This window comes from Xanthomonas arboricola (assembly GCF_003353015.1).
Lineage (GTDB): Bacteria > Pseudomonadota > Gammaproteobacteria > Xanthomonadales > Xanthomonadaceae > Xanthomonas > Xanthomonas arboricola_E.
Map to the genome: position 1 here is coordinate 389,657 of NZ_QREM01000009.1, position 461,373 is coordinate 851,029.

General features: G+C 66.0%; 393 protein-coding genes, 8 tRNA genes, 1 other RNA gene and 11 pseudogenes (2 of these 413 only partly in view). 216 read left to right on the forward strand and 197 right to left on the reverse strand.

The window, feature by feature from the left end:
* Together C0541_RS12255 and C0541_RS12260 are read right to left on the reverse strand one after the other, a co-directional pair.
* A protein-coding gene (locus C0541_RS12255) for a TonB-dependent receptor (RefSeq protein ID WP_115048705.1) crosses the window boundary here: on the reverse strand, nt 1-2,929 show its 5' portion. It extends 8 nt beyond the left edge of the window; 2,929 of the gene's 2,937 nt are visible here — the first part of the coding sequence; its start codon is at nt 2,927-2,929; its stop codon lies off the left edge, out of view.
* 262 nt (nt 2,930-3,191) lie between these two features.
* Nucleotides 3,192-4,163 carry a LysR family transcriptional regulator gene (locus tag C0541_RS12260; RefSeq protein ID WP_115048707.1) on the reverse strand — a complete coding sequence of 324 codons (972 nt, stop codon included), beginning with the start codon at nt 4,161-4,163 and terminating at the stop codon, nt 3,192-3,194.
* A gap of 373 nt (nt 4,164-4,536) precedes the next feature.
* Between C0541_RS12260 and C0541_RS12270 the strand changes: the two genes are divergently transcribed.
* From C0541_RS12270 to fdxA, 5 genes are all read left to right on the forward strand, one after another.
* Nucleotides 4,537-5,169: a 2-dehydro-3-deoxy-6-phosphogalactonate aldolase gene (locus C0541_RS12270; RefSeq protein WP_115048709.1), complete on the forward strand. Its 633-nt coding sequence runs from the start codon at nt 4,537-4,539 to the stop codon at nt 5,167-5,169.
* Nucleotides 5,166-6,314 (forward strand): galactonate dehydratase, encoded by a 1,149-nt coding sequence (dgoD, locus tag C0541_RS12275; protein ID WP_115048711.1) that lies wholly within the window; start codon nt 5,166-5,168, stop codon nt 6,312-6,314. Before C0541_RS12270 ends, dgoD begins: the two co-directional genes overlap by 4 nt.
* Nucleotides 6,308-7,219, forward strand: coding sequence for an SMP-30/gluconolactonase/LRE family protein (locus C0541_RS12280; protein WP_115048713.1), 912 nt, complete (start codon nt 6,308-6,310; stop codon nt 7,217-7,219). The genes dgoD and C0541_RS12280 overlap by 7 nt, the downstream gene beginning before the upstream one ends.
* Complete coding sequence (locus C0541_RS12285; protein ID WP_115048715.1) at nt 7,216-8,094, forward strand: 2-dehydro-3-deoxygalactonokinase; 879 nt, start codon at nt 7,216-7,218, stop codon at nt 8,092-8,094. Before C0541_RS12280 ends, C0541_RS12285 begins: the two co-directional genes overlap by 4 nt.
* Before the next feature lie 114 nt (nt 8,095-8,208).
* Nucleotides 8,209-8,532: a ferredoxin FdxA gene (fdxA, locus tag C0541_RS12290; protein WP_115048717.1), complete on the forward strand. Its 324-nt coding sequence runs from the start codon at nt 8,209-8,211 to the stop codon at nt 8,530-8,532.
* A gap of 122 nt (nt 8,533-8,654) precedes the next feature.
* Here the strand turns inward: fdxA and C0541_RS12295 are convergent, their stop codons facing one another.
* Both C0541_RS12295 and dapA read right to left on the reverse strand, forming a co-directional pair.
* Nucleotides 8,655-9,173: a hypothetical protein gene (locus tag C0541_RS12295; RefSeq protein WP_115048719.1), complete on the reverse strand. Its 519-nt coding sequence runs from the start codon at nt 9,171-9,173 to the stop codon at nt 8,655-8,657.
* Between the two features lie 16 nt (nt 9,174-9,189).
* Nucleotides 9,190-10,098: a 4-hydroxy-tetrahydrodipicolinate synthase gene (gene dapA, locus C0541_RS12300; protein ID WP_115048721.1), complete on the reverse strand. Its 909-nt coding sequence runs from the start codon at nt 10,096-10,098 to the stop codon at nt 9,190-9,192.
* 92 nt (nt 10,099-10,190) lie between these two features.
* Here dapA and C0541_RS12305 point away from each other — a divergent pair, with 92 nt between their 5' ends.
* The 12 genes from C0541_RS12305 to C0541_RS12360 all read left to right on the forward strand — a co-directional run bounded on the left by C0541_RS12305 (nt 10,191) and on the right by C0541_RS12360 (nt 16,560).
* The gene (locus C0541_RS12305) at nt 10,191-10,817 is read left to right on the forward strand and encodes a glycine cleavage system protein R (RefSeq protein WP_002813792.1); all 627 of its coding nucleotides are present in this window, start codon (nt 10,191-10,193) and stop codon (nt 10,815-10,817) included.
* A gap of 13 nt (nt 10,818-10,830) precedes the next feature.
* Nucleotides 10,831-11,181 carry a ribonuclease E inhibitor RraB gene (locus C0541_RS12310; protein ID WP_115048723.1) on the forward strand — a complete coding sequence of 117 codons (351 nt, stop codon included), beginning with the start codon at nt 10,831-10,833 and terminating at the stop codon, nt 11,179-11,181.
* A 37-nt stretch (nt 11,182-11,218) separates the two neighbouring features.
* A complete protein-coding gene (locus tag C0541_RS12315; RefSeq protein WP_115048726.1) occupies nt 11,219-11,701 on the forward strand; it encodes a peroxiredoxin in 483 nt (160 codons plus the stop codon).
* A gap of 82 nt (nt 11,702-11,783) precedes the next feature.
* Nucleotides 11,784-13,181, forward strand: a complete 1,398-nt coding sequence (locus tag C0541_RS12320; protein WP_104532287.1) for a PhoH family protein — start codon at nt 11,784-11,786, stop codon at nt 13,179-13,181.
* Nucleotides 13,181-13,663: a hypothetical protein gene (locus tag C0541_RS12325; RefSeq protein WP_115048728.1), complete on the forward strand. Its 483-nt coding sequence runs from the start codon at nt 13,181-13,183 to the stop codon at nt 13,661-13,663. The genes C0541_RS12320 and C0541_RS12325 overlap by 1 nt, the downstream gene beginning before the upstream one ends.
* 6 nt (nt 13,664-13,669) lie before the next feature.
* Nucleotides 13,670-14,341: a YoaK family protein gene (locus C0541_RS12330; RefSeq protein WP_115048730.1), complete on the forward strand. Its 672-nt coding sequence runs from the start codon at nt 13,670-13,672 to the stop codon at nt 14,339-14,341.
* Nucleotides 14,342-14,378: 37 nt separating this feature from the next.
* The gene (gene thiD, locus C0541_RS12335) at nt 14,379-15,188 is read left to right on the forward strand and encodes a bifunctional hydroxymethylpyrimidine kinase/phosphomethylpyrimidine kinase (RefSeq protein WP_161960035.1); all 810 of its coding nucleotides are present in this window, start codon (nt 14,379-14,381) and stop codon (nt 15,186-15,188) included.
* Nucleotides 15,185-16,066 carry an alpha/beta hydrolase family protein gene (locus tag C0541_RS12340; protein ID WP_115048734.1) on the forward strand — a complete coding sequence of 294 codons (882 nt, stop codon included), beginning with the start codon at nt 15,185-15,187 and terminating at the stop codon, nt 16,064-16,066. Before thiD ends, C0541_RS12340 begins: the two co-directional genes overlap by 4 nt.
* A 40-nt stretch (nt 16,067-16,106) precedes the next feature.
* A tRNA-Arg gene (locus C0541_RS12345) sits at nt 16,107-16,183 on the forward strand.
* A 21-nt stretch (nt 16,184-16,204) separates the two neighbouring features.
* A tRNA-Arg gene (locus C0541_RS12350) sits at nt 16,205-16,281 on the forward strand.
* Nucleotides 16,282-16,389: 108 nt separating this feature from the next.
* Nucleotides 16,390-16,466: transfer RNA gene (locus C0541_RS12355), tRNA-Arg, on the forward strand.
* 17 nt (nt 16,467-16,483) lie between these two features.
* A tRNA-Arg gene (locus C0541_RS12360) sits at nt 16,484-16,560 on the forward strand.
* A gap of 144 nt (nt 16,561-16,704) precedes the next feature.
* On the opposite strand, the gene C0541_RS12365 is transcribed toward C0541_RS12360, so the two are convergent.
* Nucleotides 16,705-17,697: a DedA family protein/thiosulfate sulfurtransferase GlpE gene (locus tag C0541_RS12365; protein WP_115048736.1), complete on the reverse strand. Its 993-nt coding sequence runs from the start codon at nt 17,695-17,697 to the stop codon at nt 16,705-16,707.
* Between the two features lie 44 nt (nt 17,698-17,741).
* Entirely contained in the window at nt 17,742-18,686 is a 945-nt protein-coding gene (locus C0541_RS12370; RefSeq protein ID WP_115048738.1) for a LysR family transcriptional regulator, read from the reverse strand.
* 137 nt (nt 18,687-18,823) lie between these two features.
* Here C0541_RS12370 and C0541_RS12375 point away from each other — a divergent pair, with 137 nt between their 5' ends.
* Nucleotides 18,824-19,525, forward strand: coding sequence for a pirin family protein (locus tag C0541_RS12375; protein WP_115048740.1), 702 nt, complete (start codon nt 18,824-18,826; stop codon nt 19,523-19,525).
* Nucleotides 19,526-19,723: 198 nt separating this feature from the next.
* Here the strand turns inward: C0541_RS12375 and C0541_RS12380 are convergent, their stop codons facing one another.
* The 16 genes from C0541_RS12380 to rlmE form a co-directional block, all read right to left on the reverse strand.
* Nucleotides 19,724-21,703, reverse strand: coding sequence for a methyl-accepting chemotaxis protein (locus C0541_RS12380; RefSeq protein WP_238601355.1), 1,980 nt, complete (start codon nt 21,701-21,703; stop codon nt 19,724-19,726).
* A 235-nt stretch (nt 21,704-21,938) separates the two neighbouring features.
* A tRNA-Ser gene (locus C0541_RS12385) sits at nt 21,939-22,031 on the reverse strand.
* 84 nt (nt 22,032-22,115) lie between these two features.
* A complete protein-coding gene (csrA, locus tag C0541_RS12390; protein WP_003481884.1) occupies nt 22,116-22,328 on the reverse strand; it encodes a carbon storage regulator CsrA in 213 nt (70 codons plus the stop codon).
* Between the two features lie 138 nt (nt 22,329-22,466).
* Nucleotides 22,467-25,115 (reverse strand): alanine--tRNA ligase, encoded by a 2,649-nt coding sequence (gene alaS / locus C0541_RS12395; protein WP_115048744.1) that lies wholly within the window; start codon nt 25,113-25,115, stop codon nt 22,467-22,469.
* Between the two features lie 101 nt (nt 25,116-25,216).
* The gene (gene recX / locus C0541_RS12400) at nt 25,217-25,705 is read right to left on the reverse strand and encodes a recombination regulator RecX (protein WP_115048746.1); all 489 of its coding nucleotides are present in this window, start codon (nt 25,703-25,705) and stop codon (nt 25,217-25,219) included.
* 285 nt (nt 25,706-25,990) lie between these two features.
* Complete coding sequence (gene recA / locus C0541_RS12410; protein ID WP_016904265.1) at nt 25,991-27,025, reverse strand: recombinase RecA; 1,035 nt, start codon at nt 27,023-27,025, stop codon at nt 25,991-25,993.
* Nucleotides 27,026-27,197: 172 nt separating this feature from the next.
* Nucleotides 27,198-27,842 carry a transcriptional repressor LexA gene (lexA, locus tag C0541_RS12415; protein WP_115048750.1) on the reverse strand — a complete coding sequence of 215 codons (645 nt, stop codon included), beginning with the start codon at nt 27,840-27,842 and terminating at the stop codon, nt 27,198-27,200.
* 45 nt (nt 27,843-27,887) lie between these two features.
* A complete protein-coding gene (ubiB, locus tag C0541_RS12420; protein WP_115048752.1) occupies nt 27,888-29,564 on the reverse strand; it encodes a 2-polyprenylphenol 6-hydroxylase in 1,677 nt (558 codons plus the stop codon).
* Between the two features lie 478 nt (nt 29,565-30,042).
* Nucleotides 30,043-32,571, reverse strand: coding sequence for a TonB-dependent receptor (locus tag C0541_RS12425; protein WP_429001348.1), 2,529 nt, complete (start codon nt 32,569-32,571; stop codon nt 30,043-30,045).
* Nucleotides 32,572-32,832: 261 nt separating this feature from the next.
* Nucleotides 32,833-33,327, reverse strand: a complete 495-nt coding sequence (locus tag C0541_RS12430; protein ID WP_161960036.1) for a CinA family protein — start codon at nt 33,325-33,327, stop codon at nt 32,833-32,835.
* Nucleotides 33,328-33,663: 336 nt separating this feature from the next.
* A complete protein-coding gene (gene hflX, locus C0541_RS12435; protein WP_115048758.1) occupies nt 33,664-34,983 on the reverse strand; it encodes a ribosome rescue GTPase HflX in 1,320 nt (439 codons plus the stop codon).
* Nucleotides 34,984-34,994: 11 nt separating this feature from the next.
* Nucleotides 34,995-35,273 carry an RNA chaperone Hfq gene (hfq, locus tag C0541_RS12440; RefSeq protein ID WP_005915027.1) on the reverse strand — a complete coding sequence of 93 codons (279 nt, stop codon included), beginning with the start codon at nt 35,271-35,273 and terminating at the stop codon, nt 34,995-34,997.
* Nucleotides 35,274-35,350: 77 nt separating this feature from the next.
* Entirely contained in the window at nt 35,351-36,334 is a 984-nt protein-coding gene (gene miaA / locus C0541_RS12445; protein WP_115050290.1) for a tRNA (adenosine(37)-N6)-dimethylallyltransferase MiaA, read from the reverse strand.
* Nucleotides 36,334-37,236, reverse strand: a complete 903-nt coding sequence (folP, locus tag C0541_RS12450; RefSeq protein WP_115048759.1) for a dihydropteroate synthase — start codon at nt 37,234-37,236, stop codon at nt 36,334-36,336. The genes miaA and folP overlap by 1 nt, the downstream gene beginning before the upstream one ends.
* Before the next feature lie 122 nt (nt 37,237-37,358).
* Nucleotides 37,359-39,299, reverse strand: coding sequence for an ATP-dependent zinc metalloprotease FtsH (gene ftsH / locus C0541_RS12455; RefSeq protein ID WP_161960037.1), 1,941 nt, complete (start codon nt 39,297-39,299; stop codon nt 37,359-37,361).
* A gap of 60 nt (nt 39,300-39,359) precedes the next feature.
* On the reverse strand, nt 39,360-39,992 hold the full coding sequence (gene rlmE / locus C0541_RS12460) for a 23S rRNA (uridine(2552)-2'-O)-methyltransferase RlmE (protein ID WP_115048761.1): 633 nt from the start codon (nt 39,990-39,992) through the stop codon (nt 39,360-39,362).
* A 65-nt stretch (nt 39,993-40,057) separates the two neighbouring features.
* On the opposite strand from rlmE, the gene yhbY reads away from it, so the two are divergent.
* The gene (gene yhbY, locus C0541_RS12465) at nt 40,058-40,363 is read left to right on the forward strand and encodes a ribosome assembly RNA-binding protein YhbY (protein WP_115048762.1); all 306 of its coding nucleotides are present in this window, start codon (nt 40,058-40,060) and stop codon (nt 40,361-40,363) included.
* Between the two features lie 15 nt (nt 40,364-40,378).
* The gene (locus tag C0541_RS12470; RefSeq protein WP_115048764.1) at nt 40,379-40,759 is read left to right on the forward strand and encodes an Mth938-like domain-containing protein; all 381 of its coding nucleotides are present in this window, start codon (nt 40,379-40,381) and stop codon (nt 40,757-40,759) included.
* A 174-nt stretch (nt 40,760-40,933) separates the two neighbouring features.
* On the opposite strand, the pseudogene C0541_RS12475 reads toward C0541_RS12470, so the two are convergent.
* From C0541_RS12475 to surE, 5 genes and pseudogenes are all read right to left on the reverse strand, one after another.
* Nucleotides 40,934-41,053, reverse strand: a pseudogene (locus tag C0541_RS12475) (M23 family metallopeptidase); the annotation flags it as partial.
* Nucleotides 41,054-41,087: 34 nt separating this feature from the next.
* On the reverse strand, nt 41,088-41,864 hold the full coding sequence (locus C0541_RS12480; RefSeq protein ID WP_161960038.1) for a peptidoglycan DD-metalloendopeptidase family protein: 777 nt from the start codon (nt 41,862-41,864) through the stop codon (nt 41,088-41,090).
* Nucleotides 41,861-42,475 carry a YqaA family protein gene (locus C0541_RS12485; RefSeq protein WP_115048768.1) on the reverse strand — a complete coding sequence of 205 codons (615 nt, stop codon included), beginning with the start codon at nt 42,473-42,475 and terminating at the stop codon, nt 41,861-41,863. Before C0541_RS12485 ends, C0541_RS12480 begins: the two co-directional genes overlap by 4 nt.
* An 18-nt stretch (nt 42,476-42,493) precedes the next feature.
* Nucleotides 42,494-43,171 (reverse strand): protein-L-isoaspartate(D-aspartate) O-methyltransferase, encoded by a 678-nt coding sequence (locus C0541_RS12490; RefSeq protein ID WP_104582889.1) that lies wholly within the window; start codon nt 43,169-43,171, stop codon nt 42,494-42,496.
* A complete protein-coding gene (gene surE, locus C0541_RS12495) occupies nt 43,168-43,947 on the reverse strand; it encodes a 5'/3'-nucleotidase SurE (RefSeq protein ID WP_115048770.1) in 780 nt (259 codons plus the stop codon). Before surE ends, C0541_RS12490 begins: the two co-directional genes overlap by 4 nt.
* Nucleotides 43,948-44,046: 99 nt before the next feature.
* Here surE and C0541_RS12500 point away from each other — a divergent pair, with 99 nt between their 5' ends.
* Nucleotides 44,047-44,586 (forward strand): Smr/MutS family protein, encoded by a 540-nt coding sequence (locus C0541_RS12500; protein WP_161960039.1) that lies wholly within the window; start codon nt 44,047-44,049, stop codon nt 44,584-44,586.
* Between the two features lie 142 nt (nt 44,587-44,728).
* Here C0541_RS12500 and truD read toward each other — a convergent pair whose 3' ends face one another.
* The 8 genes from truD to C0541_RS12540 all read right to left on the reverse strand — a co-directional run bounded on the left by truD (nt 44,729) and on the right by C0541_RS12540 (nt 52,576).
* Entirely contained in the window at nt 44,729-45,838 is a 1,110-nt protein-coding gene (gene truD / locus C0541_RS12505; protein WP_115048774.1) for a tRNA pseudouridine(13) synthase TruD, read from the reverse strand.
* 250 nt (nt 45,839-46,088) lie between these two features.
* The gene (ispF, locus tag C0541_RS12510) at nt 46,089-46,580 is read right to left on the reverse strand and encodes a 2-C-methyl-D-erythritol 2,4-cyclodiphosphate synthase (protein ID WP_115048776.1); all 492 of its coding nucleotides are present in this window, start codon (nt 46,578-46,580) and stop codon (nt 46,089-46,091) included.
* A gap of 145 nt (nt 46,581-46,725) precedes the next feature.
* Nucleotides 46,726-47,514 carry a 2-C-methyl-D-erythritol 4-phosphate cytidylyltransferase gene (gene ispD, locus C0541_RS12515; protein WP_115048778.1) on the reverse strand — a complete coding sequence of 263 codons (789 nt, stop codon included), beginning with the start codon at nt 47,512-47,514 and terminating at the stop codon, nt 46,726-46,728.
* Nucleotides 47,511-47,867 (reverse strand): cell division protein FtsB, encoded by a 357-nt coding sequence (gene ftsB, locus C0541_RS12520; protein ID WP_115048780.1) that lies wholly within the window; start codon nt 47,865-47,867, stop codon nt 47,511-47,513. The genes ispD and ftsB overlap by 4 nt, the downstream gene beginning before the upstream one ends.
* A 3-nt stretch (nt 47,868-47,870) precedes the next feature.
* Nucleotides 47,871-49,163 carry a phosphopyruvate hydratase gene (eno, locus tag C0541_RS12525; RefSeq protein ID WP_104582883.1) on the reverse strand — a complete coding sequence of 431 codons (1,293 nt, stop codon included), beginning with the start codon at nt 49,161-49,163 and terminating at the stop codon, nt 47,871-47,873.
* A 289-nt stretch (nt 49,164-49,452) separates the two neighbouring features.
* Nucleotides 49,453-50,286 (reverse strand): 3-deoxy-8-phosphooctulonate synthase, encoded by an 834-nt coding sequence (gene kdsA, locus C0541_RS12530; protein WP_115048782.1) that lies wholly within the window; start codon nt 50,284-50,286, stop codon nt 49,453-49,455.
* Nucleotides 50,287-50,489: 203 nt separating this feature from the next.
* Complete coding sequence (locus tag C0541_RS12535; protein ID WP_104582881.1) at nt 50,490-52,154, reverse strand: CTP synthase; 1,665 nt, start codon at nt 52,152-52,154, stop codon at nt 50,490-50,492.
* Nucleotides 52,155-52,327: 173 nt separating this feature from the next.
* Nucleotides 52,328-52,576 (reverse strand): hypothetical protein, encoded by a 249-nt coding sequence (locus C0541_RS12540; RefSeq protein ID WP_161960040.1) that lies wholly within the window; start codon nt 52,574-52,576, stop codon nt 52,328-52,330.
* A gap of 162 nt (nt 52,577-52,738) precedes the next feature.
* Here C0541_RS12540 and parE point away from each other — a divergent pair, with 162 nt between their 5' ends.
* Together parE and C0541_RS12550 are read left to right on the forward strand one after the other, a co-directional pair.
* A complete protein-coding gene (gene parE, locus C0541_RS12545) occupies nt 52,739-54,628 on the forward strand; it encodes a DNA topoisomerase IV subunit B (RefSeq protein ID WP_115048784.1) in 1,890 nt (629 codons plus the stop codon).
* 372 nt (nt 54,629-55,000) lie between these two features.
* The gene (locus C0541_RS12550; RefSeq protein WP_115050292.1) at nt 55,001-56,503 is read left to right on the forward strand and encodes a S10 family peptidase; all 1,503 of its coding nucleotides are present in this window, start codon (nt 55,001-55,003) and stop codon (nt 56,501-56,503) included.
* 248 nt (nt 56,504-56,751) lie between these two features.
* On the opposite strand, the gene C0541_RS12555 is transcribed toward C0541_RS12550, so the two are convergent.
* The 3 genes from C0541_RS12555 to C0541_RS12565 form a co-directional block, all read right to left on the reverse strand.
* Nucleotides 56,752-57,513 carry a YdcF family protein gene (locus C0541_RS12555; RefSeq protein ID WP_115048786.1) on the reverse strand — a complete coding sequence of 254 codons (762 nt, stop codon included), beginning with the start codon at nt 57,511-57,513 and terminating at the stop codon, nt 56,752-56,754.
* A gap of 119 nt (nt 57,514-57,632) precedes the next feature.
* Entirely contained in the window at nt 57,633-58,760 is a 1,128-nt protein-coding gene (locus C0541_RS12560; RefSeq protein WP_115048788.1) for an inorganic phosphate transporter, read from the reverse strand.
* Between the two features lie 9 nt (nt 58,761-58,769).
* A complete protein-coding gene (locus tag C0541_RS12565; RefSeq protein ID WP_006452783.1) occupies nt 58,770-59,396 on the reverse strand; it encodes a DUF47 domain-containing protein in 627 nt (208 codons plus the stop codon).
* Between the two features lie 273 nt (nt 59,397-59,669).
* Between C0541_RS12565 and C0541_RS12575 the strand changes: the two genes are divergently transcribed.
* Both C0541_RS12575 and C0541_RS12580 read left to right on the forward strand, forming a co-directional pair.
* Nucleotides 59,670-61,010 carry a hemolysin family protein gene (locus C0541_RS12575; protein WP_115048792.1) on the forward strand — a complete coding sequence of 447 codons (1,341 nt, stop codon included), beginning with the start codon at nt 59,670-59,672 and terminating at the stop codon, nt 61,008-61,010.
* A complete protein-coding gene (locus C0541_RS12580) occupies nt 60,994-61,665 on the forward strand; it encodes an exopolysaccharide biosynthesis protein (RefSeq protein WP_161960041.1) in 672 nt (223 codons plus the stop codon). The genes C0541_RS12575 and C0541_RS12580 overlap by 17 nt, the downstream gene beginning before the upstream one ends.
* Before the next feature lie 29 nt (nt 61,666-61,694).
* Here C0541_RS12580 and C0541_RS12585 read toward each other — a convergent pair whose 3' ends face one another.
* The 4 genes from C0541_RS12585 to C0541_RS12600 form a co-directional block, all read right to left on the reverse strand.
* Complete coding sequence (locus C0541_RS12585; protein WP_115048793.1) at nt 61,695-62,195, reverse strand: pyridoxamine 5'-phosphate oxidase family protein; 501 nt, start codon at nt 62,193-62,195, stop codon at nt 61,695-61,697.
* A gap of 60 nt (nt 62,196-62,255) precedes the next feature.
* Nucleotides 62,256-63,257 (reverse strand): LLM class flavin-dependent oxidoreductase, encoded by a 1,002-nt coding sequence (locus C0541_RS12590; RefSeq protein ID WP_115048795.1) that lies wholly within the window; start codon nt 63,255-63,257, stop codon nt 62,256-62,258.
* Nucleotides 63,258-63,572: 315 nt separating this feature from the next.
* Entirely contained in the window at nt 63,573-65,270 is a 1,698-nt protein-coding gene (locus tag C0541_RS12595) for an ABC transporter ATP-binding protein (protein ID WP_115048797.1), read from the reverse strand.
* 111 nt (nt 65,271-65,381) lie between these two features.
* Complete coding sequence (locus tag C0541_RS12600) at nt 65,382-66,437, reverse strand: serine kinase (RefSeq protein WP_115048799.1); 1,056 nt, start codon at nt 66,435-66,437, stop codon at nt 65,382-65,384.
* Between the two features lie 156 nt (nt 66,438-66,593).
* On the opposite strand from C0541_RS12600, the gene C0541_RS12605 reads away from it, so the two are divergent.
* Together C0541_RS12605 and C0541_RS12610 are read left to right on the forward strand one after the other, a co-directional pair.
* A complete protein-coding gene (locus C0541_RS12605) occupies nt 66,594-68,147 on the forward strand; it encodes a B12-binding domain-containing radical SAM protein (protein WP_115048801.1) in 1,554 nt (517 codons plus the stop codon).
* A 56-nt stretch (nt 68,148-68,203) separates the two neighbouring features.
* On the forward strand, nt 68,204-69,418 hold the full coding sequence (locus tag C0541_RS12610; RefSeq protein WP_115048802.1) for a nucleotidyltransferase family protein: 1,215 nt from the start codon (nt 68,204-68,206) through the stop codon (nt 69,416-69,418).
* A gap of 287 nt (nt 69,419-69,705) precedes the next feature.
* Here the strand turns inward: C0541_RS12610 and C0541_RS12615 are convergent, their stop codons facing one another.
* From C0541_RS12615 to C0541_RS12665, 11 genes are all read right to left on the reverse strand, one after another.
* Nucleotides 69,706-70,818 (reverse strand): glycosyltransferase family 4 protein, encoded by a 1,113-nt coding sequence (locus tag C0541_RS12615; protein WP_115048804.1) that lies wholly within the window; start codon nt 70,816-70,818, stop codon nt 69,706-69,708.
* Entirely contained in the window at nt 70,815-71,945 is a 1,131-nt protein-coding gene (locus tag C0541_RS12620; RefSeq protein WP_115048806.1) for a glycosyltransferase family 4 protein, read from the reverse strand. Before C0541_RS12620 ends, C0541_RS12615 begins: the two co-directional genes overlap by 4 nt.
* Before the next feature lie 136 nt (nt 71,946-72,081).
* Nucleotides 72,082-72,780 carry a class I SAM-dependent methyltransferase gene (locus C0541_RS12625; RefSeq protein ID WP_115048807.1) on the reverse strand — a complete coding sequence of 233 codons (699 nt, stop codon included), beginning with the start codon at nt 72,778-72,780 and terminating at the stop codon, nt 72,082-72,084.
* Nucleotides 72,777-73,997, reverse strand: coding sequence for an amidohydrolase family protein (locus C0541_RS12630; protein ID WP_161960042.1), 1,221 nt, complete (start codon nt 73,995-73,997; stop codon nt 72,777-72,779). The genes C0541_RS12625 and C0541_RS12630 overlap by 4 nt, the downstream gene beginning before the upstream one ends.
* A 12-nt stretch (nt 73,998-74,009) precedes the next feature.
* A complete protein-coding gene (locus C0541_RS12635; RefSeq protein WP_115048811.1) occupies nt 74,010-74,852 on the reverse strand; it encodes a class I SAM-dependent methyltransferase in 843 nt (280 codons plus the stop codon).
* Nucleotides 74,853-75,014: 162 nt separating this feature from the next.
* Nucleotides 75,015-75,866, reverse strand: a complete 852-nt coding sequence (locus C0541_RS12640; protein WP_115050296.1) for a Wzz/FepE/Etk N-terminal domain-containing protein — start codon at nt 75,864-75,866, stop codon at nt 75,015-75,017.
* A gap of 44 nt (nt 75,867-75,910) precedes the next feature.
* Nucleotides 75,911-77,053 (reverse strand): hypothetical protein, encoded by a 1,143-nt coding sequence (locus C0541_RS12645; RefSeq protein ID WP_115048813.1) that lies wholly within the window; start codon nt 77,051-77,053, stop codon nt 75,911-75,913.
* Nucleotides 77,053-77,991 (reverse strand): glycosyltransferase family 2 protein, encoded by a 939-nt coding sequence (locus tag C0541_RS12650; RefSeq protein WP_115048815.1) that lies wholly within the window; start codon nt 77,989-77,991, stop codon nt 77,053-77,055. Before C0541_RS12650 ends, C0541_RS12645 begins: the two co-directional genes overlap by 1 nt.
* A complete protein-coding gene (locus C0541_RS12655; protein ID WP_115048817.1) occupies nt 77,988-79,241 on the reverse strand; it encodes an O-antigen translocase in 1,254 nt (417 codons plus the stop codon). The genes C0541_RS12650 and C0541_RS12655 overlap by 4 nt, the downstream gene beginning before the upstream one ends.
* Entirely contained in the window at nt 79,238-80,362 is a 1,125-nt protein-coding gene (locus C0541_RS12660) for a DegT/DnrJ/EryC1/StrS family aminotransferase (RefSeq protein ID WP_115048819.1), read from the reverse strand. The genes C0541_RS12655 and C0541_RS12660 overlap by 4 nt, the downstream gene beginning before the upstream one ends.
* Complete coding sequence (locus C0541_RS12665) at nt 80,363-80,836, reverse strand: sugar 3,4-ketoisomerase (RefSeq protein ID WP_238601318.1); 474 nt, start codon at nt 80,834-80,836, stop codon at nt 80,363-80,365. It abuts the gene before it with no gap.
* A gap of 308 nt (nt 80,837-81,144) precedes the next feature.
* Here C0541_RS12665 and C0541_RS12670 point away from each other — a divergent pair, with 308 nt between their 5' ends.
* The 14 genes from C0541_RS12670 to C0541_RS12735 all read left to right on the forward strand — a co-directional run bounded on the left by C0541_RS12670 (nt 81,145) and on the right by C0541_RS12735 (nt 92,482).
* A complete protein-coding gene (locus C0541_RS12670; protein WP_161960043.1) occupies nt 81,145-81,759 on the forward strand; it encodes a cytochrome b in 615 nt (204 codons plus the stop codon).
* A 71-nt stretch (nt 81,760-81,830) separates the two neighbouring features.
* Nucleotides 81,831-83,183, forward strand: coding sequence for a cytochrome C (locus C0541_RS12675; RefSeq protein ID WP_115048824.1), 1,353 nt, complete (start codon nt 81,831-81,833; stop codon nt 83,181-83,183).
* 25 nt (nt 83,184-83,208) lie between these two features.
* Nucleotides 83,209-83,598 carry a c-type cytochrome gene (locus C0541_RS12680; RefSeq protein ID WP_161960044.1) on the forward strand — a complete coding sequence of 130 codons (390 nt, stop codon included), beginning with the start codon at nt 83,209-83,211 and terminating at the stop codon, nt 83,596-83,598.
* 318 nt (nt 83,599-83,916) lie between these two features.
* On the forward strand, nt 83,917-84,651 hold the full coding sequence (locus C0541_RS12685; protein WP_115050300.1) for a hypothetical protein: 735 nt from the start codon (nt 83,917-83,919) through the stop codon (nt 84,649-84,651).
* Nucleotides 84,652-84,714: 63 nt separating this feature from the next.
* Complete coding sequence (locus C0541_RS12690) at nt 84,715-85,296, forward strand: sigma-70 family RNA polymerase sigma factor (RefSeq protein ID WP_016902094.1); 582 nt, start codon at nt 84,715-84,717, stop codon at nt 85,294-85,296.
* Complete coding sequence (locus tag C0541_RS12695; RefSeq protein WP_161960045.1) at nt 85,293-85,946, forward strand: zf-HC2 domain-containing protein; 654 nt, start codon at nt 85,293-85,295, stop codon at nt 85,944-85,946. The genes C0541_RS12690 and C0541_RS12695 overlap by 4 nt, the downstream gene beginning before the upstream one ends.
* Nucleotides 85,943-87,268, forward strand: coding sequence for a S8 family serine peptidase (locus C0541_RS12700; protein WP_115048828.1), 1,326 nt, complete (start codon nt 85,943-85,945; stop codon nt 87,266-87,268). Before C0541_RS12695 ends, C0541_RS12700 begins: the two co-directional genes overlap by 4 nt.
* A 12-nt stretch (nt 87,269-87,280) precedes the next feature.
* Nucleotides 87,281-88,039 (forward strand): heme ABC transporter permease CcmC, encoded by a 759-nt coding sequence (gene ccmC, locus C0541_RS12705; protein ID WP_115048830.1) that lies wholly within the window; start codon nt 87,281-87,283, stop codon nt 88,037-88,039.
* Entirely contained in the window at nt 88,036-88,245 is a 210-nt protein-coding gene (ccmD, locus tag C0541_RS12710; RefSeq protein WP_115048832.1) for a heme exporter protein CcmD, read from the forward strand. The genes ccmC and ccmD overlap by 4 nt, the downstream gene beginning before the upstream one ends.
* Complete coding sequence (gene ccmE / locus C0541_RS12715; protein WP_115048834.1) at nt 88,242-88,712, forward strand: cytochrome c maturation protein CcmE; 471 nt, start codon at nt 88,242-88,244, stop codon at nt 88,710-88,712. The genes ccmD and ccmE overlap by 4 nt, the downstream gene beginning before the upstream one ends.
* 62 nt (nt 88,713-88,774) lie before the next feature.
* Nucleotides 88,775-90,763, forward strand: coding sequence for a heme lyase CcmF/NrfE family subunit (locus tag C0541_RS12720; RefSeq protein ID WP_115048836.1), 1,989 nt, complete (start codon nt 88,775-88,777; stop codon nt 90,761-90,763).
* The gene (locus C0541_RS12725; RefSeq protein WP_115048838.1) at nt 90,760-91,302 is read left to right on the forward strand and encodes a DsbE family thiol:disulfide interchange protein; all 543 of its coding nucleotides are present in this window, start codon (nt 90,760-90,762) and stop codon (nt 91,300-91,302) included. The genes C0541_RS12720 and C0541_RS12725 overlap by 4 nt, the downstream gene beginning before the upstream one ends.
* Nucleotides 91,302-91,784, forward strand: coding sequence for a cytochrome c-type biogenesis protein (locus tag C0541_RS12730; RefSeq protein WP_161960120.1), 483 nt, complete (start codon nt 91,302-91,304; stop codon nt 91,782-91,784). Before C0541_RS12725 ends, C0541_RS12730 begins: the two co-directional genes overlap by 1 nt.
* The gene (locus tag C0541_RS12735) at nt 91,784-92,482 is read left to right on the forward strand and encodes a TPR domain-containing protein (protein WP_115048840.1); all 699 of its coding nucleotides are present in this window, start codon (nt 91,784-91,786) and stop codon (nt 92,480-92,482) included. Before C0541_RS12730 ends, C0541_RS12735 begins: the two co-directional genes overlap by 1 nt.
* 97 nt (nt 92,483-92,579) lie before the next feature.
* Here C0541_RS12735 and C0541_RS12740 read toward each other — a convergent pair whose 3' ends face one another.
* Both C0541_RS12740 and C0541_RS12745 read right to left on the reverse strand, forming a co-directional pair.
* A complete protein-coding gene (locus C0541_RS12740) occupies nt 92,580-94,652 on the reverse strand; it encodes a PAS domain-containing sensor histidine kinase (protein ID WP_115048842.1) in 2,073 nt (690 codons plus the stop codon).
* Nucleotides 94,639-96,153 (reverse strand): ATPase domain-containing protein, encoded by a 1,515-nt coding sequence (locus tag C0541_RS12745; RefSeq protein ID WP_115048844.1) that lies wholly within the window; start codon nt 96,151-96,153, stop codon nt 94,639-94,641. Before C0541_RS12745 ends, C0541_RS12740 begins: the two co-directional genes overlap by 14 nt.
* 237 nt (nt 96,154-96,390) lie before the next feature.
* Between C0541_RS12745 and C0541_RS12750 the strand changes: the two genes are divergently transcribed.
* On the forward strand, nt 96,391-96,735 hold the full coding sequence (locus tag C0541_RS12750; RefSeq protein WP_115048845.1) for a response regulator: 345 nt from the start codon (nt 96,391-96,393) through the stop codon (nt 96,733-96,735).
* A 36-nt stretch (nt 96,736-96,771) separates the two neighbouring features.
* On the opposite strand, the gene C0541_RS12755 is transcribed toward C0541_RS12750, so the two are convergent.
* Nucleotides 96,772-99,630 (reverse strand): hybrid sensor histidine kinase/response regulator, encoded by a 2,859-nt coding sequence (locus C0541_RS12755; RefSeq protein WP_115048847.1) that lies wholly within the window; start codon nt 99,628-99,630, stop codon nt 96,772-96,774.
* Between the two features lie 417 nt (nt 99,631-100,047).
* Here C0541_RS12755 and C0541_RS12760 point away from each other — a divergent pair, with 417 nt between their 5' ends.
* From C0541_RS12760 to C0541_RS12785, 5 genes are all read left to right on the forward strand, one after another.
* Entirely contained in the window at nt 100,048-100,512 is a 465-nt protein-coding gene (locus tag C0541_RS12760) for a MarR family winged helix-turn-helix transcriptional regulator (RefSeq protein WP_115048849.1), read from the forward strand.
* A gap of 37 nt (nt 100,513-100,549) precedes the next feature.
* Nucleotides 100,550-101,734 (forward strand): FAD-dependent monooxygenase, encoded by a 1,185-nt coding sequence (locus C0541_RS12765; RefSeq protein ID WP_115048851.1) that lies wholly within the window; start codon nt 100,550-100,552, stop codon nt 101,732-101,734.
* 414 nt (nt 101,735-102,148) lie between these two features.
* Nucleotides 102,149-104,260, forward strand: a complete 2,112-nt coding sequence (locus C0541_RS12775) for a methyl-accepting chemotaxis protein (protein WP_115048855.1) — start codon at nt 102,149-102,151, stop codon at nt 104,258-104,260.
* A gap of 188 nt (nt 104,261-104,448) precedes the next feature.
* Nucleotides 104,449-104,862 carry a hypothetical protein gene (locus C0541_RS12780; protein WP_115048857.1) on the forward strand — a complete coding sequence of 138 codons (414 nt, stop codon included), beginning with the start codon at nt 104,449-104,451 and terminating at the stop codon, nt 104,860-104,862.
* A gap of 407 nt (nt 104,863-105,269) precedes the next feature.
* Nucleotides 105,270-105,821, forward strand: a complete 552-nt coding sequence (locus C0541_RS12785) for a CPBP family intramembrane glutamic endopeptidase (protein WP_115048859.1) — start codon at nt 105,270-105,272, stop codon at nt 105,819-105,821.
* A 160-nt stretch (nt 105,822-105,981) separates the two neighbouring features.
* Here the strand turns inward: C0541_RS12785 and C0541_RS12790 are convergent, their stop codons facing one another.
* Nucleotides 105,982-107,775 carry a methyl-accepting chemotaxis protein gene (locus C0541_RS12790; protein ID WP_115048861.1) on the reverse strand — a complete coding sequence of 598 codons (1,794 nt, stop codon included), beginning with the start codon at nt 107,773-107,775 and terminating at the stop codon, nt 105,982-105,984.
* A 314-nt stretch (nt 107,776-108,089) separates the two neighbouring features.
* Nucleotides 108,090-109,166, reverse strand: coding sequence for a catalase family protein (locus C0541_RS12795; protein ID WP_115048863.1), 1,077 nt, complete (start codon nt 109,164-109,166; stop codon nt 108,090-108,092).
* A 453-nt stretch (nt 109,167-109,619) separates the two neighbouring features.
* Here C0541_RS12795 and C0541_RS12800 point away from each other — a divergent pair.
* A pseudogene (locus C0541_RS12800) lies at nt 109,620-109,904 on the forward strand (integrase); the annotation flags it as partial.
* Between the two features lie 704 nt (nt 109,905-110,608).
* Here C0541_RS12800 and C0541_RS12805 read toward each other — a convergent pair.
* From C0541_RS12805 to C0541_RS20900, 3 genes are all read right to left on the reverse strand, one after another.
* Nucleotides 110,609-111,199, reverse strand: coding sequence for a hypothetical protein (locus C0541_RS12805; protein ID WP_161960046.1), 591 nt, complete (start codon nt 111,197-111,199; stop codon nt 110,609-110,611).
* A gap of 181 nt (nt 111,200-111,380) precedes the next feature.
* Entirely contained in the window at nt 111,381-111,620 is a 240-nt protein-coding gene (locus tag C0541_RS20750) for a hypothetical protein (protein ID WP_126936822.1), read from the reverse strand.
* Nucleotides 111,621-112,001: 381 nt separating this feature from the next.
* The gene (locus C0541_RS20900; RefSeq protein ID WP_238601319.1) at nt 112,002-116,774 is read right to left on the reverse strand and encodes an RHS repeat-associated core domain-containing protein; all 4,773 of its coding nucleotides are present in this window, start codon (nt 116,772-116,774) and stop codon (nt 112,002-112,004) included.
* A 61-nt stretch (nt 116,775-116,835) separates the two neighbouring features.
* Here C0541_RS20900 and C0541_RS21370 point away from each other — a divergent pair, with 61 nt between their 5' ends.
* The 3 genes from C0541_RS21370 to C0541_RS12820 all read left to right on the forward strand — a co-directional run bounded on the left by C0541_RS21370 (nt 116,836) and on the right by C0541_RS12820 (nt 118,495).
* Nucleotides 116,836-117,027: a hypothetical protein gene (locus C0541_RS21370; protein ID WP_238601320.1), complete on the forward strand. Its 192-nt coding sequence runs from the start codon at nt 116,836-116,838 to the stop codon at nt 117,025-117,027.
* 97 nt (nt 117,028-117,124) lie between these two features.
* A complete protein-coding gene (locus C0541_RS12815; RefSeq protein ID WP_115050304.1) occupies nt 117,125-117,922 on the forward strand; it encodes an NYN domain-containing protein in 798 nt (265 codons plus the stop codon).
* Nucleotides 117,923-118,129: 207 nt separating this feature from the next.
* The gene (locus C0541_RS12820) at nt 118,130-118,495 is read left to right on the forward strand and encodes a hypothetical protein (RefSeq protein WP_115048866.1); all 366 of its coding nucleotides are present in this window, start codon (nt 118,130-118,132) and stop codon (nt 118,493-118,495) included.
* Nucleotides 118,496-118,542: 47 nt separating this feature from the next.
* Here the strand turns inward: C0541_RS12820 and C0541_RS12825 are convergent, their stop codons facing one another.
* A complete protein-coding gene (locus C0541_RS12825) occupies nt 118,543-120,135 on the reverse strand; it encodes a MobA/MobL family protein (RefSeq protein ID WP_115048868.1) in 1,593 nt (530 codons plus the stop codon).
* Nucleotides 120,136-120,393: 258 nt separating this feature from the next.
* On the opposite strand from C0541_RS12825, the gene C0541_RS12830 reads away from it, so the two are divergent.
* The 9 genes from C0541_RS12830 (at nt 120,394) to C0541_RS12870 (ending at nt 133,374) form a co-directional block, all read left to right on the forward strand.
* Nucleotides 120,394-120,720, forward strand: coding sequence for a conjugal transfer protein TraD (locus C0541_RS12830; RefSeq protein ID WP_080960617.1), 327 nt, complete (start codon nt 120,394-120,396; stop codon nt 120,718-120,720).
* A 765-nt stretch (nt 120,721-121,485) separates the two neighbouring features.
* A complete protein-coding gene (locus tag C0541_RS12840; protein WP_161960047.1) occupies nt 121,486-122,142 on the forward strand; it encodes an EcsC family protein in 657 nt (218 codons plus the stop codon).
* 163 nt (nt 122,143-122,305) lie between these two features.
* A complete protein-coding gene (locus tag C0541_RS20755) occupies nt 122,306-122,836 on the forward strand; it encodes a hypothetical protein (RefSeq protein ID WP_153064984.1) in 531 nt (176 codons plus the stop codon).
* 340 nt (nt 122,837-123,176) lie between these two features.
* Nucleotides 123,177-125,522 carry a sigma-70 family RNA polymerase sigma factor gene (locus C0541_RS12845; RefSeq protein ID WP_115048874.1) on the forward strand — a complete coding sequence of 782 codons (2,346 nt, stop codon included), beginning with the start codon at nt 123,177-123,179 and terminating at the stop codon, nt 125,520-125,522.
* 211 nt (nt 125,523-125,733) lie between these two features.
* Complete coding sequence (locus C0541_RS12850; protein WP_115048876.1) at nt 125,734-127,185, forward strand: ATP-binding protein; 1,452 nt, start codon at nt 125,734-125,736, stop codon at nt 127,183-127,185.
* Nucleotides 127,182-130,100, forward strand: a complete 2,919-nt coding sequence (locus C0541_RS12855; RefSeq protein ID WP_115048878.1) for a Z1 domain-containing protein — start codon at nt 127,182-127,184, stop codon at nt 130,098-130,100. Before C0541_RS12850 ends, C0541_RS12855 begins: the two co-directional genes overlap by 4 nt.
* 10 nt (nt 130,101-130,110) lie before the next feature.
* On the forward strand, nt 130,111-131,100 hold the full coding sequence (locus C0541_RS12860) for a PD-(D/E)XK motif protein (RefSeq protein ID WP_238601322.1): 990 nt from the start codon (nt 130,111-130,113) through the stop codon (nt 131,098-131,100).
* Nucleotides 131,097-132,866 carry an AIPR family protein gene (locus C0541_RS12865; protein ID WP_115048882.1) on the forward strand — a complete coding sequence of 590 codons (1,770 nt, stop codon included), beginning with the start codon at nt 131,097-131,099 and terminating at the stop codon, nt 132,864-132,866. The genes C0541_RS12860 and C0541_RS12865 overlap by 4 nt, the downstream gene beginning before the upstream one ends.
* A gap of 49 nt (nt 132,867-132,915) precedes the next feature.
* Nucleotides 132,916-133,374, forward strand: a complete 459-nt coding sequence (locus tag C0541_RS12870) for a very short patch repair endonuclease (RefSeq protein ID WP_115048884.1) — start codon at nt 132,916-132,918, stop codon at nt 133,372-133,374.
* Between the two features lie 73 nt (nt 133,375-133,447).
* Here the strand turns inward: C0541_RS12870 and C0541_RS12875 are convergent, their stop codons facing one another.
* From C0541_RS12875 to C0541_RS12920, 9 genes and pseudogenes are all read right to left on the reverse strand, one after another.
* Nucleotides 133,448-134,989: a DNA cytosine methyltransferase gene (locus C0541_RS12875; protein ID WP_238601323.1), complete on the reverse strand. Its 1,542-nt coding sequence runs from the start codon at nt 134,987-134,989 to the stop codon at nt 133,448-133,450.
* Nucleotides 134,990-135,306: 317 nt separating this feature from the next.
* A pseudogene (locus tag C0541_RS21565) lies at nt 135,307-135,708 on the reverse strand (XVIPCD domain-containing protein); the annotation flags it as partial.
* A gap of 1,000 nt (nt 135,709-136,708) precedes the next feature.
* Nucleotides 136,709-137,125 (reverse strand): hypothetical protein, encoded by a 417-nt coding sequence (locus tag C0541_RS12885; protein WP_153064985.1) that lies wholly within the window; start codon nt 137,123-137,125, stop codon nt 136,709-136,711.
* Nucleotides 137,126-137,496: 371 nt separating this feature from the next.
* Entirely contained in the window at nt 137,497-137,688 is a 192-nt protein-coding gene (locus C0541_RS12890) for a hypothetical protein (RefSeq protein ID WP_115048891.1), read from the reverse strand.
* Nucleotides 137,689-137,757: 69 nt separating this feature from the next.
* A complete protein-coding gene (locus tag C0541_RS12895; RefSeq protein ID WP_115048893.1) occupies nt 137,758-138,237 on the reverse strand; it encodes a JAB domain-containing protein in 480 nt (159 codons plus the stop codon).
* 391 nt (nt 138,238-138,628) lie between these two features.
* A complete protein-coding gene (locus C0541_RS12900; RefSeq protein WP_025989212.1) occupies nt 138,629-138,853 on the reverse strand; it encodes a hypothetical protein in 225 nt (74 codons plus the stop codon).
* A gap of 339 nt (nt 138,854-139,192) precedes the next feature.
* Nucleotides 139,193-140,734 (reverse strand): N-acetylmuramoyl-L-alanine amidase family protein, encoded by a 1,542-nt coding sequence (locus C0541_RS12905; protein ID WP_232087941.1) that lies wholly within the window; start codon nt 140,732-140,734, stop codon nt 139,193-139,195.
* 708 nt (nt 140,735-141,442) lie between these two features.
* Entirely contained in the window at nt 141,443-142,186 is a 744-nt protein-coding gene (locus C0541_RS12910; protein WP_115048897.1) for a hypothetical protein, read from the reverse strand.
* A 497-nt stretch (nt 142,187-142,683) separates the two neighbouring features.
* Nucleotides 142,684-143,142, reverse strand: a complete 459-nt coding sequence (locus C0541_RS12920) for a hypothetical protein (RefSeq protein ID WP_115048901.1) — start codon at nt 143,140-143,142, stop codon at nt 142,684-142,686.
* Between the two features lie 359 nt (nt 143,143-143,501).
* Between C0541_RS12920 and C0541_RS12925 the strand changes: the two genes are divergently transcribed.
* A complete protein-coding gene (locus tag C0541_RS12925; RefSeq protein WP_193725921.1) occupies nt 143,502-144,893 on the forward strand; it encodes a site-specific integrase in 1,392 nt (463 codons plus the stop codon).
* 173 nt (nt 144,894-145,066) lie between these two features.
* On the opposite strand, the gene C0541_RS12930 is transcribed toward C0541_RS12925, so the two are convergent.
* From C0541_RS12930 to C0541_RS12940, 3 genes are all read right to left on the reverse strand, one after another.
* Nucleotides 145,067-145,996, reverse strand: coding sequence for a Kiwa anti-phage protein KwaB-like domain-containing protein (locus C0541_RS12930; protein WP_115048905.1), 930 nt, complete (start codon nt 145,994-145,996; stop codon nt 145,067-145,069).
* The gene (locus C0541_RS12935) at nt 145,993-146,577 is read right to left on the reverse strand and encodes a hypothetical protein (protein WP_115050306.1); all 585 of its coding nucleotides are present in this window, start codon (nt 146,575-146,577) and stop codon (nt 145,993-145,995) included. Before C0541_RS12935 ends, C0541_RS12930 begins: the two co-directional genes overlap by 4 nt.
* 229 nt (nt 146,578-146,806) lie before the next feature.
* Nucleotides 146,807-147,145: a helix-turn-helix domain-containing protein gene (locus C0541_RS12940; RefSeq protein ID WP_115048907.1), complete on the reverse strand. Its 339-nt coding sequence runs from the start codon at nt 147,143-147,145 to the stop codon at nt 146,807-146,809.
* Nucleotides 147,146-147,256: 111 nt separating this feature from the next.
* On the opposite strand from C0541_RS12940, the gene C0541_RS12945 reads away from it, so the two are divergent.
* The 3 genes from C0541_RS12945 to C0541_RS12955 are packed head-to-tail and all read left to right on the forward strand — an operon-like array spanning nt 147,257 to nt 148,730.
* The gene (locus C0541_RS12945; RefSeq protein WP_161960048.1) at nt 147,257-148,018 is read left to right on the forward strand and encodes a hypothetical protein; all 762 of its coding nucleotides are present in this window, start codon (nt 147,257-147,259) and stop codon (nt 148,016-148,018) included.
* Between the two features lie 56 nt (nt 148,019-148,074).
* Entirely contained in the window at nt 148,075-148,389 is a 315-nt protein-coding gene (locus tag C0541_RS12950) for a hypothetical protein (RefSeq protein ID WP_115048911.1), read from the forward strand.
* Complete coding sequence (locus tag C0541_RS12955; RefSeq protein ID WP_115048913.1) at nt 148,386-148,730, forward strand: hypothetical protein; 345 nt, start codon at nt 148,386-148,388, stop codon at nt 148,728-148,730. The genes C0541_RS12950 and C0541_RS12955 overlap by 4 nt, the downstream gene beginning before the upstream one ends.
* Nucleotides 148,731-149,108: 378 nt before the next feature.
* Here the strand turns inward: C0541_RS12955 and C0541_RS20760 are convergent, their stop codons facing one another.
* From C0541_RS20760 to serS, 5 genes are all read right to left on the reverse strand, one after another.
* On the reverse strand, nt 149,109-149,585 hold the full coding sequence (locus C0541_RS20760; protein WP_153064986.1) for a hypothetical protein: 477 nt from the start codon (nt 149,583-149,585) through the stop codon (nt 149,109-149,111).
* Nucleotides 149,586-149,659: 74 nt separating this feature from the next.
* Nucleotides 149,660-151,138 (reverse strand): site-specific integrase, encoded by a 1,479-nt coding sequence (locus C0541_RS12960; RefSeq protein ID WP_161960049.1) that lies wholly within the window; start codon nt 151,136-151,138, stop codon nt 149,660-149,662.
* A gap of 84 nt (nt 151,139-151,222) precedes the next feature.
* A tRNA-Ser gene (locus tag C0541_RS12965) sits at nt 151,223-151,312 on the reverse strand.
* 304 nt (nt 151,313-151,616) lie between these two features.
* Complete coding sequence (locus C0541_RS12970; protein ID WP_115048915.1) at nt 151,617-152,633, reverse strand: LysR family transcriptional regulator; 1,017 nt, start codon at nt 152,631-152,633, stop codon at nt 151,617-151,619.
* A 467-nt stretch (nt 152,634-153,100) separates the two neighbouring features.
* Nucleotides 153,101-154,381, reverse strand: a complete 1,281-nt coding sequence (gene serS, locus C0541_RS12975) for a serine--tRNA ligase (RefSeq protein WP_115048917.1) — start codon at nt 154,379-154,381, stop codon at nt 153,101-153,103.
* Nucleotides 154,382-154,492: 111 nt separating this feature from the next.
* Between serS and C0541_RS12980 the strand changes: the two genes are divergently transcribed.
* Together C0541_RS12980 and C0541_RS12985 are read left to right on the forward strand one after the other, a co-directional pair.
* Entirely contained in the window at nt 154,493-155,158 is a 666-nt protein-coding gene (locus tag C0541_RS12980) for an energy transducer TonB (protein ID WP_161960050.1), read from the forward strand.
* 347 nt (nt 155,159-155,505) lie between these two features.
* Nucleotides 155,506-155,973: an energy transducer TonB gene (locus C0541_RS12985; RefSeq protein WP_115050310.1), complete on the forward strand. Its 468-nt coding sequence runs from the start codon at nt 155,506-155,508 to the stop codon at nt 155,971-155,973.
* A gap of 192 nt (nt 155,974-156,165) precedes the next feature.
* Here C0541_RS12985 and aroA read toward each other — a convergent pair whose 3' ends face one another.
* The 3 genes from aroA to serC all read right to left on the reverse strand — a co-directional run bounded on the left by aroA (nt 156,166) and on the right by serC (nt 160,024).
* Entirely contained in the window at nt 156,166-157,479 is a 1,314-nt protein-coding gene (gene aroA / locus C0541_RS12990) for a 3-phosphoshikimate 1-carboxyvinyltransferase (protein WP_115048921.1), read from the reverse strand.
* A 125-nt stretch (nt 157,480-157,604) separates the two neighbouring features.
* A complete protein-coding gene (gene pheA, locus C0541_RS12995; protein ID WP_115048923.1) occupies nt 157,605-158,816 on the reverse strand; it encodes a prephenate dehydratase in 1,212 nt (403 codons plus the stop codon).
* A gap of 122 nt (nt 158,817-158,938) precedes the next feature.
* On the reverse strand, nt 158,939-160,024 hold the full coding sequence (gene serC / locus C0541_RS13000) for a 3-phosphoserine/phosphohydroxythreonine transaminase (RefSeq protein WP_115048925.1): 1,086 nt from the start codon (nt 160,022-160,024) through the stop codon (nt 158,939-158,941).
* 178 nt (nt 160,025-160,202) lie between these two features.
* Here serC and msrP point away from each other — a divergent pair, with 178 nt between their 5' ends.
* Both msrP and msrQ read left to right on the forward strand, forming a co-directional pair.
* Nucleotides 160,203-161,171 (forward strand): protein-methionine-sulfoxide reductase catalytic subunit MsrP, encoded by a 969-nt coding sequence (gene msrP / locus C0541_RS13005; RefSeq protein WP_115048927.1) that lies wholly within the window; start codon nt 160,203-160,205, stop codon nt 161,169-161,171.
* Between the two features lie 131 nt (nt 161,172-161,302).
* The gene (msrQ, locus tag C0541_RS13010; RefSeq protein ID WP_115048929.1) at nt 161,303-161,959 is read left to right on the forward strand and encodes a protein-methionine-sulfoxide reductase heme-binding subunit MsrQ; all 657 of its coding nucleotides are present in this window, start codon (nt 161,303-161,305) and stop codon (nt 161,957-161,959) included.
* Here the strand turns inward: msrQ and C0541_RS13015 are convergent.
* The gene (locus tag C0541_RS13015) at nt 161,901-162,710 is read right to left on the reverse strand and encodes an FHA domain-containing protein (protein ID WP_115048931.1); all 810 of its coding nucleotides are present in this window, start codon (nt 162,708-162,710) and stop codon (nt 161,901-161,903) included. The genes msrQ and C0541_RS13015 overlap by 59 nt on opposite strands.
* A gap of 184 nt (nt 162,711-162,894) precedes the next feature.
* Between C0541_RS13015 and C0541_RS13020 the strand changes: the two genes are divergently transcribed.
* From C0541_RS13020 to C0541_RS21745, 4 genes and pseudogenes are all read left to right on the forward strand, one after another.
* The gene (locus tag C0541_RS13020; protein WP_102596972.1) at nt 162,895-163,170 is read left to right on the forward strand and encodes a polyhydroxyalkanoic acid system family protein; all 276 of its coding nucleotides are present in this window, start codon (nt 162,895-162,897) and stop codon (nt 163,168-163,170) included.
* Nucleotides 163,171-163,351: 181 nt separating this feature from the next.
* Nucleotides 163,352-163,906, forward strand: a complete 555-nt coding sequence (locus C0541_RS13025; RefSeq protein ID WP_115048933.1) for a phasin family protein — start codon at nt 163,352-163,354, stop codon at nt 163,904-163,906.
* 238 nt (nt 163,907-164,144) lie between these two features.
* Nucleotides 164,145-164,730: pseudogene (locus C0541_RS21740) on the forward strand (restriction endonuclease); the annotation flags it as partial.
* A 101-nt stretch (nt 164,731-164,831) separates the two neighbouring features.
* Nucleotides 164,832-165,143 (forward strand): annotated as a pseudogene (locus C0541_RS21745) (restriction endonuclease); the annotation flags it as partial.
* Nucleotides 165,144-165,182: 39 nt separating this feature from the next.
* Here the strand turns inward: C0541_RS21745 and hutC are convergent.
* Together hutC and C0541_RS13040 are read right to left on the reverse strand one after the other, a co-directional pair.
* A complete protein-coding gene (gene hutC / locus C0541_RS13035) occupies nt 165,183-165,956 on the reverse strand; it encodes a histidine utilization repressor (RefSeq protein ID WP_429001349.1) in 774 nt (257 codons plus the stop codon).
* Nucleotides 165,957-165,960: 4 nt separating this feature from the next.
* On the reverse strand, nt 165,961-167,316 hold the full coding sequence (locus C0541_RS13040) for a formimidoylglutamate deiminase (protein WP_115050314.1): 1,356 nt from the start codon (nt 167,314-167,316) through the stop codon (nt 165,961-165,963).
* Between the two features lie 75 nt (nt 167,317-167,391).
* Here C0541_RS13040 and hutI point away from each other — a divergent pair, with 75 nt between their 5' ends.
* The 5 genes from hutI to C0541_RS13065 all read left to right on the forward strand — a co-directional run bounded on the left by hutI (nt 167,392) and on the right by C0541_RS13065 (nt 173,688).
* Nucleotides 167,392-168,597: an imidazolonepropionase gene (gene hutI, locus C0541_RS13045; RefSeq protein ID WP_115048937.1), complete on the forward strand. Its 1,206-nt coding sequence runs from the start codon at nt 167,392-167,394 to the stop codon at nt 168,595-168,597.
* Nucleotides 168,598-168,613: 16 nt separating this feature from the next.
* Nucleotides 168,614-170,074, forward strand: a complete 1,461-nt coding sequence (gene hutH / locus C0541_RS13050; RefSeq protein WP_115048939.1) for a histidine ammonia-lyase — start codon at nt 168,614-168,616, stop codon at nt 170,072-170,074.
* 13 nt (nt 170,075-170,087) lie between these two features.
* A complete protein-coding gene (gene hutG, locus C0541_RS13055; protein ID WP_115048941.1) occupies nt 170,088-170,948 on the forward strand; it encodes an N-formylglutamate deformylase in 861 nt (286 codons plus the stop codon).
* Between the two features lie 16 nt (nt 170,949-170,964).
* Nucleotides 170,965-172,632, forward strand: coding sequence for a urocanate hydratase (hutU, locus tag C0541_RS13060; RefSeq protein ID WP_115048943.1), 1,668 nt, complete (start codon nt 170,965-170,967; stop codon nt 172,630-172,632).
* A 327-nt stretch (nt 172,633-172,959) separates the two neighbouring features.
* Nucleotides 172,960-173,688 (forward strand): hypothetical protein, encoded by a 729-nt coding sequence (locus C0541_RS13065; protein WP_115048945.1) that lies wholly within the window; start codon nt 172,960-172,962, stop codon nt 173,686-173,688.
* 199 nt (nt 173,689-173,887) lie between these two features.
* On the opposite strand, the gene C0541_RS13070 is transcribed toward C0541_RS13065, so the two are convergent.
* The 6 genes from C0541_RS13070 to ligA all read right to left on the reverse strand — a co-directional run bounded on the left by C0541_RS13070 (nt 173,888) and on the right by ligA (nt 185,591).
* Nucleotides 173,888-176,356, reverse strand: a complete 2,469-nt coding sequence (locus tag C0541_RS13070) for a membrane-bound PQQ-dependent dehydrogenase, glucose/quinate/shikimate family (protein WP_115048947.1) — start codon at nt 176,354-176,356, stop codon at nt 173,888-173,890.
* A gap of 193 nt (nt 176,357-176,549) precedes the next feature.
* Nucleotides 176,550-179,261: a DNA gyrase subunit A gene (gene gyrA / locus C0541_RS13075; RefSeq protein ID WP_115048949.1), complete on the reverse strand. Its 2,712-nt coding sequence runs from the start codon at nt 179,259-179,261 to the stop codon at nt 176,550-176,552.
* 209 nt (nt 179,262-179,470) lie between these two features.
* The gene (gene mtnA, locus C0541_RS13080) at nt 179,471-180,535 is read right to left on the reverse strand and encodes an S-methyl-5-thioribose-1-phosphate isomerase (RefSeq protein ID WP_115048951.1); all 1,065 of its coding nucleotides are present in this window, start codon (nt 180,533-180,535) and stop codon (nt 179,471-179,473) included.
* 741 nt (nt 180,536-181,276) lie between these two features.
* The gene (locus C0541_RS13090; RefSeq protein ID WP_115048955.1) at nt 181,277-181,963 is read right to left on the reverse strand and encodes a DUF3011 domain-containing protein; all 687 of its coding nucleotides are present in this window, start codon (nt 181,961-181,963) and stop codon (nt 181,277-181,279) included.
* A 167-nt stretch (nt 181,964-182,130) separates the two neighbouring features.
* Nucleotides 182,131-183,093, reverse strand: a complete 963-nt coding sequence (epmA, locus tag C0541_RS13095) for an EF-P lysine aminoacylase EpmA (RefSeq protein ID WP_115048957.1) — start codon at nt 183,091-183,093, stop codon at nt 182,131-182,133.
* A complete protein-coding gene (gene ligA / locus C0541_RS13100; RefSeq protein WP_115048959.1) occupies nt 183,090-185,591 on the reverse strand; it encodes an NAD-dependent DNA ligase LigA in 2,502 nt (833 codons plus the stop codon). The genes epmA and ligA overlap by 4 nt, the downstream gene beginning before the upstream one ends.
* Nucleotides 185,592-185,768: 177 nt before the next feature.
* Here ligA and C0541_RS13105 point away from each other — a divergent pair, with 177 nt between their 5' ends.
* Nucleotides 185,769-186,896 (forward strand): pyridoxal phosphate-dependent aminotransferase, encoded by a 1,128-nt coding sequence (locus C0541_RS13105; RefSeq protein WP_115048961.1) that lies wholly within the window; start codon nt 185,769-185,771, stop codon nt 186,894-186,896.
* Nucleotides 186,897-187,077: 181 nt separating this feature from the next.
* Here C0541_RS13105 and zipA read toward each other — a convergent pair whose 3' ends face one another.
* From zipA to C0541_RS13135, 6 genes are all read right to left on the reverse strand, one after another.
* Entirely contained in the window at nt 187,078-187,809 is a 732-nt protein-coding gene (gene zipA, locus C0541_RS13110; protein WP_104648445.1) for a cell division protein ZipA, read from the reverse strand.
* A 56-nt stretch (nt 187,810-187,865) separates the two neighbouring features.
* Nucleotides 187,866-191,369 (reverse strand): chromosome segregation protein SMC, encoded by a 3,504-nt coding sequence (gene smc, locus C0541_RS13115; protein WP_115048963.1) that lies wholly within the window; start codon nt 191,367-191,369, stop codon nt 187,866-187,868.
* A 207-nt stretch (nt 191,370-191,576) separates the two neighbouring features.
* The gene (rplI, locus tag C0541_RS13120) at nt 191,577-192,026 is read right to left on the reverse strand and encodes a 50S ribosomal protein L9 (protein ID WP_016904199.1); all 450 of its coding nucleotides are present in this window, start codon (nt 192,024-192,026) and stop codon (nt 191,577-191,579) included.
* A 234-nt stretch (nt 192,027-192,260) separates the two neighbouring features.
* Nucleotides 192,261-192,491, reverse strand: coding sequence for a 30S ribosomal protein S18 (gene rpsR, locus C0541_RS13125; RefSeq protein ID WP_005991243.1), 231 nt, complete (start codon nt 192,489-192,491; stop codon nt 192,261-192,263).
* Between the two features lie 11 nt (nt 192,492-192,502).
* Nucleotides 192,503-192,937, reverse strand: a complete 435-nt coding sequence (gene rpsF, locus C0541_RS13130) for a 30S ribosomal protein S6 (protein ID WP_006451585.1) — start codon at nt 192,935-192,937, stop codon at nt 192,503-192,505.
* Nucleotides 192,938-193,282: 345 nt separating this feature from the next.
* Nucleotides 193,283-193,621 (reverse strand): HesB/IscA family protein, encoded by a 339-nt coding sequence (locus C0541_RS13135; protein ID WP_115048965.1) that lies wholly within the window; start codon nt 193,619-193,621, stop codon nt 193,283-193,285.
* Nucleotides 193,622-193,840: 219 nt separating this feature from the next.
* On the opposite strand from C0541_RS13135, the gene asnS reads away from it, so the two are divergent.
* From asnS to C0541_RS13200, 13 genes are all read left to right on the forward strand, one after another.
* Nucleotides 193,841-195,235 carry an asparagine--tRNA ligase gene (gene asnS, locus C0541_RS13140; protein WP_115048967.1) on the forward strand — a complete coding sequence of 465 codons (1,395 nt, stop codon included), beginning with the start codon at nt 193,841-193,843 and terminating at the stop codon, nt 195,233-195,235.
* Between the two features lies 1 nt (nt 195,236).
* Entirely contained in the window at nt 195,237-195,491 is a 255-nt protein-coding gene (locus tag C0541_RS13145) for a hypothetical protein (protein WP_115048970.1), read from the forward strand.
* Nucleotides 195,488-195,793, forward strand: a complete 306-nt coding sequence (locus C0541_RS13150; RefSeq protein WP_115048971.1) for a hypothetical protein — start codon at nt 195,488-195,490, stop codon at nt 195,791-195,793. Before C0541_RS13145 ends, C0541_RS13150 begins: the two co-directional genes overlap by 4 nt.
* On the forward strand, nt 195,790-196,116 hold the full coding sequence (locus C0541_RS13155) for a hypothetical protein (protein ID WP_115048973.1): 327 nt from the start codon (nt 195,790-195,792) through the stop codon (nt 196,114-196,116). The genes C0541_RS13150 and C0541_RS13155 overlap by 4 nt, the downstream gene beginning before the upstream one ends.
* Before the next feature lies 1 nt (nt 196,117).
* Nucleotides 196,118-196,756, forward strand: a complete 639-nt coding sequence (locus C0541_RS13160; protein WP_115048976.1) for an FMN-binding negative transcriptional regulator — start codon at nt 196,118-196,120, stop codon at nt 196,754-196,756.
* A gap of 90 nt (nt 196,757-196,846) precedes the next feature.
* Nucleotides 196,847-197,509 carry a carbonate dehydratase gene (can, locus tag C0541_RS13165; RefSeq protein ID WP_115048978.1) on the forward strand — a complete coding sequence of 221 codons (663 nt, stop codon included), beginning with the start codon at nt 196,847-196,849 and terminating at the stop codon, nt 197,507-197,509.
* A gap of 85 nt (nt 197,510-197,594) precedes the next feature.
* Nucleotides 197,595-198,125, forward strand: coding sequence for a 3-hydroxyanthranilate 3,4-dioxygenase (locus C0541_RS13170; protein ID WP_115048979.1), 531 nt, complete (start codon nt 197,595-197,597; stop codon nt 198,123-198,125).
* A gap of 199 nt (nt 198,126-198,324) precedes the next feature.
* Nucleotides 198,325-200,466, forward strand: coding sequence for an FUSC family protein (locus C0541_RS13175; protein ID WP_115048982.1), 2,142 nt, complete (start codon nt 198,325-198,327; stop codon nt 200,464-200,466).
* Nucleotides 200,467-200,500: 34 nt separating this feature from the next.
* Nucleotides 200,501-201,772 carry a kynureninase gene (gene kynU / locus C0541_RS13180; RefSeq protein WP_115048984.1) on the forward strand — a complete coding sequence of 424 codons (1,272 nt, stop codon included), beginning with the start codon at nt 200,501-200,503 and terminating at the stop codon, nt 201,770-201,772.
* 173 nt (nt 201,773-201,945) lie between these two features.
* The gene (locus C0541_RS13185; protein WP_115050317.1) at nt 201,946-203,313 is read left to right on the forward strand and encodes an FAD-dependent oxidoreductase; all 1,368 of its coding nucleotides are present in this window, start codon (nt 201,946-201,948) and stop codon (nt 203,311-203,313) included.
* A gap of 106 nt (nt 203,314-203,419) precedes the next feature.
* On the forward strand, nt 203,420-204,865 hold the full coding sequence (gene sbcB, locus C0541_RS13190; RefSeq protein WP_115048986.1) for an exodeoxyribonuclease I: 1,446 nt from the start codon (nt 203,420-203,422) through the stop codon (nt 204,863-204,865).
* On the forward strand, nt 204,862-205,548 hold the full coding sequence (locus C0541_RS13195) for a DUF2461 domain-containing protein (protein WP_115048988.1): 687 nt from the start codon (nt 204,862-204,864) through the stop codon (nt 205,546-205,548). Before sbcB ends, C0541_RS13195 begins: the two co-directional genes overlap by 4 nt.
* 124 nt (nt 205,549-205,672) lie before the next feature.
* A complete protein-coding gene (locus C0541_RS13200; RefSeq protein ID WP_115048990.1) occupies nt 205,673-206,239 on the forward strand; it encodes a DUF2939 domain-containing protein in 567 nt (188 codons plus the stop codon).
* A 93-nt stretch (nt 206,240-206,332) separates the two neighbouring features.
* Here C0541_RS13200 and C0541_RS13205 read toward each other — a convergent pair whose 3' ends face one another.
* The 9 genes from C0541_RS13205 to C0541_RS13245 all read right to left on the reverse strand — a co-directional run bounded on the left by C0541_RS13205 (nt 206,333) and on the right by C0541_RS13245 (nt 215,067).
* Nucleotides 206,333-207,076, reverse strand: a complete 744-nt coding sequence (locus C0541_RS13205) for a transferase (protein WP_115050319.1) — start codon at nt 207,074-207,076, stop codon at nt 206,333-206,335.
* A 5-nt stretch (nt 207,077-207,081) separates the two neighbouring features.
* Nucleotides 207,082-208,047, reverse strand: a complete 966-nt coding sequence (locus C0541_RS13210) for a 5'-nucleotidase (protein ID WP_115048992.1) — start codon at nt 208,045-208,047, stop codon at nt 207,082-207,084.
* A gap of 179 nt (nt 208,048-208,226) precedes the next feature.
* Nucleotides 208,227-209,003: an NAD kinase gene (locus C0541_RS13215; protein WP_115048994.1), complete on the reverse strand. Its 777-nt coding sequence runs from the start codon at nt 209,001-209,003 to the stop codon at nt 208,227-208,229.
* A 197-nt stretch (nt 209,004-209,200) separates the two neighbouring features.
* On the reverse strand, nt 209,201-211,336 hold the full coding sequence (gene rlmKL / locus C0541_RS13220) for a bifunctional 23S rRNA (guanine(2069)-N(7))-methyltransferase RlmK/23S rRNA (guanine(2445)-N(2))-methyltransferase RlmL (RefSeq protein ID WP_115048997.1): 2,136 nt from the start codon (nt 211,334-211,336) through the stop codon (nt 209,201-209,203).
* Nucleotides 211,333-211,524, reverse strand: a complete 192-nt coding sequence (locus C0541_RS21055; RefSeq protein ID WP_115048999.1) for a hypothetical protein — start codon at nt 211,522-211,524, stop codon at nt 211,333-211,335. The genes rlmKL and C0541_RS21055 overlap by 4 nt, the downstream gene beginning before the upstream one ends.
* On the reverse strand, nt 211,503-213,116 hold the full coding sequence (locus C0541_RS13230) for an ABC-F family ATP-binding cassette domain-containing protein (RefSeq protein ID WP_115050321.1): 1,614 nt from the start codon (nt 213,114-213,116) through the stop codon (nt 211,503-211,505). The genes C0541_RS21055 and C0541_RS13230 overlap by 22 nt, the downstream gene beginning before the upstream one ends.
* Before the next feature lie 388 nt (nt 213,117-213,504).
* Nucleotides 213,505-214,011: a GNAT family N-acetyltransferase gene (locus tag C0541_RS13235; RefSeq protein WP_115049001.1), complete on the reverse strand. Its 507-nt coding sequence runs from the start codon at nt 214,009-214,011 to the stop codon at nt 213,505-213,507.
* Between the two features lie 40 nt (nt 214,012-214,051).
* Nucleotides 214,052-214,579, reverse strand: coding sequence for a YqiA/YcfP family alpha/beta fold hydrolase (locus tag C0541_RS13240; protein ID WP_104582788.1), 528 nt, complete (start codon nt 214,577-214,579; stop codon nt 214,052-214,054).
* Nucleotides 214,576-215,067 (reverse strand): MOSC domain-containing protein, encoded by a 492-nt coding sequence (locus C0541_RS13245; RefSeq protein WP_115049003.1) that lies wholly within the window; start codon nt 215,065-215,067, stop codon nt 214,576-214,578. The genes C0541_RS13240 and C0541_RS13245 overlap by 4 nt, the downstream gene beginning before the upstream one ends.
* Nucleotides 215,068-215,090: 23 nt before the next feature.
* Here C0541_RS13245 and C0541_RS13250 point away from each other — a divergent pair, with 23 nt between their 5' ends.
* The gene (locus C0541_RS13250) at nt 215,091-215,666 is read left to right on the forward strand and encodes an N-acetylmuramoyl-L-alanine amidase (RefSeq protein ID WP_115049005.1); all 576 of its coding nucleotides are present in this window, start codon (nt 215,091-215,093) and stop codon (nt 215,664-215,666) included.
* Between the two features lie 54 nt (nt 215,667-215,720).
* On the opposite strand, the gene C0541_RS13255 is transcribed toward C0541_RS13250, so the two are convergent.
* The 4 genes from C0541_RS13255 to C0541_RS13270 form a co-directional block, all read right to left on the reverse strand.
* Nucleotides 215,721-216,674 (reverse strand): DUF1684 domain-containing protein, encoded by a 954-nt coding sequence (locus C0541_RS13255; protein WP_115049007.1) that lies wholly within the window; start codon nt 216,672-216,674, stop codon nt 215,721-215,723.
* Between the two features lie 88 nt (nt 216,675-216,762).
* Entirely contained in the window at nt 216,763-217,635 is an 873-nt protein-coding gene (locus tag C0541_RS13260; RefSeq protein WP_115049008.1) for a sulfurtransferase, read from the reverse strand.
* Nucleotides 217,632-218,429 carry a CoA pyrophosphatase gene (locus tag C0541_RS13265; RefSeq protein ID WP_115049010.1) on the reverse strand — a complete coding sequence of 266 codons (798 nt, stop codon included), beginning with the start codon at nt 218,427-218,429 and terminating at the stop codon, nt 217,632-217,634. The genes C0541_RS13260 and C0541_RS13265 overlap by 4 nt, the downstream gene beginning before the upstream one ends.
* A 120-nt stretch (nt 218,430-218,549) precedes the next feature.
* Nucleotides 218,550-219,248: an FKBP-type peptidyl-prolyl cis-trans isomerase N-terminal domain-containing protein gene (locus tag C0541_RS13270; protein ID WP_016902469.1), complete on the reverse strand. Its 699-nt coding sequence runs from the start codon at nt 219,246-219,248 to the stop codon at nt 218,550-218,552.
* A 163-nt stretch (nt 219,249-219,411) separates the two neighbouring features.
* On the opposite strand from C0541_RS13270, the gene C0541_RS13275 reads away from it, so the two are divergent.
* Genes C0541_RS13275 through nth form a run of 3 tightly spaced genes read left to right on the forward strand, consistent with a single transcriptional unit; the run spans nt 219,412 to nt 221,292 of the window.
* Nucleotides 219,412-220,194: an enoyl-CoA hydratase-related protein gene (locus tag C0541_RS13275; RefSeq protein WP_115049012.1), complete on the forward strand. Its 783-nt coding sequence runs from the start codon at nt 219,412-219,414 to the stop codon at nt 220,192-220,194.
* Between the two features lie 10 nt (nt 220,195-220,204).
* Nucleotides 220,205-220,585 carry a hypothetical protein gene (locus C0541_RS13280; protein ID WP_115049014.1) on the forward strand — a complete coding sequence of 127 codons (381 nt, stop codon included), beginning with the start codon at nt 220,205-220,207 and terminating at the stop codon, nt 220,583-220,585.
* Complete coding sequence (nth, locus tag C0541_RS13285; protein WP_115049016.1) at nt 220,582-221,292, forward strand: endonuclease III; 711 nt, start codon at nt 220,582-220,584, stop codon at nt 221,290-221,292. The genes C0541_RS13280 and nth overlap by 4 nt, the downstream gene beginning before the upstream one ends.
* A gap of 238 nt (nt 221,293-221,530) precedes the next feature.
* Here nth and C0541_RS13290 read toward each other — a convergent pair whose 3' ends face one another.
* The 3 genes from C0541_RS13290 to C0541_RS13300 all read right to left on the reverse strand — a co-directional run bounded on the left by C0541_RS13290 (nt 221,531) and on the right by C0541_RS13300 (nt 224,225).
* On the reverse strand, nt 221,531-223,099 hold the full coding sequence (locus C0541_RS13290; RefSeq protein WP_115049018.1) for a SulP family inorganic anion transporter: 1,569 nt from the start codon (nt 223,097-223,099) through the stop codon (nt 221,531-221,533).
* An 11-nt stretch (nt 223,100-223,110) separates the two neighbouring features.
* A complete protein-coding gene (locus C0541_RS13295) occupies nt 223,111-223,791 on the reverse strand; it encodes a carbonic anhydrase (protein WP_016902474.1) in 681 nt (226 codons plus the stop codon).
* Between the two features lie 113 nt (nt 223,792-223,904).
* Nucleotides 223,905-224,225, reverse strand: a complete 321-nt coding sequence (locus tag C0541_RS13300) for a hypothetical protein (protein ID WP_193725945.1) — start codon at nt 224,223-224,225, stop codon at nt 223,905-223,907.
* Between the two features lie 336 nt (nt 224,226-224,561).
* On the opposite strand from C0541_RS13300, the gene C0541_RS13305 reads away from it, so the two are divergent.
* The 9 genes from C0541_RS13305 to rnt all read left to right on the forward strand — a co-directional run bounded on the left by C0541_RS13305 (nt 224,562) and on the right by rnt (nt 233,286).
* On the forward strand, nt 224,562-225,812 hold the full coding sequence (locus tag C0541_RS13305) for an OprO/OprP family phosphate-selective porin (protein ID WP_115049022.1): 1,251 nt from the start codon (nt 224,562-224,564) through the stop codon (nt 225,810-225,812).
* A gap of 221 nt (nt 225,813-226,033) precedes the next feature.
* Nucleotides 226,034-227,053 (forward strand): phosphate ABC transporter substrate-binding protein PstS, encoded by a 1,020-nt coding sequence (gene pstS, locus C0541_RS13310; protein WP_161960053.1) that lies wholly within the window; start codon nt 226,034-226,036, stop codon nt 227,051-227,053.
* 186 nt (nt 227,054-227,239) lie between these two features.
* Nucleotides 227,240-228,331, forward strand: a complete 1,092-nt coding sequence (gene pstS / locus C0541_RS13315; protein WP_115049024.1) for a phosphate ABC transporter substrate-binding protein PstS — start codon at nt 227,240-227,242, stop codon at nt 228,329-228,331.
* A gap of 112 nt (nt 228,332-228,443) precedes the next feature.
* Nucleotides 228,444-229,418: a phosphate ABC transporter permease subunit PstC gene (pstC, locus tag C0541_RS13320; protein ID WP_006450306.1), complete on the forward strand. Its 975-nt coding sequence runs from the start codon at nt 228,444-228,446 to the stop codon at nt 229,416-229,418.
* Complete coding sequence (gene pstA / locus C0541_RS13325; protein WP_115049026.1) at nt 229,418-230,281, forward strand: phosphate ABC transporter permease PstA; 864 nt, start codon at nt 229,418-229,420, stop codon at nt 230,279-230,281. Before pstC ends, pstA begins: the two co-directional genes overlap by 1 nt.
* Before the next feature lie 22 nt (nt 230,282-230,303).
* The gene (gene pstB, locus C0541_RS13330) at nt 230,304-231,134 is read left to right on the forward strand and encodes a phosphate ABC transporter ATP-binding protein PstB (protein WP_115049028.1); all 831 of its coding nucleotides are present in this window, start codon (nt 230,304-230,306) and stop codon (nt 231,132-231,134) included.
* Between the two features lie 129 nt (nt 231,135-231,263).
* Entirely contained in the window at nt 231,264-231,974 is a 711-nt protein-coding gene (gene phoU / locus C0541_RS13335; protein WP_005994733.1) for a phosphate signaling complex protein PhoU, read from the forward strand.
* Nucleotides 231,975-232,105: 131 nt separating this feature from the next.
* On the forward strand, nt 232,106-232,504 hold the full coding sequence (locus C0541_RS13340) for an RcnB family protein (protein WP_115049029.1): 399 nt from the start codon (nt 232,106-232,108) through the stop codon (nt 232,502-232,504).
* A gap of 140 nt (nt 232,505-232,644) precedes the next feature.
* Nucleotides 232,645-233,286, forward strand: coding sequence for a ribonuclease T (rnt, locus tag C0541_RS13345; protein ID WP_115049031.1), 642 nt, complete (start codon nt 232,645-232,647; stop codon nt 233,284-233,286).
* 179 nt (nt 233,287-233,465) lie between these two features.
* Here rnt and C0541_RS13350 read toward each other — a convergent pair whose 3' ends face one another.
* The 4 genes from C0541_RS13350 to rnr form a co-directional block, all read right to left on the reverse strand.
* Nucleotides 233,466-236,498 (reverse strand): ligand-binding sensor domain-containing diguanylate cyclase, encoded by a 3,033-nt coding sequence (locus C0541_RS13350; protein WP_115050325.1) that lies wholly within the window; start codon nt 236,496-236,498, stop codon nt 233,466-233,468.
* A 393-nt stretch (nt 236,499-236,891) separates the two neighbouring features.
* Nucleotides 236,892-237,641, reverse strand: a complete 750-nt coding sequence (gene rlmB / locus C0541_RS13355; RefSeq protein WP_104532424.1) for a 23S rRNA (guanosine(2251)-2'-O)-methyltransferase RlmB — start codon at nt 237,639-237,641, stop codon at nt 236,892-236,894.
* A gap of 173 nt (nt 237,642-237,814) precedes the next feature.
* A complete protein-coding gene (locus C0541_RS13360; RefSeq protein ID WP_115049033.1) occupies nt 237,815-238,288 on the reverse strand; it encodes a GFA family protein in 474 nt (157 codons plus the stop codon).
* A 139-nt stretch (nt 238,289-238,427) separates the two neighbouring features.
* Nucleotides 238,428-240,974, reverse strand: coding sequence for a ribonuclease R (gene rnr / locus C0541_RS13365; RefSeq protein ID WP_115049035.1), 2,547 nt, complete (start codon nt 240,972-240,974; stop codon nt 238,428-238,430).
* A gap of 121 nt (nt 240,975-241,095) precedes the next feature.
* On the opposite strand from rnr, the gene C0541_RS13370 reads away from it, so the two are divergent.
* Nucleotides 241,096-241,182, forward strand: a tRNA-Leu gene (locus C0541_RS13370).
* A 241-nt stretch (nt 241,183-241,423) separates the two neighbouring features.
* On the opposite strand, the gene C0541_RS13375 is transcribed toward C0541_RS13370, so the two are convergent.
* Nucleotides 241,424-242,947 carry a GDSL-type esterase/lipase family protein gene (locus C0541_RS13375; protein WP_161960055.1) on the reverse strand — a complete coding sequence of 508 codons (1,524 nt, stop codon included), beginning with the start codon at nt 242,945-242,947 and terminating at the stop codon, nt 241,424-241,426.
* A gap of 923 nt (nt 242,948-243,870) precedes the next feature.
* A complete protein-coding gene (locus tag C0541_RS13385) occupies nt 243,871-245,019 on the reverse strand; it encodes an acyl-CoA dehydrogenase family protein (protein ID WP_115049039.1) in 1,149 nt (382 codons plus the stop codon).
* 122 nt (nt 245,020-245,141) lie between these two features.
* On the opposite strand from C0541_RS13385, the gene C0541_RS13390 reads away from it, so the two are divergent.
* From C0541_RS13390 to metH, 3 genes are all read left to right on the forward strand, one after another.
* Nucleotides 245,142-246,137, forward strand: a complete 996-nt coding sequence (locus tag C0541_RS13390; protein WP_161960056.1) for an ArsR/SmtB family transcription factor — start codon at nt 245,142-245,144, stop codon at nt 246,135-246,137.
* On the forward strand, nt 246,134-247,273 hold the full coding sequence (locus C0541_RS13395; protein WP_115049043.1) for a homocysteine S-methyltransferase family protein: 1,140 nt from the start codon (nt 246,134-246,136) through the stop codon (nt 247,271-247,273). Before C0541_RS13390 ends, C0541_RS13395 begins: the two co-directional genes overlap by 4 nt.
* 388 nt (nt 247,274-247,661) lie before the next feature.
* Nucleotides 247,662-250,415, forward strand: coding sequence for a methionine synthase (metH, locus tag C0541_RS13400; protein ID WP_115049045.1), 2,754 nt, complete (start codon nt 247,662-247,664; stop codon nt 250,413-250,415).
* A gap of 130 nt (nt 250,416-250,545) precedes the next feature.
* Here the strand turns inward: metH and C0541_RS13405 are convergent, their stop codons facing one another.
* The 5 genes from C0541_RS13405 to C0541_RS13425 form a co-directional block, all read right to left on the reverse strand.
* Nucleotides 250,546-251,751: an AGE family epimerase/isomerase gene (locus tag C0541_RS13405; protein ID WP_115049047.1), complete on the reverse strand. Its 1,206-nt coding sequence runs from the start codon at nt 251,749-251,751 to the stop codon at nt 250,546-250,548.
* On the reverse strand, nt 251,748-252,734 hold the full coding sequence (locus C0541_RS13410) for a carbohydrate kinase family protein (protein WP_161960057.1): 987 nt from the start codon (nt 252,732-252,734) through the stop codon (nt 251,748-251,750). Before C0541_RS13410 ends, C0541_RS13405 begins: the two co-directional genes overlap by 4 nt.
* Nucleotides 252,731-254,041, reverse strand: a complete 1,311-nt coding sequence (gene fucP, locus C0541_RS13415) for an L-fucose:H+ symporter permease (protein WP_115049051.1) — start codon at nt 254,039-254,041, stop codon at nt 252,731-252,733. The genes C0541_RS13410 and fucP overlap by 4 nt, the downstream gene beginning before the upstream one ends.
* A 13-nt stretch (nt 254,042-254,054) precedes the next feature.
* Entirely contained in the window at nt 254,055-255,239 is a 1,185-nt protein-coding gene (locus C0541_RS13420; RefSeq protein ID WP_161960058.1) for a LacI family DNA-binding transcriptional regulator, read from the reverse strand.
* A gap of 143 nt (nt 255,240-255,382) precedes the next feature.
* Nucleotides 255,383-256,210 carry a transporter gene (locus C0541_RS13425; protein WP_238601324.1) on the reverse strand — a complete coding sequence of 276 codons (828 nt, stop codon included), beginning with the start codon at nt 256,208-256,210 and terminating at the stop codon, nt 255,383-255,385.
* On the opposite strand from C0541_RS13425, the gene C0541_RS21060 reads away from it, so the two are divergent.
* Nucleotides 256,122-256,313 (forward strand): hypothetical protein, encoded by a 192-nt coding sequence (locus C0541_RS21060; RefSeq protein WP_193725956.1) that lies wholly within the window; start codon nt 256,122-256,124, stop codon nt 256,311-256,313. The two genes, C0541_RS13425 and C0541_RS21060, sit on opposite strands and share 89 nt — an antisense overlap.
* Before the next feature lie 151 nt (nt 256,314-256,464).
* Here the strand turns inward: C0541_RS21060 and C0541_RS13430 are convergent, their stop codons facing one another.
* From C0541_RS13430 to C0541_RS13450, 5 genes are all read right to left on the reverse strand, one after another.
* Nucleotides 256,465-257,199: a DUF2058 domain-containing protein gene (locus C0541_RS13430; RefSeq protein ID WP_338016138.1), complete on the reverse strand. Its 735-nt coding sequence runs from the start codon at nt 257,197-257,199 to the stop codon at nt 256,465-256,467.
* A gap of 18 nt (nt 257,200-257,217) precedes the next feature.
* On the reverse strand, nt 257,218-257,454 hold the full coding sequence (locus C0541_RS13435) for a SlyX family protein (protein WP_024939344.1): 237 nt from the start codon (nt 257,452-257,454) through the stop codon (nt 257,218-257,220).
* Entirely contained in the window at nt 257,447-258,796 is a 1,350-nt protein-coding gene (locus C0541_RS13440) for a UDP-glucose dehydrogenase family protein (RefSeq protein ID WP_115049057.1), read from the reverse strand. Before C0541_RS13440 ends, C0541_RS13435 begins: the two co-directional genes overlap by 8 nt.
* A gap of 24 nt (nt 258,797-258,820) precedes the next feature.
* Nucleotides 258,821-259,792: an FKBP-type peptidyl-prolyl cis-trans isomerase gene (locus C0541_RS13445; RefSeq protein WP_161960059.1), complete on the reverse strand. Its 972-nt coding sequence runs from the start codon at nt 259,790-259,792 to the stop codon at nt 258,821-258,823.
* Between the two features lie 90 nt (nt 259,793-259,882).
* Nucleotides 259,883-260,440, reverse strand: coding sequence for a glutathione peroxidase (locus C0541_RS13450; protein WP_115049059.1), 558 nt, complete (start codon nt 260,438-260,440; stop codon nt 259,883-259,885).
* 135 nt (nt 260,441-260,575) lie between these two features.
* Here C0541_RS13450 and C0541_RS13455 point away from each other — a divergent pair, with 135 nt between their 5' ends.
* The 7 genes from C0541_RS13455 to C0541_RS13485 all read left to right on the forward strand — a co-directional run bounded on the left by C0541_RS13455 (nt 260,576) and on the right by C0541_RS13485 (nt 265,065).
* Entirely contained in the window at nt 260,576-260,824 is a 249-nt protein-coding gene (locus C0541_RS13455; RefSeq protein ID WP_104582755.1) for a hypothetical protein, read from the forward strand.
* A 2-nt stretch (nt 260,825-260,826) separates the two neighbouring features.
* Nucleotides 260,827-261,189 carry a GntR family transcriptional regulator gene (locus C0541_RS13460; protein WP_003483692.1) on the forward strand — a complete coding sequence of 121 codons (363 nt, stop codon included), beginning with the start codon at nt 260,827-260,829 and terminating at the stop codon, nt 261,187-261,189.
* On the forward strand, nt 261,186-262,061 hold the full coding sequence (locus C0541_RS13465; protein WP_115049061.1) for an ABC transporter ATP-binding protein: 876 nt from the start codon (nt 261,186-261,188) through the stop codon (nt 262,059-262,061). The genes C0541_RS13460 and C0541_RS13465 overlap by 4 nt, the downstream gene beginning before the upstream one ends.
* Nucleotides 262,058-263,044: an ABC transporter permease gene (locus tag C0541_RS13470; protein ID WP_115049063.1), complete on the forward strand. Its 987-nt coding sequence runs from the start codon at nt 262,058-262,060 to the stop codon at nt 263,042-263,044. The genes C0541_RS13465 and C0541_RS13470 overlap by 4 nt, the downstream gene beginning before the upstream one ends.
* 9 nt (nt 263,045-263,053) lie before the next feature.
* Nucleotides 263,054-263,878 (forward strand): GIN domain-containing protein, encoded by an 825-nt coding sequence (locus C0541_RS13475; RefSeq protein ID WP_115049065.1) that lies wholly within the window; start codon nt 263,054-263,056, stop codon nt 263,876-263,878.
* A 30-nt stretch (nt 263,879-263,908) separates the two neighbouring features.
* Nucleotides 263,909-264,439 (forward strand): hypothetical protein, encoded by a 531-nt coding sequence (locus C0541_RS13480; protein ID WP_115049067.1) that lies wholly within the window; start codon nt 263,909-263,911, stop codon nt 264,437-264,439.
* Between the two features lie 203 nt (nt 264,440-264,642).
* Nucleotides 264,643-265,065, forward strand: coding sequence for a hypothetical protein (locus C0541_RS13485; protein WP_115049069.1), 423 nt, complete (start codon nt 264,643-264,645; stop codon nt 265,063-265,065).
* 112 nt (nt 265,066-265,177) lie between these two features.
* Here C0541_RS13485 and C0541_RS13490 read toward each other — a convergent pair whose 3' ends face one another.
* Nucleotides 265,178-266,581 (reverse strand): class II fumarate hydratase, encoded by a 1,404-nt coding sequence (locus C0541_RS13490; RefSeq protein ID WP_115049071.1) that lies wholly within the window; start codon nt 266,579-266,581, stop codon nt 265,178-265,180.
* Between the two features lie 292 nt (nt 266,582-266,873).
* Here C0541_RS13490 and C0541_RS13495 point away from each other — a divergent pair, with 292 nt between their 5' ends.
* The 16 genes from C0541_RS13495 to C0541_RS13570 all read left to right on the forward strand — a co-directional run bounded on the left by C0541_RS13495 (nt 266,874) and on the right by C0541_RS13570 (nt 287,748).
* Nucleotides 266,874-268,196, forward strand: a complete 1,323-nt coding sequence (locus C0541_RS13495; protein WP_115049073.1) for a hemolysin family protein — start codon at nt 266,874-266,876, stop codon at nt 268,194-268,196.
* Nucleotides 268,197-268,232: 36 nt separating this feature from the next.
* Entirely contained in the window at nt 268,233-269,600 is a 1,368-nt protein-coding gene (gene purB / locus C0541_RS13500) for an adenylosuccinate lyase (RefSeq protein ID WP_115049075.1), read from the forward strand.
* A gap of 199 nt (nt 269,601-269,799) precedes the next feature.
* Nucleotides 269,800-270,300 (forward strand): DUF3060 domain-containing protein, encoded by a 501-nt coding sequence (locus C0541_RS13505; protein ID WP_115049077.1) that lies wholly within the window; start codon nt 269,800-269,802, stop codon nt 270,298-270,300.
* Nucleotides 270,301-270,570: 270 nt separating this feature from the next.
* Nucleotides 270,571-272,055: a cupin domain-containing protein gene (locus tag C0541_RS13510; RefSeq protein ID WP_115049079.1), complete on the forward strand. Its 1,485-nt coding sequence runs from the start codon at nt 270,571-270,573 to the stop codon at nt 272,053-272,055.
* Nucleotides 272,052-272,984, forward strand: a complete 933-nt coding sequence (locus C0541_RS13515) for a GNAT family N-acetyltransferase (protein ID WP_115049080.1) — start codon at nt 272,052-272,054, stop codon at nt 272,982-272,984. The genes C0541_RS13510 and C0541_RS13515 overlap by 4 nt, the downstream gene beginning before the upstream one ends.
* 180 nt (nt 272,985-273,164) lie before the next feature.
* Nucleotides 273,165-275,993, forward strand: a complete 2,829-nt coding sequence (locus C0541_RS13520) for a 2-oxoglutarate dehydrogenase E1 component (protein ID WP_115049083.1) — start codon at nt 273,165-273,167, stop codon at nt 275,991-275,993.
* 42 nt (nt 275,994-276,035) lie between these two features.
* The gene (gene sucB, locus C0541_RS13525) at nt 276,036-277,250 is read left to right on the forward strand and encodes a dihydrolipoyllysine-residue succinyltransferase (RefSeq protein WP_115049084.1); all 1,215 of its coding nucleotides are present in this window, start codon (nt 276,036-276,038) and stop codon (nt 277,248-277,250) included.
* A gap of 112 nt (nt 277,251-277,362) precedes the next feature.
* Entirely contained in the window at nt 277,363-278,805 is a 1,443-nt protein-coding gene (lpdA, locus tag C0541_RS13530) for a dihydrolipoyl dehydrogenase (RefSeq protein WP_115049086.1), read from the forward strand.
* Between the two features lie 216 nt (nt 278,806-279,021).
* Nucleotides 279,022-279,615 carry a TIGR00730 family Rossman fold protein gene (locus C0541_RS13535; RefSeq protein ID WP_115049088.1) on the forward strand — a complete coding sequence of 198 codons (594 nt, stop codon included), beginning with the start codon at nt 279,022-279,024 and terminating at the stop codon, nt 279,613-279,615.
* A gap of 150 nt (nt 279,616-279,765) precedes the next feature.
* Nucleotides 279,766-280,368: an IMPACT family protein gene (locus C0541_RS13540; RefSeq protein WP_161960060.1), complete on the forward strand. Its 603-nt coding sequence runs from the start codon at nt 279,766-279,768 to the stop codon at nt 280,366-280,368.
* Nucleotides 280,365-282,134, forward strand: a complete 1,770-nt coding sequence (locus C0541_RS13545) for an ABC transporter transmembrane domain-containing protein (protein WP_115049090.1) — start codon at nt 280,365-280,367, stop codon at nt 282,132-282,134. The genes C0541_RS13540 and C0541_RS13545 overlap by 4 nt, the downstream gene beginning before the upstream one ends.
* Before the next feature lie 102 nt (nt 282,135-282,236).
* A complete protein-coding gene (locus C0541_RS13550; protein WP_115049092.1) occupies nt 282,237-283,136 on the forward strand; it encodes a hydrogen peroxide-inducible genes activator in 900 nt (299 codons plus the stop codon).
* A gap of 88 nt (nt 283,137-283,224) precedes the next feature.
* Entirely contained in the window at nt 283,225-284,913 is a 1,689-nt protein-coding gene (locus C0541_RS13555) for an ABC transporter ATP-binding protein (protein WP_115049094.1), read from the forward strand.
* Nucleotides 284,897-285,985, forward strand: a complete 1,089-nt coding sequence (locus C0541_RS13560; RefSeq protein ID WP_115049097.1) for an efflux RND transporter periplasmic adaptor subunit — start codon at nt 284,897-284,899, stop codon at nt 285,983-285,985. The genes C0541_RS13555 and C0541_RS13560 overlap by 17 nt, the downstream gene beginning before the upstream one ends.
* Nucleotides 285,982-287,385: a TolC family protein gene (locus C0541_RS13565; protein WP_115049098.1), complete on the forward strand. Its 1,404-nt coding sequence runs from the start codon at nt 285,982-285,984 to the stop codon at nt 287,383-287,385. Before C0541_RS13560 ends, C0541_RS13565 begins: the two co-directional genes overlap by 4 nt.
* 150 nt (nt 287,386-287,535) lie before the next feature.
* Complete coding sequence (locus C0541_RS13570; RefSeq protein WP_115049100.1) at nt 287,536-287,748, forward strand: hypothetical protein; 213 nt, start codon at nt 287,536-287,538, stop codon at nt 287,746-287,748.
* 261 nt (nt 287,749-288,009) lie between these two features.
* Here C0541_RS13570 and C0541_RS13575 read toward each other — a convergent pair whose 3' ends face one another.
* The 6 genes from C0541_RS13575 to hrcA all read right to left on the reverse strand — a co-directional run bounded on the left by C0541_RS13575 (nt 288,010) and on the right by hrcA (nt 295,410).
* On the reverse strand, nt 288,010-289,137 hold the full coding sequence (locus tag C0541_RS13575; RefSeq protein WP_115049102.1) for a prephenate dehydrogenase: 1,128 nt from the start codon (nt 289,135-289,137) through the stop codon (nt 288,010-288,012).
* On the reverse strand, nt 289,134-290,042 hold the full coding sequence (pdxY, locus tag C0541_RS13580) for a pyridoxal kinase (protein ID WP_115049104.1): 909 nt from the start codon (nt 290,040-290,042) through the stop codon (nt 289,134-289,136). Before pdxY ends, C0541_RS13575 begins: the two co-directional genes overlap by 4 nt.
* A 342-nt stretch (nt 290,043-290,384) precedes the next feature.
* The gene (dnaJ, locus tag C0541_RS13585; protein WP_104583336.1) at nt 290,385-291,512 is read right to left on the reverse strand and encodes a molecular chaperone DnaJ; all 1,128 of its coding nucleotides are present in this window, start codon (nt 291,510-291,512) and stop codon (nt 290,385-290,387) included.
* A 159-nt stretch (nt 291,513-291,671) separates the two neighbouring features.
* Nucleotides 291,672-293,597, reverse strand: coding sequence for a molecular chaperone DnaK (gene dnaK, locus C0541_RS13590; protein ID WP_115049106.1), 1,926 nt, complete (start codon nt 293,595-293,597; stop codon nt 291,672-291,674).
* A 142-nt stretch (nt 293,598-293,739) separates the two neighbouring features.
* Entirely contained in the window at nt 293,740-294,258 is a 519-nt protein-coding gene (gene grpE / locus C0541_RS13595) for a nucleotide exchange factor GrpE (RefSeq protein ID WP_010366360.1), read from the reverse strand.
* Nucleotides 294,259-294,357: 99 nt separating this feature from the next.
* The gene (gene hrcA, locus C0541_RS13600; RefSeq protein WP_115049108.1) at nt 294,358-295,410 is read right to left on the reverse strand and encodes a heat-inducible transcriptional repressor HrcA; all 1,053 of its coding nucleotides are present in this window, start codon (nt 295,408-295,410) and stop codon (nt 294,358-294,360) included.
* 116 nt (nt 295,411-295,526) lie between these two features.
* Here hrcA and recN point away from each other — a divergent pair, with 116 nt between their 5' ends.
* Nucleotides 295,527-297,191: a DNA repair protein RecN gene (recN, locus tag C0541_RS13605; protein WP_115049110.1), complete on the forward strand. Its 1,665-nt coding sequence runs from the start codon at nt 295,527-295,529 to the stop codon at nt 297,189-297,191.
* A 111-nt stretch (nt 297,192-297,302) separates the two neighbouring features.
* Here recN and fur read toward each other — a convergent pair whose 3' ends face one another.
* Entirely contained in the window at nt 297,303-297,713 is a 411-nt protein-coding gene (gene fur, locus C0541_RS13610) for a ferric iron uptake transcriptional regulator (RefSeq protein WP_161960121.1), read from the reverse strand.
* 104 nt (nt 297,714-297,817) lie between these two features.
* On the opposite strand from fur, the gene C0541_RS13615 reads away from it, so the two are divergent.
* Nucleotides 297,818-298,213, forward strand: coding sequence for an outer membrane protein assembly factor BamE (locus C0541_RS13615; protein WP_039528130.1), 396 nt, complete (start codon nt 297,818-297,820; stop codon nt 298,211-298,213).
* Between the two features lie 266 nt (nt 298,214-298,479).
* Here the strand turns inward: C0541_RS13615 and C0541_RS13620 are convergent, their stop codons facing one another.
* On the reverse strand, nt 298,480-298,755 hold the full coding sequence (locus tag C0541_RS13620) for an RnfH family protein (protein ID WP_115049114.1): 276 nt from the start codon (nt 298,753-298,755) through the stop codon (nt 298,480-298,482).
* A gap of 2 nt (nt 298,756-298,757) precedes the next feature.
* Nucleotides 298,758-299,189: a type II toxin-antitoxin system RatA family toxin gene (locus C0541_RS13625; RefSeq protein ID WP_104583340.1), complete on the reverse strand. Its 432-nt coding sequence runs from the start codon at nt 299,187-299,189 to the stop codon at nt 298,758-298,760.
* A gap of 60 nt (nt 299,190-299,249) precedes the next feature.
* Here C0541_RS13625 and smpB point away from each other — a divergent pair, with 60 nt between their 5' ends.
* The gene (smpB, locus tag C0541_RS13630; protein ID WP_039520446.1) at nt 299,250-299,753 is read left to right on the forward strand and encodes an SsrA-binding protein SmpB; all 504 of its coding nucleotides are present in this window, start codon (nt 299,250-299,252) and stop codon (nt 299,751-299,753) included.
* 159 nt (nt 299,754-299,912) lie between these two features.
* On the opposite strand, the gene C0541_RS13635 is transcribed toward smpB, so the two are convergent.
* Nucleotides 299,913-302,369: a S8 family peptidase gene (locus tag C0541_RS13635; RefSeq protein ID WP_115049116.1), complete on the reverse strand. Its 2,457-nt coding sequence runs from the start codon at nt 302,367-302,369 to the stop codon at nt 299,913-299,915.
* 133 nt (nt 302,370-302,502) lie between these two features.
* On the opposite strand from C0541_RS13635, the gene ssrA reads away from it, so the two are divergent.
* From ssrA to C0541_RS20765, 4 genes are all read left to right on the forward strand, one after another.
* Nucleotides 302,503-302,899: a transfer-messenger RNA gene (gene ssrA, locus C0541_RS13640) on the forward strand.
* Nucleotides 302,900-303,003: 104 nt separating this feature from the next.
* Nucleotides 303,004-304,134, forward strand: coding sequence for a tyrosine-type recombinase/integrase (locus tag C0541_RS13645; RefSeq protein WP_115049118.1), 1,131 nt, complete (start codon nt 303,004-303,006; stop codon nt 304,132-304,134).
* A 432-nt stretch (nt 304,135-304,566) separates the two neighbouring features.
* Nucleotides 304,567-305,073, forward strand: coding sequence for a hypothetical protein (locus tag C0541_RS13650; protein WP_238601325.1), 507 nt, complete (start codon nt 304,567-304,569; stop codon nt 305,071-305,073).
* A 132-nt stretch (nt 305,074-305,205) separates the two neighbouring features.
* Nucleotides 305,206-305,760: a hypothetical protein gene (locus C0541_RS20765; protein WP_153064987.1), complete on the forward strand. Its 555-nt coding sequence runs from the start codon at nt 305,206-305,208 to the stop codon at nt 305,758-305,760.
* A gap of 514 nt (nt 305,761-306,274) precedes the next feature.
* Here the strand turns inward: C0541_RS20765 and C0541_RS13655 are convergent.
* Together C0541_RS13655 and C0541_RS13660 are read right to left on the reverse strand one after the other, a co-directional pair.
* Complete coding sequence (locus C0541_RS13655) at nt 306,275-307,213, reverse strand: SOS response-associated peptidase family protein (RefSeq protein ID WP_115049122.1); 939 nt, start codon at nt 307,211-307,213, stop codon at nt 306,275-306,277.
* 9 nt (nt 307,214-307,222) lie between these two features.
* A complete protein-coding gene (locus C0541_RS13660) occupies nt 307,223-307,447 on the reverse strand; it encodes a hypothetical protein (protein ID WP_115049124.1) in 225 nt (74 codons plus the stop codon).
* On the opposite strand from C0541_RS13660, the gene C0541_RS13665 reads away from it, so the two are divergent.
* Nucleotides 307,421-307,714 (forward strand): hypothetical protein, encoded by a 294-nt coding sequence (locus C0541_RS13665; RefSeq protein ID WP_238601326.1) that lies wholly within the window; start codon nt 307,421-307,423, stop codon nt 307,712-307,714. The genes C0541_RS13660 and C0541_RS13665 overlap by 27 nt on opposite strands.
* A gap of 82 nt (nt 307,715-307,796) precedes the next feature.
* On the opposite strand, the gene C0541_RS20770 is transcribed toward C0541_RS13665, so the two are convergent.
* Complete coding sequence (locus C0541_RS20770; RefSeq protein ID WP_153064988.1) at nt 307,797-308,159, reverse strand: hypothetical protein; 363 nt, start codon at nt 308,157-308,159, stop codon at nt 307,797-307,799.
* 284 nt (nt 308,160-308,443) lie between these two features.
* On the opposite strand from C0541_RS20770, the gene C0541_RS13670 reads away from it, so the two are divergent.
* Nucleotides 308,444-308,884, forward strand: coding sequence for a hypothetical protein (locus C0541_RS13670; protein WP_115049126.1), 441 nt, complete (start codon nt 308,444-308,446; stop codon nt 308,882-308,884).
* An 18-nt stretch (nt 308,885-308,902) separates the two neighbouring features.
* Here C0541_RS13670 and C0541_RS21375 read toward each other — a convergent pair whose 3' ends face one another.
* The 3 genes from C0541_RS21375 to C0541_RS13685 all read right to left on the reverse strand — a co-directional run bounded on the left by C0541_RS21375 (nt 308,903) and on the right by C0541_RS13685 (nt 310,866).
* The gene (locus tag C0541_RS21375) at nt 308,903-310,123 is read right to left on the reverse strand and encodes a hypothetical protein (protein ID WP_238601327.1); all 1,221 of its coding nucleotides are present in this window, start codon (nt 310,121-310,123) and stop codon (nt 308,903-308,905) included.
* Nucleotides 310,124-310,334: 211 nt separating this feature from the next.
* Nucleotides 310,335-310,505, reverse strand: coding sequence for a hypothetical protein (locus C0541_RS21065; RefSeq protein WP_193725923.1), 171 nt, complete (start codon nt 310,503-310,505; stop codon nt 310,335-310,337).
* A gap of 112 nt (nt 310,506-310,617) precedes the next feature.
* Entirely contained in the window at nt 310,618-310,866 is a 249-nt protein-coding gene (locus C0541_RS13685) for a hypothetical protein (RefSeq protein ID WP_115049130.1), read from the reverse strand.
* A 208-nt stretch (nt 310,867-311,074) separates the two neighbouring features.
* Between C0541_RS13685 and C0541_RS13690 the strand changes: the two genes are divergently transcribed.
* Complete coding sequence (locus tag C0541_RS13690; protein WP_161960122.1) at nt 311,075-312,718, forward strand: sensor domain-containing diguanylate cyclase; 1,644 nt, start codon at nt 311,075-311,077, stop codon at nt 312,716-312,718.
* 102 nt (nt 312,719-312,820) lie between these two features.
* On the opposite strand, the gene C0541_RS13695 is transcribed toward C0541_RS13690, so the two are convergent.
* Nucleotides 312,821-313,126 (reverse strand): hypothetical protein, encoded by a 306-nt coding sequence (locus tag C0541_RS13695; RefSeq protein ID WP_115049131.1) that lies wholly within the window; start codon nt 313,124-313,126, stop codon nt 312,821-312,823.
* Between the two features lie 94 nt (nt 313,127-313,220).
* On the opposite strand from C0541_RS13695, the gene C0541_RS13700 reads away from it, so the two are divergent.
* Nucleotides 313,221-314,195, forward strand: coding sequence for a GGDEF domain-containing protein (locus tag C0541_RS13700; RefSeq protein ID WP_115049133.1), 975 nt, complete (start codon nt 313,221-313,223; stop codon nt 314,193-314,195).
* A gap of 315 nt (nt 314,196-314,510) precedes the next feature.
* On the opposite strand, the gene C0541_RS13705 is transcribed toward C0541_RS13700, so the two are convergent.
* The 6 genes from C0541_RS13705 to C0541_RS21070 all read right to left on the reverse strand — a co-directional run bounded on the left by C0541_RS13705 (nt 314,511) and on the right by C0541_RS21070 (nt 322,158).
* Entirely contained in the window at nt 314,511-315,935 is a 1,425-nt protein-coding gene (locus tag C0541_RS13705) for an efflux transporter outer membrane subunit (RefSeq protein ID WP_115049135.1), read from the reverse strand.
* A complete protein-coding gene (locus tag C0541_RS13710; RefSeq protein ID WP_115049137.1) occupies nt 315,929-316,660 on the reverse strand; it encodes an SDR family oxidoreductase in 732 nt (243 codons plus the stop codon). The genes C0541_RS13705 and C0541_RS13710 overlap by 7 nt, the downstream gene beginning before the upstream one ends.
* Nucleotides 316,661-316,697: 37 nt before the next feature.
* Nucleotides 316,698-319,868: an efflux RND transporter permease subunit gene (locus tag C0541_RS13715; RefSeq protein WP_115049139.1), complete on the reverse strand. Its 3,171-nt coding sequence runs from the start codon at nt 319,866-319,868 to the stop codon at nt 316,698-316,700.
* Between the two features lie 105 nt (nt 319,869-319,973).
* The gene (locus C0541_RS13720; RefSeq protein WP_115049141.1) at nt 319,974-321,164 is read right to left on the reverse strand and encodes an efflux RND transporter periplasmic adaptor subunit; all 1,191 of its coding nucleotides are present in this window, start codon (nt 321,162-321,164) and stop codon (nt 319,974-319,976) included.
* The gene (locus tag C0541_RS13725; RefSeq protein WP_115049143.1) at nt 321,161-321,934 is read right to left on the reverse strand and encodes an SDR family oxidoreductase; all 774 of its coding nucleotides are present in this window, start codon (nt 321,932-321,934) and stop codon (nt 321,161-321,163) included. The genes C0541_RS13720 and C0541_RS13725 overlap by 4 nt, the downstream gene beginning before the upstream one ends.
* Entirely contained in the window at nt 321,931-322,158 is a 228-nt protein-coding gene (locus C0541_RS21070) for a hypothetical protein (RefSeq protein ID WP_115049145.1), read from the reverse strand. The genes C0541_RS13725 and C0541_RS21070 overlap by 4 nt, the downstream gene beginning before the upstream one ends.
* Nucleotides 322,159-322,288: 130 nt before the next feature.
* Between C0541_RS21070 and C0541_RS13735 the strand changes: the two genes are divergently transcribed.
* On the forward strand, nt 322,289-323,323 hold the full coding sequence (locus C0541_RS13735; protein WP_115049147.1) for a LysR family transcriptional regulator: 1,035 nt from the start codon (nt 322,289-322,291) through the stop codon (nt 323,321-323,323).
* A 1,146-nt stretch (nt 323,324-324,469) separates the two neighbouring features.
* Here C0541_RS13735 and C0541_RS13740 read toward each other — a convergent pair.
* From C0541_RS13740 to C0541_RS13780, 9 genes are all read right to left on the reverse strand, one after another.
* A complete protein-coding gene (locus tag C0541_RS13740; protein ID WP_016902719.1) occupies nt 324,470-325,195 on the reverse strand; it encodes an OmpA family protein in 726 nt (241 codons plus the stop codon).
* A 292-nt stretch (nt 325,196-325,487) separates the two neighbouring features.
* Nucleotides 325,488-326,906: a cryptochrome/photolyase family protein gene (locus tag C0541_RS13745; RefSeq protein ID WP_115049148.1), complete on the reverse strand. Its 1,419-nt coding sequence runs from the start codon at nt 326,904-326,906 to the stop codon at nt 325,488-325,490.
* A 102-nt stretch (nt 326,907-327,008) separates the two neighbouring features.
* Nucleotides 327,009-328,439, reverse strand: coding sequence for a replicative DNA helicase (locus C0541_RS13750; protein ID WP_115049150.1), 1,431 nt, complete (start codon nt 328,437-328,439; stop codon nt 327,009-327,011).
* A 222-nt stretch (nt 328,440-328,661) separates the two neighbouring features.
* Nucleotides 328,662-329,216 carry an NADPH-dependent FMN reductase gene (locus C0541_RS13755; protein WP_115049152.1) on the reverse strand — a complete coding sequence of 185 codons (555 nt, stop codon included), beginning with the start codon at nt 329,214-329,216 and terminating at the stop codon, nt 328,662-328,664.
* A 74-nt stretch (nt 329,217-329,290) separates the two neighbouring features.
* Nucleotides 329,291-331,231, reverse strand: coding sequence for an asparagine synthase (glutamine-hydrolyzing) (asnB, locus tag C0541_RS13760; protein ID WP_115049154.1), 1,941 nt, complete (start codon nt 331,229-331,231; stop codon nt 329,291-329,293).
* A 31-nt stretch (nt 331,232-331,262) separates the two neighbouring features.
* Complete coding sequence (locus C0541_RS13765) at nt 331,263-331,907, reverse strand: glutathione S-transferase family protein (protein WP_161960061.1); 645 nt, start codon at nt 331,905-331,907, stop codon at nt 331,263-331,265.
* Between the two features lie 124 nt (nt 331,908-332,031).
* A complete protein-coding gene (locus tag C0541_RS13770; RefSeq protein ID WP_161960123.1) occupies nt 332,032-334,602 on the reverse strand; it encodes a DUF3857 domain-containing protein in 2,571 nt (856 codons plus the stop codon).
* A 58-nt stretch (nt 334,603-334,660) separates the two neighbouring features.
* Complete coding sequence (locus C0541_RS13775; protein WP_161960062.1) at nt 334,661-335,836, reverse strand: acyl-CoA dehydrogenase family protein; 1,176 nt, start codon at nt 335,834-335,836, stop codon at nt 334,661-334,663.
* A 175-nt stretch (nt 335,837-336,011) separates the two neighbouring features.
* The gene (locus C0541_RS13780; RefSeq protein ID WP_115049156.1) at nt 336,012-336,803 is read right to left on the reverse strand and encodes a glycine zipper 2TM domain-containing protein; all 792 of its coding nucleotides are present in this window, start codon (nt 336,801-336,803) and stop codon (nt 336,012-336,014) included.
* Between the two features lie 145 nt (nt 336,804-336,948).
* Here C0541_RS13780 and C0541_RS13785 point away from each other — a divergent pair, with 145 nt between their 5' ends.
* Both C0541_RS13785 and C0541_RS13790 read left to right on the forward strand, forming a co-directional pair.
* Nucleotides 336,949-337,164 (forward strand): DUF6116 family protein, encoded by a 216-nt coding sequence (locus C0541_RS13785; protein WP_115049158.1) that lies wholly within the window; start codon nt 336,949-336,951, stop codon nt 337,162-337,164.
* Complete coding sequence (locus tag C0541_RS13790; RefSeq protein ID WP_115049160.1) at nt 337,164-337,931, forward strand: TatD family hydrolase; 768 nt, start codon at nt 337,164-337,166, stop codon at nt 337,929-337,931. Before C0541_RS13785 ends, C0541_RS13790 begins: the two co-directional genes overlap by 1 nt.
* Nucleotides 337,932-337,978: 47 nt before the next feature.
* On the opposite strand, the gene C0541_RS13795 is transcribed toward C0541_RS13790, so the two are convergent.
* Nucleotides 337,979-338,809, reverse strand: coding sequence for a tRNA threonylcarbamoyladenosine dehydratase (locus C0541_RS13795; protein WP_115049161.1), 831 nt, complete (start codon nt 338,807-338,809; stop codon nt 337,979-337,981).
* A gap of 50 nt (nt 338,810-338,859) precedes the next feature.
* Between C0541_RS13795 and C0541_RS13800 the strand changes: the two genes are divergently transcribed.
* The gene (locus tag C0541_RS13800) at nt 338,860-339,288 is read left to right on the forward strand and encodes a hypothetical protein (RefSeq protein ID WP_115049163.1); all 429 of its coding nucleotides are present in this window, start codon (nt 338,860-338,862) and stop codon (nt 339,286-339,288) included.
* 163 nt (nt 339,289-339,451) lie between these two features.
* Nucleotides 339,452-339,934 carry a glycine zipper 2TM domain-containing protein gene (locus C0541_RS13805; RefSeq protein ID WP_115049165.1) on the forward strand — a complete coding sequence of 161 codons (483 nt, stop codon included), beginning with the start codon at nt 339,452-339,454 and terminating at the stop codon, nt 339,932-339,934.
* A gap of 221 nt (nt 339,935-340,155) precedes the next feature.
* Here C0541_RS13805 and C0541_RS13810 read toward each other — a convergent pair whose 3' ends face one another.
* Nucleotides 340,156-340,371: a cold-shock protein gene (locus tag C0541_RS13810; protein ID WP_003483561.1), complete on the reverse strand. Its 216-nt coding sequence runs from the start codon at nt 340,369-340,371 to the stop codon at nt 340,156-340,158.
* 227 nt (nt 340,372-340,598) lie between these two features.
* On the opposite strand from C0541_RS13810, the gene C0541_RS13815 reads away from it, so the two are divergent.
* Both C0541_RS13815 and C0541_RS13820 read left to right on the forward strand, forming a co-directional pair.
* Complete coding sequence (locus tag C0541_RS13815) at nt 340,599-341,084, forward strand: DUF456 domain-containing protein (protein ID WP_115049166.1); 486 nt, start codon at nt 340,599-340,601, stop codon at nt 341,082-341,084.
* 206 nt (nt 341,085-341,290) lie between these two features.
* Nucleotides 341,291-342,424: a phospholipase A gene (locus C0541_RS13820; RefSeq protein WP_115049167.1), complete on the forward strand. Its 1,134-nt coding sequence runs from the start codon at nt 341,291-341,293 to the stop codon at nt 342,422-342,424.
* 171 nt (nt 342,425-342,595) lie between these two features.
* Here C0541_RS13820 and C0541_RS13825 read toward each other — a convergent pair whose 3' ends face one another.
* The 4 genes from C0541_RS13825 to C0541_RS13840 form a co-directional block, all read right to left on the reverse strand.
* Nucleotides 342,596-343,309 carry a carbonic anhydrase gene (locus C0541_RS13825; RefSeq protein WP_193725924.1) on the reverse strand — a complete coding sequence of 238 codons (714 nt, stop codon included), beginning with the start codon at nt 343,307-343,309 and terminating at the stop codon, nt 342,596-342,598.
* Nucleotides 343,310-343,421: 112 nt separating this feature from the next.
* Nucleotides 343,422-344,057 (reverse strand): glutathione S-transferase family protein, encoded by a 636-nt coding sequence (locus C0541_RS13830; RefSeq protein WP_115049170.1) that lies wholly within the window; start codon nt 344,055-344,057, stop codon nt 343,422-343,424.
* A gap of 13 nt (nt 344,058-344,070) precedes the next feature.
* Nucleotides 344,071-344,508, reverse strand: a complete 438-nt coding sequence (locus tag C0541_RS13835) for a hypothetical protein (protein ID WP_161960063.1) — start codon at nt 344,506-344,508, stop codon at nt 344,071-344,073.
* Between the two features lie 353 nt (nt 344,509-344,861).
* Entirely contained in the window at nt 344,862-346,379 is a 1,518-nt protein-coding gene (locus C0541_RS13840; protein ID WP_115049172.1) for a fumarate hydratase, read from the reverse strand.
* A 262-nt stretch (nt 346,380-346,641) separates the two neighbouring features.
* Here C0541_RS13840 and C0541_RS13845 point away from each other — a divergent pair, with 262 nt between their 5' ends.
* The gene (locus tag C0541_RS13845; RefSeq protein WP_115050350.1) at nt 346,642-348,522 is read left to right on the forward strand and encodes an ABC transporter ATP-binding protein; all 1,881 of its coding nucleotides are present in this window, start codon (nt 346,642-346,644) and stop codon (nt 348,520-348,522) included.
* Between the two features lie 201 nt (nt 348,523-348,723).
* Nucleotides 348,724-349,503, forward strand: a complete 780-nt coding sequence (locus tag C0541_RS13850) for a ferredoxin--NADP reductase (protein ID WP_104538081.1) — start codon at nt 348,724-348,726, stop codon at nt 349,501-349,503.
* A gap of 428 nt (nt 349,504-349,931) precedes the next feature.
* Here the strand turns inward: C0541_RS13850 and C0541_RS13855 are convergent, their stop codons facing one another.
* A complete protein-coding gene (locus C0541_RS13855; protein WP_115050352.1) occupies nt 349,932-350,417 on the reverse strand; it encodes a glutathione peroxidase in 486 nt (161 codons plus the stop codon).
* A 486-nt stretch (nt 350,418-350,903) separates the two neighbouring features.
* Between C0541_RS13855 and C0541_RS13860 the strand changes: the two genes are divergently transcribed.
* Nucleotides 350,904-353,102 carry a M3 family metallopeptidase gene (locus C0541_RS13860; RefSeq protein ID WP_193725925.1) on the forward strand — a complete coding sequence of 733 codons (2,199 nt, stop codon included), beginning with the start codon at nt 350,904-350,906 and terminating at the stop codon, nt 353,100-353,102.
* Nucleotides 353,103-353,199: 97 nt separating this feature from the next.
* On the opposite strand, the gene C0541_RS13865 is transcribed toward C0541_RS13860, so the two are convergent.
* From C0541_RS13865 to C0541_RS13875, 3 genes are all read right to left on the reverse strand, one after another.
* Nucleotides 353,200-353,700: a MarR family winged helix-turn-helix transcriptional regulator gene (locus C0541_RS13865; RefSeq protein ID WP_115049176.1), complete on the reverse strand. Its 501-nt coding sequence runs from the start codon at nt 353,698-353,700 to the stop codon at nt 353,200-353,202.
* Nucleotides 353,701-353,766: 66 nt separating this feature from the next.
* Complete coding sequence (locus C0541_RS13870) at nt 353,767-354,612, reverse strand: DUF3298 and DUF4163 domain-containing protein (RefSeq protein ID WP_161960064.1); 846 nt, start codon at nt 354,610-354,612, stop codon at nt 353,767-353,769.
* Nucleotides 354,613-354,660: 48 nt separating this feature from the next.
* On the reverse strand, nt 354,661-354,930 hold the full coding sequence (locus C0541_RS13875; protein ID WP_193725926.1) for a GNAT family N-acetyltransferase: 270 nt from the start codon (nt 354,928-354,930) through the stop codon (nt 354,661-354,663).
* Between the two features lie 231 nt (nt 354,931-355,161).
* On the opposite strand from C0541_RS13875, the gene C0541_RS13880 reads away from it, so the two are divergent.
* Nucleotides 355,162-355,362 carry a hypothetical protein gene (locus C0541_RS13880; protein WP_115049180.1) on the forward strand — a complete coding sequence of 67 codons (201 nt, stop codon included), beginning with the start codon at nt 355,162-355,164 and terminating at the stop codon, nt 355,360-355,362.
* 141 nt (nt 355,363-355,503) lie between these two features.
* Here the strand turns inward: C0541_RS13880 and C0541_RS13885 are convergent, their stop codons facing one another.
* Both C0541_RS13885 and C0541_RS13890 read right to left on the reverse strand, forming a co-directional pair.
* Nucleotides 355,504-356,112, reverse strand: coding sequence for a rhomboid family intramembrane serine protease (locus C0541_RS13885; protein WP_115049182.1), 609 nt, complete (start codon nt 356,110-356,112; stop codon nt 355,504-355,506).
* A gap of 7 nt (nt 356,113-356,119) precedes the next feature.
* Nucleotides 356,120-357,685 (reverse strand): oligopeptide:H+ symporter, encoded by a 1,566-nt coding sequence (locus C0541_RS13890; protein ID WP_115049184.1) that lies wholly within the window; start codon nt 357,683-357,685, stop codon nt 356,120-356,122.
* 322 nt (nt 357,686-358,007) lie between these two features.
* On the opposite strand from C0541_RS13890, the gene C0541_RS13895 reads away from it, so the two are divergent.
* The 3 genes from C0541_RS13895 (at nt 358,008) to C0541_RS13905 (ending at nt 362,367) form a co-directional block, all read left to right on the forward strand.
* Complete coding sequence (locus tag C0541_RS13895; protein ID WP_115049186.1) at nt 358,008-359,777, forward strand: M14 family metallopeptidase; 1,770 nt, start codon at nt 358,008-358,010, stop codon at nt 359,775-359,777.
* Nucleotides 359,778-359,900: 123 nt separating this feature from the next.
* The gene (locus tag C0541_RS13900; RefSeq protein WP_115049188.1) at nt 359,901-362,138 is read left to right on the forward strand and encodes a beta-glucosidase family protein; all 2,238 of its coding nucleotides are present in this window, start codon (nt 359,901-359,903) and stop codon (nt 362,136-362,138) included.
* A 142-nt stretch (nt 362,139-362,280) separates the two neighbouring features.
* Nucleotides 362,281-362,367: transfer RNA gene (locus C0541_RS13905), tRNA-Leu, on the forward strand.
* A 408-nt stretch (nt 362,368-362,775) separates the two neighbouring features.
* On the opposite strand, the gene C0541_RS13910 is transcribed toward C0541_RS13905, so the two are convergent.
* From C0541_RS13910 to C0541_RS13935, 5 genes are all read right to left on the reverse strand, one after another.
* Nucleotides 362,776-364,341: a serine hydrolase domain-containing protein gene (locus tag C0541_RS13910; RefSeq protein ID WP_238601328.1), complete on the reverse strand. Its 1,566-nt coding sequence runs from the start codon at nt 364,339-364,341 to the stop codon at nt 362,776-362,778.
* 573 nt (nt 364,342-364,914) lie between these two features.
* Complete coding sequence (locus C0541_RS13920) at nt 364,915-366,495, reverse strand: DHA2 family efflux MFS transporter permease subunit (protein WP_115049194.1); 1,581 nt, start codon at nt 366,493-366,495, stop codon at nt 364,915-364,917.
* Nucleotides 366,496-366,501: 6 nt separating this feature from the next.
* Nucleotides 366,502-367,695 carry an efflux RND transporter periplasmic adaptor subunit gene (locus tag C0541_RS13925; RefSeq protein ID WP_115049196.1) on the reverse strand — a complete coding sequence of 398 codons (1,194 nt, stop codon included), beginning with the start codon at nt 367,693-367,695 and terminating at the stop codon, nt 366,502-366,504.
* 10 nt (nt 367,696-367,705) lie between these two features.
* Nucleotides 367,706-369,193, reverse strand: a complete 1,488-nt coding sequence (locus C0541_RS13930; protein WP_161960125.1) for an efflux transporter outer membrane subunit — start codon at nt 369,191-369,193, stop codon at nt 367,706-367,708.
* A 23-nt stretch (nt 369,194-369,216) separates the two neighbouring features.
* Nucleotides 369,217-369,657 carry a MarR family winged helix-turn-helix transcriptional regulator gene (locus C0541_RS13935; protein WP_115049200.1) on the reverse strand — a complete coding sequence of 147 codons (441 nt, stop codon included), beginning with the start codon at nt 369,655-369,657 and terminating at the stop codon, nt 369,217-369,219.
* Nucleotides 369,658-369,823: 166 nt separating this feature from the next.
* On the opposite strand from C0541_RS13935, the pseudogene C0541_RS21380 reads away from it, so the two are divergent.
* The 3 genes and pseudogenes from C0541_RS21380 to C0541_RS13945 form a co-directional block, all read left to right on the forward strand.
* Nucleotides 369,824-370,044, forward strand: a pseudogene (locus tag C0541_RS21380) (AraC family transcriptional regulator); the annotation flags it as partial.
* 60 nt (nt 370,045-370,104) lie between these two features.
* Nucleotides 370,105-372,348, forward strand: coding sequence for a DNA topoisomerase IV subunit A (gene parC / locus C0541_RS13940; protein ID WP_115049202.1), 2,244 nt, complete (start codon nt 370,105-370,107; stop codon nt 372,346-372,348).
* 566 nt (nt 372,349-372,914) lie between these two features.
* Nucleotides 372,915-373,571 (forward strand): thiopurine S-methyltransferase, encoded by a 657-nt coding sequence (locus C0541_RS13945; protein WP_115050354.1) that lies wholly within the window; start codon nt 372,915-372,917, stop codon nt 373,569-373,571.
* Nucleotides 373,572-373,844: 273 nt separating this feature from the next.
* Here the strand turns inward: C0541_RS13945 and bfr are convergent, their stop codons facing one another.
* Nucleotides 373,845-374,330, reverse strand: coding sequence for a bacterioferritin (bfr, locus tag C0541_RS13950; protein WP_115049204.1), 486 nt, complete (start codon nt 374,328-374,330; stop codon nt 373,845-373,847).
* A 149-nt stretch (nt 374,331-374,479) separates the two neighbouring features.
* Here bfr and C0541_RS13955 point away from each other — a divergent pair, with 149 nt between their 5' ends.
* The 3 genes from C0541_RS13955 (at nt 374,480) to hpaM (ending at nt 380,992) form a co-directional block, all read left to right on the forward strand.
* Nucleotides 374,480-376,918 (forward strand): penicillin acylase family protein, encoded by a 2,439-nt coding sequence (locus C0541_RS13955; RefSeq protein WP_161960066.1) that lies wholly within the window; start codon nt 374,480-374,482, stop codon nt 376,916-376,918.
* Nucleotides 376,919-377,536: 618 nt separating this feature from the next.
* Nucleotides 377,537-379,681: a TonB-dependent siderophore receptor gene (locus C0541_RS13960; RefSeq protein ID WP_115049208.1), complete on the forward strand. Its 2,145-nt coding sequence runs from the start codon at nt 377,537-377,539 to the stop codon at nt 379,679-379,681.
* 177 nt (nt 379,682-379,858) lie between these two features.
* Complete coding sequence (gene hpaM / locus C0541_RS13965) at nt 379,859-380,992, forward strand: type III secretion-associated outer membrane-bound protein HpaM (RefSeq protein WP_193725927.1); 1,134 nt, start codon at nt 379,859-379,861, stop codon at nt 380,990-380,992.
* Between the two features lie 59 nt (nt 380,993-381,051).
* Here the strand turns inward: hpaM and asnB (C0541_RS13970) are convergent, their stop codons facing one another.
* The 6 genes from asnB (C0541_RS13970) to map form a co-directional block, all read right to left on the reverse strand.
* Complete coding sequence (gene asnB, locus C0541_RS13970; protein ID WP_115049212.1) at nt 381,052-382,746, reverse strand: asparagine synthase B; 1,695 nt, start codon at nt 382,744-382,746, stop codon at nt 381,052-381,054.
* A 295-nt stretch (nt 382,747-383,041) separates the two neighbouring features.
* Nucleotides 383,042-384,172 carry a succinyl-diaminopimelate desuccinylase gene (gene dapE, locus C0541_RS13975; RefSeq protein WP_115049214.1) on the reverse strand — a complete coding sequence of 377 codons (1,131 nt, stop codon included), beginning with the start codon at nt 384,170-384,172 and terminating at the stop codon, nt 383,042-383,044.
* Nucleotides 384,173-384,216: 44 nt separating this feature from the next.
* Complete coding sequence (locus C0541_RS13980) at nt 384,217-384,573, reverse strand: arsenate reductase (RefSeq protein ID WP_115049216.1); 357 nt, start codon at nt 384,571-384,573, stop codon at nt 384,217-384,219.
* Between the two features lie 299 nt (nt 384,574-384,872).
* Nucleotides 384,873-386,060 carry a 2,3,4,5-tetrahydropyridine-2,6-dicarboxylate N-succinyltransferase gene (dapD, locus tag C0541_RS13985; RefSeq protein ID WP_161960067.1) on the reverse strand — a complete coding sequence of 396 codons (1,188 nt, stop codon included), beginning with the start codon at nt 386,058-386,060 and terminating at the stop codon, nt 384,873-384,875.
* A gap of 28 nt (nt 386,061-386,088) precedes the next feature.
* On the reverse strand, nt 386,089-388,698 hold the full coding sequence (locus C0541_RS13990) for a [protein-PII] uridylyltransferase (RefSeq protein ID WP_115049218.1): 2,610 nt from the start codon (nt 388,696-388,698) through the stop codon (nt 386,089-386,091).
* A complete protein-coding gene (gene map, locus C0541_RS13995) occupies nt 388,695-389,471 on the reverse strand; it encodes a type I methionyl aminopeptidase (protein WP_104606308.1) in 777 nt (258 codons plus the stop codon). Before map ends, C0541_RS13990 begins: the two co-directional genes overlap by 4 nt.
* Nucleotides 389,472-389,789: 318 nt before the next feature.
* Here map and C0541_RS14000 point away from each other — a divergent pair, with 318 nt between their 5' ends.
* The 18 genes and pseudogenes from C0541_RS14000 (at nt 389,790) to C0541_RS14080 (ending at nt 409,987) form a co-directional block, all read left to right on the forward strand.
* Nucleotides 389,790-390,314 (forward strand): Csu type fimbrial protein, encoded by a 525-nt coding sequence (locus C0541_RS14000; protein WP_039530071.1) that lies wholly within the window; start codon nt 389,790-389,792, stop codon nt 390,312-390,314.
* Between the two features lie 8 nt (nt 390,315-390,322).
* Nucleotides 390,323-391,093, forward strand: coding sequence for a fimbrial biogenesis chaperone (locus tag C0541_RS14005; protein ID WP_115049219.1), 771 nt, complete (start codon nt 390,323-390,325; stop codon nt 391,091-391,093).
* 16 nt (nt 391,094-391,109) lie between these two features.
* Nucleotides 391,110-393,461 carry a fimbria/pilus outer membrane usher protein gene (locus C0541_RS14010; protein WP_115049221.1) on the forward strand — a complete coding sequence of 784 codons (2,352 nt, stop codon included), beginning with the start codon at nt 391,110-391,112 and terminating at the stop codon, nt 393,459-393,461.
* Complete coding sequence (locus C0541_RS14015) at nt 393,458-394,492, forward strand: Csu type fimbrial protein (protein ID WP_161960068.1); 1,035 nt, start codon at nt 393,458-393,460, stop codon at nt 394,490-394,492. The genes C0541_RS14010 and C0541_RS14015 overlap by 4 nt, the downstream gene beginning before the upstream one ends.
* A 48-nt stretch (nt 394,493-394,540) precedes the next feature.
* On the forward strand, nt 394,541-394,873 hold the full coding sequence (locus tag C0541_RS14020; RefSeq protein ID WP_115049224.1) for a hypothetical protein: 333 nt from the start codon (nt 394,541-394,543) through the stop codon (nt 394,871-394,873).
* 2 nt (nt 394,874-394,875) lie between these two features.
* The gene (locus C0541_RS14025) at nt 394,876-395,583 is read left to right on the forward strand and encodes a fimbrial biogenesis chaperone (protein WP_115049226.1); all 708 of its coding nucleotides are present in this window, start codon (nt 394,876-394,878) and stop codon (nt 395,581-395,583) included.
* A gap of 406 nt (nt 395,584-395,989) precedes the next feature.
* Nucleotides 395,990-396,811 (forward strand): 30S ribosomal protein S2, encoded by an 822-nt coding sequence (gene rpsB / locus C0541_RS14030; protein ID WP_115049227.1) that lies wholly within the window; start codon nt 395,990-395,992, stop codon nt 396,809-396,811.
* A 169-nt stretch (nt 396,812-396,980) separates the two neighbouring features.
* Nucleotides 396,981-397,859: a translation elongation factor Ts gene (gene tsf / locus C0541_RS14035; RefSeq protein WP_115049229.1), complete on the forward strand. Its 879-nt coding sequence runs from the start codon at nt 396,981-396,983 to the stop codon at nt 397,857-397,859.
* Nucleotides 397,860-398,137: 278 nt separating this feature from the next.
* A complete protein-coding gene (locus C0541_RS14040) occupies nt 398,138-399,661 on the forward strand; it encodes a sensor domain-containing diguanylate cyclase (RefSeq protein ID WP_115049231.1) in 1,524 nt (507 codons plus the stop codon).
* 106 nt (nt 399,662-399,767) lie between these two features.
* Nucleotides 399,768-400,490, forward strand: a complete 723-nt coding sequence (pyrH, locus tag C0541_RS14045) for a UMP kinase (RefSeq protein WP_115049233.1) — start codon at nt 399,768-399,770, stop codon at nt 400,488-400,490.
* Nucleotides 400,491-400,688: 198 nt separating this feature from the next.
* A complete protein-coding gene (gene frr / locus C0541_RS14050; protein ID WP_115049235.1) occupies nt 400,689-401,246 on the forward strand; it encodes a ribosome recycling factor in 558 nt (185 codons plus the stop codon).
* A gap of 17 nt (nt 401,247-401,263) precedes the next feature.
* Entirely contained in the window at nt 401,264-402,025 is a 762-nt protein-coding gene (uppS, locus tag C0541_RS14055) for a polyprenyl diphosphate synthase (protein WP_161960069.1), read from the forward strand.
* Nucleotides 402,022-402,849, forward strand: coding sequence for a phosphatidate cytidylyltransferase (locus C0541_RS14060; protein ID WP_115049238.1), 828 nt, complete (start codon nt 402,022-402,024; stop codon nt 402,847-402,849). Before uppS ends, C0541_RS14060 begins: the two co-directional genes overlap by 4 nt.
* A 2-nt stretch (nt 402,850-402,851) precedes the next feature.
* Nucleotides 402,852-404,042: a 1-deoxy-D-xylulose-5-phosphate reductoisomerase gene (locus C0541_RS14065; RefSeq protein WP_115049240.1), complete on the forward strand. Its 1,191-nt coding sequence runs from the start codon at nt 402,852-402,854 to the stop codon at nt 404,040-404,042.
* A gap of 26 nt (nt 404,043-404,068) precedes the next feature.
* Nucleotides 404,069-405,415 carry an RIP metalloprotease RseP gene (rseP, locus tag C0541_RS14070; protein WP_115049242.1) on the forward strand — a complete coding sequence of 449 codons (1,347 nt, stop codon included), beginning with the start codon at nt 404,069-404,071 and terminating at the stop codon, nt 405,413-405,415.
* Nucleotides 405,416-405,498: 83 nt separating this feature from the next.
* Nucleotides 405,499-407,901: pseudogene (gene bamA, locus C0541_RS14075) on the forward strand (outer membrane protein assembly factor BamA).
* Nucleotides 407,902-408,270: 369 nt separating this feature from the next.
* Complete coding sequence (locus C0541_RS20775; RefSeq protein ID WP_153064989.1) at nt 408,271-408,999, forward strand: hypothetical protein; 729 nt, start codon at nt 408,271-408,273, stop codon at nt 408,997-408,999.
* 25 nt (nt 409,000-409,024) lie between these two features.
* Complete coding sequence (locus tag C0541_RS14080) at nt 409,025-409,987, forward strand: hypothetical protein (protein WP_161960070.1); 963 nt, start codon at nt 409,025-409,027, stop codon at nt 409,985-409,987.
* A 152-nt stretch (nt 409,988-410,139) separates the two neighbouring features.
* Here C0541_RS14080 and C0541_RS21570 read toward each other — a convergent pair.
* Nucleotides 410,140-410,335: pseudogene (locus C0541_RS21570) on the reverse strand (hypothetical protein).
* 120 nt (nt 410,336-410,455) lie between these two features.
* Between C0541_RS21570 and lpxD the strand changes: the two are divergent.
* The 7 genes and pseudogenes from lpxD to C0541_RS14115 all read left to right on the forward strand — a co-directional run.
* A pseudogene (lpxD, locus tag C0541_RS14085) lies at nt 410,456-411,400 on the forward strand (UDP-3-O-(3-hydroxymyristoyl)glucosamine N-acyltransferase); the annotation flags it as partial.
* A 126-nt stretch (nt 411,401-411,526) separates the two neighbouring features.
* Entirely contained in the window at nt 411,527-411,988 is a 462-nt protein-coding gene (gene fabZ / locus C0541_RS14090; RefSeq protein WP_115049248.1) for a 3-hydroxyacyl-ACP dehydratase FabZ, read from the forward strand.
* A gap of 23 nt (nt 411,989-412,011) precedes the next feature.
* Nucleotides 412,012-412,803: an acyl-ACP--UDP-N-acetylglucosamine O-acyltransferase gene (gene lpxA, locus C0541_RS14095; RefSeq protein WP_115049249.1), complete on the forward strand. Its 792-nt coding sequence runs from the start codon at nt 412,012-412,014 to the stop codon at nt 412,801-412,803.
* A gap of 29 nt (nt 412,804-412,832) precedes the next feature.
* Entirely contained in the window at nt 412,833-414,104 is a 1,272-nt protein-coding gene (gene lpxB, locus C0541_RS14100; RefSeq protein ID WP_161960071.1) for a lipid-A-disaccharide synthase, read from the forward strand.
* Nucleotides 414,101-414,823 carry a ribonuclease HII gene (locus tag C0541_RS14105; protein WP_115049251.1) on the forward strand — a complete coding sequence of 241 codons (723 nt, stop codon included), beginning with the start codon at nt 414,101-414,103 and terminating at the stop codon, nt 414,821-414,823. The genes lpxB and C0541_RS14105 overlap by 4 nt, the downstream gene beginning before the upstream one ends.
* 288 nt (nt 414,824-415,111) lie before the next feature.
* Nucleotides 415,112-418,699, forward strand: coding sequence for a DNA polymerase III subunit alpha (gene dnaE / locus C0541_RS14110; RefSeq protein ID WP_115049253.1), 3,588 nt, complete (start codon nt 415,112-415,114; stop codon nt 418,697-418,699).
* Nucleotides 418,700-418,882: 183 nt separating this feature from the next.
* Nucleotides 418,883-419,842 carry an acetyl-CoA carboxylase carboxyltransferase subunit alpha gene (locus C0541_RS14115; RefSeq protein ID WP_053045248.1) on the forward strand — a complete coding sequence of 320 codons (960 nt, stop codon included), beginning with the start codon at nt 418,883-418,885 and terminating at the stop codon, nt 419,840-419,842.
* Between the two features lie 395 nt (nt 419,843-420,237).
* On the opposite strand, the gene C0541_RS14125 is transcribed toward C0541_RS14115, so the two are convergent.
* Entirely contained in the window at nt 420,238-420,684 is a 447-nt protein-coding gene (locus C0541_RS14125) for a CopD family protein (RefSeq protein ID WP_115049257.1), read from the reverse strand.
* 73 nt (nt 420,685-420,757) lie between these two features.
* On the opposite strand from C0541_RS14125, the gene C0541_RS14130 reads away from it, so the two are divergent.
* The 3 genes from C0541_RS14130 (at nt 420,758) to C0541_RS14140 (ending at nt 425,286) form a co-directional block, all read left to right on the forward strand.
* The gene (locus C0541_RS14130) at nt 420,758-421,360 is read left to right on the forward strand and encodes a class I SAM-dependent methyltransferase (RefSeq protein ID WP_115049259.1); all 603 of its coding nucleotides are present in this window, start codon (nt 420,758-420,760) and stop codon (nt 421,358-421,360) included.
* 487 nt (nt 421,361-421,847) lie between these two features.
* Entirely contained in the window at nt 421,848-423,155 is a 1,308-nt protein-coding gene (locus tag C0541_RS14135; protein ID WP_161960072.1) for a polyhydroxyalkanoate depolymerase, read from the forward strand.
* A 568-nt stretch (nt 423,156-423,723) separates the two neighbouring features.
* Nucleotides 423,724-425,286: an alginate export family protein gene (locus C0541_RS14140; RefSeq protein ID WP_161960073.1), complete on the forward strand. Its 1,563-nt coding sequence runs from the start codon at nt 423,724-423,726 to the stop codon at nt 425,284-425,286.
* Between the two features lie 254 nt (nt 425,287-425,540).
* Here C0541_RS14140 and C0541_RS21385 read toward each other — a convergent pair.
* Nucleotides 425,541-425,864, reverse strand: a pseudogene (locus C0541_RS21385) (hypothetical protein); the annotation flags it as partial.
* Nucleotides 425,865-425,958: 94 nt separating this feature from the next.
* Between C0541_RS21385 and C0541_RS14150 the strand changes: the two are divergent.
* Both C0541_RS14150 and C0541_RS14155 read left to right on the forward strand, forming a co-directional pair.
* Nucleotides 425,959-426,633, forward strand: coding sequence for a DUF502 domain-containing protein (locus C0541_RS14150; protein ID WP_115050361.1), 675 nt, complete (start codon nt 425,959-425,961; stop codon nt 426,631-426,633).
* A gap of 4 nt (nt 426,634-426,637) precedes the next feature.
* On the forward strand, nt 426,638-427,414 hold the full coding sequence (locus C0541_RS14155) for a queuosine precursor transporter (protein WP_115049265.1): 777 nt from the start codon (nt 426,638-426,640) through the stop codon (nt 427,412-427,414).
* A 299-nt stretch (nt 427,415-427,713) separates the two neighbouring features.
* Here C0541_RS14155 and C0541_RS14165 read toward each other — a convergent pair whose 3' ends face one another.
* Nucleotides 427,714-427,956, reverse strand: coding sequence for a helix-turn-helix domain-containing protein (locus C0541_RS14165; protein WP_115049266.1), 243 nt, complete (start codon nt 427,954-427,956; stop codon nt 427,714-427,716).
* Between the two features lie 126 nt (nt 427,957-428,082).
* Between C0541_RS14165 and C0541_RS14170 the strand changes: the two genes are divergently transcribed.
* On the forward strand, nt 428,083-430,023 hold the full coding sequence (locus C0541_RS14170) for a DUF885 domain-containing protein (RefSeq protein ID WP_115049268.1): 1,941 nt from the start codon (nt 428,083-428,085) through the stop codon (nt 430,021-430,023).
* 197 nt (nt 430,024-430,220) lie between these two features.
* On the opposite strand, the gene mmuM is transcribed toward C0541_RS14170, so the two are convergent.
* Both mmuM and mmuP read right to left on the reverse strand, forming a co-directional pair.
* Complete coding sequence (mmuM, locus tag C0541_RS14175) at nt 430,221-431,183, reverse strand: homocysteine S-methyltransferase (RefSeq protein ID WP_115049270.1); 963 nt, start codon at nt 431,181-431,183, stop codon at nt 430,221-430,223.
* Nucleotides 431,180-432,577: an S-methylmethionine permease gene (gene mmuP / locus C0541_RS14180; RefSeq protein ID WP_115049272.1), complete on the reverse strand. Its 1,398-nt coding sequence runs from the start codon at nt 432,575-432,577 to the stop codon at nt 431,180-431,182. Before mmuP ends, mmuM begins: the two co-directional genes overlap by 4 nt.
* A gap of 513 nt (nt 432,578-433,090) precedes the next feature.
* Between mmuP and gloA2 the strand changes: the two genes are divergently transcribed.
* The 18 genes and pseudogenes from gloA2 (at nt 433,091) to C0541_RS14270 (ending at nt 451,796) form a co-directional block, all read left to right on the forward strand.
* Nucleotides 433,091-433,480: an SMU1112c/YaeR family gloxylase I-like metalloprotein gene (gloA2, locus tag C0541_RS14185; RefSeq protein WP_115050362.1), complete on the forward strand. Its 390-nt coding sequence runs from the start codon at nt 433,091-433,093 to the stop codon at nt 433,478-433,480.
* 141 nt (nt 433,481-433,621) lie between these two features.
* Nucleotides 433,622-433,759 (forward strand): annotated as a pseudogene (locus tag C0541_RS14190) (ABC transporter ATP-binding protein); the annotation flags it as partial.
* A gap of 271 nt (nt 433,760-434,030) precedes the next feature.
* Nucleotides 434,031-434,480, forward strand: coding sequence for a DUF2147 domain-containing protein (locus tag C0541_RS14195; protein WP_115049274.1), 450 nt, complete (start codon nt 434,031-434,033; stop codon nt 434,478-434,480).
* 463 nt (nt 434,481-434,943) lie between these two features.
* Entirely contained in the window at nt 434,944-438,045 is a 3,102-nt protein-coding gene (locus C0541_RS14200; protein WP_115049276.1) for a TonB-dependent receptor domain-containing protein, read from the forward strand.
* A gap of 127 nt (nt 438,046-438,172) precedes the next feature.
* Nucleotides 438,173-440,260, forward strand: a complete 2,088-nt coding sequence (metG, locus tag C0541_RS14205) for a methionine--tRNA ligase (protein WP_115049278.1) — start codon at nt 438,173-438,175, stop codon at nt 440,258-440,260.
* A gap of 352 nt (nt 440,261-440,612) precedes the next feature.
* A complete protein-coding gene (locus C0541_RS14210) occupies nt 440,613-441,203 on the forward strand; it encodes an HAD family hydrolase (RefSeq protein WP_115049280.1) in 591 nt (196 codons plus the stop codon).
* A 1-nt stretch (nt 441,204) separates the two neighbouring features.
* Nucleotides 441,205-441,636 carry an Rnf electron transport complex subunit RnfB gene (gene rnfB / locus C0541_RS14215; protein ID WP_115049282.1) on the forward strand — a complete coding sequence of 144 codons (432 nt, stop codon included), beginning with the start codon at nt 441,205-441,207 and terminating at the stop codon, nt 441,634-441,636.
* A 378-nt stretch (nt 441,637-442,014) separates the two neighbouring features.
* A complete protein-coding gene (locus C0541_RS14220; protein ID WP_115049284.1) occupies nt 442,015-442,803 on the forward strand; it encodes a hypothetical protein in 789 nt (262 codons plus the stop codon).
* A gap of 85 nt (nt 442,804-442,888) precedes the next feature.
* Entirely contained in the window at nt 442,889-443,257 is a 369-nt protein-coding gene (locus C0541_RS14225; RefSeq protein WP_024940530.1) for a DUF4345 family protein, read from the forward strand.
* A 58-nt stretch (nt 443,258-443,315) separates the two neighbouring features.
* The gene (locus tag C0541_RS14230; RefSeq protein ID WP_115049286.1) at nt 443,316-443,879 is read left to right on the forward strand and encodes a sigma-70 family RNA polymerase sigma factor; all 564 of its coding nucleotides are present in this window, start codon (nt 443,316-443,318) and stop codon (nt 443,877-443,879) included.
* Nucleotides 443,876-444,718 (forward strand): anti-sigma factor, encoded by an 843-nt coding sequence (locus C0541_RS14235; RefSeq protein ID WP_161960074.1) that lies wholly within the window; start codon nt 443,876-443,878, stop codon nt 444,716-444,718. Before C0541_RS14230 ends, C0541_RS14235 begins: the two co-directional genes overlap by 4 nt.
* A 226-nt stretch (nt 444,719-444,944) precedes the next feature.
* Nucleotides 444,945-445,943 (forward strand): acyl-CoA desaturase, encoded by a 999-nt coding sequence (locus C0541_RS14240; protein WP_115049290.1) that lies wholly within the window; start codon nt 444,945-444,947, stop codon nt 445,941-445,943.
* Nucleotides 445,940-447,190: an NAD(P)/FAD-dependent oxidoreductase gene (locus tag C0541_RS14245; protein ID WP_115049292.1), complete on the forward strand. Its 1,251-nt coding sequence runs from the start codon at nt 445,940-445,942 to the stop codon at nt 447,188-447,190. The genes C0541_RS14240 and C0541_RS14245 overlap by 4 nt, the downstream gene beginning before the upstream one ends.
* The gene (locus C0541_RS14250) at nt 447,190-448,095 is read left to right on the forward strand and encodes a DUF1365 domain-containing protein (protein ID WP_161960126.1); all 906 of its coding nucleotides are present in this window, start codon (nt 447,190-447,192) and stop codon (nt 448,093-448,095) included. The genes C0541_RS14245 and C0541_RS14250 overlap by 1 nt, the downstream gene beginning before the upstream one ends.
* Nucleotides 448,092-449,375 (forward strand): SAM-dependent methyltransferase, encoded by a 1,284-nt coding sequence (locus tag C0541_RS14255; RefSeq protein WP_115049296.1) that lies wholly within the window; start codon nt 448,092-448,094, stop codon nt 449,373-449,375. Before C0541_RS14250 ends, C0541_RS14255 begins: the two co-directional genes overlap by 4 nt.
* Before the next feature lie 8 nt (nt 449,376-449,383).
* Nucleotides 449,384-449,929, forward strand: a complete 546-nt coding sequence (locus tag C0541_RS14260; RefSeq protein WP_115050364.1) for a DUF2878 domain-containing protein — start codon at nt 449,384-449,386, stop codon at nt 449,927-449,929.
* On the forward strand, nt 449,926-450,708 hold the full coding sequence (locus tag C0541_RS14265) for a DUF1295 domain-containing protein (protein WP_115049298.1): 783 nt from the start codon (nt 449,926-449,928) through the stop codon (nt 450,706-450,708). The genes C0541_RS14260 and C0541_RS14265 overlap by 4 nt, the downstream gene beginning before the upstream one ends.
* 17 nt (nt 450,709-450,725) lie before the next feature.
* Nucleotides 450,726-451,796, forward strand: coding sequence for an SAM-dependent methyltransferase (locus C0541_RS14270; RefSeq protein WP_115049300.1), 1,071 nt, complete (start codon nt 450,726-450,728; stop codon nt 451,794-451,796).
* A 236-nt stretch (nt 451,797-452,032) separates the two neighbouring features.
* Here C0541_RS14270 and C0541_RS14275 read toward each other — a convergent pair whose 3' ends face one another.
* Together C0541_RS14275 and C0541_RS14280 are read right to left on the reverse strand one after the other, a co-directional pair.
* Complete coding sequence (locus C0541_RS14275; RefSeq protein ID WP_104583431.1) at nt 452,033-452,380, reverse strand: RidA family protein; 348 nt, start codon at nt 452,378-452,380, stop codon at nt 452,033-452,035.
* Nucleotides 452,381-452,390: 10 nt separating this feature from the next.
* Nucleotides 452,391-453,104 (reverse strand): DUF998 domain-containing protein, encoded by a 714-nt coding sequence (locus C0541_RS14280; protein ID WP_115049302.1) that lies wholly within the window; start codon nt 453,102-453,104, stop codon nt 452,391-452,393.
* A gap of 255 nt (nt 453,105-453,359) precedes the next feature.
* Here C0541_RS14280 and mprF point away from each other — a divergent pair, with 255 nt between their 5' ends.
* A complete protein-coding gene (gene mprF, locus C0541_RS14285; RefSeq protein WP_115049304.1) occupies nt 453,360-455,924 on the forward strand; it encodes a bifunctional lysylphosphatidylglycerol flippase/synthetase MprF in 2,565 nt (854 codons plus the stop codon).
* Nucleotides 455,925-456,281: 357 nt separating this feature from the next.
* On the opposite strand, the gene hda is transcribed toward mprF, so the two are convergent.
* Genes hda through C0541_RS14300 form a run of 3 tightly spaced genes read right to left on the reverse strand, consistent with a single transcriptional unit; the run spans nt 456,282 to nt 459,255 of the window.
* Complete coding sequence (gene hda / locus C0541_RS14290) at nt 456,282-456,983, reverse strand: DnaA regulatory inactivator Hda (RefSeq protein ID WP_115049307.1); 702 nt, start codon at nt 456,981-456,983, stop codon at nt 456,282-456,284.
* Nucleotides 456,980-458,146: an AI-2E family transporter gene (locus tag C0541_RS14295; protein ID WP_115049309.1), complete on the reverse strand. Its 1,167-nt coding sequence runs from the start codon at nt 458,144-458,146 to the stop codon at nt 456,980-456,982. The genes hda and C0541_RS14295 overlap by 4 nt, the downstream gene beginning before the upstream one ends.
* Nucleotides 458,143-459,255 carry a DUF2066 domain-containing protein gene (locus C0541_RS14300; RefSeq protein ID WP_161960075.1) on the reverse strand — a complete coding sequence of 371 codons (1,113 nt, stop codon included), beginning with the start codon at nt 459,253-459,255 and terminating at the stop codon, nt 458,143-458,145. Before C0541_RS14300 ends, C0541_RS14295 begins: the two co-directional genes overlap by 4 nt.
* 22 nt (nt 459,256-459,277) lie before the next feature.
* Between C0541_RS14300 and purM the strand changes: the two genes are divergently transcribed.
* The 3 genes in view from purM to purN are tightly spaced (at most 36 nt apart) and all read left to right on the forward strand, a layout consistent with a single transcriptional unit that may run on beyond the window.
* Nucleotides 459,278-460,411, forward strand: coding sequence for a phosphoribosylformylglycinamidine cyclo-ligase (purM, locus tag C0541_RS14305; RefSeq protein WP_193725929.1), 1,134 nt, complete (start codon nt 459,278-459,280; stop codon nt 460,409-460,411).
* A 14-nt stretch (nt 460,412-460,425) separates the two neighbouring features.
* On the forward strand, nt 460,426-460,884 hold the full coding sequence (locus tag C0541_RS14310) for a hypothetical protein (protein WP_115050366.1): 459 nt from the start codon (nt 460,426-460,428) through the stop codon (nt 460,882-460,884).
* Between the two features lie 36 nt (nt 460,885-460,920).
* Nucleotides 460,921-461,373, forward strand: partial view of a phosphoribosylglycinamide formyltransferase gene (gene purN, locus C0541_RS14315; protein ID WP_115049315.1) — the 5' portion only. Its footprint extends 201 nt past the window's final position; only the first 453 of its 654 coding nucleotides appear in the window; its start codon is at nt 460,921-460,923; the stop codon falls past the right edge of the window.

Consider the following 461,373-nt stretch of genomic DNA (forward strand, 5'->3'; position numbering starts at 1 on the left):
TCATGCGCAGCACCAGTGAATAGCGCCGGTCATTGACGAACGAGGAGCGCCGGTACAAGCGCGTATCCACCTCGCCGCCTTCATACGAGGTCGGACCCATCAGGACCTTGGTCACCGTATTGGTCAGGTTGTTGGCCTGCACGCCCAATTGCAGATGCTCGTTGAAGCGGTAGAAGAACGAGCCGTCGAGCTGGCCATAGTCGTCGGCCCAGGTCGGCAGGCGGGTGGCCGCGTCGCTGGTGGTGAGCAGGTAGCGCGAGCGCCAGTTGTAGGCCAGACGCAGCGACAACGGCCCCTTCTCGTAGATGCCGGCCAGGTTGTAGCTGCGCCGCGACAGGCCTTCCAGCGGCAGCTCGACACCGGTGACGGTGGTGTTGGTGTACGGGTCGGTAGCGGTATTGGCGCCGCCCTGGCTGTCGACGAAGGTGAAGTTGGCATTGACGCCGAATCCGCTCAGCCAGCCCGGGAGCTGGTCGAAGAACTGGGTGTAGCCCAGCTCCGCGCCCCGGATGGTGCCCTCGTCCATGTTGTACGGGCGGGTCACCAGCCAGGCGCGGTTGTCGTAGATCTCGCTGCGGGTCTGGGTGGAGAAGTAATCCTTGACCTTCTTGTAGAACAGCGTGGCGTACAGCATGTCGCTGGTGTCGAAGTACCATTCCAGCGCGGTATCGAACTGGTTGGCCACCATCGGCTTGAGGTTCGGGTTGCCGGCGGTACCAGCAAAGACGAAGTCGGTCGTAAGGCCGTCGTCGTTGTTTCTCAAGTTGAGCAAGACATACGGCTGCAACTGCGTATAGTCAGGGCGCGCCATCGCCTTGGAGGCGGCAAAGCGCCACTGCAAGCTATCAGTGAAGCGCAGGCGCAGGTTCAGGCTGGGCAGCACGTTGGTGTAGCTGCCCTCGGAGTTGTTCTCGAAATACTGCCCGGTATAACGCGCCTGCAGCTCGGGCGGGAAGTTGAGCCCGGCCAGGTCCTGGAACTGGCCAAAGCCTTCGGCCTGGGTCTTGGTCTGCACCACGCGAACGCCGACATTGCCGTCCACCGGAATGCCCCATGCCTCGTCATTGCCGAAGTACAGCGCCGCGTAGGCCGCCTGGGTGCGCTCGAACTGGCGGTTGGTGTCCTGCGGCTGGTAGGTGTCCGGCGCCCAGCCATAACCACGCAACGCCACGATCTGCTGGATCATCTGCGAGGCCGCGCCGTAGTTGTTGACCAGGCTGCTGTTGGGCACCACCAAAGTGGTCGGCACGTTGACGCCGCCGCGGAAGAAGTTGGAGAAGGTGAACAACGACGACTGGTCGGTCATGAACTCGGACATGTTGGCCAGGCCGTTGCTGGTGCCCGGAATGGCGGCCCAGTTGTCGGAGATCACGCCCCAGTTGTAGCCGGAATTCTTGTTGATCTGGTTGCGGTCGGTGGCACGCATGCCAAAGCGCGCAAAGCGCAACCAGCTGCTGTCGTCGAAGGTGTATTCCAGATCCACGCGGGTGGACAGCTGCCGCCCGCGGTTCTTGCCCAGGTGATCCATTGCTGCGGCCCAGAAATAATTGGACGGGTCCTGGGTGAAGGCCGGGTTGGCGATCTGCACGCTGGGATACTTGCCCGAGACATCGTAGGTCAGCCCAGGCAGGTAGGTCGCGCTGAACACGGTGAAATCCAGCTGCTCGTTCTCCGACTGCACCAGCTGCATGTCGCCCTTGATCTGCAGGTTGTCGTTGAAGAAGTGGCTGAAGCCCACCGACATGTCGGTGGTGGTGGTGCGCTGTTCGGAATAGCGGTTGTCGGTATTGAAGCGCACGCCGTCGCCGGTCAACGCACCGCGCCACGAGCTGGACACCGGCGAGCCGCGCAGGAAGGCGCCGCGATCGTCGTAGTCGAAGGTCGTGCCCGGTGCCGGCGTGATGCTGTTGTTGCTGTCGTTGAAGAACGCGGCACGCTCCTGCCAGTTCATCTCGTAACGCGAGCGCAGGAACTGCGCATAGATCTCGGTGGCATCGCTGGGCTTCCACTGGAACGCCGCCGCGATCCCGTCGCGCTTGCGCTCGAAATCCAGCTGACGCCAGTTCACCCCGCCCGGCACGAACACCTCGCTGCGCCCGCTGCCGGCCAGCACCGCCTCATCGGTGCGTCGCACGTACGGCTCCACCTGGATGCCGTCCGAGCGCGTGGCCAGCTCCGAGTGCGCGATATCGATCATGAAGCCCATTTCGCCGATGCCGGTGTTCCAGCGGTCGCTGAACAGGAACGAGGCCGACGGCTTGTACTTCTTGCTCATGTCGCCGTAGTTGTAATCGACATTGCCGCCGACGATCCGGCCCGGATTGTCGAACGGCATGCGCGTGCGCAGATTGACCGTGCCGCCCAGGCCGCCTTCGATGATTTCCGCCGAAGGATTCTTGTAGACGTCCACGCCCGCCATCAACTCGGCCGGCACGTCTTCGAAGCTCAGGCCGCGGCCGCTGGCGGCGCTGAAGATGTCGCGGCCATTGAGTTCGCCGCGCACCTGGGTCAGGCCGCGGATCATCACCCCGCTGCCTTCGGCGGAGAAATGGTCCGGATCGCTGCGTGCGGCAAAGTGGTCGATGGTCACGCCGCTGACGCGCTGCAGGGTTTCGGTAACGCTGCGGTCGGGCAAGGCGCCGATGTCCTCGGCACTGACCGAATCCACGATCTGGCTGGCATCGCGCTTGATCACCTGCGACTTGATCAGGCTGGCGCGCACACCGCGCACTTCCACCGTATCCAGATCCACCGCGCTGCCGGCGGTGTTGCCGGCGGGGGCAGTCGGTGACGACTGCGTCTGTTGTGCGTACACCGGTGCGGCGAGCAACAGCCCGATGCTGACGGCCATGGCGGAATGACGCAAACGCGGGGTACGACGTGCACGCACGCCCGTCCCTGCCGAGGCATGGCTTGAAAACTTGTACATCTGAATCCCTCCCAGGACGCAAGACGACTGAAGACTGGTTAGCGCGGCACCGTCAACGGGCCGCGTGATCGTGCAGGACACGGACGTTGCCGCCCGGTTCCACCTCCCACTGCATGGCGGCTTGGCCGCCGATCACCTGCCCGACTTCACGTGCGCTTCAGCGTGCGATCTGGCTCACAGATATAGGCGCGTGGTCTAGCGCCAGCCAATGAAAAATTCACAGCCTGGTATGCCGCAAAGGAATACAAATGGAAGAGCCCGCTTAACCAGGGGATTCCGGACCGCGCAGACCGGGATACAGCCGCCGTGCGGTGGTGCGCAGCGCCTGCAAAATGCGCTCGGCTCCCGGCGGCAGGACGTAATCGCGCCGACGGATGATGCCGAACGACTCCATGCGCACGCCCAGCTCGATCGGCAGCACCGTCAGCAGCTTGGCCTGGATCAGCGGCGCCACCGACTCCACCGGCAGGGCGGTCAGCATGTCGGTGCCACGCAGCAGGGTGGAGGTCACCGGCAGCGAGGAGGTCTCGATCGCATTGGTCGGCGTCTGCACGCCGTGCTCCATGAACATCGAGTCCAGCCGCGCGCGCAGCACGCTGTCGGCGGGCGGCAGGATCCAGCCATGCCGTACCAGGTCCGCATGCTGCAGGCCGGCCCGGCTGGCCAGCGGATGGCCGGCCCGCGCGATCACCGAATGCGGCTCGTCGGCCAGCGGCTCGAATTCCAGCTCGCCCACGCCCTCGGGCCCCAGGATGCGGCCGATCACGATGTCCAGCTGGCCATCCAGCAACTTGGCCACCAGCGGGCGGCTGTAGTCCATTTCCACCCGTACCAGGATGTCGGGGAACTCGCGCTTGACCTCGGCGATCGCCTGCGGCACCAGGTTGGTCCCCGGATTGACCACCGTGCCGATCGAGGCCTGGCCCATGCGCCCGGCCCGCAGCGCGGCGATTTCTTCCTGCGCCCGGCCGATTTCGGACATCGCCGCACGCGCGCGCCGGATCAGCACATGGCCGTACCAGGTGGGCTCCACCCCGCGGGCATGCCGCTCGAACAGTTTCACCCCCAGCATGTCTTCCATTTCCGCCAGCAGCTTGGACGCGGCCGGTTGGGTCATGCTGGCGGCCTCGGCCGCGCGCAGCACCGAGCGTTGTTCGTGCAGATGCAGCAGCAGCAGGAGCTGGCGCGTCTTGAGGCGGGCAGCGTTGAACCAGGGAGTGCCGGAATTTGCCATGGGGGATCGCCACGTAGCTGTATTCGTAGGAGGAATAGAATATGCCGAAAATTTCATTTGCAGCACATATCTCCCCGCGCGAGGCTATCGAACGCCGCAGCAGGAGCCCCTACCTCCCGGGCGCGGCCAGAACAGACGTGACCCATCTTCCACGAGATGGCAACACGCACGCCATGATTGCGGAGGTGGACAACGATGACGGCAACTTGCCGCCCAATTGCAGGCCGTTGGACTGCGCACGCAAGTGCCGCAGCCACCTTGTCGCAGCTGCCCGCCGGCCACTGCGCACCGCCATGCCGCGCTGCAACTTCCCCCGACGTTGGCGACCCTCCGGCCGCTGACGGCCGCTTTCCGCTCTACCGCGAGTAACACGATGACCTCAGACTCCACCGCCAGCCTGTTCGCCCTGCCGCTGATCGCCATCCTGCGTGGCATCACGCCGGAAGAGACGCTCGATCATGTCGGTGCACTGATCGACGCCGGTTTCGACGCGATCGAGATCCCGCTCAATTCGCCGCGCTGGGCCGAGAGCATTGCGCTCGCGCAGCAGACCTATGGCGCGCGCGCCTGGATCGGTGCCGGCACCGTGCTGCGCAACGACGATGTCGACACCCTGGCCGAGATCGGCGCGCGCTTCATCGTCACCCCGAATACGCGCCCGTCGCTGATCCGCCATGCGGTGTCGCGCGGGCTCACCGTGGTGGCCGGTTTCGCCACCGCCAGCGAGGCGTTCGACGCCATCGATGCCGGCGCCACGATCCTGAAGCTGTTCCCGGCAGCGACCTATGGCGCGGCGCATGTGCGCGCGCTGCGCTCGGTGCTGCCCACCCACATTCCGGTCTATGTGGTCGGCGGCGTCAGCCCGCAGACCCTGGCCGGCTTCCTTGCCCAGGGCGCCGCCGGCGCCGGCATCGGTGGCGAACTGTACAAACCCGCGCAATCGCTCGAAACGACCCAGACGCATGCACGCGCCTTCGTGCAGGCCTACCAGGAACTGCAAGGATGAAGATCACCCGCCTCACCACCTACCACGCCGCACCGCGCTGGCTGTTCCTCAAGGTCGAGACCGACGAGGGCATCACCGGCTGGGGAGAGCCGGTCATCGAAGGCCGCGCGCGCTCGGTGGAAGCTGCCGTGCACGAACTGGCCGGCTATGTGATCGGCAAGGATCCGGCGCGCATCAACGACCTGTGGCAGACCATGTACCGCGCCGGTTTCTACCGCGGCGGCGCCATCCTGATGAGCGCCATCGCCGGCATCGACCAGGCCTTGTGGGACATCAAGGGCAAGGCATTGGGCGTGCCGGTGTACGAGCTGCTGGGCGGACTGGTGCGCGATCGCATGAAGACCTACCGCTGGGTCGGCGGCGACCGCCCCGGTGCGATCATCCAGCAGATCACCGACTACCGCGCGCTGGGCTTTGACACCTTCAAGTTCAACGGCACCGAGGAAATGAAGCTGATCGACAGCGCGCGCGCGGTCGATGCGGCGGTGGTCAAGGTGGCCGAGATCCGCGAGGCCTTCGGCAACACCATCGACTTCGGTATCGACTTCCACGGCCGCGTCGGCGCGCCGATGGCCAAGGCGCTGCTGCGCGAGCTGGAACCGTTCAAACCGCTGTTCGTCGAAGAACCGGTGCTGGCCGAACAGGCCGAGTACTACCCGCGCCTGGCCGCAAGCACCTCGATTCCGCTGGCCGCCGGCGAGCGCATGTTCTCGCGCTTCGAATTCAAGAACGTGCTGTGCGCCGGCGGGATCGGCATGGTGCAGCCGGACCTGTCGCATGCCGGCGGCATCACCGAATGCGTCAAGATCGCCGCGATGGCCGAGGCCTACGATGTCGGCTTCGCGCCGCACTGCCCGCTCGGCCCGATCGCGCTGGCCGCCTGCCTGCACGTGGACTTCGTCTCGCACAACGCGGTGCTGCAGGAACAGAGCATCGGCATCCACTACAACGAAGGCGCCGACCTGCTCGATTACGTCATCAATAAAGACGATTTTCAGTGTGTGGATGGCAGTATCGCCGCCCTGCCCAAGCCCGGGCTCGGTGTGGAGATCGACGAAGACATGCTCAAGCGCGCAAACGAAAATCCGCCCGACTGGCGCAATCCGGTATGGCGTCATGCCGATGGCAGCATCGCCGAATGGTGAGCACGCCCGAACACACCGCCGTGCTGGCGGTCGACAGCCGCTGCACGCATGGCGAAGGCGTGCTGTGGTGCGAGCAGCGCCAGGCGCTGTACTGGGTCGACATCGTTGAGAAGCGCCTGTGGCGGCATCATCCGGCCACGGCGCAATCGCGCTACTGGACGCTGCCCGATCGGCCGGGGTGCCTCGGCCTGATGGACGACGGCCGCCTGCTGGTCGCATTGGCCAAGGCCATCGGCATCGTCGACCCGGACAGCACCGAAGACGAGCTGTTGCCGTTCGAGACGCTGGCCGCTATCGAAGCAGACAACCCGCATACGCGCAGTAACGATGGCCGCGTCGATCGGCACGGCAACCTGGTGTTCGGCACCATGGACGAGCACGACCACAAGGCCGCACGCGGCGCGATGTACCAGTTCTCGCTGCGCCACGGCCTGCGTGCGTTGCCGCTGCCGGGCGTGTCGATCCCCAACTCGATCTGCTTCAGCCCCGACGGCCGCACGCTGTATTACTGCGATTCGCTGCGCCCGCAGATCCTGTGCTGCGATTACGACGCCGACACCGCGCAGACCAGCAACGTGCGGGTGTTCACCACGCTGGACCGCGACGATGCCGAGCCGGACGGCTCCATCATCGACAGCCAGGGCCATCTGTGGAATGCGCAGTGGCGCGCCTGGCGCGTGGTGCGTTACCGCCCCGACGGCAGCATCGAGCGCATCGTGAAGCTGCCGGTCAAGCACCCCACCTGCAGCGCCTTCGGCGGCGCCGCGCTGGACCGCCTGCATGTGATCAGCTCGCGCCTGGACCACAGCGCCGAAGAACTGGCCCGTACCCCCGACGCCGGCAGCCTGTATGTCTGCGACCTGCCGATCAAGGGCCTGCCCGAGAGCCGGGTGGCCAGCGCATGATCGCCATCGACTGGGGCACCAGCAGCCTGCGCGGCTATCTGCTCGCTGCCGACGGCCAGGTGCTGGAGCAGCGCCGCGGCAGCGACGGCATCCTGGCCTGCCAGGGCCGCTTCGGCGAGGTGCTGAGCAGCCTGATCGACGGCTGGGACGGCCCGCTGCTGCTGTCGGGCATGATCGGCAGCCGCAATGGCTGGGCCGAACAGGCCTACCTGCCCTGCCCGGCCGATACCGCCGCGCTGGCGCAGGCGATGCGCCGCTACGACGACCTGCTGCCCGGACGCACGCTGTGGTTCGTGCCCGGCGTGAGCACCGGCCAGCAGCACGGCGTGCCCGATGTCATGCGTGGCGAGGAAACCCAGCTGGTCGGCCTGCTCGCCGCGCTCGGCGACGGCACGCACGTCGCCTGCCTGCCCGGCACCCACAGCAAATGGGCACGGCTCGACCACGGCCAGCTGACCGGTTTTGCCACCGTCATGACCGGCGAGCTGTATGCGGTGCTGCGCCAGCACAGCATCCTGGGCAAGCTGATGCAGGACGATCCTGCGGACCTGGACACCGACGCATTCGCGCAAGGGGTCGATCGCAGCGGCGAGCCCGGCGGCCTCAGCCACCACCTGTTCGGCGCGCGCACGCTGGGCCTGTTCGACCGGCTTGCCGCGACCGCACTGCCGTCCTACCTCTCGGGCCTGCTGATCGGCCACGAACTGCGCGAGCACCGCGGCACTCACGCCACCGTGCACCTGGTCGGCAGCCCCGGCCTGGCGCAACGCTATGCGCTGGCGCTGGCGCAGCTGGGCGTGCAGACGCAGCGACATCCGGAAGATCTGGCCGCCACGGGATTGTTCGCGCTGGCCAGGCAGCGCGGCTTGGCCTGAGCGGGGACGACCAGGCCTTAATCCACCGGACAGGGCGGAATCCACAAATCCCGCCAACCCCACACCGGCCGCTCGACTGCTTTAGAATTGACAGGCTAAACGCCGGATTCCGCCATGCCTTTTGTTGTCACCGAAAACTGCATCAAGTGCAAATACACCGACTGCGTCGAGGTCTGCCCGGTGGATTGCTTCCATGTCGGCCCGAACTTTCTGGTCATCGACCCGGACGAGTGCATCGACTGCACGCTGTGCGAGCCGGAATGCCCGGCCAACGCGATCTACCCGGAAGACGACGTCCCGGCGGGCCAGGAAGGCTTCGTCGCGCTCAACGCCGAGCTGGCCAAGGCCTGGCCGGTGCTGACCGTGCGCCAGGAGCCGCTGCCCGATGCCGCCGAATGGGACGGCAAGCCGGACAAGTTGCCGTTGCTGCAACGCTGACGTAGCGCCTGGCAGCCCCAGCCGGGGCTACGCCACGGCAACGCAGCGACGACACCGCATCTTGAAACGCAAAACGGGCGCCCGAGGCGCCCGTTCTGCTGTCTGCAATGGCTGCAGCGGGCTCAGCCGCCCAGCTTGCCCTTCAACGCAGTGATCACCGCTACCGGCGCTGCCGCGGTGGCCGGCATGCCGCGCGGATCCACTGCCGACACGTAGCTGCCGGCGTCGACCTTCACCACGCGCACCAGGAAGCTGGACCCTTCGTAGCTCACGTCGTAGGAACCGAGCATCTGCGCCTTGCTGGCGATGGTCAGGCCGGGAATGTCGGCCAGTGCCGCGCCCACCTTGGCAAACACCTCGTCGCGCTCGCCCGGCACGGTGAAGCCGCTGTTGGCGCTGGCAGACGGCGGCGTCGCGGTGTTCTGCTGCGCGCTCGATGCCAGCGTCGGCACCTTCATCGCCCCGGAGGTATCGGGCAGGTTCAGATCCGGCGGCACTTCCAGCGGACGGGCTTCCGGGGCCAGCGCGTAGTCACCGCGTGCGCCCTTGTGAAACCAGCTGCAACCGCTCGTGGCGGCGACGGTGGCGGTCGCCAGCAACGCGAGCGAGAGCACGCGGACGGGGGAAACGGAATGACGCATCGATAGATCTCCTGGGTCAGGCCGCGAGCATTTCGCGGCTGGAAAGCGCTTCCAACGCAACGGCGTCGGCGGCAAGGCGGTCGGCGGCGGGCTGGTGCGCCGCAGAAAGGGGCAGTAATGGCAGGCGCAGGCCGTGCCCGATCCCGGCGCGCTGCAGCAGCGCCTTGACCGGGATGGGATTGGATTCGATGCCGCAGAAACTGTGGTACTCGCTCAGGCGTGCGTCCCACGTGGAGGCCGCCTCGCGCTGTCCGTCGCGGGCCAGGTCGCACAGGCGCCGATAGGCCGACGGCAAGGCGTTGGAGGCCACCGACACCAACCCGTCGGCGCCGGACAGCATCGCCTGCGCGGCGCTGCCGTCGTCACCGCTGAGCACCACGAAGGTGTCGCTGCGCAGCGCCACCAGCGCGGCCACGCGCTCCGGCTCGCTGCGCGCTTCCTTGATGCCGACGATGTTCGGATGCCCGACCAGGGTGGCGACCGTCTCCGGCAACAGGTCGCATCCGGTGCGGCCGGGCACGTTGTACAGCACCACCGGCAGCCCGCCGTTGTCGGCAACCGCCAGGAAATGCGCCTGCAGCCCGGCCTGGGTCGGACGCACGTACGGCGGCGTCACCACCAGCGCGTACTGCGCACCCAGCGCGGCGGCGCGGCGCGTCTGCGCGATGGTCTTGGCGGTGCCCGACAGGCCGGTGCCGGCCAGCACCGGCACGCGGCCGGCCACCTGCGCAACCGCGGCGCGCAACAAGGTGTCGTACTCCTCGTCGCTCAATGCCGCGGCCTCGCCGGTGGAACCGGCGACGACGATTCCCTGCACGCCGCCGTGCAGTTGCTGTTCCAGCAACCGCCGCCAGGCATCCAGGTCGAGTGCGCCGTCCGGACCGAAAGGGGTCGCCAGCGCGGTGATGATGCCGGAAAGGGACAAGATTCTGCTGCTCTTACGTGACAGGAAAGGCCCGCGCGCACGCGGGTTGTGGCCGCCTGCATGTTACTTGCGGCGCGAAAGCACGGGCAAGTATGCTGGTCACCGCCAGGGCGCCTGCCCGGGCGGCCATTCAGCCTGATGCAATGCCGGAAGCCCCTTTGACCGACTCGACTCCCCGGCCCTCGCCGACCGAAAACCACCTCCTGATCAACGCCTACACGACGCATCCGGAGTCCCCCCTGTTGCCCGTCACCCGCCGCATCGCCGACAGCGGCTGCAATCTCGTGGACGCCCGCCTGGCCACGGTGGGGCGCGATGTCTCGGTCACCGCCCTGGCCACCGGCTCCTGGGACTCGGTCGCCAAGCTGGAGGCCATGCTGACCCGGCTCGAGCGCGAAGAGGGCCTGAAGCTGGTGTGGTACCGCACCGGCCCCAAGCAGACCCAGTCCAACCTGCTGCCCTACATCGTCGAAGTCATCGCCGCCGACAAGCCGGGCATCCTGTTCCAGCTGGCCGATTTCTTCGACCGCCAGGGCATCACCATCGAGAACCTGCAGAGCACACGCTACCGCGCCATGCAGACCGGCGCGGAGATGTTCTCGGCGCAGGTGACGATCGGCGTGCCGGCCAACATGCATATCGCCGCACTGCGCGATGATTTCCTGGAATTCTGTGATCACCTCAATCTCGACGCGATCATGGACCCGATGAAGTTCTGAGGCAGACGCTCCGATGGCCATTGCCCTTTCCGCACTGAAACAGATGTTCGAGCACATCCGCTCCGAGACCGACTGGAATCTCGACGGACCGTTGCGCTGGGAATATTTCTTCGCCGACCCGGCGCAGCAACCGCTGCAACAGCTCGCCGAGCAACTGACCCGGGACGGCTATCGCGTCATCGACATCTTCCTCGGCGAACGCGACGAAGACGATGGCGACGACGAGGAGTCCTACTTCCTGCATGTGGACAAGCTGGAACAGCACACCATCGAGTCGCTGAATCAGCGCAATGCGCAGTTCGATGCGCTTGCCAAACGTTTCCATGTGGCTGCTTATGATGGGATGGACGTCGGCCCGGCATGACCGCGCCGCACGCCCCTCCACTTTGGGCTGAGCAACGATGACCGACGCTGTATTTGAACTCCCCGCTGCAAGCTTCGACCTGCCGCTGTCGCTGTCCGGCGGCACCCAGACCACGCTGCGCGGCTACGCCGGCAAATGGCTGGTGCTGTACTTCTACCCCAAGGACAGCACCCCCGGCTGCACCACCGAAGGCCTGGATTTCAACGCACTGCTGCCGCAGTTCACCCAGGCCGGCGCGGTCGTGCTGGGCGTGTCGCGCGACTCGGTGAAGTCGCATGACAATTTCTGCGCCAAGCAGGGCTTCGCCTTCCCGCTGGTCAGCGATGGCGACCAGGCGCTGTGCCGCGCCTTCGACGTGATCAAGGAAAAGAACATGTACGGCAAGCAGGTGCTCGGTATCGAGCGCAGCACCTTCCTGCTGTCGCCCGAGGGGGTGGTGGTGCAGGCCTGGCGCAAGGTCAAGGTCGCCGGCCATGCCGACGCCGTGCTGGCCGCGTTGAAGGCGCACGCCAGACAGTGACGCCCCCTGGTTTCCCGTGTCCTCCATCACCCTGCCCCGCAGGCGTGATGGCTCGCCCCTGCTCCATCACTTGGAAGACCCAATGACCCGAGGCAAGCGCATCTACGTGCTGGACACCAACGTGCTGATGCACGATCCCACCGCGCTGTTCAAATTCGAGGAACACGACGTGTTCCTGCCGATGCAGGTGATCGAGGAGCTGGACAACGCCAAGAAGGGCACGTCCGAAGTCAGCCGGAATGCGCGCCAGGTCAGCCGCTTCCTGGATGAACTGCTGGAGAACACCAACGCCGAGCAGATCCAGGCCGGCATCCTGCTCAGCCATCCGCAGGGCATCCAGCTCAAGGGCCAGGCCGCGATCGGCCGGCTGTATTTCCAGATCCATCCGATCGATCCGGGCCGCACCTTCGGCGCGATGATCCCGGACAACAAGATCCTGGCCTCGGTGCTGGCGCTGTGCGAGGAACATCCGGATGTGCCGGTCATCCTGGTGTCCAAGGACATCAACCTGCGCATCAAGGCCTACATCAGCGGCCTGAATGCCGAGGACTACCAGAACGACCGCGCGCTGGACGATTTCAGCCTGCTGTTCACCGGCGCCATCGAGCTGCCGGAAAACTTCTGGGAAAAGCATAACCAGGACCTGCGCAGCTGGAACGAGCGTGGCCGCACCCATTACGAGATCGTGCTGGCCGACGACGAGGACTGGTACCCGAACCAGTACCTGTATCTGCCGGGCGAGGACGAAGTGGAACTGCGCGTGGCCAAGGTCGGCGGCGGCAAGGCCACGCTGTGCCTGGTCGACGATTTCCGCAGCGGCCAGCACGCGGTGTGGGGCATCGTGGCGCGCAACCGCGAGCAGAACTTCGCGCTCAATGCCTTGATGGACCCGGAGATCGATTTCGTCACCCTGCTCGGCACCGCCGGCACCGGCAAGACCTTGCTTGCCCTGGCCGCCGGCCTGGCGCAGACGATGGATCAGCAGCGCTACCGCGAAATCATCATGACCCGCGCCACCGTCAGCGTCGGCGAAGACATCGGCTTTCTGCCCGGCACCGAGGAAGAAAAGATGACCCCGTGGATGGGCGCGCTGACCGACAACCTGGAAGTGCTCACGCACAACCAGGAAGGCGGCTCGTGGGGCCGCGCGGCCACCAACGACCTGCTCGCCAGCCGCATCAAGATCCGCTCGATGAACTTCATGCGCGGGCGCACCTTCCTGTCGCGCTACCTGATCCTGGACGAGGCGCAGAACCTCACCCCCAAGCAGATGAAGACGCTGATCACCCGTGCCGGCCCCGGCACCAAGATCGTGTGCCTGGGCAATGTCGAACAGATCGACACGCCCTACCTCACCGAGACCACCTCGGGCCTGACCTATGCGGTGGATCGCTTCAAGGCCTGGCCGCACAGCGCGCATATCACGCTGCGGCGTGGCGAGCGCTCGCGCCTGGCCGACTTCGCCTCGGAGGTGCTGTGATGCACCTGCTGCGCGGCGCGACGGCGCTGGCGGTCATGGCACTGGCCGGCTGCGCGACCGCGCCGCCGCCCGCCAGCGTGCCGACCAACCTCAAGAGCGGGCAGTCCTGGGTAATTACCCGCCAGAGCATTGCCGAGCAGGTGCTGGACACCTGCTCGCGCGACAGCCCGGCGCGGCATCCGGGCCAGATCACCGGCTACTGGACACCGAGCCAGCAGCAGATCGAACAGCTCGAATCCAGGCAGGATGCCTTGACCCCGACCATCCCCGAGCCACGTGATTTCGACCGCCAGTACGTCGGCGTGGTGATCCAGGGCCAGCAGCTGATCTACATCAATGCCTTCAGGCTGCCGAACGATCCGCCAGTGAAACCGGCCAGGGACGCGATCCGGATGTGCGATGGCGGCAGTGCGTTCTGGGGCGCGTTGTACGACCCGCAAACCGGCGCGTTTTCGCAGATCGCCATCAACGGCACGCCCTGACCGGCGATGGGCCTGTTGCTGCCGCGCTGGGTCTGGATCGGCGCGGTCGCGTTGTCGGGTGTGGCCGGCATGGTCAACGTGGTCGGCTACCTGGGTTCCGAACACCAGGTGGTCAGTCACCTCACCGGCACCACCAGCCTGCTCGGCGTGGCCCTGGTGCAGCACAGCGCGCCGGAGATCGGCTTTCTCTGGGGCATCCTGATCGCCTTCTGCGCAGGCGCCATGCTCAGCGGCCTGATCATCCAGGACGATGTCCTGCGGCTCGGACAGCGCTACGGCGCGGCGCTGCTGCTCGAAGCGCTGCTGTTGCTGGCGGCGATTCCGCTGTTCAAGCTGCATCACGTCGGCGGCGCACTGTGCGCCGCTGGCGCCTGCGGCCTGCAGAACGCCATGGCGACCACCTTCAGTGGCGCCGCGGTCCGCACCACGCACCTGAGCGGCATGTTCACCGACCTGGGCATCGGCCTGGGGCACCTGCTGCGCGGGCGCCCGCTGCAGGTGCGCCGGCTCACGCTGAGCGGGTTGATCATCAGCGGCTTCCTCGGCGGCAGCATGCTCGGCACCTGGCTGTTCCAGCGCTGGCACTACGAGGCGCTGTACCTGCCGGCCGGCCTCACCGGACTGACCGGTGCCGGCTACATCGGCTATCTGCAATGGCGTCGCTGGCGCATGCGCTGATCCGCACAACCGCCGGGCGGCAGTGCAGAATCCACCCATGACCACGTCCAGCACGCTGTCCGCCCTGACCATCGCCGGCTCCGATTCCGGCGGTGGTGCCGGTATCCAGGCCGACCTCAAGACCTTCGCTGCGCACCGCGTGCACGGCCTGTCGGCCATTGCCGCGTTGACCGCGCAGAACACCCGCGCCGTCACTGCCGTGCATGTCCCGCCGATCGCGTTTTTGCAGGCGCAGATCGACGCCTGCTTTGCCGACTTCCAGATCCAGGCGGTCAAGCTCGGGATGCTCGCCAATGCCGAGGTCATCCATTGCGTGGCCGATCTGCTCGAACGCCATCGCCCGCCCTTCGTGGTGCTCGATCCGGTGATGGTGTCCACCAGCGGCGCCCGCCTGCTCGAAGACGCTGCGCTGGAGGCGCTGCGCACGCGCCTGCTGCCGCTGGCCACGCTGATCACACCCAATACGCCCGAAGCCGAACTGCTGACCGGCCGCCGCATCGACGATGCCGATGCCGCCGAACACGCCACCGCCGCCCTGCTCGGCCTCGGCGCCAACGCGGTGCTGCTCAAGGGCGGCCACCTGCACGAGGGCACGCGGGTGATCGACCGCTTCGATGACGGCGTCACCCAGGACGTGTTCATGCATCCGCGCCTGCAGGTCGATGCGCACGGCACCGGCTGCAGCCTGTCGGCGGCCATTGCCGCGCAACTGTGCCAGGGCCTGTCCCTGCTCAATGCCTGCGAAGCGGCCATCGACTATGTCGCACGCGCCATCCGCCTCGGCCACAGCCCGGGGCACGGCGAGGTACTGGTGCTGGACCATTTCGGTGCCGCGCCCAGCCCATGAGCGTGCACGCCAGCACGCTCGCCGTCACCGCCGCGGATGGACATGCCTGGCAGGTGCTGCGGCACGCCCCGGCGCGGCCGGTCGCCAGCCTGCTATGGCTGCCGGCACTCGGGGTCGCCGCGCGGCACTACCAGCCGTTCGCGCATGCGCTGGCCTGCGCCGGCATTGCGGTGTACCTGCACGAATGGCGCGGCAATGGCAGCAGCAGCCTGCGCCCCTCGCGCCAGCACGACTGGGGCTATCGCACGCTGCTTGCCGACGACATTCCCGCCAGCCGGGCGCTGCTCGACCTGCACGACCCGCAGCTGCCGTGCGTGCTCGGCGGTCACAGCCTCGGCGGCCAACTGGCCTGTTGCCATGCCGCGTTGCAGCCTGCATGGATCGCGCAGCTGTGGCTGGTCGCCAGCGGCTCGCCGTACTGGCGCAATTTCCCGGTACCGATGCGCTACGGCCTGCCGCTGGTGTTCCGGCTGCTGCCATGGCTGGCACGCAGGCAAGGCGTGCTGCACGGGCGCACGCTCGGCTTCGGCGGAACCGAGGCGCGCAGCCTGATCGCCGAGTGGGCGCAGGTCGGTCGCAGCAATCGTTATCGTGCGGCCGGCACGTCATGGAATCTCGAGCAGGCGCTGGGCCAGCTGCGCATGCCGATCAGCGCAGTGACCTTCGCGCGCGACCGCTTCGGCCCACCCGGCGCCTTGCAGGCCTTGCTGCAGAAAATGCCGCAGGCAGCTGCCGACTGCGTCGCCCTGGACGATGCGCAACTGGGCGCGCGCAGCGATCACTTCGCCTGGATGAAGCACCCTGCCGCAGTGGCTGCCGCGCTGCGGCGACGTGTTGGCGACGAGGGCGACGACAATCGACTTTCACAAAGGGATTGACGAGGACTCCGGGCATCCGCATAATTCCGCTCCTGACGACGCGCCCGTAGCTCAGTTGGATAGAGTACCTGGCTACGAACCAGGCGGTCGGGAGTTCGAATCTCTCCGGGCGCACCANATAATTCCGCTCCTGACGACGCGCCCGTAGCTCAGTTGGATAGAGTACCTGGCTACGAACCAGGCGGTCGGGAGTTCGAATCTCTCCGGGCGCACCATCTTCAGAACAACGAGAGACAGCCTTCAAACGCTGTCTTTTTAGTTGAAAGGTCTCATCGCACCGCGATGGATCTGCAAGTAGTAAGGCAACGCAAAAACAAGATAATGCGCCCGTAGCTCAGTTGGATAGAGTACCTGGCTACGAACCAGGCGGTCGGGAGTTCGAATCTCTCCGGGCGCACCAATCTTGAAGAAAACGANGCGCCCGTAGCTCAGTTGGATAGAGTACCTGGCTACGAACCAGGCGGTCGGGAGTTCGAATCTCTCCGGGCGCACCAATCTTGAAGAAAACGACCAGCGTGCTGGTCTTTTTTTTTGCCTGTCGTTCGAGGACGAACCATGGCTGTGCCGTTACGATGCAGCCAACCCCGCACACGCCGCAAGAAGGCCAGCTTGCGCCGCAAGTCGCCGCATCAAGGCGATCAGGCCATCGCATCCAGCGCATCGGTCCCGGCCACCGCCACGACCGGCAGCAGCGAGGTCACCGGATGCCCGGCGTCGCGCCATGCATCCAGCCCGCCCCGCAGCGGCAGCACGTCGTGATAGCCGCGCTCGCGCATCCGAGCGGCCAACCACGCCGCCGACACCTCGTCCGGACACGCGCAATAGATCACCACGCTGCGCTCGCGCGGCACGCTGGCCAGGATCTGCGCCAGCTGGCGCTCGTCGGCAAACACCGCGCCGGGAATCGTGTACGGCTGCAGGTCGCGATAGCCCGGCGCACGGATATCCAGCACCGTGGGCCGCAGCGCTTCGTCGCCATCGAGCAGCGGCACCAGCTCCTCCACCGCGATACGCGCATGCTCCAGCGAACGCAGCAGGGCATGCCGCCGCCACCAACGCCAGCCGACGTAGCAGGCCAGCGACGCGGCCACTACGACGATCGCACCGGACCCCAGGTCGGACAGCAACGCCAGCACGTCCTGCACCTGATGCGCGAACAGCGCGCCCAGGCCCAGGCCGACCACTGCCCACAGCGACGCACCCAGGGCGTCGTAGCGCAGGAACGCCGCCGGGCGCACCCGCATCGCACCGGCCATCGGCACCGAGACCATCGACAGACCGGGCACGAACTTGGCCACCGCCAGCACCCGCACCCCCCAGCGCGAGAAGAACCGCTCGGTCTTCTTCATGCAGGTGTCGCGCGACAGCGACAGCCGGCACAGCGACTGCAAGGTGCGATTGCCGAAGCGGCGGCCGGCCAGATACCAGGCCAGGTCACCCAGCAGGCTTGCCAGCACCGACACCGCCAACGCCGCCAATCCGGCCAGCCAGGCATCTTCCCCGCCCTGCAGCGCATAGCCGGCCCCGACCAGCACCAGGGTTGGCAGCGCCGGCAGCGGCAGGCCCAGCGATAGCGCCAGCACGTTGGCGAACACCAGCGCCAGTCCGTACTGTTCGATCAAGCCCTGCATGTGGCGACCCTGCGCGACGGCGAACGCGCATTATCCGCCCTTCCTCACGCGTGCGGCTGCCCGGCGGCACCGGAACGATACATTTCGGCAAGCGACTGCAACCAGCCATCGAACACGCCATCGCCGCGCAATGCGCGCCGCCACCAGCCCAGCGCCTCGCCCTCCTCGCCCGGCCGCCAGGCCAGGTAGAAGGTTTCATCAGGTTTGCGGGTTTCCACCTGCAGCTCGCACAGCCGGCCATCCTGCAGCGCGCCGCGCGCATACGGCTCGGGCAGGAAACCATAGCCGGCGCCGGCCAGTTGCAGCTGCAGCTTGGTCTGCATGTCCGGCACGGTGAGCACATCGCGCGCGGACAGCAGGCCGACCGTGCGTGGCAACAGACGCCGCGCCGAATCAGCCACCGCGATCGCACGATGTTCGGCCAGCTCGGCCGCGCCCAGCGTGCCGGCGCCCGCCAGCGGATGCGTGCAGGCCACCGCGAACACGAAGCCCAGCGTCCCGATCGCCTCGGCGACGTAGCCACCACCGCTCGGCCCCTCGCCGGCCGCGACGATCAGATCCACGCGCCGATCCAGCAGCGCCTCCCAGCCGCCGGACAAGGACTCGCTCACCACGCGCAGGCGCGTGCTGTCGGCCACCGTGTAGAAATCCAGGATCTGCGCCTGCAGCAAGGCCACCGGCAGGATCGCATCCAGCCCGATCGCAAAGTCCGACTCCCAGCCCGACGCCACCCGCCGTACCCGCAGCTCCAGCTCCTGCGCGGCGCGCAGCAGCTGCCGCCCTTCGCGCAGCAGCTCACGCCCCGCCTGCGTCGGCGTGGCCTTCGGGCCGACCCGCTCGAACAGCTGCACGCCCAGATCGTCCTCCAGCCTGGAGACCGTGTAGGAAATCGTCGACGGCACCTTGAACAACACCTTGGCCGCGGCCGTAAACGAGCCACGGCGGTCGATCGCGTCCAGGATCTGCAGGGCGTCCAGGCTGATTTTCATTGTTCGATTTTTTCGATGATAGCGGCCAAATCTACTCGCTTTCTGTCCTTGGCGCGCAGGCCCAGACTATCCATCAAGCCGCCGGGACACCGAGTTCCCCTTCCTGGCGACACCCGACCCCTTCCAGGAGACGCACCATGTTGACTGTCCGCAAGAGCGAAACCCGTGGCCGCGCCGAACACGGCTGGCTGTCCTCGCGCCATACCTTCTCCTTCGCCAGCTACCACGACCCGCGCCACATGGGCATCGGCCCGCTGCGGGTGATCAACGAGGACAAGGTGGTCCCGGGCGAGGGCTTCGGCACCCACGCCCACCGCGACATGGAGATCATTTCCTACGTCCTGGGTGGCGCACTGGAGCACAAGGACAGCATGGGCACCGGCTCGGTCCTGCACTACGGCGATGTGCAGCGCATGAGCGCCGGCAGCGGCGTCACCCACAGCGAGTTCAACCACTCGGCAAGCGAGCCGGTGCACTTCCTGCAGATCTGGGTGATGCCCGAACGCAGCGGCATCGAGCCCAGCTACGAAGAGAAGCATTTCGATGCAGACAGCAAGCGCAACCAGCTGCGCCTGATCGCCTCGCCCGGTGGCGAGCACGGCTCGCTGCGCCTGCACCAGGATGCACGCCTGTACGCCTCGATTCTCGATGGCGACGTGCGCCTGCAGCAGCCACTGGCCGCGGGCCGTACCGGCTACGTGCAGGTGGCGCGCGGCAGCCTGAGCGTGAACGGCCAGGCGCTGTCGGCCGGCGACGCACTGCAGATCACCGGCGAGCCGCAGATCGTGCTGGCCGATGCACGCGATGCGGAAGTGCTGGTGTTCGATCTGCCGAAGTAAGCGGCGCCAGCTCAGCGCACAGCGTGCCGCAGGCAACCCGGCACGCTGCGCGCTGGAGACTGGCAGACAGCACAAAGCCCGCTTCCGGCGGGCTTCTTTGTGCTCAACGGCGAGCTCCCTAAAAGGCACCGGCGATGACACTGCGACGCATGCCGTCATGCAGTGCCGCCGCCGCGCAGCACCGCATCACCGCACGGATCACGCGGCCTGCGGCCTGGCAGTCCTTGCAGGCGGCTTGCTCGAGGTCGAGGTCACGCTCCGCACAGCAACACTCTCGGTGTCGCCACCACCCTCGCCATCGCCATTGACCAAGGCAAACAGCGCATCGGCATCGGCTTCCAGCACGCACGCCGAGCGCGCCAGGTCATCGACCATCTGCGCCTGCTCGCGCGCCTGCACACCGATCGATTGCAGCGCGGTGTTGGCGATGGAAATGTCCCGTGCCTGCTCCTGACTGGCAGCGGCAATCTGCTCCACGGTCGCGGTGACGCGCAACACCGAGCTGACCATGTCCTGCATCACCCCCCCGGCCTGCTCGGCCAGGCGCGACCCATCGCCCACCTGGTCGGTCGCATTGTCGATCAAGCCACGAATCTCCTTCGCCGAGACGCTGCAGCGCTGTGCCAGGCTGCGCACCTCGGTCGCCACCACGGCGAACCCGCGTCCCTGTTCGCCGGCGCGTGCCGCTTCCACCGCTGCGTTCAAGGCCAGGATATTGGTCTGGAACGCGATGCCGTCGATCACCTCAATGATCTGGCCGATACGGTCGGTGGCCGAGCGGATGCCGGCCGTGGTCTTGACCATGTCGGCGATCACGCTGGCGCCGCGTCGCGCGACATCGGCCGATGCCTCGGCCATGCGCTGGGCCGAACCGGCGCTGTCGGAATTGCTGCGGACGGTCTCTGCCAGCTGGTCGATGGTGGTCGAGGTCTGCGCCACGGCCGCCGACTGCGTGGACGACCGGCTCACCAGCTCCTGATTGCTGACCGAAATATGGTGCGCCTCGCGCTGCACGTTCTGCGCAATGCGCATGGTCTGCTGCATCAACTGGCGCATGCGCTCGGCCGAGCGCACCTGATCGGTGACATCGGTGGCGTACTTGACCACCTTGTACGGGCGCCCGGACACGTCCAGGATCGGGTTGTAGGACGCCTGGATCCACACCGAACTGCCATCCTTGTGCAGCCGGCGGTAGCGGCCCGCATCGAACTGACCACGCGCCAGCTTCGCCCAGAAATGCCGGTAGTCTTCGGAGGCGCCGTAGCTTGCGTCCACGAAGATGCGGTGATGCTGGCCGATTGCCTCTTCGGCGGAGTAGCCCAAGATGGCCAGGAAGTTGTCGTTGGCACTGAGCACGTGCCCGTCCAGATCGAATTCGATCACGCCCATGACCTTGTCGATGGCCTGGATGCGACCGTCGGCATCGGCCGAATCGATCACCTGACGGGTCACGTCGGTGGCGTACTTGACCACCTTGTACGGCCGCCCGTGCTCGTCCAGGACCGGGTTGTAGGACGCCTGGATCCACACCTCGCCGCCGTCCTTGCCGATGCGCTTGTAGCGGCCTGCGTCGAACGCGCCGCGCCCGAGCTTGTCCCAGAAGGCGCGATAGGCCGCCGACTGACGCGTTTGCGCGTCCACGAACATGCCGTGATGCTTGCCGCGGATCTCATCGAGCCGGTAGCCCATGACCGCCAGGAAATTCTCGTTGGCATCGAGCACCGTGCCATCCAGCGAAAACTCGATGACCGCCATGACCTTGTCGATCGCATCGATGCGACCTTCGAAATCGGCGGTCTGGCGCACCTGGGTGGTGATGTCGGTGGCGTACTTGACCACCCGATAGGCCTTGCCGGCGCGATCCAGCAACGGGTTGTAGGAGGCGTTGATCCACACCTCGCACCCATGCTTGTCCAGGCGGCAGAACCGCCCGGCATTGAAGTCGCCGCGACGCAGCCCCTGCCAGAACTGCCGATAGCTCTCGCTGTCGCGGTCGCCGGGAGTCACGAACATGCGGTGGTGCTGACCGACGACCTCGTCCAGCCGATAGCCCATCAGGGACAGGAAGTTCTGGTTCGCGCCCAGGATGCGGCCATCCAGATCGAACTCGATCACTGCCATCACCCGGTCCACTGCGTCGGCCTTGTGCTGCAGCCCGCGGCTCCGGGAAGAAAACAGGCGTCCAAGCAGCGGCGGTAGGCGCATCGCGTTGAGTCCGAGAGATGTGTCACAGCCTTAGCGACTCGTTCCCGCGTTACTTGAATGCCTGCCCGCAGCGCGTTTGTGGCGATTCAGATGCTGGCGCCGGTGTGACTGACGTGGCTGCGCCAATGCCCTGCATGCGGACCGTTGCCAATACCGCAGCAGAAATGAAAACGCCCGCAAATCAAGGATTTGCGGGCGTTTGAAACACTGGCGGAGCGAGAGGGATTCGAACCCTCGATAGAGCTTTTGACCCTATACTCCCTTAGCAGGGGAGCCCCTTCAGCCACTCGGGCATCGCTCCAGTTTTTTGCGTCCTGCCGCGGTGTCCGTTGCAGGCCGCGAAGAATACCGGGTAAGAGGGGCTAACGTAAACCCTTTATCACGATCAATTCGAAGAATCGTCGCCGTGATGCGCACCGGAGGCAACCGGCTCATCCCCACGCTGGATCCGCTGATAGATTTCTTCGCGGTGTACAGCAACATCTTTCGGTGCGGTGATGCCGATACGCACCTGATTACCCTTGACGCCGAGCACGGTCACAGTGACCGAGTCGCCGATCATCAAGGTTTCGCCTACCCGGCGAGTGAGGATCAACATTTTGCAAATCTCCTGGAACCGGTGGGTTTCCCACCAGCATCGGCGGCCGATTGACGAGGCACGCCCTAGGTAAAGGGAATAGACCAGAAATGTTAGCGGGACACCCTGCCAACCAGCAAGGCATACCAGGACAAGTGTTCAGCCCAAGTGTTGCTTGACCCAGGAGGGTACGCCTTCCAGCGCAGTCGCAAGGGCGGGACCATCCTCGCCACCACCCTGGGCGAGATCCGGACGGCCGCCACCCTTGCCCCCGATCTGACTGGCGATGTGGCCGAGGAGTTCCCCTGCCTTCACCTTGCCAGTTGGGCTGCCATTCACGCCGGCCACGAGCGCAACCTTGCCACCGGCGGCACCTGCCAAGACGATGACCGAATCGCCCAACTGCTGCTTGAGGCGATCCATCGCATCGCGCAATGCCTTGGCATCGAAGCCCTCCAGACGCACCGCGACCACCTTGACTCCCGACACATCGACAGCGCTGGAGCCCAGGTCTGCAGTGGCACCGGAAGCCAGCTTGGCCTTGAGCGACTCCAGCTCCCGCTCGAGCCGCTTCTGGCGCTCGCTGAGCGCACGCACCTTGTCGACCACCTCGGTGACGTTGCCGCCAAGCAGGCTGGCCGCTTCGACCAGGCGCCGCTCTTCATCGGCGACATGGTCCAGCGCACCCTGCCCGGTCACTGCCTCGATACGACGCACGCCCGAGGACACACCGCCTTCGGAGGTGATCTTGAACAAGCCGATGTCGCCGGTCCGGGTGACGTGGGTGCCACCGCACAGCTCGGTGGAGTAACCACCCATCTTCAGTACGCGCACGTTCTCGCCGTACTTTTCACCGAACAAGGCCATCGCGCCGAAGTCCAGCGCTTCCTGCATCGCCATGTTGTGCACTTCGACGCTGTGGTTGGTGCGCACCTCGGCGTTGACCTTGCGTTCGATCACGGCGAGCTCTTCGGGCGTGATCGGCTGGAAGTGCGAGAAGTCGAAGCGCAAGCGGTCCGGCGCAACCAGCGAGCCCTTCTGCTGCACATGCGTGCCCAGCACCTCGCGCAGGGCCGCATGCAGCAGATGCGTGGCCGAGTGGTTGAGGATGGTCTTGCCGCGACGCTGCACGTCGATCCCGCCGGCCAGCACATCGCCCAATGCCAGCGTCCCCTCGGTGATGCGCCCCACATGGCCATGGAACTGGCCGGCAAATTTCTGGGTGTCGGCGATCTCGATGGACACATCGCTACCGCTCAGCTGGCCGCTGTCGCCGACCTGGCCACCGGACTCGGCATAGAACGGCGTGCGGTCGGTAAACACGATGACCTCGTCGCCAACCTGCGCGCGCTCGACCGGGCGGCCCTGCTTGAGCAAGGCAACGACCTTGAGCGCATCGGCGTCGTAGGCCTCGTAGCCCAGGAACACCGTCGGCGACATGGTGGCGACCAGATCGGCCGGCAATGCGACGCCACCGCCGAACTTGCCGGCGGCACGCGCGGTTTCGCGCTGACGCTCCATGGCGAACTCGAAGCCCTCCATGTCCACGCGCAAGCCGCGCTCGCGTGCGATGTCGGAGGTCAGATCGACCGGAAATCCATAGGTATCGAAGAGGCGGAAAGCATCGGCACCGGGAATCACTTCCTGCGAACGCGCGGCGACGTCGTCGAAGATCTTCATGCCGGCGTCCAGCGTCTCGGCAAAGCGCTCCTCCTCGGCCAGCAATGCGCGCGCGACGGTCTCCCGTGCGACCACCAGTTCGGGATAGGCCTCGCCCATCAGCTCGACCAGGGTCGGCACCATCTTGCTGAAGAACGGCTGGCGTACCCCCAGCATCCAGCCGTGCCGCAACGCACGCCGAATGATCCGGCGCAGCACGTAGCCACGGCCCTCATTGGACGGCAGCACACCATCGACGATCAGGAACGAACAGGCGCGGATGTGGTCGGCGATCACCCGCAGCGACTTGTTCTCCAGGTCGGTGACACCGGTCAGCGCACTGGCCTTGCCGATCAAGGCCTGGAACAGATCGATCTCGTAGTTGGTATGCACGTGCTGCAGGATCGCGGCCAGGCGCTCCAGGCCCATGCCGGTGTCCACGCACGGCGCCGGCAACGGCACCAGGGTGCCGTCGGGCTGGCGGTCGAACTGCATGAAGACCAGGTTCCAGATCTCGATGAAGCGATCGCCATCCTCGTCCGGCGAACCGGGCGGACCGCCGGCGATGTGGTCGCCATGGTCGAAGAATATCTCGGTGCATGGACCGCATGGGCCGGTATCGGCCATCTGCCAGAAATTGTCCGACGCGTACGGCGCACCCTTGTTGTCGCCGATGCGCACGATGCGACTTTCGGGAATGCCGATCATGTCGCGCCACAGGGCGAAGGCTTCTTCGTCGGTGTGGTAGACGGTGACCAGCAGCCGCTCGGCCGGCAGCTTCCAGACCTGGGTCAGCAGCTCCCAGGCCCAGCTGATGGCATCCTTCTTGAAGTAATCGCCGAACGACCAGTTGCCCAGCATCTCGAAGAAGGTGTGATGGCGCGCGGTGTAGCCCACCGAATCCAGGTCGTTGTGCTTGCCGCCGGCGCGCAGGCAGCGCTGCACGTCGGCCGCGCGCACATAGCTGCGTTTCTCCGCGCCGAGGAAGACGTCCTTGAACTGGACCATGCCGGAGTTGGTGAACAGCAAGGTCGGGTCGTTGCCCGGCACCAGTGGCGCGGATGGCACGATGGTGTGGCCTTTCCCCTCGAAAAACGCGAGGAAGTCACTGCGGATCTGGGAAGTGCTGAATTTGGCGGGTGCGTTCATGTGCTGGCATTGGGCGGGCGGCAGTCCCGGTCACCCAATGAGATGTGGGCGCAGATGAGCGGAACAACCTGAAACCACGAAGGGTAGCAGGCCTGACGCCCTCAGTCCTCAAGGTCGAGGCGCGTGGCGCTACGAATGCTGTTGCCATCAAAACCCCGCCGGGCCAACAGATCGGCAGCCTTGCGCCGCTGCGGCAGATCGGTGGGGCCCTGGTCGCCGAAACGACGGCGGATCAGGTCGCGCGCGTTTTCGGTCCAGTCGCCTTCAAAGGTCGCCATGGCGGCACTGATGGCGTCGCTGTCCAGACCATGGGTTCCGAGCTCGGCGCGGATATGCAGCGGGCCGTAGCCCGAGCCTGCGCGATTGCGCACGACCGAGGCCGCAAACCGGGTGTCGTCCTGCCATCCTTCATCCGCCAGGCGCTCTACGGCCGCCTGCGCGGCGTCGGGCTCGATCCCGCGCGCCAGCAGCTTGCGGTTCAATTCCTTGCGCGAATGCTCGCGCCGCACCAGCAATCCCAGTGCGCGTTGGACCGGCGTCTGTTCCTTGAACCGGCGTCCCCGCTTTGGCGCGGGCGGTTGCTCGTCCATCGTGGGTGTCCCGAATAGCGAAATCACACGCTGCATCAATGCGCCGTCCATGGCGCCTGCCCTCCTGGCCTTCAATAGATCTACCGCGGGAAGCGACGGCACTGACTCCGCCGTCCCCGCGATAGAAAACCTGCCGCAACCATCAGCTCGACTGCTCTGCCATCAGACGGGTACGGCCGGCAGGCCGAACCGGAGGATGGCCCACTCGGACATCCTGGTTCGCGCTTGCCGNCTTGCCGCCGATACCTGCCTGATCACGGCACAGCTCGCTCTGACGGGCTGCTGTCATTCTTTCTCCACGTCGTCGCCGGCTTCGCGCGGCGCTTCGGCCGGCTGGAACTTCTCACGCAGCTCGGCTTCCAGCCGCACTGCGACCTGCGGGTTGTCGCGAAGATAGCCGCGTGCGTTGTCCTTGCCCTGCCCGATGCGTTCTTCGCCGTAGCTGTACCAGGCGCCGGCTTTCTCGACCAGCTTGGCTTCCACGCCCATGTCGATCAGCTCACCTTCGCGGCTGATGCCTTCGCCGTAGAGGATTTCGGTCACGACCTGCTTGAACGGAGGCGCCAGCTTGTTCTTGACCACCTTGATCTTGGTCTGGTTGCCGATGATCTCGTCGCCCTTCTTGATCGCGCCGATACGACGGATATCCAGGCGGACCGAAGCGTAGAATTTCAGCGCGTTGCCGCCGGTGGTCACTTCCGGGCTCTGGCCCGGCATCATCACGCCGATCTTGTGGCGCAACTGGTTGATGAAGACCACCAGCGTGTTGGAACGCTTGATGTTGCCGGTCAGCTTGCGCAGCGCCTGGCTCATCAGGCGGGCCTGCAGACCCGGCAGCTGGTCACCCATTTCGCCTTCGATTTCGGCCTTGGGGGTCAGCGCGGCGACCGAGTCGACCACCACGATGTCCACCGAACCGGAACGCACCAGCATGTCGGCGATTTCCAGCGCCTGCTCGCCGGTGTCGGGCTGCGACAGCAGCAGGTCGTCGACGTTGACGCCCAGCTTGGCGGCATAGATCGGGTCCAGCGCGTGCTCGGCGTCGATGAAGGCCGCGGTGCCGCCCTTCTTCTGGCACTCGGCAATCGCCTGCAGGGTCAGGGTGGTCTTGCCCGACGATTCCGGACCGTAGATTTCGACCACACGGCCCTTGGGCAGGCCGCCGATCCCCAGTGCGATGTCCAGCATCAGCGAGCCGGTCGGAATGACTTCGACGGCCTCGATCACACGGTCGCCCATGCGCATCACCGAGCCCTTGCCGAATTGCTTCTCGATCTGGCTCAGTGCGGCGGAAAGGGCGCGCTTCTTGTTCTCATCCATCTGGGTGATCCTTGTCAGTGATTTCGGTGTAGGGCGAATGTAACGGCGGTGTATCGCACAGGCTGAGACTGGCTGCGACACACTCAGACTAGAGAGGTGGCCATGGCGATGGCAGCGGGAAATCCTGTGGTACCGGCTCGGGATAACGCCAGCAAGGCCATCGGCGCAGTGCTCAACGATTCGGCCTCAACAGCCCGCAGTACAGGCCCTCGATCGCGAAATCCTGATCCGGCAACACTTCGATCGGGGCGTAGTCCGGGTTGCGCGGCAGCAAGCGGATGCGGTCCTTGCCGATCTTCAACAACTTGACCGTGATTTCCTCATCGATCCGCGCCACCACGATCTGCCCCGAACGTGCGTCGCGGGTGCGGTGCACCCCGATCAGGTCGCCGTTGAAGATGCCTTCGTCGCGCATCGAGTCGCCCTGCACCTTGAGCAGGTAGTCCGGCGAGGGCGAGAAAAACACCCGGTCCAGCACCACGAAGTCGTCCGAGCCGATATCCGCGCCGATCGGCAGGCCTGCCGCCACGCGTCCCAGGACCGGCAGGCGCAGGACATCGTCGCGCATCGGCTCGTTTGCGGCAGGCGGGGTGCGCGACTGGGCGCCCTGCCCGGCCAGGCGGATGCCGCGGGCCTGCCCGGGGACGCGCCGGATCGCACCGGCCTGCTCCAATACCTCCAGATGGTACTGGGCGCCGCGCACACCCTTGAAGCCGAACGCGCGCGCGATCTCGGTCTGCGAGGGCGGTACGCCATCGGCATCGATGCGCTCGGCGATCAAGGCCAGGATTGCTTGCTGGGTATCGGTCAGGTCCATGGTTAGTAGTATTACTACTAACTGACGCCTGCGCAATAGCCGCGGCTAACGGCGGCTGCGCCAGATGGAGAACAGGATCCAGATGCCGCAGATGGCTGCACCGATGAAACCGCCGACGCCCAACGCCAGCAGCCAACGGCTGGCACTGCCACCGACACTGTTCATGACGATCGACGAGCCGATCACCAGCGCGGCCGTCACGATCCCCATGGTGAGCCGGTTGGCCGCGCGGTCGACCTGTTCGCCGAACTCGCGCAATGCCCGCGTTTCGATCTGCAGTTGCAGCTTGCCGCGCCGTGCGGCCTGCAGCAGCCGCTTGAGATCGCGTGGCAGATCGCCGATCAGGTCGATCGCGCCGGTCACGGTGCGGCGGCTGCGCCGCAGCATCGCGCTGGGCGCATACCGCTGCAGCACCACGCGTTCCAGATACGGACGCGCCTCGGTGGCCATGTCGAAGTCCGGATCGAGCTGGCGGCCCATGCCCTCGAGCGTGAGAAAGGCCTTGATCATCAGCGCCAGGTCCGGCGGCAGGGTCAGCCCGTGATCGCGCAGGATCGAGGTGACATCGCCCAGCATCGCACCGATACGCAGCTCTTTCAGCGGCACGCCGCGGTACTCGTCGACGAAGGCGCCGATATCCTGCTGCAGGCGCGACTCATCGATCTCCAGGCTGGTGCCGGCCCATTCCAGCAGCACATCGATGACCGCTTCGGCGTCGTAGCTGACCATGCCATGCAGCAGTTGCGCGACCTGGAAGCGACGCTGCTCGGAAACGCGTCCGACCATGCCGAAATCGATCACGGCGATGCGCCCGTCGCGCAGATAGAAGATGTTGCCCGGATGCGGATCGGCGTGGAAGCAGCCATCCTGCAACACCATCTTCAACACGATCCCGGCGCCGGTGCGTGCGAGCGCCTTGCGGTCCAGGCCGGCCGCATCCACGGCGACCAGATCCCGCCCCGGGATGCCGTCGATGAATTCCTGCACATTGAGCGATTCGCAGGTCCACTGCCAGTAGACGGACGGCACCACCACGGTGGGGTCGCTGGCGAAGTTGGCGGCGATGCGCTCGGCATTGCGGCACTCGGCGGCAAAATCCAGTTCGCGCCGCAAGGAAACGGTGAACTGCTGCACCACGTCGGCAGGGCGGTAACGCTTGAGGTCGGGCGCCCGCGTTTCCACGATTTCCGCCAGGCGGGCCAGCAGGCGCAGATCCGCATCGATGACATCGCCGATGCCGGGGCGGCGGATCTTCAGCACCACCGGTGTGCCATCGGCCAGCCAGGCGCGATGCGTCTGCGCCAGCGATGCCGCCGCCAACGGCTGTTCGTCCAGGCGTGCGAACACGCTTTCCGGCTCCGCGCCCAGGGCCGCGACCAGTTGCGGGCGGATCTGCTCGAACGGCAGCGCGGGCACTGCGTTCTGCAGCTCGCTCAACTCCTCGATCCACTCCGGCGGCAACAGGTCCACACGCGTGGCCAGCACCTGCCCCAGCTTGACGAAGGTCGGCCCGAGTTCCTCGAGCGCGCGCCGCACCCGCATCGCCGCGGACAGGCGCAGGCGCCCCTCGGCGTTATGCCAGTGCAGCAGCTTGCCGGCACGTTCGAGCACGTCGGCCAGGCCGATACGGCGCACCACATCGCCGAATCCGTAACGGATCAGCACCGCGGCAATTTCCTGCAGCCGCCCGAGATCCCGAACGGTGCCAAGCGCTTCCCACATCAGCACACCGCCTGCGATTGCGCTACGGCAACAGGCCGCAGCGCACCAAGGTGCATCGTCGGCCGCGTCTCGTGGTTCGAAGCGCACATTGACCATGCAGCATCGCGCGTGCCTGCATGATCGCTCGCACACAGAACGAGGCAATCACCGGCCGCCTCACACATCGGCTGCCGGACGGCTGCGCACCGGTCATCCAGCAATGCCAGGACACCGCCAGCAAACGAATGCGGCGCGGACAAAGACAGCACATGAGCAGAAAGCGGAAGCATCGGCACGCAGATTAACAACGAGACCTCGTTTGTAGCCGATCTGCCCGTGCCTGTCGCGTCATCGACATCCGCAGGCTTAGCCGAGGTTGCACTTTCGCGGGCATCCTGGGCCCTGGCACGGCTATACCCACGCCCTCAAAAACGTGGAGCGGCTGACAACACCACGACGCACCCGCCAGGCGGGCGCCCACTCGGTTTGTTGGCCGCTCTCAGTACCGCAAACGCAAGGTCAGCCCATACGTGCGGGGTGCGCCCAGAAACGCATTCCACGAACCCGCCTGTAGCGGCGCGTCGATGACGATCTGGCGATAGGTTTCGTTGCCGAGGTTTTCCGCCCACGCTTCCAGCATCCAGCGCTTGTCCTCGGCACCAATGCCCAGCCGCGCATTGAGCACCGTATAGCCCGGTTGCACCTTCTGCGGATCCAGATCGGAGCCGGCGTTGTACTCGGAAACATATTTCGCGCCGACATTGAAACGGCCGGTCATGTGATCGCCAAGCGCGTGCTCGTAAGTGACCGAGACATTAGCCGACCAACGTGGCGCAAAGCTCAAGCGACTGCCCGGCAGCAATGCCAGATCGGCGTCCGGCAGCGGATCGTCGCCATACGCGGTATCCGTATAGCTGAGCCCGCCTTGCACCATCAGGCCAGGCACGGCGCCCTGCCACAGCAGTTCGGTATCGATGCCGCGTGACACCACGGTGGGGATGGCGCGCACCACGAAGCTGGTCCCGAGGAAATTGTTGAGTTGGAAGTCGCTGAAATCCTGATAGAACAGCGCTAGGTTGAGCAGCAGATTGCCACCAAGCCAGGTGGTCTTGGCACCGAGCTCGTAACTATCGACGAATTCGCCGGGGAACGCGGTGTCGTCCACCGGCAGGATGCCTTGCGCGCCGCTGGACAAACCATCGGAGGACTGCACGCGATCCAGGTTGAAACCGCCAGCCTTGTAGCCGCGCGCGGCCGATACATAGGTCATCACCGCATCGCTCCAGCGATACGCCAGCTTCGCCGTTCCGGACCATTCGCGCTCGGTGCGTCGTTGCTCGGTGCGACGGCCAGCATGAGCGAGGTTGGCCCAGGGCAGACAGGTGAAGCCGACCACTTGCGGCGCGATCGTCGGCACTGCCGACGCAGGCACGCCGCGCGCGCCCAGCGCGGCGCCGATACGCCGCAACGCAGCTGGATCGAGCTGACCATTGGCCGCGAAATAGCTGGCGCATGCAGGGCTTCCATCGGGATTCTCAAACCTCGACTGCAACGCCTTGTGCTCGTAGGTGTAACGCAACCCCACCACCACATCCAGCGCATCGGTGGCATGCCAGGTGTTGCTGGTGAACAACGCGGCACTGGTGCCATCCTGTCGAAAGCGATCCTGGCTGCCCTGTCCACGAAACAGCGTGCCAGCCGGCAAGCCGGTGGCGTCTGCGAGGAACCGCGTTGCATCCGCACGTGCGACCAGCGCCGGATTGACCCGTGCAAGCAACACGCTGGACAGATACGGCTCGTAGGCATTGCCGAAGCGATAGGACTCGTTGCGATGCAGGGTTTCGTCGGCGTAAAACGCACCGACGATCCAGTCGAGACGCTCGCTCGATCCGGCCAGGCGCAGCTCCTGGCTGAAGGTCTTGAACCTGGTCAGCATCTCGTCCTCGCGCGGCGCGCGGTACAGGACGTCAGCCGCACTGTAGTCGAAGTCCAGGCCGTTGATGGATTTCCAGTCGCGCAATGCGGTGATCGAGGTCAGCACCGCCTCGCTCAGCCACGGCGTGCTCCAATCCACCTGCGCCGACACGCCCTTGTCCTGGATATCCTGCGCGGTGCTGCGATTGCTGTAGGCGCGCCGGCCTTGCGGGTCGGCGCGCGCAATCGTGCCCTGCCCGCCTGGCGCCAGGGCGTCGATCAGCGCTGCGGTCGGCCCGCGTTCGGTGGTGACGGTGACGCAGCAATTTTCCTCACGGCGGGTGTAGTCGGCAGCCAGATTGATGTCCAGATCGTCGCCGGGTTCCCATAACCACTGCACGCGCGCAGTGCGCAGATTCTGATCGCCATCGTCGGTGGCGGTGCGCGGGCCGGCACCGGTGACCACCTGTTCGAAGCCATCGCGACGCCGTCTGGCCGCATAGACGCGCAACGCGCTGGTCTGGCCCAGCGCATCGTTGAAGGCGCCGGCAATCCCGAGCGCACCATAGTTGCCCGTGGTGATCTCGGCATCGGCACTGCGGGTAAAACTGGGCCGGCGCGTCACCACATTGATGACGCCGGCCGAAGTGTTCTTGCCGAACACGGTACCTTGCGGTCCCTTCAATACTTCGATGCGCTCGAGTTCTCCGAGGTCGGCAAAACCCACGCCATTGCGTGCGCGCGCCACGCCATCGATGACCACGCCGACCGAGGATTCGAGCCCGGCGTTGTCGCCCACTGTGCCGATGCCGCGAATACGTGCAGTGGTCTGCGCAGCGCTTTGACTGCTGGTCACGATCAAGCCAGGCACCAGCACCTGCAGTTCCTTGATGTCGTGCACGCCGCTGTCCTGCAGTAGTTGCTCGGGCAATACCGAGACCACCACCGGCACGTTCTGCAGCGATTCCTCGCGTTTTTGCGCAGTTACCTTGAGCGACGCCAGCGTGGCCGGCTCGTTGCGCTGTTCCTGCGTGGCCGTCTGCGCATGCAGCGGCGATGCCTGCGCGGCCGCGAAAAGCGCCAACGCAAGCGCGGTGCGACGTTGCTGTTCCAAGCGCATGCCTGTCCCCCGACAAAGAGCGAGCGATACACTGCGGCGAGCGCCGCAGGTCGCGTGACGCCACACCTTACCGAATCAACGAGGCTGGACAACGCCGTTGGAAGAACCTGCGGAGCGCGCAGCGAACCCACTGCACCCAAGCTGCATTGCAGCCATGCACCGCATGCGCAATCGCTCAATGTCGAAGAGAATCGCCGGGCTCAGAGTCACACTCCGCGCAGCAGATGGGTGCGCGCACCTGCTTCGGCATAACGTTTAAAGCAGTGCGCTCAAGCCCCGCAATGCGGCAGCCACGGTCTGGCGACGCACTGCATCGCGATCGCCAGCGAAATGGAACAACTGCGCAGCGGCATAGCCGCCGCGCCGCTTCCAGCCGATCCATACCGTGCCGACCGGCTTGTCCTCGCTGCCGCCCCCCGGCCCGGCGATGCCGGTCACCGCCACTGCGATGCTCGCGCCGGAATTGACCAGCGCGCCCGAGACCATTTCGATGACCGTTTCGCGGCTGACCGCGCCATGCACTTCCAGCGTCTGCGGCCGCACACTCAGCAAGGCCTGCTTGGCTTCGTAGCTGTAGGCGGCCATGCCGCAATCGAACCAGTGCGAGGACCCCGCCACATCGGTGACCGCCTTGGCGATCCAGCCGCCGGTACAGCTCTCGGCAGTGACCAGGCGCTCGCGCGCGGCAAGCAGCTGTTGCCCGAGGTGTTCGGCCAGCTGCTGCAGTTCGGAATCGGCGGACATGGACATGGGCACGGGGAATGAAGGGGCAGCCGACGTTTTAGCCCAATTTGCCGCCCCTGTCTGCGCTGGCGCCCATTGCGCACCGGCGACGACGTGGCCGAGGTTCAGTGGCAGTGTGCAGCGCATCGCCGCAGGCATCGGCTGCGATGGCGAGCGGATCGCCTAGCTGTTGGCTGCGATGGCCTGCATTGTCCTGCCCTGGCGACTGCGGCAGAGAGAGCGTGGCTCGTCATCCAGCAAAGCGCCAGCACGCAGCGGCGCGGTCGCCGCAGCGCCGGCCCCCATCGCCTGCGCTGCCAGCCTCGCGCGGCACGGCCGGCTACGCCGACCCTGCAGCGCCGATCACGACTCCCAGTCTTCGCGACGATCCGGCAGCATCGCGCGCAGGGGCGCACCGTCGTCGCCGGCAGCCAGGCGCTCGGCCTCGACCATCGGCAGGTCCACATCCAGCAACCAGCCGTCCTCGTCGGATTGTTCGCCGCGCACCACTTCCAGTTGATGCAACTTGGAGCGCAGGCGGCCGGCCGACGGTGGCAACCGCAGTTGCCCGGTCACATGGCGCAGGTCCAGCCGCTGCCCCAGCGCATGCTGCAGTTCCGGCAGCCCGCGTCCATCGCGTGCGGAGACCCACACGCGCTCGCGCCGCGCCTGGTCGGGAATGCCGTCCTGCGCATCGTGACGCACCTGCGCGCCGTCGATCTTGTCGATCTTGTTGAACACCAGCAGCTGCGGCAGATCGCCCGCACCGACCGCATGCAACACCTCATCGACCTGCTGGATGCGTTCCTCGCGCAGCGGGTCGGCCGCATCGACGATATGCAACAACAGATCGGCGTCGCGCGCCTCGGACAAGGTCGAACGGAATGCGGCGACCAGTTGGTGCGGCAGGTCGCGTACGAAGCCGACCGTGTCGGCCAGGATCGCACTGCCACCGGGCAGCGCGATGCGGCGCACGGTGGGATCGAGCGTGGCGAACAACTGGTCGGCCACGTAGGCCTCCGCACCGGTCAAGGCGTTGAACAGCGTGGATTTGCCGGCATTGGTGTAACCGACCAATGCAATCCGCGGCAGTTCGCTGCGCATGCGCGCACGCCGCATCTGGGTGCGCTGCACCTCGACCTTCTCCAGCCGCTGCTGCAACTGCTCCACCCGCTTCTGCAGCAGGCGGCGGTCGGTTTCCAGCTGGGTTTCGCCAGGGCCGCGCAGTCCGATCGACCCGCCGCGCTGACGTTCCAGGTGGGTCCAGCCGCGCACCAGCCGGGTGGCCATATGCCGCAACTGCGCCAGCTCCACCTGCAGCTTGCCTTCGTGGCTGCGTGCCCGTTGCGCGAAGATGTCCAGGATCAGGCCGGTGCGGTCGATCACGCGCCGCTCCAGGTAGCGCTCCAGATTGCGCTCCTGGCCGGGCGACAAGGTGTGGTTGACCAACACCAGATCCGCGCCGGTGGCCTCGGCGGCGGCCTTGATTTCTTCCAGCTTGCCGCTGCCGATCAAGGTCGACGGGTTCGGTTTGTCGATGCGCGCGGTGAGCGTGGCCGCCACCGTGGCGCCCGCCGACGTGGCAAGGTCGGCGAACTCCTCCAGCACATCCTCTTCGGCAGGCCCACCGGAGTGGGTCTGGATCAACAACGCGTGTTCACCCTTGCGTGAGCGATCAAACACGCACTACTCCATTACTGCTCGACGTCGTCATCTTCCGCCTGGTTGCCTTCATTGGATTGCACATACCCACCACCCGGTCCCACGCGCACATTGCGCGCCGGCACGACCGTGGAGATGGCGTGCTTGTAGACCATCTGACTCACGGTATTGCGCAGCAGGACCACGAACTGGTCGAACGACTCGATCGTGCCCTGCAGCTTGATGCCGTTGACCAGATACACAGAGACCGGCACCCGCTCGCGCCGCAGCGCGTTGAGGAATGGATCCTGTAAAGATTGCCCCTTCGCCATCGAAAACTCCTCTTCATTATTGTTCTTATAGTCCCGGTCGACACCTGCCATCCCCAGCCGGCCCCGGAAACGGGATGTTACACGCCTGAAGCCTGCTGCACAGCGGGACGTTGACCGAGGAAGCCGACAAGTGCGCATTCCAGCCGATGGCGGTCACGCTCGGGGTCGAACCAGCGTGCGTCGAGCTCGCCACGCAGCCAGGTCAGTTGCCGCTTGGCCAGTTGACGGGTGGCCTGCACGGCCCTGTCGCGGAACTCGGCCAGGCTGCCGGCTCCATCCAGATACTCCCAGGCCTGGCGATACCCCACCGCGCGCACCGCCGGCAGATCCAGCGGCGCGGCGACCGCGCGCAGTTGCGGCAATGCACGCAGCCGTTCCACTTCGGCCAGGAAATCCTGCGCCAGCATTGCATCCAGGCGCTGCTCGATGCGTGCGTGCAGCACTGCGCGCTCGTGCGGCGCCAGGACGACCTTCAGCACCCGCACCGGCAAGCGTGGTCCCGGCGGTAGCGCCTGCCAGTAGCTGATCGGCCTGCCGCTGATGCGGTAGACCTCCAGGGCGCGCTGGATCCGCTGCGGATCGGTGGTATGGATACGTGCGGCCGCGACCGGATCCACCTCCGCCAGCCGTGCATGCAGCCTGGTCCAACCGAGCTGTTCGGCTTCGGCTGCGATGGCCGCGCGTACCGCCGGGTCGGCCTCGGGCAACTGCGACAGCCCTTCCAGCAAGGCGCGGAAGTACAGCCCGGTGCCGCCGGCCAGGATCGGCAGCTTGCCGCGCGCGAGGATGTCGTCGATCGCGCGCCGCGCATCGCTGGCGAATTCCGCCGCCGAATAGATCTGCCAGGGATCGCGCAGGTCGATCAGATGGTGCGGCACCGCCGCGCGCATCGCGGCATCCGGCTTGGCCGCACCGATGTCCAGGCCGCGATACACCAGCGCCGAATCGACACTGACGATCTCGCCGTTCCAGCGCTGTGCGACCTCCAGTGCCAGCGCGGTCTTGCCGCTGGCGGTCGGCCCCATCAGCGCGATCGCCAGCGGGCGTCGGTCGGCCGGCATCAGTCCTCGTCCGGCCAGCGAATGCTCGGTGCCGCAGGCGCGCTCACGCGTGGCTGCGGGATCGCCGCCATCGCGTTCCACACCTGCAAGGCATCCACGGTGGCGGCCACATCGTGCACGCGCAGCAACAGCGCACCATGCTGGGCGGCGATCAGGTGTGCGGCCACCGAGCCGTAGACGCGTTCTGCGGCGACCTGGCGCCCGGTCAGTTCACCGATGCTGCGCTTGCGCGACAGCCCTGCCAGGATCGGCAGGCCGAACTCCTGCAGGCGCTGCAACTGCGCCAGCACGGTGAGATTGTGCGTGGTGGTCTTGTCGAAGCCGAAGCCCGGATCGAGGATCAAGCGACGCTTGTCGATCCCGGCCATTTCCGCCGCAAAGATGCGCTCGGCCAGGAAGCGATGCACCTCGGCCACCACGTCGTCGTAGTGCGGCGCATCCTGCATCGCATGGGGTGCGCTGCGTGCATGCATCACCACCACCGGCACCCGCAACTCGGCCGCGGCGTCCAAGGCGCCGGGCGAGCGCAGCGCGTACACGTCATTGATCATGCCGGCGCCGGCCGCGACCGCCGCGCGCATCACCTCCGGCTTGAAGGTATCCACACTGATCGGGACAGTGGTCTGCTGCGCCAACGCCTGGATCACCGGGATCACGCGCTGCAGCTCATCCTCCAGCGACACCGGCGTGGCGCCGGGACGGGTGGATTCGCCGCCGATATCCAGCACCGCAGCGCCCTGTTCGACCAGGCGCAGGCCATGCGCAATGGCGGCCTCGCAACTGGCGTGCTGGCCGCCGTCGGAAAACGAATCCGGGGTGACGTTGACGATCCCCATCACCTGCGGCGCATCCAGACGCAGCTCGCGACCGGCGCAATCCAGTTTCAGGGCAGTGTCGAACATCGGGGGGTGTCTCCTTGGGGGATTGCGATGGACGTGATCGTGCGCCGCGCCCTCTAACGCATCAAGGCCGGGAATCGCTTCCCGGCCTTGACGAGTGCTTCTGCAGCTGGCCGACGCGGGCGTTACAGCTGCTCGGCCGGCCCTGCAATCGGCGGCAACGGACGCGGGCTGCCCTTGTCGTTGTTGTTGCCGCCGTCCTTGTCGGACTTGCCCCAGCCAGCCGGCGGCGGCGGCTCGCGGCCTTCCATGATGGCGTCGATCTGCGGCACGTCGATGGTTTCGTACTGCAGCAGCAGCTGCGACATCGCATGCAGCTTGTCCAGGTTCTCGGTGAGGATCGCCTTGGTCTTGCTGTAGGCCTTGTCCAGGATCGAACGCACCACTTCGTCGATCATCCGCGCGGTTTCGTCGGAGACGTTCTTGTGCTGGGTCACCGAACGTCCCAGGAACACCTCGTCTTCCTCCTCGCCGTAGGCCACCGGGCCGAGCTCGTCGGACAGGCCCCACTTGGTGACCATGTTGCGCGCCATCTTGGTCGCACGCTCGATGTCGTTGGACGCACCGGTGGTGACCTTGTCGCCGCCGAAGATCAGCTCTTCGGCGACGCGGCCGCCGTATAGCGAGCACAGCTGCGACTCGATCGCCACCCGGTTCATCGAATACCGGTCGCCTTCCGGCAGATACATCGTTACGCCCAGGGCGCGGCCGCGCGGAATGATCGTGACCTTGTAGACCGGATCGTGCTCGGGCACCAGGCGGCCGACGATGGCGTGGCCTGCCTCGTGATACGCGGTCAGCGTCTTTTCGTCCTCGCTCATGGCCATCGAGCGGCGCTCGGCACCCATCAGGATCTTGTCGCGGGCACGGTCGAAGTGGTCCATGCGGACTTCCTTCTCGCTGCCGCGTGCGGCAAACAGCGCCGCCTCGTTGCACAGGTTGGCCAGATCGGCACCGGAGAAGCCCGGCGTGCCGCGTGCGATGACCATCGGCACCACGTCGTCGGCCAACGGCAGCTTGCGCATGTGCACGCGCAGGATCTGCTCGCGCCCCTTGACGTCCGGCAGGCCGACCACGACCTGGCGGTCGAAACGGCCCGGACGCAGCAGCGCCGGATCCAGCACGTCGGGACGGTTGGTGGCCGCGATCACGATCACGCCTTCGCCGCCTTCGAAACCGTCCATCTCGACCAGCAACTGGTTCAGGGTCTGCTCGCGCTCGTCATGCCCACCGCCCAGACCGGCGCCGCGATGACGGCCCACCGCATCGATTTCGTCGATGAAGATGATGCACGGCGCGTGCTTCTTGGCCTGCTCGAACATGTCGCGCACGCGGCTGGCACCCACGCCGACGAACATTTCCACGAAGTCCGAGCCGGAGATGCTGAAGAACGGCACCTTGGCTTCGCCGGCGATCGCCTTGGCCAGCAGCGTCTTGCCGGTACCCGGCGGGCCCACCATCAGCACGCCGCGCGGAATCTTGCCGCCCAGCTTGGTGAACTTGGTCGGGTCGCGCAGGAAATCGACCAGCTCGCCGACTTCTTCCTTGGCCTCGTCGCAGCCGGCCACGTCGGCAAAGGTGATCTTGACCTGGTCCTCGCCCTGCAGCTTGGCGCGCGACTTGCCGAAGCTCATCGCGCCCTTGGCACCGCCGCCACCGCCCTGCATCTGGCGCATGATGAACAGCCAGAAGCCGATGATCAGGATGACCGGCAGGAAGTTGAGCACCAACGACCAGAAACCAGGCCCGGTGGCGGGCTTCTGGCGGGTCATCTCGATGTTCTTGCTATACAGCACGTCGACCAGCTTGTCGTCGCGCGGACCGTAGACATTGGCTTCGCTGCCGTCGGTGCGCTTGAAGCGGATCGCGTTGACCGCCAGATTGGTCTCGTCGGTGTAGTCCACCGACTTGACGCGTCCGGCGTCCACTTCCTTCAGGAACTGGGTGTAGGTAATCGAGTCAGGGCCGACACCGCCCGCCATCCGCGGCGAGAAGCTCTGGAAGACGACCATCAGCACAACCGCGACGACCACCCACAGCAGCAGATTCTTGGTCAAGTCGTTCATCCTCATTGGCTCCGGTGCCCTCTACTCTTCAATTCTTGAAACACGGTGGTCATTGGCAGCTTACTTGATCTGGACACGCTTGCCCTGACCGAGCGCATAAACTTCCGGGGAGCGCTTGCGCGAGGCCGCCGGTTTGCGAATCGTCACCTTGTCATAGCGGCGGCGAAGCTCACGAATGTAGTCGTCGGACCCGACGCCCTGGAACAACTTGATCAGGAACGCCCCGCCCGGTTTGAGGTGGGTGTCAGCGAATTCCATCGCCAGTTCCGCCAGGTGCATCATCCGCGGTTGGTCGACCGCATCCATGCCACTCTTATTGGGGGCCATATCGGACAGCACAAGGTCCACCGGCACATCGCCCAGCATCGCCTCGAATTCCGATAGGACGGTTTGTTCCCTGAAGTCGCCGTGAAGGAATTCCACGCCGGCCAGCGGCGGCATCTCCAGGATGTCCAGCGCCACCACCCGGCCGCTGTCGCCCATGGACTTGCGCACCTGCTGCGACCATCCGCCGGGCGCCGCGCCCAGGTCGACCACCACCATGCCCGGCTTGAGCAGGCGGTCGCGCTGGAGCAGTTCTTCCAGCTTGTAGGCCGCGCGCGAGCGCATGCCTTCGGCCTGCGCCTTCTTGACGAACGGATCGGCGAAGTGTTCCTTGAGCCAGCGCTGGCTGCTTTTACTACGGGAAGGCATCGGCAAAGGGGTCTGAACGGGTCGCCATGATACCCTGAACACCCTTTGCTTCCCTTTGATCCTGCATGTCCATTGTTCTCACCTCCGCCCAGAACCGTTTCCTGCGCGGCCAGGCCCACGATCTCAAGGCACTGCTGCAGACCGGTGGCAAAGGGGTCACGCCGGCATTCCTGGCCGAACTCGAGGACGTGCTCGAGCGCCACGAATTGATCAAGGTGAAGGTGATATCGGAGGACCGCGAGGCCCGTGACGCCATGATCGCCGAACTGACCCAGCAGACCGGCAGCGCGCTGGTGCAGCGGATCGGCCATGTCGCCATCCTGTACCGCCCCAGCAAGGAAAAGCGCCAGATCGTGCTGCCGCGCGGCTGACCAATCGAGTTTGTCATGCCTTTAAGCCAGGAACACCCCGACTACACCTATGCGCTGCGCGCGGCCGATGGCCGCCATGCCAAGGTGAACGAGCAGATTCTGCAGCGCAGCTTCATCCTCATGCCTGACGAGCTGGTGGAAGCCTGGCCGGTGTCCGGCCTGGAACAGCTGCAGGTCGCGCATATGGACGCGGTGCTGGCGCTTGCCCCGGCAGTGATCCTGCTCGGCACCGGCGAGCGGCAGCAGTTTCCCAGGACGGACGTACTGGCAGCCTGCCTGACCCGCGGCATCGGCCTGGAAGCGATGACCAATGCGGCCGCAGCACGCACCTACAACGTGCTGGCCAGCGAAGGCCGCCGCGTGGCGCTGGCGATGATCCTGGAAGGCAGGGATTAGGGATTAGGGATTAGGGATTGGGGATTCGCAACTGCGGGCTGGAGCAGATATCGCTCTCATGCAAGCAGCAGTAGCGACACCTCAAGCGAGCTCAGGCCGGTAGAACGCACCTTCCACGCGGCACCATCAGCCCAGCGCCGTTGCCGTTGCGAATCCCAAATCCCGAATCCCCAATCACTTCCTAGGCAGATACAACAACGGATCCACCGGCTTGCCGTTATAGCGGATCTCGAAGTGCAGCATGTCGCGAGCCGCGCCGCTGCGGCCCATTTCGGCGATCTGCTGGCCCTGTCTCTTATNTTGCGAATCCCAAATCCCGAATCCCCAATCACTTCCTAGGCAGATACAACAACGGATCCACCGGCTTGCCGTTATAGCGGATCTCGAAGTGCAGCATGTCGCGAGCCGCGCCGCTGCGGCCCATTTCGGCGATCTGCTGGCCGGCCTTGACGCTCTGGCCCTCGTTGAGCAGGCGCTTGCGGTTGTGCCCGTAGGCGGACAGCCACTGGTCGTTGTGCTTGATGATGATCAGCTCGCCGTAGCCGACCAGGCCGGCGCCGGAGTACACCACCACGCCATCGGCCGCGGCGCGCACCGCCTGCCCGCTGGCACCGGCGATGTCCACGCCCTGCTTGGTGGTCTCGCCGCTGACGAAAGTGCCGACCACCACGCCATCGGCCGGCCAGCGCCAGGGAAATCCGCTGCTGACCGGTGCTGCGATCGGGGCACTCGGGCGCGGCGGAACCACCGTGCCGGCGGTGGAGGTGCTGCCGCCCGGCTTGCTGGCGCCGGGCGGATAGAGCTTGAGGGTCTGGCCGGGATAGATGGTGTTCGGCGAGGACAGGCCATTCCAGGCCGCCAGATCCGGCGCGGTGATGTTGGTGCGGCGCGAGATGGCGTACAGGGTGTCGCCGCGCTGGACGGTGACGGTCGCCCCGGGGCGCGGCACCGACGGACGTGGCGCCGCCGAGGGGCGCGCGGACGCCGACCCACCGCCGGCTCCGGGCGAACGCACCACCGTGGCGCTGCTGCAGGCAGCCAGCCCGACGGCCACTGCGAGCAGGACTGCTGTCTTACCTACCGAATTCATCTGCAACTTGCTCATCCGTTGGTTGTCTTCCACGCCAGCCACGCTGCTCCCACTGCCAGCACGGCCATGGCCACCCAGCCCAGCGGCTCGATCCAGCGATGCAACGCGGCTTCGGCACGCGCCCCACCCAGCCGGATCGCGCCGGCCACCAGATACACGCGCTTGCCCCGCCCCACCAGCATGCTGGCGATGAAGGGCAGGATCGGTACGCCGACCACGCCCGAGGCCCAGGTAAAGATCTTCAACGGAATCGGGGTGAAGCCCACCAGCACCAGCGCCCAGAAAGCCTTCCAGGGCGAATCGGCGACCAGCGTGCGCAGGGTTTCGATCTGCGCCTGGATCTTCGCGCTCCAGCCCAGCCATTCGATCAGCGGCTGCAGGGCGGCAAAGGCGAAATGGCCCAGCAGGTAGCCGACCAGCGCGCCACAGACCGAGCCGAGCAGGCTCAAGCTGGCGAACCACAGCGCACGGCGGGGTTCGGCCAGCGACATCGGCGCCAGCATCACCTCCGGCGGCACCGGGAAGATGAAACCCTCCACGAAACTGAGGCCGGTCAGCAGCGCCGGGGCGCGGCGATTGCGCGACCAACGAATGGCCACGTCGTACAACGGCCCGAAGATCTTCATCGAGGAACTCTCATGGATTCAATCCAGCATGCCCGACAACAGCGGGACGAACGTGACCGGCGCCAGAACCTGCTGTTCGATCGCGCCGTCGGCAGCGCGCGTGAGCTGCACCAGCGACTGCGACGAGGCGCCACCGACCGGGGCGACCAACCGTCCACCGACCGCCAGCTGATCGACCAGCGCATCGACCAGTGCCGGGGCGGCGGCAGTGACCACGATGGCATCGTAGGGGCCGTGCTCGGGCCAACCGATGCGGCCGTCGTCGTGCTTGCTGCGCACATTCATGCCCAGGTGCCGGAAGCGCTTGCGCGCCTGCCGCAACAGGTCGCCGATGCGCTCGACCGTGTACACCTCCAGCCCCAGGGCGGCCAGGATCGCGCCCTGATAGCCGGAACCGGTGCCGACTTCGAGCACCCTGGTCGGGCCGACCTGCAGCACCGCCTCGGTCATCCGCGCGACCACCCAGGGCTGCGAGATGGTCTGGCCGTGGCCGATCGGCAGGGCGGTGTCTTCGTAGGCGCGCGAAGCCAGCGCTTCGTCGATGAACAGATGCCGCGGCACCGTGCGCATGGCGTTGAGCGTGGCTTCGTCCTGGATGCCGGCCTCGCGCAGGCGCTCGACCAGCCGGTCGCGCACACGTTGCGAGGTCATGCCGATCCCGACCGATTCCGGTTGCAGACGCAGTCTCGGCGTCATGCCGGTGTATCCAGCGCGGCGGTCAGGCCACCCACCCAGCCGGCCACCGTCTCCAGCGCCTGGTAGCGGGTCAGATCGACATGGATCGGTGTGATCGAGATATGCCCGGTCCGCACGGCATGGAAGTCGGTACCGGCGCCGGCATCCTGCTCCGGCCCGGCCGGGCCGATCCAGTACACGGTGCGGCCGCGCGGATCGCGTTGCGGCACGCAGGGTTCGGAACGATGACGGTTGCCGAGCCGGGTGACTTCGAAGCCGAGCACCTCCGACCACGCCAGATCCGGCACGTTGACGTTGAGGATGGTGTCGGCGGGCAACGGATCGGCCTTCAGCCGTGCCACGATCTCCACCGCCGCGCGTGCGGCGGTCTGGTAGTTGTGCGCTTCGTGGTTGTGCGTCACCAGCGACACCGCCACCGCCGGCAGGCCGAGGAAGCGCCCTTCCATCGCGGCGGACACGGTGCCCGAATAGATCACGTCGTCGCCGAGATTGGCCGAGTTGTTGATGCCGGAGACCACGATATCCGGGTCGTAATCGAGCATGCCGGTCAGCGCCAGATGCACGCAGTCGGTCGGCGTGCCGGCCACCGCGCAGGTCTGCGCGTCGATGCGGCGGGTGCGGATCGGCACATCCAGCGTCAGCGAATTGCTGGCGCCGGAGCGGTCGCGGTCGGGCGCGACCACCATCACTTCATGACCGGCATGGCGCAGCGCCTCGGCCAAAATCTGGATGCCGGGGGCGTCGACACCGTCGTCGTTGCTAACCAGTACGCGCATGGGACTCCTCGGAAAACCGGATCATGATACCGGATGCGTCCGCGCCCTTCGCGCTTGACCTTCGCTTGCCACTGAGGTTGGGCAGGTTACGCTGTGCGCATGTCGCATCCCGAAGACGAAGACGACGGCGCGCTGTTCCGCGCAGCGATCGGCGCGGTCACGCCGATTCGCGAGGTCGCCCCACCGGCCAATGCCAAGCCGCGCCCCAAGCCGCGCGCGCGCATGGCCGAGCGCGACGATGCCGAGGCGCACACCGAATTCGCCCGCCTGCTGCGCGACAGCGCGCCACTGGAAGCGGGCGATACCGCCAGCTATCGGCGCGAGAATCTTCCCACCCGCCTGTTTCAACGGCTCAAGCGCGGACAGTTTTCGATCCAGGACGAACTGGATCTGCATGGCGCCACCGCCGCGCAGGCCGAATCCCTGCTGCGGCAGTTCCTGCTGGAGGCGCATGCGCACGACCATGGCTGCGTGCGCATCATCCACGGCAAGGGGCTGCAGTCGGACAATGGCGCGCCGGTGTTGAAGAACCTGATGGATCGCCTGCTGCGTCAGCGTAACGATGTGCTGGCGTTTCATTCGGCGCCTGCCACCCAGGGTGGCACCGGGGCGTTGCTGGTGTTGCTGGCGCGGCGTTAGCGCCGATGGGATGGTGGGTCGCCGATGTGGATTGCAGGCATGCGCTTGTGCGACGGACGGGCTATCGGGAAAGCCCGTCGCGGCCGGGTCCGCTCCTACGCGGTGACGTGGCTGGCGGGCGGCGGACGACCACCGGACAGGCCTAGGCGTCGGAACGCGGGCCGGTGTTGAGCCGGCCGGCGTCGCTGACCTCGCCGAGCTCCCACAGCACCGCGGTGGCGTAGCAGCCCGGCGGCAGCGCGAATGCGAGCTGCAGGCTGTGCGCATCCAGCCAGCCGAACTCCAGCTGCTGCGGACGCAGGCGCAGTGCGCGGCGCTCCTGCTTCAGGCCCGCCGCTTCCAGCCCGTGGCGCAGCGCTTGCGATTGCGGATCGGACAAGGCGCCCTGCTCCACCGCCGCGGCCCGGCCGGTCGAACGCAGCTCGCCGGCACCCCACAACGGCCCGCTGGGATGGATATCGAAGCGCGCCAGGCGCTCTGCCAGTACCTCGTTGAACGGCTCGGGGCCGAACACGCTGCGCGAGCCATCCAGCATCCACGCCTCGCCATCCAGCGCCGCATCCCAGCTGCCCTGCTCCACGCGTGCGCTGAGCACACGATTGAACAACGCCGAGCGCGCCGCCGACAGCAGCATCGAGCGCTGGTCGTTGCGCAGCCGCCGCCTGGATGCCGGCGCCGCTGACAACGTGCCGTCGGCATTGGGCACATAACCGAACATCGCCAGCGCGGCAGCCAGGTTGCCGCCATCGCGGCCGAAACGTTGCTCACCGAACCAGTTGGGGATGCCGCGCGCGGCGATCGCCTGCAGGCGCTGATCGATCGCAGCGCGCTCGCCCTGCACCTGGCGCAACGTCAGCACGAAACGATTGCCCAGCAGTGCGCCGCGTTGCAGCTTGCGGTTGTGCCAGGTGCTGTCGATGACCTGCATCTCGTCGTCATCGAGCGTGGCGAGCTCCGGCGCGAGGCGCTTGGGCAGATGCACGCTGAAGCGCTGGGTGGTCACCGCATGGCGGTCTTTCAGCCCTGCATAGCTGACGCCCATCTCGGCGATCCCGGCCCAGTGCGCAAGCTTCTTCGCGATATAGGCGGTGTTCTGCCCGCGCTTGCGGACGGTGAGCAACAGGTGCTCGCCCTCGCCGGAGGGCTCGAAGGCCGGCAGCTCATCGACCTGAAAATCGTCCGGCGTACTGCGCATTGCCGCGCCAAGCACCGCGGCGCCGTGTGCGCGCGGCAGGAGGAAGGTGTCGCTCATGCGGTGATTTCCCTTCGCGCCGACAAATCGTGCGCTGTGTGCCGAATGCCTCGGCGCGGTAGTGTCGCGTTTCAGCACCAGGATGAGTTCGGCGCAGGTAACGGCGATGTGGAACGGCTGGCAAACCTGGCCGGCGGGGACAGATCCGGGTGGACGTTGCGCCCGCAACCGCTGCACATCCGCAATGGTCGCAGTGCCTGGCACCGTCCGCGCCAACCGGCGCTGAGCGCAGGCGTCCTGCTTGCCGCCGTCAGGCAGCGATCCTGCCAAGCAATACCGTCGCCTGCGCCGCGATACCCTCGCTGCGGCCGGTGAAGCCGAGTTTTTCGCTGGTGGTGGCCTTGACGCTGACGGCATCGAGCTCGATCGCCAGCAGGCCGGCAATGCGTTCGCGCATGGCCAGCGCATGCGGGCCGATCTTGGGACGCTCGCAGATCACGGTGACATCGGCATTGCCGACACGCCAGCCACGCTCGCGCAGCAAGTGATCGCAATGCTGCAGGAACTGCGCGCTGTCGGCATCCTTCCAGCGCGCATCGGACGGCGGAAAGTGCTGGCCGATATCGCCCAGCGCCAGCGCGCCCAGCATCGCATCGCACAGCGCATGCAACACCACGTCGCCATCGCTGTGCGCAAGCACGCCATGGCTGTGCGCGACGCGCACGCCGCCCAGCATCACATGGTCGCCCGCACCGAACGCATGCACGTCGTAGCCCTGACCGATTCGAAAGTTGAAAGACATGGAAAATCCGTGGTGAGTGAGAATGCCCGACAACAGCGGCCACGCAGTCGTTCAGGTCGGCATGCCCGTTGCATGGAAACCGCTGTGCAAGAGTGGCTGGAAAGCCAGTTGCGCAAACCGGCCTCGCCATCGTTCGACAGCTGCCCTAAAACGTGGTGACGTCGTGATTGGTCTGGGCACATACCGCATCGTTGCGTGTGGCCACCAATTCGGCGTCCACCGCCACGCCGCGGCGTGCGAGCTCGAATTCGAAGCGCGCCAGATCCGTCGGCGTGGTCACCTTGAAGTTGTCTTCGGCACCTTCCACCAGCAACGGGCGCAATCCCAGCCGCTCCATCGCCATCGCCTCGTCGGTCACGTCCACCCCGGCAGCCGATGCTTCGGTCAGGCCGCGGATCAGTTGATGACGGCGAAACAGCTGCGGGGTCAGCGCACGCCACAGCCGCTCGCGCGGCTCGGTGGCATCGATGCCGCCATCGTCGCCGGCACGCTTGAGGGTGTCGCGCACCGGTGCAGCCAGGATCGCGCCGACCGGATCGCCGCGGCCGATTTCCAGCAGGCGCTCCAGGTCGGCCAGGGCGAGATTGGGCCGTGCGGCGTCGTGCACCAGCACAAAGTCGTCGGCGCGCACGCTCTCGGGCAAGGCCAGCAATCCGGCCAGCACCGATGCCGCACGTGTCCCGCCGCCGACGCAGGTCAGCACCGGCTTGCCCTGCACCGACGTCCAGCCTGGCCAGTCCGCATCATCGGGCGCGATGGCCACCACGATGCCCGCCACCACCGGATGCGCGGCAAGCGCCGCCAGCGTGTAGGCCATCAGCGGTTGCCCGGCAGCGTGCAGATATTGTTTGGGGGTCTGCCCGCCAAAGCGCGTGCCGCGCCCGGCGGCCGGCACGATCGCCCAAATGGAGCCAGCCCAGATCGCACCGGTCATGGCTGTTCCGCCGGCGCGTCGGGCTCGACGGGTGCGGCCGACGGCGCGCCCACCGCGGGCGGCAACGGCGGTGCATCCTCGACCACGCGATAGAACGTCTCGCCCGGTTTGATCATGCCCAGCTCGCTGCGCGCGCGTTCCTCGATTGCCGCCTCGCCGTCCTTCAAATCCTTCACCTCTGCTGCCAACGCCTGGTTGCGTTGGCGCAGACCTTCGTTGTCCTGTGTCTGATGCGCGACCTGGGCTTCCAGCATCATGACTTCACCGGAATTCCCAGGCCCGAACCAGAAGCGGTACTGCAGCCAAGCCAGCAGCACCGCCAGCACCAGCAGTAGCCAGCGCCAGTTGCGCACGGCTTATCGCTTGATCGAAACGAACGCGTCGCGGCCGGCGTAACGTGCGCCGGAGCCCAGCGCCTGCTCGATGCGCAGCAACTGGTTGTACTTGGCCACACGATCGCTGCGGCACAGCGAGCCGGTCTTGATCTGGGTGGCAGTGGTGGCCACGGCGATGTCGGCGATGGTGGTGTCTTCGGTTTCGCCCGAACGGTGCGAGACGATCGAGGCATAGTTGGCCGCATGCGCCATGGCGATCGCTTCCAGCGTTTCGGTCAGCGTGCCGATCTGGTTGACCTTGATCAGGATCGCGTTGGCGGTGCCCGAGTCGATGCCCTGCTTGAAGATCTTCGGATTGGTGACGAACAGGTCGTCGCCGACCAGCTGTACCTTCTTGCCGACGCGGTCGGTGAGCAGCTTCCAGCCGGCCCAGTCGTCCTCGGCCAGGCCGTCTTCGATGCTGATGATCGGGTACTGCGCCACCCAGTCGGCCAGGAAGTCGACGAACTGCTCGCTGGTCAGGCGCTTGTTCTCGCCGACCAGGTTGTACTTGCCGTTGTCGTAGAACTCGCTGGAGGCCACGTCCAGGCCCAGCAGCACGTCTTCGCCGGCGGTGTAGCCGGCCTTGCCGATCGCTTCAAGAATGGTGTCCAGCGCTTCGACATTGCTGCGGAAGTCCGGCGCAAAGCCGCCTTCGTCGCCGACCGCCGTGCTCAGGCCGTGGCCCTTGAGCACCGACTTGAGCGCGTGGAAGATTTCGGTACCGGCACGCAGCGCTTCGGAGAACGAGCTGCAACCGACCGGCAGCACCATGAACTCCTGGAAGTCGACGTTGTTGTCGGCATGCGCGCCGCCGTTGATGATGTTCATCATCGGCACCGGCAGCGCCACGTCCGATTCGGTGATGGTGGACAGGTACTGCCACAGCGGCTGCTTGCGCGAGGCGGCCACGGCATGCGCGGCGGCCAGCGAAACCCCCAGCAGCGCGTTCGCGCCCAGGCGGCCCTTGTTCTCGGTGCCGTCCAGGTCGATCAGGCGGCGGTCCAGGCCCTGCTGGTCGGCGGCATCGAAGCCCTTCAGCGTCTCGGCGATGGTGCCGTTGACGTTCTGCACCGCGTGCAACACGCCCTTGCCCAGGTAACGGGTCTTGTCGCCATCGCGCAGTTCCACCGCTTCCTTGGTGCCGGTCGAGGCGCCCGAAGGCACGGCGGCGCGGCCGAACGAGCCGTCGTCCAGCGTGACTTCGGCCTCCAGCGTGGGATTGCCGCGGGAGTCGAGGATTTCGCGGGCGAGGATCTTGGCGATAGTGGTCATAGGTCGATCGGTTACCAGTAAAGGGGGAAGGACACCGGAAACAAGCTGCCGGATTATCGCCGCAGGACTGCGGCTTGCCAAATGGCGTGATTCGCGCAGCCGCCGCGATGGCGACCGGTCAGCACGCCGGAAGCTGCGCATGGCCGCCAGTACGGACTGCGCAGTGCAGCCCTGTCAGCCGCCGCAGCTGCCGCACGCGGCGCCGCTTTGCAAACACCGGTGCACCATATCCGCACCTGCAGCGCCCGGAGCGCGCAGCAGCGGCCGCGCGCTCCACTGCGTGGGCTGGTCAGACGCCTTGTTCGAGAAAGCCGTGACGCTTGGTGATGGAATCCAGCGCCAGCAGTGTCTCCAGCAGGGCTTCCATCTTGTCCAGCGGCCAGGCGTTGGGGCCGTCCGACAAGGCCTTGGACGGGTCCGGATGGGTTTCGGCAAACAGGCCGGAAATGCCCACCGCCACCGCCGCGCGCGCCAGCACCGGCACGAATTCGCGCTGGCCGCCGGAACTGCTGCCCTGCCCGCCCGGCAGCTGCACCGAATGGGTGGCATCGAACACCACCGGGCAACCGGTGTCGCGCATCACGCTCAGCGAGCGCATGTCGCTGACCAGGTTGTTGTAGCCGAACGAGGCGCCACGTTCGCACACCATGATCTGCGTGTTGCCGGTCGACTTGGCCTTGTCCACCACCGGCTTCATGTCCCATGGCGACAGGAACTGGCCCTTCTTGATGTTGACCGGCTTGCCGGCGGCGCAGACGTTCTTGATGAAGTCGGTCTGGCGCACCAGGAAGGCCGGGGTCTGCAGCACATCGACGACGGCGGCGACCTCGTTCATCGGGGTGTATTCGTGCACATCGGTCAGCACCGGCACGCCGATCTGCTGTTTCACCGCTTCCAGCACCTTCAGGCCTTCTTCCAGGCCCGGGCCGCGGAAGCTGGTGCCGGAGGTGCGGTTGGCCTTGTCGAAGCTCGACTTGAAGATGAAGTTGATCCCCAGCTTGCCGGTGATCTCCTTGAGCTTGCCGGCCACGTCGAGCTGCAGCTGCATCGACTCGATCACGCAGGGGCCGGCAATCAGGAACAACGGCTGGTCCAGGCCGACGTCGAAGTCACAGAGTTTCATCAGGTCACCTATTGATTAAGCCCCTCTCCCACCGGGAGAGGGGTTGGGGTGAGGGTAAGGTTGCGAAGCACTGCTGAAGCCAGATGGTTTGCCTGGCTGGCGTGTGGCGACGCGTTCGTCATGGCCGCCATCTTCCGGTGCGTTGCGGCGCCCCCTTCATCCGGCGCTGCGCGCCAGCTTCTCCCGCAGGGAGAAGGAGAAGCTCAGGCACGCGCTTCCTTCAACAACTTCCCGCCGGCCTTCTTCTCGCGCGCGGCGCGCACGAAGCCGATGAACAGCGGATGCCCGTCGCGCGGGGTGGAGAGGAACTCCGGATGCGCCTGGCAGGCCAGGAACCACGGATGCGTTTCGCGCGGCAGCTCCACCATTTCCACCAGGGTGTCGTCCATCGACTTGCCGGAGATCACCAGGCCGGCGTCTTCCAGCTGGGTGCGGTAGCGGTTGTTGAACTCGTAGCGGTGGCGATGGCGTTCGGCGACCACGTCCTTGCCGTAGACCTCGCGCGCCAGCGTGCCCGGCTTGAGCCGCTGCTCCTGCAGGCCCAGGCGCATGGTGCCGCCCAGGTCGGACTTTTCGTCGCGCTTTTCCACTTCGCCGGTGGCGGTGCGCCATTCGGTGATCAGGCCGATCACCGGATGCGGCGACTGGCGATCGTTCTCGGTGCTGTTGGCAGCGTCCAGGTCGGCCACGTGGCGGGCATAGTCCACCACCGCCGCCTGCATGCCGTAGCAGATGCCGAAGTACGGCACCTTGTGCTCGCGGGCGTACTTGGAGGTGAGCACCTTGCCTTCGAAGCCACGGTCGCCGAAGCCGCCCGGCACCAGGATGCCGTCGATATCCTGCAGCGCCGCCATGTCGCTGCCCTCCAGGTCCTGCGCTTCCAGCCACTTCAGGTTGACCTTGGTGCGCTGGCGCAGTCCGCCGTGACGCAGCGCTTCGGCCACCGACTTGTAGGCGTCCTGGTGGTCGACGTACTTGCCGACCACCGCAATGGTGACCTCGTCCAGCGGATGCTTGACCGCATCCACCACCGCCGCCCATTCGGACAGGTCGGGCGCAGCCACCTTGTCGCGCAGCTTGAATTGATCGATGACCAGCTCGTCCAGGCCCTGGCGACGCAGCTCCAGCGGCATCCCGTACAGCACGTCGATATCCGGGCAACTGATCACTGCGCGCTCGGAGACGTTGGTGAACAACGCGATCTTGCGGCGCTCCGAATCCGGAACCGCCTGCTCGGAACGGCACAGCAGCACGTCCGGCTGGATACCGATCGAGCGCAGTTCCTTGACCGAATGCTGGGTCGGCTTGGTCTTCAGCTCGCCAGCGGCGGCGATGTACGGCACCAGGGTGAGGTGCATGAACATGGCCTTCTCGGCGCCCCGCTCGGTGCGCACCTGGCGGATCGCCTCCAGGAACGGCAGCGACTCGATATCGCCGACGGTGCCGCCGATCTCGATCAGCGCCACATCGAAGCCGGCGGTGGCCTCGTCGATGCAACGGCGGATCTCGTCGGTGATATGCGGGATCACCTGCACGGTGGCGCCCAGGTAATCGCCGCGGCGCTCCTTGCGGATCACGTTCTCATAGATGCGGCCGGTGGTGACCGAGTTCTTGCGCGACAGCCGCGTGCGCACGTAGCGCTCGTAGTGGCCCAGGTCCAGGTCGGTTTCGGCACCGTCGTCGGTGACGTAGACCTCGCCATGCTGGAACGGGCTCATCGTGCCCGGGTCCACGTTGATGTACGGGTCCAGCTTCATCATCGTGACCTTCAGGCCACGCGCTTCCAGGATGGACGCAAGCGAAGCGGCGGCAATGCCCTTGCCTAGCGAGGACACTACGCCGCCGGTAACAAAAATCAGGGGGGTCATGGGGCTTGAAGCCTCCCGGAAAGCCATAGTTTAGCGGGTGACGGGCGAATGCCCAAGGGTTGCGTGACGATCATGTCGTCACGGCGATGGAAGGTGCGCTGCGACTGGCGCTCAAATGCAGACGCCCCGGCCGAGGCCGGGGCGTCCGTGTCGCGCATCGACTCGCGGCGGACTCAGCGTGAGGGCTTATCTTCTTCCTCTTCCTCACGCGGGGCGCTGTCGGCCTTGGGCTTCTGTGCGGCAGCAGCGGCGCGGCGCTCGGCCTTGCGCTCGGCCTCGGTCTTGGCCTTGGCGTCGTCGGCCTTCTGCGCGCTGGCGCCGGCGCCCTGCCCGGTCTGCTGCGGAGCCGCCTGGGCCATGGCGGGAAGCGCGGCCACTGCGGCAGCACCGAGGGTGAGCATCAGGATATGCTTGAACTTCATGGTGTCCTCCGGGTTCGGTGACATCCTCAGGTGGGGACGTTTGGTTCCGAATCCAACACCAGGGTATCCAGCCGCACCCCGCCCTGCACTGAACGCCGGTCGCGTGCAAAAAATCGGCCCAGCCCCCACACTTGCGCGTCGTTTCACGTGCCAACGAGATGCATGAACACCCGTTATAACGCCGCCGATATTGAAGTGCTGTCGGGCCTGGACCCGGTCAAACGCCGCCCTGGCATGTATACCGACACCGCGCGCCCGAACCATCTGGCGCAGGAAGTGATCGACAACTCGGTCGACGAGGCGCTGGCCGGCCACGCCAGGCAGGTCGAAGTGACCCTGTACAAGGACGGCAGCTGCGAGGTGTCCGACGACGGCCGCGGCATGCCGGTGGACATGCATCCGGAAGAGAAGATTCCGGGCGTGGAACTGATCCTGACCCGCCTGCATGCCGGCGGCAAGTTCAGCAACCGCAACTACACCTTCTCCGGCGGCCTGCATGGCGTGGGCGTGAGCGTGGTCAATGCGCTGTCGACCAAGGTCGAGCTGTTCATCAAGCGCGAAGGCAGCGAGCACCGCATGGAGTTCCGCGACGGCCACGCCGCGTCCAGGCTGGAAGTGGTGGGCACCGTCGGCAAGAAGAACACCGGCACGCGGCTGCGCTTCTGGGCCGACCCGAAATATTTCGACACGCCCAAGTTCAACGTGCGCGCGTTGCGCCACCTGCTGCGCGCCAAGGCGGTGCTGTGCCCCGGCCTGACCGTCAAGCTGCATGACGAGGCCACCGGCGAACAGGACAGCTGGTACTTCGAGAACGGCCTGCGCGACTACCTCAAGGGCGAGATGGCCCAGCACGAGCTGCTGCCGGCCGACCTGTTCGCAGGCAGCCTGAAGAAGGACACCGAGATCGTCGACTGGGCCGCGGCCTGGGTGCCGGAAGGCGAGCTGGTGCAGGAAAGCTACGTCAACCTGATTCCGACCGCGCAGCACGGCACCCACGTCAACGGCCTGCGTTCTGGCCTGACCGATGCGTTGCGCGAGTTCTGCGACTTCCGCAACCTGCTGCCGCGCGGGGTCAAGCTGGCGCCGGAAGATGTGTGGGACCGGGTCACCTTCGTACTCAGCCTGAAGATGACCGACCCGCAGTTCTCCGGGCAGACCAAGGAGCGGCTGTCCTCGCGCCAGGCCGCCGGCTTCATCGAAGGCGCCGCGCACGATGCCTTCAGCCTGTATCTGAACCAGAACGTGGAGATCGGCGAGAAGATCGCGCAGATTGCCATCGACCGTGCCAGCGCGCGGCTGAAGACCGAAAAGCAGATCGTCCGCAAGAAGGTCACCCAGGGCCCGGCCCTGCCCGGCAAGCTGGCCGACTGCATCAGCCAGGACCTGTCGCGGACCGAATTGTTCCTGGTCGAGGGCGACTCGGCCGGCGGCTCGGCCAAGCAGGCGCGCGACAAGGATTTCCAGGCGATCCTGCCGCTGCGCGGCAAGATCCTCAACACCTGGGAAGTGGCGTCGGGCAGCGTGCTGGCCTCCGAGGAAGTGCATAACCTGGCCATTGCGATCGGCTGCGACCCGGGCAAGGACGACATCACCGGGCTGCGCTACGGCAAGGTGGTGATCCTGGCCGATGCGGACTCGGACGGCCTGCATATCGCCACCCTGCTGACCGCGCTGTTCCTCAAGCATTTCCCGGCGCTGGTTGCCGCCGGCCACGTGTTCGTGGCGATGCCGCCGCTGTTCCGCGTGGACGTGGGCAAGCAGGTGTTCTACGCGCTGGACGAAGAGGAAAAGACCACGCTGCTGGACAAGATCGCGCGCGAGAAGATCAAGGGCCAGGTCAGCGTCACCCGCTTCAAGGGCCTGGGCGAGATGAACCCGCAGCAGCTGCGCGAGTCGACCATCCATCCGGACACGCGTCGCCTGGTGCAGCTGACCATCGACGATGGCGAACAGACCCGCTCGCTGATGGACATGCTGCTGGCGAAAAAGCGCGCCGGCGATCGCAAGCAGTGGCTGGAGACCAAGGGCGATCTGGCGTCGCTGGAAGTTTAAGAACCTTTGGAAAAGCGTTAAGGCCCTAAGGTCAAGCCCCTCTCCCGTCGGGAGAGGGGTTGGGGTGAGGGTACGTGCAAAGCCACCGGGTAGGTAACCGCCTGAGGCTGCGCCCCGTACCCTCCTCCGCCCCGGCGGGCACCTTCTCCCGAGCGGAGAAGGAAGTGTGATCGGCTTTCTTTTGAGTCGACGCGGATTTCAGCGGACTGCCCAAGCCTCACCCTCTGGGTCAGACGGCTGCCTGCCGCGGCACAGACGGCGCCAAGCCAGGCATGCGGCGTCGGCCGACGCGACACATGTGCCTTTGTGCACATCCATCGGGCGCCATCGGGCGCCTAGCATCGTCGCTCCCCTGCCGAACCTCCGATGCTCATGCCCTTTTTTCTCCGCGCCAGCCTGCTGGCCTGCGTCCTGCTCAGCGGGACGGCGCTGGCCGATGCGCCCGCCAAGACCGATGCAAAAGCCGACACCACACCCGATGCGGCGGCGGCCAAACCCGCGCCGTTGCCGGCCGATGCCAGCGTGCGGCAAAGCACGCGCGTGGCCGGGCGCTCGCTGAGTTACACCGCAACCGTCGGCACGCTGCCGGTGCGCGACGCGCAGGGCAGGACCACCGGCGAGGTGGTGTTCACCGCCTACACGGTCGATGGCAAGGACCGCCCGGTGACCTTCGCGTTGAATGGCGGACCCGGCGCGTCGTCGGTGTATCTGAACATGGGTGCGATCGGGCCCAAGGTGGTCGGGTTCGGCGCCGAAGGCGACAGCGCGTCGGCACCGGCGGCACTGCGCGACAATCCGGGCACCTGGCTGGACTTCACCGACCTGGTGTTCATCGACCCGGTCGGCACCGGCTTCAGCCGTGCCCTGGTCGGCGACGACGAGGCCAAGAAGCAGTTCTACAACCCGCAGGCCGATGTGGAATATCTCTCGCGCGTGGTCTACGACTGGCTGCTCAAGAACCGCCGCCTGCAGGCGCGCAAATACCTGGTCGGCGAAAGTTACGGCGGCTTCCGCGGCCCGCGCATCACCCAGTACCTGCAGACCCGCCTCGGCGTGGCGATGAACGGCGTGGTGCTGGTGTCGCCGTATCTCAACCCGACCCTGGACGACAACAGCGATGTCTCGCCGCTGGCGTGGATGATGACGCTGCCCTCGATCGCCGCCGCGCACCTGGAGCGCCAGGGCCAGCTCAGCGACACGGCGATGCGCCAGGTAATCGACTACACCCGCGGCGACTACGCGGTGGCGCTGATGAAGGGCCGCACCGACCCGCAGGCCAGCGAGGCGATGCTGCAACAGGTCACCCGCATGACCGGGCTGGATCCGGCCTATGTACGCCGCTCCGGCGGGCGCCTGGAAACCCAGGCGTACCTGCGCGAGGTGTTCCGCGACAAGGGCGAGCTGGGCAGCCGCTACGACTCCAACGTCACCGCGTTCGATCCCTTCCCCAACGATCCGGAGCAGCGCGCCAACGATCCGCTGCTGGACAGCATCATCGCGCCGACCACCACCGCGATGGTGGACTTCGTCACCCGCGTGGTCGGCTGGAAGGTCGATGCGCGCTATCAGGCGCTCAATTACGACGTCAACAAGCTCTGGGACTGGGACGACGAACTGCGCAAGGGCGCGGTCACCCAGCTGCGCCAGTCGGTGGCGATCGACCCCAAGCTGCGCGTGCTGATCGCGCATGGCTGGAACGATCTCTCCTGCCCGTTCATGGGCTCGGTGCTGACGGTGGACCAGATGCCGGCGATGGGCAGCGACCCCAAACGCGTGCAGGTCCGCGAATATCCCGGCGGCCACATGTTCTACAACCGCCCCGACAGCCAGTCCGCGTTCCGCAACGACGTCAGGGCGCTGTACGAAACCCGCTGAGCCCCCACCATCGCCGGCCGCACACGCGGCGGGCGATGCATCAAGCCAGCCGCAAGACAATGCGCAACTAGCCGCGACACCACCAAGCAGCGCAATCACCTTCCCGACCGCCGCGCACACGCATTGCACCGTCAATCCGACGTGGCACCAGGCGCCGCTGACTCACATCAGCCGCACATATCAGGAAGCGCACCAGCTGCTACGAATCCCGAATCCCGAATCACCATCCCCGATTCCCGATTCCCCATTCACAACGCCCCGGCCCGAACAGCCTCCACATTCCACCCCAGCCACTCGTACACCCGATACCGCGCAATGCCCAGATACTCGTGCAGGGCGACATCGGCCACGGTGAAGTTGTAGCTCTGCGGCAGCCATGCCCACGACGCGGTCAACCAGTCCGAGCGTACCGGCGTGGCGTCGATGCCGAAATGGCGGAAATACAGCTCGGCGCGCCGCAGATGCGTGGCCGAGGACACCAGCACGACCCGGTCGGGGCGGTACTGGCGCAGCAACGGCTGGCTGAACTGCGCGTTCTGCCAGGTATTCATGCTGGACGGCTCCATGATCAGGTCGGCCTGATCGATGCCCAGCCCGATCAGTACCTTTCGATACACCACCGCCTCGGACAGGCCCAGCCCGCGCGCGTCGCCGCCGCTGATCTCGATCCTGCAGTCGCCGCCATGCGCGCGGCACTGCCGGTACAGCCGCGCCGACTCGACGATGCGGCCGTAGGCGAACATGTTGGCCTCGGCGGTGGCGTCGGGGCCATCCGGCCGCACCGTCCCTGCGCCCAGCAGCACGATCATGTTGCGCGCGCGCCAGTCGTTGAAGTCGTTGACGCCGGCCTGCTGCAACCCGTGCAGCATCCAGCTCGCCAGCGGGCCGCAGCCGACCAGCAGCAGCAGGGCCAGCGTGCCCGCCGCCAGTGCACGCGCACTACGCCGCCAGCGCCGGCGGCCGATCAACCAGGACAGCAGCAACAGCACGCACACCAGCGCAAGCATCATCGGCGCGTTTCCTCAGGCAGGACGTGGGGATATCAGAGTCGAACCGGATGCGCTGTAGCAGGACACCCTGCAGTCGGCGCGCATGCTCGCCGACCGAGGTGACGAGCGCGCGACATCGCTCAGGTCCAGCCGAACCATTCGAAGCAACGCAGAATCACATACGCCACGCCGCCGGCGGCCGGGATGGTCAGAATCCAGGCCCAGACGATGCGCTCGATCACGCCCAGCCGCAGCGAGCGCGGATTCTTGGCAAAGCCCACGCCCATGATCGCGGTGGAAATGCTGTGCGTGGTCGACACCGGCATGCCGAAGTGCGCGGCCACGGTCAGCACGGTCGCCGAGCTGGTCTCCGCGGCAAAGCCGTGGATGGGATGCAGCTTGACCATCTTGTGGCCCAGCGTCTTGATGATCTTCCAGCCGCCGGAGGCGGTGCCGGCGGCCATCACCACCGCACAGGTCAGCACGATCCACATCGGAATGCCGGCGCCTGCGGCCAGCCCGGTGCCCGGATGCAGGAACGACAGCCAGCCCGGCAGGTCGTCCAGTGCACCGGCCGACTGCGCGCCGATCAGGGTCATGGCGATGATGCCCATGGTCTTCTGCGCGTCGTTATGGCCGTGGGCATAGCCCATGTAGGCGGCCGAGGCGATCTGCGCCTTGCCGAAGAAGGCGTTGACCCAGCGCGGACGCGCCAGCCGCCCGATCGGCCCACCCAGCCTGGCCATGCCGGCGATGATCGCCCACAGCAGCAGCATCACCACGATGCCGAGCAGGAAGCCGGCGATCGGCGAGGTGATCATCGGCACGAACACCTTCCACAACAGGCCCTTGTTCTTGGCCCAGTTGCCGATGTTCTCCGACCAGATCAACGCGTTCCAGTTGTTGTGCGCGGCGGCCAGGCCGGCGCCGCACAGCCCGCCGATCAGCGCGTGCGAGGACGACGACGGCAGGCCCTTCCACCAGGTGATCAGGTTCCAGATGATGCCGCCCAGCAACGCGCACAGGATCACCTGCGGGGTGACCTCGACCACGTTGGTGTTGAGCAGCCCGGAGGCGATCGTCAACGCCACCGCGGTGCCGGTGAGCGCGCCGATCAGGTTCATGCCGGCGGCCAGCATCACCGCCCAACCCGGCGACAGCACCTTGGTGGCGACCACGGTGGCGATGGAGTTGGCGGTGTCGTGGAAGCCGTTGATGAACTCGAACACCAACGCCGCCAGGATCACCACCAGGACTAGGGTAAGCACGCGGCGACCTCAGCTGTTCTTCAATACGATCTGGTACACCACCACCCCGGCCTCGCGGCAACGGTCGATGGCCTTTTCCAGGATCTCGAAGAATTCCTTGAGCAGGAACATCTGCAGCGTGTCCAGGCGGCCGGAATAGATGTCGCGGTACAGCTCGAGCATCAGCCGGTCGGCTTCGTTTTCCAGCATGCGCAGCTTGTCGTTGAGCGCGGTCATGCGATCGATGTTCATCTGCGGCAGGTCGGTCACCATCTCCACCACCACCGCGGCGGCCTGTTCCAGCATCGCTGCGCGCGGGGCGAAGTCGATGTGCTCCAGGTGCTTGGTGGCCAGCGAGTAGCGGTCGGCGAACTTCTCGACCTGCTTGGGGATCTTGTACAGCGCCGACCCCAGCGCTTCGATGTCCTCGCGCTCGATCGGGGTCATGAAGCTGTCCACCAGCGCCTGGCCGATCTTGTCGGAGGCGGCGCGTTCGCGCAGGCGGGCCAGCTTGAAGGCGTCCAGCGCGGGTTGGCGGTCGGACGTGCGCATCATGGCGTGCAAGGCCTTGGTGCTGTCGTAGGCGGCCTGCGCCGCTTCGTTCAGGAGCGCATAGAACTGCTTGCCGGAACCGAAGATGGTCTGCAACGAGAACATGGGGGGAGAACTTCCTGCCGTCGAGGGAGAGACGGACGCCAAGCGCGAATTATGACCGTTCCATGACCTGTCTGGGTATCTCGGCAGCGCGGCGGCCTTCACATCGGCATTTCCTGGCTCGAACCACCCTGTGGTTTGCTAACATGTCGCCGCGCCCTCGGGTGCACCCTATGGAAGACGACCCTATATTCCCCCGTTGCCGCCCCGTCCTCGTACGCGCCGGCCAACCCAGTGCTCGCCCGCCCTCCCCTTCACTGACCGGGGAAGACGCCCGTGGTTGAGTTTCTGATCGTCATCGCGCTGATCCTGTTGAACGGCTTCTTCGCGATGTCGGAAATGTCGCTGATGACCTCGCGCAAGAGCCGGCTGAAGCAGATGGCCGGCTCCAGCAAACGCGCCGCACGCGCGCTGGCACTGGCCGAAAGCCCGGAAAACTTCCTGTCCACGGTGCAGATCGGCATCACCCTGATCGGCATCCTGACCGGCGTGTTCGGTGGCGAGGCGATCGGCGAGGCCATCAGCAGCTGGCTGCAGGGGCTGTTCCCGGCACTGTCGGCCTCGTTCGAACTGGTCGGCAAGCCGCGCCCGTATTCGGTGGTGATCGGCAGCACGCTGGCGGTGGCGCTGATCACCTTCCTGACGCTGATCTTCGGCGAACTGGTGCCCAAGCGGCTGGCGCTGCGCAACTCCGAGGACATCGCCGGGGTGGTGGCGGTGCCGATGGCCTGGCTGGCCAAGATTGCCGCGCCCGGGGTGTGGGTGCTGGCGCGCTCGACCCGGCTGGTGCTGCGCATGCTCGGCATGGGCAAGGACGAATCGGCATCGGTGACCGAAGAAGAGATCCGCATGCTGGTGGCCGAAAGCCACGAGGCCGGCGTGATCGATGCGCACGAGCGCGACATGATGAACCGCGTGATGCGGCTGGGCGACCGCACCGCCGACAGCCTGATGACCCCGCGCAACCGCATCGCCTGGCTGGATGCCAACGCCGAGCCGGAACGCAACCTGCTGGTGATGCGCGAGCACGAGTTCTCGCGCTACCCGGTCTACCGCGGCAGCGACCAGGACATCGCCGGCGTGCTGGAGGTCAAATCGCTGGTCACGCGCATGGATGGACATGGCGCGCACCTGTTCCAGGCGCTGCGCGACACCTTGTTCGTGTCCGAATCCACGCATGCGATGAAGCTGCTGGAGATCTTCCGCGAAGAGCAGCAGTCGATGGCGCTGGTGGTGGACGAGTACGGCGAGATCCGTGGCTTGGTGACCATCAGCGACCTGATGGGCGCGGTGGTCGGCCGTCTGCAGGCGGTGGAAAACACCGACGAGGATGCGCTGGTGGTCACGCGCGCCGATGGCTCGCTGCTGATCGACGGGTCGCTGCCGGTGGAGGAACTGCGCGAAGTGCTGGGCGCCGAACTGCCGGAAGCCGACGAAGGCGACTATCACACGCTCGCCGGGCTGTGCATCTACTACTTCGGGCGCATTCCGCAGGCAGGCGAATTCTTCGACTGGGCCGGCTGGCGCATCGAGATCGTCGACCTGGACGGCGCGCGCGTGGACAAGCTGCTGCTGAGCCGCATCGGCGACGAGGGCAGCGATGACATCGTCGGATAACGGCGCACCGCCGCCGGATGCGGCCGACGGCGAGCAGATGCGCTATCGCAACGAAGGCATCCGCAGCCTGCTGGCGGCCTTCAGCGAGGGCGATCCGTCGCAGGTGCTGCGGGTGCGGGAGATCCTGGCCGACCTGCAGCAGAGCGCGTTCGGCGTGTTCCTGTTCCTGGCGATCCTGCCCTCGTTCATTCCCATTCCCGGCGTGGCCGGCGGCATCAGCGGCCCGCTGACGGTGCTGATCGGGCTGCAGATGCTGTGCTGCCTGCGCAAGCCCTGGGTGCCGCGTTTCATCGGCGAGCGCGGGCCGCGCCGCAGCACCAGCCAGCGCTTTGTCGCGCGGCTTGCGCCGACGCTGCAACGCCTGGACCGGCTGCTCAAGCCACGCCTGCACGGCATGCTGGACCGGATTCCGGCGCAGATGGTCACCGGCGTGCTGCTGGTGCTGGTCGGCGTCCTGCTGACGTTGCCGATCCCGTTCACCAACTACCTCTTCGGGCTGATCCTGCTGCTGTTTGCGCTGGCGCTGCTCGAACGCGACGGCGCGTTGCTGCTGGTGGGCTGGGCCGCTGCGCTGATCTCGGTGGCGGTGTTCGGCATCACCTCGGACCAGTTGCTGGAACTGATCCGCGGCTGGTGGCCGGCTGCCTGGCGCTGAGCGCGACGACCGGCGGTCGCGGAGCGCGATTACTTCAGATCGACCACACGGTTGTCCGACAGGCTGCCGGTATCGTCGGTCACGGCCGCCATCACGAAGTACAGCGCCTTGCCCAGCAGTCCGCTCGGGCCGTCCCAATACTCGGCCGATTCGGCGCGCACGTGGATCAGGCGCAGGTTCGGGTCGTCCTTGCCGCCGGGGAAGAACACCTTCATCGCCGGCGACCACAGCTGCTCGATCTTGGCGCGGTCATCGACCACGCGTGCGGTGCCGGCGACCGACACGTAGCTGTTTTTCGAGGCCGAGGCATAGGCCACGTTGACACGCGGGTCGGCGGCGATTTCGGCCACCTTCGGGCTGTCGGCGGCGGTGGCGAACCACAGGTCGCCATCGAATTCGACTTCCTGCGTGCCCAACGGCCGGCTCACCAGTTTGCCGTCGGCCGACACGGTGGTGAACATCGCGATGTCCACGCCGCGGATCAATTCCGCCAACTGCCTGATGCTCTCGCTGCGTTCCTGAAATTGCATGCTGGTGTTCCCGATGGAGGTGCATGCATCTGAGCGGATCGCCGCGCAAAGCGACGTGAATCACGCAGGGGTCACGTCCAGCTCGCGGCAGGCCGCTGCGGCGATTTCGAACGAGCGCAAACGCGCGGCATGGTCGTAGATGTTGGCGGTGAACAGCAGCTCGTCGGGCGTGTGGCGCTCGATGAACTCGGCCACGCCCTGCGCGATCTGCTCGGCATCGCCCAGCACCGTACAGGCCAGTGCCCGCTCCACGCCGGCCCGTTCGTGCGGCTGCCAGAAGCTGTCGATGTCGTCGATCGGCGCCGGAATCTTGCCCGGCTTGCCGCGCCGCAGGTTGACGAAACTCTGCTGCTGGGTGGTGAACAGGCGACGTGCCTGCGCTTGGGTCTCCGCAGCCACCACGTTCAGGGCCAGCATCACGTGCGGCTTGGCCAACTGCGCGGACGGGCGGAACTCGCGGCGGTAGATCGCCACCGCCTCGTCCATCGCATCGGGCGCGAAGTGCGAGGCGAACGCGAACGACAGGCCCATCGCCGCGGCCAGCCGCGCACTGAACAGGCTGGAGCCCAGCAGCCATACCGGCACGTCGAGCCCGGCGCCCGGCACCGCCTGCACCAGTTGCCCCGGCACGGCCGGGGCGAAGTAGCGCAGCAGCTCGGCCACGTCCTGCGGGAAGTGATCGGCACTGTCGAAGTAACGGCGCAAGGCACGCGCGGTCGGCTGGTCGGTGCCAGGCGCGCGGCCCAGGCCCAGGTCGATGCGCTGCGGATACAGCGAGGCCAGCGTGCCGAACTGTTCGGCCACCTGCAGCGGCGCATGGTTGGGCAGCATGATGCCGCCGGCGCCGACGCGGATGGTCCTGGTGCCGCCGGCGACGTGGCCGATCAGCACCGCGGTGGCGGCGCTGGCGATGCCCGGCATGTTGTGGTGCTCGGCCAGCCAGTAACGCTGGTAGCCCCAGCGCTCGGCGTGCTGGGCCAGATCGAGCATGTTGGCGAAGGCGTGGGTGGTGTCGCTGCCTTCGCAGACCGGCGCCAGGTCGAGCACGGAAATGGGCGTCATCGGATGACTCCGGGGAATGAATGATGTGCAAGAGATGGGGCTGGCCAGGCGGCTTTGCCACCGGTCCAGGCAGCGCTGGGGGGGATTACAGCATTCCAGTGGTCGAACAACGGGTGCCTGCGCGATCTGCCACCCTTGGCCGCAGTGCAGGTGGTTGTCCCCTCGCCGGCCGGCGCCATGCGGCCCTCGGTGCCGTGGCGCGCGCCGTCACCGGCGCAACGGCGCAGGTGCGCGGTTCGGTCCGCGCACGCGCAAGCGGGCGCTGGAACAGCGTGTCGCCGGCGTCGGCCGCCGACGTGGCGCAGCTAGCGGGTGTTACGCGCCCGAGCGGGCCACGGCAGCGACCCGGTCGGCGGCCTGCGCCGCAGGCGCAACGCCCAGCGTCACCGTGCGATCGGCCACCGCGGCCAGGCTGGTGCGATGCGAGACCACCACCAGCACGGTCTGCGGCAGGCGCTGCCGCAGCACGCACAACACCTGCTGTTCGGCCTCTGCATCCAGCGCGCTGGTGGCTTCGTCCAGCACCGCCAGGGTCGGCTTGCGCAACAGCACCTGCGCCAGCAGCAGGCGCTGCGCTTCGCCGCCGGACAGACGCCCGTCCTGGCCATGGATGACCGTGTCCAGGCCCTGCCCGTCGCGTTGCAGGCGTGCGCTCAAGCCGACGTCGGCCAGGACCTCCCACATGCGTGCCTCGGGGATGCCCGGCAACGCCCAGTCCAGGCATGCGCGCACCGTGCGCTGCCACGGCCGCACGCCCTGGCCAAGGTAGGCGCCATGCCGTACCAGGGCGCGATACGCGGCGAAATCCAGCCGGCGCCCGGCCATGTGCGCGGTGAACTGCGCCGGCGGCGTCTGCCCCGAAAGCACGTCCATCAGGCTGCTCTTGCCGATGCCGGAGGGTCCGACGACCAGGGTCAGCTCGCCCGGCAGCAGCAGCATCGGCTCCAGATCCAGCCTGGGCAATGGCGGCGCCAGGCCGATGTGCTCCAGATGCACGGCTGCAGGCAGCGGTGCTGCGGGCGCGGCCGACGTGTGCGGACGCGGTGTGCCCAGCGCCACGTAGCGCCGCCACAACTGCAACGCCGGCCAGGCCGACCGCAGTTGCTGCACGCTCTGGCGGGTGCTGACCAGATACGGCAACAGGCGCCCGAGCAGCAGGCTGACGGTGATCAGCGCAGCGCGGTCTGCGCCCTGCCACAGATTGGCCAGCACCAGGATGCCGGCGATCGCCGCCACCGCGGTGACTTCGAGCAGCAGCCGGCTGCCCGCCACCAGCGCCTGCTGCTGCGCATAGCCCTGCCCCAGCCGTGCGGAGATGCGCGCGTAATGGCGGGCTTCCAGCGCCTGGCGCTGGAACGAGCGCACATGCCGCAGGCGGCGCGGGAAGTCTTCGCTCAACCAGAACAGCTGCGTCATGTCGGCGACATAATCGCGGCTGATGCGCGCCTGGGTGTCGCTGCCGGAGATGTGCAGGCCCAGCCACGCCAGCGCCAGCAGCAGCGGCGCCGCCATCAGCAACGCAGGCGCGATCAGGACCGCGATGCACAGGCTCACCAGCGCGGTCAGGCCGGCCACCAGCAGCTGCAGGGCCGCACTGAAGCCCTGGGTGGCGATCTCGATGTTGTAGGTGAGCACATTGGCGATTTCCGCCGAGCTGGCACCGGACAGTGCCGGCAGCGGCGCATCGATCAAGGCGGCATGTACACGCTGGCGCAGCCCGATCGCGTAGCGGCTGGTCAGGCGCGCGGCCAGCCGTGCGCTGTGCCAGCGCAGGGCGGCAAACACCAGGCTGATACCGGCGAACAGCGCCACCTGCATCGCCAGGCCCTGCGGCAACGCGAGCGCGTAGCCGGCCAGCCGAACGGCGTGCCCGGGCTGCACCAGCGGCACCAGGCTGACCGCGGCCACGCTGCCGGCCAGCGCGGCAAGCAGCGACAAGCCGACATGGAGCGCGATGGTCGGCACATCCGCCGGCACCAGCGTGCCGACGAAATCGCGCCACGCCGCACGCACGGGCCTGCGATCCGCAGTAGCGCGTGACTCAGTCATGCGTGGCGCACACGATGGGATGCGGCATCGCGTCGACCGCGCGGACGGGCTCGCGCGGCAACGGCGCGGCTGCGCTCATCGCAGCACCTGCAGCAGCGCATCCAGCGAGGCCTGCGGATGCAAGCCGCGGCGCAGGGTGAACATGCCGATGCGCTGCACCTGTTCGACAAAGCGCTGCCAGCCCGGTTGACCGGCCGCATACGGCTGATCGCCTGCCAGGCAGGCGGCGATGCGGTCGGTCGGGATCGCCTGCAACGGCTGCGCGGGATCGCTCGCCGGCGTTGCCGACAGCATCACCACCGCACACAGCTGCAGCGGCGTACGCGCCAGCTGGGCACGGCCGTGGCGGATGTCGATCTCGAACTTTTCCACGCCGCTGCGGCGACGGATGGTCGGCGAGGCGCTGATCCAGGCGCGGGTCTGCGCGTCGACCAGGCCCAGCGCGCCAGCGCGCAGATGCAGGAAATTGGCGACGCCGGTAGTGAGCAGAGTTTCCGGTGCCACGAACACGCCGTCTTCGGCGATGAAATCCAGGCCATGCACCAGGCTGTGCAGCGCCAGGGTGGATTTGCCGGCGCCGCTGGCACCGAGCAACAGCACGCTGCGACCGTACCGGCCCACGCAGGCGCCATGCAAGGGCACCAGGCCGATGCCGCGCGCGGCCAGCAGGAACACCGCAAATTCGATCAGCTCATAGCGCACGTGATAGGGGTGGGCGAGCATGTCGTCGGAGACCACCAGCATGGCGCGACGCGCGGGCACCGACAGCATCAGGTAGTTGCAGGCATCCATCACGCCGCACAGCAGGCCGCCGCTGGCATGGGTGCGCACCGGTGGCGGTTCTGCGCCGGGTGGCGCGTGCCCGCGCGCCACCAGATCCAGCGTGACATGGAACTCCGGCGCACCCGGCAGGCGATGCGCGGGCAGGCCGGCATAGGCGTGGTCCACCAACGCCAGGAGCGCCTCGCTGTCGCTTTCAAAGTGAAACAGCGCACCGAGGATCTGCCGGCGCACGCCATGCCGACGCGGCCGATGTTCGCCGAAGGGATCTGCCGCCGCCGCATCCGGCGTGCCGGTGCGTGCGTCATCGCCCACCGGCATCAATTGCGCCAACGCAGCCGACTGCGGCATGCCTTCCCATCCATTGCATCGATCGGCCGGTATGTGCCGACCGGCAGGCGAAAGGTTGCACCGCCCGCGCCGGCATGCCGGCCCGCTGCAGGCCGACGACCGCCTGCGGATCGGCGCAACCAAAGCCGCCTGCATCCGCACCTACTGCCGAGCCGAATGCCGGTGCCTGCGCACGCCGCCGCTGCGCCCACCTGGCGACAGAACGAGAGCCTTGTGCAGATGCTAAAGATCCAGGTCAGCCATTCGTATTTCCTGCGTTACGACCCCAAGCAATGGGAGCGCGGCAAGCCGTATCCACCACTGGCGACGCTGCAGGTCGCGGCGTTGCTGCGCGAGCGTGGACATGCGGTGAGCCTGTTCGACGCGATGCTGGCCGACGACGTGCAGGACTACACCGGCGCCTTGCACCAGGCGCAGCCGGAGCTGGTGGTGTTCTACGAAGACAACTTCAACTTCCTCACCAAGATGTGCCTGAGCCGGATGCGCGAGGCCGCCTGCTGCATGATCGCGCAGGCGCGTGCTGCCGGTTGCCGCGTGCTGGTCGCCGGTTCCGATGCGTCCGACAACCCGGACGTGTTCCTGGACGCCGGCGCGCATGCGGTGCTGGTCGGCGAAGGCATCGCACCGCTGATCGAACTGGTCGAACGGCTGGAAGCGACGCCGGACATCGACGTCGATGCCTGGCTGGCCGGCGTGACACGCATCGCCACCACACAGCCTGCCGCCACGCGCGTGCATCCCGGCGCGCAACCGCCGGACGCGCGCCTGAGCGGCCTGCCGGCCTGGGACCTGGTCGACATGCCGCGCTACCAGCGCTTCTGGCGGCAACGGCACGGCCATTTCAGCCTGAACATGGCCGCCTCGCGCGGCTGCCCGTTCCGCTGCAACTGGTGCGCCAAGCCGATCTGGGGCAACCACTACAAGCGCCGCGATGCGGACGACGTGGCGGCCGAAATGATCCATCTCAAGCGCAGCTTCCAGCCCGATCACCTGTGGATGGCCGACGACATCTTCGGCTTCCATATCGACTGGGTGGAAACCTTCGCACAGCGCCTGAGCGAGGCCGATGGCGCGATCCCGTTCACCATCCAGACCCGTGCCGACCTGGCCAGCGAGCGCATGGCCGCTGCGCTGGCGCGCGCCGGCTGCGCCGAGGCCTGGCTGGGTGCCGAAAGCGGCAGCCAGCGCATCCTGGACAGGATGACCAAGGGCACCGAGGTTGGCGAGGTGATCGCCGCACGCCAGCGCCTGGGCGCGCACGGCATCCGCGTGGGCTTTTTCATCCAGCTCGGCTACCTGGGCGAGGAGCTCGAAGACATCCTGGCCACGCGCGCCCTGGTGACGCAGGCCAACCCGGACATCATCGGCGTCAGCGTGTCCTATCCGCTGCCCGGCACCAAGTTCTACGAGGAAGTGAAGAACCAGCTGGGCGGCAAGACCCATTGGCAGGACAGCGACGACCTGGCGATGATGTTCCATGGCGCCTACGACTCGGAGTTCTACCGCAGCGTGCGCGACCTGCTGCATACGCAGGTGGACCTGCAACAGGCGCGCCCCACCTTAGGCGACGATGCGTTTGCACAGGCCTCGGACACGCTGGAAGCGCGCTGGTCTGCCCTGATTGCCAGCGAACGGCAGCATCGCACCGCGCCGCTGGCCGGCGCTGCCGCACGGCAGCCACGCCAGTTGACCAGCGTGCTGGTCGGCTAGCGCGCGACGCGCCGCCTCGCTCCCCACCCTCACCTCGCCCTTCGGATCACAGCCGCATGCAGCCTTCCCTTCGCACCATCAAGCACGGCCTGGGCACGGCCACCGAACGGCTGGCCCGGGAACTGGCGCAGCCCGGCGAGGCGGTGCCGCAGTGGGACCGGCTGCAATGGCAACTGGCTGCGGCCGCGGCGGCCGCGCATGGCGTGTCGCCGCTGCTGCAACGCCGTTCGTTGTGGCAGGACGCCGACTGGAACGCGTTCCTGTGCGAGCAACGCAGCCATGTCGAAGACCGCCATCGGCGCATCGCGCTGCTGCTGGCCCGCATCGACGCGGCAGCGCGTGCGGCCGGCATCGCCCTGGTCGGCCTCAAGGGCACCGCATTGCATCGGCTCGGCGTCTATCTGCCCGGCGATCGGCCGATGGCCGATATCGATCTGCTGGTGGCGCCGGAGGATGCGCCCGCGGCGGCGGCGCTGTTGTGCGAACTCGGCTACGTGGCCTGCTTCGAACAATGGAAGCACCAGGTGTTCAAGCCGCTGCATGGCGAGGCAGTGGCGGGGCTGGGCGAGCACCGCGATGCGCCGATCAATCTCGAGCTGCATACCCGCATCCAGGAACGCCTGCCGCTGCGCAGCGTGGACATCACCGCGCGCATCCTGCCCGAGCGGCCGCAGCCGGGGTTGAATCCCTATCCGTCGGTCGGCGCACTGATGTGCCATCTGCTGCTGCATGCGGCCGGCGGCATCTGCCACCGCAGCATCCGCCTGATGCATCTGCATGACCTGGCATTGCTGGCCACGCGCATGGGCACGCGCGACTGGGAGCAATTGTGGGACGACCCGGCCGTGGCGCCGTGGTGGGCGCTGCCGCCGCTGCTGCTGCTGCAACGCTATTACCGCAGCGTGGTGCCGCCGGCGGTGATGGCGCGGCTGCAGGCCGATTGCCCGCGCCTGCTGCGCATGCGTGCGGCCCGCCAGACCCTGACCAGCGCCTCGTGTTCCCACCTGTGGTTGCCGGCCCTGCCCGGCATCGAATGGTCACGCTCGCTGGGCGAAGCGCGACAGTACCTGCGCAATCGCGTGGTGCCGACGGCCGAGAGCCGCAAGGAACGTGCCGACATGCTGCAGACCCAGTTGTGGCTCCAGGGCCAGCCGTGGGTGCGGCAGACCCAGCTGCGCCGGGTGATGACGCGCCTGACCCGGCCGGTGCCGCGCACCGACATGCTGTATGTGGTGCGTGCGGCGCTGGACGGCTATCTGCAGCCGGCCTGAGTGCGGCCGACAACACTGCTGCACTCAGCGTCAGGCGGGCGCCGCGTGTCCGGCGTCGGCAGGTATCAGCCACACCGTTCGATTCCGGGCGCGCCGTCTGCACCCAGCGATCGGCTGCTCGCCGCGCCGTGTTGGCCATCCCAGGCCGGCAACAGGCGTGCGCAAGCGGCCGGCCTCTCCAGCCGATCACCGTTGCGATCACATCCCCACGTTTGGTTTGGCAGCCTCGTTGCTGCACCACGCGTGTTGCGTGGCGACCGAGGCAATCTGCGCCTTTGCGGGCGCGCTCAGCGCAGCGGCCGCGCCTCGCACAGCTGCCGATACAGCTGCTCGAACAGCCGCGTGGTCAACGCCGCGTCCTCGCGCACTGCGCGGCACTGCGCTGCCCAGGCCAGGCGCAAGCGCAGCTCGTCGTCGGCCAGGACCTGGCGGACGGCCTCTGCCAGCCCGGCCCAGTCGCCCGGCGGTACCGCGAGTGCGCAGACCGGCGCCCACTCGACCAGGTGTCCGACCGCGGTGCCGACGGTGGGCACACCGGCAACCGCCGCTTCCAGCAGCACCAGCGGCCCGGCTTCGTGCAGGGACGACAGCACCAGCAGGTCGGCCGACTGCATGATCGGGCGCAGCTCGCGCTGGGTCTTGAAACCGAGAAAACGCACCTGCTCGCCCAGGCCGAGCTGTTGCACCAGGCGCTGCATGGCGCCAGCCAGGGTGTCGACGCCGACCATGTCCAGGGTAAAGGCGACACCGGCGCGTTTGAGCGCTGCCATCGCCTGCAGCAAGGTGGCCTGGTCCTTGACCGGATTGAGGCTGGCCACATGCAGCAAGCGGGCGATGCCGCCGGTGCGCGCACGTGGCGCGGCCGGCGGCCAGGCACGCAGATCCACGCCCAGCGGCACCCGCTGCGCGTGGATGCCAAGCGCCTCCAGCGACGCGAGGATGGGCGCGCTGGCCGCGGTGACGCGGTCGGCCAGGCGCAGGATCACCGCTTCGCGCAGGCGTCCGCGCCAGTACCGCCGGCCGCCGTAGCCGATGCCATGCAAGGCGACCAGCTCGCCACCGGCGATATGCACCACGCTTGGGCGCCGCAGCAGCCGTGCCGCGGCGACGGCGACCAGACTGCAATAGCCGGAAAAGATCGCCTGGATCACATCGAACGGAGCGCGACGATGTTCCTCGGCAATGGCGGCGATCGCGCGCATGCGGGTGCGCCGGGCGCCGATGTTGTGCACGGTGGCGCCACGCAAGGCCCAGGTGCCGGGCAGCGGCTCCTGGTGCAGCACGAACACGTGCACCTGATGCTGGCGCGCCAGCCAGTCGATCAGGGTCAGGAACACCGGGATCACGCGGACCTCGCCGCTGCGGTCCACGCCGCCTGGAACCACCAGGGCCAGTTTCATGCAGTTGGCCTCGGCGCGGCAGCCAGCAACCGGGTGTACGCACTCGCCCAGCGCTGCCCCACGGCGGCAAACGACAGCCGTGCATCGAAATGCGCGCGCACCTGTGCGCGATCGGGGCGTTGCCGGAAGACGCGCAACAGCAGTTCCGCCAGGGCCGAGGCATCGCCGACCGGCCACAACGCGCCGACTGCGCCGCCATCGCTGAGCGCACGAAAGGCCGGGATATCGGTCAAGAGCGGCAAGGTGCCGCAGGCATACGCTTCCACTGCGGCATAACCGCAGCTCTCTGCATGACTGGCGGAGACGAACAGGTCGCAGGCACGCAGCAGGGTTTCCACGCGCGCATGCGGCACCTTGCCCAGCAACTGCACGCAGCGCGCCAGCGACGGATCGGCGCGCAGGCGCTGCTGCACCTGCTCCAGCAACGGCGCCTGGTCGAACACGCACCACAGCCGCAGGCCCGGCAACACGCGCGCGGCCAGGGCGATGGCGTCGAGCACGCACAGCGGATCCTTGGCCGCGCTCAGATGCCCAACCCACAACACGCAGGGGTCGCCATGCAGGCGGGTGTGCTCGCGTGCCTGCAGGCGATCGCCCGGCGAGAAGCGGCTGCTCGATTCGGGAATCGCAAACAGCTGCGTCCTGGCCTTGAACAGGCGCGCCTGTGCGAACGGCTGCGCCATGTCTAGCGAGGTGAACGCGATCCCGGCGGCGGCAGCGTAGCGACGGCGCCACACGCTCCGGCTCCACCAGCGCGGCGGGCGGTTGGCGTGATCCTGCAACAGGATCGGCGTCTGCGGCAGCAGGCGGGCGAGACGGCGCGCATCGCCGGCAAATTCCAGGCCGTGGATGTGGATCACATCGGCACCGATCTCGCGCAGCGTCGCAGCAAGCAGGACGGCGCGCTGCGCGCTGCCGCGCGCGCCCAGTTCGAGGAAGCGGTAATCCACGCCCTGGCGGCCGAGCCGCAGATTCAGTGCAGAGGCCTGCACCACCGACACGCCGACCCCGGCGCTGGCGACGGCCTCGGCGATATCGGCCAGCGACGGCCACTGCGCAAACACCTGCCCGGCCGTCAGGCCGGCGGGAGTCGGCACCAGATTGAGTTGCGCCACCCGCAGGCTCATTGCAGCCACCGCGCCCGGACTGCACGCGCTGCAATCGCGCTCACATCAGGCGCCGCGCACGGCGCCGTGCACACACCGCATGCTGCGCCTGCCGCTCGAAGGCCGCAGGCATACCCTGCCATGATCAGGGCTGCGCTCACGCGATGCGCCGCAGCCGCAGCACCAGCGCGACCGGCACCCGCAGCGCGGCCTGATCGAAACGCGCACCGGGCGCGATGTCGGCCGGGTCCAGCATCGGCTCGGCCACCGCTTCGATCTCCATGCCCAGCGCCACGCAGGCCGCATGCCAATGGCTGTAGAGATGCTGCGTATGCCGCACCGCGTAGTGCCGGCCATCGGCCTTGAAGTCGCGCCGCCAGCCCAGCGCATGGCCGATCGGATGCACGTCGCTGCACAGCACCAGGCCGCCGACGCGGGTGACGCGGTGCAGTTCTTCCAGTGCCGGCCATAGCTGCTGCAGATGGCCGACCACCAGACCGCAGACGCTGAGATCGGCCACCGCGTCGTCCAGCGGCAGTTGCTCCAGGCTGCCCTGCTGCAGGCGCATGCGCGCCGATGGCCAGTCCTGCGCCAGCTCGGCATGCGCACGCTGCAGCATCTGCGGCGACAGATCCACGCCGGTGACCTGCAGCGCGCCACGCCGCAAGGCATGCAGCATGTAGCGGCCACTGCCGCAGCCGGCGTCGAGCACGTGCTGGCCCTGCAACACGCTCGGCATCAGCGCGAGCATGGCGCGCTCTTCGGCCAGCATCACCGGGTTGTGCGCGTGCGGCGGATACGCCTGCGCCCACAGCGCATACGCCGCTGCCGGCTCGAGGGTCGGCACTGCGCTCACGACAGCGCACCGCTGGCGGCCATGGCGACGCCGGGCTGGTGCGCAGGCCGGGGCACACGCTGCAGGCCGGGTTCCAGTGCCAGGACCGCCGGATCGGCCAGCGTGGCGTCGAGCAGCTTGGGGCGGCCGTCCAGCAGCACCGGCACGGTCCGGATGCCGGCCGCGTCGAACCAGTCGGCAAAATCCGGGTCGGCGATGCGCGGAACGCCGTCGCGTACCACCGCACGCAGATCGCTGCGGGCGCAGCCCACCACGCTGATGGCCGGGTCGCCGCCGCGGTCGCGCACGATCACCAGATCGGCCGCCGCCCCCGGCGCCAGCCGTCCACGCGTCGTCATGCGCAGGATGCGCGCCGACTGATGGGTGACCAGGCCGAGCAGCAGATCCGCGGCCAGCCCGCTGCTGGCAGCGATGCGCAGTTCTTCCAGCAGGTCGCGCGAACCGCTGACACGCGAATCGTTGCCCAGGGCGAGCCGGCCGGCCATGCACAGGCGCCAGGGGTCGAGCGTGCGCCCCAGCAGCGCACGATTGCTCGATGGACACCACACCACCGCCGCGCCGCGTGCGATCACCCGCTCGATATCGCGCTCGCCCATGCCCACGCCGTGGATCAGCACGCTGTTGGGCGCCAGGCAACCGAGCCGGTCCAGCTCTTCCAGCTCGGCGGCCGCCACCGCATCGGTGCCTTCGGCCAGATGGATCATCCAGGGATGCAAGGGCGAAGTGGCGGCAAAGCTGCCCTGCACCGGAGGGCCATAGCCGGTCCATCCCAGCGCATAGCTCCAGCCGAACTCGCGCAGCAGGCCAACCGGAAAGCCGGGCTCGTCCAGGGTGGCATGCCACGGGTCGTGCTGTGCCACGCAGGTGACGCCGGCCAGCAGGTTCTTCAATCCACCGTGACGCAGGCGCACCGCCTTGGGCACACGCAGGGCGGCGGCCACCTCGGGATGCCGGAAATGCGCCTGGAATGCCTCGATCCACGCATAGCTGTTGGCAAACGGCGCACCCTGCGGCAGCGGCGGCACGCAGTTGACCTGCAGGTGATCGTGCGCATTGATCAGGCCGGGCGCCAGCACATGCCCCTGCAGGTCCAGGCGCAGGCTGCCGGTGCCGCGCGTGCCGCCGAAACGCCCCGCGCGGATGGTCAACGGCGCGCGCGACGGGCCGGCCAGGGTGATCGCGCGCGCGCCCTGCAGGCAGACATCGGCCATGGACATCGGCGTCTCCACTCAGCGCTTGCGCAGCACGATCAGGAAGTGGTCGCCCATGTCGCGCAGCAGCGGCAGGCCGCCCAGGCGATCGTCGCACCGGCCCAGGCGCTCGGACAGGCGCGGATGTCGTTCGCAGAAATCCACCAGGTACGGCGGCGGCAGGAACAGGCTCAAGGCGCGATAGCGGTCCAGCACGAAGTGCCTGGCGAAGGCGCGGTAGAACTCGCGCGGCAGGTGGTACCAGGTCCAGATGGTATGGCCGTTCATGCCCACCGCGGTGACCCCGCGCGCGGCCCGCACTGCGGCGCGCTTGAATCGCCCGCGCACGCTGTAGTGGCCGATTTCCCAGGGGCAGATGCGCCCGATCACCGAGAACACCAGGCAGCCATCGGGGCGCAGCAGACGCGCGCATTCGGCCGCCACCGCCGGGAGATCCGGCGCGCAGTTGAGCGGGCCGAAGTTGGAGTACATGCCATCGAAGCTGCCCTCCAGCCGGTCGAGCTGCTGGATGCCGACATGGGCCGCACTCAGGCGCTCTTCCAGGCCTTGCGCGGCGGCGCGCTGGCGGGTGCGCTCGACCATCGCCGGCGACCAGTCGGTGGCCAGCACGCGGTAACCGCGACGTGCGAACTCGCCGGCATCCAGGCCGGTGCCGCAGCCCAGGTCGATCAGCCGCGAGCCTACCGGCAGCTCGGCCGCAACCGTGTCCCACAGCGTGGTGCGCATGCGCTGGATCAGCGCGTTGTTGCCGCGCGGGCCGTCATAGTCGGGCGCCACGCTGTCGAACGCGCGTTGCGTCTCCAGCAAGCGCTCCGGGGCCACCGTGCCACCGCGCGCCGCATGCTCATTGACCACCGACATGCGCAGCCTCCCCCACCGATCCCGCTGTTCTCACGACACTCTCCAGGCGCGGCACCGCCAATGCGGCACCGCTTGATTGACCGGTGAGTGCCGCCCGCTGGCGGTTTGGTTGCAGCCCGGGCTGCCTTGCCCTGCCTTGCGCGTCGCGCGAGGCTGCGCGGCTCAGCCGGCAGCCTGCGTGGCCGCACCCGCGCGCCGCCGCCATGCATTGCGCAACACCGCCGCCAGCACCGCCAGCCCCGCCGCTGCGAGCAGACCCGCGGCCCAGGTGGTCACGGGGTTGGGAAATGCCCGCTGCTCGGGCACGTACAACGGCCATGCCAGCGAGGTCTGATAAGTGAAGCGCGTGGTCAGCCGGGCAATCAGATCGTCGCGTTCGCTCTTCAGGGCGCGCACGGTGGCGTTGCTGTCGGTCAGCAGCACGCCCGCCAGAACCTGGGCCGGGGTCGCCGCAGCGGCACCCTGCCCGGCCTGCACCTGCTGCTGCAGCTGATCGCGATTGCGGGTCGCCGCGCGCAGATCGTCGGTGAGGCCTTGCAGGCGTGTACGCGCCAGTGCGAGCGCCACTGCATTGGTGTCGCCGTGCAAGCGCTGCAAGGCGCTCACCGTCGCCATCGCCAGCTTGCGCGCCTGCGCCGACGATTCGGCCCGGATGGTCACCCCGATCAGGTTGGCATACGGGTCCGGATCCGGCTTGAGGCTGCCGCGATACACCTGCGCGGCGCGGCTTTTCAGCGGCACGCCGGCCTGGCGCAGCACCGCATCCTGGAACAGCCGCGTCTTCATGCGATCGATCACGCGCTGGAACGGTTCGACCTTGGGATCGCGCCCGGCCGGCGTGGGACCGATCTCGCCGACCTGGATCCAGGCGGTGGCTTCCCACTGCGGCCTGGCCAGGCGGGTAAAGGCGAAGGTCAGCGCAAGCACCACCACCAGTGCCGCCAGCGCCCAGCGCCATTCGCGACGCAGGATGCGCCACAGGTCGATCAGATAGATGTCGTCGTGTTGGGTCATGGTGCACCGGCTCTGGAACAGGGTGAAAACGAAGCGGCCGCGCATTACGCAGCAGCGGTGGGTGCGGCATTGCGGTTGGGCAACAGCACCGTGCAGGCATGCAGCACCAGGCACAGCGCGATGAAGCCGAAGTTGGTCCAGGTGAACGCCTGCGGCGCGAACGGCGACATCAGGCAGGCATAGGCGATGCGCAGGAAGATCAGCACATGGAAGATCGACAGGCAGCTGTCGAGCAAGCGCACGCTCCACAGCAGGCCGGCATACAACGCCAGCAGCGCCAGCAACGCACCGGGTGCGCCCCAGGCCATCAGGAACGGAAAGAACTCGGTCCCCACGTTGATGTTGGGCGCATCCAGCGGGATGCTGGTGCCGGCGGTGGCGATCGAGCCACTGAACGGCACCAGTTGATTGACCAAGAAGCTGGCGTTGACATAGCCCTTGGCCAGGATCGCGCCGAAGTTGTACGGCCCGGCACTGATGTACAGCAGCAACCACTGCACGCCCTGCGGCATGGCGCGATACACCGCACCGAATGGCAGGGCGACCGTGGCCAGCGAGCCGGAACGCAATGCGCCGAGGATGGAAAACACCCCGCCACCGGCCAGCACCAGCAGGCCGATGGTCTTCCACGGCAGGCGGCGCGCCGGATCGCGGCGCAACAGCATCACCAGCACGAACGAAAACAGCCCGGCGAAGATGCGGTTACGGTCGATCACCACGATCGGAAACACGAAACCCAGCATCACCATCGCCGCGCGCAGCCCGCGATGGCGCACACACAGCAGCGCGATCGGCGGCAGGATCCAGCACATGTTGGAGATGTGCCGCACATGCGCGCGCAACGGACTCAAGGTGGCATAGGAGGACGGATCGCTGAACAGCGGAATCGGAAACAGCGCCACATCCACGACGCAGAACACCGTCACCACCGCCGCCAGCGTCATCACCACGAAGGCGTCGCGGGTGCCGGCGTAGCGGTAGGCGCGAAAGCGCTCAAATGCCGGCAGCTTGATCCCAATCAGCACATCCAGGACCAGCAGCAGCCAGGCCGCGACAATCAACAGGAAAATGCCGTCGATGTAACCAACAGGCAGCCGATAGGTTCCCACGGTGACCAGGCAACTGATCACCAGCGATGGAACCAGATAGGTCGCAGGCCTGCGTAGAATCCCCCCCGTTGCCGGCATCACCGAATTCTCCCGCCACCATACAGGCACCAGGCAAGCATTGACTTGGCAAAATACGCCAGCAGATGCGTCGACGCCCTGAAATAGCTTCTTTTCAAGAACCTGATTTTGGCGTCAATCAGACTTTTCTGCGCTCGCAGGAACCAGTGTTCAAACCCCTCAAAAAGCGCAGAATTCCGCGACGCCACCAGCCCGAATTCAGCAAGGTTGTCCAGCCGCCTGGACACATCCCTGGTCTTGCTGACGTTGGTGCCATGCAACCTGTATGCACACACCTTGACGTCAATGAAGCCAAGAGCATCACGCGCGACAAGCCGAAGAAAGAAATCCCAGTCTTCGATCCTGAGCGTCGCGTCCCAGACGGCCCCCGCGCCAAACGCGCTGCGCCTGAGCATCGTGACAGCGCCACTGATCGCCCAACGCCGGATCACCGCGCGACGCATCCCCGCGTCCGAGAGATACAGCGCCTTGTTGGCACCATGGAGGTCGCACATGGCGCTTTCGTACAATTGCCGCCCTTCGGAATCGACAACAAACGCATCACCGACCACGGCATCCTTGCCAGGATGCAGTTCCAGGTAGCCAACCTGGACCTTCAGACTTCCCGGAACCACGTAATCATCACTGGCGACGATACGCAGGTACTCGCCCCGCGCACGCAGCGCCAACTCGTTGAGCGTGGCCGCCACGCCGCGATTGGCACGCTGCACGAACTGCACCGGCAAGCGATGGCCATGGCTGGCGATCCACTGCGCAATCCTCTCGCCGGTGGCATCGCTGGAACCGTCGTCGATGATGACCAGTTCCTTGCATGGGTACGGGTCTTCCAGCACGCTGTCCAGGCAGCGTTGCACGAAGCGTTCGTGGTTGAAGGCCGGGATCAGCACCGACACCAGCGGCCAGCGCACGCGTCGGCCGGATTGGGCGAGATCGCTCATGCCGGCTGCACCAGATAGCGACGCACCACCACGATGTTGAACAGCAGGTACAGCACATAGTTGGCGACGAAGGCGTACATCGCACCGATCAGTCCCCATTGCGCGGTGAACAGGTACACCAGCGCCAGATAGCTGGCCCCGAACACGCATTCGGAGATCACGAACAGCCGTGTCATCGCCTTGGCCAGCATCACGTAGGACAGCACGAAGGCCGCGATCTTGATCACATCGCCCAGCAGCTGCGGGGCATACAGCGGCGCGGCCTGTGCAAACCGGGCGTCGAACAGCAGCCAGGTCACCCAATCGCGGCACAGGTAAACGCCCAGCGCCATCACGATCACCGCCGGCAGCACATGGCGATACGCGGCCCGCAGCTCGCGCCCGAGCGCCGAGCGCTGCTGCAGCGATGCCAGCTTGGGCAGGTAATACACGTTGATCGCGGTGGTGAAGAACAGCAGATACGCATCCGACACCCGGCTCACCGCCTGCCAGTACCCCACCTGCTGCCAGCCGAACTGCAGCGCCAGATGGTCGCGCACCAGGATGGCCACCAGCTGCGGCACCAGCGTGGCGGTCAGCGTCATCACCGAAAAGGCCGCCAGCCTGCGCGTCATCTGCGCATCGAAGCGCATGCGCAGCATGTCGCGGCGAAAGTAACCGCTGTGCCGCAGCGCCGGCATGGCGGCCAGCAACCACAGCACCTGGCCCAGCACCAGCGCCAGCAATGCGCCCTGCAACTGCGCCCGGCTGGACAGCCAGGCCACCAGTGCCACGCTCAGCACCGCGCCGCTCACCTGCACGAACGCCAGGCGACGCACGTCCATGAAACCGTTGATCACCGCCAGGATGTAGTTGACCAGTGCGATGCCCAGCTGCGCGACCGCCACGACGCAGATCAGCGGGCGGTATGTCGCATCGCCCAGCAGGCGCTCGGCGATGGCGCCACTGAACAGCAACGCCAGCGCCGCCATCACGCAGGCTGCGCAGAAGGCGTACCACAGCGCCGCGCTGAGCAGACGGGCCAGCGCAGCGGCGTCGTCGCGATATTCGGCCACATACTTGACGATGCCCGCACTGATGCCGCCACCTGCCAGCACCGCCAGCACCGACAGCAGATTGAGGAACTGGCCCAGCCGGCCGACTCCTTGCGGACCGGCATACACCGCCACCAGCTTCACCACCACCAGCGCAGCCAGCAGCTTGGCCAGCGTCGCAACGCCGGTGTAGGCGCCGCTGCGCACGAGATTCATGCGGGCGTGCCGAACGACTGGCACGCAGCAATCACACGCGCGACCGACGCATCGTCCAGCGCAGGCCCGATCGGCAGGCTCAGCACTTCGCGATGCAGCCGCTCGCTCACCGGCAGGCAGGCATCGCCCAGGGTGGTGTAGGCTGGCTGCCGATGCGGCGGCACCGGATAGTGGATCTGGGTATGGATGCCCGCGCCCAGCAGATGCGCCTGCAAGGCATCGCGCTGGGCACTGCGCACCACGAACAGATGCCAGACGTGCTGCGCTTCGGACACCAGCGTGGGCAACGTGATCAGCGGGTTGTCGATGCCGTGCAGATAACGCTGCGCCACCGCGCGGCGGCGGGCGATCTCGTCGTCCAGATAGCCCAGCTTGACCCGCAGGAACGCGGCCTGCATCTCGTCCAGCCGGGAATTCACGCCCTGGCAGAGGTGGTGATATTTCACCTCCGAACCATAATTGCGCAGCGCGCGGATACGCTCGGCAAGGCGCGCATCCGAGGTCACCACCGCGCCACCATCGCCGAGTGCCCCCAGGTTCTTGGCCGGGAAGAAACTGAAGGCCGCCGCATCGCCGAAGGCGCCCGCACGGCGCCCCTGCGCGCTGGCGCCATGTGCCTGCGCGGCATCTTCGATCAGCAGCAGCCCGTAGCGATGCGCCAGCGTCTGCAGCGCCGGCATGTCGACCAGCTGCCCATACAGATGCACCGCCATGATGGCGCGCGTGCGCGGGCCGATCGCCTTCTCCACGCTGGCCGGGTCGATGTTGAAGGTCGCAGGGTCCGGCTCCACCGGCACCAGCACCAGGTGGTTCTGGCTGATCGCAAGAAAGGTGGCGATGAAGGTATTGGCAGGCACGATGACCTCGTCGCCCTCGCGCAACACGCCCAGCTCGCGATAGCCGCGCAGGATCAACGACAGCGCATCCAGCCCGTTGCCCACGCCGACCGCCTGCGCTGCACCGCAGTAACTGGCGAATTCTTCCTCGAATGCGGCCAGCTCCTTGCCCAGCACATACCAGCCGGCATCGATCACCCGCGCCGCAGCGGCCTTCAGCGCATCCGCATACCGCGCATTGATCGCGCGCAGATCCAGGAACGGCACATCCATCGGCGCAAGCATCTAGGATTGAACTCCCAGCAGCGCATCAGCGTGGGACGCGACGCCATCACGCATGTTCGAGGCATTTTTGCGGGCACGCACTTCGCCGAGGAACTGGTCGTAATCCAGTATGTAGTCGGCGGGGTCGTAGAACTGGTCGGCCAGCACCATCAGCACGCAGTCGGGGCTGAAGCGATGCAGGTCGCGCCACACCATGCGGCCCAGCAGCAGGCCTTGCGATGGATCGTCCAGCACCACTTCCTGCTGGCCATGGCCGTCGCCCTGGTCGAGCAGGATCGTCACCGAGCCATGCAGGGCCACCGCAAGCTGGTTGAGCCGACGGTGTGCATGCTGTCCGCGATGGACACCGTTGCGGGTGCCGAACAGGTAATACACGCGACGTATCTCGAACGGGACATTGCGCTGCTGCTCCAACGAGATGAGCAGCCCGCGATCGTCGCCGTGGGTATGCAACTGGATGCGTTCGATGACCATGATCGGAAGGGCGTAACCGCTGACTGCACGTAGTGCGACATGCCTGAGTGCGCCGGCATGCGCGAAAGGTTGCGCGACGCGGCGGCACTGCGAAGCAGGGTGCGCGCAAGCGCAGTTGCCGCCGTCACCGCCCTACCCAGGCGCCCCATCGCCGCAGGAGGCCGCACGCCGATGCAACCTTTCGGCGGCAGTGCCGCACATATCCGTGCACGTTCACGTGGCCGCAGCTTGGCCGGCGTGGGGAGCCAGGCCTGGCAGCGCACCGCGCACTGCCGGAACCAACGACCACCAGCGCAGGACACCGATCCATGAGTTCATCCCCCCACGCGCCCGATGCGGTTGCAGACGACAGCGCCAGCGCGCTGCCGGCGCAGGCCGCAGTGCCGGCGCGCGTCATTCCGCTCCCCAGGCCGATGCGCGTCCTGCATTGGCTGACGGTGTTCTGCCTGGCCATGGCGGCCACGCTGATCCTGCTGCGCGCCGAGCTGGAAGGACGCGCCCTGCGGCAGTGGCTGATGGAAGGCCATCGCCACTTCGGCCTGATGGTGCTCCTGCTGTTCGTCCTGCGGGTGGGCCTGCGCATCCGTCAGCGCACGCTGCCGCCTGGTCCGCCGTCGCCGCTGCCGATGCGGCTGGCCGCAGGCGCCACCCACCTCGCCCTGTACGGCCTGATGGTCGCCTTGCCGCTGATCGGCTGGTCGTTGAGCAACGCCTACGCCAAACCGGTCTATCTGTTCGGCCTGACGCTGCCGAACCTGGTCGCGCCGGACGAAGACCTGGCCGACACCCTGGGCACCTGGCACCTGAATGCCGCCTGGGTCCTGCTGGCCCTGGTGATCCTGCATATCGGCGCCGCCCTCTGGCATCACCTGGTGCTGCGCGACGGCCTCCTGCACCGCGTGCTGCCGGGAAAACGCCGATGACCTCCCCCGTGTTGCCAGCCGTCCCACGCTTGCGCAGCGCCGAACCCCGCACCGTCGAACAAGGACTTTCCATGCCTACTGCCCAACCCGCCCCGCGTCGCAGCGCCGCCTCGCGCACCGCTTCCCTGACTTCCTTGTTGTGCGTGTCCGGCCCGTTGTTGCTGCTGGCCAGCAACCAGGCGCAGGCGATCCCCTCGTTCGCGCGCCAGACCGGTTCGTCGTGCGCGGACTGCCATGTCGGCTCCTACGGCCCGTCGCTCACGCCGTACGGCATGCGCTTCAAGCTCGGCGGCTTCACCGATACCGACGGCAACGGCACCAAGATCCCGGCGTCCGGGCAGGTCACCTGGACCCGGCGCAATCCCAGCCGCGGCGACAGCAGCGCGCGCATCAACGAAGCGGACCTGTACCTGGCCGGGCGGGTCAACGACCACGTCGGCGGTTATTCCAAGATCCGCTCCAACAACGGCGGCAACGACACCTTCAACACCCAGCTGGACGACGTGGATCTGCGCTTTGTCAGCAAGCCGTTCCAGCTGGCCGGCAAGGACGCGATGGTCGGCGTCAGCATCAACAACAATCCCGGCGTGTCCGATCCGATCCAGGTGCTGCCCAATGCATCGACGTTGAGCCCGGTGTCCAATGCCGGCTCGGCCAGCATGCTCAGCTCCTCGGCGCTGTCCAACCGCGTGATCGGCGCCACCGTGTATGGCCTGTTCGACCGCAACTGGTACGGCGAAGTCGGCAGCTACAGCGCGCTGTCCACCGACGCGCAGGACCACCTGGGCTGGAACCCCAACGGCGACCCGGGCAAGCTCAGCGATACCGGCTATGCGCGCCTTGCCTACATGAAGGACATGAAGCGGCAGTTCTTCTCGGCCGGGCTGACCGCCATGACCACCCGCCGCCAGCGGCTGCGCAGCGGCGGCCCCAGCGATGACCTCACCGATCTGGGCTATGACCTGACCTACCAGTTCCTCGGCACCCGCGAGCACGTGCTGTCGCTGGCCTACGTCAACATCTACGAGCGCCGCAAGTACGGCAGCCCGCTGCAGCCGACCGACCCGAGCATGTCCCCGCGCGAGCGCGGCAGCGTGCGCGACCAGAACATCAGCATGAACTACGCGTTCAAGCAGACCTATGGCGTACTGGCGGCGCACCTGATCAACAGCGGCTCGTTCGACGTGGCGCGTTACCAGCCCTACGGCCTCCCCGACACCACCGCCAATCTGATCCTGCTGTACTGGACCCCGTTCGGCAAGGAAGGCACCTACACCACCAACGCCAACGTGCGGTTCGCGGCCACCTGGTTCCGCTTCGACAAGTTCAACGGCAGCACCACCAATGTGTTCGGTGGCGGCAACCCGATCACCAACCCGCGCGATCTCGACACCTTCTCGCTGTCGGTCAATGTCTCGTTCTGATTCCCCCGCACGCGTAAGGACCCCCATGAACTCATTCCACAAGACCCTGTTGTGCGCACCGCTGGCCGGCCTGCTGCTGGCCGGCGCGCTGTTTGCCTCACCCGCGCGCGCGGGCGACGGCAAAGGCATCTTCATGACCGAATGCGCCGAATGCCACAGCGCCGCACAGGGCAAGAACAAGAAGGGCCCGTCCATGTTCGGCGTGGCCGGGCGCCCGGCCGCCAGCCTGGCCGACTACAGCAACTACTCCGATGCGCTCAAGGCCAGCAAGTGGCAGTGGACGCCTGCCCAGCTCAAGGCCTATCTGTCGCAGCCCTCCTCCAAGGCCTTGCCGGGCACCAAGATGAAATACGAAGGCCTGGAGGATCAGCAAGAGCTCGACGCGCTGATCGCCTACCTCAACACCCTGCACTGATCGCGCCGGCGCGCTGGCGCCGACGCTGCCGGCCGGGACCCGGAGGCGCGGTCGCCGGTGGCGGCCGGCGCCGGTGCGCGTTGCCTGTACCGGTTCCTTCGCGTATACGGACGGAACCACCGCGGTCGCGGCGGACTCGCCCGGCGTGATCGGTCACCATCGCGCCCCCGTTCCATGTAGACGCTCACCTCCTTGCCGAATGCCTTGACTGCCAGGCCTCACCCGCTCCGGACGCGACGCAGCTGCGCCTGCGACGGGCACCCGTGGGCGGCCAGCGGCCAGCGGGCGGCATGGCGGCGCTGCCATCCGCCATGGGGCATACCGCGCTGTCGGCATGCCCAGCCCCCACGGCGACGCGCCGCATTGCGCCGCTGCCTGCTGCTGGCCCTGGTGCTGGGCCCGGGCAACGCCATCGCCGGCACCGTCGGCGGCGCGGTGGCGGTGACCTCGCAACTGATCGACCGTGGCATCTCGATCGCCCCCAACAAGGCCACCCTGCAGACCGCCGGCTATTGGCTGCCCGCACCCGGCTGGTCGGTCTCCGCCTCGGTCGCGCTGCAATCGCCGGCGCTGAGCAAGCCGGTGGCGGTGACCGCGCAGGCCGCCCGCGCCTGGATGCTGGGCGACCGCTGGCAGATGCAGGCCAGCGCGCTGTACTACGGCTACCCCACCAACCAGGCCACGCGCACCTTCGACCGCCAGGAGGCCAGCCTGGCCTGGTCCTATCGCGACGTCCTGACCTTTTCGGTGTCCAGCTTCAATTTCCCGCGCGCCGACCGGTCGCCGTGGAATGTCGCCATCGATGTCACCGCCAATGTCCCGCTGCGCGACGACCTCAGCCTGACGGTCGGGGCCGGCTCGTCGCGTTTCCCGGCGATGGCCTACGGCGCCGCCCAATCCGGCCGCTATCAGTACGGGCAATTCGGCCTGAGGTGGAGTCGGGATCGATGGACGCTGAAGCTGGAACGCATCGCCACCAGCGACAACACCCCGCGCCTGCAGGGCGGGCCCGGCGAAACGCCCTGGCTGAGCACCGCCTCGGTCACGTTCTGACCCCCACGCAACCTTTTGCCCGCCTGCGTGCACTGACATGCGTCCTAAGCCGTGCCTGCCTCGATGAATGATTCCGACACCCTGGGTGATGCCACCGACCGCATGCTGCTGCGCCGCATGGCGGCGGGCGATCGCGCCGCGCTGTCCACCATGTACACCAGCTATCACGGCCGGCTGTGCCGCTTCCTGTCGCGCCTGACCCGGCGCCCGGACATCATCGAGGAAGCCATCAACGATTGTTTCTGGATCGCCTGGCAGAAGGCCGGCGACTTCCGCGGCGATTCGCAGGTCTCGACCTGGATCATGGGCATTGCCTACCGCTGCGGCCTCAAGTGCCTGCGCCAGCACGACGGCGAGGCCATCGACGATACCGCCGTGGTGGAGGACCACGCCCCCAGCGCCGACGACAACGACGACAGGGAGCTGCGCGACTGGCTCGACAAGGGCATGGAACGGCTGTCGCCGGACCAGCGCCTGGTGATCGAACTGGTCTATGGCGTCGGCCACAAGCTGGAAGAAGTCGCCGAGATCATGCAGTGCCCGGTGGGCACCATCAAGGCCCGGCTGTTCCATGCGCGGGTCAAATTACGCAATGTGCTGCCCGGCCTGGCCGGCGGCGCCCCCTACACGGAGACCATGCAATGAAGACGTTTTTCATCGCGCCTGGCAAGGAATGCTCGCACGCCTGGGAACTGATGCCCGCGGTCCTGCTCGACAGTGCCACCGAGGAAGAGAACACCTGGCTGATCGCGCACGTGGCCAAGTGCGCCTCGTGCAGTGCCGAGTTCGCCCAGCAGAACCGCCTGCGCCAGGCCCTGGCGCTGCCGTCGGCGGTGACGCTGGACGCCAACGCCGGCCTGCAGCGCCTGCTCGGCCGCCTGGATGCGCCGGAGCAGGCCAGCGCGCCGCTACCGCCGGCAACTCGCCGCTCCGGTAGCTGGACGGTACGCGCCCTGGCGGCCGCCGCCCTGGTGCAGGCGATCGGCCTGGGCGTCATGGGCGTCAAGCTGGCCGCGCCCGCGCCTTCGCACGACTACCGCACGCTCAGCAGCGCCACCGCCCTGCCGGTGCCGCAAGGCGCCATCCGGGTAGTGCCGGACGCCAGCATGACCGTGGCCGACTGGGACCGCCTGCTGCATGCGCAGCAGCTGCAGGTGATCGGCGGGCCCAACGACATGGGCGCCTACACCGTGGTGCCGGCCGTACCGCAAGCGCCGGCCCAGCCGCAGCAGACCGTGCAACAGCTGCGCGCCAACCCGGGTATCCGGATGGCCGAGATCGTGTCGGCGCCATGAAGCGACTGCTCGCCATCGGCATCATCGCCGCCGGACTCGGCCTGGGCACCCAGGCCAGCGGGCAGGCCGCCACGCAGCAGCCGGCGCACGTCGCCGCCGCCGGCAGCAGCACGCGACCGGCCGCCGATGCACGGACGCCCGACAGCAGCCGCGACATCCTGCTGGCGGTAGCCAACCCGCTCAGCGCGCCGCCGGCCCGTGCCGGTTCCAGCCTGATCGGCTACGCCTCCAGTTACTACGGCGCCGGTCAAAAGGCGGCCGCGCGCGTGGAAGCGCTCAAGCAGCGCTACAAGCTGCGCGAAGTCTCCGGCTGGCCGATCACCTCGCTGGGCCTGTATTGCGCCGTGCTGCAGCCGCCGCCGGGCGTGTCGCGCGACGAACTGGTCAGCGCGCTGGCCGACGACGACGGCGTGGAGCTGGTGCAGCCGGTGCAGGATTTCTCGGTGTTTTCCGCCGACGCCTCGGAAAAGACCACCGCGCTGTCCGGCTACAACGACCCGTACGTGGACCTGCAACGCGGCTTCATCGCCACCGATGCGGCCAGCGCGCAGACCGTCACCCAGGGCCGCGGCGTGGTGGTGGCGGTGGTCGACACCGGCGTGGACACCACCCATGCCGACCTGAAGGCGCGCATCCGCGATGTGCACGATCTGGTCGACGACGCGCCGGTGATGACCAGCAGCGACTCGCACGGCACCGAAGTGGCCGGCATCATCGCCGCCGGCAGCAACAACCATCAAGGCATCGTCGGCATGGCGCCCAAGGCCATGCTGAGCATCTACAAGGCCTGCTGGTACGCGCCCACGGTCGGCGCCACTGCACGCTGCAACACCTTCACCCTGGCCAAGGCGCTGGCGGCGATCAACAACAGCTCCGCGCGCGTGATCAACCTGAGCCTGGGCGGCCCGGCCGACCCGCTGCTGAGCAAGATGCTGCAGCACCTGGTGCAGCAAGGCCGCATCGTGGTCGCCGCGATGCCACCCAACGGCCGGCTGGACGGCTTTCCCAACGATGTGCCGGGCGTCCTGGTGGTGCGCAGCAGCAGCGCCAGCGCGGCCATGCCGGGCGTGCTCAGCGCCCCCGGCAAGGACATCCTGACCACCCAGCCGAACGGCCGCTACGACTTCACCTCCGGCTCGTCGATGGCCACCGCGCATGTCAGCGGCGTGGTCGCGCTGCTGTTGTCGCTGTCGCCCTCGCTGGACGCCAAGGCACTGCGCGAGCTGATGCAGCGCACCAGCAAGATCTCCGACGGCCAGTTGCAGGTCAACGCCGGTGCCGCCGTGCAGGCACTGGCGCCTCCCGCCAGACATTCCAACTGACGACACCGGCACATGGCCAAGTGGATTCCCTTGTGGCTGCATCGACTCAGCTCGCCGCCAACCTTCTACCGCTTCGCCGGACGCGTGCGTCCGTGGGCCTTGGGCCTGGCGCTGCTGCTTGCTGCGGTGGCCGCCTACGGCGGGCTGGTGCTGGCGCCGCCGGATTACCAGCAGCACGATGCCTACCGCATCATCTTCATCCACGTGCCCAGCGCCTGGATGAGTCTTTTCATCTACGCGGCGATGGGCGTGGCGGCGTTCATCGCACTGGTATGGCGGATCAAGCTGGCCGAGGTGGTGACCATGGCCTCGGCGCCGATCGGCGCAGCCTTCACCTTCATCACCTTGTGCACCGGCTCGCTGTGGGGCAAGCCGATGTGGGGCACCTGGTGGACCTGGGATGCGCGGCTGACCTCCGAGTTGCTGCTGCTGTTCCTGTACCTGGGCGTGCTCGGCCTGTACCACGCGGTGGAAGACCGCCGCCAGGCGATGCGTGCGGCCGGCCTGCTTGCATTGGTGGGACTGGTGACCCTGCCGATCGTGCATTACTCGGTGGTGTGGTGGAACACCCTGCACCAGGGCTCCACCGTACGCCTGCTCGGCCCCTCCACGATGAGCGCGGACATGCTGTGGCCGCTGCTGACGATGACATTGGCGACCAAGTGCTACTACGTGGCCAGCCTGTTCGGCCGCGTGCGCGTGGACCTGCTGGCCCTGGACAGTGGCAAGGACTGGGCGCGCCGCATCGTGTTGACCGGGCGCACCGCATGAGCACCTTGCTGGCCATGGGCGGTTACGGGCAATACGTATGGACCGCGTACGCCGTGTTCGTGCTGGTGCTGCTGGCCGACCTGGCATCGCCATGGCTGCGTCGGCGCCGCCTGCCGCGCGAACTGCGCGGCCAGCTGCAACGGCAGGCGCCGCGGCGCACACGCGATGCGGCGGCGGCGGCGCCGCTGGAGCGTGAAGCCCCATGAACGCCACCCGCAAGCAACGCCTGTGGCTGGTGCTCGGCGCACTGGCCGCCGCCGCATTGGCGGTCACCCTGATCGTGTTCGCGCTGCAGCGGAACATGAGTTATCTGTTCACGCCCAGCCAGGTGCACGACGGCGCAGCGGCCGGTTACCGGCAATTCCGCCTCGGCGGCATGGTCAAGGCCGGCTCGATCCAGCGCGCCACCGACAGCCTCACCGTCCACTTCACCGTGATCGACAAGCACGCAGCGACGCAGGTCGAGTACACCGGCATTCTTCCGGACCTGTTTCGCGACAACCAGTCGGTGATCGCCAACGGACGCATGCAGGGCGGGCGCTTTGTCGCCAACGAAGTGCTGGCCAAGCACGACGAAACCTACATGCCGAAGGAATTGAAGGACGCGATGGCCGAAGGCCATGTCGGCAAGCCGATTCCCGCCGCCGCGGTGCCGCTGTCTGCGCCGCGCTGATGCGGCGCGCACGGTCTTTACTCAATCAATGATCCCCCTTCGCTGCACGATGCGGTTTGCCCATGACGCCTGAACTCGGCCAGATCGCACTGATCCTGGCGCTGCTGCTTTCGCTTGCCCAGGGCGTGTTGCCGCTGATCGGCGCCTGGCGCGGCAATCCCGCATTGATGGGCATTGCGCGGCCTGCTGCGGTCGGCCAGGCGCTGTTCGTGTGGATGGCGTTCGGCCTGCTCGCCTGGTCGCTGCTGTCGCTGGATCTTTCGGTGCGCTATGTCGCCGACAACGCCAACACCGCCCTGCCCTGGTACTACCGCTTCGCCGCGGTGTGGGGTGCGCACGAAGGCTCGCTGCTGCTGTGGATCGCGATCCTGTCGACCTGGACGGTGCTGCTGGCCGCCTTCAGCCGGCATCTGCCGCAGGCTTTGGCCGCACGCGTGCTGGCGGTGCTGGGGCTGGTGTCGGTGGGCTTTCTGGCCTTCATCCTGCTGACCTCCAATCCGTTCGGGCGGCTGTCGCCGATTCCACTGGACGGCAACGAGCTCAATCCGGTGCTGCAGGACCCGGGCATGACCTTCCACCCGCCGGTGCTGTACACCGGCTATGTGGGGTTCTCGGTGGCGTTCGCGTTCGCGGTGGCGGCGCTGCTCGGCGGCGAGCTGGAACAGGCCTGGGTGCGCTGGGCGCGGCCGTGGACCAACGTGGCCTGGGCCTGCCTCACCGCCGGCATCGTGGCCGGCAGCTGGTGGGCCTACGCGGAACTGGGCTGGGGCGGCTGGTGGTTCTGGGACCCGGTGGAAAACGCCAGCTTCATGCCGTGGCTGGTCGGCACCGCGCTGATCCACACCCAGGCGGTCACCGAAAAACGCGGCAGCCTGCGCGCCTGGACCATCCTGCTGTCGATCCTGGCGTTCTCGCTGTCGTTGCTGGGCACCTTCCTGGTGCGCTCGGGCGTGCTGACCTCGGTGCATGCCTTCGCCGCCGATCCGCGCCGCGGCCTGTACATCCTGATCTTCCTGATCGCCGTGGTCGGCGGCTCGTTGCTGCTGTACGCGCTGCGCGCACCGCGGATCGCCAGCGGCAAGCCGTTCGCCGCCGCCTCGCGCGAGACCGCGATCCTGATCGGCAACCTGCTGCTCACCGTGGCCGCGGCGATGGTGTTGCTGGGCACCCTGTTTCCGCTGGTGGCCGATGCCTTCGGCCTGGGCAAGGTGTCGGTGGGGCCGCCCTATTTCGGCCTGCTGTTCCCGCTGCTGATGGTGCCGGTGATGCTGTTGCTGCCGTTCGGCCCGTACCTGCGCTGGGGCAAGGCCGAGATGGCGCCGTTGCGGGCACTGGGCACGCGCGCCGGCATCGCCGCGATCGCCTGTGCGCTGGTCGGCAGCCTGTTTGCCGATGGCCAGGCCAAGGCGGTTGCCGGGATCGGGGTCGCTGCATGGGTGGCAGCCGGCACCGCGCTGTACATGCACAAGCGCTGGCGCGAGATGCCGCGCGGCCGGCGCTTTCCGGCGGAAATGGCCGGCATGCTGCTCGCGCATGCGGGCGTGGCGGTGTTCGTTGCCGGTGTACTGGTCTCAGAGAGCCTGTCGGTCGAACGCGACGTGCGGCTGGCACCCGGGCAGACCGCCGAGATCGCCGGCTACGTCTTCCGCTTCGACGGCGTGCAACTGATCGACGGGCCGAACTGGAAGGCCGAACAGGGCAGCGTGCAGGTCAGCCGCGATGGCCAGGTGGTGGCGCAGCTGCATCCGCAAAAACGCCTGTACGGCAGCGAGCGCATCCAGACCGAGTCGGCGATCGATCCCGGCATCACCCGCGACCTGTACGTCGCCCTCGGCGAGCCGCTGGACGACCAGCATATCGAGTACGACTGGACCCTGCGGCTGTACTACAAGCCCTTCATCCGCTGGATCTGGGCCGGCGGCCTGCTGATGATGCTGGGCGGTTTCGTCAGCGCCTGCGCACGCCGTTTCCGTGCGCCCGCCCTCGCCGCCACGGCGACCGCGGCGCCGGCACGCGCCACCAGTGTCACCACGCAGGAATCGCACGCATGAACCGTCTGTTGCCCTTGCTGGGTTTCCTGCTGCTGGCGGCGCTGTTCGGCTTCGGCATCTACTGGACGATGCAGCACAACCCGCGCGAGGTGCCCTCGCCGTTGATCGGCAAGCCGGCGCCGGCGTTTTCGTTGCCGCGGCTGGATCAGCCCGGGCAACGCATCAGCCGCGATCAGCTGCTGGGCAAGGCCTACGTGCTCAATGTGTTCGGCAGCTGGTGCGCCGAGTGCGTGCACGAACATCCGCTGCTGATGGCCCGCGCCAGCCGGCTCGGGGTGCCGCTGATCGGCTACAACTACAAGGACGCACCTGCCGACGCCACGGCCTGGCTTGCGCAGTACGGCAATCCGTATGCGTTGGTGATTGCCGACGAAGCCGGCCAGACCGCGATCGATTTCGGCGTCTACGGCGCGCCGGAGAGTTTCCTGATCGATGCGCAAGGCGTGATCCGCTACAAGCACATCGGCGTGCTCACGCCCGCGGTCATCAACGACGAGCTGCTGCCTGCCATCGCTGCATTGCCCGGAGCCAGCCCGTGATGGCGGCGCTTCGCGCATGGCGCCGGTACTGGCACATGCAGGGCCGGCCCTTGCGTCTGCTGCTGGTGTTGCTGCTGGGCGCGTTGCTGGCACCGCCACTGGCGGCGCAGGCGGTGGACCCGCTGCCGTTCAAGAACCGCAGCGACGAAGCGCGCTACCAGCGCCTGACCGCGCAGCTGCGCTGCCTGGTCTGCCAGAACGAGAACCTGGCCGACTCCAACGCCGCGCTCGCGCGCGACCTGCGCCACCAGGTGTTCGCGCAACTGCAGGCCGGCAGGAGCGATGCGCAGATCAAGCAGTACATGGTCGATCGCTATTCGGATTTCGTGCTGTACGACCCACCGGTCAAGCGCGGCACCTGGCTGCTGTGGTTCGGCCCATTGCTGCTGCTGGGCGCCGGCGCGGGCGTGGTGGTCCATACCGTGCGCAAACGCGCGCGCGCCGGCACACCGGTGGCGCCGCAGGCGGAGGAAGAGTGGTGATGACGGGGTTTTATGTCGCAAGCGCCGCGCTGGTGCTCATCGCCCTGCTGTTGCTGCTGGTGCCGTTGCTGCGCCGGCCCAAGCGCACCGGCAACGCAGGCTACCTGTTGCCGATGCTGCTGGTGCTCGGCGTGCCGATCGCCACCGCCGGCCTGTATCGGCTGGTCGGCGCGCCGGATGCGATCGCGCGGCGCGTGTACGCCAGCGCGCCGCCGGCGCAACCGGCGGCGGCAGCTGCGCCCACGGCCGCCGATGCGCAAGCCCGCACCGCCGATGCCGTACAGGAGCAGGCGCTGGACGCGTGGATGCAGCAAGCCAAGCTGCACGAGCAGGACAACCGCCCGGCCGACGCGCGCGAGGCCTATGCGCAAGCGCTGAAGATCGCGCCGGATCTCAGCGCCGCCATCGTCGGCTGGGTGGCCGCGGACATGGCCACGCGCAGCGATTTCGCCATCGATGCCGATTCGCGCGCCCGCCTGCAACAGGTGGTCGCACGCGAACCGGATCATCAACGCGGCCTGTGGCTGCTGGGCATCAGCGACTTCCAGCAGCAGGACTACCGCGCCGCCAGCGCACACTGGCGCCATCTGCATGACTTGCTCGATACCGGTTCGCCGATGCAAAAGGCGGTGGCCGACAAGATCGCCGTGGCCGAAGCGCTGGCACGCGCACGGCAATCCGGTCGCGCAACGCGCTGAAATCAGCCGCGCGCCGTCTCCGCGTTCAGGGACACCACGACGCCGTCCGACCGCTGCGCCGCGCTGGTGTCGGGGCGCGATGGACCGCGCACCGCACTCAGGCCGATGGCCCCAGCACCTCGTGCAGCTTTCCGCTGAACTCGCCCAGCGTGAACGGCTTGGCGATCATGCTCATGCCTTCGGCAAGAAACTCGCCGCGATCGCGCGCGGTTTCCGCATAGCCGGTCATGAAGATCACCGGCAGATCGCGCCGCGACTGCCGCGCGATCTCCGCCAGCTGACGCCCGTTGAGCCCCGGCAGGCCCACATCGGTCACCAGCAGATCGATCCGCCGCGGTGAGGCCAGGATCGGCAGCGCCGCATCCGCGTCGGCAACCACGTCGGCCTCATAGCCCAGTTCGTTGAGCAGCTCGGTCACCAGCAGCCGCACCTGTTCGTCGTCTTCCACCACCAGCACCTGCTGGCCGCGCCCGGCCACCACCGCCCCGGCTTGCGGCTGCGGCGACACCGCCGGCGGATGCAGACCGGCCGGCAGGTACAGGCTCACCGTGGTACCCACCCCCAGCTCGGACTCCACCCACACCTGCCCGTTGGACTGTTGCATGAAGCCGTAGATCATCGACATGCCCAGGCCGGTGCCCTGCCCGATCGGCTTGGTGGTGTAGAACGGTTCGAACACACGCTCCAGCACATCGGCCGGCATGCCGGCGCCGCTGTCGGTGACCGACACCACCGCGTAATCGCCCGGCGCCAGCGTCACCGCGCGCCCGAGTTCCAGCGGCAGCCCTTCGACCTGCAGGCGCCGGGTGGCGATGCGCAACTTTCCGCCGTCTGGCATCGCATCGCGGGCATTGATCGCCAGGTTGAGCAAGGCGCTTTCCAGCTGGTTTTCGTCGACGTAGGCCTGCGGCAGGTCGGGCTGCAGGTCGGTGTCCAGATGCACCGACTCGCCCAGCGTGCGCGCCAGCAATTCCTGCAGCGAGACCACCAGGTCGTTCAGATGCAGATGGCGTGCTTCCAGCGATTGCCGGCGCGAAAACGCCAGCAGCCGTTGCGTCAGCGCAGCCGCGCGCAGGGCCGATGCCGACGCCACATCCAGGAAACGGCCCAGCCCTTCGGTGCGGCCCTGATCGATGCGCAGGCGCGCCAGATCCAGCGCCGACAGGATGCCGGTCAGCATGTTGTTGAAGTCGTGCGCGATGCCGCCGGTCAGCTGGCCCACCGCTTCCATTTTCTGCGCCTGGCGCAGTGCCGCCTCGCTGGACTCGCGCGCCAGCATCTGCTGCTGCAGCTCGGCGGTGCGCTCGGCCACCTTGACCTCGAGCAGGCTGGCCTGCTGCTGGATCGATTCCAGCGCCAGCGCGCGCGCGGTGATGTCGGTGGCAAACACATGGAAACCGTCCACCTTGCCCTCTGCGTCCAGGCGCGGCATGTAGCGGATCTCCGCATCCCGCCGGCGCCCGTCGGCGTGCGGCCAGCTCGCCTCCACCGTCAATGCCTGCCCGGCCAGTGCGGCTTCGATCCAGGCGCGACGCTCCTGCACCACCGCAGGTCCGACCACGTCCACCAGTGGCCGTCCGATCACCTCGGCAGGCGGGATGCCGATCCAGTCCTCGTAAGAGCGGTTGGCGAAGCGATACACCAGATCCTTGTCGATGAAGGCGATCAGCACCGGCAGCGCGTCGGTGACCCGGCGCAACTCGGCCTCGCTGGATATCAAGGCGGTCTTGTGTTCCGCCAACTGCGCCATCTGGTCGCGGATCACGAACTGCTTCTGGCGCGACCGCAATGCGGTGGAAATCGCGCTCAGCAACGACGACGAACTCAGCGGCCGTTCCAGCTCGATGACATTGGTCACTTCCGGCGGCAGCGTGGCCTGGCGCCCGCCGTGGGCGCCGCGTGGTGCACGCAGCAGCACGAACGGAATATCCGACCAGGCAGCCTGGCTCTGCAGGATGTGCGAGAGCCGCTGCAGATCGCCGCTTACCGCCTCCTCGGTCAACACCACCACACCGGACGCATCGAGCAGGTCGTCGGCCAGCGCAGCCAGCGAGCCGTAGACCCGGCGCGTCAGCCCCCGTTGACCGACGATGCCGGCAATGCTGTCCGCATCGCGGCCGAACGGCGCGATGATGTGGACGATGGACCCATCCAGGTCACAGGTGGTCAAGTGGACGATCCAGCAACGGCGTATCGTCCCCGACGAAGTGCGGCGTACCGGTCAGCACGCCATGGAATTTTTCCAGCGGCTCGCTCAGATGGATACCGCTCGACCCGATGCGCAACTCGCGGATCGAATCCTCATGCGCGCCGCTGCGGTTCTTGATCACCGACAAGGCCTTGCGGATGCGTCCCTGCGCCTCGAAGAAGCGGAACAGGATGACGGTATCGGCCATGTAGGAGATGTTGAGGTTGCCGGTGGACATCGTGCCGACCAGGCCATGCTGCGGATTGACCAGGAAGGTGGTCACGCCGCTCTGGTTGAGATAGGACAGCAACTCGTGCATCTGCAGCATCAACTGCTTTTCCTGCGGCATCGAGGTGAGATAGCCGTTGAGGCTGTCGATCACCAGCAGCCGGCAGTCGCGCTCTTCCACGCTGGCGCGCACCGCCCAGGCGAACTCGCCCGGGGTCAGTTCGGCCGGATCCATCTGATGCAGTTCCAGCAGGCCCGCGTCCAGATACTTGCGCAGGTCCATGCCCAGGCTCTCGGCACGCGTCAGCAAGGTACCGGTGCGCTCGTCGAACTCCAGGATGCAGCAATGCTCGCCGCGTTCGCAGGCGGCGGTGACGTACTGCAGCGCGATATTGGTCTTGCCCGAACCGGCAGGCCCGGTCAACAGCGTGCTGGTGCCACGCAGCGGCCCCCCGTGCAACAGCGCATCGATCCGCTCCACGCCGCTGGACACCGCATCGCCAATGAACGGCACGTGGTGATCGGAGGCGATCAGGCGCGGATAGATCCGCATGCCGCCGGTGCTGATGGTGATGTCGTGATAGCCGGCGATGAAATCCACGCCACGCAGTTTCTGCACCTGCATGCGCCGACGCGCCGCGCCGAAATCCAGCGTCATGCGTTCCAGCGAAATCACTCCATGGCACAGGCTGTGCAGATGCGCATCGCGTTCGCCATTCTCGCCGGTGAGGTCATCGACCAGGAATACGGTGATGTTGCGCGGCGCAAAGAACTGCTTGAGCCCCAGCACCTGGCGCCGGTAGCGCAGCGAATCCTGTGCCAGCAGGCGCAACTCGGACAACGAATCGAACACCACACGCGTCGGCTTGACCCGGTCCACCTCGGCCTGGATCAGCTTGATGGTGCCGTCCAGCTCCATTTCCCACGGGTGCAGGATGGACTGCTGGCGTCCATCGCCCAGAAACGCCTCAGCCGAAGCAAGCTCGAAGATATGCAGCGCCTCCAGCGACCAGTCGTGCGAGCTGGCCACCTCGTTGAGCTCGTCGATGGTCTCCGACAAGGTCACATACAGGCAGCTCTCGCCCTTGGCCGCGCCATCGAGCAGGAACTGCAGCGACGCGGTGGTCTTGCCGGAGCCGGGCTGGCCTTCCAGCAGGTACAGGCGGTTGGGCGGCAGTCCGCCGCGCAGGATGGTGTCAAGCCCTGTCGTACCAGTCGTAATGCGGTTTGCGATCATCGGCTTCAGATTTCCCATGGGCGTAAATTTATCACGGGCACGTCATGCACCGCTGCGCGCGCGTGAATCGATCAGCTTGCTTGGCACGCCATGTACGTCCGCGAGACCGCCACCAACCGGTGCGCTGCGCCATGCGTCAAGACCGTTCCGACATGTTCGTCACGCGCGCGGGCCTAGCGTTGTCGTTGAAGTGCATCGCGTGGTCGCGATCGCTCGAGGACCGCGGTGAATCACGCATCATGTAACGCCCGTATCTTGCTGGTCGAAGACGACGATGCCATTCGCGTCATGACCGCAGACATCCTGGGTGACGAGGGTTACCAGGTCACCGCGTCGCCCGACGCCGAGCAGGCGCTGGAGCAGCTCAATCAGGCGCGCCCGTTCGACCTGCTGCTTTCCGATATCTGCCTGCCCGGCATGAACGGGCGCGACCTTGCCGACAGTGCACGCCGTTTGTATCCCGCGCTGCCCATCGTATTCATGACCGGCTATGCCGGCTCCATCGCCAATCGCGCCGATTTCCTGGATACCGGCATGCGCCTGTTGACCAAGCCGTTTTCATTGCGTGACCTGCTGGGCATCGTGCAGACCGCGCTGTAGACGCGCTCGACCGACGCCTCGCCAGGCACGCACGCTTCAGTGCGACTTGCGCTCCAGCAGCTGCGCGACGCGGCGCTCCAGGTCCACCGCCAGAAACGGCTTGGTCAGCACCTCCATGCCCTCCTCCAGCTGACCGGCGCCCACGGCCGCGGTCGCCGCGTAACCGGTGACGAACAGCACCGGCAGCGTCGGCCGGTACTGCCGTCCCGCATCGGCAACCTGACGCCCGTTCAATCCGCCGGTGAGGCCGACGTCGGTCACCAGCAGGTCGATCGTCTCCTGCGAGCGCAGGCGTTCCACCGCCGCGCTGCCTTCGGCAGTCTCGATGACGCGGTAGCCCGCTTCGCCCAGCACTTCGGAGATCAGGACACGGATCGCGGTTTCATCCTCCACCAGCAGTACCGTGCAGCTGTGCGCCGCCGAGCGCGGCGGCTGTTCGGTCGCCGGCACCGCCTCGTCCTGCGCCAGCACGCCATCGAAGCGCGGCAGATACAGGGCCATCGTGGTGCCGACGCCCACTTCCGAATCGATCCGCACATGCCCGCCGGACTGGCGGGTGAATCCGTAGATCATCGACAGCCCCAGACCGGTGCCCTGTCCGATCGGCTTGGTGGTGAAGAACGGCTCGAACACCTTGGACATCACATCGGCGCTCATGCCGGTACCGGTGTCCTGCACGCTCAGGCACACGTACTCGCCGATCGGCAGGTCCAGCTGTTGGGCGGCGCCGGCTTCCAGCACCCGGTTGGCGATCGCGATGGTGAGTTCGCCACCATCGGGCATCGCATCGCGCGCGTTGATGCACAGGTTCAGCAGCGCGTTTTCCAGCTGTGGCGCATCCACCAGCACTTTCCAGGCATCGGGTGCGGGGCGCAGCTGCAAGGCAATCGACGGCCCCAGCGTGCGCGCGATGATGTCGTGCATGCCCTGCACCAGCGCCTGTACCTCCAGCGCGGTGGGTGCCAGGGTCTGCCGGCGCGAAAACGCCAGCAACCGCTGGGTCAGCGCGGTGGCGCGCGCGGCACTGGATTGCGCCATCTCCACATAGCGTTCCAGCCGGTCGTACTTGCCCTGTTCGATCCGCGTCTGCAACAGCTCCAGGCCGACGCTGATCGCGGTCAGCAGATTGTTGAAGTCGTGCGCCAGCCCCCCGGTCAGCTGGCCGACCGCCTCCATCTTCTGGCTCTGGCGCAGCTTTTCCTCGGCCAGCAGCAGCGCCGCGCTGCGTTCGCGCACGCGCTCTTCCAGCGTTTCGGTCAGCTGGCGCAGTTGCTGTTCGGTCAGCCGCTTGTCGGTGATGTCGGCGGCGGTGCCGAACCACTCCACGATCTGCTCGCGCTCGTCCAGCAAGGGGATCGCGCGCATCAGGGTCCATCCCACCTGCTGGTCGGCATCCAGCACGCGGTACTCCAGATCCAAGCCGGTCTTGTTGACGATCGAATGCGCAATGGCCTCGGACAGCCGCGCGCGATCGTCCGGGTGCACCATTTCCTGCTGCCAGTTCAGGCTCGACGAGAACGCATCGCTCAGCGCCCCCTCGCCCACCAGCTGGCGAAGCTCGCGCCAGTCGGCCGTGGCCGAAAAGATCGATTGCGAGGACGCGCGCACCAACGCATCCAGCCGGCGCTCGCTCTTGCGCAAGGCTTCGCTGGCCAGCCGCTCGGCAGTGCGGTCGCGCAGCACCTTGACGAAGCCGATCGCCGCACCGGTCTCGTCGCGCAGCACCATCAACGAACCGTTCGCCCAGAAGCGCTGGCCGGACTTGCGCACATGCCAGCGCTCGTCCATGCCGCTGCCGCTTTCCAGCGCCGCCGCCGCCTCGATCAGGATCTGCCGGCGCTCCACGTCTTCCGGGGTGAAGGTGCGCTCCAGCGTCTGGCCCAGCATCTCGGCCTCGCTCCAGCCCAGGATGCGCTGCGCGCCCTCGTTCCAGGAGGTCACCAGGCCGTACAGGTCGGTGGCGATGATCGCGTAGTCCATCACGCTGTCCAGGATCTGCCGGTTGCGCACTTCGGCTTCGCGCACCGCGCGTTCCAGGCCGATACGGTCGGTGATGTCCAGACCCTGCACGAACACGCCGGAGACGGTGCCGTCGGCACCGGCGATCGGCTGGTAGACCAGGTCCAGCAGGCGCCGCTCCACTGCACCGTCCGGCTCGACCTGCACGTTGTAGGCGAGCGCGTTGGCCGCGTAGGCGCGCCCGGACCGGTACACCTCGTCCAGCAGGCGCAGATGCCCCTGATCGACCAGATCGGGCATGGCCTCGGCCAGTGGCTTGCCGATCACGTCGCGGTGACCGATCAGGCGCGAATAGCATGGATTGGCAAACTCCACCCGATGCTGCGGACCGCCCAGGAACGCCATGAACATCGGCGCCTGCTCGAACAGCCGGATCAGCCGCTCGTGCTCGTCGGCAAGCCGGTTCTGCGCCACCTTGCGGGCGGTCACTTCGTTGGTCACGCAGAACGCGCCGCCCACACGGCCGTCGTCCAGGTAAATCGGCGAAAACGAGAACGTCCACCAGGTGTCTTCCGGCGTGCCGTAGCGATTCATGCCGATCGGCACCTCGTCGAAGCGCGAGGCGCGCCCCGCGAACGCGGCCTCGATCGGCGCACGCACCGCCTCCCAGGCATCGGCCCACAACTCCCGCAACGGCGCACCCAGGGCCTGCGGCTGCCGCGGCCCCAGGATGGGCGCATACGCATCGTTGTAGAAAAAGGTCAGCGCATCGCCCCACACCACATACATGCTTTCCGGCGAGCTGAGCATCAGGCTGACGGCATTGCGCAACGGCGCCGGCCACTGCGCACTTGACCCCAGTGGCGTCGCGGCCCAATCGTATCCACGCACCGCCTGCGCCATGCCGCTGTCGCCGTAAGGAAACGCTGCGCTCATGCGGCCCCCGGGCGTGCTGCCGTCCAGCGGCAGTGGTCATGTGCGCAACGCGCAACGCAGTGCGCGGCCAAGCTACCAGTCACCCATACAAGCATCTTCGACGAACCATTGAAAAGGAATCAGGACCAACGCCGCGCATCGCTGACTGGCAGGATCGGACATGCCGAACTGCCGCCTGACCTGCCACCAACGCCGTCCGGCATCGCCGTCGACGCTCCGCACGGCGTGCAGCGCGCGCCTACGTTACAACACCGACGTGACGACGTGGCACGACAACGCGCCGATGCCGTCGCGGCACGCGGCGCTGCCCAGGGTGGCCGGCCGGGAGCCCCCGCTGCGGCACGCAGGCAATGCCCGGTTATGCCTGCGCGCGGATAAAATCGCCAGCTGGCCGAAAGGCGTGGCACGGTGACGCAGATGCAGGAGCGCGACCCACTCATTCACCCCCTGGCTGCGGTCGCGCCGGGGTATCTGGCCAACCATGCGGCGCGGGTCTTCAACCGCCTGGTGGATGCGCAACTGCGGCCGCACGGCATGTCGCTGGCATTGATCGGGCCGATCATGCTGCTGTCCTGGAAAGGACCGATGCTGCAGCGCGACCTGGTGATCGACTCGGCCGTGAAGCAGCCGGCGATGGTGGCGTTGCTGGACAAGCTGGAAGGCCTGAAGCTGATCAAGCGCTCCCCGGCGCCGCAGGACCGCCGCGCCGCGGTGGTCTCGCTCACGCCGGCCGGACGCAAGATGGCCGACCTCGGCGGCAGCATACTGATCGATCTGAATGCCGACGCGCTCAAAGACTTCTCCCCCGAGGAGGCACGACAGAGCGTCGCGTTCATGCAGCGCCTGATCGCCAACCTGGAGCAGCGCGACCACGGCATGTAATATCACTCCTGATATTTATTGCTGCAGGTGGTCCGTCATGGCAGGTCGCATCCTCATCACCGGCGCAAGCGTCGCCGGCAACACCGTGGCCTGGGCACTGGCCCGGCACGGCTTCGACGTCACCGTCGTCGAGCAGGCTGAACAGTTTCGCGATGGCGGCCAGAACATCGACGTGCGCGGCGTTGGCCGCGAGGTCCTGCAGCGCATGGGCCTGGAGCGGGCTGCACTCGATCACGGCACTGGCGAGGAAGGCACCGCCTGGGTCGACGAACACGGCCATGCGGCGGCGACCTTCAAGACCGACGACATCGACGGCGATGGCCCGACCGCGGAGCTGGAAATCCTGCGCGGCGACCTCGCCCGCCTGCTCTACGACGCCGCCCGCCAGAAAGCCGAGTACCGCTTCGGCGACCGCATCGCCAGCATCGCCGACGACGGCAACGCTGCCGCCGTGCGCTTCCAGAGCGGACGCAGCGACCGCTTCGATGCCGTCATCGTCGCCGAAGGGGTCGGCTCGGCCACCCGCGAGATGGTCTTCCCCGGCGAGAACGACCCGCGCTGGATGGATCTGACCATTGCCTACTTCACCATCCCACGTACTGCCGACGACGACCGCCTGTGGCGCTGGTATCACACCACCGGCGGGCGCAGCATCTCCCTGCGTCCGGACCGGCACGGCACCACGCGCGCCATGCTCTCGCTGCAGAAGCCCGCCGAGGGCGAGCAGGACTGGGACGTGGCAACGCAGAAGGCCTATCTGCACGAACGCTTCGCCGACGCCGGCTGGCAGGCCGCGCGGGTGCTGGACGGCATGGGCAGCACCGACGACTTCTACTTCGATGCCTTGCGGCAGGTGCGCCTGCCGCGCTGGCATGCCGGCCGCGTCGTGCTGACCGGCGACGCCGCCTGGTGCGCAACCCCGCTGGCCGGCATCGGTGCCACCCTGGCGGTCACCGGCGGCTATGTCCTGGCCAACGAGATCGCGCGCGCCGCGACGCTGGAGCAGGCATTTGCCGCCTATGCCGATGCCATGCGGCCGATGGTCGAACAGGGCCAGGGCGTGCCCAGGATCGGCCCGCGGCTGATGAATCCGCACAGCCGGCTCGGCATCCAGCTGCTGCACGGCGCACTGAAACTCGCCAGCCAACCCAGCATCCAGAACATCGCCGCCAGGCTGATGACGCCGTCGCCGCAGGCGCCGGACCTGTCGCGTTACGACTGAACCCGGCTGGGCCGGCGGCGGCGCGGCCGTGGTGGCACGGCGCATGCGGACAGCGGCATCGGCAATCGACCGCAACGGCCTCGCAGCGGCCGTGTGCGGCACCAATGATCCGCCGGGCGGACGCGGCCTGTTTCCGGGTGCCGATCGGCGCCACGGCGCGGCCCCGTGGCGCCGCCCGACGGCGTGCGCGCCCGACCACTGCGGCCTGGCGCCGCAGCGGAACCAACCGTAGATGAATTCCGCCGCGACCGACCGTTTCATTTCCGCTGGCGCAGGCCGCTAACGAACAGGTCGAGACATCTTCGTGCAGCGGCAACGTTGCCGGCCCCATCGGTGTCCCGGGCGCATCGCCTCCCAGCTGTTGCTGGGATTCTCCCCGCTCTTCCGCCAGCCGGATCACCGATCGAACTCCCTATGTCCCTGCTTTCAAACCTGCGCATCGGTCAGCGCCTGGCCCTCGGCTTCCTCGCGATCATTGTGCTGATGGTGATCCTCACCATCGTCGGCATCCAGCGCGTGCGCAGCATCGACCAGCAGCTCACCGCCATCAACGAGGTCAACAGCGTCAAGCAGCGCTATGCGATCAATTTCCGCGGCAGCGTGCACGACCGTGCGATCGCCCTGCGCGATGTCGTGCTGGTGGACGATCAGGCAGACCGCCGCACCGCAGAACAATCGATCGACAAGCTCGCCGCGGACTACGCCCGTTCCGCACAACCGCTGGACGCCATGATCGCGGACTCAACGGATGCGGAAGAAAAGGCCATCCTGCAGCGGATCAAGGCCGTCGAACGGCGCAGCATGCCGTTGATCGCGCAGGTCCGCGCGTTCCGCGACGGCGCCGACAAGCCGCATGCCGAACAACGCCTGCTGCAGCAGGCGCGCCCCGCCTTCGTCGACTGGCTGGCCAGCATCAACGCCTTCATCGACCTGCAGGAAGCCAAGAACCGCGCAGCTGCCAAAGACGCGGTGACCACCGCGCGCGGCTTTGCGATGCTGATGGTGGTGTCCACCGTCATCGCCCTGCTGCTGGGCGCAACGATTGCGCTCCTGCTGACCCGCAGTGTGGTGCTGCCCTTGCGGCAATCGCTGCGGCTGGCCGAACGCATCAACGATGGCGATCTGCGCAGCCAGGACCTGCCCACCAGCAAGGACGAATCCGGCCAGCTGCTGCGCGCCATGCAACAGATGCAGCGCCGCCTGCAGGAGGTGATCTCCGCCCAACGCAGCATGGCGGCCCGCCACGATGCCGGCCAGATCAGCTATCGCACCGATGCCCAGCAGTTTCCCGGCGAATACGGCCACATGGTGCAGGACACCAACGCCCTGGTGCATGCGCACGTGCAGACCCAGCTGCGCATGACCGAGGTCATGGGCAGCTATGCCATCGGCGACCTGACACCGGAAATCGAACAGTATCCCGGCGAAAAAGCCGCCATCACCGCCACCATGCAGCAGGTGAGGCAGAACCTGGTCGCCATCAACGCGCAGATCCAGCAACTCACCGAGGCCGCGTGCGCCGGCAACTTCGCGCTGCGCGGCCAGCCGGAAAAGTTCGAACACGACTTCCGCCTGATGGTGGAAAACCTCAACACCATGATGGCCACCTCCGACACCAACCTGGCCAGGTTCTCCGACCTGCTGCGTTGCATCGCCGATGGCGACCTGACCGTGCGCATGAGCGGCAACTTCCACGGCGTGTTCGCCTCCATGCGCGACGATGCCAACAGCACCGTGCATCGTCTGACCGACATCGTCACGCATATCCAGACCACCTCCAACAGCATCGGTTTTGCCACCGAAGACATCGCCAGCGGCAACCAGGAACTGGCCCGCCGCAGCGAACAGCAGGCCGCCAGCCTGGAACAAACCGCCGCCTCGATGGAAGAGCTCACCTCCACCGTCAAGCAGAACGCCGAGCACGCCGGCCGCGCCAATCAGCTCGCGCTGGGTGCCGCCGCCATCGCCTCGGAAGGACGCGACGTGGTCGGCCAGGTCATCGAACAGATGTCCGGCATCGAAGCCTCCTCCCGACGCATCGCCGACATCATCTCGGTCATCGACGGCATTGCCTTCCAGACCAATATCCTGGCCCTCAATGCCGCCGTCGAAGCCGCACGCGCCGGCGAACAAGGCCGTGGATTTGCCGTGGTCGCCTCGGAAGTGCGTACCCTGTCGCACCGTTCATCGGACGCCGCCAAGGAAATCAAGCGACTGATCGACGACTCCGTGCAACGTGTCGCCGATGGCGCAACTCTGGTGCACAAGGCCGGCACCACCATGGGCGAGGTCGTCACCAGCGTGCAGCACGTCACCGACATCATGGGCCACATCTCTGCCGCCTCGCAGGAACAGGCCGGCGGCATCGAACAGGTCAATCGGACCATCGCCCAGATGGACGAAACCACCCAGCAAAACGTCAGCCTGGTGGAAGCGGCGAGCACTGCGGCACGCTCGCTGGAAGCGCATTCGACCCAGCTGACGCGGGCGGTCGAGGTGTTCAAGGTCAGTGCATCGGTGATCTGAGCGGCCGGTGCGCGGTCTGCTGCCGGTCATCTGGACCAGGGCCGACATGCAGCGATTGGTGGTCCACCCACCTGCGCTGCCCGGCTCCGAACTGCCGCCCGGGGGCAGTGACGCCACATCGCCCTGATGTGATTGCGCCCCAGGGGCAGCTCGCCGAACATCGGCTTTTACTTGGACAACATGCGAGCATGACCGCCATGCAACGTATCCGCCCGTTTCGCGTGCCAGTGCTTGTAACGCTGCTGGCCGTTTCACTTGCAGCATGCGCGGCGGCTGGCTCCATCACGGGCCGGCCCATCGAAGGTCCTGTACGGCTGGGAGACATCGCGGCGGTCGATGGACCCAGGGTACGTCCCGACCGCGTCATCGAAGACAGCCGGTGCCCGGCCGACGTGCACTGTGTCGTGGCTGGCCGGCTGATCGTCAGGACGACCGTGTTCGGTGGCGACTGGTCCAGGCAGATCGATCTCACGCTCGGCGTGCCGGTGCCTGTTGCCGATGGCCAATTGACGCTGATCGCCGCCACAGCCCCGCCAGCACACTCGGCAACCGCCCCCGCATCCGACATGCGCTTTACCTTCCGCTTTCAGGGTGGCCGTTAGTCAACCTACGTCAGACCCGAGGCGACGCAGCGCTGACACCTCATCCAACGCTGCTCGTAGCCGTGAACCCGGGCGAACAGATGCGTGCCAGTGCTGACGGGCATCGCACGCGACGATGTCAACCGACCCGGCGACGATGTCCGGCGCGTTCGAGAGCATGATCCCATCCAGGCCTCCATGCCTCGCCGTCGGCAGCGTTCCATGCCCTTCGGCACGGGACGCCTGTCGCCGCCGTTGTTACCGTCCATGGATCCACCGATCCCTCGTCCCGCATGGTCCAACAAGGCTACTCAAGCGCATGGCCCCGCCCGGGCATTCCTGCACTGGGTCATCCCCTGGCGCGCATCGTCGCGATCGCAGCCATCCTCGCGCTGGCGCACTCTCGCTGGGTGCAGTTTCCCTGGCGTATGCCGCTGGTCGGCATCGTGGGGATTGCATTGGTCTGGCTCGAAACGCGTTCGTTGAATGCCTGCGGACTGCAGCGCCGGACAGCTCGCGCCTGGCTCGGCTGGACGCTGCTGCTGCTTGCGCTCGTCATCGGCTTGGTCAATCCGTTGGTGCAACCGCTGATCGATGCCCTGACCGGGACCAAGGCCGATTACAGTGGCTACGGTGCATTGCGTGGCAACTTCACCGCAGCCGCCCAGCTGGCAGGCGGTGCCTGGCTCAGTGCCGCGCTGGGCGAAGAACTGGTCTTCCGTGCGTTCCTGATGCACCACCTCGATCACCTGCTGCGCCGCCACCGTGGGGGCCAGGTGATGGCGGCACTGGCAGGCGGCGCACTCTTCGGCGCGATGCACCTGAGCCAAGGCATCTCGGGGGTGCTGCTGACCGGGCTTGTCGGCGCCCTGTTTGGCTATGTCTACCTACGATCAGGACGCAATCTCTGGGCGATGGTGCTGGCGCATGGGGTGATCGATACCTGGGGCATTGCGACGCTGTATCTGGGTTGGTACTAGCACGCACGCAGCATGGTCAGCCTGCCTGGGTGCCTGCTGCCAGGACATCCCGCCTTCGGGGCCTGGCGCGCAGATGCCATCGAACGCATTCCGGTCTTCAGTACACCGCCCTGCTTCCGGGGTATCCCCAGGCCACAGGGCGGCGCATCGGCTGCCTGCGTCATGCAGCCAGTGCGAGCCTCGCCTTGCCAGCGACGCTGCGCGAGCTGCTGGCAACACTCTCCACCAGCGCGGTCGCCTGATCTTCCAGTGCGCGGGCCGACGATGCCATGGTGTCGACGAGCGCGGAATTTTGCTGCGTCGCTGCATCCATCTGCGAGATGGTTTGATTGATCTGCTCGATGCCGGCGCTCTGCTCGTGACTGGCCGCCGCGATGCCGCTCATGATGTCGTTGACCTGCCGCACCGAAGAAAGCAGCTCTTCCATGGCCTTGCCGGCCACGTTGACCTGCTCCGCGCCCTGCCCCACCTTCGCACCGGAATCGGCGATCAGGTCGCGGATCTCCTTGGCGGCCATGGTGCAGCGCTGCGCAAGGCTACGCACCTCCGAAGCCACCACCGCAAAGCCGCGTCCCTGCTCGCCGGCACGCGCCGCTTCAACCGCCGCGTTCAAGGCCAGGATATTGGTCTGGAACGCGATGCCATCGATGACGGTGATGATTTCGCCGATCTTGCGTGACGACGCCTGGATCGCCGCCATCGTGCTGACCACCCCATTGACCAGCTCACCGCCGTGCAAGGCGGTCTGTGCGGCCCTGCTCGCCAGCGCATTGGCCTCACGCGCACCCTCGGCGTTCTTGCGAACGATGCTGGTCATCTCCTCCATGGAGCTTGCGGTCTCCTCCAGCGCGGCGGCCTGCTGTTCCGTGCGCCGCGACAGGTCATCGTTGCTGCGCACGATCTCGCCTGCCGCACTGCTGAGCGTGTTTGCCACCTCGCCCAGCTGACGCCCGGCCTCCACGTCCATCAACGCGCCCACCGCGCGCAACGGCGTGCCGTCTGCCGCGCGCCTGGTCAGACCGCGTGCGCGGAACCAGCGGTACTGGCCGTTCTTGAGCTGCAGGCGATACTCGATGTCGAAGCTGGTGCGGCCGCTGCGGTCGTTCAGATGCGCTGCGAACGCATTGAGAGAACGCTCCTTGTCTTCCGGGTGAAGCCGTGACGCCCAGCTATCGAGCACATTGGGGAACTCCTGCTCGGACTCGAAGCCCAGCAGGTGGCGGAACTGCTGCGACCACCAGAACTCGTTGCTCGGATTGATCGGATCACCCGCGATCACGCTCATGTCCCACAACCCATCGCTGAGCATCTGCGAGCCGAGCTCGAAGCGGGTCAGCGTGATGTCGAGGAACTGCTCGCGTTCACGGCGCTCGGTGATGTCGGTGAGCGAACCGGCCACGCGCAGCGGCAGGCCTTGCGCATCGCGCTCGGTCGTGCCGAATGCCCGGAACCAGCGGTATTCGCCGGACTTCAGGCGCAAGCGGTTTTCCACGTCGTAGGGAGTGCGACCACTGCGATCGGCAAGGTGCGCCGCGAAGGCATCCAGCGTCGGCTGCTTGTCGTCCGGGTGCAGGCACGCGACCCAGCTATCCAGGACATTGGGAAAATCCTGTTCGGACGTAAAACCCAGCAGCCGCCGCATCTGCGGCGACCACCACACCGGGCTGTCCGGATGCGTGGGGTCTCCGTCGATGACGCCGATATCCCAGAGTCCGTCGGTGGTGCCGCTGGCGACCAGTTCGAAGCGCCCCTCCAGATGGCGCAACGCGGTCGTCGCCTCTTCCGCCTGGGCCTGTGCCAGGTCGCGCTCCTGTTGCGCCGCACGCAAGGACTCGGCCAGCTTCTTCAGCAGCAGCGCCGACCCATTGCTGGGCCACTGCGCAGTGCCGCCTTTCAACGTGACATCAACCGCCCTGGTCAGTGTTTCCAACGTGTGACTGTCGGAGAAAAACATGGCGACCTCTGCTGCTTGCGTTGGGGATGCGTCCCTAGCGGCGGCGATCGGCCCTTCTTGATGCTGATGTCTCGGTGCGCCGGCCGGGGTGGATGGAGCATTCAGCTGCGTCCCACCGACCGTCCCGGCGGATCGGGACGGTGGTCTGCGACTGGTTGCAGGACGGGGCAGTACGCGCCCTGGCACGCCGCCCTGTCCGCCCTGGTCACTCAGCATTGTGGTTTCCCGAATTCCCGGCCTGGCGCTGCAATCCGCGGACGCTTCGACCCCGCGGATGCATCGGCGCTGTCTGGCGCTGCCACGCAGCGCGGCTGTCAGACGCCGGACGGTTCGTGGATGGGGCAGCGATTGAACTCGGCGCGGAAGCGTCGCGATGCTGCCATCACGATACGGCGCGCCCGGTTGATGGCGCCCAGCGGCCGATGCGCGGCCAGGGCATGCCACGGCGAGAAGGCGATGCGGTCTTCCAGCTGCCGCGAATTCTCCTCGTCCCAGCCGGCCTGGCGCTCGACCGCCACGCGCGCCACTGCCACAAAGGGGCTGATGGATTGCGGCCACTCTATCGACGCGTCCTCGACCGGCATCTGGTCCACATCGCGACACAGCTGCACGCGCAGCTCCCACTCGGCCGGGCTGTCCAGACTGCCGATGGCGCGACGAACGGCGTCGCGCTGCGCGTCCTGGGAGTCGCCGACTTCCTGACCATCGAGTTCAGTCAGGTTGCTGGACACCGGCGCCAGCGAGAACTTGGCGATGTAGCGCCCGTAGAGGTACGGCACCTGCGAAAAAAACGTCTCGCCCAGCGGATGAACCTGCGGCTGTCCGCCCATCTGCTTGATGCTACCGCTCTCCCCGCCGATCTTTTCAAGCGTGTGCTCGACCCCCCGAAGCACTTTCGAAAGCGCGGCCTTGGCACGAGGCACCTTTTCCGTGGTCGTCGCCAACACGCGGAAATTACGCAAGAACCCATCCGGGCCCGGGGTGTTGAACGAAGGGCCATTGACCATCAAGAAGTCCTGGCTGTGCTTTTCGTCTCCACCCTCGACGCGCTCACCGCTGACGCCCAGCACCTTCAACGCCAGCGCACGCGGAGTCGAGACAGCATCGCTCAACTGTTCTGCAGGCGGCGATGACAGGCGGATGTAGGCATCGTAGCGACCGGGCACTGCGAACAGGCCTTGTCGCAACTCCTCGGGAAGATCGTCCAGGACGGTAAATTTAGCGGTAAACAGTCCCTGCCCCTTCGCATGGACCGCGCGGTGCGCATGCCCCTCCTTCTGCGCCACGGTCGTTGCCATGTCGACGAACAGCGCTTCCAGGGAACGGATGGTTTCCTGTTCACTGACGCTGGGCGTTTCCAGATCGGGGCGGTATTCGACGGGCGCGTGCATGCGTGTCCTGGCGTAATGGCTGGTACGGCAATGTGCTACATCCGCTGTTTACGCGCCGTCGAAGCAAGGCAACGGATCAATGGTGGATGATGCACAGGCGTGTTCCGCCCCTGCCTTGCAACGACAGCGCCTGGACGGCCGCCGCAGCTATCGGCGCCGTCATGCACCGTGTGGCCTGCCCCCGGCCGTCCACGCAGCGCGACAAATGGATCATCGAGCGGACCGCCGCGCCGAACATGGGACAGGAGATGGGACGACTCGGCCCACCTTGAACAAGGCCGTCGCCTCAGTGCCTTGCAGCGACATATGGCGGAGAGAGTGGGATCGGATCACATCCGACTTAACCCATTCAATCCGTTGCAGAAAGCGTGCTCGGCAGGTTTCCTGTCAATGTTTCCTCGATCATAACGCCGGGCTTGACTCGATTGCTAGCGCCCGCTTGCCATCGGCAACAGGCACCTGGCCGAGGTGGGTAAGAACTGGCCCAAGGCCAAGCGCGGCTTCCACTCGCTGCGCAAAACCGTGATCCAAGAGTTGCAAGGCGCGGGCGTGGTGTCTGAGCTCCGCGCCCAGTTGGTGGGCCACGAGTTGGACGACGAGCACCACGTGACCTACAGCCGCGCCTTTACCGCCAAGGAGAAGCTGGACGGGCTCCGGGCTGTCTCGCCGGGCCTGTCCGTGCTTGCCTACGGCCTCAACCTTGATTCCCTGTCGGCCTTGATGAATCAGACAACGTGAGTCTTTCCCTTTTGCGCTCAAGCGCCTTGATGCTCCGGCGCCATCTTCGCCGAACGCTCCCCGGATTTCCGGGGAGAACTTGCTTGCTCCGCTGATGGATCCACCTTCTCAAGAAATGGAACCTCAAGACTTCTCGGGGCGGTTCAGCAATTGGCGGCACGACGCCATCTACGTATGCCAAACAGCTGACCAACACCGATATCACAAACCCCGCCTCTAAGCCCGACTGCTATTCAGATTGGGGGTATGTCGCCTTTGATTCACGCATGAATTTGCAGCAAATCAATAAAGCAAATAGCCAAGCTATTGCTGGATAAATTCCGGTCCAAACTTTATCTGCATTGTTGAGATCAAATGCCACGAGAACGACAAGGAAGCACACCATAAGGAATGCAAATGCCATCGCACTTGCTGCAAAAAATATCCTGACGATCATCTTGATCCTCATCACTTGCAACCACATTTTGAAATGGATGAGTCTACAACTGTGGCTGAGCCGGCAACACCTCTAGCGCCTATCTCAAAGCCACGACTCGGGCCGTTCTCGAAGAAGTTGTAAACACCCGACCTCTCAGGAGGACTCAATGATCCCCCATCACCGCCGACCTGGATCATTGAAAATCCATAGCCTCCAAATGCGGTAATGCCAGCGCTCCACATTGAAAACCACCAATTCAAAACGAAGGGCATCATCTGCTACCAAATTAAGCTCCTACCGCTGGATTTGAGCAGAGCCTACTATAAATATCAGGATTCACGTTATTCCACCGATACTGCCTGCCGGAGGCCGCCCCTAAAAACACGACTTGCTGATATTTCAACGACTCGCCGCTCGCCTTCACCTCCCTGCTCTCACATCCATAACGTATGTCCACGATAGTGGCGCCTGCAAATCCAACGTTGTCCTGAACAAGCTGGTATTGGCCGGCAGGCAACTGGCGATCGAACAACTCAGAAACAGTCACACTCTGAGCAGTCTTAAAGGACATCATCGTGAGACCCGAATCAATGTCAGAGTAAACATCGATTTCGGTAGCATCACTAGGCATGCCACCTAGCAACGCTGAAACTGAAAAATCATTCGACGTCTCCAGGCTTTCCAAATCCTTATAAATTCTTGGAGCGTCATAAGGTGCGCAGCCTGAAAGCGTAAGCAGGGCGAACAATAAAATATTGGTTCTACTCATCCTGACCTCACTCCGAGATGCAATAGAATAGAAAGCCAAGAGTGCTTCAGGACAAGCCAAATCATAAGCAAGATCGACCCCTTCCCACTGAAGATTTTCCGGGGCCACACGACATTCCTACGAAGATTCCTGGCCCACAATAAAATTACTGTAAGAAGCTGCCACACCAAAATGAGCGTTAAAATAACCTTCTTATCCAGGCTCTTGAGATTTCGCGATTCTTAATTTGTCGAGAGGACTAGGGAAGAAGGCCCCATGTGATTGGGTCCTGAGAGCTTTTATATCTCAGTTATTTACGCGAAAGGTGAAAAGCTCCACCCCTTACGTAGCCGTTCCCACCTTGATACTCAACTTCAACCACATAATCCGCCTTATTCAGGCAAACCACTTTCTTAACTGGCAGGGGACTCGAAGCCACCCCCAACACTTCCGGACCATCTGATCTTTTATAAACCGTCACTTCGCCAACGGGAATGATCTCTATATCCGGAGCACAGCCCGTAATAGTCGACGTCAGCAGAAGAGCCATCAACAATGTCCGGAACCGCGCAATCACGGCCTAGCCTGAAAGAGTGAATATGACTTTGTCACAGCTGGATTGATATACAGCATCATATTCAGAGTCTATTGAAAGGGAAACTATTGGGATGCAGGCCCGCCATAAAACTTGGGTCAAACCAAAATAATCAGGGACCTCACTTTTTCTTCAAGAGATAGTTCTCGACCGAATAAGATGCAAGAGATACGACACCTACGAACGCGACAAAGAAGAGCACCCCCAAGATAGGCCTATAAACTCTTAGCCCAAAGAAATACTCTATTGCCAAGCAAAGCAAAAGCCCGACGTAAATGGCGATCAAGACCACAAAACCAACTACTATGGTTTTATCAGACCTCAATTTTTTCCAATTTATTTCGTGCACCACAGCGTCCTCGTTTGACATTGCTGGAATCCAGCCGAAACCTGGGACCCTATGCCAGCATTGATTCCTACCGAAGCGTTTCCATCCCTTGCCAACTCTACAGAACCTTTTGCGCCAGCCCCCTCCATGGCTCCAAGCTGCAACTGCATTGATTCGCTCTTCCCCACTGAAGAGTTCCCGGTGCCACACGACATGCCGACGGAACCTCCTAGGCCTCCAATGAAGCCACCCGCTACCGGGCTTGTTCCACAACCTTTCACATAAAGGCATGCTGTTCCAGCAGTGTCGAGAGCGACACCTGCCTCGCCGCTCCCACCCACGGCAAAATTGCCGTAAGACGCGCCAACACCAAACTGAGCATTGAAATCACCTTTGTATCCAGTCTCTTGCGACTTGCGCCACTCCTCTCGCTGTTTGCCAGGGGGGAAAGACCACCAACCAGGCGATTCAAGGCCGAAAAGGTCACTGGCATAGAAGGGGTTTAGGCCTACATAGGCGTATGTGCTAATTCCGCCTCTCAAGCCGAGAGGATCACTCTGCCCATACCGCCCGGTAGCAGAGTCGTAGTCCCTGAAGTAATTTTGATTCAACCCACTGGCCGCATCAAACCGCTGCCCCGGGAACCGCATATCCAACACCAACGCCGCACCATCGCCATTCGGATCCTGATTCGGCGCAGTGTTGCCGAAGGCCTCGCCCTTCAGGCTCCAGTTCCACACCGCCACGTTACGAACCGGGTCAACCACCACACGGGGGCTGCCCAGGTGATCAGATTCGATGTAGTGCAGCTTGTTGGCGTTGGCCAGCAGGCCCACCGGTAGGTCGTCCAGCCAGATCGCCTGCTGCTTGGGCGCGCCGTTGTTATCGTAGTCGCCCAGCCAATGGCCGGCTTCGTCATAAAGCGTGTAGGTGTTAGTTGTGCCCAAGAAGCGGCGCACCTGTTCGCCTTTGCCGTTGTAGCGATAATTCATCACCAGCACGCCTGCACGCTTGACCATGCTCATGCGGCCGGATGCGTCGTAGGGGAACTCCCGCGCCTTGCCACCGATGCTCAGCGTATTGCCTGTCTTGTCGTAAGTGCGCGCCACGTCAGCTACTGCACTCAGGCGATGATTGGTCGTTGGATAGGTGTAAGCCTGTGTAACGCTGCCAACCTTGGCGCTGAGGCGATTGCCGGTGGCGTCATAGCTATAGCCATCAATGACGGTTCCGGTGACACCGTCGGTGAGGGCTGTGAGGCGGCCGAGCGTGTCGTAGCCCAGGCCGATCTCCGGCGTCGGATTACCGGCTGGGGTCAGTGCGGTGAGATTGCCCACCGCATCGAACCCGAACCCGACATCCAGACCGCCAACCGCTTTGTCCTGAATGGCCTTGGGGCGGTAATCCTGGTCGTAAGCTCGGGTCAGCACGCGCCCGTTGCCGTAGGTCCAGCCGGCCACCGGGCCCATGGGCAGATACGTGGCACCCTTGACCAACACCTCGCGCGAGCCGCCAGGCGCGGTATAGCCAACCTCGGCGATCTGGCCCAGCTCATTGCGGACATAGTCAACCATCGCCCCGTCCGGATAAACCATGCTCGTCAAGTTCCCACCTGCCGTGTAGGCATAACGGACCGTCAATGCCTTGCCATTGGTCGTCTGGACCTTGCGCACCAGGTCGCCGAATCGGTTGTAGCAATACTGCGTCGTGCCGCTGCCGTCCTTCATGCTGGCCAAGCGCCCGGCTGCAAATTGCTCTCCCGCCACGCAGACGGCCGGGGCCACGTCGTAGACAAAACGGGTCTCGAGCGCTGCATCGGCATAGGTCACCGACACTGGGCGGTTCGAGGCATCGTAGGTGTAAGTGGCCTGCCGGTTAGCTGCGTCCTTCCTGGACAGCACGTTGCCTGCGTCGTCGTAGGTGAAGCCGGTGCTGCCCGTGTCGGGACTCTTCAACGCCAACAGTTCGCCCAGACCGTTGCGCTGGTAGGTCGTCTTCAAGCCTTTCGGGTCCGTCACCGCTGACAGCTGTCCCAGCGCGTCGTATTGGAAAGCACTCGTCGCCTTAATGCCGGCGGCGTCTTCGATACGCTGCTTCAAGCGATGCAAGGCATCGTAGGTGTAGGCGCTAGACCGGCCCAGGGCGTCGGTTCGCGCCTTCACCGTGCCGACCGCATCGTAAGCAAAATCGGTCGGGTTGCCTCGCGCATCCGCCTGCGTCGTCAGGCGACCGAGTTCGTCATAAATACGAGACATCGTGAACAATAAGGTGTTCTTGGCATCCGTGATGTCCTCCTTGATCCGGTGTCCTGACGTGTCCAGCGTGTAGACGAAGGAGTTGCCGTAACGATCCGATACCCTGGTCAGCCGGAATGCGCTGTCGTAGGTGAAGTTAGACACGTCGCCGCCCGGCAGCGCAACCTGCTTGACCAAGCCGGTGGGCCAATAGCTGTAGCGCGTAATGCGGTCATCCGCCTCCGAGCCGCTGTCCTGTCCCCGCACAATGCTTGCCGTCAGCCGACCTCGCGCATCGTAGCTGTAGTCGGTCACAACCCCATTCGGATCCTTCTGCGACAACAGACGGCCGGCGCTATCGTAACTGAGGAACTGGGTGACTTGGCCCACTGCATTGGTGATCGTCTTCAGGTCTCCGCCCTGGGCCGCGGGATAGTAGTCGTAGGTGGTGGCGTCGCTGAGATCCCTGCGCGCTCCGTCCACACGCAGCAGCACTCCCACCAGGGGGCAGCTTCCTGCGGTTACGTCGGCCTGCTCGCAATAGGTGAAGGTCTGCTGACGCTGCTTCCCGGAAACGGCATCTTGCTCGACCTGGGTCAGTGATTGGCCACGCTCATTGCGAGTCCATCGCTTGGACACAACCAGCCCCTGCGCCCCTTTCACATTAAGCTCGGTCAATTGGTGGGTCAGCGCATCCCTCACGCTCTCGGTGCGCACCGCCTCCGGCGTGCCGTCGCCGACCGTCACCGCTGATTGATACGCCGGTGCGTATTCATAGGACACCTTGCTGCCCGATGCGTCCGTCACGCTTTGCAGTCGACCATCGCTGAAGTAGGTGTTGGACGTGCTTGCTGCGCCTTCGGTTACGTTGTTGACCGGGCTGAAAATGGTAGACCCATACTCGAAGCGCTTGACCGCGCCAGAAGCTTGTGTGACTTCCGTAACGCCTTCGGCCACGTAGTTCAGGGTCACTCCATCGACCAGCTCGGTATCGCCATGGAGAACGCTGCTGATCACGCGTCCATAGGTGTCGTAACCAAATGAAGCGTAACGCTGTCCGTTCTCCCCGGTGATACCAGTCAAATAGTTGACCAGCTGGGGCTCCGCAAGCCCCTTCTCATGGTAGTGGTAAAGGCGCTTTGCGCCGTCGGGATACGTTGCGACAATCAGATTTCCATCCACATCGTAGTCGTAAAGGACGATGCCGCCACCAGGAATCTCCATGCCTGTGACACGGCCGTCGTTATAGCTGAACGTCACGGCGCGGCCATGACCATCAACCAATCGCGCAATGCGCGTGCCCTCGTAAACCACGGTTACATCACGATCCGGCGTGGCCGGATTGCGCACCGCGAGTAGCTCGCCATCTTTACCAAAATCGCGGTATTCGCCAGTTTCTTCGATGACCCGGTAATACGTAGTGCTGTTGCTGATGCGGCGATATAGTCGCCCCGAATTCCGGGCACGGCCGGTGCCGGCAGCAACCGTGGTGAAAACATCCCTGTTGCCCGCCTCGTCGAGATAGGCTGTGTTGGAACTGTCGAATCGGTCGCTGTAACTCAGCGACCAGCCTTCTCCGACTGGGATGGCACTCTTGGTCTGATTGACGGAATGATAGTAGCGATTGAACGAGCGACCTGCGAACTCAAAGTCCTTCTCTTCGCGAGACTTATCGCCTGTCGTGGGATGGCAAGGATTGTTGGTGCTGCAGCTTTGGAACTGCTTCAAAGGCGACGTGACCCAGGTGTTGTCATCGTTCTTGGGCTTACAAAGAGCCTCTGTCGTAAGAGCTGCCTCCGCGAGAATTGAGTTTCCCAGAAAAGGCGTGAAGTTTGCTTCGCACGTCAACTTTCGCTTCTTGTAGACATTCCAACGCCACGACACCGAGACAGGTGCCCCCGAGTTCGACGGACAATTAAATGTCGAGGTGAAATATTTGTCTGAGCTATAGCTAACATCGCCACTTGGAAGCAGGCCCAGTCCCGTCGTGTTGTAGTCCGACGTTTGAACATTGGACTGGAGCGAGCAAGATTTCCCGACCTTGGTCGTTAGGATGTCCAACGACTTGGCGATGAGTGCACCTTCATCCGTGCACCAGCTTGATCCAAACTCTGGGGACGCAGTGCACCCGGGGTTTCCGACCCCGTAGATACCCAAATTGACTCCATAGGACGGGCTAGAGACCGAGGTGGCCTTTAGAGACGGGACCCGGAAATAGGTCCAGACCTCTCCCGCTCCCCGATTCAAAAAACCTCTTGAGTAGGCCTTCAAATACTGACCGATGCCTTGGTAGTCCTTGGAGTTGCGAAGGGCATCGGCAGCCTTCTCCATTGTGTCGTAGCAGCCGAGTGACAGCGCGCAGAACGTAGCTTTAGGCGGGGTTTGGGCGTGCGCAGGACTAGCGCCTACTAATCCATAGGCACCAAAAACAACCGGCATCAAGAGCGCCGCGTAACGCGCGCCCTTTGACAGAACTGAGGAAGCAGAGAAACGCGCCACGGCCCGATTTGACACGGCAACACTCCTTGTCAGCTGCTCTTGCAGCATCAGTTAGGAATCCATTCCCACCCACCCCACGCTGGCAGCGGTGGTGATTACAACCAATCCCATGAAAGGACGGTTAGGCGTTAACGATATCGGATTAGCGATGCGGCGACAAGCAAGGCGTTTCCAAGCAGAAAGTATCGTCTTAAATCATGGTGGCATCGTCAGCGGCAGTGGTTCGGGGCACCTCGAATGCAACGAAGTCAAACCGTTGCAGAAAGCCTGTTCGGCAGGTTTGCTTTCAGTGTTGACATGATCAGAGCTCCGCGCTTTGCCCTCTTTGTAGCGCCCGCTTGCCATGGATGCGTTGCTGACGCCATTGTCTGTCTGCGTAAAACTTGGATCTCGCCGGCATGAGCAACCCGAACAGCCCGCATGAAGCACGTGTCGCGGTATTGGTCGATTGCGACAACGTGCCGACTGACATCGTGGAGCACGCCTTGCTCATGGTGGCTCAGTTCGGCCGGGTCGTGCTTCGCCGCGGGTATGGCAACCACAGCACCCTCGCCAACAAGTGGCAGGAGGTCCTGGTCCGCCAGGCATTCACCCCATGCCTTCAATACCAATATGCCTCCGGCAAGAACACGGCCGATATCGCCCTGGCGCTGGATGCGTTGGAAGCACTTTTCGACGGCCGGGCCGACACCTTCTGCCTGGTGACCAGCGACTCGGATTTTGCCTACCTCTGCCGCAAGCTTCGGGAGCGCGGAGCCACCGTTTTCATCGTGGGCGAGCCCAAGACCCCGGATGCCTTGCGTAACGCCTGCGACCAGTTCTTCGAATGGGACCGGACGGCGAAAGAGGCAGCAATGCCTGAGGCCCAAAGTGGCGAGCTTCCTGCAGCGAAGCCGGAGGTGACAAAGGAAGAAGCGCCCCGCGCGGAACCCAAGCCGTTCCCCAAACGGCGTCCCCGGTTCCTGGTGGAAGCCGTGACTCTGCTGACGGGTGACACTTCTGAAGGGAAGGTTGGATTGGGAGCACTGGGCCAATACCTCAAACGGACCGACCCGTCCTTCTCGCCCAACCTCTATGGGCACTCCGGGCTGCTCAATATGGTGAAAACCTACGACCTGCTGACAACGCAGCGGGAGGAGACCGGAGGTTGGTCGGTCAGCATTTCGCACAAGTCTGAGCTGCCCGACACGGCGTAAACGCTCTCTTTGCCTCCGCGAATCATATGCCTCTACAAACGACAAGTCGGGGACCCCAACCCAGTTGGAATCTTCCTATTCGTCAATTGGCATACGTGCAATCGAATTTCTCCGCGTATTCAAATTTGTGAAATAGTGCTCCAAGCGAGCTCTTGCGTAAGAGCAGCTACCTGCTTGTATGAGTGCTCACTCAACACAGGAGCACCCATGCACCACCAAACGCAGATTCAGGTCGCCAGTCGCTTGCTCGGCCACCTCCTTCAGCAGCGCACGACCCGCCTTCCCCCTAACGAAGTAGAGGACATCCAATACTCGCTCGACTTGGCTGCCGAGTTGCTGAGGCTCGGCGGGCCGGGGCCAGCCGGTCAAGTGCAGGCATCGACCATTGCTCCATCCAACGCCATCCTCGTCAAACGAGCGGTCGTTGATCGCAGCTTCGTTCCGGCTATGCCGGCGTCCGTCGAAGAGTGGCGAGAGGCGCGCAAGAAGAACAAGGAAAAGGACAACGTCCCCCGTCCCAAGGAACCTATTGGGATCGAGCGGATAGATCTCCGCCCTCGTCCCCGGCACTAAGGGCCCAGAAGAAGAAAAAGCTCCGCACTTGCGGGGCTTTGATTCCATCAGGGGCGTGGCCGACGGCGTGTTGGTTGCGGCGCTGGCATCGGCATCGGGGAGGGCTTGGGCTCAGCAGGAGCGGCCTTGACCGACTCAACAGACCGGCTGGCGATTGCGAGATCAGGACTCGCAAGAACTTCCTCGCTCCACTGCTCCACCTCAGCTGTGCGCAGCTCAATTTCATTTTCGCAGTCATTCCAACGCTCCTCGGAGGCTGCCGCCCGGGCTGCGGCCAGTTCGGCTGTGCGCTTTTCCAGAACGGCCAAACGCCGCCCTCGCCGTTTTTCCCACTCTTGCGAGGCCCACTCGCCATCGGGGCGAGGATGGTCGCCGTTGAACTGCTCCCATGCTTGCTCGGCCAAGTGGAAGAGCTTCTCGGCACGCCCCAAGGCGCTGGTCCGCTGAGCAAACTTCAGCACGCTCCGCTTCAGACGACCCAGCCCTTCGACGAGCCCGTTGAGCCACCTGCGCAAATCGACACTGTCGCGCAGGGTCGCCGCATGCGAGGTCCATTGCCTCACCAGGCGCTGCGTGGTGGTCAGCACCAAGTCGGGCCGGGTCGAGAGGATCTCCGCCAGGTCCCGAGCCGCTTCGGCAACCAGCTCACCGATAGAGCGCAGCGGTCGCATCTGCGTATGTTCCGCCGGCCGACCCAATGCATCGGAGAGGCGCATGCCGCGGAGTCCGTGGATTTCCAATCCGGGCACGGCAGTTTGCAGGTCGTCCATGGCGCCTGCCCGGCGTCGCCGGTCACGCCGCGCCTGGTCGTGGCTATGGCCGATAGGGTTCGGAGCTGCCCTGCCCTCTTGCTCGGCTTTAGCGAGCAACCGTTCGAAGGCCTCTTCGTTTTCTTGAACGATGCGCGCGTTTTCGGCGGCACGGTCGGTCATCACGCCCTTTCGGGCCAGTGCTGTTGCTGTTTTGCCCATGTGCTTCGTGGGTTGCCGGGACAAGGCCATGGCTTCCGCAAGGTCCCCGCGCGCAAGGGCCTCTTCGGCCTGGACTTCCAAGCGACGGTGATCGACCCGCGCATCAATTCCCGCAGCGGCCAAATGCTCGTTGATCGTGGAAGCCATGGTCTGGCGTATCCAATCGATCTCAATCTTCCCCGACGCTCCGCCGTCCAGCTCCCTCGTTTTCTCGGTAAAGCCTTCGGGGGTCAGCCTGCGCGTAGTGGCCAGCAGGTGCACGTGATGGTTGAGCCCATCGCGGGAGCCCGGCGAGTGGATGCTGGCCTGCAAAGCGAAACCGTAGCGGGCGACCAAGGCTTGCCCGATGGCCACCGCGAGCTCAGACCGTTGCTCGTCATTGAGTTCGTGCGGCAAGGCGACTTCGAACTCGCGGGCCACCACCGAGTTCTTTCGGTTCTCCGCCGCCTCGGCTTTCGGCCAGAGCTCCCCAGGGATCAACGCCCAGTCGGGCGCGTCCTGGGGAACCAGGCAGATGGTCTCCACGACGCCGCCCCGACGGCGGTAATCGTGACGCTGACCGGTGAGGTGGTCGATGAGAAGCAGCCCGGCCCGGTAGGCGGCTGCAGCAACGGCAGAGTCGCCGCGGGAACGACTAAAAACTTTGACGCGCGAGTGGTAGATAGCCATGGAGAGCTCCGGATGAGGTTGCTCTCTTTATGCCGTGGCTTTTGATTTGCGCAAGCGCGGAGCGCTTGGGGGTCCGGGGGCGTAGCACCTGGCGCGCGCTATGTCGCAGACATTGCATCAGTGCGCTCTTGCTTATTTCTTTTAAGCTTTGTTTTTCAGATTTTTTTGATTTCGATGGCAGGTCAAAATCGGAATCGTCGCAAACTTGACGCAAGCCATTTTTTTGATTGACTCGTAAACAGTCAGAGGAGAAATCAGATGAGCGCAACAAACCACTACCACGACCGAATCCACCGAGCCACCGAACGACTGGCGCAGCTTCAAGCGAAAGAGCTTTTAGCCAACCAACGTCAGGCCGTGAAAACGAAGGAAACGCAACGACGCGAAGAAGCCAAGCGGCGCACACGGGTGGCAGAGATTGTTTTCCTTGCAGGGGCAGAAGCGCTAGAGGACAACGAGTTGTTAGGCGCGTTGCTGGCCCATGTGGAAAACCGAAATGATCACGCAACTCGAAACCACGCCAGTTCGCTTGGGGCGTTGCGGATGGCTATCACCAGCGCTGAAGAAGGTAGGAAGACGCACTGAGCCTGGTCACCAACTGCTCCCAAGCTTGTATGCCACAAAGTTGCAGCAGTCCCAGGGTTGCGCTACAACATGCCTACCAGTGGGGTCTCCCCCGGTGTTGTGCCTGCATAGCCACCAGGCTCCGGGTGCCCGAGGTTTTCTTCTAGAGGCGCGGGAATCATCCTTTGATTCCGGAGTCCTCTATGAGCAAGAAACGCCTCAAAACTCTTCGCACCAAAGCCTTTTACGCCCAGGCAGGCCGCTGCTTCTACTGCTGCCGTCCGATGTGGCTCTCCTCGCCAGATGAACTGGGCTTGCGCCCGCGCTCTGCGCGGCCTTACCAGTGCACGGCCGAACACTTGGTTGCTCAACAAGACGGCGGGAAAGACGTTGCCGACAACATAGTAGCCGCTTGCCGCCTGTTCAACCTACGACGGCACAAACTCATTACTTCAGCTCCAGCGGCAGAAGCCTACCTTGCTAAGGTTCGGCGACGCGTGGCCAAAGGTAAATGGTACCCACCTGGATTTTTACGCGCAGTGAGCGCCTCACCTTCGCTTGGGACTCGCCGGTGATCCAGCAATAAATTCACTAAAGAACTACGACTCACCGCCGCTAACGGCAATGTGATTGCGAACAGGCTAAGGCTCAAGGAGGACCCTCTTCACAACTCGTAATGGCTCCCACAGGTGAGCGCATCGATTTTACTTCTGGCATCTGCCTTAGCTATAACGCTGTTCGCAAAAAGCGAGCTGATCATTTCTACGTCGCAAAAAGGATTGCCCCGTGGCAAAAGAACTTACTGAAAGCAAGATCATGCAAGCTCTCGACTTCGCCTACGACAAGGCGATGACCGGTTTACCAGGCCTCGACTCAGCCATCGAAATGGCTGACAGCTACTTGAAAGAGACGGGATCGCTTGAGGAAAAAGCCAACTCCTTGGTTCGCTGGCAAAACACGAAGGCCGCTACCTCGGGATTTTTGACTGGCTTGGGAGGTCTACTAGTCATGCCCGTGACAATTCCCGCCAATCTCGCTAGCGTCTACTTCATCCAGATTCGAATGATCGCAGCTATTGCTCACATGGCTGGCTACAATGTGCGAGACGATAAGGTGAAGGCCATGGTCTACGCATGCCTTACAGGTAATGCAGCCAAAGAAGTCTTGAAAGATGTTGGAATTCAGTTTGGAAAAAAACTGGCCCAAGCAAGCATTAACCGCATTACTGGCGCCACAATCATCAGCATCAACAAAGCTGTCGGCTTCAGGCTTTTAACCAAAGCAGGAACAACTGGCGTGGTTAATCTCGGCAAGATGGTTCCAATTTTAGGCGGCGTGATTGGCGGCGCAGTAGATTTGGCCATGACCAACATTGTCGGAAACACGGCGGTGAAGGTTTTTATTTCTGAAGAACCTGAGGCACTTGCTGCACCGGAAGCGTAGCTCAGAGAAAGATCACCTCAAGAAAATTAAGAATTCCCTCTGTGGTCATGCGAGAGGAAATGTCCTCTCGTAAAGACACCAACAGCTACGGGATATTCACCCAATTACAAGAGATACCGCACCTTCAGCTAAGGCATCTCGGTAACCAACAGGATTTGGTAAAATGAATTTTGACGTTGCAGGCCCCTTTGAAGTTACACGTCATGGAAGCAAGAAGATCATTACAAAGGAGTCCGCGAGGCTTCTGAAGCTAGAACTTGATGATTGGGAGGAAGGCCTATCCGACGCTTGCGGATGCTACATCTTCGGCAAACGTGCCGGGGGCGGAATCACCCCCTGGTATGTAGGCCAAGCCTGCAAAACAACGCTTCTCGGTGAGGCTTTAAATCCCACTAATATCACCAACTACAATCATATTTTGGGGGAGGAAGGCGCAGGGATTCCTGTCCTCTTTTTCGTCCCGGCACGAACTCCCGGAGGCAAACTTCGAAAGAGGCCATCAGGGAAGCTCAAGTCGCTCTCGTTTCTCGAGAAATGGCTGATTGCAGCTGCAATCGAGAAGAACCCTGACCTGATAAATACGAAGGAAACGCGCTTCCTACGCGACCTGCATGTCAAAGGCGTCTTTAACGCTAAGCAGGGCGAGTCAACGAAACCATCAACGGCACTCAACAAGGCGCTGGGTCTTCGATAGTCATATGTCAAACGTCTTCGACTACTGATTTCAAGATCGATACGCAAGGGGCAACTCTCAGGGCTTGCACAAGCCGTGGGAGCCACTATTTAATGCAAGCGTGCTCTAGCGCAATATTTGCACCTAAACACGGGGAGATGAGCTCATCCCCCCGCGCGCCGAGTGTAGAATTTGTATCAGTTCAAATTTGTCGAGCCGTAGTGCCCACAGGAACGAAAACACTGCTCGGACGCGGCAAGCCTACTGAGCCGAGAGAAACAGGCACTCACCCGAATTCGGATGTTGCCGATATGGCAAAGCCACACGGGTGGCGGTGGTGACGGTCCAAGATGCGTCACCAATGAGTCGATTTCTCAAGATCGCAGTGGTGTCTGGCGTGGAGAGCGCTGTTCAGATCCACGTTGACCGTGGGGACAATCTCAACGCCCGCGACGAGAAGGGCCAGACCCCGCTAATGCTCTCGGCCGCGCGAAACAGGGATGCCATTTGCAGGCTGCTCTTGGCCTCAGGTGCGGATGCCGGCTTGCTTGATCCTACGGGGCGGGATGCTCTTGCCATCGCCAAGGCGGCCGGAGCGGTGGAAGCCGCATCGGCTATCGAGGCGGCTTGTCTGCGCCCCACCGGTGATAGCGTTTGCTTATCAGCACCTGACAAACCCAAGCAGCCAGGAAACGATCCTTCAAGCACGGAGCCTGTTGAAACCTTGCTCAACAATACCCCTGTCTCAGGCGAAACTACAGCGCCAGAATCTAGTGTGACGCTGCTTTCAGTGACGGTTGACGATGATCCTGAGTTCGACTTGAGCGGATGGGAAGCCGAAGAGGAGCAAAAGCCTCCTCCAGACGACTCAACCGTCGCCGTGGTAGCGATCGGCATTCAAACAGCGATCAGTGAGCATCAGCCCCTTGATACGTCCGCAGACTGGGGTGACCTGGATGCATTCCTGCCCGACCGCGCCACGCCTTTACGTCGCAAAGAAGACGCTGAGGCACGCGAGCTGCTGAGACTGACTCTGCTCCGCGCACTTCGCGAAGGTAGCGTTCCACACTTGACCGTTGAGGATTTGACGCAAGGTGATGATCGCGAGCCCGACGCTGAAGCCTATGCGCTGCTGAGCATGGTCATTAACGAACTTGGCGCGGAAACCGACGAGCGATTCGAATATTCAACACCCTACGAAAGCTTTGAGGTCTTCATAGATCCCGAAGAGAGTCTTGGCGAAGAGGATACAGTCGCCGAGGCGTTGGTATTCCTTGACGACCTGGCAGCCCGACGCAATGAGCCGTTGCGGATCTACCAGCGAGAACTCCAGCGGGGAACACTGATCACTGCGGAAGCAGAAGTCGCTTTGGGTCAAGCAATGGAGCGCGGTATAGAGAAAGCGCTTGACGCTCTGGCTGCCTGGCCTTGGGGGCTCAGCGCCACGCTGGATGCGGCCCGCCAAGTTTCCAGTGGAGCCAGGCCCCTACGCTGGATTTCTTCTGGTCCGCAAGCCGGACTCCAGGAGGCTGAGCCTGTGCTCGATGCCGAAATGGAGGCGGCCATCGGGTTGGAGCTGACTATGACCGAAGAAGAAGCCGCGAGTTCAGAAGAGGAGTCGTTTCCGCAGTTTGGTTCGGAGATTAAAGAGTCCACCGATGACTTCGCGGAGTTTTGCACCAACTCGGAACTCTTGTCGGGCCTGAGCATCGGCACGAGACAGAACGGGCCCGCATGGGAAAAGTGCCGAAGCATCCTCGCTTCGCTAGGTCTAAGCCGTGGTTTCCTCATGGAACTTGCCACTTCCAGGATCGTTGGAGAACCTGAAACCGCACTTTTGTTTGTCCAAGCAATGCAGTCTTACCGGAACGCGCGCGACCAAATGACTGTCGCTAACTTGAAGCTTGTCTACTCCATCGCCCCCAAATACCTCTTCAGCGGACTGCAACTCGACGACCTGGTGCAGGAAGGAAACCTTGGCCTCATGAAGGCCGTGGACAAATACGATTGGCGGAGGGGGTTTAAGTTCTCGACGTATGCAACATGGTGGATTCGTCAAGGGATCACCCGCAATGTGGCCGATAAGAGCAGAACCATCCGCATTCCCGTCCACGTCTACGAGAAGACCCGGCGCATTGCACAGGCAGTCCGCACTCTCGAGCGTCGTTACGGCCGCCCCCCGACCTCAGAAGAAATATCGGCAGCCGCGGAGCTCCGCGTCCAAGAGGTCGAAGCACTATCCCGCATCGCGCCGGAGCCACTGCCTCTTCATGAGATGACAGACATTGACGACATCATCGCCATTCATGCAAAAGATCAGTTACTTGCCCCCGACCCCGTAGAAGTGGTCGAGGATTATCAGTTCGCCCGGTCTGTTGACACCTTCTTGAGCACGCTTAAAGCCAGAGAGCAGAGCGTAATGCGCATGCGCTTCGGCATCGGTCTTGGCGCCCGAGAATCCATGACACTTGAAGAGGTCGGCAGGAAGTTCGACGTGACGCGCGAGCGCATCAGGCAGATTGAGGCCAAGGGTCTTCGGCAACTGCGGCACCCCGCACGGCTGGACAAGCTACTGATCGAGCTCGGCCTTACTTGGGCTCCAAAACCCGAAGCCTCCTCAACCAAGACGGCCAAGGGCGCCGTATCCAAATCCAAGGAGACAACAGCCCAGACGCATGGGGAGACGGACGGACCCATGAACCCGTGATGCTCCACGATCTCATGGACCAGAATTGCTTTGTATGGCAGGCCCTGAAGGACGGGGCTGGTATACCACGGACATCTATCACGAACACGACGAACGCACGTTCATACCAGTCAGTCCAGCAGCTCATCGAAATTCGCTTTGGTTACCGCTCAAGGAAAGGCTATTGGCGATGAAACAAGGGACACGAAGTGCGCCACCGCGCGCGATGGCAATGCTTGAGTCCTTACGGGGTCTTGGATACTCAACCGGAGCAGCGTTGGCAGACGTTATCGATAACAGTGTGTCAGCCGGTGCAACCGAGGTCCGCCTTGATTTCGCTTGGGACGGCGAAAGCAGCCGGATCACGATCTTAGACAATGGATACGGCATGAATGATGCCGAGCTTGAAAGCGCCATGCGGCTGGGCGAAAAAAATCCTTTGGATGCTCGCTCAGCGCACGACCTCGGGCGCTTCGGAATGGGGCTGAAAACTGCATCCTTCTCGCAATGTCGCCGACTCACCGTCGCCACCGTGAAGGCAGGCACCAAGAGCTGCCTGCGATGGGACCTCGACGAGCTCGCTGCAAATCCCGATGGCGGTTGGCTCCTGTTCGAAGGTGCCGCAGAAGGCTCCGATCAGTTTCTTGCTGGCTTGCATGGCAAGAAGGACGGGACCCTCGTGCTGTGGGAAGCGTTGGACCGCATAGTCACTGTCGGTTACGCCTCCGAAGACTTCCACGACCTCATTGACACAGTGGAGTCGCACTTGGCGATGGTCTTCCACCGCTTACTTCAAGGACCCAGAGCCAAGCTCAAGTTACTCATCAATGGCCGCGCAGTGTGCCCATGGGACCCATTCATGACGGGACACCCAGCGAAGCCTTGGGTTTCGCCACCAACCAACAACACCACCAGCTACGGCACGGTAACGGTGCAGGCCCACGTCCTGCCACACCGAGAAAAACTGACCGCTGCCGAGTTTGAAGACAACGCAGGCCCTGCCGGATGGACGGCGCAGCAAGGGTTCTACGTCTACCGCAACGAGCGGCTTTTAGTCGCAGGCGGATGGCTGGGACTTGGCAATTCGCGGGCATGGAATCGCGAGGAATCTCATCGCCTGGCACGCATACGCCTGGACATACCCAACACCGCCGATGCTGACTGGAAGATAGATGTTCGTAAATCGACGGCCCGTCCTCCTTTGTCGCTTCGCCCCTGGCTGACTCTTCTAGCAGAGAACACACGCGAACGTGCTCGGCGTGTCTTCGCTTACCGCGGAACCCCAATGCCCGCAAAGGGGAACGTCCCTATCGAACAAGCCTGGAGAGTAGAGAGGGTCAAGGCAGGCACGCGTTACCGCATCGACGAGGCACATCCATCAGTAGCGGCAGTCCTGGAAAGCGCAGGAACGCTCGCGCCCCTGGTGAAGTCGATGCTTAGGGTGATCGAAGAGACCGTGCCCGTGCAGCGCATTTGGCTGGATACCGCTGAGAACAGGGAGACACCACGCACGGGGTTTGAGGGAGAACCAAACTCGGCGGTTATCGAGGTCGCTAGCGTGCTCTTTGACGACCTTGTTGAACGCAAGGGCCTAAGCGTTGAAGAAGCGAGGAAGTCAATGTTGCGCACGGAACCTTTCCAGAAGTATCCGGCCCTGGTTGCAAGCCTAGGGGAAAAGAAATGACTACAGCAGAAGAGGCAGCCGCTCAGATCCAGTTGCTTGAAGATGTCATCGCCACAGCGCAGCGTCTGGTCAAGGCTGAGAAAGATTCGTCCAAGATCACGCCCGCCTACATCGCGGACAGGGTAAAGCTGGCCGCCGCAATGTTTGCCAGCGATCCGCCCGTCCCATTAGACGAGGCCAAGGCGGTCTCCACGCTGATCCAGCGATTCAGTCATCGAATGGGCAAGGCCACCACCCTCAAGGACAACACGGGGCATTTTGACTGGCTCAACGCCGCGCGCAAGAAGGACTGGCACTACTGGCGTCGCTACCGCGATTATCAGGAATCGAAATTGTCGGACGTGGTCGTCGATGGTCTTGACGAAGCAACTGACGACATCCTGGGACTCCTGGAAGACCCCTTACGCGCGGATCCCTGGGACCGTCGAGGACTCGTTGTCGGACATGTGCAGTCGGGAAAAACCAGCAACTACACGGGTCTGATCAACAAGGCCGCCGATGCGGGCTACAAGATCATCATCGTGCTGGCAGGCATGCACAACAATTTGCGCTCGCAAACACAGATACGCCTTGAAGAGGGCTTCCTGGGCTACGAGACGACAGCGGAACGCGACGCGGGTGTTCCCATTGGCGTGGCCGCTTTCGGCGAAGACCTCAAAACCAACTCGGCAACGACGCGGGCTGAAAACGGTGATTTCAGCAAAGTCATCGCCAAGCACTTCCACGGCATCTCGCCTGAAGAGCGACCCTGGCTTTTCGTGGTGAAAAAGCAAAAGACAGTTCTTACCGAGTTGCTTAAATGGATTCAGGCGCGCGTCGCCGACATGCCAAGCCCGTTGCTGCCCAAAGCCCCCGACTGGAAGCTCGTAACCAAGCTGCCGCTTTTGATGATCGACGACGAAGCAGACAACGCATCCGTGGATACAGGCGAGCAACCGTTCAACGAGGACGGAACGCCGGATGAGGAGCACTCGCCCAAGACTATCAACCGACTGATTCGGCAGTTGCTGCACTCCTTTTCTCGGAAGGCCTATGTCGGCTATACCGCAACGCCTTTCGCCAACATCTACATCCACCACAAGGGGACCACCGCCCTGGAAGGGCCGGACCTATTTCCGAAGGCCTTCATCATCAATCTGGCAGCTCCATCCAACTATGTCGGCCCCGCCCGCATGTTCGGCAAGCTGACCAAGGATGGCCGCATGGATGCCCTGCCTCTGTCGCGCAGTATCCTCGACCACTACGACCCCCAGACTCAATCAGGGTGGATGCCACCCAAGCACAAGAAGACGCACGTTCCGGTCTATGACGGCCAAGAGACAATTCCTGAATCCCTGCGCGATGCCGTCCAGTCCTTCGCTATCGTCTGCGCTGTGCGCGACCTACGCGGCCAAGGCAACGAACATAGTTCCATGCTGATCCACGTTACCCGCTATGTGGCAGTGCAGGACCATGTGCGGGAGCAGGTCGAAGAAGTCGTGCGACGCATGCGCCAGAAGATCACCCGGAGTAGCGACACAGAAAATTTGCTCGCGCAAATGCGCAAGCTTTGGGACGAGGACTTCATGCCAACCCGCGATACGGTCGCCGAGCTCTCGCCGGCCGAAGAGCGACCTCACGAGCTTCCTTCCTGGGAAGAGGTTGTCGCAAAGCTGCCCGACGTTCTCGGCGATATTGTGGTGCGATCGATCAACGGCACCGCAAAGGACGCGCTGGACTACGCCACGCCTGGCGCGGCCCTCAAGGTCATCGCGGTCGGCGGCGACAAGCTCGCTCGGGGCTTGACCCTTGAGGGCCTTTGCGTGAGCTACTTCGTCCGCACGACGAAGATGTATGACACGCTGATGCAGATGGGCCGCTGGTTCGGCTACCGGCCGGGCTACCTCGACCTCTGCCGGCTTTACACTTCGCCAGATCTTGTGGAGTGGTTCGGCCACATCGCCGACGCATCCGAAGAACTGCGCGAAGAGTTCGACTTCATGGCGAAGGCCAAGCTCACGCCAGAGCTATACGGCCTCAAGGTCATGTCGCATGAGATTCTCACGGTCACATCGCCCCTGAAGATGCGTAACGCCCAGACGCTGTCTCTAAGCTACAGCGGCACTCGCCCTCAGACGATCCTCTTTCACCGTAGTGCGGCCATCCAGGAGGCAAATCTTGCCGCGACCGACTCACTGATCGCATCACTCGATACAGAGTTCGAGGATGAACCCAGGTATCTGCGTGACGGCGAGGCTGAATCCTGGCCAGGAGCGCGCCTTTGGCGGGACGTGGACGCCTCCAAGGTGCTTGCGTTCCTCGGAGCCTACACAACCCACCCAAATGCCACCAGCGCCAAGGCTGCGGTGCTATCGGATTTCATCTCCAAGATGATCGATATCGGCAAGCTGAAGCAATGGAGCGTCGCGCTGTTGTCCGGCGGCCAAGGCGTTGGTGAGCCTCACTCGTTCCCGGGTGGATTCGAGACGGACACGCTGCAAACTCGTAAGACTGATGACCCCGAGTCAGGGATGAAAGACCCGACAATGTTCACCATCGGCGTTCTCACCGACCCGAAGGACGAGGGCATTGATATCAACGACGAAATTTGGCGAGATGCCCTCGCCCGAACACAGGCAGCCTGGAAACCCGACCCGGCGCGAGAGCGGAAGGATCCACCCAAGAGTCCCAGCGGCAGAGGTATCCGGGAAGCGCGGGACCGGCTTGGAGGCGATGCGGATCGGGGCTTGCTGTTGCTTTACACGCTTGCTCCATACAAAGGCAAAGAAAAGCTAGCGGAAAACCTGATTGTGCCAGGATGGGACAAACCCATAATGGCTTTCGCCATCGCTTTTCCTTCAGCCGAGAACACGATTCGCGTCGAATATGAAGTGAATCTTCTCTACTGGGAGCAGGAATATGGCCCGTCCGAGTAACGAATTCCTTATGGCTTGGTCCTCGCTCTCCAGTGCCGAAGCCGACCCTGGATGGCAAGCCATTGCACTTCCCTCAGCCGGGCTTCTTCAGCTGCGCGCCGGCCGACGGTCTCCGGACAACGCAGAGGCAGTATTGGTCTGCTTTCCTACCGCGAAGCCTGCCCCTGCGGACAAGCTACCCGAAGGCCAGGGTTTTGCGATTGAGCGCGCAGACCCTGAAGGCAACGGCAAGCTCTGGCTAGCGTTGACCCGTAAGTCAGCGGGCAGTTCAGAGGTATTCACTTCGATGGTGTGCGATGTCGTCGGCGCACTCGACGAAGCAGTTGCGGCAGGCTTTGATGAAATGAAACTTTTGCGAGCGTTTATCGGACGGGTAGGAGCTTGGCAGGAGTTCATGCGCAAGGGCGCGCAGGCGCTCAGTCCCGAATCTGAAGTCGGCTTGATTGGCGAGCTCACTTTGTTGAAAGCGATCTTCGAATCCGGCGCGCCTGAGGCTTCGGCCACTGAATCCTGGGTGGGACCGCTCAACGGCGTTCAGGATTTTGAGATTGGCGGTGGCGCCATAGAGGTGAAGACGACCCTCTCGGTGACGGGCTTCCCAGCAAGGATCGGCTCTTTGGAGCAGCTCGACAACTCCACTCGTCAGCCTCTCTTTCTAGCTGGAGTTCGGCTGCGGAAAACAGAGAGCGGTCAGAACTTGCCAGGCATCATTGAGGCAATACGGCAGACCATCAAAGGCAGTGCTGAGGCAGAGAGGCTACTTTCTGAGCGCCTGCTGGCCGCCGGCTACATTGACTCTCACCTTGACCACTATTCACGTAAGTTTGAGTCAGCTGGCACAAGGATCTTTGAGGTAACAGGTAACTTCCCTCGCATGACTTCAGGCACGGTCCCGGCAGGCATCATGAAGGCCATGTATGAGATCGACCTCGAAAAGGCATCCGGGGAGAACGTCAGCATCGAGACAGCACTGAAAAAACTGGGAGCAATCCAAGAATGAATCTGCCTGAATTCCTGCGTGAAACGCAGGCCACCGTCCGCTCGCAGATGCGAGATGGTGCGCTGTATGAAGAACTGATTTTTTCAGGCATCGTGATGGACCACATGTCGGACATCGGCATGACTTTCGAGCCGGTCGAGTGCCATTTCGAGGGGAGGGTCGGCTCTGCAAACCTTCGCTTGAGCGGCTATTCGCTCTCGGATGAAAACGAGCAGCTTGACCTGTTTGTGAGCCTCTACGCCAACGTCGATGTGCCCACACCGATCCCCGATGCGGAAACCAAAACCGCTGTCGAACAATGCCTGCGCTTTCTGACGTTGTGCGCTGAAGGCAAGATGGCGCCCAAGCTGGACCCGTCGAGTGATGTGCGCTCGCTGGCCGAGACACTACATGCAATCTACAACGATCTGGAGCAGGTTCGCGTCTACGTCATCACCGACCGCGTTGCCAAATCAAAGAGTTTCAAGACGCGCGATATCGGCGGCAAGGCGGTTCGTCTGGAGGTCATGGACATCGAGCGGCTCCACCGACACTGGTCTGAAGGCAAGCCGCGTGACGAGCTGGTAGTCGACTTCACCGAAGTCTCTGGCGCTCCCCTCCCCTGCGTCTTCGTGCCAGGCGAGAACGATGATTACGACTATGCGCTCACGGCGATACCTGCAGAGGCACTACGGCTGCTTTACGAGAAGTTCGGCGCACGCTTGCTTGAGGCCAATGTTCGCTCCTTCCTGAGCGTCAAGGGTAAGGGCGTTAACGCTGGCATTCAAAACACATTGCGGTATGCACCAGAGCGATTCATGGCCTACAACAACGGCATCGTGATCGTGGCAGATGAAATGCACCTGGGTAAGCCAGGCGATGGCTCCACCGGCATCGCTTGGCTCAAGGGTCTGCAAATCGTCAACGGAGGTCAGACCACCGCGTCGATCTACTTCGCAAAGAAGAAACACGCCGACACTGACCTCAGCCGCGTTCGGGTGCCTGCCAAGATCATCGTGATGCGTGCCCAGGACTCTGCCAAGGAGGAAGCACTGGTCTCCGACATTTCACGTTTTGCCAATAGCCAGAACGCTGTGCGGCAATCGGACCTGTCCGCCAACAAGCCCTTCCATGTTGAGATCGAAAAGCTCTCGCGCACGGTCTACTGTCCCGATGGCGTGAGCCAGTGGTTCTACGAACGTGCCTCAGGCAGCTACAACACCCTACTGGCACGCGAGGGAACCACGCCAGCAAAACTCAAGGCTTTGAAGGATGCCATTCCGCCAGCACGCCGCCTCACAAAAACGGACTTGGCAAAATACATCACCGCTTGGGAGAAAAAGCCTGACATCGTCAGTCTCGGCTCTCAGAAAAATTTCGATAGGTTTATGGCTGGGCTGACACCCGCCGATGGGCAAGAGGCACCACTGCCGACGGTCGCAGACTTCAAGGCCATGATTGCAAAAGCCAAGATTTATCTGGACGCCCAGAAGCTTCTGCGGCCGATGTTCCAGGCCTTTCAAGCCAATGTCACTGCCTATACGGTTTCGCTGGTGGCCGAAAAGCTTGGCGACCGTTTCGATTTTGATCGTGTCTGGGCCAAGCAGGCCGCATCGCCTGAGCTACTCGCTCAAATTGCCGTATGGGCCAGAGAGGTCAACGACGTGCTGCATTCCTCATCCGGAGGAAGGATGGTTTCCGAATGGGCGAAGCGACCGGAATGCAAAGAGGCCGTGATGGGCGCAAGCTACTCTGCTCCGGCAACCAACATCCCCGAAGTGAAGTAGACACCTGGCACCGAACTACATGCACCGCACTGATTTCTTAAAATAGCCTATGGTTGATGTTGTCTCCCCCGCCGACCGCAGCCGGATGATGGCAGGCATCAAGGGCAAGAACTCGCAGCCAGAGGTTCTTGTCCGTCGGCTGCTGTTCGCTTCCGGCTATCGCTTCCGACTTCACAGACGCGACCTGCCTGGCACTCCCGACATTGTCATGCCAGGTCGCAAGGTCGCTATCTTTGTCCACGGTTGTTTTTGGCACTTTCACGAGGGGTGCAAATACGCAAAGATGCCCGCCACACGTCCAGAGTTCTGGAGAGCCAAGCTTGAGGCTAACGTTGCGCGTGACCGTCTCGCAGTCGATAGGCTTCGATCATTAGGCTGGAGAATTCTGTGGGTTTGGGAATGTGCGACTCGCAATGCCGAATCTGTTTCAGGATTGCAGGTGGCAATGAGCTCTTGGATCGAGAGCGGTGAGCCGCTCGGCGAAATCGGTGTTTCGCGGAGGGAATGAGAAGTTTGCCCGAACGCTGAACAACCCGAATGCTGCATTTTTGAAGAGGCATGCTAGCCGCCACTTCCTAGCGCTATCCCCGTCGGCGAGGCGCCGTCATGACGGCATAGATGATTTCGGCAATCTGCTTGGCAAGTAGTGGCGGGACCGCGTTTCCAATTTGCCCGTATTGCTCGGTGCGATTTCCTTCAAAGAAATAGTTGTCGGGAAAGGTCTGCAGACGCGCAGCCTCGCGCACCGTCAAACTCCGACACTGCGAAGGATCCGGGTGAATGTAGTAATGGCCATCCTTCTTGATGTGGGCCACAACCGTAGACGAAGGATATTTCCCCATCTGGACCCGGAAACGATCCTTGAAGGGAATCGTTTCCTGGTCTACGTTCAAATGGTCTGGTAGGAGCTTCGGCGGGAAGTTTCGCAGGTCCGGTGCATATTCCTGCGTGGCAGCGAAACACGCCGCAAACATGTAACGATGCAGGTCAGAACGCATGTGGCTGCGCGTCTGGTGCTGTAGGACGCCACCGACCTTGGAGTCCAGATACCACTCCTGCAACGGCTGGGGCATGTGCCCACCTGGATTAACCTCCGCAGGGATGAAGTTTGCTCCGAAAGTTGTATGCCTCTCAGCCTTTTTAATGAACTTCTCCATGGCCGCCTCGATGTCGCTGCGCACAGGACGGTGCCATCCTTTAAGGGACTGCGGCGCCTCCCGCAACGCTTTCATCCAGTCCTCTTGCGAGTCCGGTTCTCTGGAGAGGCGGCTTCGCAGCGCTGGCAAACCAGCAAGCGCGGCACTCACACCCACTTTCTTCGCCACCTTTGTGAGAAGAAAGCGTTCGTGGTCTTCAACCAACGCCGGTTTGGCGTCAACCACGTCGGAGCGGATGCCAAACAGGATGACTCGATGGCGGCTCTGGGGGATGCCATGATCATCCGCCTCAATCACGTAGTCGTTGGGATCTAACTCCCCTTTCTTTTTTTGGACCACGAGAGATCTGATTTCGTAGCTCAGACCATCACGTGGTGCTTTGAGGTCAGCAAGGATTTTCTCGAAAATGCGCTTGCCGGAGTTCATGGAATTGAGCATCCCCTTGACGTTTTCCATGACGAAAACAGCCGGGGCGAACTCTTGAATGATCCGCAAATACTCGGTGTAAAGGAAATGCTTGGCGTCAGCCTCGAACTTCTCCGGATCCTTGCTACGCAGGCGCGAGCGACCGGCCAGCGAATAGGCTTGGCACGGCGGTCCACCGATAAGCACCCAGTCAGTCTCATTGCCTAGGGCCTCCCGAATCCAACCATCTATTTCCTTCGGCGGAGTTACGCCGAGCTCCGCGCAGCGCGCTTCCTGAGCAGCGTGCTCAGCAGCTTCCTTCACATCCGGGTGCGAGAGGAATTCGTCCCGGGTGATTTCTCCGCGGACATATTCGTAGTAGCAGCTTGGAACTTTGCCTTTCGGAAATTTGCGGAAGATCGCCCGCAATAGCAGCGTCCGGTGAGCAATGGGGTCTTTCTCTACGGAGACCTTGACAGCAAAGTGCCGCTCACCAGCCTTATCGAAGATGGAGGAAAAGCCTTCGCACAGCCCCCCTGGCCCGGCGAACAGGTCGATCACCGGAATAGCTCTGCGTCCCGACATCAGTTCTTTTTTCTCGCGTTCAATTCATGACGTCGTTGCAGATGCGACCTGTGGAGTGACAAGGCAGCTCGTCAGCGGCGCGCGTGGCCCTGATTTTACCAGGTCCAAAGCAAAATTTATCGCCGGCAGCGGGAGGGGCGAACAGATCAAGCCGCCGCGAGGCATTCGGGAGCGCCGATTCCACCGCCGGGGCATCTGCCGGCATGCCTGACCACAGGATTTCTTGGAACACACCGTGGTGACCGCCTAGACTGGGCTGCCTTGATCATCAACAGCAAGACGGCCGAAGCCTGTTAGAGGGTCATCCGCGGACCTTGCTCTTGCTGCGTTGTCTGTTGCTGTGTCTGCTCCATCTGCTGCTGGCGCACTTGGTCCTGCTTGATGACCTCGGCCTGCTGCAGGTTCTGCTGGGCAGGCTCCTGGGAGGCCTCCCGCCCGTCTACATGGGCATGGAAGAACGGTCCTTTGTCCCCGAAGGGCGCATAGATCGCAACGACGTTCTGAGCACCATTGTTCCCTAGGCCTCCGGTCACCCGGTCCACCCGTTGCAACAGCGAGTCTTCGGCTTGCTGCTTGTAAAGCGACGCCGACACGTTCCGGCTTTCTTCATCGTTCCAGTTGCCCGTGCCCCGAACCCAGGAATGGATTTGCTGGTAGGTGGAGTGGTCAGGGTGAGCGGGATTGTCGGCCAGCACCTGCGAAGGCGATCGAAGCGAGGGGGGCTCAATGTCCGGGCGATGCTGGGCTGGGCCCAGTTGGCGCACTTCCACCTCCCGCTGCTGACCATGAGAGGTATCGACGAATCCGAACGCCTTGCCCTGCCCGCCCAAGTTCAGCCCGGCTCCCTCCAGCTTCGCTGTATCGGTGCCGAGCTCTGCGAGGTTGTAACCCAGCCGCGGCAAGGCCTGGGTCGTCGAGCCTGCGCGATCTTTCAGCAACGCAGCCCCCGCACTCACGGCATAGCCCGCGTAGTAGCCGGCGTAGTTGGAGGTGCCCTGACTCCCCATACTGCTGTCACTTCGGTCGAAGTGACAAACGGCGACCGCTTCCACGGCAGGACTGGAAATACTGTTTCCGGTTCGTTGAAGTCCGCGCTCGTCCAAGTAGATGCCCGGCTCAAGCTTCCCGTCTTTCACGCAAGCGGTTGTCGGCTCGACGCGACGTAGGAACTCGGCTTGATTGAACTCGCCTGTGGTCGTCGTCACCCGGCTCGCAACAGCATTCATGCTCACCAACTCGGCCAAGGCTTCGTTTTGCCGAGCGGAAGCCATGTATTCCTTGGACGGCGCCGTCGCATCAACAACCGATTCACCGTATTGGACGCCGTCCTTTAGAGCGGTATCGAGCTTGAATACGAAGGTATTCAAGGAAACCTGCGCCGACGGTGCCATCAGCGCATGCCCGGTCTCGTGCCCCAACGTTCCCGCCAACATGTCCAAGCGGTCGGACCGAATGGACGGCGCGAAAATCGAGGTGTTGATGCTGACGGTGCCCGTCCTGTCATCGTAGTGCCCGCCCTCATTCGGCTGGTTGGACACTTCCAGGCGACGGAGGGTGCCCAGATCGATGGCTTGGGTCATGACCGAAGCAAGGTAAGGCGAAGTATCTATGGCTTCACGGAGGTCACGCATCGCACCTTTGGGGAGGCCCGGCTGCCGCTCCAGGTCCTGGAGCAACCGGTCAATGTCGCGCTGATCAGCCATCACGCGGCTCCATTTCGAGCCTGACCCGCGAAACGCAGTGTGGGTCCTCGTGCTTGTCCGTGCTGACGACAACATACAAGCCAAGCCCGTCTGCGAGTGCTCGCTCAAAGTAGACCGTCGGTTTGAAGCCCACCGCGTTCTTGGTCACACCGAACCCGGCTGCAACCAATGGGTCATGCAGTGATTTAAACGACAGGTCGCAGGCCTCGGACGGCCGCACGGTCAGCTCGATGGTGTGCCCAGGATGACGCGCGTAAGGCTTCCACACAGCGAACTCATAGTGCCCCGCACCTAGTGCGCCCTGGAGCCCTGTGCGCCGCCCTTGACTGTCTGGCGTCACCTCAAGTCCTGACACCTGCGCAACGTGAGTCGGGGCCATGTCTACTGTGGTTTCGAAAGATTTGGCCATTCGAACGATGGCCTCGACCAATGCAGCTGACGTTAGCGCCGGGCCTTGCGGCAATGGGGGGTAATCGCCAGACACCACAGCATTGGGAGCGGCTCGCCGGGTGGCCTCGTCTGCAGCCCTGTCCGCACTAGCAGCGGCTTTGTCTTGCGCGGAGCGCACGTCTGCAGCGCTGGGGGGATGTCCTTCCATTGTTTTCTCCTGAGTGCCTTGGCTACTCGCCGGCCCTTGAGCACAGGCCAGCGTCCCTAACGAAAGAGTAAGCACGACAATGCTGCGAATCAGTAAGCGCAATCTGAGCCTCCGTGAGTGCTCGGTGTCCTTCGTTGCAGCCAGAGTCTAATCGTCAGGTGTAGCGTGCGCCCTAGATGGAATCACGCTCTCGGATCACTGCCACCATCAGCACCGTCTACGACAGCGAAGTCACTCACCAGCCATCCGTATGCATCGCTCAGGGCATCGGCAATGCCCTCTTCGCTCTCACATTCGACCGTGGCTTCAGTGGGCAATTTAGGACGCTTGCCATCGGTTTCCCATACAATTCCTCGCACGCGGAACGCCTTCATTCCTGCTCCATGGATGTGGATCTGCCTTGGCAGTCTAGCTTCGGCAGGCGGCACAGGTGAAGGGGCGGGCTATGCCCACCCCCTGCTGGCCAAGCTGACGCTCTTCTGGCCACCGATGACCAGGTGGTCGAGGACCCGGATGTCTAAGAGGCCCAGCGCTTGCTGCAGGCGCTCGGTGACCTTGCGGTCCGCTTCGCTGGGCTCCGGATTGCCCGAAGGGTGGTTATGGAAAATGATGAGCGCGACCGCGTTGAGCTCCAGCGCGCGCTTGGCAACGACTCGACTATGGACTTCGCAGCCGTCGATGGTGCCGCTGAAGAGATGCTCGGTTGCCAGGATGTAATGTTTATTGTCCAGGAAGACGACACCGAAGACTTCGTGCGGCAGGTGAGCGCAGCGGGCAACCAGGTAGCTGCCGGCCTGCTCCGGGCTGTGGATCCGACCTTGGCGCTGAAGCCGCCCTTCGAGGATGCGGGCTGCTGCGAGCAAAATACCCGCCTCGTCCATCTGGAGTTGATACTGGACTGCTCGGTCTTGGGTGCGCTTCATCGGTTCTTCTCCACCAGCGCGTTGTGCGCCTCGTGGGAACCGGCAAGCGAAGCGTCCGGCCCTACCGCACCCGGGAGTGAGCACCGTTAGGCGCGCAGCGGAGGGCCGCAACAAAGCGCCAGCGTCGAGAAGGAGGCTCACCCTTGCGGCGGGGGCAGCGAAGCTAAGGTCCCTTCCAGAGGCCCAGCGCTGGTGGAGACAGCACCATGCATGCCCTACAAGGCCTGCGGGCTAAACGGCATTCGGATGGGAGGGGGTGATCGATGTCAGCAGGCGGCGCCTGGGCTTTGCAGCCAGTGGGGCTTCTGCGGACCTGTGCCTGCCTTACGCACGCATCGCTGCGCAGGAGAAGCACGCAGGCATCGGGATGGGCTGGTCGACCCCAACGGGCTCAGACGTGTTCGTCTATGTTTCCCAGTCCGTGCCACGACAAGATTTCCTCGGCCCGACGGCCGACGAACTGCGCGTCCTCGCTCGTCATCGCCTTGCTCTCGATGGCAGCAGCCATATTGGCAAAGGCTTGCCAAAAATGACGGCGATCAGGACTTGAGGCCCGCAGGGCGGGCACCGCAGCATCCAGGCGTTCGAGGTGACGGCGAAGCTCGGCTCTGTCCATGGGCCTGAGTATCGGCAGTGCGGTCGCACTGCTTGAGACGCCGCGGCCAACGCAAGACAGCTAGCCCATTCAGGTGCCGAGATGGCGCTGCTCAAGCGCCCCGTAGGGTGAGCGACCATTGGGTCCCACGTCCGGCAAGGTCAGATTGCGCTCTTGGCATTCGTCGCGCTATCGGATGTCAGAAAGTTCTTAACCTAGCAGATCGCTGCTTTGAATATAAATCAGACTAACTATCAATCCAGAGGATTGAATAGGGCCGCGCCGATGGCCTCAGATGCTCTCGCAAGCAGAAAGAGCCTTGCGGCCCTTTCTGTGCAGCAGTGATATGTCGAGCGCGGCTTACGTTCCCGCAGAGCAAGAAGTCATGTGCTCTACGGCAGCTGTCACCACACCATCCGCATCTTTGACAGTTGTTTTCCATTTGAAGCTTGCCGCGGGTTTGGTGCTTGGAGCATCGCAGTAATACGTGGGGGTGACCACGTTATCAACCGCCTTTGTGAAAGAGTTTGTTTTACTACCGCACGTCCAGGTTGACGGACAGCTGACAGGAACAGTCACCACAGTGACCGGAAACCGTGGATGACCCTGAAGTGTGACTGGCACAGGGAACCGAACCCGAAACTTGCCGGAGGCCGTGGGGATGGATGCAATCTTGAAGGGCAAGCATGTGGTCTCACCTGCCTTAAATGTTCTATAACCCTTTTCAACACCACGCATGGCAGCAGCACGGAATACGGAATTACGCAGGGCGATCGAATCATCTGCGTTGGTGTGAAATCCCACCTCTATCAAAGCCGTTGGCATGGCGGCTACTCTGACCTCACCGTAGCTTGCACCGTCTCTTACACCCGGTCGGATGGGGTAGGTGGAGTAAGCGGGGAGTTGACGAATTTGCTCGGTGACGTAACAGAGAATATTTTGCCCCAACTGATTCGACGCGCTGTCGTCTACGTTTGCAATGACTGTGGCACCGCGTGCGCTTGTGTTGGTGCTGGCATCGGTGTGGAGAGAAATCAGTGTGTCTGCGTTGATGTAATTTGCATATTCAGGCCGTGCACGGATGTCATCGTCGTATTCTCGCAAATTGGCTCGGTCGGGCTGTTTCCGGTCAGGCGAGCCATTTGGAAATTTATTCCAAATGGTTGCACCCAGTGCTGGATAGAGTCTTTTCAGGTAATAGCGAGCACCGAGAGCAGCCCAAGCCAACCCGCTTTCCGGGTCGACATTGGTGTTGCCTATGTCGCGCGTGTGCTTGATGCTCGTTGCAGTGTTGGCACTTCTTTCGGTCAACAGACTCGCCAGCATTGAAGAATAGCCGGGCGTGACAACGTCTTCGTAAATATCAGTTGTCCCAACATAGAGCGTTGGCCGCTGATAGCGCCATGTCTCATCCTCGTGGTTGAGATATTTGCCATGCCCTGGATTTAAGACGACAAGTCCTTCAACAGGAACAGCAGCCGCATCTACGCTCGCTCTCTTCTTTTTCAGATGCTCCGGAGGGTAGATCTCGTTGAGGTTCTTTCCCCCAATACGCACCCGGATGTATCGAAACTTTACGACGCCTTCGATCAATTCGTAACCTTCGTTCTCGACCTCTCGCACCTTCTCGCCGAATCCCTCTGTGAACTCAGAGATCCCCCTCGGCAAATATCCAGAATCAAGGTCAATCCAGACAATGCCCGCCTGGATGTCAGGCGTCACTTTGACGAGCACCTGCTTGGCTTGGGTGGGCAAGCGCTCTTGCTGATCCACAAACTGCTGCAACGCTGGCTCAATCTCTTTAGCAATGGATTGACTATTCTTTGCACTAAGCACCGGTAGTTCGGGATTTTCCTGGGCGACGGCACCGAAGCTGAAAAGACAGCTCAGCGTCACGCCCACTACACACGTCACCAACGTCTTTCCATGTCTTGCGCGCATCATGCACCTTCCCTTGTTTCCTAACTTTTTGACCTCCGAACGAGAGGCCTTCGTTCCCCTGCTCCTTTTTTTCGATGTGCCTTAAACCATTTACCGCAAACAAGCGTCCCCGGAATGACAGGCCGTGCGCATGCTTGCGAGCCCGTCGATGCAACCAGGAATCGATACGTGCCTCGCTCAGTCCTCCATCCCTGTTTTGCGTCTGATGGACAGGCAGTCGACCAAGAATCCTGCCGAAAGCAGCTAAAGAACAAGAGTGTCCATTCGGTCAAGTGCTGGAGCATAGCTCAGCTTGAGGAGCTTCGGATGGTCACTAGCCGCTGCCCATGCACGGGATCTCTACTCTAGATACTTTGGTTGCCGGCTTGACGCTGCTCAAGCGTCGCGCGGGGTGAGCGACCATCGGTCCCGCGTCCGGCAAAGTCAGGCTGCGCTGCAGGCGTTCCGTGGCCTATAGGCCTGACACCCCTTGGGCTGTCAGGAAGTTCTGAGTCACGCGGCGCTGTCGCCCTACGCGATTGAAACCCGGCTTGGCCGAGGCCGCGGGGCTCATTGCGGACGGGTCTTCAAAGGCACCCCGATTCCAAGACCGGTAGCGCCAGGCACGACATCCTCCAAGAACATGGTTCGCGGGCTCGGTAGGCTGCGCCCTTTGAATACCTGAGCGCATCAAGGCATACGTTCAAAAAGTAGCGTGTCGCGCTGACCCTTGACGAAGATCGAAAGCGTCGCGCTGCCATCCGGACGAATCTGCATGGTGGCTTGGCTGTCGCTGAGCTGACGGCAATATCCGCGATCATTCGCGACGACCCATGTGGTCAACGCCCCATCGACGCGACCGGCGTATCGCAATTCCACTTGACAATCCCTAGGAGCGCCATAGCGCAGGCGACCAAGCACATCCCCAGGCCGGACGCTGGCCGCAACAATCTCTAACTGTGCGCTGATAAGGCCCGCAGCTCGCCAGCGACCGGCTTCAGCCACCCCTTCCTTTTTCTGGTCCAGGGTTATGACCAAAGGCTGCTCATGTCCCAGCAGTGTGAGCTCTATACTCTCTGCTGTCTCGTCCATCACCCTAAGCTGAGCCTGTTTACCGGTCTGCGCGTCGCAGAACTTGCCCCCGTTACGGGACGTCAGCGTGTAAGCATCGTTCTGCGCCCGCAATTCCAGGGCACAGTTGAAGGGCGGCCCAAACCGCAAGTCCCCAACCTGGGGGCCGCTGCCGCCTGTCGCGCGCTCACTCAAGCGGACATAAACCGGGCCCGCGGCCCCGCTAGCGGGCAGGATTCCGCGCCAATCACCGGCTGGAATGCCGTCAGCCGGAGCTGCCTGAGTTACAGCTGACGTTAGACAGCTCGCTAGGAGCAACGCCACGAGGGAGATGTGCTTAGGATGTTTGCCTTGACTAGACATTGGTGCCTCTTACCGGCTTCAGCAGGATGGAATGATCAATGACGCCTTGTTCCGCACACTGCCAGCGGCAACCAGGCGACATGTATATCGTGATCATAAATGACCTTTGGGACCGAGACCTCTAGCAGAAATTTCAAAGCAATCTTCCCGCACCAAGCGCAAGACGCTCCGTGCGAGCTTGGCTCTGAAAAGCCGAGGCTTGATGGGCAATTCCATTGGCACGCCGCCACCCAAGCCCAGGACGCAACTATCCTCTCCCATAGAGCTTTCATACCCCAGACCCGCCGCCAAGCCTGACAATGAGAGCTGATCGAAGCCGACAAGATGCCGCTCAAGCGTCGCGCGAGATGAGGCACCGTTGGCCCCGCATCCGGCAAAGTCAGAGTGTGGAGCGATGCTCCATAGGTCCCGAGCCCTCCTCGACATCAGCAGATCCTGAGCAAAGTAATCGTGTCCCTCACTCAGTTGCTCCGACACATCCGAAGCCAAGCTGATCATTATTCGGACGGGTCTTCGTAGGCACCACGATTCCAAGACCGATAGCGCCAAGGCACGACATCCTCCAGAAACGTGATCTGCGGGCTCGGCAGTGTGCCTAGCGATACCAAGCTGCTCTTCAGCCGCTCCGCGTGCGCCTGCGGCACGAATAACCAAGGTCTGACCGACCACTCAGCTGGCACCCCGCTGTCACGCACCAATGCTGCCTTTACCCCGTCCCAGTGTTCGTCCCAGGCTCTCAGCCGACCGAGCAGCGACGGCGCCCTGGACGCATAGGTGATTTCGCATAGGTAGGCGGCCTGCTCTTTGAAGCTCACGGCCACAGCATCGCAATACCAATGCGGGCCACTAGTGTCCGGATTGGCCCCTTCATTGAGCTGGATGCAGCACTGGCTGTTGACGAACAGCGCGCGGTCGGCGCGGAGATATTCCAATACCACGCCCTCGAAGTGATCCATGTTAGTTAACTCCTGTCTTCGGCTGCATCATCTACCGAAATAATACTAACATCCGAGCAAACCATTTAGGAACAGTACACCTTAAAAGCTAACATAAAGACTGCTTTAGTTAGCCTATTTGCATTAAACAGTACAGTAATGACAGGGTAAATCACTCTAAATTATTCCCCAGCACGCCGCTAAACCATTGAATTACATGAGACTTCCGCACTTAAACCAGACAGAATAATTTTGGTGGAAGTTCGAGCCAGCCCTTCACGGTAGAGTTTGCTTCAAGCAAAGTAAAAAACTGCCCTTTTTGATTGACGAATTTCTGGGCTGTTTTATCACTACTTCCATTGTTCCAATGGAAGCAAGCCGTGTCATCTACAGTCCAGCAACAGCTCCGCGATTACATCACCGCCCCCTTCGGTCTCCTGCAAATAAAGGATGTCCATGTTGGGAACGTCCGGGCCTCCGAAATCAACATCACGGGCCGCGAAGCCGCCATTCACGCACTGGAGCTCTTCGACCGCGCGGATGAGCGCTCTCGGAGGGTGCGCCTCAGCAAGAGCCGGACGCTCTATCCCGAGCCCCTGCCCCTCGGCTCCCCTGCTCGGCTGCTCTCGGTCGAGATCTCGGACTACTTAGGCCACCGCGACCGCTGCTGCCTCGCCAAAGAGACCATCGATGCCACGGCTCGCACACTGAAGCTTCTACGGATTGCCTGCGGCGACATTCCTGTTTCCCGCATCGACCACGCTCACATCTACAAGCTCTGGGACCTGATGCGTTGGGCGCCGCCACTTCTGCTGTCCGATCCCAAGTATCGGGACTACACGTTCGAGCAGGCGGTTGCCCTTGGTAAGGAACTTGGCGTGTCGCCACCTGCTCCTGCCACGCTTGAGAAGCACAGGAGGTTCTTGGTGTCTTTCTTCGGCAAGCTGGTGAAGGCCAAAGCCATTTCCATGTCGCCGATGGACGCGTTCCCGGAAATCAAGAAGGACCTAGTAGTGGACACGAACAAGCCCGAGCGCTTGTTCGACGAGGAAGAGCTTCAGCGCATCTTTTCACCCAAGACATTTCCGGCCTGGGCCAAAAAGTATCCCCATCGGTGGTGGCTGCCCATGATCTCGCTTTACACCGGCGCGCGCATCAACGAGCTCGCCCAACTAAAAGTCGCTGACATCGTCGAAGAGGCCAAGGTCTGGTGTATCCGCATCCAGAAAACGGTCGACGCCGATCTCAGGCATAAGGATCGAAACAGGAGCCGTCAAAGCCTGAAAGGCAAAGCAGCAGTTCGCACGCTGCCCATCCCCAAGCCACTCCTCGATGTCGGCTTCTTGGACTTCCTGGAGGACATCAAGGCTTGCGGGCACCCTCGCCTCTTCCCCCACCTCTCTGCAGGCGTCAACCGGGAGACTGGAGAGACCAACGCGCGCTACAGCCAAGGCGCGGTGAACCAGTTCAGCAGCTACATGAAGACCTTGGGCTTCGGAAAGGGCATCGGCGCTCACGCCTTCCGCCACACCCTTGCCACCGAGCTTCACCACAAGAACGTGTCCGACCAAGACATCGCCCTCATCACCGGCCACTCGCTGCGGAAGAACGTGCCAGTCCTGCACGACGCGTATTTCCACAAGAAGCCCAAGCTCGCTAGGGCCACGCAGATCAGGATCCTTGCGAAATACAAGCCCCCGGTCGAGCTGCCTAAGTATGAGCGGGGACAGTTTTCGGAGTGCTTGGCGGACCCGGCGAAGTTCTATCCGTAACGTTGGCCGACGTCATATGCTCATACCGGTGGGATCCTACGCTGGCGCTAGCTCATCCAGGTTTCCAGTTCGATAAGGACTGGCCTCTGCACTGCCGACGGTTGACCCCCAGGAACTCCACTGAGCCGGGGGCTGCCGCTGTCTAATCACGCCAAGCTCTCAGGCTGCGGTTATCACTCAACCGCGTCGACGCGATGGCCGTTTGGCACGTCATACATAATGGCGGTGATCTCGCTGATCAGGCGCTGGTCCAAGAGTAGCTTCATGATTACCGCAGCAGTTTCCTTGGTAGGAATGATCAGGCCGTCTTTGTCGAACTGCACTCCCCATTGGTATTTTTCACACACTTCGCGCAGCGCACCCAAATACTTCGGATTGTCGTAGAGCTTGCGTTCTTGGATGACCGCCATGCGACGCAAATGAGTGCCATTGCTGCCGACATATGTGACCAGAGGAGCCATGTCTGTAAACAGAGATACGAACTGCTTCTCGTCCTGAAGCTCACCAAACGCATTCACGAAGCCTGCGCGATACCTCATCATTGACTCGAAGGCACGTTTATTGCCTATAAGCAGCGCTTCGTCCAAGGCGAACAGATCGAATCCCGGTTCCAAGGTGAAATCCACCCCCTCCACGGCGCTCAGCTCGCCATTTTGGAACAGCATATTGACGACCCCTTTCCTCCGATATGCGGTTTTCCAAGTAGCCGGAGAGCGGCGCAACGCATACAACACGCGCTCTTCCTGGGAGAACTTCACTAGATAGCCTATCGCGTTCTTCAGCTGATCCTTGCTTTCGATGGCGTGCTCGAGCTCTGGGCGATCCACGAGCGCCTGAAGTAAGGCAAAGTCGGTCTCGATCGCAGAGACAGAAAGGCAGCCATTTTCCGTGGGCTGGGCCAAGTGGCCGTAGGGAATCCACTCGGTCATCATTGCCCTTTCCGCCTTAGCAAAGTTACGTAACGCGTCTTCTAAAGCGGCGTCGATACGGACAAAGCTGGCGGAGAACCGGTCCGCCTTCGTGCTGGACTTAAAGACCCACAAATGGACCCCGGCACTGTCGAGGTCGAATTCCTGTAGCGCCTGCAATGCTTGATCGGTCATGGATCCCTCATTAGATAAACGTCCTGTATCTCTTCCGCCATCTGAATGCTGGGCACAAGCGGGCCCTTTTTCAAGACTCGAACCATCCTGATCGCACCGCTTTGACCCAAACCTACCTTGACCTCGTAGAGCTTCCACCCCAGCACGATCAACAAAGGGTTCATCAGAATCTGGCCAGAACGATAAGTGATGAGGAAGAGCACAACCCAAAAGACCAAGAAGCCGCCGAGCTTTTGGGGATCAGCATAGCTAAGCCCCATAAAAGACACCACGTAAGGAAGCACGTAGTTGATCAGGTCATTGGGAATCGCCTTGACCTCTTGCACGTGCACGCGATGCGGGAGACGAACCGAGCGCAGTGCAACCACCATCAAAAGCAACGCCCCAAAAGTCACCGCTACAGTCCCCCACGCCAACCACGGATGGGCAAGGATCTGGAACTGGCAATTCCATTGCCCTTTCCAACCGCATAGTGGTGCCTTCCAGTATTTGGTGGCGATGTCTTGAACCATCAAAATAACAGCTAAAGGCAGGTAGGAACCTAGAAAAAGCAACACCGCTGACCAAAACTGGAACTGCATGCATTCGGCTCCTTCCTTCATTGACACCATTGTCTCGAATGCGGTTCGCACAGCATGAGAAGCTACTCTAGCTGTAAGCCGAGGAGCCAGCCTTTAGCTCTCGATCTGAAAGTCGGAGCCTTTGGGGATGCAATGGCACAGCCCTATCGTGTGCAACGGCGCCGTCCTGACTTTCAATGGCAGGCCGACACGTAGGCAATGTAACCAAGAGGGACTGGAGCATCGCTCTTCAGCGATGCTGCGTGGGGAGCAAGTCCTTCACAAGGTTCAGAGCCTCGCGCTGCTTCGCCGCCGGCAGTTGGGACACCACAAGAATCACCTCGGCCAGAAGGTCTGACGTCGCATGAAAGTAGGCCACCGGCAAGTCCAGCGCCTTTGCTAAGGCCTCAGCCGTCGCAGGGTCCGGGTCATGTTGCCCCGTCTCGTAGCGGCTCACGCGGGTGGCTCCGGACACCGAGTCCACCATCCCAATGCGTTCGGCCAGCTCGGCCTGGGTCCAGCCCATGGCCATCCGCGCATGGCGCAGACGCTTGCCATAGACCGTGGCCGGTGTCTTGGGTTTGGGCATCGAGAAGATTGCACGAAAGCTGAATTCCCTCAGTGTGCCGCTTGGAAGCGGGCTTCTCATCTGCGATTATCGTAAATGCTGCCAGACCGGCGGTCTACAGGGGCTTTTCGTATGAAGCAAACAGGACACGGAGCGTTCGCTGCGCTCTTGGCTTTGACGCTTGTCGCGCCGCTCACCACCTATGCTCAAGACGCGCCGGAGCAAAAGCCCGGCTTCTTCCGCCAGCTCGGAAAGAGCTTGGCCGACTCGGGGAAGCAGATGGTTGGCATCCAGCCGAACGCCAGCACCAAGGCCGGCAATCAGGAGGCGGGCCCGATCTACACGCCCATCAGTGGCGCCGGGAAGCTGCCCGGACTCTTCAAAGGCGACAACCACCAGCAAGCCCAGCTCGGGAAGCTGGACTGGCCCCGAGTCGCGTTGACCTTCACCGAATGGGGCGCATCGCTGCCCTGCTGGACCGCAGAAGCACGGATCTGGACCAGCCCCACGGCATCGACCACGGAGACCTTCCGGATCTGCTTCGATGCCCCGCTGACCGAGACCGATGACTTGGGCGAGACCGCGGAGTTCAACACCTCCGCTCTGTGGAAAGGCAGGGATACCCTCAACGGCGTCCGCGTGCCTCCCAGCAAGCCCAACACGGGCGCGCAGCGTTCCGCGGGTCCCAACCCTCCGGCCCAGCCCTTTGTCGTCAACGTAAGCCGGCCAGGGGTTGCTGACCGCGCCGTGGACGTGTCGCTGCGTGTGGCGTGGGTCTCCGGATTCCTCCAGACCGCGGATCTGCATCCGGGCGCGTCGGGGATGCTGACCCCTTTCAAAGATTCGCGACTGTGGATCGCGGCCTTCAAGCCCGACGGGAACCGCGACAAGTAGCAGGTCCCGGCTTGGCCCGGCTTTCCCATCACTATTCCCTAGCAAAAAGGAACGACATGAAAAACGCATGGATTGGCCTGGTCGCGTTGACCATGGCCCTGAGCCTGACCGCCTGCGGCGGCAAGCCGTCGTCTGAAAACGCCAAGGAGGCCTTTGTCCGGTTGTTGAAGGACAGCGGTGCCGGCCAAGTGACCGACGTTCAACACTTCGAACTTACTGGATGCGTGGAAGCGGAAGGCGCCGACGGCTATCGGTGCGACACGCGCGGCCAGGCCGTGCTCAACATCGAGGGCCGGCAGGTGCCGATTCCCGTGAGCAAGAACTTGCGCTACGCCAAGAGCGACGGCACCTGGAGGGCCTACGCTAAATGAGCGCGCCTCCTCTGCTTGACCCGCCGGTGCACGCCCGGCGCAAGCTCATGACACCACGGGACCGGTTTTTTTGGTGGTATGCGCTGTCTCTGCTCTTCCTGGGACCTTTCGGGTTCCTTGTCGGGCCACTCATGGCCCGGCGAGGAACGCGGAAGGTAGGACGCCTCTACCCGGCCGATGCTCGTGTGGCTCAGGCGCGGGACAAGGGCTTCGCCTGGTGGCAGTGGTGGGCCATGACCATCCTCACTCTGATGGGCGCATTCGGGGCCTTTGCTGTCCTGAGCGGGCTGCCGATGTTTCTGTTCGTGCTGTATGCGCAGCTGATACAGGCAGGGGCTTAGAGAAATACAAACGCGGGTCATCTCGACAATCCATGGAAACAACCTATTGGATTGTCGGCAGCGGCCGCAGACTGCCGCCAAAGATCCGATCTAGTCAGTCTTGACGATTCTTCAGAGGGAGCTATAAACAGCCTTTAACCGAAACCTAAGCCATGGACATTGAATCATTTTGGAACCACTCGTTTCTGTCGGCCCTGACCCGACTGCCCGCCGATCAAGCAATGGACGAAGCAACCAAGGCGACTGAACTGTGCATTGCCTATTGGCAAAGCAAGTCTGACGAGACAACCATCGACGGAAAAGGCCTCTGGCAACACCAGCCGGTGGGGGGAGTGCCAGAGGCGATCGCGACCATAAAAATGCCACGGCAAGGCAACGTCAGATTTTTGGTGTCATCTTCTTCTGATGCGCAGAAACCACAGGGTGCGCGATAGGGGCTCTGAGGAGTATATTTTTATTCTCTGCAGCCATCCACCCAGCGGCAACATTCAAGCTTGAGCTTGAGTAAAGAGTAAGTTCTTGCCCCACTCTTTTTACAGCAAAGCGCCTCTTCATGGGGGTCGTGTTGCTGCCCTCAAATGAAGCAAATTCAATCACCTCAAGACCAGTTTCCTGACTGAAGAATCGCACACTCATAACCTCAAGGATTTTTGGTGCAAATTCAATAATCTTCCTCCTCTGACTTGAAGGATTTTTCACTATTGAAAAGCTGCTGCGTATTGTGTCGTAGTCACCATGCCCTTCCATGATTTTGACGGAGTCCTGAGCTATCAAAAGCAATACTGGAGGGGTCTCGGGGAGACCGGCGCCACTGACCTGAAAAACATATGCCCTGGAACTATCCATCTCTGACATTCCACACTCCTGCGCACATTGCGTCACTGGGTATTGGCCAAGAAAGCGCGCGCACATTCAGCGCTCACTCGAACTTAGGCCTCGCTAACGATCTCATATTTCATTGCACTCAAACCGGGTGAAATCGACCCAAACCCTTGCAACTTTTCCTTCACCGTGAATTCCCGGCTGTAGGTTGAATGATGTTCGTCGTCCAGCTCATGGCCAACGATCTGGGCCCGGAGCTCCGAAACCACGCCTGCGCCCTGCAGTTCCTGGATAAAAGTCTTCCTGAGCGAATGGAAGCCTCGTTTAGCCGGCTCCCAGCCCTTCCCTACCTCGGCCAGATGCCGACTAAACGCCTTGGTGATCCAGTTGCCCTGTCCGTTCACGGCGGTGGCTTTGGCAGCCGGGAAGAGCCTCGTTTCACCAGCCTTGCGCTTGCCATCGACCCACCCCAAGAAGCCCATTTTGATAAGCTCCGGGTGAAGCGGCACCGTCCTAAGGCTGACCTCGGTTTTCACTTTCTGGTGCTCGCCATCGTCAGAGACTCGGATACAAGGGATGCCATCCTCTTCGAACACGTCCTTGATGAGGAGTTGGCCGACCTCTGACGCCCGAGCTCCGGTGTAGAGGCCAAGCAGCGAGGCCCAGCGGGCCGACTCTGACAGCTTTGCCAGCGCTTCGGGCGCGAACAAGGCTTGGATCTGCGATCTGTCATAGGCTTTGAACCCCAGCTTCTTTCGGGCCCGCTTCTCGCGCTGGGAGTAGCTGACGTGGCCGCTGGCCGGGTTGTCACCACGGGAATAGTGTCCCGACGCCATCGCCCACTCGAAGAAGCCACCTTTGCCACCGATGTAGCTCTGCTTATTCGTGAGCGTCGGCGTTGAAGCGCCCTTCTCCCGCATGTCTTGATACCAGCGGGCCAAATCCGACCTGGTTATGGCATGGACCTTGGCCTTCTCCCCGAGGAAACTAACCAATGCCTCAATCGCCGTCTTTTTGATGGTGTAAGTCTTCGGCAGCGTCGAGCCCTTGAGGGTCGCCAGGAACGCGTCCCGGGCCTTTCCCAGCGTCATCGTTTCGATAGCTGGCGCAGAGGCGTGCCGCACCTGGCTCACCGGATGCGCACCGAATGTATTGAATGTGGCGGCTGGGAGCCGCGACGGTTGGGCGGTCGCCCCAACCCTTGCTTCCAGCTCCATTAGCTGCCGATACAGCTTCAGGTCCTTCGGACTATCGATCTGCCACTGCTCCGTCACCGTCCCATCCGGCTGTCGAGTGCGGTTGAGTGTTAGTTCTTGGAGGTTCTCAGCGCTCGTCAGGCGAGCGATGAGCAGGTCAGCGTCCGTCTTGCTCAGATTGGCCACGCGTTGATCCTTCAACTGTGCGAAGAGCCGAGCATATCCCGCCCCAAGCACCACCGCACGCACATGCGCCTGCGCTAGGTCCTTCGTTTGCAAGGTGCGTTTGATAAGCCGGCAGCCCATCACGCTTTGCAAATCGATGGGCACACGTTGGACGAACGACCAGCGGCCAGTGGACGACCGGCTCAAATGATGAGGGATGCGCATGCGAATGTTTCCTCTGCATGCTTCCTGCCTCCCAATCGAACCAAATCAGATTTTTACATTAAAAATCAATGACTTGGGACCGACTGGCGGAGAGAGTGGGATTCGAACCCACGGAAGGTTTGACCCTTCGCCGGTTTTCAAGACCGGTGCCTTAAACCGCTCGGCCATCTCTCCGATGCTGCTTTGCGCGACCGCCGAAGGTGTCGGGTGATCACGCCTGCGCCACGCGCGAAGCGGGTGACGTCTGTCGATGGATGCTGCATTGCGCGCTGCCCTCGACCCGGGATTGCTCCCGGGCGCGCATTCTCGCACGCCCGGACGCGCTTTGCTAAGCGCCGCGTGTTGTTGAGCTGCACAGTGCTGCAAAGCGGTTCCATTTGCCGGTGACGCAGCATTCCCGATTACGCAGCGCTGCCAGGCGACACAGCGCTGATGGGCCGACATCGGCAACCCGGATGTCCGCGACCAGGCACAGCGATCAGCCGGCTTCGGCCACAGCCAGGCGCGGTGCAGTGGCGGTTGCACGCTTGAGCTTTTCGGCCAGCTCGGCGCAGTTGCCGCCGCAATCCAGGCGCGAGCGTTCGATTTCCTGCGGTAGGTGCTCGGCCAGGAAGTCGATGAACACCCGCACCGCCGGCAGCAGGCCGCGACGCGAGGCGAACACTGCGTGGCAGATGCCCTGCGGCAGCGACCAGTGCGGCAGCACCACTTCCAGCTCGCCGCTGCGCACGGCTTCGGCGCACACGGTTTCCGGCAGCATGGTGATGCCGAAGCCATCGCGCGCCATCGACTGCAGCAGCGGGAAATCGAAACCGGCCAGGCGCGGCTGCAGGTCCACCCGGCGCATCTCGCCGTTGGGGCCGTGCAGCTCCCAGCGCTGGTGCGCTTCGTCCTCGCTGGTGCTCATGGTGGTGTGGTTGGCCAGCTCGCTCGGGTCCTTGGGGCGCCCGGCGCGGTCCAGATACCTGGGGCTGGCCACCAGCAGCTCCTGTACCTGGCCGAAGCTGCGCATCACCAGGCTGCCGTCGTCGTCCAGCCGCGAGCGCACGCGCAAGGCGATGTCATAGCCTTCGTTGATGACGTCGACGCGGCGGTTGCTGATGTTGAGCTGCAGCCGCACCTTGGGGTACTTGGCCAGGAATTCCGGCAACAGCTTGGGCAGCTGGATCTGCGCCAGCGAGACCGGAACGCTTACGCGGACAAGGCCGCGCGGTTCGGCGCTGAGCCGGTCCACCACCTCGCGTGCGGCCTGCGCTTCGGCCAGCATGGTCTGGGCGTGCCGATGCACGCTGGTGCCGACATCGGTGACCGCAAAACGGCGCGTGGAGCGCTGCAGCAGGCGCACGCCCAGGTCGGTTTCGAGCTGGCTGATGCGGCGGCTCAGGCGCGACTTGGGGATCCCGAGCGCACGCTCGGCTGCGGCAAAGCCGCCGTGGTCCACCACCATCGCGAAGTAATACAGGTCATTCAGGTCGTGCATGGCGCTTGCATCCATGGATAGAACGATAAGTGACATTTAAGCACTTTCATCCCAGCAGGGCAACGACCAACTACACCAGAAATGTAATTTCTTGCGGCCGGCACCGGACCACCGCGCATGGCGTTCTAGCGTCCTGCCAGGGCAGCGTGCCGACCTGCGGCTGGTGTCGGCAGGCCCGCTCGCCCGGTCCGTCCGCGTCGTCCAGGCAATGCAGCAAGATGTCAACCATGGAAATGCAAACGGGGCCAACGATGGCCCCGCTCCCGTTCGATCATCCTGCCGATCACTTTCCGCCAAGCACGCGGCAGCACTGCTGACCATCGCCACAGCCGTCCGCGACAGTGCGGAAGTGGCTGGTCACTTGACCAACGCTCATCAGTCGAGACATGCCTGCATGCGCAGAGTCGCACGTGAAAGACGCACGCCACCTCCGGGCAACGGCGGCGCCCGCCTGGCGGCTGCGCAGCAGGTACGCGCCGCCCTTAGCCGATCCGCTCGATCCCACCCATGTACGGACGCAGCACCTCGGGCACGTCGATCGAGCCATCGGCGTTCTGGTAATTCTCCATCACCGCGATCATCGCGCGGCCCACCGCGGTGCCGGAGCCGTTGAGCGTGTGCAGCAGCTCCGGCTTGCCGCTGGCCGGGTTGCGCCAGCGCGCCTGCATGCGGCGCGCCTGGAAATCGCCGCAGTTCGAGCACGACGAAATCTCGCGATAGGTGTCCTGCGACGGCAGCCACACCTCCAGATCGTAGGTCTTGACCGCAGAGAAGCCCATGTCGCCGGTGCACAGCAGCACCTTGCGATACGGCAGGCCGAGTTTTTCCAGCACCACTTCGGCGCAACGCGTCATGCGCTGGTGTTCGGCATCGCTGTGTTCCGGCGCGCAGGCGGTGACCAGCTCGACCTTTTCGAACTGGTGCTGGCGGATCATGCCGCGCGTGTCGCGGCCGCCGCTGCCGGCTTCGGCGCGGAAGCACATCGAATGGGCGGTCATGCGCAGCGGCAGACGCTCGGCATCGACGATCTCGTCGCGCACGATGTTGGTCAGCGGCACCTCGGAGGTAGGGATCAGGTAGCGGCGTGATTCACCCACTTCGGTCTGAAACAGGTCGTCCTCGAACTTGGGCAGTTGCCCGGTGCCGCGCATCGAGTCAGCATTGACCAGCAGCGGCACGTTGGTTTCTTCGTAGCCATGCTCGCCGACATGCAGGTCGAGCATGAATTGCGCCAGCGCGCGGTGCAGCCGCGCGACCGGCCCACGCAGCACGGTGAAACGCGCACCCGACAGCTTGGCGGCGGTCTCGCCGTCCAGCCAGCCGTGCGGCGCGCCGAGTTCCACGTGGTCCTTGACCGGGAAATCGAACTGGCGCGGCGTGCCCCAGCGCGACTGCTCGACGTTCTCGCTCTCGTCCTTGCCCTGCGGCACCTCGTCGGCCGGCAGATTGGGCAGGCCCAGCGCGATGGTCTCGAGCTTGGCGCGGATCACCTCCAGCGCCTCTTCGGAGGCCTTGAGCTCATCGCCGAAACCTGCCACCTCGGCCATCAGCGCAGCGACATCCTCGCCCTTGGCCTTGGCCTGCCCGATCGCCTTGGATTTGGAATTGCGCTGACTCTGCAGTTCCTGCGTGCGCACCTGGATGCGCTTGCGCTCGCTTTCCAGCGACTCCAGTTCCGCGGTGTCCAGGGAGAAACTACGCGTGCTGCGCAGGCGCTCGGCAAGGTCGGCGGGATGTTGGCGAAGCAGGGCCGGATCTAGCATCGGGAGTCTGTGAGTCAGTGGGAAGCGCGAGATTATCGCCTGTTCCGCCACCTGCTGCGATCGATTCACCGCCGCTATGCCAGAATTGGCCCGATCCTTCAGGTGAGCCCTATGCCCGCGCCCCGCCCTGCGTCCGATCGGCAGATCGTCCTGCGACTGCCCCGTCACACCCTGAAAATTGCCGGTATCGCCTTCGTTGCCGGCCTGTTGCTGTTCCTGCTGGTGTGGGCCACCGGGCGCAAGGACGATTTCTACAAGGCCTCGCCGACCCAACCGGCTGCAGGTACCCAGGCCGACGACAGCATCCAGCCGCTGCCAGCGCCACTGCCGGCCCAGGACGGCGCCAGCGACATGCCGCAGGCCAAACCGCCGGAAGACACTCCGACGCTGGTGGACACCGCGCCGCCAGCGCCGCCCGCGCCGACACCCTTGCCGGAGGACGCGATCCCCGGTGCGCCGGGCAGCGCAGCGCCAGCAAACGCCGCGGCAGCCCCCGGCGGAGATCGCCCGGTGCCGATGCAGGGCCAGATGCCGCCGCCGCGCTATCCCTCGGCGGCGCTGCGTCGCGGCGATGCCGGCGATGTGGTGGTGCGGGTAGACGTGGACGCGGCAGGCAACCCGGGCGGAGTGACGCTGGTGCAGCGCAGCGGCTCGCGCGACCTGGACCGCGCCGCGATGGAGGCGGTACGGCACTGGCGTTTCCACCCGGCGCAGCGCAACGGCCAGCCGATTGCCGGGAGCCTGGATATCCCGTTCGAGTTCAAGCCGGCGCAGTGACGTGCGGCCGGCCGGATGCGTCGGTCAGGCCGCACACCGACGGCCTGACTGCTGCAATCGGGGAGATCGGCACGCCGTGACCGGACAGGACCGGGCGAACCGGCACCGGCACGGGCTTTACCAAACTGAATGTCTGCCGCCGCGCAGATCTCGCCGGGTGCCCCGCCTTAACTGCGCCTCAGGCAAGGCCGACCAGACTGGTCACGTCATCCCAAAGATGCGCCAGGAGGCCGGCCATGTCCTTCATCTCCAATCCTTCCCCACACCCCACGCAGGCGTTGCCGCATCGGCCCGTGCATGCCGACGACCGCGTGCGCGACGAGTCTGCCGACGGCGCCTCGCCATGGTTGTGGGCGACCCTGCTGGCGCTGCTGGTGGTAGTGCCCACCTGGTGGTGGGCCCGGCATAGCGACGAATCGTTCGCGACCGATACGCGCCCCGCGCCAGCGGCCAGTCGTCAGATCCTGCCGACCTCGGACGGCCCGCGTGCGATGACCATGATTGCGCACCCACCGGCGCGCGCGCCGATCAGCACCGAAGAAGCGATCCCGCTGCCGGGCAATGCGATGCCGAGCTATCCGTCGGATATCGCGCAGGCCGGGATCGAAGGCAGCCGCACCGCGCGTCTGCAACTGGATGTGCAAGGCCGGGTGAGCGATGTGACCATCGTCGATCGCAGCGGCAGCAATGACCCGCGCCTGGATGCAGCGGTGAGGGACAGCTTGCGTCAGTGGCGCTTCGAGCCGGCCACCCGCGACGGCCATGCGGTGGTCAGCAGCGTGCAGGTGCCGGTCGAGTTCAGCGCACGGCGATGAGTGGCGCGGGCGGCGCGTGGGACATCGCTACCGCCGCGCCGGATGCGAAGCCGCGTCCGGGCACCGGCTGACCGGCGTCAGGTGCACCCGACGCCTCGATCGAGCCGTCTTCGTCCAGCAAGCACTGTCCGCGTTGCCACCCAGGCTGTCCTGCTGCCTGCGTTGACCGGCCGGTTGGAGTTGTCCCGCCGCTCAGGCCGTTTCAAGCCCGAAACCGGCACCGCGTGCCAGGCTGTCGAAACCCGGGAACGAAGTCGCGACATTTGCAACGTCGTTCACCCGCACGCTGCCGGTGGACAGCTGGCCGGCGATGGCAAACGCCATCGCGATGCGGTGGTCGCCGTGGCTCTCGATCACGCCGCTGCCAATGCGGCCGCCGTGAATGGTCGCGCCGTCCGGGGTCTCGTCGACCTGCACGCCAAGCGCGCGCAGCCCGGTGGCCATGGCCGCGAGGCGATCGGATTCCTTGACCCGCAGTTCGGCAGCGCCGCTGACCACCGTCTGCCCGGTTGCCGCCGCAGCGGCCACGAACAGCGCCGGAAACTCGTCGATCATGTCCGGCACCAGCGCTTCGGGAATCTGCGCGCCCCGCAACGGCGCATAGCGCACGCGCAGATCGGCCACCGGCTCGCCGCCATGTTCGGCATGCCGTTCTTCGGCGATATCGGCGCCCATCAGCCGCAGTGCCGCCAGCAGCCCGGTGCGCCGTGGATTCAGGCCTACCGCACGCAACAGCACGTGCGAGCCGGGAATGATGCTGGCTGCCACGATGAAGAACGCCGCCGAGGAGAAATCCGCAGGCACGGCGATATCGGTGGCGCGCAGGCGCTGGCCGCCACGCAGGCGGGCCTTGCCAGGCGAGAAATCGATCTCCACGCCGAACGCGGACAGCATGCGCTCGGTGTAGTCGCGGGTGGGATGCGGCTCGGTGACCGAGGTTTCGCCCTGTGCATACAGGCCTGCCAGCAACACCGCGGATTTGACCTGCGCACTGGCCACCGGCGAAACGAAGTCGATGCCGTGCAGCGCCTGCCCGCCATGCACACGCAGCGGCGGAGTGCCGTCGTCCTCGGTGTCGATGCGCGCGCCCATCTGTGCCAGCGGGCCGGTCACGCGCCGCATCGGGCGCTTGGACAGCGACGCATCGCCAACCAGCGTGCTATCGAAGCGCTGCGCCGCCAGCAGGCCGGCGAGCAGGCGCATGCCGGTACCGGCATTGCCGCAGTCCAGCGCCTCGCTGGGCGGTTGCAGACCATCCACGCCCACGCCGTGCACGATGCGCTGCGACGCCGACGGCGTGTCGATACGCACGCCGAGCTGGGCAAAAATGGCCGCGGTGGAGCGGGTGTCTTCGCCTTCGAGAAAACCGTCGATCTGCGAGACGCCATCGGCCAGCGCGGCGAACATCACCGCGCGATGCGAGACGGATTTATCGCCGGGAATGGCCAGGCTGCCCTGCAAGGCGCTGCCCTGCCGGGCGATCCAGTGCTGCGTGCTGCTGCTCATGCGTGTGATCCGATGGCTGCGGCATCGCCCTGCGGCGATGCGCGTTGAAGAGTGTCGTGGCACTGCCGTCACCTCGGCCGGTGATGGCGTGCCGGTCAGGATTGCGCCTGGCTCAGGCCCGGCGCTCAGGGAATGGCGACCGGGTACGAGCCCAGCACCTTGATCTGCGCCGAGTGCGCTTCCAGTTCGGCCAGCGCCTGCTTCATCGCCTCGTCTTCCACGTGGCCGGCCAGGTCGATGAAGAAGCCATATTCCCACTTGGCCTGGTGCGAGGGACGCGACTCGATGCGGTTCATGCTGATGCCATGCCGCGCGAACGGGCTGAGCACGTCGAACAACGCGCCCGGCTTGTCGTGGATGAACACCAGCACCGAGGTGCGGTCGTGCCCGGAGGTGGGAAAGATCTGCCGGCCGATCACCAGAAAACGCGTGGTGTTGTCGTCGTCGTCTTCGATCGACTTCATGATGACTTTCTTCAAGCCATACACATGCGCAGCGCTTTCGCCGCCGATCGCCGCGGCATCCTCGGCATTGCGGGCGCGGCGCGCGCCTTCGGCATTGCTGGAGACGGCGATCTTCTCGACCTTGGGCAGGTGCGAACGCAGCCAGCCGGCGGTCTGTGCAAACGACTGCGAATGCGCGTAGATGCGCTCGATGTCTTCCAGCCGGCCATTGCGCGAGAGCAGGTACTGGTGCACGCGCAGCTCGACTTCACCGCAGATTTTCAGGTTCGAGGTCAGGAACATGTCCAGGGTGACCTGGATGGTGCCCTGGCCGGAATTTTCCACCGGCACCACGCCGAAATCGGCATTGCCCGCTTCCACTTCCTGGAACACTTCCTCGATGGTCGCCATCGGCAGGCCGACTGCCGAGCGGCCGAAGTGCTTGAGCACCGCCTGCTGGCTGAAGGTGCCTTCCGGACCGAGATAGCCGATCTTCAACGGCTCCTGCTGGGCCAGGCACGCGGACATGATTTCGCGGTACACGTGCACCAGCACTTCATCACTGAGCGGGCCTTCGTTGCGGTCCACCACCATGCGCAGCACCTGCGCCTCGCGCTCGGGCCGGTAGTAATCCACCGCGGCGGCGAGCTTGCCCTTGGCCTTGCCGACCTGATGGGCGAAGTTTGCGCGCTCGGCGATCAACGCCTGGATACTGCGGTCGATCTCGTCGATCTTGGCGCGCACGTCGGCCAGTACCGGTGCGGCGACCGCCGGCTTTGCGAGCTTGCCTGCCGACTTGCTTGCCGCTTTTTCCACAGATTTCCCTACGGATTTACTTGCCGGCCTGGTCTTGCCGCCAGGGGCGGTCGTGGGCTTGTTGGACTTGGGAGCCATCGCTGGGCATTCCTTGAATAACGGCGCATGCGCCTGTGCGGCAGGTGCCGCGGTCGAAGAGAAGACTTGGAGCGGCTAACACTACGTGGCGAGCAATCGCACCGTAGTTTTGTCAGTCACTCTCAGCCGTGACGCTGCCGGAAGTCGTGCATGAAGCTCGCCAGCGCCTGCGCGCCCGCCACCGGCATCGCGTTGTAGAGCGAGGCGCGAATGCCGCCGACTGCCTTGTGCCCCTTCAACGCCAGCAGGCCGGCCGCCTTGGATTCGCTGACGAACAGCGCATCCAGCTGCTCGTCCGGCAGAAAGAACGGGATGTTCATGCGCGAGCGCACCGCCGGGGTGACCAGGTTGCGGTAGAAGCCACCGGAGCCATCGATCGCGCCATACACCAGCGCGGCCTTTTCGGCGTTGCGACGGGCGAACTCCTCCACCCCGCCCTGCTCCAGCATCCACTTCACGGTGAGTCCGAGCAGATACCAGTTCCAGGTCGGCGGCGTGTTGAGCATCGAATCGCGGGCGGCATGCGAGGCGTAGTTGAAGATGTCCGCGCGTGGCTGGCCGGCGCGTTCGAGCAGGTCGCGCCGCACGATCAGCACCGAGATGCCGACCGGGCCCAGGTTCTTCTGCGCGCCGGCATAGATCAGCCCGTAGCGCGACACATCCAGCGGCTCGGACGCGATCGAGGAACTGAAATCGGCAAACAACGGCAGCGTGCCCACCGCCGGCGTCTCGCGGAACTCGACGCCGTGGATGGTCTCGTTGGCGGTGATGTGCACATAGGCCGAGTGCGGCGACAAGGTCCAGCTGGCCACCGGCGGAATGTCGGTGAAGCCGCCCGCCTGCCCGTCCGCAGCAATGCGCGCATCCACGTAGGTGGCCGCCTGCCTGATCGCGGTCTTGCCCCAGTGGCCGGTGATCACGTAGTCGGCGGCCTGGCCGGGTGCGGCGAAATTGAGCGGCAGCAGCGCCTGGATGGTGGTGGCGCCACCGGCGGTGAACAGCACCGCGTAGTCGTCGGGAATCGACAGCAAGCTGCGCAGGTCGGCCTCGGCCGCGGCCGCCACGGCGATGAAATCGGCGCTGCGGTGGCTGATTTCCACGATCGAGGCGCCGACGCCGTTCCATTCGACCATCTCCGCCTGCGCCTGGCGCAGGACCGATTCCGGCAATGTCGCAGGGCCGGCACTGAAATTGAAAGCGCGTGTCATGGCACACCTTGTCGAGCTAGCCTTCTAGTATGCCGCAGCGCATCGGCCTTGGCAGCGCTGCAGAAAAGTTGCATGTGCATCCTTCTCACCGGCGTCGACGTATGGTTTGCGTAGGCCATCGGCGGTGTCATCACCATGGTCCGTTATTCTCACCAGCAGCCACTGTCAGGAGCGAGCCATGTCCCTTCGCGATGTCTTGAAGACGCCGTCCAGCGAGATCACCGATGAGGCCGTCTACCGCGACCGACGCCGGCTGCTGCAGCTGTTTGCCCTGACCCCGGCGCTGGGCGTGGCCGGTTGCGCCGAGGCCGATCCGCCGCCTCCGCCCAAGACCGTGGTGACCCCGGCGCAGGCGCGCAGTGGCTTCCGCACCGCCGAGGAACTGACCCGGCTGGAAGATGTCACCAGCTACAACAACTTCTACGAGTTCGGCACCGACAAGACCGATCCGTCCAAGGCCGCCAAGACGCTGAAGCTGTCGCCATGGTCGGTGAAGGTCAGCGGCGAGTGCGAAAAGCCCGGCAGCCTGTCGCTGGACGAATTGCTCAAGGGCATCAGCGCCGAAGAACGCATCTACCGGCTGCGTTGCGTGGAAGGCTGGTCGATGGTGATCCCGTGGACCGGCGTGCCGCTGGGCGAGGTACTCAAGCGCTTCGCGCCGACCTCCAAGGCCAGGTACGTGGCGTTCACCACACTGGCCGATCCGCAGCAGATGCCGGGCGTGCGCTACCGCTCGATCAACTGGCCATACCGCGAAGGCCTGCGCATCGACGAAGCGATGCATCCGCTGACCCTGCTGGCCACCGGCCTGTACGGCAAGCCGCTGCCGCAGCAGAACGGCGCACCGCTGCGGCTGGTGGTGCCGTGGAAGTACGGCTTCAAGAGCATCAAGTCGATCGTGGAGATCCGCTTCGTCGAGAAGATGCCCGAGACCGCCTGGCACGACCTGCAGCCGTCCGAATACGGATTCTTTTCCAACGTCAATCCGGCGGTGGACCACCCGCGCTGGAGCCAGAAGACCGAGCGCCGTATCGCCGGCACCGCCAGCAAGCTGTTCGCCGAGCGCATCGCGACCAAGCCGTTCAACGGCTACGCGGATCAGGTCGCCTCGCTGTATGCGGGGATGGACCTGAGGAAGTGGTTCTAAGGCAGTGATGCCCCCCGCGTAGGAGCGCACCCGGGCGCGACGGGCATTACCAGGAATGCCCGTCGCGCCCGGGTGCGCTCCTACGATGCATGTTGATGCCCGCGCGGCATCGCTTCCTTCTTCGAGATCGCATGGCCAAGACCTCCGCATCCCTGATCGCCGCCAAGACCCTGGTGCATGTCGCTGCGCTGACGCCGATCGCCTTGCTCGGCTGGCAGTTCTGGCAGGTCTGGCAAACCGGCAGCGATGCGCTGGGCGCCGATCCGGTGGCCGAGATCGAGCACCGCACCGGGCTGTGGGCGCTGCGGTTTCTGCTGATCACCCTGGCGATCACGCCGCTGCGCCAGCTCACCGGCCAGGCAACGCTGATCCGCTTCCGGCGCATGCTCGGGCTGTACGCGTTCTTCTATGCCAGCGTGCATCTGGCGGCCTACCTGAGCCTGGATCTGCGCGGCTTCTGGACGCAGATCTTCGAGGAGATCCTCAAGCGTCCCTACATCACGGTCGGCTTTGCGGCATGGCTGCTGCTGGTGCCGCTGGCGATCACCTCGACCCAGGGCTGGATGCGGCGGCTCAAGCGCAACTGGGGCCGCCTGCACCTGCTGATCTACCCGATCGGGCTGCTGGCGGTGCTGCACTTCTGGTGGCTGGTGAAATCCGACATCCGCGAACCGGCGCTGTATGCCGGCATCCTGGCGGTGCTGCTGGGCTGGCGGGTGTGGAAAAAACTCAGCGCGCGCCGAACCACAGCAAGGCGCTCAGCGCCGCCGCCAGCAACACCGCGCTGAGCAGCAGCCATGGCCAGCGCGCGACCTTGACTGGCGCGCGCGCCGGTTCGCGTGCTGCCGGTGGCAGCGGCAACGGCCCCGGCTCGGGTACGTCCCAGGTCATGCCATGGTGGGTCCGCGGGACCTCGACGACAAAGCGGTGGCGGGCGTCGAACACGACCTGGTCGCCGGCCTGCAGCCAGCCGTCGCGCACCTGCACGCCGTTGATCCAGCTGCCGTCCTCCGAGCCCAGATCGCGGATCAGCACGCGGTCGCCGTGGCGTTCCAGACGCGCATGCTGCGCGGCAAATGCCGGGTCGTCGATGACGATGTCCGCAGCCGGGTCGCTGCCGACCAGGCGTGGACGGTCCAACGTGAAGCTGCGCCCATGGTGACGGCCGCCCAGACCGCGCAACAGCAGGCAGACCTCGCTCAGACCGGTATCGTCGTCTTGAACATCGCTGGCCGGCGCGCTCGACGGCGCACTGCGCAGCAGCATCTCCACGCCATCGGCGTAGATCGCATCGCCGGGGCGCAACAGCGCCATGCGCCGTACCGGACGTCCGTTGACGTGGATGCCGCGGACCCCGTTGGCCACCTGCAGCCACAGCCCGCGCTGATCCAGGCAGAACTGCGCCAACAGCAGCGCGCCCTGCGCATCGGCAACCACCCGCACGCTGCCGGAGGCATGGCGGACGATCCGGTGGACGCCGGGCGTGAGGGAATGATCCGGCTGCTGCCGGTGGGTGAAATGAACTTGCAGATCGCGCACCGGCCGCAGCCTAGCAGGTTTGCCCGGCGCAGCGGCCAATCGCGTGACCGACGTGTCGCAGCGCAGGTACGCCCAACAGGTACGCCCAAGGCGTCGTTGCGGGCCGGCCACACGCGCGCCGCACTTGGAGCCTGGCCCGCGCATGCGCACAATGCGCGCTCCTTTCGTCTTTCCCATGGAACCCATGTCCAGCATCGATATCCGCCACGACCATGCCTTGTCGCCGGCCCAGGCCCGCGCAGCGATCGACGCGGCGGCGCGCAAGCTGACCGATCGCTACGGCGTGGCCTCGCATTGGGAAGGCGATACCTTGCGCATCGCGCGGGCTGGCGTGGATGGGGCGATCGCCCTGTTGCCGCAGCAGGTGCATGTCACCGCCGAGCTTGGCTTCCTGTTATCGGCGATGCAGCCGATGGTGGAATCGGAGATCCGTCGCCTGCTGGCCGAAAAGCTCGCCTGAGCGCGCGGCGGCGCCGATCCGGGCCGGTTCGCCTGGTCGGACCCGCCACGCCGATGCTTCAGCGCCAAGTCACCCGCGGCACACGTCGCAGGCGGATGCTCCGGGAGCGCTTCACCTGCTCGATGCAGTGCCGGGACTAGGGTGAAGGCAACGTCACTTTGGCAACCCACAGGAGCATTCCATGACGACCGGATACGATCAGAACGGCAAGCGCGACGATGCAGCGCACGGCTTCCAGGCGCAGGCGGAACAGATTTCGCGCCGGCTCGGCGAATCGGCGCAGACGGTGTGGCTGGCCGGGCTCGGTGCACTGGGACGGGTGCAGAGCGAAGGCGGCAAGTTGTTCGACTCGCTGGTGCGCGAAGGCGCAGCATACGAGCGCAGCGGCCAGCGCAAGGCGGCCGAAAGCGTCGACGAACTGCGCGAAGAGGTGGAAACCCAGTTCGAGCAGGCACGCGACACCGCCGTACGCGGCTGGGACAAGCTGGGCAAGGCCTTCGACGAACGCGTCAAGGGAGTGTTGCGCACGCTCAACATCCCCGAGCAGGACGAGCTGGAGAACCTGCGCCGCGAGGTGGAATCGCTCAAGGCCCAGGTGCGCGCCAATACCGCCGCGACCAAGCGTGCCAACCGCACCGCCAACCAGGCGGCACAGGCCGCCGGCGGCGACACCACCGGCACCGGCACGATCGGCGGCAACACCGGCCCGACCACCGCAACCTTCGATGGTGAATGAGCCAGCCCGGCAATGTTGCAAAGCAGCATGATTTTTCAGACAATCGGGAACGACCCGCCAGTCCTGTAACACGAAGTCCGTTTGCTCCCCTCCCCTCACGGCTTCGGACTGGCGGGTCTTTCGTTGTCTGGATCACGGCTCGCGGGATTGCCGCCCGTGCTTCATTGACGGATCCGCCGCGAAGGATTCTTCTAGGCGCATTGTTTCGTCATACGTGCCATACCCTCGCTTGATGCCCATGCCCCCCTGGACCGTGCCGCTCGTGGCGTGCCTGCTGCTCTGGCTGGCGGCCTGCGCCTACCTGTGGCTGGTGCGTCGCCGGGCCGACGAAACCAGCGAAGGCCTGCGCGCGCTGGCAGCGATGCACTGGCGCGACTTTTCCGCCCTGGTGTTGCGCGTGCTGCAGGATCAACGCGGCTGGCAACCGACCCAGGTACCGCAGGACGGCGTGCCGACGGCCGACTTCATGATGCAGACCGGGCACGGCACGCGGCTGGTGGCCTGCAAGCACGGGCGCGGCTACCGCATCGGGGCGGCAGCGGTGAACGAGCTGGGCGCAATGGCACGGCTGGCCGGCGCAGGCGGCGGCGTGATGGTGACCGAGGGCCGGATGGAGCGCGAAGGCATGGCTGCCGCCGAGAAGCAGTCCATCGAAGTGCTGGATGGCGTGCGCCTGTGGCCGCTGCTCAAGCCGTATCTGCCGGGCGATGTGGAAGCCGGCGTGGTCGGCATGGCGCGCCGTCGCGCGACCCGTCACAGCCTCCTTGCCGGTGCAGCGCTGGCGACCCTGGCGCTGGTTGCGGTACTCGCGTTGCAGCCGGCGCAACCGCCCGCGCCAACATGGCAGGCTGCGCCAGCGGACACGGCGCACGTTGCCGAATCGGTCGCTGCAATCCCGGCACCGCAGGACGCAGCCTCGCAACAGCCGGCGCCGCCGGCAGCCGCGCCGCCTGCCCCGATGCCGCTGGCAGGCACTGCCGAACCGGATGCGGCAACCCTGCTGGGCCATCAACGCGAGGTATCCAGGGCATTGGCACGGACGCCCGGCCTGGTGCGCGGAATCTGGATCACCCAGGCAACCTTGGCGGTGGACCGCTCGGTTGGGGATGCTGCGGCGTGGCCGTTGATCTGCCGCGAACTGCAGCGCTACCCCTATCTGCGCACCGTACGCGTGCAACTCAATCCACGCCCCGGCGTGGACGAACCGGTGCGCTGGCGGCAGTGCTGGACGATCTGATTCGCGCACCGCTGCAGGCGCTTGCGCCGCGTCGGAGGGTCAGCGCATTCCCGGCGCGAACCGCGCCACCAGGTCGTAGGATCCACCCAGGAACAACTGCCGCACGTAGGTGACCGGCTGGTCGCCGCGCCAGGTGTGGCGGTCGATGACCAGACAAGCCGTGCCATCGTCCACCTGCAGGCGTTCGGCTTGCGCGGCGTCCGCACTGACGGCGCTGATGCGGTGCTCGGCGCGCGTCCACGGCACGTTGCGCAGCAACCAACTGCCCGGCGCCACCTCGGTGAACGGCTGCAGCAATGCCTCGGGCACGGTGGTGGTGTCGATCAGCCGCTGTTCCAGCGCGAACGGGCTGCCGTCTGCCAGGTGCACGCTTTCCAGCGCCAGTACCTTGCCGCTGCTGCCCAGCGCACGCTCCTGCGGCACGCGCAGGTGCGGGTTACGCAGCCGCCGCGACACCAACGAGAACGCGTAGACGTGGCCGCGCGCGGTCATTTCCACTTCGATGTCGGGAATCGACAACGCAACCTGCTCCAGATGCGGATGCGGCCGCGCCACGAACGAGCCGGTGCGGCGACGGCGTTCGATCATGCCGGCGTCGGCAAGCAGGCCGAGCACCTTGTTCACGGTCATGCGCGAGCAGCCGTACTGCGCCATCAGTTCGTGCTCGGGTGGCACGCGGTGACCGGGCGGCCAGTCGCCACTGTGGATGCGTTGTTCCAGATCCTGCCGGATGCGTTGGTGCAGGGTGCCGGGCGCGGCGATGGGGGTGGCGGTCAAAGCGGGTCTCCGGTCAGACCCGCATTGTGCGCGCATCCGCTCACTTGCTCAGCAGCGCTCGCAGAACAGCGGCAAAACGGGTGGCGATCCGCACGCGATCGATATGGCGTCCATCGCGCACCACCGCTTGCCCGGCGCGCCAGACAGTGCGCACCGCACCGCCGCGCGCGGCGAACAGCCAACTGTCCAGCAGCGCATCGTCGTGGCGCGCCAACAGCGCCGGATGGGTCGGGTCCAGCTCGAGCAGATCGGCCGATGCGCCAACCCGGATGCCAGCGTGCGCAATCCCCAAGGCCTGCGCCGCACCCTCGCCCGCCCGGTCGAACAGCCAGCGTCCGCTCGAGGTACCCGCCTGCGCCAGCACATTGCGCGCCTGCAGCCGCAGACGCTGGCCGTATTCGAGCAGGCGCAGCTCCTCGGCGGCGTCGATCAACACGTTCGAATCCGAACCCACGCCGAAGCGCCCACCCGCGGCGGCAAAGGCCTGCATCGGGAACACGCCGTCGCCCAGGTTCGCCTCGGTGATCGGGCACAGCCCGACCACCGCGCCGCTGTCGGCGATGGCCTGCAGCTCGCTTGCATCCACATGCGTGGCATGCACCAGGCACCAGCGCGCATCCACCGGTGCGTTGGCCAGCAGCCACTGCACCGGGCGCTGGCCCGACCAGGCCAGGCAGGCCTCGACCTCGCGCTGCTGCTCGGCGATATGGATGTGGATCGGGCCATCGGTGAGCGGCACCAATGCAGCCAGTTGTTCCGGCGTGACCGCGCGCAGGCTGTGCGGCGCCAGTCCAAGCACGGCATCCGGCACTGCCTTGAGGCTGCGCGTGCAGTCGTCCAGCAACCGCGCGAAGCCGTCGATGTCGTGGATCAGGCGCCGCTGCGCTGCGCTGGGCGCGACGCCGCCGAAATCCGAATGCGCATAGAACACCGGCAGCAACGTCAGCCCGATGCCGGTGCTGGCAGCCGCAGCGGCGATGCGCCCGGCCATTTCGCCGGCCTGCGCATATGCCGCACCACCGGGGCTGTGGTGCAGGTAGTGGAATTCGCCGACGCGGGTGAAGCCGCTTTCGAGCATTTCCACGTAGGCCTGTTCGGCGATCGCCTGCAGGCTGTCCGGATCGAGCCGGTCGACGAAGCGGTACATCAGCTCGCGCCAGCTCCAGAAACTGTCGCCGCTGCGCCCGCCCACTTCGGTCAGGCCGGCCATGCCGCGCTGGAACGCGTGGCTGTGCAGGTTGCCCAGCCCGGGCAGCAGCAGCGCGACCCGGGTATCGCTGGCAGTCGGGGCGCAATCGGCCTGCACCGAGGCGATGCGCCCCTGCGCCAGGGTGATCCGCACGTTCCCGGCCCAGCCATCGGGCAGGAGCGCCCGCGCTGCCCACACCGCCTGCACCTGTTGGTTTGCCACTGGACACCCTCGATTGCCGGTTTTATTGTATATACATATCAGACAGCACGAGCCTGCGCCATGCATTGCGACGTCCTCTGGCACAACGCACAGCTGATGACCCTGGACGCGGCCGACGGCGGCCTGGGCATCGTGGACGATGGCATTCTGGCCTGCCAGGACGGCCGCATCGCCTATGCCGGCCCGGCCGCGCAGGCGCCGGCGTTGAAGCCGGACGTTGCGCATGATTGCCGGGGCCGCTGGATCAGCCCCGGCCTGATCGATTGCCATACCCATCTGGTGTACGCAGGCAATCGCGCCAGTGAATTCGAGCAACGCCTGCGCGGCGCCAGTTACGCCGAGATTGCCGCAGCCGGCGGCGGCATCGTTTCCACGGTGCGCGCCACCCGTGCCGCCGATGACGCCGCGCTGCTGGCCGCCAGCCTGCCGCGCCTGGACGCCCTGCTCGCCGAGGGCGTGACCACGCTGGAAATCAAATCCGGCTACGGGCTGACGCTGGAGGACGAAACCAAGCAGCTGCGCGTGGCACGCCAGCTCGCTGCACTGCGCCAGGTCGAAGTGGTGCCGACCTTTCTCGGCGCGCACGCGGTGCCGCCAGGCGGCGATGCGCAGACCTACATCGACGCCGTCTGCACCCAGATGATTCCGGCGATTGCCGCGCAAGGCCTGGCCGAGGCGGTGGACGTGTTCTGCGAACACCTGGCGTTCTCGCCCGCGCAGGCCGAGCAGGTCTTCGTCGCCGCGCAGGCGCACGGCTTGCACATCAAGATCCACGCCGAGCAGCTGAGCAACCAGCACGGCGCGCAACTGGCCGCACGCCACGGCGCCTTGTCGGCCGATCACGTCGAATACCTGGATGACGCCGGGGTTGCCGCGATGGCCGGCGCCGGCACGGTCGCGGTGCTGTTGCCGGGCGCGTTCTATTTCACCCGCGATACCCAGCTGCCGCCGATCGCGGCGTTGCGTGCCGCCGGCGTGCCGCTGGCGCTGGCCACCGACTGCAACCCCGGCACCTCGCCGCTGACCAGCCCGTTGCTGGCGATGAACATGGCCGCCACGCTGTTCCGCATGACCGTGGACGAGTGCATTGCCGGCTTCACCCGGCAGGCCGCACGCGCGCTGGGGCGTGGCGAGCGGCTCGGCCGGCTGCGCGCCGGCATGCACTGCGACCTGGCGATCTGGGACATCGATGCGCCGGCCGACCTGGTCTACCGCATGGGCTTCAACCCGCTACACGCCCGCGTCTGGCGCGGGCATGTGACTTAACTTCTCCGGAGACGTCATGAGTTCTGTTGTCTTGCAGCCCGGCCAGGTCACGCTGGCGCAATGGCGTGCGTTGTATCGCGGTGCCGAAGCCGTGCTGGACGAGGCCTGCGCGGCCGTGGTGCTGCGCAGCGCGCAGACGGTGGACGCCATCGTGGCGCGCGGCGAGCCGGTCTACGGCGTCAACACCGGTTTCGGCAAGCTGGCCAGCGTGCGCATCGAGCGCGAGGACCTGCAGACCCTGCAGCGCAATATCGTGCTCTCGCACGCGGCCGGCGTCGGCGAGCCCACGCCGGCGCCGGTGGTCCGGCTGATGATGGCGCTCAAGCTCACCAGCCTGGCCCAGGGCGCCTCCGGCGTGCAGCCGGGCACCCTGGCATTGCTGGAGGCGATGCTGCGCCGGGGCATCACGCCGGTGGTGCCCTGCCAGGGGTCGGTGGGCGCCTCCGGCGATCTGGCGCCGCTGTCGCATCTGGCGGCGGTGATGATCGGCGTCGGCGAGGCCTTCGTCGGCGGGCAACGCCTGCCTGCCGCGCAGGCGCTGGCGCAGGCGCAGCTGCAGCCGCGCGTGCTCGGCGCCAAGGAAGGCCTGGCGCTGCTCAACGGCACCCAGTTCTCCACCGCCTGCGCGTTGGCCGGCCTGTTCGAGATCGAAACCGTGCTGCAGGCCGCGCTGGTCACCGGCGCCTTGTCGGTGGAAGCGGCCAAGGGCTCGGATACGCCGTTCGATGCGCGGATCCACGCGCTGCGCGGCCAGCCCGGGCAGATCGCCACCGCTGCGGCACTGCGCGCGCTGGTCCCGTTGCTGGCATTGCTGAGCCGGTTGCCGCGCANAGATGTGTATAAGAGACAGATCGAAGCCAACGGGGTCTCGGATAACCCGTTGGTGTTCAGCGAGACCGGCGAGGCCTTGTCCGGCGGCAACTTCCATGCCGAGCCGGTGGCCTTCGCGGCCGACATGCTGGCGATGGCGGTGTGCGAGATCGGCTCGATCAGCGAACGCCGCACCGCGATGCTGGTCGACCCGGCGTTGTCGGGCCTGCCGGCGTTTCTCACCCCGCGCCCGGGCCTGAATTCCGGTTTCATGATTCCGCAGGTCACCGCTGCGGCGCTGGTGTCGGAGAACAAGCAGCGCGCGTATCCGGCCAGTGTCGATTCGATTCCGACCTCGGCCAACCAGGAAGATCATGTGTCGATGGCCGCGCATGGGGCACGGCGCTTGCTGGCGATGGCCGAGAACGCCGCGCACGTGATCGGCATCGAGCTGCTGGCGGCCGTGCAAGGCTGCGACTTCCATGCCCCGCTGCGCTCCAGCGCCGCGCTGGAAGCCGCACGCGCGTTGCTGCGGGCGCAGGTGCCGACCTTGCAGGACGACCGCTATTTCCATCCGGACATGCTGGCGGCCAGCGCGTTGGTGCGTTCGGGCGCACTTGCGCAGGCGGTCGCCCTGGCATTGCCAGGCGTGGAGCAGCACGCATGATGCGAGACCCCGCATGAGCGCCCTGCCCTGGCTCGACATCCATCGCGGCGATGCGCCGTTGATCCTCAGCTTCCCGCATACCGGCACCGAGCTGCCCGACGAGGTGGTGGACCAGTTCGCCTCGCCCTGGCTGGCACGCCGCGATGCCGACTGGTGGGTGCACCAGCTGTACGACTTCGCGCAATCGCTCGGCGCCACCACCGTGCGCACTGCGATCTGCCGCTCGGTGATCGACGTCAACCGCGACCCCAGCGGGGCGTCGTTGTATCCGGGCCAGAACACCACCGGCCTGTGTCCGCTGACCACCTTCGACAACCAGCCGCTGTATGCCGACGGCGCCGAACCGGATCCGGTGCAGATCGCCTGGCGCCGCACACGCTGGTTCGACCCGTATCACGCGGCGCTTGCCGACGAAATCGCGCGCCTGCGTCGGCTGCATCCCCGCATCGTGGTGTACGACGCGCACTCGATCCGCTCGTTCATCCCGCATCTGTTCGATGGCGAGCTGCCGCAGTTCAACATCGGCAGCAACGACGACCGCAGTTGCGACCCTGCACTGGCCGATGCGGTGGAGCGGCTGTGCCGCAGCAGCGGCTCGAGCACCGTGCGCAACGGGCGCTTCAAGGGCGGCTGGATCACCCGCCACTACGCGCAGCCCGCGCAGGGCGTGCACACGCTGCAGATGGAGCTGGCCTGCCGCGGCTACATGCGCGAGCCGGATGCGATCACCCCGCAGAACTGGCCGACGCCCTGGCTCCCGGCGCATGCAGTCGCGCTGCGCGCGGTGCTGCGCCACGTGCTGCTGGCCTGCCTGCAATTTGCCACCGACAGCGCTCAGTCCTCCGACACCACGCCGCCTGCGGCGCACCGTTGATTGCAAGGAAACCGGCATGACCCGTCACGATGCAACCCGCGTCATCCGCGCCGCCACCGGCACCACGCTCACCGCCAGGAGCTGGCTCACCGAAGCGCCGCTGCGCATGCTGATGAACAATCTGGACCCGGACGTGGCCGAGCGCCCGCAGGAACTGGTGGTCTACGGCGGCATCGGCCGTGCCGCGCGCGACTGGGAATCCTTCGATGCGATCGTCGCCGCGCTCACCCGCCTGGAGGATGACCAGACCTTGCTGGTGCAATCCGGCAAGCCGGTCGGGGTGTTCCGCACCCATGCCGATGCACCGCGCGTGCTGATCGCCAACTCCAACCTGGTGCCGCGCTGGGCCAGCTGGGAGCATTTCAACGAACTCGATCGCAAGGGTCTGGCGATGTACGGCCAGATGACCGCCGGCAGCTGGATCTACATCGGCGCGCAAGGCATCGTGCAAGGCACCTACGAAACCTTCGTGGAGATGGGCCGCCAGCATTACGGCGGCAGCCTGGCCGGCAAGTGGCTGTTCACCGGTGGCCTGGGCGGCATGGGCGGCGCGCAGCCGCTGGCCGCGGTGATGGCCGGCGCCTCGTGCCTGGCGGTGGAATGCCGCCGCTCCAGCATCGACATGCGCCTGCGCACCGGCTACCTGGACACCTGGACCGACGACCTGGACGAAGCGCTGCGCCTGGTCGAGGCATCGTGCACGGCGAAGAAACCGCTGTCGGTCGGCCTGCTCGGCAATGTCGCAGACGTGCTGGACGAACTGCTGCTGCGCGGGGTCAAGCCGGACCTGCTGACCGACCAGACCTCCGCGCACGACCCGGTCAACGGCTACCTGCCGCAGGGCTGGACGGTGGAGCAATGGGACGCCAAGCGCGTGTCCGCACCGAAGCAGGTGGAAGCGGCCGCGCGCGAGGCGATGGCCAACCACGTCCGCGCCATGCTCACCTTCCACGCCCTGGGCGTGCCCACCGTCGACTACGGCAACAACCTGCGGCAGATGGCGCTGGAAGCAGGCGTCGACAACGCGTTCGACTTCCCCGGCTTCGTGCCCGCCTACATCCGGCCGCTGTTCTGTCGCGGGATCGGGCCGTTCCGCTGGGTCGCGCTCAGTGGCGATCCGGAGGACATCGCCAGGACCGATGCCAAGGTCAAGGAACTCATTCCCGACGATGCGCATCTGCACCGCTGGCTCGACATGGCCGCCGACAAGATCGCATTCCAGGGCTTGCCGGCGCGGATCTGCTGGGTCGGCCTGGGCGATCGCCACCGGCTCGGCCTGGCCTTCAATGCGATGGTGCGCAGCGGCGAGCTCAAGGCGCCGGTGGTGATCGGCCGCGATCACCTGGATTCGGGCAGCGTGGCCTCGCCCAACCGCGAAACCGAAGCCATGGCCGACGGCTCGGATGCGGTCTCCGACTGGCCGCTGCTCAATGCGCTGCTCAACACCGCCTCCGGTGCGACCTGGGTGTCGCTGCACCACGGCGGCGGCGTCGGCATGGGCTTTTCGCAACATGCCGGCATGGTCATCGTCTGCGACGGCAGCGAGGCCGCCGACAAGCGTCTGGAGCGCGTGCTGTGGAACGATCCGGCCAGCGGCGTGATGCGCCACGCCGATGCCGGCTACGCCATCGCCACCGAGTGCGCGAAGGAAAAAGGCCTGGATCTGCCGGGGATCCTCGGCTGAGAGTGCCGGCCGGGCTCTGCCGCCGGCAGCGTGTGCGTCGCACGCTGCCGGCGGCTCTTGCGCATGTCCCGCCTGTTGCGAACGCGCGGTCCGCCGCATCCACGCCTATCGGCCACGTCCGGCCAGCGACATTGAGCCTCATCAGCGTTGACGCGCAGACCGATGCAGCCGCAGCCAGCAGTGCGCTTTCATCAGGGGCTGGCGCTGACCAGACCTTCCAGCTTGCGCCGGCAAGCGCGGGCATCGCCGCCCATCCCGTTCCCGACGATTGCCCTCAAGTCCGCGGCGTGCAGGCCGACAAGGTATGCAACGTTTTGAGGAATCTCCATGGGCATCTTGATCTACCTGGTGCCTGCATTCGCGCTCTGGGCGCTGATTGCCACCGTGCTGGCGTTCGTGCGTGGGCGGCAGCTGCGCGCCGAGTCCGGCCAGCTCGCCAGCACGCAGGACAGCCTCGCCCGCTACCAGGCCGCGCTCTCGCAGCTGAAGGCACGTTCGGCCGCCAGCGCGCTGGAGCTGGAATCGCTGCAGCGCAGTTACACCGTGCTCAAGCAGTCGCTGGAGCAGCGGGAGCAAACGGTAGCCGACCAGGTGCCGGCCGCCGACAATCAGGTGATTCCGATGGTGATGGTGCAGCGGCTGGATATCGCCAACGAGATCGGCACGTTGTTCACGCACGTCGCGCGAGTGGCACGCAGCCTGCGCCGCTACAGCGCCTACAGCCGCGGCCACACGGCGCCGGAACCGGCCACTGCCCGCTACGACCTGCACTGGCTGGCCGATTGCCTGCACAGCTTCGACCAGATCGGTTACGCCTTGTTGCGCGGCAATGTCGCAGCGCTGATCACTGCCTGCCAGGACCTGCTGTCGATGTACGACCACTACCTGAAGGATGGGTCCGGCTATAACAGCCGCGACACCTTCCAGCGCCTGGGCAGCGATGTGCCGCTGTCGGATGCCACCGATGCCATCCGCTCGATCATCGTCAAGGCGACGCTGGCGCAGGATGTGCGCGATGCGGTGATGGAAGATGCGGCCGCTGCCAACGTCGGGTGAATCGGGAATCGGGAATCGGGAGTCGGGAATCGCAAGCGCGTGGGTGCGGGGTTCTGTTGGGGCAACAGGCGGATGCACATTGGTTTGGCGACGGTGCGATTGCCCATGAAAAAAGCGCACCGCAAGCGGTGCGCTTTTTTGTTTCGGGCGTCGGGAGTTGGCTACAAGCCGCAGCTAGCGCATTGGCTCGCAGCAGGCGTCACCGCGCTTGCTGCGGCAGCGCGTAGGCCACCACCGCATCGCCTGCAGGCGTCTCCATGAAGTGGTGGCCGCCGGCCATGATCACCAGGTACTCGCGGCCGCCGTAGGCGTACACCATCGGGTTGGCCTGACCACCGGCCGGCAGCTTGGCGTGCCACAGCTCCTTGCCGGTGGCCAGATCGATGGCGCGGATCAGGTCGTCGGTGGCTGCGGCAATGAAGATCAAGCCGCCGGCCGTCACCACCGAACCGCCGTTGTTCGGCGTGCCGATCTCGATCGGCAGGCCCGAGCGGATGCCGAACGGACCATTGCCGCGTGCGCTGCCGAACGGGCGGTCCCATAGCGTCCTGCCGCTGGCCAGGTCGATCGCACGGATGCCGCCATACGGCGGCTGCTTGCACAGCAGCTTGGTGAACGGCAAACGCCAGCCCGCATTGACGTTGATCGCATACGGCGTGCCGGCCTGCGGATCGCCCGCGCCTTCTGCGCCACCCGCATCGCCACGCACCTCGTCGCGCGGCGCCCAGCCCAGCTTGTCGGCCTTGGCGCGCGGCACCAGCAGGTTGTAGTTGGGCATGTCGTTGTAGTTGGCCACGATCACGCCGCGCTGCGGATCCACCGACACGCTGCCCCAATCCGACCCGCCGTTGTAGCCGGGATATTCGATCGCATGGCGGTCGGCTTCCGGCGGCGTGTAGATGCCCTTGTAGCTGGCCTTGCGGAACTGGATCCGGCAGACCAGCTGGTCGATCGGCGTCATCCCCCACATGTCGCGCTCGGTCAGATCCGGCTTGCGCAGCGTGTGGTACAGCGAAAATGGCTGCGTCTTGGCACGCATCTGCGGCTCCACACCGCCACCCGGTACGGCACGTTCCTCCACGCCCACCAGCGGCTTGCCGGTGCGTCGATCCAGCACGTACAACTCGCCCTGCTTGCTCGGCAACAGCACCGCCGGCACGTTGACCCCGTCCTTGGGGAAGTCGATCAGGCTCGGCTGCGAGCCCAGGTCGTAATCCCAGGCATCGATATGCGTGGTCTGGAAATTCCATACCGGCTTGCCGGTGGTGACATCCAGCGCCACCAGCGAGGTCGCATAGCGATTTTCCTGCGGCGTGCGCGAGCTGCTCCAGTAATCGGCGGTGGAATTGCCCATCGGCAGGTAGACATAGCCCAGCTGTTCGTCGGCCGCGGCGGTGGTCCACATGTTCGGCGTGCCACGCGTCCAGGTCTGGCCCGGTGGCGGTGCGCCGTTCCAGTCCGGATGGGTCATGTCCCAGGCCCAGCGCAATTGGCCGGTCACCGCATCGAAGCCTTCGATCACACCGGATGGCTCGTAACGCTTCTGCCCGTCCAGCACCTGATGGCCGGTGACCACCACGCCACGCACGATGGCCGGCGGCGAATTGATCGACACATAGCCCGGCGGCGTCTGCCCCATGCCGACGGTGATGTCGACCTGGCCGTTGTTGCCGAAGTCCGTGCACGGCTTGCCGCTACGTGCATCCAGCGCGATCAGGCGACCGTCCAGCGTGCCTTCGATGATGCGCGTGCGGCACGGCGCCGACGCACCGGCCACTACCGCTGCTGCGGCATCGTTGGCCGCCGCCGGCACCTGGTAGTACGACACCCCACGGCAGGCGGCCGTATAGGGAATCGCCTCGTCCTCGACCCGGGGATCGTAGCGCCAACGCTCCTTGCCGCTGGAGGCATCCAGCGCGATCACCTGATTGCGCGCAGTGCACAGGTACAGGCTGTCGCCCACCTTCAGCGGCGTGGTTTCCGCCCCCCAGCGCTTGCTCGGCAGGTCGCCGGTGTGGAAGACCCAGGCCTGCGTCAGCTGCGCCACGTTGCTGCGGTTGATCTGCTGCAGCGGCGAATAGCGCTGCCCGGCCTGGCTGCGTCCATACGCGGCCCAGTCGTCGTCGGCAGGCGCATTGGCCGGCTGCCCAGCGGAGGCTGCAGGCGCACTGCCCCTGAGCAGGCCCGCGGCGATGCCGGCGGCATGGGCCAGCGCACCATCGGCCTCGGTTACTCCAAACGGCACGAAGGCCAGCGCGAAGGCCACCACGAACACCGCCGCCAGGACGCCGGCCACGCTGCGCGACACCGCGCGCGACACCGGGCGCTCCAGCTTCGGCAGCAGCAGCGCCAGCACGAACGCCAGGCCGACGATCAAGCCCAGCCGCGGCACCCAGCGCCAATAGTCGCTGCCCGATTCCCACCATGTCCACGGCAACGTCGCTGCCACCACTGCAGCAAACCACCACGCGCCCGCATTGCGACCGCGAAACAGCAATACGCCGGCAATCAGCAAGGCCGCGCCCGCGGGCGCGTAGTACCAGGAGCCGCCCAGCGCGGCCAGCCACACGCCACCTGCCAGCAGCACGGCGCCCAGCACTCCAGTCACGCCTCCCAACGTCGCCAGCGCCCAATGGCCGCGACGGGAAGGACGATGCAAAGTCGTCATCAGTTGTTCCTCTTCGATCCGCGGCGACGCAACGCCGCCGCACCGCCAGCAACCTTCGACCTGCCACGGTGAAAAAGCCGCGTTCTTTGCGACCGCCGTCGAAAAACACTGCGTTGCAGATGTCACCGCGCGCAATAAAAAAACGCCGGCTGTGCGCCGGCGTTTTTTCAACTGCGTTGCTCGCCTGCTGCGATCACGCGTCGGTCGGTGGCAGCTCGCCTGTGCTGGCTGCCGGTACGGCCGCTGCATCGTCCGGCACGTCATCGGCTTCCTCCAGCGAGGCATCCAGGCGTTCGACCGCCTGCAGCTTTTCGCCCTTGGACAAGCGGATCAAGGTCACGCCCTGGGTATTGCGACCCACGCGCGAGATCTCCGAACCGCGGGTGCGCACCAGGGTGCCGCCATCGGAAATCAGCAGCACCTCGTCGGTGGCGCCCAGCAACACTGCACGCACCAGCTTGCCATTGCGCTCGGTGGTCTGGATGCCGATCACGCCCTGCGTGCCGCGACCCTTGCGCGGGTACTCGGTCAGCGGGGTGCGCTTGCCGTAGCCGTTCTCGGTGGCGGTGAGGATGTAGGCCATGTCGTCGCTCTCGGCACCATCGATCACCTCTGCCTCGACGCCGTCCGTGCTTTCCACCACGTCCTCGACACCCTCGTCCTCGACATCGCCTTCGATGCCGCCGGCACGCTCGGCCACGATCAGGCTCACCACCTCTTCGCCCTTGGTCAGACGGATGCCGCGCACGCCGGTGGCGGTCCGGCCCATCGAGCGCACCGTGGCTTCACCAAAGCGCACGGTCTTGCCGTTGGAGGCGAACAGCAACACGTCGCGATCGCCATCGGTCAAGGCCACGCCGACCAGTGCATCGCCTTCGTCGAGGTTGATCGCGATCTTGCCGCGTGCCAGACGGAACGCGAATTCGCTCAGCGGGGTCTTCTTGACCGTGCCGTTGCGCGTGGCGAAGAACACATAGCGGTTGTCGGCATACTCGCGTACCGGCAGCACCGCCTGCACCCGCTCGCCCGGTTCAAGCGGGATCCAGTTGATGATCGGGCGGCCACGCGCATTGGAACCGGCTTCCGGCAGCTGGTACACCGGCAGCCAGAACACCTTGCCGCTGCTGGTGAAGGTCAGCAGCGTGTCGTGCGTGTTGACCAGCCACAGCTGGTCGATGAAATCCTCTTCCTTGGTCGCCGCCGCAGACCGGCCACGGCCGCCACGGCGCTGCGCGCGATACGCGCTCACCGGCTGGCGCTTGGCATAGCCGGCATGCGAGAGCGTCACCACCACATCCTCGGGCGAAATCAGGTCCAGGATGTCCAGATCTTCTTCGCTGTGGCGGATCTCGGTGCGGCGTTCGTCGCCGTACTCTTCGCGGATGTTGATCAGCTCGTCGCGGATCACCTGCAGCAGCACGTCCGGGTTTTCCAGGATGCGGATCAGGCCCTGGATCACCTCGAGCAACTGCTTGTACTCGTCGGTCAGCTTTTCCTGCTCCAACCCGGTCAGGCGATGCAGGCGCATTTCCAGGATCTGCGAGGCCTGCACTTCACTGAGCTGGTAGAAGCCGTTGGCCAGGCCCACGCCCGGCGCCAGGTCTTCCGGCTTGGAGGCTTCGGCACCGGCAGCGCCCAGCAGCGCGCCGACCAGGCCCGGCTCCCAGGTCTTGGCCAGCATGCGCTCGCGCGCTTCCTGCGGATTGGCCGAGGTCTTGATCAGCTCGATCATCTCGTCGATGTTGGCCAACGCGACGGTCAGGCCTTCCAGCACATGCGCACGCGCACGCGCCTTGCGCAGCTCAAAGATGGTGCGGCGGGTCACCACCTCGCGGCGGTGGCGGATGAACGCCTGCAGCATCTGCTTGAGGTTCATCAACTGCGGGCGCCCATCGATCAGCGCCACCATGTTGATGCCGAACACCGACTCCATCTGGGTCTGCTGATACAGGTTGTTGAGCACAACCTCGGCCGACTCGCCGCGCTTGACCTCGATGTAGATGCGCATGCCGTCCTTGTCGGACTCGTCGCGCAGCTCGCTGATGCCTTCGAGCTTCTTTTCCTTGACCAGCTCGGCGATCTTCTCGATCAACCGCGCCTTGTTCACCTGGTACGGGATCTCGGTGACGATGATCGCTTCACGGCCGTTGTCGGCCACTTCCACATCGGCCTTGGCGCGCATGCGCACGCGGCCACGGCCGGTGCGGTAGCCGGCAGCGATGCCGGCAGTGCCGTTGATGATGCCGGCGGTGGGGAAATCCGGACCGGGGATGTACTCCATCAGGCCTTCGACATCCAGCTCCGGCGTGTCGATCAGGGCGATGCAGGCGTTGATCGCCTCGGTCAGGTTGTGCGGCGGGATGTTGGTGGCCATGCCCACGGCGATACCGGCCGAGCCATTGACCAGCAGGCTCGGGAACCGGGTCGGCATGACCGTCGGTTCCTGTTCCTTCTCGTCGTAGTTGGGCTGGAAATCGACGGTTTCCTTGTCGATGTCGGCCATCAGCTCATGCGCCAGCCGCGACATGCGCGACTCGGTGTAACGCATCGCCGCGGCGGAGTCGCCATCGACCGAACCGAAGTTACCCTGGCCGTCCACCATCATGTAGCGCAGCGAGAACGGCTGCGCCATGCGCACCAGCGTGTCGTACACCGACTGGTCGCCGTGCGGGTGGTATTTACCGATGACGTCGCCGACGATACGCGCCGACTTGAAGTAGGCCTTGTTGCTGTGTGCGCCCAGCTCGTGCATGGCGTACAGGACGCGGCGGTGCACGGGCTTGAGGCCATCACGGGCATCGGGGAGTGCGCGGCCCACGATCACGCTCATCGCGTAATCGAGATAGCTCTTGCGCATCTCGTCTTCCAGATTGACCTGGATGATTTCCTTGGCGGTTTCTGCCATTCGGGTTCCGTAAGTGAGGTGGCGGGCCAGCCGGAAAGCCGCGTCGGGGGCGCCCTGGCAACAGGCTGCCGACCCCACGCTCCCGCCGATCGATTCAAGCCCTGGATTGTATCACGAAGGGGCACCACGATGCCGCCGCTTTACCGGCCAGAAACAAGCACTTGCAGGATTTTGACGGGGCGATGCGGCGAGATTGCGCCGCACTGGCCTCAGCCGCCGAACGCTGCCTGCATGCGCGCCGGGTCCGGCTGCGCGATCACCCCGCGTTCGGTGACGATCGCATCGATCAGGCTGCCGGGGGTGACGTCGAACACCGGATTCCAGGCATGGATGCCATCGGCCACGGTGCGCACGCCGCCGACCCCGAACAACTCGCCCGGATCGCGCTGCTCGATCTCGATCTGGTCGCCGCTGGCGGTGTCCATGTCCACCGTGGACGACGGCGCCACCACCATGAACTTGACGCCATGGTGGCGCGCGGCGATCGCCAGCTGGTAGGTGCCGATCTTGTTGGCGGTATCGCCATTGGCGCAGATGCGGTCGGCACCGACGATGACCCACTGCACCAGCCCGGACTTCATCAGATGCGAGGCGGCCGAATCGGCGATCAGGGTTGCGTCGATGCCATCCTGCTGCAGCTCCCACACGGTCAGGCGCGCGCCTTGCAACCACGGCCGGGTCTCGCCGGCAAACACCTTGGCGATGCGCTGCTGCGCCACCCCGGCACGGATCACGCCCAGCGCGGTCCCGAAGCCGGCAGTGGCCAGCGAACCGGTATTGCAGTGGGTCAGCACGCCGCTGCCGGCGTCGATCAACGCCGCACCAAGCGCACCCATCTGCCGGTTGGCCGCCAGGTCTTCATCGGCGATGGCCTGCGCCTCGCGCGCGATCACCTCGCGCCAGTCGGCGCCGGCAGCGCCCAGCACGCGACGCATGCGCATCAGCGCCCAGGCCAGGTTGACTGCGGTCGGACGCGCGGCATTGAGCCGCAACAGCGCCGGTTCGAGTTTCTGCAAGGCCGCACTACCGTCCTCGGCAGCGATGTCGCGCGCCGCCAGTACCACGCCCCACCCGGCTGCAATGCCGATCGCCGGCGCGCCGCGCACGGCCAGCGAATGGATCGCCTCGGCCACGGCGTCGCTGGTGTCGCAACGCACATGCTCGACCACGAACGGCAGCTTGCGCTGGTCGAGCAGTTCCAGGGCATCGCCGGTCCACAGCAACGGGCGGATATGGTCGTAGCGGGCGTAATCGATATGGGCGCTGTCGTTCATGCGGACATTGTAAGTCATGCCCTGCCTGCAACCACGCTCGCCGACCATTGTGACCGGCCCTTGCCCGCCCACCGTCGCGGGACCCTGAGCGGATGGATGCCGCGCCGGAGCTTACAAGGACGTACTTGCAGCGTATCCCGCGATGGTGGGCGGGCAAGGGCCCTCCAGCCAAGGCGCAGCGTCGAGGGCACGGTGCCCTCACCGCTTGCGGGACACCGCACCAGACAGTTGGTCGGCGCTCATCTGAAGAGCTGTCTGTCATGCGATCTGCATCAGACGGAGAACCGATGCTTCATGATCGAACGANCGCTCATCTGAAGAGCTGTCTGTCATGCGATCTGCATCAGACGGAGAACCGATGCTTCATGATCGAACGAAGGCATCGAGCACTGCTCTTCCATGGGCACCGACCCTCTCGACGGGTCCCTGCCCGCCCACCGTCGCGGGACCCTGAGCGGCATGGATGCCGCGCCGGAGCTTACAAGGACGTACTTGCAGCGTGTCCCGCGATGGTGGGCGGGCAANACCCTGAGCGGCATGGATGCCGCGCCGGAGCTTACAAGGACGTACTTGCAGCGTGTCCCGCGATGGTGGGCGGGCAAGGACCCTGCAGCCAAGGCGCAGCGTCGAGGGCGCGGCGCGCTCACTCGAAAAGCTGTCTGTCGTGCGGTGTACATGCCGAGAAGAATCACATCCCCGGCTGAGCCATAGCGATGAGAGCAGCAGTTTCTTCAACCGCTCTCAGTCGACGATGAACTCGGCGCGGCAGCCGTCGTTGACCCACACACCGTCGCGGCTCCAGCCCCAGGTCTGGCCCTCCACGCATTCCTTCCTGGAGAGCTGGCGGCCTACACGCACCTGGCGTTCCACCGAGACGCCGCAGGTGCGACGTGCACCCTTTTTCGATTCGCAGGTCACCATGCGCGGCACCGCCACGAAGCCGGAACCGTCCTCGGCAGCGACTTCGAATTCGCCATCGCAGCCGCGCGAGACCCAGATTTCGTTACGGCGCGCGCCCCAGCTGCGGCCTTCCTTGCATGGCCAGACCGAGCGCTGGCGCAGCAGGCGCACCGGGGCGCCACGCAACACCACCGGGCACACCACCTTGCCGCCGTTGGAATCGCAGCGCACCACGCGGCGCATCTGCGGGGCATGCGACACGCGCGTGCTGGCAAACTCCGCACGGCAGCCCTGTTCGACCCACACGCCGTCGCGCTCGATATCCCACTCGCTGCCGCGGATGCAACTGGTCTCCGACAGCTGGCGTACCAGCTGGACGCCGTGCCCGGTCTCCATCGCGCAATGCACGCGCGCCATGTCCCTGGACTCGCAGCGCACCACGCCGGAGGCGCGATCGACCGCACGCGCATCGGCAAGCATCAGCAGCGGCATGCACCACAAACCGCATAAGCTGATCAGCCACTTCATGCCGACAATCCTCACCCAAACACACTCTGCGCCGCGCCCCGTGGACGCCACGATGAGAGCATCATCGGTGTGAAGATAGCAATACGGTGGCAATGACAGCGGGATGGCAGCGCGCGCGCGCCAGGCGCGACGACGTCATGCCTGGCGCGCTGCAGGCGTTGCCGGGGTCAGGCGTGGGCAAACGCAAATGCCAGCACATCGGCAATCTGCGTTGTCCCGCGCATGGCCATCAACAGCCGGTCCACCCCGACCGCCACCCCGGCGCAATCGGGCAGTTGCGACAGCACTGCCAGCAGCCGCTCATCCACCGGCAGCTGCGGCAATCCGCGCGCCGCACGCATCGCGTTGTCGCGCATGAACCGCGCACGCTGTTCCTGCGCATCGTTGAGCTCGTGGTACCCGTTGGCCACCTCGTAGGCACCCAGATACAGCTCGAAGCGCTCGGCCACCGGCGGATCGTCATGGCGGATGCGCGCCAACGCGCACTGGCTGGCCGGCCAGTCGTGCACCACGGTCAGCGTGTCGCTGGCAAAGCCCGGCTGGAGGCAATGGGTCATCAGCAGGTCCAGCCAATCGTCGCGGCTCAGGCCCCGTGGATCGATCGCGACATCGTGCAGCGGTGCGCGCAGCGTTTCGATCGGATCGCGCAGCGGGTCGATGCCCAGCGCCTGCACGAACAATTCGCGATAGCTCAGCACCTGCACCTGCGCCTGGCGCCCGACCAGCGCAAGCGCGCGGCGCACCAGCGCGACGGTTTCCTGCGCCAGCGCGCGATCGTCCCAGCCCACCCGATACCACTCGAGCATGCTGAACTCGGGATTGTGGCGGCCGCCAGCCTCGCCATTGCGAAACACCCGCCCCAGCTCGTAGCAATCGCCTACCCCGGCGGCCAGCAGCCGCTTGAGCGGATACTCCGGCGAGGTGCGCAACCAGCGCACCGGCGCACCGGCATCGACATGGCCGCTGAAGCGCGTGCTGAAACTGTCGATATTCGGCTCGGTATTGCCGGCCTCCGACAGCACCGGCGTCTCCACTTCCAGCACGTCGCGCTCGGCGAAGAAATCGCGGATCAACGCATTGAGCCGCGCGCGCAACCGCAACGCGGCCAGGTCGACCTGCGCTGCATTCATGGCTGCTGGCCGTGCTCGCCGAGGAAGGCCAGCAAGCGCGCCTCATCCCAGATCTCCACACCCAGCGACTGCGCCTTGTCGAGCTTTGACCCGGCTTCTTCGCCAGCCACCAGGAACGCGGTTTTCTTGGAGACGCTGCCGGCGACCTTGGCGCCCAGCGCTTCCAGCCGTTGCTTGGCCGCGTCGCGGGTGAGCGCAGCCAGGGTGCCGGTGATCACCACGGTCTGGCCATCGAGCGGGCCAGCCTGCAGCGCATCGGCGGCGGGCAGACGCGACAGCACCGTCTCCATTGCCTGTTGCGCCGCGCTGGCCAGGGCCGCATTTTCCGGCCGCTCCAGCCATTGCAGCAACGATGCCACCACCGCCGCCGGAACGCCGGCTTGCAGCAAGGCATCGGACCCCGCAGTGCGCAGCGCGTCGAACGAAGCCACCGCGGTGGCCAGTTGCTGCGCACGCACCGGCGTCACCTTGGGAATGTCCATGTCTTCCAGCACGCTGGCAAAGCTCAGCGCCTCGCGCAGCTTGGGCGATGGCGGATGCGCATCGCCGATGCGCACGCCACGTTGCAGCAGGTCGTCGATGGCCTGCTGATTGCCGGGCTGGTCGAAGAAGTGCCCGAGCGAGCGCGCCACCTCGCCGCCAATATCCGGCACGCGCTTGAACAGCGGCCACGGCAGATGGCGGATCAACTCCAGGTCGCCGAACCACGCCGACAAGGCCTTGGCGGTGCTCTCGCCGACATGCTCGATGCCGAGCGCGAACAGGAAACGCTCCAGCGTGGTGTCGCGCGACTGCTCGATCGCCGCAATCAGGTTTTCCGCCCACTTGGTGGCGATCTTCTTGCGGTTCCAATCGAAGGGCGGCAGGCCGGCGCGCAACAGGTCCGCCTGCCAGGTTTGCGGCACCTCGCGCTCGCCGGCCAGGTCCACACCGATGCCGACCACGGTGGTTTCCAGCTGCGAATACGCGCCGCTGGCCAGATGCTCGCGCGCCTCGCGCAGGAACGCATGCGGGCTCTCGGCGGTGCTGATCAGGCGCAGTTGCAGCAGCTGGTCCACGGTGAGCAGATACAGGTCGGCCACGCCCTGCACCACGCCGCTATCGACCAGCACCTCGATGAACTTTTCGCCCAGGCCATCGACATCCATCGCACGGCGCGAGACGAAATGCCGGAACGCTTCCTTGCGCTGCGCCGGGCAGGTCAGCTCGCCGGAGCAGCGCCACACCGCCTCGCCTTCCTCGCGCACGATCTCCGACCCGCACACCGGGCAGTGCGTGGGCATCTGCCATGGCTGGGTGCCGGGCGGCCGTTGATCGGCAACCACGCCGGCCACTTCGGGAATCACATCGCCGGCACGCCGCACGATCACCGTATCGCCCACGCGCACATCCAGCCGCGCGATCTGGTCGGCGTTGTGCAGCGTGGCGTTGGTGACGATCACCCCGGCCACGTGCACCGGCTTGAGCCGCGCCACCGGCGTGGCCGCGCCGGTGCGGCCGATCTGGATCTCGATCGCCTCCACCGTGGTGGACTGCTCCTGCGCCGGGAACTTGTGCGCGATCGCCCAGCGCGGCGCGCGCGAGACAAAGCCCATCTCGCGCTGCCCGGCCAGATCGTCGAGCTTGTACACCACGCCATCGATGTCGAAGGGCAAGCCATCGCGCGCTTCGCCGATGCGCTGGTAGTACCCCAACAGGCCATCGCTGCCCTGCACCACCTCGACCAGCGCACTGACCGGGAAACCCCATTCGCGCAGTTGCGCCAGGATCGCCGAATGGGTCTGTGGCAGTGCACCTTCGCTCACTTCGCCCACGCCGTAGGCAAAGAAACTCAGCGGGCGCTGGGCCGTGATGCGCGCATCCAGCTGACGCAGTGAGCCTGCGGCGCCATTGCGCGGATTGGCCAGCACCTTGCCGCCGTGCAGGCGCATCTGCGCGTTGTAGGTTTCGAAGGCCGCGCGCGGCATGTACACCTCGCCGCGCACTTCCAGCACCTGCGGCCAGCCTGCGCCACGCAGGCGCAGCGGAATCGCCTTGACGGTGCGCAGATTGGCGCTGACATCCTCACCGGTGGCGCCGTCGCCGCGCGTTGCGCCCTGCACGAACTCGCCATTTTCGTAGCGCAGGCTGATCGCCAGGCCATCGAGCTTGGGCTCGGCCGAGAACAGCGGTTGCTTCACCTCCAGCCGCTCGCCGATACGCCGCACGAACTCGGTCACTTCCTCGTCGCTGAAGGCATTGCCCAACGACAGCATCGGCAAGGCATGCCGCACTTCGGCAAAGCGCGAGGCGGCCAGGTGGCCGACGCGCTGGGTCGGCGAATCGGCGCTGGCCAGCTCCGGATGCGCGGCCTCCAATGCCTCCAGTTCGCGCATCAGGCGGTCGTAGTCGACGTCGGCCATCTGCGGCTCGTCGAGCACGTGATAGCGGTAGTTGGCGTCCTCGAGACGATGACGCAGGGCGTCGATACGCTGCGCGGGATCCGGGCTGACAGTCATGCGATCGCTGGGCTGGCTCTGGGCCGCCCATTCTAACGGGCGGTGCCTGGATGCAAGCGCTGCCCGACCGCCGACCGCCCCGCGCGACAGCGGACCCGGCAGGGATTTCCCGATAGGCAGACAGGCACAAACCCGCTAGCGTGGCGCCCTCTTTGCCTGCTCGCCTGGAGCTTACCCGTGCCGTTGCCCGTCTCGCGCCGTTCGTTTCTCAGTCTCGCCAGCGTTGGCGTGGCGATCTCCGCACTGGGACTGGCACCCGCGGCCGCGGCCGCCCGCAAGCGCGCAACCGCGGCGGCGGCGCCCCCCGGTGTGGCGGCCGCCGCCGGCACGGTGTACCTCAACTACAACGAACATCCACTGGGCCCTGCGCCCGCCGCACTGGATGCGGCAACGCGCTCGCTGGCACGCGCGGGCCGCTATCAGTTCGAGATGGAGCAGGACCTGCACAACCTGATGACCGGCGAGCTGCAGCTGCCCGGCGACCATCTGGCGTTCTTTCCCGGCTCCAGGGATGCGCTGTATCGTGCCGGCAGCCTGTTCACCTCGGCCCGTGCCGGGCTGGTGGTGGCCGACCCGGGCTTCGACCCGATCGTCGACAGTGCGAATGCGCGCGGCGTGCCGGTGCGCAAGGTGCCGCTGCAGGCCAATGGCGCGCATGACGTCAAGGCGATGGCCAAGGCCGACCCGACTGCCGGCCTGATCTACCTGTGCAATCCCGGCAACGCCAGCGGCGCCATCACCCCGCGCGCCGACATCGAATGGCTGCTGGCCAACAAGCCGGCCAGCGCCGTACTGGTGGTCGATGAGGCGTATATCCACTACAGCAACGAGCCGTCCGTGGCCGACCTGGTGCGTCAGCGCCAGGACCTGATCGTGCTGCGCAGCTTCTCCAAGCTCTACGGCATGGCCGGCCTGCGCCTGGGTGCCGCGCTGGCGCCGCCGGGGCTGCAGACCAAACTCGCCAGCCTGGGCAGCAACCCGCTGTCGGTCCCGGCAATGGCCGCCGGCATCGCCAGCCTGCGCGACCCGCAACTGGTGCAGACCCGTCGTGCGGAGAACGCCCACGTGCGCGAAGACACCATCGCCTGGCTCAAGACCAAGGGCTACACCTGCCTGCCCACGCAGGCCAACTGCTTCCTGCTCGACCTCAAGCGCGACGCGCGCGTGTTCGCCGATTCGATGCAGAAGCAGGGCGTCATCGTCGGCCGCAGCTGGCCGATCTGGCCCAGGCGCGTGCGCGTGAGCGTCGGCACCGAGGCGGAGATGCTGCGCTTTCGCGAGGCGTTTGCCAAGGCGAAGCGTTGAGCACTAGGCACTGAGTGACAATCCCTTCTCCCCTCGGGAGAAGGTGGCGCGCAGCGCCGGATGAGGGTGCGAGCGAAGCCGCGTGCCGTCCAACTACGCCAGGGCGTCGCCGCGTCCCCTCACCCCAGCCCCTCTCCCGCAGGAGAGTGGCCTTGATGGCCTCTCCTGCGGGAGAGGCAAATCACCAGCGCGGCGACTTGGTCAGCGGCGGGGCCTGGTGCTGGCGATCGTAGGCGCGCAGCTCGTCGCGGATATGCGCCACCCGTTGACGGCCCAGCGCATTGCGGCTGTCGTCCAGCACCACGCCATCGAGCAGTTCGGCCATGCGCTGCACGGTCGGCAGCATCTTTTCCCAGGCATCCAGCGCGGTCATCGGCGCCGGCAAGGTGAGGAAGAACGCAATCGCCGGGGTCTGCATCTCGCGGATGTTGGCCATGTCGAAACTGCCGGGCTTGAGGATGCTGGCCATGCTGAAGATCGGCCCGCGCTCCGGATGCCCTTCCACCAGGCGGTGGAACACATTCATGTGCCCGAACACCAGCCCGGTCTTCTCGGCAGCGACGACAATGTCTTCGCCGCGCAGCACCTGACCGGCCTTGGCGGCCACGAACAGCGACACGATCTTGTCGAAGTCCTGGTTCGGGCGCTTGCCGACATCGTTGCCGCCAGCCGCATCGGCATCGTCCAGGTTCAGTTCGCTCTGCTCGGCGCCTTCACTGCGCGCGAACGGGTCGCCCTCCACGCCGGGCTCGCCGGAAATCACCGGTTCGCGGCGCTCGCGCGGCTGCCCGTCGTCCTTGTCGACCCGGCGGCCTTGCGGCGATTTTTTCGGGCGACCAAACAGGAAGATGGCCGCGACCAGCAGCAGTCCAGCGATCAGGATCCCGATCCGGATCATGGCCATGTCGGACATTCAGCGTGCCTCCGCATAAGAGTGACAGGTGTCGATATTCCAACAAGCATGGCACGTCATGCCGCACCCGCCAAACGTGCGGCCTCTTCCAGGTCCACGCTGACCAGGCGGCTGACGCCCGGCTCGCGCATGGTCACGCCCGAGAGCTGACGCGCCGCCTCCATCGTCGCCTTGTTGTGACTGACGAACAGGAACTGCACCTTCTCGCTCATCTCGCGCACCATGTTGGCCAGGCGGCCGACATTGGCTTCGTCCAGCGGCGCGTCCACCTCGTCGAGCAGGCAGAACGGCGCCGGATTGAGCTGGAAGATCGCAAACACCAGCGCCACCGCGGTCATCGCCTTCTCGCCACCGGACAACAGCGAGATGCTGGACACGCGCTTGCCCGGCGGGCGCGCCATGATGGTCACGCCGGTGTCGAGCAGGTCTTCGCCGGTGAGTTCAAGATAGGCGTGCCCGCCGCCGAACAGGCGCGGATACAGCGCCTGGACGCCGGAGTTGACGCGGTCGAAGGTGTCCTTGAAGCGGCCGCGGGTTTCGCGGTCGATCTTGCGGATGGCCTCTTCCAGCGTTTCCAGCGCGGTCATCAGGTCCACGTTTTGCGCGTCCAGGTATTCGGAGCGCTGCGCGGCCTCGCCATACTCCTGGATCGCGGCCAGGTTGACCGGCTCCAGCCGCCGCATGCGGCCATCGATCTGACCGACCGCCGCTTCCCACTCGGCCACGTTCGCTGCTTCCGGCAAACCATTGACGACGTCTTCGAGCACGAAGCCGGCCTTCACCACGGCGGCCTCCAATTGCTCTGCGCTGAGCACCAGCGCCTGCTGATCCAGCCTGCGCTGCGAGATGCGCTCGCGCTGGGCCAGCGCCTGTTCGTCGCGCTGCTGACGGGTCTGCTCGTAGCTGCGCAGCTCGCCATCGATGCTCTCCAGCATGGTGCGCGCTTCGCTCAGCACGCGCTCGGTACGCACGCGCTCGCTCAGGGCGGCCTGGTGTTCGTGTTCCAGCGTTTCCACCGGCGAGTCGCCGTCGCTGAGCTGGGCGAGCAGATCCTCCAGGCGCGTATCGAGCTGGCCGCGCTGGCTGTCCATGCGCTCCAGCGTCTGGCTCAGCGAAGTGATCTGGGTGCGTTGCGATTCCAGCGTGAGCGCCAATGCGTGCATCGCATCGCGCACGCCCCGTGCGGCATCGCGGGCCTGGTCGCGCGCATCGGTGAACTGGCGGCGTTCGTTCTCCAGCGCCTCGCGGGTCCCTTGCAGATCGCCCATCAGGGTCACCGCGTCCTCGAGCTTGGCGCGTGCCTCGCGTGCCTGCTCGCGGCTGGTGTCCAGCGTTTCCAGCAGCTGCGACAACTCGGTTTCGATGCGTTCGATGCGCGTGCGCGCGGCATCGACCTTGCCCTGCTGGCTCTGCAGCTGGCCGGCCAGTTCGGACACGCTGCGGTGCGCCATGTACAACTGGCGCTGCGCATCTTCGCGCTGCTGTTCGGCCGCCAGCAGCTGCTCGCGGAAGCTGCCCAGGCGCTGTTCAAGCTCGGCTTCGCGCTCCTGCAGCGTTTCGATCTGCGCGCGCAGCTCCTGGATCTCGCGCTCGCGCAGCAAGGCGCCCTGCTTGGCCGCGCCGGAGCGCGACACCCGCACCCAGCCCTCGCCCAGCCGCTCGCCGCTGCGGGTGATGACCGAATCGCCCTCGGGCAGTCTGCGCTGCAGCGTGCGTGCGGCCTCCAGATCCTCGGCCGCGTGCAGGCGCGCGAGCAGGCGACGGATCGCGATCGGCCCCTGCACCTTGGCCGCCAGCGAGGTCGGCGCGAATGTCGCGTTGTCGTTGGCACTGGACACCAGCGCGATGCGGCCATCACCCAATTCGCCCAGCGCATCGACCAGTTGCTCGGGCGCCTCCACCAGCACGCCTTCGATCAACTGCCCCAAGGCGCCTTCCACCGCGTTTTCCCAGCCGCTTTCGACCGTGATGCGCTCGCCGACACGCGCGGCAGAATCCAGCCCGCGCGAGGTCAGCCACGCCACTGCGGCGCCCTGCTCCTGGCCGAGTGCGGCCTGCTGCAAGGTTTCCAGCGACGACAGCCGGCCACGCGCGGCCTGCGCCTGCTTGCGCACCTCGGCCAGCTCGCCCTGGCTGGCGCGTTGCTGTTCCTGCAGCCCGCCGAGCGCGTGCTTGCGCGCTTCGACCTGCTCGGTCAGCCCGTCCAGCGAGGTCTTCTGGGTTTCGTGGCGCAGCTCGATCTGCTCGAACGCCTCGGCCAGCGCGTCCAGATCCAGCCCGGCACGCTCGTTGACCAGCGCTTCGCGGCGGCGTTCGGCCTCCAGCGACTGGCGATCGAGATAATCCACACGCGTGCGCTCCACCTCGCCGGCACGCGAGGCTTCGCCGGTGTCGCGGTTATGGGTTTCCCAACGCTGCTGCCAGTCGGCCAGGCGCGCCTCGGCCTCGCGCAGCGACTCCTGGCGGAATTCATGGTCTTCGCGCAGCTGTTCCAGCTGCGGTTCGGCAGCGTCCACCGCCTCGCGCAGCACCGCCAGCCTGGCCGAGTCGCCGCTGATGTGCTGGGTCAGCTCCTGCAGCTGGCTCTGCGCCTCGTCGCGTGCCTTGTGCAGGCGATGCGAGAGTTCGCGCTGGTGCTGGATCTGCTGCTCGATGCGCGCCAGCGCACCACCAACCTGATAGACATCGGCCTGCGCCTTGGCCACCGCTTCGGCGGCTTCCTCGCGACGTGCGCGCCCGGTTTCGATCCGCGCCTCGGCATCGCGCTGTTCGGCAATCAGCTGCTGCAGCCGGGTCTCTTCCTGGTTCAACTTCTCGCGCAGGCCCTGCAGCCGCCCATCCAGCCCGCGGTATTCCAGCGCCTTCCACTCGGCGTCCTTGATCCGGCGCTCTTCCTGCAAGGCCTGATACTGCTCGGCCTGGCGCGCCTGGCGCTGCAGATGCGCCAGCTGCTTGGTGATCTCTTCGCGCAGGTCGCCCAGGCGATCGAGATTCTCGCGGGTATGCCGGATGCGCGTTTCGGTTTCCTTGCGGCGCTCCTTGTACTTGGAAATGCCGGCGGCTTCTTCCAGGTACACGCGCAGGTCTTCCGGACGCGCCTCGATGATCTGGCTGATCATGCCCTGCTCGATGATCGAGTAGCTGCGCGGGCCCAGGCCGGTGCCCAGGAACAGGTCGGTGATGTCGCGGCGCCGGCACTTGGTGCCGTTGAGGTAGTAGGCGCTGTTGCCGTCGCGGCTGACCAGGCGCTTGACCGAGATCTCGTTGAACGAGGCAAACTCGCCGCTGATGGTGTGATCGGAGTTGTCGAAGATCAGTTCCACCGTCGCCTGCGACACCGGCTTGCGCGCCGAGGAACCGGAGAAGATCACGTCGGTCAGCGAGTCGCCACGCAGGCGGCTGGCCGAACTTTCGCCCATCACCCAGCGCACCGCGTCGATGATGTTGGACTTGCCGCAGCCATTGGGACCGACGATGCCGGTCATGTTGGTGGGCAGGTGCAACGTGGTCGGGTCGACGAACGACTTGAAACCGGACAGTTTGATCGTGGACAGGCGCATGGGGCTGAAGGTTCCGGGCACCGCACGGGCGTGGCCGGCAGGCGCTTTTTCCTGTGAAGCCGACACCTAAGCCCTTGATCCACAAGATCTGCAGGCCGTGGAACCGGCAATGGAACACGAGTATAGCCGCCCGCCATCGCTGGCGCGGCCGCACAAAGACGAAGGGCGCCTAACCAGGCGCCCTTCGGGTACAGCGTACGGCGTGGATCAGGCGTCGGATTCGACGATGACCTTGACCGAGGTTTCCACATCGGCGTGCAGGTGCAGCACAACGTCGTACTCGCCGACATTGCGGAATGCGCCTTCGCCCAGGATCACTTCGCTCTTTTCCAGCGGCAGGCCGGCGGCGGTGAATGCCTCGGCGATGTCGCGCGGACCGACCGAACCGTACAGCTTGCCTTCGGTCGACGCATGCGCGCCGATGGTGACGCTGGCGCCTTCGAACTTGCCGGCGCGGCTCTGTGCATCGGCCAGGATGGTGTTGGCCTTGGCTTCGTAGTCGGCGCGCTTGGCTTCAAACGCTTCGACGTTGGCAGCGGTGGCCGGCACGGCCTTGCCCTGCGGCACGAGGAAGTTGCGGCCGTAACCCGGCTTGACGCTGACCTTGTCGCCCAGGCCGCCGAGGTTGGTCACTTTCTGCAGAAGAATCAGATCCATGGTGGTGCTCCGTTATTCGTTAGCGCCGGCGCTTTGGCCGACGCAACGTTTGCTGTCCGAAAAGACGGGATTCGGGAATCGGGATTTGGGAATCGCAACAGCACGATCAACACCGCATCTCGAATGACCGGCCTCTATATTTTTGATAACCCGCACATGGATGTGCGGGCTCTTGATGAGGGACTCACACAAAGCCGTACGGGCTGTTGCGCGGGACTCACATCAACGACTCGATTAAACGTCGTGGTTGTCCGTGTACGGGATCAGCGCCAGGAAACGCGAGCGCTTGACGGCCGTGGCCAGCTGACGCTGGTACTTGGACTTGGTGCCGGTCACGCGGCTCGGCACGATCTTGCCGTTCTCGGTGAGGTACTGACGCAGGGTGTTGAGATCCTTGTAGTCGATCTCCTTGACGCCCTCGGCGGTGAACTTGCAGAACTTGCGACGACGGAAGAACTTGGACATGACAGCGCTCCTTAAGCGGCTTCGGCGTTGTCGCCGTCGGTATCGGTGGCGGCAGGTGCAGCATCGCCCTCATCGTCGTCACGACGACGACGCTCGCTACGCTCGGGCTTGTCGCCCTTCTCGTCCTTGCTCTTCATGATCAGCGACTGCTCGGTGTCCGGGCCGTCGCGCTTGACGACCAGGTGACGCAGCACCGCATCGTTGAAGCGGAAGCTCTCCACCAGCTCGCTCAGCACGGCCTGGTCGACTTCGATGTTGAGCAGCACGTAGTGCGCCTTCACCAGGTTCTGGATCGGGTAGGCCAGCTGACGACGGCCCCAGTCTTCCAGACGGTGGATGGTGCCGTTACCGCCCTCGATGAGCGACTTGTAGCGCTCGATCATGGCCGGGACCTGCTCGCTCTGATCCGGGTGGACCAGGAACACGACTTCGTAATGACGACTCATGTTGTATTACCTTTCGGATGTGGCCACGTGGGCCGGACAGCTCCCCGGTGACCCGCGCGACGCGGCCGGTGGAGCAAGGGTTCCCGCCCGGAACCGGGCAGGAAGCAGGAAAGTATGGCAGTTCAGGCGCTTAGCCGCAACCGGGCCGGGCCAGCGGCCGAGCCGACGAACAGGACATCTGCGCGGCGACTGCTTGAGCCCCTCTCCCGCCGGTAGAGGGGTTGGGGTGAGGGTTAGCGGCGAAGCCACTCGTGACGCCTCACCGCGCGAGGCTTCGCCCGTACCCTCATCCGCCCTTCGGGCACCTTCTCCCGCAGGGAGAAGCGACAGCGCGCACCAGCGGACTCAGCGATGCTCGGCTTCGGTCGTGAAGCTCTCGCCGCAGCCGCATTCGGCAGTCGCATTGGGATTGTTGAACGTGAAAGTCTCGCTGAGGCCGTGCTTGCCGAAATCGATGCAGGTGCCATCGACCAGCGGCAGGCTGACCGGATCGACGAAGATGCGCACCCCCTGCTGCTCGAATACCGCATCGTCGTCGCGCTTCTCGCGCGCCAGGTCGGTGACATGGCCCCAGCCCGAGCAGCCGGTCTTGGTCACGCCAAAGCGCAGACCCAGCGTCCCCGGGGTCTGCTGCACGAAACGCTGCACGCGCTCCAGCGCGGCGGGGGTGAGGCTGATGGCCATGGGAGATGCTCCGGAAACGAGGGTGAAACACTGGCGGCAAGTATAGCGAGGCTGCGAGAACCTAAGGACTGCACCCGCCGATACGACCTGTTCCCCAGATGGGGCCATGCCCCGCCTCCGACAAGCACGACCACCCGCGACGGTTCAGATGCTCGCGCCAGCGCGCCCGCAGCCAGTAAACTCGCAGACCATTCAAAGTCGCTACGGCGAGGACAAGTCATGACGGTGGTCAGCGTTGAACATGCGCTTGCGGGGAAACTCCCGGAAGGCGGCGAAGTCACGGTACGGGGGTGGGTGCGCACGCTGCGCGGATCTGCCGGACTGGCCTTCATCAACGTGACCGATGGCTCGTGCTTCGCCCCGATCCAGGTGGTGGCCAACGACACCCTGCCCAACTTCGACGAGATCAAGCGCCTGACCAGCGGCTGCTCGCTGATCGCCAGGGGCGTGCTGGTGAAGTCGCAGGGCAAGGGCCAGTCGTTCGAGATCCAGGCCAGCGGCGTGGAGATCGTCGGCTGGGTCGAGGACCCGCTGACCTACCCGATCCAGCCCAAGCCGATGTCGCCGGAGTTCCTGCGTGAAGTGGCGCACCTGCGCCCGCGCACCAACCTGTTCGGCGCGGTCACCCGCATCCGCAACTGCCTGGCGCAGGCGGTGCACCGCTTCTTCCACCAGAACGGCTTCAACTGGATCAGCACCCCGATCATCACCACCTCCGACGCCGAAGGCGCCGGGCAGATGTTCCGCGTCTCCACGCTGGACATGGTGAACCTGCCGCGCGATGCCAGCGGTGCGGTGGATTTCAGCCGCGACTTCTTCGGCAAGGAAACCTTCCTGACCGTGTCCGGCCAGCTCAACGTGGAGGCGTACTGCCTGGCGCTGAGCAAGGTCTACACCTTCGGCCCCACCTTCCGCGCCGAGAACAGCCATACCACGCGCCATCTGGCCGAGTTCTGGATGATCGAGCCGGAAATCGCCTTCGCCGACCTGGCCGAAGACGCGCGCCTGGCCGAACAGTTCCTCAAGTACCTGTTCCGCGCGGTGCTGGACGAGCGTGGCGACGACCTGGCCTTCCTGGCCGAGCGCGTGGACAAGAACGCGATTGCCAAACTGGAGGCCTTCATCAATGCGCCGTTCGAGCAGATCGACTACACCGAGGCGGTGAAGCTGCTGCAGAACTCGGGCAAGAAGTTCGACTTCCCGGTCGAATGGGGCCTGGACCTGCAGACCGAGCACGAGCGCTGGCTGACCGAGGAACATATCGGCCGCCCGGTGGTGGTGACCAACTACCCCGAGCACATCAAGGCCTTCTACATGCGCCTGAACGACGACGGCAAGACCGTCGCGGCGATGGACGTGCTGGCGCCGGGCATCGGCGAGATCATCGGCGGCAGCCAGCGCGAAGAGCGCCTGGACGTGCTCGATGCACGCATGGCGCAGTTCGGACTGGACCAGGAGCACTACGGCTGGTACCGCGATTTCCGTCGCTACGGCTCGGTGCCGCACGCCGGCTTCGGCTTGGGCTTCGAGCGCCTGGTGGTCTACGTGTGCGGGCTGAGCAATATCCGCGACGCCATCCCCTACCCGCGCGCGCCGGGCAGCGCCGAGTTCTGAGGTGAGCCTGCTGGTCGCCGCCACGCTGCAGTTGCTGGCCTTCGCGGTGGCGTTGCTGGGCGCCGGCATCGCCGGCGCACGCGGCGTCCGGCTGGCGCAGCTGGCAGCCGCACATCCGGGCGCAAGCGCGTGGTGGCAAGGTGACGCGGCGCGCAGGGCGATCATCCATGCCGTGCGTCCGTTATGGTGGACCATCGCTGCGCTGGTGATCGGCGCAGCACTTCCCCAACTCGCACTGATGCTGGCGGGCACATGACCCTGTTCTTCGCACTGTGTTTTGTCGGCGTCGCCGTTGCCGGGCTCACCGCCCTGCTGATCTTCTGGCCACTGACGCTGGTACACCTGCGCGACCGCCATCCCGAGGCGCTGGCCAGCTTCGGCGATCCGGCCTTCCTCAGTCCCGCGGCACTGCGCTGGTTGCTGGCGCGGCGCTACCGCGGCCATCGCGACAGTGCGCTGTCCGGGCTGGCCACACCCGCCTGGCTGTCGCTGCTGACCCTCTTCTTCGGCCTGGGCATGGCGGCCCTGCTCGGCCTGCTCTCCAAGGTAATGCCATGAATCCACAGCACGACACCGCACATGACGACCACGACTCCTGGTGGCTGGCCACGATCGGCCGCACGCTGATCTGGGCGCGCCTGCGCGTCAAGCAGGCCGGCACCGCCGAAGTCCTGGACAGCGACGGCAAGCTCCTGCCCTACGACAGCGAAGACAGCGCCCGTGCGGCCTTGTTCGATGCCGAATTCGTCGCGCTCGACGGGCTGGACGAGGAAGACGCGCTGATGCGTGGCTTCTCGCTCCACGAGGTGTCGCCGCCGCGTGGCGACGACGATGCGGACCTGCGCGAACGCATGGTGCTGACTCTGGGCGGCCGCGCCTGACATGTATGCCCCGCGCGCGTTTGCGCAGACCGATCTGGCCCTGCTGGACTGGCTGATCGCGCGCGACCCGTTCGTCACCCTGATCAGCCAGGGCGAGGACGGACAGCCGGCGATCTCGCATCTGCCGGTGCTGTACCGACGCGACGCGCAGGCAGTGGTCATCGAAGGCCACTGGGCGCGCCCCAATCCGCAGGCGCGCCAGCCAGGCGATGCGGTGATCGTGGTACAGGGCCCGCATGCCTACGTGTCGCCCGCCTGGTACCCGGACAAGGAAACGGCCGCACGTGTGCCGACCTGGAACTACGCCGTGGCGCATCTGCATGGACGTTGCGAGCAGGTGGGCGACGAGGCGGCACTGGGCGAGCTGATCGGCCGCATGAGTAAACACTTCGAACAGCGCATCGGCAGCGACTGGCTGTTCGAGATGGAGCGCGACAGCCACCGCCGCCAGTTGCGCGGCCTGGTCGGTTTCCGCTTCGTTCCCAGCCGCATCGAGCTGACCTTCAAGCTCAGCCAGAATCATCCGGCCGGTAATGTCGCTGCCGTGAGCGATGCATTGCAGCAACAGGCGTCCGCCGACTCCCGCGAGCTGGCATCGCTGATGCGCGATGCCCTGCAGGTACGCGATGGCGCAGCATGAGCGGTGCCGTACAGCATCGATTTGCGCATCACTGCCTTTCGCTCATCTGTCGATCACACACTGCCCTTCGTCCTCTGGAATACTGCCCCCATGAACGAGCTCAACCATTTGCTTGAAAACAACCGTGCCTGGTCCGAACGCATCCGTCGCGAGGACCCGGAATTCTTCTCCAAGCTGTCCACCCAGCAAACGCCCGAGTACCTGTGGATCGGCTGCTCGGACTCGCGCGTGCCGGCCAACCAGATCATCGACATGGCGCCGGGCGAGGTGTTCGTCCATCGCAACATCGCCAACGTGGTGGTGCACACCGATCTGAACTGCCTGTCGGTGATCCAGTTCGCCGTCGACGTGCTCAAGGTCAAGCACATCCTGGTGGTCGGCCATTACGGCTGCGGCGGCGTGTTTGCCAGCCTGACCCAGAAGCGCATGGGCCTGGTCGACAACTGGATCCGCCACGTCACCGATGTGGCCGACAAGCACGAGGCCTGCCTGCACGATGCGGGCGACCTGCCGCTCCAGCATGCACGCCTGTGCGAGCTCAATGTGCTCGAGCAGGTGGTCAATGTCTGCCGCACCACCATCGTGCGCGATGCCTGGGAGCGCGGCCAGGAACTGTGCGTGCATGGCTGGGTCTACAGCCTGCGCGACGGACATGCGCATGATCTGGGCATGTCGATCGACCGCCCCGAGCTGCTGCAGGAACGCTACGACGCCGCGCTGACGCAGATCCAGGCCGATCACGCCGAACGCTGAGCCGTACCCGCACGGCGGTCCACCGCGGCGCCCATCGGCGCCGTCGGTTGGCTATGCTGGACGTCTTCTTTGCCGAGGAACGTCGATGCTGGTCCCGCCGATCAACCTGCATGCCTGGATCGAGCAACACCGCCACCTGCTCAAGCCGCCGGTAGGCAATAAATGCATCCAGCAGGACGGCTTCATCATCATGATCGTCGGCGGGCCGAATGCCCGCACCGACTATCACTACGACGAAGGCCCGGAGTGGTTCTTCCAGCTCGAAGGCGAGATGGTGCTGAAGGTGCAGGACGACGGCGTGGCACGCGATATCCCGATCCGCGCCGGCGAGATCTTCCTGCTGCCGCCCAGGGTGCCGCATTCGCCGCAACGCGCGGCCGGCTCGATCGGCCTGGTGATCGAACGCGAACGCCTGCCCGACGAGCAGGACGGCCTGCAGTGGTATTGCCCGCAGTGCAATCACAAGCTGTACGAGGCGATGTTTCCGCTGCAGGACATCGAAACCGATTTTCCGCCGGTGTTCGATCATTTCTACCGTTCGCTCGCGCTGCGCACCTGCACCCAATGCGGGCATCTGCACCCTGCGCCGGAGCGCTATGCCGCTGTCGAGGCATGAGCGGGCGATGGCGCGTGACACTGCCGGGCACGCCTTGCGCAGGTGTTCGAGCCCCTTCGCTCGGCGGCTGGTCGTGCGCGCCACCGCAGTATCGCAATGCCGCGCAATGCAATGACGACGCAGCTGTGCGCCTCGCGCTGTGTTTCGACCGCGTGCACGAGCGGCGGCCACACTGCGTATCCGCGTTGAACCCCATGCCATGCTGCGCTCGCTGATCGACCTCAAACCGCGCGATGTGCCGCTGCGCGTCGCGCTGCGCAACACCGCCGCGGTGGTGCTGCCGCTGGCGGTCGGCGTGGCCACCGGGCATGTCGCCGCCGGCCTGGCCGTGTGTACCGGCGCGCTCAACACCATGTTCACCGACCAGCCCGGCCCGTACCGCGCGCGCCTGCAACGCATGCTGATGGCCGCGCTGGCAGCCGGCCTGGCCGCGTTGCTCGGCATCTGGGTCGGCCACGACACCCCGGCCCTGGTGATCGCCGGGCTGCTGCTCGGCCTGGGCGGCGGCTTGCTGGTGGCGCTCGGCCCGGTGGCGGCGCGCGTGGGGCTGACCAGCATGATCCTGCTGGTGGTCAGCGCCGACATGCGCTTGCCGGTGCAGCAGGCAGCGGGTGTGGCGACGTTGATCTTTGCCGGCGGCCTGCTGCAGGTGGTGCTGGCCTTGGCCGCCTGGCCGCTGCAACGCTATCGCCCGGAGCGCTTCGCGCTGGCGGACCTGATGCGTCAACTGGCCGGCATCGCGCGCCAGCGTCCGGAAGCCAGCGCCCCGCCACCGGCCACCCAGGAAGTGCTCGATGCGATGGTGATGCTGCATGGCGAGCACCGCTCGCGCGCGATCGCCGTGCAGAGTTTCCGCATCATTGCCGAGCTGTGCGAGCGCGTGCGGCTGGAGCTGCTGTCGCTGGCCGATGTCGACACCCGCCTGACCGAGTCGCAGGCGCGCCCGGCGATCGAGCGCGTGCTCGAACGCAGCGCCATCGTGCTGGAACAGCTCGCGCATGCGATGACGGTGGGCGAAGACCCGCTCGCCGCCACTGCCTCGATGACCGGCTTCGACGACCTGGTCGCCGCGCTGGCGCAGTTCCAGCACGACAACGCCGACACCCGCGAGCGCCGGCTGGTGCGGGTGGCGGTGGCGCGCGCGCAAGGCCTGGGCGGCCAGCTGCGCGCGCTGATCCGCAACGCGCATTGGGCCAGCAGCCGTGGCGAAATCCAGGCGCAGCTGGCCGAAGCGCGCCTGCCGGCGGCGCTGCGGCCCGCCGCGACCTGGGCCACGCTGCGCGCGAACCTGGATCTGTCCTCGGTGGCGTTCCGGCATGCCTTGCGCTGCGGCGTCTGCCTGGCGCTGGCGATCGCCTTCCAGCGCTGGCAGCAGATCCCGCACGGCTTCTGGATTCCGATGACCACCGCGATCGTGCTCAAGCCGGATTTCGGCGGCACCTTCAGCTTCGGCGCCCTGCGCGTGGCCGGCACCTTCGTCGGCCTGCTGGTGGCGACCTTGCTGGCGCATCTGGCGATGGATGGCGCCAGCGTCCGCCTGGCGTTGCTGGCGCTGTTCTGCCTGGGTTTCCGCCTGCTGACCCAGGTGAACTACGGCATCGGCGTGGCGTTCCTGACCGGCATGCTGGTGCTGCTGCTGTCCTTCGAAGGCGTGGCACCGGGCGAGGCCGTCGGTGCGCGCCTGCAGGCGACGGTGGCCGGCAGCGCCTGGGCGTTGATCGCCTACGCGCTATGGCCCACGCGCGAGCGCCGGCACATCCGCGCCTCGCTGGCGCAGCTGCTCAGCGCCTACCGCGATCATCTGCGCACCCTGTTGCTCGGCAGGATGGAGGACCTGGGCGACACCCGCGCTGCCGCACGCGTGGCGCGCACCAATGCGCAGGCTTCGATCGAACGGCTGCGCGGCGAGCCGCGCAGCCGGCGCAACCTGCACGAACTCAAGCTCGCCGAGTCGTTGCTGGCCAACGGCAACCGGCTGATCCGCGCCACCTTGTCGCTGGAAGCGGTGCTGCGCGACGGCCATCCGCTGCCTGCGCTGGACGCGCTGCCGGCGTTCGCGCAACAGGCCGACCAGGCGCTGTCCGAGCTGATCGCCTGCCTGCGCGACGGCGGCATTCCCGCCGCGGCCACCTTGCGCAGCGCAGAGCGCCAGCTGTCCGATGCATTGGCGGCCCTGCCCGACGGCTCGCCGGCCACCGCCGCACTGGCCGACACCATCGACCGCATCACCGACAGCATCGGCACGTTGACGCATCTGCTGCGCCCTGCCCGGCCAGCCGCGACCACCGCCGCGCCCGACGCACCGGCCGCGCATGACGGCGTACACGGTGCCGGCGGGTAAACTGCGCCACTGACCTGCGTTGCGAGCCGTGATCATGACCGACCTGCTGTCCCGCGCCCATGCCGTTGCACTGGACGCCGCCGACCCGCTGCGCCAGCTGCGCGATGACTTCATCTTCCCGCAGCATGCCGGCCAGGATCAGACCTATTTCGTCGGCAACTCGCTGGGCCTGCAGCCACGCACCGCACGCGCGATGGTGGCCGAGGTGCTCGACCAGTGGGGCGCGCTCGCGGTGGAGGGCCACTTCACCGGTCCCACCCAGTGGCTGACCTATCACCAGCTGGTGCGCGATGGGCTGGCCCGGGTGGTCGGCGCGCTGCCGGGCGAAGTGGTGGCGATGAACACGCTGAGCGTCAACCTGCACCTGATGATGGCCAGCTTCTACCGTCCAACGCCCGAGCGCGGCGCGATCCTGATCGAAGCCGGCGCGTTTCCGTCCGACCGCCATGCGGTGGAATCGCAACTGCGCCTGCACGGGCTGGATCCGGCCACGCAGCTGATCGAAGTGGAAGCCGACCAGCCCAATGGCACGCTGTCGATGGCAGCGATTGCCGATGCCATCGCCCGGCATGGTCCGCGGCTGGCGCTGGTGCTGTGGCCCGGCATCCAGTACCGCACCGGCCAGGCCTTCGACCTGGGCGAAATCGTGCGGCTGGCACACGCACAGGGCGCGACGGTGGGTTTCGATCTGGCGCATGCGGTGGGCAATATCGCGCTGACCCTGCACGACGACGACGTGGATTTCGCGGTCTGGTGCCACTACAAGTATCTCAATGCCGGCCCCGGCGCGGTGGGCGGCTGTTTCGTGCACGAACGCCATGCCAACAGCAACCTGCCGCGCATGGCCGGCTGGTGGGGACACGAGCAGCAGACCCGCTTCCGCATGGATCCGCAGTTCGTGCCCTCGCCTGGGGCCGAAGGCTGGCAGCTGAGCAATCCGCCGGTGCTGGCGCTGGCGCCGCTGCGTGCATCGCTGCAGCTGTTCGACCAGGCCGGCATGGCGGCGCTGCGCGCCAAGTCCGAACAGCTCACCGGCCATCTGGAACAGCTGATCCACGCCCGCGTGCCGCAGGTGCTGCAGATCGTCACCCCGTCCGCGCCGGCGCAGCGTGGCTGCCAGCTGTCGTTGCGGGTGGCCGGTGGCCGCGCGCAGGGGCGCTCGCTGTTCGAGTATCTGCAGTCGGTCGGCGTGCTCGGCGACTGGCGCGAACCGGACGTGATCCGCATCGCACCGGTGCCGCTGTACAACCGCTTCTGCGACCTGCACCAGTTGGTCGAGCACGTGGAAACCTGGGCCGCCGCCTGAGCACATACGGCACGGACTGTGCCAGCCAACAGCGCCGCGCGTGAGCCGGAAGCGGCACCCGCGCACGTACACTCCGAACCCGCACCCGGCCGACCGCAGCAGGTGCCGCTGCCAGCCACTCTCCTTCCTCCCTCTTGGCCGGCACTTGCGTCCGGCCGCTGCCGGATACCGCATTGAGCGCAGTCTCTCCCCGTTCCCTGACCCTGATCGGCGCTGGCCTGGCCGGTTGCCTGCTGGCCATCCTGTTGTCGCGCCGCGGCTGGCAGGTCACCGTCTACGAGCGCCGCGGCGACCCGCGCATCAAGGGCTACGAGTCCGGCCGCTCGATCAACCTGGCGCTGGCCGAACGCGGCCGCCATGCGCTGCGCCAGGCCGGTGCCGACGACGCGGTCATGGCCAAGGCGGTGATGATGCGCGGGCGCATGGTGCACCCGCTGCACGCGCAGCCGCAGCTGCAGCGCTACGGGCGCGACGACAGCGAAGTGATCTGGTCGATCCACCGCGCCGCGTTGAACATCGCGCTGCTGGATCTGGCCGAACAGGCCGGCGCACGCGTGCACTTCTACCGCCGCCTGCATACGGTGGACTTCGACGCCGGCTATGCGCGCTTCATCGACGACCGCGACGACCAGCCGCACGAAATCCATTTCCAGAGCCTGATCGGCAGCGATGGCGCCGGCTCGGCATTGCGCGCGGCGATGCAGCGCAAATCGCCGCTGGGCGAGCGCACCGAATTTCTCGATCACTCCTACAAGGAGCTGGAAATCCCGCCGTTGCCCGGCGGCGGGTTCCGCATCGAAGGCAACGCCCTGCATATCTGGCCGCGCGGGCGCTACATGTGCATCGCGCTGCCCAACGACGGCGGCACCTTCACCGTCACGCTGTTTCTGCCCAACGCCGGCGAACCCAGCTTTGCCACCACCCGCAACGGCGACGAGGCGCTGGCCCTGTTCGCGCGGGATTTTCCCGATGCGCTGCCGCTGATTCCTCAGCTCAAGGAGCATTGGGAAGAACATCCGCCCGGCCTGCTCGGCACCCTGACGCTGGACCGCTGGCATCTGGACGGCCGCGCCCTGCTGATCGGCGACGCCGCGCACGCGATGGTGCCGTTCCACGGCCAGGGCATGAATTGCGCGTTCGAAGATTGCGTGGCGCTGGCAGAGCAGCTGGACGCGCACCACGATCTGGAAACTGCGTTTGCCGCATTCCAGGCTGCACGCCATGAGGATGCCGCGGCGATCCAGCAGATGGCGCTGGAAAACTATCTGGAGATGCGCGACCGCGTCGACGATCCCGACTTCCTGCTGCAGCGCGCGCTCGAACAGCAACTGCAGGCACGCTGGCCCACCCGTTTCGTGCCGCATTACACGATGGTGACCTTCCTGCGCACGCGCTATTCGATCGCCCTGGCGCGCAGCGAGATCCAGCGCCAGATCCTGGTCGAGGCCACACGCGGGCACAGCGACCTGTCGCGCATCGACTGGGCGGCACTGGAAGCGGTCGTGCATGCGCGCCTGCAACCGCTGGAAGGCGCGCACTGATCAAGCTGCACAGGCCGGCGTCAGCGGGCCGGCGCGCGGATAAGAGATACTAGGCAGCACTGGCGGCGCCCTCCGCAGCGCGCCGCGGATCTGGATGTGATACGGCATGCCTGACAGCTTTCTCTTCTACGACCTGGAAACCTTCGGCCAGGATCCGCGCCGCACGCGCATCGCGCAGTTCGCCGCGGTGCGCACCGATGCGCAGCTGCGCGTGATCGAGGAACCGATCAGTTTCTACGTGCAGCCGGCCGACGACCTGCTGCCCTCCCCGTACGCGACCATGGTCACCGGCATCACCCCGCAACACGCACTGCGCGAAGGCGTGAGCGAGGCCGAAGCGTTCGCGCGCATCTCTGAGCAGATGAGCCGGCCGCAGACCTGCACGCTGGGCTACAACTCGATCCGCTTCGACGACGAGTTCGTGCGCTGCGGGCTGTTCCGCAATTTCTACGACCCGTACGAGCGCGAGTGGCGCGGCGGCAATTCGCGCTGGGACCTGCTCGACGTGTTGCGGCTGGTGCATGCGCTGCGCCCGGACGGCATCGTCTGGCCGCAGCGCGAAGACGGCGCCACCTCGTTCAAGCTCGAACACCTGGCCGATGCCAACGCAGTGCGCGAAGGCGACGCGCACGAGGCGCTGTCGGACGTGTACGCCACCATCGGCATGGCGCGCAGGTTCCAGCAGCATCAACCCAAGTTGTGGGACTACGCGCTGCGCCTGCGCGACAAGCGCTTTGCGGCGACGCTGCTGGACGTCATCGCGATGCAGCCGGTGCTGCATGTCTCGCAGCGCTATCCCGCCTCGCGCATGTGCGCTGCCGCAGTGCTGCCATTGACGCGCCATCCACGCATCGACAGCCGCGTGATCGTGTTTGATCTGGAAGGCGATCCTGACGTGCTGTTGCGCCTGAGCCCCGACGAGATCGCCGACCGGCTGTATATCCGCGCCGCCGACCTGCCCGAAGGCGAGCAGCGCATTCCGCTCAAGGAAGTGCACGTGAACAAGTCGCCGGCGCTGGTGGCCTGGCAGCATCTGCGCGCGGCGGACTTCCAGCGCCTGGGCATCGACCACGACGCGGTGCTGGCCAAGGCTGCACGCCTGCGCGCGCTCGGCCCCGAACTGGCCGAAAAAGTGCGCCAGGTGTACGGCAACGAACGCGCTGCGGCGCCGGCGGTCAACGATGCCGATGCCTCGCTGTATGACGGCTTCCTGGCCGAAGGCGACAAACGCCTGCTGGCGCAGGTGCGCGCCAGTGCGCCGGCCGAGCTGGGCGCGCTGGAAGCGCGCTTTCGTGACCCGCGCCTGGTCGAGTTGCTGTTCCGCTACCGCGCGCGCAACTGGCCGCAGACCTTGTCGTTCGACGAGCAGGAACGCTGGAACGTCTACCGCCGCCAGCGCCTGCTCGAAGACCGTGGCCTGGGCGAAGTCACGCTCGAGCAGTTCCATGCACAGATTGCGGATTTACGGCTTGCTCACCCGGACGATGCTACCAAGCAGTCCCTGCTCGACCAGCTCGCCGCCTGGGGTCTGGACCTCCAACGCACGCTATGACCACCTATTTTTCCGACGCCAGTTTCAAGTTCCTGCGCGCCCTGGCGCGCCACAACGACAAGACCTGGTTCAACGACCACCGGCATCAGTACGAGGCGCATGTGCGCCAGCCGTTCCTGCAGTTGATCACCGACCTGCAGCCCGCGCTGGCACAGGTCAGCGAGCACTATCGCGCCGACCCCAAGACCCAGGGTGGCTCGCTGTTTCGCATCTACCGCGATGCGCGTTTTTCCAACGACAAATCGCCGTACAAGAACTGGCAAGGCGCGCGCCTGTTCCATGAGCGCCGCCGCCAGGTGCCGGCGCCGTCGTTCTACCTCCATCTGCAGCCGGGCGAGAGTTTCGTCGGTGCGGGGCTGTGGCATCCGGAGCCGGACACCCAGCGCAAGCTGCGCCAGTTCATCTTCGACAATCCGGCCAACTGGAAAGCGGCCGCCTACGAGCCAAAACTACGCCGCAAGTTCGCGTTGGACGACAGCGAGAAACTGGTGCGTGCGCCGCGCGGCTTTCCCAACGATTTCGAGTTCATCGACGACCTCAAGCATCGCAACTGGGCGTACCTGCGTCCTCTCGACGATGCCATCATGACCGGCCCGCGCCTGCGCCAGACCATCGAGGCGGACCTGGTGGTATTGGCGCCGTTTGTCGATTACCTGTGCGCCGCGCTGGATCTGGAATTCTGATGCATCGCACGGCGCCGACGGCAATCGACGCTGCGCAGGCGATCGTCGTGCCACGGCGATTTCCCGCTGCGCGGTGCCATGCCTCGATGCGCCTGGTGCAAACGACGGCAATGGACTGCACGCCATGAAGAAACGCTGGTTGCTGCTGCCTGTGCTGGCCGTGCTGCTGCTGGCCAGCTATGTGGTTGCCGGCCCGTATCTGGCCATCCGCGGCATCAGCGAGGCAGTCGCCAGCCGCAACGCCGCGCAGCTGGAACGCCATGTGGACTTCCCCAGCCTGCGGGTCAACCTCAAGGCGCAGCTGGACGATTACCTGATCCGCCAGGCCGGCAGCAGCATGCAATCAAGCCTGCTGGGCGGATTCGCCCTGCAGCTTGCCAGCGGCATCAGCGGCGCCGGCGTGGACACGCTGGTGACCCCGCTGGGCATCGGCGCGTTGCTGCAAGGCCATAGCGTGTGGAATCGCGTCACCGGCACCACCGTCAGCCCGGATACCTATGCGGCGCCGGCGCCGGCGCGTCCGCTGCAAGGCGCGCAGCAGCGCTTCGAATCCACTCGCCGCTTTACCGCCACCACCCGCACCGCAGCCGGCGCGCCGGTGGTGTTCGTGCTGACCCGGCAGGGCCTGCGCTGGCGCTTGACCGATATCCGGCTGCCGCTCGCCGATGCAGGCAATCCGCCCAACCCTTAACGATGCGCTTGCGCACGATGTCGAGGCTTTACCGTCGCCGGCTGAGACGACTTCCACGCCGCGCGGATACCAGGCCGCGCACGCAGACCGCGCTTACGAAAACCGCCAGGCCCGCTCCATCCACGCCGCCTGCAGCCGCAACATCGACGGCCGCAGCTGCCGGCGTGCCGACCACGGCAGCGCCGCCAACGCCTGCTCCGCAGTGCCCGGCGTGCGCTTGCCGTTCCAGGCGTAGAGCAGCTGGTTGCGCGGGTCCGGCTCGGGCACCAGCAGCACCTGCCCCTCGAACACCTCGCGCAGCGCGGCCAGATGTCCGGCCAGCGGCACCTGGAACAGGTTCAACACCAGCACACCGCTTGGCGTCAGCGCAGCGCGACACTCGGCGTAGAACGCAGGCGTGCACAACGCCGGTGGAATGCCATCGGCATCGTAGGCATCCAGCAGCAACAGGTCGTAGCGCCCGGCACGCGTGCCGATCCACTGCGCACCATCGCCGTGGGTGACCTCCAGCCGCGCATCGTCGCGTGGCACGCCGAATGCGTCGCGCAAGGCCAGTACCTGCGCATCGGCGTCCACCGCTTCGATGCGCGAGCTGCGCAGATAACGGTGGCAGAACTTGGCCTGCGCGCCGCCGCCGAAGCCGATCAGGCCGATGCGCTCCGGCTGGGGCTGCAACCACAGTGCCGCCAGCATGCCGCGCGTATACGGCAGCATCAGCCGGTACGGTGCCCAGCGCGACATGCAGGTCTGCACGGCGTCGTCGGAGAAATACAGCTCCAGTTGGCGCCAGCTGGAGCGCAGCGCGGCGCGTCCAGACGGCGTCGGTGCCTGGCTCACCTCGCTCACCTGCCCGGCGGATCGTTGGCCACGCCATGCGGCACGTGGCCGGCCGCCACATGCTGGTGCTGGCGCGCACTGTCGATGTTGTGCTGCGAATCGTCGAAGAAGATATCCGCGCCGAACGCCTCCAGGAACGGCCCCTTGTGGCGCCCGCCGAGGAACAGCGCCTCGTCCAGGCGCACGCCCCATTCGCGCAGGGTGCGGATCACCCGCTCGTGCGCCGGCGCCGAGCGCGCGGTGACCAGCGCAGTGCGGATCGGCGAGGCCTCGCCGGGCGGGAATGCCGCCTGCAGCGCATGCAGCGCCGACAGGAAATTGCGGAACGGCCCGACCGACAACGGCTCGCGCGCACGTTCGCGCTCGTGGCGCCCGAACGCCTCCACGCCCTGCTCGCGCGAGATGCGTTCGCTCTCGTCGCCGAAGATCACCGCATCGCCGTCGAAGGCGATGCGCAGCTGCGTCGGCAGCCGGCTTTCGTCGTTGTCCACGATCGCCGCGGCGGCCTCGGCGCGTTCGCCCGGCGCACGCGGCATGATGGTCGCCGCCGCGATGCCATGGGTGAGCGCACGCCGCACCGATTCCGGATTGGCCGACAGGAACAGATCGGTGCCGAACGGCTTCACGTACGGCCAGGTCGGCTGGCCCGAGGTGAAGGTCGCCCGCACGATGCCCAGGTTGTAGTGCTGGATCGAATTGAAGATGCGCAGCCCGGTATCGGCGGAATTGCGCGACAGCAGGATCACTTCCACGCGCGGGGTTTCCTCCGGCACATCATGGTTGAGCGCCAGCAGCTTGCGCACCACCGGAAACGCCACGCCCGGCTGCAGGATGTCGTCCTCGTGCTCGCGCTGGAACGCCGAATACGCCTCCACGCCATCGGCCTCGAACAGCGCATGGCCTTCTTCGAGATCGAACAGCGCGCGCGAGGTCACTGCGACGGTCAGGAGTCTTGGGGAGTTGTCAGCCATTTGGGTGCCGGGATTCGGGAGTGGGGATTCGGGATTGGTCAGAAGCAGGGAGTGGGGAATTTCATATTCGGGATCGGATCGCTCCTACCGCAGCGGGCTGTGTCGGCACCATCGCGTGCACCACGTGCTGCGCTGCTGCCGGTGCCAATCCCGAATCCCCAATGCCCAATCCCCGCCCCTCAGACCGCAAACTGTTCGCTGAAGATGCGCTCTTCCAGATTGTGTTCCGGATCGAACAGCAGCGTCACCTGGCGCCGGGTGGATTCGCGGATGGTCACTTCGACCACGTCGCGGATCTCGTGCGAGTCGGCGGTGACGCTGACCGGGCGCTTGTACGGGTCCAGCACGCGGAAGCACACTTCGGTGTCTGCCTTGAGGATGGCGCCGCGCCAGCGACGCGGGCGGTACGGGGCGATCGGCGTCAGCGCCAGCGTGTGCGAGCCCAGCGGCAGGATCGGCCCGTGCGCGGAATAATTGTAGGCGGTGCTGCCGGCCGGCGTGGCGACCATGACCCCGTCGCCGATCAACTCGGCGATGCGGGTCTGGCCATTGAGATCCACGCTCAGGTGCGCGGCCTGGCGGGTCTGCCGCAGCAGCGAGACCTCGTTGTAGGCCAGCGACACCGTGCTGGCACCGGACTCGGTCTGCACCTGCATTTCCAGCGGGCGCAGATGCGCCGGTTCGGCCCGTTGCAGACGTGCGAGCAGGTCGTCCTCGTCGTCGCGGTACTGGTTCATCAGGAACCCGACCGAGCCCAGCTTCATGCCGAACACCGGCTTGCTGGCAGCGCCATGCCGGTGCAGGGTCTGCAGCATGAAACCGTCCCCGCCCAGGGCGCAGACGATGTCGGCGGTGTCCAGCGGATGATCGCCATAACGCTGCACAAGACGCGTGCGCGCGGTCACCGCCGGCTCGGCGTGACTGGCAACAAAGGCAATCCGGGGTGGTGCGGTCATCGTTGACTCCAAAGCATGCGAATCAGCATACCGCAGCGCCGTGGTCGGCTTGTTGGCTGCCCGCCCCGCCCTGGCCTGCACGGCTGCAGCTGCACCACCAGGCGCCGCTGGCATGGCGCAGCACAGCCAGCCAGGCGCCGGCGATAGCGGGCGCGCAATCCCTGCACTGGCCGGTCAGACGCGACCGGGCCACGGCATCAGGCAGTCAATCGCCACGCACGATGGATGCGCGCATGCCGCTCGAAATCCGGGTCGATGGTGCGCGGACTGATTTCCTCGCACTGCGCAAACTCGGCCACCAGGTCCTCGTCCAGCTTGAAGCGACGGAAATTGTTGGAGAAATACAGCACCCCACCCGGCGCCAGCCGCGCCATCGCCGCACGCAGCAGCCGCACGTGCTCGCGCTGGATGTCGAAGTCCTCGGCGCGTGCGGAGTTGGAAAAGGTCGGCGGGTCGCAGAAGATCACGTCGAAATGCGCGCGCTCGGCTTCCAGCCAGGCCAGTGCGTCGGCCTGCACCAACGTGTGCCTGCTGCCGGCCTGGCCGTTCAACGCAAGATTGTCGGCGCACCACTGCAGATAGGTGCCGGACAGATCCACGCTGGTGGTCGAGCTTGCCCCGGCCACCGCCGCTTCCACGCTGGCCACGCCGGTGTAGCAGAACAGGTTGAGGAAGCGCCGCCCCTTCGATTGCGCCGCCATGGTGCCGCGCAACGGGCGATGGTCCAGGAACAGGCCGGTATCCAGGTAATCGAACAGATTCACCCGCAGCAAGGCGCCATGCTCGCGCACGTTGATGAATTCGTTGCGCTGCTCGAAGCGGCCGTACTTGCTGCCGCCCTTGCCGCGCTCGCGCGATTTGAGCGCCACGCGTTCGCCCGGCACCTCGAACACCTCGCGTGCGGCGGCCAGCAGCTCGCCCAGACGGCGGCGCACGTCGGCTTCGGGAATCGTCGCCGGCGCGGCGTATTCCTGCACATGCAGAAACACGCGGCGATCGCCGTCGGCCTGCTGGTACACGTCGATGGCGGCGGAATATTCCGGCAGGTCGGCGTCGTAGGCGCGGAAGCATTCGATGCCTTCGCGTGCGCGCCACTTCTTGAACTTCTGCAGGTTCTTGCGCAGGCGATTGGCGACCATCTGCGCGCCTTCGCTGAGTGCGGTCGGCGCCGCCAGCGGGGTGCGCCGCGGCACCGCGATCGGGTCGCAGACGATCAACGCGCATTCGATCGCGCCATTGAACAGCTGGTACTTCTTGCCCGCGCGCAGGCCGGTGGCATACGCCAGCTCGGCATTGCCGCACAGCAGGCTGGCCCGCCATTGCGGCACGGCACGCTGCAAGGTGTCGCCCAGGCGGCGATACAGCGCCGCATCGGCAGCCAGGCGTTCGTCGTAAGGCGGATTGCACACCACCACGCCGGTGGCCTGCGGCGGGGTCTGCAGATCACCCACCTCGCGCACGCCGAACCAGATCGCCTCGGCCACGCCGGCCACCTGCGCATTCTCCTTCGCAGCGCGGATCGCATGCGGATCCATGTCGCTGCCGTGGATCACCTGCCTGAGCGCGGCGCGGCCGCGACTGTCGCGCTCGCGCGCCTCGCCCACCAGCTGCTGCCAGCCCTCGCGGTCGAAGCCGCGCCAGCGGCTGGGGAGATCGCTGCCATAGCGCTGCAGGCCGGGGGCCACGTCGGCGGCCATCAGCGCGCCTTCGATCAGCAAGGTGCCGCTGCCGCACATCGGATCCAGCAGGCCGCCGCCATCGGCGTAGGCGCGCGGCCAACCGCCGCGCAGCAACACCGCCGCGGCCAGATTCTCCTTCAGCGGCGCATCGTTCTGCGCCATGCGCCAACCGCGCCGATGCAGCGGGCCGCCGCCCAGATCCACCGAAATGGTGGCGCGGCCCTTGCGCAGCGACAGGTTCAAACGCAGATCCGGGCTGTCCACATCCACCGACGGGCGCTCCAGGCCCTGCCGGCGCATGGTGTCGACCACCGCGTCCTTGATCCGCTGCGCCGCGTAACGGGCGTGCGTGATCGCGGTCCCGGAGACATGCGCGTCCACCGACAGCGTGTGGCCGACGGACAGGTGCTCGTCCCACGGCAATTCGGCCACCCCGGCATACAGTGCGTCCTCGTCCGGGCAATCGAACTCGCTCAACGGCCACAGCACCCGGCTGGCCAGCCGCGACCACAGCACGGCGCGCTGCGCATCGCGCAGCTCGCCCTCGACGTTGACGCCGGAGATGGTGGCGGTGGCCTTGCCGGCCCCGAGCGACAGCAGCTCGTCGGCAAGCAGGTATTCCAGGCCCTTGGCACAGGATGCAAAGAATTTCACGTAGGCAGGTATCGATGGAGACGCTGGCCGTGGGGGCGAGCGCGGGAGCAGGACGCTGGGCCGGCGCCCTGGCGGGCAGAGCCGTGGCCGCCGCGGGCGGGGCGCAAATGGTCGGCCATCGGGGCCGGCTTTACCAGCCCGTCGGCCGGATCGCCCGCTGCGCGGTTCACCACGGCGCCAGCCGCCACTGCGCCTGCGCAGTGTCCAGGCGCTGCTGCAGGCCCAGCCGCTGCAGGAAGGCAGCATCGTGCGAGGCGACGATCAGCGCCCCGGGGTAGCTGCACAGCAGCGTCTCGATCGCCTCCACCGAAGCCAGGTCCAGGTGGTTGGTCGGCTCGTCCAGCAACAGCAGTTGCGCCGGCTGCGCCCGGTACAGCGTGCAGGCCAGCGCCGCCTTGAGCCGTTGGCCGCCGCTGAGCTGGCCGCTGGGCAGGTCGGCACGCTGCTGGTCCAGCCCCAGCAGCGCCAGGCGTAGCCGCTGTGCGTGGGCTGGCGCGCCCGGATCTGCATCCTGCAGCTGCGCAGCGGCCGAGCGCGCCGGATCCAGCAGCCCCAGGTGCTGATCCAGATACGCCAGCGGCACATGCACCTGGCAACACCCCGCGCTGGGTTGCAGGCGCCCGGCCAGCAGCTGCAGCAACGACGACTTGCCGCTGCCGTTGGGGCCGACCAGGCCGATCCGCGGCTGCCCATGCAGCAGCAGATCCACCCGCCGCCCGCCCAGCCGTCCGCCGGCCAGCTCCACCTGTTGCAGCGTGGCCAGCTGCCGCGATGCGCCGGCGGGCGATGTCGGCGCCAGGAGCGCGATCGTGGTGTCGTCCTGCACCAGCGCTGCGGCCTCCATGACCGCCTCGCCCAGCCGCGCCTGTTCGGCCTGGCGGTGCTGTTGCAGCCGCCCCGCGCTGACCTGGCTGCGCTGCTTCTGCGCGCCGAGCAGGATCGCGGCCTGGTTGGCCTGCCCTGCAGCACGCGCGCCGCGTGCCTGGCGTTGCTGTTGGCGCTGCTGCTGCTCGCGCAGCGCCTGCTCGCCGCACGCACGCGCCTGTTTGCGCTGGGCCAGCAACGCGCTAGCCGCCTGCTGTTCGATGGCGCGCTGCTGCGCATAGAACGCGTAATTGCCGCCATAGCTGCGCAGTCCCTGCGCAGATAATTCCAGAATGCGCTGCATCGCATCGAGCAGGCTGCGGTCGTGGCTGATCACCAGCAAGCCGCCGCTCCATGCCAGCAATTGATCCATCAGCCGCTGCCGCTGCGGGCCATCCAGGTGATTGCTGGGCTCGTCCAGAATCAACAGCTCCGGCCGGCTCAGGAACGCACCGGCCAGCGCCACGCGCATCGCTTCGCCGCCGCTGAGCTGCGCGGCCGGTGCGTGCGGATCGCGCCCACCCAGGCCTTGCCGTTCGAGTTCTGCGGCAAAGTGCGCATGGGCGGTCCAGCGCTCGCCGACCAGCTCGAAATCGGCAGGCGCAACGCTGCCGGCGGCGATACGGTCCAGCGCATCCAGCAGCGGTGCGACACCGGCCAGGTCGGCAATGCGCTGCCCCGGCGCGACGCGCACGCGCTGCGGCAGGTAGTGCACGCTGCCGTTGCGCACGCAGCGCCCGGCACTGGGCAGCAACTCGCCGGCCAGCAGGCGCGCCAGCACGCTCTTGCCCACCCCATTGCGCCCGACCAGGCCGGTGGCGCGCTGGTCGATGTGGATACTCAGATCGGAAACTAGCGGGCTGCCATCGGGCAGCACATACGCAACGCGTTCCAGCGTCAGCGACGGACAGGTCATACGGATCTCCATTGCATGCCAGCACACGCACCGATCCAGCCGGACCGGCAGCGGGTAAGGCCGTCATCACGACGGCGGCATCAATGGCGCATTGGACCAATCCTCAGACAATGGGCAACCCGGCAGAGTGTAGGTCAGCCTGCGAGGCAGGCCAAATCGCAGGCGTGGCCGCGGTCAAGCGCAGCATGGCGAGCACCGGCATTCACGGCGGTTCACGCTCCTGCAGGCCAGCACCTTGCCGACCTCCTGGCGCCTCCGGAAACCGCGGCGAGCGCTCGCCGGTACGCAATTGCCGGGACCCGGTGTCCCTGCGTCCTCGAGCCCGCGAAAACCGTCCCCTGCCGACCCAGTGCCTGGCGTGGATCACGCCAGTCGCCAGCGGCTGGACTCAACCCAGCCCGAAGGCCGGGTGATAGGCGACATCGGCCAGCGGCAGCAGGCGGTCGCCAAACGCCAGCGCCTGCAGCTCGGATGCCGGGACGCCGGGCAAGGTCAGCCCCGGCTCCACCGCAAAGCCCAGACGCCTGAAAAACGCCGGCTCGCCCAATGCCAGGCAGCCAGCCGCGCCACGCTCGCGCAAGCTGGCCAGCGCCGCCTGCACCAGGCGCGTGCCCAGCCCCTGGCGCTGATGCCCCGGGCCGATCGCCAGCGGCCCCAACGCGTACCAGCCGGGCGAGTCGTCCGACAGCCACACCGGCGATACCGCCAGATGCCCGACCACATACCCGTCGTGGTCGGCCACCAGCGACAACGCCAGCGCGCCGTCGTTGCGCAAGGCGGCGATCACGTGCTGCTCGTCGTGGCGGCTATGTTCGTCGCGCATGAACGCGACCATCGTCAGCAGCTCGATCGCCGCGGCATCGCCATCGCTGGCTTCGCGAATCAGCACGTTCATCGCAGGCCCCGCAGCACGCACACCTTCAACCGGTTGCGCATCACAGGCTCTGCAACAGTTCGGCGAAGGCCCGTGCCGATGCATCCACGTGCGACGCCAGCCGGTGTTCGTCGTCGACCAGCAGCAGGCGCGCATGCCGCGCCTGCGCCCAGGCGATCACCTCGCTGGCCGGAATCAATTCGTCGCGCCAGGCATGCACGATCGAAATCGGCACGCGCGCCGCATCCAGTGCCGGCAACGGCCCCATCCTGGTCGGCGGCACCATCAGGAACAGCCCGCGCGTGGGCACCTGCAACGACACCTGCGCGGCGATATACGAACCCAGGCTGGAACCGACCAGCACCAGCGGGCCCTTGTCGGCCGCCGCACGCGCGATCTCCAGCAGGCGTTGCAGCCGGCCCTGCACATCGCCCAGCGAACTCACCTCGCGGCGTGCGTCCAGATCGGTGTAGTCCGGGCGCTCGTGGGTCCAGCCTAGCTGCGCGGCGACATCGGCCAGGGCGGTGACCTTCAGCGCATCCGGGCCGCTTTCGAAGCCGTGCGACAGGATGCAATGACCGCGGCTCATAGCGCCTGCACCGTATCGCCGAGGCGCAGCACGCCGCCACGCAGGACGCGTGCGCACAGGCCGCCATGACCGCGCATGGCGTTGTAGCCGCCCGCACCCAGCGCGTCCTCCATGCGCGAGCACGGATCGCAGGGATCGGTGCCTTCCAGCTCGACATCGCCGATACGGAAACGCCGCCCCTTCAAGGCGATCAACGGGATACCGGACACCACCAGATTGCGGCGCAAGGTGGCGGGCGCAATCGCGGCGTGGCCGGCCAGCGCCGCGATCACCGGCAGATGCTCGGCCTGGATCAAGGTCACGCCGCGCTTGCCGCTGCCGCCCTTGTAGCGATCGCCGACCAGGCCGACGCCGGTGGTGGCCTGCGCCGCGTCCACCGCGATCATCGCCACGTCGCGCGCGGGACGCACGCCGATCCAGGTCACCTGCCCGGTCTGCGGCAGGGTTGCCATCAATTTGCCCAAGGGGCTGTCGGGATTCAAAGCCATCGGGCAATGCTAGCATCCGCCCCATGTCCGATGCCGTCCTGCCGTCGCCACCGATCACCTACGCGCCGTTGTCCTACGAATCGCGGCTGGCGCGACGCGCGCTCACGCAGATCGACATGGTGGTCATCCATTGCACCGAATTGCCCGACATGGCAATGGCGCGCGAATACGGCGAACGCGTGCTCTACGACAGCGGCACCGGCAACAGCGGGCATTACTACATCGACCGCAACGGCAGCATCCAGCAATACGTCGCGCTGGAGCGCGTGGCCCATCACGTGCGCGGCCACAACCCGCATACGCTGGGCATCGAACTGGTCAACAGCGGCCGTTATCCGCATTGGCTGGACTCGCGCCATCAGTGCATGAGCGAACCGTATCCGCAGGCGCAGATCACTGCGCTGGTCACGCTGCTGCAGTGGCTGCAACAGCAGCTGCCGTCGGTACGCCGCATCGCCGGTCACCAGGCACTGGACACCACCCAGGAAGCGGCCAGCGACGACCCGTCGCGCAAGATCCAGCGCAAGCTCGACCCCGGCCCGCTGTTTCCGTGGCCGCAGATCGAAGCGGCAGTCAGCTGGTCGCACACGCCGCGCTAGCAGCGGCGCAGACACCGCCGTCGACACTGCGTGCCGCCTTCGCGTGTCCGGTGCTCAGCGCTCGGTCGCGCGGTAGGTCTTCTCGCCGGCATTCACTGCCAGGTCCAGGCGATTTTCCGGCGATGCGATCGGGCAGACCACGTGCGGCGTCAGCGCGCAGGGCGGATTCTCGGCCAGATTGAAGTCGAGCACGAGCCGGCCGTCGCGTGGCGCGGCGGTGTAGAGATAACGCGCGCCGCCATAACTTTCCTTGCCGCTGGTGCGATCGGCGAACAGGAAGAACAGGCCCTGCCCGTCGTCGCTGACGATCGGCTGCAAGCGGTACTCCTGCCCATTGCGCGAGAACACCGCCTCGCCCGGCACCTCGACGGTGAGCGGTGTGCCGATCGACGTCAGCAATGTGGTCGTGCGCGGGGTGGGATACGCCTGCCAGCGCGCCTGGATGCGCCAGCGCGGATCGGTCGGAAAATATTCCAGCCCGGCGAAATGGCTCAGCAGCGGCGCTGCCGGGTCGCGGAAACGCCAGCCGAACAAGCTGCCGGTCTGCACCAGATAGAACTGCCGGCCCTCCACCTCCAGGCGATCGCCACGCTGCCCTGCGCGCTCCGGCTCCAGGTGCACGCGATCGATGCGCTGCCCGTTCAGGTACACCGGTGCGGCGGCGGCGGCATCGAAATGCACGCGGCCCTCGCCGTCCAGTGTCAGCTGGCCCAGCTGCGCAGGCCCGGCCGGCAACACCACGTCGCTGCGTGGATCGCTGCCCACCTGGTAGTGGCCTGCACGCACGCGCCCGGAGCCGGTATAGCTCAGCCAACCGTCGGGCGCACGCAGGCGTTGCAGGCGCTCGGCACGTGCACGTTCGAGTTCGCTCTGATACACCGCGTGGCGGTCGCTCTGTCCACGACCGGCGATGCGCGCACCATTGGCGTCGGCGGTCGACCCCGCCGAACAGGCAGCCATCGACACCATCGCGACGCACAACGCGCCGACCTGCAACTGCCACCGCATGAGTCACCCAGCACTGCGAGAAACTGCGCTCCGCGCAGCGAACCTGCGTCCCCACAGGTCACCGTTCCTGGCACCATTGTGCCTGCAATCAGCGGTTGGTCGCGACCGGACGTGTCGAATCCTGCAGCCAGCCACTCCAGGAGCCGGCGTAAACGCGCGCGCCCGACAATCCGGCCACTTCCAGTGCCAGCAGCAGATGGCACGCGGTGACCCCGGAGCCACACATCACCACCGCCTGCTCGGGACGATACGCACCCAGCAGCGCCGACAACTCGGCGCGCAGTTCCTCTGCCGGCTTGAACCGCCCGTCGCGCAGGCTCACGCCCAGGGGGCGACTCACCGCACCGGGCACATGCCCGGCCACCGGATCGACCGGCTCTACCTCGCCGCGAAAATGTTCGCCCGCACGTGCATCCAGCAACCAGCCCGGCGCCTGGTCCAGCCGCGCCAGGATCTGCCCGGCCTCGACCACCGCATTGCTGTCGAAGCTGCCGGGATATGCCGCACCATCGCGCACTGCAGGCAGCTCTGTGCTTTCCGGCAAGCCGGCAGCGCGCCAGGCGGCCAACCCGCCATCGAGCACCGCCACGCGGCGATGCCCCATCAACCGCAGCAGCCACCATGCACGCGCCGCGGCCATGCTGCCGTCGGCGGCGTCGTAGATCACCACTTGGCTGTCCGGGTCGATCCCCCACGCGCCCAGCCGACTGGCAAATGCCGCGCTGGTCGGCAGCGGATGCCGCCCCTGTGCCGGCAGCGACAGATCGGCCAGGTCGTCGTCGAGATCAGCGTAGTGCGCGCCGGGCAGATGCCCCTGCGCATAGGCCTTGCGCGCGGCCTCCGGGTCCGGCGCAGTCGGTGGCGCCGCGCGCGCGTCCAGCAATCGCAACTGCGGATGCGGCAATGCCGCGGCCAGCGTGGCGCTGTCGACCAGCGTGGTCCAGTGGGGCTCAGCACTCATGCAACCTGCTCCAGACGACGACGAAGATTGAGGAGGATGGCCGCGGTGGCACCCCAGATGCGGTGGCCCGGCCAGTCGTATTCCAGCACGCGGCGCGGCCGGCCGCGATACTCCAGCTCCACGCTGCGCAGGTTGCCCGGCTCCATCAGATAGGCCAGCGGCACCTCGAACACCTCGGCCACTTCGTCCGGCTGCGGCACCGCCACGAACGCCGGGTCGATCACCGCCACCACCGGCGTGACGCGAAAACCGCTCACGGTCAGGAACGGATCCAGATAGCCCAGCGCATGCACCTGGCCGGCGCCCAGGGCGATTTCCTCGCAACTCTCGCGCAGGGCCGCAGCGGCCGCATCCGCATCCGACGGCTCGGTCCGTCCACCGGGAAAACTGACCTGGCCGGCATGGTGACGCAGGCTATCGGTGCGCCGGGTCAGCAGCACCATGGTGCCCTGCGCGCGCGGCACCAGACCGCACAGCACTGCGGCCTCGGCGGACGCGCCGCCCTCGGTCAGGTCGATCAATTCGGCATGATTCCAACCCGGCCCGGCGGGCGCGGTGTCCAGCGCATACAACGCACGCTGCAATTGCGCCCATTCGGGCAGCCGCGCGGCCAACGCGCGCGCCGGCAGAACCGTGTGCAGATACTCCTGACGTTCGGCGTCGCTCATACTCATCCAGCGTGCTATTTCATCCAGGCTGCGCAGGCAGCCGACACAGTGCGCCTGCGCGTCCAGCGAACATACACCGATACACGGGCTGGGCAGACCATTGCGGGTCGAATCCGTGTCGCTCATCGCTGGCTCCCGCCGCACCGCATCGTCACGCCGTCCATCCCTCCTCTCGCACAGATCCGCTCGATCCAAACGACAACGCCGGCCTGGTGGCCGGCGTTGTCACAGCAACATCCAGTGCAATTACTTGACGCTGACCAGCTTGATCTCGAACTGCACCGCCACGTTCGGCGGGAACGGGGTGCGTGGGTCGGCACCGTAGGCCTTCTCCGGCGGCAGGGTCACTTCCCACTTGGAGCCGGCCGGCATCTGCAGCAGCGTGTCGCGCATGGCCTGCATTTCGACTTCGCTGACCTTGATGGCCGGGATCTGCTGCGCCGGACGCGCCTTCTCGCGGTCGCCGAACGGGAACGGACCGGCCACTTCCAGCTGCACGGTGCTGGCCTGGGTCGGCTTGGCGCCCTTGCCTGCTTCGATCACGCGGTACTGCACGCCGCTCGGCAGCGTCTGCACGCCGGCGGTGCCCTTGTTCTTGGCCAGGAACTGGTCGCTCTTGGTCTTGTTGGCCGCAGCGGCCTTGTCGTACTCGGCCTTGGCCTGCTGGGCACGGCCCTGCTCACGCTTCTGGAACGCTTCAACGGCCGGCTTCAGCTGGTCGGCAGTGATGGCCGGCTGCTTCTTGGCATAGGCGTCCTGCAGACCCTTTACCACCGAGTTGATGTCGAGCTGCTCGCCGCGACCGGTGAGCTCGGCAAGGTTGTTGCCGTAGTCATAGCCGAAGTAGTAGCTCAACTTGCCCTTCTCGGACGTCGTGTCCTGGGCCAGTGCATTGCCCGTCAGGGCCAGGGCCGCCACAGCGACCGCGATAGAACGCAACTTCATCAAACAATTCTCCAGGGTGGTGGCACAGGACGGGTCTGCCGCCTGAGATGACGCGCTAGGATAGCGGCCGCGATACCGAACCGCTACTTATCACGAAAGCTAGGACCAGCAAGGCTTTCGGAAGTTCCGCCTTTACTAATTTTTTACGTTCGCAAGGATTTCCATGTCCAATCACGTCATCCTGATCGCCGATCACGCCAGTGTACGGACGATCACGGTCAATCGACCGGACAAACTGAACGCCTTGAACCAGGCCACGCTGCGGGCACTGGATCATGCGTTTGCCGAAGCAGCCAGCGCGGACCACATCCGCGTGGTGATCCTGACCGGTGCAGGCCCCAAGGCATTCGTCGCCGGCGCGGACATCGCCGAAATGCGCGAGCTGTCGGCGATGCAGGGCCGTGAGTTCTCGCTGCTGGGCCAGCAGCTGATGCGCCGGATCGAGCGCATGCCCAAGCCGGTGATCGCCATGGTCAACGGCTTTGCGCTGGGCGGCGGGCTGGAGCTGGCAATGGCCTGCCATCTGCGCATTGCCGCATCCACCGCACGCCTGGGGCAGCCGGAGATCAACCTCGGCCTGATCCCCGGTTTCGGCGGCACGCAACGGCTGCTACGGCTGACCGGGCGAGCGGCGGCACTGGAGCTGTGCCTGCTTGGCCTGCCGATCGATGCGTCGCGTGCGCTGCAGCTGGGCCTGGTCAATCGCGTGGTCGAACCGGAGGCACTGCAGGAAGAAACGCTTGCCCTGGCACAGCGCCTGGCCGCCGCCGCACCGCTCGCGCTGCGCGGCATTCTGGATGCGGTGGTGTTCGGTGGCGAGTGCGCCATCGAAGAAGGCCTGCAGCTGGAAACCGCGCAATTTGCGCTGCTGTTTGCCAGCGACGACATGCGCGAAGGCACCGGCGCGTTTCTCGAAAAACGCCCCGCGCACTTTCTCAATCGCTGATCGGCTTGCCATGACGTTCGACCCCAACCCGGCAGCACGTCCCCTGCCGCTCCAGCTGTTCGACTGCGTACACACGGACGATCTCGATCGTGCGTTGGCGCTGGGCTTGATGGAGTACCGCCCCGAACCAGGCGACGACCTGCTGGATCCGGCCTGCCCGCAGCTGCGCGCGGTGCTGCTTGCCGCGCAACAGCGGCTGCGCGATGCCTGGGCCGCGCGCGAACGCTACCGCGCACGCGCTGCGCGCCTGCAACGTCGTGCCGCCGAACGCGATGCACGCCGGACGCCGGCACCGACGCCCAGCCAACCGGCGGCCCCCACATTGCCGCCGCTGGCCGCTGCCATCCTGGCGCGCGCAAAGGCCAAGGCCGCGGGCGGAGCACCGCCATGAACGCGATCCGTCAGGCCCCGCCGGCAAGGCGCGGCAAGCTCATGCGCAAGCCTGAAATACAGGAGATGTTCGCGCGGCTGCGCGAGCTCAATCCGCACCCGACCACCGAGCTGGAATACACCACGCCGTTCGAGTTGCTGATCGCGGTGCTGCTGTCGGCACAGGCCACCGATGTCGGCGTCAACAAGGCCACCCGCAAGCTGTATCCGGTGGCCAGTACCCCGCGCGACATTCTCGATCTCGGCGAAGATGGCCTGAAGCGCTACATCGCCACCATCGGCCTGTTCAATGCCAAAGCCAAGAACGTCATCGCCACCTGCAGGATCCTGCTGGAGCAGTACGGCGGCGAGGTACCGCACGATCGCGCCGCGCTGGAAGCCTTGCCCGGCGTCGGCCGCAAGACCGCCAACGTCGTGCTCAACACGGCGTTCGGCGAGCCCACCATGGCGGTGGACACGCATATCTTCCGCGTCGCCAACCGCACCGGCCTTGCCCCGGGCAAGGACGTGCGCGCGGTCGAGGACACGCTGGTCAAGGTCATTCCTGCCGAGTTCCTGCACGACGCCCACCACTGGCTCATCCTGCATGGCCGCTACGTCTGCAAGGCACGCAAGCCCGACTGCCCAGGCTGCGTGATCCACGACCTATGCCGGTACCGCGACAAGACCCCCGCCCCCGCCGAACGCTCGAAAACCCTCAAAAACTGACGCAGCCCGACTCAACATCGCTGACACGGCCTGGCAGAACCATCGCAACTGCAAGCGCCCAGTCAGGCACCAGTGGCGGAATCAGCACCACCGATCCCGGCTCCTCCGATTCCCCAGTTCCGAATCCCGAATCCCGGCCATAAAAAAATCGCGACCAGATGATGCGTCTTGCGGCGCCATGCATCACCCGGTCACGATAGAGGTCGCCCGGCGCCAGCGCCGGGCGTTTGCAGCGGGCTTACGCCGCCTTGGCTTGTTCGACGCGCTGTTCGACCAGCACGCTTTCCACCGCCGGCTGGCCTTCCACGCGTCGATCCAGCTCGTTCCAGTCCACCACCAGCTCGCAGCCGCGCGAGGCCGCATTCCGGCTCCAGTCGCGCAACAACTCGATGCAGGCGTGGTCGACGTGATGCAGCTTGGCCACGTCTAGATGCAGCGCGGTGTTCGGCGGCACGCTCTCCAGCGTACGCGCCATCGCCGGCACCTTCAGGAAGGTGGCCGAGCCCTGCAGGGTCAGATGCATCTCGTCCTTCTTGTGCTCGTGCTCGCGCACGTCCACCTTCAGGCGCGAAGAATGCAGGGCCAGACGGAACAACGACAGCCCGAAGCCGATCAGCACACCGGTCAGCAGGTCGGTCGCCACGATCGCGAAGGTGGTCGCCAGATAGATCGCCGCGGTGCCACGACCATACGTCGCCAGCTCCTTGACCTGACCGATCTTGATCATCTTCACGCCCGTGTAGACCAGGATGCCGGCCAGGCACGCCACCGGCGTCATCCGCAACAGCCACGGCAGCAGCATCGCGAAGACCAGCAACCAGCCGCCATGCAGCACCGTGGACATGCGCGTGGCCGCTCCGGCCTGCACATTGGCCGCGCTACGCACGATCACGCCGGTCATCGGCAATGCGCCCAGGAAACCGCACAGCATATTGCCCACGCCCTGCGCCGCCAGCTCACGGTCGTACTGCGTCCGCGCGCCCTGATGCATGCGGTCCACCGCCGCCGCCGACAGCAGGGTCTCGGCGCTGGCGATGAAGGCGAAGGTCACCGCCGACACCAGCAAGGTCGCATTGAACACGCCAAAGATGTCCGCCACGCTGGGGATGCTGATCGCCGAGAACAGATTGGTGGGCACATCCACCTTGTTGACGTTCAGGCCCTGCAACTGCACCGTCGCCGTGACCAACACCACCGCGATCAACGCACCCGGCAGGAAGCGCAGACGCTGCGGGCGCAGCTTGTCCCATGCCAGGATGATGCCGATGGTGGCCAGGCCCACGAACAACGCGGTACGGCCGGTGCCTTCGCTGATCGCCTGCCACACCACCGCCGGCAATGCAGCGAAGTTTTCCAGACCGCGCGCCTTGGGAGCGGCATCCATCAGCACATGCGCCTGCGAGGCCACGATCAGGATGCCGATGCCCGACAGCATGCCGGCCACCACGGCCGGCGATGTCATCCGGAACCACACGCCTGCGCGGCACAGGCCGGCGATCAACTGGATCGCACCGGCCACCAGGATCACCGGACCCAGTGCGGCGATGCCGTGCTCGCGGACCAGTTCGAACACCAACACAGCCAGGCCGGCGGCCGGTCCGCTCACCTGCAGAGGAGAGCCCGCCAGGAAGCCGACGACCAGTCCACCGATGATGCCGGTGATCAGGCCTGCGGCCGGCGGCATGCCGGAAGCGATCGCAATGCCCATGCACAACGGGAGTGCGACGAGGAAGACCACGACAGACGACAACAAATCACGTCCGAACAGTCCCTGACGGAAATATCCGCCGATACCTGATGTGTTCATGATGTGCTCCGTCAGGCGAGTTCAGCGCGCACGACTTGCTGCAGTCGCGGACGCGGGGTGGCTTCAGGGGTGTTGTCCGCCAACAACGGACGGAAGCCACCCTTCTCGGCATCGAAGGCGCGGATCTCGCCGTGGGCGATGTCATAGATCCAGCCATGGATGCGCAAGGTACCGGCCGCCAGACGCGCGGCAACCACCGGCTGCGTGCGCAGGTGGTCCAGCTGCGAGACCACGTTCTCTTCGGTCATGCAGCTCAGCGCTTCCTGGCTGTGCGGATCGTGGCCGTGATGGGCCGTGACATGACGCGCCGCATCGGTGTGCTTGAGCCAGGCCGCCACGGACGGCACATCTTCCAGCGATTCCGGCTTGAGCACGGCCTTCATCGCGCCGCAGTCTGTGTGGCCGCAGATCACGATGTGCCGCACGCCCAGTACGGCGATGGCGTACTCGATCGCCGCAACCACGCCGCTGACGTGCTGGGAGTAAGGCGGCACTACGTTGCCGATGTTGCGGTAGACGAACAGCTCGCCCGGCTGCGCGGAGAAGATCAGCTCCGGCATGACGCGCGAATCGGCGCAGGTGATGAACAACGTATGCGGACTCTGGCCGCCGGCCAGTTCCTGAAAGCGCGCACTCTGGCGCGGATACACTTCCTTACGGAAATGACGGAAACCTTCAAGCAAACTTTCCATGGGAGACACCTCTAGGCAACGAATGGCCCTCCGCGGTGCGAACCGCGAAGTGCAAAGACGAACAAATCAAAGGAAGCCGGTGCGCTGCACCGGTTGACGCGACTAACGGAAGATCAGGCGCGCACTGCGTTGGGAGGACGCAGCTGCGGGATCAGGTCGCGTTTTTGAGATGCCGGCGCGTAGTGCGCGTACCAGGAGGGGAAATAGCGGGCGAGCACCAGCCATGCCTGGGAGAGCAAGGGGATGTCGTCTGCAGAGTGGGTATCGACCTGGGTCTGTGTGTCCCCGTCGTCCTGCAGATCTTCGGCGGCGTCGCGTTCCTCGCCGGCATCCGTCATCACTGCCACGCCGTCGCCCACAAGCGCATCGTGGATGCGGCTGTGGGCATCGGCCGCCGACCACGCGGTGAGCGCGAGCAGGCAGACCAACAGCAATTGGAGGAATCGAGGAAACATGGCCTCGAAACTAACAATTTAGAACGCGCCTGTGCAAGTGGTGCGACGCACAAAGCGCCTGCTGCGACACAGTTCGATCCAGTTGGTTCAGGTCGCGATAAGCTTGAGCTCGCTGAAACCGCGCGCTGCGTCGCTGTCATCCCTGTCATACGAAGCACTTCGTTCAGACTCATGACACACGACGACAAAAAACAAACACGCGTAAATCCTTGTCTTTGCTGACAAAAGCCGGATTGCAACGCGCTCCACAGTTGTCACATTAACGCAACCTTCACGCCATAGCCTGCGCTCACTTTCTCCGGTCGCAAGGCACACATGAAACTTTCTCCCACCCTGCTTGGCTCCGCCCTGCTCCTGGCGCTGGCCGCACCCGCCGCGCACGCCGAAATCGCCATCGACGTGATCGGCGGCTCGGAGATGTCACTGGAAGGCCTGGTCCAGGCCGACGGCAACTGGTTCCACAACGATGTGCAGGACCTCAATGGCCCGATCGGTGCCAATGGCGACAATTCCGAATTCAGCATCCGCCGTGCCGAGCTGGTGCTCAAGGGCAAGGGCCCGGGCAATATTGAATGGGTGGCCGGTTACGACCCCAGCGTGCTGAAGGAGGTCACCATCCGCGGCACCACCATCCGCAGCACCGGGCGTTTCCTCGACAACAACATCAAGTACAAGTTCGCCGGCAACGCCAACAACTACCTGCAGATCGGCCAGTTCAAGCAGCCCAACAGCCTGGAAGAACTGTCCAGCACCAAGAACAACGACTTCGTCTCCAAGGCCGCGGTGACCAATACCTACGGCATCTCGCGCCGGCTGGGCGTGGCCTGGGGCATGGGCGACAACGACTGGAGCCTCACCGCCAGCGCGTTTGGTCGCGAACTGACCCGCAACCAGGCCCATGGCAGCGGCTACGGCGCACGCGGCACCTGGGCGCCGATCAACGAGAGCGGCAATGTGCTGCACGTCGGCCTGAGCTACCTGGGTTACGACACCGACGACGACACCCTGCGCCTGCGCGCGCGTCCGGACGCCGACCTGACCACCATCCGCCTGATCGACAGCGGCGCCATCACCAACGTGGACAGCGTGGGGGTGGCCGGAGCCGAGGCGATGTGGATCACCGGCCCGTTCAAGCTGCAGAGCGAGTACTTCCAGGAAACCGCCAAGCGCATCGGCAGCAACGCCAGCGACTACAAGAGTGACGGCTGGTACGTGAGCGGGGTCTGGAACATCACCGGCGAGACCTGGGGCTACAAGGCCGGCGTGCCGACCACCCCGCTACCGAATGCGCCGGCCTCGGGCATGTGGCAGCTGGCGGTGCGCTACGACACCCTGGACCTCAACGACGGACACCTGGTCTCCAACGGCAGCACACCGTTCGTGGACGGTGTGCTGGGCGGCAAGATGGATGTGTGGACGGTCGGCGCCAACTGGTACTGGCGCTCCAACTTCAAGTTCGCACTCGACTACGCCAAGGTGGAAAGCACCCGTTACAACAGCGCCACCCGTGGCCTGGTCGACGACAACCCGTCGATCATCGAGGCACGTGCGCAGTTCTATTGGTAAGTGCGCGCCGGACCCGGCCACCGCGGTGCGCTGGTTACATGCGGCTCTCCATTAACAAGCGTGCGCGCGGCAGCGGCGACCACCCTGCCCGCCTGCCGCAATGCGCACCGGCGCAATGCCGTCATTGCGCTGTCATGTCCTCGACACCGCATGGTCATGCCGTTGCTCTGCAATGGCGCCATTGCGGGACGTCCTCATCCCTTCGCTACAGGAGCTGTTCCGTGATCCACTCTCTGAAGACCCGTCTGGCCGTCGGCGTGCTCACCGCCGCGCTGGCCTTGTGCGCCCAGGCCGCCGATGTCACCGGCGCCGGTGCCTCGTTCATCTATCCGGTGATGTCCAGGTGGTCGGCCGACTACAACGCGGCCACCAGGAAGCAGGTCAACTATCAATCGATCGGTTCGGGCGGCGGCATTGCCCAGATCAAGGCGGCCAGCGTGGACTTCGGCTCGTCCGATGCCCCGCTCAAGCCGGAAGAACTGGCCGCTGCCGGCCTGGCGCAGTTCCCGTCGGTGATCGGCGGCGTGGTGCCGGTGGTCAACGTGCCCGGCGTGGCGGCAGGCGCGCTGAAACTGGACGGCAAGACCCTGGGCGACATCTTCCTGGGCAAGGTCAGCAACTGGAATGACCCGGCGATCGCCGCGCTCAACCCGGGCGTGAAGCTGCCCGAGGGCAAGATCACCGTGGTGCATCGCTCCGACGGTTCGGGCACCAGCTTCAACTTCACCAACTACCTGTCCAAGGTCAATCCGGACTGGAAAGGCAAGGTCGGCGAAGGCACCGCGGTGCAGTGGCCGACCGGCATCGGCGGCAAGGGCAACGAAGGCGTGGCCGCATACGTGAAGCAGATCAAGGGCGGCATCGGCTACGTCGAGCTGTCGTATGCGCTGCAGAACAAGATGGCCTACACCGCGCTGAAGAACGCCGCCGGCAAGTTCGTGCAGCCGTCCGACGAGACCTTTGCCGCCGCTGCCAACAGCGCCGACTGGGGCACGGCCAAGGACTTCTACCTGGTGATGACCAATGCCGCCGGCGATAACGCCTGGCCGATCACCGCCACCAACTTCATCCTGGTGCAGAAGAAGCCGAAGAACCCGGCCGGCCTCAAGAACACGCTGGAGTTCTTCCGCTGGGTCTACAGCAAGGGCGATGCGCAGGCCAAGCAGCTGGACTACGTGCCGCTGCCGGACAGCCTGGTGTCGCAGATCGAAGCCTACTGGGCCAGGAACCTGCCCAACTAACGCCAGCCACAGCAACAGGAACGACGCCGTCTCTCTCCCCGGCGTCGGCACCGGGACGCGGCCCCACGGGGTCGCGTCTTTTTTGTGATGGCTTCTCCAAAAGGCGCTGTCATGCACGTGTAACAAAAACATCATTTCATAGCGTGGTCTGCCGGGTCCCCCGGCCAATCCAGCCCCGGAGCTTCCATGAAACTGCAGTCGGCCAGCCTGACCGCCCTGTCTCTCACCATCGCCCTCGCCCTGGCCGCCTGCTCGCCCGGCAAGGATGCGCAGTCCGGCGATACCGCCAAGGGTGCGCCCAGCGCGGGCGCCACCGCCGGTGACAGCAAGAGCGCCGAGATCTCCGGCGCCGGTGCATCCTTCATCTATCCGCTGGTCTCCAAGTGGTCGGCCGACTACAACGCCGCCACCGGCAACAAGGTGAACTACCAGTCGATCGGCTCCGGCGGCGGCATCGCGCAGATCAAGGCCGGCACGGTGGACTTCGGTTCGACCGACAAGCCGCTGGACAGCGCCGAGCTGCAGCAGGCCGGCCTGGGCCAGTTCCCTTCGGCGATCGGCGGCGTGGTGCCGGTGGTGAACCTGGAAGGCATCGCACCGGGCAAGCTGCGCCTGACCGGCGCGCTGCTGGGCGACATCTTCCTGGGCAAGGTCACGCTGTGGAACGATGCGGCGATCGTCGCAGCCAATCCGGGCGTGAGCCTGCCGGCCACCAAGATCAACCTGGTGCACCGCTCCGATGGCTCGGGCACCACCTTCAACTTCTCCAACTACCTGTCCAAGGTCAGCCCGGAGTGGAAGAGCAAGGTCGGCGAAGGCACCTCGGTGCAGTGGCCCGGTGGCGTCGGCGGCAAGGGCAATGAAGGCGTTGCCTCGTACGTGCAGCAGATCAAGGGCTCGATCGGCTATGTCGAACTGGCCTACGCCCTGCAGAACAAGATGCCCTACGCCTCGCTGCAGAATGCCGCCGGCCAGTGGGTGGAGCCGAATGCGGAAAGCTTCGCCGCCGCTGCCGCCAGCGCCGACTGGGCCAACGCCAAGGATTTCAACCTGGTAATCACCAACGCACCCGGCGAGAAGGCCTGGCCGATCACCGCGACCAACTTCATGCTGATGCACAAGCAGCCCAAGGATGCGGCGCGCAGCAAGGCGACGCTGGACTTCTTCAAGTGGGCGCTGGACAACGGCCAGGCCCAGGCCAGCGAACTGCATTACGTGCCGCTGCCGCCGGAGCTGGTGCAGCAGATCCAGGCCTACTGGGCCAGCGAGTTCAAGTGATGCCCTGCACCCGCTGTCGTGGCGGGATGCGCTGCGGTGAGGTGCCTGCGGGCGCCTCGCCGTTCCTGCTGTCTCACGCTCCCGCGATTGCGCGGGTGACGAGTCCAATCGAATGAATGCCACCGCCATTCCCGAAGCGATGACCGCCCCGCGCGGCCGCGACCTGCGCGATGCGCGTGCCGATCGCCTGTTCAAGCTTGCGCTGGCCGCCACGGTCGTTTTCGTCCTGTTGGCGCTCGGCAGCGCCGCGCTGTCGATGCTGTGGGGCGGACGCCATGCCTTGCAGATGCAGGGCCTGAGCTTTTTCTATTCCGCCGACTGGAATCCGGTGGAAAACAAATACGGTGCGCTGGCGCCGATCTACGGCACCTTGGTCACCGCGTTGATCGCGATGGTGATCGCGGTGCCGGTGAGTTTCGGCATCGCGTTCTTCCTCACCGAGGTGGCGCCGCGCTGGTTGCGTGGCCCGGTCGGCACCGCGATCGAACTGCTGGCCGGCATCCCGTCGATCATCTACGGCATGTGGGGCCTGTTCGTGCTGGTGCCGGTGATGACCGAGCACGTGACGCCCTGGCTCAACGATCACCTGGGCACGCTGCCCTTGATCGGCCCGTTGTTCCAGGGCCCGCCGCTGGGGATCGGCCTGCTGACCGCAGGCTTCGTGCTGGCGATCATGGTGATTCCGTTCATCTCCTCGGTGATGCGCGAAGTGTTCCTGACCGTGCCGACGCGGCTGAAGGAGTCGGCCTACGCGCTGGGGTCGACCAAGTGGGAAGTCAGCTGGGACATCGTGCTGCCCTACACCCGCTCCGCGGTGATCGGCGGTGTATTCCTGGGCCTGGGCCGTGCGCTGGGCGAGACCATGGCGGTGGCGTTCGTGGTGGGCAACACGGTGCGGCTGTCGCCGTCGCTGCTGGAGCCCGGCACCACCATCGCCGCGTTGATCGCCAATGACTTCGGCGAGGCCACCGAAACCTATCGTTCGGCATTGCTGCTGCTGGGCTTCGTGCTGTTCATCGTGACCTTCATCGTGCTGGCGATCGCGCGTTTCATGCTGATGCAGCTGTCGCGTCGGGAGGGCAACTGATGTCCTCGGTCTCGCAATCGCTGTACAACCGCCGCCGCGTGACCAACGCGATCGCCCTGTTGCTGTCGTGCGTCACCGCGCTGTTCGGCCTGTTCTTCCTGGCCTGGATCCTGTGGACCTTGCTGTCCAAGGGCGTGCCGGGCATCGACGTCAACCTGTTTACCAAGATGACACCGCCGCCGATGCAGGAAGGCGGCCTGCTCAACGCCTTCTTCGGCAGTGCGGTGATGTGCGGCCTGGCACTGGCGATCGGCACGCCACTGGGCATTGCCGCCGGTACCTGGCTGGCCGAGTACGGCAATGCACGCAAGGCCGGGCTGGTGGTGCGTTTCGTCAACGACATCCTGTTGTCGGCACCGTCGATCGTGCTGGGCCTGTTCGTCTACACGCTGTACGTGATGCAGACCGGCGGGCGCTTCTCCGCGTTTGCCGGCGCGCTGTCGCTGGCCTTCATCGTGCTGCCGGTGGTGGTGCGCACCACCGACGAAATGCTGCGCCTGGTGCCGGCGCAGATGCGCGAAGCGGCGCTGTCGCTGGGCATTCCGCAGTGGAAGGTGACCGTGCAGGTGCTGTATCGCGCCGCCTCGGCCGGCATCCTCACCGGCATCCTGCTCGCCCTGGCCCGCATCAGCGGCGAAACCGCGCCGTTGCTGTTCACCGCCTTCGGCAACCAGTACTGGAACAGCAATGTGTTCCAGCCGATGGCCAGCGTGCCGGTGATCATGAATCAGTTCGCCGGCAGCCCCTACGAGACCTGGCAGACCCTGGCCTGGTCCGGCGCGCTGGTGCTGACCGTGTTCGTGCTGCTGGTGAGCCTGGGCGCGCGTGCCCTGCTATTGCGCAACAAGATCTCCAATGACTGACCTCTCCCTCCGGACACCCGACATGAACGATCTCCAAAACGCCAAGCCGATGCATCGCATCGCCGTTCCGGCCGCCAAGGGGGCACCGATCGCACAGGCGCCGGTGAAGGTGGCCGCACGCAACCTGGATTTCTATTACGACAAGTACCACGCGCTCAAGGGCATCAACATCGAGATTCCGGAAAAGCGCGTCACCGCGCTGATCGGGCCGTCCGGCTGCGGCAAGTCGACCCTGCTGCGCATCTTCAACCGCATCTATGCGCTGTATCCGAAGATGGAGGCGCGTGGCGAAGTGTTGCTGGACAACGAAAACATCCTGTCGCCGAAGTACCCGATGAACCGGCTGCGCAGCAAGGTCGGCATGGTGTTCCAGAAGCCGGTGCCGTTTCCGATGACGATCTTCGAAAACGTCGCCTACGGCATCCGTCACCACGAAAAACTGTCCAAGGCCGACATGCACAACCGTGTCGAGCAGGCGCTGCGCCAGGGCGCGCTGTGGGACGAGGTCAAGGACAAGCTGGGGCAAAGCGCGCTGGGCCTGTCCGGCGGCCAGCAGCAGCGGCTGTGCATTGCACGCGCGGTGGCGCTACGGCCGGACGTGTTGCTGCTGGACGAACCGACCTCGGCGCTGGATCCGATTTCCACCAGCCGCATCGAGCAACTGGTGGAAGAGCTCAAGCGCGAGTACACCATCGTGATCGTGACCCACAACATGCAGCAGGCCGCGCGCGTGTCCGACTACACCGCCTTCATGTATCTGGGCGACCTGATCGAACACGACCGCACCGAAGCGATTTTCTCCCAGCCGTCCAAGCAGCAGACCGAGGACTACATCACCGGTCGTTTCGGTTGATGTAGGGCGGGCGACGCATCCCGCATTGACGCCGCTTCGCCGCACCCTTGCCCGGCACGACATCCCCCTCACCTGCGATGTCGCCAAGGTGAAGGCGGACACCCACCACCGCCACGAATCGAGACCACGATGAACCAGCACCTCAACGACCATATCGTCAAAAGCTACGACGAGGAGCAGCACCGTCTTGTCGCCGAGATCGTGCGCATGGGCGACACGGCGGTGGCGCAGCTGGAAGCCGCACTGGATGTGGTGGAACGTCGCGACGACAACGCCGCCCATCGCATCGTGGTCAACGACGAGGCGATCGATGCGCTGGAGCATGCGATCAGCCACGACGTGATGCGGCTGGCGTTGCGTGGCCCGATGGCGCGCGACCTGCGCGAGATCCTGGCCGGCCTGCGCATTCCAGCCGATATCGAACGCATCGGCGATTACGCAGCCAATGTCGCCAAGCGCTCGATCGCGCTCAATTCCGCACCGCCGCTGCCGCAGACGGTGGGCCTGCGTGCACTTGGCCAGATGGCCGCCGATGCCGTGCGCGAGGCGGTGCAGGCATACCGCAACAAGGATGCCGATGCGGCCATCCGCGTACGCGACGAAGATGCACGCCTGGATGCGCAGTACACCGCGCTGTTCCGCGAGTTGCTGACCTACATGATGGAAGACCCGCGCAACATCACTCCCTGCACGCACCTGCTGTTCATGGCCAAGAACCTGGAACGCATCGGCGACCACGCCACCAACATCGCCGAGAACGTGTGGTTCCTGGTCCATGGCGAGCAGCCGCTGCCGCCGCGCCTGAAGCGCGACGACACCAGCACCACCGGCGTCATCTGATCCGGACACCCGCCTGCGACATCTGCCGGCACGCCGCGAACCAACGCAAAAGCCTTTGATCATTGCGTATTCAGCAAATCGCGACCAGGCTGCAGTCGCACAGGCTGTTCCTGTCACGCAGGAGTACGCAGATGAAACGCATCACCGGATTCCTCATGCTTGTGTCGCTGCTGACCTCCACTGCAGCATTCGCAGCGCCGCAACAGCATGACGCGCGCGATCACCGCGCGCAGCACCACGACGCGCGTGGTCCGGACCGTGGCGACGAGCATCGCGACGACAGGCACGAGGACAGGCGTGACCACCGCCCTGGCGCGCACGACGACGACCACCGCAACGATCGTGGTGGCCCGCCCTATCGGCGCGGCGAACGTCTGGCACCGGACCATCGCGGCACGCGCGTGGCCGACTACCGCAAGCATCATTTGCATGCGCCGCAGCGCGGGCACGAGTGGCGCCGCGTGGACAACACCTACGTGCTGATTGCGGTGGCCACCGGCCTGATCGCAAGCGTGGTTGCCGCCCGCTGAGGCCAGCGGCTGAAACGCAGGCTGATCGGGCCCGATCCGTGGCAACACGGGTCGGGCTTTTGTTTGCCCGGTCGCCGGTCCGGACCCGCGGGCACGCCGCCAGCGGCCACGATCGGGCCGGGCATGCGACCTGCTAGGCTATGCCGATGAACGCACCGGTCGACCTGCCACCTGCCCCCTCCTTCCTGCCCATGTCGCGGCGCTTTCGCGGCTACCTGCCCGTGGTGGTGGATGTGGAGACGGGAGGATTCGACTGGAACAGGCACGCCTTGCTGGAAATCGCCTGCGTGCCGATCGAGATGGATGCCGACGGGCGGTTCTTCCCCGGCGAGACCGCCAGCGCGCATCTGGTGCCGGCGCCGGGGCTGGAGATCGACCCGAAGTCGCTGGAGATCACCGGCATCGTGCTCGACCATCCGTTCCGTTTCGCCAAGCAGGAAAAAGACGCGCTGGACCACGTGTTCGCACCGGTGCGCGCGGCAGTGAAGAAGTACGGCTGCCAGCGCGCGATCCTGGTCGGGCACAACGCGCATTTCGATCTGAATTTCCTCAACGCCGCGGTTGCGCGCGTGGGCCACAAACGCAATCCATTCCATCCGTTCAGCGTGTTCGACACCGTGACCCTGGCCGGGGTGGCGTACGGGCAGACCGTACTGGCGCGCGCGGCACAAGCCGCAGGGCTTGAGTGGAACGCCGCCGATGCGCACAGCGCGGTCTACGACACCGAACAGACCGCGCGGCTGTTCTGCACGATTGCCAATGCGTGGCCGGGGCCTGGTTGAGCCGGGGATTGGGGATTGGGCATTGGGGATTCGTAACGGCCAGTGGCCTATCGCGTCCCTGCTCCCGAGTCGTTAGGCGCCGCACGCACTGGGGCCGCCAGCCGCTGGGGTCTCAAGCAGGCCAGCGCCCTGCCTTTGCCAATCCCAAATCTCAAATCCCGACTCCCCAATCCCAGCACCTAGCCCACACAGATCCGGTCGCGCCCCGCGCTCTTGGCCTGGTACAGCGCCTGGTCGGCGCGCTGCATCAGCGATGAGCCGGTGTCTTCATCGCGCAACTGGGCCACGCCGGCACTGAAGGTCACCTGCAGGCCGTCCACACCGCCCCAGTCGTGGCGCGCATGGAACAGCGCGCGGATGCGCTGGCACAGCGCCTGCGCATCCGCCAGCGTCGTATCGGCCAGCAGCAGGGCGAACTCTTCGCCGCCCAGGCGTGCCGGCAGGTCCGATGCGCGCGCGGCGGCGGTCAGCAGCACGCCCACTTCGTGCAGCACCGCATCGCCACTGGCGTGCGAATAGTGGTCGTTGATGCGCTTGAAGTGATCGATATCCAGGATCGCCAGCACCAACGGGCGGGCGCTGCAGCGGGCGCGGCCGATGTCGCGCGCCAGCGCCTCGTCGAAGTGCCGGCGGTTGGGCAGCCCGGTCAGGGCGTCCTCGTGCGCCTGGCGCTCGAACACGTCCGACTTGATGCGCAGCCGGGTCAGCAGTTCGCTCTTTTCCTGGTTGGCCTGCAGCAATCGCTGTGCCTGCAGCTGCAGGTCTTCGGTGCGTTTGCGCACCAGTTCGGCCAGGCGCGCGTTGTGGGTCTTGTAGCGGCGCAACAGGAAGCGGTACACCAGCGCCAGCAGGAAAATCGCACCCAGCACCGCGGCCAGGCGCACGTCCCGGCGCTGCCACCACAGCGGCAGCACCTCGAACGCCCACATCGCCTCGTGCCGACTCCAGTCGCCCCCGGGGTGACGCGCCGCCACGTGCAGACGGTAGCGCCCCGGCGGCAGGCCGATGAACTCCACGCTGCGTTGCCGGCCACGCTCGGTCCAGTCGTTGTCAAGGCCCTCCAGCCGCGTGCGGTACTCGATGCGCTCGGGCAGCAGGAAGCTCATGCCGACGTAGGACACGTTCAGGCGATGCCCGCCCGGCAGCCGCGCCTGCTGCCGCCATGCCAGCGGACGCGCGTCCTGCTGCACGCTCTCGATCACTGCAGGCGGTGCGCGCCGCTCGCGAAAGCGCTGCAGGCGTGCCGGGTCGACCGTGCTCACGCCGCCGGCGGTGACCACCCAGATCGAGCCATCGGCACGCGCGATCATGCTCGGCCCGGAGCTGCCGTTGGCCTGCGCGTTGCCCATGCCATCGATCTCGCCATAGCGCTCGATGGCCAGCCGGCCGCGTCCATCGGCCACCGCGTCCAGCAGCGCGAGTTGCGTGCGCAGCACGCCGCGATTGCTGCTGATCCAGGCATTGCCGAACCGGTCGTTGATCAGCTGGAACACCGTATCGACCGGCATGCCCTGCTCCAGGCCCACGCGCGCGAGGCGGCCGTTGCGCACGCGATACAGGCCGCGATCGGTCGAGATCCAGACAGCCTCGCCGATGCGCTGAAAACCGAACACGCTGCGCGCGCCGCCCCGGGCTTCCAGATTCAACTGCTGCAGCGTTCCGTCGCGCAGCACCGCCGCACCGTCGACCGAGCCCATCCACAGCGCGCCATCGATGCTGGCCAGTGCGGTCACCACGCCAGTGGGCAGGCCTTGCACGGCCAGGGGCTGGCGCCTGCCGTTCACCAGCTTCACCACCCCGCGCTGCGTGGCCAGCCACACCACGCCGGGGTCGTCGATCACGATGGCGCGGATATGCCCGCTGGGAATGCCCTCGGCCTCGCCGTAATGCCGCAGCAGGCGTCCGTCGCGCAGCACGAAGACGCCATCGGCATAGGTGCCCACCCACAGGTCGCCGCGCCGGTCCAGCGCCAGGCTCAGTACCGAGAGCTTGCGCCCGGATGGCGTGGCCACCGCCACCGGCACGATGCGTCCGTCCGGCAGCATGCGGTCCAGGCCGGCGGTGCCGGCGATCCACAGGCTGCCGTCGCGGTCTTCCAGCACGGCACGGGCGTAATCGCCGCTCAGGCCATCGCGCTGGCTGTAGCTGCTGAACAAGGTTTCGCGCAGGCGAAACAGCCCGCCGTTGGCGCCGACCCAGATGCTGCCTTCGGCATCCTCGCGCAGGCTGACGATGCGCCCGGTCGGCAGGCTGCGACCGGCCGGCAACTGCTCCACCCCACGCCTGCCGATGCGCAGCAAGCCCTGATTCTCGCTGCCCAGCCACAGGTCGCCATGGCGATCCTGCAACATCGCGGTGAAATGGCCCTGCCCGGGCACACGATGCGCCAGCTCGGCGGTCTCGCCCCGCAGGCGATACAGCTGCTCTCCAGCGACGACCCACAGCGTGCCATCCGGCGCGCGGTATGGCCACGCCAGCCCCGGCGGCAGGCCGAATGCGGCCGGGGCACGATGCATGCGCCCGTCCGGTTCGCGGTAGATCAGGCCGTCCAGCGTGCCGATCAGCAGCCGGCCCTGGCCATCGAACGCCATGCGCGGAAAGCTGCTCTGCAGCGGCACCCCATCGCGCGGCGGGAAATACTCGAAGCGCCCATCCGGCCACAGGCAGCCCAGCCCGTGCCCCTCGAACAGCAGCCACATGCGACCGCGTGCATCCATCGTCATTGCATGGATCAGCGCCTGCGGCCACTGCCCTTGCCGCTGCCAGTGACGCCACTGCCCGTCGCTGCCATGACGCACCAGATTGCCGCGCGCGTCGCTGAGCCACAGCGCACCATCGCGATCGACGTACAAGGCACCGACGCCGTTGTCGGGCAGGCCCGGACGCGTGCTGCGGTCGATGATGCTGAATTCCAGGCCGTTGTAACGCACCAGCCCTTCCCAGGTGGCGAACCACAGGTAGCCGTCGCGGGTCTGGGCGATATCGCGCAGCGAGTTGTGCGGCAGGCCGTTACGCGAGCTCCAGCTGTCGATTGCGTAGTCGCGCAGTGGCGCCGTGCCGAACGGTGCGGCCATCGCTGCGAGGGAGCACATCGCCAGCAGCAGGCAGACACCGGCAGCGAGCCAATGCCGCCGTCGGCCATCCCCCCGTGCCGACGCCTGGGCGTCGCAATCGTTCTCGCCCGTCGACCAGGCCCCCGCCCCATCTTTCATCTGACACAACACGCCGTTTTCGCTGGCGATATGGTAGGCAAAAACGCGCACGCGCGCCGATGGATCGCTGCAGGCCCCGGCCAAAGCCATGTGCAATGCGCTGGCGACGCGCCCGACGCTGCGACCGCAGGCGCACCGGTGCCATGGTTTGCGCAGATCGGGAGCTGCGTGAGCGCGGACCGACGCGCGCCAGATGCACGATCCTGCCGTGGCGCTGCATCCGCGCCGCTGGTCAGCGGCGCGCCAGTGGCCCCGGAAAAGGCCGGCACGACGTCAGGAGCAGCCCGCTGGCGGCAGCGGACGGCGCGGGGCAACCGCCGCGCAGCAGCGGCGCACGCCGATGTCGGGCACCGGCCGCCCGCCCGGCGGCGGGCGCAAGTCCTGACAGGCGCTCTAGGCGCCCAGGCGCTGGCGCACGGCTTCGAACAAGGTCACGCCGGCCGCCACCGACACATTGAGGCTTTCGATATCGCCCGGCATCGGAATCTTGACCAGGCCATCGCAATGCTCGCGGGTGAGACGCCGCAGGCCATCGGCCTCGCCACCGAGCACCAGCCCGACATTGCCGCGCAGGTCCACGCTGTACAGCGAGGCCTCGGCTTCGCCGGCCAGGCCATACAGCCAGACGCCCTGCTTCTGCAGGTCGCGCAGGCAACGCGCCAGATTGGTCACCGCCACCACCGGAATGCGGTCGGCTGCACCGGCGGAGGTCTTGCGCACGGTCGCGTTGACCGTGGCCGACTTGTCCTTGGGAATGACCACCGCCGTGACGCCGGCGGCCGCAGCGCTGCGCAGGCACGCACCCAGATTGTGCGGGTCCTGCACGCCGTCGAGGATCAGCAGCAGCGCGCGTCCCTCGGCCGCGGTCACCAGCGCTTCGAGCTCGTTCTCGGCCCACAGGCGCGCTGCGGCATAGCGGGCGACCACGCCCTGGTGGCGCACCTGGCCGCCGACGCCATCGAGTGCCTGGGTGTTGACCCGGCGCACGTCGATCCCCTTGCGGCGGGCCTGCTCCTCGATCTCGATCAGGCGCGGATTCTTGCTGCCGGCCTCGATCAATACCTCGCGCACGTTGTCGGCGTCGTTCTCGACGGACGAGGCGACGGCGTTGACGCCGACGATCCACTGATTCTGCTTGCTCATTGCGCGGGAATACGAAGCGATAAAGGGAGAATGGTAGGGCCTGCGGCCTGCCACGTCACGGCCGGACCCTCGCTACGAGCACCACGCGCCAACCGCGGCGCAACGGAAGTGGCCGTCGCCGCGACGCGCAGTTCAACGCGCCAGCTCGACAAACGCCGTTGCGGCTGCCAGGGTCACGCAGGCCAGCGGTCGGTATCGTGATCCGGATGCTGGCGCGCTACCAGGGCAGCCAGAGATGCCGGCGCCTGCGGGTCGTCCTCGGTGCGATGGGCCGGCAACGCGCCCAATGTATCGACAAACGGCAGCTTGCCCTCGATCCCGTACTGGATCACCGGCGGCAGCAACGCGGGCGTGTCGAAGCTGCCGGCGGCAATGGCCAGGCCATCGGGCGCCTCGTAGGTCAGCGGCGTTCCGCAGTCGGCACAGAATCCACGCTGCACCAGCGAGGAAGACGCAAAGCGCCTGGGCTCGCCGCGTGTCCAGACGAACTCGGCACCGCGCACCGACACCAGCGGTGCGTAATACGCGCCGAAGGCCTTCTGGCACATGCGGCAATGGCAGATCGAGGCGTCCGACAACCGGCCGCGCACGTGGAAACGCACCGCGCCACATTGGCAACCACCGCTGTACCCGATTGCTGTGTCCATGGTTGCCTCTGCGCCGTTGAAGACCGGTGGCCCAGCGAGCCTTGCGCGCGTGTTGCACGCAACGCCCTGCCCGCAGGGCCAGCGTTCCCACGCATCGCGAGCGGCCGCCAGGCGACGGCTCGCGATGATGCCACCGTTGCTAGTACTGCTTCTTCCTGCGCTTGGCCGGCTGAGCGCGCGGCGGCGGCGGTGGTTCGGGCGAATCGCCACGATCCTCGGCCAGGCGGAAGTCGATCTTGCGCTCTTCCATGCTGGCCTTGAGCACCAGCACCCGCACCGGGTCGCCCAGGCGGAAGGCGCGGCCACGGCGCTCGCCGCTGAGCGTCTTGCGGATCGGATCGAACTGGTAATAGTCCTGCGGCAACTGGGTGACATGCACCAGGCCATTGACCTTGGATTCGTTCAATTCCACGAACAGGCCGAACCCGGTGACGCCACTGATGACGCCGTCGAACTGGCCGCCGACATGTTTTTCCATCCATGCGGCGCGATACCGCTCGTCGACTTCGCGCTCGGCTTCGTCGGCACGCCGGCCACGCTCGGAGCATTGCAGCGCCAACGCCGCCATCTGACGCGGGGTGTAGATGTATTTTTCCGGGCTGGCGCCGGTCAGTGCGTGCTTGATCGCGCGGTGCACCAGCAGGTCCGGATACCGGCGGATCGGCGAGGTGAAGTGCGCATACGCCTCCAGCGCCAGACCGAAGTGACCGTTGTTGTCGGGCGAATACACCGCCAGGCTCTGGCTACGCAGCAGCACCGATTCCAGCAGCGCCGCATCCGGGCGCGCGCGCACCTTCTTCAGCAACTTGGTGTAGTCGCCGGGACGCACCTTGCTCCATGCCGGCAGGCTGAGCTGGAACTCCTTGAGGAACTCCAGCAGGTCTTCGTACTTGCTCTCCGGCGGCCGCTCGTGCACGCGGTACGGCGCCGGCACATGCACGCCCAGCAGATAGCGCGCGGCTTCCACGTTGGCGGCGATCATGCACTCTTCGATCAGCTTGTGTGCGTCGTTGCGCACCAGCATGCCGGCCTGGGTGACCTCGCCGGTATTGTCGAGCACGAAGCGCACTTCGGAGGTTTCGAATTCGATTGCACCGCGGTGCGTGCGTGCCTTCGACAGCACGTTGTACAGCTGATGCAGGCGCTGCACCTGCGGCAACAACGGGCCGATGAAGGCCTTGGTGTCGGCATCGTCTTCGCCGACTGCCTTCCAGACCTGGTTATAGGTCAGGCGCGCATGCGAGTTCATCACCGCTTCGTAGAAACGCGAACCGGTGACTTCGCCGTCGCGCCCGACCTGCATGTCGCAGACAAAGCACATGCGGTCGACCTTGGGCATCAGCGAGCAGATGCCGTTGGACAGTGTCTCCGGCAGCATCGGCACCACGAAACCCGGGAAGTACACCGAGGTGGCGCGCTTTTGCGCCTCGTCGTCCAGCGGCGTGCCGGGACGCACATAGTTGGACACATCGGCGATCGCCACCACCAGACGGAAGCCGTCGGCGTTGGGTTCGCAATACACCGCGTCGTCGAAATCCTTGGCGTCCTCGCCATCGATGGTGACCAGCGGCATCTGCCGCAGGTCCACGCGCCCGCCGATCATCTGCGGCTCGACCACCAACGGCACCGCCGCGGCTTCGTCCAGCACTTCCTGCGGGAATTCGTGCGGCAGCTCATGGCCATGGATGGCCATCTCCACCACCAGCGACGGGGTGAGCTTGTCGCCGAGCACCGCGATGATCTTGCCGATCGCCGGGCGCCGGGCGTCCGGCGGCGCGATCAGTTCGCACACCACCAACTGCCCTTCGCGTGCCTCGCCGATACCGTCCGGTGCGATCTGCACGTTGCGTTGCACGCGCTTGTCGTCCGGGTCGACATAGGCCACGCCATGCTCGTAGAAAAAGCGCCCGAGCATGCGCGACATACGGCGTTCGAGCACGCGGGCGATCGCACCTTCGCGACGGCCGCGGCGGTCGATGCCGGTGACATTGGCCAGCGCACGATCGCCGTGCATGACCTTGCGCATTTCGTACGGCGGCAGGAACAGGTCGTCGCCACCTTCGTCCGGCTTGAGGAAGCCGAAGCCTTCCGGGTTGGCGATCACCACACCGGCGATCAGGCTGGTCTGCTGCACCGGCGCGTAGCCGCCGCGGCGGTTCTGCACCAGCTGCGCTTCGCGCACCATCGCCGCCAGGCGCTTGCCCAGCGCGTCGATGCGGTCGCTGAGGTTGAGTTGCTCGGCGATTTCCTCGGCGGTCTGCGGGCCGTCGCAGGCATCGAGCAGCTGCAGGATGGCCTCGCGGCTGGCGATCGGCTCGGCGTAGCGCAGTGCTTCGCGATCGGCATGCGGATCCTTGAACCCGGCCGCCGGTGCGGACGCTTCGGTCGGTGCCTGCTGGAAGCGTTCCGGCGGCGGCGCCGGCGGACCGCTCTTGCGTGGATGCGGCACGCGTGGTGCCGGCGGCGTGGGCAGCGCGGGCGCTACCGGCGGCTCGGGCGCGGCGTTGGCAGCCTTGTCGGCAGCGCGTTTGTTGGCGGACTTGGTCGACGCGCCAGCGGCGGCGCGGACCAGGAAGTCCGGCATCCAGCCCGGCAACTTCTGTTTTTCGGCGGTGGTGGACTCGCCCGGGCTGGTGGACTTGCGGCGACTGGGCCGATCGGAATCTGGGGGGGTTTTCTTTGTCATTGCTTACATGGTACCCCTTGCGGCCGCACCATGGGCAGCACGCCTTGCCCGGCCGGTCGCAGTTACTGCGCGCCAGGCATTGACAAGCCCGCCGGGAGTCTGCAAAATTCGCGGCTCACCTGCCCAGGTGGCGGAATTGGTAGACGCACTAGCTTCAGGTGCTAGCGGGGGCAACTTCGTGGAGGTTCGAGTCCTCTTCTGGGCACCAGTTTAAAAAGACCTCCGAGCAATCGGGGGTCTTCTGGTTTCTGGGGTCTGGAAAATTCCGCCGGGGCCGTGCGCCTGCGTTGCCGGCCGACGGGAGCATGCCGTTGATCGGCGGCTGGAGCGCGCTTTCGTCCACGCCGTCGCTTGTTCACCCATGCCGCCGCTTGGCAACGACGCGACAGGCCTGACCTCCTGCGCGACGGCAGCGCCTTCGTCGACGCCACCGTCCCCAACGCAGGCGGTCAGGGCGCCGCCGTGATGCCCGCCTGGCGCAACGCCTTTGCCCAGATCGCATACCCGGCCTCGCTGGGATGGGTGCCGTCGGGCATCAGCGCCTCGGGCAAGGTCCCGTCCGGCTGCAGCAGCTGAGGGCCGATGTCGACCAGGCGCACCGACGGATCCTTGCCATAACGCGCGGCCAGCAGCCGGTTGGTCTCGGCAATGGGTGCGCGCTGCGCATCCCCGGCATGGCGGCCACGCGGCATGATCGCCATCAGGATCAGCTGGCTGCCGGGCAAACGACGACGCACTTCGCTCACCACCGCCTCCACGCCCTGTGCGGTCTCCGCCGGCGTGGCCGCGCGCGATTGCGCGGTGCCGGTGAGGTTGTTGGTGCCGATATGCAGCACCACCCAGCGCGGATCCAGGCCGTCGAGCTCGCCCTGGCGGATCCGCCACAGCACGTTCTGGGTGCGGTCCCAACCGAAGCCCAGATTCAGCACCGGGCGCCGGCCATACAACCAGCGCCAGGACTCGGGCCCGCTGACACGTGTGGCTTGTGGTGGGCCGGCCCAGAAATGCGTGATCGAATCGCCGATCATCACCACCTCGGGCGTGAGCGTGCGCGCTGCAGCCAGCGCCGCATGGTGACGTGCATACCAGTCGTAGGAATCCTGCTCCAGCCGGTCGACCGGAATCAGCGAGGTCGCAAAGTCGCGGCCCAGCGCCGCAACCGGCTTGACCGGCGGCTCGCCGAGCAGGCGCGCCAGGGTCGGTTCGATCGCCTCGGCCAGCATGCGTTGACCTTGCGTGTCCGGATGCAGGGCGCCGGCCGGCGGACGGAAGCGGGTGTCGTAGAACAGCTCGCTGCGCAGCTTGCCATCGCGCCGGAAGATCGACCCCACATCCAGATAGGTCACGCGCGGGTTGTCGCCGTAGCGCACCGCCAGGCCCTGGTTGATCTGCGCATCGCGGCGCGACTTCTCGCTGGAGATGTCGCTGGGCAGCACGCCCACCAACAGGATCTGCGTGCGCGGCAGTTTCTGTTCGATCGCCGCGACCACCGCATCGATACCAAGCTGGGCCTGCTCTGCGGTCTGGCCGAGATGGCCGGTGTTGTTGGTCCCGATCAATACCAGCGCGACCTTGGGCTGCAGACCGTCGACCTCGCCATTGGCCAGCCGCCACAGCACGTTCTCGGTGCCGTCGCCGCTGAAGCCCAGGTTGAGCGCGCCACGGCTGCCGTAGAAGGTCTGCCAGGTCGGCTGGAAATCTTCGTCAGGCGCCTCGGCCTTTTCGTAGTTCTGGGTGATCGAATCGCCGATCAACAGCAGCGGGGTGTCAGGGTGCTGGCGCACCTGCTCCAGCACCTGCGCATGTCGCTGCGCCCACCACGCCTCCTGCAGGCAGTCGGTAGGCACGATCGAAGGTGGCGGCGCCTGTGCGCCTGCCGCGGCGCAGACCAGCAACAGGCCACAGCACACCAGCACGGGCGCGATGGCAGACAGCGAAAGGCGGGGAAATACCGCGTGCAAAGACCGGAGCATGCGCGCACCAGGGACTGGGGAAGCCGCGATTGTGATCCGCGCGCGCCGCGCACCACAAGTTCGGACGCAGCCACGGGCCATGTGAGGCTGCGACGTGATTGCGGTGTGTCGGCGCCAGGCCACTGACACGGCACGTCCCTGATCGCAGACCGCTCACGCTTGCGTAGGAGCGCGCTTGCGCGCGATGCGGCGTTATCGGTAGCGCTTCATCGCGCGCGAGCGCGCTCCTACCTGGCAGTGGCATGCAATCGCCTGCATCAAGGCGCCGGATCGAGCGCCGCGCACCTCGGGCCAAGGCGCCGGATCGAACGCTGCGCACTTCGGGCCAATGGCGCCGGATCGAGCGCTGCGCACTTCGGGCCGATGGCGTCGGCAACCGGCGGCGCGCGGCCGGACGCAGCCACGGGCCATGTGAGGCTGCGACGTGATTGGGTGTGTCGGCGCCTTGCCACTGACACGGCACGCCCCTGATCGCAGACCGCTCACGCTTGCGCAGGAGCGCGCTTGCGCGCGATGCGGCGTTNATGGCGTCGGCAACCGGCGGCGCGCGGCCGGACGCAGCCACGGGCCATGTGAGGCTGCGACGTGATTGGGTGTGTCGGCGCCTTGCCACTGACACGGCACGCCCCTGATCGCAGACCGCTCACGCTTGCGTAGGAGCGCGCTTGCGCGCGATGCGGCGTTATCGGTAACGCCGCATCGCGCGCGAGCGCGCTCCTACCTGGCAGTGGCATGCAATCGCCTGCATCAAGGCGCCGGATCGAGCGCTGCGCGCCTCGGGCCATGGCGTCGGCAACCGGCGGCGCGCNCGCGCTCCTACCTGGCAGTGGCATGCAATCGCCTGCATCAAGGCGCCGGATCGAGCGCTGCGCGCCTCGGGCCATGGCGTCGGCAACCGGCGGCGCGCAGCCGGAACAGGCCGCTCAGCGCAGGCCGGTCTCGCCGCGCGCGATCACCAGGCGCTGGATTTCCGAGGTGCCTTCGTAGATCTCGGTGATCTTGGCGTCGCGGAAGTAGCGCTCCAGCGGCATTTCCTTGGAATAGCCCATGCCGCCGTGGATCTGTACCGCCTGATGGGTGATCCACATCGCCGCCTCCGAGGCGGTGAGCTTGGCCACGGCCGCTTCGGTGCCGAACTTCTGGCCCTGCCCCTTCAACCAGGCCGCGCGCAGCGTCAGCAGCAACGCTGCATCCAGCTTGCACTTCATGTCGGCGATCTTGGCCTGGGTCATCTGGAAGGTGCCGATGGCCGCGCCGAAGGCCTTGCGCTCCTTGACGTAGGCCAAGGTCGCCTCGTATGCCGCACGCGCGATGCCGACCGCCTGCGAGGCGATGCCAATGCGCCCGGCATCGAGCACGCTCATCGCGGTCTTGAAGCCCTCGCCCTCCACGCCCAGCACTTCCTCGGGCTGGGCGATGTAATCGGCGAACTCGATCTCGCAGGTGGCCGAGGCGCGAATGCCGAGCTTGGGCTCGGTCTTGCCGCGATGGAAACCGGCGCGATCGGCGTCGACCATGAAGGCGGTGATGCCGCGCGCGCCCTTGTCCGGCTCGGTCACCGCAAACAACACGATGTACTTGGCGACCGGGCCGGAAGTGATCCAGCTCTTCTTGCCGTTGATCACGAAGCTGCCATCGGCCTGCTTGACCGCACGGCAGCGCATCGCCGAGGCATCGGAGCCGGACTGCGGCTCGGTCAACGCGAACGCGCCGATCTGCGCACCTTCGGCAATCGCGCGCACGTACAGCTGTTTCTGCGCCTCGCTGCCGTTCTTCAGGATTCCGGTGCAGAACAGCGAGTTGTTGACCGACACGATGGTGGAATGCGCGCCGTCGGCGGCGGCGATCTCGATCATCGCCAGCGCATAGCTGATCGGGTCCATGCCGGCGCCACCGTACTCGGCCGGCACCTCGATGCCCATCAGGCCGTTCTCGCCGAGCAGGCGGATGTTCTCCAGCGGGAACTCGCCGCTGCGATCGAACTGCTCCGCGCTGGGGGCGATCTTTTCCTGGGCGATGCGGCGCGCCACATCCTGGATCATCAATTGTTCTTCGGTAAAGCTGAAATCCACGTGGCACCCCTCCAGGCCTAGGCTGAGCGCCCATTGTAGCGCCAACCATTCGCATGCGTATGTAGTTGACCCCACACCCGGCCCGGCCGAAAATATCTCCATATCGCGATATAGAGATATTCATGGATCTGGAAGACTGGTCGGCGCGCCTGAAGGTATTTGCCGACGCCACCCGCGTCCGCCTGCTGACCTTGCTGGAGCAGGAAGAACTCACCGTGGCCGAGCTGTCGGCGATCACCCGCCTGGCGCAGCCGCGCGTGTCCACGCATCTGGCCAAGCTCAAGGAAGCCGGGCTGGTGCGCGACCGCCGCGCCGGCGTGTCGGCCTATTACCGTTTCGACGAGGTGTCGCTGGACCCGGCGCAGCGCGCCCTGTGGCTGGCCCTGAGCACCGGCAGCGACGATCCGCTGCTGCGCCAGGACGCCGAGCGCGTGGCCGCAGTGCTGGCCAACCGCGCCGCCGACCAGAACTGGGCCGATTCGGTGGCCGGCGACATGGAGCGGCATTATTCCCCCGGGCGCACCTGGGAAGCGCTGGCACGCACCGCCCTGCCCTTGCTGGAAACCGGCGACGTGCTCGACATCGCCTCCGGCGACGGCGTGCTGGCCGAGCTGGTGGCGCCGCATGCCACCCGCTACATCTGCATCGACACCAGCGCGCGCGTGGTCGCCGCCGCCAGCGAGCGCCTGCGCAAGCTGCGCAATGTGGAAGTGCGCGAAGGCGACATGCATGCGCTGCCGTTTCCCGATGCCAGTTTCGACCTGGTGGTGCTGATGCATGCACTCACCTACGCAGCCAAGCCGGCGCAGGCGGTGGCCGAATCCGCGCGCGTACTGCGCCCCGGCGGCCGGCTGCTGCTGTGCAGCTTGGCCAAGCATGAACATCGCGCCGCGGTGCATGCCTATGGCCACGTCAATCTCGGCTTTGCGGCCAAGGAACTGCGCAGGTTCGCCGAGAAAGCCGGGCTGGACGTGTCCAGCCTGGAGACGGTGACGCGCGAGAAACGCCCGCCGCATTTCGAGGTGATTTCATTGATTGCGGTGAAGCCGGGAATCGGGAGTCGGGAATCGGGAATCGTTGAAAGCAAAGGCGCTGCTTTGCGGAGCGCTGAAGCATGACGCATGTATCCAATCCCCAATCTCCAATTCCGTTCGCACTGCCGTGGCTGCATCCGGAGCGCGCCGCCAGACTCACGGCCGCGCTCGCCGAACGCATCCTCGTCATCGATGGCGCGATGGGCACCATGATCCAGCGCCACGATCTGCAGGAGCCCGATTATCGCGGCACCCGCTTTGCCGGCGGATACGACAGCGCGCAGGTACACGTGCATGGCCCGGGCTGCGATCACGCACACGCGCCGCAAGGCCACGACCTGAAAGGCAACAACGATTTGCTGTTGCTGAGCCGCCCGGAACTCATCGCCGGCATCCACCGCGCCTATCTGGACGCCGGGGCCGACCTGCTGGAAACCAACACCTTCAACGCCACCTCGGTGAGCCAGGCCGACTATCACCTGGAACATCTGGTCTACGAATTGAACAAGGCAGGCGCGCAGGTTGCGCGCGCCTGCTGCGACGAGGTCCAGGCGCTGACCCCGCACAAGCCGCGCTTCGTGATCGGCGTGCTCGGCCCCACCAGCCGCACCGCCTCGATCAGTCCGGACGTCAACGACCCCGGCTATCGCAACACCAGCTTCGACGCATTGCGCGACACCTATCGCGAGGCCATCGACGGCCTGATCGACGGTGGTGCCGACACGCTGATGGTGGAAACCATCTTCGACACGCTCAACGCCAAGGCCGCGCTCTACGCGATCGAGGAAGTGTTCGAAGCGCGCGGCGGGCGCCTGCCGGTGATGATCTCCGGCACCATCACCGATGCGTCCGGACGCACCCTGTCCGGGCAGACGGCCGAGGCGTTCTATGCGTCGGTCGCGCACGGGCGGCCGCTGTCGGTGGGCCTGAACTGCGCACTGGGCGCCAAGGATCTGCGCCCGCATGTGGAAACCTTGTCGCAGATCGCCGACGCCTATGTCAGCGCGCATCCCAACGCCGGTCTGCCCAATGCCTTCGGCGAATACGACGAAACGCCGGAAGAAATGGCGCAGACCTTGCGCGAGTTCGCGCAGGCCGGCCTGCTCAACCTGGTCGGCGGCTGCTGCGGCACCTCGCCGGATCACATCCGCGCCATCGCCGAGGCGGTGGCCGACCTGCCGCCGCGGCAGTTGCCTGGCGCGCAGGAGCTGGCCGCGTGATGCGGCAGGCACACCCTCATCCGCCCTTAGGGCATCTTCTCCCGCAAGCGGGAGAAGGACAGCGCATGGCTTGGCCTGCCACAAGGACGCCCCATGCGCGGTGCAGCCCGCTGCTCCCGCCCGCCGGGGAAGGACCGCGCGTGACCTGGCTTGCAACGAAGACGTTTCGTGCGCAGCACAGCACCCTTCTCACGCCCGCGGCACAGCACATGGCTTGGCCTGCCACGAGAACGCCCCGTGCGCAGCCAGGCACCCTTCTCCCGCCCGCGGGAGAAGGTGGCGCACAGCGCCGGATGAGGGCCGCGGCGCCTCGCGGCCCATGGTCAGGCCGCAAAGAACACCAACGCACCAAGACAGATCGCGCCGTCAACGTCCAGCAGAGCCTCGCATGAGCACTCCCCGCCACACCCGCCTGTCCGGCCTGGAACCGCTGGTCATCACACCCGACCTGTTGTTCGTCAACGTGGGCGAGCGCACCAACGTCACCGGCAGCGCACAGTTCCGCAAGCTGATCAAGGAAGAGCGCTACGAAGAGGCGGTGGAAGTGGCGCGTCAGCAGGTCGCCAACGGCGCGCAGATCCTCGACGTCAACATGGACGAGGGCCTGATCGACTCGGAAAAGGCGATGACGCGCTTCCTCAACCTGATCATGTCCGAGCCGGACATCGCGCGCATTCCGGTGATGGTGGATTCGTCCAAGTGGAGCGTGATCGAAGCCGGCCTGAAGTGCCTGCAGGGCAAGAGCGTGGTCAATTCGATCTCGCTCAAGGAAGGCGAGGCGCAGTTCATCGAACAGGCACGCAAGGTGCTGCGCTACGGCGCCGCCGCGGTGGTGATGGCCTTCGATGAAGCGGGCCAGGCCGATACCTGCGCGCGCAAGGTCGAGATCTGCACGCGCGCCTACAAGGTGCTGACCGAACAGGTGGGCTTCCCGCCGGAAGACATCATCTTCGACCCGAATATCTTTGCCGTGGCCACCGGCATCGAGGAGCACGACAACTACGCGGTGGACTTCATCGAGGCCACCCGCCAGATCAAGCGCACCTTGCCGCATTGCCATGTTTCCGGCGGTGTTTCCAACGTGTCGTTCTCGTTCCGCGGCAACGAGACGGTGCGCCAGGCGATCCACTCGGTGTTCCTGTTCCATGCGATCAAGGCCGGCATGGACATGGGCATCGTCAACGCCGGCGGCATGCCGATCTACGACGAGCTGGACCCGGAACTGCGCGAGCGCGTGGAGGATGTGATCCTCAACCGGCGCAAGGACGGCACCGAGCGGCTGCTGGAGATCGCCGAACGCTACAAGGGCAGCAAGGGCGCGGCGAAGGTCGAGGACCTGGCCTGGCGCGAAAAGCCGGTGCGCGCGCGGCTGGCGCATGCGCTGGTGCACGGCATCGACGCATTCGTCGAAACCGATACCGAGGAAGCGCGACAGCAATCCACCCGCCCGCTGGATGTGATCGAAGGCCCGCTGATGGACGGCATGAACGTGGTCGGCGACCTGTTCGGCGCCGGCAAGATGTTCCTGCCGCAGGTGGTCAAATCCGCGCGCGTGATGAAGAAGGCGGTGGCGTATCTGCTGCCCTTCATCGAGGCGGAAAAACTGCGGACCGGCGATGTCGGCAAGTCCAACGGCAAGATCATCATGGCCACCGTCAAGGGCGATGTGCATGACATCGGCAAGAACATCGTCGGGGTGGTGCTGGCCTGCAACAACTTCGACGTGGTGGACCTGGGCGTGATGGTGTCGGCACAGGTGATCCTGGACCGGGCGCGTGCGGAGAATGCCGACCTGATCGGCCTGTCCGGCCTGATCACCCCGTCGCTGGAAGAGATGTCGCATGTCGCACGCGAGATGCAGCGGCAAGGCTTCGAGATTCCGCTGTTGATCGGTGGCGCCACCACCTCGCGCGCACACACCGCCTTGAAGATCGACCCGCATTACACTGCCCCGACCGTGTGGGTGAAGGACGCCTCGCGTGCGGTAGGCGTTGCGCAATCGCTGATCTCGCGCGACCTGCGCCAGGCCTTCGTCGCCGCCAACGATGCCGACTACGCGGAGATCCGCGCGCGCCATCGCAATCGTGGCGACGCCAAGCGCCTGGTGCCGCTGGAAAAGGCACGTGCACAGCGTTTCGATGGCGACTGGGACAGCTATACACCGCCCGCCCCGCGTCAGCCGGGCCTGCACGTGTTCGACGACTACCCGCTGCAGGAGTTGATCGAGCTGATCGACTGGACCCCGTTCTTCCAGGCCTGGGAACTGGCGGGCAGGTTTCCGGCGATCCTCAGTGACGAGGTGGTCGGCCCCCAGGCCAGCGAGTTGTACCGCGATGCACGCACGATGCTGCGCACCATCGTCGCCGAGAAATGGCTGACCGCGAAGGCCGTGTTCGGGCTGTGGCGGGCAAACAGTGTGGGCGATGACGTGGAAGTGGTGCTGACAGACCACAGGGATTCGGCAAGCGGGATTGGAGATTCGCAGCAGCCTGGCCAATCCCAAATCCCGAATGCCCAATCCCGGCAGCTCTTGCACTTCTTGCGCCAACAGGTCGACAAACCCATCGATCGCCCCGACTTCTGCCTGGCCGATTTCATCGCACCCAAAAGCAGCGGCAAGCAGGACTGGATCGGCGCGTTTGCGGTCACCGCCGGCATCGGGATCGACCCGCATGTGGCGCGGTTCGAAGCCGCGCACGACGACTACAACGCGATCCTGCTCAAGGCGCTGGCCGACCGCCTGGCCGAGGCATTGGCCGAGCGCCTGCATCAACGCGTGCGCACCGAGTTCTGGGGCTATGTGGACGACGAGACGCTGGACAACGAGGCACTGATCGCCGAGCGCTATCGCGGCATCCGCCCTGCCCCCGGCTACCCCGCATGCCCGGAACATAGCGAAAAACGCACCCTGTTCGACCTGCTCGATGCCGAGCGCCACACCTCGATGACGCTGACCGAAAGCTTCGCGATGCTGCCCACCGCCGCGGTCTCCGGCTACTACTTCAGCCATCCCGGGAGCCAGTACTTCGTGGTCGGGCGCCTGGGCAAGGAACAGGTGGCCGACTACGCCAGGCGCAAGGGCATCACCTTGGCGTTGGCCGAACGCTGGCTGGCATCGAACCTGGATTACGACCCGGAATAAGGGCCGCCGCAGACGTCGTAGGAGCGCACCCGGGCGCGACAGGGCGTTACTGGGAATGCCCTGTCGCGCCCGGGTGCGCTCCTACGCTGCAGCTGCCGACCCTCGACGGCGCCGCTGGATCACATCAACATCAGGCAGCCGGGCGCAACACGTTCAGGACCTCGTAGCACGCGCCCATGGTGTGGTAATCGGTCTTGCCCGCCGGGCTCTTTTCATCGCTGTACTTGCGGTTGTCTGCATCCAGGATGCGATACCACGCACCATGGCGGTGGTCGATCATGTGCGCCCAGGAATACGCCCACAGCTTGTCGTACCACTGCCAATAGCGATCGTCGCCGCTGCGCTGGGCCAGCAACGCCGCCGCCGCCAGCGATTCGGCCTGCACCCAGAAGTACTTGTCGTCGTCGCAGACCTTGCCATCAGGGTCGAAGCCGTAATACAGCCCGCCACGCTGTGCATCCCAGGAACGCTCCACTGCCACATCGAACAGATGTCGGGCGGTCGGCAGCAACCAGTCGCTCGGCGCGTAGCGGTCCAGCAGCATCAACAGCTTGGCCCATTCGGTCTGGTGGCCGGGCTGGAAACCCCAGGGGCGGAACAGGTGCTTTGGATTGTCGCGGTTGTAGTCCCAGTCGATGTTCCATTGCGGATCGTAGTGTTCCCACACCAGGCCGTCGGCCTTGGCCGCCTGACGCCGGGTCATGGTGTCGGCCAGCGACAGCGCGCGGTCCAGATAGCGCTGCTCGCCACTGGCTTCGTACGCGGCGATCATCGCCTCGCACATGTGCATGTTGGCGTTCTGGCCGCGGTAGCTGGTGAAGTTGAACTGCGCATCGGCTTCGTCGCGGTACAGGCCGAATTCCGGCTCCCAGAAATGTTTTTCCAGCAGCTGCCAGGTCTCGTCCATCCAGGCGCGCGCTTCTTCGATACCGGCCTTCAGGCCGCAGGAATACGCCAGCAGCACGAACGCCACGCCGTAGCAGTGATTCATGTCGTCTTCGACCACGCCGTCGCGCAGGGTCCATGCATAGCCGCCGGTAACCGGATTGCGATGCACGTTGCGCAGGTAGTCCAGGCCGTGACGTACCGCCTCCAGATACTCGGCATTGCCGAACTCGCGATAGGCCATCGCGTAGTTGAAAACGAAACGCGTGCTGCTGACCAGATGCCGGTGCCCGGCATCGTAGATCACGCCATCGTCGCGGAAATACTGGAAGAACCCGCCCGCCGGGTCGATCGCGCGCGGGTGGTAGAACGCCATGGTGTCGGCGATGTGCTGGCGCAGCACATCGGCAGAATGGAAATCGGGTGCGGGACTCGCAGGCAAACGGCTCATGGTTGTTCCTGGATCAGGGAATGGACTTCATCGACGCTCGGCATCGCCGCAAACGCGCCCTTGCGCGTTACCGCCAGCGCACCGACCGCCGCGGCAAAGCGGATCACCTCGGTCATCGCAGCGGCATCGCCACACAGCTGCTCGAGCGTGGACGCGCGCGCAGCCAGCTGAAACAGCAGGCCACCGACGAATGCATCGCCGGCTGCCGTGCTGTCGCGCACCTGCACGCGGAAGGCCGGCACCTGGCCCGAGTCGGTGCGTGTCTGCCAATGCACCGGCCCGCCGCCGTCGGTGACCAGCAACCAGCTGGCCTGGCCCTGCCAGAGCTTCTGGATGACCGCGCTGGCATCGCCATCGAGCGTGCCGGCCAGGTAATCGAGTTCCTCGCGCGAGAGCTTGACCACGTCGGCCAGTGCCAACGCCTCCCACAGCAACGCGGCCGGGTCCACGTCCTGCGGCCACAGCATCGGGCGCAGGTTGAGATCCAGGCTGACGATGGCGCCGTCGGCACGTGCGCGGCGCATGCCGTCCAGCGTGCATTGCGCGATCGCAGGCTCGGTCATGCTGTTGGAACACACATGCAGCACGGCAGCCTGCGTGAAGCCGTCCGCGGCGAAATGCTCCGGACGGAACAGCAGATCCGCCGCAGGCGGGCGATAGAAGCTGAAACTGCGCTCGCCGGCTTCATCCAGGGCCACGAAGGCCAGCGCGGTCTTGGCCTGATCTGTGCGCACGATGCCATCGGTGGCGACCCCGGCCTGCTGCAGGCTCTGCAGCAGGAAGTCGCCGAACATGTCGCGCCCCAGCATGCCGACGAAATGCGCCGCGCCGCCCAGCCGCGCCACCGCGACCGCAACATTGGCCGGCGCACCGCCGGCGTATTGCGCAAACGTACGTGCCTCGTCGGGGCCGGCGGATGGCAATGCCAGCATGTCGATCAAGGCTTCGCCGAAACAGACCACCCGGTTCTTGACAGCACTCATGCGTGCGCCTCCGCCAGTGCGCCACGCAGGCGCGAGCCCCAGATGCCGTAGAACACGATGTACAGGTAGCACACCAGCGGCAGCACGAACGACTCATGCAAGCCGATGCTGTCGGCCAGCAGGCCTTGCAGATACGGCACGATGGCGCCGCCGACAATGGCCATGATCAACAGGCTCGACGCGCGACCGGTCAGCGGACCGAGCCGCTCGATGCCCAGCGTGAAGATGGTCGGGAACATGATCGAATTGAACAGGCCGATCGCCACCAGCGCATACACCGCCAGCATGCCGCCACTGGCCATGGTCAGCACCAGCAGCAGCGCGTTGATCCCGGCGAACACCGACAACAGCACGCGCGGCGACAACTTGGCCAGCAGCGCCGAACCGATGAAGCGGCCGATCATCGCCAGCGTCCAGTACGCCGACACGTAGTTGGTCGCCTCGCGCTCGGTGAACCCGCCGATCTGCGGCAACGAGAAATAGTTGACCATCAAACTGCCGATCGCCACTTCCGCACCGACATAGAAGAAGATCGCCAGCACACCGAAGCGCACATGCGGATGACGCAAGGCATCCAGCAGCGAATGCTTGCCCTCGTCTTTCTGCGCGCCCGCATCGGTCAGTGCCGGCAGACGGAACAGGAACACGAAGATCGCCAGCAGAAACAGCACGATGCCCAGGCCGATATACGGCCCCTGCACGGCCTGCGCTTCCTGGACGCGGTAGGCCAGCTGCTCGGCCTCGGGCAGCACCTTGAGCTGGTCGCCGCTCATCACGGTGTTGGACAGGATCAGCCAGCCACCGAACAGCGGCGCGATCGCAGTGCCCAGCGAGTTGAGCGCCTGCGCCAGGGTCAAGCGGCTGGAAGCACTGCGCTCCGGACCCAGCAGCGCCACGTAGGGGTTGGCGGCCACCTGCAGGATGGTGATGCCGGTCGCCAGCACGAACAGTGCGCCGAGAAATGCGCCATAAACGCGCAGTTCCGCCGCAGGCCAGAAGCCCAACGCACCGACTGCGGCAACCGCCAGCCCTGCCACGATGCCTTGCTTGTAGCCAAGCCTGGCCACCAGCCAACCGGCCGGCAGCGACATCAGGAAGTACGCGCCGAAGAAGGTGAACTGCACCAGCATCGCCTGCGCGAAGTTGAGTTCGAACACCGCCTTCAGATGCGGAATCAGGATGTCGTTGAGGCAGGTGAGAAAGCCCCACATGAAGAAGATCGTGGTGACGACCGACAACGCGACGCCGTTGTTGACGGGCGCCTTGTTGCCGCTTGGCACTGTGGATTGCGTGGAAAGGGAAACCATAGGAATTGCCTGGTCAGCGGCCTGAGGCCTTGGTGGGGGATTGCACGGGGGAAGAATCGTTGGGGGAGTGAAGCGGAACGATGGAGCTCGGCGCGCTGGCGCTGCTGGCGCTGCTGGCGCGGATCTTCAATTCGACCGCGGCGGTCAGGCGCTGCGATGCAAGGTCGGGACTGCCGATACGCTGCAGCACCAGTTGCGCCGCCTGGCGGCCGCGCGCACGTGGGTCGGCGGCCAGGGTGGTCAGTGCGGGCGTGAACAACGCGGCTTCGGCGATATCGTCGAAGCCGGTCACCGCGAAGTCGCGCCCCGGCACGATGCCGTGCATCGCCAGCGCCGCCATCAGGCCCAACGCAACACTGTCGTTGTAGCAGACCGCCGCAGTTGCGCGATCGTGCCCCGCGCTGTCCAGCATGCGCCCGGCGCATAGCGCTGCATCCTGTCGGTTCGGTGCGGATTCGACATAGTGCGCGGGCAGCCCGGCTTCGGTCATCGCGCGTGCGTAACCGGCGCGGCGTTGCCGGCAGGAACTGGATTGGGCATGGCCGCCGAAGAACACGATGCGCCGATGGCCTTGCGCAATCAGGTGCGCGCAGGCAAGCAATGCGCCCTGCTCGTTGTCCAGCGCCAGCAGATCCCAGCCTGCGCCCTCCACTTCGCGGTTGAACAACACCACGTTGTGTTGACGCCCCAGCACCTGGGTCAAGGCCTGCGCCTGGCTGCCTTCGGCCGGCGACAGGATGATGCCGGCAGGCGTGTGCTCCATCAGCGAGGTCAGCACCGCCTGCTGGCGCTGGGTCGATTCGCCGGTGCTGCCGAGCAGGGTCACATAACCGGCTGCGCCCAGCGCCTCGTCCACGCCTGCGGCAAATTCGGCAAAGAACGGGTTGGACAGATCGTTGATGACCAGCGCGATGCTGGACGACGTGCGGCGGCGCAGATTGGCCGCAGCACGGTTGTAGACGTAGTGCTGCCGATCCAGCTCGGCCTCCACCCGCGCGCGCGTGGTCGCGTGCACCAGCGGACTGCCGCGCAACACCAACGACACCGTTGCGCGCGACACGCCGATGGCGCCGGCGATATCGCGCAGGGTCACCGCGCCGCGTCCGCTGCGACGCGCGTCGCCGTCCTCGGACGCAGAGGGCGTCGATTCGGCACGCGTCACGCGGTAGGCCCTGCAATGAAAGATGTGCGCATGCATCTGGCGTTGATTGGATCGATCCAATTAGGCCTTTTCCGTGCACCCAATGCATGCGGCAGTGCAACATACGCAGCGGCCGCGTCCGGCCCTTACTGCAATCGCCCCCCCCTTACTGCAATCGCCCCCTTACTGCAATCGCACGCTTACTGGAACGCGATCGACAGGCCGATCCCGCCCTGCCAGTCCGGGCTCCGGGAGGTCAGCCCGCGCAGCACCGAGACATCCAGTTGCATCGCATGCGGCAACTGCCAGGCGCCACCGGCGCCGGCCACGCGCGAATGCTCGCTACCGCTGTCAAAACCCGCCTCGACGTAGCTGCTGAAATGCTCGCCGGAGAAGAACGTGTAGTTCGGCGACAAGGTCCAGGTATGCCCGTCGTTGTCGCGTGCGTAGTTCACGTACAGCGCCAGGGCGCGTTGCTGCGCCAGGTCCCAGGAGGCGGTCACGCCCAGCTCGCGCGCATAGCCGTCGCTGAAGGCCGGGCTGCCGGTCGGCACGCTGTAGCTACCGAGCGCGGCCCAATGAAAGCTGTCCGACTGCGACGGCAATGCCACCTTCAGGCCGAAATGGCTGTCGCCCCCGCCACGCACACGCTCACCGCCACCGTGCTGCCAGTTGTAGCTGTCGCTGCCCAGCTGCAGCTCCACGTGCTGGGACAACCCCAGCCGCAGGACCGTATCGGCGGTGTACTGGGTGATGCGCTGCCCACCGCTGCGATCGGTACTCGCATCCGGCAGGCCCTGCTCCCAGGCGAACGCGCCGGGCCGCAGCACTTCGGCCGCAAACGGAATACCGGGACGGTCGAACGCCGGCGCATCCTCCGTCTGTGCAGCGGCCTGCTGACTCACCACGCATAGCGCAAGCATCAGCGCAGCCGGCCCCATGGCGCGCGTCGCCTGCAAACCCGAAGCGCCGCGCACGGTGGATGCAAGCGATGCAACAACGCAGGACTTCAACATTTTCGACAACATGGACATACGCGGCACCGTCGGCAGGGAATGCGTGTCAACGCAGCAGGCACCATGCCCGGATGCGCCGACCGCTAAGGCCGCGATGGTGCCGCGCGCGCCGTGACCGGCCCGTGTATCGCCAATGCTGCATTGCTGCATGGCGCAGCCGGAAGCCGCGCAACAACGATCCATGTGCGCACCACGCAAGGCAACGCACCAAACAACATGGGCACCCATCAGGTGCCCATGACCAACAAGACCTAGCTCATGCAGGGTTACCAGACCAGATCGTCGGGCACCTGGTACTGGGGATCGGCATACGGGTCTTCGCCTGCCGGCGCATTCGGGTCCACCTTCAACGCCACCGATGGCGCGAATACCGCTTCGGCCTCGGCCAGTACTTCGGCCGTCACCAGCAGATAGCGGCCGTTGAGCTGCAGCACACCCAGCTCGCCGGCGTTGAGCGCCTTGAGCTGATCGGCGGTCACGTAGATACGCTTGATCTTGCCGCCATACGGAAAATGCCGGGCAATGTCCGCATCGGCATGATTCAGGCCCTTGTCCTTGAGCAGTTCCTCGAGCCGGGCCTTGGCTTCGCGACGCAGGCGTGCTTCTTCCTGCTTCAGCCGCTCGGCTTCGATGCGCTCGTCCTTCTCGCGTTGCGCGCGGATCGCATAGGCCTTGGCCAGGTCGATGTCTTCGCGCGTGCGTGCCAGCCTGGGTCCGCGGCGGTCGGCCGTGGACTGCGGTGGACGTTGCGATCCTGCCGGCTTGCCATCGTTGCGACGATCGGGCCGGCCATCGTTCTTGCGCTCGCCCTTGCCGTCGGTCGCCGCAGCGGCATGCGGCCGCTGCGGCCCCCTGCCCTGGCCGCCCGGCTTGTTGCCGCCGGGCGCAGGCCTGCCACCGTTGCCATGACGCGCGGCAGGCCGTGCGTCGGGTTTGCGTTCGGGCCTGGGTGCGGACTTGAAGCCCAACCCAAGCAACTGGTCACGTAAGGTATAGCTCATGGCGGTGGCAATCTGCAATCAGTAATGCGGAGGCGGCGGTTCATCCGCAGCGTCGGCAAACAACGTGGAGCGCACCTTGCCCAGATCCTCGAGCAGGTGGCGGATCAGCTCGGCGTTGCGGGCGCCCGTCAAACGGGCGTCCGCAAGTGCTTCACTCAGTTCGTTGAGCGCCTGCTCCTGAAAGGACAGGCGCGTTTCCAGTTCAACCAACCGCGCGTCCAGTTCCTGGTCGCGCGGCGAGAGTTGCTCATGCATGCAACGAACGGCCTCGTCCGATGGCGTAGTAGGCCAGACCTGCGGCTTCGATTTCCTGCGGGTCGTAAAGGTTGCGACCGTCGAACACGACGTCGTCCTTCAAGGCCTGCTTGATCTTGCCGAAATCCGGGCTGCGGAACTGCTTCCACTCGGTGACCACGACCAGGGCGTCGGCGCCTTCCAGTGCGGCAAATGCCTCGTCGCAGAAGGTCAGGTCGTCGCGCTCGCCGAAGATGCGCTTGGCTTCATGGGTCGCTTCCGGGTCGTAGGCACGCACGGTGGCGCCGGCTTCCCACAACTGCGCCATCAAACGCCGGCTGGACGCGGCACGCATGTCGTCGGTATTGGGCTTGAAGGCCAGGCCCCACACCGCGAAGGTCTTGCCGGCAATGCTGCCGGTGCCTTCGGCGCCGTAATGACGCTGCACAAGTTCGAACAGATGCCCCTTCTGTGCATTGTTGACGCTTTCCACCGCGTTGAGCAGGGTCGGCTCCATGCCGTACTGCTCGGCGGTCTTGGCCAGTGCCTGCACATCCTTCGGGAAGCACGAGCCGCCGTAGCCGGCGCCGGGGTAGATGAAGTGCCAGCCGATGCGCGGGTCCGAGCCGATGCCGTTACGCACGTGCTCGACGTCCGCACCGACCCGCTCGGCAATGTTGGCGATCTCGTTCATGAAACTGATCTTGGTCGCCAGCATCGCGTTGGCCGCGTACTTGGTCAGCTCGGCCGACCGTACGTCCATCTCCACGATGCGATCGCGGTTGCGGTTGAACGGCGCATACAGACGGCGCATGCGTGCAATGGCAGCCGGCTTCTTGGCACCGATGACGATGCGGTCCGGACGCATGCAGTCGGCCACCGCGTCGCCTTCCTTGAGGAACTCGGGGTTGGAGACCACGTCGAATTCATGGTCCACGCCGCGTGCGTCCAGCTCTTCCTGGATCGCCACGCGCACCTTGTCGGCGGTGCCGACCGGCACGGTGGACTTGTTGACGACCACCGACGGGCCATCGATATGCCGGCCGACGGTCCGCGCAACCGCCAGCACGTACTGCAGGTCGGCACTGCCATCCTCGTCCGGCGGCGTGCCCACCGCGATGAAGGTGATTTCGCCGTGCGCAATCGCCTCGGCCGCGTCGGTGGTGAAGCGCAACCGGCCAGAGGCGTGGTTGGCTTTCACCATCGGCTCCAGGCCGGGTTCATAGATGGGAATCACCCCACGATTGAGACCATCAACTTTCGCCTGGTCGATATCCACGCAGATGACGTGATGACCTACTTCCGCCAGACAGGTACCGGTGACAAGACCAACATAGCCGGTACCAAAGATCGCAACTCGCATGGGTGGGGGTACTCCTGTGGGGGATCAGGGAAGGATACCCATCAGTTCGACATCGAACGTCAACGTTGCGTCTGGTCCGATCGGCCCCCCCTGCGTGCCGTTCGGGCCATAGGCCAAGTTGGATGGAATCCAGAAACGATACTTCGAACCGACCGGCATCAGGGCGACGCCCTCGGTCCAACCTGCAATGACTTGATTCAGACCGAATTCGGCCGGCTGGCCGCGCTGGTAGGAGCTGTCGAACACCTGCCCGTTGAGCAGCTTGCCTTCGTAGTTCACGCGCACCGTGTTGGTGGGCATCGGCCGCTCGCCGCTGCCCTGGCGCAGCACCATGTACTGCAGGCCCGACGCGGTGGTGATCACGCCCTTCTCGGTCTTGTTCTTGGCCAGGAAGGCATTGCCTTCCTCGCGATTCTTGGCACCGGCAGCGCCCTGCTTGGCAGAGGCAAACGCCTGCATGGTGGCCGCGGCTTCCTGCTGGGTCAGGCGGGTGGTGCCCTTGGCGAACACGGTCCGCACCGCTTCGATCAGGATCGACAGGTCGATCTCGTCCTTGATGCCGGCCAGCGACGGACCGACCGCGCGATCGCCCAGCATCAGGCCGACGTTTTCCTTGGACGGCGCAGCCGGCGCGCTACCCGGCGCCATGCCCGGGACCTGCTGCCCGTTACGTGCCGCCAGCGCGGTGCGCAGTGCGGTGTCGGTGGCCTGGGTCTGCTCGTCGGACAACAGCGGCTTGCCGCCCTTGAATGCATTCTCGATGGCGCGTTGCAGTGCGCTCACATCGATGTCCTGGGCAATCGGCTCGAACGAACGTGCCACATCCATGCCGATGGCGTAGCTGACGTTGTCGCGCGTGCTCTTCTCAGACGATGCATTCAAAACTGGCTTCTCCTTGGTGGCCGCTGCGGCCGGTTGCTGCGACATCGCCGGCATCGATGCCGACAGTGCCACCATCAGTAGCGACGCCGCCGCGCCGCGCTTTCCCATCTTCATTCGATGCACTTCCCGAAAGTGAAAAGACACGCCGACGCCGGCGCTGAATGCGCATTGTCGCATGTGCGCGCGGCCTTGCGAGCGCCGTGCTCAGCGCGACGGCGCGTTGAGCTCGCGTTCGATGGCCGCCAGCACGCTCGGATCGTCCGGTTTGATCTTGCTGGGGAACTGCGCCACCACGCGCCCATCGCGACCGATCAGATACTTGTGGAAGTTCCAGCCCGGCGCCACGCCCGTGGCCTGGGTCAGGCGCTGATACAACGGCGTGGCCTGCGCGCCCAGCACATGCACCTTCTCAAACATCGGGAACTTGACGCCATAGGTCAGCGTGCAGAATTCCTGGATCTGCTTCTCAGATCCCGGTTCCTGCCCCTGGAAATCGTTGGAAGGAAAGCCCAGCACCGAAAAACCGCGACTGCCGAAGCGCTGGTTCAGCGCCTCCAGCCCTTCGTACTGCGGGGTGTAGCCGCACTTGCTGGCGGTGTTGACCACCATCAGGACCTTGCCGCCATAGGTACGGTTCAGGTTGATCGGCGCCTTGCCGGCCAGCGGCCGGTAGTCCAGATCCAGCACCGGCGCGCCTGCGGCCAGCGCCGAGGCGGAAAAAAAGCCAGCGAATACAACGACCAGCAGACGTTCGAGCACCATGAGCGATCCCTTTCGATAGGTTCCGGCCACCCGCGGGCGCGGGGTGCCATCAGTTGGGTCTGACAGGCAGTTGACTGCCTGCGTGTCGGTGTTATAGTTGAATACAACACCAGTCATCCAACGCAGGGGGAAAGCATGAACAGCACACGCTTCACGCGACCAGCTCCATTGCTGCTGTTCGGCAGCGCCCTGTTCGTCATTGGTTGCCTGGGAGCCGCTTCCAGTCAGGTCACGGAGTCCGGCGCCGATTATGGCGTGTCGGAGGCGGTTACGGAAAACGCGACGACTCCCCCCGAGGCGCGCACCCGGCCCGGCCGGCACCTGCGCGCTTCGCTGTCGATGCCCTATTTCTCCTTCGCGCAGGTCCTGCGTCCACGGAGCTGACCATGAACGACATCCAATGGAGCGACGGCGCTCCCATCTACCGCCAACTCAAGGAACGGGTGATTGCCATGATGCTCGATGGAATCCTCAAGCCGGGCGACGCCCTGCCCTCGGTACGGCAGGTGGCGGCCGACTACCAACTCAACCCCATCACCGTCTCGCGTGCCTACCAGGAACTGGCCGACGAGAACCTGGTGGAAAAACGCCGCGGCCTGGGCATGTTCATGACCCCGGAAGCCGCGCAGAAATTGCGCGGCAGCGAACGCGAGCGTTTCCTGAACGAAGAATGGCCCGCGGTGCTGGAACGCATCCAGCGCCTGGGACTGTCCATCGACGATCTGTTGCCACAGGGAAAAACACCATGACCGCCGTCTCCTCCGACCATGTGGTCGACGCACGTGGCCTGCGCAAGGCCTACAAGCACCGGCTCGCGCTGGACAACACCAGCTTCACCATCGCGGCCGGGCGCATCGTCGGCCTGATCGGCCCCAATGGCGCCGGCAAGACCACCGCGCTCAAGGCGGTGCTCGGGCTGACCGATTTCGACGGCGAGCTGAGCGTGCTCGGCCTGGACCCACGCACCCAGCGCAACGCGCTGATGAACGAGGTCTGCTTCATCGCCGACGTGGCGGTGCTGCCGCGCTGGCTGCGGGTTGGCGAGGCGATCGACTTCGTCGCCGGCGTGCATCCGCGCTTTGATCGCGCCAAGTGCGAGCGCTTCCTGGCCAATACGCAGCTCAACCGCAAGTCGCGGGTGCGCGAACTGTCCAAGGGCATGATCGTGCAGCTGCACCTGGCGCTGGTGATGGCCATCGACGCGCGCATCCTGGTGCTGGACGAGCCCACCCTGGGTCTGGACATCCTGTATCGCAAGCAGTTCTACCAGCGTCTGTTGGAGGACTACTTCGACGAGCAGAAGACCATCATCGTCACCACCCACCAGGTCGAGGAGATCGAACACATCCTCACCGATGTGATGTTCATCCGCGACGGCCGCATCGTGCTGACCGCCGACATGGAGAACGTGGCCGAGCGTTACACCGAGGTACTGGTGAGTGCCGAGCATCTCGACGCCGCCAGGGGCCTGACGCCGATCGACGAGCGCAGCCTGCCGTTCGGCAAGACCGTGATGCTGTTCGATGGCGTGCCGAAGACGCAACTCGCCGGTTTTGGCGAAACCCGCAATCCCGGCCTTGCCGACCTGTTCGTTGCGGTCATGAAGGGGACCTACGCATGAAGACACTCACCCACCAGGCTTCTCCCGCCCGCACGTTCGGCTGGCTGCTCAAGCGCGAGTACTGGGAACACCGCGGCGGTTTCGTCTGGGCACAGGTCATCACCGGCGGCATCGCAGTGTTCTTTGCGCTGCTGGGCGCGGTGATCGGCGCGATCAGCGCACGCCGCAACATGATCGGCGACAGCATCACGATGGACGATCTGGCCGATTACACGCGCACCCTCGGCCAGCTCGGCGACGGCCTGCTGCTGGGTGGCATCGGCATCGCCTCGGTGGTGCTGGCCTTTGTGGTGTTCTTCTATGCGCTGGGCAGCCTGTACGACGACCGCCGCGACCGCAGCGTGCTGTTCTGGAAGTCGCTGCCGGTGTCGGACGTGCAGACGGTGCTGTCCAAGGCGGCCTGGGCGTTGCTGCTGGCGCCGCTGATCGCCATCGCGATCGGTGTCGTGGTCGGCCTGGCACTGTGGCTGATCGCCATCGTGGGCGCCTTGATCGCCGGCGTCCCCAGCCCCTGGGCACTGGCGACCCATTCGCATCCGTTCTCACTGCTGTGGCTGTTGCTGAAGACCGTGCCGATGAGTCTGCTGTGGGCGTTGCCGACGGTGGGCTGGCTGATGTTCTGTTCGGCCTGTGCCACCAGCAAACCGTTCCTGTGGGCGGTGCTGTTCCCGCTGCTGGCCTGCGTGATGCTGAGCATCCTTTCGGCGATGCCGGGCGTGTCGCTGCCGATCGGCTGGATCTGGTACATCGTCGGCTACCGCGGCCTGCTCAGCGCCCTGCCCGGCACCTGGTCGCCACGTGCGGTCAGCGGCAACCTGGACAGCAGCGCGATGCAGAACCCCGGCGATCTGGTGCAGTGGCTGCTGCTGCATACCGACAGTGCACTGGTCTACGGCAATCCGGACATCTGGATCGGTGCGGCCATCGGCGTGGCGCTGATCGCCGCCTCCATCTACCTGCGCCGTCGGCGCTCCGAAGCCTGAGGACACTCCATGCGCCTTCGCCTGAGTCTCGCCGTCCTGTTCGCGTTGCCCGGTGCCGCAGTCGCCGAAGAGCAATGCAGATTTTCCGAGCCGCGCAGCCTGGACCTGCAACTGGCAGGTGCGAAATCGGTGCTGTTCGAAGTCGCCTCCAATGACCTGCATCTGGACGCCATGCCGGGTAGCGGCGGGCGCCTGAGCGGACGCGCCTGCGCGGCACGTGCCGACCTGCTCGAAAGCCTGACCGTCACCCAGAAGCGCGTGGGCAACAAGCTGGTGGTGACGCTGGCCGACGACCGCCCGCTGCGGACTTCCATCGGCAAGAGCTATGCGTACCTGGACCTGCGCGGCAACGTGCCCGACAGCGTGCTGGTGCAGTTCGACGTCGGCTCAGGCGATGCGGAGATCGCGGGCGCGGCGGCGGTCAGTGCCGATGTCGGTTCCGGTGACATGAGCATCCGTCGCACCAGCGGCAAGGTCACCGCCAAGGTCGGCTCGGGCGACATCGAACTGGAGCAGCTGGGGGCGTTGCGCGTGTTGGCGGTGGGCTCGGGCGACCTCAAGGCGCAGCAGATCGGCGGCGCGGTCGAGGTCGGCAAGGTCGGTTCGGGCGACGTCACGCTGCGCGGCGTTGCAGGCAACGTCAAGCTCGGCACGGTCGGCTCCGGCGATGTCGACATCGACGATGTGCAAGGCAACGTCAGCGTCGAGGCGATCAACTCCGGCACGCTGACCGTGCGCACGGTTGGCGGCGACCTCAGCGTGGCGCGCAAGGGCAGCGGCGATATCCACGCCAAGGGCGTCGGCGGCACCACCAGCCTGCCTGCAGGCGACTGACCACTCATCCATCCATTGCGGAGACCATCGATGAAATGTCTTCTTTGTGCACTGCTGGCGGGCGCGCTGCTGGCCGGCTGCGGCAAGTCCGAACCCACGGTCGTGGTGTCGGGCAAGACCAACGCGAACGGGGTGATCTTCAATGGCAAGAGCCTGACGCTCCACCGCGACGGCCTGCCTGCGGCCACCGTCGGCGTGGATGGCGCACTCAGCATTGCCGGCAAGCCGGTGCGCCTGAACGATGCGCAGCGGCAGGCGATGCGCGGTTTCTACCTGCAGATCCAGGGCGTCGCCGAGAAAGGCATCGATATCGGCACGCAGGGCGCGGCCTTCGGTGCGCATGCCGCCGGTGAAGCGCTCAAGGGCGTGCTCAGCGGCAACACCGACCAGATCGGTGACAAGATCCAAGCGCAGGCGGAAACCTTCAAACACAAGACGATGCAGATCTGCGATCAGCTGGCCAAGCTGCGCAACGCGCAGGACGCAGCCGCGCACCTGGTGCCGGCCTTCGCGCCTTATTCCACCCTGAGCCAGGGCGACGTGGACGACTGCCGCAAGTGACCGCGGCCGGACGGCCGCTGCACCGCGGTTGCCGACACGCGCAGCGGTTGCCTGGCAGCGGATGGACCGCAGGCCGCTGCGGGTTGCTGCACGCACCCGACCTCGGCCTGCGACGATGTGCCAGCCACGCGGACGGCCACCGCCGCAATCGGCAGACCAGGGTCGGATTACACTACCGGGCTCCTCTCCGACGCATCGACCCCATGAACAAGTTCGTGATGCTCTGCATGGCACTGCTGCTATGCGCCCTGACCGCCTGCGGCGATCAGTCGTCCCGGCGCGCCGAACGCGGCAAGCCGCGCGTTGCCATCACCACCCAGTCGGTGATGATCCGCCGCCCGCCGGCAGCCAACGCGGAAATCACCCCGGACGGCACCCTGAAGATCGACGATATCGCGCTGCCGCAGAAAGAACCGACGCGCGCCAAGTTGCAGCTGCTGTTCGGGCATCTGCAGATGCTGCGCCAGCAGGCCGTCAACGAGGCCGGCGCGGATCCGGAATACAAGTCGATCAAGCTGACCGCCACGCCGCAGATCCAGCAGCTCAGCAGCGAATTGCTGGACGAGATCCCGTCGCTGCAGCCGTATCGCGAGAGCTTCGGCAATGTGCAGGCCGAGCGGCACTGAGGCCGCGCAAAAGCGCAAGAACTGCGTAGGAGCGCACGCGTGCGCGATGAGGCTTTATCGGGAAGGCTTCATCGCGCCCGGGTGCGCTCCTACATGCGCACGCTGTGAGTGATCAGCCGCCGCCGCTGCTGCCGGCCTGGATGCCACCGCGCGTCAGCGCGGCCGGGTCCAGCAAACGGCGCAGATCCGCCTCGCCGAGCCCGCTGTCTTCCAGCGCCACCTCCAGCACCGGGCGCTGTTCCTTGTAGGCACGTTTGGCGATCGCGGCGGCCTTTTCGTAGCCGATGATCGGATTGAGCGCGGTGACCAGGATCGGATTGCGGTCCAGCGCCTCGCGCACGCGCTCCTGGCGCACCTTCAATCCGGCGATCGCGCTGTCGGCCAGCAGCCGCGACACATTGCCCAGCAACGTAATCGAATCCAGCAGGTTGTAGGCAATCAACGGTAGCGTCACGTTCAACTGGAAGTTGCCGGTCTGCCCGGCCACGGTGATTGCGGTGTGGTGGCCGATGACCTGCGCGCAGGCCATCACGGTGGCCTCGGGAATCACCGGATTGACCTTGCCCGGCATGATCGAACTGCCCGGCTGCAACGCCGGCAGCTCGATCTCGCCCAGCCCGGCCAGGGGGCCTGCATTCATCCAGCGCAGGTCGTTGGCGATCTTGATCAAGGCCACCGCCAGCGCATTGAGCTGACCGGACAGCTCCACTGCATCGTCCTGCGCAGCCAGGCCCTCGAACTTGTTGTCGGCACTCTCGAACTTGACCTTGCTCAAGCCCGACAAGGCCTTGGCCACCTTGCCGCCGAAACGCGGATCGGCATTGATGCCGGTGCCGATCGCGGTGCCGCCCAGCGGCAGCCGGCGCAGGCGCTTGAGCGAATCGTCGATGCGCTCCTGCGCCGAACTCAGCTGCGCCGACCACGCACCGAATTCCTGGCCGAAGGTCAGCGGCATCGCATCCATCAGATGCGTGCGCCCGGTCTTGACGACCTTGTCCAGCCCCTTGGCGCGCTTGTCGATGGTCTTGCGCAGATGCTTGAGCGCCGGCTGCAGCTGTTCCTGCACCGCGAGCAGCGCGGACACCCGGATCGCGGTGGGTACCACGTCGTTGGAACTCTGCCCGAGATTGACGTGGTCGTTGGGATGCACCGCGTCCTTGCCGGCGCGCGTGGCCAGCGTGGCGATCACCTCGTTGGCATTCATGTTGGACGAGGTGCCCGAGCCGGTCTGATAGACGTCGATCGGGAACTGCGCGTCATAGGTGCCGTCGGCGACCTGCAGCGCCGCCTCCTGCACGGCCTTGCCGATCGACTTGGGCAGCAACCCGAGCTCGGCGTTGACACCGGCCGCAGCGGCCTTGATCAGGCCCAGCGCGCGAATGAAGCCGCGCGGCATCGGCTGGCCGGAGACCGGAAAATTCTGCACGGCACGCTGGGTCTGCGCGCCCCACAAGGCATCGGCGGGCACCTGCAATTGCCCCATGCTGTCGTGTTCGATCCTGAAACGTTCGCTCATCTGCACTCTCCGCACATGGTTGGTCTGTGGTGATGGATGGCTGGCAGCGGGCGCACCCACGCTGGCGAGACTGCCTACGATACTCGCTCGCGGCGTTGCGACCGTGTCGTCGCAAGCCGTGGGCTAGACTGCCCATTGATCCATACGAGTTACCACGCCGCCATGGGCGACGACCCTGACTGTAGCAGCGCATCGTTTGCGTCCTTCCGGCCCGCCAGCCGCCCCACCGGTGACCTCTCCCAGCCGCTGACACGCGGCGCCACCGCCGTGGCACCCCACCGAGGCGGACGCCATGCTGGGTAATGTGCTGCTGTTGTTGGTCGCGCTGCTGCTGGTGCTGTTGAACGGCTTCTTTGTGGCCGCCGAATTTGCGCTGGTCAAGCTGCGCCATACCCAGGCGGTGGGCCTGGCACAGACCAATGGGTGGCGCGGGCGTTTGCTGCTCGGGGTGCATGCGCACCTGGATGCCTACCTGTCGGCCTGCCAGCTCGGCATCACGCTGGCCTCGCTCGGCCTGGGCTGGGTCGGCGAGCCGGCGTTCGCGCATCTGCTGCAGCCGCTGTTCGACAGGCTGGGCCTGTCGCCGGAAGCGGCGCAGTTCACCGCGCTGGCGATTGCCTTCAGCCTGATTTCGTTCCTGCACATCGTGCTGGGCGAGCTGGCGCCAAAGACCATGGCGATCCGCCGCCCGGAGCGGATGTCGTTGTGGACCGCCGCGCCGCTGTACGTGTTCTATTGGCTGATGTATCCGGCGATCTGGGTGCTCAATACCAGCGCCAACCGCCTGCTGCGGGTGCTGGGCTGGGGCGATGTGGAACACCAGTCGCATCGCTATTCGCGCGAGGAGCTGATGCTGATCGTCGGCCGCCAGGATCCGAACGCGGCCACGCCCGATCACGGGCTGGCCCTGATGAGCCACGCGCTGGAACTGCCCGACCTGGTCGCCGGCGACCTGATGCGCCCGCGCGAGCACCTGCGCAGCCTGCGCGAGGGCATGACGCTGGAGTCGGTGCTGGCCGAGTTCAGCGAGTCGCGCTACAGCCGCTACCCCTGGTTCGACGCCGATGGCGAGCAGGTGCTGGGCATCCTGCATACCAAGGACCTGCTGGTGGCAATGGCACGCAGCCAGGACCTGGACGATCTGCGCCCGTTGCTGCGCCCGCCGACCCTGCTGACGCTGGAAACCCCGATCCCCAGCGCGCTGGAGCAGTTCCGCACCGGCACCACCCATCTGGCGCTGTGCGTGGAGGACCAGGGCCGCATCCTGGGCTTCTTTACCCTGGAAGACCTGCTGGAGGTGGTGGTCGGCGAGATCGAGGACGAGCACCGCCACGTGGTGCGCGATGCCCCGATCCGCAGCCAGGACGGCTCGCTGCTGGTGGCCGGCAGCACCTCGATCTTCCGCCTGGAACGCCTGCTCGGCCATGACCTGAGCGCGCCGGACCATGTCAATTCGGTCGGCGGGCTGATCGTGCAGCGGTTGCAGCGGCTGCCCGAAGAAGGCGAGACCCTGGAACTGGACGGCCACGCACTGACGGTGCGGCGCATGGCCGGGCACCGGATCCAGGCGATCACGGTGCGGCCGATCGGCGAAGCCGGCGCCGGGGCGGCGTAGAATACGCACCCCCGCCAGCCTCCCAGTGCCCTGCCCATGTCGGATTCCGCCCTGCTCGCCCTGTCCCCGCTCGACGGCCGCTACGCTTCCAAAGTGGATGCGCTGCGCCCGATCTTCTCCGAATACGGCCTGATCAAGGCCCGGGTCAAGGTCGAGATCGAATGGCTGCTGGCACTGGCCGCCGAGCCGGGCATCGCCGAGCTGGCGCCGTTCTCGCCCGCCGCCAGCCAGCGCCTGCGCGCACTGGCCGACGACTTCAGCGTGACCCACGCCGCACGGGTCAAGGAAATCGAGCGCACCACCAACCACGACGTCAAGGCGGTGGAGTACTTCATCAAGGAACAGCTCAAGGACGATGCGGAGCTGGGCCCGGCGCTGGAGTTCGTACATTTCGCCTGCACCAGCGAGGACATCAACAACCTCAGCTACGGCCTGATGCTGGCCCAGGCACGCCGCGAGGTGCTGCTGCCGACGCTGGACGGCATCACCGCCACGCTGCGCACCCTCGCCCATGCCCAGGCCGGCCAGCCGATGCTGTCGCGCACGCATGGTCAGACCGCCTCGCCCACCACGCTGGGCAAGGAAATCGCCAACGTGGTCGCGCGCCTGGAGCGCCAGCGCAAGCAGATCGCCGCGATCGAGCTGACCGGCAAGATCAACGGCGCGGTCGGCAACTACAACGCGCACCTGGTGTCGTACCCGGACCTGGACTGGGCCGCGTTCGCGCAGCGCTTCGTCGAGAGCCTGGGCCTGGTGTTCAACCCCTACACCACCCAGATCGAGCCGCACGACAACGTGGCCGAGATCGGCGACGCCAGCCGCCGCGCCAACACCATCCTGATCGACCTGTCGCGCGATATCTGGGGCTACATCTCGCTGGGCTACTTCAAGCAGAAGCTCAAGGAGGGCGAAGTCGGCTCCTCGACCATGCCGCACAAGGTCAACCCGATCGACTTCGAAAATGCCGAAGGCAACTTCGGCATCGCCAATGCGCTGTTCGAGCATTTTTCCGCCAAGCTGCCGATCAGCCGCTGGCAGCGCGACCTCACCGACTCCACCGTGCTGCGTGCGCTCGGCACCGCGTTCGGCCACACCCAGGTCGCGCTGGATTCGCTGGCCAAGGGCCTGGGCAAGCTGACCGTCAATCCCGAACGCCTGGATGCGGACCTGGACGCCGCCTGGGAAGTGCTGGCCGAAGCCGTGCAGACGGTGATGCGTCGCCACGGCCTGCCCAATCCTTACGAGCAATTGAAGGCACTGACCCGCGGCCAGGGCATCACCGCCGCCTCGATGCAGGCCTTCGTGGAAAGCCTGCAACTGCCGGAAGACGACAAACAGCGCCTGCGTGCGCTCACCCCGGGCGCTTACACCGGCCTGGCCGAGCAGCTGGCCCGCGCGATCTGATGCCTGGCCGGCGCGCGGCCACCGGCGCAGGCTGCTGCCGGTGGTCGGCCCCGGCATGCCGCGCCACGGCCGCCACCGCATCTCCGCTGGCGGCGCCGTCGATGCGGCCAGCGGCGGCGCCGGGCGCAGCATGCCGGCTCGACGACGCGCAACGCACTGCCTGCTATGGTGCCGGTCTCATCCACCGAGCGACCGACCGATGCGTGCATTCCGGATCAACGTGGTTCTGCTTCCCCTGCTGATCAGCGCCACCGTGAGCAGCTGCGGCGCCGACGGCCCCGCAGCGCAGGCAGTATCGGCGATGTCGTCCACCCTCACCGACCCTGCCAGTGGCGCGGACTGCAGCGGCAAGGATGTCCGGCTGACCCGCAACGACAGCGAATGGATCCTGCACGGCGAGTGCGGCGCGGTGACCATCACCGCCTCGCGCGGCGCGATGAACCTGGACGCTGCGCGCAGCATCCGGGTGGAAGGCAGCAACTTCACCGTGCTCAACGAGCGACTTGGCCAACTCAGCGTGACCGGCCACGACAACACCCTCAACCTGACCAATGTCGACAGCGTGGACATCCAGGGCAACAAGAACCTGGTGCTGGCGCGGGAGGTGAAACAGGTACGTTTTTCCGGCAACGACAACACCGTCAATCCGTCCAGCAAGCCGACGCTGCACGACAGCGGCAGCGGCAACAAGCTGATGTAGGACAGTGGCCGCGACATCGCCCCGGCCACGCGGGGCACATCCGCGTGCATCGCCGGGGCGCATGGACTTGTGCAGGGCAGTGCCCGTCCCACCGACAGCCCGTCCTGCAGTCGCGCGGGCACGGCGCCGATCACCAGTTCCCTGAAGCCCTGCCTGTCGGCGCGCCGCCGCGCAGGTGCAGTTCCGACGCAGGCATCGGACAATAGCGCCGTTACGCGCTGGCTCGGCCCGCGCCGTCGGCACTTCATCGATCTCCTGCAAGGAACTCCCATGGCTGCACGCAAGGCAAACCCTCCCGTCATCGAAGTCCAGGCCCGTCCGGGGCAGCCACTGGGCATGCCGGTCGAGCGCTTCCTGCGCACCTACTGGCACAAGCATCCGCTGCTGATCCGCAACGCCTTTGCGGACTTCGCCTCGCCGCTGCAGCCCGAAGACCTGGCCGGCCTGGCCTGCGAAGATGGCGTGCTGGCACGCCTGATCAGCCATGACCGCGCCACCGACGGCTGGGACGTACGCACCGGCCCGTTCCAGGAAACCGACTTCCCCGGCCTGCCCGACCATGACTGGACCCTGCTGGTGCAGGATGTGGACAAGTGGGACGCCGACGTGCGCGCGCTGCTGGAGCACTTCCGCTTTCTGCCGCGCTGGCGCATCGACGACATCATGATCAGCTTCGCCGCCACCGGCGGCTCGGTCGGCGCGCATGTCGACCATTACGACGTGTTCCTGCTGCAGGGCCAGGGGCATCGCCGCTGGCAGATCGACGCGCGCGCCTCGCAGGGCCGCAAGCCCACCCCGCAGGTCTTCCGCGACGATGTCGAGCTCAAGCTGCTGCGCGACTTCAAGCCCACCCACGACTGGGTGCTGGGCCCGGGCGACATGCTGTACCTGCCGCCGCTGCTGCCGCACCACGGCGTGGCCGAAGACGCCTGCCTGACCTTCTCCATCGGCACCCGCGCGCCGTCGTCGGCCGAGCTGATCGGCGACTATCTGGACACCTTGATCGCCGATGCCGACGAGGCCGTGCGCTATCACGACGAAGACCTCAAGGTGCCGGCCGACCCGTACGAGATCGACGTCACCGCGATGAACCGCGTGGTCGCCGCGCTCAACGCGCTGCGCATGAACGATCCCGATCGCCTGGGCGACTGGTTCGGCCGCTTCATGACCACCTACCGCGCCTCCGGCGACGTGGTGCCGGCCCCCGAACCGATCCCGCGCGAGGCGGTCGAGCAGGCCCTGGAAGAAGGCGTGCTGCTGCACCGTCACCCCTGGTCGCGGCTGGCCTGGCGGCGCGCCAAGCGTGGCGCCACCCTGTTCTGCAGCGGGCTGGAGTTCGCGCTGTCGGCCAAGGATGCCGCACGCCTGGCCGCGGCCGAAGAGATCGACGGCGCGCTGTATGCGCAGTTGTCCAACCGTGGCCGCGAGGTGGTGCTGGAGCTGCTGGCGCAGGGCCATTACCAGCGCGCCCATGAGGACGCGGAAGACGACATCGAGGACATCGACGACGACCAGGCCCACGGCCTGGGCCTGTCTGCCGACCAGGACGACGCCGAGGCCGACGCGCCGGATGTAGACGACGAGATCGACGCCGAGGCCGACGTCGAGCAGGTCGCCGATGCCGCGGACGGTCCGGCCCAGGCGGAGGAGGCCGAACAAGGCGAGGATGCGGACCAGGACGACGACAGCGAGCTGGCCGAAGACGACGCGGCACCCGACGCTGGCGACGACGACGGGTCCGACCAGCGCGCATGAGTTCCCGGGCCGGGCCGCAGATCGTCTCGCTGGACCCGGCGTCCGATGCCGCGGCCCTGCGTGCGCTGCGCCTGGCCTGCGGCATCGGCAGCAGCGATGACGGTAGCGCTGCCGACTGGGACGCCCTGGACCCGCTCAGCCTGCACCTGGCCCTGCGCAGCGAGGACGGCCAGTTGACCGGCTCGGTGCGGCTGACCGTGGATCGGCGCATCGACCGGCTCGGCGTGCTGCCGGGCTGGCGCCGCCGCGGCCTGGCCGACCAGTTGCTCGCGGCCGCCGTTGCCATCGCGCAACAACGCGGCTGGCCCGGCGTACGGGCGCGCGTCAACGCGGACGCCGCGGCGGTGTTCGCACGCCTGGGCTTCCTGCCGGACAGCTCTTCCGACCTGCCCCCCGATCGCGCCGCAACCGCGGGCGATCGGCCTGACAGGCCGCTGCACCGCCGTCTCGACGGCCCGATGGCGGTGGAGACCCTCGGCGCAGCGCAGGCCGCCACCACCGGCCTGCTGTGCGCCGCACGCCGCCAGGTGCTGATCTATACGCGGGCGCTGGATCCGCCGCTGTTCGACAACGCCGCGGTACTGGATGCGCTGCGCCGCTTCGCCACCGCCCGCCACGACAAGCGCGTGCAGGTGCTGGTACAGGACACCGCCAGCGCCGGCGCCAACAGCAGCGCGCTGCTGCGGCTGGCCCAGCGCCTGCCCAGCGTGTTCCGCTTCCGCGCGGTCAGCGACCCGGTCGACAGCAGCTATGCATCGGCCTATGTGGTGGGCGATGACGCCTACTACTTTCGTCCAACAGGCCACCGCTTCGACGACGGCGAAACCTGGCTGGCCGGGGCGGCACGCAGCCGCCAGCTGGAGCGCGAATTTGCGCAGATATGGGAGCGCAGCACGCTTTGGAACGAACCGCGCGCCCTCGGCATCTGAGCCCGCAACGCCCTTCGCAGGTGGGCGACAAGCAGTCGCACCTACCCGCCCGGTCAGCTCGCAGACGCCCCCTGCCTGGCGCAAGGGGGTATAATTTTTCGAGATTTGAGACCGACCGATAGGGCATCTCGCCCTGCCGCTTCCGCACAATCATCCCCACAGCAGACCCGACTTACCATCGTGGATAATCTCCTAAAGCAGTTCGCGCAGTCATCGCAGCTCGCCGGCGGCAACGCCGCCTACATCGAGGATCTGTACGAGCAGTACCTCGTCGCCCCGGACAGTGTCGACCCGAAGTGGAAGAGCTATTTCGATGGCTTCAAGGGTCGCGATGCCGGTGATGTGCCGCACTCGGCGGCCATTGCCCACATCCTCGCCGCCTCCAAACAGGCCGCCAATGCCGGGACCGGCGCAGGCGCCAGTGACGAGCGCGAGCGCAACGTCGGCCGCCTGATCACCGCCTACCGTGCGCGCGGCCACCTGGGTGCGCAGCTCGACCCGCTCGGCCTGACCCCGCCGGTCAACCCGCCCGACCTGGACCTGCCGTTCCACAGCCTGTCGCAGGCGGATATGGACAGCGAGTTCAGCACCGGCGGCGTCGGCGGCCAGCCGCGCATGAAGCTGAAGGATCTGCTGGCCCGCCTGAAGGCGACCTACGCCAGCACCATCGGCGCGGAGTTCATGCACATCCAGGAATTCGACCAGCGCCAGTGGATCTACAAGCGCCTGGAAGATGCCGGCGGCAAGATCGCCGGGGACGCGGCCAGCCGCAAGCGCACGCTGGAGCGGCTCACCGCCGCCGAAGGCCTGGAGCGCTACCTGCACACCAAGTACGTCGGCCAGAAGCGCTTCTCGCTGGAAGGCGGCGACGCGCTGATCCCGATGATGGACGAGATCATTCGCCAGTCCGGCAACGATCAGGTCAAGGACATCGTGATCGGCATGGCCCATCGCGGCCGCCTCAACGTGCTGGTCAATACGCTGGGCAAGAACCCGCGCAAGCTGTTCGACGAGTTCGAAGGCAAGTTCGAGCACGCCCACGACGACCGCGCGCACACCGGCGACGTCAAGTACCACATGGGCTTCTCGGCCGATATCGCGGTCGGTGGCGACAAGCAGGTGCATCTGGCACTGGCCTTCAATCCCTCGCACCTGGAAATCGTCGACCCGGTCGTGGTCGGCAGCGTGCGGTCGCGCCAGGAACGCTTCGGCGACGCCGAGCGCAAGACCGTGCTGCCGATCCTGATCCACGGCGATGCCGCATTCGCCGGACAGGGCGTGGTGATGGAGCTGTTCCAGATGTCGCAGGCGCGCGGTTTCGCCGTCGGCGGCACCGTGCACATCGTGGTCAACAACCAGATCGGCTTCACCACCAGCGCCCGCGACGACGCCCGCTCCACGCTGTACTGCACGGACGTTGCCAAGATGATCGGCGCGCCGGTCTTCCACGTGAACGGCGACGACCCGGACGCGGTGATGTTCGTGTCCAAGCTGGCCTACGAATTCCGCCAGCAGTTCAAGAAGGACGTGGTCATCGACCTGGTCTGCTACCGCCGTTGGGGCCATAACGAGGCCGACGAACCGGCAGCGACCCAGCCGGTGATGTACCAGACCATCCGCAAGCACAAGACCACCCGCGAGCTGTATGCCGCCAGGCTGGAAAGCGACGGCGTGCTCAGCGCCGACGAGGCCAAGGCACTGGTCGACGGTTACCGCAACAAGCTCGATTCGGGCGAATACACCACCGAACTGGCGACGCGCAAGCCGGACGAATTCGCCATCGACTGGTCCAAGTATCTGGTCGGCACCGCTGCCGATCCGGTCGACACCCGCGTCAAGCGCGAGCAGCTGGACCGTCTGGCCAAGCTGATCACCACGATCCCGGAAGGCGTGGAGCTGCATGCCCGCGTCGCCAAGATCTACGAAGACCGCGTCAAGATGGCCGCCGGCGAGCAGGCCGGCGACTGGGGCTTTGCCGAGAACCTGGCCTACGCCACCTTGCTGGCCGAAGGCCACAAGCTGCGCCTGGTCGGCCAGGACGCCGGTCGCGGCACGTTCTTCCACCGTCACGCGATCCTGCATGACCAGAAGACCGACAGCTACTACCTGCCGCTGCGCCAGCTGGTGCAGAACCCCGAGGACGCCACCATCATCGACTCGCTGCTCAGCGAAGAAGCGGTGATGGGCTTCGAGTACGGCTACTCCACCACCGACCCGAATGCGCTGTGCATCTGGGAAGCGCAGTTCGGCGACTTCGCCAATGGCGCGCAGGTGGTGATCGACCAGTTCATCGCCGCCGGCGAAGCCAAGTGGGGCCGCATCGCGGGCCTGTCGCTGTTCCTGCCGCACGGCTACGAAGGCCAGGGCCCGGAGCACAGCTCCGCGCGTCTGGAGCGCTTCCTGCAGCTGTGCGCGCTGGAGAACATGCTGGTCTGCGTGCCGACCACACCGGCGCAGTGCTTCCACATGATCCGCCGGCAGATGCGCATGACCACCCGCAAGCCGCTGGTGGTGATGACGCCCAAGTCGCTGCTGCGCCACAAGCTGGCGGTGTCGAGCCTGGAAGAACTGGCCGAGGGCGAGTTCCAGCACCTGATTCCCGACGCCAAGGCCGATGCCGGCAAGGTCAAGCGCGTGGTGCTGTGCTCGGGCAAGGTCTATTACGACCTGCTCGAAGACCAGACCAAGCTTGGCCAGGACGATGTCGCCATCCTGCGCGTGGAGCAGCTGTATCCGTTCCCGCGTGCGCAGCTGGCCGCCGAGCTCAAGGCCTATGCCAACGCCACCGACGTGGTGTGGTGCCAGGAAGAACCGCAGAACCAGGGTGCGTGGTACCAGATCCGCCACCATCTGAACTTCTGCCTGGCCAGCGGCCAGAGCCTGCACTACGCAGGCCGTGCCCGTTCGCCCTCGCCTGCCGCCGGCCACATGGCCGACCACATCGCCGAACAGCAGAAGCTGGTCGCCGATGCGCTCCTCAATCCGTTCAACGACCAAGTCGCTGAATAACTCCTCTTTCCCAAAGAACGCAAACCTTAGGACGCTCCCCGAATGGCCACCGAAGTCAAAGTTCCGGTACTGCCCGAATCCGTTTCCGACGCCACCATCGCCAGCTGGCACAAGAAGGCCGGTGAAGCGGTCAAGCGCGACGAGAATCTGGTCGACCTGGAAACCGACAAGGTCGTGTTGGAAGTTCCTTCGCCGGTCGACGGCGTGCTGAAGGAAATCAAGTTCGAAGAAGGCAGCACCGTCACCAGCAACCAGATCCTGGCGATCATCGAGGAAGGCGCCGTGGCTGCGGCCGCACCGGCCGAAGAGAAGAAGGCCGATGCACCAGCACCTGCCGCTGCTGCCCCAGCCGCAGCGCCGGCCCCGGCGGCTGCCGCTGCGCCGGCCGCTGCCTCCAAGTCGGCTGCCGATGCGCTGCCCCCGGGTGCGCGTTTTGCCGCGATCACCCAGGGCGTGGACCCGGCCCAGGTCGAGGGCACCGGCCGTCGTGGCGCGGTGACCAAGGAAGACATCGTCAACTTCGCCAAGGCCGGCGGCGTGGGCAAGGCCTCCGGCGCCCGTCCGGAAGAGCGCGTGCCGATGACCCGCGTGCGCAAGACCATCGCCAAGCGCCTGATGGAGTCCAAGAACTCCACCGCGATGCTGACCACCTTCAACGAGGTCAACCTGGCCAAGGTGTCGGCCGCGCGCAAGGAGCTGCAGGACGAGTTCCAGAAGGCGCACGGCATCAAGCTCGGTTTCATGAGCTTCTTCGTCAAGGCCGCCGCCAACGCGCTGCAGCGCTTCCCGCTGGTCAACGCCTCGATCGACGGCGACGACATCATCTATCACGGCTACAGCGACATCTCGATCGCCGTGTCCACCGACAAGGGCCTGGTCACGCCGGTGCTGCGTAACGTCGAGCGCCAGTCGTTCGCCGATGTCGAACAGGGCATCGCCGACTACGCCGCCAAGGCGCGCGCCGGCAAGCTGGGCCTGGACGACCTGCAGGGCGGCACCTTCACCATCACCAACGGCGGCACCTTCGGCTCGCTGCTGTCGACCCCGATCATCAACCCGCCGCAGAGCGCCATCCTGGGCATGCACGCGATCAAGGAACGTCCGATCGCCGAGAACGGACAGGTCGTGATCGCGCCGATGATGTACCTGGCGCTGTCCTACGACCACCGCATCATCGACGGCAAGGATTCGGTGCAGTTCCTGGTCGACATCAAGAACCAGCTGGAAAACCCGGGCCGGATGTTGTTCGGTCTGTGATGAAAGCCGGGATTGGGGAGTCGGGATTGGGGATTAGCGAGAGCTGCCCCTTCCTGAGCACCCCCGCCTTTGCGAATCCCCAATCCCCAATCCCCAATCTCGTGAGCGAAGAATGAGCGAACAAGAACAATTCGACGTCGTCGTCATCGGTGCCGGTCCGGCCGGTTATCACGCTGCGATTCGCGCGGCCCAGCTGGGCATGAAGGTCGCCTGCATCGACGCGGCCATCGGCAAGGATGGCAAGCCTGCCCTGGGCGGCACCTGCCTGCGCGTGGGCTGCATTCCGTCCAAGGCGCTGCTGGATTCCTCGCGCCAGTTCTGGAACATGGGCCACCTGTTCGGCGACCACGGCATCAGCTTCAACGACGCCAAGATGGACGTGCCCACCATGATCGGCCGCAAGGACAAGATCGTGAAGCAGTTCACCGGCGGCATCGCGATGCTGTTCAAGGCCAACAAGATCACCCCGTATTACGGCTTCGGCCAGCTGCTGCCGGGCAACGTCGTCAAGGTCGCCCAACACGAAGGCGGCGAGATCGAGCTCAAGGGCACCAACGTGATCCTGGCGCCGGGCTCGGAATCGATCGAGCTGCCGTTCGCCAAGTTCGAAGGCGACACCATCGTCGACAACGTCGGCGGCCTGGATTTCACCGCCGTTCCCAAGCGTCTGGCAGTGATCGGCGCCGGCGTGATCGGCCTGGAGCTGGGCAGCGTGTGGAAGCGCCTGGGCGCCGAGGTCACCATCCTCGAGGCGCTGCCGGACTTCCTGGCGCTGGCCGATGCCGAAGTGGCCAAGACCGCGCTGAAGGAGTTCAAGAAGCAGGGCCTGGACATCAAGCTCGGTGCCAAGGTCAGCAAGACCGAGATCACCGGCAGCGGCGATGCCACGCAGGTGGTGGTCAGCTACACCGACGCTGCCGGCGAGCAGACCCTGACCGTGGACAAGCTGCTGGTGGCCGTGGGCCGCAAGGCCGCGACCAAGAACCTGCTGGCCGACGGCACCGGCGTCAAGCTCAACGAGCGTGGCCAGATCGAAGTGGACGGGCATTGCCACACCGGCGTCGATGGCGTGTGGGCGATCGGCGACTGCGTGCGCGGCCCGATGCTGGCGCACAAGGGCTTCGAGGAAGGCATCGCGGTGGCCGAGCTGATCGCTGGCCTGCCCGGCCACGTCAACTTCGACACCATCCCGTGGGTCATCTACACCGAGCCGGAGATTGCCTGGGTCGGCAAGACCGAGCAGCAGCTCAAGGCCGAAGGCGTCGCCTACAAGGCCGGCAGCTTCCCGTTCGCGGCGATCGGCCGTGCGGTGGCCATGGGCGAGCCGGCCGGCTTCGTCAAGGTGATCGCCGATGCCGAGACCGACCGCGTACTGGGCATGCACCTGGTCGGCGTGGGCGTGTCCGAGCTGGTGCACGAAGGCGTGCTGACGATGGAGTTCAACGGCTCGGCCGACGATCTGGCGCGCATCTGCCACGCCCACCCGACGCTGTCCGAAGCGATCCACGACGCCGCGATGGCGGTGAGCAAGCGCGCGATTCACAAGGCTAACTGACCGGGATTGGTGGATTCGGGATTGGGGATTCGCAAGTGCGGCTCCCGGTCCCGGCCCTCTCCGGCAATGACATGGCGCCGGGTGAAAACCCGGCGTTCTGTTTTTCAAGCCAGGCAAGAACTCAAACAATTCAGCGCGCCCCCTGCCGATGGCATCACCTGCAATCAGCAGCGCTGCCTCGCTTTTACCAATCCCCAATCCCAACTCCCGAATCCCATGAAAAGCATCTGCGTCTACTGCGGTTCCAATGCCGGCAACAAGCCCGTGTACGTCGAACGTGCCACCGAACTTGGCCAGCGCATCGCGGCCCAGGGGCTTCGGCTGGTCTATGGCGGCGGCAACGTCGGACTCATGGGCACGGTGGCCAATGCGGTGCTGGCCGCCGGTGGTGAAGTCACCGGCGTGATTCCGCAGCAGCTGGCCGATTGGGAAGTGGCACATCGCGGGCTGACCACGCTGGAAATCGTCGGCTCCATGCATGCGCGCAAGATGCGCATGTTCGAGCTGTCCGATGCCTTCGTCGCCCTGCCCGGGGGCTTCGGCACGATGGAAGAGATCTTCGAGATGCTGACCTGGCGGCAGTTGGGCATCGGCAACAAGCCGTGCGCCTTCCTGGATGTGGCCGAGTTCTACGCACCTTTGATCGGCATGATCGACCGCATGGTGGAGGAGCGCTTCCTGCATCCGGACCAGCGCACCGACCTGTGGTACGGCGCCGACATCGAACAGATGCTGGAGTGGATGCAGCATTACTCGCCGGCGCAGGCCTCGAAGTGGATCGACGAGAAGCGCCGCTCCACCCTGGTGTAAGACGGCAGCCTGCGCTAATCGCCCCCGGGGCTGCGCGCGCCCATCGCGCACCCGGCCCGTCGCAACGCGCCGCCGGAGGCACTGCCGATCTGCCAGCCTGCAAGGGCAGTCACGCTGGCGGCAGCGTCCGGCACGACCGGCTCGCATACAATGGCGACGATGCTCGATACCCTCGCCGCTGACGCGCGCCACAGCCTGGACATCAAGCACAGCCGCTTCCTGGCCCACGCTGCGGCACTGGACGCTCCCGCGCAGGCGCTGGAAATCGTGCAGCGCGTGTCCGTTGCCGATGCCACCCACAATTGCTGGGCCTATCGGTTCGGGCAGGACTATCGCTCCAGCGACGACGGCGAGCCCAGCGGCACTGCCGGGCGGCCGATTCTGGCGGCCATCGATGGCCAGGGCTACGACCGCGTGGTGGTGGTGGTCACCCGTTGGTATGGCGGCATCAAGCTTGGTGCCGGCGGGCTGGTGCGTGCCTACGGTGGCGCAGCGGCCGAATGCCTGCGGCTGGCCACGCGACAACCGTTGATCGCGCTGTCGCTGCTCGACCTGCAATGCCGGTTCGACGACCTCGGCCTGGTGCATGCTGCCTTGAGCGCCTTCCACGCCGACAAGCTGGATGAACGTTTCGACGCGCATGGCGCCGCATTGCGCGTGCAACTGCCTGCCGATCAGCTGGCCGGCTTGAAAACGCGCCTGTGCGACGCCACTCGCAACCGTGTCCACCTCTCATCACCGGAAGCCGCATGAACCAGCCAGCCGCCGCCAGGCCCAACCCATTGCGGAAGCTTGGCAGCCTGCGCACCTTGTGGCCGTTCGTGCAGCGCCAGCGTGGCCTGTTCGCCGCCTGGCTGATCGCACTGGCCATTTCCTCGGCTGCGACGTTGAGCCTGCCGGCGGCGGTCAAGCAGATGATCGACCATGGGTTTTCCGGCGGCTCGCAGATCAACCACGCCTTCGCGTTGCTGTTCGCCGTGGCGGTGGTGCTGGCGGTGGCGACGGCCGCGCGCTTCTATTTCGTCGCGCTGCTGGGCGAAAAGGTGGTCGCCGACCTGCGCGGCCGCCTGTATGCACATCTGATCGGGCTGGACGCCGGCTTTCATGATCGCAGCCGCAGTGGCGAGCTGGTGTCGCGGCTGTCGGCCGACAGCGAGCTGCTGCGCGGGGTGATCGGCACCACCATGTCGGTGGCGTTGCGCAGCTCGGTGACGGTGATCGGCAGCATGGTGATGCTGTTCGTCACCAGCCCGCGGCTGGCCGGCTTCACCCTGATCGGCATTCCGCTGGCGGTGCTGCCGATCGTGCTGGGCGCACGCCGCCTGCAGAAGATCTCGCGCGCCAGCCAGGACCGCGTGGCCGATGCCAACACGCTGGCGGCCGAGACGCTGGGCGCGGTGCGCACCGTGCAGGCGCATGCGCGCGAGCGCTACGAGAGCCAGCGTTTCAGCCAGGCCCTGTTTGCCGCGATCGATACCGCACGGCTGCGCATCCGCACCCAGGCCACGGTCACTGCGGTGGCGATCATGCTGATCTTCGGCGCCATCGTCGGTGTGCTGTGGCTGGGCGCGCACGATGTGATCGCCGGACGCATGACGCCCGGCACGTTGGGACAGTTCGTGCTGTACGCACTGATCGGCGGCGGCTCGGTCGGCGCATTGGCCGAGGTCTGGAACGAATTGCAGCGCGCGGCCGGCGGCATGGGCCGGGTCGGCGAATTGCTCGACGAGCAGCCGGCGATCGTCGCGCCGGCCATGCCGCAGCCCTTGCCGCAGCCGCTGCGCGGTGCGATCCATTTCGACCAGGTGGTGTTTCATTATCCGCAGCGCCCGGATGCGCCGGCGCTGGATGGCTTCGACCTGCATGTCCATCCAGGCGAAACCGTGGCGCTGGTCGGGCCCTCCGGTGCCGGCAAGAGCACCGTGCTGGCGATGTTGCTGCGCTTCCATGATCCGGTCAGCGGCAGGCTGCGCATCGACGAGGTGGACCTGCGCCAGACCGACCCGGTGCTGCTGCGCGAACGGATTGCACTGGTGCCGCAGCAACCGACGCTGTTTGCCGCCAGCGCCGCCGACAACATCCGCTACGGGCGCCTGGATGCCAGCGATGCGGAGGTGCAAGCCGCGGCGGCGGCGGCCGAGGCCGATGGCTTCATCCGCGCCCTGCCGCAGGGCTACGCCAGCGAGCTGGGCGAACGCGGCACACGCCTGTCGGGCGGCCAGCAGCAACGGGTGGCGATCGCGCGCGCCCTGCTCAAGGACGCGCCGATCCTGCTGCTGGACGAGGCCACCAGCGCGCTGGATGCGCAGAGCGAACGCGCGGTGCAGCAGGCGCTGGACCGCTTGATGGAAGGCCGCACCACGCTGGTCATCGCCCATCGCCTGGCCACCGTGCTCAAGGCCGACCGCATCGTGGTGATGGATGCCGGCCGCATCGTCGCGCAGGGCACGCACGCGCAATTGATCGCCGAAGGCGGCCTGTACGCCGAGCTGGCGCGGCTGCAGTTCATCGATCAGTGACGCCTGGGTGACACCGTCCCGTGCTGTCATGCCGGTATGTTGGCGGCAGCGGTCCGGGCCGATCCTGCGCCCCCACGCGCCCCACCCCTGACGACATCCCGCATGCCCCGCCCCAGAACCACCATTCGCCAGCTCAGTTATTTCGTCGCGCTCGCCGACACCGGCAGCTTCACCCGTGCCGCCGAGCAGATGGGCGTGTCGCAACCCTCGTTGTCGCAGCAGATCCGTGCGCTGGAGACCATCGTCGGCGCCGCGCTGTTCGAGCGTGGCGTGCCGGCCATCCTGACCCCGCTCGGGCGCGACCTGCTCGATCGTGCGCGCAGCATCCTGCTGGACGTGGCCGATCTGGAAGACGTTCGCGCCACCTCGGCCGACACCTTGATCGGCACCATCCGGCTGGGCGTGTCGCCCACGCTGGGCGCCTACCTGATGCCGAGCCTGGTCGCGCGCCTGCATCGCGAACACCCGGCACTGCGCGTGCACGTGCGCGAAGGCCTGCCGACCGTACTCGCCAGCGGCCTGGCCAGCGGCGTGCACGACCTGATCCTGGCGCAACTGCCGGTAGCCGGGCGCGGCCTGCACAGCGAGCGGCTGTTCCGCGAACCGCTGCACGTGACCATGGCCGCCGATCATCCCCTGCGTGCCAAGGCCTGCATCACGCCGGCCGATCTGCGCGGCGCCAACCTGCTCACCCTGATGCCCGAATACCGCCTGGCCGAACAGGTCGCGGCGATCGCCATGGACGTCGGCGCCAACGTCTTGCGCAATTACGAAGGCACCAGCCTGGATGCGATCCGCCAGATGGCCGGGATGGGCATGGGTCTTGCTTTATTGCCAGACCTGTATGTGCGCCAGGAAATCCGCGAAGGCGACGATGTCGTCGTCCGGCCGATCAAAGGCGGACGCTACTATAGGGAGATCGGGCTGCTGTGGCGGCAAGGTGCGGGGCGCGCGCCGGCCTTCGGCCTGATCGCCGATCTTTTGCGGGCAGTGGCCGCATAGGAAAATCCTATGCGTCGAATAAGCGCCGCGGCCTTGTTCGCCAACTGCAACTCGTCAATGCTTCATTGAACTCATCAACGGAAATCGAATGGCGGGCAAGCAGATCGGATGGCGGGAAGCGGTAGCCTGGCTGGCGGAAATCGTCGGGCCGGACATGCCCTATGTACGCCTTGCCATGGTGTACGGGATCGCGATCAGCCTGCTGTTGCTGGCCACGCCGATTTCGGTGCAGTTGCTGATCAACAGCGTCGCCAACACCGCGCTGCCCACCCCGCTGTGGACCTTGTCCAGCCTGTTGCTGGGCCTGCTGCTGCTGGTGGCCGCGCTCAGCGCGATGCGGGTGTGGATGATGGCGCTGTTCGAGCGCCGCCTGTTTGCGCGGGTGGTGGCGGAAATCACGGTGCGCGCGGTGCATGCGCAGAACCCGTTCTTCGCCGATCAGAACCGTGGCGACGTGTTCAACCGCTACTTCGATCTGGTGGTGGTGCAAAAAGCGGTGCCCAGCCTGGCGGTCGGTGCCTTCACCATCGTGCTGCAGTCGGCGGTGGGGCTGATCGTCACCAGCTTCTATCACCCGTTCTTCCTCGGCTTCAACGCGCTGCTGCTGCTGACCATCTTCGCGATCTGGATGATCTGGTCGCGCGGCTCGATCCGCTCGGCGGTGGAACTGAGCCACGCCAAGCACAACGCGGCGCACTGGCTGGAAAGCGTCGGCGGCTCCAACGGCTTCTACAAGTCCAGTCGCCATCTCAACTTCGCGATGGAGCGCTCCGAGGCGGTGACCGCCGCCTACGTCGCCCGCCATCGGCGCCATTTCCGCTACACCTTCACCCAGACGGTGGCGTTCCTGCTCACCTACGCGGTCGCCAGCGCGGCGCTGCTGGCACTGGGCGGCAGCCTGATCCTGCGCGGCGAACTGTCGATCGGCCAGCTGGTGGCGGCCGAGCTGATCCTCAGCGCGGTGTTCTACGGCATCGCGCAGTTGGGCACCTACCTGGACGTGTTCTACGACCTGGTGGCCAGTGCCGAGGAACTGTCGGTGCTGTATGCCATTCCGCAGGAGCGCCCGGTGGCTGCCGCGGGCAAGATCCCGGGCAACAGCGCGGTGCGCCTGGACGGGGTGGTGATCGAGGGGGCGCGCTTCGATTTCGCGCTGGAGGCCGGCGAACAGCTGGTGACGCTGGCCGACGGCGGCGCCGAACGGCTGCTGGCGATGGTGCTCAAGCGCCACGTCGTCCCCGAGCGCGGGCTGGTGATGGTGGGCGGTGCCGACATGGCCACCTTCGACATGTACCTGCTGCGCTCTGAAGTGACCGTGCTCGATCGGCCAACCATCGTCGAGGTCACCATCCGCGAATACCTGTCGATGGCCTCGGCCGAGGTGACCTCCGAGACGATGCTCGAAGCGATCGATACGGTGGGGCTGCGCGCACGCATCGCCGCGCTGCCGCAAGGCCTGGACACCCGGCTTGCCGCCTCCGGCTACCCGCTGTGGATCGGCGAGGTGATGGCGCTGAAACTGGCCAACGCCCTGCTCGTGCGTCCGCGCGTGCTGATGCTGTCGCAGCTGTACGACCTGCTGCCGGCCGAGCGCCTGACCCGGGTGCTGCGGCAGCTGAAGGAGGCCGGCACCACGGTGCTGCTGTGCACCGGCCGGCCGGAGGACATCACCCTGGATGGCTGGTTCCACCTGGAACCGGGGCGCCAGCAGCGCTACGCCACGCGCGCCGACCTGATCGCATCCAAGCAGGAGGCCGACGATGCAGCACGCCTCTGACCGGATCGCGCACTTCCCCACCCTGGCATCCATGCGCCCGCCCAGCATCGCCAAGGTATTGGCGTGGATGCTGCTGATCGGCGTGGCCATCGCCGGTTCCATCCTGGCGTTCGCGCCCTGGGTGCAGACCGCCAGCGGCAAGGGCCAGGTGGTCTCGCTGGACCCGGGCGACCGCCAGCAGCAGGTCACCGCCTTCGTGCCGGGCCGGGTGGAGCGTTGGTACGTACACGATGGTCAGCACGTCGCCAAGGGCGACCCGATCGCCCGCGTCGGCGACCTGGACCCGGACCTGCTGGCCCGTCTTGCCAGCGAGCGGGCGCAGGTGGCGGCGGAAATCAGCGCCATCCAGCAATCGCGCGCGGTCGCCAGTATCGATGTGGAGCGCAGCCGCCAGCTGCTCGCCGAGGGGCTGGCCGGCCGCCGCGACTACGAGCTGACCCAGATCAAGGTGGCCGAAGCCGATGCCAAGCTGGCCGAGTCGCGCGCCAAGCTGACCCGCATCGACATCCAGTTGAACCGCCAGTCGGCACAGCTGGTGCGCGCACCGCGCGATGGCCGCGTGCAGCAGCTCAACGCCGCCAGCGGCAGCGCGATGGTCTCGCCCGGCACGGTGCTGGCAGTGATCGCGCCGGAGCGGGTGGAGCGTGCGGTCGAGCTGTACATCGACGGCCGCGACGTACCGCTGATCCGCCCCGGTCGCCCGGTGCGGCTGGAGTTCGAAGGCTGGCCGGCGATCCAGTTCAGCGGCTGGCCGTCGGTGGCACACGGCATGTTCGATGGGCGCGTCCGCGCCATCGACCCCAATGCCGCGCCGGATGGATTGTTCCGCATCCTGGTCGAACCGCAGCCGGGCAAGCCGGCCTGGCCGGCGCAGGAATTCGCCCGCCAGGGCGGCAAGGTGCGCGGCTGGGTACAGGGCGAAACGGTGAAGGTGGGCTACGAACTGTGGCGCCAGCTCAACAACTTCCCGCTGGAATTCGGCCGCCGCCCGGCAGCGACGACCCAGGATGAGGGCAAGGCCAAGCCGGCGTCGACCGGCAAGTCCGAAGACGACGAGACCGGCAAGAAATGATCCGCCGTCTTGTCGTCCTGCTGATCGCGCTCGCACCGGGCGTGGCTGCCGCCCAGACCACCGCGCTGACACTGGATGAGGTGCTGCGCTCCTCTGCGCGCGCCTCCCCGCAGATCGTCGAATCGCTGGCCAAGGTCCGCCAGGCCGAGGGCAAGGGCATCTCGGCCGATGGTGCATTCGACACCGTGTTCGACATCGAGGGCCGCTCGCGCGAGGCCGGCTACTACGACGGCAGCACCATCGAAACCGGCGTCAAGCGCCCCTTCGAGGAAAACGGCGGCTATTACTACGGTGGCTACCGTTCCTCGCGCGGTTCGTTCCCGGTCTACGAAGACAAGTCCTATACCGACCGCGGCGGCGAAGTGAAGGTCGGCGCGCTGTATGCGCTGCTGCGCGACCGGGTGGTCGACGAGCGCCGCACGCGCCGCAGCGTTGCCGGTGCCGATATCGATGTCGCGCAATACGAAGCGGAAATGGTCGCCATCGGTGTGCAACGCCGCGCGGTGGACGCCTACCAGAGCTGGGTCGCGGCCGGCCTGAAGCTGCGCGCGTACAACGACCTGCTGCAGCTGGCCGAGCAGCGCCGCAATGCGATCTCCCGGCAGGTGACGCTGGGCGCGCGGCCCACCATCCTGCTGACCGAAAACGACCAGAACCTGGTCCGCCGACGCGCGCTGGTGGTGCGCTCGGAGCAGGACTTCGCCAATGCTGCCAATGCCTTGTCGCTGTACCTGCGCGATGAAGCGGGAATGCCGTTGATCGTGTCCACCGAACGCCTGCCGGCCGACACGTCGGCACTGGAAGGGCTTGCCGGCGCCAGCAAGATCACCGCACCGGTGGAGCGCCCCGATTACCGCGCGGTGCTGACCCGCATCGATCAGGCCACCGCCCGGCTGATGCTGGCGCAGAACGATCTCAAGCCGCGCCTGGATGTGAGCCTGGAGGTCAGCAAGGACTTCGGGGCGCCCGGTGTCGGCGGCCCGAACCGCTCGCCGACCGATGCGATCATCGGCTTCCGTTTCAGCGTGCCGCTGGAAAACCGCGCCGCCAAGGGCCGGGTCGCCGAAGCACGCGCCGAGATCGAGGCGCTGGATCAGCGCAGCCGCTACCTGCGCGACCAGATCACGGTGGAGGTCGAATCGATCGTCATCTCGCTCAACGCCGCCGAACGGCTGGCCAGGATCGCCGACGAGGAACGCAGCCTGGCCGACCGCCTGGCGGCCGCCGAGCGGCGCCGCTTCGAACTGGGATCGGGCGATTTCTTCCTGGTCAATCAGCGCGAGGAAACCGCCAACGATGCCCGCGTACGCCTGATCGATGCGCAGGCGCGCATCGCCTCGGCGCGTGCGGAGCTGGCGGCGGCAACGGCCGATCGGGATGCGCTGCAGCTGAGCCGGTGAACGGGCTGCCGGTTGACTTGCCGAACTTGCCGCATCGCGCAATGACGCCCGGGTAACACCGGCCTGCGCATGCTCGCCTGCACCGGCCCGGCGCCGGTACTGCGATGCCTGACGGCTCGCACGACGACCCTGATTCTTTCGGAGGTGCGTATGTCTTTCCGGCAATTTCCCGCAATCGGTGCAGATGGCGAGTCCTACGTCATCATCGAATTCCGCGACGAGCTGCAATCCCGCAACGGGCCGCAAGCCAGCACACAGCCGCACGCTGCGCCACGCTACGAACTCCCCGATGGCCGCCGCCTGCAGCGGCAGGGCCAGCGCTTCATCACCGATGGTGGCGAGTTACGGCTGTCCACGTCCTGAGACGATGTTGGTCATTTTTTACCACCCGACCGGCAACCGTTGCCGTGCAAGGGCTGCACGCAGTTATCCACATGCTTGTGCAGGTTTCATCCACACCCTGTGTGGATGAAACCGCGGTGGCAACCGCTCGGCGTCGTGCCGGGCCACACCCGGTATCTCCCTGGGCCATCGTATGCGGTTCATGCAGCCAATCCCTGATCGCCGCCGGCCACATGCCGCGGTATCGACATCGATCAGGCTCAGGCCGGCCGTGGATCATGGCTACCCGATGCGATCGGAACGCTCCAGCACCCGTCCGATCCCGCTGCGGTCGATATCGCTGGCTGCCTGCGCCAGCGCCGTGCGATCGCTGTCCGGCTCGAACCCGATGCGGAAATGCAACTCGCCGGCCGGCGTGCGCGACGAGTGGATCGACGACAGATTCACGCCGTGCTGCTCGAACACATGCAGCAGCGCACGCAGCGAACCGGGCTGGTCTTCCGGCAGGTAGACGCTCACGGTCAACGGCTCGGTGAGATCGGCCAGCAGGTAGCCCACGCGCTCATAGGTGTAATTGCCCGCAGCCAGCGACTCGCCACGTAGCGCCTGCGCGTTGTCGTCCAGAAACCGGGCGCGAAACTGCGCACGTGCCGCATCGTCGCCCTGCGCCACCAGCGCGCGCAATTCGCGCAGCTGCAGCAACAGCCGATCGAGCATCTCGCCCACGTACGGGTTGCCGAACTGGATGTCTTCATAGATCGCCGGATTGAGCGAGAGGATGCGCGCGATCACCGCGCTATCCAGCTCGAACGAGGCCGAGCGATACGGCATCAGCGCGCGCAGTTCGCCAAGCAGCGGCGCGTAGTCGCGCAAGGTGCCGGCCTGCGCCAGATGGGTGGCGTGCACCATTGCCTGCACCAGCGCCATCACGCGGTCGTGGTGCTCGGGCGTGGCGTACACGCACTCGGCCTGCAACGCGGTGCACAGCGTCTGCACCCATGCCGACCACTGCTGCAGACGTGCCTGGCAGACCACCATCACCCGCCCTTTCAAGGTGGGCGATTTGGGCGGTGCGGTCATCGGATGCAGGCCGACCACCTCGGCCGGCGATGCCAGCATCGCGGCCACCGGCGCCTGCTTGATCGAGGTGACATCCATCCACAACTGCGAGGTGGCACGCGAACCGGCAAGGTCCACATAACGCGCGATCAATGCGGCGGTGTGGCGGATCGGCGCAGAAAAAATCAGCACGTCCGCACGCTGCGCCAAGCTGGCCTCGTCCATGTCGCCGGCACCGGCCGGATCGAAGCCGATCACCTCCAGCCCCATGCGCGTGCGCAAAAACTGCGCCAGCCAGCGTCCGTAGGCGCCGGCGATGCCGACGATGCCGACCACCGGCTGCGCCATCATGCCAAGCGCTCGACCGCAAAGCGCGGCGTGGCAGCGAGTGCGGCCGGCGCAGCGGCCAGTACATCGAACTCCTCGACGCCTGCATCCAAGGTGGCTTCCAGCGCGCCATGCACGCCGCTGAGCGCATGCCCCACCGCCTGCTCGAACGGCATATCGCGCAGCAGGAAACCGATCAGCAAGGCCATCAGCACATCGCCGGTGCCGGCCACATCCACCGGCAGATGCGGCGTGGCCCAGCGATACACTGCCGTGTTGCTGACCGCCAGGGTCACCAGCTCACCTGCCGCACCGGCCACGCTGTGCGCAAGCACCCACTGCGGACCGCGCGCCAGCAATGCGCGCGCGGCAACGACGGCAGCGTCCTGCTCCAGACTCGGCAAACCGGTCAGTCGTCCAAGCTCGAACGCATTGGGCGTCACCAGCCAGGCATGCGGCAACAGCCGCTCGGCGAACACGCGCTCCAGCCCGGGTTCGACATACGGGCCGGTGTGCGTGTCACCGATCACCGGATCCAGGCAATAACGCAGCTGCGGCGCCTGCGGCAGGGTCTGCTCCAGCCAGTCGGCGAACGCCTCGCCATTGGCCAGGCTGCCGAAATAGCCGGACACCAGCATGCGCGCACGCTGCGGCAGGCCGCGCTCGGTCGCCCCCAGCAGCAGGTCGGCCAACCAGTCGGCCGGCAGGATGCGGCCGCGCAAGGTGGCGTAGAACGGCGCATTGCTCAGCAGCGTGGTCGGCACTTCCGCCACCCGCAAGCCCATCGCGCGCAACGGTGGCACCGCCGCGCTGTTGCCGGCATGGCCGTAGACCAGTTGCGATTGCACCGAGATCACATCGATCGGCGAAGGACCATCCGGGCGCTGACGCCGGCCGTGGACCAGATGACTGTCGGGGGCATTGTTCATCGCCGCATTTTACGCCAGCGCCGTGGCGCGCCACCGTCGATCGATGCGACCGTCGTCCGCTTGCCGCTGCGCCTACCACCGCCAAGCCAGTTTTCGCCAGGCCGGTCCGTACGCTGGCAGCAGGCGATATCGCCTCCGATCTGCGGGAACTCCCACCGCAAGAACGCAAATGCCGGCCCCGGGGGCCGGCATTCGTCTGGAGAACCTCGCTCAGTCGTGCAACCTTCCGGACATGCGGGAGCCGGCATCCGCTCCCACGAACCCAGAATCGCCACGCTGGCGCACTACCCCGGCAGGCCGGGCCACACCGCCCTTACGATTCCCCGTTCCCGATTCCCGGCCTCAGGACGTCATCCGATCCCAGAAACCCTTGACGCCATCGATGAACGTGGCCGACTTGGGCGAATGCTTGCGTGCATCCTCACCGGTGAACGTGGCTTCGAACTGCTGCAGCAACTCGCGCTGGTCGGCAGTCAGGTTCACCGGCGTTTCGACCACCACGCGGCAATACAGATCGCCTTCGCTGCGGCTACGCACCGAGCGCACGCCCTTGCCGCGCAGCCGGAACAGCTTGCCGGTCTGGGTTTCGGCCGGAATGCGGATTTCCGCCTCCCCGCCCAGGGTCGCCACGCGCACGGTGTCGCCCAGCGCCGCCTGCGAAATACGGATCGGCACCTCGCAATGCAGGTCGTCGCCATCGCGCTGGAAGATCGCATGCTCGCGCACGCGCACTTCCACATACAGATCGCCCGGCGGCGTTCCGGCCGGGCCGGCTTCGCCCTCGCCTGCCAGGCGGATGCGGTCGCCGGTATCCACGCCCGCAGGCACCTTGATCGACAGCACCTTGTCTTCTTCCACGCGACCGGCGCCGTGGCAGGTCTTGCACGGATTCTGGATCAGCGTGCCGCGTCCGTCGCAATGCGGGCAGCTCTGCTGCATGGCGAAGATGCCGCGCTGGATGCGGACCTGGCCGCGTCCGTGGCAGGTCCCGCACACTTCCACCTTGCCGTCTTCCGAACCGCTGCCATGGCAGGGCTCGCACTCGATCAGGGTCGGGATCTCGATGCGGCGCTCGATGCCGGCGACGGCTTCTTCCAGATCCAGTTCCAACACGTAACCGACGTCGGCGCCACGTCGCGCAGCGCGCGGACCGGCGGCGCCACCGCCGAAAATATTGCCGAAGATATCGCCAAAGATATCTCCCATGTCCGGGCCACCCGGCCCACCACCACCGCCCATGCCGTGCTCGAACGCAGCGTGGCCGTGCGCATCGTAGGCGCGGCGCTTGTTGCCGTCCGACAACACCTCATAGGCTTCCTTGCACTCCTTGAACATCGCTTCGGCAGCAGCGTCGCCGGGATTGCGGTCCGGGTGGTGCTTCATCGCACAGCGCCGATACGCCTTCTTCAGCTCCTCGTCGCTGGCGCCACGGGCAACGCCCAGCACTTCGTAGTAATCGCGTTTGCTCATAAGCCGGTATTGGGAATTCGTGATTTGAGATTCGTTGAAACGCAAAAGCGGACAGCGTGTGCTGGTCCGCCTTGGCGACGCGACGCGTAAAGGATATCGGGATGAGGATCGGCACGTTTACCGGCTGCCAATCCCCACTCCCGACTCCCAAATCACGGCTTACTTCTTGTCGTCCTTGACCTCGGTGAACTCGGCGTCCACCACGTCGTCGGCGGCCTTGGAGGCCTGCGCGTTGCCGCTGGCCGCATCGGCGTTGCCGCCCTGCTCTGCCGCGGCGGCTGCCGCGTACAGCGACTGGCCGGCTTCTTCCAGGGTCTTGCTGCGGGCCTCGATCTGCGCCTTGTCGTCGCTCTTCATGGCGGTTTCCAGATCCGACAGCGCCGCTTCCACCTTGCCGATCACATCGCCACCGACCTTGCTGCCATGCTCGGTGATCGCGGTGCGGGTGGCGTGGATCAGGCCATCGGCCTGGTTGCGGGCCTGCACCAGCTCCTGGAACTTCTTGTCTTCCTCGCGGTTGGCTTCCGCGTCGGCGACCATGCGCTGGATCTCTTCGTCCGACAGGCCCGAACCGGCCTTGATCTCGACCTTCTGCTCCTTGTTGGTCTTCTTGTCCTTGGCCGACACGTGCAGGATGCCGTTGGCGTCGATGTCGAAGGACACTTCCACCTGCGGCATGCCGCGCGGGGCCGGCTCGATGCCGGACAGGTCGAACTTGGCCAGCGACTTGTTGAAGCGGGCCTGCTCGCGCTCACCCTGCAGCACGTGCACGGTCACGGCCGACTGGTTGTCCTCGGCAGTGGAGAAGGTCTGCGAGGCCTTGGTCGGGATGGTGGTGTTCTTTTCGATGATCTTGGTGAACACGCCGCCCATGGTTTCGATACCCAGCGACAGCGGGGTCACGTCCAGCAGCAGCACGTCCTTGACGTCGCCGGCCAGCACGCCGCCCTGGATCGCAGCGCCCACGGCCACCGCTTCGTCCGGGTTGACGTCCTTGCGCGGTTCCTTGCCGAAGAAATCGGCAACCGCCTGCTGCACCTTCGGCATGCGGGTCTGACCGCCGACCAGGATCACTTCGTTGATGTCGCTGGCGCGCAGGCCGGCATCGTTCAACGCGGTGCGGCACGGCTCGATCGACTTCTTGACCAGGTCCTCCACCAGCGCTTCGAGCTTGGCACGGGTCAACTTGATGTTGAGGTGCTTCGGGCCCGAGGCATCGGCGGTGACGTACGGCAGGTTCACTTCGGTCTGCTGGCTGGTCGACAGCTCGATCTTGGCGCGCTCTGCGGCGTCCTTCAGGCGCTGCAGTGCCAACGGATCCTTGCGCAGATCGATGCCCTGGTCCTTGTTGAATTCGTCGACCAGGTACTCGATGACGCGGTTGTCGAAATCTTCGCCGCCGAGGAAGGTGTCGCCATTGGTGGCCAGCACTTCGAACTGCTTCTCGCCATCGACTTCGGCGATTTCGATGATCGACACGTCGAAGGTACCGCCGCCCAGGTCGTACACGGCGATCTTGCGGTCGCCGCCGTTCTTGTCCAGGCCATAGGCCAGGGCTGCCGCGGTCGGCTCGTTGATGATGCGCTTGACGTCCAGACCGGCGATGCGGCCGGCGTCCTTGGTGGCCTGACGCTGGCTGTCGTTGAAGTAGGCCGGCACCGTGATCACGGCCTCGGTGACCTTCTCGCCCAGGAAGTCCTCGGCGGTCTTCTTCATCTTTTCCAGCACGCGCGCAGAGATTTCCTGCGGCGCCATGCGCTTGGCATCGCTGGTCTGCACCCAGGCATCGCCGTTGTCGTGGGCAAGAATGCCGTACGGCACGTGCGAGATGTCCTTCTGCACTTCGGCGTCGGTGAACTTGCGGCCGATCAGGCGCTTCACCGCGTAGAAGGTATTCTTCGGGTTGGTCACTGCCTGGCGCTTGGCCGAGGCACCGACCAGGACTTCGCCGTCCTTGGTGTAGGCGACGATCGAAGGCGTGGTGCGATCGCCCTCGGAATTTTCGATGACGCGGGCCTTGCCGCCGTCCATGATCGACACGCACGAGTTCGTGGTGCCGAGGTCAATACCAATGATCTTGCCCATGGATACGCTCCTGATGATTCTTTAGCTGTGTCCGGCGACGCCGGGTCTGGCTGAGATGTGGGGGTGGTGCGCAGGTGTTCAAGCCACCTGCACGAATCTGCGTTTCACACAGGCGCCCGGCAGTTCAGCCGGGCGCCGCGGTTCAGTCGTGCTTGGCCACGACCACCAGGGCCGGGCGCAGCAGACGCTCGTTGAGCAGATAGCCTTTCTGGAACACCTGCACCACGTGGCCCGGGGCGATGCCCTCGGCCTCGCCCTGGCTGATCGCCTGGTGCTGGTCCGGGTTGAACGGCTGGCCGACCGGGTCGAGCAGGGTCAGGCCGTTGTCGGCCGCGACCTTGAGCAGCTGCTTGTAGGTCATGTCCAGGCCATCGCGCAGCGGGCTGGGCTCGGTGCCGGCCGCGGTCAGGCCGGCGTCCAGGCTGTCGAACACCGGCAGCAGCTCGCCCAGCAGCTTCTCGTTGGCGAACTTGCGCGCGTTCTCGACATCGCGGGCGATGCGCTTGCGCTGGTTCTCCAGATCGGCACGCTCGCGCAGGGCATCGGCCTTGACCAGCGCGATCTCGCTGCGCAGCGACTCGATCTCGGCCTTGAGCGGATCGGTCTCGGGGGGGTTCTGGGACAGGTCTTCGGAGTCGAATTCGGGGTGGTCTTGGTTCATGTGCAGTTCCCGGGCAAGCGGAACGCCCGCCCCAACGTCACCCCGTATGTGGGCGCGCGCGCGCGTTTCAAGCAAAACGATCGTATCGATCGCTGCCACTTATCGCGTGCCGGCCGGCTCCATGGCCGCACCCAGCACCTGGGCGGCGGTCTGCACCAGCGGAATCACCCGGTCGTAGGCCATGCGCTTGGGTCCGATCACGCCCAGCACGCCCAGCACCTGGCCATTGGCGGCATACGGCGCGGTGACCAGCGAGACATCGTCCAGCGACACCATGCCGGTCTCTTCGCCGATGAAGATGCGCACGCCCGGCGCCTGGATGGTGCGTTCGAGCAGCTGCAGGATCTCGCGCTTGCTGGCGAAGGCCTCGAACAGCTCGCGCAGCCGGTCCAGGTCCGACAGGTCCTGCACGCCCATCAGGCGGGTCTGCCCGGCCATCACCATGTCGTCGGCATCGGCCGGTACCAGTGCTTCGCTGGCCAGGTCCACGCTGTGCGCCAGCAGCTGCTCCATCTCGTTCTTGGCCAGGCGCAGTTCGCGCAGCAGGCTGGCGCGGATGTCCGCCAGCGCGCGCCCGGCAAATTGCGCATTGAGGTAGTTGGCCACCCGCTCCAGCTCGGCCGGCTCGTAGGCGCGGCGCGGTTCGATCACCCGGTTCTGCACCTCGTTGTCGGCAAACACCAGGATCGCCAGCACCCGGCGCGCGTCCAGGGGCACGAAATCGATATGCCGGAACGCGAACTGCGCGCGCCGCGGCGCACTGACCACGCCGACGAAATGGCTCATCGCCGACAGCATCTGCGAGGCGCTGCCCAGCAGCGACTGGGTGCCGTTGCCGCTGGCCAGCTCCGCGCGCAGGCGCCGCACTTCTTCCTCGCCCGGCGGCTGCATCTGCACCAGGCTGTCGACGAACACCCGATACCCGTGCGCGGTGGGCACCCGCCCGGCCGAGGTGTGCGGGGAACTGAGCAGCCCCACGTCCTCCAGGTCGGCCAGGATGTTGCGGATGGTGGCCGGGCTGACGTCCAGCCCCGCGTGCTGGGCCAGCGTCTTGGAGCCCACCGGCTCGCCGTCGCGGATATAGCGGGCAATCAGCGTCCGCAGCAGTTGGCGTGCGCGGGGGTCGAGCGTTGGGGACTGTGACGCGCGCATGGGATCATCCGGTGAGACTGGGCATAGATAATCTCTGGCCCTGCGGTTGGCAAGCGTCTTATTCCCTGCCCGCCGCTCCCACCCTAAGCTTGCCCAAAGCGTTCACACTCGATCCCATGCTCAGACATCTCTCCATCAAGGATTTTGCCGTCGTCCGCGCCACCGAACTGGAATTCGGGCCGGGCATGACCGTGGTTTCCGGCGAAACCGGCGCCGGCAAGTCGCTGATGGTGGACGCACTGGGCTTTCTGTCCGGGCTGCGCGCCGACAGCGGCGTGGTCCGCCACGGCGCCGACCGTGCCGAACTGTCGGCCGAATTCCAGCTGCCGGCCCAGCACCCGGGCCTGACCTGGCTGTCGGACAACGAGCTCGACGACGATGCGCAATGCCAGCTGCGCCGGATCATCCGTGCCGATGGCGGCTCGCGCGCCTGGATCAACGGCCGCCCGGTGACCTCCTCGCAACTGGCGGAACTGGCCTCGCGGCTGGTGGAGATCCACGGCCAGCACGAACACCAGGCCCTGATGGCCCGCCACAGCCAGCTCGCCCTGCTCGACGCCTACGCCCGCAACGGCGCGCAGCGCGAGCAGGTGCGCCAGGCCAGCCAGCGCTGGCAGGCCTTGCTGGACGAGCGCGATGCGCTGTCTGCGCAAGGCGATGTCTCCGACCGCATCGGTTTTCTGGAACACCAGCTGGCCGAACTGGAACGCGAGGACCTGGACCCGGCCGCGATCGCCGCGCTGGACGTCAATCACCGCCGCCAGGCGCATGCCACCGCCTTGATCGGCGCCTGCGACAGCGTGGCCCTGCAGCTCAATGGCGACGACGGCACCTGCGCGCTGGGCCTGCTGCAGGACAGCCGCCATGACCTGGCGCGCGTGGCCGAGCACGAGCCACGCCTGGGCGAGGTCGATGCACTGCTGGACAGCGCCGTCATCCAGATCGAGGAGGCGCTGGCCCTGCTCGACCGCGTGCGCGACGACCTGGAGGCCGACCCGGCCCAGTTCGAGGCGATGGAGCGCCGGCTCGGCCGCCTGCACGACCTGGCGCGCAAGCACCGCGTCACCCCGGACGAGCTGGCCGCCCAGCGCGAGCGCATGAGCCTGGAAGTGGAAAGCCTGCGCGGTGCCGACGAGCGCCTGCAGCAGCTGGACAAGCACATCGAGGCGGCAATCGGCGTCTGGCGCGGCGCGGCCAGCATCCTCAGCGCCAGCCGCACGACCGCTGCCGAGGCCTTGTCGGCCGCCACCACCACGCTGATCGGCGAGCTGGGCATGGGCGGCGGGCAGTTCCTGATCCAGCTGCAGCCGCAGGACACCCTGCGTCCGGACCCCAACGGCGCCGAGCGGGTGGAATTCCTGGTCGCCGCCAATGCCGGGCAGCCGCCCCGCGCATTGCGCAAGGTCGCCTCCGGCGGCGAGCTGTCGCGGATTTCGCTGGCGATCGAGGTCGCCGCGCTCGGACTGGACAGCGTGCCGACCATGGTCTTCGACGAGGTCGATTCCGGCATCGGCGGCGCGGTGGCCGATATCGTCGGGCAGAAGCTGCGCGCCCTGGGCGAAGAGCGCCAGGTGCTGTGCGTGACCCACTTGCCGCAGGTGGCCGCCAAGGGCCATGCGCACTATCGGGTCAGCAAGGCACCGGTGGACGGCATGACCCAGAGCGCGGTCGAACTGCTCGGCCCGCAGGCGCGCCAGGAAGAACTGGCGCGCATGCTGGGCGGGGTGGAAGTCAGCAAGGAAGCCCGCGCGGCGGCACGCAAGCTGCTGCAGAGCGCCTGAGCCGCCGGGCGTGGCGTCGGCAGAGCTCGGAGTTGCCGGGCAACCGATGGCGGCAGACGCACAAGGCGGCCGAAGCCGCCTTGTCGTTGCCGCAATGCCACTGGCGTGCCGTCAGCGCAGGCGCTTCTTGCGCACGTACAGCACCAGCGAATGCTCTTCCAGCTCGTAGCCATGCTGGGCGGCGATCTGACGCTGCAAGGCCTCGATCTCTTCGCTCTCGAACTCGATCACGTGGCCGGTATCCACGTCCACCATATGGTCGTGATGGCCGCCGCGATCCAGCTCATAGACTGCCTGGCCGCCTTCGAAATTGTGCTTCAGCACCAGGCCGGCAGCCTCGAACTGGGTCAGCACCCGGTACACCGTGGCCAGACCGATTTCGTCGCCGTGATCGAGCAACTGCCGATAGATGTCTTCTGCGCTGAGGTGGTGCTGGTTGCTCTTCTGCTCGAGCAATTCCAGGATCCGCATCCGCGGATGGGTCACCTTGAGCCCGACTTTGCGCAGGTCGTGGGTTTCCATATGTTCTCCGTTCATTGGCGATTTAGCGCCAGCTGCCATCAAACGGGTCGCGGCGACCGGCGGGAGTGTATCATCGGCGTGATTTCCTCAGCACTTAATCCCCGATGCGTAATCTCCTGCTGGTCGCCGCCGTTGCTCTTTCCACCGCTGGCTGCGGCATCATCTACAAGCAGCCGATCTACCAGGGCAATCTGATCAAACAGAATGCCGTGGAGCAACTGCAGGTAGGCCAGAGCAAGCAGCAGGTCAGCGCGTTGCTGGGTACCCCCTCGATTCCCGACCCGTTCCATTCGCAGCGCTGGGACTACACCTCCACCCAGCGCGTGGACCGTCTGGCGCGTACCGAGATCAAGAACTTCACCGTGTTCTTCGAGAACGAGCAGGTCGTGCGCTGGGAAGGCGATTATTTCCCGTCGCAGGACGAGCAGCTGGCCAAGTCGGCGCCCAAGCAGTTCGGTCGCAATCTGGCCCGCGACAAGAAGAAGCAGCGCGGCCGTTGATGCGCTTGCTCGGCGGTCTTGCGATCGCCTGGGTGTCGATCAACGCAGAAAACGCATCCCTTGAACGGATGCGTTTTTTATTTGCCTGGTCGAACCGATGTGGTTGATCACGGACGACGGTGCTGAGCCAGCGGCCGATATCCGGGGCTTCCAGTAGATGTTTTGCATCACCCTGCGCCGGTCCAGACTACCAGATGCGTTCACCCTGCTACCTGCCACCGGAACAGCTCGCTATCACGCGCACCCGCCGCGGTACTGGCAAGCCGCTACCCGTTGGGACCGGCTTTCTTGCTCGTTCCGGCACGGCGACGCCGCGCCTCCTTCGGATCCAGCAGCAGCGGCCTGAGCAGTTCGACCCGGTCGCCGTCACGCAGCACCTGATCCGCCCGCGCGACCAGCCCATGGACTGCCTGCGCCGCGGGTGGGCGGTCCGGCGCCAGGCCGGAGGCGGCAATCGCCTCGGCCACGGTGGCGCCCTCGGCCAGGTCCAGCGACACCGAACTGCAGCGGTCCGGCCAGGCCAGGACGACGTCGACGCGCATGCTCAGGTGTCGCCGCGATCGGCGACCCGCACGAAATCGTTGACCATGCGGTCGGCCAGGCCCTGAAAGCCCAGCGCCAGCGCCGGGCCCAACAGCCGCGAGCTGGTTTCCACTTCCAGGGTCAGGCTGACCTTGCAGGCGTTCTCGCCCAGCGACTGGAATTCCCACAGGCCTTCCAGCCGCTTGAACGGCCCGTCGCGCAGATGCATGACGATGCGTTCGGGGCGTTCAAGCATGTTTTCGGTGGTGAACCAGGTGCGGAACGATCCCAGCCCCAGGTCCAGCCGCGCCACGATGTGCGCCTGGTCCTGTTCAAGCACCTGCGCAGCATCGCACCAGCCGAAACGGCGCGGATAGGCGGCAACATCATTGACCAGGTCGAACATGCGGGTGGCGCTGTGTTCGACCAGGGCGCTGCGACGGATGGTAGGCATTCGCTAACTTGTGAAAGACAGAAGATCGTTTGATGACGCCGAATCGGCGACAATAGCGGCATGAGCAAGAAACCAGCCAAGGATAAAGCAAACGGCGCGACGGCCACGAAAACCATCGCGCTGAACAAGCGTGCGCGCTACGAGTACCACCTGGAAGAGCGCTACGAAGCAGGTCTGGCGCTGCAGGGCTGGGAAGTCAAGGCGATCCGCGCCGGTCGCGCCAACATCATCGACGGCTACGCCTACGTGCGTTCAGGCGAGATCTTCCTGATCGGCGCGCAGATCACCCCGCTGATCCAGGCCTCCAGCCACACCGTGCCGGTGGAACGCCGCGACCGCAAGCTGCTGCTGCACCGCCGGGAGATCGACAAGGTGTTGAGCAGCGTCGAACGCGACGGCTACACCCTGGTGCCCACCGCGCTGTACTGGAGCAACAACAAGGTCAAGCTGGAAATCGCACTGGCCAAGGGCAAGCAGAACCACGACAAGCGCGACGCCGCCAAGGACCGCGACTGGCAGCGCGACAAGCAGCGCGTAATGCGGCGGCATAACCGCGACGCGTGAGTGGCGGGGATTGGAGATTCGGCATTAGGGATTGGTAACGGCGAAGCCGCCCGCAGCCGGCGTTTGCATGGTTCCCTGCCCCGGCGAGCAACAACGCAGCGCTTACAGCCCATGCTTTTGCGAATCCCGAATCCCCAATTTCTAATCCCGACCCCAAAATCACGTCGCTCCAAGCATCCGCATCAAATTCGGCACCCCCCTGCCCTGCACATAGCGATCGCGCTGCAGGTCGGTGCAGGTGTCCAGCATCAGTTGCTTGACCCGATCCGGGAAACCGATGAACTCGCGGCGTGCAGAGAGGAATCCGGCCAGCACGCCGGAGACGTGCGGTGCGGCCATGCTGGTGCCGCTCATCTCCACCATCAAGGTGGCCGGGTCGTCCGGGTCGAAGTCGTAATAGGCCGACAGGATCTTTTCGCCCGGCGCCACCACGTCCGGCTTGCCGCGACCATCGGCGGTCGGTCCGCGCGAGGAAAAATACGACACGCCGTAGTTGTGCGGGCTGCTCTTGTGCACCGAGCCGACCACGATGGCGTCTTCCAGATTGCCCGGATCGCTGATCGACAGATCCATGTTGGCCGGATACGCATCGCCGTCGTTGCCCATCAACCACGCCAGGCCCTCGTTGCCGGCGGCCACCACCACCAGCACACCCTGCCGCCATAGCCGCCGCAGCTCGTTGCACAGCGGCGTAAAACCGCAGCCATAGCTCTCCGGATCGAAGTAACCGCCCAGGCTCAGATTGACGCCGTGGATGACCAGCTCGCCGGCGCGCTCGTTGATTGCCGCCACCTGCTGCACCGCCTTGATCATCCACGAATCGCGGCCATTGCCGGTATCGTCCAGCACCTTGAACCCGTAGAGCTGGGTATCCGGCGCCATGCCGGCGAACTCCAGCGGCTTGCCCGGATTGGCCTGCGCGTCGGCAATCACCGCGCGGCTCTGGCCGGCGATGATTCCGGCGATATGCGTACCGTGCCCATGTCGATCCAGCCGGGCGAAGGCATCGCCGTCAGCGCGTGTCAGTCGCTTGGCTGCGCCGCGGCGCGTGCAGTCCCATTGCGCCACAACCGTATCGCGCCCTCCCTGTGCGAAGAAATGCGGATGACTGGCCGCGATGCCGGTATCCAGCACCGCCCAACCGATCTGCTGGCCGCGCGCGCGATACGCGGTACGCGCCGCATCGGCATGCAGCACGTTGCCGGACACGTTGATCAACGCGCGCTTGCCGGCATCGCGCCACATGCGCCGGAATCCCAGTGCCCGGTAGCGGTCCTGCAGCGATTCGATCTCGAACCGCGTCAGCCGCGCCGACACAAACCGCTGCAGGCCATCTTCCAGCGCGATCGCCTCGTCCAGCGCGTCGCCGCTCAAGCCGGTGGTCGCGGCAGCGGCCCGGCGCAATTGCGCCAGCAGCAGCGCACGCGTGGCGGCTGGATCGTCGCCCGACACCCGCCGATCCAGCTCGATCAGCACTTCGTGCCGATGCTCGGCGCCATGCGCTTCCAGCTGCTCGCTGAGATCCTTGATCAGCACGGCGTTGGAGACCGGTTGATCGAAACCCACGCCCACCGCCTCGCGCACCGCCGCACGCACCTGCGGGATCGACAGATAGCCCGAGCCCGAATGCGCGTTGTGCTGCCAATCCGGATTCAGGCGCGCAGCCGCGAGATTCTCGAACCGCCCCTTGGCATTGGCGATGTCGTCACCGAGATCCGGATCCAGCGCGATCGGGTCGCGTGTATCGGCGACGTTGATCCAGCGCCGCACGCACGCGGGAAACGGCAGCTTGCGCGTGCCGGTCCAGCGCTTGAACATGCTGCGCACCTGCGGCAGGCCCAGGGGCGAGCCCAGGGTCAGGAACAGGCTGACCTCGCACTCGGCCGCCTGGAGCTGGCGCAACACGTCGAAGGCGATCATCGACCCCTGGCTGTGCGCGACCACCACGAACGGTCCGCCCCCCGAGCGCAGACGCTGCACCAGGCTCTCGCGCATCAGCGCCGCTCGCTCGGGGACGAAGAACAAATCGTGCACGTCCTGCAGCAGCGCGGCGGAGATCAGCCGCAGCAGCACGCGGTTGATCGCATCGATCGGGCCTTTGGCCTGCACCGCGCCCGCCACCGGAGGCGCGGGCGCGGCATCCAGCTCGTCCAGCAACCGATGCAGGTCGCTGCGCTCCTGCTCGCTCTGCGCCAGGGCGTCGGCGAGCAGATGCAGGTCCTGCTCACCGGGCACCAGCCCAAGCGTACTCAAGGCGCGCTGCACGCTCTGATTGAGCGCCGGGCCGACGTCGCGCGCATCGCAGTTGCCAGGTTCGGCAACCGGGTAGCGCTCGCGATTGACCCAGTACGCCAGGCGCGTGCGCTCGCCCATCGGCCGCCCGAACAAGGCCTTGTCCCACTGACAGCGCAACACCTCGGCCGGCGGCTTGTTGCCGATGCCATGGATGTAGATCACGGTGCGCGCCTTGCCCTGCGCGCGCGCCAGCGCGGTGCCGTGCGCCTGCTGCGGCGAAGCGCTGGCCGCGCGCCGGCGCTTGGCCGGGGCGACGCCGGTTGCGCCCTTGCGGGGCGCGCCGCCTGCCTGCCGTGGACGTGGGGGCTTGCCTGTCGCCATCGCTTCGCTCCTTGATTAGCAGACTTTTCCGCCTGATAGGACTGAAGCCACTGTAAGCGCTGCACATCTCACCACTTGTGACAGGGCGCCCCGATCCCTACACTGATCAGGTCAGCGTTTTGATGCTTTCCCCGGGGGTGCACTGGTTTCGACGGGGGTCGCGAAGTCGCTTGGCGCATGCCGAGGGGGCAGCTTTCCTCGTTAATCCAGCAGCAAACTTTTAGTTGCCAACGATGACAACTACGGTTCGGACTTCGCTATCGCCGCTTAATTGGCTTTAGTTGTAGTTCTACAGCCGCCTAAGGCGAACCCCCGAACCTACTTGTGCCCGTGCTCGTAGGTGTAGGGTCATTATCACGGAACCATCGGTAGTGGCTGCCTGTCAGCTACCGGTTAGATAAAGCAGGCTGGTTTCCAGGTGCGCTTTGCCAACCGTGCTGCCTGGGAACGAGATCCAACGGAGGGCTAAGCATGTAGTGCTGGGGATGGAGTGCTTCCGGACGGCGGTTCGATTCCGCCCACCTCCACCAATGAGCGGACCGATGAGGTCCTGGAAAGGCCGGGAACCCCCGTAAAACAAGGGTTCTCGGCCTTTTTCATGTGCGACGCAGTGCGTACGTGAACGTATCAGGCCCTGCGACGTTGGGGGTACATATTGGGGTATCTCGCCATTCGGCTGACCTTGATACCCCCAATGCCCCTGACCGACCTCGCAATACGCCGCGCCAAGCCCGCCGACCGACCGCAGAAGCTCTCAGACGGCGGCGGCCTGTATCTGATGGTCGCAGTGAACGGTGGGCGCTACTGGCGCTGGAAGTACCGGTTCGCAGGCAAAGAGAAGCTGTTGGCTGTCGGTGTCTATCCCGAGGTTCCATGGGTGGATGGGTACCGCGTGAAGGTCGTCGGATGGTTCACGAACGACGTGTTCCCGTACATCGGCGCGCGGCCGGCGGCGGAACTGGATGCCCCCGAGTTCCTGGCGGTGGCCAGGCGCATCGAGAAGCGCGGCGCCTTCGAGTCGGCGCATCGCATCATGCAGAACTGCGGCCAGGTCATGCGTTACGCCATCGCCACCGGGCGTGCCAGCCGCAACCCAGTGGCGGATCTGCGCGGCGCGCTGAAGCCGACACCGGAGCGCCATCTGCCGGCAGTGACCGATCCGGACGAGCTGGGGCCGCTGCTGCGCGCCATGGACGGCTACAAGAGCAGCCACGTCACGCGCTGCGCCCTAGTGCTGGCACCGCTGCTGTTTGTTCGTCCTGGCGAGCTGCGGCAGGCCGAGTGGTCGGAATTCGACATTGAGGCGGCCCGGTGGAACATCCCCGCCGAGAAGATGAAGATGCGGCAGCCGCACGTCGTGCCGCTCTCACGCCAGGCGCTAACTGTCCTGGCTGACCTGCAGCGGCTCACAGGCGCCGGCCGCTACCTCTTCCCCAGCACCAGGACGAAGCTTCGGCCAATGTCAGACAACGCGGTGAACGCAGCACTGCGCCGCATGGGCTACGAGGTGGGCACAGTGACCGGCCACGGCTTCCGCGCCACGGCCCGCACGATCCTCGACGAGATCCTGGGCTTTCGACCGGACATCATCGAGCACCAGTTAGCGCATTCGGTGAAAGATCCCAACGGCCGGGCCTATAACCGCACGACCCATCTGACCGAACGGGTGCGCATGATGCAGCGCTGGGCCGACTACTTGAATGATTTGCGCGCGGGTGCAGGCCGCAACAGCAACGTACGCGTTGCGGAAGATCTCAGCCGGTGAAACGCGGGCGCGCCAATCTGAGGGCATGCCGCCGCCCCTTCCCCCGCCTGCCGCTGGATCCATGTCTCCACGGACTCCGCACTGATGAGCTACAACTACGGGTCCGTGGCGCATGTGACGCCGGGCAAAATCTGGTTGTGCTGGCGCAATTACAACAGAGAGACGCCACATCGAGGCAGCGTGCGACAGGGAATGCGCTTCGCCGAGCGCTGGATAGCGGCGCGCACCGGCCTACCGACTGCGAGGAAAAGCCGCAGGAGCTGCCCTGACGATCTCAGAAGATGGCTTCCCCCTGCCGGGGCGCACGCCCGTGGTCACAAGCCCCGCCATCCGGTATCGGGGCATCACCGAGAACGAGGTGATGGCTATGGAAGGGTCTTATCTGCCTCCCAACGTACTATCCGACGACGCCTGGACATGAGGAACAGACCCGTGACAGAACGATTGGCCCACATAGAGCTGAAGCCCCTGACCTGGTCCCTTGGCATCGGCACCGACGCCACCACTGAAGCAACTTCGGCAACTGTCGGCTCTGTGCAGATGACAGCAATCGCCAGCATGTATGCCCTGGTCACCACGGACGGCCTCGACCTAGCCCCTTTCACCTGGAATGTGTCGATCACCGACCTCCTAGCGATTGGCCTGCAGCCCCCGCCGCATACCCTGGGAATGATGTCCTGCTACCCGATTGCCGGCGGCACCGAACCAGCCGCCGAGCTCGCCGCGTTCGTCACGTTGACGACAGAGGCCATGCGAAATCTCGTGAGCTCGGCGACCAACGGCTTCGTGCCTACCGCGCTCCGACTTCAGGTCCGATCGAAGCCAGGGGAAGCCACACCGGAAGGGTTTGCCTTTATCTGGGACACAAACAACGAGCCTGAAATCGAGATTGCCAGGATTGAGATCCTTACTACGCATGGCGGCATGTCGATTTCATAGCTCGCGAACTAAGATTTGAGCGGCATCGCGGCGATAGGCAAGCACCTAACACTTAGCCCTTTGTTACACTTGCGCCGTGAGCAAGACGCTCACGAAAGGCCATGCCTTTTAATTATCCAAAATGGAGTTCAGATGAAATTTTTTGTTGCCGCTTCAGCAGGCATCTTGTTCGCCGCAGCCAACTGCTCTGCCTCAGAAAAGCTCGACTACGTTGGCTTGACCGCATCGGTGGCTGCGGAAGCACGAGCTCAGCCCGCTATAGTCCCTCCAGGCGCCACCCCGATTGAGCTGGAGCGCTGGATCTTTAAAAATAATACGTTCTCGGTCCGCCCACTACCGAAAGATTATTATCAGCAGTGGGCTGGCAATCGCCAAGGCGTTTTAGGGTTTATTTCGTACACGCCATTTGAAGGCTCTCGCGTACTCTACTCGTGCGTGACGCTGGATTGGAATGACACATTTACCTCGAACGACGCGAATTGCGAAGGACAGCAACACGCAAGGGATCAGCCGATCACCGGATATATTGCATCCACGCAAATCCCGGGAACTGTACCTCTTTATCGATGCATGCGTGGTGGGCTGCAGCCCAATAACTGGGCAGATCATTTCGACACGACGTCTGCCAATTGCGAGAATGTGAAAAATCCCGCGATGGATGGGATCATCGGTTACATCTGGCTCTGATAGCAGAGAGTGTAGCAAAGTAGCTTGTGGCTAGATAAAGCCACAAATCGACCAGCACTGTAGTGCTGGTCGATTATCAGCACTGTGGCACTTAATTCCCCCGCGTGGAGTTCACTGGGCTGAACTGATCTACTTCGCACGTTACCTGGAAGTGCGGCGACGTATTTTTGTAAAGGTTGCCGGATCCAAATCGGGATAGTCGGCACGTGCCGCGGCGGCCGACTGGTTCTGCAGCTGTACGGACCTGATCGCGTTGTCCATCTCAGCCTTGGCCTGGCCGCGCCACTTCACAGCCAAGCGTCAACGTAAAGGAGGGCGCCGGCCTCCGTAGCCATGTGCCGTGTGACGGTCGGCCCTTGGCTGTACGCGCGTGTACGGATGCTGACTGTCCCATCCTCAAGCGCGCGAATCCTAATCACTGGCGATTCGCGATAGACAAGATCCAGAGATTCTCCCCATCGCCGCCACTGCATCTTCGGGTCCGATGACGCCGGCAGGCTGTCAGTCAGCACGCTCATGCCGCAATTCGGTGCTCGTAGAACGGGTGTCGCTTGTCGTCGAAGATCGCCTGCAGCGCCTGAAGGTTGGCCGGATCCGGATTGAGCCACGCGTCGACGTGCTCGGGCTTGATGTTGATGATGGTCCGGTCGTGCCCCACCGCGGCCACCTCGGGCTCCGGCGCGTCGGTGATGGCAGCGAAGCTCAACAGATCAGGCTGCTCGCCGCTCGGATCCGTCCAACGCGACCATAGGCAGGCCACCAGCATCGGCTCGCGATCGCTGGGCTGGAACTGCACAACGCGATTCTTGCCGTCCGGCCCTTCTACGTTCTCGTAGAACCGGCCGACGACCATCAGACCATGGGTGTAGCCGAACTGCTCGCGCCAGAATCCCTGAAGGCTGTCCCGGCGGGCGTTGTAGGTGCCCGGGTATCTCGTGTCGTAGATCGGCGGCTTGCCGGCCGGCCGGCACTGGTAGCGCAGCGGCTTGATGACGCGCTGGCCGCCCTCGGAGATGATCACCGGCGCGTAGAAGCCAGGGAACATGCGGTAATCCCGAGCTTTCGGTTCGGTCCGCTGCAGGTCGGCGAGGCGGCCCTTGATCTGCTCGATCTTCGTCGTGGCGATGCGCTGGTCGTTGCCCGCCTTCTTTGTCGGCTTGGCGCTGGCCAGCACCCGCTCGGCATCTGCCAGGCGCCGGGCCTGCTTGAACAGTTCCTGCTCCAGGATCTGCGTGTCCTCGGCGTCCCAAACGGCAAGCTCTGCGGCAATCGCGGCCACGCCGCCCTCCCCGCCCGCGCGAAATGCATCGTCCATCGTCTTCGGGGTCTTGGGCCGCTTCTCCGACTCGCCTTGCCGCAGCCACAGCTTGGAGAACTCCTTGATCGACATGATCGCCCCGAAGTTGCGCACCAGCTTCCGATAGTCGGCCTTGATCTCAGCGGAGTAGCACATGGCGGACCCTCAGCAGTCGCGGTCGCTGTTCTCCAGGCCATGCCAGGCCAGGATCTCATCGAGCCGCCGGGAGACGAATTGGGCATCGTCGCCCTTGATGGCGCCGTCCTCGATGACGTCCACCATCCCGGCGAAGGCCTGCCAGAAGTGGCAACGGTCGGGGCCGCTCCTCAGTAACGCTGGCACTGCGGCATCGAGGTTGTCGAGATGGGTTCTGAGTGCGGCTTTGTCCATGCCCGCAGTATCGCCACCACCGTCTCACGGCATGAGACCTGCGGCCGTAGACTCTCCCGCATCGATGACACCGCGCCCCTGAGCCTGTTCGAACAACTGCAGCACCGGATTGCCGGAGCAGCCGAGCCGCTGGAAGTGCTGCAGCAGTTTGAGGCGGAGCTGCTCGCCGCATACCCTGCCGAGGCGACGGAGGTCGTGAAGCTAGTCGCGTCCTGGGGTCATCGCTTGGGCGTGCTCACACACGACGACCTTGAGGGTTTCGTCTGACAGTGCTGGTGCGGCACTGCTCAAGCGCCACGCGGGATGAGCTGCCAACGGCCCACGCGTCCAGCGAGTGAAGCATGCAGTCTTATGGCGATGCGCAGACCGTGTAGATGTTGATGATCGCTGCGCCATTGACGTACCCGTAGGTGCGCCAGCCGTTGCCGTTCGGGTAACTGCCAACCACTGAGAAGCGTCCAGCATTCATGGACTGTTGACCATTGTTGTTCTCCGGCAGCCCTCCGACAAACGTGACGCTGTTGGGGTCACTGGTGTTCCATCCGCCAGAGATCGGCGTAAATCCTGCAGGGCATTGTGGAGTTGCATCGACAGTGCTGCGAGGTGCGGCGCGTGCGAATCCCTCCACTATCGTCTGGTAAGTAGCAGCTTCAACAGACGAAGCTGCGAGCAAAGATGCTGCAGCGAGAGCGGTGGCAAGCAAGCTCTTCATAACTTCTCCATATTATCGGGGGAGCCGGCTAGAGCTTGCTGAAAGCTCCGCGGGTTGAGCGGCCATCTTGGCTCCGCGTCCGGCAGCTGTAGATTGGCAGCGAATCGGGATCACCCATATCGGCGTATGCCGCGACGCTGGGTCGGAACTCCCCTACCCAATGACCTGTGCGGCCAGGCCTGAAATGAACGTTTTTTTGGATGTGCGGGCCATGCATCTTGGCCTTGCGCCGAGATGACCTCGCGCTGCCGGCGCTGACCGGCGCAGCACATTCGGAGAACGTAATGCACGCACTGCTGATCACCGCCGCCGGAGCGCTTCTTGGCGTCGCCATCCGTGCCGCAGCCGGCGAAGCCGGCCAATTCGGCCGCACCGCCCAGCTGTATCAGGAGACGTCAGCCTCCGGCGAAACGCTGGACGCCTTCGTCACCCGCATCGCGCCGCGCGCGCGCTCAGCATCAATCAGTGCATGCGCAGTGGTGTGCGGCGAGATCAAGGGCAGCGGCCCCTACACAGTCGTTCTCAAGACTGACGGCTATCCCGACGACTGCCGCCTGCCGAAGACCACCGCGCCGTATGTGCTGGTGAACGGCATCGCCAAGGACGCGCGCGCCGACCACTTCTCAATCGCCAACCGGTTCCGCCCCGGCTACCTGGTCACACCCTGGAGCATCAAGTTCCAGGACCGTAGCGGCGTGCGCAAGGTCGACACCGTCGGTCGCTGAGATGGCGACGCATCTCGGTCAGGCTGCCGCTTGTTCGCCAGTTGCCAGGCTGGCGGCGATGGCACTGTCCGTTGCCGCCTTGATCAGCCCTTGGAGCTTCCATCCCTCCAGCTCCTGCGTCGCCTCCGCACCGGGATAGCGGAGGGCGTAGGTCGGCGCAATTAGGTCCGCAATTGGCGCCGCCAGCACGCCGAGGGCGGCGCCGCGGTCTTCTACCTGGAACGTGACGGTGCCGGTGTCGTTGATCGGGTTCCAGATGATCGTGATCTGCCGCGCGAGCGGGTCTGCATCTGGATCGGGCATCACCACGTTTGCGTCGTAGGCCGCACGCGTAGCCGCCTTGATGCCCAGCAGTAGATGCACGCCAGGCTCGGTGACCGTCTCGCCCGGCACCTCCACGGATCGGCCTGTCGCCGGGTCTACCTCTGTCTTTGTCGGCGCGGTGATCTCGTAGCTGCGGCCGATCAGGTCGCCGATCTGCACCGTGAGCACGCGCAGGAAGAAACGCTCCAGAGTCTGGGTCCAGCCGTCAGGGTGTGGCTTGGTGGTCATCTGCTCGAGGTGGAATTCGACCGGCCCGTCGTTGGTGGCCGGGTCCCAGCGGATCTCGATGCGCGGCGACACGATCTTGGTCTGCGTGCCGAACGTGGGATTTTCGCTGATGAGCATGGTCAGTATCCAGTAACGTCGAGGATGGGGGCGCGCACCCACGCCTGGCCGTACTGGCCCGGGGCAGGAAACGGGTGCCATTCGCGCCCGTTTGAGAAAAGCTGCCGGTGTCAATTGCACTGATGCTGGCAACGTTGCCGTTGATGTTGACGACTCCCTTGCGCCACACCACGCTGACAAGCCATTGCGGCCCGCCGCCAACGACGCCACCGGCCGCCAGGATGGTGTTGCCTGCCGATCCGGCGAGCGCCGCCTACGTGCGCCCCGCGCTGGCAGCGTGATCGAACCACCTTGGTTGGCATTGCCCTGCAGCAACCCACGCACCCGCATGTACTTGAGAGTCGCGTCGAAAACGACCTGATTGCTCGTGGGGTTGCGAATGACAAGGTAATCGCGGCGCCCGAAGGTGGGCTCGTCGAAGACGTATGCTGTAAAACTTCCGCCAGTCGTGAAGCCATTAAAGGTGAAATTGCTGCCGTTCTGCGTCCGCTGCATCAGCGCGGCGTTGTTCTCACCGAGAAATGCGAGCACCGGATTGGTGCCGCCGATGGTCAGGCTCCAAGTCTTCAAAACGCCCGAGCCTGTTGGGTTGATCGTCTGCTTCGGGACACGCCGAAAATTGGGCCGGGGTCGGCGCACGCGTCCAACGCCCGTCGCGTGTGCCTGTCCCTCCGCGCGCCGATCTCCAACGCCCCCACCGCCCCTGCTCCTCCGAGAGCTCGCGGCCCGTCACGCATCGGCCGTTCGTGCATCACGCGCGACCGCAGGCTTGCAGGCTGCGTCAATTACTGACGTGGGCGGTCTGTTCGGTGCGTCCGGCAGGGACGTCCGCGACGTCGTCGACTGGCTCGTGGGCCGGCGCTGCATTGCCACGCACCTGGTCGAACAGCGCGCATAGTTCGGTGGCTTCCTGCTGCAGCAGGACCAGGGCACTTTTATTGGGTTCTTGCATGTCGCTTCCGTCGAAGACGCTTCCCAGCGTTCTTCAGGGCTGCGAGCAAACCGCATGCCAGCTTGCCTGGCGCAGGCTTGGTCGATGCGGCCTGACGCGCCCGCGCCCGCGCTCAGGCGGGTTCGAGCTGCCGTTGCGCTTCGGCGTGCATGGCTTCCAGCGTCACCATCCCGGCGACGCGGGCCGCAGCCATGGCGCTGCGGTGATCGGGGAAGCTGGCAGCGAGGGCACTGCCTGCCAGGCCGCCGGCGCTTGCAGCACCAATCTGCACGATCTGCCAGTCGGCCACCCAGCCGCGGTTGGGGCCATCGCCCTGGGCAGCGCGACAGATCAATTGATAGCTACCTAGGAAAATGACCAATCTATTGTCCGGCCCGATGACGAACGGGAAGGATACCGCCGTGCCGGCGCCGGGGCGATATCAACCCCAACCCGCAGCTGACTGGCAAGCGAAGTGGACCACAGGCACGCAACTTGCATCGGCCTCTACCAGACAATCGGTGTTGGGGAACACGGTGTTGACCAGGAAAGCAAAACGCCACGCTGCCGGCGCCCTGTTGCTCGGAGGGATGATCTTCGTCCTGATCGGCGTGGGCGGCTATTTCACCACCCAGCGTTCGCTGTCCGATGCGGGCTGGGTGACACACACCCAGGAAGTGATCGCCAGCATCGACGAGATCCAGGCCGGGATGCTGTCGGCCGAGTCGTCGGTGCGTGGCTATGTGTTGACCGACAACGAAGCGTTTCTCGGGGTGTACGCCGATGCGATCGGGCGGCTGCCCGAGCGCATCGTGCGACTGGATGCATTGGTGCAGGACAATCCGGTGCAGCTGCGCAATGTGGCGGAGCTTGGACGCCTGGTGGACATGCGGCTGATGCAGATCGACGACCTGTTGCGCAGCTATCGCACGCAGGGCCTGGATGGCGCGCGCACATCGATCGCACGTGGCGTGTTCCAGACCTCGTCTTCGCTGCGCCGCCAGGTGCAGATCATGACGGAACTGGAACGCCAGCAACTTGTGAAGCGCACCGATACCAACACGCGCAGCGCGCAGTGGGTGCTATGGGTGACGGTGATCGGGATTTTCAGCGGCTTGCTGGTGATGGTGCTGGCCTACCGATTGCTGTCGCGCGAACTGGAACGGCGCGTGCGCGCCGAAGACGCGGCCAGCACGACCAGCGAGCGCCTGATCGAATCGTTCGCCACGCTTGAGCGCACCTCGGCGGGGCTGGAGGCGCTGGCACGTTACTCGGGGCTGCTGCAGAACTGCCGCGATGCCGAGGAAGCGCTGGAAATCACTGCACGCACCATCGCGCCGCTGGTCCCGGGCGCGGCCGGTGCGGTCTATCTGCTGCGCGCCTCGCGCGACCGTGCCGAACAGGTGGTGGCCTGGGGCGCGATGGCCGAGGACGGCAACGCCAGCATTGCGCCGGACACCTGCTGGGCCTTGCGCCGCGACCGCACGCACGTGGTGGAAAACGCCAGCCAGGGCATGCTCTGCCAGCACGTCGGCGCCAATCTTCCGGCACAGGCGAGCACCGTCTGCATCCCGTTGTCGGCACAGGGCACGCAGTTGGGGATGCTGGCGCTGCGCAGCGAGGATCCGCGCGACCTGGCCTCGTTGACCGTGGCCGAGGCTGCGGCCGAGCAGCTGTCGCTGGCGCTGCACAACCTGCGCCTGCGTGAAACGCTGCGCCAGCAATCCATTCGCGATCCGTTGACCGGCCTGTACAACCGCCGGTACCTCGAAGAGGCGCTCAATCACGAACTGGCGCGCTGCACGCGACGGATGCAACCCTTGTCGGTGCTGATGCTGGATGTGGACCACTTCAAGCAGTTCAACGATCTGCACGGCCATGCCGGCGGTGATCGCGTCCTGGCGGCAATCGGCGACTTCCTGCTGGCGCAGACGCGCGGCGAAGACATCTGCTGCCGCTACGGCGGCGAGGAGCTGACGATCATCCTGCCGGAAGTGGACCTGGCGACCGCCTGCCGGATGGCCGAGAAGTTGCGTACCGGCATCGAGTCCCTGCAGGTGATGGCCGATGGCGTCTCGTTGCCGACGGTCAGCGCCTCGTTCGGCGCAGCCAGCTTTCCCGAGCATGCAGGCAATATGGCGCAGTTGCTGCGGCGCGCGGACGAGGCGCTGTACCGCGCAAAGCAGGCCGGTCGCAATCAGGTGGTGAGCGCGGGCACTGCCGCCGCGGGGTAAGCCAGGCCGTTGCCAGGCCTGGATCCGCATGGGCGGCAATGCCTGCACGCCGCGCCCAATCGACTGCGATGCAGGCATTTTTCCGGCAGCCCGGAGCAGGATTCACACGCCGCCATGCCCCTGCTCACTGGTTGGAATGAGGCCAGCGTCGGCCAGCATGGCGTCGACGCGGGTGCGCACATAGGCCGCATCCTCGGCCGCGGCGCTGCTCAGCAGGGCCTGGGCGCGCGCCTGGAAATCGAGATAGTCGAAATCGGCGTCCTCATCGGCGGACAGCTGCGGCAGTTCGTCCTGCAGCGCATCCAGGCACGTGTCGAGTTCTTCGCGTGTGGGCATGGCAGACTCCAACGGCAAAGACGCCACGGTTGCGGCATGGACGTCAAGGATGTGCGAAGCCCGGCCCGGCAACGCTTCATTTTCCTAGCCGTTGCCGCGGCGCGTGCACGCTCAACTTTCGCAAGGCTCCGCCGATAATGATGCCGACTCCTATAGAACCTTCCCTGTGATCCTCCACCTGCGGCGGGATTTCCGCCTCGGCATCGTCAAGATGCTGGGGCCGATTACCGCGCTGTTGCTTTGCCTCTATGCGGTGTACCTGGCCATCACCGGTCAGGCGCTGGCCTGCCTCATCAGCGCATCGCTCGGTGTGCTTGCGGTATGGCGTGGCTGGAAGATGCGCGACGCCGAACGCACCGGCACCGGCGGCGCGTGGCTGTCCTCCATCAATGTCGGCGGCTGTCTGGTCGCCTGCTGGACCGGTGGCGATGGCGCCCTGCCCTGGTTGTTTCCGGTGCTGGCCACCAACTACTTCCTGTGCGGCCCGCAACGCGCGGTGCTGCTGAGCCTCCCGCTGCTGGCCGCGCTGCTGCTGTTGCCGGGCCTGATCGTCAGCCCCGGACAGGGCGTGTCGACGATCGTGGTGACGCTGGTGACGCTGGCGGTGGGCTATGCGTTTTCGCTGCGCATGCAGGACGACCGCGTGCATCTGGAAGAACTGGCCTCGCTGGATGCACTGACCGGCCTGCCCAATCGGCGCATGCTCGAACGTGCGCTCACCCATCAGATCGACCGGCGCCAGCCGAACGAACGGCTCAACAGCCTGATCATCCTCGACCTGGACCATTTCAAGGAGGTCAACGATCTGTACGGGCATGCCGCAGGCGACGCGGCGCTGTCGGATCTGGCCACCATCCTGCGCTTTGAAGTGCGCGAGCCGCATCAGGTGTTCCGCTTCGGCGGCGAGGAATTCGTGGTGTTGTTGCGTGCCGGCTCCCTGCAGGAACTGGAAGCGGCCACCGAACGCCTGCGCAAGGTGATCCGCAACGGGCTGCGCGGCCCGGGGGGGCGGATCACGGTGTCGCTGGGCGCGGCGCGCCACGACGGAGAAACGCATTGGCAGGACTGGTTCTCGCGTGCCGATGCAGCGCTGTACCTGGCCAAGAACGGTGGCCGCGACAGCGTGCGGGTTGCCGACTGAGCGCAGGCCGTCGTGTGGGCGCGCGGTCAGCGGGCATACCGGCTCGGTGCTTGAGATCCCGCCAGCGCGTTGGGCAACTGCCGACGACGTGTCGGCGCCGCTTGTCGGCCGCCGGCGCAGCCGAGAATGGCTCACACGGCATGGCGAACTGCCATCAGGCGACGCCGCAACCGGCGTGTACCCGGTGGTGCCTGCCGCTTCCGAGCCCTGGCCGCACTCGCTTGACGACTGGCGATCAGGGTGTAGCCGCGCCAAGACGTCTGCGTCTTTGAGTGCAGCTGCGGGGCGACCTGACGGCCGCCCCGCATGCCGGCCTTACCGGTTGAGCACCGCCACCGGTGCCGCAGGCGCTTCGCCCTGCTTCCAGCCGCCCAAGGCCTTGTACACCCCGACCACGCCGACGTTGACCGCTGCTTCGGCCTGCGCCAGGGCATCGTCGGCGGCCAGCTGGGTGCGTTGCGCGTCCAGCAGGGTCAGGAAGTCTTCCGAGCCCTCGCGGTAGCGGATCTGCGCCAGTTGCTCGGCACGCCGCGCCGCATTGGCCTGCTCCACCACGATCGCCAGGCGCGCCTGCTGGCGGCCGTAGCCGATCAAGGCGTTCTCGGTGTCTTCCAGCGCCAGCAACACCGTCTGCTGGTACTGCGCCAATGCACCGTCGGCCTGCGCCTTGCTGGCACGCAGCCGAGCACGCACGGTGCCGAAGTCGAATGCCGCCCAGCTGATCGACGGGGTGATCGACCAGGCCTTGCCGCTGCCCTCGGTCAGCCTGGCGGCGTCGCCGGACAGGAAGCCGACAAAGCCGCTGACGCTGATGCGCGGGAACAGATCGGCCGTGGCCACGCCAACCTGCGCGGTGGCCGCCGCCAGCCGGCGTTCGGCGCTGCGCACGTCCGGGCGCTGACGCAGCAATCCGGCGGTATCGCCCAGCGGCAACGCACGGGCGAACGCGGGCGTGGTGCGCGCCACCAGGGTGGCATCCAGGGCATTGGGTGGTTGGCCGAGCAGTACCGCCAGGCGATGGCGGTACTGCGCCTCGGCGGTTTCCAGCAACGGGATGTCCGCCTCGATCGCCTTCAACCGCGCCAGGCTGCTCTGCACATCCAGCTCGCTGCCGGCGCCCAGGTCCCAACGCGTCTGCGTCAGCCGCTGGGTGTCGTGCAGGTTGGTCAGGGTGCGCTTGGAGACCTCCAGCTGCTTTTGCGTACCGCGCAGTTCGAAGTAGTTGCGCGCCACCTCGGCAGCGACGCTGACCTGCACGTCGAGCAGACCGGCCTGCTCGGCTTCCAGATCGGCGCGCGCCGCTTCGGAGGCGCGCCGCTGGCGGCCGAACAGGTCCAGCTCCCAGGCCGCATCCAGCCCCAGGGTGGTCTGCTCGGTGAGGAAACGCTGGTTGCCGGCGATCACCTGCTGCTGCTCGCGGCGATCGAAGCTGCCTTGCGCGGTGATATGCGGCGCCTGATCGAGACGCCGCTCGACGAACACCGCACGCGCCTGCTTGACGCGCGACACGGCGATGCGCAGATCGTGGTTGGCGAACAAGGCATCGCGCACCAGCTGTTCCAGCACCGGGTCGTCGAACTGCGACCACCAGTTGCCAACCGGCGATTGGGTGCTGTAGGCCGCATCCTGCGTGCCCTGCAGGGTCACTGCGGCCGGCGGGTCGGGCCGGTAATCCGGCCCCACCGCGCAACCGCCGAGCACCAGCGCGGCCAGTGCCACGCTCAGAAGGTTTCTTACCATGGCAACACTTCTCCCAGATGCGTAAAGCTGCCGGTGGCGCCGTGCGCATCGAGCAGTGCCATCTGCACGCTGCTGTGCGCGCCCTGCTCCACCTCGATCTCGCCACCACCACCGTTCATGTCGGTTTTGACGTAGCCCGGATGCACGGTGTTGACCTTGATCGCGGTGTCGCGCAACTCATGGGCCAGATGCACCGTCCAGCTGTTGACCGCGCTCTTGGAGGCGTCGTAGGCAGGGATCTTGAAGTCGTAGATCGGCGAGCCGGGCTGGGTATGCAGGGTCAGCGAGCCGAGCATGCTGGAGACATTGACGATGCGTCCGGCCAGCGAGCGACGCAGCAGCGGCAGGAATGCCCTGGTGACGCTGACGACCGCGAACAGGTTGGTGTCGAAGGTGCGCCGCCATACCTCCAGGCTCTGCTGCGACGGGGGGCGCTGCATGTCCTCGATCATGATGCCGGCGTTGTTGATCAGGATGTCCAGGTGGCCGTGACGCTGTTCCACCGTGCCGACCGCCGCGGCAATGCTGATGTCGTCATTGACGTCGAGCTGGATGGCCTCCACCGGCAGGCCCTCGGCCTGCAGCTTGAGTGCGGCGGCGACGGCATCGTCGCGCTTGCGTCCGGCCAGCAGCGTGTGCACGCCGGCCTGTGCGAGTTGACGAACGGTTTCCAGGCCGATGCCGCGGGTGGCGCCGGTGACCAGTGCGATCTTGGTAGTGCTCATGTGGTGAATCCTCTTCAATTGGGGGGAAGTGACTGGCTTACGCCTTGACGGCGTCATGCGAAACGGCAGCCGGTGCAGCGGGCCCCCGACGGGTCACCCACTTACGCAGCGCCACATAGAACACAGGCGTCAGGAACAGCCCGAACAAGGTCACACCCAGCATGCCGGCGAACACGGTGATGCCGGTGACCGAGCGCACTTCGGCGCCGGCGCCATGCCCGAACACCAGCGGCACGGTACCGGCGATGAAGGCGATGGAGGTCATCACGATCGGACGCAGACGCAGGCGGCAGGCTTCCAGCGCGGCCTCGACGATGCCCTTGCCGTGCATTTCGAGCTCGCGGGCAAACTCCACGATCAGGATCGCGTTCTTGCATGCCAGACCCATCAGCACCACCAGGCCCACCTGCACGAACACGTTGTTGTCGCCACCGGTGAGCCACACGCCGAACAAGGCAGACAGCAGGGTCATCGGCACGATCAGGATCACCGCCAGCGGCAGCGTCCAGCTTTCGTACAACGCGGCCAGCACCAGGAACGCCAGCAACACCGCCATCGGGAACACGATCAACGCCGAGTTGCCCTGGGTGGATTGCTGATAGCTCAGATCGGTCCACTCGATGTTCATGCCGTTGGGCAGCACCTTGGGCGCCATGTCGGCCAGCGTCTGCATCGCCTGGGTGGAGGAGAGCACGCGCGGGTCCGCCTCGCCGATCAGATCGGCGGCCGGGTAGCCGTTGTAGCGGATCACCGGATCCGGGCCGTAGGTCTGCCCCAGCGTGACCATGCTGCCGATCGGCACCATCTCGCCGTTGGCATTGCGGGTACGCAGGTTGGCGATGTCCTCGACGCTGTCGCGGAACTGTCCATCGGCCTGGGCAATCACCTGATAGGTGCGACCGAAGCGATTGAAGTCGTTGATGTAGGACGAGCCCAGATAGGTCTGCAGGGTGTCGAACAGATTGGTCAGCGGCACGCCCTGTGCCTTGGCCTTGTCGCGATCGACCTTGGCATCGAGCTGCGGCACATTGGCCTGATACGTGCCGATCGGGAACTGCATGCCCGGCGTTTGCGAGATCGCGCCGGACATCGCATTGACCGCACTCTGCAACTGGCCATAGCCCAGCCCGGCGCGGTCCTGGATGTACAGCGAGTAGCCCGAACCCTGCCCCAGCCCCAGGATCGGCGGCGGCATGAATGCAAACGCAAAGCCTTGCTGGATCTGGCTGATGCGCGCGTTGATTTCCGCATTGATCTGCACCGCACTACGGCTGCGCTGACTGAACGGCTTGAGGGTCAGGAACACCGTGCCGGTATTGGGGGTGTTGGTGAACTGCAGCGGATTCAGGCCGGGGAACGCAATCGCATGGTCCACGCCTTCGGTCTGCAGCGCGATCTGGGTGATCTGGCGGATCACCTCGTTGGTGCGCTCCAGCGAGGCGCCTTCCGGCAGTTTTGCACCGGCAATCAGGTACAGCTTGTCCTGGGTCGGAATGAAGCCGCCCGGCACCACCTTGAACATGAAACCGGTGACCACCAGCAGCAGCACATACACCGCGAACACCGCGCCACGCTTGCCCAGGGTCCGCGACACCGCGCCCTGGTACTTGTGCGAACTGCTGTTGAAGAAGCGGTTGAACGGACGGAACAACCAGCCGAACAGGCGGTCGATCAACCGCGACGGACCATCCTTGGGTGCGTCATGCGGCTTGAGCAGCATGGCGGCCAGTGCCGGCGACAGGGTCAGCGAATTGATCGCCGAAATCACCGTGGAAATGGCGATGGTCACCGCGAACTGCTTGTAGAACTGGCCGGTCACGCCCGACAGGAACGCCATCGGCACGAACACCGCGCACAGCACCAGCGCGATGGCGATGATCGGACCGGACACTTCGCGCATCGCCTGATGCGCCGCGGCCAGCGGGGCCAGGCCTTCTTCGATGTTGCGCTCGACGTTTTCCACCACCACGATCGCATCGTCGACCACGATGCCGATCGCCAGCACCAGGCCGAACAGGCTCAGCGTGTTGATCGAGAAACCCAGCAGGTACAGCGCGGCAAACGTACCGACCACCGACACCGGCACCGCCAGCAACGGAATGATCGAGGCGCGCCAGGTCTGCAGGAACAGGATCACCACCAGCACCACCAGCAGCACCGCCTCCAGCAGCGTGTGCACCACCGCGCTGATCGAGTCGCGCACGAACACGGTCGGGTCGTACGCAGCCGACCACGCCATGTCCTGCGGGAACTGCTTTTCCAGCTCGGCCATCTTGGCGCGCACCGCATCGGACAACTCGATCGCGTTGGCACCGGGCGACTGGAACACACCCATGCCGACCGCGTTCTTGTTGTCCAGCTGCGAGCGCAAGGTGTAGTTGCCGGCGCCCAGTTCCAGGCGCGCCACGTCCGACAGGCGCACGATCTCGCCGCTGTTGCCGCTGCGGATCACGATATTGCCGAACTCTTCTTCGGTGGTCAGGCGGCCCTGCGCATTGATCGAGAGCAGGAAATCGCTCTTGTTGGGCATCGGCTCGGCACCGAGCTGGCCGGCGGAGACCTGCACGTTCTGCTCGCGGATGGCGGCGACCACATCGCTGGCGGTGAGCCCGCGCGCGGCGACCTTGTCCGGATCCAGCCAGATGCGCATGGCGTAGTCGCCGGCACCGAAGATCTGGATCTGGCCCACGCCCGGCAGGCGCGACAACTCGTCCTTGACCTTCAAGGTGGCGTAGTTGCTCAGGTACAGCGAGTCGTACTTGCCCTTGGGCGAGGTCAGATGCACGACCATGGTCAGCGTCGGCGACTGCTTCTGCGTGGTCACGCCCTGGCGCCGCACGTCCTCGGGCAGACGCGCCTGCGCCTGGCTGACGCGGTTCTGCACCTGCACCTGCGCCTGGTCCGGATCGGTGCCCGGCTTGAAGGTCACGGTGACCACCAGCACGCCATCGGAGCCGGCGACCGACTTCATGTACATCATGTCTTCCACGCCGTTGATGGCTTCCTCAAGCGGCGTGGCGACGGTCTCGGCGATGACCTTGGGATTGGCGCCCGGATACACCGCACGCACCTGCACGCTCGGCGGCACCACTTCCGGGTACTCGCTGATGGGCAGCAGCGGCATGGCGATCAGGCCGGCAGCGAAGAGGATGATCGACAGCACCGCGGCAAAGATCGGTCGGTCGATGAAAAAACGGGAAAAATCCATGGGGGTGGTCCTGAAAGAGGTTGCCGCCGGGTGGCGGCGCGGCACGGCGGCCCCGAGCCGGCCTCGTTGCGAGGCCGGTGGTCGCGGCTGCGATGCAGCGATGAATCAGTTCGAGGCGGTGCGCTTGTCCGGTGCGGCGGCCATGGCCACGGTCTTGGCATCGACCGGCATGCCGGGCATGAAGATCTTCTGCACGCCATCGACCACCACGCGGTCGCCGGCAGCCAGTCCCTTGCGCACGATGCGCAGGCCATCGGAACTGCGGCCAAGCTCGATGTCGCGCCGTTGCGCCTTGCCGTCCTTGTCGACCACGTACACGTACTTGCGGTCCTGGTCGGTCAGCACGGCCTTTTCGTCGACCAGCATGGCCTTGAACTGGCCGCTGCCCAGCAACTGCACGTGTGCATACAGGCCCGGCGTGAACTGGCGCTGGGCGTTGTCCAGCACCGCGCGCACGCGGATGGTGCCGGTGCTGCGGGTGACCTGGTTATCCAGGAAATCCACGCGCCCGGTATGCGGGAAGCCCTGCTCGCCGACCAGGCCGATGCGCACCGGCAACTCGCCACCGCGCGCATCCGGGCGCTCGCCGTTGCGCGCCATCTGCGAGTAACGCAGGAAGGTGCCCTCGTCGGCATCGAAGTACACGAACACCTTGTCCAGCGACACCAGCGTGGTCAGCACGCTGGCGCTGTCGCTGGCGGTGACCAGATTGCCGGCGGTGACCATCGCACGCCCGGCACGGCCATCGATCGGCGCACGCACGCGGGTCCAGTCCAGGTTGAGCCTGGCGGTATCCAGCGCGGCCTGCGCGGCCAGCAGATCGGCGTCGGCCTGATCGGCGGCAGCGCGGCGCTGCTCCCAGGTTTCGGTGGAAATGGCCTGCTGGTCGGACAGTTTGCGGGCGCGTGCCGCCTCGCTGCGGGCCAGCGTGGACTGCGTGCGTGCACGCACCAGCGCGGCGTTGGCGCGTGCGAATTCGGCACGGTAGCTGCGGTCGTCGATGCTGAAGAGCACATCGCCCTTCTTCACTTCTGCGCCTTCGACGTAATTGACCTTGTCGATATAGCCGGACACGCGCGGGCGCAGCTCGACGCTTTCCACCGGCTCGATGCGGCCGCTGAATTCGTCCCACTGGCTGATCTCCTTCAGCAACACCGGGGCGACGCTGACGCTGGGCGGCGGCGGCGCACCGGTCTCGGCAGCCTTGCTGCCGCAACCGGCCAGCACAACCGCGAGTACGGCGCCCGTCAATACAGTACGCAAGGGAAAACGGAACGGGGTGGCGTTCAGGGTCATGGGGAAATCTCTCGGGTGGGGAGGGGAAACTGCAGACCGGCCAGCCGGTCGGCCGATGGAGCGGCGTGCAGGCGACGGCTGACGGTCACGATGGCTTGCCCGGGCTGGCCAGGCCCGGCGATCAGGGAGACGGCGGCGCGGCCGACATCCACGGCACGGATCCATTCCGGACACGCGTCCTTGGCACGGCCCGGCGTACACACCGGCTGCTCGACCGACAGCAGATGCACGCGGACACCGAACGGCTTGGCTTCCTCGTGCAGGACCTGGGCGAGCATGCGGGTGGCGGCGGCGGCAATCGAGGTGTCGCCGTGCGCGGCCCAGGCACGCAGCGCGCAGGGGCTGCCCAGCAACAGGTAGCGACCGCCGCCCTCGGCCTCGGCCAGCAGCGGCAGTAGATGCCGCGCGGCGGCCAGATGCGGCAGCACGTCGCGCTCCAGGCGGCGACGCAGCGCGGCGACCGGGCGGTCCAGCAGGCGGCCGGCCTTCAGCGGGCTGCCCAGGCTGGCGATCACCGCCGCCAGCGGACGCGGGCGCTGGGCCAGTTCGCCGGCCAGCGCCTGCGCCGACGCATCGTCGGCCACCGAGCCCTGCAAGGTCGCCAGCAGCGGTGTGTTGCCATGCTGCGCGCGCAGCGCGTCGAGCTTGGCGGTGTCGCGTCCAATCACCAGCACCGGCATCCCGGCATCGAGCAAGGCGGCGACGATCCCGGCACCGACATTGCCGGCACCGCCGATGACGGCCGTTTCGGATTGGACCGTCCCGCTCATGGGATTTTTACTACCGAAATCGGGACAATTCCGCGCTGCGCCAGTCGCGCCGACAGTCCAGTCCGCCGTGCGGGCGCACCGCCTGCCTGGCGCTTGGGCGATGCGGCAAATCCACGCGAAACACTGCCGCGCGGGCCTTTGGCCCTGGAAATCACCGGGTCGAAAGCGGCTTCGATGGCGCTACGGGATGTAGATGACACGCCGAAAACATTGCACAACCACATGGCCGTGCTCCTGCATGGAGGGGATGCCGCATAAGTTAGGCCCCAAACCAGCACTTGATTAGTCCGAATTTAGGGGAATAATCGTCCCGCAAGCGGTCTAATCCCTCCTGACCCCCCGGAAGGCAGTCCCATGACTCACGATCTCAACGACACCCTGATCTTCGTCAAGGTGGTCGAACAAGGCAGCTTCATCGCCGCCGCCAACGCGCTTGGCCTGCCCAAGACCACCGTCAGCCGCAAGGTGCAGGAACTGGAAACCCGCCTGGGCGCGCGCCTGCTGCACCGGACCACCCGCCGCATCGGGCTGACCGAGGCCGGCTCGGTCTACCACGAACATTGCCAGCGCATCGCACGCGAACTGGATGAGGCCGAGAGCGCCGTCGGGCAATTGCAGTCCGGCCCACGCGGCTGGTTGCGCTTTACCGTGCCCTACTCGCTCGGCATCACCTGGATCGCGCCGTTGCTGGGCGAGTTCCATGCGCAGTACCCGGAAATCCAGCTGGACATGCATCTGGGCAACGAGAAGCTGGACCTGATCGGTGGCGAAGCCGATCTGGCGCTGCGCGTCGGCGCCCTGCCCGATTCCAATCTGGTTGCGCGCAAGCTCGGCAGCCTGCGCACGCAGGTCTTCGCCAGCCCGTCCTACATCGAGCGCTATGGCGAGCCCCTGCATCCGGACGAGCTGCAATTCCATCGCACGCTGGCGCTGCGCAAGAACCGCAACGTGCACAACAACCGCTTTTTCTGGTCGCTCAGCGACGGCAGCGATGTGCGCGATTTCCCGGTCAATCCCTTGATGGTGGCCAACGATACGGCTGCACTCAACGGCGCGGTGTTGGGCGGCGAAGGTTTGCTGTTGACCGGCGATGTGATGGCCAAGCCATTCGTGCAATCGGGTCTGGTCCGCCGGGTGCTCGCGGGTTGGACCGGGCCGGAGGTGGACTTCAACGCAGTGTTCGCCGGCGGCCGCCTGGTCTCGCCGAAAGTGCGCGCCTTCGTGGACTTCCTGGTGACACGGATGAACTTCGATGCGGACTACATGATGGCGCAGTGCCCTGCGCGCCTGGCGGCGCAACAGGACGACAACGATGCCAAGATCGAAGTCGGCGCAAGCGCGCAATTGCGTGCAGAAGGCAAGCGCATCCTGGAAAACGTCACGGCCTGATCCGCGCTCACATCGTCGCTCGACGGAGCACCCTCGTTCCTTCGGGAGAAGGTGCCCCGTCGGGCGGATGAAAAGACGTTGCACGCACGATTTGGCTTTTGTCGGGAGACAAACCGAAGCTTCCCCGCCCGAACAGCAAGACGCATACCTGCTCTCACTATGTACACGGACCCTCTCGACAGGTCCCTGCAGCCAAGCGCCAGACCAACCGCTCTAGCACTGGTCGCCCCCCACTTTCCAAGGTCTCGATGCACAACGTACAAAGCAGCCCAGACCTGCAGCGGTGTGGTTGTTCAGTCGCGATCGGCTGCTTGAATCAACAGCCTGGTGCGTCGGGGGCGCGGCGTCCTCGCCGCTCGCGGGACACGCCGTAAACCCGTCCCTGGGGGACCGTGTGGCGGCATCCATGCCGCCACACGGTCCCGCAACCGGCAAGGACACCGCACCAGACAGTTGGTCGGTACTCATTTGAAAAGCTGTCTGTCGCGCGATCTGCATCAGACGTAGAACCGATGCTTCATGATCGAACGAAGGCATCGAGCACTGCTCTTCCATGCGCACCGACCCTCTCGACGGGTCCTTGCCCGCTCACCGNCGCTCACCGTCGCGGGACCCTGAGCGGCATGGATGCCGCGCCGGAGCCTACATGGACGTACTTGCGGCGCGTCCCGCGATGGTGGGCGGGCAAGGGCCCTGCAGCCAAGCGTCAGACCAACCGCTCTACCACTGGTCGCCCCCCACTTTCCAAGCCCTCGATGCACAACGTACAAAGCAGCCCAGACCTGCAGCCGTGTGGGTGTTCAGTCGCGATCGGCTGCTTGAATCAACAGCCTGGTGCGTCGGGGGCGCGGCGTCCTCACCGCACCAGACAGTTTGCTGGTTGCTTTGTGGAAACCCTGCGCGCCGATCATCGTGGCTGGTCTCTGCACATCGTGATTCCACTCATGGATGGCTGCATGGTCACGGTCCCCAGCACTGGCAAGAGCATCGGGCCTGCCGAGCAGGCACTCCAGGCAGGCGCCCAAGAGATTGCGCACCGCTGCTGAGGACAAGATTCGCGACGCAAAAAAACAGGCCGCTTTCGCGGCCTGTCTTGTTCGTTCATGCGGCCTGTCAATCGACTCGCCACGAGTCGATGCGGCACACTCAACGCATGCCAGTGTTGTTCCCGGCACCTTCGGAGCGCAACGGAATCAGACGGATCTCCACGCGGCGATTCTGCGCGCGGCCGGCATCGGTGCTGTTGTCGGCGATCGGGTAACGCTTGCCGGCGCCCATGGTCTCCATGCGCTCGCGCTGCACACCTTGTGCGGTCAGGTACTGCGCGACCGCGCCGGCGCGTTCTTCAGACAAGCGCTGATTGACCGCGTCGCTGCCGACGCTGTCGGTATGGCCCACCACTTCCACCATGGTCTGGTTGTATTCGCGCAACGTGGAAGCCACGCCATTGAGCGCGCTGTAGAACTGCGGCTTCAACGCGGACTTGCCGAAGTCGAAGGTGATGCCATCGGGCAGATTCAAGGTGATGTTGTCGCCCTGGCGCTGCACTTCGATGCCGGTGTTGGCGGTGCGCTCACGGAGCGCGCGCTCCTGGCGATCCTGGTACTGGCCAACCGCCGCGCCGCTGAGCGCGCCGATGCCGGCACCCACCATCGCATGCTGACGACGCTCGGTGGCGCTGTCGCCGGTCAGCAGACCAGCGGCCACGCCGATCGCGGTGCCGATCAGCGCATTGCGGCCGGTGCGATTTTGCTGCTGCGTCTGCTCGCCATACTGGTCGCGCTGCACATACGAGCCGCCGGTGGCGCAGGCGGACAACGCAATGGCGCTGGCCAGGGCAACGGCAAGGCTCTTGGTGGCTGCTGGGGACATGGTGTTCTCCTGTGGCCGGACCATCCGGCACTCAATCGTGTCGGCGAGGATAAACAGGCCAACGCGACTGGCGCATGATGAAACCGGCCGCCGGCTGCATCTGGCTAGTGCTGCATTCAGGAAAACGTTTTCTGTTCGAATTGCGCCTTACATATCTGCAACGTCTTCGTGCGTGTGTCACGCAACCGACGCAGCGCAAGCATGCGAAGGCTCGGCCCCGCAAGAGAAACGCGTGGAACGTGGGTATCAGGTGAGTACGCAGCACCGTTGGCTTTCGCGCTGACGCGCGTGCTTATCCGCGCGTTTTCGCATAGGCCGCCAACGCCGCGTCGCGGCCCTCGGCCAGGCCGATGACCGGCGTACGCGGATACTCCGGTGCCAGACGCGCAAGCGACAACGGATGCAGCCACGGCGCGAAACGTTCCTTCACCGCAAGCTTGCCGAGTTCCGGTAGCCAACGCGTGATGTAGGCCGCCTGTGGATCGAACTTCTCCGCCTGCGTGACCGGGTTGAACACGCGGAAATACGGCGCTGCATCGGCGCCGGTACCGGCGACCCATTGCCACCCCATCGTGTTGTTGGCCAGGTCCGCATCCACCAAGGTGTCCCAGAACCAGCGCGCGCCCTCGTTCCAATGCACGCGCAGATGCTTGCACAACAGACTCGCCACGATCATGCGTACGCGGTTGTGCATCCAGCCGGTGTGCCAGAGCTGGCGCATGCCGGCATCGACGATCGGAATCCCGGTGCGGCCACGTTGCCAGGCCTGCAACGCGACCGGGTCCACCTTGGCCCAGTCGAAGCCTTCGAAGCGCGGGTTGAGATTCTGGTTGGTGGTGTCGGGAAAATGGTGCAGCAGGTGATACGCAAAATCGCGCCAGCCCAATTGGCGGATATAGCCGTCGATCTCCGCCGCGTTGCGCGCGTTGCGATTGGCTTCCAGCGTGCTGGCGATCCGCCACGGCGCGATCTCGCCGAAGTGCAGATGCGGCGACAGTTGCGAGGTGCCGACCCGATCGGGCCGATCGCGATTTTCGCGATAGCCGGACAGCGCACCGTCGATGAAGATCTCCAGCATCTCGTGCGCACCGGCCTCGCCGGGCTGCCAGTGCTCCCAGAAGCCTTTATCCCAGTCCAGCGTCGGCAGCAGCCCGAGCGTGTCCAGCGCAACGGTCTCCACGTGCGCAGGCAGCGGCGGCAGGCTGCGCGGTGCCGGCGCGGCAGCAGGCAATTGCAGCTGCGTGAGTGCGTTGCGCCAGAACGGGGTGAACACCTTGTACGGACCGCCCTGCTGCGTTGCCAACTGCCAGGGTTCGAACAGCAGTGCGGAGTTGCAGCTGTGTACCTCGATCCCGCGTTCGCGCAAGCTGCGCTTGATCTGCGCATCGCGCGGCTGGGTGGCCGGCTCGTACTTGCGGTTCCAGTACACCGCCACCGCCTTGGTCTGCGCAATTACCTGATCCAGTACCTGCGCACTGTCACCGGCACGCACCACCAGGCCGCTGCCCAGCGCGCGCAGGGCCGCATCCAGTGCCGCCAGCGAGCGATGCCGCCAGCTGCGCGAGGCCGCGCCCGGTGTCCACTCGCCCTCTTCGTGCGGCGCATCGATGTAGAGCGGAATCGGCTGGTGCCCTGCATCCAGCGCAGCCTGCAAGGCCGGGTTGTCTTCCAGGCGCAGATCGCGACGGAACCAGACGATGGCGTATGACATACAAGCTCGGCAGCGACGGTGAGGCGCGCAGCATAAGCCAGCCGGTGCAACGATGGCGCGATGCCGCAGCGACCGATCGCCGCCCGGCAGCGCGCACCAGGCTTACTCGAAACTCCCCACCGAATCGTGGGCCAGGTTGTCGAAACGGGTGTATTCGCCGAAGAACTTGAGCTTGCACGAACCGGTCGGTCCGCCGCGGTGCTTGCCGATGATGATCTCGGCCAGGCCCTTGTCCGGCGAATTTTCCTTGTTGTAATAGTCGTCGCGGTAGATGAACACGATCATGTCCGCGTCCTGCTCGATTGCGCCGGATTCGCGCAGGTCGGCCATCACCGGGCGCTTGTCGGTCCGCGTTTCCAGCGAGCGGTTGAGCTGCGACAACGCGATCACCGGCACGTTGAGCTCCTTGGCCAGGCCCTTGAGCGAACGCGAGATTTCCGAGATCTCGGTCGCGCGGTTTTCGCTGTTGCCCGGCACCGACATCAGCTGCAGGTAGTCGATGACGATCAGGCCCAGGTCGTGCTCGCGCTTGAGTCGGCGGCACTTGGACCGCAGCACTTCCGGCGACACGCCCGGCGTGTCGTCGATGAAGATCTTGGTTTCCTTCAGCATCTTGATCGCGCCGGTCACCCGCGCCCAGTCCTCGTCTTCCAGCGCACCGGTACGCAGCCGCTGCGCGTTGATGCGGCCATTGGACGAGATCAGGCGCATCGCCAGCTGCGAGGCCGACATTTCCATCGAGAACACCGCCACGCCCTTCTTGGATTTGATCGCAGCGTATTCGGCGATGTTCAGCGCAAAGGTGGTCTTGCCCATCGCCGGACGCGCGGCCAGGATGATCAGGTCGGTCGGCTGCAGGCCGGAGGTCATCGCGTCGAAATCGTTGTAGCCGGTCGGCAGGCCGGTGATGTTGCCGCCGTTTTCGAAACGGCTGCGCAATTCCTCGAAGGCGTCCTTCAGTGCGCCCGGCATCGCCACGAAGTCGGTGCGCCCACGCGCGCCGGCCTCGGCGATCTTGAACACCGCCTTTTCCGCCGACGACAGCAACTCCACGCTTTCGCGGCCCTCGGGCTGGAAGCCGTCGTTGACGATGGTGGTGCCCACTTCGATCAGCTGCCGCAGCACCGCCTTGTCGCGCACGATCTCCGCGTAGGCGGCGATATTGGCTGCCGAGGGCGTGGTGCTGGCCAGCTCGATCAGGTAGGCGCCATCGCCCACCTGTTCCAGCTTGCCCTGCGACTCGAACCACTCGCCCAGGGTCACTGCATCGAAGGGACGGTCCTTCTCGTTCAGTTCGCGAATCGCGCGGTAGATCAGGCGATGATCGCGGCGGTAGAAATCGTTGTCGGTCAACTGGTCGTTGACCCGGTCGAACGCCTCCGGCGCCAGCATCAGCCCGCCGAGCACGGCCTGCTCGGCCTCGACCGAATGCGGCGGCACCCGCAGCTGGTCAAGCCGCGGCTCGGGACGATCGTAATCGTCGTCGTCGCGATCGCGATTGCGCTTGGAACGGAAACCAGGACGAGCAGCCATGGACAAACAGACCTGACACGAGGGAGACGGGGGCAGGAAGCATAGTCATCGGCGGCGCCGACGACCATGCACAACTCTGTGGATAACTGGTGGACAGCCGGTGCATCACCGTTCTACGCGGCCGCTGTCGCAACCGCCGAGACGCTTGCGGCGCCTGGGTTTGCGCCGCTTCACCGGTGCCGGCTGGCGACTGTCTCCAGACCCGGTGCCGCTGTGGTCAACTCAGCGCCTGGACTGTTCGACCAAGCCCAGGAAGGCGTCGACGAAGCCCTGCAGGAACTTGCGGCTGTCGGCGTTGGCGACCTGATCGTCGGCACCGAACAGGCCGTCCTTGTACTGCAGGAAGACTTCCGGCTGGCCAAGCACACGCATGTCCAGATACGACAACACATTGCGCAGATGCTGCTGCGCGGTGGCGGTACCGATCGCCCCGACCGAGATGCCGACCACCGCAGCCGGCTTGCCGGCAAAGGCGCTGTCGCCGTAGGGACGCGAGCCGGTATCCAGGGCGTTCTTGAGTACGCCGGGAATCGAACGGTTGTATTCGGGAGTCACGAACAGCACCGCATCCGCCGCCCCGATCTGCTGCTTCAGCCGCGTGCCTTCAGCGGGAAAATCGCCGTCGCGGTCCTGGTTGTACAGCGGGATGTCGCCGATCTCCAGGTACTCGAACGTCGCCTTGTCGCCGGCCAGATGCTCCAGCGCGTGCGCCAGTTGGCGGTTGTAGGACGCTGCACGCAGGCTGCCGACCAGCACGGCGATGGTGATCTTGCTCATGGGAACGCTCCAGTGGGGAATCAGCGCCCGACTCTAGTCAGCCTGGCGCTCATGCCCGGTGAAGCGCGGCTGCCTCAGCGGCCGATCGCAGCGCGTTGGCTGCGCCAATGCGCCTGCCAGGCCTGGAACATCAGCACCGTCCACAGATGGGTATGCCATTTGCGCTCGCCGCCATTGAAGTCGCGCCATAGCCCGGCCACGGTGTCGGCGGCGAACACGCCGTCGCGCTCCAGCGTGGCGTGCGCCAGCAGATCGTCGGCCCAGCCATGCAGATCCCCGCGCAGCCAGGCGCTGACCGGCGCACCGAAGCCACGCTTGCCGCGGTAGACCATCGGCTCGGGCAGGTAGCGGCACAGCACGCGCTTGAGCAGGTACTTGCTGACCCCGTCGCGGTACTTCAGCGACAGCGGCAGCGACCAGGCGAACTCGGCCACGCGCCAGTCCAGCAACGGCGCGCGCGCTTCCAGCCCCACCGCCATGGTGGTGCGGTCCACCTTGCACAGCAGGTCGTCAGGCAGATAGGCGGCAAAGTCGGCCAGCATCATCGCGTCGGCCGGGGTGCCGGAGCCGTGCAGCGGGTCGGCCAGGCTGTAGAAACTGTCGGGCTCGGTCGCGCCCAGCACCACCGCGGCCGGATCGCGCCAGCGCGAAATGCGGTTGCGGTAGATGTCGCCGATGCCGCGTGCGCCGGCCTCGGCCACCAGCGCGGCCAGGCCACCGGTGCGCGAGGACTCGCCGTTGCGGCGCGCCGCCAGCGCCATCAGCCGCCGCAGCGGCCCCGGCACCAGCCCATGCATGCGCCAGTTGCGCAGCGCACGCTGGTAACGGCCGTAGCCGAAGAACAACTCGTCGCCACCGTCGCCGGACAGCGCCACCGTCACCCCGCCACGCGCCAGCCGTGCGACCAGCGCGGTCGGCACCTGCGAGGCATCGGCGAAAGGCTCGTCGAACATGTCCGGCAGGGTCGGCACCACCGCCAGCGCGTCGGCGCCGCTGACATACAGCTCGGTGTGGTCGGTGTGCAGATGCGTGGCCACCTCGCGCGCCAGCGGCGCCTCGTCGTGATGCGAGCCTTCGAAGCCGATGCTGAAGGTGTGCACCGGCTGGCTGCTCTGCGCCTGCATCATCGCGGTGACGATCGACGAATCGGTACCGCCGGACAGGAACACGCCCACCGGCACGTCGGCCACCATGCGCAGCGCCACCGCATCGCGCAGCACCGCATCGAGCTGTTCCTCGGCCTGCACATCGCTGCCGGTGAACGGTGCCGCCAGCGCGCGCTGCATCGCCTCGCGCGCGTTCCAGAACGGCTGCTGCGCCTGGTCCGGCCGATGCGCCGCCGCGCCGGCCGCCACCATCTGCGCGTCCAGCCGCAGCACGCGCCCGGGCATCAACTTGAAGGTCCGCTCGTGGATGCAGGCCGGCGCCGGGATGTAGCCCAGCCGCAGCAGCAGGGTCAGCGCATTGCGATCGACGCCGTTATCGAACTCCGGGTGCTGCCACAGCGCCTTGAGTTCGGAACCAAACACCAGGGTGTCGCCGGCCCAGCCATAGTACAGCGGCTTCTTGCCGACGCGGTCGCGGGCCAGGGACAGGCAGTTGTCGCGCTCGTCCCACAACGCCAGCGCGAACATGCCGTTGCAGCGGGTCAGGGTGTCGTCCAGCCCCCACTCCACCACTGCCGCCAACAGCACTTCGGTATCGGAATGACCGCGGAAGCGGTGCCCGAGCGCGGACAGGGCCGCGCGCAGCTGCGCGAAGTTGTAGATCTCGCCGTTGTAGGCAAGCACATACCGGCCATCGGCCGAGCGCATCGGCTGATGGCCCAGCGGCGACAGATCCAGGATGCTCAGGCGTTGATGCGCCAGCGCCACGCCGGCCTGCGCATCGCACCAGGTGCCGGCATCGTCGGGGCCGCGATGACGCAAGGCGGCGCCCATCGGCCGCACCAGGGCATCGAGTTGTTCGCCATGCATGCGTGGCGAGGCCAGCAGCAGTCCAGCCAATCCACACATCGTCAGTGCTCCTGCCGGCAGCGCATGCCGTTCATGCCGTCACCGCATCGGGTGCCGGCGCCGGCATTGCGATGAAACCGGGTACTGCCTGCACGCGCTGCAGCCAGGCACCGATCGCCGGCCAGCGCTGCAGATCGAAGCCGCCGTCCTCGGCGCAATGGGTGTAGGCAAACAGCGCGATATCGGCGATGCCGTAGTCGCTGCCGGTGAACCAGCGGTGCTGCTGCAGATGCTGTTCCATCACCGCCAGCGCCTGCTCGCCGCGTGCGCGCAGTTGCGGCAGTTCGGCGCGGCGCGCGGCATCGCGCGGCGTCCACAGGCTGATGAACCGCGCCACCGCCACATACGGCTCATGGCTGTACTGTTCGAAGAACATCCAGCTCAAGGCCTGCGCGCGCTGCCACGCGTCGGTGGGCAGATACGGGGTGCCTTCGGCCAGCCAGAACAGGATGGCGTTGGATTCGACCAGCACGCGGCCGTCGTCGCGCTCCACCATCGGCACCTTGCCGTTGGGATTGATGGCCAGATAGGCGGGGGTGCGGGTTTCGCCGGCGACGCTGTCAACCTCGACCCAGTGATAGCGGCTGCCCAGTTGCTCCAGCAGCAGGCGCACCTTGTAGCAGTTGCCGGAACTGGACATGCCATGGACGGTCAACGGGGGACGCACGCTCGACATCAGGCTGGCTCCGCGGCAGCAACGAGGGGCTGGCAGTGTCACAGCCCCGGGAGTCTTTGCAAAGCCCTGCGCCGATTCTGCCGCAAGGCATCGCCGCGGGTGCGTACGCCGCGGGCGGCGCGCCTCAGCGCATCGCCACCAGCGCCACCGGCACCCCCAGCACCGCGACCAGCACGCCCAGCGCCGACAGCGTCAATGCCAACGCACCGAAGGCACGCGCCCGTGTACCGCCGGTCGCACCGGCGAGCGCCTGGACCGCCGCGATCGACCACCAAAGACCGCCCAGCAGCATCAGCAGCACCGCCATGGCCAGCTGCGCAAGCCTGGCTGGATCATGCACGCCGGTGCCGAACAGGACGCCATCGCCGCCAAGCGCGGCCAGCGCCGCCAGCAGGCAGACCAGCCATGGCAATGTGCTGCCCAGCAGCGCCGGCAGCAACGCACCGACCTGCGCGACGCCGCCCATCCAGCGCAGCATCCGCTGCAGCAGCGCGCAGCCAACCAGCGCGATGGCCAGCATGACCACCACGGCGATGGCGTGCACCCACAGCGGCTGCGCAGACACCCACATCCAGCTCGAGAGCACGACGACCAGGCCGAATACGCACCACGCGCTCCAGCGCGCGCCGGGCTGCGCGTGCAGGCGCTGCGCAACGGTGTGCGGATCGAACAGCATCCCGCCCAGGCCACCGCCGCGCCACCAGGCCAGGCATGCCAGCACCAACACGACCAGCGCCAGCAGCCCGGCCAGCGGATGGACGAAGACGTGCATCTCCAGCGGCTGCCTGCGCGGATGCGGCTTGAGATCGTGGTTGAAGTACAGCAGGTCGCGGGCACGCTCCATGTCGGCGGCCGCACGCGTCACGCCGCTGGCGGGAATGCGGTCGGACAGGCGCTGCCACTCGCCGACGATGACGATGCGTCCCTGCTGCATGGAGACCGTGCGCGAGAAGCGGAACCAGGGGTTGGCGACCACCTGCGTGTCGGCCTCCACCTGCACCGCCGGATCGACCCGCACCCGCACGGTCTGCCGCGCCAGCCGCGGGCCGCCCAGTGCCAGCGGGCTCTTGCGCGCCGCGGCGGGCAAGGCGTCCATCCATTCGCCGAGCTGGAACAGCGGAAAGCCCAGCTCGTCGCCCTCGGCGGCCGGCCACTCCAGGCGATAGGCCTCGTGCGTGCGTACGTTCAACCCGTCGGCCGACGCGATGGTCGGCACGCCGACCTGGGTCAGCGCGGTGTAGTAGTGCTGCATGAATTCCAGGTAGTGTTCGCCAACCGCCTGCGCGCCGTTGTCCTCGAAGCCGGTCGCCACGCGTTCGCCGCGCCCCTGCCGATACGTCGTGTCCACGCTGAAGGTCGCCAGGCGCTGCGGCTTGCGCAGCGACACCGCGATCTCCTCGTCCACCTCGATCTGCGGCAGCGTCGGCATCGGCGACGGCACCGCCACCAGATCGCGCTGGCCGGCCACGACCGGCAGGCCACGCACGAACGGCAACGGCAGCCGTTGCGCAAGCGGGCCCTCCTCGCGATCGCGCGTGGCATCCACCCACACCTCGCCCTGCGGCAGATGCGCGCGCACCACCACATGGTCGAATGCATACGGACTGGGCAGGCGCAGATCCAGTCCATGCCCCTTGTCGCTGTTGACCAGCACCGGCTCGGCACGGATGCCGGCCAGCTGCAGCAGCGCGATCAGCAGCGTCGCCTTGTCCTTGCAGTCGCCATAGCGGTTGCGCAGCGTCACCTCCGGCGTATGCGGCGCGTGCGAGTTCTCGCCCATGTCCAGGCCGACGTAGCGGATCTCGCCCTGCACGAAGGCCACTGCACGCAGCAGTGCCCCCTGCGGGTCGTCGCGGCGCAGCTGCAGGCTCTGCACCATGCCCTCGGCAACGCGCGCGTCCTGGAACGCGCGCGGGTACAGCTGCGCTGCCCACGCCGCCACCGCCGCCCAGTTGCCGGCAGTGGAGACTTCGATCAGGCCATACGGATCGACATCCTCCGGGGTGTCCTTTTCCTCCTGTACGGCGGGCAGGTCGCGTGCGGCGATGTCCAGCGTCGCCACCTCGCCGGCGCGGCTGACATTGCGGGTGAAGCCCGGCGCGCTCACCCGCCACTGCAATCCCATCCCGGCCGGATACCGCACGCGCACCCGGCGCTCGCCCAGCGCCACGCCGTAGCGCGCATCGAACACGTCGTAATAGCCCTTGCCGAACACCGGATTGCTGCCGGTGATGGTCACCCCGTAGTCGACCCGGTCGCCCACGCGCAAGTCCGGCAAGGTGATCGACAGCGTCAGCGCGCCGTCGATCAAGCCCTCTTCCAGTCCGCTTTCGCGGCGCAACCGGGCGTAGTGCGCCTGTGTGCGCATGTCGATGCGCCTGCCGTCGCGCCAGACCTCCAGGCTGTTGAGCGCCAGCTGCTGGTACTGCGGCTGGTAACCGATGGAGATCTGCCCGGCTTCGTCCAGGCTCTTTGCACGCTGCACCGTGTAGCTGAGGCGACGGTAGGCCTGCGGCGCGGCACCGGTCAGGTCGACCTGATCGGAGACCAGTGCATAGCGCAGCCCGCCGGCACCGGGCACCTTGTCGGGCACCGCATCGGCGATGACCCAGGCCGGCGGCGGCGCCATGCGCGGCGCCTCGCTGGCCCGTGCCGGTGCGATCGCGCTCGCCACCACGGCCAACACGAAGACCATCCACAACGCGCCACGCCCGCGTCGCCCCTCATCCCTGTCGATCAACACCCACTCCTCGTCAAAACGCATTGAGTCCCGTCAACGCACGCCCGACCACCAACTGATGCACGGTCTCGGTGCCCTCGTAGGTGATCACCGATTCCAGGTTCAGCGCATGCCGGATCGCCGCATGCTCGGTGGTGATGCCGGCCGCGCCCAGCAGATCGCGGCATTCGCGCGCCACGTCCAGCGCCATGCGGCAATTATTCCACTTGGCCAGCGAGATCTGTTCCGGCCGCAGCTGGCCGGCTTCCTTCAGCCGCCCGAGCTGCAGCGCCAGTAGCTGCGCGGTGGAAATCCGCCGCGCCATGTCGGCCAGCTTGATCTGCGCGCTCTGCGTGGCCGCCAGCGGCCGGCCGAACAGGATGCGCTGCCCGCTGTAGGCCAGCGCCTCGCGCAGGCAGGCCACCGCCGCACCGATCGCGCCCCAGGCGATGCCGTAGCGCGCCTGATTGAGGCAACCCAGCGGCGCCTTCAGACCGGCCGCGTTCGGCAACCGCATCTGCTCCGGCACGTAGACATCGTCCAGGAACAGGCCCGAGGTCACCGATGCGCGCAGGCTCATCTTGTGCCCGATGTCCTGCGCACGGAAGCCGGCGCTATCGGTTTCCACCAGAAAGCCGCACACCCCGTCATCGGTATGCGCCCAGATGATCGCAAGGCCGGCGATGCTGCCGTTGGTGATCCACATCTTGGATCCGTTCAAGCGCCAGCCATCGCCCTGCCGTACCGCGCGCGTGGTCATCGCGGCCGGGTCCGAGCCACCCTGGGCTTCGCTCAGCCCGAAACAGCCGATCAGACGCCCCGCTGCCATCTCCGGCAACCAGCGCTGGCGCTGTTCGTCGCTGCCGTAGGCGTGGATGGGATACATGCACAGCGAGGACTGCACGCTGACGAAACTGCGCAGGCCACTGTCGCCGCGCTCCAGCTCCTGGCAGATCACTCCGTACGCCACCGCGCCCAGGCCCGCGCCGCCATCGCGGACCGGCAGGCTGGCGCCCAGCAGGCCGAGCTCCGCCAGTTCCGGCACCCATTCGCGCGGGAAGCGCCCTGCGTCGAAGGCGTCGCCGATCGCCGGCAGCACCCGCGTGTCGGTGAAGCGCGCCACCGCATCCTGCACTGCCCGCTCTTCATCGGTCAGCAGCGCGCGTACATCGAACAGGTCATCGGGGCGTACCGGCATGTCGGCTTCCACTGCAGGAGAAGCGGCGATTATCAGCCAGTTGCCGGCCGGACATGGCGGCAGCCTGGTCAGGGCATGCGATTCACAGCTGGCGCCGGAAACAGCTGGCGCCGGAAAATGAAAAGAGCCGGCAAGGCCGGCTCTTTTCGTGCTGCTGCAGCGAGCCTGGACGGTCCGCTACGGACAATTACTGGCGCGTGCTGCCCGCATCCACTCGGACGCCGCGGTCACCGGCCGTCGAGGCGGTCTGGGTCACCAGCTGACCGTCGACCACCGGCAGGCGGTCGCTGGCCGGCTTGTCGTTCATGCGCACGGTCTTTTCGAAACCGTCGTAACGGTAGGTCACGTCGTAGGCCACCACGTTGTCGGCATCGCCCAGCGAGATGCGCTCGCCCGGCTTGCTGTCCATGCGCATGGTGCCGGTGGTGCCGTCGGCATTGCGATAGGTCACGTCATAGCCCACCACGCGCGAGGACTGCGAATTGGCGTTTTCGGTATGGCACTGGCGTTCGGTGCGATCCACCACGCGGCCGCCGACATGGTTGCGGTCCACACGATTACCGACCATGCCGCCACCGACCGCACCGGCCACCGTGGCCAGCTTGCGGCCATTGCCGCCGCCGACCTGGTTGCCGAGCAGGCCGCCGATCACCGCACCGGCAACGGTGCCACCGACATTGCCGTCGCGCTCGGGCAGGCGTTCCTGCACCACCACGTCGCGGCAGACTTCGCGCGGCGAGGAGCTGGTGGTGGTTTCGCGGATGGCCGCACTGTTGACGACCTGCGCGTACTGCGGCTCGCGCTCGGTGATCGGTGCGACCCTGACCACGTCGGCGTATTCCAGACCACGCGGTGCCGGCTCGCCGTTGGCGACGAAATCGCCGGACGACGGGCGATTGTTCATGAAGGCGGCAGTCGCCACGCCTCCGACCAGCAACGCACCAGCAGCGACCAGTATAGTTGTCGTATTGCTCTTCATGATCCAGCTCCGTGCGGACACGCCGCGTTGTTGACGGCGTGATTCCAGCACGCGAACCCTGAACAAAAACGCGCTCGCTCATGAACGCGGCAGTTAAGTTCAGCTAGCGGTTATTTCATGCACTTCTAACAGCCGGAGCCTTCGCATGCGCAATCCCGTCACCTCGCGCGCCCTGCGGTGGGCCAGCACGCTGCGCTACCCCACCTTGTTCAAGCTGGCAGCGGCGCTGTTTCTGGTCGACCTGGTGCTCCCGGACCCGATCCCGTTCCTGGACGAGCTGCTGTTCGGCCTGACCACGCTGCTGCTGGCCAACTGGAAGACGCGCAAGGCACCGCTGCCCGCCCCGGCCCGCCGCGATTGATGCAGCTGGTCGATAGCCACTGCCACCTGGATGCCGGCGCGTTCGACCACGACCGCGCCGGCGTGATCGCGCGCGCACAGGCGGCCGGTGTCGTGCAGCAGGTGATCCCGGCGATCACCGCCGCCAGCTGGCCGGCGCTGCGCACCGTCTGTACCGAGGCGCCCGGCCTCTACCCTGCCTACGGGCTGCACCCGATCTTTCTCGAGCAGCACCGCCCCGACCATCTGCAGCTGCTGGCCGAATGGATCGCGCGCGAGCGCCCGTGCGCCATCGGCGAGTGCGGGCTGGATTTCTATCTGGACGGGCTGGACGCGCAGGCGCAGCGCGCTTATTTCGATGGACAACTGCAGCTGGCCAGGCGCTTCGAGCTGCCGCTGATCGTGCATGCGCGGCGCGCCACCGAAGAGGTCATCGCCCGCATCAAGGCGGTGGGCGGCCTGCGCGGGGTGGTGCACAGCTTCGCCGGCAGCCCCGAACAGGCGCGGCAATTGTGGAAGCTGGACTTCATGATCGGCCTGGGCGGCCCGGTGACCTACCCGCGCGCCAATCGCCTGCGCGGCCTGGCTGCGACGATGCCGCTGGAGTGGCTGCTGCTGGAAACCGATGCGCCGGATCAACCCGACGCCAGCATCCGCGGGCAGCGCAACGAGCCGGCCCACCTGCGCACGGTGCTGGACTGCATCGCGCAGCTACGCGGTGAGCCGGCCGAGCGCATCGCCGCGCAGACCACCGCCAACGCGCGGCGGCTGTTCGGATTACCGGGCTGATGCCGGTGTGCGCTGCCGACGAGGCGACGCAGCGCGGATGACGCCAATCAGCTTGCAGCGGCCTCGGCCGCCGGCGACGCGGTCGTGACCAGCTTCGGCTTGAGCAGCATTTCCAGCGCCTTGCCCACCGCGACAAACGCAAAGGTGCCGGTGATATGCGTGGCCGCACCCAGCCCGGCGCCGCAATCCAGCTTGAGCGTGGCGTCGGCATCCAGCTGCGGGCGGATGCCGCAAACGCTGCCATCGGCCTGCGGATACTTGACGTTCTCCAGCGAGTACACCGCCGGCACGCCGAAATAGCGCTGCGGATTCTTGGGGAAGTTGAACTCGCTGCGCAGCTTCTTGCGGATCAGTGCCAGCATCGCGTCGTGCTCGGTGCGCGAGACATCGCGTACGCGCACCAGGGTGGGATCGGTGCGCCCACCGGCGGCGCCCACCGTCAGCAAGGGCAGCTTGCGTCGGCGGCACCAGGCGATGGTTTCCACCTTCACCCGGAAGCTGTCGCAGGCATCGATCACCAGGTCGAAGTCATCGCCGAGCAGCTGTTCGATATTGCCGGCCGTTAGAAACGCCTCCACCGCATCGGCCTGGATCTCCGGATTGATCGCCACGCAGCGCTCGGCCATCGCGCGCGCCTTGTTGCGTCCGTACTGCCCTGCCAATGCCGGCAGTTGCCGGTTGGTATTGGACACGCACAGGTCGTCGGCATCGATCAGGCGGATATGCCCGACGCCGGTGCGCGCCAGCGCCTCGACCACCCACGAGCCCACTCCGCCCATCCCGACCACCGCCACGCGGCAGGCGGCCAGCCGCTCCACCGTGCCGACCCCGTACAGCCGGTCGATACCGGCAAAGCGTTCACGCCATTGTGCTTTCATCGGCCTATTTTACGCGCGCCGCCACGCGCGCGCTCAGCCGGAGTCCTCGCATGCCCACCCTGCCCACCGAGCAATCGCGCGCGTCCCGCTATGCCTTCCTGCTGGTGCTGGGCGTCCTGATCGGGCTGGTCGGCACGGTGATGGTGGCGCGCGTGCTGCAGGCCAGACGCAACCCGGTGCCGGACAGCCTGATGCAGGTGATGGCTTACCAGCTGCGCGCCCTGCAGCCCGACGCCGATGCCCGCTGTGATCCCGCACGCCAGCGAGCGCGGCTGCAATCGCTGCGCCTGCTTGCCGACGAACTGGAGCCGGCCTTCCCGGACATCGGCGAGGACCGCCGCTTCGCCGCGCATGCCCATGCCCTGCGCGGCGCACTGGACCAGGCACCTCGCACGCCGCCCGCCGATTGCGCCGCGATCGCCGCGGCCGGGACCCGGATCAGCGATACCTGCGAGGCCTGTCATCGCGACTTCCGCTGAGCCGCCAGCGCAGCGCTGCATGCAGATGCGGTGGCAGTGGTGAACAGGGCGCTCGGGTTTTGTTAAGCCTGGAGCGATCCAGTTGGCAGACCGTTCACCCTGGGCAACACAGGATGACGTCGCCGCGGCCCGACCGCTTTTTCGAACCACCCGGAGACACCTCATGAAGACCCGACTGCTCGTCATTGGCCTGGCCGCAACCGCGACGCTGGCTGGCTGCGCCACCTCCCAGCCCCAGTACGGCAGCTATCGCGGCGACCGCGGTTACGACCAGGGCTATTCGCAGCCGCAGGCGCGCTGCGTGGATTGCGGCATCGTCACCCGCATCGACGAAGTCGGCCCGACCCGCACCGCTCCCACCGGCACCGGCGCGGTGCTCGGCGGCATCGTCGGCGCGGTGGCCGGTCGCCAGATCTCCAAGGAGACAGGTGGCAGCAAGGGCAACAAGAACGTCTCGGCCGTGGCCGGTGCCGCCGCCGGCGCGCTGGCGGGCAATGCAATCCAGAACAACGTCACCAGCGACAGTTTCGACGTGCAGGTGCGCATGGACGATGGCCGCGTCATCGTGGTGAACCAGCGCGACCTGGCCGGCGTGCGCGAAAACGCCTACGTGCGCGTGGTCAACGGCAAGGTCGTGCTGCGCTGATCGGCGCTCGCAGCCGGAGCGCCAGCACAACGACGGCGCTCATCGTCAGGTGGGCGCGGTTGGCCGCCGGAACCGGCATGGACCACGCGTGCAATGCGATTGCTCCGCACCTGCCAGACGACTGCTCGCTACATGCGACTCGCCAGCGTCGGCGACATGACAGAAAGGCCCGGCAACGGGCCTTTCTGCTGTCTGCACGCTGGCCTGCCGTGGCGCCCCGCTCAGACCACCTGCACCGCATCGGCCTGCAGGCCTTTCTGTCCCTGCACGACGGTGAAGCTGACCTTCTGGCCTTCCTTGAGGCTTTTGAAGCCCTGGATCTGGATCGCACGGAAATGGACGAAGACGTCCTCGCCGTTTTCGCGACTGATGAAGCCAAAGCCCTTGGCATCGTTGAACCACTTCACGACACCATTCTCGCGTTCGATATTGGACATCTCGACTGCCTCCCTACGACACTGTGATGGACTGACGGTGGTGGCTGTGATTGCAAGGAGGAAGCGAGGTACAAGGATGTAGCGGATCGAGCGATCTACCGCATCAGGCCACGATTCACGGTGACCGTTGCAAACAGCAGCGCTGGCAACTTAACCCGCACCAAATGAATTTTCAAGCACCTCTTGCGCAATTTTGTCAAGCCTGAAACAGGACATTTTTAAACATCATGGACACGACCGTCGTCTACTACCTGCTGGCTGGCGTGCTGGTGCTGATCGGCCTCGCCGGGGTCGTCCTGCCGGCGCTTCCGGGCCTGCCGCTGGTGTTCGCGGGGCTGCTGGTGGCCGCCTGGGCCGATGGCTTTGCGCACGTCGGCTGGGTGGCGCTGCTGATCCTGGGGCTGATGACGGCGTTGTCGTTCGCGATCGACTTCCTCGCCACCGTGTACGGTGCCCAGCGGGTCGGTGCCAGCAAGGCGGCCCTGTGGGGCTCGGTGATCGGCTCGGTGGTCGGCATCTTCTTCCTGCCGATCGGCCTGTTCGTCGGCCCGTTCGCCGGTGCGTGGATCGGCGAATACTGGCAGACCCGCAAATCCGACCGGGCCACCAAGGTCGGCTTCGGCACCTGGCTGGGCATCGTATTCGGTACCGCGACCAAGCTGGCGCTGGGCCTGTGCATGCTGGGCGTATTTGCCATCGCCTGGTTTTTCTAGCGGACCTGCAGCGATGACCGACGCTGACTGGGCGAGACGAGCGCCCGCACGACAATGGCACACCCCCCTGCCCGGCTGCCAACGCCGGCCGATCGCGGATGTCGCCCGAATGTTATGCCGCCGTGTACACACCGCGCATGCAGGCGCGACCGTTAAGCTTTGCACCTGACGCGCCGGCCTGGCGCCCACACTCGGCCAGACTGCCCATGTCCAAGCACCGCACCCGTCCCCTGATGCTGATTGCCCTGGCGGCTGCGCCGCTGGCGCACGCGCAGGAAATCGCCCCCAACCCCGCGACACCGCAAGCCTGCACCTCCGTCACCTCGGATGCGGCGCGGCTGGCGTGCTACGACCAGGCGCTGGGCTATACGCCACAGTTGACCGCCGAGGCCGACGCCGCCGCGCAGATCGCCAAGCAGAAGGAACCCAAGCCGCAGGACGCGCGTGCCATCAGCCGCGTCGGCGATTTCTTCCGCGCCGATGGCCAGGAACAGCCCAAAGCCGAGGCAGTCGCCAATGCCGGCCGCGGCTCGCTGCTGGACCGCCGCTGGGAACTGGCCAAGGATTCCAAGCTGGGCACCTTCCAGCTGCGCGGCTACAAACCGGTCTACCTGTTGCCGGCGTTCTGGACCAGCGACTCCAACCGCACCCCGCAGTCGCCGAATCCGGCCAACTCGGTGTCCACCCCGCAGCAATTGGACAGCGCCGAGCTGAAGTTCCAGCTCAGCTTCAAGACCAAGGTGGTCGAGGATCTGTTCGGCGACAACGGCGACATCTGGATGGGCTACACCCAGAGCTCGCGCTGGCAGGCCTACAACAGCGATGCCTCGCGCCCGTTCCGCGAAACCAATTACGAGCCGGAAGCCATGCTGGTGTTCCGCAACAACTACAGCCTGTTCGGCTGGAAGGGCCGCATGAGCGGCATCAGCATCAACCACATGTCCAATGGCCGCGAAGATCCGCTGTCGCGCTCCTGGAACCGGGTCATCCTCAACATCGGGCTGGATCGCGAGAACTGGGCGCTGACGCTGCGCCCGTGGTTCCGCATCAAGGAAGACCGTGCCGACGACAACAATCCCGATATCGAGGATTACATGGGCCGCGGCGATGCCACCCTGGTCTACAACAAGGACGGGCACGAAGTGGCGTTGATCGCGCGGCATTCGCTGCGCGGCGGCGACCGCTCGCACGGCTCGGTGCAGCTGGATTACGGCTTCCCGATCACCAACCTGCTGCGCGGTCACGTGCAGGTGTTCGACGGCTACGGCGAAAGCCTGATCGACTACAACCACAAGGCCACCTACATCGGCCTGGGCGTGTCGTTGCTGGAGTGGTTCTAAGCAGATCGCGTTGCTGCATCGAGCAACGTCCAGCCCCATCGAGAAGCCGGCATGTGCGCATGCCGGCTTTTTACTGATGCGATCGCGGGCAGACAAACAGCGCAGGAGATCGTCCTGCGCTGCGTTGATCAAACGGCCTTGCCGAACGAAGCGAAGCGGCGTTACCGGCGATCAGACATCGAAGAAATCGACCTTGCCATCCTTCAGGGTGTAGTACGCGCCGACCACCTTGCACGCGCCGGTGCGCAGGGGTTCGAGCAAGGCCGGCTCGGACGCGCCGCGCAGGCGGTCGACGGTACGCTTGACGTTGGCCTTGACCGAGGCTGCCAGCAGGTCGTCGCCCCCCTTGCTCTTGGCGGTCAGCACCGCCGGCACGATGGGCTCGATCATCGCGCCAATCGCGCCCGGGAAGAAGGCGTTCTGCTCCACCACCGAGACCGCTGCCGCCACCGCGCCGCAACTCTCGTGGCCCATCACCACCACCAGCGGCACGCCGAGCTGGCTCACCGCATACTCGATCGAGCCCAGCGCCGTGGTGTCCACGGTGTTGCCGGCATTGCGCACGATGAACATCTCGCCCAGCCCACGGCCGAACAGCAGTTCCGGCGGCACCCGCGAATCCGAGCACGACACCAGGATCACGAACGGGGTCTGCCCCAGCGCCAGTTCGAGCCGACGCCGGCTATCGGAGATCACCTTCTTGGGGCGGTTTTCGACAAAGGCGGCATTGCCGTCGCGCAACACCTGCAGCGCCTGGTCGGCATTCAGATCGGTCTTCTTCGACGGTGCAGCACCTGCAGCGAACGGAAGCGACGCGGCGGCGGCTGCAATCGGCGCGCAACAGGCGCACTGCAGCAGTTTTCGGCGGGATGCGGAATGCGACATGGACGAGCCCCTGCTGTCTGGTTGGTGCAGCGATCGTACTCTGTGACAGCGATTGCAAAACCAGGCAAGAAGAGGTTCTGCGCACAAAACTTCGCAGGCGCCAGCGCTCGATTCAGGTCCAGTCCGTCAAGCCTTCGCGGCGATAGGTTTCCTGAAATGCCGGGCGCGCTTTCATACGCTGCGCATGCGCGTGCAGAGCCGGCCAGGCGTCGGTCGGCCGGGGCATGTTGCGCGACCAGCGCATCAGCATGGTCAGCATGAAGTCGGCTGCCGACAACCGCTCGCCCAGCAGGTAAGGGCCGCGCGCCTGCAGGTGCGCATCCACCTGCGCCCAGGCCGCTTCCAGTTTTGCGCGCGCCTGCGCCTGCGCGGCATCGCAGTGCGCGGCACCGGCCGCTTCGCCGGGGTAGAACCATGCGCGATACGCCGGCTGCAGGGTGTTGGCGCAGAAGAACATCCACTTGTAGTACGCCGCACGCTCGGGCGTGGCGACCGGCGGCGCCAGCCCGGCCTGCGGGTACAGGTCGGCCAGATGCAACACGATCGCTGCCGCTTCGGTCAGTACCTGCCCGTCCAGCACCAGGGTCGGCACCACGCCGGCCGGATTGAGCGCCAGGTACCCGGGCGATTTCTGCTCGCGCTGGTCAAAGTCCAGCGGATGCAGCGCGTGCGCCACGTCCAGTTCGATCAGCAGCCAGTGCACGACCAGGGCGGCGGTGCTGGGGGTGTGGTAAAGCGTGGCGACCATGCGGGCTCCGGAGTCAGTTGGTACAGGCGCGCAGGCAGGCAAGCTTGCGCGGTTCGCAGCGATTGTCGTCGCTCTGTTGGGTGCAGTCGAAGACCTGCGCCATGCAGTTGGCCCGTTGCGCGGGATTTTGTACGTCGTCGCAGCGCTTGCCGCGCGGTGCCGCCCGGCTGCTGCAACTGGCCTCGCTGGGCCGGTCGCGGCGGCATTGCCTGGCACTGTCGTTGCACTGCGCGATGCAGCGATCCGCCACCGAGGGTCCGTTGAACCGTGTCCCGGCGTCGTTTGTCTTGAGCGGCTTGCGCTCTGCGAACGGCACCGGGGCCGCAGGTGGCGGCGCGTAGTTGCGCGAGGGAAACAACACCGTGGGTCCTTTTTGCTGCTGCGCCGCCGAGCTCAGGCTCAGGCTCAGGCTCAAGCACAACAACAACACGATACAGACGCGTCGGAGCATTCCTGTTCTCCTGAAGGTCACTGGCCAGTGCGGCAAGCATAGCCGCTTACCTTGGCGTAGCGCCGCTCGTCCGCTGTCGAGAGGTGGCAGATGCTCCGTTCCCGACGGCACCAGACCTGCTGACGCAACCGCCTCGATCTGCCTGGTTATGGGCAGCAAACAGCCAAGGTGTGCCATCGCCTCGCCGTTCCAGGCCAAGCCTGAGGACCACACTGGCGTGCACGGTCGTCGGCCGGATGCAGACAGTGCGCAAAACCCACGTGTTCGCGTGGCTTTTGCGCATTTGCGTGGCCGTTGCGGCACCCGGCGCAGCCGGCCTTGCTGACGGGCTGCGCAGTCGGCCGGTAATGCGGTTATTCCACCACCACCGGAATCTTGCCGATGCGCGACTGCCACTGCCGCGGGCCGGTCTTGTGCACCGACTCGCCGGTGGCATCCACCGCCACGGTGACCGGCATGTCCTTGACCTCGAATTCGTAGATCGCCTCCATGCCCAGGTCTTCGAAGGCCAGCACGCGTGCGGCCTTGATCGCCTTGGAGACCAGATACGCCGAGCCACCGACCGCCATCAGGTAGACGGCCTTGTTGTCGCGGATCGCCTCGATGGCGGCATCGCCGCGCTCGGACTTGCCGACCATGCCCAGCAGGCCGGTCTGCTCGAGCATCTGGCGGGTGAACTTGTCCATGCGCGTGGCGGTGGTGGGGCCGGCCGGGCCGACCACTTCATCGCGCACCGGATCGACCGGGCCAACGTAGTAGATGAAGCGGTTGGTGAAATCCACCGGCAGGCTTTCGCCCTTGTTGAGCATGTCGATCATGCGCTTGTGCGCGGCGTCGCGGCCGGTCAGCAGCTTGCCGTTGAGCAGCACCACCTCGCCCGGCTTGAAGCTGGCGACCTCCTCGCGGGTGATGGTGTCCAGGTTGACCCGGCGCGCATTGGTCGGGTTGTAGGTGAGCTTGGGCCAGTCCTCCAGCGACGGCGGGTCCAGCATCACCGGGCCACTGCCGTCCAGGGTGAAGTGCGCATGGCGGGTGGCCGCGCAGTTGGGAATCAGCGCCACCGGCAGGTTGGCGGCATGGGTCGGGTAATCCTTGACCTTGATGTCCAGCACCGTGGTCAGGCCGCCCAGGCCCTGCGCGCCGATGCCGAGCGCATTGACCTTTTCGTACAGTTCCAGCCGCAGTTCCTCGGCGCGATTGGACGCGCCGCGCGCCTGCAGGTCGACGATGTCGATCGGCTCCATCAGCGCTTCCTTGGCCAGCAGCATCGCCTTTTCGGCAGTGCCGCCGATGCCGATGCCGAGCATGCCCGGCGGGCACCAGCCGGCGCCCATGGTCGGCACGGTCTTGAGCACCCAGTCGACGATGGAGTCGGACGGGTTGAGCATGGCGAACTTGCTCTTGGCTTCCGAACCGCCGCCCTTGGCCGCGACGATCACTTCGACGTGGTGGCCCGGCACGATCTTGGTGTTGACCACCGCCGGGGTGTTGTCGCGGGTGTTGGTGCGCTTGCCGGCCGGGTCGGCCAGCACGCTGGCGCGCAGCTTGTTGTCGGGGTGGTTGTAGGCGCGGCGTACGCCTTCGTTGACCATGTCCTCCACGCCCATGGTGGCATCGTCCCAGCGCACGTTCATGCCGATCTCGAGGAACACCGTGACGATGCCGGTGTCCTGGCAGATCGGGCGGTGGCCTTCGGCGCACATGCGCGAGTTGATCAGGATCTGCGCGATGGCGTCCTTGGCCGCCGGCGACTCTTCGCGCTCGTAGGCAGCGGACAGGTTCCTGATGTAGTCGACCGGGTGGTAGTAGCTGATGTACTGCAACGCGTCGGCGACGGACTGGATGAGGTCTTCCTGCTTGATCGAGGTCACGGCTGGCTCTGCGGCTGGCGGGGCAATCCGGCCATTTTAGTCGAAACTTCCGGCGCGTCCGGGCGTTGCGTCAATCGAGGCGATTGATCGGGCCATCGATCGCGCGCGGCCGGCCCGCGGCACGGAAGCGCCGTCAGACGCCGGTCGCGTTGCCTTGCAAGCGTGCCGCCAGCGCCGCAGCGGCGATCACGCGCCGCTGCGGCAATGCGCACTGGTGCGCTCCAACACCCCGCGCCCACGCAAAGCGCTGCACACTGTTGCGATGTCAGCCTCCCGTTCCGGCGCCCCTGCGCCTGCCGCTCCCCGTACCGGCCCCACCCTGCGCGAGCGCCTGGATGCGCTGCGCAACCTCCCGCCGTTCCTGCGCCAGATCTGGCAGACCAGCCGCTGGCTGAGTGCCAGCAGCATCGGCCTGCGCGTGCTGCGCGCGTTGATGCCGGTGGCCTCGTTGTATATCGGCAAGCTGATCATCGACGAGGCGATCCACCTGGTCGGCCAACCGCCGGCCTTCGACTCGCTGGCGCAGGCGCTGGGCAGCGGGCGCCTGAACCGGCTGCTGGAACTGCTGGCACTGGAACTGGCCCTGGCGGTCGGTTCGGACCTGCTCGGCCGGCTGGTCGGCTATGCCGATGCGCTGCTCTCGGAACTGTTCAACAACGCCGCCAGCGTGCGCCTGATGGAGCACGCTGCGCAGCTGGATCTGGAGGATTTCGAAGACCCCGACCGGCAGGACAAGCTGGATCGGGCGCGGCGCCAGACCATGAACCGCATGAACCTGATGAGCCAGCTGTTCGGCCAGGTGCAGGACGCCATCACCGTGGTCAGCCTGGCGGTGGGCCTGGTGGTGTATGCGCCATGGTTGATCCTGCTGCTGGCGATCGCGCTGGTCCCGGCCTTCATCGGCGAGGCGCATTTCAACGCATTGGGCTATTCGCTCAACTTCCAGTGGACGCCGGAGCGGCGCCAGCTCGACTACCTGCGCCAGGTCGGCGCCAGCGTCGAGACCGCCAAGGAAGTCAAGATCCTCAACCTGCACCGCTTCCTGATCGCGCGCTATCGCCGGCTGGCCGACAAGTTCTTCCAGGCCAACCGCGCACTGGCGCGCAAGCGTGCGTTGTGGGGTGCGTTGCTGGCGGCGCTGGGCACGCTGGGCTACTACATGGCCTATGGCTACATCGCCTGGCGCACCGTGCGCGGCGATTTCAGCATCGGGGACCTGACCTTCCTGGCCGGCAGTTTCCTGCGCCTGCGCCAGTTGCTGGAAGGCCTGCTGATCGGGTTTTCGCAGGTCGCCGGCCAGGCCTTGTATCTGGACGACCTGTATTCGTTCTTCAACATCGTGCCGGAGATCCGCTCACGCCCGAATGCGCTGCCGGTGCCACGCCCGATCCGCCAGGGCTTCGTGTTCGAGGACGTGGGCTTCCGCTACCCGGATGCCGAGCAGTGGACGGTGCGGCATCTGGATTTCGAACTGCGCGCCGGCGAAGTGCTGGCGCTGGTCGGCGAAAACGGCGCCGGCAAGACCACCCTGGTCAAGCTGCTGGCGCGGCTGTACGACCCGGACGAAGGCCGCATCCTGCTCGATGGCCAGGACCTGCGCGACTACGACCTGGACGATGTGCGCGCCAACCTGGGCGTGATCTTCCAGGACTTCGTGCGCTATCACCTGAGCGTGGGCGAGAACATCGGTGTCGGCCAGGTCGATGCGATGGGCGATGCGCCGCGCATCCAGGCCGCTGCGCAGCGCGCGATGGCCGGCGAGCTGATCGCCAGCCTCCCGGACGGTTACGACCAGCTGATCGGGCGCCGTTTCAAGAACAGCGTGGACCTGTCCGGCGGGCAATGGCAGAAGATCGCCATCGCGCGCGCGTACATGCGCGACGCGCAGCTGATGATCCTGGACGAACCCACCGCCGCACTGGATGCGCGCAGCGAGTTCGAGGTGTTCCAGCGCTTCAAGGAGCTGTCGGACAACCGCACCGCGGTGCTGATCTCGCACCGCTTCTCCAGCGTGCGCATGGCCGACCGCATCCTGGTGCTGGCCGCAGGCCGCATCGAGGCCAACGGCACCCACGCCGAGCTGATGGCGCAGGGCGGGCGCTATGCGGAGCTGTTCGAGTTGCAGGCGGCGGGGTATCGGTGAGGTTGGGGATTGGGGAGTCGGGATTGGAGATTCGCTAGAGCAGATCCTGGGTCCTGGACATATCGGGCTCGCGGATGAGCCAGGAGCTCTTGCGAATCCCCAATCCCGACTCCCGAATCCCGGCCGGCCAAATGAGAGCCCCTCTCATTTGGCTGGCTTGAGGTAGAATTGGCCGGTACTCTTCCCACGACACTTACCGGTATGTCTTCCGCTTTCGGCGCCGAAACGGTGCTTGAGGTCCGTCACTGGACCGATGCCTACTTCAGCTTCACCACCACCCGCGATGCCGGTTTCCGCTTCGAGAACGGGCAGTTCGTGATGATCGGCCTGGAGACCGAAACCCGCCCGCTGCTGCGGGCGTACTCGATCGCCAGCGCCAACTGGGAAGAACATCTGGAGTTCTTCAGCATCAAGGTGCCGGACGGTCCGCTGACCTCGCGACTGCAGCACATCCAGCCGGGCGACAAGGTGCTGGTTGGCAAGAAGCCCACCGGCACGCTGCTGATCAGCGACCTGCACCCGGGCCGCAACCTGTACCTGCTGGGCACCGGCACCGGCCTGGCGCCGTGGCTGTCGGTGATCAAGGACCCGGAAACCTACGAGCGTTTCGACAAGGTGATCCTGACCCAGGGCGTGCGCTTCGTGCAGGATCTGGCCTATCGCGACTACTTCGAGCGCGAGCTGCCGCAGCACGAATTCCTCGGCGACCTGCTGCGCGAGAAGTTGCTGTACTACCCGGCGGTGACGCGCGAGGCGTTCGCCAACCAGGGCCGCCTGACCGAACTGATGGCCGATGGCCGCATGCAGCAGACGCTCGGCCTGCCGCCGCTGGATCCGGCCAACGACCGTTTCATGATCTGCGGCAGCCCGCAGATGCTGGCCGACCTGCGCACCCTGCTGGACGCGCGCGGTTTCCAGACCTCGCCACGCATCGGCACGCCCGGACATTACGTATTCGAGCGCGCCTTCGTCGAGAAGTGACGCAGCACGCGCTGCGTCATCTCCGGTGGGCTCCACCACCGTAGGAGCGCACCCGGGCGCGACCTTGCTTTACCGGGCGCAACCGGCATTTCCGGGAACGCCTCGTCGCGCCCGGGTGCGCTCCTACGGGTGGTGGGCCTCCTGGGAGAACGGAATGACGCGGCGCGCATGAAGTGCCAGCGTGATGCGGCACCCCCTGCGGCCGCCTCCAGACTCCGCTGCCGTAGGAGCGCACCTGGGCGCGACCTGGCATTACCGGGCGCAACTGGCATTTCCGGGAACGCCTCGTCGCGCCCGGGTGCGCTCCTACGGTGGGCGGGTGCGCTGCGGGTCAGCTGCCCAGCGCGCGCTCGATCTTTGCTGCCAGTGCTTCCGGCTTGGNTCGTCGCGCCCGGGTGCGCTCCTACGGTGGGCGGGTGCGCTGCGGGTCAGCTGCCCAGCGCGCGCTCGATCTTTGCTGCCAGTGCTTCCGGCTTGGTGGTCGGGGCGTAACGCTCCAGCACCGTGCCGTCGCGGCCGATCAGGAACTTGGTGAAGTTCCATTTGATCGCCTCCGATCCGAGGACGCCGCGCTGTTGGCGCTTGAGCCATTGCCACAGCGGATGCGCGCCGCTGCCGTTGACCTCGATCTTCGAAGACAGCGGAAAATCCACCGCATAATCGAGCGAGCAGAACTGGCGGATCTGCGCGGCATCGCCCGGCTCCTGATGACCGAACTGATCGCAGGGAAACCCGACCACCACCAGGCCACGCTCGCGATAGCGCTGCCACAGCGCCTGCAACCCGGCGTACTGCGGGGTGAACCCGCATTTGGATGCGACATTGACCACCAGTACCACGCTGCCGACGTAATCACGCATCGATTGCGTGCGACCGTCCAGGTCGGTGAATTCAAACGTGGAGAGATCGCTCATGGCGTGCTCGAATGCCCAGGGAAGCGGCAGCGTAGCGCAGCCGCGGGCGATGCAGCACTGCAGCGGCAAGGCTGAGTCGGCTCTCGCGTGCATGGGCGAAAAACGACACGGCGACGCACCGGCGCGGCCATCCACACCGGCGGCCTTGCTCCCGATCCGTGCCAACGCCGTGGCTGCAACACCCGTCAGCTCCGCCGAGCCAACCGCCCCGGGCAGACAATCACCGGAGCCGCACAGCAGGCGCACGTCGCCACGGCGCTTGCAGGCGGCCTGCGCCGGCACAACGCCGTGCGAATCGCGGTCCGGCACTGCCTGGCAAGGGCCGCGCCAGCCAGCATGACGACCGGCCAACTGGTCGCGCTCGCCTCGCGCGTCGGCCGCGTCCGCCAACTGGCTGCGCGATGTCCTGACGGCCATGCCTTTTGTCACACGCCTGTCCGGCCCGGCTGGGGTAGCCTCGACGGTTCGCACTTTGGAGCAACCCTCTTGACCACCCGTCTCGCCTTTGCCCTGGCCGCTTCCCTGGGACTTGCCATGCCGTCCTACAGCATCGCCGCACCCGCCACCACGCAGGCCGCCGCCCAAGCCAACCCGTTCTTTGCCGACAGCACGCTGCCGCTGCACTACCCGCAGTTCGACAAGATCACCGACAGCGACTTCGCACCCGCCTTCGACGCCGGCATGGCCGAGCAGTTGAAGGAAGTGGACAAGATCGCCAACCAGAAAGCCAAGCCGAGCTTCGACAACACCCTCATCGCGCTGGAAAAGAGCGGCGCCACGCTCGATCGTGCCACCACGGTGTTCTTCAACCTGGTCGGTGCCGACACCAACGACGCGCGCAAGAAACTGCAGGCCGATTATTCGGCGAAGTTCGCCGCGCATCGCGATGCGATCTCGCTCAACGGCAAGCTGTTCGCGCGCATCCAGACGCTGTACGACCAACGCAGCCAGCTCGGCCTGGACGCGCAAGGCGTGCGCCTGGTCGAGAAGTACTACAGCGACTTCGTCCGCGACGGCGCCAAGCTCTCCGATGCCGACAAGACCACGCTCAAGGCGATGAATGCCGAGCTGGCCAACCTGGGCACCACCTTCAGCCAGAACGTGCTGGCCGAGGTCAACGCCGCCGCCGTCGTCGTCGATGACGTCAAGCAGCTCGACGGCCTGTCCGAGGAACAGATCGCCGCTGCCGCCGAGGCGGCCAAGGCGCGCAAGCTCGACGGCAAGTACGTGATCGCGCTGCTCAACACCACCGGCCAGCCGCCGCTGACGCAATTGAAGAATCGCGAGCTGCGCAAGAAGATCTATGACGCGTCGGTGTCGCGCGGCAGCCATGGCGGCCAGTACGACAACACCGCGCTGGTGTCGCGCATCATGAAGCTGCGCGCCGACAAGGCCAAGCTGCTCGGCTTCCCGACGTACGCGGCCTATTCGCTGGAAAACCAGACCGCCAAGACCCCCGAAGCGGTCAACGCAATGCTGGGCAAGCTGGCACCGGCGGCGGTGGCCAACGCCAAGCGCGAGGCAGCCGACCTGCAGGCGATGATCGACAAGGAACAGAAAGCCGCACGCAAGCCGGGCTTCAAGCTCGAGGCCTGGGACTGGGCCTACTACAGCGAGAAGGTGCGCCAGGCCAAGTACAACTTCGACGAATCCCAGCTCAAGCCGTACTTCGAGCTGAAGAACGTGCTGGAGAACGGCGTGTTCTATGCGGCCAACCAGGAATACGGCCTGACCTTCAAGCAGCGCACCGACCTGCCGACCTACCGCGACGACATCACCGTCTATGACGTGTTCGACGCCGACGGCAAGCAGCTGGCGATCTTCATCGCCGACATGTACGCGCGCGAATCCAAGCGCGGTGGCGCCTGGATGAACTCCTACGTGTCGCAGTCGGATCTGACCGGTTTCAAGCCGGTGGTGGCCAACCACCTCAACATCCCCAAGCCGCCGGCCGGCCAGCCGACGCTGCTGACCTGGGATGAAGTGACCACCATGTTCCATGAGTTCGGCCATGCGCTGCACGGCATGTTCTCGGACGTCAAATACCCATATTTCTCCGGCACCAGCGTGCCGCGCGACTTCGTCGAGTTCCCCTCGCAGGTCAACGAGATGTGGGCCGACGAGCCGTCGATCCTGAAGAACTACGCCAAGCATTACCAGAACGGCACGCCGATGCCGCAGGCCTTGCTGGACAAGGTGATTGCCGCGTCCAAGTTCAACCAGGGCTTTGCCACCACCGAGTATCTGGGTGCGGCCATGCTCGACCAGAACTGGCACCAGATCAGCGCCAGCCAGGTCCCGGACGCCGCCGGCGTGATGGCCTTCGAGGCCAAGGCGCTGCAGCAGGACGGCATCGCCTACGCGCCGGTACCGCCGCGCTACAAGACCCCGTATTTCAGCCACATCATGGGCGGTTACGCGGCCGGCTATTACGCCTACATCTGGTCGGAAGTGCTCGACGCCAATACCCAGCAGTGGTTCAAGCAGCACGGCGGGTTGAGCCGCGCCAACGGCGATCGCTTCCGTCAGACCCTGCTCTCGCGCGGCGGCAGCGTCGATGCGATGGAACTGTTCCAGAACTTTGCCGGCCATGCGCCGCAGATCGAGCCGCTGCTCGAGAAGCGCGGCCTGAGCGCGCAGGGCGGCGATGGCGCCACGCCGGAAGCGCCGCAGTCCAAGCCGTAATCGCAATGCAGTGAAATGAAGACGCCGCCCGGAGCGATCCGGGCGGCGTTTTTGTTGGTTGCCATCATGCCCGCTGCAGTCCGCGCAAACGCCGCGCTCAGCGCTCGACCGAATCCACGCCGTCGAGCAGTTTCCTCAACAGCTTTTCCAGCCGCACCTGCTCGGCATCGCTGATGCTGGAGGTCTCCGCGGTGAGCAGCTCGCAGGCATCGGGAAGCAGGCTGTTGATCAATGCCAGGCCGGCAGGCTGCAAGGTCAGCATGATCTTGCGGCGGTCGTCCGGACTGCTGCTACGTGCAATCAATCCCTTCTCGCACAATTGGTCGGTGAGCCGGGTGATGTTGGCCGGCTTTTCGCTGGCGGCTTCGGCCACCTCGGTTGGCGTGATGGCCTGCTCCGGGGTACCGTAGAGCATCATCAGGACTTCGTATTCCGGCGGGCTGATGCCGTATGGCTTCATCCGCACGCAGCCCTGCGTATGCAGCCGCTTGTAGAGATGCTTGATCAGCCTCACCAGGACGGCCGGTTCCCGCGGAAACGCCGGATAGCGCACACAGGTATGGTCCACGCGACGTGCGGTTGGATCGAAACTACTCATATCACCCGTTTGATTACATTACTGAATGGCATGACCATTCAATCACATCACCCGCTGGGCGACACCTCAGCGTGCGAAGAGATGTACATATTCCGGCGCGACCCACGCCAACAGCGTCGAGGCGGGGACCTCGGCCGTTTGCGTGCCATCCGAATACGGCCCCACCTGATACGGCGGAAACACGAACCGGACAGCAGTAATCTGCCCGGCCGGATTGAGCACCGGCACGAACTGGGCGAAGTTGTCGACCTGCGCAGCCGTGCCTTCGGCAATCATGCGATCGGCCGAGGCCACCTGCTCGGCCTGTTGTTCGATCGGCACACGATCGGCTTCCACGCGCTGGGTGGCGGCATCGTGCAATCGCACGGCAACCTCGCGCCCGATCTTTTCCCAGCCTGCCGGGTCCGGAATCAGGGCCTGCGCAGTCAACTGCCTGCGCTCCTTGACCAGCCAGACGAAGCGCGCCACCAACGGCTCGCCGTGCGCGCCGCCGGTATAGCGGCTGCCGTCAGCGGACACGACGATCAGGTCCTGGGTCTGCAACAGGGTTTCGAACGCCAGCGACAACTCGTAGGGCGCAGCCGGCTTGTCATTGCCCAGCCCGGACACCGCCTCCATGAGTTCGGTACGCGCTGCCTGCGCATAGTTGCGGATCAGTGCGCTCAGCTCGGGAAACGCATCCAGCCCGCGTGGGTAGCTGATCCCCACCATATAGGCCGGCGCCTGCTCGATCACATCTTCCAGCGGGCCGCTCTGCACAAGCACAGGCTCCGCCGGCGGTACTGCGGCCGCGCTCGCCTCGGCGGCCGGCTCGACCGCTTCGGCCGCTGTCGGCTCGCGCTGCGTGCACCCTGCCAGCATGCCCAGCACCAGCAAGCCCCGGACTGCGTTCACTCCTGACAACCGCCCCATTCCCACCTGCTCCCCATCGATACATCTGCAAAGACACGCTGCCGGCGATCAGGCCAGCAGATCCTGAAACTGGTGGTGCCGCCGGATATAGGCCCCGGCGTAGCTGCAGGCAGGCACGACCCTGTAGTCCTGCGCGCGGGCGTAGGCCAGCGCCGCCTCGACCAGCACTGCGGCAATCCCGCGCCCGGCGATCGCGTCCGGCACCTGCGTGTGGGTGATGGTCATGCGCCCGCCTTCCACACGGTAGGCCAGCTCGGCGCGTTGTCCATCGGTGTCTACGCTGAAGCGCTGCTGCGCGGAATCGTGGTCTGCCTGCACTTCGCTGCCTCCATGATGGTCTGCACGAGGCAGTGACGATGGCGATCAGTCTGACCAGCGCGGCGCCGCGCCTGCGTGAAAGTGAATCGATGCTGTGAGCGCCCGCGCAGCCTGCCGAGCAGGTCCTTAAGTTCGCTCGTGCCGCGCCGATAGCTGAGCCGAAGGCGCCGGTTGCAACCCGGGTCCGCGCGACCCGCCGGCGCCTTCGCCTTACCTACGAGGAGTCACGGCATGAACAACGATTCGGCAGGACACAGCGCAGACAGCGATAGCTCGCTGCTGGAAGGCCTGTTCCAGTTCGCCATCAACGGCGACACCCATAACCCCGACTTCGCGCAGCTCAACGACACCGTGTACCAGCGCCTGCAGCAGGCCTACGGCTCGGTGTCCACCAACAGCGTCGACGACGACCGGAAGCGCGACGCGGCCTGAGCCGGCGTCGCATCGCGCGCCAGGACCGGTCGCACACTCGCGATGGTCCTGGTCCGGTCGCCCGAGGCGACCTGCGTCAGTCGACACGTCCGAGCGACCGCGCGTGCCCGCCTGGCGACCGGCGGATGGCGTGCCGGCCGATCAGCCGAAGCGCGGGTTGGACAGCTGCTCCAGGAAGACCTGCCACACCCGCGGCTCCATGATCAGCATGAACATCACCCCGAACGCGGCACCGGCCAGGTGCGCGCTGTGGTTGATGCGGTCGCCGCCGCGACGGTCCATCCACAGGCTGTAGCCGACGTAGAACACCGCGTAGATGATCGCCGGTGCCGGAATGAACAGCACCAGGATGATGGTCCACGGCTGCAGCAGGATGAAGGCGAACAGCACCGCCGACACCGCGCCGGAGGCGCCCAGGCTGAGATAGTTCGGGTTGTTCTGGTTCTTCAGATAGCTGGGCAGGATCGAGACCACCAGCGCCGCCAGATAGAACAGCGGATAGGTCAGCACGCTGCCGGTCAGCTGGGTCATCACGTTTTCGATCACGCGGCCGAAGAAGAACAGCGTGATCATGTTGAAGACCAGGTGGCCCAGGTCGGCATGGATGAAGCCGTAGGTGACCAGGCGGTCGTACTGCTTGTGCTTGTCCAGCGCCGGCGGCCACAGCACCAGCCGGTCGGCCAGCTTGCGGTTGTTGAACGCCAGCCACGAGACGATGCCGGTGATGGCGATCAGGATCAGGGTAATCATGCGGACCTCAGGCAGAACGGTAATTGTCGACCATGCGATAACCGCGCGCATACAGGCCGAAGGCCAGTGCCGCCAGGAATGCGAAGGCCGCGAAGAAGAACATCAGGAACGCCGCTTCGCTGAGTCCAGTATCGACGATATGCGCGGTCACCGTCTCGTTGCGCACCGCCACGTTCGATAGCAGCACCCACAGGTTGCCGACCGTGGTGGTCAGGTACCAGAAACTCATCACCACGCCCTTCATCGACGGCGGTGCCTGGCTGTAGGCAAACTCGATGCCGGTGGCCGACACCAGCACCTCGCCGAAGGTGAGCAAGGCATAGGGCAGGATCTGCCAGGCGATATGCATCGGCTCGCCGCCATCCATCACCACCTGGATCGCCCCCACCACGATCCAGGCCACACCGCTGAAGGCGATGCCGCTGGTCATGCGCCGCAATGGCGTGGGCTCCCAGCCAACCCGGCGCAGCAGCGGGTACAGCAGCAGGTTGTTGAACGGGATCAGCAGCATCACCAGCAACGGATTGATCGCCTGCATCTGCGACGCGGTGAACCAGGCCGGCATGGTCATCTCGCGCCCCTGCAGCACCCAGGTCGAGGCTTTCTGGTCAAACAGCGAGAAAAACGGCGTGACCAGCGCGAAGATCACCAGCACCCGCAGCAAGGCGCGCACGCCCTCCACCGCCGCATCCGGATGCGTGCCACGGGCGCGTTCCAGCTGCCACCAGGTGCCGCCGCCGATGCCGGCCAGCAACAGCACCAGCGCGATGCACAGGCAGATGACGATGCCCAGCGGCTCAACCCAGGCGAAACTCGCCAGCGCCAGCACCACCGAGAGCCAGGCCAGCACCAGGCCCGGACGGCCCTGCCCCGGCACACGTGTCAGCAGCGCGGCGCGCACCACCGCGCCGAATCCGTGCGGGTCCTTCGGCGGCAACGGCACCCGCACGTACCGGTTGCGCCCCAGCCAGAACACCAGCGTGGCCACGAACATCAGGATGCCGGGGATGCCGAACGCCCAGGACGGACCCAGGTTCTTCAGCGCCAACGGAATCAGCAGCGAGGCGAACAGCGAGCCGAAATTGATGATCCAGTAGAAGGCGTCGAACACCACCTTGGCCAGGTGCTTGTTGGACTGGTCGAACTGGTCGCCCATGAACGAGGCCACCAGTGGCTTGATACCGCCCGCGCCCAGCGCGATCAGACCCAGCCCGACGAAGAAACCGCTGCGGCTGCCTTCGAACATCGCAAGGCATGCGTGCCCGGCGCAGTAGACCAGGCTGAACCACAGGATGGTGTTGTATTTGCCGAACAGTCGATCGGCCAGCCAGCCACCCAGCAACGGAAAGAAATACACCCCGATCATGAAGCTGTGCAGGATGTGCTTGGCCTCGGCTTCGCGGCCGGGCCCGCTGACTTCCTGCAGCAGCAGCGAGGTGATCAGGAACTGCACCAGGATGTTGCGCATCCCGTAGAAGCTGAAACGCTCGCAGGCTTCATTGCCGATGATGAAAGGAATCTGGCGCGGCAGCCGCGCACCGGCAGTGGCGCCCGGCAAGGTGGAAGTGGTCAAGGGCAGTCCGGTCGAGCGAAAAAACACGCGCTATCGTACCGGCGGCTGCCGGTTGGCCGCCATCGCGACCATGGGATAAGGCCACAGGCGCGCCGCTGCATGCATCCATGCCGCGGCGCCTGGCCGGCCTTGCCTCCGGGCCCGGCCCGCCGGCGGTCGCCATTGCGGCGCACTGGCAAGTGGTTCGATCCAGGCCCGCTGCAGCCGCCGTCGCGATACCGCAACCACGCCGATCACGCGCAGGTCATGACGCAGTGCAGATTGGCCTGCTGCCCCGGCTCGGCTACATTGCAAACGTTTTCCTGGAACACTGGACCGCTGGATGCCCCGCTTCACCCGCCTGGCCCTGAGCCTGCTGCTGCTGACCACCTGCCCCGCCGCACTGGCCGCCGAACCGTTGACCACCCAGGCCGAGCGTAGCGGGTTCGCACAAACCGGACGCTACGATGAAGTCATCGCGCTCTGCGATGCCTTTGCACAGCGCTACCCGCAGGCGGTGCGCTGCATCGAATTCGGCACCACTCCGGAAGGCCGGCCGATGAAGGCGCTGGTCGTCTCCACCAGCGGCGCACTGGATGCAGACAGCGCTGCGCAACGCACGTTGCCGGTGGTGCTGGTGCAAGGCGGCATCCATGCCGGCGAGATCGACGGCAAGGACGCGGGCTTCCTGGCCCTGCGCGAATTGCTGGACGGCAAAGCCGGCAAAGGCGTGCTCGACAAGCTGGTCTGGGTGTTCGTGCCGGTGTTCAATGTCGACGGCCACGAGCGCTTCGGCGCCTGGAACCGGCCCAATCAGCGCGGCCCCGAACAGATGGGCTGGCGCACCACCGCGCAGAACCTCAACCTCAATCGCGACTACCTCAAGGCCGACGCACCGGAAATGCAGGCGATGCTGCGGCTGGTGCAGCAATGGGATCCGCTGATATATGTGGACCTGCACGTCACCGATGGCGCCAAGTTCGAACACGACGTCTCGGTGCAGGTGGAGCCGGTGCACGCCGGCGATGCCACGCTGCAACGCGACGGCACGCGCTGGCGCGATGCAGTGATTGCCGACCTGGCCAAACAGGGCTCGCTGCCGCTGCCGTATTACCCCTCGTTCGTGCACGAGGACGACCCGACCTCCGGCTTTGCCGACGACGTGTCGCCGCCGCGTTTTTCGCATGGCTATTTCCTGCTGCGCAATCGCTTCGGCATGCTGGTGGAAACGCATTCGTGGAAGACCTACCCGGTACGTGTGCGCGTCACCCGCAACGCGATCGTGTCGGTGCTGCAGCAGGCCGCGCGCAACGGTGCCAGATGGCGCGCCGATGCACTGGCGGCCGATCAGCGTGCAACCAAATTGGCTGGCGAGATGGAGCCGTTGAGCTTCGCTGCCGGCCCCGCCGCACGCACCGTGGCCTTCCGTGGCTACGCCTATACGCGCACGCCCTCGCCGATTTCCGGCGCATTGATGACGCACTACGACGAGACCAGGCCGCAGATCTGGAAAGTACCGTTGCGCGACCAGATCAAACCCGACGTGGTGGTCGATGCGCCACGCGGCGGCTACCTGGTGCCTGCTGCGCAAGCGGCCCTGGTGGCGGAGAAACTGCGCCTGCATGGCATCGCCTTCGAAACCATCGCCGCTGGCGGCCAGTACCCGGTACAGAGTTTCCGTGCCGATACCGCGACCTTTGCCACGCGCTCGAACGAAGGCCACCAGAACCTCGAGATCACCGGGCAGTGGCGCGATGACACCCGCACCGTGCCGGCCGGCTCCCTGTTCGTGCCGATCGCCCAGCCCAGGTCGCGCCTGGTGATGGCGATGCTGGAACCGCAGGCGCCGGATTCGCTGCTGCAGTGGGGCCAGTTCAACACCGCATTCGAGCGCAAGGAATACATGGAGGATTACGTCGCCGAAGAGGTCGCGCGCGACCTGCTCGAACGCGACCCGGCAGTGAAGGCGCAATTCGAACGGCGCCTGGCCAGCGACGCGGCCTTCGCGGCCGACCCGAAGGCACGCCTGGAATTCTTCGCGCGCCTGCATGCCTCCTGGGACGAGCGCTACCGCCTGTATCCGGTGTTGCGCACGGCACAGACCCAGTTCTGAGGCGGCGCCCGCTTCCGGCAAGCATCTGATTCGGCGCGTACGCGCGCCTTTCGAACCTGGGCACCGCGGTGCCCTCCCCTGATTGCAACCGCACCACAAGGACCACCCGTGCCACAGCTCGATATGAAACCGTTTACACACTCCAGGCCACGCCGTCTCGTGCTGGCCATCGCCCTTGGCGTCGGCACCGCGTTCGCCGCCCCGCTCGGCGCACAGACCGCCGCTGCAGCGCAGCGGTGGATGGACACCGCCCTGACCGCGGACCAGCGTGCCGAGCGCCTGCTCGCGCAGATGAGCGAGGACGAAAAATTCCAGATGCTGCGCAGCTACTTCGGCCTGGGCACCGACAAGATTCCCAAGCCCGAGGGCGCGCTGGGCTCGGCCGGCTATGTCCCCGGCATCCCGCGCCTGGGCATCCCGGCGCAGCAGCTCGCCGATGCCGGCGTGGGCGTGACCAATCCCGGCGGCATCCGCAAGGGCGACTTCGCCACCGCGATGCCGTCCGGCCCCTCGACCGCCTCAAGCTGGAATCCGCAACTGGCCTACGCCGGCGGCAGGACCATGGGCCGCGAATCGTGGCAGCAGGGCTTCAATGTGCTGCTGGCCGGCAGCGTCAACCTGCAGCGCGACCCGCGCAACGGGCGCAATTTCGAATATGCCGGCGAAGACCCGCTGCTGGCCGGTACCATGGTCGGCGAGTCGATCCGCGGCGTGCAGAGCGAGCACGTGCTGTCGACGATGAAGCACTACGCGCTCAACGACATGGAGACGCGCCGCAATTTCCATAGCGCCGAGATCGGCGAGCAGGCGATGCACGAATCGGACCTGCTGGCGTTCGAGATTGCGCTGAAGATCGGCGACCCCGCCTCGGTGATGTGCTCCTACAACAAGATCAACGGTATCTACGGCTGCGAGCACGATTACCTGCTCAACCAGGTGCTCAAGCAGGAATGGAACTACCCCGGCTACGTGATGTCCGACTGGGGCGGCGTGCACAGCGGCTCCAAGGCGGCCCTGGCCGGACTCGATCAGCAATCGGCCGGCGAAGTGTTCGATGCGGCGGTGTTCTTCGACGCGCCGTTGCGCATGGCGGTGTCGGCCGGCGTGGTGCCGCGCGCGCGCTTCGACGACATGGTCAAGCGCGTGCTGCGCAGCCTGTTCGCGCATGGCGCGTTCGATCATCCCACCCAGCGCCAGCCGATCGACGGCAAGGCCGGGCTGCTGGCCGCGCAGCATGTTGCCGAGGAAGGCAGCGTGCTGCTGCGTAACGAACAGGCCACCTTGCCGCTATCCACGGACGTGCGCCGCATCGCGGTGATCGGTGGATATGCCGACAAGGGCGTGATGTCCGGCGGCGGTTCCTCGCGGGTGGACTACACCATCAACGGCGGCAACGCCGTGCCCGGCATCACCCCGACCACCTGGCCGGGCCCGGTGATCATCCATCCGTCCTCGCCGCTGCAGGCACTGCGCGCCGCGTTGCCGAACGTGCAGATCGAGTATGTCGACGGCAAGGACCGCGCTGCCGCGGCACGTGCGGCCAAGGCCGCCGATGTGGCGATCGTGTTCGCCACCCAATGGGCGGCCGAATCGGTGGACCTGCCGGACATGCAATTGCCCGACAACCAGGACGCCCTGATCGAGGCGGTGGCCAAGGCCAACCCCAGGACCACCGTGGTGCTGGAAACCAACGGCCCGGTGCGCATGCCCTGGGCCGAGCGCGTGCCGGCGGTATTGCAGGCGTGGTATCCGGGCATCGGCGGCGGCGAGGCGATCGCCAACCTGCTGACCGGCGCGGTGAATCCGTCCGGCCATCTGCCGGTGACCTGGCCGGTGGACGAATCGCAGCTGCCGCGTCCCTCGATCCCGGGCCTGGGCTTCAAGCCGGCCAAGCCGGGCGAAGACACGATCGACTACGCCATCGAAGGGGCCAACGTCGGCTACAAGTGGTTCGCCGCGCGCAAGCTGACACCGCGCTACCCGTTTGGCCATGGCCTGTCGTACACCCAGTTCCGCATGGGCGGGCTGCGCGTGGACGCCAACGGCAGCCAGCTCACGGCGAACTTCGAGGTGGAAAACATCGGCCAGCGCGAAGGCGCCGCCGTGCCGCAGCTCTACGTCACCCTGCCCGACGGCCACGCCACCCCGCTGCGCCTGATCGGCTGGCAGAAACTCACGCTCAAGCCGGGCGAAAAGCGCAACGTGCAGGTGATCGCCGAACCCAAGACGCTGGCCGACTTCGATGCCAAGGCACGCCACTGGACGATTGCCGCCGGCACCTATCGCGTGCAGCTGGCGCGTTCGGCAGGCGAACCGGTGCAGAGTGCGGAGGTCACCTTGCAGGGGGCGCAGCTGCCGTGATCCGGTGTCGTGGAGGGCATGCAGTGCGCGTGTCTGCCGCGCCGTCTTCTCCCGTCGCCGGCAGGCACCCGCCACCACGAAGAATTTGTGCCAGATACGTTGACAGCGTCGCGCGCAACTTGCACAATTCGCCTCCTGAGTCGCCCAGGTGGCGGAATTGGTAGACGCACTAGCTTCAGGTGCTAGCGGGGGCAACTTCGTGGAGGTTCGAGTCCTCTCCTGGGCACCACGACTCACGGTAGATCGCAAAAAACCCCGCTCAGGCGGGGTTTTTTGCGTCTGGACGAGGTGGCCGGACGATGGCCTGCAGACAGTGGTGAGGATGCCGATCGGCAGCGCCGCGAGAATGCGACGGCAGTGACTTTGCGACACGCGCTCCCATGTCGCGGCAGTAGCGACCATGCGTGATGCCTACACGACTGCTTGCGACCGGGTGGAAGCACTGCGCCAGTACAGGACGCGCGCGCGTCCGCTACCAAGGCGGTCCGCTGCAACTGCTCACACCGCTGCAGGAAGACACCCGCGCCATGGCACCGCGCATGTCGAAGCGACGTCCGACACCGTCGACGCTCGACCAAACAGGGAAGTCTAGCTGCAACCAGCAACACACAGATGAGGCACACGCCCTCAGGTCAGATCATCGCTTCTCAGGTGGTCCGGGCAGGTCCTTGATGCGCTGCCGGATGACGTTCGAACGGGCGAGATCTCCGCTTGCTTCATACGCCTCGGCGAGGCTGTCCAGCGCATTACTGGACGCCGGAAATAGCAACACGTTGAGCGCGAACACACGAATCGCCGCATCTGCGCCGAGATTGGACAGAACGGTGTAGCCCGTCGTGTTGACCACAGCCTCGAGTTGATCGAGGGGGATGCTCCCGTCGACACGCAGTGCATCGGCCAACAGCTGCGTGTCGTGATCGGCAGGCGACTGCAGCGCAAAGGCGATGAGTTTCTCCGACACGGCTTCGGCAGGAAACGTCCGTGGCGCAATGGCGGCCATGATGCTGTCGACCAGCACCCGGGACCACACCCCGCGCGTGCTGCCATTGGTCAGGTAAACGATGGTGTAGCTATCGCCATCCAGGGCATCGGCGAACAGCAGGCGCACCCTCACCCGCGCGCCGCCATCATGACCGACGTACCGATAGGCACCACTTGCGCCAACCTCCCAGCCGCTGGCAAACCAGCCGCGCTGTCCGTTGGTCAGCAGCTGCGGTTGCCAGAGCTGTTGCAGGGTTGGCTTGCCGACCACCTTTCCATCTCGCATCGCTTCGATGAAAGTCGCCAGATCGTCGATGCTGGCGTACAGCTCGGCATGCCCGAGGGCGTAATCGGGCCAGGCGATCTCTGGCTCTTTCTGCAATTTTCCGTCCTTGCCAACGTAGGCACTGACGACTGCATTAGCCGGCAATCGCGAGCGTCCGAGAAAGGTATGCGCCAGCTTCAACGGCTCGAGGATCCGCTCGGACACGATCTGCGAATACGGCTTGCGGTAATGCGCCTGGAGCAGTTGCGACAGCACCAGATAGTTGGTGTTGATGTAGCGGGTGCTGCTACCCGGCGAAAACAGCAGAGGTTGGTTGCCAAGCACAGCAAAGACGGCCTGCGCAGTGGCAGGAAACGATGCGTTTGTCCCAGGCGCGCCGCTCATCTGCGCCTCGGTGAAATATTCTGGCAAGCCGGAGGTGTGGTTGAGCAACTGACGCACCGTGATCTTGTGCCAGCGCTGGGGCAGATCTGGCAGGTAGACCCGGGCGGGTCGGTCCAGATCGAGTTGCCTGGCCTCGACCAACTGCATGATCAAGGTGCTCACCAATAGCTTGCTCACCGAAAATGCAGGAAATATCTGCCCAGGCGTCACCGGCTGCCGGCTGTCCAGATCGGCTTGACCATCGCTGCCACGAAACAGCAGCCTGCCATTGTGGGCAACGTACACAGCCTGCCCCACGACGCCGTAGCGCTGCCGATTGAGCTGCATCTGCTGCGTCACTCGGTCGGCCAATGCATCGGCCGACGCGATCAACGGCAACCACAGCGACAGAAGGAGCACAATCTGCAGCAGGCACCCGATTGCCTGCGCTGCATGCGGTAACTCACGATGACGCTGGGCCTCTTGATTCAGCGTGAGCCGGCCTTGGCGCTGCATCGTATGCATGAGCCAGAAAGACTGCGGTAAACCGGTCGTTGAAGGCGTCACTGCCATTGAACTGCTCCCACCTGGAGGGCGTCAGTCTAGAGCGTGTTGACAGGCGCAGCACGATTGTCAGATGGGCTCACCAACCGTAGCGAGCACCCGACTGGTGGAAAGCGCAGTGGTCTTTTCAACGTCCCCTTATTGGATTCAGTCAGAACGCCACGTCGAATACTGCGCCGGTCGAGGCCGCGGTGCCCTCACCGCTCCAAACGGTTCGCTGCTTGCTTTGCGAAGCGCGACGCACACCGACCATCTCGACGGGTCCTTGCCCGCCCACCGTCGCGGGACCTTACGCGGCATGGATGCCGCGTAAGAGCCTACATGGACGTACTTGCGGCGTGTCCCGCGATGGTNACGCACACCGACCATCTCGACGGGTCCTTGCCCGCCCACCGTCGCGGGACCTTACGCGGCATGGATGCCGCGTAAGAGCCTACATGGACGTACTTGCGGCGTGTCCCGCGATGGTGGGCGGGCAAGGGCCCTGCAGCCAAGTCGCAGATCACCCGCTCTGCACTAGACCGGCATGAAGTCGTTGTCTTCGCCGCTCGTAGTACAGCCGCGCGCCTTCACAGCCGGCGCCTAATGCCCACCCGCCGCCGCTGCGCCACCTGCGCCCGCACCGAACGGCGGTTTGGCCAGCCACAGGAAGAAGATGATCGCCAGGAAGGTCCAGCCAAGCAGGTAGAAGATGTCGTTGAAGCCCATCTGCGAGGCCTGGTGGTTGATCATGTTGTTCAGCGAGGCCGCGCCGCGTTGCAGGTCGCCCTGCCCCATCGCGGTGACCTGCTCCTGCATGCCCGGGGTGTACACCGAGATGTGTTCGGTGATGTGCGCGTGGTGCACCTGGGTGCGGCGTGCCCACAGATAGGTGGTCAGCGATGCGGCAAAGCTGCCGCCCAGGGTGCGCAGGAAGGTGGCCAGGCCTGACCCTGCTGCGATCTCGCGCCCGTCCAGGTCCGAGAGCAGAATCTGCAGCACCGGCATGAAGAACAAGGCCACACCCACGCCCATCACCAGCTGCACGGTGGCCACATGGCTGAAGTCCACCTGCAGGTTGAAGTTGGAGCGCAGGAAGCTGGTGAACGACAGGAAGATGAAGGCGACGGTGGCGAGCATGCGCAGGTCGAACCGCAGCGCGTACTTGCCCACGAATGGGGTCATCAGCACCGGCAGGATGCCGATCGGCGCGGTGGCAAGGCCGGCCCAGATCGCGGTGTAGCCCATGTCGCGTTGCAGCCATTGCGGGATCAGCAGGCTCACGCTGAAGAACGCCGCATAGGCCACCACCATCGCCAGTGTGCCGGCGCGGAAGTTGCGATGCCGGAACAGCTTGAGATCGACGATGGGATCCTTGTCGGTGAGTTCCCAGATCACGAACACCACCAGCGCCACGGCAGCGACGCAGGCCAGCACCACGATCTTGTCGGAAGAGAACCAGTCCTCGTCGTTGCCCAGGTCCAGCACCAGCTGCAGCGCACCGACGCCGACCACCAGCAGGATCAGGCCGACGTAGTCCATGCGCGGCTTTTCCAGCTGCTCGGGGCGATGGCGCAACTGCGAACCCACAATACTGCTGGCGATGATGCCCAGCGGCACGTTGATCAGGAAGATCCATTCCCAGCTGTAGTTGTCGGTGATCCAGCCGCCCAGGATCGGCCCGGCGATCGGTGCCACCACGGTGATCATCGCCAGCAGGGCGAGCGCCTGCCCGCGTTTTTCGCGCGGGTAGATCGACACCAGCAGGCTCTGGGTGATCGGGTACATCGGTCCGGCAACAAACCCCTGCAGCGCACGCGATACCACCAGCATGCCCATGCTCTGGGCCAGGCCGCACAGCAACGAGGCAATGGTGAAGGCCAGCGTCGACCACACGAACAGCTTGGTCTCACCGAAGCGGCGGCTCAGCCAGCCGGTCAGCGGCAGGGCGATCGCGGTGCTGACCGCGAACGAGGTGATGACCCAGGTGGCCTGCTGCGAGCTGGCACCGAGATTGCCGGCGATGGTCGGCAACGAGACGTTGGCGATGGTGGTGTCCAGCACCTGCATGAACGAGGCCATCGCCAGGCCCACGGTGCACAGCGCCACGCTCGCCGGGCGAAAGCCGGCCGCGGGCGCAGGTGCCGAGGGACCGCCTGGCGCGGTGGGAGCTTGCGAGGACATGCTGGCTCAGCCCGCCTTGGAGCCAGCCTGCGCAGGCAGGTTGTCCTGGATGATGCGTTGGATGTCCGCGTCGGCGGCCTGTAGCTGCTGCGCATACACGTCGGTGGAGAACACCGCGCCCTTGGCGAACTTGGTCGGCAGCACGCTGCCCTGCTGGTCGTGCAGGTTGACGTCGACCTTCATCGACAAGCCGATGCGCAGCGGATTGCCGGCCAGTTGCTTGGCATCCACCGCGATGCGCACCGGCACGCGCTGCACGATCTTGATCCAGTTGCCGCTGGCGTTTTGCGCCGGCAACAACGAGAACGCGCTGCCGGTGCCCAGGCCCAGGCTCTCGATGCGGCCGGTGTAGTCCACACCGCCGCCGTACAGATCCGAATGCAGTTCCACTTCCTGGCCCAGGCGCATGTGCTTGAGCTGGGTTTCCTTGAAGTTCGCTTCCACCCACACCTGTTCCAGCGGCACCACCGCCATCAGCACGCTGCCGGGCTGCACGCGCTGGCCCAGCTGCGCCGAACGACGCGCCACGTAGCCGGACACCGGCGCAATCACCCCGGTGCGGGCATGGTTGAGATAGGCCTGGCGCAGCTGTGCGGCGGCGGTCTGCACGTCGGGCTGGTTGGCCACCGCGCTGTCGTCCACCAGGGCGCGGTTGCGTTCGAAGCTCTCGCGCGAACCGCTCACCGCCGCTTCGGCAGCGGCCAGCTCTTCGCGGGCATGCGCCAGCTCTTCGTTGGAGATCGCGCCGCTGGCGGCCAGATCCTTGCGACGCGCGAAGTCGGCACGCGCGCTGCGCAGGGACACCTCGCGCGAGGACAGGTCGGCCTGTGCGCCTTCCACGCTGCGGTACAGACCACGCACCTGGCGCACGGTCTTGGCCAGGTTGGCTTCGGCCTGCTGCACGGCCACCGCGGTGTCGGCCGGGTCCAGCTGCACCAGCAACTGGCCGCGCTCCACGCGCATGCCGTCTTCGGCACCGATGCTGACCACGGTGCCGCCGACCATCGGGGTGATCTGCACCTGGTTGCCCTGCACGTAGGCGTCGTCGGTGTCCTCGTGCCAGCGGCCGACCAGCAGATACCACACCACCAGAGCAATGATCGCCAGGATCACCACAATGGCCACGATGCGCAGTGCCGCGCGGCGCTTGCTGGGCGCGGCCGGCGCAGGTTGGGAGGAAGTTGGAGTCGTCTGGCTCATCATTGCAGTCTCAGGAATGCGGTTGTGCGGAAGTGGTCGCGGCGTGTGCGGTGTCGCGCGCAGGTTCCGGCGTGAATCCGCCGCCCAGGGCACGCTGCAACCTCACCGAGGCCAACAGTTGTTGCGATTGCAGGCTGGCCATGCGCTCGCGCGCGGTGAGCAATTGCTCCTGCACGCTGAGCACTTCCAGATAGCTGCCGATGCCGGCGCGGTAGCGCTGCTGCGCAAGCGCAAAGGCGGCGGACACGGTCTGCACGGCGTCGTCCTGCGCGCGTGCGCGCTGCTCCAGCGAACGCACTGCGTTGACCTGGTCGGCCACCTCGCGCAGGGCGTCGATCACCTTCTGGTTGTAATCGGCCACCGCCAGGTCGTACTGCGCATCGCTGCCGGCCAGATTGGCGCGCAGCTTGCCGCCATCGAAGATCGGCAGGCTCAGCGCCGGCGCAACCACGCCGAGTACCGAGGCGCTTTCCAGCAGCTGGCCGACGTCGCGATTCACCACCCCGCCCAGCGCAGTGATGTTGAAGCTGGGGTAGAAGCGGGTCTTGGCCGCGGCGATGTCCTGGTTGGCGGCCTCCACGCGCCAGCGCGCGGCGACCACATCGGGGCGGCGGCCCAGCAGGTCGGCCGGCAGGTTGCCCGGCAACTGCGCGGCGATGGCCACGCCCAGCGTCGGGCGCGCGATCTCCAGCCCGCGATCCGGGCCCTGCCCGACCAGCGCGCCCAGCGCGTTGCGCGCCTGGTCGATCTGCTGCTGCGCGGACTGCAGCTGCTGCTGCGCCGACGGCACGCGGGCCTGCGCCTGGCGCAGCTGCAGATCGCTGTCGATGCCGGCGCTGCGGCGCTGCCGGGTGAGGTCCAGGGTCTTTTGCACGCGGGCCAACTCTTCGTTGGCCACGTCGTGCAGGCGCCATGCATAGTCGAGCTGCGCATAGGCTTCGGCGATCGCCGCCGACAGGTTCAGGCGTGCCGCCTGCGCGTCCACCTCGGCCGCATGCGCCTGGTCCACCGCCGCTTCCCAGCTGGCGCGCTTGCCACCCCACAGGTCCACGCCATAGCGAAAGTCCAGCACCAGCTGGCCGTTGCCGCCGAACCTGCCGCCGCGTTCCTCGCCCACCATCGATTCGGGCAATTGCACGCCCGCATAGCCGCCGGACACCGACAGGCTGGGGCCACGATCGGCCTGTGCCGTGCCGATGCGTGCCTGCGCCTGGCGCAGGCGCGCATCGGCCGCCGCTAGGCTGGGACTGTGCTGCAGGCCTTCGGCAATCAGCGCGTTCAATTGCGCATCGCCCAGGGCGCGCCACCAATCGCTGGCCGGCCAGGCGGCCGGGCTCAGGTTGGCCTGCGCGAGGGTGCGCTCGGCATGCAGCGCGCCCGGCTCCAGCATGGTGCCCTGCGGGGCAAGCCCGCGGCTGCTGGCGCAGGCGGCCAGCGCCAGCGCCAGCGCAGTGAGGACGAGCGGCCGCGCAAGCTGCGTGGACCGCAGGCGCAGCATCTGGATCGGGGAACTAGCAGCGTTCATGAGTTGAGTGCATCGCGGACACGGATGAGAAGAGAGGTGAGTTGCTCGCGCTCGGGCGGGGCCAGATCGCGCAAGCCATGCTCGATGGCGCGCTCGCCGCGCAGCTTCAGGCGCTCCCACAGCGCCACGCCCTGCTCGGTCATGACGATCTGCAGCGCGCGCCGGTCCTGCGCATGTGGCTCGCGTCGCACCGCACCGAGCGCTTCGAGCTTGTCGAGCAGGCGGGTGACCGCGCTCGGCGTCTGGTCCAGCGCCAGCGCCAGTTCGTTGGCCGTGCAGGGCGAACGCACCGCCAGGATCTTCAGGCCGACGTAGTGGCTGAAGCCGAAGTCCGGCAGTTCGCCCTTCATCTCGGCATCGAGCTGGCGCATCAGCGCATCACGCACCTGACGCAACAGCAGGCCGAACGACGGCGAGGCGGAGGAGAGATCGTTCATGGCCGGCTATTTTCTTCCGAAAAATATATTTGTCAACGCAAATATCTCTAAACGGATTAAACCGCCAGCAAGGATCGCTGCCTCCTGCGCCCCCTCTGCGGGTCTGCCGGGTCGATTGCGCCGCTGACGCGCACCGTCCGTCGACGACGGTCGATGCGCTGCCGGGACCGGGCCGGGTTTCGCGCAGTGGCAGCAGCAGGCCCGGCCGGCGCGGGGACTGCGCCCCCCGTCCAGGACAGCCGGCTCGCCCAGGTCGCCGACCGCTCCGGACATAGCAGCCCCAGCGCCTTGCCCGGTGTGGTCCACCGCCCCTCCGGGGCCGCACCCATCGCTTATCCGGCCGCCGCTCATGCCCGTGGCTTGGCATCCCCCGCCGCATCCGGATAATCGGCGCTCTTCGAGCGCGCGCCACGGCGCGGGCTCCTCTTTCGCAGGACCTGGCTTTACATGACCGATCTGACCCGCCCCACCTTCCACGGCTTCGAGCAGCTGCCGCTGCGCGAGTACGCCGAACGCGCCTATCTCGACTATTCGATGTACGTGGTGCTCGACCGCGCCCTGCCGTTCCTGGGCGACGGCCTGAAGCCGGTGCAGCGGCGCATCGTCTTTGCGATGAGCGAGCTGGGCCTGAACGCCGCCGCCAAGCCGAAGAAGTCCGCGCGCACCGTGGGCGATGTGATCGGCAAGTACCACCCGCACGGCGACAGCGCCTGCTATGAAGCGCTGGTGCTGATGGCGCAGCCGTTCTCGTATCGCTACCCGCTGATCGAAGGCCAGGGCAACTTCGGCTCCACCGACGATCCCAAGTCGTTCGCGGCGATGCGCTACACCGAATCCAAGCTGACCCCGATCGCCGAGGTGCTGCTGGGCGAGATCAGCCAGGGCACCACCGATTGGGCACCCAACTTCGACGGCACCCTGGAAGAGCCGACCTGGCTGCCGGCGCGCCTGCCGCACCTGCTGCTCAACGGCACCACCGGTATTGCCGTAGGCATGGCCACCGACGTGCCGCCGCACAACCTCAACGAGATCGTCAGCGCGCTGCTGCGCCTGCTCGACAACCCCGATGCCACGGTTGCCGAACTGTGCGAACACGTGCTCGGCCCGGACTATCCGACCACCGCCGAGATCATCACCCCGGCGGCCGATCTGCGCGCAATCTACGAGACCGGCCACGGCAGCGTGCGCGCACGTGCCACCTACAAGAAAGAACACGCCAACATCGTCATCGATGCGCTGCCATACCAGGTCTCGCCGTCCAAGGTGATCGAGCAGATCGCCCAGCAGATGCGCGCCAAGAAGCTGCCATGGCTGGAAGACATCCGCGACGAGTCCGACCACACCAGCCCGGTGCGGGTGGTGCTGGTGCCGCGCTCCAACCGTGTCGACGCCGAGCAGTTGATGGGCCACCTGTTCGTCACCACCGATCTTGAGCGCAGCTACCGCGTCAACCTCAATGTGATCGGCCTGGACGGCCGTCCGCAGGTCAAGAACCTGCGCCAGTTGCTGAGCGAGTGGCTGACCTTCCGCAGCGACACCGTCACCCGCCGCCTCAACCATCGCCTGCAGAAGGTCGAGCGCCGCCTGCACCTGTTGGAAGGTTTGTTGATCGCCTTCCTCAATCTGGATGAAGTGATCCGTATCGTCCGCAGCGAGGACGAGCCCAAGCCGGTCCTGATCGCCCGCTTCGCGCTCAGCGAAGAGCAGGCCGAATACATCCTGGAAACCAAGCTGCGCCAGCTGGCGCGCCTGGAGGAAATGAAGATCCGCGGCGAGCAGGAAGCACTGGCCAAGGAACGCGCCCAGATCCTGGCCATCCTGGAAAGCAAGACCAAGCTGAAGAAGCTGATCAAGGACGAACTGACCGCCGACGCCAAGAAGTTCGGCGACGCCCGCCGCTCGCCGCTGGTGCAGCGTGGCGCCGCCCAGGCAATCGATGAAACCGAGATGGTCGCCAGCGAACCGATGACCGTGGTGCTGTCGGAAAAGGGCTGGGTACGCGCGGCCAAGGGCCACGAGGTCGATCCGGCCGGCATGTCGTATCGCGAAGGCGACAGCCTGCTGGCGGCGGTACGCAGCCGCAGCACGCATCAGGTGGCCTTCCTGGATTCGGAAGGCCGCGCCTATTCGACCGCGGTGCACACCCTGCCCTCGGCACGCGGCAACGGCGAACCGTTGACCGGCCGTTTCTCGCCGGCCTCGGGCGCGGCGTTCCAGGTCATGGCCAGCGCCGACAATGCCACCCGCTTCGTGCTGGCGTCCTCGCACGGCTACGGCTTTGTCACCCGCTTCGAAAACCTCACCGGCCGCAACAAGGCCGGCAAGGCGATGCTCAACCTGACCACCGGCGCGCATGTGCTGACGCCTGCGCAGGTGACCAACCCGCAGAGCGACCGCATCGTGGCCGTCACCAGCGCCGGCAACCTGCTGGCGGTGACGGCCAGCGATGTGCCCGAACTGGACAAGGGCAAAGGCAACAAGATCATCGACATCCCCAAAGCCAAGCTCGGCACCGAGCGCGTGGTCGCGGTGGTGGCGGTGGCGCCGGGCAACACGCTGCTGGTGCGCAGCGGCGCACGCACCATGAGCCTGTCGTTCAAGGACCTGGATGCGTACGTGGGCGCGCGTGCGAGTCGCGGGGCGTTGTTGCCGCGTGGCTGGCAAAAGGTGGACGGGTTGGAAGTGCAGTAACGGCTGTTCACCGACGCGCGCGTTCGACGCTGCCGCTGCCTCGATTTACTGAGGCGCGGCAGAAGGTCGACGGGTTGGAGTGCAACGGTGATGCGCTGACGCGCCGCGCAATGGCGCGTTGGCCGTGCGGTCTTGGGCGACCCACAAAACTACCGCCAGCTGGACGCTGCCGGCCTTAGGGCATCGCGCCCTCGGCCGGGCTGGTTTGCAACGGCGAGGCTACGCTGAGGCTCGAGCTCTGCATCGCCTTGAGAGGTAACCGAACGGTGCGGATGCGTCGGTTATGGAGCGGCTGATCTGCGGCTTGGCTGCAGTGCCCTTGTCCGCCCACCATCGCAGGACACACCGCAAGTACGTCCTTGTAAGCTCTTACTCGGCATCCATGCCGCGTAAGGTCAAGCGGTGCTGGGCGGGCAAGGACCAGTCGAGAGGGTCGGTGTGCATGGTAAGCGCAGTAAATGTCGCGCGGCGGTGCGGTATGGTCTGAGCGGCTCATTTTCGATCTGCAGTGCCACTGTCATTCCGACAACACGTCACTCGTCAACGCAAACCGGCAAGACACCATCATGGACACAGCATTCTGGCTGCAACGCTGGCAGAACGGTCAGACCGGCTTCCATCAGGACGAGGTGATGCCGCTGCTGCAAAAACATTGGCCGGCCTTGCAATTGCCGACAGCTGCCCGCGTACTGGTGCCGTTGTGCGGCAAGACGCTGGACCTGCACTGGTTGGCCGCACAAGGCCATCGCGTGCTTGGTGTGGAGCTGTCGCCGCTGGCGGTGACGCACTTCTTCGATGACGCCGGCCTGCAACCGCAGCGACACACCAGCCGCGCGGGCGAGCACTTCATCGCCGGCCCGATCGAAATCATCTGCGGCGACGCATTTGCACTGGAGCCCGGCATGCTGGCCGATTGCAGCGCCGTCTACGACCGCGCCGCATTGATCGCCCTGCCTGCCGGCCTGCGCCAGCGCTATCTGCACAGCGTGTACGCGCACCTGCCTGCGGGATGCCGCGGACTGCTGATCACCCTGGAGTATCCGCAGGCCGAAAAGGCCGGGCCGCCGTTTTCGCTGGACGCGGCCGAGGTGCACATCCTGTTCGGCACGCGATGGCAGGTGCAGCAACTGGAACACCGCGACATCCTCGGCCAGGAGCCGCGCTTCCGTGCCGATGGCGTCACTGCGCTGTCGACCGGCGTGTATCGCCTGCAACGCAACTGACTGACGCGGGCCAACGCTTTGCCGCCGACGATCGCTGTCGACGCCCCAGTCGGGCGACGCAGGCCTCGCACAGCCAGCGCCGCGCGAGCCGCTCAGGACCGCGCGGCGTTGCCACGCGGTGGTTCGCACAACAGCGCAAGGTGCCGAGCAACATCGCCGCAGATCACCGCCACCTGATGCACCCCCCGCATCAAGGCGATGCACCGCGCGGCACCTACGACGGCAAACCTGCGCTGCGCCTGCTCAGTGGCTGCGCAGCGCCAGTCACCGGGCTCAGCCGGCGACCTGCCCCTTGTCGATCTTCGAGGTCTGATACAGCTCCAGGCCGATCCGCTTGATCAGGCCGAGCTGCTGCTCCAGCCACCAGGCGTGATCTTCCTCGGTGTCCTGCAGCTGCTTGAGCAGCACATCGCGGCTGACGTAATCGCCATGCGTTTCGCACAGCTTCATGCCGGCGGCGAGCGCGGCGCGCACTTCGTATTCCACCACCAGATCGCGCTCGAGCATTTCCACCACGGTCTTGCCGGGCGAGAAGTCGGCCGGACGCATGTCCGGGTCGCCCTCCAGGAACAGGATGCGCCGCAGCAACGCGTCGGCGTGCTCGGTTTCCTCTTCCATTTCGTGATTGATGCGCTCGTACAGCGCCATCAGGCCCTGGTCCTCGTAACGGCGCGAGTGCAGGAAATACTGGTCGCGTGCGGCCAGTTCGCCGCGCAGCAGCTGTTTGAGGTAGTCGACGACTTCGGGATGGCCTTTCATGATGTGCTCCAGCGACGCAATGCGCGCATGGTGCCCTAACCGGCGGGCCAATGATCTAATCGGAATCACTTTCAGTTGCGCTTGCGGCCAGACCCGCCACGGTCATGACCGTCGGCCACACTGTGACCGAACTCGAGGACTCGACGACAATGCGCAAATGGCTGGGCCGGCTGCTGCTGGCAATCGTGGTGTTGGCGGTGGCGGCCCTGTTGGCCGTCTATCTGCTGATGCGTGGCAGCCTGCCGCAGCTGGACGGCAACAGCGCACTGAGCGGCCTGGCGGCACCGGTCAGCGTGCAACGCGACCGGCGCGGCGTGGTCACCATCGAGGCGGCCAGCCAGGTCGATGCCATGCGCGCACTCGGCTATGTGCATGCGCAGGAGCGCTACTTCGAGATGGACCTGATGCGCCGCGCACCGGCCGGCGAGTTGTCCGAGCTGTTCGGCGCCGCGGCGCTGGACCTGGACAAGCGCAATCGCGTGCACCGGCTGCGCGCGCGCGTGCAGGCCAGCCTGGCGGTCGCCGCCGGCAGCCAGGGCGCGGCGCTGCAGGCCTATGCCGAGGGCGTCAATGCCGGGCTGGCCGCCCTGCGTGTGCGCCCGTGGCCGTACCTGTTGCTGCGCCAGACACCGCGGCCGTGGACGCCGGACGACTCCATCCTCACCGGCATGGCGATGTATGCCGACCTGCAGGACAACGACAACCAGACCGAACTGGCAGCCGCACGCATCCGCGCGGTGGTCCCGGCGGCGCTGGCGGCCTTGCTCGATCACCAAGGCTCCAGCTGGGATGCCCCGCTGCTCGGCGCCGCGCAAGGCGATGCCGTGCTGCCCGCCGCCGCCGCACTGGACCTGCGCCGCCTGCCGCATCCGGCCGCCACGGCAGGCGCCGAGCCGCCGACGCCGGGCAGCAACAACTTCGCCGTGGACGGTAGCCTCACCAGCGACGGCCGCGCCATCGTCGCCGACGACATGCACCTGGGCCTGCGCGCGCCCAACATCTGGTTCCGTGCACGCCTGCGTTACCCGGACACCGGCGCGCCCGACGGCAAGGTGGATGTCACCGGCTTCACCCTGCCCGGGTTGCCGGCGGTGGTGGTCGGCAGCAATGGGCATGTGGCCTGGGCGTTTACCAACAGCTATATCGACACCGCCGACTTTGCACGGATTGCGCCGGCCACGCCGGGCCATCCGCAGGCGCTCACCACCCATGTCGAAACGCTTCGCGTGGCCGGCGCCGCGCCGGTGCGTTTTGCGGTCCGCGAGAGTGCGTGGGGACCGATCCTGCACGACAACCCCGATGGCAGCGTGCTGGCGCTGCGCTGGGCCGCGCAGCTGCCCGGCGCGATCCGCCTGGATTTTGCGCAGATGAGCACCGCGGCCGATCTGCAGGCCGCCTTCGCGGTGGCGGATCGTTCGGGCATTCCGGCACAGAACCTGTTGCTGGCCGATCGCAGCGGGCGCATCGCCTGGCGCTTGATCGGCGCGCGCCCGGTGCGCAATGCCGGGTGTGGCCCGAGCGGCATCGCCGAACTGGCCAGCTCGGCGCAGGGCACGTCGGCGCAGGGCGAGAACGCGGCATTGCCGACGGCTGCAGTCACCACAGCCTCGGCACCCGCGCCGACCGGCTGCCTGCCCTGGCCGGTGCGCAGCGACGACGCTCCTGCGCTGATCGATCCCCCCTCGCACCGGCTCTGGACCGCCAACAGCCGCGTCGTCGATGCGCAGCAGCTGGCCACGCTCGGCAATGCCGGCTACGACCTGGGCGCGCGTGCGCAGCAGATCCGCGACGACCTGTTCGCCAGGCAGCGTTTCAACGAGCTGGATCTGCTCGCCATCCAGCTCGACGATCGCGCCGTGCTGCTCACGCGCTGGTGGCAGTTGTTGCGCAGCGTGGTCGAACACAGCCAGGACCCGGCCTTGCAGCAGATCGAAGCCGCCACACGGCAGTGGGACGGGCACGCCTCCACCCGCTCGGCCAGCTATCGCATCGTGCGCGGCTTTCGCGGCATGACCATCGACGCAGTGGAAGCCGGCCTGCTGGCACCGGCAAAAGCCGCGCTTGGCAAGGACTTCCTTGCGCCGCGTCGCGCGCAGCTGGAAGGCATCGTCTGGCCGCTGCTGCAGCAACGTCCGCCGCATCTGCTCCCGCCGACCTATGCGAGCTGGGACCAGTTGCTTGCCGAAGCGGCGCGCAACGCGCAGGCGGAGCTCGCTGCGCAGGACGGCGCCTCGCCGGATAGTCCCTTGGGTGAACGCAGCTGGGGCGAACGCAATACCGCCGCCATCTGTCACCCGATCGCGCGGGCATTGCCAGCGCTTGCCAAGCGCTGGCTGTGCATGCCGCCCGACCAGCTGCCCGGCGATCGCGACATGCCGCGCGTGCAAGGCCCGGCCTTCGGCGCCTCCGAACGCATGGTGGTGTCGCCCGGCCACGAGCAGGACGGCATCGTGCACATGCCGGGCGGCCAGAGTGGACATCCGTTGTCGCCGTTCTGGGGCGCGGGGCACGAGGATTGGGTGCACGGCCGGCCGACCCCCTTCCTGCCCACCGCTACCCGCTACACGCTGCTATTGCAGCCAGAGTAGGCACGAGGCTTCGCTCGCGCCCTCATCCGCCCTTCGGGCACCTTCTCCCAGGGGGAGAAGGACAGCCGCGAGCGTCTCTCCAGGGGAAGGGAAGGACAGCCGCGAGCGCCTCTCCAGGCGAAGGGAAGGACAGCCGCGAGCGTCTCTTCGGGGGGAAGGAAAAACAGCCGCGAGCGCCTCTTCGGGGGAAGGGAAGAACAGCTGCGAGCGTCTCTTCGGGGGAAGGGAAGAACAGCCGCGAGCGCCCTCCCGTTCGGAGAGGAGTTGGGGTGAGAGGACGGGCACACGCCGTGCGACCGGGGACATTGCGCATGCCGGTACTTGCAGTTTTCAGACCGCACCTCGGGCCTCGCATGCTGCACCTCGCCCCTCGCGCCTCGCGCCTCGCCCCTCGCGCCTCNAGATGTGTATAAGAGACAGCCGCAGCCTTGCACCTGGCAGCTGGCACCTCGCATGCCGCACCTGGCACCTGGCACCTCGCACGCCACCTCGCACCTCGCACGCCACGTCGCACGCTGCATGCCGCAGTCTGCGTCGCAACACCTACCCGCCGGGCCAGGCGCCCAAGCGAACACAACATGCTAAGATGCGTTTGATAACCATTCCCATTAGTGACCAATGCGCCCCACGCTCCTTGTCACCGCGCTCGCCGCTGCCCTGACTTCAACCGCGCCCTGCGCCTTCGCCCAACACCACCACAGCACCTCGACCGCCGTCACCGAGCTGGACGGCGTCGACGTCGTCGGCCGTGCGCAGACGTTGTACAAATCCGACGATGCCGCAGTGGCCACACGTACCGACACGCCGTTGGCGCTGGTGCCGCAGTCGGTGCAGGTGCTGCCGCGCGAACTGATCGACGACCAGGCCGCGCGCCAGATCACCGACCTGTATCGCAGCATCAGCGGCATCAGTTTCTTCAGCTATGCCGGCGTCACCCTGCGCGGATTCCGCCAGGAAAACGTGCTGTACGACGGACTGCGCGGCGATCCGTATGCCGGCTTCTCGGTGCCGCAGCTGTTCAACATCGAACGCGTGGAAGTGCTCAAGGGCCCGGCCGGCGCGTTGTACGGTGGCGGCGAACCCGGTGGCGTCATCAATTACGTCACCCGCAAGCCCGGCCATCAGGCCGCGCGTCGGGTGGAGCTGCAGGTGGGCAACCAATCCTTCGGAGCCGCCTCGTTCGAGGCCACCGGGCCGGCACGCGACGACGGGCGCGTTCGCTACCGCATCGGCGCCTATGCCGATGGCGAGGATGGCTTTCGCCGCAACACCGATAGCCAGAGCCAGATCGGCGATGCGTCGGTGGCGTTCGATATCGGCCAGACCGGCGAACTCACCTTGCAGTACACCGACATCACCCAGAACCTGGGCGGCAATCGCCTGCGCGGCGTTCCGGTGGATGACGACGGCAACTTCCTCACCGACCGACGCTGGAACCACAACGAACCCACCGATTTCCTCGACATGCGCGCCAAGGTCGCATTCGCGCAGTACCGCTTTGCGCCGTCGAATGCGTGGGACGTGGACATGGCGCTACGCTGGTTCAAGAACGACGAGCATCAGATCTATCACGAGCCGATGGGCCTGATCGACCGCGATCGCGACGGCACCGCCGAATGGATGACGCGGCAGCTGCGCAATCAGTTCCGCGACAACGATGCGATCTCCAGCAACGTCAACGCGGTGTTCCGTACCCGCATCGGCGCGATCGAGCACAAGCTGCTGATGGGCGCGGACTACTACCGGCTGGATGCGGATTTCCGCGCGCAGACCGCCAATACCGCCGACACCGGGCGCACACGCGGGCCAGTGCCGGGCATCGACCTGTTCAACCCGGTGTACGGCCGCAGCGGTTTCTACGACTACGGGCTGGATCGACTGCCCTGGCGCGCCACCAGCACCCGCAGCCAGCGCTACGGCGCGTATCTGCAGGACGAACTCACGTTGACGCCGCGCTGGTTTGCGATGGCCGGACTGCGTTGGGACGGCTTCAAGGACGACAACCGCCTGAACGGCTCGCGCGTCACCGGCAACGATCTCAGCTGGCGCGTGGGCAGCACCTTCGTGCTGCGCGACGGTGTCAACGCATACGCCAGTTATGCCAGCGGCTTCCTGCCGCAGGACGCGGCCAACCAGGACAGCAGCGTCGGCGGGCCGTTCGATCCCGAGCGCAGCACGCAGTGGGAAGTGGGCATGAAGACCGCGCTCAACGATGGCGGGCTGACGCTCAACACCGCGCTGTATCGCATCGAACGCAGCAACATCGTGCAGGCCGACGGCAGCATCGTTGCCGGCGTCAATCAACTCGCAGCGCTCGGCCTGGTGCGCAGCGAAGGCCTGGAAGTGGATCTGCTGGCCGACCTCACCGAGCGTTGGGTGCTCAACCTGACTTACGCCTACAACGATGCACGCGTACTCGATGCCGGCACCAACGGCATCACCAATGCCTCCGGCGACCGCTTCGCCAATGCACCGCGCAACACCTTCGGTCTGTGGACACGCTACGACCTGCCGGCCTGGAACTCGGCAATCGCCTTCGGTGCCGACTACGTGGGCGAGCGGGTCAGCCTGGAAGGTCAGCGCGTCAAGCCGTACGCCATCTTCGACATCAGCTGGCAGACGCAGTGGGATGCCTGGAAACTGCAGGTCAACGTCAAGAACCTGTTCGACAAGGTCTATGCCGCCAGCGGGTTCACCGAGCGCACCGGCCACTTCCCCGGCGAGCCGCGTCGCATCTACGCGCAGCTGGCCTACAGCTTTTAAGCGGGGCAAGTTTCAGGCGTGGCGAGCGGGCGCCTGCCCAGGTCCGGCCCGCCGCTGCACGCGTGACGATGGCCGGCCACACCGGCCACCGCATGCATGGTTGCGGCCCCGGCCACGGGGGCGCAATGAACCTGCGCAGAATCGGGCCGGTCGTCATCGGCCAGACCTTAACGTCCGGTGGGACACACTAGAGACCGTCGCGATCAGGAACCTGGTTCCTCCACGATCGCCCCTCTCCCCCCACTGACCGGAATCCGCATGCCTCAGCTTGCCCGCTCCGTTGCCGCCCTGTTGCCCCTGCTCGTCGCGACTGCCTGCTCGGCAGCGCCGCCCGCCAAGTCCGGTCCACCGGATGCGCCGGTCGCGGCCTGCACCGCCAAGGTACGCCCCGGGCAGGACCTGCAGAAAGCCATCGACAAACTCCCGCAAGGCGATACGCGCGCGGTGTTGTGCCTGGAAAAAGGCGAATTCCCGCTCAATGGCCTGGTTTCGATCCACCGCGGCAACCTCACCCTGCGTGGCACGGGCCCGACCACCGTGCTGCGCATGGCCGATGGCGTGCAGCAACCGGTGCTGGTGGTCGGCGACTACGAAAACCAGCAGCCCACCGGCGTGATCCGCAACGTCAGCATCGAGGACATGCAGATCGTCGCCAGCACCGGCGACAAGGAGTTCATGCCCGAGCGTCCGTACCTGAGCAATAGCGCCGTGGTCGTGCGTTCCGGCCAGGGGATTCGCCTGGCCGGTCTGCAGGTCAACAAGTGCCGCAGCGCCTGCCTGCTGAGCGAGTACGACACGCGCGAGATCACCATCGAGAACAACGACGTCTCCGGCGCCATCTGGGACGGCGTGTCGTTCAATCGCACCGCCAAGGTCACCATGGCCAACAACTACATCCACGACAACGTGGCCGCAGGCCTGACCACCGAGCATCTGGAAGACAGCGAGATCCGCAACAACCGCTTCGAGCGCAACGGTAGCCAGGGCATCTACCTGTCCGATGCGCGCCGCAACCGCTTCAGCAACAACCAGTTCGACGGCAACAAGGTCGCAGGCCTGTTCCTGGCCTGCGCCATCCGCTATCGCACGCCGGAAATCCTGTGCTGGGACAACAGCATGAGCCAGGACAACGTGTTCGAGAACAACCGTTTCTCCAACACGCCGTTCACCTACACCATCGGCGTGGACCGTGCCGCCAACTGCAGCGCGGCCGACTTCAAGCCGAACCTGTGGCGCAACAACCAGGCCGACGTGGCCGGCGTGGATATCGAGCCGCAGCGCTACGGTTACTGCGTGCGCCACGAGCAATAAGCACGGGCGATACGACAGCGGCCGGCCGCGCAAGCCGGCCGCTGTTCCTGCACTGTGCGTTACGAGGCCAGTGCCTGTTCGTGCACGCCGGCGATCGCACGACCCGACGGGTCGGCCATCGCCGCGAAACTGGCGTCCCAGGCAATCGCGGTCGGCGACGAACAGGCGATCGACTTGCCGCCCGGCACCGTCTCCGCAGCCGCCTGGCTGGGGAAGAACTGTTCGAACAGGCTGCGATAGAAATATGCTTCCTTGGTCTGTGGCGGATTGACCGGGAAACGCCGGTCGGCCGCGGCCAGCTCGCGGTCGCTCACCTGCGCGGCGGCATGCGCCTTGAGCCCGTCGATCCAGCCATAGCCCACGCCATCGCTGAACTGCTCCTTCTGCCGCCACAGGATGGATTCGGGCAGGTAGCCGGCAAAGGCTTCGCGCAGCACGCCCTTTTCCATGCGCGTGGCGCCCGTGCTGTTCCTGTCGATCATCTTGAAGCTGGCGTCCATGCGCATGGCCACGTCCAGGAACTCGCGATCCAGGAACGGCACGCGCGGTTCCACGCCCCAGGCCATCATCGATTTGTTGGCGCGCAGGCAATCGTAGTTGTTGAGCGCATCCAGCTTGCGGACCAGTTCCTCGTGGAATTCGCGCGCGTTCGGTGCCTTGTGGAAATACAGATAGCCGCCGAAAATTTCGTCGCTGCCTTCGCCGGAGAGCACCATCTTGACGCCCATCGCCTTGATGCGGCGCGCCAGCAGGAACATCGGCGTGGAGGCGCGAATGGTGGTGACGTCGTAGGTCTCGATGTGGCGGATCACCTCGGGCAGCGCATCCAGGCCTTCTTCGAAGCTGTACTCAAACCCATGGTGCACGGTGCCCAACGCCGCGGCGGCCACCTCGGCAGCGGCCAGGTCGGGCGAGCCCTTCAAGCCGATCGCGAACGAATGCAGGCGCGGCCACCAGGCTTCGGTGGTGTCGTTCTCTTCGATGCGATGGCGCGCGTAGCGTGCGGCGACCGCGGCGACCAGCGACGAATCCAGCCCGCCGGACAGCAGTACGCCATACGGCACATCGGTCATCAATTGACGATGCACCGCGCGCTCGAAGGCCTCGCGCAGTTCCTGCAACTGCACCTGCACGCCCTCCACCTCGGCGTACTCGCGCCAGGCACGCTCGTAATAGCGACTCAGTGCGCCGGTGGCGCTGTCGTACCAGTGACCCGGCGGGAACTGCGCCGCATCGGCGCAATCGTCCACCAGCGATTTCAGTTCCGAGGCCACACGTAGCCGGCCTTCGCGATCGTGACCCCAGTACAGCGGCACCACGCCGATCGGATCGCGCGCGATGATCACCCGCCCTGCTGCCTTGTCCCATAGCGCGAACGCGAAGATGCCGTTGAGGCGGTTGAGATAGGAGGCCGGCGCGTCCTCGCGATACAGCGCGTTGATCACCTCGCAGTCGGAGCCGGTCTGGAAGGCGTACGGCTGCACCAGCTCCTGCTTGAGCTCGCGATGGTTGTAGATCTCGCCGTTCACCGCCAGCGCGAGTTCGCCATCTTCGGACAACAGGGGCTGCGAGCCGCCGGCCGGGTCGACGATGGCCAGGCGCTCGTGCACCAGGATCGCACCGGTGTCGACATACACACCGCTCCAGTCGGGTCCGCGATGGCGCTGCCGCTGCGAACATTCCAGTGCCTGCCGGCGCAATGCCTGCAGATCGTCAGCGGGTTGCAGGCCGAAAATACCGAAGATGGAACACATGGAAACACTCCTGGATGAAACTGCGGGGGTTAGTGGCCGGTGGACAGCGTGCTGCAGGGAAATGACACCCATAAAAAAACCCGCATCGGCCGATGCGGGTTTTCTGATTCCTGGGCGTTTGGGGTTACTTCGCCTGGTCGCAGACCCGCATCGGCCGCGCACGATTATTCGCGCGCAGCGTGTTGCGGTTGGCGTTATTGACGTTGGCGAGGCAGATGACCATGCAGCCGACGCTAACCGTTCGTTTTCGCTGGCGCAACTGTTTCAGCGGCAACGACGACGGCGCGGCGCCCGCTCAGCCGATCAACAAGCGCTCGACAAGCGTGCGATACAGCGACGGCAGCGCCTCCAGGTCGGCCACGCGCACATGCTCGTCCACTTGGTGGATCGATGCGTTGACCGGGCCGACTTCGATGCACTGCGCGCCCAGCGGGGCGATGAAGCGCGCATCGGAGGTGCCGCCGCCGGTACTCTCCTCCGGTGGTGCCCCGGCAAACTGGCCCAGCACCTCGCGCGCGACACTGCGCAGGCGCCCCTCCGGCGTATAGAACGGCTCGCCGCTGCGGTGCCAGCGCACCGTGCAATCCAGTGCATGGCGCTCCAGCACTGCGGTGATTTCCGCCTCCAGCCGCGGCGCATCCCACAATGGGGTGTAGCGCAGATTGAAGGCGACCTGCAGCTCGCCGGGAATCACGTTGTTGGCGCCGGTGCCGGCGTGGATGTTGGAAATCTGCAGGCTGGTCGGCGGGAAACTCTCGAAGCCCGCGTCCCACTGCCGTGCCACCAGCTCGGCCAATGCCGGCGCTGCCAGATGGATCGGGTTGCGTGCCTTGTGCGGATACGCCACGTGCCCCTGCACGCCGTTGACGACCAGCGTGCCGGACAGGCTGCCGCGACGGCCCACGCGCAGCAGGTCGCCCAGCCGCTCGGTGGAAGACGGCTCGCCGGTGATGCACCAGTCGATCTGCTGGCCACGCTCGGCGAACAGCCGTGCCACATGCCGCACACCGTCGATGGCATCGCCTTCTTCGTCACTGGTCAGCAGCACCGCGAGCGTGCCTGGGTGCTGCGGATGGGCCGCGACGAACTGCTCGGCCGCCACCACGAACGCAGCCACGCTGCCCTTCATGTCGGCCGCGCCGCGCCCGTACAGCACGCCATCACGGATCTGCGGATCGAACGGATCGCTGCTCCACGCCTCGCGCGGGCCGGGCGGCACCACATCGGTATGCCCGAGCAGCACCAGCACCGGCGCGCCGCTACCGTGGGTGGCCCATAGATTGTCCACCTCGCCCAGGCGCAGATGTTCGATGGCAAAGCCGGCGCGTGCCAGCCGCTGCGCGATCAAGTCCTGGCAGCCGGCATCGTCCGGCGTCACCGACGGGCGGGCGATCAGTTCACAGGTGAGGTCAACAACGTCGGACATGGTCGGGGATCACGGTAGAGGTGGAGAGCTGCGGCGCGACAGACTCACGCAACGCCGAAGCGCTGCTTGAAGCCGTTGTCCGAAAATCCCTGGCTGAGCTGGCCATCGTCGGTGACGACGACCGGGCGACGGATCAGCTGCGGGTATTCGCGCAACACCAATTTCCATTCGGCCTCGGACCCCGGCGTTTTCTTGTTGTCCGGCAATTGCCGCCAGGTGGTCGAGGATTTGTTGATCAGCGCATCGAAGCCGCCGGCCTTGTCGGCCCACTCGACGAGGGTTTCGGGCTCGGGTTTATGTTCGCGGTAATCCACGAAGGTGTAGGCAACGCCGAAGCGGTCCAGCCATTTCGTCGCCTTCTTGCAGGTGTCGCAGTTTTTGAGTCCGTAGAGCGTGGTCATGCGAAATATCCAAGGAATTCATTATGCAAAGCCCCTCTCCCCTCGGGAGAGGGGTTGGGGTGAGGGTACGCGCGAGGCCTCGTGTACCAACGAGCGCTAGCGCTTCGCCCGCACCCTCATCCGGCGCTACGCGCCACCTTCTCCCGGTGGGAGAAGGAATTCATCCACCAACCCGATCGAGCATTCAGTTACGCCAGCCCTGCGCATCCGGCGCTGCGCGCTACCTGCTACCGGCGGGAAAAGGAACATCTCCAGCGGTCGGTCTGTGAGTGCAGCAACGCAGCTACGCGCATTGACCCTCAATCTGCCAACCCACGCAGCAACTCGTTCACGCTGGTCTTGCTGCGCGTCTTGGCATCCACTTGCTTGACGATCACCGCGCAGTACAGCGAGTGCGAGCCGTCCTTCGACGGCAGCTGGCCGGACACCACCACGCTGTAAGGCGGCACGTAGCCGTAGGAAATCTCGCCGGTGGCGCGGTTGTAGATGCGCGTGCTCTGGCCGATGAACACGCCCATGCCGATCACGCTGTGGTGGCCGATCACCACGCCTTCCACCACTTCCGAGCGCGCACCGATGAAACAGTGGTCCTCGATGATGGTCGGGCTGGCCTGCAGCGGTTCGAGCACGCCGCCGATGCCGGCACCGCCGGACAGATGGCAGTGCGCGCCGATCTGCGCGCACGAGCCCACCGTGGCCCAGGTATCGACCATGGTGCCTTCGCCCACATAGGCGCCGATGTTGGTGAAGCTCGGCATCAGCACCACGTCCTTGCCGAAATAGCTGCCGCGCCGCGCCACCGCGCCCGGCACCACGCGCACGCCGGCCTTGCGGAACTCGGCCTCGCCGAAGCCGGCAAAACGCGACTCCACCTTGTCCCAGAACGGCGCCGGCTGCGCGTCGATCACCGCCATCTCGTTGACGCGGAAATACAGCAGCACGGCTTTCTTCAACCACGCGTTGACGGTCCAGCCGCCCTGCCCGTCCGGCTCGGCGACGCGGAACTCGCCGCGCTCCAGGCCATCGATGACGCGGGTGACGATGGCGCGGGTGGAGCCGTCGATCTCGTCGACGGTCAGGCTGGCACGGCGCTCGAACGCACTCTCGATGCCGAGCCTGAGTTCGTCATTGCCCACCGGCGCTGCAGCGCTGCGCACGGCCTTTTCGGCGATCGGCAGTTTCTTCGCAGCTGCAGCCTTCTTGGCAGCCGGTGCGGACACCACGCTGGTCGGCTGCCTGGCCACGCGCGGGGCGGCACTGGCTGCCGGCTTGGGCGCGACTTTCTTGACAACGCTTTTCTTGGCAACGCCTTTCTTGACGACACTATTGCCGGCGCCAGCAGCCTTGCCGGCCGCCGCGGTGACCTTGGTCTTGTCGACGGCCGGCGCCTGACGCGCCTTGCCGGCGTCGCGCGTCGCGCGCTTGGGCGCTGCGCTGGTGGTGGTGGTCGCGCCCTGCTTGCGCGCGGTCTTCTTGCTGGTGGCCATGGGGGTCTCCGAACAGGCTAACGGACTACTAGGTGGGATCGAGGCAGGCGCACAGCGCATCGCGCAGCGCCTGGCGGGCGGATTCGGGCAACGGGCGGTCGTGCTCGTCGGTGATCTGGAACTGGTCTTCGGCACGCTCGCCGAAGGTGGCAATGCGCGCATCGTGCACGCGCAGGTGCTGCAGCCGCAGCACATTGGCCACATCGGCCAGCAAGCCGGGGCGATCGGGCGCCACCAGGCTGATGCGGGTACGGCGGCCACCGGCGCTTTCGCTGAACTCCACGCGCGGCGCAAACCGGAAGTGGCGCAGCTGGCGCGGCACTGCCCGCCGCGAGGGCCGCACCTTGTGCAGGTCGCCGGCCAGCACCTGGCGCAAGGCCGCGGCCAGACGCTGCGGGTCGCCATCGGCAGAACTGTCCTGCGGCAGCACCTCGAACACGTCGAAGATCGCATCGTGCGGCGCATCCAGCACGCGGGCGCGGTGGATGCCGTAGCCCTTGCGATCCAGCGTGGCGACGATTGCCGAGAACAGGCCGTCGCGATCGGGCGAATACACGAACACTTCCAGCGCGTCGTTGTCCGGCACCGCGCGCCGCGCCTTGACCATGGTCTGCCCGATCTGCACCTCGATCAGCGACACCGCCTGCCAGGCCAGCTGCTCGGGACGGAAGCGCAGGAAGTTTTCATCCGGCATGCCGGCAAACTGGCGGTCGATGGTGGCATCGTCGTGGCCTTGCGCCTGCATCAGCGCGCGGGCGGACTCGCGCGCTTCGCGCAGGCGCTCTTCGCGCGGCGGCGGATGTTCCAGGCCCTCGCGCAGCGCGCGCCGCGCGGCGAAGTACAGGTCGGCCAGCAGCCGGTCCTTCCAGGCGTTCCACAACTTGGGGCTGGTGCCGGCGATATCGGCGCAGGTCAGCAGGTACAGATAGTCCAGCCGCTCGCGCGTGCCGACCAGGGTGGCGAAGCGATGGATCACCTCCGGGTCGGAGATGTCCTGCTTCTGCGCGGTCACCGACATGCGCAGATGCTGTTCCACCAGCCAGGTCACCAGTTCGGTATCGCCGTCGCTGAGCCGATGCGCCTGGCAGAACGCGCGCGCATCCACGGCACCCAGCTCGGAATGATCGCCGCCACGGCCCTTGGCGATATCGTGGAACAGCCCGGCCAGCAGCAGCAATTCCGGCTTGCGCAGCCGCGGCCAGACTTCGTGGGTGATCGAAAAACGCTCGTCGGCGCGACCGGCGGCGAACAACGCGATGTTCCGCAGCACCATCAAGGTGTGCTGGTCCACCGTGTAGACATGGAACAGGTCGAACTGCATGCGCCCGGACACGCTGGCGAAGGCCGGAATCCACTGGCCCAGCACGCCCAGGCGCGCCATGCGGTTGAGCGACTCCACCGCCCGCGGGCCGCGCAGCAACGCCATGAAGCGGTCGCGCGCGGTCGCATCGGCAACCTCGTAGGCCGGCAACTCGCGCAGCACCTCGGCCAGCGCGCGCGCGGTCAGCGAATGCAGCCCGCGCACCTCGCGATGCGCCGCCCACTGCGCGAACAGCGCAAAGACCTGCAGCACATCGCCGGCCGGCCAGTCTTCCGCATCCGCGGCCAGATAGCCGCGGCGCAGGCTGAAGCCGCCGCCGAGCGGCTCCGGCACTGCTTCGCCATCGAATTGCTCTTCGAAGCGCTGCAGCAGGCGGTCGCTGATGCGACGGATCAGCGCAGCGCTGCGATAGAAGCGCTGCATCATCTTTTCCACGCCCAGGCTTTCCGGGTCGTCGGCAAAGCCCAGCCGCTGGGCAAGCGTCTTCTGGTAATCGAACCCCAGCCGCTCTTCCGGCCGTTTGGCGACCAGATGCAGGCCGAAGCGCAAGCGCGCCAGTTCCTCGCGCTCGCGCCGCAGCGCTGCGGCTTCGTCGAAGCCGACATGGCCGAGTCCGACCAGCGCTTCCAGATCCTTGACCCCGAACGCGCGCAGCGCCATCCAGCCCAGTGTCTGCAGGTCGCGCAGACCACCGGGGCCGTCCTTGATATCCGGCTCCAGATTGTCGGCGGTATCGCCGAAGCGTTGATGCCGCGCCAGCAGCTCTTCGCGCTTGGCCTGGAAGAATTCGCGCGCCGGCCACACCTGTTGCGGCGAAATCGCAGCCGCCAGCGCGGCACGCGCCTGGCTGCCGGCCACCAGCGGGCGCGACTCGATCAAGGCGGTCAGCACCGTCTGGTCGGCCGCTGCGGCGGTGCACTGCGCCGGCGAGCGCACCGCGTGGCTGATCGGCAGGCCCACATCCCACAGCAAGGCGAACAACCGCGCCAGGGCCTGCTCGTGCTGTTGCTGCACGCCGGTCTCGCCCAGCACCAGCACATCCACATCCGAGCGCGGGAACAATTCGCCACGCCCATAACCGCCGACGGCATGCAACGACAGCTCGGCATCGGCCGGGATGCAGCGCGTCCACGCATTGCGCATCAACTGATCGACCGCGCGGGCGCGCAAGGCCACCAGGCGCTCGATCGGCTCGCCCTGGTCGAAGCGCTTGCACAGCCGCATGTCGGCATGCACCAGCAGCGGGCGCGCTTGCGCGGCCCACTCGGCATCGCCGGCGACACCCGGGTCGGGTCGGTCCGCCGGCGTAGCCGTCATACCGGAGCGGGAGCGTTCGGCGACAGCGTCAGCACATCCACGCCGTCTTCGGTCACTGCGACCATGTGTTCCCACTGGGCGGACAACTTGCGGTCCTTGGTCACCACGGTCCAGCCGTCCGGCAGGGTCTTATGGTGGTAGGTGCCTTCGTTGATCATCGGTTCGATGGTGAAGGTCATGCCGGGCTTGAGCACCAGGCCTTCGCCGGGACGGCCGTAATGCATCACCTGCGGTTCGTCGTGATAGACCTTGCCGATGCCGTGGCCGCAGTAATCGCGCACCACGCTGAAGCGCTCGGCCTCGGCGAACTTCTGGATCGCATGGCCGACATCGCCCAGCGTCGCGCCCGGCTTGACCGCGCGGATGCCGCGCCACATCGCTTCATAGGTGGTGTCGACCAGGCGCCTGGCCATGACCGACGGCGTGCCGACGTAGTACATGCGGCTGGTGTCGCCGTGCCAGCCGTCCTTGATGACGGTGACATCGATGTTGACGATGTCGCCATCCTTCAGGACCTTGGCCGCGCTCGGGATGCCGTGACAGATCACGTTGTTGACCGAGGTGCACACGCTCTTGGGAAAGCCGCGGTAGCCGACATTGGCAGGAATGGTGCCCTGCACGTTGACGATGTGGTCGTGGCAGATGCGGTCCAGCTCGGCCGTGGTCACGCCCGCCTGCACATACGGAGCCACGACATCGAGCACCTCGGCAGCCAGACGGCCGGCGACGCGCATCAGTTCGATTTCTTCTTTGGTTTTCAGATTGACGCTCATGGCCACGATTATCGCCGATCCGGGCTGAATCTGAACGGCCTGCGCGGGCGTTTTTTCTTTCCGCAGGCATCGACCGCCGAAACGGACCGGGCAGCAGGAAACTGACGGTGCCGCGTATTCATGTGTGACGCACAGCCATGCGCGCCAAAAAAGCCGTGAGCGAGGTCATCCGAGAGACATCGCAATTTCGCGAAAAATTAGAGGATAAACAGCGAGATAGCCAAATTATTCGGGGTAATCTTTGGCACGGCTGATGCATTGCAGGGAGGGCGACGAGTTGTCGCGTCACCAATGACCAGACCGGTCAAGGAAATGTCCATGCGTACTGTCCGCCCTGTCCTGCTGTCCCTCGGCCTGCTCTCGACCATTGGCGTTGCCACCGCAGCAGATACCACCACATTCAACGTCAAGATCGCCGTCACCAAGGCCTGCACCATCACCGCCGCCTCCGCGACCGACGTCGACTTCGGCTCGGTGCTGTCCACCTCGACCGCCAATGCCGACGCCAACGGCAGCGTCACCGCACAGTGCACCGCGCTGACCCCGTACAACATCGCGTTGAGCGCGGGCAGCAATGCCGGCACCGCCAACGACGTCACCACCCGCCGCATGAAGAACACCGATGCGCTGGTCACCACCAACAACTTCATCGCCTACCAGCTGTACCAGGATCTGGGCCGCAGCACGGTCTGGGGCAGCACCACCGGCACCAACACGCTGAGCCGTACCGCCACCGGCATCAACCAGGTCTATCCGGTCTACGGCCGCGTGACCAACCCGTCGGCGAACAACCCCGCCACCGGTACCTACCAAGACACCATCACCGCCACGATCGTCTATTGAGCGCGCGCATGCCAGTGCACCACCCCCTGTCGTACCGGATGCCGGCCTGGCTGGTCACTGCCGCACTGGCCCTGACGCTGGCGCTCGGCAGCGGCGCGCCGCTGCAGCCGGCGCATGCAGCCAGCCTGCAGTTGGCACCGACCTCGCTGACGCTGAGCGCGCAGCAGTCCGCCGACGGGCTGTGGCTGAGCAACAGCGGCAGCGCGCCGGTGCAGGTGCAGACCCGCGCGTATCGCTGGACCCAGCGCGACGGCAAGGACCAGCTCGACCCGACCCAGGAACTGCTGATCAGCCCGCCGATGCGCACATTGGCCGCCGGCGAGCGCCAGCTGATCCGGGTGATTCGCGCCGGGCCCGCGCCCACCCGCGAGGAAGTCTGCTACCGCATCATCGTCGACGAATTGCCCAGTGCCGATGCCGATCGCAAGGGCATGCAGTTCGTGCTGCGCTACTCGGTGCCGATCTTCCTGCTGCCGCCGGGCAAGACCGAATCCACGCCGACCTTGAACACCCAGGTGATTGCCGGCAGCGACGGCACTGCGCAGATCCAGATCAGCAACACCGGCGACGGCCACGCCCAGGTCGCCGACCTGCAGCATCGGGTCGATGGCACGACCAGGACCGCATTGAACGGGCTGGTGGGCTACGTCCTGCCCGGCCAGACCATGCGCTGGTCGCTGGGTGCGCCGCTGGCCCAGTTCGGCCGCGGCACCATCATCGCAAGGATCAATGGTGAGGCGGACGAACGCACCTTGCTGGCCGCGCCAGCAGCGCCGTGATGCGGGCCGGCTGGCGATGACGCTGCTTGCGACCGCCACCGGCCTGGCGCATGCCGCGCCCGCCGATCTGGCCGACGTGGCGCCACTGCCCGACCAGGCCCCGCAGAGCGTGGCGGCCCTGCCGCAGACGCTGTACCTGGATGTCACCCTCAATCAGGCCGACCGCGGCCTGGCACCGTTCGAACTGGTGGACGGCCACCTGCGCGGCTCGGTCGACACGCTGCGCAAGCTGGGCTTCGTCCTGGCCGACCGCGCCGCCAGCGAGCTGGTCGACCTGGATCGCCTGCCCGACGTGGAAGTGCGCTACGACGCCGCGCTGCAGCGGTTGGCGCTGCAGGTGCCGCTGGCGCAGCTGTCGCTCTCCACCACGGTGCTGAAGGCCGAACAGGTCGCGCCGCCCAGCGCCACCGCCTCGCCGGGCATGCTGCTCAACTACGACTTCTATGCCACGCGCAATGCCGGGGCCAGCAGCGTGTCGCTGGCAACCGAAGTACGCGCTTTCGGCATCGGCCGCGGCATGGTCGACACCACCGCGGTGTTCCTGGCCTACGACCGTCCGCAGGACCAGCGCTGGCGCAGCGAAGCGGTGCGCCTGGACAGCGCCTGGCAGATGGACTTCCCCGACAGCGCCACCAGCCTGACGGTCGGCGATTTCTACAGCGGCTTTGTCGACTGGAGCCGCTCGATCCGCCTGGGCGGGGTGCAGATCGGCCGCAATTACGCCTTGCAGCCGTACCGCGTGCTGACCCCCACGCCCAGCTTCCTGGGCGAGGCGGTGGTGCCCTCGACCGTGGAGCTCTACGTCGATGGCCTGCGCCAGTACAGCGGCCAGGTGCCGGCCGGCCCGTTCCAGCTGGCCGCGCAGCCAGGCATCAGCGGCACCGGACAGGCGCAGATCGTGGTGACCGATGCGTTCGGCCAGGTGCGCCGGCTGGACTTTGCGTTCTATGGCACGCCGCAACTGCTGGCCCGCGGCATTTCCGAGTGGTCGGCCGGCATCGGCCATCTGCGCCAGGACTACGGCGTGCGCTCGTTTTCCTATGGTTCGCGCACGGTCGCCAGCGCCACGCTGCGCAACGGCGTGCGCGAGGACCTCACCATCGAGGCGCATGCCGAGGCCGGCGGCGGCGTGGTCAATGCCGGTGCCGGCGGTGTGTGGCTGCTCGGCGTGGGCGGCGTGGCCAACCTCGCCTACGCGCATAGCCGGATGGATGCGTTGCGCGGTGGCCAATACGTGCTGGGCTATGCCTGGAACAACCGTCGCTTCAACTTGGCCGCCGGTACCCAGCGCACCCACGGCGACTATCGCGACCTGGGCGCACTGCAGGGCGCGTTGCCGGCGCGCATCAGCGACCGCGTGGCGTTCGGCGTCAACGTCGATCCGATCGGCTCGCTGGGCACCAGCTATGTGCGGCTGAGCTACCCGCAGGGCGACACCTCGCGCTACGCGAGCCTGTTCTGGTCGCGCAATTTCGGGCGCAACTGGGCGGCCAACCTGTCCGGCAACCAGAACCTGGATGTGCGCAGCGACCGCAGCCTGTACCTGTCGCTGTCGACCACCTTCGGCGAACTGCGCCAGGCCAGCGCCTCGATGCAGCGCAACGGCAACCGCACCGGCTTTGTGGCCGACCTCAGCCAGCCGCTGCCCGGCGACGGCGACCTGGGCGGGATCGGCTGGCGCCTGCAGGGGCGGGCCGGCGACGATGCCAACGGCGGTCTGGCCGAACTGGGATGGTTGAACCGCATCGGCCGCTACAACCTCGGCGTCGCCAACCAGGACGGCGACAACTTCGGCTATGCCAGCGCCAGCGGCAGCCTGGTGTGGATGAACGGCAGCGGCTTTGCCGCGCGCGACATCCAGGATGCCTTCGCGGTGGTGTCCACCGACGGCCAGCCCGGCGTTCCGGTGCGGCTGGAAAACCGCCTGATCGGCGTCACCGATGCGCGCGGGATGCTGCTGGTCACCCCGCTGCAGTCGTGGCAGCGCAACCAGTTGTCCATCGACACCCTGAACCTGCCGGCGGACCTGCGCGTGGACCGCGTCGATACCGCGGTGACACCGCGCCAGCAGTCGGGGGTGGCGGTGCGCTTCGGCATCACCCGGGTACGCGCGGCCATGATCGTGCTGCACGACGCCCGGGGCGTGCCGTTGCCGGTCGGCAGCGTGGTGCAGCGCGAAGGCGATGCCGAGCGCGTGGTGGTCGGCTACGACGGCGAGACCTATCTGGACAACCTGCAGCCCGACAACCGCATCCTGGTCGAGCTGCCCGCTGGCCGCTGCAGCGCACGGTTCACCTACCCGGCCACCCCCGGCGGCATTGCGCGGGTCGGCCCGCTGCCCTGCGTCCCCGAGCAGGACACCCCATGAGCCTGCCCGTCCTTGGGCGCCTGCTGCTTGCGCTGGCGATCGCCATACTGTGGCTTGCACCCGGCCAGGATGCGCACGCGGACACCACCTGCAGCGTCACGCTGGGCACTCCGCTGGCATTCGGCAACGTGGCGGCCAACGGCCCCACCGACGCGGTGGCGACGCTCAACGTCTCCTGCGCGACCGCCGCGCTCAGCGTGCTGGGCTATGCGCAGGTGAGTCTGTGCCTGGACCTCGGTCCGGGCAGCGCCAGCAACGGGCTGTCTGCGCCGCGCCGCCTGCTCAATCCCACCGGCGACAGCCTGGACTTCCAGATCTACAGCGAGGCCACGCGCACCCAGGTCTGGGGTGCCACCGGGTCGACGACGCCTTCGCCGCGCCTGCTGACCCTGTCCTACGGCGTTCCGGTGCTCACCGGCGGCTCGCAGACAATCACCCTCACCCTGTATGGGCGGATTCCGGCCAGCCAGATCCTGTCGGTGGGCAACCACACCAGCAGTTTCGGCGGCGCCGACACCGTGCTGCGCTACTCCTACAACGAAAGCATCATCGGCATCCCGCCGCTGCCGAGCAGCTGCACCGCCGGCGGCATCGGGACCAAGACCGCCAGCAACGCGTTTCCGTTCACCGCCTCGGCCAACGTGCCGGCCCGCTGCAACACCTACGTCACCACCGACCTGGATTTCGGCAGCATCGCCGGCACCATCGATACCGCCATCGACCGCACCTCCACCATCAGCCTGTCGTGCACCAACCGCACCGCCTGGAACATCGGGCTGGGCGACGGCATCAATGCCGCCGGCAGCACCCGGCGCATGCGCCATGCCGACAGCGCCAACTACATCACCTATGAGCTGTACCGGGATGCCGGCCGCGGCAACCGCTGGGGCACCAGCATCGGCGTCGATACGCTCAGCGGCACCGGCAACGGACTCGCGCAGACGGTGACCGTCCATGGCCGCGCGCCGGCACCGCAGCAGCCCATTGCAGGCGCCTACAACGACACGGTGACCGTCTCCATCACTTACTGACAGTTAATAAAGTTCACATCGGGGGCGTCGCTATTTGTTACGTCTCCAATGCAAACGATTGCCTTCATGACGCTGGTCACCTTGCTCAAGCGCCTGACCCTGGCCGCCCTCGTCTGCACCGCGACCTCGACCGCGGCCAGCGCGGCCACCGCCCGCGGCCCGGAAAACTTCACCCTGCACATCGGCCTGCGCCTGCTCAGCGGTTGCGAGCTGCGCACTGCGCCGCCGCGCGCCAGCTGTTCCAGGGGCACGCCGATGGCGGTCACGCCGCCTGCCAGCGCCCCCCGCGCACCCGCCGTCGCCAGTTCCGCGCAGGATGCCAGCGCACTTGCCGGACCGGCGCCTGCCGGCAGCGCGCGCATGACCACGATCGCGTTCTGAGCATGGCCGCGCCTCGCTCCTGCTGCCGCGTGCTTGCGCTTGCACTGGCCGGCCTGGCCCTGGCCGGTAGCGCCGCTGGCGCCGAGATCGCGATCGCCCCGACGACCGCACGCATTGCCGCCGGCAGCGACCAGGCCACCGTCTGGCTGTACAACCAGGCGGCACTACCGTGGCGGGCCGACGCCAGGCTCTACCGCTGGCGCCAGGATGGCGACCGCGAGCTGCTCGAACCGACCACCGCCGCCACCGTCAGCCCGGCGCATTTCGAAATTCCTCCGCAAGGCCGGCAACTGCTGCGGGTGATCCGCCTCGGCCCCAGCCCGGTGCAGACCGAGGACAGCTACCGGTTGGTGGTCACCCAACATGCCACCGGCAGCGATGGCGACCTCTTGCGCTATTCCACGCCGGTGTTCGTCCAGCCCAGCCAGCCGGGCGGCCCGCACCCGGCCCTGCAGGCCAGCCTGTCCGGCCACGGCAGCGGCCGCGCCCTGCAGGTCCGCAATGCCGGGCCAAGCCATGCCAGGCTGGCCGACCTGGCCTACATCGATGCCGGCGGCACGCGTCGCCGCATCCGCGACGACCTCGCCGGTTACGTGCTGCCCGGCCAGACCCGCCACTGGCCGCTGCCCGCCGACCTGCCCGCCGGCAACGGCCGCTTCGTGGCGCGCATCAACAGCGATATCGAGACGACGTTAGCGTTGGAGCCGTGAGCTCTGGGGATTGGGAATTCGGGATTGGGGATTCGCAAGAGCTGGCGCTTTGACCATCCTGGACCGACAGCGAACAACTGCCGCGACACACGGCCCGCCAATCCCGAATCCCTATTCCCCAATCCCGATTCGCCAATTGCGCGCTCCCGCTCCGCCGGCTATACTCCCCCGGCTGTTTTGCGTCTCTTGCGCATTGCGTCGTTCACGTCGGACGTCATCGACGAATTCACACCTGCCGCCACCATCCGTGCCGGGGTGCCCCGCGAGGGGTTCGTCACGGAGGCGGCAGGGAAGCCCAACCCCGGAATCGTTTGTGCGCATCCTTTCGCAAGGGCCCGCACATCCCTGTGCGGACTCTTCAAAGTCCAGTCCGCGCACGGTGATTCCGCTATCAGGAGTTACTTCAATGCCCCAAGTCACCATGCGTCAGATGCTGGAAGCCGGCGTCCATTTCGGCCACCAGACCCGCTACTGGAACCCCAAGATGGCGCCGTACATCTTCGGCGCACGCGGCAAGATCCACATCATCAACCTCGAGAAGACCGTTCCGCTCTTCAACGACGCGATGAACTTCCTCTCCTCGATCGCGCAGAAGCGCGGCACCGTGCTGTTCCTGGGCACCAAGCGCAGCGCGCGCGAGTCCATCAAGGAAGAAGCCGAGCGTTGCGGCATGCCGTTCATGACCCAGCGCTGGCTGGGCGGCACGCTGACCAACTTCCGTACCGTCAAGCAGTCGGTTGCCCGCCTGAAGGAACTGGAGTCGGCCGAGACCGATGGCACCTTCGACAAGCTGGTCAAGCACGAAGTGCTGGGCCTGCGTCGCGAGCGCGAGAAGCTGGACGCCTCGCTGGGCGGCATCAAGGAAATGAACCGCCTGCCCGACGCGATCTTCGTGATCGACATCGGCCATGAAGACATCGCCATCAAGGAAGCCAAGAAGCTCGGCATCCCGGTGATCGCAGTGGTCGACACCAACTACGATCCGGCCCTGGTCGACTACGCCATCCCGGGTAACGACGACGCCATCCGCGCCGTGCAGCTGTATGCACGTGCCGCCGCCGACGCCGTGCTGGAAGGCAAGGCTGCTGCGCCGAACTCCGCCTCGGTACGCGAAGAAGAGTTCTCGGCCGAAGCCGGCGACGAAGGCAAGGGCCGTCGCGCCCCGGCCAAGAAGGGCGACAAGAAGGCTGACGCGCCGGCCGACGCCGCTGCTCCGGCTGCCGAGTAATCGGCCTGCAATGCGGCCGCACCATGCTGTGCGGCCGCAGCCCCGACGGGTCCAGCGCGGCCCGTCGCCGAGGCCACTGAACATCTCTACGGGGGCGGCCGGCATGGCTGCGTCGTCTCCTACTGGCGGAACACTCCGCCGCACGCATTCGTCCATATGAGGTAATTCCATGGAAATCACTGCTTCCCTGGTCAAGGAACTGCGCGAGCGCACCGGCGCCGGCATGATGGAGTGCAAGAAGGCACTCGTCGAAAACGCAGGCGACATCGACGCCGCTGCCGAATGGCTGCGCAAGTCGGGCCTGGCCAAGGCCGACAAGAAGGCCGACCGCGTTGCCGCCGAAGGCCGCATCGCCACCGCACAGGCCGGCGGCAAGGCCGTGCTGGTCGAAGTCAACTCCGAGACCGACTTCGTCGCCAAGGACGAGAACTTCCTGGCCTTCACCGAGACCGTGGCCACCGCCGCGCTGAACGCGGACGCAGCCGATGCCGAAGCGCTCAAGAGCGTCAAGCTCGATAGCGGCGAGACCATCGAAGAGCGTCGCGCCGCGGTCATCGCCAAGGTCGGCGAGAACCTGCAGGTGCGTCGCCTGGTCCGTATCGACAGCGCCAACAACGTCGCAGCCTACGTGCACGGCGGCCGCATCGGCGTGCTGGTCGAGCTGAAGGGTGGCGACATCGAGCTGGCTCGCGGCATCGCCATGCACATCGCCGCGATGAACCCGCCGCACGTCAAGGCCTCCGATGTTCCGGCCGAATTCGTCGCCAAGGAAAAGGAAATCGAACTGGCCAAGATGTCCGAGAAGGACAAGGCCAAGCCGGCCGAGATCCTGGAAAAGATCATCAGCGGCAAGATCAGCAAGATCATCAACGAAGTGACGCTGTACGGCCAGCCGTACGTGCTGAACACCGACCAGACCGTCGAGCAGGCGGTCAAGGCGGCCGGCGCCGAGGTCATCGGCTTCCAGCGCCTGGCCGTTGGCGAAGGCATCGAGAAGGTGGTGGAAGACTACGCCGCCGAAGTGATGAAGCAGGCCGGCCTGGCCTGATCCGCGCCACGGCGCAGAAGAAGCCGCGGCGTGCCGCGGCTTTTTTTTGGCCCGCAGTTGGCGCGGCCACATCGACGCACGAAGCTGAAGCGAACGCATCCGCCGCGCCTGCGCGCGACCGCGTTGCTACAGATGTCATTGCCGGTGCCGTTAAACCTGAATGCCGACCAGGCTTTCCGCGTCCGTCACGCACGCGCTGCAGCGGGGCGACGGCGGAGCATGGCGTGCCCCATTAACGAGCGCGGCGGTATGCTTGCGCTCACCGTCGGCGATGACCCATGCAACCAGATCTACAGGCCGCCCTGCACTACTGCCGCAACCTGCCGTCGCCGCCGGGCGTCGCGCTGCGCATCATCGAGCTGGCGCAGGACCCCGACGTGGACATGACCGCCACCGCCGACGTCATCGGCATGGACATGGCATTGAGCGCGCGCATGCTGCGGGTTGCCAATTCGCCGCTGTACGCCAGCCGCCGCCGCATCGACAACCTCGGCCAGGCGCTGACCATGCTCGGCCTCAACGCCACCCTGAGCCTGGCACTGGGCTTTTCGATGGTGCACGGGGTGCGCAGCACCTTCGCCGCGCATCCGCTGCATGAGCGCATCTGGCGCCGCGCCGGTCTGTGCGCGCTGGCCAGCCGCATTCTCGGCCAGGCCTACGGCATCCGCAAACCCGAAGAACTCATGCTGGCCGGCCTGCTGCAGGACATCGGCAAGCTGGCCCTGCTGCAGGGCGCGCCCGAGCTGTATGCGCCGCTGCTGGAGCAGGCGCTCGACAACGCCGCGCTGCTCGAGGCCGAACGCGAGCAACTGGGCGCCACCCATGCCGAAGTCGGCGCCTGGCTGGCGCATCAATGGCAGTTGCCGCCGTACCTGCAGAACGCCATCGCGCAAAGCGAGGAAGAGCCCGCCAGCCTGGCGCCGTTCATGGCCTGCGTCGCGCTGTCCGGGCGCCTGGCCGACATCTGGCTGTCGGCCAGTGCCGTGGCGGCCACCGAACACGCGCAGCAACAGGCGCAGCAGGTCCTGGACCTGGATGCCGAACGCTTCGAGAAGGTGATCGAACGCATCGCCGAATCGCTGCCCGAACTGGAAGCCCTGTTCGACATCCGCGTGCCGCAACCCGAGCACATCCAGATGATCTTCGAGCAGGCGCGCGAACTGGCGATGCTGCGCAGCCTGCGCGAACTGCAGGATGTCGCCGAAGCGCGCCGGCATGCCGACGAATCGGAAAACCGCATGCGCCATCTGGCCGAACAGGCCAGCCGCGACGCATTGACCGGCGTGTTCAATCGCCACCAGCTCGGCACTGCGCTGGCCAACGAGTTCGAGCTGGCATCGCGCCAGAACTGGCCGCTGTCGATCGCCTTCATCGACCTGGACGACTTCAAGCGCGTCAACGACGCGCACGGCCACCTGGTCGGCGACGAGGTGCTGCGCAACTTCGCGCAGACGCTGCAGCGCATGGTGCGTACCAGCGATCTGGTCGCCCGCTACGGCGGCGAGGAGTTCCTGGTGATCCTGCCCAACACCGCGGCCGAAGCGGCGTTGCTGGTGGTCGAGCGCATCCTGGCCGAGACCGCACGCACGCCGATGGCGCAACTGCAGGGCGGCCCGCTGCACATCACCTTCTCGGCAGGCCTGGCCACCCACGGCGGCGGCGGCCGGCAGTTCGAGAGCATCGAGCATCTGCTGCAGGCTGCAGACAGCACGCTGTATCGCTCCAAACATCGCGGCCGCAACCGGGTCACCGCCTACGATGCGACCGACGTGCCGACGCCGCAGCCGCCGCGCGCGCATTGAGCAACGCGTCACGTCATCGCCAACTACCGAATTTTTACCACGCCCGGTGACAGGCTTCCGCTAGACTTGCCGGCGTTTGCCGATCCCCCACACCGAGGTTTCCCCCATGTCCGAACTTGCCTATCGCCGCATTCTTCTCAAACTTTCCGGGGAGGCGCTGATGGGAGACGGGGATTACGGCATCGACCCCAAGGTCATCAATCGCCTCGCCCATGAAGTGATCGAAGCCCAGCAGGCCGGCGCGCAGGTCGCGCTGGTGATCGGCGGCGGCAACATCTTCCGCGGCGCCGGCCTGGCCGCCAGCGGCATGGACCGCGTCACCGGCGACCACATGGGCATGCTGGCCACCGTGATCAACGCGCTGGCGATGCAGGACGCGCTGGAGAAGCTCGGCGCCAAGGTGCGCGTGATGAGCGCGATCAAGATCAACGATGTCTGCGAGGACTTCATCCGCCGTCGCGCGATCCGCCACCTGGAAAAGGGCCGCATCGCGATCTTCGCCGCCGGTACCGGCAACCCGTTCTTCACCACCGACTCGGGCGCGGCGCTGCGCGCGATCGAGATCGGCGCCGACCTGCTGCTCAAGGCGACCAAGGTCGACGGCGTCTACGACAAGGACCCGAAGAAGCACGCCGACGCGGTGCGCTACGACAGCCTGAGCTACGACCAGGTCATCCTGCAGGGCCTGGAAGTGATGGACACCGCCGCCTTCGCCCTGGCGCGCGACAGCGACCTGCCGCTGCGCATCTTCGGCATGAGCGAGCCCGGCGTGCTGCTGCGCATCCTGCATGGCGAGCAGATCGGTACGCTGGTGCAGGGTCGCAGCTGAGGCTGGGAATCGGGAATCGGGATTGGGGAATCGCAAAGGCGCGGCGCTGGCGCCCGCGTCGATGCCTGTCCGTCGAGCGCCCGCAGTGGGAAGCGGCGCCATCAAGTGAACCGGCCGCGCGGGTCCTGGCGACCCGCGAGTCGTGAAACCCCAGTCCCGGCTATAATCCCCGGATTCAGCTCCACACGGATTCCGGCGATGCTCAACCAGATCAAACAAGACGCGCTCACGCGCATGACCAAGAGCATCGATGCTCTGCGCCATTCCCTGACCACGGTGCGCACCGGCCGCGCCTCCCCGGCGCTGCTGGACGGCATCAAGGTCAAGGCCTATGGCACCGACACCCCCCTCAACCAGGTCGCCAGCATCAGCGTCTCCGAAGGCCGCTCGCTGGTCATCAGCCTGTTCGACAAGGGCATGATCAAGGACGTCGAGAAGGCGATCTACGCCTCGGATCTGGGCCTGACCCCGACCGTGGTCGGCACCGTGATCCGTCTGAACCTGCCGCCGCTGACCGAGGAGCGCCGCAAGGAGCTCAGCAAGTCCGTGCATGGCGAGGGCGAGGACAGCAAGGTGGCCATCCGCAACATCCGTCGCGATGCCAACCAGCAGGTCAAGGATCTGCTCAAGGACAAGGCGGTCACCGAAGACGAGGCGCGCAGCGCCGAGGACGACATCCAGAAGCTGACCGACAAGGCCATCAAGGATGTGGATGAGGTCGTCAAGGCCAAGGAACAGGAACTGATGACGGTCTGATCGTGGCATCGCCTGCCATGCATCCAGCACCTTCCGCTGCCGCCGTGCCGCGCCACATCGCCATCATCATGGATGGCAATGGGCGTTGGGCGCAGCGTCGGCGGCGTCCGCGCATGATCGGCCATCGTGCCGGCGCGCGCGCGGTCAATCGCACCATCGATTTCTGCCTGGAAAAAGGCGTCTCGGCGCTCACCCTGTTTGCGTTCTCCAGCGAGAACTGGGGGCGCCCGCAGGAAGAAGTGGATGCGCTGATGAAGCTGTTCCTGCATGCGCTCGACCGCGAGGTCGACGAGCTGCAGCGCCGCGGCGTGCAGGTGCGCTTCATCGGCGATCGCGGCCGCTTTGCCGCGCCGCTGCGCGAGCGCATGGCCGCTGCCGAACGCATCACCGCGGCCAATGCGCGCCTGGTGCTGAGCATTGCCGCCAGCTATGGCGGCCGCCAGGACATTGCGCTGGCCGCGCGGGCCCTGGCCGAAGACGTGGCGGCCGGTCGCCTGCAACCGCAGCAGATCGACGAAGCGCTGCTGGCCAGCCGCGTCGCACTGGCCGACCTGCCGGCGCCGGACCTGTTCATCCGCACCGGTGGCGACACCCGCATCAGCAATTTCCTGCTGTGGCAGCTGGCCTACACCGAACTGTGGTTCACCGAAACCCTGTGGCCGGAGTTCGATGCCGGCGTACTGCAGCAGGCGCTGGATGACTATGCCGGGCGCGAACGTCGCTACGGCCTGACCAGCGCCCAGATCGCCGACAAGGCGACGGAGAGTTCCTCCGCATGACCAAGACCCGCGTGATTGCCGCGCTGATCATGGCGCCGCTCGCCATCTGCGCGATCGTGCTGCTGCCCACGCAATGGCTGGCGGCGCTGGCAGCGGTCCTGTTCCTGACCGGCCTGTGGGAGTGGCTCAAGCTCTCCGGCATCGACGACAGCCTGCCGCGCACCGTGCTGCTGATGCTCAACCTGCTGCTGATGGTGCTGATGGTGTGGGCGTCGGCCGGCTCCATGGTGCTGTTCCAGATCGCGGCCCTGGTGGGCGTGGTCTGGTGGCTGCTGGCGCTGCTGTGGCTGCGCTTTTTCACCTTCGGCGCCGATCACGGCAACGGCCAGGCGCGCGCGCTCAAGCTCGCTGCCGGCACGCTGGCGGTGCTGCCGGCCTGGGCCGCGCTGGTGCTGCTGCATGCCAACCCGGACAAGGGCAACCTGTGGCTGCTGACCGCGCTGACCATGGTGTGGGCGGCCGATTCGGGCGCCTACTTCGCCGGCCGCGCGTTCGGCAAGCACAAGCTGGCGCCGCGGGTCAGCCCCAACAAGACCATCGAAGGCCTGGTCGGCGGCATGCTCGCCGGCATCGTGGTCGCCTGCGCGTTCGGCTGGCTGGCCGGGCTCACCCTGGCGCACGTGCCGCAGCTCATCCTGGTGGCGGCGGTGGCGGTGCTGGCCTCGGTGCTGGGCGACCTGTTCGAGAGCCTGCTCAAGCGCCATGCCGGCGCCAAGGACTCCGGCGCGGTGATCCCGGGCCACGGCGGCGTGCTGGATCGCATCGACGGCGTGCTCGCCGCCCTGCCGGTGTTCGCACTCGGCAAGGAAATTCTCGGATTCTAGGCATGGCTGGCTCTTCTCCCCGCCAGGTCGCCGTCTTCGGCGCGACCGGCTCGATCGGCACCTCCGCACTGGACGTGATTGCCCGCCACCCCGAGCGGCTGCGCGCCAGCGTGCTGTCTGCCGGCAGCCAGGTGGACGCCCTGCTGGCGCTGTGCGCCACGCACCGCCCTGCGCATGCGGTAATTGCCGACCCGGCGCTGTACCCGGCGCTGCGCGACGGCCTGCGCGACGCCGGCCTGGCGACCCAGGCGCACGCCGGCACCGCGGCGCTGGACACATTGGCCGCCAGCGACGCCTGCGACACCGTGATCGCTGCGATTGTGGGCGCGGCCGGCCTGCCGTCCACGCTGGCCGCAGCGCGCGCCGGCAAGCGCCTGCTGCTGGCCAACAAGGAATCGCTGGTGCTGGCCGGCGAATTGCTGACCCGCACCGCAACTGCAGCCGGCGCCGAGATCATCCCGATCGACAGCGAGCACAGCGCCATCTTCCAGTGCCTGCGCTCCTGCGACGCCAGTCGCGGCGTGCGTCGGGTGATCCTGACCGCGTCCGGCGGGCCGTTCCGTGGCTGGGACCGTGCCGCGCTGGGCACGGTCACGCCCGCGCAGGCGGTCGCCCATCCCAAATGGTCGATGGGCCCGAAGATTTCGGTGGATTCGGCGACGCTGATGAACAAGGGCCTGGAGGTGATCGAGGCGCATCACCTGTTCGGCCTGCCCGGCGCGCAGATCGACGTGCTGGTGCATCCGCAGAGCCTGGTGCACTCGCTGGTGGAGTTCGTCGACGGCTCCACCCTGGCCCAGCTCGGCCTGCCGGACATGCGCACCACGCTGGCGGTCGGCCTGGCGTGGCCGGAGCGGGTCGAGTCCGGCGTTGCCGGGCTGGACCTGCTGACCCAGGGCCGGCTGGATTTCGAGGCGCCGGACACGGCCGCATTCCCCTGCCTGCGCCTTGCCTGGGAAGCGCTGGAGGCTGGCGGGACCGCGCCGGCAATCCTGAACGCGGCCAATGAAGTGGCTGTTTCAGCGTTTCTTCAGGGCCAGGTGGGTTTCCTAGCGATTCCTGCGTTGGTCGAACACACACTGACAACGCTCCCACGGCACAATGCCGACTCCCTCGACACCCTGCTGTCTGCCGATGCGCAAGCGCGGCAGATCACCGAACGCGCCCTCGCCCATCACCGCCTTCATGCCTGATCGATTTACGCAACCGAGTTGCATCCATGGGTGATTTCATCGGTTCGGTCTGGTGGATGATCGTCAGCCTGGGCGTGTTGGTGACCTTCCACGAATTCGGGCACTTCTGGGTCGCGCGGCGCTGTGGCGTCAAGGTGCTGCGCTTTTCGGTCGGCTTCGGCAAGCCACTGTGGATGCGGCGCGACCGTCACGGCACCGAATTCGTGGTGGCGGCCATTCCGCTGGGCGGCTACGTCAGGATGCTCGACGAGCGCGAAGGCGAGGTGCATCCGGCCGAGCAGGACCAGGCCTTCAACCGCAAGACCGTCTGGCAGCGCATCGCCATCGTGGCCGCCGGCCCGATCGCCAACCTGTTGCTGTGCATGGCGCTGCTGTGGGCGATGTTCGTGGTCGGCAAGCAGGATTATTCGGCCACCATCGGCCGCACCGATGGCCTGGCCGCCGAAGCCGGGCTGACCCCGGGCGAGCGCATCGTGCGCATCGATGGGCGCAGTGTCAGCAGCTGGAGCGATGCCAGCATGCAGCTCACCACGGCGGCGATGGACCAGCGCGACATCCGCGTGCTGACCGCCGCCGAAGGCGCCGGCAACCGCGAGCACACGCTGCGGCTGTCGCAGCTGCCAGCCGGCTTTGACGAGCGCCGCGTGGCGTCGCTGGCCGGCATCGGCTGGCAATTCATGCTGCAGCCGCCGGTGGTGGGCCAGGTGGTCGCCGGCTCGGCGGCGCAGGGGCTGCTGCAGCCGGGCGACCGCATCGTGGCCATCGACGGCCAGCCGATCCGGTCGGCCGACGAGATTCCCGCGCAGCTGCAGGCGCTGGGCGCGCAGGGCGGGACCGGCATGATCGAGGTCGCACGCGGCGACGACCGGCTGGCGCTGGAAATCGCCCCGCGCCGGTCGCCGCAGGGACAGTGGATGCTGGGAGTTGGATTTGCGGCTGCGCAGGCGCCTGCCTACGACAGCCGCCAGCAGTACGGCCTGTTCGCCGCGGTGCCGGCCGCGATCCGTGAAACCGGCCGGATGACCGCCGATTCGCTGGGCATGATGAAGCGCATGCTGACCGGCCAGGCCTCGGTCAAGAACATCTCCGGGCCGGTCACGATCGCGCGCGCCGCCAACGCCTCGGCCGAACGCGGGCTCGACTGGTTCCTGTATTTCCTGGGCTTGCTGTCGCTCAGCCTGGCGATCATCAACCTGATGCCGATCCCGATCTTGGACGGTGGGCATCTGCTGTATTACCTTATCGAGTTGGTCAAGGGCAGCCCGATCAGCGAACGGGCCATGATTGCCGGGCAGTATGTCGGCCTGGCGGTCCTGGCCGGGCTGATGGGACTGGCGTTCTACAACGACATCCTCGGCCTGGTTCCACGATGAAACTGCTCCACTCTTTCCGCCTGTTGTCGTCGTCATACGTCGGCATCCAGCAACACCCGAAATCGACTCCAACCGGATGTGACATGACGCGTCTTCCCACTCGCCGCCTGCTTGCCCTCGCTCTCGCCGCCGGCCTCAGCCTGCCAGTCGTTGCCCTGGCCGCAGAGCCGTTCGTTGCCAGCGACATCCGCGTCGACGGCCTGCAGCGCATCGCCTCCGGCACCGTGTTCACCTATCTGCCGGTGAACCGCGGCGACACCGTGGACGATGGCAAGGTCGCCGACTCGATCCGTGCGCTGTACCGCACCGGCTTCTTCGAGGACGTGCAGCTCGATCGCCAGGGCAACATCCTGGTGATCACCGTGAAGGAGCGCCCGGCGATCAACAAGCTCACCGTGACCGGCAACAAGGACATCAAGTCCGAGGAACTGCTCAAGGGCCTGGGCGACATCGGCCTGACCGAGGGCGGCACCTTCGATCGCCTGAGCCTGGACCGCGTGACCCAGGAGCTGACCCGCCAGTACAACAACCGCGGCAAGTACAACGTCGAGATCACCCCGACCGTCAGCCCGCTGGACCGCAACCGCGTGGATGTGGCGATTGCGATCAAGGAAGGCAAGGCGGCCAAGATCCGCCACGTCAACCTGATCGGCACCGAGAAGTTCGCCAACGAGGACATCCTGGAAAACTGGGAGTCCAAGGAGCACAACTGGGCCTCGTGGTACCGCCGCGACGACCAGTACTCCAAGGAAAAGATGTCCGGCGACCTGGAGAAGCTCAATTCCTGGTACCTGGACCGCGGCTACGTGGACTTCAGCATCGATTCCACCCAGGTCTCGATCAGCCCCGACAAGCGCGACATGTTCGTCAGCGCTGGTGTCACCGAAGGCGAGCAGTACAAGATCTCCGAGATCAAGGTCACCGGCGACACCGTGCTGCCGCAGGCCGACATCGAGCGCCTGGTCATCCCCAAGGCCGGCGACATCTTCTCGCGCGCCTTGCTGGAGTACACCTCCGATGCGATCACCAACACGCTGAGCAACGTCGGTTACGCGTTCGCCAAGGTCAACCCGATCCCGACCCCGAACCGCGAGGACCGCACCGTCGCGGTGAACCTGCAGGTGGTGCCGGGCCCGCGCGTGACCGTGCGTCGCATCCTCTACAAGGGCAACAGCCGCACCTCGGATGAGGTGCTGCGCCGCGAGATGCGCCAGTTCGAGAACACCTGGTACTCGCAGGCGGCAATCGACCGTTCCAAGATCCGCCTGCAGCGCCTGGGCTACTTCGAGAGCGTGGACGTGGAAACGCCGGCCGTGCCGGGCAGCAACGACCAGGTCGACGTGGTCTACAACGTCAAGGAAACCACCTCCGGCAGCTTCGTGTTCGGCCTGGGCTACTCGCAGAGCTTCGGCGTGACCACCTCGGTGCAGCTGTCGCAGAACAACTTCCTGGGCGGCGGCAACCGGGTGGCGGTGGAAGCTTCGCGCAGCACCTTCCAGCAGCGCTACGCGTTCTCCTACACCAATCCGTTCTTTACCGACGACGGCGTGTCGCTGGGCTACAACCTGTCCTGGCGCTCGCTGGATTACTCGGACTTCAATACCGCGCAGTACAACAGCAAGAATGGTTCGGCGCAGGTGGTGTTCGGCGTGCCGATCACCTAGAACGATACCGTCTCGGCGATGGTCGGCATCGACAGCAACCAGATCAACACGTTCCAGGGAACACCGCGGGCGATCATCGACTACATCGATGCAGTCGGTACGCGTACCTTCCATGCCTGGCGTACCGAACTGGGCTGGGCACGCGACACCCGCAACGATTTCTTCATGCCCACCCGCGGCATGTACCAGCGCGTTGGCCTGGAAACCACCCTGCCCGGCTCCACGGTCGAGTACTACAAGTTCAACTACCAGATCTCCAACTACTGGCCGATCATTCCGGCGCTGGTGTTGAACACGCGGTTCGAGCTGGGTTACGGCGACAGCTATGGCAACGACAGTACGCGTGATCTGTGTGGCGTGATCAACAGCAACGGCTACACCGAGCAGGGGTGCAACGGCAGCAACCGAATCCGCACCGTTACTGCCACGGGCCTGCCGTTCTACGAGAACTTCTATGCCGGCGGTACCAATTCGGTACGTGGTTTCGAGGACAACACCCTGGGTCCGCGTTCGGAAGTGCTTCCAGGTTTCAACCGCGGCCAGCCGCTGGGTGGCTCGTTCAAGACCGTCGGTTCGGTGGAAATGTATTTCCCCAAGCTGTTCGACAGCCCGTCGGCGCGCGTGTCGGCGTTCTTCGACTTCGGTAACGTCTACGACGGCGTGGACAACTTCAAGGCCAACGAGCTGCGCGCCTCCACCGGTGTGGCGCTGTTGTGGCGCGCTCCGGTCGGCCCCATTTCGATCAGCTACGCGTTCCCGCTGAAGAAGGAAGACAACGACGAGATCGAACGTCTGCAGTTCACCTTCTCGGGCGGCTATTGAACCCATTAATAGCGCATGAAATGTTGCGAAAACGGCTGCTTAAGCTTACGATCATGACTCCTGAACATCCGTTCAGGAGAGGCAAGTAGCCGCTAAATCTAACGCAAAGGAAACAAGATGGATCTTATCAACGCCGTGCAAGTTGAGGTTATCGAGTCAGCGATGCACGTAGGTGCTGCGATTGTAGGTAAGGTTGACGCATTCATGCATGCTGAATCTCCCTTTTCAGCACAGGCTATCACCAGCGACTGTTGCGGCTGCCGCAACAACCCGGCTTAAAGCTAGATAAAAATGACCCGGCATAGCCGGGTCATTTTTTTGTGCAAGAGTTAACAAAAGCCAATTTAACTAGTAGTGAGAACTGCAAGGATGAGCAGAGGATCTCCATTTCTGAGCCAACAGAGCGCACATTCAATCTCTAGTATAGGATCACAAGAAAACGAGTCTAATAAGCCACTATCACACCTAGATATCGTTAACGACTTCATTAAAACCGAATTCAGAAGCGGCCTAATAGTAATCCCCACCACGACTGAAACGCTTTCTCATTTGAATTTATGGCAAAAACTACACCCCTCGCTTATAGTCGTAGCCCCATCAACGGGCGGCAGCCATACTCCTACTGAATTGCTAAACGAATTCGGCAAATCCACTAATACACCGGTTTTAGCAATTATATTTTCAGATCAACTTACTTCTGCACAAGATGCTCCAATCCTAACAAAGAAGAATAATAAATTATTTTTCCTTTCTGCAATTGAGTTAATCGGGCCACAAAAATATGACGTCCACCTACATGTTTGGCTAGGCCAAGCAATGGTGACTCTAGATGGTGCGACGCCACCTATAGAAACATTAAATTTTCTAACTGACTACTTGCGGAACTGCGAAGAACTTGGCTCCGAGTGGCTGGCACGTTCAATTCAGCCGAATCGTTACCTTGACGAGAGACGCCGAGATGCGCTGCGAAGACTTCGATTGTTTCAATCGATGATTTTATATAGCTCAATCAAACACCCACCAACCCAAAAAATCAAAGACGCTCTGGAAAAATTAATTACCATACAGAGGTCAATGGCAATTAATGATGCGATTTAACCTAATACCCACCCTTCAAAGATTCATGATAACCCTCTTTAAACCATTACTCACGATAACAGAGAGAAACCAATGGCTTGAGAAAAAAATAAAAATTGAATTGGACGACAATGACTTGCAAGCCATTAAAAATGCACTTCTCTTCTCTGGAGAAAATAAAATTGGCCCTTATTACCATTGGTACTTTCAAAAGCTAGTAGTCAATGACAAGGTAAAAAGTCTTAAAAAAGACAGCGTACTTCATCTCGTAAAAGACTTCGACAAATCTGATTACAGTCAACTAGAGATTGCTACAAATTCACACGAGGGCATATTACTTGCGACCCCACACCATGGCCACTATATTCTTTCAATCATAGCCGCCGTTGAGCGCTTAAGCAAAAAAAAATCAGTACTAGTTTTTTACGGCGACCCCAATACACACAGAGGCAACGACATTTTTGACGATCTCTGTCAGATCTTATGGAAGGACAATCCACGTATAGCATTCATCCACGACAATCGAAGGGGACTCGCAACAGCCCTAAAAGCGCTAGGCGAAGGTTCAATCGTAGTGATCATGCCTGATGTTTTCAAGAACGAAAAAGACACTTTACTTATCCCGTTCTGCGGACGTCAACTGAACGTACCATTGGGTACAGCTGTTATGGCAAGAAAGACTGGATCAACGATCCTGCCAATGATTTCCAAACCGCTAGCAAGGGGCACAGCAGGTTTTGAAACCATTTTCGGCAACTCATTTAAAGCAAGCCCCCAATCTGACCAAAGCAACTTACTTTCCGATTACGCTGCAACAGTCGAGATGTTTCTGGAATTTGAAAAGGTGATGCGCCTATCTATATTTCACTGGCAATACGTCAGAGAACATTTTCGCAAGCAGGCAGAATTTCCGCAATTATCGATGCTCCACTTGGAGCAGGCCGTCGGAACATTCCTAGATGACCCCCGAGTCAAACTGGGCAATACACAAATAATTGAATTAGACTAATGAGATTCTGCGGACTTACACTCCAGAACCAACCTCTCGGGCACCATGATTTTCACTTTACAACGGTATCTGTTACAATCATGGACGTATGACAGCGGCCTCTTGCTAGGCCGCTGTTTTCACTTGAAGCATGCTCAGGAATGAACAAAAAACTACAAGTAGTTAGTCCAGATGTTGCCTAGGCAGCCGGCGGTGGCGCCAATCGGGCGAGTCCACGCATTGCATCTACTGGTCCCAGAAGCTCTGCGCATTGGCGCGCTGCTGCGCCAAATCGTCAGCTGATGCGCTGCTGACAGCGCCCAGCACTATCACACCGGTGAACACAGAGAGGAGAGTTTTCCTACGCATCTTCCTGGATTAGCCGCTCGGTTGCAGCCAGGCAACAGATACCCCTGACTGTTTAGCGGATTCTTGGCTATTTTTTTTCCGTAAAAACAGCCGCATGCTGTTTACAAGAGGTTCACCGTGATGCGCTTGACCGCCAGTGCGATTGCCGAACAATTTGGTCTGACCCTCGTCGGTGATGGCGCCACCGAAGTCAGCGGCGTCGCCACCCTGGCGCATGCCGGCGCAGGACAGCTGAGCTTCCTGTCCAATCCGCGCTACCGGCCGCAGCTGGGCCAGACCCGTGCCGCCGTGGTGGTGCTGCGCGCCGACGATGCGCAGGACGCACGCGGCACCGCGCTGGTCGCCAAGGATCCCTACACCGCCTTCGCCAAGATCGCCGCCTTGTTCGATGTGGCGCCGGTGCGCGAACCGGGCATTCATCCTTCGGCAGTGATCGATCCCAGCGCACAGGTCTCGCCGACCGCGCACGTCGGCGCGTTTGTCAGCATCGGTGCGCGCAGCCGCGTGGGCGATGGCTGCGTGATCGGCACCGGCAGCATCATCGGCGAGGACTGCGTGGTCGATGACGGCAGCGAGCTGCTCGCCCGCGTCACCCTGGTCACCCGGGTGCGGCTGGGCAAGCGCGTGCGCATCCATCCCGGTGCGGTGATCGGCGCCGACGGCTTCGGCCTGGCGATGGATGCCGGCCACTGGATCAAGGTGCCGCAGCTGGGCGGCGTGGTGATCGGCGACGATTGCGAGATCGGTGCCAACACCTGCATCGACCGCGGCGCACTGGAAGACACCGTGCTGGAAGAAGACGTGCGCGTGGACAACCTGGTGCAGATCGCGCACAACTGCCACATCGGCGCACATAGCGCCATCGCCGGCTGCACCGGGATCGCCGGCAGTGCCAGGATCGGCCGTTACTGCCTGCTTGGTGGGCATGTGGGCGTGGTCGGGCACCTGGAGATCTGCGACAAGGTGGTGATCACCGGCAAGTCGGTGGTGCGCAATTCCATCCATGAGCCGGGCGAGTATTCGTCCGGCACCCCTCTCACCGACAATCGCACGTGGCGCAAGAACTGTCTCTTATACACATCTAGATGTGGGTAAGAGACAGCGATACGGCCGATGCAGATATTTTCGCGGCAACCAAAGTCTGGCTCGCCGAGGACCAGCGANACATCTAGATGTGTATAAGAGACAGGAATGAGTCACCCCACTTACGAGCTGCCGATCGACGTCAACCAGATCCAGACGCTGATCCCGCACCGCTATCCGTTCCTGCTGATCGACAAGGTGGTCGAGCTCGACCTGGATGCCAAGCGCATCGTCGGGCAGAAGAACGTCAGCATCAACGAGCCGTTTTTCCAGGGCCATTTCCCCTCTCGCCCGGTGATGCCCGGCGTGCTGATCATCGAGGCACTGGCGCAGGCCGGTGGCGTGATGACCCAGCTCGGGCTGGGACGCGACGCGCTGTCCAAGCTGTTCTACATGGTCAAGGTCGACAACGCCCGCTTCAACAAGCAGGTGGTGCCGGGCGACGTGCTGATGCTGGAAGTGCAGATGAAGCGCCTGATCCGCAACATGGGATGCTATTACGGCGAGGCCAAGGTCAACGGCGAAGTAGTGGCCAGTGCCGAAGTCATGTGCGCCGGCGCCAAGGAATAACCCGTTTTTGGAGGTGAGACACGATGCGTGATCAAGCACCCTTGATTCATCCCACCGCGATGATCGACCCGTCGGCGCAGCTGGCCGACGACGTGCGCGTTGGCGCGTTTTCGCTGATCGGCGCCGATGTGCAGATCGCCGCGGGCACCGAGGTGGGGCCGCATTGCTCGATCCACGGCCCGACCCGGATCGGCCGCAACAACCGCTTCGTCGGTCACGCCGCGATCGGCGGCGAACCGCAGGACAAGAAGTACGCCGGCGAGCGCACCGAGCTGGTGATCGGCGACGGCAACGTGATCCGCGAGTTCGTCACCATCAATCGTGGCACCGGCGGCGGTGGCGGCATCACCGTGGTCGGCAACGACAACTGGATGCTGGCCTACACCCACGTGGCGCACGACTGCCATGTCGGCAACCACTGCGTGTTCTCCAACAACACCACGCTGGCCGGCCATGTCACCGTGGGCGACTACGTGATCATCAGCGGCTTTGCCGGTGCGCATCAGTTCTGCCGGATCGGTGCACACGCCTTCCTGGGCATGGGTGCGCTGACCAACGGCGACGTGCCGCCGTTCACCATGGTCGGCAGCGAGTCGCTGGGCCGCCCGCGCGGCATCAACAGCGAAGGGCTCAAGCGTCGCGGCTTCGATGCCGAGCGCATCACCGCGATCAAGCGCGCCTACCGTACGCTGTACGTCGCCGGACTGCCGCTGGCCGAGGCCAAGGCGCAGCTGGCCGAACAGGCCAAGAGCAGCGAGGACGTGCGCGGCCTGCTCGAGTTCATCGAGGCGGCGGAAAGGCCGTTGTTGCGATGAAGGCCGGGATTCGGGATTCGGGATTGGGGATGGAAAACGTCCTTGCCACACCGGGCCAAGTCGTGCACGACGCGCTGGCCAATCCCCAATCCCCAATCCCCAATCCCTGCTCCCCGCGCATCGCGCTGATCGCCGGCGAAGCTTCCGGCGACCTCCTGGGTGCCGGATTGATCGAACAGCTGCGGCGCCGCTATCCGGCTGCCGAATTCGTCGGCATCGGTGGCGACGCGATGCGCGGTGCGGGCTGCCAGACCTGGTTCGATGCCAGCGAGCTGGCGGTGATGGGGCTGACCGAAGTGCTGCAGCATCTGCCGCGGCTGTTGAAGCTGCGCCGTGCGTTCCGCGAGCGTGTGCTGGCATGGAAGCCGGACGTGTTCATCGGCATCGACGCACCCGATTTCAACCTGTCGGTCGAGCGCTGGCTCAAGCAGCGCGGCGTGCGCACCGTGCATTACGTCAGCCCGTCGGTGTGGGCATGGCGCGAGAAGCGTGCGGAAAAGATCGGTGCCAGCGCCGATCTGGTGCTGTGCCTGTTTCCGATGGAGCCGCCCATCTACGCCAGGCACGGCATCGATGCGCGCTTTGTCGGCCATCCGATGGCCGACGACATCGCTTACCAGGCCGATCGCGCCGCCGCGCGCGCCACGCTGGGCCTGTCTGCCTCCAGCACCGTGCTGGCGGTGTTGCCCGGCAGCCGGCATGGCGAGATCAGCAAGCTCGGCGAGACGTTCTTCCAGGCCGCCTGGCTGGTGTCCGAGCAGTTGCCCAACCTGCACGTGCTGGTGCCGGCGGCCAATCCCGGCTGCAAGCAGCTGCTGGCCGAGCAGTTGTCGCGCTCGTCGCTGCCGGTGCTGCGCTCGCACCTGCTCGATGGCCAGGCGCGCACCGCGATGCTGGCCGCCGACGTGGTGCTGCTGGCGTCGGGCACCGCCACGCTGGAGGCGATGCTGGTCAAGCGCCCGATGGTGGTCGGCTACAAGGTCGCCCCGCTCACCTACCGCATCGTCAGGACGCTGGGCCTGCTCAAGGTCAACCGCTACGCGCTGCCCAACATCCTGGCCAACGACGACCTCGCTCCCGAGCTGATGCAGGACGAGTGCACTCCGGAACGCCTGTGCGCGGCCCTGCTGGACTGGTTCAGGCACCCGGCAAAGGTCGCCGCGCTGCAACCGCGCTATCTCGCCCTGCACGCGGAACTACGCCGCGATGCATCGGCACGCGCGGCCGATGCGGTGGCGGAGCTGCTGGAAGGCGGGGATTCGGGAGTGGGGATTGGGGATTCGCCAGGAGCAAAAACGTGAAGATCATTGCTTCGGGCACACACGCCGAGGCGCGCCAGTCGCCCTTGTTTGGCCAATCCCAAATCCCCAATGCCGAATCCCGGCGTTTGATTGCCGGTGTCGACGAAGCCGGGCGCGGCCCGCTGGCCGGGCCGGTGGCGGTGGCGGCGGTGGTGTTCGACCCCGGCAAGCCGCGCATCAACGGGCTGGACGATTCCAAGCAGCTGACCGCGCAGCGGCGCGAGCAGCTGTATGCGCGCATCGTCGAGCGGGCGCTGGCGTGGTCGGTGGTGCTGATCGACAGCGAGGAGATCGACCGCATCAACATCTACCAGGCGACCATGCTCGGCATGCGCCGCGCGGTGGAAGGGGTGGCGCATGTGGCCGGGTTTGCGCGCATCGACGGCAACCGGGTACCCAAGGGACTGCCCTGCCCGGCCGAAGCCTTGATCGGCGGCGATGCGCTCGACCGCGCCATCATGGCCGCCTCGATCGTGGCCAAGGTCACCCGCGACCGCCTGATGCAGCAACTGCACGCCGAGCATCCCGAGTACCGCTTCGACCAGCACAAGGGCTACGCCACGCCGGTGCACCTGGCCGCGCTGCGCAGCCACGGACCGTGCCCGCAGCACCGTCGCAGCTTCGCCCCGGTACGGCGTGCCCTGGGAATCGAGGCGGCACGATCGCCATGGGACGTGCCCTGCGCGGCGCCGGCCGATGACCTGCTGCGGGCCGACTGACCGGAACGCAACCCAGGCAGACCCGGCCCGCTACCGGCGCCATCCGTCCATGGGCGCGCAGGCGGCCGGTTCGGCCAGGGTCTTGAGCATGAAGTCCCGCACACCCGGCTGCGCACGCCGCCGATCCGCGCAATCGCCACCGCTGCGCTGCATGCAGCTAGCCGACGCCTGAATCGGCCACACCGCCCGGCCCCCGTGGCAGCTGGCCGCGGCGCCGCGCCGGTGCTGTCAAGCCTTGTCCGACCCGACCACGCTCGCTACCCTGACCCCGCATTATTCCGGTCTCGCATGTCCACTTCCCGCTTCGTCCATCTGCACGTCCACACCGAATTCTCGCTGGCGGATTCCACCATCCGTGTGCCCGAGAAACCGGATCAGGCTGACCCGAAAAAGGCCAAGCAGGCCAACCTGCTGAGCCGCGCGGTCGAACTCGACATGCCCGCGCTGGCGGTCACCGACCTCAACAACCTGTTTGCGCTGGTCAAGTTCTACAAGGCCGCCGAAGGCGTGGGCATCAAGCCGATCGCCGGCGCCGACGTGATGATCGCCACCCCGGACATGACGCCCTGGCGCATGACCCTGCTGTGCCGCGACCGCGAAGGCTACCTGAGCCTGTCGCGCCTGCTGACCCGCGCCTGGATGGAAGGCCACCGCCCCGAGGGCGGCGTGGCGATCCACCCAGAGTGGCTGCAGAGCGGCCATGCCAACCTGTTCGCCCTGGCCGGCCGCGACAGCCTGGCCGGGCGCCTGTTCGGCGAAGGCCGCGCCGACCTGGCAGAGCAGCAGCTGGCCGACTGGCAGCGCGTATTCGGCGACGGCCTGCACCTGGAACTCACCCGCACCGGACGCGAGGGCGAGGAACGCTTCAACCAGTTCGCGCTGCATGCGGCCGGTGTGCGCGGCCTGCCGGTGGTGGCCAGCAACGATGTGCGCTTCCTGTATGCCAGCGACTTCAATGCGCACGAGGCGCGCGTGTGCATTTCCTCCGGCCGCGTGCTCGACGATCCCAAGCGCCCGCGCGAGTACAGCGACCAGCAGTACCTCAAATCCGGCGACGAGATGGCCGCGCTGTTCGCCGATGTCCCCGACGCGATCGACAACACGCTGGCGCTGGCACAGCGCTGCAGCATCGAGATGCGCCTGGGCACCTACTTCCTGCCCGCCTACCCGGTGCCCGAAGACGAGACGCTGGACAGCTGGATCCGCAGCCAGTCGCGCGATGGCCTGGCCGCACGCCTGGAAAAGAATCCGATCGCGCCCGGCAAGACCCGCCAGGACTATGTGGACCGGCTGGAATTCGAGCTGGACACCATCATCAAGATGGGCTTCCCCGGCTACTTCCTGATCGTGGCCGACTTCATCCAGTGGGGCAAGAACCAGGGCATTCCGATCGGCCCGGGCCGCGGTTCCGGTGCCGGCTCGCTGGTGGCCTGGGCGCTGCAGATCACCGATCTGGATCCGCTGCCGTACAACCTGCTGTTCGAGCGCTTCTTGAATCCAGAGCGCGTGTCGATGCCCGACTTCGACATCGACTTCTGCATGGATCGCCGCGACGAGGTGATCGACTACGTGGCGCGCAAGTACGGCCGCGAACGGGTCAGCCAGATCATCACCTACGGCACCATGGCGGCCAAGGCGGTGGTGCGCGACGCCGGGCGCGTGCTCGGTTTCAGCTACGGGCTGGTCGACAGCGTGGCCAAGCTGATCCCCAACATCCTGGGCATCACGCTCAAGGATGCGATGGGCGAAGGCAAGGACTCGGAGATGGCCTCGCCGGACCTGATCCAGCGCTACCAGGTCGAAGACGACGTGCGCGACCTGATGGACCTGGCGCGTCAGCTCGAGGACCTCACCCGCAATGCCGGCAAGCACGCCGGTGGCGTGGTGATCGCACCCGAGCCGCTGTCCGAGTTCTGCCCGCTGTTCGCCGAACACGACGCCGACGGGCGCGGCAAGAACCAGGTCACCCAGTTCGACAAGGACGACGTCGAGGCGGTGGGCCTGGTGAAGTTCGACTTCCTGGGCCTGCGCACGCTGACCATCATCGACTGGGCGGTCAAGGCGATCAATGTGCGCCACGCGCGCGCCGGCATCGACCCGGTCGACATCAGTGCCATTCCGCTCGACGATGCACCCACCTACAAGGGCGTGTTCGCCTCGGGCAATACCGGCGCGGTGTTCCAGTTCGAATCCTCGGGCATGCGCCGCCTGCTCAAGGACGCGCGCCCGGACCGTTTCGAAGACCTGATCGCGCTGGTGTCGCTGTATCGCCCCGGCCCAATGGACCTGATCCCGGACTTCAACGCGCGTAAGCACGGCCAGCAGGAGATCGTCTACCCCGATCCGCGCACCGAAGTCATCCTCAAGGACACCTACGGGATCATGGTGTACCAGGAGCAGGTGATGCAGATGGCGCAGATCGTCGGCGATTATTCGCTGGGCGGCGCCGACCTGCTGCGCCGGGCAATGGGCAAGAAGGTGCCGGCCGAAATGGCCAAGCACCGCGAGATCTTCCGCGAAGGTGCGGCCAAGGGCGGAGTGAGCGCGGCCAAGGCCGACGAAATCTTCGACCTGATGGAGAAGTTCGCCGGCTACGGCTTCAACAAGTCGCACGCGGCCGCCTACGCGCTGGTCAGCTACCAGACCGCATGGCTGAAACGGCATTACCCGGCCGAGTTCATGGCCGCGACGCTGTCCTCGGACATGGACAACACCGACAAGGTGGTGGGCTTCCTCGATGAGGTGCGCAACCTCGGCCTGACCGTCAAGCCGCCGCGCGTCAACGAGTCGGCCTACATGTTCGAAGCTGCCAGCCCGGACACGATCCAGTACGGCCTGGGCGCGATCAAGGGCGTCGGCCAGGGCGCCTGCGAGGCGATCGTCGAAGAACGCCAGCGCGGCGGCCCCTACACCACGCTGCTGGATTTCTGCACGCGCGTGGGCACCGCCAAGCTCAACCGGCGCACGCTGGAAGCGATGATCAATGCCGGCGCAATGGACGGCCTGGGCAAGAACCGCGCCTCGCTGATGCTGCAGCTGCCGGAAGTGGTCAAGGCCACCGAGCAGCTGGCGCGCGAGCGCGCCTCGGGCCAGAACTCGCTGTTCGGCGGGCCGGACCCGAGCGCGCCGGCGCTGCGTCTGGACCTGCCCGAAAGCAAGGAATGGCCGCTGGGCCAGTTGCTCACCGGCGAGCGCGAGACACTGGGCTTCTATCTCAGCGGTCACCCGTTCGACCCGCACCGCGACGAAGTGCGCGAGCTGGTCGGCTGCGACCTGGGAGCGCTGGAGAAGATCCTCGCCTCGCAACAACGCGGAGGCGGTGGTGGCGGCGATGGCGAAAAACGCGCCTGGCGCCCGGAAGTCAGCGCGATCCTGGCCGGCCAGGTGATCGGCGTGCGCCGCAAGGGCGACAGCCAGGTGTTCGTGCAGCTCGAAGACGGCCGTGGCCGGGTCGAATGCAGCGCGTTTTCCGATGCGATGGCCGAGTTCGGCCACCTGCTCACCCGCGACCGCATCCTGATCGTCAAGGGCGGCCTGCGCGAGGACGAGTTCAACGGCGGCTACAGCCTGCGCATCCGCCAATGCTGGGACTACGAGCAGATCTGCGCCGACCACGCGCAACGCCTGTCGCTGCGCCTGGACCTGCGCGAGAAGCAGGCCTGGAAGCGCATCGACGCCCTGCTGGCCAAGCACCGCCCCGGCAAGACCCCCCTGCGCCTGGACCTGCTGCTGCGCACCCCGAGCGGCGGCGTGGCCGGCATGCTCGACCTCAACGGCAGCCACTCGGTGCGCATCGACCAGCAGCTGATGGACAGCCTGCGCGCCGATCCCGCGGTGCGGACCCTGAAGATCAAGTACAGCCCTCCGTGGGCGTGAGGGGCGGGGATTGGGCATTCGGGATTGGGGATTCGCAACGGCGGTCTACTGCCACGTCGAAGCCGCGATAGTGCTCTTGCGAATCCCGAATGCCCAATCCCGGCCATGCCACCGAACGGCTCCGTACGGGCCGACGGCACCGCTTCGGCTACACTCCCCGCCTTACGTTGACGACACCACTGCATGAATCCCAACTACCTCGACTTCGAGCAACCCATCGCCGATCTGGAAGCCAAGATCCAGGAACTGCGCAAGGCCAGCACCGGCCCTGCCGTCAACGTGGACACCGAGGTGCGTGCGCTGCGCGACAAGCTGCGCGTGCGGACCGCACAGATCTTCCGCGACCTGTCGGCCTGGCAGGTCTCGCAGCTGGCGCGCCACCCGCAGCGCCCGTACACGCTGGACTACATCAACACCATCTGCGACGAATTCCAGGAACTGGCCGGCGACCGCGCCTATGCCGACGACAAGGCGATTGTCGGTGGCCTGGGCCGCATCGATGGCCGCGCGGTGGTGATCATCGGCCACCAGAAGGGCCGCGACACCAAGAGCAAGGTCGCCCGCAATTTCGGCATGCCGCGTCCGGAGGGCTACCGCAAGGCGCTGCGGCTGATGAAGCTGGCCGAGCGTTTCCGCCTGCCGCTGCTGACCTTCATCGACACCCCGGGCGCCTACCCCGGCATCGGCGCCGAGGAACGCGGCCAGTCCGAAGCGATCGCGCGCAACCTGCTGGAGATGGCCGAACTGAAAGTGCCGGTGATCTGCACCGTGATCGGCGAAGGCGGCTCCGGCGGCGCGCTGGCGATCGGCGTGGGCGACCGCACCTTGATGCTGGAATACGGCACCTATTCGGTGATCTCGCCCGAAGGCTGCGCCTCGATCCTGTGGAAGGACGCGGCCAAGGCCAAGGACGCCGCCGAGCAGCTCGGCCTGACCGCCAAGCGCCTGAAGGGCCTGGGCCTGGTCGACAAGGTGATCCGCGAACCCACCGGCGGTGCGCATCGCAATCCCGAGCAGATGGGCAAGCGCCTCAAGGCGGTGCTGCTCAACGAGCTGGAAGCGCTGGAAAAGCTGCCGGTCGAGGGCCTGCTGCAGCGGCGTTACGAGCGCCTGCGCAGCTACGGCGCCTACGAAGGCAACTGATCGGCGATACGCCGAGGCGATGGTGCTGCGTGCACCATCGCCAGCGAGCAAGACGATTGGTCATCGAGGGAGGACCTGGTCGCAATCAGCCCTGCCTCTCCTGTCACCGGTCTTGCAGGGCGCCTGCTGCGCGCATGTCGTACTCAGCAGGCGGCCGCTGTACTGGATCTTCATCCTGATCGCGTTCGCGTTCCTGGCGGTGTTGATCCGGGTGTGCGGCCGCAGACGTCGCCGGATCCCGGCTTGTCTCCCATGCGTGTCGGCACTGCGCGCCCAGGGGATGTCCGCCGTCGGCACGCGGTGCCGGCCTGCACCCCCCGGGGTCGCATCACCATCGTCGGCCGCGCATCGACAGCGTCAGGCAAACGCACGCGCTGCCTGTACTTCAACAACGCTCAGAACGGCTTGGCCAGCACCAGCCAGATCACCCCGACCAGCAACACCACCGGCACCTCGTTGAACAGCCGCAGCGCGCGACCGCTTGGCAGGCTGCGGCCCTGATCCACGCCCTTCAACCAGCGTCCGGCCACGATGTAATGGGCCAGGATCAACGCCACCGCGAACAGCTTGGCGTGCATCCAGCCACCGGCCACCATGGTGGGGAAATCCGGAATCACCCGGTAGCCCTGCCACAGCACCGCGCCCAGCAGCAGCGCCAGCCCCAGCATGCCGTGGCCGAACTTGTAGAGGCGGCGCCCCATCAGCACCAGGCGTGTGCGTACCGCAGGCTCGGCGCCGGCTTCGGCGATGTTGACCAGGATGCGTGGCAGGTAGAACACCGCCGCCATCCACGCAGTGACGAACAACAGATGGAAGGTCTTGATCCACAGGTACAGGGTCATGTGCTGGCTTCGCTGGCTGGCGTAGGATGGCCCGCATTTTCACCTATCCGCTCGCGCGAAAGCACATCCGTCCATGCATCAGCCCGACGACAAACAGTACGACGCCCACTATTTCAGCCGCTGGTATCGCGATGCCGGGCTGGCCGACCCTGCACGCCTGCGACGCAAGGTCGCACTGGCGGTAAGCCAGGCCGAGTACTACCTGGAGCGCCCGATCCGCAGCGTGCTGGATATCGGCTGTGGCGAGGCCGCGTGGCGCGCACCGTTGCTGGCGTTGCGGCCCAGGCTCAGCTATCTGGGCTTCGACAGCAGCGCCTATGCCGTGCAGCGCTACGGGCGCAGCCGGCAGATCCACCCTGCCCGCTTCGGCGATTTCGCCTGGTTGCGTCCATGCGCGCCGGTGGATCTGCTGATCTGCTCGGACGTGCTGCATTACGTGCCCACGCGCGAGTTCAACCAGGGCCTGCCGGGGCTGGCCGAGATGTGCGCGGGCGTGGCGTTTCTGGAGACCTTTGCCGAAGAGGATGCCTTCGAAGGCGACCACGATGGTTTTCAGGCGCGGCCGGCGCGCTGGTATCGGCGCCGCTTCGCCAGCGTGGGGTTTGCTGCACTCGGCTCGCACTGCTGGTTGTCGCCGCAGTTGGCCGATGAGGCGGCCGCGCTGGAGCGCGGCTGAGCAGGACGCTGGCCGGTTGAGGCACGCATGGCGAGTGGCTTCGCCGCGCACCCTCACCCCACCCCCTCTCCCGCAGGAGAGGGGCTTTATTCCACTCATCTCCCCGCAGACAGAGGAACGTCATTCCCTTCTCCCGCCGGGAGAAGGTGCCCCGCGGGGGCGGATGAGGGTGCGTGCGAAGCCTGGTGGAGATCGAGCGCTGATGAGGGTTGAGTGCACGGGTCTTTGCCGCGCACCTCACCCATCCCTGCCCTGCAGGAAAGAAGACGCGTCCAGCAGCAGCAGGGTTCTGCGACGAACGCGCGCTTTCGGCTCGCACCGCCATCCGAAGGATCACCAATCGCGGCAAACCAAATCGCGGCCAATCAACGCGCTAACGCCTGCCATAGGTCGTATGACAGCCTCGACCGTCCGCAGCCCCATTAAGGTGCTAATGCGCCAAAGGGGGTATGCTGCGCGGCAGCAAAGAGCCGCACGGATGGGTGGAATGCTTTATCAATTGCACGAGCTGACCCGCAATCTGCTAGCCCCCTGGGTACACCAGGCCCAGGCGAACGCCAAGATGTTTTCCGACCCCGACAGCCTGTGGGCCTCGCTCCCGGGCGCCGAGCGCATGGCGGCCAGCAATGAGCTGTTCCATCGTCTGGGCAAGGAATACGAAAAGCCGGCGTGGGCGCTCGACGATGTCGAGGTCGACGGCCACTCGCTGCCGATCATCGAACGGGAGGTGTTGAGCAAGCCGTTCTGCCGCCTGCTGCGCTTCAAGCGTTTCAGCGACCATGTCGAGCTGATCGGCAAGATGAAGGAGCAGCCGGCCGTGCTGGTGGTGGCGCCGTTGTCCGGCCACCATGCCACCCTGCTGCGCGACACCGTGCGCACCCTGTTGCGCAACCACAAGGTCTATGTGACCGACTGGGTGGACGCGCGCATGGTGCCGCTGGAAGCCGGTGCCTTCCGGCTCGAGGACTACATCAGCTATATCCAGGAGTTCATCCGTCACATCGGCGCCGAGCGCCTGCACGTGGTGAGCGTGTGCCAGCCCACCGTGCCGGTGCTTGCGGCGGTGTCGCTGATGGCCACCGGTGAGGAGCCCACGCCGCGCTCGCTGGTGATGATGGGCGGCCCGATCGATGCGCGCCGCAGCCCGACCCAGGTCAACAACCTGGCCACGGAGAACGGCATCGAGTGGTTCCAGAACAACCTGATCCACACCGTGCCGTTCCCGTATCCGGGTCATGGCCGGCAGGTGTATCCGGGCTTCCTGCAGCATGCCGGCTTCCTGTCGATGAACCCGAATCGGCACGTGATGTCGCACTGGGATTTCTATACCGATCTGGTCAAGGGCGACCTGCAGGACGCGCAGGCGCACCGGCAGTTCTACGACGAGTACAACGCCGTGCTCGACATGCCTGCGGAGTACTACCTGGACACCATTCGCGTGGTGTTCCAGGACTTCCTGCTGCCGCAGGGCAAGTGGAAGGTGGATGGCCAGCTGGTCAAGCCCTCGGCGATCCGCAATACCGCATTGCTCAGCATCGAGGGCGAACTGGACGATATCGCCGGCCTGGGCCAGACCGAAGCGGTGCACGACCTGTGCACCGGGATCGGCGCGGCGCATCGTCGCCACCTGGTGGTGGAAGGTGCCGGTCACTACGGCATCTTCAGCGGCCGCCGCTGGCGCGAAGTGGTGTACCCGCAGGTGCGCGAATTCATTGCCCGCTACGACGCCGACCCGGTCGGCAGCCGCGATCCGGCGACCGTCACCCCGATCCGCAAGCGCGGCAAGCGCGCCTGATCGGCGGAAAAAACGCCCCTTGATCGCTTTCGATCAAGGGGCGTTTTTTTATGGGCAGATTGTTGGTCGGCGAAGACGGAGCACTGCGTGGCCGAGGGCGCGGTGCCCTCGCCGCTTGCGGGACCCGTCATGACGCCGTCCCTGGTGGCTCACCGGCCTGCGCCGGCAAGGCTGGCGACACCGTGCCGGCGTTCGGTTCCTTCTGAAACTTTCGCAGCTAGGCGTCGGGCTCGCTCCTTGACCATCGCCGCCGGGTCGAACCCAACGCTGATGCCAATTTGGGTATAGCGGGTGTATCGGTCGTCTGCCCGGATCGGGAAATCGGGACGAGGGATTTGCCAAGGCAAGCGACCGGGGATTTCAGTAAATCGACGCAAGCGAACTGAAGAAGACCTAGCGCGTTATCGGCAGGCTCGCTCTTGCGAATCCCCAATCCCGACCCCCAATCCCTGCTCATGTGCTTAGAACCATTGGGTTACTCCCTTTGCGGCAGCGCTCCACTACAGTCATTGCCCACTGGGCCGATACCACTCGCTCAGACGACTCACTTTTTTGATAGGGCGACACGATGCGACTAGCACGCTTGGCACAGCCGGCCATGGCTGAAACTTCCTTTGGTGCCACCCGGCGCCTGTGCTTGGCGATCGGGTTGTCTCTGCCGGCACTGGGACTCGCGCAGGCGCAAACCGCGCCGGTCAATGCCGAGCAGACCCAGCCGGAACCGGTAAAGGCGCCGGCGCCCGCAGCTCCCGCCGCTCCCGCGACCGCCAAGGGGTATCCGCTCGAGGCGCAGGGCTGGGGGGCCAAGCAGGGTGGCAACATGTGGCAGGTGCGCTGGGCCGAAGACTGGTCGTATCTGAAGGACCCGTCCAAGCGCAAAGGCCCGTTCGATCCGCTCAAGTACATTCCATTCAATGAATCGGGCGATGTGTATGTCTCGCTCAGCAACGAACTGCGCGTGCGCAGCAATACCATCACCAATCCGGGTTTGATTCCGGGCAGCCATTCGCAGCAGCAATATCTGTTGCGCGCGTTCTTCGGTGCGGACTTTCATGTCGGCGAACACTTCCGTCTGTATACGGAGCTGGCGCACGGCAGCCTGGACGGGCGTAACGAAGGCGCCAAGACCGGCACCCAGGAGAACAACGCGATCCTGCAGCAGGTGTTCTTCGATGTGAAAGGCCGCATCGGCAACGCCGACACCGGCCTGCGCGTCGGCCGCCAGGTGTTCGTCGATGGCCCCACCACCTTGATGGCGCTGCGCGACAACACCGACATTTTCGTGACCTTCAACGGCGCGCGCGCCTGGGCGATCGGCGAAAAGACCCGCGTGGACGTGTTCGATTTCAACTTCAACCTGGATGGCACCGAGGGCCTGGGCGACGATCGCATCGACCGCTCGCGGCACTTCCGCGGCGTGGTCGGCGGCTATCGCCTGCCGACCGCCAAGCCGATGTACCTGGAGCCGTTCTTCTACCAGTTCCGCAACGACAACCAGGTGTGGGGCCGGCAGACCGCCGAGGAAAAGCGCAATTACTACGGGCTGCGCCTGTGGGGCAACGTGGGCAAGCTGCGCACCGATTCGTTCGTGACCGTGCAGCGCGGCAGTTTCGGCGGGCGCGACCTGCGCGCCTACATGGCCAGCACCTCCAACGCCTGGTCGCTGAGCGAATCGGGCTGGAAACCGCGGCTGGGCTTCCATAGCGAAATCGCCTCCGGTGGTGGCGGCACCTCTGGTACCGGCGCGCTGCGCAACAACAACTTCCTGTACGGCAATACGATCTACTTCAGCTGGGCGACGTTCTTCGGTCCGGTCAACCTGGTCACCGCCGCGCCCACGTTCACCTTTTCGCCCACGTCCAAGCTCACCGTGAACCTGGAATGGGAAACCCTGTGGCGGCAGACCACCAGCGATGCGATCTACAACAACCAGGCACGCCCCTACGCACGCACGCAGAGCACCGGCGAGCGCCGCATCGGCACCATGCCGCGCATCAATGCCACCTGGAACATCGACCCGAACTGGTCGGTGACCTTCCGCGCCGAACACCTGATGGCAGGGCCTGCGCTCGAAAAGGCCGGCTACGGCGATTCGACCTTCGTCATGGGCTGGTTGAACTTCCGCTTCTAAACGCCGTTTGTCGGCGCTGCAATCTGCCGACTGGATGTGCGAGCGTTTTGTCTTGACGCGTTACCCGATCACATGCCGCGTCCCGCAAGGGCGCGGCATGTTGGTGTTTCAGCCTTGGCCTGTCTGGTGACCTGCGCGTCTTTCACAGGCTGCACGCATCTGCATTCACCGACTTGTACGCACGATTGTCGCGCTGCTCCGGCGTTCGACCGATGCCGCCACTGGCTGCTTTGCACATGCAAACGCTTGCGCATCCGCAATCGACCTGACCGTGCCAGGCACGAGGTCGGGGCGAGCAACGCCTGGGTGCGTTGGCGATCGCACACGCGCAGCGACATGCGCTCTTCCAAGGACAGGTTGCCATTTTGCGTCAGCACCCTCTCCTGCAGAAGCGAAAACGCCATGCGCGACTGGCCGTGCAAGGCGTTGCACAGCGTGATCTCATCCACCGCCAGCGGCGCACGGGCGGTGGTGCACTGTGCCGGCAACGGGTGCTGGGCTGGCAGTTCGGCCAACATGGCGGCAAACAGATGCGCATTGCCGCGCAACATGGCCGCACCAATCAGGGGCATCGGCAGAACGCAGCAGAGCATCTTTGACGAATCCCCAATGCCCGATCCCGAATCCCCGCCCCGCCTGCACCGGGCACGGCCGAATGCCTACAATGCGCGCATGTCCGAATCCCCCACTCCGCATTCCCGCCCTTCCCTGCAACGGGTCTTCCTGACCGGCTTGCTCACCCTGCTGCCGGTCTGGCTGACCTGGGTGGTGGTCAAGTTCGTGTTCTCGCTGTTGTCGGGCATCAGCAGCCCGTGGGTGGTGCCGCTGTCCGAACGCATCGCCGCCTCGTTCCCCGACTATCTGGGCTGGATCAAGGCGCTGTGGGTGCAGAACACCATCGCGCTGATCGCCACCGTGGGCGTGATCCTGTTCGTCGGCATCCTGAGCCGGCGGGTGATCGGCCAGCGCCTGCTGCGCTGGTTCGAGGCGATCATGCGGCGCATCCCGCTGGCCAGCGTGGTCTACGACAGCGCGCGCAAACTGCTCGACATCCTGCAGACCCAGCCCGGCAGCACCCAGCGCGTGGTGCTGATCGACTTCCCGCATCGCGACATGAAGTCGGTCGGCCTGGTCACGCGGGTGATCAAGGAACAGGGCACCGGCCGTGAGCTGGCGGCGGTGTACGTGCCGACCACGCCCAACCCGACCTCAGGCTATCTGGAGATCGTGCCGGTGGAGCTGCTCACGCCCACCGACTGGAGCGTGGACCAGGCGATGAGTTTCATCATCTCCGGCGGCGCTGTGGCGCCCGACTCGGTTCCCTTCACCCGCACGGCGGATCGCTGACGCAATGACACCGCAGCGTACCCTCGACGATCGCGCGGTCCGCCTGTTCATTGCGCTGGCCGCGTTCTTCTGCGTCAACGCGGCATTGGCCGAGTTCATCGGCGTCAAGATCTTCGCGCTGGAAGACACCCTCGGCATCGCGCCGTTGAACTGGAACCTGTTCGGCCAGACCGGCTCGCTCAGCTTCACCGCCGGCACCTTGTTGTGGCCGGTGGTGTTCATCATGACCGACACCATCAACGAGTTCTTCGGCAGCCGCGGGGTGCGTTTCATCTCGTGGGTGGCGGTGGTGCTGATCGGCTACGGCTTCGTGTTTGCGTTTGCCGCGATCGCGCTGGCGCCGGCAGCGTGGTGGGTCACGGCGGCGCAGGACCAGGGCGTGCCCGACTACCAGGCGGCCTTTGCAGCGGTGTTCGGCCAGGGCCTGTGGACGATCGGCGGCTCGCTGGTGGCGTTCCTGTTCGGCCAGTTGATCGATGTGTCGGTGTTCCATCGCATCCGTCGCGCCACCGGCGAAAAGCACGTGTGGCTACGCGCCACCGGCTCCACGGCGGTGTCGCAGTTGGTGGACAGCTTCGTGGTGATCTACATCGCCTTCGTGCTCGGCCCGCAGCATTGGTCCATCGACCAGTTCCTGGCGGTGAGTACGCTCAACTACGTCTACAAGATGGGCTTTGCGATCGCACTGATCCCGCTGCTGTATCTGGCGCGCCGCGCCATCGGCGCATACCTGGGCGCCGAGCGCGCCGAGCAGCTGCGCGAAGAAGCCGCCGCCGGCTGACAACGCGAAACGCTGCCGGCCGCATCGCTGCCAGACAGCGGTCGGCGCCCGGGGCGGCGTCAGGGGCGGCGTCAGGTCGGCGCATCGGACTTGCGCGCAGCCCGCCTGACGCCCGTTCGCTGCGTTTGCCGACCATGCGACGGCCGCCCATCGAAATTTTGTTCAATCCACGGCCGCGGTCGCCGGCCATGCTGGGGTGCCCCGCTACCCGGCGCAGCGCTGGGCCGGCATCTGCAGGTGCCCAAACAGCCACGGCGCTTGAACCGGGCGTTGGCCGCGCTGCCGGTGCCGAGCGCGGCCTATCTGCTGCTGGAATGGGGCACGCCATCGCGATAACGCCCCGGTGTCACCGCCCAGGCGCGTTTGAAGCTGCGCTGCAGATGCGCCTGGTCGGCGTAACCATGCGCATAGGCGAGCTCGGCAATGCCGCCACCGCGCCGCAAGGCCTCCCGTGCACGCTGGAACCGGCAATCCAGCAGATACGCATGCGGGGTCAGCCCGTGGGCCTGGCAAAAGCCGCGAACCAGCCGCGGCGCCGGCATCCCCGCCAGCGTGCACAGTTCGCGCAGCGGACTTCATGAATTCCAGGCGCCCCCCACGTGCCCGATGGGTGGCCGGAACGGTGCGGATCGGGCAAGCTCCCCGCTCGCTTGTTCCCGGAGCCGGTAATGCCCCTCAGCTTTTCCCGCCTGCTGTCCCTGGCCCTGGCCGCCGTGCTGAGCCTGTCGGTGGCAGCGCCCGCCGATGCGGCCAAGAAGAAAACCGGCAAGGCACAGACCACGCAAACGCGCGCGAAGGCGAGCAAGGGCAAGAAGACCGCCAAGCCGGCAGCCAAGGCATCGAAGACCGCCAAGGGCAGCAAGGCCGCCAAGCCCAGGCCACGTGCGGTGGCCGCCCCGGTGGTGCTGACCAAGGCGCAGCAACTCAACCTGCTCTACGACCAGTACTGGGATGCCTCGCTCAAGCTCAACCCGCTGCAGGCCACCTTCCAGGGCGAGACCCGCTACAACGACCAGCTGCCCAACTTCCTGTCGCCGGCGTTCCGGCAGCAGTCGCACGACTTCACCGTGCTGTGGCTGGGCAAGGCCGAGGCGCTGGGACCGGACGGCCTGAGCGGGCAGGACCTGCTGAGCTACCAGATCTTCGTGCGCGATGCGCGCAGCGCGCTGGCCGCCGAGCAGTTCCCCAGCTGGATGCTGCCGATCAACCAGTTCTACAACATCGCCAGCATCGCGGTGGTGCTGGGCTCGGGCACCGGCGCGCAGCCGTTCAAGACGGTCAAGGACTACGACAACTGGTCGCGGCGTGCGGTGGGCATCCCGGACCTGTTCGACCAGGCGATCACCAACATGCGGGCCGGCATGCAGGCCGGGGTGGTGCAGCCGAAGGTCCTGATGCAGAAGGTGCTGCCGCAGCTGGACGCGATCATCGCGCGCAATGCCGAAGACAGCCTGTTCTGGGGCCCGGTGCGCAACCTGCCGGCAGACATGCCCGAGGCCGACAAGCAGCGCATCACCGCCGAATACAAGCGCCTGATCGAAGTGCGGATCATGCCGGCGTACCGGGCGCTGCGCGGCTTCATCGCCACCGAGTACCTGCCCGCCTGCCGTGACACCGACGGCCTGACCGCGCTGCCCAATGGCGCGGCCTGGTACGCCTACGACGTGCGCCAGAGCACCACCTCCGACCTGACCCCGGAGCAGATCCACCAGATCGGGCTGGACGAGGTGGCGCGGCTGCAGGGCGAGATCGCCGCGCTGGCCAAGCAGGTCAGGTTCCGCGGCAACCTGCCCAAGTTCTACAAGTTCATGCAGACCGACAGGCGCTTCGCGTTCCGCAACGAGACCGAATTGCTGGGCTATTACCGTGGCCTGCAGGGACGCGTACAGGCGGCGGTGCCGCGCCTGTTCAATACCCAGGGCATGCCGCCGCTGGAAGTGCGCGTGGTGGAACCGCAGCGTGCGCAGTCGGCCGCCAGCGGCTCGTACATGCGCCCCAGCGGCGACGGCAGCACGCCGGGCGTGTTCTACGTCAACACCTCCGAGCTGGACACGCGCAGGACCTGGGAGACCGAGAGCCTGTATCTGCACGAAGCCATCCCCGGCCACCACTTCCAGCTCGGGCTGCAGCAGCAGCTGACCGACCTGCCCAAGTTCCGCCGCCTGGGCGGCGAGACCGCCTACATCGAGGGCTGGGGGCTGTACGCCGAATCGCTGGGCCGCGAACTGGGCCTGTACCAAGACCCGTACAACTACTACGGCTACCTGCAGAACGCGTTGTGGCGCTCGATCCGCCTGGTCACCGATACCGGCCTGCACAGCAAGGGCTGGACCCGCACGCAGGCGATCGACTACATGCTCAACAACTCGGCCATGACCCGGACCGAGGCCGAAGCCGAGGTGGACCGCTACATGGCCATCCCCGGCCAGGCACTGGCGTACAAGGTCGGCGAGATGAAGATCGCGCAGCTGCGCGAGCAGGCACAACGCGAACTGGGCCCGCGCTTCGACGTGCGTGCCTTCCACACCGAGGTGCTCAAGGACGGCTCGGTGCCGCTGGATATCCTGCAGGAGAAGATCCAGCGCTGGATCGCCACGCAAAAGGGATGAGGCGAGCTGGCACGGCATCACGGTCGTCAAGCAACCGCAGGTGACGCGCTCCGGACCAGGCGCGTCACCTGTGGGCGTCGCCCGAAGCGCAGGCGACCTGACGGCCGCGCCAGCGTCTGCCAATGACACACACGCGGCTGGCAGGTCCATCCGACGCCCTGCCCTGCGATCAACGCCGCCGCGCTGCCGGCTGCGTTTCAACCCGCCATGCGTGCGGCCGCCAGTGCGGCAATGTCGCGCGGCGTGGTGCGGCAGCAGCCGCCGATCAAGCGCGCACCTGCGGCCAGCCACTGCGCATGCCGATCGGCCAGGGTGCACGCCTGCGCGGCGCCGGCATGCCAGCGTTTGTCGCTGGCGTCGTAGTGTTCGCCTGAATTTGGATACACCACCAGCGGCAGCGCGGTCAGCGCGGACAGGCTTTGCAGCGCGGCGGTGACATCGTCCAGCGCAATGCAGTTGACCCCGACCGCGAGCACCTGCGCGCAGGCATCCAGCGCCGGGATCACCTGCGCCAGCGGCGTGCCATCGCTCAGATGCGCGGCATCGCGCAAGGTGAACGAGAACCACGCAGGCAGTTGCGGGAAGTCCTCCAGCAGCAGGCGCAGCGCGACGATCTCGTTGGCCGACGGCAATGTCTCGCAGGCCAGCACATCCACGCCCGCCGCGGCCAGCGCGGCAATGCGCGGGCGGTGGAAGTCCATCAGTTGCGCCAGCGGCTGGGCGTAGTCGCCGCGATATTCCGAACCATCGGCCAGGTACGCGCCATACGGCCCGACCGAGCCGGCCACCCATAGCGGCGCGTCCTGCGGTTGCGCCTGCAGATGATCGGCACGCGCCTGTGCGGCCAGGGCCACGCTGCGCGCGATCAGCGCCTGCGACTGCGCCAGGTCCAGCCCGCGCGCGGCAAAGCCCAGCGGCGTGGCCTGATAGCTGGCGGTGATGGCGCACTGCGCGCCGGCAGCGAAATAGTCGCGATGCACCTGGTAGATCAGCTCCGGCTGCTCCATCAGCACGCGCGCCGACCACAGCGCATCGTTGAGATCGCAGCCGCGTTGTTCCAGTTCGGTGGCAAGCGCACCGTCGAGCAGCACGTAACCGTCGTGCTGCAGCGCCTGGCTGAAAGGCGCCCCGGCGCGCGGCTGGCGGGGAAGAAGCGTCATGGGTGTGGACTCCTGCTGGCAAGCCATTGGGTGAGTGCATGGGCGCCGTAGCACAGCGCCACGAACGGGATGCCGCACCACAGCGCAATGCGCTGCTGCGGATCGAATGCCAGGCCGATGCAGGCCAGCAGGCAGAGCGCAACGCCCAGGATCGGCGTCCACGGATACCACGGCGCGCGGTAGGCCAGGCTCTCCGGCGCGATGCCGTCGCGCAGCAGTTGGCGCCGGAACACGTAGTGCGAGGCGCAGATGCTCAGCCACACCACCACCACCGCAAAACCGGATACCGCCGAAATCGCCACGAACACGGTATCGGCCGCGTAGACACCGGTGAGCAGCGCCAACAGGCCGCCCAACATGCTCAACAGCAAGGCCGGCAAGGGAATGCCGCGCCGTGTCAGGCGCGCCAGCCGCGCCGGCAGCGTGCCCTCGTTGGCCAGCGACCACAGCATGCGCGCGGCCGCATACAGGCCGGAATTGGCCGCCGACAGGATCGCGGTCAGGATCACCGCGTTCAACAGGTCGGCCGCATACGGGATACCCAGCAGCTCGAACGCGCGCACGAACGGGCTGGTCTCCACGGCCGCCTGTTCGGCCGGCAGCAACGCCGCAAGCACCAGCACGGTGCCGACGAACAACACCCCCAGCCGCACCAGCGTGGTACGGATCGCCAGCGGAATTGCGCGCGCCGGCTGCGCGGTTTCGCCCGCGGCAACGCCGATCAACTCGGTGCCGGAAAAGGCGAAGTTCACCGCCACCATCGTCATCAGGATCGGCAGCGTGCCTTGCGCAAACCAGCCATCGGCGCGCAGGTGGCGCACTCCCGGCGCAGGCGACCCGTCGGCCAACGGCAGCACCCCGATCACCGCCGCACCACCGAGCACGATGAACACCAGGATCGTGATCACCTTGATCAGCGAGAACCAGAATTCGCCTTCGGCAAACCAGCGCGCCGAGACCGTGTTCAGGGCGAAGATCAGCGCGCAGAACAGCAGGCACCACGGCCATGCCTGTGTGTGCGGAAACCAGTACTGCATGCAGAACGCCGCCGCAGTCAGGCTCGAGCCCAGCGCCACGGTCCAGGTCAGCCAGTACAGCCACGCCACCACGTAGCCGGTGGCCGGGCCGAGATAACGCGCGGCATAGACATGAAAGGCGCCGGTCTGCGGCATCGCCACTGCCAGCTCGCCCAGGCATTGCATCACCAGGTACACCACCAGCGCACCGATCAGGTATGCAATCACCGTGCCGAGCGCGCCGGTGCTGGCGATGATGTAGCCGGTATTGAAGAACAGGCCGGTGCCGATGACCCCGCCCAGCGACAACATCACCAGATGGCGCACCTGCATGCTGCGCTGGAACTGCGGTGCGGCGGTCGGCGACGATTCGGGCATGGGTGCGTCTGGCCGGGGGGAAGCTGCATCCTGCCACGTGCAGGCAGACGGGCACAGCCGTGTGCGGGCGAGCCGTGAGCCGTGAGCCATGAGCTTTCGCTGACTGACGTGCCGTGGTCCTCGATGTGCACGCACGCAGCGCTGCGTCACGCGCATTGCATGACTCCCGCCCGATGTCGATCGGCCATCCTGCCAAGGACACGCAGGCGGGCACAGCCGTGCGTGGGCGAGCAGTGAATCAGGGCCTGCGGCCAACTTCCGGGCGGTTATGCTGCCGATTGGTTTCTGCTGGTCCTCTGACATGCCGCACCATGACCTTCCATCTGCGCAAACATCCGCGCACTGCCCGCTTGCTGGGGGATTGCCCACCAATCTGCCACTGCCACAGCACCCTGCGTGCGATGACGCTGCTGCGTCCTGCATCGCGGGCATGCGCCTGCCATCTGCATGCCAGGCGCCGTCGAGCGTGCCGGCACTGCCCGGCTGGTCGACGCCAACGCGTCGGAGCGCGGCATGATGCTCGCCGGCATCCACCATGTGGCCATCATCGCCGGTGACTACGCGGTGTCCAAACGGTTCTACTGCGACATCCTGGGCCTGCGGGTGCTCGATGAGCATTACCGGCAGGCGCGCGATTCCTGGAAGCTGGACCTGGCACTGCCCGATGGCGGCCAGGTCGAGCTGTTCTCGTTTCCCGCCGCACCGCTGCGCCCCAGCCGCCCGGAAGCCCGCGGCCTGCGCCATCTCGCCTTCCGCGTCGAGGATCTGGACGCGGCCGTGGCGCATCTGGCTGCGCACGGCGTGGCCACCGAGGACATCCGCATCGACGAATACACCGGCCGCCGCTTCACCTTCTTCGCCGACCCGGACGACTTGCCGCTGGAGCTGTACGAGGTCGGTTGAGCGCACCGCGGGGTTCGGTCGCATCCGCCGCGCAGTCATGTCGAACAGGCGTCGTCGATCGTCGCCGTGACTTCCGGCGGATGCGGCGATACGGCAACGGCGTGAAGGTCCAACCACCCCAGGACACCGGAACCTTCCAGGCTGCAGATCCGTGCGCTGTCCAAGACCTACGCCAATGGCGTGCATGCGCTGCAAGGCGTCACGCGCGACATCGCTCGCGTCATGTTCGGCTTGCTGGGGCCAAACGGCGCCGGCAAGGCGTCGCTGATGCGCACGCTGACCCGAGTCCATCGGCTTCATCGCCGACTCGCGCGACAGCAACGCCATCGACTAGGTGTTCCACGTCACCGCGCACGAAGTGGCACACCGGTGGTGGGCGCACCAAGCCGCTGACGCTGCCGTAGCAGGTGGCCGGTCGGCTTGCGCGGCCGCCCCCGCCGCCGCAAGGACTGAACGCATTCTGCAGCGCGTCTTTCCGCCACCATACTCCACGGTATACATTCCGGTCAGGCCGCCGACGGCGGCCACAGCAATCCCTGGGAGGGGACATATGCGCAAGACCTTCAAGACCCTGATGCTGGCCCTGCCGCTGGCCGCCGCCTCGCTGCTGGCCCAGGCCGCCGATTCGCCGGTGGGCCGCTGGAAGACCATCGACGACGAGACCGGCAAGCCCAAGTCGGTGGTGCAGATCGAACAGCTCGGCAACGGCACGCTGAGCGGCAAGGTGGTCGACATCCTGCAATCGGACAAGGGCCCGAACCCGGTCTGCGACAAGTGCGATGGCAACCAGAAAGGCAAGCCGATCAAGGGCATGACCATCCTGTGGGGCCTCAAGCCCGACGGCACCGCGGTGTGGAGCGGCGGCTCGGTGCTCGACCCGGCCAAGGGCAAGACCTACAAGGCCAAGGTCACCCTGACCGACGGCGGCAAGAAGCTGCAGATGCGCGGCTATGTCGGTATCGAGGCACTGGGCCGCACCCAGACCTGGATTCGCGAGTAACCGGCCGGCTCAACAGCCGATGGTGGCGTGCAATGCGCCACCATCCATGGTCGCTGTGGGTGAGCCGTAAAGCCACACAGTCCACGGGACAGTGCCACGCGCTGTAACTCCCCACGCCCCTTGTCGTCATTCGCGCGTCCACGGGACCTGCCGGTGCGGTCGGCTGCGCGAGACATCGTGCGATGTACCGGTTGCCAAGGCGACGCCATCCGCGTGGCTCACTCACGTCCGCCCGGCGACCGATGACCTCATCCTCGACGTGTCCTTGCGCAGTCGCCGTGCCAATCCGGGTGGGCCAAGGCGAAGTCAGCGCGCCAAACCCGTAGCAAATGCGACTGGATGCCTTGCAAAAGCGGACACAACAGTGCATGAATTAACGAAGGTTAAACATGCCTTGAAATTCATCCGCCGGTCATGCCCTTGCAGCATGACCGCCGACCGCCAGAGGAGAGAGCGTCAACCCATGAGTGACCGTACACATTGGCCGCGCGCCAGTTCCCTGAGTCTTGCCCTGTTGTCTGCATTGGTGGCCACCACCGCACAGGCGCAGACCAACGCGGCACCCGCCACGCCTGTCCCCGGCCAGGCCAGTGCCAGCGCAGATGCGAAGCAGCTCGATAGCGTCATGGTGACCGGCTCACGCATCGCCCGGGTCGGGTTCGACTCGTTGGAGCCGGCCAACGTCGTCGGCCGCGAGTACATCCAGGGCTTCGGCTTCACCAATGTGGCCGATGCAATGTTCATCCAGCCCAGCTTCGGTGCGGGCGCGACCTCGCAGGGCGATCAAGCCGGTTATGGTGCGGGCGTCAACTTTCTTGGCCGCTTCGGTCTGGGCTCGAATCGTCAACTGACCCTGATCAACGGCCGGCGCTTCGTTTCCTCCAATCCCCCGACCGTCTTCGGCCCCGACGGCGGCGGCACCCAGGTCGATCTCAATGTCGTCCCGACCATCCTGATCGATCAGGTCGAGACCATCGGCGTGGGTGGTGCTCCGACCTATGGCTCGGATGCAATCTCCGGCGTCAGCAACATCCTCCTGAGGAAGAACTACCAGGGTGCCGAGGTCCGCATGGGCTACGGCCTCACCGATCGCGGCGACAACGAGCGCTTCAACTATTCGGCGCTGCTCGGCAGCAACTTTGCCGATGGCCGCGGTAACGTGACCATCGCAGTGGACGCCGACAACAGCCAGGGCGTGCTCAGCACGGCGCGCAGATTCCTTCGCCAGAGCTATGCGTCCCGCCCCAACCCGTCGGCCAGCGCGATCGCGGCATTCCAGCCGGGCCGGACGCCTGGCAACGACGGCCGGGTCAACCCGCAAACCGGATTCAACACCGGCGCAAACGATGGTATTCCCGGGCGCGTCCTGATCCGCAATCGCCGCATCAGCGACATGACCTGGGGTGGCTTGCTGTTTCCCGCCGACGGGAACACCGTGCGCGACGCCAGCGGGCGGCTGCGTGGCTTCGGCGGCAACGAAGACCAGTTCGTGCAGTTCGATCGCAACGGCAACCTGGTGAGCTACAACCCCGGCACCAATTTCGGAGTCAGCGATGCGTCCGGTGGTGACGGCGTCGATCTGACCGAAACCTCCCAGATCATTTCCGACCTGGATCGCAAGTCGGTGTTTGCCCTCGGCAATTACGACTTCAACGAGCATGTCTCCGGTTTTTTCGAAGCCTCGTTCTACAGCTCGACTGCACGCGAACTGGTCGATCAGAACGTCTATAACGCCGCCGGCTTCGGCGTGGGCGCGGTCGACGGGAGTGGCGACCAGAGTGGCACCTTGAACTTCAACATCAGCAACCCGTTCCTCACCGAACAAAACCGGCAGGTGCTGCGTAACCTGGGTGCAGAAGACTTCGTGCTGTCACGCTCTTCGCGCGACCTTGCCTTGAACAACTCGGGCACCGACACCAACCTGTGGCGCGCGGTCTTCGGCCTGCAAGGTGCGTTCGATGCGGCAGGTCGCAACTTCACCTGGGAGGCCAGCGTCAATCACGGCGAAGGCAACTTCGATTACTACGGCACCGGACTGATCCAGCAAAATTTCATCAACGCGCTCAACGTGACCCGTAATGGCGCGGGCCAGATCGTCTGCGACAGCACGGCTGCCGGGACCACGGCCGACCCGGCGTGCGTTCCGTTGAACATCTTCGGCGAAGGCGTGGCCTCTCCGGCTGCGCGCGGTTACGTCAGCACGCCGACGCATGCAGAAGCGCAGATGAAGCAGACGGTATTCAACGCCAACATCACCGGCGCGTTGCTGGACCTGCCAGGCGGCGAACTGCGATTCAACGCCGGCTACGAGCGCCGCAAGGAACAGGGCAGCTTCACGCCCAGCGAGTTCGAGCGCCTGGGTCAGGGGCGCTCTGTTCCGATCCAGCCGGCCTCCGGCGAGTACACCACCAACGAATATTTCGGCGAGATTCTTGCGCCATTGGTCAATCCGGACGCCAACATTCCTGGCCTGCACCGGCTGGATGTGACCGGCAAGATCCGCCGGGTTGAAAATACCGTCAATGGCTGGTTCAGCGCCTACACCTACGGGCTGCAATACGAGCCCGTTGCAGGCGTGCAGTTGCGGGGCAACAAGACCCGCTCGTTCCGCGCACCGTCCATTGCCGAGCTCTACACCAGCCAACAGCCGGCGTACTACTTCATTCCCGAGCCGTGCAGCGCAGCGCAGATCGGTAGTGGTCCCCGCCCGGACGTGCGCGCACGCAATTGCCAGGCATTCTTCGACTACTACAGCAGTGTCGACCCGGCATCGTTCGAAGAGGCGCCCAGCAGCCAGCTTGGATCGGTCAGTGGCAATACACGCCTGCAGAACGAGCAGGCCGAGTCGTGGACGGCCGGCATCGTGCTGCAGCCGGAATGGATCAAGGGCCTGCGCATCGCCGCGGACTGGTATGACATCCAGATCACCAACGCGATCACCACGCTGACCGAAGCCGACATCGCCTCAGGCTGCTTCGACAGCGACACCTTCAATGTCAACGACGTGCCCAATGCCAACAGCTTCTGCAGCCTGATCACGCGAAACCCGCAGACCGGGGTGGCCAACAGTATCCGCACCAGCTACACCAACGGTCCGTACACCAACTTCCGCGGCTGGACTGCCGAGGTGAACTATCGGTTTGACCTGGCCGACATGAACTGGGGGAGCGGCGTGGTGGACCTGGGCTTCTACGGCTACTTCCCCAAGACCCTGGAAAGTGCGCCGGCACCGGATGTTCCGCCCGACGAAGCGGTTGGAGAGATCAACACCTCGAAGCGACAGTTCCAATGGAATGCGCGCTACATGAGCACCCACTGGAACCTGGGCCTGAGCGCCAACTACACCAGCGGCGCGGTGTATGACCTCAATAACACGGTCGAGACACGCGACTTTGCAAGCATCCCCAGTTTTACCTCCTACGACGCCAACATCGGTTATGCGCTCGACAGCCATACCAGCGTCAACCTTGCCGCATTGAACGTGACCGACAAGCTGGCGGCATTCCCGTGGGTCTACGACGGGCTGGGCCGTCGCTACATGCTGACCCTGAATCATCGGTTCTGAGTGACTGCTGGCGACCGGGCTCCGCGCGGGCCCGGTCGCCGGCGCCGGCGCCGGGGCCCTCCCCGGGGCGTGGCGGGCAGCTGGCACAGCCGTGCGATAATCGCGTGTCCCCCGCATCACGCCTGCCATGACCCGCACCGCACTCGTCACCACCGCCCTGCCGTATGCCAACGGCCCGCTGCATCTTGGCCACCTGGTCGGCTACATCCAGGCCGACATCTGGGTGCGCGCGCGCCGCCTGCGCGGCGACAAGACCTGGTTCGTCTGCGCCGACGACACCCATGGCACGCCGATCATGCTCGCGGCCGAGAAGGCCGGGGTGACCCCGGAGGCCTTCATCGCCAGCATCCAGGCCAGCCATGAGCGCGATTTCGCCGCGTTCGGGGTGACCTTCGATCATTACGATTCGACCAATTCGCCGGTCAACCGCGAACTCACCGAGGCCTTCTACACCAGGCTGGAGGCCGCCGGTCACATCAGCCGCCGCTCGGTGGCGCAGTTCTACGATCCGGCCAAGGGCATGTTCCTGCCGGACCGCTACATCAAGGGCATCTGCCCCAACTGCGGCAGCGCCGACCAGTACGGCGACAACTGCGAGGTCTGTGGCGCCACCTACGCACCGACCGAGCTGAAGGAGCCCAGGTCGGTGATTTCCGGCGCCACGCCGGAGTTGCGCGATTCGGAGCATTTCTTCTTCGAAGTGGGCCATTTCGACGGCTTCCTGCGTGAGTGGCTGGCCGGCGATGTGGCCTTGCCCGGCGTCAAGGCCAAGCTCAAGGAATGGCTGGATGCCGAGGGCGGCCTGCGCGCCTGGGACATCTCGCGCGATGCGCCGTATTTCGGCTTCCAGATTCCCGGCCAGCCGGGCAAGTATTTCTACGTGTGGCTGGATGCGCCGATCGGCTACCTGTGCAGCTTCAAGACGCTGTGCGCGCAGATGGGCGAGGAGTTCCAAGCGCATCTGGTCGCCGGCACGCAGACCGAGCTGCATCACTTCATCGGCAAGGACATCGTCAATTTCCACGGCCTGTTCTGGCCGGCGGTGCTGCACGGCACCGGCCATCGCGCGCCGACCCGGCTGCACGTCAACGGCTACCTCACCGTGGACGGCGCCAAGATGTCCAAGTCGCGCGGCACCTTCGTGATGGCGCGGACCTTCCTGGACGTGGGCCTGGAGCCGGAGGCGCTGCGCTACTACTTCGCGGCCAAGTCCTCCGGCGGCGTGGACGACCTGGACCTCAACCTGGGCGATTTCATCGCGCGGGTGAATGCGGATCTGGTCGGCAAGTTCGTCAACCTGGCCAGCCGCTGCGCCGGCTTCATCGGCAAGCGCTTCGACGGCAAGCTGGCCGACGCCCTGCCCGACCCGGCGCAGTACGACCGCTTCGTTGCCGCACTGGCGCCGATCCGCGAGGCCTACGAGCGCAACGATGCGGCCAGCGCGATCCGCCAGACCATGGCACTGGCCGACGAGGCCAACAAGTACATCGACGACACCAAGCCGTGGGTGATCGCCAAGCAGGACGGCGCCGATGCACAGCTGCAATCGGTATGCACGCAGGGCCTGAACCTGTTCCGGATCCTGGTGGCCGCACTCAAGCCGATCCTGCCACGCACCTGTGCCGAGGCCGAAGCCTTCCTGTCGGCACCGATGACCAGTTGGGATGACGTCGCCCGCCCGCTGACCGCGCACGTGATCCAGCCCTACACCGCCCTGTTCACCCGTATCGACCCCAAACTGATCGACGCCATGACCGACGCTTCAAAAGACACCATGGCCGCACCTGCGGCACCCGCTGCGACCACTGCCAAGCCGGCCCCGTCCAAAGCCGAGACGAAGCCGGCGGCCGCTGCCAATCCCCCGTCCCCAATCCCCACTCCCGGCCTCATCGGCATCGACGATTTCGCCAGGCTCGACCTGCGCATCGGCAAGGTGCTGGTGTGCGAATTCGTGGAAGGCTCGGACAAGCTGCTGCGCTTCGAACTGGACGCCGGCGAGCTGGGCAAGCGCCAGATCTTCTCGGGCATCCGCGCCAGCTATGGCGAACCGGCAACGCTGGTCGGCCGCAGCGTGGTGTTCATCGCCAACCTGGCCCCGCGCAAGATGCGCTTCGGCATCAGCGAAGGCATGATCCTGTCGGCCGGCTTCGACGGCGGCGCGCTGGCACTGCTGGATGCCGATACGGGTGCGCAGCCGGGCATGCCTGTTCGGTGAAGCGGGATTGGGGAATCGGGAATCGGGAATCGGGAATCGGGAATCGGGAATCGTAAAAGCCTGACCTGATTGTTGAGTGAGACCTGGCCTCAGTGCTCCGCCCGTACCCTCATCCGCCCCTGTGGGGCACCTTCTCCCACTGCGAGAAGGGAAGATTTCAGAGCCCCTCTCCCACCGGGAGAGGGGTAGGGGTGAGGGTACGGGCGACGCCCTGGTGCCGTTCCAACCGCGTGTGACTTCGCCCGTACCCTCATCCGCCCCTGCGGGGCACCTTCTCCCGGTGGGAGAAGGGAAAAGCAGACGCCGCGCCTTTAACCAATCCCCACTCCCGACTTCCCGCTCCCCGCCCCTCATGCACCTGGCCCTGTTCGACTTCGACCACACCATCACCACCTGCGATAGCTATGCGCGCTTTCTGCGCAAGGTGGCCACGCCTGCGCAGCTGGCGGCGGCGAAGTGGCAGGTCGGTCCTTGGCTGCTGGGGTATCGGTTGGGCATGGTGTCGGCGGCGGCGCTGCGCGCGCGGGTCACCCGCATCGTGTTCAGTGGTCGCTCGCTGGATGAGATGGCCGCGCACGGCGCCGATTTCGCACGCACCGCATTGCCGGGCGTGCTGCGTGCCGAGGTGATGCGACGCATCGACTGGCACCAGGCGCAGGGACATGAAGTGGTGCTGGTGTCGGCCTCGCTGGACCTGTACCTGCAGCCGTGGTGCGCGCAGCATGACCTGTCGTTGCTCTGCAATCGGCTGGAACACCACGCCGGCGTGTTGAGCGGGCGCTATGCAGACAGCGACTGCGGCCCGCACAAGGCCGCACGGATCCGCCTGCGCTACGACCTGTCGCAGTACGAATGCGTGCATGCCTACGGCGACAGCCGCGAAGACAAGCAGATGCTGGCGCTGGCACAGCAGCGCTGGTATCGCGGCAAGCTGCTGCACTGACATGCACACCGCAACGCCCGCTGCATCGCCCGACCTGGTCGAACGCCTCGACCGCCTGCTGCCGCAGACCCAGTGCGGCCAGTGCGGTTACGACGGCTGTCGCCCGTATGCGCAAGCGATGGCGAGCGGCCAGGCCGATGTCGATCATTGCCCGCCCGGCGGCGACGCCGGAGCACGCGCGCTGGCACACGTACTGCAACGTCCGGCCCGCCCGTACGATCGCAGCCGTGGCAGCCACACGCCGCCGCAGGTGGCCTGGATCGTGGAGGCCGACTGCATCGGCTGCACCAAATGCATCCAGGCCTGCCCGGTGGACGCCATCGTCGGCGGCGCCAGGCACATGCATACGGTGATCGCCGCGCTGTGCACCGGTTGCGAGCTGTGCCTGCCGGCCTGCCCGGTGGACTGCATCGCGCTGCACCCAGGCAGCTAGACGGCTGGCCGGGCGCCAGGCGCGCTACGCCCGGAACCGGCCGTGCCCCATGCACGACGCTGTCTGCACGCCAACCGTGCGCGCTCGCCGCTTGCGTACTCGCGGCCAGCCCCCCCCGACCCGGCAGGCCTCGCCTCCCACACCCTGCGCCTGCGCACCCGGCCGCGCCCTCGCACCGACTGCGCGCCCGCGACCGGTGCGGCGTCGGCGGTTGCATGCCCACACCCTGCGCCCCCGGCCTCGGCGGCGCCGAGCTCCCGGTCGCAGTGGCGCTGGCCTCCAGTTCCTACCTCCGGTCAGGAACGTCCTGACGCGTCCGGCGCATCCGTGCTGCGGATGCGCTCGTATTGGTAGGCACTCCCATCGAGGAATCCGCCGATGCGCCCACTCGCCGCCGCCCTTGCCGCGCTCGCCAGCGTATGCCGGCCGATCCCGCCGTTGTTGCTGCTGGTACTGGGCGGCCTGCCACTGGGCGCGGCGGCGGTCACCCGCGTGGATGGCGATGCCTTCGACGGCGACAGCGGCGCGCTGCGCTATCGCGAGTCGCACTGGCTGCTCGACGATGGCGGACGCGTCGTGCTGTATCGCTGCGCGGACGGACGCCCGTTTGCGCGCAAGCAGGTCGATGGCGGCGGCAGCGCGCCCGACTTCAGCCTGATCGACGGCCGCGACGGCTATCGCCAGGGCGTGCGTCAGCGCGACGGCGTGCGCGAGATGTTCCAGCAGGAACCGGGCAAGGCCGAGCAACGCACGCCGCTGCCGGCCGACGACGGCCCGCGCGTGATCGATGCCGGCTTCGATGCCTACCTGCGCAGCCACTGGGAGACGCTGGCCAGCGCGCCGCAACGCGTGGACTTCGTGCTGCCCAGCCTGCAACGCCAGCTGGCATTCCGTGTCGAGCGGATCGGCGATACCGGCGGCGAGCGCCGGTTCCGCCTGAGCCTGGATGCGTGGTACGGCGCGGCGGTGCCTTCGCTCGAAGTGCGTTATTCCATCGCCGACAAACGTCTGCTGCAGTTCAGCGGCGTGGGCAACCTGCGCGACGACCGTGGCCGCTATCCGCACGTGCGCATCGTTTTTCCGGACACCGCTGCGCGTGCGGTCGGCGCCGATGAGCTGCGCCAGGCACGCGAGCAGCCGCTGGCCAGGAGCTGCAGCGCCCCGTGAACCAGACACGCGCCATCTTCACGTTCGACCACACGCGGTTGCGTACAACGGCCCGGTCACTTCTTTCCCGTACAGGACCATCGCCATGGCCAAGGCCTACCTCTGGATCAACGCAGTGCTCTACGTCGTGCTGGCAATCTGGTGCACGCTCTCGCCGGCCAAGACCGCCAATGCCGTGGGCTACACCCAGCTCTCGCCGGCCGGGCAATCGGAATACCTGGTCATCTATGGCGGACTGCAGCTGGGCATGGCGTTCCTGTTCGGCTACTTCGCATGGATCGATCAACCGCGCACCGGCCTGCTGGTCGCACTCGCGTTCTACGTGCCGATCGTGCTGTTCCGCAGCGTCTCCCTGGCGCGCCTGTGGCCGGTCTCCGCACCCACGGTGGCATTGGCAGGCGTCGAGATCCTGTTGCTGCTCGCTGCAGTGCTACTGTGGTTCCAGCGCAAGTGAAGGACAGCGTCAGCTCAGTCCGGTAGCATCGCCCCCACCTCAAAAAACGCCCGACCGCATGAGTGCCACCCCTGGCCACGACGACGATGAAACCGGACGACTGCTGACCGCGACCGCGGGCGGCGACCGGCATGCCTTCGAAGCGCTGTACCGGCAGACTTCGCCCAAACTGTTCGGAGTCTGCCTGCGCATGATTCCGCAGCGGGCCGAGGCCGAAGAGGTGCTGCAGGATGTGTTCACGCTGATCTGGCACAAGGCCGGGCAGTTCGATCCCACCCGCGCCCGCGGGCTCACCTGGCTGGCGATGATCGCGCGCAACAAGGCCATCGATCACCTGCGCGCCAACGCACCGCAACGCCGCAACGTGGCGCTGGACGATGCCGGCGAATTGCGCGCCGGCGACGCCTCGCCACTGGAGCGCACCGAGCGCGCCAATACGCGCCGACGCATCGACCACTGCCTGGCCGAGCTGGAGCCGCCGCGCAGCGAGTTGATCCGTACCGCGTTCTTCGACGGCATCACCTACGAAGAACTCGCCGCGCGCACCGACACACCGATCGGCACGGTCAAGAGCTGGATCCGCCGCGGTCTGGCCAAACTCAAGGCATGTCTGGAACGATGAGCACGCCCTTTCCCATCGACCAGGAACCACCACGCGACGTGCTGGCCGGCGAATACGTGCTGGGCCTGCTGAGCGCCGACCAGCGCCTGGCTGCCGAGCAACGCGTCGCCACCGACGGCCAGTTTGCCCAGGCGGTGACGCAGTGGCAGGAACATCTGGCACCGTTGCTGGACGAGATCGCCGCGGTGACGCCGCCCGGCCAGGTCTGGGCACGCATCCGCCAGACGCTCGGCTTCGATACGCCGTTGCATGCGGTGACCTCCACCCGGTCGGCGCCGCCACCGGCAAGCGCATCAAAGACAGCGGTGTGGAACAGTGTGCGGTTCTGGCGTTGGGCAAGCGCCGGCGGCCTGGCCACCGCGGCCGTGTGCCTGCTGGCATTGTTGAACCTGCGCACGCCACCGGCAGCGGTCACGCCGCCGCAGGGCACCGGTCCGGTGGTACAGACACCGGTCACGCCGCCTGCGGCCACCACCGCCCCGGCGACCGGCATCGCGATGACCTCCACGCTGGCAACCGAAGACGGCCGCCCCGGCTATGTCGCATTGATGGATGCCGACAAGCACACCATCACGGTGACGCCGCTGGATCGCACCGCCACTGCCGACAAGGTGCCCGAGCTGTGGCTGATCACGCCCGACGGCAAGGCGCATTCGATGGGGACCTTCGACGACCAGCGTGCACGCCGTGCGCAGATTCCCGACCAGCTGATGCCCATGCTCAGCAACGAGGCCATCCTGGCAGTCACGCTGGAGCCGCCGGGCGGCGCGCCGGGTGGCGTTGCCACCGGCACCGTGGTGGCCAAGGGCGGCATCAGCACACTGGCAATGGCACCCTGATCCGGCGCGGCTGCCACCGCCTGCGATGTGGTCGCAGGCGGTGGCAGCCGCGCAACAGCCTCATCTGCGTCGACCCTGGCGTGCGCGATTGAATATGTGCGCAGTTGCGCGATTCGTTCGCACCGGCACGCCAAGCGCGCGCACGCATGCGACGATCGAACGCGCTGGTGCATCTGTTTACCGGCTGCGTCCGTAAAGGGTCACCACTACACACGGAGAACCACGCGTGCCGAGTACTGGCTTTGACCCACATGCCGCGCCGCCGCAGCCTGCCGACACCCGCCCACGTGGTGGGATCGCAGCGCGCATCGGCAGCCTGCGTCGTTGGGTGGATTCGCAAACCGACGAACCGCTGGACGAAGCACGCGCTGACCGTATCGACTGGCTGCGAGCCCTGCCCTTCATCGCACTGCACCTGGCCTGCCTGGCGGTGTTCTGGGTGGGTGCGTCCTGGTTCGCAGTCGGCACGGCAGTGGCCTTGTACGCGCTACGCATGTTCGCGCTGACCGGGTTCTATCACCGCTATTTCTCGCACCGCGCGTTCAAGACCTCGCGCGTGCTGCAGTTCGTGTTCGCAGCCATCGGCGCTACCTGCGTGCAGCGCGGGCCGCTGTGGTGGGCCGCGCATCATCGCAACCATCATCGTCATACCGACACCGGCCGCGATCCGCATTCGCCGGCGCAGCACGGCTTCTGGTGGAGCCACACCGGCTGGTTCCTGACCCCGCGCAACTTCCGCACCGACTGGGAGGTCATTCCCGACCTGCGCCGCTTTGCCGAGCTGCGCTTTCTGGACCGCTTCGACATCGTGATGCCGGTGCTGCTGGCAACGGCGCTGTACCTGCTCGGCGAGTGGCTGGCGGTTGCCGCCCCAGGGTTGCAGACCGACGGTGCGCAGCTGCTGGTCTGGGGCTTTGTGATCTCCACCGTGGCGTTGTTCCATGCCACCTTCACCATCAACTCGCTGGCGCACCGCTTCGGCAGCCGGCGTTTCGACACCCGCGACGACAGCCGCAACAACTGGCTGCTGGCCCTGCTCACCTTCGGTGAAGGCTGGCACAACAATCACCATTTCTTCCCCGGCTCGGCGCGCCAGGGCCTGCGCTGGTGGGAGTACGACCTCACCTGGTACGGGCTCACCGCGATGTCGTGGGTGGGCCTGGTATGGGACCTCAAGCCGATGCCGAAATCGCTCATCCAACGTGCCGAGCGGGTGAGCCGATGAGCGAAGGCAGGATTGCCGTGGTCGGCAGCGGGATTGCCGGCCTGGGCGCGGCGTGGCTGTTGTCGCGCCGCTACGAAGTCACCTTGTTCGAGGCCGCCGATTACCTGGGCGGACATACGCACACCCACGACATCCAGCTGGACGGGCAACGCTACGCGGTGGACAGCGGCTTCATCGTGTTCAACCCGCAGCACTACCCGCTGCTCACGCGCATGTTCGCCGAGCTGGACGTGGCCGCGCAGCCGACCACGATGAGCTTTTCGGTGCACGATGCGCGCAGCGGGCTCGAATACAACGCCGGCAGCCTGGGCGGGCTGTTCTGCCAGCGCAGCAATCTGCTCAGCCCGCGCTTCTGGGGCATGCTGGCCGACCTGCGCCGCTTCTACCGGCAGGCACCGGCGGTGCTGCACAGCCAGGAGCGCTTCAGCACGCTGGGCGCGTATCTGCAGCGGCATGGGTATTCGGCCGCGTTTCGCGACCAGCACCTGGTGCCGATGGCCTCGGCGTTGTGGTCATCGCCCTCGCAGCGCATCCTCGAATTCCCGATGGGCCAGCTGATCGGCTTCATGGCCAATCACCACATGCTGCAGCTCAGCGGGCGTCCGCAGTGGCAGGTGGTGCGTGGCGGGTCCAACAACTACGTGCGTGCGCTGCGTCGCCGCTGGCAGGTGCTCGAACGCCTGTCCACGCCGGTGCAGGCGATCCGGCGCTTGCCCAACGGCGTGGTGCTCAGCTCCGCGTGCGGCCAGGAGCACTTCGACAACGTGGTGCTGGCCTGCCATGCCGACGATGCACTGGCCTTGCTCAGCGATGCCACGGCCGCCGAGCAGCAGATCCTGGGCGGCATCACCTACCAGGACAACGCAACCGTCCTGCACACCGACGCCAGCGTGCTGCCACGCGATCGCCGCGCCTGGGCGGCGTGGAATGCGCATGTCCCGGCCGACCCGCAGGCGCCGTGCACGGTGAGCTACTGGATGAACGCCCTGCAGTCGATCGACGCGCCGCAGCCGTTCATCGTCAGCCTCAATCGCGACCATGACATCGCCGCGGACAAGGTGCTGCGACGCATGCGCTACCGCCACCCGGTGCAGAACGCCGCTGCACTCGCCGCGCAGACGCGCAAGGCCGAGATCCAGGGCGTGCAGCACACCTGGTTTGCCGGTGCGGCATGGGGCTTCGGCTTCCACGAAGACGGCCTGCGCAGCGGCGTGGACGTGGCCCACGGCCTGGGAGTGGCCTGGTGATGCAGTTGCTGCGCGACGCCAGCCCCGATGCGGTGCCGCTGCCTCCCGGCGAGGACAGCGGTGCCGGCAGCGTGGCGGGCGCACTGCGCAGCGCGATCTACACCGGCTGGGTGCGGCACCGTCGGTTTGCGCCCAGGCCACTGGCGTTTCGCTACCGGCTGTTCCTGATGTATCTGGATCTGTCCGAGCTCGATGCGGTGTTTGCGCGGCGCTGGCTATGGTCGGTGGGCCGCGCCAATCTGGCGCAATTCCGGCGCAGCGATTATCTCGGCGATCCGGACGTTCCGCTGGACCAGGCCGTACGCGACTGCGTGCAGGCCCACACCGGCGAGCGTCCCGATGGCGCGATCCGCCTGCTCACGCATCTGCGCTACTTCGGCCATGTGTTCAATCCGGTCAGCTTCTACTACTGCTTCGATCGCCACGGCGGCCTGCGCTGGATCGTTGCGGAAATCACCAATACGCCGTGGCAGCAGCGCCACGCCTACGTGCTGCCGGTCGCGCTGGCACGCACCCATCGCGACCTGCATGCCTGGCGCTTCGACAAGCGCTTCCACGTCTCGCCCTTCATGGGCATGCAGCACCAGTACGACTGGCGCTTCAGCGTGCCCGAGGCGCAGTTGCGCGTGCACATGGATGTGCTGGATGCGCCTGGCGACCACGCGCCGGAGGCCAACGCTGATGCCGACGGCACGGGCAGCAACGGCGGCGCACGCCGCTTCGATGCCACCCTGGTCCTGCAGCGCCGGCCGATCAACGCGCGCACCCTGGCGCGCACGCTGCTGGCCTATCCCTTGATGACCGTGCAGGTGGTGCTGGCCATCCACTGGCAGGCCCTGCGCCTGTGGCTGCGCGGCAACCCGGTCCACGACCACCCTCATCCGCCTGTGCGAGAACCCCGATGAACGCCACGTCCCTGCCCGACACCGCTGCGCCGCGCGCAGCTTCCTGGACGGATCGCCTGTTGCGCAGGCGCCTGCTGGCCACGCTCGGCGAGCTGCGCGACGGGCAGTTGCAGCTGCACGAAGCCGATGGCGTCACCGTCCTCGGCAACGCCACCGGTGCGGACGCGCTGCAGATGCAGTTGCGCGTCATCGACCCCGGGTTCTACCGCCAGGCCGCGCTCAACGGCAGCGTCGGTGCCGGCGAGTCGTACATGGACGGGCAGTGGCACTGCGACGACCTGGTCGCATTGATGCGCCTGCTGCTGCGCAATCGCGACCGCCTGGATGCGATGGAAACCGGCACCGCGCGGCTGGGCGGCTGGGCGATGCGCAGCCTGCATGCGTTCGCACGCAATACCCGCAGCGGCAGCCGGCGCAACATCGCCGCGCACTACGACCTGGGCAACCCGCTGTTCCGCCTGTTTCTCGACGAGAACCTGATGTATTCCTCGGCGATCTTCGTCGATGGCGAGGAAGCGCAAGGCGAGGCGGCCCTGGAGCGCGCCGCCACGCGCAAGCTCGAACGCATCTGCCAGAAACTGCAGCTCGGCCCGCAGCACCATGTGGTGGAAATCGGCACCGGCTGGGGCGGCTTCGCGCTGCACGCCGCGCGCGAACATGGCTGTCGCGTCACTACCACCACCATCTCGCGCGAGCAGTTCGAACTGGCCACCCAGCGCATCGCCGCCGCCGGCCTGAGCGACCGGGTCACGGTATTGTTGCGCGACTATCGCGATCTGGACGGCCGCTACGACCGGGTGGTGTCGATCGAGATGATCGAGGCCATCGGCCATCAGTATCTGGACACCTATTTCGCCAAGGTCGGCAGCCTGCTGGCCGACGACGGCCAGGCGCTGATCCAGGCCATCACCATCGAGGACCATCGCTATGCGCAGGCATTGCGCTCGGTGGACTTCATCAAGCGGCATATCTTTCCCGGCAGCTTCATTCCCTCGGTGGCGGCGATGACCGGCGCGATCGCACGCGCCAGCGACCTGCGCCTGTTCAATCTGGAAGACATCGGGCCGAGCTATGCGTTGACGCTGCGCGCCTGGCGGCAGCGCTTCATGGCGCAGCTGCCGCAGGTGCGCGCGCTCGGCTACGACGAGCGCTTCATCCGCATGTGGGAGTTCTACCTGGCTTATTGCGAAGCCGGCTTCCTGGAGCGCTCGATCGGCGATGTGCATCTATGGCTGAGCAAGCCGGGCGCACGTCCACCGCAGTTCGTGCCCGGGCTTTGAACTGGCGCATGCAGCAGCTCGGCAACTACCTGGGCCTGCAGGTGCTGTGGCTGGTGGCCGTCAGCACGGCCACGCAGGCGCGCATCTGGCCCACCCTGCTGGTGCTGGGGCTGTTTGCGCTGTATCAGCTGTGGCCGTCGCGGCGTGCGCCGGGCGATCTGCAACTGCTGGTCGCCGCGCTGTCGCTGGGCCTGCTGCTGGACACCACGCTGGCCGCCGCTGGCTGGGTGCGTTATGCCGCGCCGTGGCCGGGCACGTTGCTGGCGCCGGCCTGGATCCTGGCGTTGTGGCTGGGCTTTGCGCTCACGCTCAATCATTCGCTGGCCTCGGTGATGCAGCGCCCGTGGCTGGCGGTGCTGCTGGGCGCACTCTTCGGGCCGTTTTCGTACTGGTTGGCGCAACGCAGCTGGCAGGCGGTGGAATTCCAGCCACCGCAACTGCACGCGGTGATCGCGGTCGGCACCGGCTGGGGCGTGGCCTGCGCCCTGTTGTCGCTGTATGCACGCCGCCTTGCGCGACCATTGCCCGAACATCCGAGGGGAGAACTGCAATGAATGCCTGGCCGCTGCTGCATGTGGGCGTGTTTGCGAGCGTGGTGATGGTGATCGGCTGGCTGTGGCAACGCCGCAGCGGCAATGCCGGCCCGGTCGATGTGCTGTGGGCTGCGTGCCTGGCCGTGGCTGCGCCGTACTGCGCGTGGATGTCCGATGGCGCGCTGCTGCCGCGCGTGCTGGTCGCCGTGCTCGGCGGTGTCTGGGGCGCGCGCCTGGCATGGCATCTGGGCGTGCGCGTGTTCGGCGACCCGCACGAGGATGGCCGTTATCGCGCCTTGCGCGAGCACTGGAACGGCGACCAACGCAAGTTCCTGGGCTTTTTCCTGGCGCAGGCGGTGGTCGTGGTGCTGTTCTCGGTGCCGTTTCTGGCCGCCGCCAGCAATCCGGCGCCGGCCTGGAGCGTGTGGAGCACGCTGGCCGTTGCAGTGTGGTTGATCGCGGTCGGCGGCGAAGCCCTGGCCGACCGGCAGCTGTCCGCGCACAAGGCCGACCCGGCCAACCGCGGCGTCACCTGCCGCAGCGGCTTGTGGCGGTATTCGCGCCATCCCAATTACTTCTTCGAGTTCGTGCACTGGTTCGCCTACCTGGCGCTGGCCGTCGGTGCCGGGCCATGGCCGATCGCACTGGCGGCGCTGGGGCCGGTGGTGATGTTCGTGTTCCTGTATCGCTTCACCGGCATTCCCTACACCGAGCAGCAGGCGCTGCGCTCGCGTGGTGAGGACTATGCGCAGTACCAGCGCAGCACCAGCGCGTTTTTTCCGCTTCCCCCTTCGTCCTGAGTTGCCTGGAGAGTCGTATGTCCACCGTCACCGTTCCGCCCTCCTCGCTGCCGGAAGAATCCTTCGCCACCCGGCTGGCCGAATCCGGCGCGCTCCCCGACGCCGCATTGCGTCACGGCATCCGCCGGCTGTGCGCGCAGCGCCTGCGCGACGAGCGCACCGGCGGCGCCGATGCCAGCGGCGAGCGCCAACGTGCCTTCATCGACAGCCTGCGCGCCAGCGCCATCGCGATCGAGACCGATGCCGCCAACCGCCAGCACTACGAGTTGCCGCCGCAGTTCTTCACCCTGTGCCTGGGCCGCCGGCTCAAGTACAGCAGCTGCTACTGGGACGCCACCACGCCGGATCTGGATGCGGCCGAAGAGCGCATGCTGGCGCTGTACGGTGAGCGCGCCGAACTGGCCGATGGCCAGCGCATCCTGGAGCTGGGCTGCGGCTGGGGCTCGCTGACCTTGTGGATGGCCGAGCGCTATCCCGGCGCCAGCATCACCGCGGTGTCCAACTCGCGTCCGCAGCGCGCGCACATCCTGGAGCAGTGCCGGGTGCGTGGCTTGAGCAACGTGCAGGTCATCACCGCCGACGTCAACGCGCTGGCGCTGCCGCCGGGCACCTTCGACCGCGTGGTGTCGGTGGAGATGTTCGAGCACATGCGCAACTACCGCGAGCTGCTGGCGCGCGTCGGCAGCTGGCTGGCACCGGGCGGCAAGCTGTTCGTGCATATCTTCTGCCATCGCGACCTGGCCTACCCGTTCGAGGTGGCCGGCGAGGACAACTGGATGGGGCGGCATTTCTTCACCGGCGGGCTGATGCCGGCGGCCGACACCTTGCTGCATTTCCAGCAGGACGTGGTGATCGAACAGCGCTGGGTGCTGTCGGGCGAGCATTACGAAAAAACCGCCAACGCCTGGCTGGAAAACCAGGACCGCCATCGCGCGCAGATCATGCCGCTGCTGAAGCAGACCTACGGCGACGATGCCCAGCGCTGGTGGCAGCGCTGGCGGATGTTCTGGCTGGCCTGCGCCGAGTTGTTCGGTTATGACCAGGGCCGCGAATGGGGCGTGGCGCATTACCGCTTCGTCAAACGCTGATTGCGCACGCGCGCGCGTCGACACGACGAGGCGGCCCGCATGAGTGGAGTTCGACATGTCGGCGTTCCACTCGGTGGTGCGCCGACAGGCGCGCTGGCGATCCTGCCAAGTCGACCTGCGATCGGCTGTCGCCGCTGTCTTTCAGACAACGCCGCGCCGCTTGTCCGAGCGCCCGCGCGCAGATGACACGGCGTCGGCGCGCGCGATCGAGTCGCGACCCGCGCGCCGCCCTGTCATCAGCTCGCCGCAGCGGTGATCACGATTTCCACCTTCCATTCCGGCCGCGCCAGTTTGGCCTCGACCGTGGCGCGCGCAGGAGTGAAACCGTGCGGTACCCATTCGTCCCAGGCCGCGTTCATGCCGTCGAAGTCGGCGATGTCGGCCAGGAAGATTTCCGCACGCAGGATCTTGGTCTTGTCGCTGGCCGCCTGCGCGAGCAGCTTGTCGATCTCGCCCAGCACCTGGCGGGTCTGCCCGGTGATGTCTTCGCTGGTGTCTTCGGCAACCTGCCCGGCCAGGTAGCACACGCCGCCATGGACGGTCATTTCCGACATCCGCGGACCCGTTTCGAATCGCTGCAACATTTCAGACTTCCTACGGTTGGTTGACCCGGGCATTGTCCCGCGAATGCGGCAAACGTGCAGCCCCGCTGTGCAGGTGCCGTACCAGCCATGCCCCCACCCGCACCATCCAGGCCACGATCAACACGATGGCGCTCTTCTGGCTGATGCCCGGCGGCGCGCTGGTGACGGTGACATGGAACAGCAACACCGCAAATGCGCTCAGCCCCAGGCCGAATGCGGTGGCGAAATGGCCACGCCACACCCGGTCGCGGCGGAAGTACCAGGACTGCAGCAACACCGCTGCGATCACGCACAGGAACGTCATGTCGGCCGAGAGCAGATGCACCAGCATGGCGGCATCGGGCGCCAGCTCCGGCATCCAGCTATCGCCGATCGACACCATGCTCAGGCCCAGCGCCGCGCTCCAGAACAGCCCCACCACCGTGCGGCTGCGCGCGGGCGGCGCAAGTGCTGCCTGCAGGCCCAGCGCCATCCACGCCATCGCGGCGGCCAGCACGCAGTAGGCCGTGCGCAACAGCAGGCCGTAGTCGCCGTGCAGATATGCGCTCAGCTGTGCGTCGATCCAGTCCAGATCCCCGCGCAACCCCTGCAGCAGCACGATCAAGGCGAGGAACGCCAGGCCCGTGCAGATGGCGGCTACGCCAGCCTGCCCGGCCCAGCGCGGCGGGCACGACCATCCCGGCGGTAGCGCGTCGCCACGGTGGCGCCGATCGTCCCTCAACATCCTGTCTCTGTTGCAACGGGCATCATGTCCATGTCGGTCTCCTGCGGCACGGTGGCACGGCGATGCCCTATGATGCGCGCGGCCGTCCTGAGCCGACACCGGTCGGCGCGAACCAACCCTGCGTTCACCTCATTCGGCATCCAAGCGATCACCCTGCATGTACCTCGACACCGACCGGCCCATGCAGACCAACCGCCCGCGCGGCATCCCCCGTGCATGCGCCCTTCTTCCCCTCCAGCAGATCCCGCGTTCCCCATGACGGATTCCTCCGTGTCTTCCCAAGCGCCGGCCGCCGGGTGGCGCCGCGCCCTGCCGGTGATCATCAGCCTGGCGATCCTGGCGATGGCGCTGCACGCGCTGTCGGCCCAGTTCACCGACCATGGCTACCGGCAGATCCGCCAGGCCTTCCGTGCCCTGGGTGCCGGCCAGATTGCGCTCACCTTGCTGCTGGGCTTGAGCAGCTACGCCTGCCTGGTCGGCTTCGACTGGGTCGGACTCAAGCGCACCGGCAAGCGGCTGCACCCGGCGCGCGTGGGCATCACCGCCTTCATGGCGCATGCGGTGGGGCAGACACTGGGCTTTGCCGCACTCACCGGCGGCGCGGTCCGCCTGCGCGGCTACGGCAGGGTCGGGCTGACCCTGGCCGAGATCGGCCAGGTGGTGCTGATGAGCACGCTGGGCTTCATCTTCGGCGCCTGGGTGCTGCTCGGCGTGGCGCTGATGCTGGAACCGGAAGCGGCTGCGCTGGCATTGCCGATCGCCGCAGCCGGCATCCGCATCGCCGGCATCGCCTTGCTGGTCGGCTACGTCGCGATGCTGGGGCTGGTCGGCAGGCAGGGCCGCGAATTCGGGATCGGCAGTCATCGCTTCTGGCTGCCCGACCGCACCACGGTGCTGGGCGTCACCGCGCTGAGCGTGGTCGAGCTGGGCCTGGCGGCCGCCGCGTTCTACGTGCTGCTGCCGCCGGATCCGGGCACCGGCTACTTCGGTTTCATCGGGATCTGGCTGGTGGCAGTGGTCGCCGGGCTGATCTCCACCGTGCCGGCCGGGTTGGGCGTGTTCGAGTGGAGCCTGCTCAAGCTGCTGCCGCATGTCACCCCCGCCGCCGTGCTGGCGGCCGCGTTGGCCTACCGGGTCACCTACTACATCGTGCCGCTGCTGATCTCGGTGGCGATGGCGGCGGCCTCCGGCCTGGGCGCACCGGTGCGCGCCAGCGCCAGCACCGCACGCACGGCATGGAAGGCCTTGCGACCGTGGTTGCCGCAGATCCTGGCATTGGCGGTGTTTGCGGTGGGTGCGGCGCTGGTCATCGACGGCACCTTGCCCACGCCGCGCGCACGCCAGGAAGTGGCGCCGCTGCCGCTGATCGAGACCTCGCATCTGCTGGTCAGCCTGGGCGGCATGGTATTGCTGCTGATCGGCCAGGGCCTGCAACGCCGCAGCCATTCGGCCTGGGTGCTGGCGCTGGGCGTGTGCATCCTGCTGCCGCCGCTGGCGCTGCTGCGCGGCAGCCACATCTCGGTGTCGTTGTCGGCGGCGCTGGCGGCGCTGGCGCTGTGGGCGGCACGGCGCGAGTTCTACCGCCAGGGCGCGCTGCTGGACGAAGCCTGGTCGTGGCGCTGGCTGAGCAACCTCGGCCTGGTGCTGGTGGCCACGTTCTGGCTGCTGTTCTTCGTCTACAGCCACGTCGAATACAGCAGCCACCTGTGGTGGGAGTTTGCCACCTCGTCCAATGCGCCGCGCGCGCTCCGCGCGACGCTGATCCTGTGCGTGGGCGTGATCGTGTTCGGCATGGCGCGCCTGCTGCGCGGCGGCCGCCGCCCGATGCCGACGGCCGATGCGCAGACCCTGCACAGGCTGGCGCCGATCCTGGCCAGCAGTGCCGACACCCAGGCCTGCCTGGCGCTGACCGGCGACAAGGCGTTCCTGCTCGATGCGCAGGACCGTGGGTTTGTGATGATGCAGCGTTACGGCGGCTCGCTGATCTCGATGGGCGACCCGGTCGGCCCGCCCGAGGTCGCCCGCGCACTGATCTGGCGCTTCCGCGAAGAGGCCGACCACATGGGCCTGCGCCCGGTGTTCTACCAGGTCGGCGAAAAATACTGGCAGACCTATCTGGACATGGGCCTGACCCTGGTCAAGCTGGGCGAGGAAGCGATCGTGCCGCTGGAAGGCTTCACCCTGGAAGGCCGCGACCGTGCCGACCTGCGCCACGCCTGGACCCGCGGCAAGCGCAGCGGCCTGAGCTTCCGCATGCTGCAGCCCGACCAGGTGGAGGCGGTGCTGCCGCATCTGTCCGAAGTGTCCGAGCAATGGCTGGAAGAAAAGTCCGGCGAAGAAAAAGGCTTTTCGCTGGGCAGCTTCGATGCGGACTATCTGCGCCGCTTCCCGGTGGCGGTGGCCGAGGCAGAGGGCCGGATCGTGGCCTTCGCCAACGTGTGGCGCGCGCCGGCCGGCGGCGAACTGGCGGTGGACCTGATGCGGCACAGCGCACAGGCGCCCAAGGGCACGATGGATTTCCTGTTCATCGAGCTGTTCCTGTGGGGGCAAGCCAACGGCTACACGCGCTTCTCGTTGGGCATGGCGCCACTGTCGGGCCTGGCCGAGCATCGCCTGGCCGGCCGCTGGAACCGCTTCGCCAGCCTGGTCGCGCGGCACGGCGAGCGTTTCTATGGCTTCAGCGGCCTGCGTCGCTTCAAGTCGAAGTTCGCCCCGACCTGGCGCCCGCGCTACCTGGTCGCGCCGGGCGGCATGCACCTGCCGGCGGCGCTGCTGGATGTCACCCGCCTGATCTCGGCGGATCCGGACCGGCAGGAGTAACGCCCGCGCGATCGCTGCGGCCCCACGCGTCCAGGCGCCGGCGCGCAGCCGATGCCTGGACGCGTGCCGGCGGCATTGCTTGCCGATCGGCAATGGGCATATTGCGAGTGCGCCGCCGCGTCCGGCGGCGGCATGGACGGCGCCACCGCACGCTCCTGGGCCGGACTCTCGCCGTGTCCCGTGATGGGGGGGCGGGCACAGGGCCCTGCCAGGCCCTCTTGCCGGCTCCGCGGGCCCGAGGCGCCGGCGGCGACCGCGGGGACAGCGCGCAGGGAGATGCTGCCGGGAAGCGCAAGGCTGGCGATGCCTGGCTCGCGCAGAACGCAGCCTCCTGCCGGCCGTGCCCGGACCTGCGCTCTAGGAGCTGCGATCCTCCAGCACCCGCCGCAGGAACGGCACGGTGATGCGGCGCTTGGCGGCCAGCGATTCGCGATCCAGCCGCTCCAGCAATGCCACCAATCCGGCCAGTTCGCGGTCGCCATGGGTCAGCAGCCAGTCGATTGCCGCCTCGTCCAGCGCCAGCCCGCGCCGCTGCGCACGATCGCGCAGCACCGCCGCGCGCCCGGCGTCATCGAGCACCGGCAGGCTGATGCGCACGCACTGCGACAGCCGCGAGCGCAGGTCCGGCAACACCAATGCCAGGCCGTCGGGCATCTGCCGTGCGGTGTACAGCAAGGTGGTGCCGGCAGCGCGCGCGCGGTTGTGGAAATCGAACAGCGCCACTTCGTCGTCGCGCTGCCCGGCAATGCGTTCCACCCCGTCCAGTGCGACCGGGCTGCGCCCTTCCAGCGCCTCGAGCGCATCGCGCAACCGGCCGGTGGCAGCCTGCAGCGGCAGGTACGCCGGGGCGCGTCCGGCCTGCTCGGCGGCCGCGCACAACGACAGCGCCAGATGCGTCTTGCCGGTGCCGGCGGGGCCGGACAGATACAGCCAGTCGTTCACCTGCCCGGCCGCCAACGCCTGCAGTTGCGGGAGCAGGCCGTCGGGCGCGGCGATGTAGCTGTCGAATCGCTGGTCGGGCGGTGCGCGCAACGCCAGTGGCAACTGCGGAACACTCACAAGCGATCGGTGTCCTTGCTCGGGTCGATGATCACGCTGCGCTCGGGCGTGGACTGCAGCACGATGCCGGCGCGCTCGCCCGCGTACAGATCGCTGCGCGTGTACTGCTCGTGCGCGTAGCGCAGCAGCACATTGGCCACCGCCGCCACCGGCAGCGCCAGCAGCATGCCGAGAAAGCCGAACAACTGGCCGCCCGCCATCACCGCGAAGATCACCGCCACCGGATGCAGGCCGATCTTGTCGCCGACGATGCGCGGCGTCAGCACATAGCTTTCCAGCAACTGGCCGACGGTGAACACCACGCCGACGCCAATCAGCAACTTCAGGTCGAAGCCCTGCGCCTGCACCACCGCCGCCAGCAGGGCGAGCACGATGCCGGTGGTGGCGCCCAGGTACGGAATGAAGCTGATGAAGCCGGCGATGATGCCGATCAACAGGCCCAGATTGAGCCCGATGATGGACAGGCCGGCGGCGTAGATCGCTCCCAACGCCAGCATCACCAGGAACTGGCCGCGGATGAAGCCGCCCAGCACGTCATTGGATTCCTGTGCGAGCCGGCTCACGGTACCGATATAGGCACGCGGAATGACCGCGGCCACCCGCTCGACCAGGCGATCCCAGTCGCGCAGGAAGTAGAACGCCAGGATCGGCAGCAACGCCAGGTTGATCACCCAGGTCACCATCGCAAAGCCCGAACGCTGCACGTAGCCGAAGAAGGTCTTGGCGGCGCCGCCGGCCTGCTCCCAGTGGCTGCGGATCCAGTCGATCAGGCGCTCCGGGTCCAGCCAGCCCATCAGTTCCACGCCGGTCTTGGCTTCCAGCCAGGGAATGGCGGTACTGATCGCCCAGGCCCGCATCTGCGGCAGCGCGTCGATCAGGGTCATGATCTGGCGTTCGATCATCGGCACCAGGATCATCAGCGCCAGCACGAACAACAACGTCGCCAGCACGAACACCAGCACCACGGCGATATTGCGCGAGCGGCCGGCGCGCTCGATGCGGTCCACCAGCGGGTCGCCCAGCCAGGCCAGCAGCAGCGCCAGCACGAACGGCGTCAGGATCGGCGACAGCAGTGACACCACCCACAACACGCCGACAGTCACCGCCACCCATTTCAGGCGGCGCAGGAAAAGGGCGATTTCGGCTTCGGGAGTCAAGGTCATTTCAGGCGGTACTCGGCGTGCTCGTTGTCGAGAATGATCGGGCCCTCGGTCGGTACCGACACCGGCACCAATGGGCTGTTGTCGCCGAGCATACGGTTGAGCCCGGAAATGCCCGTGAGCAAATCCAGATCCACTTCCATGCGATCGCCGTTGGCGCTGACCGGGCGGATGCCGCGCACCACCGACACGCCCTGCAGCGCGGCAGAGACGCGCAGATAGTCGTCGGCGCTGGCGATGCCGGTGATCACCGCGCGGTAGACACCGGGCACACCCGAATCCACGCGCTTGGCGTAGCGCTTGACCAGGGCATCGGCTGCGCCATCAGCGCCGGCGGCCATCGCGCGACGCGCGTCGGCCTCGCTGCTGGTCCAGCTGGACAGCACGTTGCCGTTGTCGACGAAGACCCAGTCGGCGGTCCAGCCTGCGTCATTGCGGTAGAGCTTGCCGATCAACTGCATCGGCGGGCTGTACTTGGCCGATGCGCGCGCCACCGCGGCGGTGTCCTTGCGCCAGATAGCGCCGGCCAGCACCTGCTCGGCGGCCGCACCGCCGGGCAGGCCGAGCCGGTAGCCGCGCTCGATTGCCCGGTCCAGCACGCTGCGCGCGGCATTGGCCTGCGCCACGCCGACCAGGCGCGGGCCGCTGCCGTCGTCGATGGCCAGCCACAGCACCGGCTTGGGCCGCGGCAGCGGCCACACCGGCAGGCCCAATGCGGCGATCAGGCCATCCACGTCCGACTGCCGGAAGCGCGCCACCAGCACGGTGCGGAAGGTCGGCGCACCGCTGCGCGAGGTGCCCTGGTCCTGGCGGTAATCGTAGTTTTCGACATAGCTCGGCGCGTTGCGCAGCGCCTGCGAGACGCCGGGACGGCTCATCACGCCGCGGTCGCCGGAGACCTTGCCCAGCACCGCGCCGAGCGCGCGCGCCAGCCCGCCGGGGCGGTCGGACTCGCCCTGGCTGTTGACCGGCACTTCGGCCTCGTAGGCGCTTTGCGCCTTGGCGACGTCGCCTTCGGTGCGTAGATCGGCCTGCGCAAAGGCCGGCGCGAGGGGCATGGCGACCACGAGGGCGAGAAAGAAAGCGAGACTGCGGCGCATCGACGGTTCCATGGCGTAAGCGTATCCGGGTGAATTGTTGCCCGAATGGGACGCCAGCGCCAACGTGGCTGCTAAAATCGCCGCCTTTACAGCCGAGCCCTGCCCGCCCGTGACCAGCCCAACGCCTTCCACTCCCTCGCCCATGACCTACCGTGAGGCGGGTGTCGACATCGATGCCGGCAATGCACTGGTCGAACGCATCAAGCCGCTGGTCAAGCGCAGTTTCCGGCCGGAGGTGATGGGCGGCCTGGGCGGGTTTGGCGCCTTGTTCGACCTGTCCGGCAAGTACAAGGAGCCGGTGCTAGTGTCCGGCACCGACGGCGTCGGCACCAAGCTCAAGCTGGCCCAGCAGCTGGGCCGGCACGACACCATCGGCATCGACCTGGTCGGCATGTGCGTCAACGATGTGCTGGTGCAGGGCGCCGAGCCCTTGTTCTTCCTGGATTATTTCGCCACCGGCAAGCTGGACGTGGACACCGCCGCGGCCGTGGTCGGCGGCATCGCGCGCGGCTGCGAGCTGTCCGGCTGCGCCCTGATCGGCGGCGAAACCGCCGAAATGCCCGACATGTATCCGCCGGGCGAGTACGACCTGGCCGGCTTCACCGTCGGGGCGGTGGAAAAATCGCAGCTGCTGGACGGCGCGCAGGTGCGCGCCGGCGACGTGCTGATCGGCATCGCCTCGTCGGGCCCGCATTCCAATGGCTACTCGCTGATCCGCAGGATCTACGAGCGTGCCGGCGCCCCGGCCGGGCTGGTGCTGGACGACGGCGTCAAGCTGATCGACGCGCTGATGGCGCCGACCGCGCTGTACGTCAAGCCGATCCTGGCGCTGCTCAAGTCGCATGGCGACAGCATCCACGCCATGGCGCACATCACCGGCGGCGGGCTGACCGAAAACATCATCCGGGTGATCCCCGACGGCCTGGGCCTGGACATCGACGCCAGCGCCTGGACGCTGCCGCCGGTGTTCGCCTGGCTGCAGCGCGAAGGCGCGGTGGCCGATGCGGAAATGTGGCGCACCTTCAACTGCGGCATCGGCTTCGTGCTGGTCGCCGCGCCCGAGCAGGCCGCCGCGCTGGAACAGGCACTGCAGGCGCAGTCGCTGGCGCATTGGCGTATCGGCCAGGTGGTGCCGGCGCAGGGCGACGAGCGCGTGCGGATCGGTTGACCGAGGAGACCTGCATGGACGCTGCCCCACACGCACTGCCGGCAGCGGCCAGCGCTGACGATCTCCAGCACCTGCACCTGCTGTCGATCGCGCACTATGTGCTGGCCGCCATCACCGCCGTGTTTTCGCTGTTCCCGTTGATCCATCTGTTCATGGGCATTGCGATCGTCACCGGGCACCTGCCCATGACAACGGCCGATACGGATGTACCATCGATCGATCCGCGATTGTTCGGCTGGTTCTTCGTGGTGTTCGCAGGTGCGTTCATTGGCTGCGGGCTGACCCTGGCAGCGTTCATGGCCTACGCCGGCCGCTGCATTGCCCAGCGCAGACGGCACCTGCTGTGCCTGATCGTGGCCGGCATTTCCTGCTCCTTCATGCCGTTCGGTACCGTCGTCGGCGTGTTTGCGCTGGTGGTGCTGCTGCGCCCGCAGGTCAAGGCCTTGTTCGCTCCCACCGCCACCGCAGCGTGACGCGCCCTGCCCCATGACATCAGCGAATCCCACCCCATGAGCCTGCGTCTGGCCGTGCTGGCCTCCGGCCGCGGCAGCAACCTGCAGGCCATCCTCGATGCGATTGCCAGCGGCCGGCTGCCGGCCGAGGTCGTGGGCGTGTTTTCCGATCGCCCGCAGGCACCGGCCCTGCACAGAGTCGATGAGGCACTGCGCTGGAGCGCCAGCCCGCGCGACTTCGCCGACCGCGCCGCCTTCGACGCCGCGCTGGGCGATGCGATCGCCGCCGCGCGGCCGGACTGGGTGATCTGCGCCGGCTACATGCGCATCCTCGGCGAGCCGCTGGTGCGCCGCTTCGCCGGGCGCATGCTCAATATCCACCCCTCGCTGCTGCCCAAGTACCGCGGCCTGCACACCCACGCCCGCGCACTGGAAGCCGGCGACGCCGAACATGGCGCCAGCGTGCACCTGGTGGTGCCGGAACTGGATGCCGGCACGGTGATCGCGCAG

Bases quoted from the DNA above. Each gene is read 5' to 3' on its own strand.
- asnB (WP_115049212.1), bottom strand. From the start codon at position 382,746: ATGTGTTCCATCTTCGGTATTTTCGGCCTGCAACCCGCTGACGATCTG.
- parE (WP_115048784.1), top strand. From the start codon at position 52,739: ATGAACACCCGTTATAACGCCGCCGATATTGAAGTGCTGTCGGGCCTG.
- C0541_RS13725 (WP_115049143.1), bottom strand. From the start codon at position 321,934: ATGAGCGGGACGGTCCAATCCGAAACGGCCGTCATCGGCGGTGCCGGC.
- rlmB (WP_104532424.1), bottom strand. From the start codon at position 237,641: ATGAGCAAGCAGAATCAGTGGATCGTCGGCGTCAACGCCGTCGCCTCG.
- rpsB (WP_115049227.1), top strand. From the start codon at position 395,990: ATGCCCCAAGTCACCATGCGTCAGATGCTGGAAGCCGGCGTCCATTTC.
- C0541_RS21060 (WP_193725956.1), top strand. From the start codon at position 256,122: ATGGCGCGCGTCGCCTGCAAACCCGAAGCGCCGCGCACGGTGGATGCA.
- C0541_RS13250 (WP_115049005.1), top strand. From the start codon at position 215,091: ATGTCCGATGCCGTCCTGCCGTCGCCACCGATCACCTACGCGCCGTTG.
- surE (WP_115048770.1), bottom strand. From the start codon at position 43,947: ATGCGCGTACTGGTTAGCAACGACGACGGTGTCGACGCCCCCGGCATC.
- rplI (WP_016904199.1), bottom strand. From the start codon at position 192,026: ATGGATCTGATTCTTCTGCAGAAAGTGACCAACCTCGGCGGCCTGGGC.
- C0541_RS14235 (WP_161960074.1), top strand. From the start codon at position 443,876: ATGAGCACGCCCTTTCCCATCGACCAGGAACCACCACGCGACGTGCTG.
- ccmD (WP_115048832.1), top strand. From the start codon at position 88,036: ATGAGCACCTTGCTGGCCATGGGCGGTTACGGGCAATACGTATGGACC.
- C0541_RS13845 (WP_115050350.1), top strand. From the start codon at position 346,642: ATGTCAGCCTCCCGTTCCGGCGCCCCTGCGCCTGCCGCTCCCCGTACC.
- C0541_RS12745 (WP_115048844.1), bottom strand. From the start codon at position 96,153: ATGGGAAATCTGAAGCCGATGATCGCAAACCGCATTACGACTGGTACG.
- C0541_RS13655 (WP_115049122.1), bottom strand. From the start codon at position 307,213: ATGTGCTACTCCGCTGAGATCAAGGCCGACTATCGGAAGCTGGTGCGC.
- C0541_RS13440 (WP_115049057.1), bottom strand. From the start codon at position 258,796: ATGCGAGTTGCGATCTTTGGTACCGGCTATGTTGGTCTTGTCACCGGT.
- rseP (WP_115049242.1), top strand. From the start codon at position 404,069: ATGGGTGATTTCATCGGTTCGGTCTGGTGGATGATCGTCAGCCTGGGC.
- eno (WP_104582883.1), bottom strand. From the start codon at position 49,163: ATGACCACTATCGCCAAGATCCTCGCCCGCGAAATCCTCGACTCCCGC.
- fucP (WP_115049051.1), bottom strand. From the start codon at position 254,041: ATGGTTTCCCTTTCCACGCAATCCACAGTGCCAAGCGGCAACAAGGCG.
- sbcB (WP_115048986.1), top strand. From the start codon at position 203,420: ATGCCTGACAGCTTTCTCTTCTACGACCTGGAAACCTTCGGCCAGGAT.
- C0541_RS14245 (WP_115049292.1), top strand. From the start codon at position 445,940: ATGAGCGAAGGCAGGATTGCCGTGGTCGGCAGCGGGATTGCCGGCCTG.
- C0541_RS12365 (WP_115048736.1), bottom strand. From the start codon at position 17,697: ATGCAGGGCTTGATCGAACAGTACGGACTGGCGCTGGTGTTCGCCAAC.
- C0541_RS14295 (WP_115049309.1), bottom strand. From the start codon at position 458,146: ATGACCTTGACTCCCGAAGCCGAAATCGCCCTTTTCCTGCGCCGCCTG.
- C0541_RS12950 (WP_115048911.1), top strand. From the start codon at position 148,075: ATGAAAAACGCATGGATTGGCCTGGTCGCGTTGACCATGGCCCTGAGC.
- C0541_RS21070 (WP_115049145.1), bottom strand. From the start codon at position 322,158: ATGTGGTTGTGCAATGTTTTCGGCGTGTCATCTACATCCCGTAGCGCC.
- hfq (WP_005915027.1), bottom strand. From the start codon at position 35,273: ATGGCGAAGGGGCAATCTTTACAGGATCCATTCCTCAACGCGCTGCGG.
- gloA2 (WP_115050362.1), top strand. From the start codon at position 433,091: ATGATGCTCGCCGGCATCCACCATGTGGCCATCATCGCCGGTGACTAC.
- truD (WP_115048774.1), bottom strand. From the start codon at position 45,838: ATGAGCGACACCTTCCTCCTGCCGCGCGCACACGGCGCCGCGGTGCTT.
- pheA (WP_115048923.1), bottom strand. From the start codon at position 158,816: ATGGCTCCCAAGTCCAACAAGCCCACGACCGCCCCTGGCGGCAAGACC.
- map (WP_104606308.1), bottom strand. From the start codon at position 389,471: ATGAGCGTCAATCTGAAAACCAAAGAAGAAATCGAACTGATGCGCGTC.
- hutG (WP_115048941.1), top strand. From the start codon at position 170,088: ATGAGCGCCCTGCCCTGGCTCGACATCCATCGCGGCGATGCGCCGTTG.
- C0541_RS13880 (WP_115049180.1), top strand. From the start codon at position 355,162: ATGAACAACGATTCGGCAGGACACAGCGCAGACAGCGATAGCTCGCTG.
- C0541_RS13910 (WP_238601328.1), bottom strand. From the start codon at position 364,341: ATGGCAGTGACGCCTTCAACGACCGGTTTACCGCAGTCTTTCTGGCTC.
- C0541_RS13545 (WP_115049090.1), top strand. From the start codon at position 280,365: ATGAACCAGCCAGCCGCCGCCAGGCCCAACCCATTGCGGAAGCTTGGC.
- C0541_RS14000 (WP_039530071.1), top strand. From the start codon at position 389,790: ATGCGTACTGTCCGCCCTGTCCTGCTGTCCCTCGGCCTGCTCTCGACC.
- C0541_RS13505 (WP_115049077.1), top strand. From the start codon at position 269,800: ATGCGTGCATTCCGGATCAACGTGGTTCTGCTTCCCCTGCTGATCAGC.
- C0541_RS12315 (WP_115048726.1), top strand. From the start codon at position 11,219: ATGACCGACGCTGTATTTGAACTCCCCGCTGCAAGCTTCGACCTGCCG.
- C0541_RS12310 (WP_115048723.1), top strand. From the start codon at position 10,831: ATGGCCATTGCCCTTTCCGCACTGAAACAGATGTTCGAGCACATCCGC.
- C0541_RS13930 (WP_161960125.1), bottom strand. From the start codon at position 369,193: ATGCTGCGCCTGCGGTCCACGCAGCTTGCGCGGCCGCTCGTCCTCACT.
- C0541_RS13275 (WP_115049012.1), top strand. From the start codon at position 219,412: ATGTCCAATCACGTCATCCTGATCGCCGATCACGCCAGTGTACGGACG.
- C0541_RS12775 (WP_115048855.1), top strand. From the start codon at position 102,149: ATGTCCCTGCTTTCAAACCTGCGCATCGGTCAGCGCCTGGCCCTCGGC.
- C0541_RS14250 (WP_161960126.1), top strand. From the start codon at position 447,190: ATGCAGTTGCTGCGCGACGCCAGCCCCGATGCGGTGCCGCTGCCTCCC.
- C0541_RS13230 (WP_115050321.1), bottom strand. From the start codon at position 213,116: ATGACCTGTCCGTCGCTGACGCTGGAACGCGTTGCGTATGTGCTGCCC.
- C0541_RS13265 (WP_115049010.1), bottom strand. From the start codon at position 218,429: ATGAGCGACACGGATTCGACCCGCAATGGTCTGCCCAGCCCGTGTATC.
- C0541_RS13445 (WP_161960059.1), bottom strand. From the start codon at position 259,792: ATGAAGATGGGAAAGCGCGGCGCGGCGGCGTCGCTACTGATGGTGGCA.
- msrP (WP_115048927.1), top strand. From the start codon at position 160,203: ATGTCCCTTCGCGATGTCTTGAAGACGCCGTCCAGCGAGATCACCGAT.
- C0541_RS14065 (WP_115049240.1), top strand. From the start codon at position 402,852: ATGGCTGGCTCTTCTCCCCGCCAGGTCGCCGTCTTCGGCGCGACCGGC.
- C0541_RS12850 (WP_115048876.1), top strand. From the start codon at position 125,734: ATGCTTGAGTCCTTACGGGGTCTTGGATACTCAACCGGAGCAGCGTTG.
- C0541_RS12830 (WP_080960617.1), top strand. From the start codon at position 120,394: ATGAGCGCAACAAACCACTACCACGACCGAATCCACCGAGCCACCGAA.
- C0541_RS12855 (WP_115048878.1), top strand. From the start codon at position 127,182: ATGACTACAGCAGAAGAGGCAGCCGCTCAGATCCAGTTGCTTGAAGAT.
- C0541_RS13990 (WP_115049218.1), bottom strand. From the start codon at position 388,698: ATGACGGCTACGCCGGCGGACCGACCCGACCCGGGTGTCGCCGGCGAT.
- C0541_RS14170 (WP_115049268.1), top strand. From the start codon at position 428,083: ATGCCCCTCAGCTTTTCCCGCCTGCTGTCCCTGGCCCTGGCCGCCGTG.
- C0541_RS12935 (WP_115050306.1), bottom strand. From the start codon at position 146,577: ATGCAGTTCCAGTTTTGGTCAGCGGTGTTGCTTTTTCTAGGTTCCTAC.
- C0541_RS13375 (WP_161960055.1), bottom strand. From the start codon at position 242,947: ATGCTCCGGTCTTTGCACGCGGTATTTCCCCGCCTTTCGCTGTCTGCC.
- hrcA (WP_115049108.1), bottom strand. From the start codon at position 295,410: ATGCGCGCGTCACAGTCCCCAACGCTCGACCCCCGCGCACGCCAACTG.
- C0541_RS14280 (WP_115049302.1), bottom strand. From the start codon at position 453,104: ATGTTGAGGGACGATCGGCGCCACCGTGGCGACGCGCTACCGCCGGGA.
- C0541_RS13435 (WP_024939344.1), bottom strand. From the start codon at position 257,454: ATGCATGAGCAACTCTCGCCGCGCGACCAGGAACTGGACGCGCGGTTG.
- C0541_RS13780 (WP_115049156.1), bottom strand. From the start codon at position 336,803: ATGAAGAGCAATACGACAACTATACTGGTCGCTGCTGGTGCGTTGCTG.
- C0541_RS13715 (WP_115049139.1), bottom strand. From the start codon at position 319,868: ATGGATTTTTCCCGTTTTTTCATCGACCGACCGATCTTTGCCGCGGTG.
- C0541_RS13215 (WP_115048994.1), bottom strand. From the start codon at position 209,003: ATGACCGCACCACCCCGGATTGCCTTTGTTGCCAGTCACGCCGAGCCG.
- C0541_RS12600 (WP_115048799.1), bottom strand. From the start codon at position 66,437: ATGCCGCAGTCGGCTGCGTTGGCGCAATTGATGCCGGTGGGCGATGAC.
- C0541_RS14310 (WP_115050366.1), top strand. From the start codon at position 460,426: ATGGACGCTGCCCCACACGCACTGCCGGCAGCGGCCAGCGCTGACGAT.
- C0541_RS13785 (WP_115049158.1), top strand. From the start codon at position 336,949: ATGCGCAATCCCGTCACCTCGCGCGCCCTGCGGTGGGCCAGCACGCTG.
- C0541_RS12605 (WP_115048801.1), top strand. From the start codon at position 66,594: ATGCCGGTGCCTGCGCACGCCGCCGCTGCGCCCACCTGGCGACAGAAC.
- C0541_RS14165 (WP_115049266.1), bottom strand. From the start codon at position 427,956: ATGCCGGCGCCGCGGCTGGTTCGCGGCTTTTGCCAGGCCCACGGGCTG.
- C0541_RS12945 (WP_161960048.1), top strand. From the start codon at position 147,257: ATGAAGCAAACAGGACACGGAGCGTTCGCTGCGCTCTTGGCTTTGACG.
- C0541_RS13690 (WP_161960122.1), top strand. From the start codon at position 311,075: ATGATCTTCGTCCTGATCGGCGTGGGCGGCTATTTCACCACCCAGCGT.
- C0541_RS13515 (WP_115049080.1), top strand. From the start codon at position 272,052: ATGAGTTCCCGGGCCGGGCCGCAGATCGTCTCGCTGGACCCGGCGTCC.
- C0541_RS14200 (WP_115049276.1), top strand. From the start codon at position 434,944: ATGAGTGACCGTACACATTGGCCGCGCGCCAGTTCCCTGAGTCTTGCC.
- pstC (WP_006450306.1), top strand. From the start codon at position 228,444: ATGAATGCCACCGCCATTCCCGAAGCGATGACCGCCCCGCGCGGCCGC.
- uppS (WP_161960069.1), top strand. From the start codon at position 401,264: ATGCATCCAGCACCTTCCGCTGCCGCCGTGCCGCGCCACATCGCCATC.
- C0541_RS13900 (WP_115049188.1), top strand. From the start codon at position 359,901: ATGAAACCGTTTACACACTCCAGGCCACGCCGTCTCGTGCTGGCCATC.
- C0541_RS13805 (WP_115049165.1), top strand. From the start codon at position 339,452: ATGAAGACCCGACTGCTCGTCATTGGCCTGGCCGCAACCGCGACGCTG.
- C0541_RS14230 (WP_115049286.1), top strand. From the start codon at position 443,316: ATGAGTGCCACCCCTGGCCACGACGACGATGAAACCGGACGACTGCTG.
- C0541_RS12655 (WP_115048817.1), bottom strand. From the start codon at position 79,241: ATGAATCTCGTGCGCAGCGGCGCCTACACCGGCGTTGCGACGCTGGCC.
- C0541_RS14025 (WP_115049226.1), top strand. From the start codon at position 394,876: ATGGCCGCGCCTCGCTCCTGCTGCCGCGTGCTTGCGCTTGCACTGGCC.
- C0541_RS13570 (WP_115049100.1), top strand. From the start codon at position 287,536: ATGTCTTTCCGGCAATTTCCCGCAATCGGTGCAGATGGCGAGTCCTAC.
- C0541_RS20750 (WP_126936822.1), bottom strand. From the start codon at position 111,620: ATGGCTCTTCTGCTGACGTCGACTATTACGGGCTGTGCTCCGGATATA.
- C0541_RS12590 (WP_115048795.1), bottom strand. From the start codon at position 63,257: ATGACGCCCATTTCCGTGCTCGACCTGGCGCCGGTCTGCGAAGGCAGC.
- C0541_RS12340 (WP_115048734.1), top strand. From the start codon at position 15,185: ATGAGCGTGCACGCCAGCACGCTCGCCGTCACCGCCGCGGATGGACAT.
- C0541_RS13660 (WP_115049124.1), bottom strand. From the start codon at position 307,447: ATGGACAAAGCCGCACTCAGAACCCATCTCGACAACCTCGATGCCGCA.
- kdsA (WP_115048782.1), bottom strand. From the start codon at position 50,286: ATGAAACTCTGTGACTTCGACGTCGGCCTGGACCAGCCGTTGTTCCTG.
- C0541_RS13465 (WP_115049061.1), top strand. From the start codon at position 261,186: ATGACCGCCGTCTCCTCCGACCATGTGGTCGACGCACGTGGCCTGCGC.
- C0541_RS13240 (WP_104582788.1), bottom strand. From the start codon at position 214,579: ATGAGCCGCGGTCATTGCATCCTGTCGCACGGCTTCGAAAGCGGCCCG.
- csrA (WP_003481884.1), bottom strand. From the start codon at position 22,328: ATGTTGATCCTCACTCGCCGGGTAGGCGAAACCTTGATGATCGGCGAC.
- C0541_RS12780 (WP_115048857.1), top strand. From the start codon at position 104,449: ATGACCGCCATGCAACGTATCCGCCCGTTTCGCGTGCCAGTGCTTGTA.
- hutU (WP_115048943.1), top strand. From the start codon at position 170,965: ATGACCCGTCACGATGCAACCCGCGTCATCCGCGCCGCCACCGGCACC.
- C0541_RS13945 (WP_115050354.1), top strand. From the start codon at position 372,915: ATGGACACAGCATTCTGGCTGCAACGCTGGCAGAACGGTCAGACCGGC.
- C0541_RS12910 (WP_115048897.1), bottom strand. From the start codon at position 142,186: ATGTCTAGTCAAGGCAAACATCCTAAGCACATCTCCCTCGTGGCGTTG.
- C0541_RS13815 (WP_115049166.1), top strand. From the start codon at position 340,599: ATGGACACGACCGTCGTCTACTACCTGCTGGCTGGCGTGCTGGTGCTG.
- pdxY (WP_115049104.1), bottom strand. From the start codon at position 290,042: ATGAACAATGCCCCCGACAGTCATCTGGTCCACGGCCGGCGTCAGCGC.
- C0541_RS13475 (WP_115049065.1), top strand. From the start codon at position 263,054: ATGCGCCTTCGCCTGAGTCTCGCCGTCCTGTTCGCGTTGCCCGGTGCC.
- C0541_RS12785 (WP_115048859.1), top strand. From the start codon at position 105,270: ATGCCGCTGGTCGGCATCGTGGGGATTGCATTGGTCTGGCTCGAAACG.
- C0541_RS21065 (WP_193725923.1), bottom strand. From the start codon at position 310,505: ATGCAAGAACCCAATAAAAGTGCCCTGGTCCTGCTGCAGCAGGAAGCC.
- C0541_RS13555 (WP_115049094.1), top strand. From the start codon at position 283,225: ATGGCGGGCAAGCAGATCGGATGGCGGGAAGCGGTAGCCTGGCTGGCG.
- mtnA (WP_115048951.1), bottom strand. From the start codon at position 180,535: ATGAACGACAGCGCCCATATCGATTACGCCCGCTACGACCATATCCGC.
- C0541_RS12865 (WP_115048882.1), top strand. From the start codon at position 131,097: ATGAATCTGCCTGAATTCCTGCGTGAAACGCAGGCCACCGTCCGCTCG.
- C0541_RS14210 (WP_115049280.1), top strand. From the start codon at position 440,613: ATGCACCTGGCCCTGTTCGACTTCGACCACACCATCACCACCTGCGAT.
- C0541_RS13635 (WP_115049116.1), bottom strand. From the start codon at position 302,369: ATGGCGACAGGCAAGCCCCCACGTCCACGGCAGGCAGGCGGCGCGCCC.
- C0541_RS13020 (WP_102596972.1), top strand. From the start codon at position 162,895: ATGTCCAGCATCGATATCCGCCACGACCATGCCTTGTCGCCGGCCCAG.
- C0541_RS14135 (WP_161960072.1), top strand. From the start codon at position 421,848: ATGCTTTATCAATTGCACGAGCTGACCCGCAATCTGCTAGCCCCCTGG.
- mmuP (WP_115049272.1), bottom strand. From the start codon at position 432,577: ATGCCCGAATCGTCGCCGACCGCCGCACCGCAGTTCCAGCGCAGCATG.
- C0541_RS13420 (WP_161960058.1), bottom strand. From the start codon at position 255,239: ATGCATGCGCACATCTTTCATTGCAGGGCCTACCGCGTGACGCGTGCC.
- C0541_RS13825 (WP_193725924.1), bottom strand. From the start codon at position 343,309: ATGTCGCATTCCGCATCCCGCCGAAAACTGCTGCAGTGCGCCTGTTGC.
- epmA (WP_115048957.1), bottom strand. From the start codon at position 183,093: ATGAATGCAGCGCAGGTCGACCTGGCCGCGTTGCGGTTGCGCGCGCGG.
- serC (WP_115048925.1), bottom strand. From the start codon at position 160,024: ATGACACGCGCTTTCAATTTCAGTGCCGGCCCTGCGACATTGCCGGAA.
- C0541_RS13480 (WP_115049067.1), top strand. From the start codon at position 263,909: ATGAAATGTCTTCTTTGTGCACTGCTGGCGGGCGCGCTGCTGGCCGGC.
- pstA (WP_115049026.1), top strand. From the start codon at position 229,418: ATGTCCTCGGTCTCGCAATCGCTGTACAACCGCCGCCGCGTGACCAAC.
- C0541_RS12675 (WP_115048824.1), top strand. From the start codon at position 81,831: ATGCCTACTGCCCAACCCGCCCCGCGTCGCAGCGCCGCCTCGCGCACC.
- C0541_RS13800 (WP_115049163.1), top strand. From the start codon at position 338,860: ATGCCCACCCTGCCCACCGAGCAATCGCGCGCGTCCCGCTATGCCTTC.
- C0541_RS12680 (WP_161960044.1), top strand. From the start codon at position 83,209: ATGAACTCATTCCACAAGACCCTGTTGTGCGCACCGCTGGCCGGCCTG.
- C0541_RS12815 (WP_115050304.1), top strand. From the start codon at position 117,125: ATGAGCAACCCGAACAGCCCGCATGAAGCACGTGTCGCGGTATTGGTC.
- C0541_RS12820 (WP_115048866.1), top strand. From the start codon at position 118,130: ATGCACCACCAAACGCAGATTCAGGTCGCCAGTCGCTTGCTCGGCCAC.
- C0541_RS12725 (WP_115048838.1), top strand. From the start codon at position 90,760: ATGAACCGTCTGTTGCCCTTGCTGGGTTTCCTGCTGCTGGCGGCGCTG.
- can (WP_115048978.1), top strand. From the start codon at position 196,847: ATGAACGAGCTCAACCATTTGCTTGAAAACAACCGTGCCTGGTCCGAA.
- C0541_RS12490 (WP_104582889.1), bottom strand. From the start codon at position 43,171: ATGACGCCGAGACTGCGTCTGCAACCGGAATCGGTCGGGATCGGCATG.
- C0541_RS12580 (WP_161960041.1), top strand. From the start codon at position 60,994: ATGACATCGTCGGATAACGGCGCACCGCCGCCGGATGCGGCCGACGGC.
- C0541_RS13810 (WP_003483561.1), bottom strand. From the start codon at position 340,371: ATGTCCAATATCGAACGCGAGAATGGTGTCGTGAAGTGGTTCAACGAT.
- C0541_RS13150 (WP_115048971.1), top strand. From the start codon at position 195,488: ATGACCCTGTTCTTCGCACTGTGTTTTGTCGGCGTCGCCGTTGCCGGG.
- C0541_RS13960 (WP_115049208.1), top strand. From the start codon at position 377,537: ATGCGCCCCACGCTCCTTGTCACCGCGCTCGCCGCTGCCCTGACTTCA.
- C0541_RS13025 (WP_115048933.1), top strand. From the start codon at position 163,352: ATGACGACCGGATACGATCAGAACGGCAAGCGCGACGATGCAGCGCAC.
- C0541_RS13820 (WP_115049167.1), top strand. From the start codon at position 341,291: ATGTCCAAGCACCGCACCCGTCCCCTGATGCTGATTGCCCTGGCGGCT.
- C0541_RS13350 (WP_115050325.1), bottom strand. From the start codon at position 236,498: ATGAAAGATGGGGCGGGGGCCTGGTCGACGGGCGAGAACGATTGCGAC.
- C0541_RS12720 (WP_115048836.1), top strand. From the start codon at position 88,775: ATGACGCCTGAACTCGGCCAGATCGCACTGATCCTGGCGCTGCTGCTT.
- C0541_RS13870 (WP_161960064.1), bottom strand. From the start codon at position 354,612: ATGGGGCGGTTGTCAGGAGTGAACGCAGTCCGGGGCTTGCTGGTGCTG.
- C0541_RS20775 (WP_153064989.1), top strand. From the start codon at position 408,271: ATGAGCAGAGGATCTCCATTTCTGAGCCAACAGAGCGCACATTCAATC.
- dnaJ (WP_104583336.1), bottom strand. From the start codon at position 291,512: ATGAGCAAACGCGATTACTACGAAGTGCTGGGCGTTGCCCGTGGCGCC.
- C0541_RS12305 (WP_002813792.1), top strand. From the start codon at position 10,191: ATGCTGGTCACCGCCAGGGCGCCTGCCCGGGCGGCCATTCAGCCTGAT.
- ligA (WP_115048959.1), bottom strand. From the start codon at position 185,591: ATGACTGTCAGCCCGGATCCCGCGCAGCGTATCGACGCCCTGCGTCAT.
- C0541_RS12620 (WP_115048806.1), bottom strand. From the start codon at position 71,945: ATGAGCCTGCGGGTGGCGCAACTCAATCTGGTGCCGACTCCCGCCGGC.
- C0541_RS13795 (WP_115049161.1), bottom strand. From the start codon at position 338,809: ATGAAAGCACAATGGCGTGAACGCTTTGCCGGTATCGACCGGCTGTAC.
- C0541_RS13560 (WP_115049097.1), top strand. From the start codon at position 284,897: ATGCAGCACGCCTCTGACCGGATCGCGCACTTCCCCACCCTGGCATCC.
- C0541_RS12755 (WP_115048847.1), bottom strand. From the start codon at position 99,630: ATGAGCGCAGCGTTTCCTTACGGCGACAGCGGCATGGCGCAGGCGGTG.
- C0541_RS13210 (WP_115048992.1), bottom strand. From the start codon at position 208,047: ATGGCTGACAACTCCCCAAGACTCCTGACCGTCGCAGTGACCTCGCGC.
- C0541_RS12885 (WP_153064985.1), bottom strand. From the start codon at position 137,125: ATGGCCAAATCTTTCGAAACCACAGTAGACATGGCCCCGACTCACGTT.
- ispD (WP_115048778.1), bottom strand. From the start codon at position 47,514: ATGACCGGTGCGATCTGGGCTGGCTCCATTTGGGCGATCGTGCCGGCC.
- C0541_RS14220 (WP_115049284.1), top strand. From the start codon at position 442,015: ATGCGCCCACTCGCCGCCGCCCTTGCCGCGCTCGCCAGCGTATGCCGG.
- C0541_RS12585 (WP_115048793.1), bottom strand. From the start codon at position 62,195: ATGCAATTTCAGGAACGCAGCGAGAGCATCAGGCAGTTGGCGGAATTG.
- C0541_RS13835 (WP_161960063.1), bottom strand. From the start codon at position 344,508: ATGCTCCGACGCGTCTGTATCGTGTTGTTGTTGTGCTTGAGCCTGAGC.
- ccmC (WP_115048830.1), top strand. From the start codon at position 87,281: ATGGCCAAGTGGATTCCCTTGTGGCTGCATCGACTCAGCTCGCCGCCA.
- lpxB (WP_161960071.1), top strand. From the start codon at position 412,833: ATGGAAAACGTCCTTGCCACACCGGGCCAAGTCGTGCACGACGCGCTG.
- sucB (WP_115049084.1), top strand. From the start codon at position 276,036: ATGGCCACCGAAGTCAAAGTTCCGGTACTGCCCGAATCCGTTTCCGAC.
- fabZ (WP_115049248.1), top strand. From the start codon at position 411,527: ATGAGTCACCCCACTTACGAGCTGCCGATCGACGTCAACCAGATCCAG.
- C0541_RS14010 (WP_115049221.1), top strand. From the start codon at position 391,110: ATGACGCTGCTTGCGACCGCCACCGGCCTGGCGCATGCCGCGCCCGCC.
- C0541_RS13705 (WP_115049135.1), bottom strand. From the start codon at position 315,935: ATGGTAAGAAACCTTCTGAGCGTGGCACTGGCCGCGCTGGTGCTCGGC.
- C0541_RS13885 (WP_115049182.1), bottom strand. From the start codon at position 356,112: ATGATTACCCTGATCCTGATCGCCATCACCGGCATCGTCTCGTGGCTG.
- folP (WP_115048759.1), bottom strand. From the start codon at position 37,236: ATGTTCGACACTGCCCTGAAACTGGATTGCGCCGGTCGCGAGCTGCGT.
- C0541_RS13850 (WP_104538081.1), top strand. From the start codon at position 348,724: ATGTCTTCCGCTTTCGGCGCCGAAACGGTGCTTGAGGTCCGTCACTGG.
- C0541_RS13455 (WP_104582755.1), top strand. From the start codon at position 260,576: ATGAACAGCACACGCTTCACGCGACCAGCTCCATTGCTGCTGTTCGGC.
- C0541_RS14225 (WP_024940530.1), top strand. From the start codon at position 442,889: ATGGCCAAGGCCTACCTCTGGATCAACGCAGTGCTCTACGTCGTGCTG.
- C0541_RS12650 (WP_115048815.1), bottom strand. From the start codon at position 77,991: ATGAGCGATCTCGCCCAATCCGGCCGACGCGTGCGCTGGCCGCTGGTG.
- parC (WP_115049202.1), top strand. From the start codon at position 370,105: ATGACCGATCTGACCCGCCCCACCTTCCACGGCTTCGAGCAGCTGCCG.
- C0541_RS13195 (WP_115048988.1), top strand. From the start codon at position 204,862: ATGACCACCTATTTTTCCGACGCCAGTTTCAAGTTCCTGCGCGCCCTG.
- purB (WP_115049075.1), top strand. From the start codon at position 268,233: ATGTCGGATTCCGCCCTGCTCGCCCTGTCCCCGCTCGACGGCCGCTAC.
- C0541_RS13160 (WP_115048976.1), top strand. From the start codon at position 196,118: ATGTATGCCCCGCGCGCGTTTGCGCAGACCGATCTGGCCCTGCTGGAC.
- C0541_RS13175 (WP_115048982.1), top strand. From the start codon at position 198,325: ATGCTGCGCTCGCTGATCGACCTCAAACCGCGCGATGTGCCGCTGCGC.
- recA (WP_016904265.1), bottom strand. From the start codon at position 27,025: ATGGATGAGAACAAGAAGCGCGCCCTTTCCGCCGCACTGAGCCAGATC.
- rnfB (WP_115049282.1), top strand. From the start codon at position 441,205: ATGCACACCGCAACGCCCGCTGCATCGCCCGACCTGGTCGAACGCCTC.
- C0541_RS13535 (WP_115049088.1), top strand. From the start codon at position 279,022: ATGAAAAGCATCTGCGTCTACTGCGGTTCCAATGCCGGCAACAAGCCC.
- C0541_RS13255 (WP_115049007.1), bottom strand. From the start codon at position 216,674: ATGCGGTGGCAGTTGCAGGTCGGCGCGTTGTGCGTCGCGATGGTGTCG.
- ubiB (WP_115048752.1), bottom strand. From the start codon at position 29,564: ATGTGGGAAGCGCTTGGCACCGTTCGGGATCTCGGGCGGCTGCAGGAA.
- gyrA (WP_115048949.1), bottom strand. From the start codon at position 179,261: ATGGCAGAAACCGCCAAGGAAATCATCCAGGTCAATCTGGAAGACGAG.
- rpsR (WP_005991243.1), bottom strand. From the start codon at position 192,491: ATGTCCAAGTTCTTCCGTCGTCGCAAGTTCTGCAAGTTCACCGCCGAG.
- C0541_RS12980 (WP_161960050.1), top strand. From the start codon at position 154,493: ATGCCCGCGCCCCGCCCTGCGTCCGATCGGCAGATCGTCCTGCGACTG.
- C0541_RS14275 (WP_104583431.1), bottom strand. From the start codon at position 452,380: ATGTTGCAGCGATTCGAAACGGGTCCGCGGATGTCGGAAATGACCGTC.
- C0541_RS13090 (WP_115048955.1), bottom strand. From the start codon at position 181,963: ATGAAGTGGCTGATCAGCTTATGCGGTTTGTGGTGCATGCCGCTGCTG.
- rpsF (WP_006451585.1), bottom strand. From the start codon at position 192,937: ATGAGTCGTCATTACGAAGTCGTGTTCCTGGTCCACCCGGATCAGAGC.
- C0541_RS21370 (WP_238601320.1), top strand. From the start codon at position 116,836: ATGAAAGGACGGTTAGGCGTTAACGATATCGGATTAGCGATGCGGCGA.
- C0541_RS13460 (WP_003483692.1), top strand. From the start codon at position 260,827: ATGAACGACATCCAATGGAGCGACGGCGCTCCCATCTACCGCCAACTC.
- C0541_RS13065 (WP_115048945.1), top strand. From the start codon at position 172,960: ATGGGCATCTTGATCTACCTGGTGCCTGCATTCGCGCTCTGGGCGCTG.
- C0541_RS12540 (WP_161960040.1), bottom strand. From the start codon at position 52,576: ATGAAGTTCAAGCATATCCTGATGCTCACCCTCGGTGCTGCCGCAGTG.
- C0541_RS13620 (WP_115049114.1), bottom strand. From the start codon at position 298,755: ATGCGCGTCGACGTCGTCCTGGCCTGGCCGGACCGCTGCAGTTCGGTG.
- lexA (WP_115048750.1), bottom strand. From the start codon at position 27,842: ATGGACCTGACCGATACCCAGCAAGCAATCCTGGCCTTGATCGCCGAG.
- C0541_RS13855 (WP_115050352.1), bottom strand. From the start codon at position 350,417: ATGAGCGATCTCTCCACGTTTGAATTCACCGACCTGGACGGTCGCACG.
- C0541_RS12470 (WP_115048764.1), top strand. From the start codon at position 40,379: ATGCCTTTAAGCCAGGAACACCCCGACTACACCTATGCGCTGCGCGCG.
- C0541_RS12375 (WP_115048740.1), top strand. From the start codon at position 18,824: ATGTTGACTGTCCGCAAGAGCGAAACCCGTGGCCGCGCCGAACACGGC.
- C0541_RS14115 (WP_053045248.1), top strand. From the start codon at position 418,883: ATGAATCCCAACTACCTCGACTTCGAGCAACCCATCGCCGATCTGGAA.
- C0541_RS13450 (WP_115049059.1), bottom strand. From the start codon at position 260,440: ATGGTGCTCGAACGTCTGCTGGTCGTTGTATTCGCTGGCTTTTTTTCC.
- C0541_RS12940 (WP_115048907.1), bottom strand. From the start codon at position 147,145: ATGCCCAAACCCAAGACACCGGCCACGGTCTATGGCAAGCGTCTGCGC.
- C0541_RS12630 (WP_161960042.1), bottom strand. From the start codon at position 73,997: ATGTCCATGGCCGATGTCTGCCTGCAGGGCGCGCGCGCGATCACCCTG.
- C0541_RS12860 (WP_238601322.1), top strand. From the start codon at position 130,111: ATGGCTTGGTCCTCGCTCTCCAGTGCCGAAGCCGACCCTGGATGGCAA.
- dnaE (WP_115049253.1), top strand. From the start codon at position 415,112: ATGTCCACTTCCCGCTTCGTCCATCTGCACGTCCACACCGAATTCTCG.
- C0541_RS13745 (WP_115049148.1), bottom strand. From the start codon at position 326,906: ATGTCATACGCCATCGTCTGGTTCCGTCGCGATCTGCGCCTGGAAGAC.
- C0541_RS13485 (WP_115049069.1), top strand. From the start codon at position 264,643: ATGAACAAGTTCGTGATGCTCTGCATGGCACTGCTGCTATGCGCCCTG.
- asnS (WP_115048967.1), top strand. From the start codon at position 193,841: ATGACGGTGGTCAGCGTTGAACATGCGCTTGCGGGGAAACTCCCGGAA.
- fdxA (WP_115048717.1), top strand. From the start codon at position 8,209: ATGCCTTTTGTTGTCACCGAAAACTGCATCAAGTGCAAATACACCGAC.
- mprF (WP_115049304.1), top strand. From the start codon at position 453,360: ATGACGGATTCCTCCGTGTCTTCCCAAGCGCCGGCCGCCGGGTGGCGC.
- dapD (WP_161960067.1), bottom strand. From the start codon at position 386,060: ATGGCCACCAGCAAGAAGACCGCGCGCAAGCAGGGCGCGACCACCACC.
- C0541_RS12870 (WP_115048884.1), top strand. From the start codon at position 132,916: ATGGTTGATGTTGTCTCCCCCGCCGACCGCAGCCGGATGATGGCAGGC.
- C0541_RS13425 (WP_238601324.1), bottom strand. From the start codon at position 256,210: ATGTTGTCGAAAATGTTGAAGTCCTGCGTTGTTGCATCGCTTGCATCC.
- C0541_RS13830 (WP_115049170.1), bottom strand. From the start codon at position 344,057: ATGGTCGCCACGCTTTACCACACCCCCAGCACCGCCGCCCTGGTCGTG.
- C0541_RS14125 (WP_115049257.1), bottom strand. From the start codon at position 420,684: ATGACCCTGTACCTGTGGATCAAGACCTTCCATCTGTTGTTCGTCACT.
- C0541_RS12555 (WP_115048786.1), bottom strand. From the start codon at position 57,513: ATGATGCTTGCGCTGGTGTGCGTGCTGTTGCTGCTGTCCTGGTTGATC.
- C0541_RS13925 (WP_115049196.1), bottom strand. From the start codon at position 367,695: ATGAGCCAGACGACTCCAACTTCCTCCCAACCTGCGCCGGCCGCGCCC.
- C0541_RS12565 (WP_006452783.1), bottom strand. From the start codon at position 59,396: ATGTTCTCGTTGCAGACCATCTTCGGTTCCGGCAAGCAGTTCTATGCG.
- dgoD (WP_115048711.1), top strand. From the start codon at position 5,166: ATGAAGATCACCCGCCTCACCACCTACCACGCCGCACCGCGCTGGCTG.
- bfr (WP_115049204.1), bottom strand. From the start codon at position 374,330: ATGAAAGGCCATCCCGAAGTCGTCGACTACCTCAAACAGCTGCTGCGC.
- recX (WP_115048746.1), bottom strand. From the start codon at position 25,705: ATGGACGAGCAACCGCCCGCGCCAAAGCGGGGACGCCGGTTCAAGGAA.
- hutI (WP_115048937.1), top strand. From the start codon at position 167,392: ATGCATTGCGACGTCCTCTGGCACAACGCACAGCTGATGACCCTGGAC.
- C0541_RS12635 (WP_115048811.1), bottom strand. From the start codon at position 74,852: ATGTCGGTGGTCAATGAGCATGCGGCGCGCGGTGGCACGGTGGCCCCG.
- dapE (WP_115049214.1), bottom strand. From the start codon at position 384,172: ATGTCCGACGTTGTTGACCTCACCTGTGAACTGATCGCCCGCCCGTCG.
- C0541_RS12535 (WP_104582881.1), bottom strand. From the start codon at position 52,154: ATGACCCCCCTGATTTTTGTTACCGGCGGCGTAGTGTCCTCGCTAGGC.
- pstS (WP_115049024.1), top strand. From the start codon at position 227,240: ATGAAACTGCAGTCGGCCAGCCTGACCGCCCTGTCTCTCACCATCGCC.
- C0541_RS14300 (WP_161960075.1), bottom strand. From the start codon at position 459,255: ATGGAACCGTCGATGCGCCGCAGTCTCGCTTTCTTTCTCGCCCTCGTG.
- C0541_RS12480 (WP_161960038.1), bottom strand. From the start codon at position 41,864: ATGAGCAAGTTGCAGATGAATTCGGTAGGTAAGACAGCAGTCCTGCTC.
- C0541_RS12295 (WP_115048719.1), bottom strand. From the start codon at position 9,173: ATGCGTCATTCCGTTTCCCCCGTCCGCGTGCTCTCGCTCGCGTTGCTG.
- C0541_RS14020 (WP_115049224.1), top strand. From the start codon at position 394,541: ATGCAAACGATTGCCTTCATGACGCTGGTCACCTTGCTCAAGCGCCTG.
- rlmE (WP_115048761.1), bottom strand. From the start codon at position 39,992: ATGCCTTCCCGTAGTAAAAGCAGCCAGCGCTGGCTCAAGGAACACTTC.
- C0541_RS14270 (WP_115049300.1), top strand. From the start codon at position 450,726: ATGTCCACCGTCACCGTTCCGCCCTCCTCGCTGCCGGAAGAATCCTTC.
- smc (WP_115048963.1), bottom strand. From the start codon at position 191,369: ATGCGCCTGTCCACGATCAAACTGTCCGGTTTCAAGTCGTTCGTCGAC.
- lpxA (WP_115049249.1), top strand. From the start codon at position 412,012: ATGCGTGATCAAGCACCCTTGATTCATCCCACCGCGATGATCGACCCG.
- C0541_RS13070 (WP_115048947.1), bottom strand. From the start codon at position 176,356: ATGACGACTTTGCATCGTCCTTCCCGTCGCGGCCATTGGGCGCTGGCG.
- pstB (WP_115049028.1), top strand. From the start codon at position 230,304: ATGAACGATCTCCAAAACGCCAAGCCGATGCATCGCATCGCCGTTCCG.
- mmuM (WP_115049270.1), bottom strand. From the start codon at position 431,183: ATGACGCTTCTTCCCCGCCAGCCGCGCGCCGGGGCGCCTTTCAGCCAG.
- smpB (WP_039520446.1), top strand. From the start codon at position 299,250: ATGAGCAAGAAACCAGCCAAGGATAAAGCAAACGGCGCGACGGCCACG.
- aroA (WP_115048921.1), bottom strand. From the start codon at position 157,479: ATGAGCAGCAGCACGCAGCACTGGATCGCCCGGCAGGGCAGCGCCTTG.
- rnt (WP_115049031.1), top strand. From the start codon at position 232,645: ATGCCGATGAACGCACCGGTCGACCTGCCACCTGCCCCCTCCTTCCTG.
- tsf (WP_115049229.1), top strand. From the start codon at position 396,981: ATGGAAATCACTGCTTCCCTGGTCAAGGAACTGCGCGAGCGCACCGGC.
- C0541_RS12615 (WP_115048804.1), bottom strand. From the start codon at position 70,818: ATGAAACTGGCCCTGGTGGTTCCAGGCGGCGTGGACCGCAGCGGCGAG.
- hutC (WP_429001349.1), bottom strand. From the start codon at position 165,956: ATGCGCGCACAATGCGGGTCTGACCGGAGACCCGCTTTGACCGCCACC.
- C0541_RS13305 (WP_115049022.1), top strand. From the start codon at position 224,562: ATGAAACTTTCTCCCACCCTGCTTGGCTCCGCCCTGCTCCTGGCGCTG.
- C0541_RS13670 (WP_115049126.1), top strand. From the start codon at position 308,444: ATGCACGCACTGCTGATCACCGCCGCCGGAGCGCTTCTTGGCGTCGCC.
- C0541_RS20770 (WP_153064988.1), bottom strand. From the start codon at position 308,159: ATGAAGAGCTTGCTTGCCACCGCTCTCGCTGCAGCATCTTTGCTCGCA.
- C0541_RS12765 (WP_115048851.1), top strand. From the start codon at position 100,550: ATGGCAGGTCGCATCCTCATCACCGGCGCAAGCGTCGCCGGCAACACC.
- C0541_RS13980 (WP_115049216.1), bottom strand. From the start codon at position 384,573: ATGACCACGCTCTACGGACTCAAAAACTGCGACACCTGCAAGAAGGCG.
- C0541_RS12790 (WP_115048861.1), bottom strand. From the start codon at position 107,775: ATGTTTTTCTCCGACAGTCACACGTTGGAAACACTGACCAGGGCGGTT.
- C0541_RS13790 (WP_115049160.1), top strand. From the start codon at position 337,164: ATGCAGCTGGTCGATAGCCACTGCCACCTGGATGCCGGCGCGTTCGAC.
- C0541_RS12550 (WP_115050292.1), top strand. From the start codon at position 55,001: ATGCCCTTTTTTCTCCGCGCCAGCCTGCTGGCCTGCGTCCTGCTCAGC.
- C0541_RS13955 (WP_161960066.1), top strand. From the start codon at position 374,480: ATGCGCAAATGGCTGGGCCGGCTGCTGCTGGCAATCGTGGTGTTGGCG.
- ccmE (WP_115048834.1), top strand. From the start codon at position 88,242: ATGAACGCCACCCGCAAGCAACGCCTGTGGCTGGTGCTCGGCGCACTG.
- miaA (WP_115050290.1), bottom strand. From the start codon at position 36,334: ATGCCGGCCGACCGACGCCCGCTGGCGATCGCGCTGATGGGGCCGACC.
- C0541_RS13235 (WP_115049001.1), bottom strand. From the start codon at position 214,011: ATGAACGTGCTGATTCGCGAAGCCAGCGATGGCGATGCCGCGGCGATC.
- C0541_RS13340 (WP_115049029.1), top strand. From the start codon at position 232,106: ATGAAACGCATCACCGGATTCCTCATGCTTGTGTCGCTGCTGACCTCC.
- C0541_RS13200 (WP_115048990.1), top strand. From the start codon at position 205,673: ATGAAGAAACGCTGGTTGCTGCTGCCTGTGCTGGCCGTGCTGCTGCTG.
- C0541_RS12795 (WP_115048863.1), bottom strand. From the start codon at position 109,166: ATGCACGCGCCCGTCGAATACCGCCCCGATCTGGAAACGCCCAGCGTC.
- C0541_RS13765 (WP_161960061.1), bottom strand. From the start codon at position 331,907: ATGTCGAGCGTGCGTCCCCCGTTGACCGTCCATGGCATGTCCAGTTCC.
- C0541_RS12930 (WP_115048905.1), bottom strand. From the start codon at position 145,996: ATGACCGATCAAGCATTGCAGGCGCTACAGGAATTCGACCTCGACAGT.
- C0541_RS12610 (WP_115048802.1), top strand. From the start codon at position 68,204: ATGCAGCCTTCCCTTCGCACCATCAAGCACGGCCTGGGCACGGCCACC.
- C0541_RS12370 (WP_115048738.1), bottom strand. From the start codon at position 18,686: ATGAAAATCAGCCTGGACGCCCTGCAGATCCTGGACGCGATCGACCGC.
- C0541_RS13920 (WP_115049194.1), bottom strand. From the start codon at position 366,495: ATGTCCTCGCAAGCTCCCACCGCGCCAGGCGGTCCCTCGGCACCTGCG.
- C0541_RS12730 (WP_161960120.1), top strand. From the start codon at position 91,302: ATGGCGGCGCTTCGCGCATGGCGCCGGTACTGGCACATGCAGGGCCGG.
- C0541_RS12700 (WP_115048828.1), top strand. From the start codon at position 85,943: ATGAAGCGACTGCTCGCCATCGGCATCATCGCCGCCGGACTCGGCCTG.
- ispF (WP_115048776.1), bottom strand. From the start codon at position 46,580: ATGTCTTTCAACTTTCGAATCGGTCAGGGCTACGACGTGCATGCGTTC.
- C0541_RS13865 (WP_115049176.1), bottom strand. From the start codon at position 353,700: ATGAGTAGTTTCGATCCAACCGCACGTCGCGTGGACCATACCTGTGTG.
- C0541_RS13135 (WP_115048965.1), bottom strand. From the start codon at position 193,621: ATGGCCATCAGCCTCACCCCCGCCGCGCTGGAGCGCGTGCAGCGTTTC.
- C0541_RS13540 (WP_161960060.1), top strand. From the start codon at position 279,766: ATGGCGACGATGCTCGATACCCTCGCCGCTGACGCGCGCCACAGCCTG.
- C0541_RS12900 (WP_025989212.1), bottom strand. From the start codon at position 138,853: ATGGACAGAGCCGAGCTTCGCCGTCACCTCGAACGCCTGGATGCTGCG.
- C0541_RS13665 (WP_238601326.1), top strand. From the start codon at position 307,421: ATGGGTTCTGAGTGCGGCTTTGTCCATGCCCGCAGTATCGCCACCACC.
- C0541_RS13770 (WP_161960123.1), bottom strand. From the start codon at position 334,602: ATGGTCTTCGTGTTGGCCGTGGTGGCGAGCGCGATCGCACCGGCACGG.
- C0541_RS12690 (WP_016902094.1), top strand. From the start codon at position 84,715: ATGAATGATTCCGACACCCTGGGTGATGCCACCGACCGCATGCTGCTG.
- recN (WP_115049110.1), top strand. From the start codon at position 295,527: ATGCTCAGACATCTCTCCATCAAGGATTTTGCCGTCGTCCGCGCCACC.
- C0541_RS13735 (WP_115049147.1), top strand. From the start codon at position 322,289: ATGACTCACGATCTCAACGACACCCTGATCTTCGTCAAGGTGGTCGAA.
- C0541_RS12320 (WP_104532287.1), top strand. From the start codon at position 11,784: ATGACCCGAGGCAAGCGCATCTACGTGCTGGACACCAACGTGCTGATG.
- nth (WP_115049016.1), top strand. From the start codon at position 220,582: ATGAACGCGATCCGTCAGGCCCCGCCGGCAAGGCGCGGCAAGCTCATG.
- C0541_RS14005 (WP_115049219.1), top strand. From the start codon at position 390,323: ATGCCAGTGCACCACCCCCTGTCGTACCGGATGCCGGCCTGGCTGGTC.
- C0541_RS12260 (WP_115048707.1), bottom strand. From the start codon at position 4,163: ATGGCAAATTCCGGCACTCCCTGGTTCAACGCTGCCCGCCTCAAGACG.
- C0541_RS12285 (WP_115048715.1), top strand. From the start codon at position 7,216: ATGATCGCCATCGACTGGGGCACCAGCAGCCTGCGCGGCTATCTGCTC.
- C0541_RS13245 (WP_115049003.1), bottom strand. From the start codon at position 215,067: ATGGCTTTGAATCCCGACAGCCCCTTGGGCAAATTGATGGCAACCCTG.
- asnB (WP_115049154.1), bottom strand. From the start codon at position 331,231: ATGTGTGGATTGGCTGGACTGCTGCTGGCCTCGCCACGCATGCATGGC.
- alaS (WP_115048744.1), bottom strand. From the start codon at position 25,115: ATGAACGCACCCGCCAAATTCAGCACTTCCCAGATCCGCAGTGACTTC.
- C0541_RS20760 (WP_153064986.1), bottom strand. From the start codon at position 149,585: ATGTCAGAGATGGATAGTTCCAGGGCATATGTTTTTCAGGTCAGTGGC.
- C0541_RS12735 (WP_115048840.1), top strand. From the start codon at position 91,784: ATGACGGGGTTTTATGTCGCAAGCGCCGCGCTGGTGCTCATCGCCCTG.
- C0541_RS13490 (WP_115049071.1), bottom strand. From the start codon at position 266,581: ATGAGCGAACGTTTCAGGATCGAACACGACAGCATGGGGCAATTGCAG.
- C0541_RS12660 (WP_115048819.1), bottom strand. From the start codon at position 80,362: ATGCTTGCGCCGATGGATGTGCCGTTCCTGGATCTGCGCGCGATCAAT.
- C0541_RS14265 (WP_115049298.1), top strand. From the start codon at position 449,926: ATGAATGCCTGGCCGCTGCTGCATGTGGGCGTGTTTGCGAGCGTGGTG.
- lpdA (WP_115049086.1), top strand. From the start codon at position 277,363: ATGAGCGAACAAGAACAATTCGACGTCGTCGTCATCGGTGCCGGTCCG.
- ftsH (WP_161960037.1), bottom strand. From the start codon at position 39,299: ATGAACGACTTGACCAAGAATCTGCTGCTGTGGGTGGTCGTCGCGGTT.
- C0541_RS13395 (WP_115049043.1), top strand. From the start codon at position 246,134: ATGACGCATGTATCCAATCCCCAATCTCCAATTCCGTTCGCACTGCCG.
- C0541_RS12430 (WP_161960036.1), bottom strand. From the start codon at position 33,327: ATGTCCATGTCCGCCGATTCCGAACTGCAGCAGCTGGCCGAACACCTC.
- C0541_RS12695 (WP_161960045.1), top strand. From the start codon at position 85,293: ATGAAGACGTTTTTCATCGCGCCTGGCAAGGAATGCTCGCACGCCTGG.
- C0541_RS13295 (WP_016902474.1), bottom strand. From the start codon at position 223,791: ATGGAAAGTTTGCTTGAAGGTTTCCGTCATTTCCGTAAGGAAGTGTAT.
- fur (WP_161960121.1), bottom strand. From the start codon at position 297,713: ATGGAAACCCACGACCTGCGCAAAGTCGGGCTCAAGGTGACCCATCCG.
- C0541_RS13260 (WP_115049008.1), bottom strand. From the start codon at position 217,635: ATGAGTGCTGAGCCCCACTGGACCACGCTGGTCGACAGCGCCACGCTG.
- C0541_RS20765 (WP_153064987.1), top strand. From the start codon at position 305,206: ATGAAATTTTTTGTTGCCGCTTCAGCAGGCATCTTGTTCGCCGCAGCC.
- C0541_RS12825 (WP_115048868.1), bottom strand. From the start codon at position 120,135: ATGGCTATCTACCACTCGCGCGTCAAAGTTTTTAGTCGTTCCCGCGGC.
- metH (WP_115049045.1), top strand. From the start codon at position 247,662: ATGAGCACTCCCCGCCACACCCGCCTGTCCGGCCTGGAACCGCTGGTC.
- yhbY (WP_115048762.1), top strand. From the start codon at position 40,058: ATGTCCATTGTTCTCACCTCCGCCCAGAACCGTTTCCTGCGCGGCCAG.
- C0541_RS13895 (WP_115049186.1), top strand. From the start codon at position 358,008: ATGCCCCGCTTCACCCGCCTGGCCCTGAGCCTGCTGCTGCTGACCACC.
- C0541_RS12890 (WP_115048891.1), bottom strand. From the start codon at position 137,688: ATGAAGGCGTTCCGCGTGCGAGGAATTGTATGGGAAACCGATGGCAAG.
- phoU (WP_005994733.1), top strand. From the start codon at position 231,264: ATGAACCAGCACCTCAACGACCATATCGTCAAAAGCTACGACGAGGAG.
- C0541_RS13550 (WP_115049092.1), top strand. From the start codon at position 282,237: ATGCCCCGCCCCAGAACCACCATTCGCCAGCTCAGTTATTTCGTCGCG.
- grpE (WP_010366360.1), bottom strand. From the start codon at position 294,258: ATGAACCAAGACCACCCCGAATTCGACTCCGAAGACCTGTCCCAGAAC.
- C0541_RS13280 (WP_115049014.1), top strand. From the start codon at position 220,205: ATGACGTTCGACCCCAACCCGGCAGCACGTCCCCTGCCGCTCCAGCTG.
- C0541_RS13405 (WP_115049047.1), bottom strand. From the start codon at position 251,751: ATGAGCCGTTTGCCTGCGAGTCCCGCACCCGATTTCCATTCTGCCGAT.
- C0541_RS12640 (WP_115050296.1), bottom strand. From the start codon at position 75,866: ATGACCCAACACGACGACATCTATCTGATCGACCTGTGGCGCATCCTG.
- C0541_RS13565 (WP_115049098.1), top strand. From the start codon at position 285,982: ATGATCCGCCGTCTTGTCGTCCTGCTGATCGCGCTCGCACCGGGCGTG.
- C0541_RS14015 (WP_161960068.1), top strand. From the start codon at position 393,458: ATGAGCCTGCCCGTCCTTGGGCGCCTGCTGCTTGCGCTGGCGATCGCC.
- C0541_RS12665 (WP_238601318.1), bottom strand. From the start codon at position 80,836: ATGGTCATCGAACGCATCCAGTTGCATACCCACGGCGACGATCGCGGG.
- C0541_RS12500 (WP_161960039.1), top strand. From the start codon at position 44,047: ATGTCGCATCCCGAAGACGAAGACGACGGCGCGCTGTTCCGCGCAGCG.
- C0541_RS12845 (WP_115048874.1), top strand. From the start codon at position 123,177: ATGAGTCGATTTCTCAAGATCGCAGTGGTGTCTGGCGTGGAGAGCGCT.
- kynU (WP_115048984.1), top strand. From the start codon at position 200,501: ATGACCGACCTGCTGTCCCGCGCCCATGCCGTTGCACTGGACGCCGCC.
- C0541_RS13495 (WP_115049073.1), top strand. From the start codon at position 266,874: ATGCTGGGTAATGTGCTGCTGTTGTTGGTCGCGCTGCTGCTGGTGCTG.
- C0541_RS20900 (WP_238601319.1), bottom strand. From the start codon at position 116,774: ATGCTGCAAGAGCAGCTGACAAGGAGTGTTGCCGTGTCAAATCGGGCC.
- C0541_RS14140 (WP_161960073.1), top strand. From the start codon at position 423,724: ATGCGACTAGCACGCTTGGCACAGCCGGCCATGGCTGAAACTTCCTTT.
- C0541_RS14260 (WP_115050364.1), top strand. From the start codon at position 449,384: ATGCAGCAGCTCGGCAACTACCTGGGCCTGCAGGTGCTGTGGCTGGTG.
- C0541_RS12270 (WP_115048709.1), top strand. From the start codon at position 4,537: ATGACCTCAGACTCCACCGCCAGCCTGTTCGCCCTGCCGCTGATCGCC.
- C0541_RS13270 (WP_016902469.1), bottom strand. From the start codon at position 219,248: ATGAAGTTGCGTTCTATCGCGGTCGCTGTGGCGGCCCTGGCCCTGACG.
- dnaK (WP_115049106.1), bottom strand. From the start codon at position 293,597: ATGGGCAAGATCATTGGTATTGACCTCGGCACCACGAACTCGTGCGTG.
- frr (WP_115049235.1), top strand. From the start codon at position 400,689: ATGCTCAACCAGATCAAACAAGACGCGCTCACGCGCATGACCAAGAGC.
- C0541_RS14255 (WP_115049296.1), top strand. From the start codon at position 448,092: ATGAACGCCACGTCCCTGCCCGACACCGCTGCGCCGCGCGCAGCTTCC.
- C0541_RS12960 (WP_161960049.1), bottom strand. From the start codon at position 151,138: ATGCGCATCCCTCATCATTTGAGCCGGTCGTCCACTGGCCGCTGGTCG.
- C0541_RS14155 (WP_115049265.1), top strand. From the start codon at position 426,638: ATGACACCGCAGCGTACCCTCGACGATCGCGCGGTCCGCCTGTTCATT.
- C0541_RS13470 (WP_115049063.1), top strand. From the start codon at position 262,058: ATGAAGACACTCACCCACCAGGCTTCTCCCGCCCGCACGTTCGGCTGG.
- C0541_RS14080 (WP_161960070.1), top strand. From the start codon at position 409,025: ATGATAACCCTCTTTAAACCATTACTCACGATAACAGAGAGAAACCAA.
- C0541_RS13740 (WP_016902719.1), bottom strand. From the start codon at position 325,195: ATGTCCCCAGCAGCCACCAAGAGCCTTGCCGTTGCCCTGGCCAGCGCC.
- C0541_RS14150 (WP_115050361.1), top strand. From the start codon at position 425,959: ATGTCCGAATCCCCCACTCCGCATTCCCGCCCTTCCCTGCAACGGGTC.
- C0541_RS13750 (WP_115049150.1), bottom strand. From the start codon at position 328,439: ATGGCTGCTCGTCCTGGTTTCCGTTCCAAGCGCAATCGCGATCGCGAC.
- C0541_RS13720 (WP_115049141.1), bottom strand. From the start codon at position 321,164: ATGACCCTGAACGCCACCCCGTTCCGTTTTCCCTTGCGTACTGTATTG.
- C0541_RS13935 (WP_115049200.1), bottom strand. From the start codon at position 369,657: ATGAACGATCTCTCCTCCGCCTCGCCGTCGTTCGGCCTGCTGTTGCGT.
- C0541_RS12760 (WP_115048849.1), top strand. From the start codon at position 100,048: ATGCAGGAGCGCGACCCACTCATTCACCCCCTGGCTGCGGTCGCGCCG.
- C0541_RS13625 (WP_104583340.1), bottom strand. From the start codon at position 299,189: ATGCCTACCATCCGTCGCAGCGCCCTGGTCGAACACAGCGCCACCCGC.
- C0541_RS13290 (WP_115049018.1), bottom strand. From the start codon at position 223,099: ATGAACACATCAGGTATCGGCGGATATTTCCGTCAGGGACTGTTCGGA.
- C0541_RS14130 (WP_115049259.1), top strand. From the start codon at position 420,758: ATGCATCAGCCCGACGACAAACAGTACGACGCCCACTATTTCAGCCGC.
- C0541_RS13170 (WP_115048979.1), top strand. From the start codon at position 197,595: ATGCTGGTCCCGCCGATCAACCTGCATGCCTGGATCGAGCAACACCGC.
- metG (WP_115049278.1), top strand. From the start codon at position 438,173: ATGACCCGCACCGCACTCGTCACCACCGCCCTGCCGTATGCCAACGGC.
- C0541_RS12280 (WP_115048713.1), top strand. From the start codon at position 6,308: ATGGTGAGCACGCCCGAACACACCGCCGTGCTGGCGGTCGACAGCCGC.
- C0541_RS20755 (WP_153064984.1), top strand. From the start codon at position 122,306: ATGAATTTTGACGTTGCAGGCCCCTTTGAAGTTACACGTCATGGAAGC.
- serS (WP_115048917.1), bottom strand. From the start codon at position 154,381: ATGCTAGATCCGGCCCTGCTTCGCCAACATCCCGCCGACCTTGCCGAG.
- C0541_RS12955 (WP_115048913.1), top strand. From the start codon at position 148,386: ATGAGCGCGCCTCCTCTGCTTGACCCGCCGGTGCACGCCCGGCGCAAG.
- C0541_RS13755 (WP_115049152.1), bottom strand. From the start codon at position 329,216: ATGAGCAAGATCACCATCGCCGTGCTGGTCGGCAGCCTGCGTGCAGCG.
- thiD (WP_161960035.1), top strand. From the start codon at position 14,379: ATGACCACGTCCAGCACGCTGTCCGCCCTGACCATCGCCGGCTCCGAT.
- C0541_RS14195 (WP_115049274.1), top strand. From the start codon at position 434,031: ATGCGCAAGACCTTCAAGACCCTGATGCTGGCCCTGCCGCTGGCCGCC.
- C0541_RS12485 (WP_115048768.1), bottom strand. From the start codon at position 42,475: ATGAAGATCTTCGGGCCGTTGTACGACGTGGCCATTCGTTGGTCGCGC.
- C0541_RS12325 (WP_115048728.1), top strand. From the start codon at position 13,181: ATGCACCTGCTGCGCGGCGCGACGGCGCTGGCGGTCATGGCACTGGCC.
- C0541_RS13410 (WP_161960057.1), bottom strand. From the start codon at position 252,734: ATGAGTGCTGTCAAGAACCGGGTGGTCTGTTTCGGCGAAGCCTTGATC.
- C0541_RS12670 (WP_161960043.1), top strand. From the start codon at position 81,145: ATGAGTTCATCCCCCCACGCGCCCGATGCGGTTGCAGACGACAGCGCC.
- C0541_RS13615 (WP_039528130.1), top strand. From the start codon at position 297,818: ATGCGTAATCTCCTGCTGGTCGCCGCCGTTGCTCTTTCCACCGCTGGC.
- C0541_RS13390 (WP_161960056.1), top strand. From the start codon at position 245,142: ATGGATCTGGAAGACTGGTCGGCGCGCCTGAAGGTATTTGCCGACGCC.
- C0541_RS12970 (WP_115048915.1), bottom strand. From the start codon at position 152,633: ATGGATGCAAGCGCCATGCACGACCTGAATGACCTGTATTACTTCGCG.
- C0541_RS12920 (WP_115048901.1), bottom strand. From the start codon at position 143,142: ATGGATCACTTCGAGGGCGTGGTATTGGAATATCTCCGCGCCGACCGC.
- C0541_RS13575 (WP_115049102.1), bottom strand. From the start codon at position 289,137: ATGATGGCGCAGCCGGTGGTCGGCATCGTCGGCATCGCCGGCGCCTAC.
- C0541_RS13510 (WP_115049079.1), top strand. From the start codon at position 270,571: ATGGCTGCACGCAAGGCAAACCCTCCCGTCATCGAAGTCCAGGCCCGT.
- rnr (WP_115049035.1), bottom strand. From the start codon at position 240,974: ATGACAAAGAAAACCCCCCCAGATTCCGATCGGCCCAGTCGCCGCAAG.
- C0541_RS13155 (WP_115048973.1), top strand. From the start codon at position 195,790: ATGAATCCACAGCACGACACCGCACATGACGACCACGACTCCTGGTGG.
- C0541_RS13360 (WP_115049033.1), bottom strand. From the start codon at position 238,288: ATGGACACAGCAATCGGGTACAGCGGTGGTTGCCAATGTGGCGCGGTG.
- C0541_RS13710 (WP_115049137.1), bottom strand. From the start codon at position 316,660: ATGAGCACTACCAAGATCGCACTGGTCACCGGCGCCACCCGCGGCATC.
- C0541_RS12330 (WP_115048730.1), top strand. From the start codon at position 13,670: ATGGGCCTGTTGCTGCCGCGCTGGGTCTGGATCGGCGCGGTCGCGTTG.
- zipA (WP_104648445.1), bottom strand. From the start codon at position 187,809: ATGTCCGACATGGCCATGATCCGGATCGGGATCCTGATCGCTGGACTG.
- C0541_RS12645 (WP_115048813.1), bottom strand. From the start codon at position 77,053: ATGCCGGCAACGGGGGGGATTCTACGCAGGCCTGCGACCTATCTGGTT.
- pyrH (WP_115049233.1), top strand. From the start codon at position 399,768: ATGTCCGAACTTGCCTATCGCCGCATTCTTCTCAAACTTTCCGGGGAG.
- C0541_RS13430 (WP_338016138.1), bottom strand. From the start codon at position 257,199: ATGAGCTATACCTTACGTGACCAGTTGCTTGGGTTGGGCTTCAAGTCC.
- msrQ (WP_115048929.1), top strand. From the start codon at position 161,303: ATGGCCAAGACCTCCGCATCCCTGATCGCCGCCAAGACCCTGGTGCAT.
- C0541_RS12895 (WP_115048893.1), bottom strand. From the start codon at position 138,237: ATGAAGCGCACCCAAGACCGAGCAGTCCAGTATCAACTCCAGATGGAC.
- C0541_RS14040 (WP_115049231.1), top strand. From the start codon at position 398,138: ATGCAACCAGATCTACAGGCCGCCCTGCACTACTGCCGCAACCTGCCG.
- C0541_RS14060 (WP_115049238.1), top strand. From the start codon at position 402,022: ATGACCAAGACCCGCGTGATTGCCGCGCTGATCATGGCGCCGCTCGCC.